Below are 441,682 nucleotides of genomic sequence, written 5' to 3' on the forward strand. Positions count from 1 at the left end.
AGGAGCCACCGGAGCGCGACCTGCGCCGGGGACTTCCCGTACTTGTTTCCGATCTGGACGAGCGCTGGGTCGTCGAGAACGCCGCCGCGGGCCAGCGGGCTGTAGGCGGTCAGGAGCACGTCGTGAATGCGACAGTAGTCCAGTAGTTTCCGCTGGTCCCAGTAGGGGTGGTACTGCACTTGGTCAGTGAAGATCGGAGCCGACGAGCTGTCCCGTGCCTCGTCCAGCAGCGCCGGTGAGAAGTTGCTGACGCCGATGTGGCGGACCAGCCCCTCTTCGACGAGGTCGTTCATCGCCCCGAGCGTCTCCGACAGCGACGCCATCCACGGGGTGTTGGGCCAGTGGATGAGTAGGAGGTCCAGATAGTCCGTTCCCAGTTTGTTCAGGCTCTCCCGCGTCGACCGCCGGACATTACGCTCGTCGCGGTTGGACCCGTCGAGTTTCGTCGTCAGAAATACGTTCTCGCGGTCAACCGTGGCGGCCTCTATCCCCAGCCCGACCTGCCGCTCGTTACCGTAGGCCTGTGCGGTGTCGATGTGGCGATAGCCCATCTCCAGGGCCGTCTCGACAGTCTCACGGCAGGTTTGGCCAGTGAGCTGCCACGTTCCCAGGCCGAGTGCGGGGACCGACGTTCCCTGGATCTGAATCTCGTCCATACAGGATGTTGGAGGGGGCCAGTGAAAAGTCGTGGCGACGGTGCGCCGCTGTCTCGAACTAGCCAATGCTACCGTGGCGTCACTTCTCCAGAATAGTCCCGCCAGAACCGACTGCGATGTCGGTGCCGCCGCGGACGACGGCCTTCAGGTTCTCGCCGGCGGGCGTCTCCTCCTGAGTCCAGTCGCCACCGCCGAGGGCGTACACCTTGCCGCCACCACCGACCGTGTAGCCGGTGCTGTCGTCGTCGGTGACCTCGATGTCGCGCAGGCCAGCGTCGCCAGTGTCGGTCGGTGTCCACTCGGAGCCGTTCCAGTGGAATATCATGCCGCCACCGCCGGAGACCCACACGTCGTCCGGGCCGTCGGAGTCGACGCCGTAGAAGTTGACGTTGGCGTCGGCGAGGCCGATCTTGTTCCACGTCGCGCCGTCGTCGGTGACGAAGACGCTCTTGTTCCCGTCGACGATGTGGCCCGAGCGAACGCCGTGGAAGTCGACGGCGTTGATGGCTGACCCGGACCCGGGCGTGGTGTAGTCCCACGTCTCGCTCGCGCCGTTCTCGAAGCTGTAGTACATCTTCCCGGAGTCGCCGGCGATGTAGACGTTTGCTTCGCCGGCGGTGCCGGTCACGGACACGTCGTTGAAGTTGTTGGTGACGTCCATCGGGGCGCTGTGGTCGGTGAGCACGCCCGACTCAACGTCGTACTCGCCGATAGCGCCAGACGCGCCGACGAACCAGAGGGCCTTGCCGTCGTCGGTCACGTCGGCCCCGTAGAGGCTGTTTCCGTTGCCGGTCGGACCGCCGCCGATGACCTTCTGCCAGCCCGCGCTGGTTCGTTCGAGGACGATGCCGCCACCCGCCACCGCGTACGCACCGGCGGCCGTGTATTCGACGTCGTGGAGGGTGTTCCCGGTCGGGGACTCGACGGACTCCCAGGGATCGGCCGCCGCAACCGTCCCGGAGAGGGCCGTTCCACCCAGTGCGGCTGCAGCTGTCGCGCCGATACCCTTGAGTACGCCGCGTCGTGTCGCGTTGCGATCGGACATGACACCCGAGCCTGTGGACTGCCCCCACTTCAATGGGGGACGCAGTTAACGACCTTTCACGGCGATTTAACCGTTTAAACGACCGATATTCGGGAGAATAGCCGGCCGGCCGTGGAAAAATTGGCGGCCCGGAACGAACCGGCAAAACGTCACGTTAAGTCGGGTAAACGGACACAAGACTGATACCACGAGTCCGCCGGCTGTGGTCAGGACAGGTCAGCGACGAGCGACGGGGCTTGCGCCGCGATGATCTCGTCGATGGCGATACGGGCCGCCGCCGGGTCCGCGGGCAGGCAGAACACTGGCGTCCCGCCGGCAATCCCGGCTGTCGCGCGGACGGTGATAACACCGGCCCCCTGTTGTTCGAAAAGGAGGCCCCGGTACACCTCCTCGAATCCCGGCAGGGCTTTCTCGAACAGCGGGTGGACAGCTTCGAGGGTCTGCTCCGTCGGAGCAACACCGAGGCCGCCCGCGGTGACGACGACCTCCACGTCGTCACGCCCGACCAGTCTGTCGACGGCCTCCTGAATGCCGTCGTAGTCCCCTCGAAGCCGTTCGCGAGCCGTGACCGTCTGGCCGGTCGCTTCGAGTGCTGTCTCCACCGCCTCGCCCGTCGGGTCTCCTTCCTCCGTCGCCGTCCCGACCGTGACGACGGCGGCGGCAACCGACTGTTCTTGCGACATGTCGTCCTGCGCGACTGTCTCTGCTGTCGTTTCATCCGTTGTCTGAACCGCTGCTTCCTGCGGTGTATCCGCCGGTTCGGTCGGTGCCTGTGGCTCAGAGAGAGGGTCCTGATGTGGGGCCTCATCAGGCTCCTGTGTCGCCTTATCAACTCCCCCAGTGTTCTGTGTTTCATCCGCTGGCTGGCTGTCTGTACTCTGGTTCGTCGCCTCGTCGATTCGTTGTGTAGCAGAGCCGTCGGTTTCGGACTCTGATGTGTGTCTCTCACTGCCCTCCGCAGTATCATCTGTTGCAGGAGTCTCTGTGCTGTCAGCCTCATCTGCTGCTATATCGTCATTTTCCGCCGCTCTGTCGGTCGCTTCGGTGGGCTCCGAACTGGCGGCCTCGGAGTTGGTATCGACTGCCGCGGATTCCTCGTCGTCCCCCGTCTCGCCTTCGTCTGTCTCGTCGTCTTCCCCGTCAGTCGGACCTCGGCGTGTGTCACGGGACTGGAAATCCACCATACTATCCCATCGGTTGCGGTGGATAAATACCCTGATGACCGTTTGCGTAACCGCAACCTGTATAATATCTGAAACCGACAGTATTAAAATATAGCAAGAAGAACAAAAATGTATGGATGGGAGATACCACGTCGTCTGCCACGAGTGTGCGTTTGAGGGACTGTACGAAGACTCGTCAGTCGCAGAGGGACAGCGGGACGCACACGCTTCCGACAGCGGCCATCGGATGAGTCTGCGTGACATCTCACGCCAGGAAGCCCCCGGTCTATCGCAGTAGCGGGACCGTTAGCGTTTTGCGCTCGCTTGCCTGACTCCGAGATATGCAGCCACGTTGTTCCGTCGGTATTACTGAAGGTCGTCCCATCGTGACGCACCATCCGAGCGGGCGCGACGGGGGGCGTGTCGATGGCTGATGACGAGTCCGGCTACGTCCACCGTCCTGACACGGAGCCACAGTCCGCAGACACCCCTCGTACGGACAGCGAGACGGGCACGGAAGCTGCCGACGGTCCCGAGTTCGGAACGAGCGGCTGGATTCTGGTTGGAATGATCGGCGTGGCGTTCCTCTTCGTTCCTGGCGCGATTTTGCTCTTGCCGTCCGCCCAGAGCGTTATCAGTAGCTTCGGGCTCACGCTCCGGGACGCCTATCTCACGCTCCCGCTCGTTCCGGCGTTCGTACTTGGTGCCCTCGCCGTGTGGTCTGCGGTTCGTTCGCAGTCGAAGTGACCGAGAATAGTTATATCAGGGACGCCATTACTACGCTACTGAATGGTCCTGTCGCCACTTACTGTCGTTTTATTGTCGGGTGTCGTCGGTATGGGCGTCGCTTTTCTGGTGTGGCTCCACCGGGACCGGCCGGGCGCGGGACCGCTGGCAGTGTTTGTTGTCGCGGCGAGCCTCTGGGCCGTGGCGTACGGTATCGAACTCGCTGTACCGGGCCTCTCCACCATGGAGCGACTCGTCCAAGTGCAGTTGACGCTCTCGGTGATCATCCCTGTCGCGTGGCTCGTGACGGTTATCGAGTACACGGGGCACCCACACTGGCTCACGCAACGCCGAACAGCGCTGTTACTATTCGAACCGGCGGTGTTTGTCACGCTCGTGTGGTCGAATCACGCCCACGAACTCATCTGGTCCGGCCACGGCACACAATCCGTCTCTGCATCGTCGGTAGCCCTCGCTCCCGCGTACGAAGTCATGTACTGGGGGCACATGTCCTACATACTGCTGTTGATTCTCGCCGGCGGTGTCCTCCTGTTGCGGATGCTGTTCCGGTCGAACCAGGTGTTTCAGGGCCAGGGGGTCGCATTGTTACTCGCCATCGCCGTCCCGACGGTCGTCCAGACGCTGTTCGTGCTCGGTGCGGTACCGACTCCGTTCAACCCGACGAGTCTCGGGTACGTCGCGTCGGGGGCCGTCCTCTCAGTCGCCATCCTCCGCGGGCAGCTGCTCGACGTGGCACCGGTGACCCGGGAACTGGGCCGGGAAGCGATCTTCACCGAAATGGATGATATGGTCATCATCGTCGACGACGAGCGCCGCATCGTCGATATCAACGCGACCGCAACGGCGCTGTTTGACGGTGACCAGAACGCGGTTCTGGGCCGCTCGCTCCCGCAGACGTCTCCGACACTCGCGGAGACGGTCCCCGGCCCCGGTGAACGAACGCAGACTGAGATGGCCCTCGAACGTGACGGCGGCGTCCGGTACTACGACGTGCGCGTGATACCGCTGTACCGCGCGTACGGCGTTGTCTCGGGCCACCTCATCAGCCTCCGGGATATCACGGACCGTCGACAGCGCGAACAGCGACTGGACGTGCTCAACCGCTTGCTCCGTCACGATATCCGGAACGAGATGAACGTCGTCAAAGGGAACGCGGACCTGCTCCGGGACACGGCCGACGCCGACGAACGCGAGCGACTCGACCGCATTATGAGTACAGTCGACGAAATCGTCGACCGCAGTAACAAGATCGGCCGAGTCACCGAGGCCCTAGAGACCGAGCAGCACAGCCCGACAGCGCTTCAGCAGCTGCTAGAATCGGTCGTGAGCGATGCTCGGGATCGCCGCCCTGACGTGGCGATCACGCTCACCTGTGAGGACGATATCTGGATCCGGGGTGGTCCGTCGGTCCTCATCGCGCTGGAGGAACTGGTCGAGAACGCTGTCGAACATCAAGCGACCGACGAGAGCCCAGTTGTGGTCGAGATTACGGCGACACGGGCCGACGGAACGCCCGGCGTCCGTGTGGCCGTTCACGACAACGGTCCCGGTATCACCGACCACGAGCGCGAGGTCATCCGCTCGGGGACTGAAACGCCGCTCAAACACGGTTCCGGCGTCGGACTCTGGCTCGTCAACTGGATCGTCCGAAACCTCGGCGGCCGAATGTCGTTCCCCGATACGGACGAGCCGGGAACGACTGTTGAGTTGCAACTGCCGGCGGCTGAGCCAGCCCACGCGACGGACGAGCCAGCAGTGGCCCACAGCGAGAACGCTGATTGATCTCGGTAGCTACCACTCGATTTCGGCCTTGTCGCGCCAGAACCGCCCGCTCGGCGCGTCGGGTCGGAAGCGAGCGAGCCACACCGGCGTCTCGGCCCCCTCCTCGGGCGTCCGGGGGGCGCTCCCCTCAGTCATGTCTGTCTGGACGTAGCCCGGACACACCGAGTTGGCGATAAGGCCGTCGGTCGCGTACTCGCCGTCGAGGTACTTCGTCAGCCCGTTGACGCCGGTCTTCGAGATGCGGTAGGCCGGCGTGCCGCCTGACTGGCTCTCGGTGATAGCGCCCAGCCCGGAGGACATGGTGACGACGCGGCCGCCCTCCTCAGCCAGCAACAACGGGAGGGCGTACTTCGTCATGAGGACCGCTCCCCGGAGGTTCGTGTCGAGGGTGTGGTCGATGACGTCGGTCGGCATCTCGTCGAGCGGCTCTCGGGAGTCCATCACGCCGGCGTTGTTGACCAGCACGTCGAGCCGGCCCTGCTCGCGCTCGATGCGGTCGACCGCGGCGACCATCCCGTCGTCGTCGGTCACGTCGAGTTCGATAGCGTGGCGGTCCGTCCCCTCGATGTCGGCAGTATCACGAGCGCCGGCGTACACCGTCGCGTCGAGGTCGACCAGCCCGTCGGCGATTGCCTTCCCGATGCCCCGTGTGGCTCCGGTGACGAGCACGACCTGGCCGTCGAGTGAGTCGTACAGCGGAACGTCCATACCTGGGGTTTGGCGGCCGGGCCGAAAAGGAAACGGGTCGGGGGCGGTGTCACTGCGACGCCTGCCGCCCGAGTGGGATAGTGACCGTCGGCGTTACCGTTCTTCGTCCCGGCGCATCGCGATCTCGAACCAGGGACAGAGGCGGAGCTGGCGGTAGTACTCGGGATTTTCCCGGAGTCGCTCGTAGGGGACCCACATGAGGCCGTCGACCTCCTCGGGGTTCGGTTCCAGTGAGGTGTCGTGGAGCGTGGCCTGTAGGACCGCACAGACTTCCCATTCGAGGCCGGCGTTCTCGTAGTAGCGCTTGTACTCGAACCGGTCGGTCACGCGGAGGTTCTGGTACTGCGAGGGGTCGATGCCCAGTTCCTCTTCGAGCCGTTCCTCGGTGGCCTCGACCTGTGTCTGGCCTTCGACGGGGTGGGAGGCGACGGTCCCGTCCCAGTGGGTATCCCAGAGGCGTTTGTTCGCTGCGCGCTGGGCGAGCAGGATCCGGCCGTCCTCGTCAAACAGCAGGGCAGTGAACGCGCGGTGGCGAACCCCATCGCCAGTGTGGGCATCGAGCCGATTGACCAGCCCCTCCTCGTTGTCGTCGGCATCCACCGCGATGACCTCCTGTCGGGCGTTTTCGTGCGTCTCGTCGACCGCGTCGGAACTCATATGTCGTACCTCTCACAGAGGCGCGTATTACGCGCTTCGACTTCCCGTCACCGCGCCGGGTGGTCCGAGACGAACTGTTTCAGGATCTGCTCCTCCGCGCGGTGGAGGGTTTCACTGCAGGTCGACTTCGCGATACCGACGCGGTCCGCCAGTTCCGTCAGCGAGCATTCCCGCGGTGTGTCATAGTAACCCGCGTCGATGGCCTCCTGTACCAGTTCCAGTTGGCTCTCGGTGAGTACCTGCTCGGTTTCGAGGTGTTGCTGGATGCGATCGACGCTGAAGGCGATACCGAACTCCTCCAGTTGCTCGCCGAGTTCGGAGAGCCGCTCCTGTGGCGCCGATATCTCCCAGACCGCCTCGCCGTTGGACAGCGTAAACGGCATTTCAAGCGGGACGCCAGAGCCCTGGACCGGGAAGAGCAGGAGCGGCATCGAGGTCTCGAACTGCACCAGCGCGCTGTCGTCCCGGTGAGAGAGTATCTCAAGAGTCGTGACCGACTCGCGATTTTCGATATCACGGAGAACCGCTGGGAGGTCATCCGATGTGATCTCCGCTAACCCGACACCGGAGTCCTCGCCTGGGAGCGCAGACAGGATGCGAAACGTCGCGTCGTCGTACGCCCGCGAGATGTCGCCGATCCAGATTTCATCCGGAATCGTGAGCGTGAGTTCAGCGTGTGGCATTGGTGTATCCGAATATATTCGTCCGACCTCCGCGACCGTGGTCCCGAACATGTTCGTACAGTTGCGATGGGAATAAGAAACTTGGGGGGTAGTGCCCCGCGCTGTCAACGCGGAATCAGGCCGAACAAAACCAGAAAGCCGAACATCTCCGGGTATGGCGAACGCTTATTCCGCCGGCCGCTGGCCGTCCGGTATGGAACGCGTCTCGCTGACTCGGATGGTCCCGGCTGACCCGGAGACGGTCACCGCCCTGATAACGGACGTGGCACCGTTCATGCGCGCGGCAGGGTTCGACGAGGTGACGCTCAACGGGGACGACCTCGGTATCACGAACCGCGTCGGACTGTTCGAGATCGAACTGGACCTCGAAATCGTCGAGACCGATGCAGTGCTGCGGTACGAGCAGCGCCAGGGCATCTTCGAGTCGATGATGACCGAGTACACGGTCGAAGCCGTCGACGGCGGGACCGAAGTCACGGCGACGACGGAGTACAACGCACTCGACCTCCCGGTGCTCGGCGAGATGATCGATTCAACCGTTATCTCGCGACAGCGCAAGAAGGAACTGAACAAGCAGTTCGACTGGCTCGTCGACCAGGTGACGTAGCGGTACGTGTGATTGGGACTGTTCGGACGAATTCCTCTCCGCAATCCGTTGTGTATAATGACCCGAACATCTTCGGGAGAGGACCGAGGGACGCCCGCCGTCAACCTGTACATATGAGCCATTCCCACGAGGACCTGCCGCCGGTGACAACCGAGGTTCACGACAACTCCTGGTCGGCGAACCTGGAGACGCCCGCACACGCCGAGGACCCCGACGTGGTCGTCGAACAGGCCATCGACGCCGTCGAGAAGACGACGGTGGGGAACCACGTCAATCTGGTCAGCCACGCTGACCACGGCCACCCGGACACCTACCTGTTCGACGCGCTGGAGGAAGCATTCGGTGATACGATCACAACGGAGTACGTCCAACAGTGTGGCTGTGGGGGCCACGTCACCCGCGTCCACCGGGAGGCATAGATGCGCGGGAAACTTGACCTCGACGAGCAGCCGCTGGTGCTGATCTGGGAGGTGACACAGGCCTGTGAACTGGCGTGCAAACACTGCCGGGCCGACGCCCAGCCCCGCCGCCACCCAGACGAGCTATCGACGGCGGAAGGGAAGGCGCTGCTGGACCAGGCCCGTGAGTTCGGCGACGGGCAATTGGTCGTCCTCTCAGGCGGGGACCCGCTCGCCCGCGAGGACCTCCCGGAACTCATCGACTACGGGACCGAGCAGGGTCTCCGGATGACGCTGACACCCAGCGGGACGAACTCGCTGACGCGGGACCGACTGGCCGAACTCGACGACGCCGGACTCCGACGGCTGGCTCTGTCCATCGATGGCGGCGACAGCGAATCTCACGATACCTTCCGGGGCGAGTCCGGGAGCTTCGAGGCCACGATGGAGGCCGCCGAGGCTGCCCGAGACCTCGACATCCCGCTGCAGATCAACACCACCGTCTGTGCTGAGACGGTCGAGCAACTGCCGGCCATCCGGGACATCGTCGCGGACCTCGATGCGGTACTGTGGTCGGTGTTCTTCCTCGTCCCGGTCGGTCGCGGGCGGGTCCTGACGCCGATTGCCCCCGAGCGGGCGGAGCGCGTACTGTCGTGGCTCCACGAGGTCAGCGACGAGGCTCCGTTCGGCCTCAAGACGACCGAAGCGCCCCACTATCGGCGCGTCGCGATTCAGAAGCAGGACGAGGGGGCCAGCGGGCTCAAACGCCGGATGGGTATTCGCGCTGGCAAGGGGTTCGCCTTCGTGAGCCACACCGGCGAGGTGTTCCCCTCCGGATTCTTGCCGAAATCGGCCGGCAATGTCCGCGAGGAAAGCGTCGTGGACATCTATCGGGAGTCGTCGCTGTTCCAGCAACTCAGGGACGACGACGCGCTGACGGGCAAATGCGGGGCCTGTCGATACCGAACGGTCTGTGGCGGCAGTCGGTCGCGGGCGTATGCGACGACGGGGGACCCGCTGGCGGCGGACCCGCTGTGTGACTACCGGCCGGATGGGTTCGAGGGGTCGGTTCCCGATCAGCACCCAGCAGATTGAGGGGGTTTTTCACTCCGTGGGAACGCGCCTCGCCCGTTTTGTAATGTGGTGTCACAGTATCTCATATGAGCGACTCCGGCATCAGAGTGGAGCTGTCGGTCGACACCCCCGGAGCCTGTCCAGTGGCGAGCGTCTCGGACGAGGCAGGCGCGGCTGTGACCGATGTCGCCCGAAGCAGCCCGGACGAAGACGGGCAGGTCATTGAAGAGTTCACCGCGACGGGCACTGACGAAGGGGCAATCGAGGCCCGGGAGGACATGGACAAGGTGTTCGCGACGGGCAACGGGGCCCGCTACCAGTTCTCTCGGTCACGAACTGAGTGCGTCTGCGAGGCGGTCGAAACATATGACTGTCCGGTCGCGGACATCCGCGCCGAGGGCGGACAGCTCCACCTGACCTTCCACGCTCCCGATGTCGACCGGGTGCGCGCTATCGTGACACGGCTGAAGGAACTGTACGACGGTGTCTCGCTCCGGTCGATGCGGCGGAACGGCGACGTTGACCCGGTGGACTCGATTCTCGTCGACCGAAGTAAACTCACCGACAGACAGCAGGAAGTGCTCGAAACCGCCGTCGAGATGGGGTACTTCGAGTATCCAAAAGGGGCCAATGCTGGCGACGTGGCGGCGGAACTGGACATCTCTGTCTCGACGTTCGCTGAACACCTCGCCGCCGCCCAGACGAAACTGCTCGACAGCATCGTCGCGGAGTAGGCCACGCCGTCGCTACTACTGCCATCGACGAACGAACGCCGCCAACAGGAGATATGTATAGAGGAGTGAGCCGAGAGCGCCAGCCGCTGTGCCGACCGATATTATCCAGCCGAACCGACTGATAAGACCGAGTAGCTGAATGCCGATCCCACCACCGAGCAGCCCAATCGTTACCAGCGCCGTCCGGTTGTTTGCGTAGGGCCAGACACCGACCGCCGGTGGGTAGAACTGGAACGCCGCCCCGACCACAGTGAGTCCGAGAAAGCCCGCCAGCATCGCCCGATAGTGTGCGCTGACCAGCGCCGGACTCCGGCCGGTTACGGCGAGAGTCAGCCCGAGTCCGATACCGACGACTCCGGCAACGACCGCCACCAGCACCGCATAGAATCCGACGCGGTGGCGCTCCGACCGCCGGAACAGGACCACATATGACAGCGCGAATCCGACGACTGCGATAGCTTCGACGATGCCACCGGCGAGGAGGAGTCTCCGGTCGAACAGCCCGAATCCCAGCAGCGCAGGACCGACAGCGCCGGCGGCGACAACGACCGCGACGACCGGTCGCGGTACTTCAGCGACCAAGAACCGGGGAAACAGCCGGAAGCCGACGCCGAAGACGAACAGCGCGGCCGTCCCCGCGGCGAGCAAGTGCGACAGTTGCTGTGGGAGTACTGACCCGAAGCCAGCGGCGATAGCGAGCGCGCCACCGGCCGCAAGTGCGAGGTAACCGAGCGCTACCGGGACTGCGACGTTGGCAGTTCGGTCGACCGGCTCCCGATGGGTGTTCGCACCGCCGGTCCCCGTCGCAGCGCCGGTGACGTTGTCACGAATGGTCCGTCCCAGCGTCCCGAGAAAGACCGCAACGCCGCCGGCCCAGAGCGTGGTCCCGACTGGTCGGAGCCACGGTGGCCCAAGCGGTGCGAGCGCCAGCCCAGTTGTACCGAGGGCGGATAGCGGGAACTGGACGGCAGGCCCTCGCTCCCACGCGAGGTCCCGGTCGAAGTACGACGGCACGAGCGCGTAAGCCTTCCCGAACAGGACGTGCAGGACGAACCCGTACAGACCGAGCGTGACGACGACGCGGCGGGGCGCAGCGACCGCCATCGCGGCGTGGAAGCCAACGAAAAACAGCGCGCTGACGGTGACGAACCACCGCGAGACGCGCTCGGGACGCATCTCACTCCGGCCGGATCGTGACGTGCCACTCCTCGTCGGCGACCTGTTCCGTGTCGTACTGGTACCCCTTCTTCGAGAGGACGTCGTACAGCGGCACCGGTTCGAAACTGTTCACCAGCCGGAGCGCCTCGGTTTCGCTGACAGAATCGAGGGCGTTCATGATCTGTTCGAACGGTTCTCCGTCGACGTCCCGAACGTCGAGTTCCTGCACCGACTCCTGGTGATCTGTGCTCATACGTTCGATGACGGTCCCCGCCAGTCAGGCGCTTGTCCCGAACGTGTTCGGACGACAACACGGTTTCAATATGGAGTCTCCGAAAACGAACCGTCGCCGCCACCCGAAGGTTACCGGAGCGTGGTGTAGCTCAGGCCGGCGATGGCAATAAACTGCAGCGAGCGCAGGACCAGCACGGCCTGCTGGACGTGTGGGTCGCCGGCGTAGAAGCTCTGCATCGAGAAGAAGAAGTAGACGGCGATGGCGTTCTCGGCGAGCATCGCGACGGCGAAGGCGATGAGGCCGGCGACGAGTCCCGTCCGGAACGTCGCGTAGTTACGGACCCAGACGCCAAGCAGTGGGAGCAACAGCAGCACGTTGAGCCCTGCAAGTGCCGCCGCGGCGGTGATAAGCGGTCCCATCGCCATCAGCGATACCCCTCCAGCTGGCCAGTCGTGTTCAGTCCGGCGACAGTCTCACCCTGTGTCATCGTCATTCGTCCATCTTCTCCACGATCTCCTCGAATGTGTCGCGGTAGTTGTCGAACCGATCGGTCAGGAAGTAGAGTTTGGCGTACTCCTCGTCACCGGATTCGACCACGTCGTGGTCCTCTAGCTGTTCCATGTGGTGCCTGATCGTCTTGTAGCCCACGTCGAGTTCGTCGGCGAGTTCGTTGGCGTTCATCGGTCGGTCCGAAAGAGCGTCGATGATACGCGCCCGGTTGGCGCCGCCGCGCGTCGCCGTCAGCAGATACCAGAGCGCTTTCTCCATCCCACTGTCCTCCCGGGAACTGTGTCTGCCCGTCGTATAGTCCTGTCTCTCCCCGTCGAACAGCGCGCTGGACTCGGATGCATGTGCCACGATGGGATACGAGAGTCAAGACGGGCGGCAAATAAAGCGTTTCTTCGCACTCTCTTCCGAGACTGTTCCAATTTCGGGACGACTGTCCGCGGTCCCACTCGCCTGCGAGCGCTCAGCGGACCGCCGCCGTCGCGTCGGCCATGATGTCGATTGCCTCTTTCAGCGTCTCCATGTCCGTCGCGTAGGAGATGCGGGCGTAGCCCGCGCCGTGTTCGCCGAAGGCGTCGCCAGGAACGACGACGACACCGCGGTCGATGACTTCGTCCACCCAGCCGTCGGGGACCTTCGGCATCGCGTAGAACGCGCCCTTGGGTGTCGGACAGTCTATCCCCATCTCGTCGAGGCCGTCCAGCAGTACGTCGCGGCGCTCCTGGAACGCCTCGCGCATCTCCGACACCTGGTCCTGCGGGCCGGTCAGGGCCGCCTCGGCGGCGTACTGGGCCGGTGCGGACGCACAGGCTTGGGCGTACTGGTGGACCCGTAGCATCCGCTCAATGCGGTCTGTCGCGCCGGTAACCCATCCGAGCCGCCAGCCTGTCATCGAATACGCCTTCGAGCAGGCGTTGACGACGACGACGTTGCCCGTGTCGCTGAACTCCGCCGGCGAGCGGTGCTCACCCTCGAACACCTGATGTTCGTACACTTCGTCGGAGATACACAGCACGTCGTGCTCGTCGGCGATACGGGCGAACTCCTGCATATCTTCCGGGGACTGGACCGCTCCGGTCGGGTTTGCGGGCGAGTTCACGACAAACGCCGCCGTGTCGTCGGTGATGGCCTCCTCGACCGTCTCGGGTGCCATCGTGAGGTCCTCGCGCAGCGGGACCGGCCGCGGCGTCCCGCCTGCGAGGTGTGTCAGCGCGTCATAGGAGACGAACCCCGGGTCTGGGAAGATGACTTCCTGCCCTGCATCGACGTGGGCTTCCAGCGCGATGTGCAGTGCTTCACTCCCACCCGAGGTGGCGATTATGTCCCCAGGGTCGACATCAAGGTCGTTGTCTCGTTCGTGCTTGGCAGCGATGGCTTCCCGGAGTGCCTCGGTCCCCTTGTTCGACGTGTAGGCGTCGACGTCCCCCGCCTGAATTGCCTCGACTGCCGCTTGGCGGGCGTGCTTCGGCGTCGGGAAGTCCGGCTGGCCGAGTCCGAGGTTGATCGCGTCCTCGCCCGCCGCCTCGAACACTTCGCGGATGCCTGAGATCGATACCTGTTCTACCCGTCGGGAAAATCCAGTCATATTCTGTCTGGGGGCGGCCGGCCCGATAATTCTTCCTTGTGCTTCGGTAGCATTAGCGGCGTCCGCCTGTTCTGTCGCTATTACCAGCCGCTATAAACTTTTATACCGTTCATAACTGATACTTTATATATCAGAAAACAAGATAAACACGTATTTATAAAGTAGAATATATACTCTTGTTTATTAGACACTGGGCTGCATGAGGAATTATATATTAATTTTATAACCCACCCATATTTAGTGGGAGTCGGATGTCCCGACATACCCTGCCGAAACCGTCCAGAAGATCAGTTATCAAGGCACTCGGCTCCGCTGTAACCGTCGCAGCTTTTGGTGGAGAAGTCAGCGCATCACAGAAATCTGATACAAAAGAATATCTGATCGGTATATCAAATGATAAAAACGCCTCTGATATTCATGACAAAATAAAAGAACGATCTGACCTCGAACAGCTCGATATCCTCGACGTGAACGAGTCACTTTCGTATCTTCGCTCAGCAGTCCCGCAGGAATTCAAGAGCGAAATTCTTCCGACAGTCGAAACGATTGACGGCGTCAAATATACGGAATTCAACCACATTCGCGAGCCGATCGCCACGGTTCCGAACGATCCGAAGTTCGACAGCCAGTACGCGCCACAACTGGTCAATGCCCCGAAAGCATGGGACATTACGTTCGGAAGCGAAGACGTCACCATCGCCGTCATAGACACCGGTGCAGATTACACCCATCCCGACCTTGACGGGCAGTTCGGGAGCCAGAAGGGACGGGACTTCGTCGACAACGACAGCGACCCCGCACCACAATCTGCTCAGCATGGGACACACGTCTCCGGCATTGCTGCCGGCGAAACGAACGACGAAACCGGAATTGCAGGTGTCAGTAACTCCCGGCTCCTGAGTTGCCGTGCACTCGGCCCGAATGGGGGCCGAACCGCCGATATCGCTAACGCTGTCGAGTGGGCGACTGACCAGGGGGCGGACATTATCAATATGTCCCTCGGTGGCGGCGGCTACAACCAGACAATGAAAAACGCCGTCTCGTACGCATGGAATCAGGGTGTCCTCCTCATCTGTGCAGCCGGTAACCATCAGGACGGTGACCCACAAAGCCAGCAGGACGTGTCGTACCCAGCAGCCTACGAAGAATGTGTTGCCGTTGGTGCCGTCGATCAGAACAAGAGCCCGACCGAATTCTCGAACTACGGCGGGAAGGTCGACATTGCGGCACCGGGTAATGACGTACTCTCATCTGTTCCGGGGGGAGACTACGCGCAGTTCCCCGGAACGTCAATGGCGAGTCCTGCTGTCGCTGGCGTTGCTGCGCTTGGACTGGACAGACACGATTGGCCCGCCAGCCAGACCCGACAGAACCTTCTCGACACCGCCCAGCCACTGGACGCAGACGGCCAGTTCGTCGGTTTCGGCCTCGCGGATGCATACAACTTCGTAACCGCCGGTGGCGGAACCGAAAACGAACCGCCGATCGTGACGCTCAACGACGACTCACGAACTGTCACTGTCAATAAGGAGGTCATCTTCGATGCCAGCGGCTCCCGTGACCCCGATGGTTCGATAACGAACTACCGCTGGGAGTTCGGCGACGGCTCTGACCCCATCGAGGGTGCGGACGCGACGGAGGTCAGCCACACGTACACCGGCACTGGCGACTACACCGTCACCGTCACTGCGACTGACAACGACGGTGCTGAGACAACCACGTCAGTCAGCGTCTCCGTCACTGATGAATCGAAAGACCGTCTCACCGAAGAGCTGTCCGGGTCACTCGATGGGATGCTCGATTATGAGAAGCAGACGTACTCCCTCAAGACGGAGTCGCCTATGCAGCTAATCCTCAGTCTCGATGGCCCATCTGACGCCGATTTCGACCTGTATGTCTCCTTCGACGGCCGCACACCCACTCCGAACGACTACGATCGCGCGTCCTATACGCAGGACAGTAACGAACAGATAATCATCGACGATTTCTCACAGATCAGCGAGATCGGCATACTCGTGTATGTCTACAGCGGACGCGGAGACTACACACTTACCCTGGAAGAAATCGGAAAAACAAGCTCGTAATCTGCTTGCTATTCTCTCGTTTCGACTGATCCCGTGCGTAGCGTCCCTCTCGCTTTCCACTTTCAGCTCAGCTGGATTTCACGCTGTCTGGACATCACAATCGCGCCGCCACCGCCGACGCTCACTTGCCTCGCCGCTGGCGGATTCTACCGGACAACAGACATCGCAATCGCGCCGCCACCGCCGACGCTCATCCCCACGATGCCGCGGTGATGATCCGCTCGCTCCATCGCGTACAGCATCGTGGTCGTGAGGATACCGCCGCTGGCTCCGATAGGATGCCCGAGCGCCACCGCGCCGCCGAGCGGGTTGTGTTTCTCGGCGGGGATGTCGAGTTCGTCGGCGACGTACACCATCTGTGCGGCGAACGCTTCGTTGAGTTCGAAGTGGTCCACGTCGGCGACGGCGAGGTCGTTGCGCTCCAGCAGCTTTGCGACGACGTCCCGAACCGCGATGGAAAACTCCGACGGGTCGCGGTAGGCAACCGCGTAGTCCTCGACGTGGGCCATCGGTCCCAGTCTATCGCGTTCGACCGTCTCGGCGTCGGCCAGCACCACCGCTCCCGCGCCATCGGAGAGCTTCGAGGCGTTGCCGGCGGTGATCGTGCCCCCGTCCGCAAATGCCGGCGGGAGCGCCGCCAGCTGGTCCACCGTCGTGTCCGGGTGCGGCCCTTCGTCCTCGGTCACGAGCCCGTCCGCCGTTTCCACTGGGACGAGTTCCTCGGTGAACTTCCCGGACTGGATCGCTTCGCCGGCCCGGTGGTTGCTCCGCCGAGCGTACTCGTCTTGGGCCTCGCGACTGATGTCGTGCTCGGCGGCAATTTCCTCCGTCAGCGTGCCCATGTGTGCGTCGTAGTGTTTGTCCCACAGTGAGTCCCAGATCATCGCGTCGACGAGTTCGCTGTTCCCGTGCCGGCGGCCACCGCGCATTTCGGGAACGAGATACGGCGCGTTCGACATCGACTCTATGCCGCCGGCGAGACACACCGATGCCCGACCGGCCTCGATGCGGTCGGCGGCGGTCGTGATTGCTCGCAGTCCCGACCCCGACGCCTCGTTCAGTGTCGTCGCGGCGACATCGTCTGGAAGTGGTGACTCGACGACGACCTGTCTGGCCGGGACCTGGCCGACGCCCGCCTGTACCGCGTTTCCGAGGCCGACCCAGTCGACACTGTCTTCGTCCACGGCGGTTCGATCAAGCAGTCCCTCCACGGCTGCAGTACCCAGCTCTACCGCGCTTCGCTCTGAGAGCCCGCCCAGCAGTTCACCGTGTGCGGTGCGTGCACCGTCGACCAGAACCACATCCGTCATACGAGCCACATGAACCCAATCCTACAATACTGTTCGCCCGACGATAGACGGCGTCCTACTCCTCGGCCGCTTCCCGCAGTTCCTCGATAGCCGTTTCCAGTCGCCGGAGCGTCGCATCAGCGTCGGTGTAGCCCTGCTCGTACTCGCCGTAGGCGTCGTCTGCCTCGTTCAGGAACGCTTCGACAGCGTCGTGCATCTCGTGATCGCTCATGACTGTATCGACGGCAGCCGACCGGAAAAGTCCCGCTACTCGCGGGTCACTGCGTCACGTCGTAGTCGACGCTCGCGTCGCGAAGCGCGTCGGTCACACGCCCGACGGTGTCCTGTGTTGCGACGACGACGGCATCGAGTCCCCGCGATGCGGCGGCGGCGGCCACCTCGCCGGCCGCGAAATGTGTCGTCGGTTCGATGCCGGCATCGCGGAGTGCAACGACGGACTCAACGCCCGCTGCGGTGACGATGGGGACGTCTGCACAGGCCGCGGCGATCTCATCGATGTTCTCGACCGGCCCTGATCGGACTGGCGGGACCTGTATCACGCTGACGTGGCCGGGGTTGAGGTCGATGACTCCCTCGAAGCCGGTGACACCGACGACCTCGCCCTCCGCGGCGCTGGTCGTCGTCACCCCCGTCGCGTCACCGCCGCCGGGGTCAGCGTGCAGCAGGCCGTCCGACAGCGAGAGTGTCACCGTCTCTCCTTCTTCCAGATCCGCCGTGGCGATGGCGGCGTCCTCCTGCACGCTGCCGAGCACGTCGTCGGTAACGTGGTCGGCGAACCGGCGGACGTCGGTCGCGGACTGGAACACCCAGTCGACGCCCTCCTTGGTGACGCGGTAGCGCGACCGCCCCTCTTTTTCGACGAGGCCGTCGTCGACGAGTTCGCGGATGTACTCACTGACGGCCTGGCTCGTCACGCCGACGGCGTCGGCGATTTCGCCCTGACTCACTGCGGGCTGGCGCTCGGCAATCTCCACGAGGACCCGAAACCGCGTCGCGGCCCGCTTGTTCTCCAGGACGTCGACCATACAGGAGTCACGGGAGTCGCAGGTAAAAATACCACCGACACTGTCAGGCGAGATAATCGGCTGTGGACTGGCCACCTGCGATGTGGCCCGCCGCCGTGACCGACAATATAAGCCTCGCCGGTGCTGACTGAACGGCGATGACAGCTAGCTACGACGACCGGGCGCTCCTGCTCGGGGAGACGCTCGTCGTCGCGGACCTCCACGTCGGCCGGGGCACCGGCGGGAACCTCGAACTCCCGGTCGGGTCCGGCTCCGACATGGTCCAGCGGTTCCAGTCGCTCGTCGAGCGCCACGAACCCGAGGAGGTCGTCGTCGCCGGCGACCTGCTCCACTCGTTCCAGACCGTTCCCCGGTCGGTCGAGAGTACCGTGGCAGGGCTCAAAAGCACCTGCCAGCAGACCGGTGCGCGCCTGCTCGTGACGCCAGGCAACCACGACACGATGCTCGACAGCGTGTGGGACGGCCCGACCGAGACGGTATACCGGATCAGCGACACCGTCGTCTGTCACGGCCACGAGGCTCCGGATGTCGACGCCGACCGCTACGTCGTCGGACATGACCACCCGACGATCAACATCGAGGGACAGCGCCAACCCTGCTACCTTGTCGGGAGCGGCCAGTACCGTGGCAGCGATGTCGTGATGCTCCCGTCGTTCAACAGGCTGAACGCCGGCGTCGAGGTCAACGAGATGCGCGCCAGTGACTTCCAGTCCCCGCTCGTCACTGACGCCGACCGACTGGAGCCAGTGGTCTGGGACGAGAGCGGGCGCGAGACCCTGTCGTTCCCGCCGCTGGGTGAGTTCCGGCGCATGCTATAACGGTAAGTATTTGAGCCGCGACGGTGGACGCTGGAATATGGTTCAGACAGAAATCGCGCTGGGTCTCATCGCGATTACGCTGCTCTCGCTACTGCTGCTGTACTTCGCGACGATAAAGTACGTCTCTGAAGTCCTCGAAGGGGAGGGGCACGAACAAGAGGGAAACACGAATAGCGGCGGTCCGGCCGCATAGGCCGCCGGCCCTCTTCTGGAGTCGTATCGGCGTTTCTCTTATCGAAGCAGATCAGCAGCGACTTTGCCGCTTTCCAGTGCGCCCTGTATCGCTGACCAGCGGGTGTAGTCGCCGGCCAGAACAGCGTTGCCCTCCGGCGCTGTCGGGTCCGGGAGCGACTCCCGATACCCCGGCGGCTGGGCGAACTGCGAGAGCGGGACGCGGTCGGTCCGGAGCAGTTCCAGCGCCTCGAAGCTCGCGTTCGGATACCACGACTGCAGCGCCGCCCGGACTTCAGCGGCCAGTTCCGCATCGCCTTCTTCTGGCGTTCCGAGGAACGTGGCACTGTATAACTCCATCCCAGCGGGCGCGTACTCGCTGGCGACCGCCGACAGCGGCGCGACGGTGTTCGGTCGGTCGTCCGCCGCGTTGAGGATGATGCGCTGTCCGGTCGTCGGGGCGCGGTTCGTCGGGAGTGCGAAGTACTGGGTGACACAGCCGACGGGCTCGGTCGGGATCGCATCGATATCTGTCAGCTCTGCCGCAGTCTGTGGGTCCGTCGCGATGACGGCGCTCTCGGCCGTTACCGTCTCATTGCCTACCTCGGCAGTAACCTCTCCCTCGTTGGTCTCCAGCTCTGTCACGGGCGCGTCGGTTTCGATGGTCGCGCCCGCCGAGCGAGCGCGGTCGGCGAGCTGTCGCGGCATCGCCTGCATCCCGTCGGCGGGGACGAATATCTCGCCCTCGCTCAGCATCTTGTAGGTGTACTCGAAGATGCTGCTGTCCGTTCCCAGCGAGCGGTCGAGCGTGATGCCGCCGTAGAAGGGCGCGGCGAACCGTTCGACGAACCGCTTCGAGAACCCGTAGTCTGCGAGGTATTCCCGGATGGTCGTCCCGCCGCGCGAGAGCAGTTCGACGGGCTCGACGCCGGCCAGTTCGCGCTGGAGCCGGAACAGCCGGAGCTTGTCGGCCGTCCGAACGTCGGTGTTGAGCAGTGTCTGTGGCGCAGCCGATGGGTTCCGGAGGGGGTCCGACAGCACCGAGCGGTGGTTCGGGCTCGCGATAGTGGCCCCCGGCGTGAACGTCCGCGGAGAGAGCGCCTCTATGTCGAGTTCGCGCTTCGCCGCGGGGTAGGCGGTGAACATGACCTGAAACCCGCGGTCGAACGTGTAGCCGTCCTCGTGGGCTGTCCGAACGCGACCCCCGACCTCCGGCGCCTGTTCGAAAACGGTCACGTCCCGACCCGACTCCGCCAAGTGGCGGGCGGCGACCAGCCCGGCGAGTCCTGCGCCGGCGACGACGACATCTGTCATACCCGCCAGTTCGACCGCCCGGGACAAGAGCGTGCTGAAGCGGGACCGGACCACACTTGGTCGTCCCGTCCACAGAGGCAGACATGGAGACGACTGCGGCGTTTCGCGGCCTCATCTGCACGGCGTGTGGCGCGGAAACCGACAGCACGGCCGACCGCTGCCCCGACTGCGGTGCAGTCCTCGTCGGCGACTACGACGTTCCGGACCTGACACCCGCAGAACTGCCCGATGTGACGGGGCCGGGCCGGTACGAGCCGCTTCGGCCGTTCCCACAGGACGCGACGGTAACGCTCGACGAGGGGGCGACACCGCTGGTTCCGGTGCCGGAGCTGGCCGACGAACTCGGTGTCGAATCGGTGTACGTCAAAGACGAGGGGCGCAATCCGACGGCCTCGCTGGGCGACCGCAAACTCTCGCTCGCTGTCACCGCTGCCGCTCAGCGCGGAGCCGAGCGCGTCGCGACGCCGTCGACTGGCAACGGCGCACAGTCCAGCGCCGCCTACGCGGCTCGCGCCGGCATCGACTCGAAGGGCTTCGTCCCCTCGCGCTGCCCGTTCCTCAATAAGGCGATGGTGAACGTCCACGGCGGCGACATGCGCGTCGTTGAAGGCCGGTACGACGACGCCGTCTCGGTGTTCGAGGAGGAACTGGCCGAGGCTTCCGACGGCTGGGTTCCGGTCGCGCCCGGCCATCCCTTCCGCACCGAGGGAGCCAAATCTGTCGCGTTCGAGACGGCCGACGACCTCGACTGGACGGCCCCCGACGCGGTGGTCCACCCCACCGGCCACGGCGAGACGCTCGTCGGTCTCGAGCACGGTTTCCGAGCGGCAGCCGAGAGCGGCCTCACGGACTCGACGCCGCGAATCTACGCCGCACAGCCCGACTCGACGGCCGCCATCGCTGATGCCGCGAGCGAGGGCGCAAGCGAACCGGCGACTATCGAGCACCCCGACACCATCGTCGGCCCGCTTGAGGTCCCCGATCCTGCCGCTGGTGCTGCGGCACTTGACTCGCTCGACCGCTCGGGCGGCGACGGCGTCGCCGTCTCTGATAAAGACATCCTGGCCGGCGCGGTCGACGGCTGCGAGATGGGGCCGGAAACCGGTGCGACCGGTGGGACGGCCATCGCCGGCGCGCGAGCGCTGGCCGACGATGGAGTCTTCGACGATGACGATGTCGTCGTCCTGGTGAACCCCGTCGCCGGCAGCAAGGAGGCGGACCTGCTGCGCAGTCACCTCATGAGCCAGGGCATCTGAGAGACCTGCCGGTGGACCCGAGAGCGGGTCGGATACCGCCGTCGATCAGGCAGGTATCCCACATTTGATGCTGTTTATACGGTTCTGACCCATTCACGAAGCTAATGCGCGTCGCAGCGTTCAGCGAACTCACCGGCCCCGACGGCGTCTCGGTTATCAACCAAACAACCCCGGAACCCGAACGCGGCGAGGCGGTGGTCTCCGTCGAAGCGTGTGCGATCAACCGCCACGACCTCTGGGTTCTCGACGGGGATTCCGCGATGGTCGACACGGACGACTTGCCGTTTGTCAGCGGCCTCGACGTCGCCGGGACCGTCGACGCCGTCGGCGATGGCGTTACGGCTGTCGAACCCGGGGACCGCGTGGTTCTCTGCCCGAACGAAACCTGCGGGACGTGTCGCTACTGTCGCGAGGGACCGGAGAACCTCTGTGAGAACTTCTCGCTGTACCACGGTGGCCTCGCCGAGGCGGCCCGCGTCCAGGCCGACCGCCTCGTCAGGCTCCCCGACGGCGTAGCGACGGTCGACGCGGCCGCGCTTCCGACGGCCTACATGACGGCCTTCCATATGCTTCGCCGGATCGACGCCGGACCGGGCGATCTGGTGTTCATCCCCGGCGTCACCGGCGGCGTCGGTGTCGCGGGCGTGCAACTCGCATCCACTCTCGGTGCCCACAGCGTCGGTACCTCGTCTTCAGCGGCGAAGCTAAACCGCGTCGAATCGCTCGGTCTGGACTACGCTATCGAGAGCACCGATCCGGACGAGATTCGGGCGGCAGTCGACGATATCGGGACGGTCGATGGCGTGCTTAATCACCTCGGTGGTGAGTACACGCAGCTTAGTCTAGATGTCCTTCGACGCGGCGGCCGGATGGCGGTCTGTGGACGGACAGCCGGTGGCACATCCGAAATCAACATTCCCGATCTGTTCCTCGGTCACAAACGCGTCATCGGGAGTACGATGGGGACACAGGGCGACCTAGAGCGGCTCGTCAGTCTCGTCGCTGACGGCGAACTCTCCCCGGAAATCGATGCAACGTACCCACTCGAAGAGACCAGTGCAGCGTTTGCGGCGATGCAGGACCGTGGTAGCGTCGGCAAGCTCGTCGTGACGCCGTAGTCACTCCTAAGCCCGCGAGGGGTGTTTCTTGCCCTCAGCGACCGCCACTCACCGTGCGATGATGACTGGCACAGGCGAGTTACGGAACACTTTCTGGGCGACGTTCCCGACGACCAGCCGATCGGCCAACGAGCCGCCGTGGGTTCCGAGCACGACCGCATCGAAGTCGCCGGCTCTATTCAGAACCGCTCGCGCCGGGTGGCCCAGTTGTACCTCGGTGGTTATTTCGGCATCGTACTCGGCAGCGAGTTCGCGAGCGTCGTCGAACACCTTCTCCGCACGCTCCTCGGCGGCCGCTTCGATGTCATCCGCAAGAGCAAGTGCGGTGGCTGCTCCCCCCAACGGTGAGGGTCCGCCCACGACGTGTAAGACAGTAATCTCCGCGTCGGGATGGTTCTCAAGGGTGTACTTGAGCGCTTGTTGGGCCATCTCCGAGTCGTCCATCGGGACGAGAATCTGTGCGATCATACCGCGACTACGGGCAGACTGTGGATAAAATGGTGGTGCGCTTGCTTCAACAACCCATTACCACCGGCTGTGAACGACCTTCTATCTCGCCGGCAGTTGCTGGCGGGTACGACATCCATTGAACGAGGCAGGCAAGATACAGTACACGTACGCAGCGCAGGCTGGGCCCAAACTCACTCTATAACAGTGTGATGGGAATCGAACGTAGTGTTAAATCAATAGCCTGTCAAACCGTGACTATGAGTCAAACGATCAACTCGATTCTCGTGCCGACCGACGGCAGTGACGGGGCACAGATAGGGGCCCGGAGAGGCATCGACCTCGCTGCCACAATCGGTGCCGACCTCCACGTACTGTCAGCGGTTGACACCCGTGACATCGAACCGGATCTGAATTCTGACGGGCAGACCGACCGGGAGCAGCTCCTCGAAGAGGAGGCAGAACGGGCGGTGGATTCCATCGCCAGACTCGCCCGGGCACATCTCTCTGGGCATATCACGACCGCCGTCGAGTCGGGTATCCCGTTCCAAGCGATCAACGACTACGTCGACGCTCGCGACATCGATCTCATCGTTATGGGGACGCAAGGACGGACAGGGTTCGAACGGGTAGTCCTCGGGAGTGTTGCAGAAAAGACGCTCCGCACCGCCGATGTCCCGATTGTCACGGTAACTCCGGACGGGGACATCGTCGAAATCGGCGATCACCTGTACGAGAACATTCTCCTCCCGACTGACGGCAGCGAGGGAGCAGAAATCGCGGTCGAGTGGGGAATCACGCTAGCTGAGGTGTTTGACGCAACGACACACACGGTCTATTCTGTCGATACGAGTCGATTCGGCGGCGCTGAGGGGTCAGCAGAGATTCACGACGCGCTTGAGCAAACCGGTCAGGCGGCACTCGAGACGGTCCATGAGCGTGCCAGAGACGCAGACGTCAGTGTCGTAGGCAACATCGCAAGCGGTCCAGCTGCACGCGCGATTCTCTCCTACAGCGAGGAACATGATATCGACCTCATCGCAATGGGAACACACGGCCGATCCGGCCTCACGCGATATCTAACCGGCAGCGTCACAGAGACCGTGGTACGTAATGCGGCTGTCCCGGTCTGTTGTGTCCCGATGCAGTGACACGCCTTCGGTCTCTCTACGACGCCCGTTGTCTCGACGCACCGGACGCGTGCTGTTTCGCAGTCGTGTACGCCTCTCTGACGCGCTTGAACTCGTCCTCGTTGCCGCCGTGGTCCGGGTGGACCTCCTTGACGCGTTCGCGGTAGGCCGATTTCACGTCGTCCAGCGACGCGCTCTGGGTCAGGCCCAGTTCGTTGAATGCCTGCATTGTCGGGTGTGGTTCCTCCTCGGGGTCCGGGCCGAGGTTGACTTCAGGCGTCTCAAAGGGCAGGCGTGCGCCGAGATAGACGCCCGGCATCTCGTGTTCGACCAGTACGGGAACGGTCGGCGACCGTTCGATGCGGTAGTACGCCCGGGCGTCGAACGTGATCGCCACGTCCCGTTTCGGCAGGTAGAAGGCGACGTGTTGCCCCTCGACGAAGTGGTTCTCGGCGAACTGCTCGTCGATGGCGGTGAGGTACTCGCGAAGCTCCGCCCGGCGTCGCATCTCCCCGCCGTCTGTCGCCTGCCGGTTCGGCCGCTCGGCCGGAAACACACGGTTCGCGAGGACGAACAGTCCAGCGACGACGAGAGTCCCAGCGACACCTAACACAAGCCCAAGGACCAGCCACTCCGGCAGCATGCCCGGTTGTGTCTGCACGACCCTCCGTTAGGCTCCAGTGGTAAAGAAATTCCCGCTCTCCGGTAGCACAGCCCCGAGGTCGCCAATACCGGGACACAGGGCCCCAATCCGTATCAGCCGATGTACCTGAGGTCCTCGTCGGCGGGCGACGGGGAGTTCTGCTGTTCCATCTCCTGGATCTTCCGGACAACCTCCTCCATCTCGTCGGCACGGTCTTCTAGGGAACTGTAGTCGACTTCGAACCCGATGACCTCCTGCAGGATTTCGAGGACGGCCTGTGCGCTCTTGGGATCGACCAGATAGCCCGACGTCTCGCCCATGAGGCAACTGGCCGGCACGTCGCGGCGTTTGCTCAGGCCCAGCAGCAGGCCGGAGACGCCGACGATACCGCCGGCCGGTTCGTCCTCGCGGAAGGCCACGCCGGCGTCTCCAAGCGTCTCCCGGAAGTCTTCGGTCGTCGTCGCGCCGAGCACGTCGTACTCCTCGATGAGTTCGCCGGTCGGGACGCCGCCGAGGGCGAACACCCGCTGGACGCCGAACTCGTCGGCGATATCGAGGAACGTGTCGGTCAGGCCGTAGTGCCCTTGATTATCCTGCGCTTGATGATCCCCGGAAAGTACGAGCAGGTCCTGACCTTCTTCTGGTGTGACAGCGTGGAACTCGGCGCAGGCGAGCTGTGCTTGGCCCTCGTCGATGCTGACCTGTGGCGGGAAATGCGTCGAGTAGACGCGGCGGACGAGCTCGCTTTCGAGCTCCTCAAGCAGGTGCTCTGCGGCGAGTTTGCCGACGTGGCCGACGCCGGGCAACCCCTCGACCAGCACTGGTTCGTCGAGGTCGGGGTCCGCTACGCGCTCGATGTCGAATTCGTCCATACGGCTTATTCGCGGCGGCGGCGCTTAAGAGAACGTCGATACTCGCCGTAGCTGTCTTCAGGGGAGAACGGCGCGGGTGCGCTGTTGACCGCTTCGCCCCCGCAGTCCGGACAGGTATCGTCCAGCGTGTACACCGGCCGGTCGTGTTCGGATTCCCAGACGGCACAGACGTGGATATCCGATTTCATCGGTGGTGAATCACTGGAGCGACAACCGGTTTACTCGTCTTCTTCGCTGCGTTCGCGGTGGAACTGCCCCGACCCACCGTGTTGCTCAACGACTTTCGCGGCGCGGTCCGCGCTCTCTTCGAGCGCGTCTTCGGCGGTCTTGTAGTCAGGCGCTTGCACCTGAACCCGGTACTCGGGCGAGCCGACGTAGGTCACTTCGAGTTCAATCTCGTCGGGGACCTCGCCGTTGCCCTCCGCGGCCTGGAGCGCTTCCTTGATGATGTCGACGCCGTCGCTTTCGGGACAGGACAGGTCGACGTAGCCGGTGACCTGCACGTACGGCACCGAGACGTTGTTCCGGGCCGTCTGGACGATGGCGTCGATCTCCTCTTCGGAGAGGTCGACGTCTTCGAGGGCGTCCTTGCCGTGGATCGCCGCTGACTCGAACCCATCGTACATCGAGCCGAACTCCGACAACAGCTCGTTCGCGATGGCGGCGTACGTCTCGTCGTCCAGATCCTCGCCGAAGGCCAGTTCCATCCAGTTGTCGGCCTTCTGCTCGTTTTTCCACTCCTGAATCTTTTCTTTTCGCTGGTGGTCGTTGACGTCCTTGATCGAGAGGTCGATCTGCTGGGCACTCTCGTCGACGTCAAGTACCTTGGCAACGACTGTCTGCCCTTCGTTGACGTGGTCGCGGACGTTCTTGATCCATCCGCTGGCGACCTCGGAGATGTGACAGAGGCCACGCTTCCCCTCGTACTCGTCGAGGTCGACGAAGACGCCGAAGTCTTCGATCTCGTCGATCTTGCCGACGACGAGTTCGCCCGGTTCGGGCCAGCCGCTGTATTTCATCCTATCGGGCCTCGACGACGGCGGTCACTTCGCCTTCGATGTCGGCCTTGCCGCCCGTCGGGCGGGCGATGGTGTGGCCACAGACGGCACACGAAACTTCGCTCGCGGCCTTCTCGAAGAGACTCTGTTCGTTCTCGCAGTCGGGGCATTCGACGGTGATGAAGCTTCCTGCCATCGTTACTCCTGGAACTCCAGTCGGCCGGCGCGCCATCCTTCGCGGAGGTGGGCCTTCCCACACTCGCCACAGCGGTACTTGAGGTCCGTCTTCTTGGTGGGCTTGTCGCCACCTGGGACCTTCGAGAACTTCCCGTCGTTCCCGATACCGGAGTTGCGTTCGCGCTGGCGGTCGATCCACTTCATGCCCGTCTGGCGGCCACTACGGACTTTCTCGACCTCGTGTTCCTGGTGCTCGTTACAGTGCGGACAGTACGTATTGAATCGTCGTGGCATCTGCATAGATATCGGCCTTACCGAGCGATTTGACGTGGCCGCTTAAAACCCGTTTGGTTCGCACCTGCTGTGTGCCCCACAGTACCGCCCCTGCCGCGTGACTAACCACCAACCATATTCAGTCCGTCCCCACCCCGCCACAGTGCCGGCTACTGGAACCGGGCTGACGGTCCACTAGATTCGATTCGGACTGCGCCGAACACACCAGACTCCGAACCCGAGAGCAGTTCGAGATTCACCGCTTCACCAGCAGAGAATGACTCCAGTTTCGTCGCCAGTTCGCTGTCGATGTAGTCAACGACTTCGTAGGTCTCGTCGGCTTCGACGTCTCGGAGCTCCATCCGTCCGTCGTCGTCCATCGGGCTGACGACGACTGAGGCCCGCTCGCACGACCGCTGCTGTTGTTTCAACATACATGACTGTCGCTATTCCGGATATATAAATCTCGGCTATCAGGCTGTTAAGCATCTAGACACGATCGGTAAGAATATAAGGACATTCTAGTTACAGGTAATTCCTCGATGCTCTCTGTCGGTTACTGTGCTGTGTCGCATTCGCCTTCGAAGTCACTAAGTACGCTGTTGGCAAAGGAACGGGCATGAAGAAGCTCATTATCCACGGCGACCCGGGGCTGCGAAAGGGCGGCCGCATCGAGTACGAGGACGAGGAGTACGAGGTGTTCTCGGTCTCGCGGCAGGGTGACTGGCACGGTCCGGACCGGCCACAGCTCTGGTGTACTATCGGCTCAGAAGACGAGGAAGAGACGTTCAAGAGACAGGAGTACATCCCGATGCATCTGGACACGGACGATATCGAGGCCGAAGCCGTCACCGTCCTCCGTGAGCGCGCGCCGCCGAACGCCGAGTCCTGAACGGCCCGTATCGCTTCCCGCAAAACCGACGTTCGCCCGGAGTACCGCGCCCCTTTTTTAGAAGTACTCCGGCCGGACCTGATAGATCGTGACGCCGCCGGCTCGTTTCGCGACGGTGACGCCCTGTAGCTGGTCGACAGTCACCTCGCCGTAGCGGGCTCGTTCGGCCGGGCCGACGTAGACGTAGCGCACGTCGTACGCTTCGAGCAGACGGCGCTGTTCGGATGCATCGCCGGTGTAAATCGTCTCCACGTCGTCGACGCGGCGGTCGTACACCGTGTCGTTGCGGTACTGGGCCTCGTGGGTCCAGCCTGCAACGGTCGGCAGTCCGGTCAGACTTGACGGCGCGCTCGCGCCCTTGCCCTCGCTGGCGTCCCATTCGTAGTCCGCGGGGGCGGCCGTGACGATGGTCGGCCGTCCGGTCGTCGTCTCGCCGAGCCACCGGATCGCCTCGGCTTCCTCGGGATGGTCGTCGTCAAGGTACGCTAGCCCGTCCAGCGTGGGCTCGCCCGCGGCGTCGACGTGGTTCGAGAGCGCGAACACGCCGTACAGGGATGCTGAACAGACCAGCAAGGCGACGAACGCACGGACACCCACGCTCGTCCACGCTCGTCCCCGCTCGCCGCTCGGCCGCCAGCGGGTGAGCAGCCACGCCAGCACGGGGCCGGCGGCGACCCCCCAGAGCACCCACACCTGCATATACGTCTTGAAGACGGTGTTCATCCGCCCGATGTTCTCCCTGACGAAGACGAATTCGACGAGGAAAACGAGGCCTGCGCCGGCGAGAATCAGCACGGCCTCGAAGCCGACGGGCCGGTCGCCACCGTCAGCGAGCGCCGGGACCGCATCGACGGTGCGGTCAAGCGTCGGCGAGCGCGCGAACAGCCACGCGCCCAGCAGGAGCGGAACGAGCAGGCCGATCGCCGCGATGTCAAGTGTCGCTGCCAGTGCCGCCGTACCCACAGTCACAAGGCCGACAATGCGGGCTGTACTCCGCCCGACGGCACGGCCAGTCTGTGCATACAGGTACAGCCAGAACGGGGCGATGAACAGGCCGTGAACGGCCAGCAGCTCAATCAGCGAGGTCCGGTCGGGGAGAACCGCTATCTCGCGGCCGCTCGCCGGGCCGAGCCAGAACGGGAGCGACCAGAGCAGTCCCAACGCGAGGATGCCGCTGGCGACGACCAGCCCCATCCCGATTCGGACCCCCTCCTGACCCGGTCCGTTCAGTCGGAGCCGCTGTCCAGCTGTTTTCGGTAGGAGCGTCGTCGGGTCTGCCGGTGCGACGGTGACAGTCAGCAGCGCCAGCCCGCCCATCGATGGGAACGACCACGTGTTCGTCACGGCCATGATGCCCGCGACGGCCGGGAGCGCGCCGAAAAGCAGTGCGAGCCGCCGTCGACGCTCGGCGGCCGGTGTCTGATAGTAGCTGAAACAGAGCGCGGCGGCAAGCAACAGGAAGCCCGTGCTCATCATATGGGCGTGCATGTCGCCGTTGAGCCAGGAGAACAGCGGGAATTCGTCGATGACCAGCGCAGCACCGGGCTCGTACGTGCCGAAATCAGCTGCCGTGTCCTCGATGACGCGGCTCGCGTCCCAGTAGCTGAACGAATCCGGCCCCGCTGCAAGCCCCTTCAGTTCGTAACCCGCCCGCTCGGCAACGCTCTGGCTCAGCCCGCCCGGCAAAAGCCAGACGACGAACTTTGCGGGTGTCGATAGGTTGCTGGCAAACCCAATACAGAACACAGTGAGCCCGGCGGCCAGCCGCCGCGGGAGGCCGCGCTCGCTCGCGACAGCGCCCGCCAGTCCGTACGCCGCCGTGACCAGCGTCGCATAAAAGCCTGCCAGTGCGAGATTGTACGCGAACTGTCCGGCGGTGCCCGTTATTCTGGTGAGAATCGCCGCAATGAGATGCCCACCGTAGTAGTACGCGACCGGCTCGCCGGCGAACCACATGTCCTCCAGTGGGAGGCTGTCAGCCCGTACGAGCGACTGCAACAGTCCGAAATCGAGGAACTTCTCGCCGCCGATTGGGACAATTGCTGGGTCGAGTGCCCGGATACCGACGACGAACAGGAACGCGACTGTGAACACGCCGGCCGTCTCGGCGTACGCTTTCAGATCCGGTGCGCTGTCGACCCGCCACATAGCTACCGTAGCCGTTGCGAGCACGGCGACACCGAGCCAGATGCCGAGCGCCAGCGAGAGGCGACCGACGAAATAGGTGACCAGCCACAGTATCGAGACGGCGACCGGGACGCCGAAGGCGAGTCCGCGGTCGGCAAAGCGTGGGAACAGCAGTCCGGCGACGGTCCCGCCAGCGTACAGTAACAGGAGGTAGAGGACGAGCCAGGTGGCGAGGAGCCCGTATTCCATCAGTGAAGGGGCCGGTTCGCTGGCGTATACGCTTTTTCGTTGCTCCCGCGATTATCGACTGACTAGGGACCGGTAGCTTCGAACTGTTTTTACTTCCGCCTGTCCGACTACTCGGCAATGTCGCGTTCCGTCGGGGTTGTCCTTCCAGCCTACCGTCCCGACATGGATCAGCTCGGGACCTATATCGCCGCCATCGACGATGCCCTCACCCCGCAGACAATTGTTGTCGAGCTCGATGCACCCCGGGACGGTGTCCCTGTACAGCTCCGCTCGCTCCCAGTCGAAGTCCACACCGTGCCCTACCGTCGCGGCAAGGGTGCAGCGATCACCGCTGGGTTCGAACGGTTGGAGACCGACGTGCTGGCGTTTGTCGATGCCGATGGGTCGACACCGGTCCGCTCGCTCGAACGGATACTGGACCCGGTCACCGACGGCCAAACGGACCTCGCTGTGGGCTCCCGTCGTCACCCGGACGCGACGGTTGCCACCCATCAGACGTTCGCTCGGCGGTTCCTCGGCGACGGCTTCGCGTGGCTCGCAGGCCAGCTGCTCGACGCGCGGCTGTATGACTACCAGTGCGGTGCGAAAGCCATCGACGCGGCCGCCTGGAACCGGGTCCGTGACCACCTGTACGAGCCTGGCTTCGCGTGGGACGTCGAACTGATCGCTATCACCGCGGCGATGGACTTGCGTATTGAGGAAATCCCCATCGAGTGGGAGGACAAGCCCGGCTCGACGGTGTCGCCGATACGAACGTCGATGGACCTGCTCGAGGCGCTGCTGACGGCTCGCCACCGATCGAAGCAACTGCGCGATGATCGCCTTCATACGGCTCTGGCTGAACACCTCGACGAACCAACCGCCCTTATCGAGAAGGACCGATGATGGACATCGAACAGCAGGTTCGACGCATCGTTCCCGACCGGTTCGAGTCACTTGTGTCGGGCGTCCGGTTCGGCCAGTTCGTCTCTGTCGGCGTTGTCGGCGCGATCAGCGACAATACGGTGCTCGCTGTGCTTGGCCTCGCTTTCGGCGTCAGCGATATGTGGGCCAAAGCCGCCGGCGTCGAAACGGCGATTCTCGTGATGTTTCTGGTCAACGAACACTGGACGTTCTCCGGTCAGGGTGCCACCGGCCGCCGTTCGTTCGCCAAGCGACTCGGGAAATCACACCTCGTCCGGTCCGGCGGCGTCGCGGTCCAGCTTGCTATCTACTGGCTGCTCACGCAGTGGCTGACGATTGAACTCGTTGTCGCCGGAACTGATCTGTGGTTCATTGCCGCGAGCCCACTCGCCATTGGCGTTGCGATGCTGGTCAACTACGTCGCCGAGAGTATCTTCACCTGGCAGGTCCATGCGGACGAGTGAGCATAGCGCGTTACTAACTCACGGACGGCACTCGAATCACAACCCTTAATGAGGGGACCGAACTACGAGATAGTAGCGGGATGGGATAGCCAGGAGATTCCGGCGGGCTCATAACCCGCAGATCGGTAGTTCAAATCTACCTCCCGCTATATTCTATTGCTCACAAATTCGGGAGTGACTGGAGTAGTCCAGTATATTTGAAGAAGGTCACGAGCGATCGAAGAGAGCGACGTGAACGTGCTTCAAATCTACCTTCTGGGACATTTCTCGCGCTGTAGACTGCTTTCAGCCTGTTCACCGCTATTGCTCATTGCTGTGGAGGTACCCTTCTCTGGCCGCCGTCAGTATCCGGTATAGTGTGGCAACCAGCGCAACAACGAGCAACACGCCAAGGACCTGTGCAGGCGTGTTTTGCGTCTCGAATGCCCATGGGAGCGACAGCGCTACAAACCGAACGGAGACGATGAGTCCGGCGAGGGTCGTAACGGCGACCAACAGATACCGGGCAACGCGCTGCAATGGGTCGCCGCGGTCCATCGTCTCGAGCCCGTATCGCTGTACCATCGCTCCTTCCAGTGCCAGCCAGAGCGCCAGCAGTGCGGCCACACCGAATCCGACGGTTCCGAGCGGGTCCGGAAGCGTGAGCCCCGTTAGTCCGGCGACAATTTTGCTCGCGCCGACGAGCAACCCGAGCGTCAGCGGCCCAAGTAGTACAAGCGAACTGAACACGGCGGCGAAATCCCCTGCAAGGGATCGAATGGAGGGAGACACAGCAGCTAGTGTCGATTCAATCTTTTGTAAGCCTACTGGTAACTGCTGGCGGCCCGCTTTCGAATTGCTACGGAAACCGTATAAACAACCGCTCTAATCGTCGCCGTGCTCGTCGACGATGGTGACCTCGCCGTCGATGACCTGAACGTTGATCAGCGTCTTGGCGTCGTACCCCGCTTCGTCGAGCTTGTTCGTCCCGTCGGCTTTCTTGATGACACAGACGATGTCGCGGATGTCCGCGCCGATGTCTTCGAGCGCGCCTGTGAGTCCGGCCAGCGTCCCGCCGGTCGAGAGCACGTCGTCGAGGACGAGCACTTGGTCGCCCTCGTACACGTCGTTGACGTACATCTCGCTCTCGGAGTAGCCGGTCACTTGGGACAGCGACACTTCCCCGTCAAGCCCGTACTGGCGTTTGCGGACGACGACGAGCGGGATGTCGGTCATCAGCGAGACGGCTGTGGAAATGTGGATCCCCATCGCCGCCGGTGTGACGATCTTGTCGACGTCGTCGAGCTCTGCCTTCCGGATGATCTTGATGACGATTTCGCGCAGAAGTTCCGGTCGAAGCATCGGGACCCCGTCACTGATGGGGTGAACGAAGTAGTGATAGCCTTCCTTCTCGATAATTGGTGCTTCGAGTAGGGACTTCTTGAGTCGGTCCATGCTGGCGGTACTACAAGCCCGTACTAAAATTCTCCGTCACCGACTCAGTAGAGCGTCAGCAACTCACCGAGTGCTCGCATCATGGGCAGGAGGTGTGCATCACCCAGTGCGTAGTACTCGACGGTCGTCAGCAGTAGAAACACAGCCGCCACGCCCGTTGCAGCACCGAGAAGCACTGTACCGATCTGCCCGGCTCGGCCTTTGGAGCGCCCACTCAGTGCCCAGATGCCGAGTGGAACAGCGCTCCCAAGCGCGAGCAGCGCGTGCAACTGGAACGCTTCGCCGATGCCGTTTACTGTCACCGCGACGAGCACCACGGTCACTTGCCCGCCGATCAACACTGTCCCCGCAACTGTCCAGAGGAACAGGCGCCAGTGATCCGTGAGGCTCTTGCGTACCGCCGGGAGCCGCACGAACAGATACACGCCGAGCGGATAGAGCGGAAACAGATACCGGGCAGTCACCTGTGCGTGCAGTGGCAAGCGGCTGTTGTACAGCAGGACAACGCCGACGAAAGTCGTTATGGCGAACGCGTCCACGACGCGGTCGGCGTTGAGTGTCCGGTCAGCCATCGACGATGGCAACCGTAATCGTCGGATGATTGGGAGTGCACCGACCATGCCGACGAGAACCGGCGCGGATTCGAGCAGTGAGAGATTGACGGATTCTTCACCGGCGTTATTGAGCGCACCGCTCGCGCTTCCCGACCGCACGAACGCGTGATATACGTCATTTGGTTGCTGCTGGAGTGTTTTGAATCCCGCAACGAGTTCGCCGCCAAGCAGCAGCAGTGGCTGCATTCCGCTCTTGATGGTCCCGAGCAGAGGTGCCAGCGACGTGAGCACTCCTCCGGACGCGCCACCACCGCCACTACCGCCACTACCCCCGGCACTGCTCGCAGCATTGCTACCGAGGGAGCCGCCGCCGGAAACCAGTCTCGGCGGTTTAATCGGGGAGCCGGAGATGGCGAGATTAGTGATAATGAACGGCAGCAGGGAGAGGGCGAAGACGACGCCGATACGAGCGAGCGTCCGTGGGCTGTTGTTCGGAGCCGTCGGGATATCGACGAGTGCCAGGGCGACACAGAGCAGGAGTGCTTCCGGAGCGTGTACCCACGCGTACAATCCCACCAGCGCGTAGGCGAGTGCCCTGAAGGTCGTCCGGTGCGTGACAACTGCCCCGTCTGCTGGCTTGCGGCTCCGATAGAGGCAGTACGCGACGCAGACGACCACCGTCCCGGTGACAGCGTGGCGCTTTGGCACCGTCGCCCAGAAAGCCAGCGGTGTCCCAGCTGTGAGCACAATAGCGCTCAGGAGTCCTAGCCGACGTGTGTGCACCCGACTGAGGAGCCGATAGAGAACCACCGGGGTAAACGCCGCAATGAGGAGATGCGTCAGCTGCAGCGCGTACAGATGGGTTCGGCCGGCGTCGAGTGGCTGTGCCAGTGTCACATTCAGCCCGAACAGCCCTAGGACTGCGACGGCACCGCCATAGAGGACCCAGTCGCCGTCGGTGTAGTAACCGCACTCCACCACCAGCGCTAACAGCGCCAACGACCAGAGCGCGACCAGTGCAATGCGGAGTTCGACAACGGCGGTGAGCAGGTCAAGCACGAACACGAGCGGCAGCGAGAGGACAATGACACCGTAGTTGCGCGCGTACCACTGGCCGCCATACCTGCTCGCCCCCGGCGTCTCTAACCCGGGACCGTAGGCAGCCTCGGTCATGGCCAGCTGTCCGTTCGAAAGGCTGTACAACCCATTTGCCAGCGTGTAGGAATCGTTGAGAACGAACGCCATCCGCCACAGCAACCCGAACAGCACGACTGTCGCGAGAAACACGGTCAGGCCGAGCCGGTCGCCAAACAACACCGCGTACACCGTCTCACGGGTGTTCGACAGTACGGGCGTCCGACGTCGGAGACGCCCGACGAACTCCGTCGCTGTCATTCGACCACCGATATCGTGACGTTGCGCGTCGCCACCACGCCGTGGCCTGACCCGTCGCGCTTGCTTACCGTCACTGTCCCGTTGTACTGCTTGCGCTCTATCTCCCCGTCAGTGAACGTATCGGACGCTAGCGTCAGGTCGTATGTGTCTCCGGTCGAGTCGTCTAGAAAGTGATTCGTCGTCCGCGTGTAGCCCAGTTCCTCGATTGTAAGTTCGTAGACGAGCGTCGGCCGCCCGGTACGATTCGCGAACTGTACGCGGACCGGCGGTGTATCGAGGTAGTAGCTCGCCGCGCCGTAGGACCCCTTCTCAAGCGTTACGTCCTCCGACAGTTCGACTGCGGACACTGTGACATTGCCCGTTTCGAGTGCAACCGGCTCTGGTTCCGTTGCCAGTGTCACGCCGGGGAACAGCGGGCCAGAAAGCAGTGTGACGCCGAGTATGATGGCGATAACACTGGTGGTAACGGCCCGCGTTCTTTCCATTGTTACCAGTCAGTATATATCTGGTAATAAAAGTGTCGTGGCAACTTCTCGTGTTTGATTCTGCAACATACAAAAATAGCGGAAAAGATAAATACTTCAACATAATGACGCTTCCGCTCACTGCATAAAAACGAAAAAAAAAAAATGAACTCCGCTTATGCTTCCGGTCCAGTGTCCTGAGCGAGCGTTGCAGAGGTATCGCCTTCGATTGGCTCGTACACGACCCGGATGTCGTATTCACCATTCGGAGCTGAAGCACTTGAGGTACTACTGTCAATTGTGATACTGTTGCCAGCAGTCACATCATTTGTGCCCGCTACGCTTGAGCCTGCCACAGCTGCCCAAGTTTCATCGATACCGTCACCGGAATTGGATGTAGTTGATCCCCGGACGTGGAGTTCATTTGCTTGGATAGAGTCTCCACCGTCATGCGTAATATCGAGTGTATTCGCTGACTCACTGTATTCGAAACTGAAGCTAGCCTGGGGCGTTGCTTGCTGTGCCTGGTCCCCGAGACCGAGCACAAAGGAGGCGATTACTGCGGCCAGAATGACCGTGATTGCGACCATCAGGATGACCCCGATGACCGGCGACACTGCATCGTCGTCGTGGATGAGTTGTTTGATATCCATGGTTTGTTCGACGCACACCGCGAGTGTGACCCGAGTAGGAACCCCCTATAGGTCGAAGGACTTCCTTACCGGCTCGCGGGGTGTGCTGACTCAACCACATGGGATGTGCCCACTTATACTCACAGCACGTTTTAGACGTTCAATGTCGCCTTGAAAGCCTTCAAGGCTGGCTGTACCGCCGGAATTCGATATGGCGGTATTTGGATAGTTCAACGGTAAACGAGACAAACGAAACAGCGCAAGGCCGTGAAACAAATTGTGAACTTCAGTCGTCGGAGCCGGCTTCCTGCGCCACATACTCAGTCAGTGTCATCTCACGACCGGCGTAGGTATGATAGCCCGCGGAGACGCTGAGTACAACTGCGATAAGCGTGGCCCAGACCAGCGGCGGAATTGCCGTGAAGGGATAGACGCCGACCCAGAGGATCGTCACGATTGCCAGGCTGACCGCACCGAGCGAGAGGTAGTACTCACGCCAGGGGAACTCGCTTCCCGGCACGATTTCGAGATAGATAGTGAGTTCCTCTGTGTGTGCAGTCTTGGCAATCGTCCCGTTTTCGTCGTCGTAGTCGATGATACCCGTCTCATGCATCCGCGGGAGATGAGACTGTTGTAACGTGGTGTAGACGCGCTTCCGTTGTGCACTTGTGACTGCAGTGTTCGGGCAGTCGTATTCCTGTGCCGCAACGTGTGACGCGAGGTCACCGAGCGGTACTGGTCCGTCGTGTTCCCGTAGATACTGCAGCGTGTACCGACGCCGTTCGTTCTGCAGAACGTCGAATATCTCGCCTTTTGAGAGGTCATCGTCCGTAGTGGAGTCCGACCGTTCTACCTGCTTACTCATATTATATTCTCCAATCCCCACCACCCATCGCAGGGAATACAGCAGATATCAGGGTGTTCATCAGTTATAAACTCACGGATTTTACCGTCGGAAAAAACAAGACGTATGCGATTTTACGCGTCTGGTCCGGATGCAGTCGCGAGCGTTGCGGAAGTGTCACCATTGGCCGACTGGAAGACAACGTTTAACGTAAAGCTGCCCCCGTCAACTCCGACATCTACGGAGTTGCCAGCGACAACCTTACTGTTGCTTCCGGTGGCTTCAGAATTCGGCCACACTGGATCTGATGCGACGATATCTCCATCACCGAGATTAAGATCAGACCCTCTGAAGTAGAGATTGCTCGCCTTAATCGAGTCGCCACCATCATGGGTGACCGCCACCTGTCCAGTTGCTCCTGCGGTGCTATCATAGTCTGTGCTAAAGCTAGCCTGCGGAGCCGTGTTACTGACCTGATCGCCCAGTCCGAGGACGAATGTTGCGATAACGGCTGCGAGGATGACCGTGATTGCGACCATCAGGATGACCCCGATGACCGGCGACACAGCATCGTCGTCGTTGAAGAATCGTTTGAGTTCCATTGTTGTGTCCGCACGCATCAACAGGTCCCCCTGTTATGCCGTGCTTATCGAATCGTGGCTATGGAGATATATAAGTCTGCACCTGTATTATCAGAGCCTGTAATCACCCTATTTGTTAACAGCTATTCTGGGGCGCTTGAAACCAGATCTAGCCGACCTGGTCCGCGATTATCACAGAAGATGTTTTTAGAACATCATGAAAGGGCCAGCAGTGCTATCGTAACGAAGACCGCGAGGATGAGGATGCTGAGTCCGATGCCGGCCCGCATCGGATGTACGAGGGTGTCGTCGTCGCGGAGCCGCGCAATCACGTCGTTCGGGGACGTCACCGTCCGCGTGACGATGCTCGTGGCCTGAACCACTGCGCGGTCGACGGCGGCGTACAGTTCGGTCACACCGACAACGAGCCCGCGGAAGCCATAGAAGACAGCGGGGTTGTACACCGAATCGATGTCGGGAACGCGGCCGAGCTTCGAGAGGGGCTTCTTCGTTACCGCGAAGCCGATCAGTCCGAGGACGGCGAGGACGACTCCCTCGATGAGGTGGGGGATGGTGTAGGTCTTGTAGACGTGGTGGACGACAGCCTCGCTCGTAACGTCGAACGGAAGGATGGCGAACAGCGCCGTGTCGTACACACCGTAGATGACACAGAGCGCGGCTACGGACACCATTGCCACGCTCTGCAGACGGTTCGCGTCCGGCACACTGCTGTCGTACTCGCCGTGGAAGAACGCGTAGTAGCCGAACTTGATGAACGACATGAACGTGCCGACCCCGCCCAGCAGCAGTAGCCACTCGAGCGTATAGAACTCACCCAGCGGGAGCGGCCCCTTACCGAAGGTATAGTGGCTCCCGGAGATGATGATTCCCTTACTCACGAACCCGTTGAAGCCGGGGAAACCGGCGATAGACAGCGCTGCGATGGAGAATGCCCCCGCCGTGATCGGCATCTCCCGCCAGAGACCGCCGAGTTTCTTCAGGCTCTCCGTCCCAGTCCGGTAGATGACGACACCGGCGGTCATGAACAGCAGGCCCTTGTAGAGGATGTGGTTGAACACGTGGGCGAACGCGCCAGCCTGTGAGAGGGCGCTCCCGATACCGACGCCGGCGACCATGTACCCGACCTGGGACTGAATGTGATAGGAGAGGAGCCGCCGCATATCATTCTGGAACAGCGCGAACAGCGCGCCGAAGACTGCCATCCCGCCGCCCATGTACGCGATGGCCTCGTGGCCGTTGGGGAATGCGCGGTACATCCCGTAGACGCCGGTCTTGGTCGTGAACACGCAGAGGAAGACGCTGGCGGCGATGTGTGGGCGTGGATAGGTGTCTGGCAGCCACGCGTGCAGGCCGATGAAGCCGACGTTGACGCCGATACCGATAGCGGCCAGGGCGGCGGCCAGTCCGGACGTGATGCCGGCCGTCTCCGGACCGCCCGGCACTGACGCGAACAGGAACGTCTCCACCTCGACGTAGTGCCGGAGGATGGCGGCCATCAACAGCGTACCGCCCAGCCCGTGCAGCAGGGCATACCGGAAGCCGGCCCGAACCGCCTTGCCGCCGTAGTGCCACACCAGCAGCGTGCTGGTGACGGCCATCAGCTCCCAGAAGAAGATGAGCGTCAGCCAGTCACCGGCGAACACAGCCCCGAAGCTGGTCGCAACGTACGAGAGAGCGTATCCGGTCTGTGTCGTGTCGGCCTCGCTGGCGTAGGAATAGAGCACGGCGACCGCGGCGATGAGCCCGAAGATGATGCCCATCAGCCGTGAGAACGGATCGACGTTCAGTAGCACAGCGTCGAACCCGAGGAACTGGGTCTGGAGATGCGCGCCTTCGGGAACCATAACGGCCCACAGCACCGCCAGCGCGGGCACGAGTACACCGACGGCATGTCCGGCGCGCCGTGGGAGCTGAGACACAACGATTGCCACCGCCAGCAGTACGACGACTGGCGGAACCGCTGTCAGCATCGACATTAGGCCACCACCCCCGGCAGATTACTGACGATAGTATCGACGATTCGCAGGAAGACAGCTGTGTACGGCACTGTTCCCAGCAGGAGCGACAGCGTAGCCGCGGTGAGTATCGGCCCGAGCATGAACCACGTGCTTTCGCCGCCGCGCCAGCCGCGGTCGTCCCAGCCTCCTGCGGGCGGGCCGCCATGGTGTTCGTGCTCCTCGTGGTGTTTGCCGAGGTGGTCGACGTGCTGTGGGTCCGGAACATCGCCCTCGCTGGGATGGTCGTCGGTATCGTCTGAATCGTGGCCCTCACCGCCGTCGGCTCGAACCTCGTCTCGCCCACCGAACGGTCCCCCGATGAGTGGCTTCTCGTCGTGGCTCTCCGGCGATTCGAAGTACGCCTGATAGACGATGGGCCAGAAGTATGCAATGTTGAGGACGCCGGAGACCAGCAACGCGCCGGCGAAGACGAGACCGCCGCTTTCGAGGTTCAGCGCCCCGATAACGAGATACCACTTACTGACGAAACCAGCGACTAGCGGAATCCCGGCCATCCCAGCCGCGGCGACGGCGAAGGCGGCCATCGTCAGCGGCATCCGTTTCCCGATGCCGGCCATGTCGCTGATATCGTCGGTGTGAGTTTCGACGTGGATCGCGCCGGCACAGAAGAACAGGGTGAGTTTCATGAACGCGTGGGCGGGGATGTGGAGCAGACCGCCGGTTAGAGCGTTCTCTTTGAGCAGTGCTAGCCCGAGCACGATATAGGAGAGTTGGCTTATCGTCGAATACGCCAGCCGCCGCTTGAGGTTGTCCTGTCTGAGCGCAATGATACTCGCGGTCAGCAGAGTGAAGGCCGCAATCGCGGCCAGTGGAAGGGCGACGCCGAGTTCCTTCATCGTTACAGGGCCGTACACGTCGAGGACGACTCTTGCGATGCCGAACACGCCGCTTTTGACCACTGCGACGGCGTGCAGCAGGCCCGATACCGGCGTCGGAGCGACCATGGCATCCGGAAGCCAGGAGTGCATCGGCATCAGCGCGGCCTTGACGCCGAAGCCGGCAGCAAGCAGGGCGAACGCTGCTCGTGCCAGCGCCGGGTCGGCCGTCGCGAGTTCTTCGATGCCGCCGGGGGTAAACGCGGTCGTCCCAGCGAGGACGAACACCAGAACGGTGCCACCTAGCACGGCAACCCCACCGCCGAAGGTGTACGCGAGGTACTTCCGGCCGGCTGCGCGGGCCTCATCGGTCTCGTCGTGGGTAACGAGCGGATACGTCGACACTGTCAGCAGTTCGTAACAGACGAACAGCGTCAGCAAGTTCGACGCGAAGGCGACGCCGACAGCCGACGCGAGGCTGGCGGCGAAGGAGGCGAAATAGCGCGTCTGTGCGTGTTCGTCCAGACCGCGCATGTAGCCGATGCTGTAGAAACTGGTGACGATCCACAGCAGGCTCGCAAGCAGGCCAAACAGCAGCCCGAGTGGGTCGACGTTGAACGCCAGTTCGATCCCGGTGGCGAACTGCCCGAGAACGAATTCGTATTGTGTCCCTGCTAGGACGCCGGGGACCATGCTCGCGATGATAGCGAACTTTGCGAACGCGACAGTCAGGGTCACCCCCTCCCGCACGTTCGGGCGGCGCTTGAGCGAGAGAATCACGGGGATGGCCACTGTGGAGACGAGGATTGCCAGGATTGGGCGTAGCGACTCAGTCATTGGTTTAGAAGGGGTGGAAGCGTGTCCTCAAGCATTGCTTGTAACTCCGGTACGGCTGCGGTCAGCGCGACCGCGAGCGCGGCTGCGATGACGACGACGGCGATCATCCCGAACGAGACCGCCTGTCCGCTCCCGTCTGTTACGGGAGCTTCGTCAGGCTTCGAGTGGATGGTCGCCTCGGCGAAGTAGAGCCGCTCGACGAGGCGGGCGAAGTACGCGAGCGTCAGCAGCGTACTCGCGAGCAACACGGCCACGACGGGCCAGTTCTCGGCGTTGACCGCGCCAAGCACGATGTACCACTTGCCGACGAAGCCGACCGCCGGTGGAACGCCGACCATCGCCAGCGAGAGTACGGCGAAGGCAAACGCCGAAACCGGGACGCGACTCCCCATCCCGGCGTAGCCGTTCACCGTCGTCGCGCCGGTCTTGCGCTCGATGACCCCCGTCGCGGCGAACAGCCCGCCTTTCATCACTGCGTGGCCGAGCAGGTGGACGGTCGCGCCGACGACGGCCAGCGGGGTTGCGATAGCGAATCCGGCGACGACGAGGCCGAACTGTGATACCGAGGAGTACGCGAGCATCCGCTGGACGCTGTCTTGCGAGACGGCGAGCGCACTTCCCGCGACGATACTCACGCACGCCAGACCGACCAGCGCCCAGCGCGCGACAGGCACAGCGGTCAGGAACTCCACCGTGAACACGGAAAACAGCAGCCGAGCGAGCGCGTACGCCGAGACCGTCGAGACGAGCGCAGAAATGAACGCGCTCACCGTATCCGGTGCGTTCGCGTAGGCGTCGGGCTGCCAGGTGTGCAAGGGGAACAGAGCGACTTTCACCGTCAGCCCGCCGACCATCAGCCCGAACGCGGTCAGGACGAGCGTCGAGTCGTAGGCCGCCATCTCCCCAAGCTTGGTCGCCAGGTCGGCCATGTTGAGCGTCCCTGTCGCCGCGAGCAGGTAGCCCACGCCGAGCAGATACAACGAGGCCCCGACAGTCCCGATGATGAGGTACTTCAGTGCCGCGACGGCAGCGCTGGCGTCCCGACCACTGGCCACGAGGCCGTATGCCGCGAGCCCCGTGATTTCGAGGAACACGTAGAGGTTGAACACGTCGCCGGTGACTGTCATGCCGGTCAGACCGGCGACCAACAGCAGATACAGGCCGTAGAAGGGGCCTGAGTGTGGGCCGGCCTTCCGGGCGTACGCGAGCACGCCGAGAGAGATGACGGCGACGAGCAGCGCGACCGCGGCGGAGAGCCCGTCGACGACGAGTTCGATGCCGTACGGGGCGGCGAAACCACCGACCGCGTAGGAAACGGTCCCGCTCGAACTGACGGTCCACGCGAGCAGTCCGGCCAGGCCGGTCTGGCCCACGAGGGTCAGCGTCGCGACTGGCCACCCTGCCCGGTCGCTCACTAGACTGGCGGCCAGCGGTATCGCGCCGCCGACGATCGGCAGGACGACCAACAATACGGGGAGTTGTTCAATCATAGTAGAGCTGTTTGAGTTTGTCTTCGTCCAGCGTGCCGTACTCGGTGTAGATGCGGATGATAAGTGCCAGCGCCACGGCGGTCAGGCTCACCCCGACGACGATAGCGGTCAGGATGAGGACGTGTGGCAGCGGGCTGACGTAGGGGCCCCCGCCCTCCTTGATGATCGGCGGGTTCCCGCCAGTCCGGAACGCGAGCGTGATGAAAAACAGGAAGATGCCCGTCTGGAAGATATTCATCCCGATGACTTTCTTTACGAGGTTCCGGGACTCGATGAGCATATACAGGCCAATACCCAGCAGGAGCATCACCGCGAAGTAGTTGTAGTGTGAGTTCAGCAGTTCAAACATTAGCTCTCATCCTCCGGTGCGTCGACAGCGTGGCCGAACCCTGCCGCGAGCAGGAAAAAGAGGCCAATGGCAACGCTGGCGACAATGCCACCGATGCCGAGTTCGACAAGCTCGATGCCGTAGGCAGTCGCGTGTGAGAGGAACTGTTCGTACAAGTGATATTCGAGGAAGTTCCCGCCTAGGAGAATCGTTCCCAGGCCGATTGTCGCGAACGTGAGCACCCCGCCGGACGCGAGCGTGGCGACAACACGGACATCGAGCCACTCGCGCGCGGCGTCAATCCCGTAGGCGAAGGCAAGCATCATGACGACCGACCCCGCGATGACCCCGCCCTGGAATCCACCGCCCGGAGAGTCTGCCCCGTGGAACATCACAAACAGGGCGAAGGTGAGGACGAACGGCGCGACGACGCGGACCGTCGTCATGATGATGGTGCTCTCGACGTAGAGTCCGGTTCGCTCGTCGCTACTCATGCGAACACCTCCTGCCTGAGGACGGTCAGTGCTGCGACCCCGGCCGAGAACACCACGACCGCCTCACCCAGCGTATCGAACCCACGGTAGGCCGCGAGCACGGCTGTCACCGCGTTCTTGACCTCCGTGTCCGCGTACGCGTTGTCGATGTAGTGTTGCGTTATCTCGCCGCTAACAACGGGGTTTGCCGCGCCATCCGCCCCAATCGCGGGCAGCGACGGAACCGTCGCAACCATGACGACGACGAACGCGCCGACCAGCACGACGGTCCGGACGCTGAGCGACTCGAACAGGCCGTTTTCCTGTGGGCGAACGGTGTTTGCCAGCGCCAGGATGAACAGGATCGTCATGATGCCGGCCCCGACAGCCGCCTCGGTCAGCCCCACGTCAGGGGCTTCGAGCATCACCCAGATGATGGAGATGCCGAGGCTGTAGGCGGCAAACGCCATCAGTGACGCCAGCACGTCACGGAGTACGGCCGCGCCGATAGCACAGCCCAGCACGAACACCAGCAACAGTCCCTCGATGAGCGAGAGCGTCATGACTCGCCCTCCTCATCGCCGGCAGTCCACGGCTCGATACCCTGGTCCTGTGCCGCCCGGGCGATGGCGTGAGCGGCGGTTGGGTTCGTCAGGAACATGAACGTCAGCAGGAAGACGGCTTTGATTGTCGCGAGGTCGGTCTGAATCGCGAGTGCAGCGGCAGCGATACCGAGAACGGCTCCCAGCGTATCGCTTTTCGACGCTGCGTGAGCGCGCGTATACACGTCAGGAAGTCGGACAATGCCGATTGAGGCGACGCCAGCGAAGAACGCACCGACCAGTGCGAGTGCGACAATGGCCCACTCCGCTGGTGTCATAGCACACCCCCGTGCTCGACGTTGAACTTCGAGAACGCTATCGAGAGCAGGAAGTTCAGCAGAGCGTACACGAGCGCGATGTCCAGGAACAGCGGCTTATCGAGCGCGCCGGAGACGAGCGCGATAGCGATGACAGTGTTTGTCCCCATCACGTTGACCGCGATGACCCTGTCGTGGTCCGTCGGCCCGGCGAACACGCGGTACAGCGACACGATAGCGAACAGGACGAACGCGCTAGCGATTGCCAGCAGCGCCGCTTCGAACTCAATCATCGTCAGCCACCTCCGCATCGCCGATGTCACTCTCGATTGTGCCGTCGTCGTCTCCCTGCCCCCGTTCGCGTGGCGAAGGGATCGCCGCGGCCTCCCGGCCGTAGAAGACGAACCGGACGGCCCGTTCGAGGCCACCGTCGAACAGGTCTTCGCGCGCACTACCAGTGAGTGAATGGATATCGAACGCCCGCTCGGAGACGCTGACGGTGAGCGTCCCGGGCGTCAGCGTGATGCTGTTTGCCAGCGTCGTCACCGCTCCGTCACCCCAGATGGCGGCCTCCAGTTCGACCATCTTCGGGTCGATTGGCAGCGACGGGTGCAAGACGACGTAGGCGATTTCGAGGTTGGCGATGGCGATTTCCTTGAGCAGATACGGGACGTACATCGCGAACCGAGCGACCTGTCTCGGAATCCGAGTCAGAGACGGCTGGCGACTGAACGCGATCGGTGCAAGCAACGCCGTGACGATCGTCGCGGTTATCGCGCCAGTGAGGAAATCAAGCGGTTTGTACGAGCTCAACAGCAAATAAAACAGATACGACGCTCCGAAAATGGCGAGATATTTCGGAAGCGTCGCGGCGCGAGCGAGCGCGGTCGACCGTGCCGGTCGTTCGACGGGTGCGGTCTCGACCTCGATATCGCCCCGGACGAGTTCGACTTCGAGCGGCCGAAGCATCGGCGTCGTGCCGCCCGGATTGAACTCCGGATCGAGGACGACCCGTTCGATGCTGTGTTCGTCGGCGTAGGCCAGAATCGCGTCAGCGTAATCACCGGGGCTGAACAGGTAGCGGTCGGCACCGATAACGCCCAACTCGATGTCGAGGTTCGACGGCGGGTCAGCACCCAGATCTTCGTCAAGCCAGACTTCGATACGGTCGAGCAGGTCCTTGGCCTGGCCGAGTTCCGTCTGCGCGTCGGGGTCGACGGCGCGCGTGCTTGCGACGGCGACGAGGTGCAACGACACCTGTTGCTGTCCCTCTCTGGCCGCCGATTCGGCCTGTTCAATGGCGTAGGCAACGGTGTTACGGACCGTCACCGAATCGGCTACTGGCACGAGCAGGCGACGGGGTGGTAGTACAGTCACAGTCTCTGTTTAGAAACTCCAAATAGCGGTTCGTCGGGCAGTACTATCGTTATCGGACCGGAGCAACGGAACACGCAAAACTATTTCGTAATCGGTTACGCGGTCAGCCACGACTGGACAGATGGTCACCGAGTTCGTCGGCGACACGAGCGCCCAGCCCTTCCTTTTCCCCGGCGTACTCTGTGGCCGTGTCCGCGTCGACGAGCAGGGCGCGCGTCTCGTCGGCCCCCATCACGCTCGCGTCGTTGGCGACCACGAAAGCCAGCCCGGCCCGCTCGCGGATCTCGCGGGCACGTTCGACTAACGTCTCGTCGTCGCCCGCTGTTTCGACCTTGAACCCGACGATAGGGAGGTCGGGGTGGTCTGACCGAACGGTGTCGATGAGCTTCGGCGTCGGCTGTAGCGTCAGTGTCAGCTCCGCCTGCCCGCTCTTGATCTTCTCAGGTGCTTGTTCGACGGTGTAATCCGAGATGGCGGCTGCCGAGACCAGCGCATCGGCCGAGTCGGCGACCTGACGGACGGCTTCAGTCATCTCCGTGGCAGATTCGACCGGCTCGACGGTCGCGTAGGGAACCTCCGGCCCGTCGTGAACGAGTGTCACGTCGGCCCCGCGGGCGTAGCAGGCCCGCGCGACTGCCCGGCCGGTCCGTCCCGAGGAGCGATTCGAGAGCGTCCGCACGGGGTCGACCGATTCCGTCGTCGCACCTGCAGTCACGACGACGTGCTCGCCTGCAAGCGGTCGGTCCCCCGCGGCCCGGGCGGTCGCTGTGACGATGGCCTCCTCGGTCGCGATCTTGGCTTTCCCCTCCTCGATTCGCGGGTCCACGAACTCGACACCCCAAGACTCGACGCGGTCGATCGCGTCCAGCACGCCGGGGTGGTCGTACATCGGCTCGTGCATCGCCGGGGCGACGACGACCGGCACGTCAGCGCCGAGGGCGGTCGTCACGCACGTCGTTACTGGCGTATCGTCGATTGCTGCGGCGACCTTGCCGACGGTGTTTGCCGTCGCTGGCGCGAGCAAGAGCACGTCGCCCCAGCCCGAGCGCCCGCAGAGGTCGACGTGCTCGACACTGCCCGTGATTTCGGTAATCACCTCGTTGTCCGTCGCGAACTCAAGCGCCCACGGGTGGATGATACCTGTCGCGCTGTCGGTCATCACAGCCCGGACGGACGCCCCCTGTCGTCGGAGTTCGTGTGCGAGCTCCACCGTCTTGACGGCCGCGATAGACCCAGACACCCCCAGAACGACGTTGACTCCGGTCAACATACCTGCCGGTTCGCGGCGCGGGGGTAAAAGCCCCTGTCTCCCCGGCGGAACTAGTCGCTGTCATTGGCGGGCCGCTCGCTCCGCTTGCCGCTCCTGTCACTGCTGGTACGTGGCCCGCCGTCGTGTGCGTTCAGTGCGAGGGTGAACGCGGCTATCGCCAGCAGAACCAGCCCGAGCGCGACCACTGAACTGAGCGAGAGCCCGGTCGCCGTGGCTGGAACCGCGACCGGGATGAGGACGTATCGAACGAGCAACACGAGGAGAATAGCCCCGGCGAGGACGGCCGCGGTTCCGGTGACGTGGACGAACTCGCTGTCCGTCGTTTCGGCGTCACGTCCCAGTTGTTGCCCGATGCTGCTCGCGTGCGCACCGGCGTCCCAGACCAGCAGCGCCGCCGCACTCCCAACGAGGACGAGTATCGGTGCGAGTCCGCGCTCCGCTCCGAGCAGCGTCATGAAGAACAGGAGCCCGCTCCCGGCCGCGAATCCCGCCACACGTCTGGACAGCAACTCCGCCCCGACTAGCTCGGAAAGCAGCGTGACGAGTCCGCGGAGGACGACGATCGAAATGAGGACGCCGAGAAGCAACACAGTAGCCGAGCCATAGTGACCGGCCCCGGCATACGTGGGCGCTACTTGCCGGGTCACGCCAGCGACTGTGAGGATTAGCGCGCCCAGCAGCAGTCCCACAGGAGCTATGATACTGCCGGTCTGCCGCGCCAGCGACCGTCCGGGGTCGTCCCCCAGCCACTGTCGCAGCCACTGCCGGAGCCGTTCGACGATGAGGACACTCAATAACGGCACGAGTCCGGCCGCAAGGAGGAGCTGGAGTGGGGCACTGAGGGCAACCCGCAGGGCCGGCCCGAGCACTGGGAGGGAGCCGAGGAAGCTGTCGAACAAACCCTGTGCTGTCGGGACAAACGCCACGAGCAACTGCAGGCCCACGGCGGCTTTGACGTAGCGGTCGATGTCCCACCAGCGTGTCCCCAGCCAGTCCAGCCGCCCGAGCGCCCGGTCGGTCGTCGCTGTGGGTTCCGGAATCCACGACTCCAGCGTCTTCGTGGTTTTGTCCAGCAACAACAGGGCGAGAAGGACTCCGGCCTGTAGCGTCACGAAACCCACCAGCGGATGGACCGAGAAGCCGGCGACGACACGGACGAGCACCCAGGGCAGCCTGACGGCAGCGGCGACGGCACAGACGATTGTGACGCCGATGCCGACTGCCAGTACCACGAAACTCTCGTCGAGCATTGCCGTGAGTTCGTCCGTCGCGTCGGTCGGCGGCACCAGTCCGCTACTCGCGTCGATGACGACGAGTGTAGCGGCCAGCGGGAACCCGAGCGCCATGACAAGCGACCAGTAGTCAGTCGCCAGCAGCGCGGTTCCACAGAACACGCCCGCACCGATGACGATGGCGACGCTACCGCCGGCGATGCGGTCGTGGGCATCGCTGCGGAGCGCCCAGGCCCCAGCTGCGATACAGAGCCCGCCGACGAAGCCGGCCAGCACTGGCATCGGGTCCACGACAGCGACAGCGAGAACGAGCGAGGCGAGCACCGCCACCGTTCCGGCCAGCGCCGCGCTCGATGTCGCCGGTCGACTGTCGAGGTCCGTCATGCCCACCGCTCCGTGGCGCGAATGAGGGCTTTCGCGAGCGGTTCCGCGGGCGTCCAGTCGACGACTCGGACCGTCCCTCGAAGGCTGTCGAGGCGAGCTGTTCGGTCGATTCGCTCGACGGTACTGCCCGGACTGTCATCGGTTGTCATATCCGGACTGATGACTGTGACAGCGTGTCCGTACGCGGCGAGCCGTTTCGCCGCATCTACCGCCCGGTCGTCGAGCAAGGGCGTGCAGAACACGACCTGTGACTCGCTCGGTATCGAGCGGTCGAGCGTCGCCACCGCGTCGCCGCCGTCGGCGATGCCGTACCGGTCTCCCATCTCAGTCGGCGACTGCATTCGCCGGGTTCGGGTGTTAAGGTCGAGTAGCGATGAATCACGGTTCTCCGACGACCCACTCACAACCCCTTCCAGAAACGCCTCCAATCGCTGTTCCTGTGCTCGATTAGCCGACGGCTGCAGCGTCTCGCAACTGTCGTAGACTGCAGCACCCACGCGGTTGTCCATGTCCAGCAGCGCCGAGCCGACCTGCTGGGCCGCGTAGGTACAGAGCTGGACCGCTGTGGGCGCGTTTGCCTCGCCCGCAACGGAATGTCTCGAATCCACCAGCGTGGTGACGGTGGCCGCTCGTGTCTCCTTGAACTCGACAGTCGCTAGCTCGTTCGTCTTCGCGAGGCGGTTCCAGTCGACGCGACTCATCGGGTCCGAAGACTGGTGTTCACGGATGGCGTAGAAGGCAAGCCCGTTCCCGCCGGCGTCTGTCGGGATACGCCCGGACTGGGAGAGCGTCTGGCCCGAGAGCGGGACCGTGTCCACACTGGCACTGCACGACAGCGTCGTCTCGACGGTGACCTGCTCGGCGAACTCGACGGTCCCGGTCAGGTTCCGGCAGACCACTGCCACGTCGGTGAATGCGTGGTCACCGCGCCGGGATTCGACGGTGTAGGTAACCGAATCCGACGTTCCGGCTTCGAGGTGGGTACCAAAGCGTGGGGAGCCCTCGACCACTTCCAGCCGTTCCGGGACGCCGTCGAGGACGCGAACGTCGGGCAGGGTCGCGTCCCCGTCGTTCGTGAGCGTCAGCGTCACTGTCACCTCCGAGCCGGGGAGCGGGTCGGCCGGTTCGACGTGGCGCTCGACCGTGAGCGTCGGCTCGGGGTCGCCGATGGCCGCCTGATAGGCCGCATACACCAGCGCCACCGCCGCGACCATGAACACCGTCGGGTTTCCGGTGACGATGCCGGCCCCGCCAGCCACCAGTGCGGCCGAGACGCCGACGTTGCGCTGGGTCGTCTCGCGCGTGCTCACGCGCGGTCACCCCGTTGAAGCCGTCGTATCTCGGCCGTCGCCGCCTCGACCTTCCGGTCGAACCCCTCGCCGCTGGCCCAGTCCCGGAGCTGCATCTCGATTGGCGGGTCGGGCGCGTCCGGGCCACCGAGGAAGGCAACCGCTCGGCGGTCGTCCGTCCACGACCCAGTGCGGACTTCTCGGGCTGCTGCCTCTGTCGACATATCCGCCGTTTCGACAAGCATCTGTCGCGCGGCCTCACGGAGCCTGTTCCTGATTTCCGACGCATAGCTCGCTTCGAGGCCGTTGTAAGGGTCGACCTGCCCATCGATTTTTATGAGCAACTCGTCGATGTCATCGCCAACCAGCTCGCCGGATTCCGACGGTATCGCTTCCGGCTCCAGTAGCTCATCGAGCAGTTCCGACGACTCGTCGCTTTCGTCGGCATGATACGGGTCACGCGGCTGTCTCCCTTTTATCGGCGGCAGCGTCGAATCCTCTGTCCGGACAACGGTGTACAGGCCGAAAAGGCCGATTACGACAGCACCGATGCTTGCCCCGAGTTGGAGCCGTCTGGCCGTTCCGCTACCAACGTCCGGAAGCACCGAGGGGAAGGTGACGACGAACACCGCCCCGGCAAGCGCGGCGAGTCCCAACAGGGTGTACCGGACGAATCTGCGCCCCGGTGTCGGCCGTTCGACACTGACGTCGATGGTCGCCCGAGCAGTTTCCCCCTGCCCATTCCGAGACTCCGCGTCGCTCATCAATCCTCACCCCTTCCAAGCAGCCTTTTGAGGGCGGTCCGAGCCGATTCCGTCCGGTCGCCAGTCGCCGACTGCCCGCCGTATTCGACCTCCCGAAAGAGGGTTGTTAGCCGGCGGACGGGCTCGGCTGGCAGCCCGCTGTCGATAGCCCGGCGAGCGTACTCTCCGGGCGTCGCTGTCTCGGGATCTGATACAGACACACGGTCAGCCAGCAGCGCCCAGGCCTCCTGCACCGACAGTGAATCAATGTCCGGCCCGTCGTCCGCCTCTGCCGTCGATTCGGCGGCCGCTGGCTGGCTGGACTCTGCGTCAGACGAGCCAAACAGCGATGGACTGTCGACGCCACTCCGAACTGAGGCGAGGAAGCCACCGGCCCCACCGAAGCCGCTGAGGGCTTTGAACGGCGCGACTGAGAGCGACCCGAGCGCACTCGGCAGGCCGGCGGCTCCCCGGAGAGACATCGTGCCGACCGACCCGATTCCAGTTGTCAATCCAGTCAGGATACCGCCGGAGACGGCACTGATACCGGCTCCGACCCGTGACAGGGCTGCCGAAGCCGAGAGCAACGCGGTGGTCGTTACCTCCGGAATCCGACCGACAGTCCGCCCAACTGTGCCGTCTGACACTGCCGAGACGACTGTCCCGATCAGTGAATCCAGAATCGGGTGCAGGAGAAGTCCGGCGTCTACCGACCCATCACCTCCCGCGTTCGATGCAGCCCGAATGACTCCGATTGCGACGACGCCGAACCCACCGATCAGCGCCAGCCCGAACAGTTTCACCAGCACAGGGGACCCACTGTCTTCGCTCCCGCCGGCTGCCGGCGTTTCTGTCGCCGTCTCCGTCGGTGTTGGCGTCGCTGTCGCCGCTTGCTCATCGCTCGTCGACCGCGGCGTCGTCTCCGCCCTATCGCTCGTCGCTACCGGTGTCGGCTCACCGTCGACATCGTCAGGCGCTGTTCCGTCGGGTGTGGTCGGCCCGCTTGCTTGGCTGTCGAGGGGGCCGCTCGATTCGAACTCGACGCCGAGTGCGCCGGGAAACAGCGCCGTGCCGAACAGGACAGCGACCGCACAGAGGAGGGCGAGGGCGGCACGTACCAGCTTTGTTGACACTACGGGAGCGTTTCCGGCGGCAGAGTAAATACTTTCCCTCACTGCTGGACTGTCTGAGCAGAAAACCTTTCATCCGCTGTGGGTATAGCAGAACTATCCCTATGCGGACACTGACCCGCCGTATGCTGTGGACCCTCCTCCTGCTCCTCGCCGTCGACATCGCTGTGGTCGCGACCGCGGCGGTGCTTCTGACGCCCTGGCTTGCGCCGGTGCGGGATGCCGTTGCCACTGCCCTCCCGTTCGGTGGGGCGTCGGCACGTATCGCCTGGTGGGTAGCCGTTCTCACTCCTGCCCTCGTGGCGTTCGTCTGGGCACAGCTCCGATACACCAGCGCGCAGACGATGGCCGAGGTCGACGCTCGCATCGTCGGCCCCGATGAGTACCCCGACCTCCACGAGCGAGTGCAGCGGCTCGCACAACTGGCCGACCTCACGCCGCCACGGATTGCCGTCGCAGACGCCGACGTACCGAACAGTTTCGCAATCGGGACGCTCGGCGGTGCGACGGTGGTCGTCAGCGAAGGGCTGCTGTCGACCCTCGACGGCGACGAACTCGACGCCGTACTGGCCCACGAACTCATGCACGTTGCCAACCGTGACGCGACCGTTATGACGCTGGCCAGTTTCCTCCCGTCGCTGACAAACGGCGAGTACGACCCGATTGCAGACCTGCTCCCGGGCGGGAGCCGCTACGCGCTCGGGCTGGTCGCGCTCGGTCTCGCCTACGTGTTCAGCGCCCGGGTGCTTGAGGCCCCTTTCGGAAGCCTTTCGTTCACGCTGGGGTTTCTGTTCCTGTTCGCGGTGACAGTTCTGTTCGGCGGCGTTGCGCTGGGCGTGTTCACTGCCCCCGTCGTCGTCCTCGGTCGGTCGCTGTCGCGTGCTCGGGAGTTCGCCGCCGACCGGAGCGCGGCCCAGCTGACCGGCGACCCCGCCGCACTCGTCGAGGCCTTAGAGACACTCGACGGGGATGACGACCGGCCGGGGACAGACAAGCGCTACGCGTACGCGGGCGTTCGCGGACTATGCTTCCTCCCACACGGGTTCGATACGGGGGCGTCGAGTGATTCGTCGTCCATCGAAACACGGTCCCACCCACCGACAGCCGAGCGGATCGAGCGACTCCAGTCAGTCGCACGCTCGCTCGAACAGCCTCAGTCCGACTCCTGATCGACGCTCGGATGCATCGTCGGCTCGCCCGGCATCGGCTCCTCAAAGTACCGTCGCATAACCTCTAGAGACTCCTGTTCGCGCTTCTTGCGCTCCGCCTCGTCGATCTCCTCACAGCCCGGCGGAACCGGTCGGTCGCGGCCGGTGAAATACCCCTCCGGTGCGGTCCAGTCGTGATAGAAGTCGATATCGGCGTCCTCTAACAGCGTGAGCCCGACCTGTGCGCCGTGGCCCGCGGCGACGATGGTCTGGTGGTGCTGCTCGGCCAGCCGGCCGGCCGCGTACAGCCCCTCGACATCGGTTCGGCCCTGCTCGTCGGTCGAGATGAACTGCTTCGACCCGCGGTCGATGAGTGAGAGATCTAACCCTTCCAGATACGACGGGTCCGACCAGGAGGCGGCGATGAGGTACGTCGAGTCGTAGGACTCGCCGTCAGCACAGGTCACCTCGAAGCCTTCCTCAGTTACCGTCACCTGTTCGGCCTCGCTGTCGATGAACCAGACGCCGGCGCGCCGCGCCTGTGCTCGCATGAGTTCGAGCAGGAGTCGGGGGTTGATTCCCGCCGGGAATCCGGGGTAGTTTTCGAGGTGTGCGTTGCGGTTCAGTATCGACTCACCGGTCGAGATGATGCGTGTCGACAGGTCGGCGCGAGCGGTGTAGATCGCCGCCGACAGGCCGGCGACGCCGCCGCCCACGATGATGATGTCTTCGCGGTCGGTTGGCATGGACGGATGTTTCCAGCGGGGACCAAGAAACGTGCCGGTTTGATACCTATAGACGGAGAGCGGCCAGTAACGGCCCCCTCAAGGCATATGCCGGGCGATACAGTTTCTGAGACTACCCGAAGCCTCATAACGATACACCTACTAAAGGCGTCGTAATGACCGACACCGTCGACGAGGTCGATATGCCGTACGACGATGACGCGTCTCAGCAACAGAAGATCGAGGCGCTGCAGGAGCGGCTAGAGGTGCTCGAATCGCAGAACGAGGAGATGCGCGACAAGCTGCTGGACGCGAACGCGGAGAACAACAAGTACCAGCAGAAACTCGAACGGCTCACGCACGAGAACAAGAAGCTCAAGCAGTCACCGCTGTTTGTCGCGACCGTTCAGGAACTCTCCAGCGATGGCGTGATCATCAAACAGCACGGCAACAACCAGGAGGCCCTGACAGAGGTCACTGACGAGATGCGCGAGGATCTCGAACCCGACGACCGCGTCGCCGTCAACAACTCGCTCTCTATCGTCAAACAACTCGACGACGAGACTGACGTCCGGGCTCGCGTGATGCAGGTCGATCAGTCGCCGGATGTCACCTTCGCCGACATCGGTGGCATCGAAGAGCAGATGGAAGAAGTCCGCGAAACCGTCGAGATGCCGCTGAAGAGCCCCGAGATGTTCGAAGACGTGGGCATCGACCCGCCGAGCGGCGTCCTGTTGCACGGTCCGCCCGGCACCGGGAAGACGATGCTGGCGAAGGCCGTCGCCAACGAGACCGACGCGACGTTCATCAAGATGGCCGGCTCCGAGCTGGTCCACAAGTTCATCGGCGAGGGCGCGAAACTCGTCCGGGACCTGTTCGAACTGGCCCGCCAGGAGGAGCCCGCCGTCGTCTTCATCGACGAGATCGACGCTATCGCGGCCAAGCGGACGGAGTCGAAGACCTCCGGCGACGCCGAGGTCCAGCGGACGATGATGCAACTGCTCTCGGAGATGGACGGCTTCGACGACCGCGGCGACATCCGCATCATCGCGGCGACGAACCGCTTCGACATGCTTGACCGCGCCATCCTCCGCCCCGGCCGCTTCGACCGTCTCATCGAGGTTCCGAACCCCGACCTCGAGGGTCGCAAGCAGATCTTCCAGATCCACACCCGCAGCATGAACGTCTCCGACGACGTGGAGTTCGAGGCCCTGGCCGAGGAGATAACGGATGCCTCCGGTGCTGACGTGAAGGCAATCTGTACCGAGGCCGGGATGTTCGCCATCCGCGACGACCGGACCGAGGTCACGATGGCAGACTTCCACAACGCTTGGGAGAAGATCCAGCAGGAAGAGACCGACGACGAGGACGTCTCCCGGACGTTCGCCTGATTTCGGCAGCGTTTCTATCCGATTCTCCGCGCTTTTGTAGGTCAGTAGCCACTGCTTCGACCCGCAGTTGCGCTGCTGTCCCCGCCCGTTTCAGAACACAGTTACCATTCCGGTCCTGAATCATAGGCATGGCCGTCGCAGACACACTCCAGTCGCGTGCCCGCGCTCGTCCGCGGCTCGTCACCGCCGTCGTCTCGGTCGTTGGCTACGCGCTCGTGTTCGGCGCGTTTGGTGGCGTCTTGCCGTTGCCAGAGTTCTCGAAGGACATCGTCATCCTGCTGGGTGATGCAATCGCCGTCGTCAACAGTATCGCCCTGCTTGCAATCATCGCCGGCGTCTACTTCATCAAGAACAATCAGGTACAGAAACACCGCGCGGCCATGCTGACCGCGTTCACGCTCATCATGGTGTTTCTGGCCCTGTACATCCTCAAGGTCGGCGGCGGCTTCGAGAAGGAAATCGTCGCCGAGGGGTTCATCTGGACAGCGTACATCGTGATGCTCGCTATCCACATCCTGCTATCCGCGGTGTCCGTGCCCGTCGTCGTTCACGCCGTCGTCCTCGGGCTGACACACTCCCCCGCCGAGCTCAGAGAGACTATTCACGCCCGCGTGGGCCGTATCGCTGTCTCCGCCTGGGGGCTGAGCCTGTTTCTCGGGCTCGTCACCTACGTCATGCTGAACCACATCTACGGCTGGGTCCCTCGCTAGTATCGGGTTTCGCGTGTCGGGTGGCGAACGATTTTGCCGGCCGCCGCCGTAGGCCGTGGCAATGACCACAATCAAGGACAGCGTCCACGACCATATCGAGGTTCAGGGCGTCGCGGCGGCGTTGCTCGATACGCCGCCGGTCCAGCGGCTCCGGCACATTTCCCAGCTCGGCACGGTGACGCTCGTCTACCCTTCGGCGAACCACACCCGATTCGAGCACTCGCTTGGGGTCTACCACCTCGCGGACCGGGCGCTGTCTCACCTCGGCATCGAGGGCCAGCAGGCCGAACGGGTCCGAGCCGCGGCGTTGCTCCACGACGTGGGGCATTCGCCCTACAGCCACAACATCGAGGCACTCATCCATCGCCGAACGGGCAAGTACCACGACGACGTGGACGAACTACTTGGCGACGGCCCCGTTGCACGCGTACTCACCGAACACGGCCTCAATCCGGACCGCGTGGCTGGCCTCGTTGCTGGCGAGGGCGAACTGGGCCAGCTCGTCTCCGGCGAACTGGACGTCGACCGGATGGACTATCTCGTCCGTGACGCCCACCACACGGGCGTTCCATACGGGACGATTGACCACGAGCGGCTGGTCCGGGAGCTGTGTTTCGTCGACGGCGAACTCGTCTTAGACGAAGGGAACGTCCAGACGGCCGAGTCGCTCCTGCTTGCACGGGCGCTGATGAACCCCACCGTCTACCAGCACCACGTCGCCCGCATCGCCAAGTCGATGCTCCGCCGCGGGACCGAAGAACTGCTCGCAGCGACTGATACGACCGCCGAGACGTTGCGCCGGTGGGACGACAACGACCTGCTCGTGGCGCTCAGACAGTGCGAGGCGACGGCAGCGTACGCGCGGCGGCTGACCCAGCGGGACCTGTACAAGCGCGCGGTCTGGGCGGAGTGGCAGTCCGTGCCCGACGAGGTGCTGGCGGCCGACCACGACACGGTCGGCGCGATGGAACAGGCTATCGCCGACGAAGCGAACGTCGACAGCGATGCCGTCGTGCTCGATGTCCCGCCCGAACCGTCGATGACCGAGTCCAGTAGCCGCGTCCTCGTCAACGGCGAAGTTCGTCGGCTCGGCGAGCAGTCGACGCTGGTCAACGCCATCCGCGCCGCCCAGCGCGACCAGTGGCGGCTCGGCGTCTATGCGCCGGAAGACGAGAGCGAGCGGGTCGGTGCGGCCGCGATCCGCGAACTCGGACTCGATCTCGACGGGGCCAGAGTCCGGGACGTGCGGACGGGTATCCATGCGACCCTCGATGAGTTTAACTGAGAGAGCGGGCGAACAGGGAACATGATTCTTGAAGGGACGATTCTGACGGGACGGTCGTTCGATGCTATCGAGGGCCGCGTCGTCGTCGAAGACGGTGAGATAGCCGCTATCGAGGAAGCCGCAGTCGACAGCGACGACATCGTGGCACCGGCCTTTGTCAACTCCCATACCCACATCGGCGATTCCATCGCCAAGGAGGCCGGCGAGGGGCTCTCGCTGGAGGAACTGGTCGCGCCCCCGGACGGTCTGAAACACCAGTTGCTCCGCGATGCGAGCCGGGACGAACTGGTGGCCGCAATGGAGCGGACGCTGTCGTTCATGGAACAGTCGGGAACCGGCGCGTTCATCGAGTTCCGGGAGGGCGGCGTCGAGGGCGTCGAGGCCATTCGAGACGCGCTGTCCGGGTCAGACCTCGAAAGCGTAATTCTCGGGCGCGAGACGACCGACGCGATGGAGCTGGCCGACGGGTTCGGCGCGAGCGGGGCCAACGACAGTGAGTTCGGGGCGGAGCGACGCGCGACGCGACAGGCTGGGAAGCTGTTTGGCATCCACGCGGGCGAGGTCGATAGCTCCGATATCAATCCCGCTCTCGACCTCAACCCGGACTTCCTCGTCCACATGGTTCACGCCGAACCGCTGCATCTCGAACGGGTCGCCGACAGCGAGATCCCCGTCGTCGTCTGTCCCCGGTCGAACATTGTCACCGACGTTGGCCGCCCGCCGGTCGAAGAACTGGCGGACCGGACGACGGTTGCGCTCGGGACGGACAACGTCATGCTCAACAGCCCGTCGATGTTCCGCGAGATGGAGTTCACCGCGAAGCTGTACGACCTCTCGGCCCGCGAGGTGTTGCGGATGGCCACAGTCAACGGGGCCGAGATCGCGGGGCTTGGCGGCGGGCTAATAAAGACCGGACAGCCAGCACGCCTGCTGGTACTCGACGGGGATTCTGACAATCTCTCCGGGGCACAGAACCCTGTTCGGGCCGTCGTTCGCCGGGCGGGCACGGCTGATGTCCGGCACGTCGTCCACTCCGGGGCGGAATAATTCTTATCACTCCGGGAATAGTATTCTCGGGTAATGCCCTCCACCACTGACCGCGCCCTGAGTACACCGCTGAAAATACTCCTGTATGGCCTGCTAGGGCTCGTCTCGTTCCTTGTTCTTATCGCGGCTGTGAGACTTGCGTTCGGACTGTTCTTCGGTCTCATCGGCATCATACTGGGGCTGCTCTCTCTGGCCGCCACCATCGGGTTTCTGGCGGCTGTCGGCTACGCCGTGTACTGGGTCGTGTCGAACGTCTTCGGTCAGGACGAGACGACGGCATCGACTACTGATATGTCACGAACGCAGGTCACCCGCGCGACAGATGCGGCGAGTGATAGCGAGACAGACCCCGTCGAACGGCTCTCCGAGCGCTACGCTAACGGGGAGATAACCGAAGCTGAACTCGAACAACGGCTCGAACAGGCCCTTGATGGGCCCTCTCTGGACGGCTCCGAGGCACCAGAGTCGGAACGGGACCGGGAGCTGAACTGAGCCTCACCTCGCTTGGTTGTTGTATGTTATCTGTTACCAAACTATATCCTTACAGCCAGTCAATAGTACAGTATGTACGACAGGATACTGGTGCCGACAGACGGATCGTCGGGGACGCGAGCGGTGCTCACACACGCTGAAACGCTTGCAACAACCCACGACAGCGAGATTCATGCGCTGTACGTCGTTGATACCGGTCGGTTCTCCACGCTCCCGCACGAACCGACGTGGGAGAGCGTCACCGACTCGCTCCACCGCGAGGGCGAGATGGCGCTGGACATGGTAGAGCGTCTCGTTGCCGACGACCTGACTGTCACGCGAGCTACGGCTGAGGGAAGCCCGAGCCGGGAAATCGTCGACTATGCGAGCCAGCACGGCTGTGACCTCATCGTGATGGGGACCCACGGACGCGGCGGCATCGACCGACTGCTCTTGGGAAGCGTCGCCGAGCGGGTCGTCCGGTCGGCCCACGTCCCAGTCGTAACCGTTCCGGTAGAGACGACGCCGCAAGATGTCTCAGAGGACGAGCAGCCTGCCGGCGTCCCACAGTAACGTGTCCCCTGCCGTCGCGCTCACTCCGTAATCGGGCGGAGGTGCTCGCAATCCCCCGCCGAGACGACTTCTCTCCCTGATTCTGTCTCAATGACAAGCGCGCCCGGGAACTGGACGTCCACGGCTTCGCCTTCGATAGTCCCGTTGGGCGTCTCGACCCGGACCTGTTTACCCAGCGTCGTCGCGTACTCCCGCCATGCTTCGACGACGTTCGCTGGGTCCTGACGGAGTGCGTCGAACTCCTCCAGTAGCCGCTGTGCGAACAGCCGCCTGTCGACCGGCTCGTCCCGTTCGGCCGAGAGGCTGGTCGGATTCGCGTCGTCGGGCAAGTCTGCGGGGTCGACGTTCGCGTTGACACCGATGCCGACGACGACCCAGGAGACGCGGTCGGACTCACCCTCCATCTCGGTGAGGATGCCGACCAGTTTGCGCTCCTCGTTGCCGTGGCGGACGAGGACGTCGTTGGGCCACTTGATGCCGGCCTCGACGCCGGCCTCGCGGGCCGCCCGCGTCACCGCGACAGCGGCCGCGAGCGTGAACACCGGCGCGTGGGCCATCGGCACGTCCGGCCGGAACAGCACAGAGAGCCAGATCCCGCCGCTCGGCGAGTGCCACTCGCGGTCGAGCCGCCCCCGGCCGCCGGTCTGTTCGTCGGCAAGCACCACGGTATCTGACGCTCCATCTGCCGCAAGATCACGAGCGCGGGCGTTCGTACTCGGGATGCTGTCGTGGTACTCGACCGAGAAGGGTGCGTTGAGCCCGTATTCGACCGCGCTCGCCCCGAACTCCGGGACCGAATCGAGGGCGTAGCCCGCGTCATCGCTGCGGATCTCGAACCCCTCGTCGCGAAGGGCTTCGACGTGCTTCCAAACTGCGGAGCGAGAGATGTCCAGTTCGTCGGCAAGGGTCGGCCCCGAGACAGGGCCGTCAGCCAGTGCATCGAGTATCCGGTGGCGTGTCTCGTTCATACGCGGGGCTTCGACCGGCCGGAATAAAAGGCGTCTGTCGCGCGGCGCTCAGTCCGCTCGCTCACCCGATCACGAAGAGCAAGTCGCCCATGTCGACAGACTCGCCCTCACCGACGGCCACATCGTTGATTGTGCCGCCGCGCTCGGCGACGATGTCGTTCTCCATCTTCATCGCTTCGAGCACACAGAGGACGTCGCCGGCCTCGACCTCGTCGCCTTCTTCGACGTTGACCTCCAGAATCGTCCCCTGCATCTCCGCGGCGACCTCCTGCCCTTCGGCGGTGGTGGCACTGCCGCCGCTGTCGGAACTACTGCCGCCCCGTGGCCGCTGTGGCTGGCTCCCGCCGTCGGCATCCACGTCGCCCACGTTGATCGGCGGTGCGCCGCGCTCTTCGAGGTCGACCTGGAAGCGCTTGCCGTTGACCTCCACGGTAAATTCGCGCTCGACGACCTCCTCGTCCTCGTCGCCGTCGGATTCGGTGACCGTGCCCCACTTCTCCTGTGCCTCTTCGATGCGCGTGCGGTCGAGGTGCTCGTCGAGGTACTTCGTCGTGTGTGTGCCACCGACGAATTTCTCGTCGGTGAGCATCAGGCGGTGGAACGGAACGACGGTCGGGATGCCCTCGATGTCGAAGTCTTTGAGCGCCCGTTTCCCGCGCTCGATGCACTCCTCGCGATCCCCGCCGTAGGTGATGAGCTTCGCGATCATCGAGTCATAGTCCGTGACGAGGTCGTCCCCCTGCCGGAGCGCGTCGTCGAGGCGGACGCCGATACCGCCCGGCGGGTCGTAGGTGTCGAGGCTCCCACCGGTCGCGGGCGCGAAGTCGTCGGCGGCGTTCTCGGCGTTGATTCGGAACTCCATCGCGTGACCCTCGATTTCCACATCGTCCTGCTCGAAGGTGATCTCCTCGTCCATCGCCACCCGCAGTTGCCATTTGACGATATCGATGTCGGTGATCTCCTCGGTGACGCAGTGCTCGACCTGAATGCGGGTGTTGACTTCCAGGAAGTAGAAGTTCGCCTCCTCGCCGAGCAGTTCACCTTGCTCGCGGTCGGTGTCCTCTTCGACGAGGAACTCGACAGTTCCAGCGTTGTAGTAGTCCGATTCGCGGACGCCGCGTCGGGCAGCGTCGCCGATCTTCTCGCGGAGCGCGTCGTTCAGGGCCGGCGAGGGACCCTCCTCAATGACCTTCTGGTGACGCCGCTGGAGCGAACAGTCACGCTCGCCCAGATGACGGACGTTACCGTGGTGGTCGGCGATGATCTGGACTTCGATGTGGCGGGGGTTCTCCAGATAGCGTTCGAGATAGACGGAGTCGTTCGAGAAGTACGCTTCCCCCTCCCGCTTTGCGCTTTCGAGTTGCTCCTCGGCTTCCTCGGGGTCGTGGACGATTTTCATCCCGCGGCCGCCACCACCGCCTTCGGCCTTGATTGCCACAGGGAACCCGTTCTCCTCGCCGAACTCGACGACTTCCTCGGGGTCCTCGACGGGGTCGGTCGTCCCCGGGACGATTGGCACGTCGGCCGACTGCATGATCTTGCGGGCCTTCGTCTTCTCGCCCAGTGCTTCCATCGACTCGCTCTCGGGGCCGACCCAGGTGACGCCCTCCGTCTCTTGGACGCGTTCGGCGAAGTCGGCGTTCTCCGCGAGGAAGCCGTACCCTGGGTGGATGGCGTCGGCGTCGGCCTGCTTGGCCGCGTCGATAATCGCTTCTTGATCGAGATAGGAGTCTGCGGCACGGGCCGGGCCGACGTTGTACGCCTCGTCCGCGTACCGGACGTGCCCGGCGTGCTTGTCGGCGTCAGAGTAGACGGCCACTGTGCCGATGCCCAACTCCTCGCATGCGCGCATCACGCGCACCGCTATCTCCCCGCGATTAGCGACGAGCACCTTATCGAACATACGCCCTCATACTGAGAGTCGGCCCATAAAACTATGCGCAGATAGTGGTAATCTTACATATATAATCATGTTAGTGTGGAACATGGCCACAAATCCAGTCAGGACGCTGCCGATCAACTGACAGAAGAACTATGCGCGGTTAGAACCGTTCGGTACGCCCGGCGGCACTCCAGGGATCGGTTGGCGCGTCCGAGCGAACCCGAACAGACCGCTTCTGCGTGGCTTCCACGCGCCCGGAGAACGACCACTGTTTGCCGTCCCAAGAGTCACCGTCATCTGCCGCCGCAGCCGCCGCGGCCGCCGCTGCCGCGCGCTGGCGGTCGGTGAGGTGTGCGCCGATAGCGACAGCGATCGCGGCCGCCTCGTCCATTGACGCGTCGTCAAGCTGGGCGGCGATCTCCGCGATCAGGTCTGCATCGACAGCCGAGTCAGTGTCAGCCGCCATCGTCACAGTGGGATGTTGCCGTGCTTGCGGTCGGGCTGGTCCTTGCGTTTCCCCCGGAGGAGGTCCAGATCGTCGATGAGTCGCGGGCGCGTCTCCTGCGGTTCGATGACGTCGTCGACGAAGCCCCGTTTGGCCGCGGTGTAGGGATTCGCGAAGGCGTCGCGGTACTCGTCGATGAGTTGCTGCCGGCGGGCCTCCACGTCGTCCGCGTCCTCCAGTTCGTCGTCGTAGAGGACGTTGACCGCGCCTTTCGGCCCCATCACGGCGATTTCCGCGGTCGGCCAGGCGTAGTTCATGTCCGCGCCGATGTGCTTCGACGCCATCACGTCGTAGGCCCCGCCGTATGCCTTCCGCGTGATGACGGTCACCAGCGGCACAGTGGCCTCGGAGTAAGCGTACAGGAGCTTCGCGCCGTGGTTGATGATGGCGTTGCGCTCTTGATCCTTGCCGGGCATGAACCCGGGCACGTCGACGAACGTGAGAATCGGGATGTTGAACGCGTCACAGAATCGGACGAAGCGCGCCCCCTTCCGCGAGGCATTGATGTCGAGCGTGCCGGCGTTGACCCGCGGCTGATTGCCGACGACGCCGACGCTGTGCCCGTCCATGCGGGCGAACCCGATGACGATGTTGCGCGCGAAGTCCTCGGCGACCTCGAAGAACGAGTCCTCGTCGACGATGCGCCCGACGACGTCCGTCATGTCGTAGGGTTTCTGTGGCGCGTCGGGAACAGCCGTCTTCAGTGCCTCGTCCCGGCGTTTGGGGTCGTCCCAGGGGTCGACCCGCGGTGGGTCCTCGACGTTGTTCTGCGGCAGATACGAGAGGAGGTAGCGGATGTCGTCCATCGCGTCCTTCTCGTCGGCGGCCGTGAAATGGGCCACGCCGGACTCGGAGGCGTGGGTCTTCGCGCCGCCGAGTTCGTCGAAGCCGACCTCCTCGCCAGTCACCGTCTCGATGACGTCGGGCCCAGTGATGAACATGTGGCTGGTCTCCTCGACCATGTAGACGAAGTCCGTAATGGACGGGGAGTACACCGCGCCGCCGGCACACGGCCCCATGATAGCCGAAATCTGCGGGACGACACCGCTGGCCTGCTGATTGCGGTGGAAGATGTCGGCGTAGCCCGCCAGCGAGTCGATCCCCTCCTGAATCCGTGCGCCGGCGGAGTCGTTCAGCCCGATGATGGGCGCGCCCGTCTCAATGGCTTTGTCCATCACCTTACAGACCTTCTGTGCGAACGCCTCACCCAGCGACCCGCCGAAGACGGTGAAGTCGTGGGCGAAGACGTACACCCGACGGCCGTCGACTTTGCCGTAGCCGACGACGACGCCGTCTCCCGGTACTTTCTTGTCGGCCATGTCGAAGTTCGTCGAGCGATGTTCACGGAGCGAGTCGATCTCGACGAAGGTGCCGTCGTCGAGGAAGTAATCGATGCGCTCACGCGCGGTGAGTTTCCCGCGGTCGTGTTGCGCCTCAATCCGTTCCTCGCCACCGCCCCGTTCGGCCTCGGCTTTTCGTTCCCGAAGGTCCTCGACACGGTCATCGTGGCTCACGCGATATCACTTCTCCCGGACCGGAGCATATCCGACTCCTTGCGGGCATCCGAGAAAAGCGTTATCAAACTTAACCATTATTTCTCGTATTCGATAACCGAAACCGGCGGAGTTTTGAGCGATGGCCCGTTGCTTTCGCGCGTGAAGAACGTCACGGCCCGCCAGCACAACCCCTTCGGCTTTGACGCCCCGTGTGAGCCGTTTGTGCCTGGGTACGGCGACGCCAATGCCCACTTCCACGTCATCGGGGACCACCCCGGCGTCCACGGTGGCGCAACGTCTGGTATCCCTTTTACGGACAACCCCGCGGCCGAACGTCTCCAGCGGGCGCTCGTTGAGGCCGGACTGCTTGCCGAGGCTGGCACGCCGCCGACCGTCGAAAAGACGTATCTGTCGTATCTATACATGTGCGGCGGCGACCCGCCGACAGACACGGACTACGAGGCTCTGGAGCCGCTGTTCGACACGGAACTCCGGGCAATCACTGCTCACGTCCTCCTGCCCGTCGGCGAACGCGCCACGCGACACGTGTTCGCGAACACGACATCGGAGCCGACCGACTCCATAGACATGGACGCGCGCCATGCCACGGAGGTCGTCGGCAGCGGCTGGCTCGTCTACCCGATCAAAGAGCCCGCGGAGTGGAGCGACGACGACGAAGACGCCCTCGTCGACGTGCTGACCGCGCTGCTGAAGACCGACTATCGCCGCGAGGCGGACCTCGGGCGGTTCCTGCCGAACGACGACCCGTATCTGGTCCGGTAGCTGCGTCGCAGCTGATTTTTACAGCGGTAACGGCTTCGGCGGCTCGAAACAGGGGTGTTACAGCGACCACTCGTCCGACAGCGGCTCCGCGGACGCCCAGTACGCGTCGAACGTCTCGATAGCCCACTCGCGGACGGCCGGCGCGGTCGTATCGATCGACGCCTGCAGGACGCCATTGTCGTCCCGCAACAGCAGATGCACCACGTCGTCGGCGATCATCACCGCGAGTGGCACACCGTCGGTTCGCACCCGGACTGACGCGTCTGGTTCGGCACGCAGCGATTCGAGCCGATTCCGGAGTCGGTCGTCCGCCGCCAGTGCGTCTATCGCGCCGGGTGAGAACACGCCCGAGAACCGCTGCTCGCCGGTGGTGACCCGCTCCTGCACGACCCGGATCGCCTGGTCGTTGAACGCATGGGAGAACGTCCGGACTTCCTCGGCGTCCCGAAGCAGGTCGAGCAACCGCTGGACCGGCGCGTTCGGGCGCGTCTGGCTCGGGACGGTTATCCTCGCGTCGGCCAGATGCTGCAGGTCGAAGTCCAGCGCATCGGTGGGGAGATACTGGACGATGTCGCGCAGCCGCCGCTCGGTTTCGAGGCTACCCAAGAGGTCAGTGAACCCGTCAGCGACGATGCGACCCGTCGCCGTGGCGACGTACTCGCCCCCTGTTCGGCGAATCCACGACCGCTCCTCGAAGTCGGCGATGATACGCCCGAGTGTCGCCTGTGACGCGCCGGTTTCGGCCGCCAGATCCCCGCGTGAGTGCGGTTCCGATGCCAGAAGCCGTAACACCTCGACCCGGTTCAAGGAGAGCGCGAGGAACTCGATCTCTTCGAGCGCCGATTCCATACCGCCGTATTGGGAGTTCCATCCTAAAGCGCTTTCGCACTATGAAAAAATTTCATACCGTGAATGTCCGCCACGGGTGTTCGGCCGTTTCGCGTTATGTAATATTTTCTAAACGGGCCTATAAGTCCCGATATCATACTGTAGAGTACGATGACTCAGGTTTCTAAACGTGCTCTCTCTGTCGGCTGTGCAGTTGTTTCAGAAAAAATATACGAGGTGGCAGTATGATTTCGCGCCGGACGTTCGCCCTCGCTGCCGTTGCCAGTGTTCTACTCGGCGGGACCTTCGTCGGCGCGAAGGCCGGACTGTCGTACCTCCCGCCGCTTCTGTTCGTCTCCCTCCGGTTCGACATCGCCGCCGTCGTGCTCCTCGGCTACGTTGTCGTGACGCGGTCCCGAGACGAACTGCTCCCACAGACCCGCGGCGATGTGCTGGGGATTCTCTCGACGGGCCTGTTCGCGCTCGGTCTCGCGAACGCACTGATATTCGTGGGCCAGCAGTCCGCTACCAGCGCGGTTGCCGCTATCATCTTCAGCCTCAATCCGATACTGACGCCAGTGTTCGCCGCTCTCCTGCTCTCCGACGAGCGACTTTCGGCCCGCGGCGGTCTCGGCATGGTCATCGGCCTGCTTGGCGTCGGCCTCGTCGTCAGTCCCGACCCAGCGATGCTCCTGAACGGTGGCATCGGCAAGCCCATCCTCTTCGCTGGCGCGACCAGCGCGGCGCTGGGCAGCGTGCTTATCCGGTGGTCCGGTGGCGGCCTGTCGAGTACGGTCCGGACCGCATGGGCGCTTCCCGTCGCCGCCGCGCTCTGTCACTCGCTGAGCATCGGGATGGGCGAATCGGCGGCCACGGCGGTCTGGTCCCCGACCGCCATCGCGGCCCTGCTGTACGTCGGAATCTTCGCCGGGGCGATCGCCTACATCGCCTACTTCGGCCTGCTCGATGTCACCGGGGCAATCCAGGCCAACCTCATCTTCTACGTGGTCCCCGTCGTGTCGACGCTCGGCGGGTGGGCCTTGCTTGGCGAGGCGATCACCCCGACTGCAGTGGCAGGCTTCCTGACTATCTTCACCGGGTTCGTGGTACTCGGCAGCGAGTCGGTCGACATCCGCGGACTGCTCCCGGGGACTACCGACGAGGCTGACACCGCGTCTGAGAGCCTCGGGATTACGGACGAGCCGCGCGGGTTCGAGTCCGACTGAGATAGCCGGTCAGGGCGTCATCCCTGCTGGCAACCTCATGATAAGTAGGTAGTCCACTGGACCCGCTGGCCACAGCGGTTCAGTAAAGTATTCACCACGCCGTCATGTACCTGCAGAGAAATGAACGTCGGGGAAAATACACGCATTCGACGACTGTTGATACCGATAGGCGGACTGGCGCTAGTGCTCCAGTCGATTGCGTTTGAGGGTACCTTCGGACTTATCGAGAGTCCCGGTGTTTCCGGGATTCTCAGGGACGCGCTGAGCGGTGGTCTACTGCTGGTGGCAACAGTCTCTCTCCTCGGTGGCGCGTATCTACGCCATCGCGATTCGTGAGAGACATCCGGCCCTGCGCCACGTACATATAATCTACCACGGCTGAAAAACAGCCCGCGAAAAGTTGTCTGATTCGCTGGTGGACTACTGTGACTGTTTCCCGCGACGACCGCACACATTGAGCGGTCACTGCGAACTGCCGAGAAGAAGGTCCGCGGGAAACGGTTGCCGTCCGTCGTTTAGATCGGCGGGATGATCGCGGGGTCCTCAGCGAGGAACAGCGTCTGCAGGCCGAGGGCCAGCGTCAGGATGACGCCGAGGATGACCACCGTTCGGACCATCCAGAGCCAGGTCGGACCGAACGCCCGGAGCCCGCCCGTCCCCTGTCGGAGTTCGGCAACTGCGTCCGAGGAGAGCACCCAGCCGACGAACACCAGAATGAGCAGCACTGACAGCGGGAGGAACAGCTTGTACGCGAGCGTGTCGAACCAGCCGAACCACGCCAGGTCCCAGGCTGACGGCAGCCCCAGAACGAACAGCCCAACCCCGAGCATTGCCGACAGTGACACTCGTGAGTACGACGTGTTGTCGACGCCGTAGGAGACTGCGACCTCAAGAAGGCTGATGGCAGAGGAGATCGCGGCGATGAGGACAACGCCGAAGAACACGACGCCGAGGAGTCGCCCTCCGGGGAGCTGTGGGAACGCCGACGCCATCGCGACGAAGATAGCCGACGGACCGCTGGTGTCGGGGCTGACGTTGATGGCGAAGAGAATCGGGAACACGACTAACCCGGCCAGCACACCAACGAGCGTGTTCGTCACGACGATGATGCCGCCGTCGACCGGGAGGCTCTCGTCGTCACCGATGTACGAGGAGTAAGTGATCATGGCCGCCATCCCCAGTGAGAGGGTGAAAAACGCCTGTCCAACTGCGAACGGGATCAGGTCGCCGGCGTTCGCCGCCAGCGTGGAGAAGTCCGGTGAGAGGAAGTAGCTGTAGCCAGCCCCTGCTCCCTCAAGCGTGGTAACCCAGGCCGCCATCCCGAGCATGAGGAGGACAATGCTGGGGACCATCACCTTCGTCGCCTTCTCGATACCGTCCTCGACACCCACTGCGACGATGCCGACACAGATCAGCAGGAACAGCGCCTGTCCGGCGACAGCTTCCGGGCCACTGGAAATAGCGCCGAAGTACTCAGCGGAGTTCCCGAAGTATGCGCCCGTCGCGCTACCGAGGATATACCGCATGACCCACCCACCGACGACGTTGTAATACGAGAGAATCCAGAAGCCCGTAAAGACGCCCAGGCCACCGACGACTCGCCACTGTTTGAATCCGAGTTCACCGAACGCGTCGACGGCATTACGGTTCGTTCGCCGTCCGATGATGAACTCTGCCAGCATCGCCGGGAAGCCGATGAGCAACACGGCGACGAGGTAAAAGACGAGGAACACTGCCCCGCCGTTTGTCGCGGTCTTGAACGGGAACTGCCAGATGTTCCCGAGACCGACTGCGCTACCGATCGCTGCGAGAAGGAACCCGAGCCGTGAGGCCCACGTTTCTCTGTCACTCATTGTGATGCGCCATATTATGTTGGGGTATAAAAACCACCGTGATTCCGATTCGCAATACTATCCCGTAATGTCAGGAGAAGGACAGTATTTGCGGAGCCAAACAGCAGCGGAGGGATCAACACGGACACTTCTTTGCCGGCCGTTCCTCGACAGCGCGGATCTGTGATTATGAGAAACGCGGGGTTGTGGCCGAGCAGCAGACAGACCAGCTACTGCCAACAGTCTCATGCCTCGCCGTACACCGGCACCGCCGCCCCGCTGGTCACGGTTGTGGCATCAGAACAGAGGAACAACAGTACGTCGGCGATGTCTTTCGGGTCGACCCACGTCTCGAAGTCAGCGTCGGGCATCATCTCGCGGTTCATCGGGGTGTCGATGACGCTGGGCATGACGGCGTTGGCTCGCACGGACCCGAGGTTCTCCGCCGCGATGGTCTCCGTTAGCAGTCGGACGCCGGCTTTCGACGCTCGGTAGATCCCGTCACCTTCACCACCCTCTAGCGACGACCGCGCGGAGACGGAGACGATAGCGCCCTCGCTAGCCCGCAAGTGTGGGATCGCGTGTTTCGACGCCAGAAACATCGTCTTCAGGTTCACGTCGAACAGGAAATCGAACGTGTCCGCATCCGTCTCGTGGATCGGTGTGCTGCCGCGCCACGTTCCGGCGATGTTCAGCAAGTAGTCCAGTTGCCCGTGTTCGTCGACGACCGCGTCGATGGTGTCAACGACGTCGTCTTCGTCGCTGAAGTCCGCCTGGTAGAAATCCACACTTTCGGGGTCGGAAAGCAGGAAGTCCTCGGTGTTCGGTTCGATAATATCACCGCCACAGACGGTCGTTCCGGCTTCGACGAAGGCGTTTGCGACCGCACTGCCCAGCGCTCCGCCGACGCCCGTAATCAGTGCTACCTTACCGTCGAAATTAAATTCTACTGACATACATGTGTCAACGGATGGCAGGGAAATAAAAGCTCATCCTCAGAAACCCGAAATCTGAGTCCGTGGCCCGACGACGAGCGTTAGCGCCGGCCGGACGACGGCGTGACAATGAGTTTGCCGAGGAAACTGTCGTTGAGTACGTCGTCGTGAGCGGCTGAGACCTCCGCAAGGTCGTAGCGGCGGGCGATGACCGGCGTCAGCTCGCCGTCGGCCATGAGCGTTGCTAGCCGGTCCAGCACCGCGCCGAACTCGGGCGTGTTGAACATCGAGACGTGGTGGACGCTGAGTGCTTTCGCCCGGCAGCGCGGGACGTTCTCGAACGTCGCCGCGAGGTCGGTGTTTCCGATGGCGGCGATTCGCGCGCCCTGGGCGGCCACCTCGGCGTCGAACGCGAGGTAGTCGTCGAGGCGGTGGTCGAGAATCACGTCCGGCGCGCCGGCATCGACCACGGCGTCGGCGAGGTCGTCCCGGCTGTAGTCGAACACGTCGTCCGCGCCGAGGTCGGCCAGCCGGTTGTGGTAGGCCGGTGATGCTGTCGTCGTTACCTGCGCTCCGTTCGCCGCAGCCAACTGGACCGCAACGTGGCCGACACCGCCGCTCCCGCCGTGAATCAGCGCCCGCTCAGCCGGCTCCAGCGCGCAGGCGTCGACGAGCGTCTGCCAGGCGGTGACGCCGACGAGCGCGACGGCCGCGCCTGCCTCGGCGGACACCCCTTCGGGGAGCTGTGCCAGATGCGATTCGGGAACAGTGACGTACTCCGCACAGGTCCCCTGGAGCCAGTTACCCAGTCCGGTCGCGAACGCCCGGTCGCCCTCGGTGACGGTGGCCACGCGTTCGCCGGTCGCGGCGACGGTCCCGGCACAGTCAGAGCCCGGTATCCAGGGCAGTTCGCCCGGTTCGTAGTCACCGGTCCGGAAGTACGTATCAACCGGATTGACCGCCGCTGCCTCGACTTCGAGCAGGACCTCCTCCGGACCTGGTGTGGGCCGTTCGATGTCGTCGACGCGGAGCACGTCCGGTCCGCCGTATTCGTGGAATCGTACAGCACGCATTGGGACATGAGTCAGGTGGTATCGGGAAAACCTTTCCCCACAGACCGGACGGCCCCGAATATGGGACTCAACATATCACGGTACGTTGAGTGACATCGCCGACAGCGAACAAGCTCGGTCACTGTTCACTTCGGCGACTATAGGTGTGTTATCAGAGCAACAGAAAGCCCCCATGGTAGCTGTTCAGAGGCGATAGATGTACACAGTTGGGTGCAGTGCTTATCATCGGTGAGAATTGCGTAACAACCCTTTATTAGCATGTTTGTGTAAAATTGGATGATGGAATCAGATAGGGACTCGCCACTCCCAAGTTTTATTGCTGGCAGTTACGCTGCCAGGCTCGGGTTGGCGCTTTCATTCGCGATAATTGTCATTATCGCCGCCGGAGTCCTGACAAGCGCACAGGCGTCCGCCACTCTTGAGGAAGACGTTGCGGACGACATCACGGCGCTGTCAGAGACGCAGGCCGCACAGTTAGATGATTGGCTGACGACATCGCGCCGGGATGCCCGGTCGGTGTCGCGACTCCCTGTGTTCACTGACGGGACGAACACGGAGAAACAGCAACGACTGGAGGAGTTACGGTCCAACGAGGAACTACCGCCCGGTGTCGTCGCAGTACACTACTTCGACACCGAGACAAACGAGATTCGCGCCAGTTCGAATCAGGACTTCATCGGGGTCAACGCTGCCGAGCAGGGCGCACCGTTTGCTACGGACCCGCCGCAGTTCGACGGTCCCGACGACACGCACGTGACGGAACCGTTCTCTGTCTCGGTCGTTGACCATCCGATAGTTGCCGTCGTTTCGCCGGTCCCCGGAGACGACGACAGAGCGCTCGTGTATATGATCGACCTCCGGGAGAAAGCTGACCAGATATCGAATCAGCGCGATGGGTCGTTTACTACGGTCGTCAACACTGACGGCAAGTTCGTTTCCCATCCCAACACCTCGACGATCGGGTCGACAGCTCCGATCTCACAGATGGAGTCCAACCCGTTGGGTACGCTCGAACCCGGCGAGAGTGCCTTCCACGAAACAGACAGTACGCTGATGGGACTGAGCCGACTCGAATCACAGGACTGGGTCGTTATGGTTCACGCTGATCGCCAGAACGCGTACGCCCTGAGCGACCAGATCAACTCCGACCTCATCGCGCTCATTTTGCTTGCCGTCGTCAATCTCGGACTCATCGGAGTCACAATCGGCGGGAACACGATCGCCTCGCTGCGGCGGCTTTCGGTGAAGGCCGAGGCGATGGCCGACGGTGAACTCGATGTCGACCTCGATACGTCGCGGGAAGACGAGTTCGGGACGCTGTACGCGGCCTTCGATAATATGCGGGCGAACCTCCGGACACAGATATCCGAAGCCGAAACTGCCAAGCAGGAAGCCGAGGAGGCCAAAGAGCAGGCACAGGCGGCCCGTGAGGACGTCGAATCCGAACGCAACGAGATGGAGGCGTTGACCGGTCACCTCGAACTCAAGGCACAGCAGTACAGCAACGCGCTTGAGGCCGCCGCCAACGGCGACCTCACCGCGCGGGTGGACACGGACAGTATGAACGACGCGATGGCGGAGGTCGGTGAGGACATCAACACGACGCTGGATGCGCTCGAAGACACTATTGCCGACATGAAGACGTTCGCCACCAACGTCATCCAGTCCAGCGACCGTGTCAACTCGAACGCGGAGCGGGTTGACCGAGCCAGCAAGCAGGTGTCGAAGTCGATCAACGAGATCTTCGAGGGGACGACCGAGCAAAACGAGGGGCTCGAATCGGCGGCCGCCGAGATGCAGAACCTCTCGGCGACCGCACAGCAGGTCGCCTCCTCCGCACAGCAAGTCGCCGACACGTCCCAGTCGGCCGCGGAAGTCGGTGAGGACGGCCGCGAAGCTGCACAGGAGGCCATTGCGGAAATGAGCGCCATCGAGGACGAGACCGGCGAGACCGTCGAAGAGATCAACGCGCTCGACGACGAACTCGACGAGATCGGCGAGATCGTCGGCGTCATCACGAGCATCGTCGAGCAGACGAACATGCTCGCGCTGAACGCGTCTATCGAGGCCGCCCACGCCGACGGGGATGGGGAAGGCTTCGCCGTCGTCGCTGACGAGATCAAGGGCCTCGCAGAGGAGACCAAAGAGGCTGCTGCCGACATCGAACAGCGCATCGAAGGCATCCAGGAGCAGGCCGGCGACACCGTCGAGACGATGGAGTCGACCAGTAACCGGATTACTGAAGGCGTCTCGACGGTCGAGGAGACTGTCGACGCGCTGGAGACCATCGTCGAGTACACGGAAGAGGTCGACACCGGTATCCAAGAGATCGACCGGGCGACCGAGGAGCAGGCCCGGACTGCACAGGACGTGATGGGGACCATCGACGACCTGACGACGATCAGTCAGCAGACGGCGACGGAGGCCGACACCGTGGCCGGTGCGGCACAGGACCAGTCCGCGTCCATCGACGAAGTGTCGGACTCCGCGACGGAGCTCCGTCAGCGTGCTGACGACCTCGAATCGCTACTGGACCGCTTCACGGTCGAAAACTCGGCCGGGACGGACACCGACAGCACGGCTGCGGTGGGGGACGACTAACAATGGCAACGATAACGACCTGGTTCACGCTGGGACTACTGGGCGAACTGCTCGGGACGGCCGTGCTGGCGTACGGCTACACGCTCGTCCCCGAAAAGGTACGGAAGCGGTATCTGTTGCTGATCGCGATTCCGGGTATCGCCATTGTCGCCTACACGTTGATGGCCCTTGGCTTCGGGTCCATACAGAGTGAGGGCCACGCGGTGTACGTAATCCGTTACGTTGACTGGCTGTTGACGACGCCGCTCAACGTCTGGTTCCTGGCGCTGCTCGCTGGCGCGAGTCGGCAGGATACGGTGAAGCTCGTTGCATTGCAGGCATTGACCATCGTCTTCGGATTCGCCGGCGCGGTCACTTCGTCGCCGGTTAGCTACGCGTTGTTTGCAGTCGGTGGAGCGCTGTTCGGCGGCGTCATCTCTCTCCTCTACCGGAACATCGCGGTGGCTGCGAAGTCGACCCTGTCCGACATAGAAATCAGCCTGTACCGAACGCTCCGGAACTTCGTCGTCGTCCTCTGGCTGGTGTACCCGGTCGTGTGGCTGCTCGGTGCGGCAGGACTGGGGCTCATGGACGTCGAGACTGCGACACTCGTGATCGTTTACCTCGATGTGGTCACGAAGGTCGGCTTCGGCGTTATTGCCTTGCTGGCGATGATGGACCTCGGCTCAGTTGGCGAGACTGCCGAGGAGCCGACGGCGGTTGCGGGAGACTAGCGAGGGGCGCGACCGCAGGGAGCGGCCCTCCGTCGGGGTGAGTGACCTTTGTTACTGTGAAGTCCAGTTTTGTATGAGGCGCTACACGCGTATACGGCGACACTCAGCGGCCAGTCAGGACTGCTCTTCACTGGCAGTCCCAGTGGTCTCTGTCCCGTCAGTCGCGCCGGCCGCTTCGGTCCCATCTACGGTATCGAGTGCGTCTGGAAGCTGATCTTGGATCAGCCAGAACGTCAGCCGGTAGACGCCGTACCCGAGCAGGACGAACAGCACAAGGTCAATAAGATACAGTTCGACGAATTCGAGAAGCGAAATCTCGCTGAGCGCGAGGTCGCCGGACAGGATGAGAAACTCCAGTGTGGCGAGGACGAATAACGCGGGTGCAAAGAGGATAACCAGTCCGATGACGAGCAGTGCAATCCGTTTCTGCGAGGGGGAAACAGGCATGCCTACGGTTCGCTGCCCAGACAGATAGCTCTACACGTTACTTGCTACCGGTCCTGTACTGATTGCCTATGCTATAGCTGGCAGTACCGTGGAGTGAACGGCGGACAGCGAGGCTATCGAGTGAAAAGAAGCGCGCCGGTCAGTGAATGCCCATCGCTTCGATCTGCTCCTGATACCGGTTCCGGATGGTGACTTCCGTTACCTGCGCCACGTCGGCAACCTCGCGCTGGGTCTTCTTTTCGTTACACAGCAGCGAAGCGGCGTAGATGGCCGCGGCGGCGTAGCCGGTCGGTGATTTCCCTGAGAGCAGGCCTTGCTCGGCGGTGGTGTCGATGATTTCGTTGGCTTTGGACTGGACTTCTTCGGAGAGTTCCAGTTCCGAAGCGAACCGCGGGACGTACTGCTTGGGGTCGACCGGCTCCATCTTCAGTTCGAGTTCCTGAGCGACGTACCGATACGTCCGCCCGATCTCCTTCTGTTCGACCCGGGAAACGTCCGAAACCTCCTCCAGACTGCGTGGGATGCCTTCCTGTCGACAGGCCGCGTACAGGCAGGCTGTGGCGACGCCCTCGATGGAGCGACCGCGGATGAGGTCCTCGTTGAGCGCACGCCGGTAGATGACTGAGGCGACCTCCCGGACCGACCGGGGCACACCGAGCGCGCTGGCCATGCGGTCGATTTCTGAGAGCGCGAACTGCAGGTTCCGTTCGCCGGCGTCCTTGGTTCGGATGCGCTCCTGCCACTTCCGGAGGCGGTGCATCTGACTCCGCTTCTCCGAGGAGAGCGACCGACCGTAGGCGTCCTTGTCCTTCCAGTCGATCTGTGTGGTCAGCCCCTTGTCGTGCATCGTCTGGGTCGTGGGGGCTCCGACGCGTGACTTGGACTGGCGTTCGGAGTGATTGAACGCCCGCCACTCCGGCCCGCGGTCGATGTTCTCGTCCTCGATGACCAGACCACAGTCCTCGCAGACGAGTTCACCACCGCCGTCGCTAGATATGGACTCCGACTCACACTCGGGGCAGGTCTGCTGGCCCGTGCTCTCGGACTCCTCCTCGCGTTCCTCCTGTTCAGAATCCCGCTGGCGCGTCGGCCGTTCCATGTGTTCTTTTACGGAGAAAAGCCAATCACGTATAAATGTTTGGGAGAGACCGACAGTTTTGCCTGATTTGGACGCTGTCTGCGAATGCTAGATGGAAAAATCATGTTAAATTTAGCTAGAACTGTCTATCTTTCGAGCGACCGATGGGTGTAACCGGATGGCACACCTTATTCTCGCACCGCAATGATGGTGGAGCGCGGACAGCCAGCACTGTTCGCCCGGCACATCGCGCTCTTTTAGTCCGGGACTCTCCCATCGTGAGATATGAGCAAAGTCAATATTGGGCTTCGAGGCTGGCGTTTCGACGAGGACGTACTCGGGCCGGACGGGCGAGTCCGCCCGCTCAAGACGATGGAGCCGGAGACCCGACAGCGGTTGCTGGTGCTTGCAGAGCGAGTAGTCGACCCCTGTGACGCCTGCTGGCTGATCCACGGCGACGAGGACATCGAGCAGTGCAACGTCGCGGACGCTATTTACGGGGAGCCGATGGGCGAGGTTGTCGTCTGCTCGGCCCACGAGACGGACTTCATCTACTGGTTCCGCGAGGAAGGTGGCGAGGCCTACGCCGGTGATACTGACCTGGCCTCGGCCTTCCACGAGTGGTTCCTCGACGGGAACCGCGCCCCTGAGGGGTACGTGGGCCTCGAACACGTCGACGAGGACCCGACGGCGCTGCCGGAGGCCCCCGACAGGGACGAAGCGATCCCGGGGCTCGAAGAGGAGGTCGAGCAGATGGACGAGGAAGACCTCGACACGATCGATATGGATCTCAGCGATCTGGACGTATGATATCGGTCGCCGTCGTCGACGCGGAGACGCCGGGCAACGTCGGCACTATCGCCCGGTCGATGAAGAACTTCGGCCTGTCGGAACTGTTACTTGTCGATCCGCCGGAGCTGGATCCTGACGGCGAGGCATACGGCTTTGCCGGGCAGGCCCGCGACGACATCCTCCCGAACGCCCGGTCAGTGACGTTCGACGACATCGTCGAGAACTACCACACCGTCGCTTGCACAGCGACGACGAACGAGGACCCCGCCAACCACGTCCGGTATCCGGCGACGACGCCGGCCGACTTGGCCGACTCGCTCCGGGATGTCGAGGGTGATATCTGCGTCGTCTTCGGCCGCGAACGGGTCGGGCTCTCGAACGACGAACTCGCACGGTTGGATGTCATCTGCTCTATCCCGGCCAGCGCGTCGTATCCGGTGTTGAATCTTGGCCAGGCAGCTACCATCGTTCTCTACGAACTCCGCGAGCTAACTGTTGCCGAGACCCAGCACCCCGAGGAACTGCATACGCTCGCCGAGACGCCGGCCGTCGAAGGACTACACGAGGAGTTCGACCGGTTCCTCGGTGCTATCGGTCACCCCGAAGAAAAACAGCACAAGGCTCGACGGCTGTTCCGCCGGGTACTCGGCCGTGCGCAACCGACCGGCCGGGAGACGAAGACGCTTCGCGGGCTGTTCCGGCAGGCCCGACAGCGAATCGAGCGTGCCGAAGACGACTAGCGTTCAGTCGAGTTTCTCGGGGCCAGTTCCGGAGTCGAACAGCGCGCCGATGACGGCGTCGTGGGCCTTCCGCAATCGGTAGTGCAAGGTCGGCGCGGAGATGTCGAGTGTCTCAGCTAGTTCCTCCGCAGCGCTCCCCCGTGGCCAGTCGTAGTAGCCGCGTGCGTAGGCGGTCTTGAGCGCGGCGGCCTGTTTCGGTGTCAGCCGGTCGCGTATCCGTGTCCGAAAGTCAGTCACGGTCGAGACCGGCTGGTCGACGTACTGCTTGCTCCGTAGTTCTGTCCCGGGCGTCCCCTCCTGGATCGCCTCAACGACGGCGCGGACGTTGATATCCGGGGCCATCTCCGCTGTGAACCGCAGGTCGCCGTCCGCTGCGACGGCCCGCCGCACGGCCCCGCCGTAGTCGACGAGCGTGTCAAGCGGCGATGCGGATATCTCGTCGAGCGCGACTTCGAGCAGGGGCGCTCGGTTCTCCGCCGCCGTCTCGACAACAGCACAGGACTCGACCGATGGCGTTTCAGTGAGCGCCTGACACACCCGCTCAGTGTCTACGCCACTGACCCGAACGTAGTGGAGGCTGCTTCCGGAACTGGTCGGGACGCGCCGTTCGAGTGTGAACGAACAATCGAGCATTGCGGAGAGTCCGGCGAAGACGTCGTCGGAATCCGGCGTCAGGAACTCTAGCTTGACAGTCGTCGCCGCCTGTAGTGACTGCTGACTGTGGACGCGCTGGATAGAAAGCGCGATAAGTCGCCCCAGATCGGCCAGGATGTCCGATTCACGACAGCCAATCGTGGCCTCGGTCGATGCGTACACCATCAGTACGCCGTACGTGGTCCCGCCAGTTGCTAGAGGAACTGCCGCGACGGAGCTGTGGTCTGCGATCAGTGGGCGGTCTGTCCCGGTGTCCGACTGGGTCGACACGTCGGCGATGTTCTCGACGACCTGGACCTCGCCGGTGTCGATAGCGTCTATGGCGAGTCTGTGCTCGCCGGGCGAAATCTGCTCCGGCGTCGCCGTGTCAATCCCAGCAGCGGCACCCAGTGTTACCTGCGCGGCATTCCTACGGCTCCCGGCCCACACGGCCTGATACAGATCTGATTCAGTGAGGTGTGTACACACTGCCGATTCGATTTCCTCGCGGGTCTGTGTGTCCTGTAGCGCCTTCGCTATCTCCCGGCCCAGCACGTTGAGCCGCTGTGCCTGTCTGAGTTCGTCTCGCTGGCGTTCGAGTTCAGCCTGGCGGTCCTTGTGTGCAGTGATGTCTCGCGCGACGAAGATGACGGTATCGAGGTCGTACGCACGACTTTCCAGCGGTGCGACCCGCGCTTCGAACCACCGCGTGCCACCGGGAGCCTGCAGTTCGTACTCCACGGACTGGAACGACCCGGTCCGCAGGGCTTCACGGACGGTCGACAGTAGCGGATCAGCAGTGTTGCGGGGAAGAAACTCGTGCAGCGTCTGCCCGACAAGTGTGTCCGTATCGTCTACCTTCATCATCGTCTCGGGGTCGGTCAGACAGTCGAGAAACCGCCCTTCCGCGTCGATGATGAAACTGGGGTCCGGAAGGGCAGTGTTCAACGCATCACGCTGTTCCGTGTGGCGCTGTCGTTCGAGTTCATAGCCCGCCCAGTCGGAGAGCAACCGGACGAACGTCAGGTCCCACTGCGTGAACTCCGCTGTACGTGGCTCCAGTCCGTAGAAGCAGAGCGTTCCGTACACTGCCCCATCGACGACGACGGGCGCACCGATGTAGTTCGCAATGCCCCACTCAGGATCAGCGAGGTCTGGGGCATCCGCCTTGACGTCCTTGATCGCGAGCGGCTCGCGGTGTTCGACGACGTGCCTGCAGTTCGGGAGGTCATTGATGCTAGTCGTTCTGCCGGCTTCGAGGTCGGCAGCCGCCGGTGCAGTGACTGCCTCGAACACATACTCGTCGCCGTGGACTCGGGAGAACGTCCCAAACGGCGAGCCGAGTGTCTCACAGCCGAGCTCTAACAGCGCGTTGAGTTGTTCCGTGAACGTCCGGCTCGAATCGGTACAGATGCCGTAGGCCGCTTCGAGCACCCACTCCCGTTGCTTCCGGGCCGTGATATCGATGTGTGCGATGGACGCGAACGTCGACCCATCGATGGTGAACGGGGCAGCGTACAACCGGAACCACCGTTTCGACGATGGAGCGTGACACGGATATTCGAGTTCGAACGAGGATTGCTCGCCAGCGAGGACGGCCCTGAGCCCGTCGGCTGCTTGTTCCCCGGTCGTGTCGTCAGCCATGTCCGCAATGTCGAGATAGTTCACGCCGAGCGTATTCGGTGTCACCTCTGTGCCGTTTGCCCGGCCGAACTCACTCCATGTCTCGTTCGTCGAGAGAATCACCCCGGACGCATCTACGATCGCAAACATGAGGGGTAGTGTATCCATGGCTGGCCCGTACAGGGTTGGGACATCATGGCCATCCATGACACTTGGGACCATGCGACAAGTGTGGCGGCAAGCTACTTAACGCCCGGTGTCGAGTTAGAATAGTAATATTTGGTCGGGGAACACGTCTACGATGAATACTATGAAGAAACCGAACTCCAGAGCTGTATTCGGGCTGATCTGAACACAGGCTTGGTAAACCAACTACCAGGTGTCCACATACTAACCAATTGTCGATTGCCCCGGATATATCATCCATGAATCCGATTCACCCCGATTTATTCTAGGGACCTAGAGAGAGTGTTTAGGACAGTTACCGCTGTAGCGGGGCACAGGATACTCAACATCTCACTATGGATTCCACTGCCAATCCAGTTCGCGCCGAACTGTTCGTCCGGTCCCTCTGTCCGAAAGACGCAACGCAACAACAGCACTACGTGCTTGACCGGTTGCAGGCGCTTGAGGACGCAGGTCGTATCGAGGACCTGTCGATACTGATCTGGGGACGCCGGATCGAACCGCGACTCGCACAGCGGACTGCGGAGGGACGACACCTGCTGGAACGGCTTTCCATGTTCGAACAGTGGGAGCGCGACTCCGATGCCTCGCTTGACGCCTTCGACTGGGAGCACCCGCTGACGAACATGGTTTCTGACGACTCGGTCAGCGTCATCACGCTGCCGACGCTTGCCCTCGCTGAATACGTTGACGGTGACCTCCAGCACGTCGCCCCTTGTACGCGGGATGGAACGGTTCACCGCGTCGCCGACCGTGTCAACCGTCTTGCGGATACCGCAGACCTAGCCGATACGCTTGAACATGAGCATACCGTGGTACAATAGCGTTCGAACTGCTCCCACACCAGACACACTACTCGTCCCCCTCCCAACTAAAATGAATACGAAGCAAACCGAGATTCCGGACTCGCTTCCACTGGACGACCGACTGTCGCTCCTGTCGTCGCACTACCGGCGGTACCTCCTGTACGGGCTTTCACAGTACACGACACCGGTTTCACTGGCTGTGCTTACGGACACGGTGACCGAATTCGAACACGGGACACCGGCCGAACAGTACCGCGACGAGCGGCTCAAGATTTACACGTCCCTCTATCACAACCACCTTCCGCGGCTGGTCGATGCTGGTGTCGTCCAGTACAACCAGTCGGAAGATCTGGTCGATATCGGGCCGAACGCACCGGCCCTCGTCCCGCTGCTCGAATCGACAATCGACCATGACCTGTCGGCGAGCGGTAACGGCCTGACACCGAACACCGTCGATATTGACGCCTTACAGCCCGAGCAAAGCAATTAAGCGCGCTTCTGTATCTCCGAGCGCAGCACGTCGCTCACCGTATCGCCGTCAGCTTTGCCACGGAGTGCGCCCATGCACTCGCCCATTAGTGCCGAGAACGCCCCCATCCCTTCCTCGGCGACCTGCTCTTCGTGGCGCTCGACGACCTCGGCAACGGCGTCACGGACCTCTGACTCGTCGACACCGCCCAGTCCTTCCTGCTCGACAGCCGCCTCGGCCGTCAGCGAGGGGTTCTCGGCGAGTGCCGTCAGGAGGTCTTCTATCCCCTCACGGGGCACATCCCCGCCGTCGACCAGCAGGATAGCCCCTTTGAGGTGTTCGTCAGTGAGGTTTCCGACGGGCACGTCGTCACGGCGGAGTTCGGTCAGCGTCGACTCAAGCGTGCCCGCGGCCAGCGTCGGGTCGACGCCCTCGCCCGCCACCAGTGCCTCGAACAGCGGCCACCGCTGGCCGTAGGCGACCTGCTCGGCGAGGCCGGAGCCGAGGTCGAACTCGCGCTCGTACCGGTCGACTTTCTCGGTGAGCAGTTCCGGGGTCTCGACTTCGGTTACGTCGGGCTCCACCGGCGGCACGTCCGTCTCGGGGTACATCCGTGCCGCGCCGGGGAGCGGGCGGAGGTACCGCGACGTGGCGTCCTCGTTCGCGTCTCGCGTTTCTTCGGGGACACCTTCGAGTGCCGTCTCGGCCCGCTCGGCAACGGCGTCGATTGCCAACTCTGCGGTCTCCGGGTCGTCGGCGACGATGGCGACAGCGTCCTCGGGACCCGCACCGACGGCGTCCCGCAGCGCCTTGACTTCCGCCTCGGTGACGCCGTAGGCCGGGAGTTCGTCGGTGTGGAAGATGCCGCCCGCACCGTGGCGCTTGGCGTGGTCGGACAGTTCGGTTCCGAGCCGCCGGTCGGGCTGAATCTCGCGGCCGACGAGGCCGTCGAAGCCGGACAGCAGGAGGCCCTGTACTTCGCCGCCCGAAGAGAGCGCTCCCTCGATGACGCCCGAATCTGTGTCCTCGAACACCTCGGTCACGTCCTGTGGCTCGCCGATAGCGGCGTCGCGCTCGGCGAGTTCCTCGGCGATGTCCAGCAGTTCGACCTGCCGGCGGACCTCGTTGCGGACGAGGTCGTCGATGTCGTCGAGGCTCTGGACGCCCTTCAGTTCGATCCGTGCCCCCTCCTCGATGGAGACGTTCACGTCCTGTCGGATGGTCCCGAGACCGCGCTTGACTTTCCCAGTCGAACGCAGCAACATCCCGATCCGCTCGGCGGCCTCGCGGGCCTGCTCGGGCGACCTGATGTCGGGCTTCGTGCCGATTTCGACCAGGGGGATGCCGAGCCGGTCCAGCGAGAACCGGACGCCGTCGTCGGTTTCTTCGATGCGCTGGCAGGACTCCTCCTCCAGTAGCATATCCTCGATGCCGACCGGGCCAGCGCTCGTCTCGATGGCTCCGTCGTTGGCGACCATCATCGAGCGCTGGAACCCCGTGGTGTTCGACCCGTCGACGACGATCTTTCGCATAACGTTCACCTGATCGACGACAGACATATCGAGTAGCTGGGCGATTTCGAGCGTCGTCTCCATCGCCTCGCGGTCGACGCGGTGGGGTGGCTCGTCGTCCTCCTCGACGAGACAGGTCGTGTCGTAGGCCAGGTACTCGAACTCCCGGTCAACCATGCTCTCCTCCAGCGCCGCCTCGTCAATCTCCCCGAGTTCGCTCTTGGTCGGGTGCAGATAGCGGGTAAAGGAGCGCTCGCTCTCCTCGGGTTCGCGGATCGTCGTCGGACAGTCACAGAACAGTTTCGTCGCGGTATCGAGTTGCTGGTGGATCTCCAGACCGGCGACGAGCCCCAGCTCCTCGTAGTCGTACTCAGTCATTGTCGAGGTGTCCGGGACCGGGGGCCAAAAAACGCACCCTTCCCACGCTCGCCGCCGCCCTTTTGGCTGTCTCGCCCTCACCGTCTGTATGCGCTGGCTGTCGACAGCCGCGGTAGCCGTCCTTCTCCTGACAGCCGGCTGTAACGCCTTCGTCGGCGCTGACACCGCCGACCAAGGCACTGTCACGCCGGCCCCGGTTCCGACTGCAGCGGAGTCGGACACAGCGACGACGCTGGCCCCGCCGCCCGGCGTTACGACAGAGCGCCTCGAAAACGTCGCGCTCCTGTCGGCCGCCCACCGGCAGGCGCTCAACGGCACCACCTACACCCTGCACGAACGTTACAACGAGTTCACACTCAGGAACGACAGCAGTTCCGTCCGGCGCACCGAGACTGTTGCCGTCGAATCACCCACGCGGTATCGCGACGAGATGGTCAGAATGAGGACCGACGCGAACGGGACCATCGAGCGGTACGAACAGTCGACCTTCGCCGACGGCACCAACTGGTACGAGCGCCGTGACAACGGCACCGTCGAGCGCCAGCGCGGCGAGGTCCGGTTCAGCCGCGATAAGTACGCCTACCGGACGGCGTTCTACCTGAATCGCTACGCCGTGGTTAACCGGAGTGCTACGGCCGTTGTCACACGGGACGGCAGCCGAGCCTATCGGATTCGCGGTTCCGGTGGCGAGATTCCGACGACGGAACGGCTAGAGGAGTTCCGCATCGAACTAGTAGTCGAACCCGATGGCCTCGTGAGTCGATTTAGCGTCCGGTATCGTACAGCGGACCGCCTCGTCGAATACAGCTTCTGGTACGAGGATATCGGTGAGACGGCAGTGGAGCGGCCGGCGTGGCTCAACGAATCTACCCCGGCAGGCTGAATGGGGTCGGTACGCGACAGCGCACGCCAGTTGCTACAGGCGGTCCGTCTCGGTTCGAACTTCGTCGGCCCCGGACGTGCTCCCGGCCCGGTCGTCGTAGTACTTCCGACCGATGAAATCGTCGTCGAGGTTCCCGACGAGGGAGTTGTACAGCCCCTCTGAGGACTGATACGTGGCTTCGCTGGTCCGAGCCAACACCTCACTCATCTCTACGGAATCGCCGTTCTGGGCGACCAACTCGACATCGCCGAGCTGCTGGACGATAGTGGCGTGGTCCGCCGGGAACTCACAGGCCTGGTCAAACAACTGCAACGTTTCGGAGTAACGCATCTGTGTGATATACAGAGCATCCATAATTAAAAAAGATTAGGGATTATGAATGTCCAGTCGCTGCTTTTGCCGGCCAAACGCGGTTTACGGAATGAGACATGACGTTTCAACCCACCTGAGCGGGGAAAGCATATCCGAATCTATGACATATGTTTTTACATGTCAGTCAGGACGGCAACGCCGAACGACGTGACGGCCATCAGTCGGATCGCCACGGCGGCATGGGAGACCGATTACCCGGACATCCTTTCGCGCGAGACGGCCGAAGACGGCGTTCGTGACTGGTACGGCCCCGAACAGCTCGAATCGGAACTGGTCGAATCGCAAACCATCCTGCTCGTCGCCGAACGCGACGGGAGCGTCGTCGGATTCGCGCACGCGACGTGGCACGAGACCGACCGTGAAGGGTACATCCTCCGGCTGTACGTCCATCCCGACCACCGTCGGAAGGGTATCGGCCAGACCCTCTTGGAGCGGACCTGCGACGAACTGTTCGAGCACGACATCGACCGGATCAACGCGATGGTCCTCTCCGCGAACGAGCCGGGAGCCGAGTTCTACGAGGGGTTCGGGTTCGAGTTCGCCGACGAGAGCGAAACCGAGATCGGCGGCAATCGCTACCCCGAAAGCCGCTACGTCCTCGACAACGAGTCGCGGGTCTAGACGTATCGGTCGCGGTGGCCCGGTGCTGTGTTCCTGTAGTGATGGCTGACCGTCGGCACAGAACCGACCAGAAAACAGATCCACAGCGGGGCACGCTGTTGTTTGCTGCTCACTCGGTGCTCGCGTTACCGAGGGTCGCGCCCTTCACTACCCCTTCATAGCGTCGTTCAGGTACGAGACCCCGCACTCTGTTCGGCCTCTCGCTGCTCACGGGTCACTCTGTTCCCCGCTCCACTAACGAGGGCGCGCTTCGCGCGCCTCACTACTCCTCCACGGCACCTCACGGTGCCGTTCCAGTACGAGAGCCCTCACTCTGTTCGGCCTCTCGCTACTCGTCGCCCAAGATTCCACGCTTCGTCATCTTCTCGGGGTCGAGCACGTCGTCGACCTCGTCCTCGTCGAGATACCCCTCTTCGAGAACGACCTCTCGGATGGTCTTTTCCTCGGCGAGGGCTTTTTTCGCCACCTTGCTCGCCTTGTCGTAGCCGATGGCGGGGTTGAGCGCCGTCGCCAGCGCCATGCTCTGTTCGACGCGCTCTGCGCAGTGCTCGGCGTCGGCTTCGAGCTTAGCGACGAACTTCTCGCCGAACACCGCGCTGCTGTTGGCGATGAGCTTGGCCGACTGCAGGAAGTTCGAGGCCAGCACGGGCTTGTAAAGGTTCAGGTCGATCTGTCCTTCTGCGGCACCAGCCGATATGGCGGCGTCGTTACCGACGACCTGCTTGTGGACCTGATTGACTGCTTCGGCGACGACAGGGTTGATCTTTCCGGGCATGATCGAGGAGCCGGGCTGGTTCTCCGGCTGGTCGATCTCGCCGAGGCCGTTGCGAGGCCCGGACGCGAGCAAGCGGAGGTCGTTTGCGATCTTGTTCAGTGAGCCAGCGACTGTCCGGAGCGCGCCGTGGGCTTCCGACATCGCGTCGTGGGCGGCCTGCGCCTCGAAGTGGTTGTCCGCTTCGCGGAAATTGAGGTCGGTCTCCTCGCTGATGTACTCTGCCGCTTTCGCCGGGAACTCGGGATGGGTGTTCAGGCCAGTCCCGACCGCAGTTCCGCCAAGTGCGAGTTCGGCGAGGCGACCGTGAACGTCTTGGACGCGGGAGATGCCCTTCTCGACCTGCGTTCGGTAGCCGGAGAACTCCTGGCCCAGCGTCACTGGCGTCGCGTCCTGCAGGTGGGTTCGTCCGGTCTTGACGACGTTGTCGAATTCGTCTTCTTTGGCTTCGAGTTCGTCACGCAGCGTCTTCAGCCCGGGAATCACGTCTTTCTCGACCGCTTCGAGAGAGGCGACGTGCATCGCCGTCGGAATCACGTCGTTGCTGGACTGGCCGAAGTTGACGTGGTCGTTCGGGTGGATCTCGCGGGTCCCGATTTCCCCGCCGTACAGCTCCGTGGCGCGGTTAGAGATGACCTCATTGGCGTTCATGTTCGACGACGTGCCCGACCCGGTCTGGAACACGTCGACGGGGAACTGGTCGTCGTGTTCGCCGGCGATGACCTCGTCGGCGGCCTCAACGATACAGTCCGCCTTGTCCGCCGGGATCGTTCCGAGGTCGCGGTTCGCCTGCGCGGCCGCTTTCTTGACGACGCCGAGCGCTCGGACGAACCGTCGCCCGAAGGTCACGTCGCTGATCGGGAAGTTCTCGACGGCGCGCTGTGTCTGTGCGCCCCAGTACGCGTCGGCTGGCACCTGCATCTCACCGAGGCTGTCCTGCTCTGTCCGGTACTCGTCGGTCATACGTCCGGGGGGTGGACCGCCCGGTCGTAAAACCCACCGGTACGAGTCGGGACACCACTCGGCACAGCCCTGTAACCGCCGGGACAGTCACTCACGGGGCGCCACGAGTCCTCAATCGGATGGCGGAGACCGTGGGGCTCAGAACTCAGGACTTGGATAAACGTGTATTATCATTCGGAAATATTAAGTAGAATCTCTCTCCACTTACCATGAGTTCGACGCCACAGCGACGTTCATGACCGATGCCCCCACAATACCCGGTGACGGTGGTGTGTTGCTGCCGTCGTCGGCTGTCGGGGCCCGATGGGACACCGACGGACGTGACACCTCGCAATCGATCGCAGCCGGTGTACCCGCCGCGTTGCAACCGCTCGCCCGCTCAGCATGACGACGGGATGGCACACCCGTCACCTGGCGTTCCCACGCCGTCTGCCAGCCTGTGTTGGTGCGACAGGCTGGAGAAGTCGCGTGGTCTCCACGCGTGCTGGCTGGCGAGTCTATGTGACTGACGACACATCCGTCGGGACGATGGACGGCGAACTCACGTCGGCGAACACTGACCAACCATGCGCGAGATACTCAGTAGACTCCTCGCCACCGGGGGTAGGCTCCGGTCGGCGGTATCGAGAGACGAATCGGACGGCGACCAACTGGCAACAGACGGCGGGGCGACGGTGAAGACGACCCGGCGGGACTCGCTCCGGAACTCACTGCCGGTCGAGTGGGAACTCATCGAATCCGCCCCGTTCTGGCTGCCGCCAGTCCTGTTTGCGGGCTTTTTCGTCTACGGCGCTATCGCCTGGAACTTCCTCTTGTCGCTGACCGACTACAGCGGCCTGGGCGGTGCGCAGTACGAGAACCTCGATTTCAGCATGTACACTCGCATGCTGAACGATGGGGCGTTCTGGCAGGCGGCACAGAACACGGTGGTGTTACTCGTCGTGTTCACCGTTCTCTGCCTGGCGCTTGGCCTGTTCGTGGCCATCCTCATCGATCAGCAGATACGCTTCGAGAACACGTTCCGGACCATCTACCTGCTCCCGATGAGCCTCTCGTTCGTCGTCACGGCGACGATGTGGGCGTGGGTGTACAACGCCCGCAACGGCGTGCTCAATCAGTTCTTCCGACTGTTCAACCTCGAAGGGGCCATCGTGGCACTGCTCCGCCCGGCCGGGGTCAACGCCGAGGTCATTCAGTGGCTCTCCTGGAACACGACCGCACTGGCAGCGGTCATTTTCGCACTCATCTGGCAGTTCAGCGGCTACGCGATGGTGGTCTTCCTCGCCGGCCTCCGAGCGATTCCAACCGAACACTACGAGGCCGCGCGGGTCGACGGCGCGTCGACGGTTCGCATGTACGCGCGGGTCATCATCCCACAGCTCCGCGCCTCTGCGGTGTCCGCGTCGGTGGTGCTGATGGTGTTCGCGCTGAAGGCGTTCGACTTCATCTACGCGCTCCGTGGCTCACAGCCGGGGTCGAACATGGACATCTTGGCGACGATGATGTATCGGGTCGCGTTCGACAGCACTCAGTGGGCGTACGGATCAGCCGTCGCTATCGTACTGTTTGCCCTCGCACTGCTGGTCATCGGGCCGTACCTTTACAGCGAATACCGACGGGGTGAACTATGAGCATCAGAGACGGGAACTTCATCGACAAACTCCGCAGTACAGAGAACAGCCGTATCGGCCTGTATGCCCTCCTGCTGGCGGGCATCGTGTTCTATCTCTTCCCGGTGGAGACCGCCGTGATGACGATGTTCAAGACCGAGAGCGCGTTCGCCAGGACGCTCCCGTTCGCGCCGCCGGGCGCTGACGGCTTCACGCTCGACGCACTTGCCACCGCCTGGAACACACTCCGACCGGGACTGGTGAACTCGCTACTGATGGCGATTCCGGCGACGATCATGTCGGCGCTGCTCGGGAGCCTGACCGCGTACGGACTGACGACGATTAGCTGGCGCGGCCAGGTCGGCGTGGTCGTCCTCATTATCGCGGGCATCTTCATCCCCTATCAGGCCGTGCTGGTCCCGCTGTCACAGTTCTGGTTCCGGGTGCTTCCGGGGCTGCTTGAAGGGTTCATCAACACTGTCTTCGGTCTCATCACGGGCGGCAACTGGCAGTATCCGAGCCGTAACGGGTACGTACAGTTGCTGCAGCTATCGGTCACCCACGCCGCGTACGGGATTCCGATCTGTACGCTGTTGTTCCGGTCGTATTACCAGAGCATCTCCGACGAGATGATCGAGGCTGCTCGCCTCGACGGCGCGAGCGCGTTCAGCATCTACCGCAACATCATCCTTCCGCTGTCGCTGCCGATGTTCGCGGTGACGCTCATCTACCAGTTCACGCAGGTGTACAACGACCTGCTGTTCGCGCTCGTGCTCGTCAACGAACCGGGTTCGCAGGTGGCGACCCAGCGCCTCGCGGCGCTCACTGGTGGGGTCGTCCAGTCGTTTAACACCACGATGGCAGGGGCCATCGTCGCAGCACTTCCGACGCTGCTCGTCTACATCGTGTTCGGCGAACAGTTCGCGAAAGGCGTCGCTGGAGAGTAATCACGGAGGTATTCACAATGGCACAACTCACACTGGACGAGGTAACGAAGACGTTCCAAGACGACGACGGCGAAATCATCGCGGTCGACGAGGTATCGGTCGACATTGAGGACGGCGAGTTCCTCTGTGTCGTCGGCCCATCGGGCTGTGGGAAATCGACGACGCTGCGGATGATTGCCGGGCTCGAAGACATCACGCGCGGGGAAATCAGATTGGACGGCCAGATCATCAACGACCAGCCGCCGGCCCGCCGAAACGTGGCCATGGTGTTCCAGTCCTACGCCCTGTATCCACACATGACCGTTCGGGAGAACATGGCGTTCGGGCTGGAGGAGTCGACGGACATGCCCGACGACGAGATCAACGAGCGTGTCGAGCAGGCCTGCAAGGACATGGGTATCTTCGAGCTCATCGACCGCAAGCCCGGCGAACTCTCCGGCGGCCAGCAACAGCGCGTGGCGCTTGGTCGTGCTATCGTTCGGGACCCCGAAGTGTTCCTGATGGACGAGCCGCTGGCGAACCTGGACGCGAAGCTCAAAGCCGAGATGCGGACCGAACTCCAGGAGCTCCAGCAGGATCTCGATGTGACGACGGTGTACGTCACCCACGACCAGACGGAGGCGATGACGATGTCCGACCGCATCGCCATCCTCAACGACGGCGTCCTCCAGCAATGTGCGACGCCGCTTGAGTGTTACCACGAGCCGAACAACCTCTTCGTCGCCGGCTTCATCGGCGAGCCGTCGATGAACTTCTTCCCGACGACGCTGGAGGGGTCGACGCTCAAGGGCGAGTGGTTCGAGTACGAACTCAGCGACGAGACGGTCGCCGCAGTCGAGGGGACGACCGACATTACCCTCGGCATCAGACCCGAAGACATCGAGTTCGTCCAGAGCGACACCCGTTCGAACGTGTTCGACTCGACTGTCCACGTCGTCGAACCACGCGGGAACGAGAACACGGCCCACCTGCAGTTCGACGAGTCGATGGATGATCAGTTCATCGCGACGGTCGGCGGGATGAAACAGCTTAAATCCGGCCAGCGCGTCAAGGTTCGATTCCCCGAAAACGCCATCCACCTCTTCGATACGGCCAGCGGAGAGGCCATCCGGAACCGCACGCTCGACGAGATCGAAACGGTCGAATCAGTCGTCTGAACTGAAACCGTCGTGGCCGTCCTTATTCTGCTGTTGGTCGCTCGTGAGCGTCTGCTGTCACGCCCAACGGTCGAGTCCGGTCTGGACGACCGAGTCGTCAATACGTTCGAACCCGCGGGCGACCTCGTCGGCGTCGACCTCCCACTGCTCGGTGACGAACGCACGGGCGGCATCGATGTCCGGCTCGATGCTGTCCGGAATCTCGTAGTCGTCGGTCACTGCGGGGTCGAGAAACAGGTTCCGGATGCGGTCGGCGTGGTCGATGTGCTCCCCACGGGCCTCAAGCACCGCGTAGAGGTCGCCATGCTCGTGGAGGTCTTTGACGGCTGTTTTGGGGCCGATACCGGAGATTCCCTCGTTGAAGTCCGTCCCCATCAGAATCGCCGCGTCGACCAGTTGCTCCCAGGAGAGATCGTGTCGTTCAAGCGTGGCCGCAAAGTCCATCAGCTCGGGGTCGCCCTTCGACGTGATCTGCCGGAGCGTCATCGGCGCACCGAACAGGAGCGCGTCGTAGTCTTCAGTTCCGACGTAGTCTACGTCGCCACGACGAGCCATCACCGACGCCTGCCCCTCGCCTTCTGCCGGGGCGTCGACGATAGGGACGTCGAGCAGTTCCAGCAGGTCCCGCGTCGTGTCGACGATAGTGTCGGTCAGTCGCTGGGTCCGGGAATCGAGCTTGGCGACACGGGTGCTGTCACCCGCTTCGCGGGCCTCCTCCAGTTCGGACTCGTACTTCTCGCGCTGTTCGCGGCGCTTCTCCACCTCGTCGTCTTTGAGGTCGGTGACTGCGCCGTCGAAGACGAACACCGGCGTCATGTCGTGTTCGAAGAACTTCGGCAGGCCCTGCACGACCCCGATGAGGTTCGCCACTTCCTCGCCGTTGCTGGTGGTGTATTTCGGCTCACTGGTGAACTTCACCGTCGTCGTCAGATAGCGATAGAGCCAGTTGTGGGCGTCCACGGCGACGACGCTCCCACCGAGCTCGTCGAATGACACGTCCGACAGGGCCGCGAGCGACCGCAAATCAGCGTTTCCCATTGGCAGGCTTTTGGCCGACAGCGGTTTGAATCTCTCGGAGACGACGTGTTACTCCGTGATGGCGCAGTCGGTGCCGGTCGGGCGACTCAATCGGTCCGTGCGGACGGCTGTTCGGCCCAGTCGTCGAGGACCGACGGCGGGTCGGCGTCGGCCTTCGCCGCGAGAAACGACTCCTCTTCCGGCGAGAGGTCGCGCTCTCGAAACAGGTCAAGCCCGTCCTGATACCGCTCGGTGCTACGGTCGCCCGGCCAGACGAGATCGAGTTCGGCCATCCCCGACTCCGCGCCGCTGAAACAGAACCCGGCCCGATAGGCGGCCTGATACGAAAACGGATTGTTGACGCCGATGGACACGCGCTCGAAGCCCCGATCCGTGGCCCGTTCCCGGACGAACCGGAGGAGACGGGCACCGAGCCGGTCGCCCTGCCGGTCCTGCCGAACGGTGATGTACCGGATACAGAGGGTATCTGCGTCTGTCCGGTCAGCATCGAACGCAGCCGCGGCCACGACCCCATCGTCCCCGACGACGGCCTTTCCGGTCGAGGTCATCACGAACTTGCCCGCGTACGCGAACTGCTCGTGGTCCAGCCGGAGCCGGTGGCCGTCCTCGGGCCAGCCGAGCAGCGTGAACTCCATAGTCCAACTGGCGGGCCGCCCACTGTAATCAGTACTGATCCCCGTTCCAGAGCACCAGCCGCCGTCGTCGTTGAATCCGGGAGAGCGAAGTGTCCGGAGCCGAAACTGCCTGTATGAGCGTCTCGACGGTGGGGAACGGTCGTATCGAACTGTCCACTCGGACGGCACTGCTCGCTGTCGGCGACCTGCTGGCGATTGCCGTGTTCGTTGGCGTCGGCGAGGTGACCCACGGTATCAATCCGATACTCAATCCAGGTCGGTTCGCCGGGACGCTGACGCCCTTTTATGTCGGCTGGCTCCTCGTCGCGGGACTTGGAGGACTGTACACCGCTGGCGCGACCGCGACGATTCGGGCGGCTCTCGGCCGCACTATCGTGGGATGGGTACTAGCGGTCGGGATCGCGCAGGGGCTCCGATCGACGGCGGTGTTCCCCGGTAGTGCGGCGCTGACGTTCGCACTCGTCTCGGTGTTCGTTGGTGGGACGCTGCTGTTGCTCTGGCGCAGTGCAGTTGCAATCGTAAAATAGGCGGCCCGTAGTAGAACTGGGGTGTCGATGACGGACTATCGCAGGTCGGCGACTTCGAGCGACTCTGTCGACTGAATCCATGCCTGATGGTTCTCCCGGTCGTAAATTACGAACTCCTCATCCCCGATGTTCAGCTCGGCGTATCGTCGTTCTTGATCGTCGGTCGCGGCGTCCGTCGTGTTGTCCGTTGCGTTCGTGCTCATTGTCTCGTTTGGAATCGATGTTCCGTTTTTCTCCGGTTCAATGTATTCTGGCGTACGTAATAAGCACATGGACCCAGTTATCATCGGAGAAAATAGCCTCGCTTACGACACCACGTATCCTCTAATCTAGTTCTCAAATTCTGAAAACGACTGTTTTGGTGGGTCCTATCCCGAGAAACGGAGAGTGGTTGCAGTGGTTCCGATATACCGGTTTGTAGCCACTTGATTTCATCTTTGTGGGAAGATAGCACAGTCTGCCTGTGATCGCGGGCCAGCGATAACAGGCCGTCCCCGTCCTTATATTGTGAACAAGTCTCAAGACTCACCATATATAGACTTTTTGCCTCTATCCAACCTATAACTTATGAAAATGTTACTTAACGGCTACTGAGTAAATTTGCAGTGGCCATTGCGTGTATTATGCCGTATTTTAGGGAAACATTCATATATCCCTCCACCGTAGAATAATTCATAATTATGACGGGTTATTACGACATCATTCTCGGACTCATTCCGCTCGCCATGGCCGGCATCACCGCAACTCTGTTCCTTGCCGGCTTCGAACTGACGACGGCGATTCCGATGGCTTCTGTCGTAACAGTCGGTCTCATCGGCCATGCGATGTTCGTCCGTGCCCCCGTCGACCCGGTTCCGAACGACGCGTCGACTCAGCAGGGCGCGCAGTCGGACCCGCTACAGACTGCGGACTGAGTGCTGTCCCACCCGTCTACTTTCCTGTTTTCGATAGATATCCAGTGACCGGTCCCGGGTCGAACAGATTGGCACTGCCGGGCAGTATAAGAGTCGCTCGCCCAAACGACGGAGTATGACGACAGATGCGACAGCGCTGTTCTTGCAGAGTGACGAGGTCGCCGACCTCGCTGAACCCACCGAGTACGTCGACGCCGTCAGAGAGGGGTATCGCCAGCGTGGCGAGGGTGCCCCGGCGACGCCCAGAACAACGCTGTTCTCGGACGAGCCCGCCGGCATGTTGACGGGCTATCTCGCGATTCTTCCCGACACCGGTGCGATGGGCGGGTACACCTACGCGGCCGGTTTCAGCGGACGGGACGCACACTTCACGCTCCCGATATTCGACGCCGACAGCGGCGACCCGCTCGCTGTCCTCGACGGTGCGAGCATGAACCCGCACAAGACCGGCGCGGCGGGGGCGGTCGGTGTCGACGCACTGGCCCGCCGTGACGCCAGCGACCTCGCAGTGATCGGCAGCGGCGCACAGGCTCGCGGTCAGGTCCGTGCGACGGCGACAGTCCGTGATTTCGATCGCATCGAAGTGTACTCCCCGACGGCCAGTAGCCGGGAGTCCTTCGCCGCGGAGATGAACGATGCACTGGACCCGACAGTGGCTGCCGTCGCGTCCCCGTCCGCAGCAATCGAGGGTTCCGATGTCGTTATCACGGCGACCAGTGCGAGCGAACCGGTGTTCGACGGCGACCTGCTCGAACCGGGAACTCACGTGACTGCGATGGGCCAGTACCACCCCGAAAAGAACGAACTGGACGCAACGACAATCGAACGCGCAACGTATGTTCCGGATCTGCGCGAGCGGGTGACACAGGACGCTGGGTCGTTCATCAACGCCCTCGATGCGGGCGTCATCGACGAGGACCACGTCCACGCCGAGCTAGGTGATATTGTCGCCGGCAACGCACCCGGGCGGCAGTCTCCCGAGGAGATCACCGTGTTTGATTCGGGCGGTACAGCCATCGAAACCGTCGCTGTGGGCCATATGCTGTACGAGCGGGCGAAGGCCGAGGGCCGCGGTGAGGAGATCGATTTCGCGCCCGCGAGCAAAGCCCTGACTGGGCGGTAACGGTCGCTGGAACGCCGATCAGAGGTACGGTCCGAGACCGAGGGCGTCGACCAGACTAATACCGGCGGCGAGCGCGCCGACGATGTAGCCGGCGATAGTTCCACCGTTCAACAGCGGGAGCCCCGCGTGTGCGCGCCCTTTCAGCACCATCCACAGCAGTACTGTCAGGCCGACGTAGGACCCGATCATCGCGGTCAGCGCCGGCAACGGGACGCCGAATACCGACAGTACGTCCGACGAGGCGAAGAACGCGGCACTGGCGACGAGTATCGACGGGATGATGGCGTCACCGAGACCGATAAACAGCGCATCGCGCTCTAGCGGGTCGGCGTGAACGTCAGCACCTTCGTCTGCTTTGCCAGTCTTTGTCGCTTCGTCGGGACGTTCCGCCGGCTGGCTCCCATCCGCAACTGCCGGACCGTCCGCGTCGGCTCCGGATTCTGTGGTCGCCGGCTCCTTGGTCGCGTCGTTCGCCGCCGTCGATTCGTCGCTTTCCCCGGACTCCGCCGTCGGGTCCGGCGCCGTTGCGTCGAGATACGAGTACGACAGCGTCATCGGGATCACGAGGACGACGGGGACCTTGAGGTCCATGACGCCCGAGGCCAGCGTGAGCATGTGCTCAGTCCCGTAGACGCTGATCGCATCGTACACGGCGAGGACTGTCAACAGGACGAGCGCCGGCAACACCCCGAAACTGATACCGAACAGGCCGGCGGCGGCAGCCCCCATCACGGCACCGGCGCTGTCGATGACGTACCACTCGGGATAGATCAGCAGCGCCGTCCCCAGACCCAGTGCTAACAGGACGGCGACGACGTTGAGGCCGGCGAACGTGAACACCGGCGGCACCACCACCTGAAACACGTACAGAGAGAGCCAGGCCGCTGAGAAGACGATGAGCCCGCGAATGAGCTGATCCACGTCGTAGCGGAAGGCAAGCAACATAACCACCGTCGCGACCAGAATCGCCCCGATGTACATGAGGCTGTTCGTGGGGTCAGACGGGTCCTCGACGGCCTGGTAGCCAGCCGATTCGAAGGGCTGGACTAGCGCCAGCGCGCCGAGCTGGACGAACAGGAAGATACCAGCGATGAGGCCACACCCGCCGAGGATTCGCCACCGTCGCTCCATGCACACACGTCCTGCAGGAACCGGTTTGAGCGTTACGAAGCAGAGGTGGACAGGCGTCAGCTGTTCGGAGGACTGTTACCGCGCGTACAGGACCGTGCCGACCAGCGCCGGGAGATGCACGCTGTCGTTCGGCGAGACTGCGAGGTACGGGCGCTCGACCGGACCGAACACGTCGACGACGGAGCCAACCGTCTGGAGTTCCTCGTCGACCACGTCGGTCCCCACAGCCGCGTACTCGTCGTCGGGCGCCCGGACGACGGCCAGTCCCTGTGCGACCCGCGAGACAGTGCCGATGCGTTTCATTCACGGAGCGCCTGCATATAGGCCGCCACGGCCCCGAGCAGGTCGCTTTTCGTCGCATCGTCCGCGTCCTTGACGACGACTCGCCCGCGGGCCTCGTACTCGCGTGGATACGTCTTGTCCCGTTCGATGACTGCGTCGTAGCCGACCTGCTGGACGGCCTTGGCGATCTCGTCGACAGTCGGCTCTTCGACGGCCAGATCAAGTGACACGCGACGCCCGTCGCTGCGCGAGTGGTTGGCGTCGAGTGCCACCGGCCAGATAACGTTCTCGACCATACCGGGAGTGGCCGCCCGTGGCATATATGGGTTATCGTCACCGTCGATAGGAGATGAAATGATAATTAGATTAAATATATGAAGAATCAAGCTTACATACCTCTGTAATCTATCCGTGGCATATGGTAAAGAAAGGGTTACTCGCTATCGCCGCCGTGGTGCTCCTCGTAGTTTTAGGGACGGGAGTCCTTATCGGAGCACAGTTCGCGGGCGGGACAGCGGATACGACGACACAGACAGCTGATTCACAGAGCGACGACGGCGGCGGCGGTAATGGCGGTAGTTCAACGGCGACGGCAACAGCCGGTAACAGTACGACGCCAACACCAACGGCGGAACCAAACGGAACAGTGACCGAGACAGCGACCCCACAGCAGGAGTCGATCCCGGCACGGGAGTTCAACGAACAGAACGTCTCGAACTACATCCGGCAGTTCCTCAACGAGGAACGCGAGGCCGCAGATGTCCCACCGTTCGAATCGGGACTTCGGACAGAAGAGGACCTCAACGAGATGGCAAAGAACCACAGCGAGCAGATGGCCATCGAAGGGAATGCGATCCACAAGATCGACGGCGTCTCCAGTAAAGACCGGTACGAAGACACCGGCCTCTACGACCGGTGTACGTTCGACTCTGCAGAGGGCGAGTACATCGAGCAGCCGGACCGAAACCGGTTTGAGGCAGTTGAGATGACAGTCGCCGGCCAGATGTACGAGGAGAACGGCGAGGAACTGTTCCATGCCACCGACAAGGAAGTCGCCAGAAAAATCGTCGATGACTGGATGGCGTGGCCGGACTACCGCGAACGGCTCACGCTCCGCAACGCCAATCTCGTCGGCATCGGCGTGGAGATAACCGATACCGGCAACGTGTACGCGACTGCCAACATCTGCGGCTAACGGCTGGACAGACGTACCGAGACACTGACAGCCGAGGTCGTTTGTGAGCGCTGTGTGCTGCCACTGCCCCACACCTCTGTCTAAGTTCTACATTTCCCCAAGCGAACAGTGTCGTCGGTACCTCGCTACTCTCTGTGGCGACCCGTTCGGAAACCGCTGGGGGCAGTACTCGATCAATCAACGGAACTCCACTAATACTGTCTCCTGTGGCTAAGCCGGGTACAGCCGTCATACCTCTCACAAAACACTTACATATACCATTTCACCAGTTGTTATGAATCGCCGACAAATCCTCTCAATCTCAGCACTTTCCATACCTCTCTCGGGTTGCGCCGAGTGGAATAGTAATGGCACAACCGAAAGCAACTCCCCAGCACCAGGGGCGACAGAAACGCCGGGCAAAACCGCCACTGAGACCGGGACGTCGCCTTCCACGGTATCGACACCGGAGTGTTGGCCATCGATGTGTGACGGGTCAAAGCTCGTAGAAGTCCAAGTCGTCGGTGCGTTCTCGGGTACTGTTGTCCTACTAGCCACATGCCAGGACAAGGAACTTTCAATTCCACCGGGGGAATCAGTCCAGATTAACCGCGATACGGACGCTCAGACCTGTCGAATTGTGCTCTCTGTCGACGGCAAGCAGGAATTCAGTGATACGGTCAACGGCCACCAGAGCGTGGATCTGACAGTCGGTTCAGACGGCGAAGTAACTGACAGATGGATCGTTCAGTAACGGACTGGCGGGCCGCTTTGGCTCTCTTACTCGACTCGGTCTGACTCCCAGTCACCGCACGGAAATACACGGTCTGCTGGACGGGTGGAATGGTCCGCAGTTCGGTCAGTTCTCGGACGGAAAAAGCCGCTCAGTTACCGCGTTACTCGCCGCTGCTTTCGGAGTCGCCACCGCTCTTCTGCTCTGCCAGCCAGTCCTCGTATTCGTCCTGTGGGACGACCTCAACGGTCCCGAGCATCTGTGAGTGTCCAGAGCCACAGTATTCAGCACAGTAGAGCTGATAGGTGCCGGTGTTCTCTGCGTTGGTCCGGAGGCGGTTGTACTGGCCGGGGAACGCGTCCGATTTCAGTCCAAGTCCAGGCACGTGGAACGCATGTAGCCAGTCCTTCGACGTAACCCGCAAGGATACGTCCTGATTGGCCGGTATCTTTAGGTCCGTCGTGGTGGTCACCTCCGCTTCACCGTCCCAGCTCGACTCGTTGTAGTAGAACGTCCAGCCGTACCGCTGGGCTTCGACGGTGATGAGTTCAGTGTCCTGTTCCTGCAGTGCGGCCTGGTCACCGGCCTCGGCGGTGACGTACGGGCTAGCCATCACCTGGTAGGAGGCGACGCCGACGAACAGGAGAATGATCGCCGTCGCGATGGTCCAGGTGACTTCGAGTCGGCGGTTCTCCTGCGTCGGAAGCGCCTCTTCCTGATTACGGAATCGCCAGACGGTGTAGATCAGAATCCCTTCGACGAGGACCGTAATCGGGATCGCCACGTACAGGAGGTTCATGTTCAGCCCCCAGATGAGGCTATCCGTCGTCGAGTCCTGAATCTGTGCGGCGGCGGCCGGCTCGGCGGCGAGCGCGAGCAACGCAGCACCGAACAGAGCGACCAGACCGGCACGTTTCCGGGTCATGGATGCGGCTTAGGATTTCGGGGATAAATAACTGCTGTCTTCGCCGCAGGCTCCCGATTTGCAGCAATAGGGCAGCGGAGCGGCTCCGGACAGAGACAGCGGAATCGCGAGGTCTAAGTGGCCAGCATCGAAGGATACAATAATGGCAGAGAGCCGGACCTTCACCGGGCTGCTCGCCGCGACCGCCGTCGGCGTGTACTTGCTAGTTCTCGCCGGCGCGACAACGACGCTTACGGATGCGGCGGCAGCCTGTACTACATGGCCGCTGTGTGACGGACCGGTCGACGTAACGAACACGGCCCTATTAGTCGCCTGGGGACATCGACTCGTCGCAGCCGCCGTTGGACTCCTCGTTGTGGCTGTGGCCCTTATCGGGCTCCGATCCGGCTGCCGCGGCCGTGTCAAGGCAGCTATCCTCCTCGGCACCGCGCTGTACCCGGTCCAGATAGCGCTCGGCGCTGTCGTCGCGACGAGCACCGAGACGGCACTCCCCGGTGCCCACCTCGCTCTGGGAATGGGCATCTTCGGCTCGTTCGTGCTGGCTCTCGCGTGGCACCTCGAAGCTGAGACGGGCAGTGATGACGAGACTCCAGTGAAGAACCCGACGCCCGCGCCGGAACCGACCGGAGACGAAATCGGTGGCCAAACCACCACACTCTCTCTCCGCGAACGGCTCGTCGGGACTGCGTCTGCGTACTTCCGCCTGATGAAGCCCCGGCTGATGTGGCTTCTGTGTCTGGTCGCTGCGGCTGGGATGGCACTCGCCGCCGGACAGACGCTCACTGTTCGGACGGTGCTGCTCACGCTCGGGGGCGGCGTCCTCTCTATCGGGGCGTCGGGGACGTTCAACCACGTTCTCGAACGCGACATCGACAAGCGCATGGACCGGACCTCGGATCGTCCTATCGCGACCCACCAGATCCCGGTCCGGAACGCGCTGGCCTTTGGCCTGCTCCTGTCGCTTGCGTCACTGTGGCTGTTCTGGCAGGTGAACGCGCTCGTAGCGGTCCTCGGGCTGACCGCGATTGTGTTCTACAGCGTCATCTACACGCTCGTGTTGAAGCCCAACACCGTCCAGAACACTGTCATCGGCGGAGCCGCCGGCGCACTGCCAGCGCTCATCGGCTGGGTTGCCGCCGACGGATCAGTCGGTCTCCCGGGCGTCGTCCTCGCCGTGGTCATCTTCCTTTGGACGCCAGCGCACTTCTACAACCTCGCGCTCGCGTACAAGGACGATTACGAGGCGGGCGGCTTCCCGATGATGCCGGTCGTCCGCGGCGAGACGGAGACGCGCAAGCACATCGTCTACTATCTCGGGGCGACGCTCATATCAGCAGGTGTTCTGGGTGTGCTCACGCCGCTTGGCTGGCTGTACGCCGTCACGTCGGTGTTGCTGGGTGCGGTGTTCCTCTGGGCCGTCATTCTGCTCCACCGCGAACAGACCGAAGCGGCGGCGTTCCGGGCGTTCCATGCGTCGAACGCCTACCTCGGGGCGGTCCTGATCGCCATCGTCGTCGACGCACTGGCACTATGAGCACCACGACAGCGACTCTCAGAGATGCAGTCCCGGACACGCGCTCGCTGGTGACCTGGGCAGCCGTGTTGAACGCGGAGTTCATCCTCGTTCTGGGCTACGTCCTCAACACGGCCCAACCCGCGACGGACCCGTTCCTGCTGGTGTTCCCGTTCATCTGGCTCAACATCGCCGGTCTCGTGTTTCTGCGAGTGCGGCCGGAACTGACCGACCGCCGTCGGACGGTTGGCAGTGCGGTTATCGCTCTCGGCTATCTGCTCGTACTGGGGTACGTTGGCGGCGTGTACGGCACGGGTGGTCAGGGGACTGGCATCCGATTGGTCACGCAAGCCCCACCGGGATTCTCGCCGACGATCGTGTTCAGTGGTGCGACCCTCAGTGTGGTGCTCATCCCCTGGAAGGTCGCCGGCTATCTGGCGCTGTCGTATCTGGTGTTCGTGACCGCTGTCGACGCAAGCGGCGGTGCGGTGGGCGGCATCGTCGGCCTCTTTTCGTGTGTCTCCTGTGTCCTCCCGATCATTGCGTCGATACTGGGGGGCTTCGTGGGTGTCGGGGCAACACTGTCACAGGCGGCCCTGTCCCAGTCGTATGGGCTCTCGACGGTGGTGTTCGTCACCTCGGTCGGACTGCTGTACGGCGTCCACCGCTTCGATGTGACACTCGTCGGTCGGCTCCGAGCACTAATCGACCGACCATAGAGCTTTCAGGCCGACAGGCGTAAGGGCCGGCATGAGTTCTGTCGAAATCGAATACTGTGTTCCATGTGGGTTCCGCGAACGAGCGGTAAACGTCCAGCAAGCGATTTTATCCGGACTCGAGCGCGAACTCAACAGCGTCCGACTGGTCATGGGCGACCACGGCGTGTTCAGAATCAGTGTCGACGACGAGACCGTCTACGACAAAGCCGAGGCCAGCGACGAGTTCGACGTAGACGCTATCGTACGTGAGATCCGATCGCACGTCACGTAGCAGGCCCCACAGTGATAGTGTGTGCCCAATACTGCGGTGGAGCTACCAACAGTTTGTGACGACCTAGCGCACAACAAACTATTTATTGTTTTGCTGTGACATCTTCGGCAAATGGCGACGAAAACCGAGTTCTGTGACCACTGTGAAGAGACGAACCCGGTCGTCACGGACAAGCCGTGGCTCCCCGCTGTCTGTCTTGAGTGTGGCCGCAACGTGTAGCCGATAGTCGCGCGAGAACGGAACTGCTTTCGGCCACCCGACCGGACGAGGGCGCATGGACGAGGTACTGGTCGCGTCGGATGTCGGGCGGCGCTACGGCGAGACGGTCGCACTCGACGGCGTGTCGCTGACGGCGACCGCTGGAGAAGTGCTCGCGCTGGTCGGTCCCAATGGGGCTGGCAAGACCACGCTGGTACGAGCGTTGACCGGAACGACGGACGCGACTGGCGAGGTACAGCTGTTTGGCCAGTCGCCCAGAACGGTCGCCCGCGACCGAATCGGGCTGTTGCCACAGTCGTTTTCGCCCCACGAGCGACTGACGGCGCGGGAACTGCTGGAATACTATGCTGGCCTGTACGACGATACCCGCGATGTCGAGGCCGTGCTCGACGATGTCGGTCTGGCCGATACCGCGAGCACCACATACGAGAATCTCTCGGGCGGGCAGCAGCGACGGACCTGCGTCGCGACGGCGCTGATCAACGACCCGGATCTGCTCGTACTGGACGAGCCGACGACCGGTATCGATCCGGCCGGTCGGCGTGACCTCTGGCGACTGTTGGAGGGACTCGCCGACCGCGGCGTGACGATACTCGTCACGACACACTACATGGAGGAGGCCCAGCGGCTCGCGGACCGCGTTGGCCTCCTCGCAGACGGGACGCTCATCGCACTCGACTCGCCGGAGCAGCTCGTGGCCGAGCACGGTGGCGACAGCCAGCTCATCGTCGATGGCTCCTTCGACGAAGCTGCCGTCTCAGCCATCGACTACCCGGCGGAGACAGCGATCCGGAACGGCCGGTTGGTCGTCTACGGCATCCGCCCGGAGTCTATCGGCAACATCACTGAGCAACTGGGGCAGGCGGGCATCGAGTACGACAGTCTGACCTGGAAACAGCCGGACTTGGAGGACGTGTACCTCGAACTCACCGGGACGGCTGTCGGCCAGCGCGGTGAACCACAGCAGACGGAGCCGGTCGCGGGTGGTGCTCAATGAGCCGGTTGGGGCGACTCACGGCAGAGACGCGCGCGGCGTCGCTGGCCTTCCTCCGGCGACGGACGGCCGTCTTCTTCACGTTCTTTTTCCCGGTCATTATCGTCGTTATCTTCGGCGTACTGGTCCAGACTCAGCCGGGCGGTGGCGGGCTGTTCACGGAGCCGCCGAGCTTCTACGCGCCGGGGTATCTGGCCGTCGTCGTCCTGTTTACCCCGCTCTCCCGCGTCGGCAGCGAAGTAGCGCGACATCGGGACGGCAACCGCTTCGAGAAGCTGGCGACGACGCCGCTGACCCGGACTGAGTGGCTGCTGGCACAGACGCTCGTCAACGTCGTCATCATCGGTATCGCCGGTCTCCTGATTCTGGGCCTGATGGTGTGGCTCACCGGCGCGACCATCCAACCGTCGGGGCTGTTGCTCCCCTTCGTCGGCCTCGGCGTCGCGCTGTTCTGTGCCGTCGGCGCGATGCTGGGCAGCCTCGCGGACTCACAGGACGGCGTCATCGCAGCGAGCAACGGCCTTGCACTTCCGCTGCTCTTCCTCTCGGAGACGTTCGTCCCACAGACACTTCTGCCCGCGTGGCTGCCGACGTGGCTCTCGCCGCTGACGTACTTCTCGCGTGGCGTCCGTGCCGCGACGACCGGCACTGGCGATGCACTCGGCCCGCTCGCCGTTCTCACCGCCTGTGCTGTCGTTGGTTTTGTGATCGGTGCGCGGTTGCTCCCACGGACAGACTGAGCGCCGACCGGAATTTTCTACAGGCGTGCGACCGATGATAACAGGTCGGACAGTTCCGCCGCAGTCGCGTTACCCGATTTGATAGCGTCTCTGGGGTCACGACCCATCTCCTGGACGGTCTCGATGGCGCGGTCCGGGCCGTAGTCGTAATGATACACTAGCCATGCGGCAAGTACCTGTCCGGTCCGGCCGATGCCGGCCAGACAGTGAACGACGACCCGTTCCTCTGATTCGCAGGCGTCAACCAGAAACGGCAGGATCTCGTCGTGGAGGCGGTCTTGAGGAATAAGTCGGTGGTCGGGAACCGGTACGTGGCGGACTGCTGACGTTCCGAAGGCCTCCCGATAGCGCCGGAGGTTAGCCCCAGCGCCGTCGAGCTGTTGGCCGGGAAGCAGACAGCAGATCCGCTCGATGTCGTGTGCCTGCATGTGTTCGATCCAATCATCGATAGCGTCCTGCTGCGTGGCGACCGTATGCCAGCCGGGCGCACAGGAGCCGTAGACGTACTCTTCGTTGGAGGTTGCAGGCGCGAAGCGGTGTGGATTCACGATGGGCATAGCACCCGTTATCCTGCCTATCCTACCGACCCTCTTCACTCTACCCACCCAGTTCTCAGCTGTGATTCTTCGAATAGAAGTCGGTCTCTGCGGGACCACGTTCCAGCCACATCCAGTTTCAGTGACCACGTTTATACTGTCAGTTCCCCCTACGTCGAGACATGGTGACGTTTCTTGCCGGCGGGACGGGAACGCCGAAGCTCCTCGCCGGTGCCGACGACGTGTTTTCGCCGACGGCGACGACTGTCGTCGCCAACACCGGTGACGATATCGAACTGGGGGGCCACCTCGTCTGTCCGGACCTCGATACCGTCCTGTTCCTCGACGGTGAGGTGCTCGATCGAGAGACGTGGTGGGGGATCGCCGACGACACCGCCGAGACACACACTGAACTGACGCGGCTGGCCGACGCCGCCGGGCTCGACGGTGGCCCACGATACCTCCCTGACGACGCACAGACTGCGGGCCGAGACATCGCCCGCTGGCGGCGCTTCTCCGGCGTTGCGGAGTTTATGCATATCGGCGACCGGGACCGCGCGGTCCACGTCACGCGGACCTCGCTGCTTGACGAAGGGTACTCACTGACAGACGCGACGCGGACGCTTGCGGACGCGTTCGAGTTGGAGCGGACGCTGTTACCGATGAGCGACGACCCTGTCGCGTCTATCATTCACACCCCGATCGACCAGATGCACTTTCAGGAGTGGTGGGTAGGACACAACGGAGAACCCTTGGTCGAAGACGTGGAGTTTCGTGGCTCCGAGGCGGCCAGCGCGACGGACGCCGTCCTGACCGCGCTCGACGATACTGTTGTCATCGGTCCGTCGAACCCCGTGACCTCGCTCGGGCCGATGCTCGCCGTCGACGACATCGAACAGGCACTGCACGAGACAACGGTCGTTGCCGTCTCGCCGTTCATCGAAGACACGGTGTTCTCGGGGCCGGCGGCTGACCTGATGGCCGGCGTCGGACTTGAGCCAAGCACCGCCGGCGTGGCCGAGGCCTACCCTTTCGCTGACGCGTTCGTACTTGACGACGACGATTCGACGCCGCTTGACGTACCGGCCATCCGAACTGACACGACCCTCGAAGACGCGGCCGACGCCGAGCGGGTGAACCGCGCTGTCGAAACGGCGCTGTCGGAGGTGGCCTGATGTTTGAGCCGCGCGTCGCCCTCGCGAGTCTGAGCGGGGAGGCCAACGCGTCGTGGGCCCGCGCGGTCGAATCCCACATCGGGTGTGCGTTCCTCGGCGGTATCGCGCTCGACGACCGGACCCGCGAGGCCGCCCGAGCGATGACGGACCGCGACCGCTCCGAGTTCCTGCCGGACGATCCGGTCGCGTTCGTTGACGATCAATTGGCTGCGCTGGCGGATGCACCGCTGCGCCCGGCGTTCAATGTACGAAGCGTGACACGTGACCCTGTAGCGCGTGCCGCCACCGTCTGTCAGCGCCACGACGCCATCATCGAGATCAATGCCCACTGCCGGCAAGACGAGATGTGCGCCGCCGGTGCCGGCGAGTCGCTGCTCCGGCAACCGGAACGACTGGCAGAGTTCGTGGAAGCAGCAGCGTCGACAGGGGCGACGGTTTCGGTGAAGGGGCGTGCCGAACTCGACGGCGTCTCGCTCCCGGCCGTTGCACAGACTATCGAAGATGCCGGCGGTGACATGTTCCACGTCGACGCGATGGACACGGAGTCAGTCATCGCCGACGTGGCTGCCGCCACCGACCTGTTCGTCGTGGCGAACAACGGCGTTCGCGGGACGGCGACCACACGAGAGTACCTCTCGTACGGCGCTGACGCCGTCAGCGTCGGTCGTGCGAGCGACAGGCCGGAGCTACTCGGCGAAGTCCGAAAAACGACAGCGGAGTGGTTCACGTCGGAGGTGTCACCGTGACCGAGCGGCCTGTTGCAGAGAACGCCCAGCTAGCACTGCTGCTGGAGGTCTCCGGCACGCCGAAACCGGGTAACGTCGACCGCGAGCGGGAGTACGACGACCTCCGGTTCGAGCACTTCATGGCCGGCGCTGTGGGGGCTCGGTCGGGTCTCGACCGTGCGGCCGAGGGCGACCCCATCGGCCCCGCGTTCGAGACAGCCGTCGAAGGAATGGCAGGCCAATCCGGTGGGAATACACAATTCGGGGCGCTGCTGGTGCTCACACCGTTAGTGGCCACGGCCGCTGACGGGCGACTGTCACCGTCCGGCGCGGACGCCGTGGTCCGTGGGACGACCGTCGAGGATGCGGCGGCGTTCTACCGCGCCTTCGAGCACGTCGATGTGGCTGTCGACGACCCGCCCGACGGTCTGGAGCCGCTCGATGTCCGCCGCGGGAGCGACGCGATCCCGGAACTCCGGGCACGTGAGCTGACGCTATTCGACGTGATGGCGTCCAGCGCGGATGTCGACGGCGTGGCCGCCGAGTGGGTCTCCGGCTTCGAACGCGTGTTCGAGGCCAGCGAGTGGCTACTGGACGGATCTGAGCCGGTCGCCGACCGTGCGTCTGACGCCTTCCTCGAACTGCTCGCGGCGGAACCGGACACGTTCATCGTCACACAGCAAGACCGCGAAACCGCCGAGGAGGTGCAGGAGCGGGCACAGGCCGTCCTCGACGGCGACGAAGACGCAACCGACCTCGCCGAGGAGTTCGTCCGGCGGGACATCAACCCTGGAACGACTGCGGATCTCGTCGCGGGTGCGCTGTTCGTCGCGCTGGAACGGGGGCTCGACGTGTGACGGGGGCTCCTTCGACAGGCGATGGTCCGGCTTCTGGTAATTCTGAGACACAGTGGCCTGTCACGATCGCTGGCGTCTCCGAGACCGTCGTCACCACACTGGGACCGAACGAGCGCTGGAACGTCGCGGCGCTGGGCGTCCATGCGCCGGACGGCGACGGCCCGGCCACGGCGACGACGTGGGGCCGGACCCGGACCTGGCGGAACTTCCGGGAGCGCGGGGACGGCTACGTTCAGTTCACGCGCGACCCAGTCGACTTCGTCGAGGCGGCGCTGTCGGTTCGGGAGGAAGACGACCCAGTTATCGACAGCGCGGATGCCTGGGTAGAAGTCAATGTCGAACAGCGCACTTCCGGGACGGAGGGCGACACGCAGTGGGTCGAGTGGGCGCTACACCCCGTCGATAGCACCATCAAGCGACGGGTCGTCCCGACGACGAACCGCGGCCACGCCGCCGTCGTCGAGGCGACCGTCGCGGCCTCGCGGCTGGACGTACCGAGCTACGACCGCGAAACGTTGCTGGACCGTCTCGCGTACTTCGAGTCCGTGGTCGAAACGGCCGGCAGCGAGCGCGAACGGGCGGCCTTCGAGCGCGTCCGCGATTTAGTCGACGCCGACTGGTAAGGATTCCACGCGGAATTTGGGGCAGACAGGCGACACACGGCGACCCGTGACAGACTGTGTCGCACTCCCGTGTACCCTGTCACGGCGACGGTCAGTGCATGGTTGCGGGTCGTCCCACCCCTACTGATAAACATTCGCGTGCGTGGTCCGTTCCGAACCCTTTTTGAGTGCGACCAAGCAAGTAGCGCGCATGGCAATCAAACCCGCCTACGTCAAGAAGACCGGGACGCTCCTCATGGAGCGATACCCTGACGCCTTCGGTGCAGACTTCGAACACAACAAAGACGTCGTCGAGGAACTGACCAACATCGAATCCAAGGGTGTCCGCAACCGCATCGCCGGCTACGTCACCCGGAAGATGAACAACCCGGTCGAAGCGTAACTCGGTTCTTTCTCTCTGTCTCCCGCGGTATCTGAGCGACTGCTCCCCTCAGCCACTGCCCGCTACTGTTCGGGCTGGGCGCGCTGGCTGTCGCTCTGTCGCTTCCGGTGGATGATTCCCTGCATGTTCGCGGTGCGAGCGGCGATGTCGCGGAACGACTCGCCAACGTCGCTGTCCTCGTCGAGAACGAGCGGTTCCCCGGTCGAACCTCCCTCCCTGACTTCGGGGTCGAGCGGGATGTCGCCGAGGAACGGCATCTCCGTTTCGTCGGCGAACTCGCGGCCGCCGCCGCTGCCGAAGATGTCGTGCGTGCCACCACAGTCCGGACAGACGAACGACGACATGTTCTCGACGATGCCCAGCACGGGGGTTTCGTGGCGACCGAACATCCGGAGTCCCTTCCGGGCGTCGTCGAGCGCGACCTCTTCCGGCGTGGTGACGATGACAGCCCCGGAAACAGGCACCTGCTGGAGCATCGTCAACTGCGTGTCGCCGGTCCCCGGCGGCAGGTCCACGACCATGTAGTCGAGTTCGCCCCAGAGCACGTCGTCCCACAGTTGCGTGAGGACGTTGTCGACCATCGGACCGCGGAAGATAACCGGGTCGTCCTTGCCCACGAGGAAGTCCATGCTCATCAGCTTCATCCCGTGTTTTTCCACAGGAATGATCTCCTCGTCCTCTGTCGCACGCGGCTGCTCGTCCGCGTCGAGCATCCGCGGGACGTTCGGCCCGTACACGTCGGCGTCGAACAAGCCAACCCGGGCACCAAGCCGCGAGAGGCCGGCAGCGAGGTTCACTGCGACGGTCGACTTGCCGACGCCGCCCTTGCCCGAGGCGACGGCGATGACGTTCTTGACCTTCGGCAGCGGGTCCTCCGCTTCCGGGACGCCGCGGTCGACGCTCGCCGAGAGGTCGATCTCGCGGTCCATGTCGCCCAGCGCCTCGCGGACCTCGTTCGCGATGCTCGTCTCCGTCGGCGAGTACGGCGCACCGAGCGCCAGGTCGATGCTGACCTCGTCGTCAGTCACGTCGATGCTGTTGATCAGCCCGAGCGAGACGATATCGTCCCCAAGATCCGGGTCCTCGACCGCTTGCAGGCGCTCGCGTACGTCATCTGTATTCATGCACAGGGTTAGGCTCTGGAGGTGCGATAAGGATTGTGACACCGCCGGACACGGCAGTAACCGAATTGGCGGCATCGAGATGTGCTGGCTCCAATTATCGTAGCTCCCGCGTACGCAAGCGCACGAGGTCGAGTAATGAAAATCGGTACAGCAGCCGTCTCGGACTCAAGGGCGTCGAAACACGTAGACGCCGCCGTCGTCAAGTTCGGCGCGTAGCTCACCGCTGTCGTGGTCGAACACGAGCTGCTCCGGCGTCCCGGCAAAGGAGTGTAGCGGCATGCCGGTGTCTATCGCGCCGTCGGGGGCCACTGTGACGTGTGTGCGGCCGCCGAAGTCGGCCCGGAGCGTTCCGTCGTCCGCCTCGGTCACGGCGTCCGGTCCCGCGAACCGTTCCAGCTGGCCGCGAACCGCCGTTCGGTCGGTCGGGTCGATGCCACCGCCGCCGTCGGTGATATGTCGGCGCATACGTTGACATGTGGTCCCAGTGACGAGTGTATTATGCCGGCCCCGTCAACGACCTGAGGCCTGTTACTCCATGCCTCAGTGGGTATGCCTTACAATCACGCGGCCGGCCCCCTTCGTTGCGTTTAAATACAACCCCGGAATAGAATCGGATAGACTCGTGTAGGGGGACCGGCCCCCGAGTCCGCGTGCTGCGGGCGCGAGTGTCATAGAACGCGTGTCGTGGTAGCCAAGCCTGGCCCAAGGCGCAGGGTTGCTAACTCTGTGGCGTACAGCCTCCGGGGTTCGAATCCCCGCCACGACGCTCACCCATCAGTACCTACATATGAGTGCAGAAGACCCCAACGCGGGCGAGGACGCGGATGCTGAAGAGGAGGAGGACATCCGCTATTTCGTCCGTATCGGACAGACAGACCTTGACGGGACGAAATCCGTCGAGCGAGCACTGACAGAACTGAACGGTATCGGCCACCGGGCCGCCCGAATTATCGCCCAAAAGGCGGACGTCGACCGGCGCGCTGTCTTCGGCAAGCTCGACGACGACGTTATCGAGCGCGTCGTCGACCGTGTCGAGAACTTCGCCGACGATGTGCCCGAGTGGATGACCAACCACCAGAAGGACTACTTCACCGGTGAGACCACCCACGAGACCGGCAACGACCTCCAGCTCACCCGCCGGCAGGACATCAACCGCATGAAGATGATCGACTCCTACCGCGGTGTCCGCCACAAGCGCGGCCAGAAGGTCCGTGGACAGCGTACCAAGTCCACTGGCCGAACGGAGGGGACCATCGGCGTCAACGTCGAGGCGATCAAGGAAGAGCAGGCTGAGGAAGCCGCTGCGGAGGATGACGAATAATGGCGCTTGGTTCAAACACGAAGTTCTACGAGACGCCGAATCATCCCTTCCAGGGCGAGCGCATCGCCGACGAGGCCAACCTCATCGGCCGCTACGGCCTGAAGAACAAAGAAGAGCTCTGGCGCGCACAGTCCGAGCTCCGCGGCTACCGCCGTGAGGCCCGGAAGCTGCTGGGCAGCGCCGGCGAGCACGAGACCGAGTCCGAGGAGTTCCTCGCTCGGCTCAAGCGCTACGGCATCCTCAACGAGCAGGACCAGCTCGACGACGTGCTGTCGCTTGACGTGACCGACGTGCTAGAACGCCGCCTGCAGACGGTCGTTTACCGCAAGGGCTACGCGAACACGCCCGAACAGGCGCGCCAGTTCATCGTCCACGGACACATTGTGCTGGACGACGCTCGCGTCACCCGACCCGGCATGACGGTCGAAACCGCCGTCGAGAGCTCGGTCGGCTTCGACGAGCACAGTTCGCTGTCGGACGAACTCCATCCTGAGCGCGCGGAGGCCCAAGAATGAGCGAAGACACCGAAGACATCTGGGGCATCGCCCACGTGCACGCATCGTTCAACAACACGATCATCACCATCACCGACCAGACCGGCGCGGAGACGCTCGCGAAGAGCTCCGGCGGGACGGTCGTCAAGCAGAACCGCGACGAAGCGTCGCCGTACGCGGCGATGCAGATGGCCGAGGTCGTTGCGGAGAAGGCCCTCGACCGTGGCGTCGAAGGCGTCGACGTTCGGGTCCGCGGTCCCGGCGGCAACCTCCAGACCTCGCCCGGTCCGGGTGCGCAGGCGACGATCCGCGCACTCGCCCGAGCGGGCCTGGAGATCGGTCGCATCGAGGACGTCACGCCGACCCCGCACGACGGCACTCGTGCACCCAAGAACTCCGGATTCTAACCAATGACACAGGACTACGAGGTTGAGTTCGTCGAACGCGGCGAGCGCGAGGCGCGGATCCTCGTGCGCGGCATCACGCCGGCTTTCGCCAACGGCATCCGGCGAGCGATGGTCGCGGACGTGCCGACGTTCAGTATCGACACCGTCCGCGTCATCGAGAACACCAGCGTGATGTTCAACGAGCAGATCGGTCTCCGACTGGGACTGGTCCCGCTGACGACCGACCTCGACGACTTCGAGATCGGCGACGAGGTGACGCTGTCACTGTCCGTCGACGGGCCGAGCACGGCCTACTCCAGCGACCTCGTCTCCTCGGACCCGATGGTCGAGGCCGCCGACGACAACATCCCGATAATCGATCTCAAGGAGGGCCAACGTCTCGAAGTCGAGGCCGACGCCGTCCTCGATACCGGTCGGGAACACGCCAAACATCAGGGCGGCGTGGCCGTCGGCTACCGACACCTCCAGCAGGTGGAGGTCGTCGGCGACCTCGGCGAGTTCGAGGACGACGACCCGAACATCCTGCGTGGCGTCATCGAAGAGCAGGCGGCCGAACACGCCGCCGGCGACGCCACCAACGGCGAACTTGTCGCGACAGACGAGTTCGACAACGACCTTCGGAACCGCTACCCCGGCAAGGACGTCGAGGTTTCGGACGTGCCGAACGCGTTCGTGTTCCACGTCGAGACGGACGGGTCGTTCACCACCGAGGAACTGGTCCTGCGCGCGGTCGAGACGCTGCGTGACCGCGCGACCGAACTGAAAGACGCAGTCCAGCTGTAACGATACAATGCCCCGACACACCCCACCACTACCGATGACCGCCCGCTCCCCGAGCGCGAGGACCGAAAGGGGTTTTACGGGGCACGCAAAACGAACAATCGCGCGCAGGGATAGCCAAGTTTGGCCAACGGCGCAGCGTTCAGGGCGCTGTCCCGTAGGGGTCCGCAGGTTCAAATCCTGCTCCCTGCACTTTTCCCACAACGGAGGAATCATATGAGTAAGACGAACCCGAGACTCAGTAGTCTCATCGCCGACCTGAAGTCAGCCGCCCGCAGTTCGGGCGGTGCTGTCTGGGGCGACGTCGCCGAGCGCTTAGAAAAGCCACGGCGCACACACGCGGAAGTCAACCTCGGCCGTATCGAACGATACGCCCAGGAGGACGAAACCGTTGTTGTGCCCGGCAAGGTGCTTGGCTCCGGTGTCCTGCAGAAGGACGTCACCGTCGCCGCTGTCGACTTCTCCGGAACCGCCGAGACGAAGATCGACCAGGTTGGAGAGGCTGTATCACTCGAACAGGCAATCGAAAACAACCCAGAAGGCTCCCACGTCCGGGTGATCCGATGAGCGTCGCAGAATTCGACGCGGATGTCATCGTTGACGCCCGCGACTGTATCATGGGCCGCGTCGCATCACAGGTCGCCGAACAGGCACTCGACGGCGAGACGGTCGCCGTCGTCAACGCCGAACGCGCCGTGATCACCGGCCGAGAGGAGCAGATCGTAGAAAAGTACGAGAAACGTGTCGACATCGGTAACGACAACGGGTACTTCTACCCCAAGCGACCGGACGGCATCTTCAAACGCACCATCCGTGGCATGCTGCCCCACAAGAAGCAGCGTGGCCGCGAGGCGTTCGAGAGCGTCCGTGTCTACCTCGGCAACCCATACGACGAGGATGGCGAGGTCCTAGACGGCACGTCGCTTGACCGACTGTCGAACATCAAGTTCGTCACGCTGGGCGAGATCAGCGAAACGCTTGGAGCGAACAAGACATGGTAACGAACACGTCTGGCAAGAAGAAGACCGCCGTCGCCCGCGCAACCGTTCGTGAGGGCGAGGGCCGCGTGCGTATCGACTCGCAGCCGGTCGAACTCGTCGACCCCGAGCTGGCGCAGCTCAAGATGCTGGAACCGTTCCGCATCGCAGAGGACGATCTCCGCGGCGAGGTCGACGTCGAAGTGTCCGTCGAAGGTGGCGGCGTCATGGGGCAGGCAGATGCCGCCCGAACCGCCATCGCTCGCGGACTTGTCGACCACACTAACGATGCCGAACTCCGTGACGCGTTCATGGAGTTCGATCGCTCGCTGCTGGTCAACGATGTTCGCCAGTCCGAACCCAAGAAGTGGGGCGGCCCCGGTGCGCGGGCCCGCTACCAGAAATCGTACCGCTAAGGTGATACAGGTATGATGGTACCGGTTCGGTGTTTCACGTGCGGTAACGTCGTCGGCGAGCACTGGGAGGAGTTCAAGGCCCGCACCCGCGAGGCCGAGGAGCCTGAGGACCCGGAGAAGGTTCTCGACGAACTCGGCGTCGAGCGGCACTGCTGTCGCCGGATGCTCGTCTCGCACAAAGACCTCGTCGACATCGTCTCACCCTACCAATGAACGCACAGGAAAGCCGCTACGAGAAGGCCCGCAAGCTCGGCGCGCGAGCGCTGCAGTTGGCCCACGGTGCTCCCGTGCTCATCGAGACGGAACACACCCAGCCGATACTCATCGCCGCCGAGGAGTACGACGCTGGCGTCCTACCGTTTACGGTCAACAGGAGTGACTAACGATGACGCTCATCACTGACATCCGACTCCGCCGCGTCCTCGACTCCCGCGGGAACGCGACTGTCGAGGCCGACGTCCTCACCGAGAGTGGGGGCTTCGGTCGTGGCAAGGCACCGAGCGGCGCAAGCACGGGCGAGTACGAGGCCATCGAGCTCCCCGCCAACGAGGCCATCGCCAAGGCCCGCGAGGAGGCACTCCCGCGACTCATCGGTGAGGTCCATGCCGGGAACCAGCGCGATGTCGACGCGGCGCTCCACGCCGCCGACGGCACCGACGACTTCTCCGGCATCGGAGCCAACAGCGCCGTCGCCATCTCGATGGCGGCCGCCAAGGCCGGGGCCGACGTGTTGGGCGCACCGCTGTACCAGCATCTCGGCGGCACGTTCCGGGGCAACGAGTACCCGACGCCGCTGGGCAACATCATCGGTGGCGGCGAGCACGCCGCGGATGCAACCAACATTCAGGAGTTCCTCGCGGCTCCCGTCGGCGCGCCGAGCGTCGAAGAGGCTGTCTTCGCCAACGCTGCGGTCCACCAGGAGGTCCACGACATTCTGGCCGATCGCGACCTGCCAGCGGGCAAGGGCGACGAAGGGGCCTGGGCACCGTCCGTCTCGGACGACGAAGCGTTCGAGATCATGGACGAGGCCGTCGAGACTGTCGCCGACGACTTCGGCTTCGCAATCTCGTTCGGCCTTGATGTCGCTGGCGCGGAACTCTACGATGATGAGGAGGACGGCTACGTCTACGACGACGGCGTCAAGTCCACCGAAGAGCAGATAGAGTACATCGCCGGGAAGGTCGAGGAGTACGACCTCGTCTACGTCGAGGACCCACTCGACGAGAACGATTACGAGGCCTTCGCGGACCTGACCGCACAGGTCGGTGACCAGACGCTCGTCTGTGGCGACGATCTGTTCGTCACCAACGTCGAGCGCCTGCAGGCCGGTATCAACGCCGACGCCGGAAACTCCATCCTGATCAAGCCGAACCAGATCGGGACGCTCACCGACGCTGTCGACGCCATCGAACTGGCGACGGCAAGCGGCTACGAGTCCGTCGTCTCCCACCGCAGCGGCGAGACGGAAGACACGACGATCGCACACCTCGCTGTCGCCACTGACGCACCGTTCATCAAGACCGGCGCGGTCGGCGGCGAGCGCACAGCCAAGCTGAACGAACTAATCCGTATCGAGGACAACGCAGTATGAGCGGCAACGAAAAAGAAGGTCTCGACGCGTCCGATTCCGACTTCGACCCGTCCGACGAGGACGACGAAGCGGTCGACGCGGAGACCGAAACGGAAGCCGAACAGCCCGCCGACGACGCCGAAGAGGCGACAGAGGCCGAACCAACCGACGACACGGACGCCGACGAAGCGGCCGACGCCGACGAGGCCGCCGGCCCACAGCTGGACGAGGACGTCATGCCCGACGAGCAGTCGGAAGCTGACCTCCTCATTCCTGTCGAGGACTACCTCGGTGCCGGTGTCCACATCGGGACCCAGCAGAAGACCCAGGACATGGAGCGGTTCATCCACCGCGTCCGGACCGACGGGCTCTACGTGCTGGACGTTTCGATGACCGACGAGCGCATCCGCACTGCCGCGGACTTCCTGGCCAACTACGAGCCGGAGCAGATCCTGGCCGCGTCGTCGCGCCAGTACGGCCGGTTCCCGGCCGAGAAGTTCGCCGAAGCGATCGGCGCACGCGTCCGCACCGGCCGGTTCATCCCCGGCACGCTGACCAACCCCGACTACGACGGCTACATCGAGCCTGACATCGTGGTCGTCACCGACCCGATCGGTGACGCCCAGGCTGTCAAGGAGGCCATCACGGTCGGCATCCCGGTCATCGCGATGTGTGACTCCAACAACACCACGTCGAACGTCGATCTGGTGGTCCCGACGAACAACAAGGGGCGCAAAGCGCTGTCGGTCGTCTACTGGCTGCTGGCCAACGAGACGCTCGACCGCCGCGGTGCCGAGCCGACGTACGGACTCGACGACTTCGAGTCCGACCTCTAACGTCGCTGAACTGTTTCGTTTTCTCAATACTGGGGCGCGAGTCGCAACGCCGGAAACACCAACACAAAACCTACCACGAGCCCCGGAGTAGCTCCGGGCAATGGGAGAGAGAGACACCTTTGTCAACGCCGTTATCGGTGCCGTTGCGACTGCGCTGTTGAGTGGGTTCGTCCCGCTCGCGCCGTTGCTCGGTGGTGGCCTCGCCGGCTATCTCGAAGGCGGTGAGCGAGCCGACGGGGTTCGCGTCGGGTTCCTGTCCGGCGTCATCGGACTGGTCATCTCGCTGGTTTTCTTCGTGGTCGTATTCGTCTTTCTGGCCGCGTTGCTGGCGTTCGTTCCCGATGCTCTGGGCGTGTTCGGCGCGATGGGGCTGTTCGTACTCGTACTGGGAACACTTACGACGGCCGCGTACTTCCTCGGTCTGAGCGCCCTCGGCGGCTGGCTGGGTAACTACGTCAAGTATGACACGACCATCGGCGACTGACTGGCCAGTTGCGCTGTCGGTAACTACATCACTGCGGCCGCCACTACTGCGAACGCATATGCGCGAGTCGGTGACAAACGCCGGTATTGGGGCACTGGTGACGGTTGCACTGTCGTTTATCCCCTTTTCATCCGTGGCTGGCGGTGCTGTGGCCGCGGCGAACAACGGCGGCGGCTACTGGACGGGGCTCTGGCTGGGAACGCTGGCCGGCGTCTGCGCGATGGTCCCCCTGCTTGCCCTCTTCATTCCGGCGCTGTACATCGCCGGCCTCCTCGGGTTCGGGATTCCGCCCGGAGCACCCGGATACGACCTGTTTCTGGTGCTCGTGTTCGTGTTCTTTCTGCTGTACACTGTCGGTCTCAGTGCCCTTGGTGGTCTCGGCGGCGTCTGGGTAAGGGGACACACCGACTGGCAACTAGACGCCGATCGCTGGCTCTAAACGTGCCTGAACCGCTCTCTTCCCGACATTTGGCATACCATTCAAGCGTGTCCGACACTAACGGTAGTCGATGTCAAAGACGCCGCCCGGACCGAAGGGCGAACCGTTGTTCGGCAGTAGTCGCACGTACGCTCGGGACCCGTTCCGGTTCATCTCGGCGCTGGAGCGGGCCTACGGCGACGTGGCCCGATTCGACATGGGGCCGATGGATACGGTTATGCTCTGTGACCCGACAGCAATCGAGCGCGTGCTGGTTTCGGAGGCAGACCGGTTCCGCAAACCCGACTTTCAGGGAGATGCGCTCGGGGATCTGCTGGGTGACGGACTGCTGTTGAGCGAAGGCGAGACGTGGGAGCAGCAGCGAAAGCTCGCCAACCCCGCGTTCTCGATGGCACGACTGTCGGGGATGGCCGACCGTATCACCGACCACGCGGAGGACCGTATCGCCGACTGGTCACACGGTGATGTCATCGACGCCGAGCAGTCGATGACCCGGGTCACGCTAGACGTGATTCTGGACCTGATGATGGGCGTTGAACTCTCCGAGCAGCGAGTCCAGACCATCGAGGAGCAACTGCTGCCGCTGGGTCAACGGTTCGAACCGGACCCCATCCGGTTCGCCATGCCAGAGTGGATGCCAATGCCCGACGACGCCGAGTTCAACCGCGCCGTGCGGACGCTGGACGAGGTGCTGGACGACATTATCGAGGTCCGCGAGGACTCGCTCGGGACGGATGAGGACGGTCCGATGGACTTCCTGTCGGTGCTCCTGCGTGCCCGCGACGAGGGGAACCAGTCGCCCGAGCAACTCCGCGACGAGATGATGACGATGCTGCTTGCGGGCCACGACACGACGGCACTGACGCTGACCTACACTTGGTTCCTGCTGTCGGAACATCCCGAGGTCGAACAGCGCGTCCACGAGGAACTGGACGAGGTCATCGGCGACGACCGGCCGGGAATGGAACACGTCCGCGAACTGGACTACCTCGAATGGGTGATCCAAGAGGCGATGCGGCTCTACCCGCCCGTGTACACCATCTTCCGGGAGCCGACCGAGGACGTGACCCTGTCCGGCTACGAGGTCGAGGCGGGAACGACGCTGATGGTCCCACAGTGGGGCGTTCACCGCTCCGAGCGGTTCTACGACGACCCCGAGACGTTCGACCCGGAGCGCTGGAAGCCCGAGCGGGCCAGCGAACGCCCGCGGTTCGCCTACTTCCCGTTCGGTGGTGGCCCGCGCCACTGCATCGGGAAGCACCTCGCCATGCTCGAAGCGCAACTCATCACCGCAACGACGGCCAGCCAGTACCGACTGGAGTTCCAGGGGGAGACACCCCTTGAGCTGTTGCCGTCGCTGACCGCCCATCCCCGGCAGAAAATGTCCATGCGCGTGCAGGAACGGTAACACGCACGCCGACACGACCGCTCCGGCGTCGTTGCCGGTTGCTACAGAGTAGGTTCGGCGTGAGAGTTGATTTGGTCACCAGCTATTTACTGCAGAGTCCCGTGTAAGCGTGCAAGAACAGCGGCCCTGCACGTCGCACCGGTGACCGATTTCAGCCTCGGTCACTACGGGAAGACCACGACCGCAACTAATTACCTACCCATCATGACACTGCTGCAGACCATCTCTGGCGACAATCGTCACACGCTGTTTGCAGTCGTCCTGCGCCCGGCCCTGTCTATAGACCGTTCGCAGAGCTACATCGCTCCGGTAATCCTTGGTCAGTGGAGTGATAGCTATCCCGGCGCAACCACCGGACTTGAACGGGATTCCGAATGACGCCTGAAACCGCTGGCGTCGGGGACGCCAGAGTCAAGATCCTCTACGTTGGCACCGATTCGGACGACACCGTGACGCTGTCGACGGCTCTCGAACGTGAGTGCGACAGTCTCACGGTCGAAACGGTGCGTACTGCTACCGAAGCTGTGGCGAGGTTGGCTGACGATACCGTAGACTGCCTCGTCTCCGACTACGACCTGCCCGAACGGAACGGTATCGAGCTTCTGGAAACGGTCCGCGACGAGTACCCGGCCCTGCCGTTTATTATTTACACCGCACAGGGGAGCGAGGCAGTCGCCAGCGAGGCAATTTCGGCCGGTGTCACGGACTACCTCAGGAAAGAGCCGGGTGCTGAACAGTATGCCGGGCTGGTGAACCGAATCAGAGGCGCCGTCGACCACTCCCGCTCACAGCAGGCGGTCAGCGAGCGGAACCGAGCGCTCCAGAGCTACGAGCGGATGGTCAACTCCATGCAGGAGGCAGCCTGTATTTACGATGCCGAAGACCGGTTCGAAATCGTCAACGAGACCATCGCAGAGTGGTACGACACGACGCGCAATGAGCTCGAAGGACAGACCAGTAGACTCGTTCCGCGTATTCGAGCCGAGGGTGAGACAGACTGGTACCAGGAACTGCTCGACGGAACGCGGGAGAAACTTAGCGGCGAAATCGAAACGGAGTTCCCCGGCCACGGACACGCGGTGGTCGCGTACCAACTAACGCCGCTGGTCGTCGATGGTACTATCGACGGCATCGTCGGCGTAGCTCGTGATGTTACCGAGCAGAAAGAGCGCGAACGGGAGCTACTCCGGAACAAACGCGCGATAGACGAGGCCCCGGTCGGCGTCACCATCACTGACCCCAACCGGCTGGACAATCCGCTGATTTACGCTAACGACCACTACCGCGAGCTGACTGGCTACTCGCTCCCGGAGCTGCTCGGGAAGAACTGCCGAATACTCCAGGGCGAGAACACCGACCCGGAGCCTGTCGACGCACTACGGGACGCTATCGACGCAGGGGAGCAGGTGTCGGTCGAACTCCGGAACTATCGAAAGGATGGGACGGAATTCTGGAATCGGGTTCGGATCGCGCCGGTTCGCGACGAAGACGGCACAGTCGTCAACTACGTCGGGTTCCAGCAGGATATCACTGAGCGGAAACGTCGTGAGAAACGGTTAGAGGAAACGTCGTCGCGGCTCGAAGCCCTCTTCGAGAACTCGCCTGACATGATCGACGTGTTAGACGCCGACGGCACGATTTGCGACGTGAACCGGCGGTTCTGCGCGGAACTGGGGTACGACGAAAGCGAGGTGCTTGGACGGCCGATCTGGGAGTTCGACCGGAAGTTCGACGCCGAGGACGTGCAGACCCAGCTTTCCGGGTTCAGTATCGACGAGCGCCGCAAGTTCGAAGGTCTGTACGAACGCCGCGACGGGTCGACGATGCCGGTCGAAGTACATCTGCTCCGACTCAGCCTCGACGGCGACGACCGGTTTCTGGCGATCAGCCGCGATATCACGGAGCGCAAGGAACGCGAGCAGGAACTCGAACAGCAAAATGAACAGCTCGAACAGTTCGCCAGCGTCGTCAGCCACGACCTGCGGAACCCACTGACCGTCGCGCGCGGACAGCTCGAACTCCTCCGTGAGGAGTCCGATAGCGAGCATATCGACGCCATCGACGGGGCACACCAGCGAATGGATACGCTCATCGACGACCTGCTCACGCTCGCGCGCGACGGCGCGTCACCTGCGTCGCCCGTCGTGGTCGACCTCGAACCGTTCGTCCGGACGTGCTGGCAAAACGTCGACACGAAAGCCGCGTCGCTCCGCACTGACATAGCCCGACCCATCCGCGCCGACGAGAGCCGCCTCCGCCAACTGTTCGAGAATCTCGTCCGCAACGCGATCGAACACGGCGGTGACGACGTGACCGTGACCGTGGGCGAACTGGCCGACGGCTTCTACGTCGCGGACGACGGTCACGGCATCCCTGTGGCCGACCACGGAGACGTGTTTGACGCCGGCTACTCGACAGCAGCCGAGGGGACGGGCTTCGGCCTAAGCATCGTGAAACAGGTCGCTGACGCCCACGGCTGGACGGTCCGGGTCGTCAGTGGGACCGACGGCGGCGCACGGTTCGAATTTACCGACGTTGACACTGTGTCCGAATAGGGCTCCGACTGTCGACTCCGAAAACGCCTAACGCCCTGGGTGCACACGGGCGGGTATGGTCACGTCGAGCGCTCCTGGGAAGGTGTACCTGTTCGGGGAGCACGCGGTCGTCTACGGCGAGCCGGCGGTGCCCTGCGCCATCGAGCGACGGGTGCACGTGACGGCAACCGAGATCGACGAGGGATTGCGCATTCACGCGAACGACTTGCAACTGGACGGCTTTACCGTCGAATACTCCGGTGACGGGGAGAGCCATCCGGACGTGGATGTCGCCGAATCGCTCGTCGAGGCCGGGATGGGATACGTCAACGAAGCGGTCGCACAGGCCCGTGACGCGGCCGATGCGCCTGAAGCGGGCTTCGAGATATCCGTCGAGGGCGACATCCCGCTCGGGGCGGGGCTGGGCTCGTCGGCCGCGCTCGTCGTCGCCGCAATCGACGCGGCGACGAGAGAACTCGGTGTCGAACTGTCGGCAAGCGAGATCGCCGACCGCGCCTATCTGGTCGAACACGCGGTTCAGGACGGGCAGGCCTCGCGTGCGGACACGTTCTGCTCGGCGATGGGCGGAGCGGTCCGCGTGGAGGGCGACGACTGCCGGCGGCTGGACGGCATCGACACCCTGCCCTTCGTCATCGGCTACGACGGCGGAGCTGGCGATACCGGGGCACTGGTCGCTGGCGTCCGGGACCTGCGCGGGAAGTACGATTTTGCCGCCGACACCGTCGCGGCAATCGGCGACATCGTCCGTGAGGGGGAGTCAGTGCTTGGAACGGGCGACTACGAACGGCTCGGTGAACTGATGGATTTCAACCACGGACTGCTCTCTGCGCTGGGCGTCTCCTCGCGGTCGCTGGACTCGATGGTGTGGGCGGCCCGCGACGCCGACGCACACGGCGCGAAACTCACCGGGGCCGGTGGCGGTGGCTGTATCGTCGCGCTGGACGAGACGGACGACGCGCTCACCGCGCTGAAGTACACGCCGGGATGTGAGGACGTCTTCCGGGCCGAACTGGACACCGACGGAGTCCGGCAGGAATGACGGTCGTCCTCAAACTCGGCGGGAGCGTCATCACAGAGAAAGACGAGCCCGAGACGGTTGACCGGGCTGCCCTGTCGGACGCAGTGTCGGCTGTCGCCGACTCGGCAGTCGGCGAGGATATCGTCGTCGTCCACGGCGGCGGGAGCTTCGGCCACCACCACGCCGCCGAATATGGCGTTAGTACGACCGAGGGGACTCACGATGTCGACGGCGTGCAGGCCATCCACGGCGCGATGTGCCGGCTCAACGCCGCCGTCGTAGATGCGCTCTCCGAGGCAGGTGTTCCGGCCGTTCCGGTCCATCCGTTCTCGGCGGGCGCACGCGACGCCGACGGCGACCTCTCGTTGCCGACAGCGCAGGTCACGACGCTGCTGTCGGAGGGGTTCGTCCCGGTCCTCCACGGCGACCTCGTTGCACACGCCGGTGCGGGCGCGACGGTCCTGAGCGGTGACGAACTGGTCGTCGAACTCGCGCCCGCCGTCGACGCGGATCGCGTCGGCGTCTGCTCGACCGTTCCCGGTGTTCTCGATGAGGACGGGGCTGTTATCGACCGTATCGAGACGTTCGAGGCCGTCGAATCGGCGCTGGGTGGAAGCGACGCGACGGACGTCTCGGGTGGGATGGCCGGGAAGGTCCGTGCGCTGCTCGCACTCTCGGCCCCGGCACTCGTGTTCGGTCCTGACGCACTTCCCGCCTTTCTCGCCGGTGAGAATCCGGGGACGACTATCGCTGGTGATGACGACTTGTGAGACTGCTACTGCTGTCGGCGACTGGTCCGTCCCGGCGCGTGATGTCGTCGATATCGAGCCAACTCTGGCTGACGAAGCGGTAAATCTGCTCAGTCTCGACAGACTAGTAAATTAAATATCACTTCATCAACTGTCGTAACATATTTGTCCTCTGTTATCAATTATGCGACTATGTCTGCAGTAGGTCTGACCGACGTCTATCGATACGGAACGAGGTTTCTCGGGATATTGCTTGTCGTCGCCGGCGTCGGTGGCGGCCTCATCGCTGCAGGGTACGTGTTGATACAGAACGGCTCGCTCGGCTCGCTCTCTGGGAACGCGGGCTATCGTGCGGTACTCGGCATCGTCGTCGGGGCGCTCGGTGGACTCCTGTTGCTCTCCGGCGTGCTCGGCTTGACCCACAAGCTCATCGCCGACGCAACGATGGCGGGAACGCTCGCGGCACAGACAGCACGGCGTGATGCGAGCGATGTGGCAGCCGCCAGTTCCTCGGCAAGCGACCAGCCAGCAACTGAATCAACCGATGGCAGTGTTGCACCCGCTACCGAACCGGCTTCGGAGTCCGACGAGCCGACGCCAGAGCCGGCTGGGCCTGAGCCGGCGGTTTCCCAGGATACCGACCCGGCGGCTTCCGAGCCGGCGACCGACGAGCCCGAAGTGTCGGAACCGGTTGCTGACTCCGAACCGGACACTGATGCGTCCGGAGAATCGGGAATCCACGCATCCGCACAGCAACACTCCGACCCTTCCGACGCGGCAACGTCGTCTGCTACGTCCGACACTGCGGCGGCCGGGATCGACGACGCTGCGGTGACGGCGGCCGACGAAGATCCGCTGAAGGATGCTGACCCGGCGACGGCTGATGAGCCGGTGGCAGACGATACCTCAGTGACAGATATGGGCCCCTTGGAAGCCGACGACACGTCAGAACCACCGTCGGCCGACGAGACGATGGCCCCGGCGACAGACGAAGACGCAGTGGAGACAGCCACGACGGCCCAGGACGAACAGACATCGGAGCAACAGCCGACCGAAAACGTTGCCGGACCGGACCCTGAGGCGGTGGACGATACCACTGCGGAGCCATCCCCGACGGATCTCGCTCGCGATTCGGAAACAGTAGAACCCCAGTCCGAACCCAGCGAGCAGTCGGACCGCGACCTACTTACTGAGGACACCGCCGAGGAACCGGAGCCGAGCACGGAACCGCAGGAATGGACGCCGCCGGACCCTGCGGAGTTCGACACGGGAAGCGGGGAACCCGCGGCGGCTGACGACTGGGGGGAGGACGAGCCAGCACCAGCCGACGACCGGAACACCGAACCTGAAGCCGATACCGAACCCACCGGCGTCGACTCATCCGATGCTGACGAAGCGGACCAGCACGACGCCGTGACTCGGGACACCCGACTACTCGATGACTCCGGTGAGACGGACACGTCCGGTGGCCCACGGACGACGGACGATCTGTTCGGCGGCGCTGATACCGACCAATCTGGAGCCGAGATTGACGAAAGCGTACAGGGCGATGCGGAGTCCCAGGACACGGATGCGACGGCTGACGAAGACTCGACGCTCGCAGACGACGATGTCACTGGCTTCGACGTTTCCAGTGACGATGATCCGCTCTCGGACCCCCTAGACGACGAGTAGCGACGAACCCACACCGTTTTAAGAAGCGCCGTTGTAGACCGACGTAACCGAGCGCACGGCCGCCCGTGGACTGCGGTTCGGCGGCCGGCAGACGGCGGATGTAAGTTGCGGGACGGAAGTCCCTCCCACTGCGGTTGCACAGGCTACGGGCGTACCCGACTGGCCTGGAGCGCCGACGCGGACGAAGTCGCCTACATTGCAGATACCGTCGTTGCCGTGCCCCACCGGATGCCCGCGGCCGGCTTTCCACTCGGAGCTACAACCATGGAAGTCGAAATTGCGACAATTGGCGGTTACGAGGCTGTAGGCCGACAGATGACGGCCGTCCGTGCAGGGGACGACGTCGTCATCTTCGACATGGGCCTGAACCTCTCGAAGGTACTGATTCACGACAACGTCGAAACGGAACGGATGCACTCGCTGGACCTCATCGACATGGGTGCCATCCCGGACGACCGGGTCATGTCCGACCTGGAAGGCGACGTGAAGGCTATCGTGCCGACACACGGTCACCTCGACCACATCGGCGCGATATCCAAGCTCGCCCACCGTTACGACGCACCTATCGTCGCGACGCCGTTCACCATCGAACTCGTCAAACAGCAGATTAAGAGCGAGGAGAAGTTCGGCGTCCAGAACGACCTCGTGAAGATGGACGCCGGTGAGACGATGTCTATCGGCGAGCGCAACGAACTGGAGTTCGTCAACGTCACCCACTCCATCATCGACGCTATCAACCCCGTCCTCCACACGCCGGAAGGGTCGGTCGTCTATGGGCTGGACAAGCGGATGGACCACACGCCGGTCATCGGCGACCCCATCGACATGAAGCGGTTCCGCGAGATCGGCCGCGAGGGCGAGGGCGTCCTCTGTTACATCGAGGACTGTACGAACGCGGGCAAGAAGGGCCGCACGCCCTCCGAGTCCGTGGCGCGTCGCCACCTCAAAGACGTGATGGACAGCGTGGCCGACTACGACGGCGGTATCGTCGCAACGACGTTCTCCTCACACATCGCTCGTGTCAAGAGCCTCGTCGAGTTCGCCGACGATATCGGCCGCCAGCCGGTGCTGCTGGGCCGCTCGATGGAGAAGTACTCCGGCACCGCCGAACGGCTCGACTTCGTCGACTTCCCCGAGGACCTGGGGATGTACGGCCACCGCAAGTCCGTTGACCGGACGTTCAAGCGGATCATGAACGAGGGCAAGGAGAACTTCCTCCCAATCGTCACCGGCCATCAGGGCGAGCCACGCGCGATGCTCACCCGCATGGGCCGCGGCGAGACGCCCTACGAGCTAGACGACGGCGACAAGGTCATCTTCTCGGCCCGGGTCATTCCGGAGCCGACCAACGAGGGCCAGCGCTACCAGTCCGAGAAGCTCCTGGGTATGCAGGGCGCCCGCATATACGACGATATCCACGTCTCGGGCCACCTCCGCGAGGAGGGCCACTATGAAATGATCGAGGCGCTCCAGCCGAAGAACATCATTCCAGCCCACCAGAGCCTCGAAGGGTTCGCACCGTACGTCGACCTCGCCGAAGACATGGGCTACAAAGCCGGACGGGACCTCCACATCACCCGCAACGGCAACATGATCAAGCTCACCGAGTAAATCGATGTCCGAACGCCATCAGCAGGTCGAAGACGCGATTGTCGCCCGACGAGACCGGGTCAACGACGCCCTCCCCGAGGACCTTCCGGTCCAGAAGCCGGACCACCTCTACGAGGCGTCGCGATACCTGCTGGACGCGGGCGGGAAACGACTCCGCCCGACGGTCCTGCTGCTGGTCGCGGAGTCGTTGCTCGATGTCGACCCGCTGACGGCAGACTACCGTGACTTCCCGACCCTCGAAGGCGGGCAGGCCGATATGATGTCGGCTGCCCTCGCCATCGAGGTCATCCAGACGTTCACGCTCATCCACGACGACATCATGGACGACGACGCGCTCCGCCGCGGAGTGCCGGCCGTCCACAAAGAGTACGACCTCTCGACGGCGATTCTCGCCGGCGACACGCTGTACTCGAAAGCGTTCGAGTTCCTGCTCGGAACGGGCGCGGCACACGAACGGACCGTCGAGGCCAACAAGCGACTCGCGACGACGTGTACCCGCATCTGCGAGGGTCAGTCCCTCGACATCGAGTTCGAGCAGCGCGAGGTCGTCACGCCAGAAGAGTATCTGGAGATGGTCGAACTCAAAACGGCCGTGCTGTACGGCGCGGCCGCCTCGATTCCGGCCACGCTGCTGGGGGCCGACGAGGAGACGGTCGATGCCCTGTACAACTACGGGCTCGACGTGGGGCGTGCGTTCCAGATTCAGGACGACCTGCTGGACCTGACGACTCCCTCGGAGAAACTCGGCAAGCAACGAGGCTCGGACCTCGTGGAAGAAAAGCAGACGTTAGTGACGCTGCACGCTCGCCAGCAGGGTGTCGATGTCGGCGATCTGATCGATACGGACTCCGTCGAGGCCGTCTCGGAAGCCGAAATCGACGCCGCCGTCGAGCGCCTCCGAGAGGTGGGCTCAATCGAATATGCCCGCCAGACCGGGCAGGACCTCATCGCGAGCGGCAAGCAGAACCTCGAAGTCCTCCCGGACAACGAGGCCCGCTACCTGCTTGAGGGCATCGCGAACTACCTCGTTGAGCGCGACTACTGAGCGCGCCTGCGGTCAGTTTTCTCGCGTCGCTTCGACCCTGACTGGTGCTGGTCAGCAACTAAGACACGTCGTTCCCTAGCGACACCTGTGACCCGATTCCTCCTCTACGGCGGCAAGGGCGGTGTGGGCAAGACGACTGTGGCGGCAGCGACGGGCCACCAGCTGGCGGCGGCAGGCCACGAGACACTGGTCGTTTCCACCGACCCCGCCCACTCGCTGGCCGACGCCGTCGAGACCGAGGTCGGCGGCGACCCGACAAAAATCCGGTCGGGGCTGTGGGGTGTCGAGGTCGACCCACAGACCGGCATCGACCGCTACCGATCGCTGTTCGAGGCGCTGGCGTCGGAATTTTCTGACGCCGGCATTCGGATGGACGAAGAGGAGATCGCCGACCTGTTCACCACCGGCGTGATGCCCGGCAGCGACGAACTGGCGGCTATCGAGGGCATGGCGACGTACATCGAGAGCGACCGCTGGGATCGCGTGGTGTTCGACACCGCACCGACTGGCCACACGCTCCGACTGCTCGACCTCCCGTCGGTGATGGACCGCGGCGTCGCGACGGCGATGGATCTCCGGGACCAAGTTCGCCGGAAGGTCAACACCGCTCGGACGATGATGTTCGGCCCGATGGCGAGCCGGCGCGACGACGGCCCGGACGACTTCACCGAGATGCGCGAACGGATGGAGCGGGTCGGCACGGTGCTTCGGGACCCCGAACAGACCGTGTTCCGGGTCGTCAGCATCCCCGAGACGATGGCCGTCCGCGAGACGGAGCGGCTGGTCGGGAAGCTCCGTGAGTTCGATGTGCCGGTGACGACGCTCGTCGTGAACAAGGTCATCGAGGACGCCGACGACTGTCAGCGGTGTCAGGGTAGGCAGGCGGTTCAGGAAGATGCTATCGCGCGGCTTCGGGAGTCGCTTTCCGAACTGGATATCTGGACGATTCCCGACCAGTCCGGCGAGGTAACTGGACTGGCCTCGCTGGAGCAGGTCGCGGACTCGTTGGGTGCTGTTGAGTGACCACTCTTCGTTTGCGGGGAACCGTCCTGCGTAGAATACACAGCCCGTCTGCGAACGTACCAACCGGAAAACACATGCGGCCAGAGATGAGTTGCTTGCGTCATGAATCTGCGTCCGCTTCTTGCGGTGTTTCTCATTATTACTGTCGGCATCGTAGCTTCGCTACTCCTGTTTCCAACCCTTTCTGCCCACAGCGGCCCGCCAGATGTAACGACGACTGACACGCCGACGATTGATCCATCTGTTCCAGCACCATACCAAGGAACGAAAGCCGACCCCTCTGTCGTCATCCAAGTCGGTACAACTGGGAATGGGTTGCCGATTCAGGTTTGGAATGCTAGCCCGATGAATCAAACCGTATCCGTCGAACTAGTACATAATGATAGCGACTCTTCAGTCGTAACCCGTACAGAAACACTCCCACCGAACGGGACACTTTGGTTAGAAATTCCATCTCCAGGGTACCTCCTCACAGTGACGGACGAGTCAACACAGACGACTGGAACGTACCCAGTAACAACTGACCATTTCGACTGTAATTCCCGGTTTGCAGAAATCCGTATCGATAGCAACGGAACAGTCGATTCTCGGACCGTCTCCACCAGTGTGGGCTGTTGACGGTGCTCGCTGTACTAACCAGTGTGACTGCACCCCGTACTGAGTGAAACGAATCGTTGTCGACATAGGGCTACGTGAACTGCTTGCTGACACCCCGCCCCCATAGCTGACCCAACCCGACGGCGTTTTGACCCTCCCAGTCGCAGGTCCCGGTAATGGACGACGAGCTGCGAGACCGAATCACGGAGGCAGCGGAGACAAACGCCCTCCTCAACGCGGTCAAACACGACAGCGAGGCACAGGTCGGCGCAATAATGGGCCCGCTCATGGGCGAGAACCCGGAGTTCCGCGAGTACGGCGACGAGATTCCGGGCGTCATCGCGCCGGTCGTCGAGCGGGTCAACGGGATGGACGCCGACGAGCGACGCGAGCGGCTGGCCGAACTCGCTCCGGAGAAGCTCGAAGAACTGGAGAGCGAGGACGAGGGCGAGGACCACCCGCTGCCGGACCTGCCCAACGCCGACGACTACGACACCGTTCGAATGCGCGTCGCGCCCAACCCCAACGGCCCGTGGCACATCGGCCACGCACGGATGGCTGCCGTCGTCGGCACGTACAAGCAGCGCTACGACGGGGAGTTCATCTGCCGCTTCGACGACACCGACCCCGAGACGAAGCGACCGGACCTCGACGCCTATGACGCGATTCTGGACGCCATCGACTATCTGGGCTTCGAACCTGACGACGTAGTCAACGCCAGCGACCGGGTCGAGACGTACTACGAGTATGCCCGCGAACTCATCGACAAAGGCGGAGCCTACACCTGCTCGTGTCCGCAGGGTGAGTTCTCCGACCTGAAGAACAACGGTGAGGCCTGTCCCCACCGCGACAAGGACGCCGAGACCACGCGCTCGGAGTTCGAAGCGATGGTCGACGGCGAGTACGACAGCGGCGAGATGGTGCTGCGGGTCCGGACTGATATCACGCACAAAAACCCCGCGCTGCGGGACTTCGTCGCGTTCCGGATGGTCGACACACCCCATCCGCGCGAAGCGGCCGAAGAGTACCGCTGCTGGCCGATGCTCGACTTCCAGAGCGGGCTGGACGACCATCTGCTGGGTGTCACGCACATCATCCGCGGCATCGACCTGCAGGACTCCGCGAAGCGCCAGCAGTTCGTCTACGACTACTTCGACTGGGAGTACCCCGAAGTCATCCACTGGGGCCACGTTCAGGTCGACGCCTACGACGTGCCGCTCTCAACGTCGAGCATCGCCGAACTCATCGAGGATGATGAACTGGCGGGCTGGGACGATCCGCGAGCGCCGACCGTCGCCAGCCTCGAACGGCGCGGCATCCGCGGTGAGGCCGTCGTCGATGCGATGATTCAGTTGGGCACGTCCACCTCGAACGTCGATCTGGCGATGTCCTCTATCTACTCGAACAACCGCGATCTCATCGACGACGACTCGGACCGGGCGTTCTTCGTCCGGGACAGCGACGATCACGGTGGCCTCGTCGAGCGTCAGATCGTTGGCGGGCCGGACGCCGGCGAACCGCCGCTGCACCCGGACTACGAGGAGCGTGGCCGCCGCGAGATTCCGGTGACGAACGGCGTCGCCGTCGAGGGCGACGACTTGCCGGACCACGGCGAGCGCATCTGGCTCAAGGGGTACGGCTGTGTACGCCACACTCGCGATGCCTTCGAGTACACCGGCGACGACATCGACGCTGTCCGCGAGGAGGGCGTCGACGTGATTCACTGGGCACCGGCCGACGGCCCACGGCTCCGCCTCCGGACGATGGACGGCGACGTGTCAGGCGTGGCCGAACCGGGACTGCTCGGCTACGACGCTGACGACGTGGTGCAGTTCGAGCGTATCGGCTTCGCCCGACTCGACGAGGTTGCCGACGAGGCCGAAGCGGAGTCCGTCGCGTACTTTACACATCCCTGAGGCTGTCGTCGCGGTCCGTGGTCGGGTCCTCTGTCTCGACGCCGCTGAACTCGAAGCGAGCACCGCCGTCTTCGCTGTTGGTGACCGTTAGCTCCCAGCCGTGGGCCTCGGCAATCGTCTCTACTATCGCCAGACCGAACCCGGTGCCGTCGTCGTCGGTACTGTAGCCCGATTCGAGGACGTCGTCGCGCTGGTCCGGCGGAATCCCCGGGCCGTCGTCGGCAACGTAGAACCCATCTGAGGTAGCGCCGAGCGTGATGGTAACCGTCCCTGCACCGTCGGTCGCCGGGCCTGCTTCGGGCGTGGAGTCGTCCCTGCCGTGTTCCACGGCGTTCTGAATGAGGTTCTGGAACAGTTCGGCCAGCCGTTCACGGTCGGCCAGCACGCGTTCTGGTGGGTCCCGAATCCGTCGCTCGGCCGCGTTCGTGGGTGCGGCGTTCCACGCCTGTACGAACGTCTCCCGAAGCGCCACCGGTTCGGGGTCGCTGATGTCACGCCCCTCGCGGGCAAGCGTCAGGGTATGGTCGATTAGCCCCTCCATTCGGTCCAGAGCATCCGCCGCGGCCGTTATCGACTCGCGCACTTCCGAGCCGGCGTCCTGCGAGGCCAGCTCCAAGTGGCCACTGGCGACCTGCAGGGGGTTCCGGAGGTCGTGGGAGATGAGGCTGGCGAACTCGTCCAGCCGTTCGTTCTGGCGTTCCAGCTGTCGCTCCCGACGCTTCCGCTCGGTGATGTCCGTCACCACAGAGACGCTGCCGACCACGGAGCCCCTGAGGTCGCGAATCGGTGCGGCGGCAAGGCTCACGTCGACACGGCTTCCGTCCTTTCGTTCGAGTTTCGTCTCGTGGCCCGACAGGCGCTCGCCTTCGAGTACCCGGGCGTGACGTTCGGCCGTCCGCCGTCGGTTCTCCTCCGGGATAACCGGAACCCTGTCGCCCAACACTTCGTCGGCACGCCAGCCGAACAGCTCCGTCGCGGCGGGGTTCCAGACCTCGACCGTCGCGTTGGCGTCAAGCGCAACGATCGCGACCGGGGCAGCCTCGACCAGCGTTTCGAGCCGCTCAGTCGTCACTGCGAGTTCGGACTCGATTTCCTTTCGCCGCGAGATATCTCGGACGATGCCGACGCGGCCGGACTCACCGCCAGCCAGTTCGATGTCCGCCGCGTCGACTTCACAGGGGACCTGTTCGCCGGTAGCGGTCCGGATCAGGAACTCCGCCGAGCCGTCGTCCAGCGGCTCGGTTTCCATCTGTCCCAGCACTGTCTCGAAGCGCTCGCCGACGAGACTGTCCTCGACGGTGCCGACCAGCTCGGCGAACGGGTCGTTGTACGTAACAAATTGGTCGTGCTCGTCAAGGACGTAGACGGGTTCGCTGACGCCCTCGAAAATCGTCTTGTACTGCGCCAGCCGTTGCTCGCGTTGCTTCCGCTCCGTGACGTCTCGGAGAACGACGAGCCGGCCAACGAGCCCATCGAACCGGTCGGTAAACGGCGTCACTTCGAGTTCGACGAACCGCTGCTGACCGTCCACGGAAAGTGCGAGTTCCGACCAGTCCGACTGCCCGTCGTCCGCAATCGCGAGACTGTCCCAGGTCGAAATGACGGCGTCGACCTGCTGGCCCACGAGCGTCTCCTCGGGGCCAGCGAGGAGGGTTTCGGCCGCCGGATTTGCATGGCTGATGCGGCCGTCGGTGTCCACGACGAGCGTTCCGTCGCCCATCTGTTCGACGATAGTTTCTTGCGCCGCCGGGACTGGGTCGAGTGTCTTGAACGTGTAGAGGCCGGTCGTCATCGCTATTCCGGAGACGCCCCAGGCGAAAATCGTGGCATCCTCGGGGATCTGTAGGAAGTACTGCTGGGTCAGCGCAATGGTCCACGGGGCCAGCGCCGCGACGAGGACGGCCGCGGCCTGTGTTCGGTACAGGTGTCGCGAGCGGACGAACAACTGTATGAGAACGATTGTTCCGGCAAGCGCCGCGATCAGAATCGTTGCCATGTGGGCGATAAACACTGCCGTGAGGCCAGTCCCGGGTGCCACCACCAGCGACCCCACGGAGCCGCTGGGTGGGAGGTCGAACAACGAGACGCCCGGAAAGACAAACACGGCCACCAGCAACACTGGGTCAAGCGATAGTAGCCCGACGGCTCGCCGCGTCACCGTTCGGTCGAAGTCGGCGTACTGCAGTGCGGCGGACAGCCACGCGATGGCAACCGCACCCTGCGCGATGGTCGCGACCTGCCGGGCAAGCAACTGCGTCGACAGCGTCGTCGCAGTGATGTCGACGGCGTAGCTGGCCGCACCGACCGCTAGAGCGAGGTGAAACACCACCATCGGCGTCCCGCCAGGCTCCTCGCGCTTGCGCCATGCGAGCAACAGAAAGACCGCAGAAAGAGCCGCCAGGACCCACAGAACCGTCACAAAGCGGCCGTACATCGTTCCACAGTTTATTGCCGTGTTATCACTTTATTTTATCGGTCGGTGGCGTACTGATAGTAAAAAAGCGTTTGCTGTGGTCAGTACCCTCATTCATCGAGTCCGAGATTGTCGAAAGCGGATAGCGTCGGGCTTATGTCCGCGACGGCCCGACTGTCGCCCGTGACAGACCGCGCCCCGGAGTCAGTGACAGTGCAGCGTGATATCCCGTTCCACGAGGTGGACGGCGAGACGCTGACGCTCGACCTGTACGACGCAGCGGCGACCAGTGGCCCGAAACCGGTCGCCGTGCTGGTCCGTGGCGGCGCGTTCACGTTCGGCGACAAGGGCGAGTTCGCCCGCCACGCGCTCGATCTCGCCGCGGACGGCTTTCTGGTCATCGAGCCGCAGTATCGGCTTGCACCGGAATCGACGTTCCCGGCGGCGCTGGTCGATGTGAAGGCCGCTATCGAGTGGGCCCGAACGGAGGGCGAAAGCTACGGCGCGGACACGAGCCGTATCGTCGGTATCGGCCATTCGGCGGGCGCAAACCTCGTCGTTCTGGCTGCGCTGACGGCGGACGAGCCCGGGTTCGAACCCGAACTGTACCCCGGCGCGTCCTCGGCGCTGTCGGCCGCCGTCGGCTACGCCGGCGTCTACGACTTCCACGCGCTCGACAACGTTACCGACGTTACCGAAGGCGAGGGCCACCGCGCGTACCTCGGTGGCGAGCCCGATGACGAACCTGCGGCCTACGACCTCGCCTCGCCGGTTGGGCAGGTGAACACCGACGCACCACCGACGCTGTTGCTCCACGGCACCGACGACGATGTCGTGCCGCCAGCCCAGTCCGAACTGTTGGCCGACGCCCTCGGTCCCATGACCGATGTGGTTCACGAGACAGTACCGTCGGACCACGGCTTCCCCTTCCACGGGGCCCAGTACGACGACGTGTACGAGCGGACTGTCGAGTTCATCCGGCGAGTCGGAACCGGCGGACCGGACACTGGCGACGCGACAGGGACGGGCGAGGACACCGGCTTGCCTGGCGGCAACCTGCCCGGGCCGACCGACCGCATAGGCGACCTCGGACCGGCAGACACTCGTGGACCGGATCGCCGCGACGGCCCCGGATTCTGACGGTCAGGTCGAAAAGTTAAGTAGCTCGCAAAAGTGAGATAAGATACCAATGGCCATAGACCCGGAGTTCGAGGAGAACCGCGACGTTGTCGAACAGCACGATGGACACGATGTCTGGGGACCGGTCGACGAACCCGAGGAACTGGGCATCCACGGGACACACGTCGCCGTCGACTTCGATATCTGCATCGCCGACGGCGCGTGTCTAGAGGACTGCCCCGTCGACGTGTTCGAGTGGGTCGACACGCCGGACCATCCGGAGAGCGAAATCAAGGCCGACCCCGCCCACGAGGAGCAGTGCATCGACTGCATGCTCTGTGTCGACGTGTGTCCGGTCGACGCCATCGACGTGGACCCGGGCCGCGCCGGTCGTATCTGAAGCTATTGGAACCCCTGTTTCCGCGGAATTGCAGCATTCTACGCCTCAAATATAAACTGCCGATAGCTGTCAGCCTATCGTCATACAGCACGTTGTCCGGATTCTACCGCCCCTGAGACAGCTACGCCTACCTGTCATCCAGATTTGTAAACATACATTTATTATAGATTCTTGTGTGAGATACACTCACGAGGGTCGTGATAGCATGCATACAGTCGTGATGACGAAAGGCGTACCGGACTTCCGCGAGGGACAGGTATCGTTCGACGAGGACGGCCATCTCGAACGGGGAAAGACACCGACGGTGATGAACCCCAACGACAAGCACGCGCTCCGGGCGGCGTTCCAGACAAAAGTCCGCAACGGCGGGCACGTCTCGCTGATGAGCATGGGACCTCCGGGGTACAAAGAGGTCTTACAGGAGGGAATGCGGGACGTGTACGCCGATGACCTGTATCTCCTCTCGGACCGCGAGATGGGGGCCGCGGACACCTGGGCTACCGCGATGACTGTCGCGACCGGCCTCCAGAACCTCGACGAGCAGCCCGATTTGGTGTTTGCCGGGTTCAAAACAGCCGACGGTGAGACGGGCCACACCGGCCCACAGACCTGCTGGTGTCTGGACTGGCCGATGATAACTCACGTCCTCTCGCTCGATATCGACGAGGACGCCGGCACCGTCCGGGCTAAACGGCTGGTCGACGGGGATATCTCCGAGATCGAGACGGTCGAAGCACCGATGCCGTGTTTCATCGTCGCCGATCCCGAGTTCGAACCGACCTACCGGAAGGCAAGTCACCGGCTGAAGCACAAGGACCTCCGCGAGGAGACCCAGCAGCGTGCCGAGGAGTACGAGGAACACCTCACGGTCTGGGATCACGAAGACCTCAACCTCGACCCGGACTACATCGGTCTGGACGGCTCGCCGACCATCGTCTCCGGCGTCGACCCGATTCCCAAGGCTCCCTCCGAGCGGGAGGCGACGATGATCGAAGCCGACGAGCGCGAGGCGCTGGACCCGGTGCTAGACGAACTTACCCCCTACGCGGCGGGTGACTGACCATGCCTGAAATCGACCCCACAGAACACGAGATCGCCGAGTTGGGCCCGAAAATCAAAGACGTCGACGACGCCGACGAACTGCGGGCGATGCTGGAACTGGAGGAAGACGGCGAGGATCGGGTCCCGGTCAAGACGCTCATCGAGGATCGCATTGAAAAAGTCGAAAGCGACGATGACGGCGAGATGGACCCGGAAACCGTCGATCTCTCCGAACTCACTGTCGCCGACGTGGCGAACATGGTGCGAGAGGTCGACGACGCCGACGTGCTCCGGGACCTGCTCGAACGCGAGAAAGCGGGCCAGGACCGGAAGACAGCGAAATCCCAGATAGAGAGTCGAATCGAGTCCGTCGAGGGGACCGGTGAGGGCGAGGGTGAGGAGACGGCAGAAGTCGAGTACGTCCCACCGGCGGAGAAGTACCCGGACCTCGACCACCCGACCAACGACAAGCAATGGGTTGAGGGGACCGTCGGCGCGGAGTACCGCGACATGTGGGTGTACTGCGAGACCCAGGCCGGCGAACTCGTCGACGTGTCGAAGGAGATGCTCGGGAAGGCCCGGCAGTTGATGGACACGTACAACGAGGACTACGACGAGAGCGAGCGCGTCGTCGCCGTGCTCATCGGGGCCGATGCAAGCGACCACGTCGAGGACGTCGTTGCCTACGGCGCGGACCTCGTCGTCTACCACGAGGACGACCGGCTCGACCGGTTCCGCCACCAGCCCTACGCCGAAATCTTCTGTGACATGGCCAGAGCGGGTGGCGACCTCGCCGCTGAGGGTCGCGAGGAAGTCGAGTGGAAGGACTACCACGAGCCGCGCTACACCGTCTTCCCGGCGACGAACAACGGTCGGGACCTCTCGGCACTCGTTCAGGGCGAACTCGACTCCGGATTAGCGTCGGACTGCTCGGGACTGTACATCGAGAACGAGATGATCTCAAACCCCGCGAAAGTCGGCACCGCTGGTGACAAGAGGGAGTTCGAACGCGTGCTACACATGAAGCGCCCGGACTTCTCCGGGTTCGAGTACTCGACGATTCTGTGTATCGACAAACCGCATCGGGACTTCCACCCGCAGGGGGCGTCGGTGATTCCGGGCAGCTTCGAAATGCCCGACCCCGACTACGAGCGCGACGCCGAGGTTGTCGACTACGAAATGGCCCTCGACGACGACTGGTTCAAAGTCGAGGTTGAGGAGTACGACCGTCTTTCGGGTGGCGTTGATCTCACCGGCCACGATGTCATCGTCGCTGTCGGTCGGGGCATCGGCGACGACCCGACGCAGGGCATCGAGCAGGCACTGGACCTCGTCGACGCCTTCGAAGACGCCGATCTGGGACTGTCTCGCGGCGTCATCACCTCGTCGTACTCATTCGACGGTCACGTCGAGCAGTACGTCACCGAGGAGCGCCAGATCGGCGAGTCCGGGCAGGAAGTCGAACCCGACGTGTACATCGCAGCGGGTATCTCCGGGGCGATCCAGCACAAGGTCGGCTGCGACGAGTCCGATACGATCATCGCGATCAACACTGACCCGGACGCCGATATCCGCGACTTCTCGGACTATCTCATCGAGGGCGACTTATTCGAGGTCTTGCCGCGCCTGACAGAGGCGGTCGAAGCCGGTGAACTGGGTGCGATGATGGAGGCCAGCGATGACTGACGCCGCCGAGGAGTACGAGGCTGTCGTCGTCGGCTGTGGCCCGGGCGGGGCCGCCGCGGCGGCGACGCTCGCGCGGAACGGCGTCGAGACGCTGGTGCTCGAACGCGGCGTCGATGCCGGCTCGAAAAACGTCTCTGGCGGACTCATCTACGCCGAGGAGTCGGCCCCCTACACCATTGACGGGCTGTTCCCGGACTTCCGAGAGGAAGCCACAGAGCGACCGGTAACGGAGAACATGATTCACAACATCGCCGGCGACAAGGTCAAGTCCTTCGACATCGGCGACCTGCACCACCACGACACGGCGTGGGCCGACGCAGTACTCCGTCGGAAGATGGACTCGTGGCTCGCCAAGCAGGTCCACGAGCGCACCCGGGAGACCGGCGGCGGCCTGCTGACCGAGGTCCACGTCACCGGCTTGCTCCGCGAACGGGGGGAGATCGTCGGCGTGACGACCGAGGAGCTAGACCCCATCAAAGCCGACATCGTCGTGGCGGCCGACGGCGTCAACTCCGAACTCGCCCGCGATGCCGGGCTGATGAACTGGGACGAGCCCGAGGAGTGGTTTCAGGGCGTCAAGGCGGTCGTCGATATGGAACCGGAAGTCATCAACGACCGATTCGACGTGGCTCCCGACGACGGCGCAGCCCACCTGTTCTCGGGCGACCTGTTCGACGGCGTCCGGGGCGGCGGCTTCCTCTACACCAACGAGTCCTCGCTGTCTATCGGCACCGTGTTCCACCTCGATTCCATCGCCGAGGAGCGGGCTGAACCCCACGAACTGCTCGACAGCCTGCTCACGCATCCGCTCATGGCCCAGTGGCTCGGCGACGAGTACGACGAGCGCGAGTACAGCGCGAAACTCGTCCCGGACTCGAAGAAGGCGGCCCATCCCTCGCCACACGAAGACCGCCTCGTTCTGGTCGGCGACGCCGCCGGCCAGATGCAGGCCCAAGGCCCCATCATCAAGGGGATGAACCACGCGGTCACCGCCGGAGCGCTGGCCGCCGAGGCCTTCGCCGACGCGAGGGCACGAGACGACCCGTCTCAGGCCGGCGACCTGTACGAAAAGAAACTCCACGACGAGGGCGTGATGGACAAGCTCCGGCCGACCGGGTACAGGGTGTTCGGACAGCTCGGCGAACTCGGTCCCGTCGACGACCTCTCGAACGCTATCGCCGAGTCCGCCGTCGGCCGGTTCGGGGTCCGCGCGGCAGCCGGACTGCTCGAACTGGCCTACTCGTCACCGCGGTTGGTGTCGATGATTCCCGACACCAAACTGCCCTACGTGACGCTCCCGACAGTCATCGCGGAGGAACTGGGTGAGCCCGTAACGGACGAGAACACCGTCTCGCCACCCGACCTGGCCGACCGTATCGGCGACCTGACCTACGACGTGGGCGATCCGCACATCGAACTGGTCGACAAGTCGTTCGAGGCCTCGGGCACCGCTGTCACGGCCTGTCCGGTCAGTGCCGAGGACTTCGGCGGCGGCTGTTACCGCGACGAGATGGTCCAGACCAACGGCAGCGAGGAACACCTCGTGAGCCTCGACACCCAGCCTTGCGTCGAGTGTGGCACCTGTGCCATCGTCGCCGACACCGAGTGGGAACACCCCGCTGGCGGGAAAGGCGTGGAGTTCAATCAGGGGTGACCCGTTCGGTGATGAGTGGCCAGTACGACGACCGCCTTCGGGCGCTCTCCCGCCGAGCGGAGCAGACCCGCGAGTCGCTGGACCCTGACCCGCCGGACGAGGAGCGCGCAATGGAACTCCTTCGGGACGGGTTCGGCCCCACGGTAGCGCTGTACTGTGAGGCCCGGACCGGCGGGTCGTGGGTCCCCTTCTCCGAGGCGGAGTTCGAGCGGCTGGAACGGACCATGAACGACTGGCTGGACTGCTATACCGCCTGCTACGGCGTGGAGTTAGCCGGTACCTACAGCGTCAGAACGGCCGCAGAGCTGCTCGTCGATACACACAACGCTCGCGACGTGGCAGTGCTTCTGACCGGCGTTCCGGACCAGTAGCGACCGTTTGCTTAGAAGTGCATGGTTTTTGATAAAGGATTAAGTACTGTGTCGTGGTAGCTAATACCATGGAGCTAACAGAGCCACTGCAGTTCGACCACGAGGATCGACGGGACATCTACGAGTACGTCGAATCACACGGGTCCGTCGAACCGAGAGCGGCCCGGTCGGCGCTGCAGATGGACCCGCGGCCGTTCGGCCATCACGTCGCGATACTCAAACGCGACGGCGTATTAGAGGATATCGACGGGGAACTCCGCGTCGCCTACAACGACACTGTCGAGGAGGAGTTCGAGGCCGACGACATCGAGTTCACCATCCGCCAGGCGCGACAGGAGGACCTGACCGGACTCGTTGGAGCCATCCGGGCCGCAATCGGCGGCGGTGAGTACGTCGACGCGGAGACCGTCGCCGACGTGGTGGACAGCGAGGGCGTGCTGCTTCGACACAACGAACTGGAGTCGCGCATCTTCTTCGTCGCCTGCATCAACGACGACGTGGTCGGGTGGGTTCACCTCAAACATCCCGAAGTCGAGAAGCTCAGCCACACGGCAGAGCTAACGCTGGGTGTGCTTGAACGGTATCGGGGTCACGGTATCGGCTCCCAGTTGCTCGCCCGGGGGACCGAGTGGGCGGCGTCGAACGGCTACGAGAAGCTCTACAACTCCGTCCCATCGACGAACGAGGACGCGATCGAATTCCTCGATGCTCACGGCTGGGACACCGAAGCCGTCCGCGAGGATCACTACAAGTTCGGCGACGAGTACGCCGACGAGGTGATGATGGAAATTGACCTCTAACTCGGCCCCAGCGCCCGAATCGTCGTCCGAGCCAGTTCCCCGTCGACCTGCTGTGGCACAGTTAGCAGAAGCCGGTCGATGACAGCTCTATCCGCAATCCTATCCCGTTTCTCCCGTGCCTGTTCCGGCGTCCCGGCGATGCCGAGGTCAGCCGTCATTTCGTCAGTGACGAGCTCCGTCGCCTCGCCGCGGTCACCCGCCTGCCAGGCGTCGGCGATGCGCTCCGCCCGGTCCGGATACGTCTCCGCGACCGCCCGGCGGTACCCCTCGCCGCTGCCGACGTAGTAGGCGATGTGCTGCCGGAGTTCCTCGGTGGCTCGCTCGGCATCCTCGTGGACCACTGCCGGCACGTACGGTGCGACGGTGATGTCGCTCGGGTCGCGGTCGGCATCGCGTGCGGTCTCGGCGATGTAGTCGAACGACGCTTCGAGTTCGGAGAAGGGCACCATGTGTGGGAGCCAGCCGTCGGCGAGTCTGGCGACGACCCGCCTGTTGGCCGGCCCGAGGGCGGCGTGGTACACTGGCACGTCACGATCCAGCGGCGGCACGCCGCTGACCGAGACCACCTCGCCATCGTAGGTCACCCGCTCGTCGCTGGTCATGAGTTGCTTGATGATATCGATAGTCTCGTGAGCGCGACGGACCGGGCGCTCGAACTCCATGCTGTGCATATTCTCGATGGACCTGGCTGTACTCGTTCCCAGCCCCAGCACTGCCCGCCCGTCGGAGACCCTGTCGAGGGTCGTCGCTGTCATCGCCAGCACGGCCGGTGACCGCGAGAAGACGTTGAGTATCGCGCTGCCGATCTCGATGTCGTCGGTTCGGGTCGCGATGTCCGTGAGTTCGACGACGGAGCTAGCCCCCCAGAGTTCGTTCAGCCAGACCGAGTCGTAGCCGTGGTCTTCAGCTTCGACGGCTAGATCGATTGTGCTGTGGTCCTCGACGCGTGGCACGACGACTCCCAGATGCATGGTGTGACCGACTGCTGGGAACCTAATAAAGAATCGTGTTAATACTGCCCCAGCGCCTCACAGCCACCGCCGCGTTCACTCCTGGCCGATCATCCGCTCCTGCTCCTGCCAGTACTCCTCACGAAGCTCGTACTTCTGGATTTTTCCGGTTGCCGTTTCAGGAAGCGAGTCACGGAAGTCGATGCCTGCGGGGACCTTGTAGCTCGCGACGCGTTCTCTGAGGAAATCCAGAATATCCTGCTCGGTCACGTCGCTGTCGGCCGTCGGGACGACAATTGCCATCGGCGTCTCGCCCCAGTCCTCGCTCGGAGCCGGAATGACCGCGGCTTTCAGCACATCGGGGTGGTCGTACAGTTCGTCTTCCAGCTCGATCGAGGAGATGTTCTCGCCCCCGGAGATGATGATGTCCTTCCGGCGGTCCATGATCTGTATCATCCCGTCGTCGTCCCACGTCGCGAGGTCGCCGGTGTGGAAGTATCCCTCGACGCGGTCGTTGAACGCTTCCTCGGTGATCTCGGGCTTGTTGAGATAGCGGTCCATCACCTGATTGCCCTGCACCACGATCTCACCGATGGTCGCACCGTCGTGTGGCACGTCGTTGCCGTCTTCGTCGACGACTCGGATGTCGGTACACAGCGCCTCCGAGCCCTGTTTGACTTTGATTTCTCGGCCCCGCTCGGCGATGCGCCGCGGGGAGTTGCTGGTCGTGATGATCGGGGCCGTCTCGGTCAGGCCGTAGATGTGGATGATGCGCCAGCCGAAGTCGTCTTCGACGCTTTCGATGGTCGCCGTGGCCGGGGCGCTGCCGGCAGTGGCGATCCGTACGTCGCGGTCCCCCTGTGTCACTACGTCGTCGTCGTTTGCTCGGTAGTGCTGGATGAGTTTGTTCAGCACCGTCGGCGCGCCACACATGAACGACACGTCGTACTCGCGGACCCGGCGGAAGGTGTCCGCGGCGTCGAAGGCCCGCTGACAGACGTGCGTCCCACCGGTCCCGGTGATAGCGTAGGTGTGGCCCCAGCCGTTGCAGTGGAACATCGGGAGCGTCCAGAGGTACGTGTCGTCGTCGCGTATCTCCATGTGCTGATTGAGCACCAGCGAGTGCCAGCTCTCGGTCCGATGGGTTCTGACCACGCCCTTTGGGTCCCCTGTCGTACCGGACGTGTAGTTGATGCTCGCGTCATCGTTCTCGGAGATGTCCGGCCGGTCCGGTTCGGCTGTCGGCTGCCCGTCGAGGATACCGCTGTAGGCGTCCCATTCGCCGTCGATACGGTCGGGCTTGTAGCCGATGAACGTCTCCGCAGGGATGTCGTCCCGTACCGGCTCGACCTTCTCCGCGAAATCGTAGTCGGCGATGACCGTCGCAGCTTCACAGTCGTTCAGGATATACTCGATTTTCGCAGGGTCGAGCCGGTAGTTCAGCGGGACAAACACCGCGCCGAGTTTGTTTGTCGCGTACAGCGTCTCGATGAAGTAGTGTGTGTTCGGCGCGAGGAGGGCCACGCGACTCCCCTTCGAGACACCCCGGTCCGACAGCGCGTGTGCCAACTGGTTGACTCGCTCGTTTACCTCCGCGTACGTGTACTCGGTGCCGTCGTGGGCGACGATGCCGGTCGCGTCGTCGTAGATGTCCGCTGCACGGTCGATGAAGTCGGTGGTGAGCATCTCGCGTTTCATGATAACACGCCTCACTTGCCGTATTCAATCCCAATTATTATTATATTTTCTTCGTGAACGTTTGACAGCCTGCCGATCTAGTACCTACGTGTGAATTAAAGAGTCAATTCCGACGACAGTGGCCTACGGCCACTCGTCCTCGTGGCCGTCCATCGGCGACGGGACGACGCCGTCCTTCTGCGCCCAGACGCGAGCGTGGGCCGGACACACTTTCCGGTTCGCATCCCAGGGGATGTGGAGTTCGACCGCGGCTTCGGTTTCGCAGCTGTCCTCCGCACACTGTGTCATAGGAGCGCGACGGCAATCATAGTGACCAGTATCGATGCGGTCAGCAGAGCCTGAACGACGCCGGAGGCCAGCATCCCAGCAGTGGTTACCAGTGCTGCCTTCGCGCTCCCCCTCGCGTCCTCCTGACGGTAGAATTCGACGACGAACACCGTCCCGGCGACGCCCAGCAGGATGCCGAGTGGGCCGGTGACGAAAAAGAGGACGAGCGCTACGACGCCAGCGAGGGCCGCCGTCCAGTTCGACGCTCCGCCGACACGCGCGGCGACGGCCCCGCCCGCGATATCAACGGCCCACGTCAGCAGGCCGACCAGCGTCAACAGGGCCAGCAAGAGCGTTCCGGGGTCGGTCATGCCGCTGGCGACCCAGTAGAGGTAGACGCCGGCGAGCGAGACGAGCGCGCCGGGGACCTGGGGCGTGAGGCTACCGATGACACCGCCGACCAGTAGGGCGAACGCGAGTACAAACAACAGCGTTTCGAGGCCAAGCAGGCTCATAGGTGTCTGTCGAGTTCCTCCTGTACCCAAGGGTCGCCGTACAGACGCGTCAACCTTTCGACTATTCCGCCGAGAGTGCGCATACACTCACGCTCAGAGACGAACTCAAGTTCCTCGGCGACAGCCGACCAGGGGTGTGCTTGCAAGACCTTTCGGACGAGTAGGCGTTCCTCCCGCGGCGAGAGCGCGGTCGCGTCGGCCGGATTCGCCAGGTGTCGGCGGGTGAGTTCACGGAACGGTTTCGGATTCGTGTCGAGAACCGACGCGCCGCCGGGGACGCCGGCGACCAGCCGCCACTCCCACTCGGAGAGTGATACCGACCGCTCGCTGTTGTTCGCTCGAAGCACGGCCCGAACCACGTCGGGTTCACAGTCGTCGAGTGGGTCCGACAGCACTGCGGCGATTCGATCCTGAAACCACTCCCCGTGGCGCGCCGCGAGCGCCGCGCCGTCGTCGGAACAGGGGTCGAGCATCACGACGGAGTACTCGCCGCTGGTCGCGTTCCGTGAGGTGGCGAGGTGGACGGTACTGTAGCCGTTGTCCGCCCAGAAGCGGACGAGTTCCGGCGTCGCACCGTAGCTGACCCCGAGCCAGTCCACCCGTTCAGCGAACTCCGTTCTGATTTCCGAGAGGAGTTCGGAGCCGAGCCCACGGGACCGGACCGCAGCGTGGGTCGCAATGCGGAGGACCCGCTGGCCGACTGGGATTCCGGCGGCTTCGTCCCGGAGTTGCGTCGACAGCATGTCCGGGAGCATATTCCCGCGGACCCGTCCACCCTCGTACATCGTGGCCCGCGTGTCAGCCGAGAGGCCGCCTTCCTGTGCCAGCAACGCCACTGCAACGACGTGGCCTTCGTGGGTTAGCGCCCGGACGGTAAGGTTGGGGGCGTCGAGCAGTCGGGCCAGATCCGAGGGTTCCGTCCGGTAATGCGCCAGCACGAGCAGGCCGAACACCTCCCGGAGCAGGTGCTCGTCGGCGAGCAGGTCCGCTGCCGAGAGCCGGCGGTACTCGACGGTTTCCGGTGTCGCGTCCTCAATGAGCTGGTCGACCGGCGGGCGAGCGTCCAGCAACAGCGCCCGGAACGCCCACACCTCAACGGGGTCGGCGTCGCCGTATCGAATGGGTGTCGTCATCGACACGTCGCTAACGGCGTGGTTACTCTCTGACAGCCGGTCCCGGAACCGCACTGAGAAGCCCCTCCCTGCCCCCTCGTAGCCGTGAACGGTCGTGGTGAAGGCGACCGCCGGGGAATCGAGGAACTGTTCAAGCCGTCTGACCGGCAGGGCCGCGGCCTCGTCGACGATGACCACGTCGGGGTCGTCCGGAAGCAATGCTGCTTCGTCCGGCGGCGCATACCGCACAGAGCCCGCCCTCGCAATGTCCAGTCGCTGGGGGCTCGATGCCCGGTCACGCGTGAAATCGGTATCGAGCGTCTCCAGAAGGTGTCCCGCCCGCCCGAATACCTCGGCGGCGCTCCGGTACTGCGGCGCGGTTACCAGCACGTCCCGCCCCTCGACAGCGAGGTTTCCGGCTGCCAGGCCGGCGGCACTTGACTTCCCCCGCCCTCGGTCCGCCTCGACCACGACTGCCTCGCCGTCGTCCCGCAGGAATTCGAATGCCTGGACCGCGTCCCGCTGGTCGTCGGTGAGACACTGAGCGTAGGTCTCGGATCGGAACCACGCGTCGGTGGGTAGTGTCGGACTCGGAACCGGACGGCTCGGTGGCGGGTCCGTCAGGCCGTCCTGCTCGATAGTGCCCGTGTCGGCGTCGACGATAGCGATACCACGGTGTGCTCGCAGTGTCTCGACGAACCGACGGCGGAAGTGGCCGCTCACGTCTCCGACATCGAACGGCGGGACTGCGAGTGAGGCGTCGAAGCCGTCCCGCTCTTCGGGCCATCGGTCCAGCGGCGGTGCGAGGAGGACGTAGAGGCCGCAGCCGTCGACCGCACCGACGGTCCGCCCGACGGCGTCCGGCCGCAGTTCTTCGTGTGCATCGAGGACGACAGCCGTCCGGGTCCGGCCGAGAAGTTCCTCGGCGCGGGACTGCTCGTGATGCTCACAGGCGAGGAACGGCTTCGGGCCGACGACGGTCGTCTCCGCGCTGGGAACATCCGCCGCGTCGAGCGCTGCTGCCGCTCGCTCTCGCGTCTGTTCGGGGTCGCCCGCCAGCACGAGCAGCCGGCGCTCGTTCGCACGGCGGGCCTCTGCTCGAAGCGAGCGCGCGATGTCCATACCCGTGGTGGCAGACGCGCCAGTATGGACCTGACGGTCACGGTGCTGCTCAGGTACGCTTTTCACCGGACCGGACACAGTGGCCGGCATGGCTCCCCTCCAGACACCGCTCTGTTCCGAGATCGGTATCAAATACCCAGTCGTGCAGGCACCGGTCGGGAGTGTCTCGACACCGTCCCTTGCCGCGGCAGTCGCTGACGCGGGCGGCCTCGGAATGCTGGCGATGTCGTGGCGTGAGGCCGACGCGATCCGTGACGCGTACACGGACGCCGCAAACGCGACTGACGGCGTGGTCGGCGTCAACGTCGTCCTCGACGAGTCGACGGGCGTGCTCTCACCGTCGGCGTGTCTCGATACCTGTCTGGATGCGGGCGCGTCGGTCGTCTCCTTCTCGTTTGGCGATGCCGGGCCGTACATCGACCGGGTCCACGAGGCCGGCGGCACGGCGATGGTCACGGTCGCCAGCGCAGCCGAGGCTAAGGCCGCCGTTGACGCCGGAGCCGATGTCGTGGTCGCTCAGGGCCGGGAGGCCGGCGGCCACGTCCAGAGCGACGTGACGACTTTCGCGTTGCTCCCGCGGGTGGCCGACACGGTTCCGGTACCGGTCGTCGCGGCTGGCGGTCTCGGCGACGGTCGCGGCCTCGCGGCGGCGCTGACGCTCGGAGCCGATGGCGGCTGGTTCGGCACTCGGTTCGTGGCGACCGAGGAATCAGGCGCGCACGAGACATACCGGCAGCGAATCGTTGACGCGCCCGAGACGGCGACGCAGTTTACCGACCTGTTCGACCGAGGCTGGCCGGACCAGCCACACCGGGTCCTCGAAACCGACGAGGTCCAACGGCAGGCAGGCCATGATTCGGACGAAATGGACGGCCCCAGTGACGCCGATCAAATCGCACAGATGCCCGACGGCGAGCCGATTAGTCGGCTTGCTGATATGCCCCCGCTTGCGGGGATGACCGGCGATGTCGAGGCCCTGCCACACTACGCCGGCCAGAGCGCCGGCCTCGCACAGGACGTACGGCCCGCTGGTGAGGTGGTGGCCCGTCTCGTCTCGGATGCGCGGGCCGCGCTGGCCGATGCGTCGGCGGCCGCGGAATAGGCAGACCCCCCGACAGCACCCGTGTGGCGGGCTGGCACGGGATTTCGGCTTCGAAAGCGCTTTTAGGGCCGGTAGCACAGAATGGGGTACAGCCTGCGCCGAGTTGATGATGCTCCCAGCCTTTTCAGGATACACACCATCACGGTGTGACGGGCCTCGCGGCCCGGACACGGCGGGGGAGCCTGAGCTCGCGCGCAGGAGGTGAACATACAAATGCCAGTATACGTAGATTTCGACGTTCCCGCGGACCTCGAAGACGACGCCCTTGAGGCGCTCGAGGTTGCCCGGGACACAGGCGCAGTAAAGAAGGGTACAAACGAGACGACCAAGTCCATCGAGCGCGGCTCCGCCGAGCTCGTCTTTGTCGCTGAAGATGTCCAGCCCGAGGAGATCGTCATGCACATTCCGGAACTCGCCGACGAGAAGGGCGTTCCCTTCATCTTCGTCGAGCAGCAGGACGACCTCGGTCACGCCGCCGGGCTCGAAGTCGGCTCGGCCGCTGCAGCCGTCACCGACGCCGGTGAGGCTGACGCCGATGTCGAGGACATCGCCGACAAGGTCGAGGAGCTTCGGTGAGGTGACCTCGGATGAGCGCTGAGGAATCCGAAAGCAGCGGTTCCACGCCCGCCGAGGTTATCGAAGTCGTGGGCCGGACGGGGATGCACGGTGAGGCCATGCAGGTCAAGTGCCGCATCCGCGAAGGCGAGAATCAGGGGCGCATCATCACGCGCAACGTTCTCGGCCCGGTCCGCGAAGGTGACGTGCTCCAGCTCCGCGAGACGGCTCGCGAGGCCGACACCATCGGAGGGCAGTAACCATGCCCCGGACACGCGAATGTGACTACTGCGGCACGGACATCGAGCCCGGCACGGGCACGATGTTCGTCCACAAGGACGGCGCGACGACGCACTTCTGTTCCTCGAAGTGCGAGAACAACGCCGACCTGGGCCGCGAGGCCCGCAACCTCGAATGGACCGACACCGCACGCGGTGACGCCGGTGCGGTCGAGGATGAGGCCGAAGAAGTCGAAGCTGACGCTGACGAGGCAGAAGCAGACGCTGAGGCGGCTGCGGACGAGGAAGCAGACGCGGAAGAAGCTGATGCCGACGCCGACGAGGCCGACGCGGATGCTGAAGACGACGCTGACGAGGAAGCCGAGGAGGCCGAGGCCTGATGTCCGAACACGAGCGTACGTTCGTGATGGTCAAGCCCGACGGCGTCCAGCGCGGCCTCATCGGGGACATCGTCTCCCGCTTCGAGGACCGCGGCCTGAAGATGGTCGGTGGCAAGTTCATGCAGATCGACCAGGAGCTCGCCGAGGAGCACTACGGCGAGCATGAGGACAAGCCGTTCTTCGACGGGCTCGTCGACTTCATCACCTCCGGCCCCGTCTTCGCGATGGTCTGGGAAGGTCAGGACGCGACCCGGCAGGTCCGAAACATGATGGGCGAGACTGACCCCGCCGAATCGGCTCCTGGCACCATCCGTGGCGACTACGGGCTCGATCTCGGTCGGAACGTCATCCACGGTTCCGACCACGAAGACGAGGGCGCAAACGAGCGCGAAATCGAGCTGTTCTTCGACGAGGACGAGCTCGTCGACTGGGACAAGATCGACTCGTCCTGGCTGTACGAGTAACGTCAGGTCGACCGCTGCGTTTTTTGGAGCACAACCACCTTGAGGGCGGCGTCCGTACCGCTCAGTATGAGCCTGACGCTCTACCAGCTCGACGGCTGTCCGTACTGTGAGAAGGTCGCCGACCGACTGGACGACCTCGGAATCGAATACGACAGCGTCTGGGTCGAGGCGCTGCACTCGAAACGCGACGAGGTGAAGCGGGTCTCAGGCCAGCGGGGCGTCCCGATTCTGGTCGATGAGGACCGCGGCATCACGATGGCTGAGTCCGAGCGTATTCTCGAATTTATCGAGACGACTTACGCGCCCGAAGCCCAGTCGGCGTAGAGATACCGGGCGGCCGCGCCGAGACTCGCAAATAGCAACGGGAAGAAAAACAGCAGGATGAGGAGCCACAGCACCGCCGGTGCGGCCTGTCCCTCGCCCCCGCCGTCGAACATGACCGTCCGGACGAACACGAAGCTCCCTGCGAACCCCGTTGCGACATAGCCGAAGCCGATGCCAGTGCCGACGAGCGCCGCCTCTTCGAGCAGGCTGTCAGACCGGGTATCGCCGCGATAGCGTTCGAACAGTGCGCCGACGACGACCAGCGCGACAATCGGAATCAGGAAATAGACGATGGGTGGCACGCTCGCACCCTGTGCGCCGTACAGGACGTTCCGGGCGGCAGAGCCGTACACCTCTGCGTCCGATGCCGTCACCAGCGTCGGCACGTGATGAGCGTTGTACAGCACGAACCCGTACTGGACTAACCGATCCGACAGCTCCGGTAGGTCGATCGACGACGGCCCGACGAGAAACAGCAGTGCGACGAGCAGGTATTCGACAGCCAGCGTCCCGACTGCGACGCCGGCCGCGCGGAGCCACGGAAACGTTCGGAGGCTCTCGGCTAGCAGGTGACTCTCCGGCGGTGGCTGTTCGGCGGTCGCAGTCGGTGGCTCGTCGACCAGCGACTCGTCGACCGATGTTCCGGCCCCGTCGTCGCCCGCCTCGTCGGTCCCGTGTTCAGTCACGTCTAGCCGTATCAACTTCAATGACGGAAAAAAGGGTTCCGGTGGTCGCTACTCCGACTCGAAGTCGAGCGCAGCGCCGTTGATGCAGTACCGCTTCCCGCTCGGCTCCGGTCCGTCGTCGAACACGTGGCCCAGATGACCGCCACACTCGGCACAGATGACTTCTGTTCGCTCCATCCCGTGGCTGTTGTCCGCCCGCGTTTCGACGTTGCCTTCCTGATACACGTCCCAGAAGCTCGGCCAGCCGGTTTCTGATTCGAATTTCCTGTCGCTATCGAACAGTTCCGTCCCACAGCCGGCACAGGTGAATACGCCCTCGTCCTCTACATCGATGAGCTCGCTGCTGAACCGCGGCTCTGTTCCAGACTCGCGGAGGATTCGGTACTCTTCGTCGGAGAGAATTTCGCGCCACTCTTCGTCGTTGTCCGGGAGTTCTTCTTCGGATTCACTCATGCTCTGCCGTACGCCCTCCAGCGGTAAAAGCGTAAAGCCAGGGGTGGGATTTGAACCCACGAACTCTCGATTACAAGTCGAGTGCTTGGACCACCCAAGCTCCCCTGGCGCGGTTGCATACCTGCGTTGTGTGGGGACCGTTTAGAGAGTATCGTTTTCGGTCGGCTTTTCGAGCTCGATCCGGTGTGGTGCGTAGCCCTGTGCTCGATAGAACTGTCGGGCGGATTCGTTGTCCGCCATCGCCTCCAGCGCGAGGATATCCGCACCGGCCTGGCGGAGTAGCTCTTCCGCCGTATCGAGCAGTTCGCTGCCGATTCCCTGGTTCCGGTGGACTGGTTCGACGAAGATATTCTCGATGATGCCCCGCGTCTCGTCTTGTTCGTACCGGCCGCTGTCGATGGTTACCATGACGAACCCGACGATGTGTTGATCTATACAGGCGATACGGACGTTTTCGGCGACGACGCGCTGTACGACAGTCTCTCGGACCGCAGTCCGGTTCCGGTCCCCGAACAGATGTGACCCGTGGGCACGCTGGCTCTCCGCCAGTCGGACCCACAGGTCGACGATGGTGTCCACGTCATCCATCGAGGCGGTGTCGATTTCCACGGTGGTACTCCGTGTCGTACGATGAAAACAGTTCGGCTACGCCGCCGTATCCGTCCGCTGTGAGAGACGGAGACCGGTGGGAGTGGCTCAGACGTCACGACAGTCCGCACAGAGGAGCTGCCCGTTGAACGACGCCAGATCCCGTGTAAACGTGCTACAGGCGGAACAGATGCCCTGATTGTCGAACGAATCTTCGGCGGCGGACTGCATCCCGTCGGTGGTGGCTTCCTGCCCGGTCGTCGCAACCGTTGAGGGCTGTTCGGCGACGTCTGTCGACTCGCTCTCTAGCCTCGCGGTCGAGAGGATGTCGTGCTCGGTCAGCGTTCCGAGCGGCTCTCTCTCAGCCGTTACCAGAAGGAACTCGGCGGACCGGCTCGCCATTCGGTCCCGGGCCGCCGGAAGTCCAGCATCGGGGCCGATTGTCGGAATGGATTCACGCATCACGTCGCCGACGGTGGCCGTTTCTGGGTCGCCGCCGTCGACGATGTACGCCAGCACGTCCCTGTCCGTCGCGACGCCGACCGGTTCGTTCCCTCGTAACACGAGAATCGGATGCTGGTCCTCTCGGATCAGCAACTCCGTCGTTTCGAGGAGGTCGTCGGACTCGCTTGCCCCGACGTACTCTCTGTTCATAACCTCCCGCACAGTGACCTCACCGTTCATGCGTATGATTACCACATGGCTGGTCTAAAAGATACCTCCACTACGTTTATATCGTTTGACTCACAAATTACTCAGTTGTCTCGGTTTCGATGGTGACGGCCTCGCCGGTCGCCCGACAGGTCTCTAATGCGTGTTTGGCGTCCATTCCGGCCGTAGCTGCCGTCCGTCCGCGCCCGACACCGACTTTCAACTCCACGTCGACTTCCTCGCGGACGTGGTCGATGGCGTCGTGGTAATCCGCTTCGTCCAGGTCCGGGCAGACTGCGATGACGTTATCGCCGCCGACGAAAAACGACAGCGAGTCGTGGGCCTCGCGCATATACTTCATGAGTGCCGCGTATCCCTGTTCGATCTGGATGAACGTGTCGAACTCGTTGAGCTGGTCGGTGTACTTCTCGGTGGCGTCGTCGACATCGAAATGCGCGAGTTGTACGTCTGTGGGCTTCCGGAACTGCTCGTCGATCGTCTGGCCGCGTAACACTTCTCGTCGGCCCTTGTCCTGTGCACTCCCGGCCTCCTGTAGCTGCTCCGTCGCCGTTCCCAGCGCAGAGACGGGCGTCGTTCCCGTCGCGACCGAGAGGCTCATCGTCACCGGGTAGCGATTGCCGACGGATTCCTGAATGAGTGCGTGTGCCGCTTCGTCCAGTCCGTTCGTCACGGCGATCATATTGTCGAACCGCGAGAAGAAGATGTAGCCGTCGCGGTTCCCGAACAACTGTGCGAGATCAGCGTACAACCGGGACTGGAGCGTCTGCAAGTCGACTTCACGGCGGGGCTCAGGCGTCACAGTCCACGGCCCGTAGTTGTCAATCTGTATATGGGTGATCTGGGTGTTGGTCACTGTCCATCGTTCGTTTCGAAGCAACGGGTATTGCTCTATCGAAATGTACCGGCAGCGTAGACTGTAGTCCGGTCCGACCGGTGTCGGATCCCGGACATGGGAGCCGATTCAACGGAGCTCAGTCGGTACTGCATCACGTCGCTGGAGCTCGACAGTTCCGAGCATCGAATCGTATGCGACGACGTCCGTTGCCGTTAGTTTCGGGAGGTGCTCGGTGAACAGTTCCTCGGTGAGTTCGTCCCTGACAGTGTCAGGGACTGCCGCTGGCTCGATGTCACGCTGGGCCGCCAGAACCGCCGTCGCGAGGTCTGCTACGACCACTGGTTCACCGCGGTCTGCCAGTATCGAGAGCGCGCGACGGCGAGTGTCGTCCGACAACAGGTCAGCAACAACCTCCTCGGGGAGTCCCTGCTCGGCGCGGTCGCCGCTTGAAGATGTCGTCGCCATACGCGACGCTACACCGGCCTCCCACAAGTATGTGTCGTGCCCACACACTACACAATCAAGCCTGTTCGAGTCTGTACGGCCACCAGTCTGCCTCGCGCAGCGCGCGCCCGAGAGATTTGTGGAAGTCCGGGAAGTCCTCGAACTCCTCCTGGTCGACGTACTCGAAGATGTCCGCTACGCTGACGACTGTCTCATAGTCGATCCGAACCGGGTGGTCCCCGTACTGTTCGACGTACTCCTCGGCAGTCAGTGGGAAGTCCTCGTCCTCGTCGACTTTCTTCGCCAGCACAGCGTGGCCGTATTTGCGGCGGCCCTCGCTTCCTTCCTCACCGTCCGGATCGTGTGGCCAATCCATACGCGATTCTCTGGACACTGGCACAAAAAGGGTTTCTCTCCCCGCCTACAGTTCGAAGCCGCTGTCGTTCCGGCTGCCACCCCGTCGGAGGAGCACGATGACGACGCCGAACAGCAGCAACGCACCGAGAAGTCCACCGATGACCAGTACCGTACTGATACCCATGACTGTGGCTGGGAGCGGTCCGAGTCCGCCGTCACCGTCAACCGCGGGTTCGGTCTGGACCGCTGGCTCCGTTCCCGTCGGCTCTGTCTTCGGCTCGGCACCGCCGTTCTCGTCGGTCTGGAGCTGGCTTTCGGTTACCTGAACCTCGCCGGCGTTGACGTCGTTGAAGCCGATCTGGAACGTCCCCGGCGTCGTCACGACCGTCGACAGTGTCACCGTCTGTTCGGTGTCCGCTGGCACAGTCATCGAGGTCTGGTTGACGACTTCACCGTCGACCAGCATCTGCGCGTCATAGGTTCCCGGGGCACTGCCAGCGTTTTCGACAGTTCCCCTGACGGTGACACGATGTCCATCTGTCGCCTGTTCGTTGACGACTGACGTTCGCGTGACGGAGAACGACGGCTCGATTTTCCCGATGGCGTAAGCCGTCGCTCCTTTGGTATCCGCCTCGTAAACGACGCGATTGGGCTGTTCCGAAGCGACAGCCGTTTCGGCGGCTTTCCAGGAGCCGTTGACGCGATGATACACGCGGACGTCCTGTGCGGCTATCCCAGCTTGCTGGAGTGTTGACCGGTTCAGTGCAAACTGCATCGACGACGGTTCGACGCCGTCCGACGACCCGACAGTCACCACGCCGAACACCGATGCATCATCACCGGATGGCACCGAGATGTCCGCCGCACTGGGATCGGTGTACTCCGTCACGTCCTGCGTGAACGCCTCCTGTGACGCGTTGACCGTCCAGGACTGGAGCGTGAACGAGCGGTTCGCTGGCCCCGAGACGTTCATCACGTAGGGTTCGTTCGTCGGGACCATCCCGCCGCGTATCTTGAGCCGCCGCGTAGTCTGGTCCATCCGCTTGGTCTCAACTATCGCGGGCTTGACTCTGACCCGTCCGGCCGATTTCCCCGGGCTCTGGACCTTAATCCTGTACGTTCCGGGGGTGTCGAACTTCAGCGCCCGTGTTCGCTCAACTGCGGAGTCAGCATCGACGACTACCCGCTCGGTCGCTCTCGTTGTACCGTTTACTACGTACTCAATGTTCGTCGCACCGCCCGAGCTGCCGGTGTTCTGGACTGTTGCGGTGACGTTCACCGAGTCACCGGCGAGTATCGTATTCGTGTCTTTCGACGCGCCGGACACGAACAGACTCGGTTCAGCAACAGCAGGCCCTGCCGCCGTCACTGCGAGGAGGAGGGCGACGACACACACAGTCAGGAGGCCCGACCAGTGCTGTCTCGGGGACCTATCTTCACGTACCATTACACGGATATAATCCCGACCATCGACATAAAACCGCCTGATTGCCGGAATCCAGTATACTGTCCCTACGAGTCAGAAAGCGGCGAATTCTGTGCCCTCCTTTTGTGCAGTCCTGAACTGGGCCGAATGCCGTGTGGGTCGTGCTCGAACCGGAGTAAGACGGCCGAACGCACGACGTTGCGTCGGCTACGACTCGCTGGCACCTCATCTCAGTTTGTGCACTCACCACTCACAGTTTTCTGTGTCGCAAAATACGGTGGGACTGGGATTTGAACCGGAGCAAGACGGACGCACTCACTGTGTTCGTGCGCTGCGACTTGCAGGGTTCAAATCGCCAGTGCGTACCGATGGCTCCTCGCGTATTCGCTCGGAGCAATACGGTGGGACTGGGATTTGAACCCAGGAATCCGTGAGGATACCTGCTTTCAAGGCAGGCGCAATAGGCCGCTCTGCCACGCCGCGGAGTCTACACACGTCTGACTCCGCGACTTCCGCCCGAAATCGCAGGATGTCGGTCGGAACCACCGCGTCCTCGTGGCGTTCACACCACGGAGGACTACACAACATGTCGAATGCCACCGCGCCTAGCTTGAATCGCTCACGACAACCCCGTCCCACGGTTTCACGGGGGTGTGCCAGCTAATGGCTACAGACGACTACTCGGACGCTTTCGAGAGGCAACACACTGAGGAAAACAATGCGGTCAAAACAGACGCGGGCCATATCGTCTTGATACCCGAACCCACCCGCGAATTGCTCAACGACCGCCAACGGGTTGATTATCGGAACCACCGTAAGCGGTGGGTCAAGTGGTTGCTAAACCTTGGCAAGAACCCCGATAAGGCGGACGGCTACGCATTCGGAGTTGCCAAACGCCGCGCCCACGACACCGATATGTTTTATCGGTACGTGTGGAGTGACCACGCGGGTCGATACACTACGACGGTGACTCACGAACATGCTGACGCCTACATGAAACAACTCGCGTATAGCGACTACTCAGAGTCTCACAAGTCGAACGTACAGAAAGCCCTCATGTCGATGTTCCGCTGGCGAGACGACACCGACGAATGGGACCCCGAAATCACATTCAGTGGAGGGAACCAAACCGCTCCACGCGACTACCTCACCCGTGAGGAACGAATCCGATTGAGAGAGGCGGCGCTTGAATACGACAGCATACCCGCCTATTCGTGGATGTCGCCAGATGAACGGGACCGCTGGCGCGAGTATCTGGCGTTCCGTCTGGATAAGCCATTGTCCGACGTTCGGCCCGCAGACTTCGAGGACGCGGATGGATACAAATACGCCAGTATAGTCTGTGTGTCTTTGGACTGTGGGCTTCGACCTGTGGAAGTTGGGCGGGCGACTGTTCAGTGGGTAGATACGGATAACGCTGTCCTCCGCATTCCTAAAGAGGAATCCAGCAAGAACCGCGAGAACTGGATTGTTTCGCTCAAACGCTCCACCGCTGAACTTCTCCAAAACTGGTTAATTGAGCGAGAATTATACGACCGCTACGACGGAACAGACGCCCTTTGGTTGACCCGCCACGGTAATCCTTACAGCTCGTCCTCACTTTCGGGATTGCTTGAGCGACTGGCGGACGTAGCTGATATTGACACGGAGAACCGTTCTCTGAGTTGGTACAGTCTCCGTCACTCGGTCGGTACCTACATGAGTCGAGAGGAAGGGCTTGCTGCGGCGCAAGCGCAATTGCGACACCGCAGTATCCGCACGACAGTCAAATACGATGCCGCGCCAGTGGAGGACAGACGGGACGCTCTTGACCGCATGGGCTGACAGTCATAACTACCGCCATCACTCGGTAACCCACTGTGCGTAGCAGATAGTGGAGGGAGGTGGGACACACTCCCCCCGTGAGAAGTGGTTGTCATCAGCCAGTGCATCCACTTGTCGTTATCGTTGTTTTCTGTTGGAGTCTCCTGTTAGAGTCTTCGGCTACTGCATAGCCGTGTGGAGGTTTTCTCACACGGCTTTCCCCAACACCGCAGAGATACATCTATCGCGGTTTTGAATACTCAAAAAGAAAGAGTGGCTACATTACACTTCTTTTGTGACCCTTTCAGTAGCCCACTCAAGCGAGGTGTAGCCTTTCGTGAGCCGTGCGTCCACCTCGATAGCGAACCACTCGATAGTCTCGTACACGTCGAAGGGTGCGATGTACTGAACGATACCAAAAGCGAGGGCTTCACGTCCACCGTGGTAACCAAAGGCGCGGGCGTCTACCTCTGCGGCAAGGTCGCTCGCTTCCTCCACACGCCCTCGGTCAAGGTCGGCGTTCTGTGCGTACGTCTCGACAAGCCGTCTCTTATCGCGCTCGTTCACGTTGACCTTCCCAACGTCCTCGGGAGAGGCATCGTTAGCGCGGTGACTGTCAACGCCAGCGTTCCGCGCCCACAAACCACTGTACTTCTCGGCTCGTGTGCGCCCGTCTAACAATCTTTCAGAAGGATTGTATTGCCCTTCTGCGGGACGGTCACCGTAGAACGTCGTTTCTGCCGCTACCTCTTGCTGTGTCGTGTAGTTGTCATTCTTCTGCTGTTCGTCTTCGATGTCGTTGGACTGGTAGTCGATACCAGCCGCTATTTGATGTTCTGCTACTGCCATAATTTCCCCACTGGTATACGCCAGTGAACCGTTCAATCAGTAGTTGTTAGCGTTGACGACAAGTCCTCTATCGCTCGCAGTCTCGCTAAAGTCGTGCGTTGCTCCACCGAGTTTCACATCATCCTCTCGTCTGTCGCTTGTCTCGTCTTCCGCCTTGATGAGTGAAACGTCCTCAAGGGCGGCATGAATTTGCTGTTCCGTTACTCTGTATCGAGACTTTTCAGACGAGCGGCCAGTATTCATTCCATCTTCAAGGACGGCCTTAATCTCCGCCACCCCAAGCCCACAGCGGACGTACAGATGTTCCAATAGCCGTGCGTCCTCGTAGAGGGGGCTACGGAGGTGGGTCGTATCAACGGCTCCACATAGGGGAACCTCGATGTAGCCCTCTTGCTCTACTGCTGGCACGTCGAACGACCCGTCGCCCTTGGGTTCCTCGATGTCGTGAATGGTCAGCGCTTTGCGAACCTTGCCCACCGTCGTATCCAGTTCCGCCGCAACATCCTCCACCGACGTAACCATGCCATGCTGTGACACGGCCCACACGTCCGCGTGTGCCTCTGGCGCAAGGACGCTTTCACAGTAGTCTGCATACTCTTTATCGAGAAGGGGTAGCCCTTCATCGAAACCGACCGCTTCCTCGGGTGCAAGGAACTTGTCAACCGCCTCTGGCCTGTCCGCTCGCGGCTCGCCGTCTCTGTCGTTTTGCTTTGCCTCTCGAATCGCTTCCGTGTCCATGTTCGTCGTCATATCAGTTACCTCCGTACTGCGAAAGTGGGACCGCATACCACAGTTCTGCGGTATTCACATCTGTCGCCAAAATCTGCGCGCATTCCTCCACCGATACGTTTTCTCCGCTCGCTTTGCGAAGGACGTGTTTCTCGCAATCACCTCGGCCGACAACAGTCATCTCGAAATTGACACCGTTCACAGGTCGGTGGTCGTAGAAAGTATCAACTCGACCAACAGTTTTGGGCAATTCAATAATCTTGCCTTCCTCTTGTGGTATCGAAACCTTGTGAACCTCGTTCATCGTCCTATCTCCGTTACCGTTGACTCATTCATTTTCATTGTTAGTTAGTCTCCATCATTGGGATTCCATCTTCCTCTGTCCACTCGTCTTCTAGATGCACCGCATTGTGTTCCTCAACTGTTAGAACTTCAACGCCGTCCTCGATGTTCAACCACGGAATGCCGCTCTTGTGATGGACGTGTGTGCTTTCCTCTCCAAACACGTCGTGTGGGTCAGCGCCGTCGGCAACAGCCAGAAGCCGATGAACGTGAACTGTTCTGGTAGTTCCATCGGGGTCATCGGCTTTCCAATGTTCGTGACCACCACTGTCTGCGGCGGTGAAGGAAGCCCGTTCAAGCCGCACCTTCCAGTCTTCTGTGCGTGCGTCAAGGCCAGTCTTATCCAACCAATTGCTGATAGTACTGGCATCACAACCGAACTTGTCCCCTAAGTCACGTGTAGACATTCCTTCATCGTGATAGAAATGACATAGAACGTCGATATCTTGATATGGTTTCTCAAGTCGCTCAATCTTCTTCTCGATACACTTCTGAATCGTTGCTTCCTTGACTTCGGCCACTGCTGCGCTCATTAGAAGTTGACCTCGTTGCTGTCGTCCTCCGCGAGAAGGGCTTTACAGCCTTGCTCGATAACGAGTCCGTACGGAACGTTCTCGTCTCCAAACACCGAAATGCGAGTGCTGCGAAGTAGTTCTTTTTCTGATTCTGAAAGTCGAACTTTCTTATCTCGTGCCATAATTTAGACCTCCACGAGAATGTCAATACCGCTCTGACTCATCTGCACTATCACAGCGCTGTCAGGAATGTTCAGGTCGGTGTTCTTTGGTCCACGGTCCCGCTTGTTGCGTCGTTCGTAGGTCGTTTGAGTGGCGTCTGCATCATGAACAACCGCCAGAATGTCGGAACCAAGCGCCTCTACCTCAGTGGCGCTAAGGTCGTTTTGTAGTTCAATACTGTCACCGTTACTGCAGTTCGTAGTCTTGTAGTTCGTCATTGTGTCTCAATCCTTGGGGGCGTTGGCGAACACGGCTTTTTGCAACCTCTCGATGTCCGCCGCCTCTCGCCCTTATATTACTGCTACGCATGAAGGGGTTGTACCCACCTCTGCCCCCTCTATCTATAGCGTACTGACGAGTGACCCATTTAAAGAGAATCAGCGGAGTTGTTCTCACCTCAAATTGGGTTGTTTTTTCGACGGCCACCGCTTGGGAGGCGCTCTCTCTCTGAAAAACTGAGTGGCCCCGCTGAGCAAACCCCTCGTGCGTAGCAATACAATAGAAGGGCGTGATGCGTAGAACCCCAACCGTCGTGGGCGGAGGACGGTGAGACGCTCAGGCCCGTGTGGTGCGGTGAGATACGAGCGGTGCCAGAATGCTCGTTGAAATGCGGTAAAGGGGAAAGTTTGTGCAAATCAATTCAGAGATAATTATATATCAACCAATGCAGAATATTATTAGACAAGTGCGGCAGTATCGGCTACCAAATCCAACAAGTGATGTTCAGTGGCACATCGGTGAGACGAGTAATGGTGTTGGACGCACTTGCGAAAGCACAGAATATGTCTCAATTGCAGCCTAAATAATGGCGATATGGGTAACATATTGGTGAAAATATGAACGAATGTCCGACGTGTAGCGAGGAGTATGAACGTCTTGGTCAGCACTTCGCTCATAACGACCATCGGCCCGCCCTCACCGAATACGAGCGAAGTATCATCGAGTATCTTGTACTTCGTGGGGCACAGGTCCGTGAAAACGCCTCACGTCCGTCGCTCGCCGTCTTCGGCACGGACAAGAAGTGCCTCACGGACATAGCCGACAGCCTTGGCTATCTCGCCAACGACGTGCGGATTCACGAGGATAGTACGACGGCCGCACAACGGCTCCAAGAACAGCATGGGAGTAAGAACATCCAGTTCGATGCGGACAGTATCGAGGACGTGTGGACGTTTACTACAGTTCCCCACGAGGGTTTCTCTGACTATGAGGGTGGGGCATCCGAGCTTGAACGACTCCACCCTCGTAGCCTTTCACTGTTGGCACTGCATATTGGCGACGTTGAACAGTATTCTATCTTCCCCACTCTGCATTTCGACACTCGCAATTGCGACGTTTCGGCCACTCACTTTCGGACGCTTTTGCATCGTGAAGGAATCAAGACACTTCCCGCAGACGCTACGAAACACGACAATGTTGCGGGCCGTTTGAATCACTATCACGACGGCGTTGTGAGCGTGCCACATCCCGCCTCGATGGAACTTCTTGACAGTCTTGACCTCGAACTTGAGGATGTTGCAGACGGGCCGATGCAATTCGGCTAAGGTCACAATTCTCGATTAGGAGGGTGGCGGTGTGGGAAGCGACAGCTTGCATCGAGACAAGACCCACCCTCCACCCCTCTGTCTTCCCAAGAAGCCCAAGTGGCGTTTGAACGATACGAGCGGTTGCAGTTGCCTCACCGCAGACAAGGAAGCCTATGGCTTCCGCAGTCAAGGTGAGGTAACAAAACCGCGAAGTTACTACACATACAACATACTACTATAGTAATAACAGCGCCCGCGTAAGAGATTCGGAAATCGCAAGACGGAACCTCCGTCCGATTTAGAAGTAGCCGAGCGGCGTTGAGGGTGGCTTGAGTACTTGCATGATGAAACCCACTCGGTTCTCTCAGAAACCTTTCTTCGCGTTTGTGAGCGCCCTCAGAATCAAACTGATAGTCTTGAGGCGGCTCGAATAACCGAGAGTAATTGTCTACACTCTATCCAAGTGGTCGTAAACGCGTTCCGTCGTTTGAATTGAGCGGTGACGTAACCGATTTCGAACGTCGTAGAGTGTGTTACCGTCCTCTCGGTTCATCATACGGTAGGCGACACTGTGGCGAAGCGCGTGGGGGCTAACGTCCGTGGGGCCGCCAAGCCCTTCGACAGTGTAGGGTTCTATCTCGGCATCTACAGCGGCGTCCCTCACCACGTTACGGACGCTCTCGGTAGTCATACGGTCGGACTGACGGGACGGAAATAGGGCTTCGGGGTCTTTCCACCGATTCGAGAGGTAGGTTCGTAGGGTTCGGATAGTCTCGCCCGACAGCTCAATCTCGGTGTAGGTCGGACTGTTGTCATTGGGGTAGTCCTTCTGGATGTCCGCGGGTAACATCAATACGCTGTCCTCGAAGTCTATCATGCTCACATCAAGAGCGACCGCCTCACCGACACGTAGCCCCGTGTCCGCCAGCAACGCAATGAGAGCGTCGTTCCGCGTGGCGAGATAATCCGCACTGTTCTCGACTGTTGCGTTCCGCATAGCGTCTATCTGTTCGGGTTTGAGCCATACGCGAGCTTTCGCGTCAGTTTGGGAATTTGCAGATTCGGACATTGGAACCACCGTGGTACATAAACGAATACACTCCACCTCCTAGTGAGTTTTGGTTTCTACAAACATACTCCCAAACTCAGTGAAACACCTACCTCCCCCGTCGAAACTACTGAGCGAACGGGTCCCATACTCCACTGGGGAGGGGGTGGATTTGAGGGCGAGACTTGTAACTCGTTGTTTCAGATTATATGGAAAGGATATCGGTATAAATTGTCACGGCCAACATCCCCACCAATATGATGAATGCCGACAACACCTTCACCCAATCATCAGCGGGAATTACATCCACAATTTGAGCGAGGACGAGGACAAAGGTGAAAAACACGAGTGACTGGTTGATGCGGTTATCTCGTCTTGACAGTTCACGCTCGTGGGCTACCTCAAACCCGTCTGTGGTTAGTTGGAGAGCGGCATATTCTTTATTATTATCATAGGACACAAGGCCTGTATTTTGAAGATGCTCCCGCATTTCTGCAATTTCTTGCGTTTCCTTGTTTAGCAACTCAACATTTTCACGCAAACCATCATATAATGCCTCCTCTTGGATTTCGGGTGTCACTTCCTCTTTGCTAAGTTCGTCGGATAATGCGGTCCGACGAATCTCTCCATTATTGTTATGAAGACATTTCAGAATCTTAGCCCAATCTGGCTCATTCATAGAGACCTATCCAGATTAGCAACTATCCTGTTTTAGAAGATTATCGTTCTTTGTGTCGTTTGGCTCACTGCGAACATACTTTGTCGTACCCCGCTTCACAGCATTAACGTCTGTTCGTTCTCCGTTATGCTCTACCACTACGTTATACCCCTCTTTTTCTATGAGGTCATATACTTGGGCGGGTGTTCGGGTAGCAATCCCTCCCTCTTCAGCGTCGAAGCCAATTGTTTCAATGTCTCGGCAGTCTTGCGGGTTGGTATCTACGTTTACGCATCGAACAATCAATGCCATGTGAAGGCATCTCTTGCAAGGGAGTGTAAAGGTCCGCAAACCACGGTGAAAGTGGTCGGTCAAGACAGGCCAGATTAGCCCCGAGGCTATCGTACCTAGGATTTATCACAATGAATCTAGATTACGTGGGTGTGAACGCTACGGGGATAGAGCGGCGAACCACCAAAAACCGCAGTACGTGACGCTAATCACGCAGAAACATACGGTGGGACTGGGATTTGAACCCAGGAATCCGTGAGGATACCTGCTTTCAAGGCAGGCGCAATAGGCCGCTCTGCCATCCCACCGCAGTCAAGGGTATTCGGTGGGCCTTCTAAGACCTGTCGGTCTCTCGGACCACGGTCGGATCGCCGTCGTCATCGACAACACGGATTCCGAGGTCATCGAGGAACGTCGCCGTCCGTTGCGGTACGACCCGGCCAGCCCGGTTCCGGGCGCGTAGCAGCGGAACCATCGTTTCGAGGTCAGATTGCGTTTCGAGGACGGGCGCTGATGGGAGGAAGTCCACATCGAGACCAGCATCTGCGGCACGCTCGCCGATGGTTTCGACCGCCGGGGTGGCGTAGCTGTCCTCGAAATCTATCGGTTCGCCAAAGCCCGCGTAGTAGACGCGGCCGCCCGCAGCGGGGCCGAGTACCACGCCGCTGGATCGGAGTTTCATCGCCGCGCTGTCGATGAGTTGGCGGTTCAACAGTGCTGCTGTCGGTTCGACGGCGGCGACGGTTGCGACGTCTTCCCGGTCGAGGAGGTGTGTGACAGTGTTCCCGACCCGACCAGAGAACGTCGAACCGACCTGTACCTCGAACCGAGCGTTGTCCGGTGATTCGAGGGCCGCTGTCACTGGCTCCCGAACCGCGGTCTCGGGGTCGACACCGTCCGGGACCTGGTCCGATGGCCGGTAGTTCACCAACAGCTCGGCACCGCTGATCTCCACCGCACGACAGACGTCGAGCAGCATGGCCTCGTATAGCTCGGCGGCCTCGGCGTCGTCTACGATGCCGCCCGCCAGCTCCTGCAACACGAACCCTTCGACTGGCGGATCAGCCAGCACAGTTACCGTAGTCATACTGTCTTCTCGGCCCGACTGTGATTAGTCGCTTGTGTTCCACTGCAGCGACAGAACAATTATAAGATGTGAGCAGTATTTGATAACTAAGAGAAACTATATGGAGCAATCCCAGACCTACAGATGCGATGGATGTGGGTCGGAGTACCGTGTTCTTGGTGACTCGCAACCGAAGATCGTATGTCGTGACTGCGAACGCGAAGCCACGCTGTCCGGGACCGCAGCGGCACAGCGGGCGTACCATGTCGGCTACATGCGGTATCGTGAGGCACGCCGCCAGCTATCCGACGCGCTGGCGACCGTCGAAGAGGGGGAGATGGCGCTCGCTCGTGGGGGGTTCGACAGTGCCGCAACGGACTTCGAGGAAAGCGTCGAGGAGTTCACGACGGCTGTTCGTGAAGCGGACGACGACGCGCTGGCCGAGTTGTCGGAACGGGCGCGCAAGAAAGCGACCTGTTTCTGGCAGGCTGCCGAGTGGCTCAGCGGTATGACCTACGCCAGCGAACAGGGTGCATCGACACAGGCGAGCCAGTACCGCCACGATGCTGAAAACCGGTTGCAGGCAGCAACGGAGTACGGGACAGTGTCGAGCCCGGACGAGTTGCTCCAGACCGCTGAGACTGAAGTCCAGTCCGACACCTAATTATCGCCCGCGCCGGCCCTTCGTCTGCCGGTAGTCCTGACCGAGCGTCTCACTGAAGTGCTCTAGAAACGCTGTCCGTTCCTCGTCAGTCTGCTCGTTCGGCGGAATCATCGGGAGGATTTCGAACCCGCGGCCGCGAATCGTCGTCGCGTGTCGCTCCTCGATATCCAGTTCGTCCTCGCTCATCGTCGTGTACTCGAAGGCTAGCTCTTCGAGGGGGCGCTGCCCGACCGGCAGCAGGATTTCGGGGTTTATCATCCGTATCTCACTGTTGAGATACGGCTCGCAGTTGACGACCTCCTCGTCAGTTGCCTCCCTGTCGGGATGGCGGCAGCGGGTGACGTAGGTCAGGAAGGTGTTCTGTAGCTGTGGCCTGTCGGCGTCCGGGTCCGAGCACATGTCGACCGCGGCGAGGATGTCGAGCAGTTCGCGCTCACGCTCCCCAGTGAAGGGGACGCCCGACTCGTCAGCGCCGATTGCGGGCGAGTCGCCAAGGACGATGAACTCGGCGCCCACGTCACCGTAGCCATGGACGACGTTCTCGCGCGTTTCACACAGCGCGGGGCAGTTCTGGCACTCCTCGTCCATCCCGAACGGGTTCGATTTGGACTCCTGTTGTGCGTCCATCTTACTCGTCGTCGATAGTTTTCGCGTGGGTGTCCGCGTCCTCCGGATCGTTCTGCGGGCTGGACGGGTGGTAGTCGGTGTCGTACTCGCCCGGCCGGCCGTCGAGCCGGTCGGGGTTGATGCGGCCGCCAAGCAGCATGAAATCGAGCACCGTACAGGCGAGCATGGCCTCCACGACCGGGACCGCCCGCGGCGGCAGGACTGGGTCGTGGCGACCGGTGACGGTGATCTCCTTGCCTTCGTCGGTCTCCCAGTCGACCGTCTTCTGGGTCTTGGGAATCGACACCGGCGCGTGCCACGACACTTCGCCGTAGATCGGCTGACCGGTTGTGATGCCGCCCTGGATGCCACCGTGGTCGTTGCCGACCGGCGTCGGGTGGCCGTCCTCGTCGAACTCCCAGTTCTCGGTGTACTCGCTGCCTCGGGTCGTCCGGGCCTCGCGGCCGATGCCGTACTCGAAGTCGTTGACCGCCGGGATGGAGTACATCGCCTGTCCCAGCCGGGACGGGAAGCTATCGAACCGGGGTGCGCCGAGACCGGACGGGACGCCGCGACACTCGAAGTATATCGCGCCACCGATGGAGTCCCCTTCCTTCTGGTGCTGGTCGGCCACGTCGCGCATTTCTTCGGCGGCCTCTGGGTCGGCACAGCGGACCTCGTTTTCCTCGCTGTGTTCGAGCATGTCCTCGAAGGTGACCGGACCGGCCTCTACGTCGCCGATCTGGCAGACGTGGGCCTTGATCTGGACATCGTAGTCGGACTGTTCGAGCACCTGCTTGGCGACGCCGCCGGCGGCGACCCAATTGACCGTCTCGCGGGCAGAGGAGCGGCCGCCGCCGCCCCAGTTCCGGGTTCCGAACTTCGCGGAGTAGGTGTAGTCGCCGTGGGACGGCCGTGGTGCCGTGATGAAAGGTTCGTACTTGCCCGAGCGGGCGTCCTTGTTCTGGATGACCATCCCGATGGGGGTCCCGGTGGTGTAGCCGTCCTGAATCCCGGAGTTAATCGTCACCTTATCGGGTTCGCCCCGAGAAGTGGTGATCATCGACTGGCCGGGCTTGCGCCGGTCGAGGTCTTTCTGTATCTCTTCCTCCGAGAGTTCGACACCCGCCGGAACGCCGGAGACGGTACAGCCCATCGCCTCCCCGTGGGACTCGCCGTAGGTCGTCATGCGGAACAGACGACCGAACTCGTTGCCGTTCATTACAGTGGTGTCGGGGTTGGGGGCATTTGAACCTTGTAGATGCGCCCCTCAGTCGTCGAGCCACCTGACACGGTCGAGAAACTGCACCGTCTCCGCCGCCCTGATCTGTTTTTCAAGAACCGCATCGAACACCTTGTCTGCGTCGTCGGGACAGGGCTCCCAGGTGTACCGTACCAGTGTCGTGTCCGTATACTTCGTGTTGACCGTACGGGCAAAGTTGCCCACTGAGGAGGTAGTACACCGGCGTCCAACCACCACGCAGTCGAATTTGCGGTCGGCCAGCAGTGTCATCGCCCGGTCGGTGTTCGGTGTCGTTACTAGTTCGACTGCCTCGCGCTCGTCGGCGATATCGGCCTGCAAATCAAGCAACAACTGGTCGTCATCGACGTAGAGGACTGTCGTGGGGTTCGCAGTAGATTGTTCGGAAGCGCTCGTCTGATTCACAACGTGTGTTGTAAATGTTCTTCACTGCGTAAAAGCACACCTATCTACGATAGACACAACGTTCTTTCATAACAAAATCTGGTCAGGCAGTGACCTGATACTCTATTTTCCGACAGCAGCCCCGAGCGAGTCGAGCACCTCGAAGAAGTCCGGGAAGGACACGTCGACGTGCTCCGCGCCGGTCACCGTCGTCTCGCCATCGGCGACGAGGCCGGCGACGGCCAGCGACATGATGATACGGTGGTCCGCGCGCCCCTCGACCGTCGTGCCGACGAGATCGCTGTCCGCGCCGTAGACGAACAGCTCGTCCTGATGTTCCTCCACCTCTGCACCCATCTTCGTGAGTTCCTCGGCCATCGCACTCACACGGTCGGTCTCCTTGTACCGGACGTGCTCGGCGTCGGTGATCCGCGTGACGCCGTCGGCGGCGGCTCCCAGCGTTGCGATGGTCGGCAGGAGGTCCGGTGTGTCTTCGACGCCGACCTCGATGCCGGTCAGATCTGACTGTGAGACGGTGATTTCGCCGTTTTCCCTGTCCCAGTCGAGGTCGGCCCCCATCCGGTCGAGGATGTCGACGATGGCGGCGTCGCCCTGCGCGCTGGGGAACGCCGAGGTGACGCGCAGGCCGTCCTCGGCGGCGAGTGCGCCGGCCGCGAGCAGATAGCTCATCGACGAGAAGTCCCCGGGAACGTTGTAGTCGCCGCCCGCTGGCGTGTAGGACTGGCCACCGTCGACGGTGAACCCGGCGTCGGTCTTCTCGGCGTCGACGCCGAAGGCTTCCAGCACCTCCAGCGTGATGTCGACGTACGGCGACGACTTCAGCTCGGTCGTCAGGTCGATGTCGATGCCGTCCGGCGAGACAGCACCGGCCATCAACAGCGCAGTGATGTACTGCGAGGATACGTCGCCGGGGATCTCCACTGCGCCGCCGTCGATGCCGCCGCCAACCACGAGCGGGGCCTGCCCGTTCCGGCGCGTCGACTCGGCGTCGCCGTCCAGTTGTTCGACGGCGTCGAGCAGTGGCCCCTGCGGGCGCGACCGGAGGGACTCGTCACCAGTCAGTACCCCGAGGTCGTCTTGCAGTGCGGCCGTCGCGGTGACCAGTCGCATCGTCGTCCCGCTGTTGGCACAGTCGATAACGTCGTCCGGCGTCTCCGGACGACCGTCAAAGCCCGTCACTTCGACCGTCGACCCGTCCGCTGCCAGCGAGACGCTGCCGCCGTAAGCCTCGACCGCTCGCATCGTGGCCTTCGTGTCCGCACTCACGAGCGGGTCGTGGACTACTGCGCCGTCAGCGTAGCCCGCGGCCAGCACCGCCCGGTGCGTGTAGCTCTTGGACGGCGGCGCTTGCGCCGTCCCCGCGACCGTCGATTCGGCAATCGTGATGTCCATGCCCGGTCGGTAGCGGGCGTTCGACAAGAGGCTACCGCTCTCTCACCCCACCGACGGTGGGAGCAACGACCTTGTGGCTGGCAGCGGTACCACCGCTATGGTCCCACGGATGGACAGTGCGACCGCTGTCGTCACGGGTGCAAGTAGAGGAATCGGCGAGCAGATAGCCCACGCGGTAGCGAGTGCAGGCGCACATACGGTCATCTGTGCCCGCGACGCGGAGGCGCTTGAGCGTGTCGAGGCCGATATCCGGGACGCGGGTGGCTCTGTGACCGCGATTCGGACAGACGTGCGCGACGAGTACGACGTGGAACGATTGGTCGAAACTGCCACGCGGGAGGGTACCGGTGCGATACAGTACGTCGTCGCCAACGCCGGCGTCTACCACGGAACAGCCGGCGAGACACCGCTTACCGAGGAGTCCTACGCCGCCTTCGACGATCACCTCCGGACGAACGCTCGGGGCGTGTTCTCGACGATTCGCGAGGCCGTCCCACATCTCGGTCCGGACGCCCGTATCGTCGTCCCGACGGGCGTCGTCGCCCGCGAGGGAATGCCCGGCTACGGCTCGTACGCCGTCTCGAAGGCCGCCGCGGAGGCTGTTGCTCGCGGGTTCGCGGCCGACCTCGATACGCCGGTCGGTGCAGTCGACCCCGGGCAGGTCGCGACGGACCTCTCCGGTGACGGCGGACGCGACCCGGAATCCGTCGCCGAAATGGTTCTCTGGGCACTCCGGGATGCGGACCCGTCCACACTGGACGGCGGTGTCCTCGACTGGGGTGACTATCGGTCAGCGACGCGGTGACCGCCACCGATGGGTTTATTGGCAACAGACCGGTGAATGTAGACAATGTCTATTAACTCTAGCTCAGTTTTTAATAACACTGGGCGGGTGTCCACTGCCGGTATCGCGAGCGTCGTCGGCCTGGTAGTCCTGTCAGCCGTCGCAGCCGCCGGCGGGGCGAGTAAGGTTCTGGTCATCTCCTGGGTTGCGTTCGTGGCGATGGGACTCGGCGCGTGGTTCGGTGCCCGGGCCGACGAGACGAACCCCTACCGACTGGTCTGGGGCTACGGGCTTGCGAGCGGGGCGATGGTCACGTCGGCGGCCATGTTCCTCGTCCCGCAGGCGATGGGACTGGGCGGCCAGGCCGGCGCAGCGCGAATCGGCGGCGTTGGCATCGCCGCTGGACTGGTTACCGGCTACGGCACCCACACTATCGGCCACCGGCTGACCCACATCGAGACTTCCTTCGACATAACGACGCTCGCCATCGCCGCCCACGCGCTCTCGGCCGGACTGGTTATCGGGCTGGTCTACGCTTCGATGCCGGAACTGGGCATCCTGCTCGGGCTCGCTATCGTCTCGCATAAAGGGCCGGCCGGCTACGCTGCCGCCCGGCGGCTCGGACGTAGCGACAAGTCCGCCACGGCACTGTTGCTCCCCGCGGCCGGTGTTGGTCTGACGGCGATCCCGTCCGCACTGCTTCCGATCCCGGAGTCAGCACTCCTCAACGCAGTCATCTTCGGGTTCGCCGCTGGCATCTTCCTCCACGTCGCGATGGACTTCCTGCCCAATTGCGAGGCCGGCAGCGAAATCGACGAGGTCTGTGAACTGCACGATCACTCCCACGACCTCCTCGACGAACTCCGGACGCACGCCGTCGGCTCGACGGTGGTCGGCGCTGCCGTCATTGTGCTGGCATGGGTCGCTATCTGACGTTCGCGGTCACCGCACGGGGATCGTCACGGAGATGCTCGTCCCGTCGGCATCGGTCTGGATGTCGATATCGCCACCGACGTAGCTGATAAGCCAGTATGCGAACCACAACCCCAGCCCGGACCCGTGTTCGAGCGGCTTTTCCTCCGCTGCCTCGATGACCCGTTGTTCCTGATCTGGGACGCCCGGTCCGTTGTCCACAATCGTCACTGTCACTGTCGAGTCGTGGCACTCTGTCCTGACAGTGACTCGCGGTGCCGATGCGTCAGAGTGCTTGATACCGTTCTCGATAAGTTCCTGCAACGCCGGGACGACCTTTGCATCTATCGTGGCTGACGAGCTGGGGCCGACCTCGACGGCGAACTCGGCGTCGGGATATGCTGCGGCCAGCCCGTCCGTGATGTCACTGAGCGCGTCTTCGAGTCCGCGCTCAACGTCTTCGGTAAGCGAGTCCGCGAGCAGTTCCTGCACGTGGTGTGCTTTCTCGCTGATGTCGAGCAGGGACTGCACATTCGATTTGATCGTCTCAAGATGGGCGAGAGCGTCGTCGTCATCGACTAGCTCCGACAGAATATCCGCACGGCCGCTGATCGTCGTGCCGTTGTTCCGGAGATTGTGCCGGAGAATCCGATGAAAGACGGTGAGCTGTTGCTCGCGCAGCCGACGACCGGTAATTTCGTCCTGCATTCCGACAAATCCCTGAATCGTCCCGTCCGCGTCCTGGATCGGAGCGATAGTCTGGTTGATGATGAACCGCTCGCCGGACTTGCGCTCGTTTACGATCTCGCTTGTCCAGACCTCGCCGCGACAGATCGTGTCCCAGAGCCGTTCGTAGAACTGTTCGCCCTGTTCACCGGACTTGAGTATCCGCGGCGTTCGACCGATCGCCTCGTCGGCGCTGAACCCGGTGAGTTCCTCGAATGCCGGGTTCACGTACTCGATGACGCCGTTAGTGTTCGTTATCAGAATCGCGTGCCCCGCGTGTTCGACGGCGTTCCTGAACCGCCGGAGTTCGCTGTTTTGCTCCCTGAGGTCCTCGACGAGGTCTTCTGTGTGGCTACGTCGCGCGAGGAGGTTCACGATGGTTCGAAAGAGCGCCTGCGTGTCGACCGGCGCTGTCACGACGTCGTTCACGACAAGTGGCTGCTCGGCAGCGTCGATATCGGGGAGGTCGATCCGTGTCGGCGTCTCCTCGCGACGGACCAGAATAACGGGGCAAAACACCGGATCTGACCGGTGTTTGTACGCCTCTATCGCTTCTCTGTATTTCGGAAACGTCGACTCGTCGACGATGTGGAGATCGGCTTCCCGGAACTCGCCGTCCGTGATCGGCGTGTGGTGTTCGGCGACGACGGAGGCGAGTGCGTTCCGGTTACCATCGCCGGCCAGCAGCAGTTGGATGTCGGCCATCGGTGGTTAGCGGGTGGACGAGCGTCCGTCGCTGTCTCCATGCTGTTCGGGAACGCCCTCGAACACACCGTGCATCCCTGAGACGGGGGCACCGACCTGTAGGCCGTCGGCGGTTATCTCGAACCGGCGAGGCACCGTCTCGAACCCGCCGACGCGCTTTTTCAGCGCACCGACAACACGCTGGAGTTCGCCCGCAACCTCGATGTAGTTCTCGAAGACGATGTTGTCGGCGAGGTAACTGACGTTCTCGCTCGTCGGTTCGTGCAGGCCCGTCACGTCTCTGCGCTGGTCGATCAGAATCACCGCGGTGTTCCCGCGCGTGAGATGCTGCGTCAGGGCGTGGAGCCGTCGACGCAGTTCCACGTCGTCCTGTCCGTGCTTGATCGCGTTCTTGTAGCCCGCGATGCCGTCGATAACGACGAGTTCGGCCCCACGCTCCCTGGCCTGTGTCTTGACGCGGTTTGCGAACTCCTCGGGCGACAGCGCCAGCGATTCGACCTCCTCGACGCGAAGTGTCCCCTCGTCACGCAATCGCTGGAGCGGCATCCCGAACGTCTCACAGCGGTGGGTGAACGTGTCGATCGATTCGTCGAACAGGTAGGCGAGCGCCGGGGACCCGTCCGCCGCTGCGGAGGCCAGGAACTCCGTCGCCGTCGTCGACTTGCCGACGCCGGAGGGGCCGCTGAGAATCGTCACTGTCCCGCGTTCGAGTCCGCCATCCAGAAGGGAGTCCAGCTCCGGGACTCCTGCGGAAAACTGCGTGGGATCGAACGACCGCGTCCGCCGTGCCGGTTCGAGCGCCGGGTAGACCTCGACACCGGACTCCCGGATCTCCATCCCGTGTGAGCCGTCCTGCTGGCCGATCCCGCGATGCTTTCGCAGCCGAATACGCCGGCCTGCCTTCTCGTCGCCGTAGCTGAGTGAAATAATGCCGTCGCTGAGCGACCTGAGCTGGCTGTCCATCTGATTGCTCGGCGTCTTGGTTGCCAGCACGGTCGTCTCCCTGTCCTGTAGAAAGCGCGCGAAGGAGATGACGCGCTTGCGAAACTGGTACTCGGTCGGTTCGAGATATTGGAAGTGCGTGATGGGGTCGATGAGAATGCGATCCGGGTCGACTCGCTCGATAGCCTCGCGGATATCCGAAATCAGGTGGCCGTCCTCGACATCTCGCGGCTTGACAACGTCGTACGACTCGGCCTCCTCGAAGAACTCCGAGTCGGGGCCGACGTCGAGAAACGTCGCGTCGCCGATATCGATGCCGAGTTCGGCAGTGTTCGCCAGCAGGTCGGCGGCAGACTCTTCAGCGTGAATGAACAGCACGTCGTCGCCGGCTTCGAGCCCCGCTTCGAGAAACTGCGTGCCAAGCAGTGTTTTGCCGGTCCCGGGCGGCCCAATAACGAGATAAAGCCGCCCTTCTACCAGCCCACCTCTGAGAAGCGAATCAAGGCCAGAGATACCGCTAGAAAGCTGCGTGAACTGCCGCTCGGAAGAGGACATAGTAGGAGTATCGGACGGCCAGTAATAAGCATCTCGCGAGAATACCGGCGTGACAACCGGGGACAGTCCACGGATCATCGATTCGGTCGCCTCGCTCTTTCGCCCGCTCGCGTCGCTCGTGGTCGACCTAGTCCTCACTGAGTAACTGCTCGGCCAGAATCGGCACGAAGGTCCACAATCCACCTTTTGACCTTCGGGTGCGCTCCCTGTGGTCGCACACCGCTCGGTAAAAACGTGGTCTTGCTGAGCGGAGCGAAGCAAGGCTCGAAAGACGAGCCACGCGAGTCTTTCGGTGGCGAAAAGCGACCACTCGCGTCGCTCGTGGTCGACCTAGTCCTCACTGAGCAACTGCTCGGCCAGAATCGGCACAAAGGTCCCGATGTCGGTGACCATCCCGACTGCCTGTGCGGAACCGCGGTCAAGGAGTTGCGTTACCGTCGCGGGGTTGATGTCGACGCAGACGACCCGGGTCGTCGAGGGGAGGCAGTTCCCGACGGCGACCGAGTGCAGCAGGGTCGAGAGCATCAGGACCATGTCTGCCTCGTGGGCCTGCTCCCGGATGGCGTTCTGGGCCTCGACGGCGTCGGTGATAGTGTCCGGGAGCGGGCCGTCGTCACGGATAGAGCCCGCGAGGACGAACGGTCGGTCGTTGTCGATGCACTCGTACATGACTCCGGATTCGATGGTTCCGGATTGGACGGCCTCCTCGATGCCGCCCTCACGGATGACCTCGCTGATAGTGTAGATGTGGTGTTTGTGGCCGTGTCGGGGATGGTCAAGACTCTCGGTATCCATCCCGAGCGACGTGCCGTAGATGTCCCGCTCGATGTCGTGGACGGCGAAGCCGTTGCCGGCCGAGAGCATATCGACGTAGCCCTCTCGAACGAGGCGAGCGAGGTCCTCACGCGCCCCGGAGTGGATAAGCGCCGGTCCACAGACCGCCATCACCTTGCCGCCCTCTTTTTTCGTCTCCTCGATCGCGTTCGCGATCTTGCGGATGGTCGACTCAGAGGGTCGCTCCGATGAGACGCCGCCCTGCATGAAGCCGAACGCGCCGCCGGAGTCCCGTGGTCGCTCCGGGGGCTGGACCTTGATGCCGGTTTCGTCGGTGACGACCAGATCGCCCTCCTCGATGGCGTTGAGGACTTTTGTGTAGGCCCGCGGGGAGTCGCCATCCTCGACAACCACGGCGCAGTCCATCTCCATGTCTTCGACCTCGATCCACTCGCCGTCGTGACGGATGTACGTCGGGTGGTTCGTCGTCGAGTAGAACCCATGCGGGACTACTTGGTCGTCGGGCGCGGGGACGAGCGTGGCGTCTTTCGGGTCCGAAGGGTTGACGCCGTGCTGGTGGAGTTCGTGGACAATCGACTGCAGTTGGTCCTCGTCGTCGGCCTCGACGAGCATCCGGGCGTAGGACTCCTCGTCTTTGTGGCGGCCGATATCGAACTCCTGAACGGAGAAGGAGCCGCCCAGGTCCATGATGATGCCGAAACAGGACTGCATCATCCCGGAGTCGATGATGTGGCCCTCTAGCTCGACTTCGCGAGAGACGGTCATGGCCAAGACATGGAGGCAGGTGTGTAAGACGGTTTTGGGTCTGCGTGACCCCGGCGGCCAGCTACTGCCCGTCGACGTGTCGTTGCACCGCCCACGACTCTCCTCCGCCCGTCTCACACAAGCGATCGAAGAAGCGCTGTAGCCCGTCGGACTCAGTGGTCGGCAGGACGTGCAGTCGGACCGTCCCGTCGCGGACCGCGACGCGGAACACGTCGGTCGTTTCCTCGTCGCGGACCAGCCACAGCGGCATCGGCAGGTCGTGGAAATCACCGAAGCGGTACGGTCCAGCCTCGAGGATATCGACGACTGTCTCGGCGAGGTCCGGCGTCGCCTGCTCCTGTTCCGGGATGAGTCGGAACTCCGTCCCGCCCTCGTATTCGACCCCGCTTCCGTGGGGAAAGCGCCGCTGTGGGTGTGCGGGGATGCTGAACGAGGGGTCCGTGGTCATCTGTCACGTAGTTGGGCGCTTTCGGATTTAAATTCGCGGGCCATGCAGGGCTTGGTACCAATACTCTTGGGACTGTGGCGGCCCGACGTGGTCTCGGGTCTAGCATGACCGGTGGCGAACTAAAGTCATGAGAGTGAATTGTCTTCGGAGTGAGGAATCAGTATGCGCGTTAGTCTGGCGGTGGTAGACCGTCTCGTCGCGAACGGTATCGATACCGTCTTCGGAATCCCCGGAAAGCAGTCCCTCCCGCTGAACGAGGCCATCGGCAACCGGGACGACATCCGCTTCGTCGTGGCACGACACGAAACTGCGGTCTCACATCAGGCCTGGGGCTATGCAGAGACGAGCGGGGAGATAGCGAGCACCGTTGTCGTCCCCGGCCCGGGCGATATGAACGCGATGAACGGCCTGAAAAACGCGCTGAACGACTGCACGCCGCTGGTGCATTTCGCCATCGAAACGGAGCCGGCGCTCCGGGGTGGTGATGCGATCCACGAAACCCCACCGGACACCTACGACAACGTCGTCAAAGAGAACATACTGCTGAAAAATCCCGAAACGACAGCGGCGACAATCGACCGGGCGGTACAGGTCGCTCAAACACCCCCGAAGGGCCCAGTCAGAGTCGGGCTTCCGAAGAATTATTTACAGATGGATGTCCCGCTCGCCGGTGCAAGCACACCGTCGGCTCCGTCCGCAAGCACCGTCCCGGAGCAAGAGGTTTCGACAGCCGCCGAGCACCTGCTCACGGCCGAGCGGCCGCTTATTCTGGCCGGTGGTGGTATGCGAGCGTCGGGTGGGACGGCGGCGCTCCGAAGCCTTGCCGAGCGACTCGACGCGCCCGTCGTGACGACGTACAAAGGCAAAGGCGTACTCCCAGAAGATCACGACCTCAGTGCCGGCGTGCTGGCCGGCAGCGCGAGTCCGGAGCTACTGGACTGTCTCGCCGATTCTGACGCTGTGCTCGCCGTCGGTTCAGACCTCGACGCCCACGGGACACGCGGGTGGTCCGTCGAACTGCCCGAGACACTCATTCAGGTCACCATTGACGCTGACGACCTCGGCACGGGCTATGACCCGACCGTCGGCATCCTCGCAGATGCCGCGGACGCGGTGGCGGCGATTGAGAACAGCATTGCGGCGGCTGACACCGCTCCCGCCTCGAAGACGGACGGCACTGAACGCGCACAGGCTGTCCGTGATGCCACGGCGCGCCGTATCGAACCGCTCGTGGACTCGGAACCGCCGCTGACCTCCGTCCATGTGCTGCAGATCCTTCGAGACGCGCTTCCTTCGGATGCTATCACAGCCGTCGACGCCGGGGGATTCCGCGTCTGGGCGCTGAACACGTTTGCGGCGCACGGACCACGCAGCTACGTCAACCCCGGGTCGTGGGCGACGATGGGAACGGGACTGCCGTCGGCGATTGGGGCACAGCTAGCGAACCCGGACACGCCCGTCGTTGCGCTGACCGGTGATGGCGGCCTCATGATGTGCGTTCACGAGCTTCATACCGCGGTCGCTGAAGACCTCCCGATCACCGTCGTCGTCCTCAACAACGACGATTACGCGATTATCAGCGAGGAGGCCGGGCGAAGCTACGACCTCGACCAGCAGGCGTACGGGTGGGACAAGACGCCGATCGATTTCGGAACCGTCGCTGCCGGGATGGGGATGGAAGCCATGCAAGCCGACACACCGTCAGAAATCCGCACGGCGGTTCGAGAGGCAGTTCAGACGGACGCGCCGACGCTCGTTGAGGTCAGGACCGACCCGACGGAGCCACAGGCAAGCGAGTGGATGCGCGAGTAGTGGGTTTATCCAGCGGGAACGCCAAACACAGGTTATGTGTGGCCGCTACAGTTTGTTCTCCCCTCGCGAGGAAATTGAGACGCGGTTCGACGCCGAGTTTGCCTTCGATTACGAGCCCCGATACAACGCCGCCCCGAGCCAGGACTTACCGGTCATCACTGGCGAGTCGCCAGGCACAATCCAGCGGATGGAGTGGGGACTGATTCCGACCTGGGCCGACAGCCGAACGGACCACGGACACATCAACGCCCGCGCCGAGACGCTGGCGGAGAAACGTTCGTTCGCCGATGCCTACGAGTCCCGGCGTTGTCTGGTCCCCGCTGATGGGTTCTACGAGTGGGTCGAGACGAGCGACGGCAAGCAACCGTACCGCGTGGCGCTGCCGGACGACGACCTGTTCGCGATGGCGGGACTATACGAGCGGTGGGAGCCGCCACAGCGCCAGACCGGGCTGGGCGAGTTCGGCGCAAGTAGCGGCGATTCGGGTGGAGAAGACGATACCGTCGAGTCGTTCACGATTGTGACGACCGAACCGAACGAGGCCGTCGCCGACCTCCATCACCGGATGGCCGTCATTCTGGACCCATCAGAGGAGTCGACGTGGCTCCAGGGTAGCGCTGACGATGTGTCGGCGCTGCTCGACCCGTTCGACGGACCTATGCAGACCTATCCGGTTTCGTCAGCGGTCAACAGTCCTGCTAATGACTCGCCAGAACTCATCGAACCGGTCGGGTAGCGATGGCGTTACTCGCTCGGCGTATTCTGGCGCTTGAACTGGTGCAGCATTTTCCAGAGCGTGTCTTCCTCGACCTGGTCTTCGGCGGCGGATAGCTGTCGGTACAGCCCCTCAGAGACGGTAATCTCAGGCATTACTGAGACGATTGGATGGAGACAACATAAGCTTCTGGAGACTCGGAACCGAGTGAATGTATTCGACCCGCAGTATTCGGGGAACCCTGTTACGGGGATCAATCGTCTTCTCCCGGTGTATGCAGTCGTATGCCCAGCGAGATGACGGTACTGTCGCGTCCAGTGTGACTGCGCTCATCGGCGACACGCCGCTGGTCTGTCTCGATAGCTTTGCGGACAATCTGCTCGGCAAGGTCGAAGCGGCGAACCCCTACTCGGTGAAGGACCGCATCGCGCTGTACATGGTCGACGCGGCCGCCGAGTCCGGTGCCCTCCCCGACGACGGAACGGTCGTCGAAGCGACCAGTGGTAACACCGGCATCGGGCTGGCCGCCGTCTGCGCCGCGCGAGGGTACGACTGCGTGCTGACGATGCCCGAATCAATGAGCGAGGAGCGCCGGCAGTTGCTGTCGGGGCTCGGCGCGGACCTCGAACTAACACCGGCCGATGGCGGGATGAGCGGCGCAATCGAACGCGCGAACGAACTCGCGGACGCACCGGGCACCGTTCGCGCTCGGCAGTTCGAGAACGAGGCGAACCCGCGAGCCCACCGCGAGACGACGGGTCCGGAGATCTGGAACGACACCGACGGCGATGTAGACGCCGTCGTCGCCGGCGTCGGGACCGGCGGCACAATCACCGGCATCTCGGAGTACATCGAGGAGGAAGTCGGCGCGGACCTCACCTCCGTTGCTGTTGAGCCGGAACACTCCAAACTGCTCTCGGCGGACGAGCCCGATAGCCACGATATCCAGGGCATCGGTCCCGGGTTCGTTCCGGACATTCTCCGGCGTGACCTTATCGACGAGGTGCGGACTGCGAGCAAAGCGGAATCTATCGACGCGACCCACCAACTCGCCAGCGAGGAGGGCATCATGGTCGGCATCTCCTCGGGTGCGGCGCTCCACGCGGCGACAGAGTACGCTACCGAGAACCCCGACGAGACGGTGGTCGCCGTCCTGCCAGACACCGGCGAGCGATATCTCTCGACGGATCTCTGGGAATAAGCGAAACCGTAGTTGCGCGGCGGAGAAAACAGCCCTCAGGCGACTCGGCCGAACGCTAGCGTACCGCTGATGCTCTCGATGTAGGCTTCGACGACCTGCCCCTCGCGCGCTCCGGAGACGAAGATGGTGTACTTGCCTTTTTCGGCAACGCCGTCGCCCTCGCGGCCGGTACCGGTGATCTTGACCTCGTAGGTCTCGCCCTCTTCGAGCGTCGGTCGGTCCTGCTGCGTGTTCGAACTCGCGCCCTTGGCAACCGGGCGGAACGCACCACAGGCCTGACAGCGCAGCATGTCGACGCCGTCCTCGTTTTTGAGGACGGTGTCGGGCAGGCCACACTCGGAACAGGTGACGTACTCGGCGATGTACGCGTCAATAGCGGCCTCAAAGTCGCTGGTGTCGAACGAGCCGTTGTAGCGGGCTTCGCCGCCGTCGAACTGGCCGTTGGTCCCGAACTCGCGCTGGATGGCCCGGTGGAGGTGCTGTGCGTCCCGCGAGACTGCGTCGGCGATTGCCTCTAAGTTCGTCAGGCGTGTGAACGCCCCGTCTGTCTGGCCTTCCGGGTCCGGAATCGAGAGCCGTTCACCCGCCTCCCGGGGCTGGTCTGGTAGCACGTCGTACGCACGCTGTAGAGCGGACTCGTAGTTCATACATTTTAGACGGTGCTGGCACGTAAATGGATTCCGTCACATCTGTGACTAACTACTGGCCAATGATATTAATACCGAGAGTGGATAATTAATTGACATGGATCAGCACGAACAGCCTGTGGAGACGCCGGGACTCTCGTCCGAGCGACTCGATACGCTATTACGAGTGCTGGCAGCCGAGCCCCGGCGGATGATATACACGTACCTTGCCGAACACGACTCGGCCTCAATCTCGGAACTCACTGACGTGGTCGTGGGCTGGTCAAGTGCGCGTGGCCGAAACACCGATGCCTGCAACTGGGACGATACCCGCACTGCGCTCCACCACCGTCACCTTCCCGTTCTCGATGACGCTGGCATCGTTACCTACGATGCTGACCAGCAGACCGTGACGCTGGCCTCGCTGTCGCCATCTACGGACGAGGTTCTCGCGACGATAACCGATCTGGATGCCGCCGAGACAGACCACGAGGACTGATCGTGGGCCAATGACAGTTCGTACCCTCCTCCGGCGCTTCGAGGACTCGGACGTGGCGATAACTGTGTACGGTCCGCCCGCAACGAAGACTGTGGGCGAGCGGCTGGCAACTCAGGGGATCGACGCCACTTGGCGGAAACTCCCGACCGGACACCAGAACGCGTTTGCCGTCATCCGTCGGGACGGTGTGTTCGCCGAGGCAGTCCCGCTCACAGCGATGGAGACGTTCCTGTGCGATCCGATGGCTGGTATCGGCGACAGCGGAACCCCTGACAGTGACCCGGGCAGACAGCTTCTTCACTCGGCGCTCGCGAACACGCTCCTGTCATCGCTCACGCCGGCACAGTTGCTCGCAACGTCCCACGAGTTCGAAGACAGGGCCTACCGCGTCGGGGCGGGAACCCTTCGAGTGAGCTTCCAGTCACTGTCGATATTCCGCTCGCAGCGCGCCCGATACGAGTCGCTTAGCAGCGACACGGACCTCGACATCCACGTGTACGGACAGGACGACTGGGAGCCGCCGGCGATTCCCGGAATCTCGTTCCATCCGCTCACAGACTCCACACTCGAACAGGTGTGGTTGCTGGCGTTCGACGCCGACGGTGACGACCAGAACAAGTGTGCGCTCGTCGCCGAAGAAACCGAGGACGGAGCGTTTCGGGGCGTCTGGACGTACAACCCACGGCTGGTCGACGAGATCATGGCGGCGGTTGTGGCTGTTGACGAGTAGCAGCCGACGACGAGCCGCCCAGAAACACACACAGCGGATGCTATGCCGGACAAGAGAGCGAGATTCGAAGTCCCCCGCCGTCGCGCTCGATAGTCGTTCCGAAGGGCCGAGAGCGTTCTCGTACTGTCTTACGAAGCCACTCAGCCACCGCGTCGTCGGCGTATCCGACCTGTGTATACGCGTTCTCGACCGGCGTGAGTTCGAGCGCGGCCAGCCGCCCGTCTTCGATGTGCAGTTCGAACAGGAAACTCCGGTCGTTGTGGTAACCGTCCTTGATCGCGTAGTCGTCGACGAAGTTGCCGGTGTCGTACATGATGGGGCGACCGCGGTACACCTCGATACCCTGGACGACGTGGGCGCTGTGGCCATGGACCACGTCCGCACCATTGTCCACCAGCCAGCGGGCGAATGCCTGCTGTGTCTCGCTGGGCTCGGTCACCCAGTTCGGCCCCCAGTGGGCGGTGACGACGAGCAGGTCCGGGTCGGCGTCGCGGGCCGCTGCCAGCGCGTCCCCGACGCGGCGGCGAGTCAGCGGGTGGTTCGGGTCCAGCGGCGCGTAAGCCGTGCCGGGGCTGTCGCCGTCGGCGGCGTAGCTGGGCGACTGATCGGTGACTGCGACAACGGCGACCGAGAGGTCGGCGATGTCGACGACCGCTGGCTCGAACGCTGTCTCTCTATCGACGCCGGCCCCGGCCGAGGCGATGCCAGCGTCGGCGAGATGGGCCGGCGTGTCCGTGAGCGCCGTCGGTCCGAAATCGAGCAGGTGGTTGTTCGCCAGTCCAGCACAGGAGACGCCGGCGTGGTCCAGTGCGGCCACGGCCCATCCGGGAGTCGCTCGGAAGTGGAACGTCCGGCCGGGCCGTGGTTCGCCGCGGTCCGAGACACAGCATTCGAGGTTCGTCACCAGCCCGTCGAGTGACTGTAGTCGGCCGAGCATCGACCCCCAGACGGCAGTCGGTCCGTCGGAGTCATCGTGCCAACGTTCGTCGACGCTCCGGCCCAGCATCACGTCGCCGACGAACCCGATGCGTAGCGACGCGTCTGTCGGGACCGACGGCGGACACGACACGTCTGCATCGCCGGCAGCACCCAGACAGCCCGAAACTGCGGTGAGGCTTCCGAGAGCGGGGCCGCCGCTGGCGAGGACGGTTCGGCGAGTCGGAGCCACAGTAGGTTCACTGTCGACTGCGACCGTCTTGAATTTCGGTGCCGTATAAAGCCATTCGGGGTGTGTCGTATCGAGACACACTCTAGCTGGTTACTTTTGGTTACCGCCACTCTGTCAAGGTATGTCAAGCGACACTACGCGTGACTACGACGCGGACGAGGAGTGTACGACCACAGAGTCGTTCGCCGACCACGGCCTCGACGACGGCAGCGTCCTCATTAGCCGGACGTACAACCGAATCGCGGCGGACGGCGAACCGGCGTTCGAACCGACGCCGGAGTTCTTCGACACGCTGGAGGCGGCGTTCATCTGGGCCTACATCGGGTCGATTGACGAACCCGGCGTTCCGCCACACGTCGAAGCGGCTATCGAAGACGCGCGGGAGTTCACGCGCCAGGAGTTCGCTGACAACTCTGACCCGGACCTCCGAACAAACGTGATTCCGACGTTCTACCAGCAGGTCGCCGGCTCCCACTGCGCTTACCGGGACTGACAAAACAACTGCGGGCAGGCCGCGTTGCAGACCGGTCTATTCGAGGTGGTGGTAGTCGAGTTCGTACCCCACGTCGACTGCCTCACTGACTTCCTCGCTCGGCTCGGCGACGCCGCGGGTCGTCAGTTCGAGTCCGGTGTCACCCTGGGCCACGAGGATGTTCCGCCGCCACTCAGGGTCCACGTCGGGCGCGTCGGTGCGGTAGTGTGCGCCGCGGGATTCGTCACGCTCGCGTGCACTCAGCAGCAAGGCTTCGGCGACCGTGAGGCTGAACGAGAGGTCGACGGCGAGTTCGAACGACAGGCTGGTCCGGTCGCCGTCGACGCCGATGTTCCCCGTCCGCTCGCGGAGGTTTCGGAGTTCGTCGAGCCCGGCCGACAGTGAGTCCTCGTTGCGGAGAATTCCGGCGTGCTCCCACAGCAGGTCGCCGAGGTCAGCGAGGAGTTCTTCGGGCGTCTCGTCGCCGTCCGAGGCTTCCAGCTCCCGTAGCGATCGGAACTCACGCTCGGCGATCGTGCGTTGCCGGTCTGGCAGTGCACCGTCGCGCTCATCCCTCGTCACCTGCGTTGCGACGTGGTCGCCGACGAGCGCGCCGATGGCGACCGTCTCCGCGAGCGAGTTCCCGCCGAGCCGGTTCGCGCCGTGCACGCCTGCGACCGTCTCGCCGACGGCATAGAGCCCGTCGACGCCGGTTTCGCCGGTCTCGAAGTCGATGTCGACCCCGCCCATCGAGTAGTGGGCCGTCGGTGCGACTTCCATCGGCTTCTCCGTGATGTCGACGCCGAGGTCCATGAACCGCTCGTACATCCGCGGGAGCCGCGATTTGATGTACTCGTCGTCGCGATGGGAGATGTCCAGATAGACGCCGCCGTTCTCGGTGCCGCGGCCCTCACGGAGTTCCTGTGCGATGGCGCGGGCCACTACATCCCGCGCGTCGAGTTCCATCTGGTCCGGCGAGTACTCTTCCATGAACCGCTCGCCATCGGCGTTGAGTAGCCGACCACCCTCGCCGCGGACTGCTTCAGTGACGAGTCGGCCGTCCCAGTCCTCGCCGTAGCGGTCGCCGACCATTCCTGTCGGGTGGAACTGCACGAACTCCATGTCCATCAGCGACGCGCCGGCTTGGAGTGCCAGCGCCGGGCCGTCGCCGTTGTTCTCCTCATCACGCGAGGAGTGGCGGTTGTACAGGGCGGAGGAGCCACCCGCTGCCAGAACCACGTGGTCCGACTCGAAGAGGATGAACTCGCCGCTCTCCATGTCGTAGCCGGCCGCCCCGTACACGCGGTCGCCGTCGGAGAGCAGGCGGGTAATCATCACGTTGTCGCGGTAGGGAATCCCGAGACTCTGGGCCTTGTCGACGAGGGTATCCAGCATCGCCTCCCCCGTTCGGTCGCCGACGAAGCACGTCCGGCGGAACGACTGCGCGCCGAAGTACCGCTGATTGATCTTCCCGTCTTCGGTCCGGTCAAACGGCATTCCCCAGTCGTCGAGTTCCCGGATGCGGTCGGGCATATGTTTGGCCGTTAGCTCGACCGCTTTCGGGTCGTTGATGAAGTGCCCCTCGTCCAGCGTATCGGCGGCGTGAATCGTCCAGTCGTCCTCGGGATCGAGCGACCCCAGCGAGGCATTAATGCCGCCGGCTGCCCACGTCGTGTGTGCATCGCCGTGGTCGCGCTTGCCGATGACCAGCGGCTCAACGCCGTTTTCGGCGAGTCCGATGGCGACCCGCGCCCCGGCAGCGCCAGCGCCGACGACCAGCACTGGGACCGACACCGTCTCGTAGTCGACCGCCGGGCCCGCGTCGCTCGCCCGACCGTCGACAGCTTGCTCGCCGTCAGCGGATGGCTTCTCTGGTGTCATCACCAATAGTAGGCGCTGTAGACTTATGAGGGCTTCGCGCGCACGCGCACGCGGATCCCGAGCGACTTTCAGACGTGGTCAGAAGACGACTTCCAGATGTAGTCACCGACTCGCTACTGCAGGCGACTCGGAGCCGATTAGTCCTCGCCCGCTGTCACCGATCCGGCACCACCAGACCTTGTGGCTGGCTCTTCGCTGTCGGCTCGGTCCGCATAGACGATCTGCCAGCCGGTCACCCCCATGAACAGGAGTACGAGCGGCGAGAGGAAGCCGAAGAAGTAGTACGGTGCGTATTCCAGCGTCGGGACGCCGAGCGTTCCGGCCATGAACAGCCCGCCGCTACTCCACGGAATAAGCGCACTCGTCGTCGTTCCCGACGCTTCGATGGCCCGGGAGAGGTTCTGACTCTTGAGCCCCTGCTCGTTGTACAGATTACCGAGTGTCATCCCCGGCACGACGATGCTCACGTACTGTTCCGCCGCCAGAATATTCATCGAGACGGCGGACACAGCGGTGACGCCCGTGAGGCTCGCGACGCTGTGGCAGAGTCGCCCGAGATGGTGGGAGAGCACCGCGAGCACGCCGGCCCGTTCGAGCAGGCCGCCCAGTGCGAGCGCGGCAATCGCGATCGTCACGATCCACGCGCCGCCGGTCAGTCCGCCGCTCTCTAGGAGTCCGTTCACGAGCTCCATGCCGGTTTCCGGAGCCGTCCCGGACTGCGCCGCTGACCAAGCTGCACCGAATCCAGTTCCCTGCACGAGCATCGCGGTCCCGACGCCTGCAAAGACTCCCGCTCCCAGCGTCGGCAGTGCGGGGACGCCACGCAGCGCGAGTCCGAAGGTCACGACGACCGGCAGAAACACGAGCGGCGAGACGACGTACGTACTCTCGATGGCCGCCTGAATGGACGCAACGCGGTCCGCGGGGATGGTTCCGGCGGCCCGCAGTCCAAGGCCGGCGTACAGGAGGACGGCAATCGTGAACGCGACGAGCGTTCCAGCCCGCATCGCGTTGATATGCTCGTACAGGTCCGTGTCCGTCACTGCGGCGGCCAGATTCGTCGTATCCGAGAGCGGGGACTGCTTGTCCCCCGTGTAGGCCCCGCTGAGAATCGCGCCGGCAGTCATCGGTTCTGGAATACCCAGTCCCGACCCGATTCCGATGAGTGCGACCCCGAGCGTCCCGGCCGTCGTCCACGAGGAGCCGACGGCGAAGGAGATTATCGCGGAGAGGATCGCCGCTACCGGGAGAAACACTGTCGGTGTGAACAGCTCCAGCCCGAAGTACATCAGGCTGGGAATCGTGCCCGCCTGAATCCACGATGCGATGAGCGCATAGACGGTGAACATGATGAGAATTACCCGCATGCCCATGAGCAGGCTACTGGCAATGCCGTCGTACAGGTCTTCCCACGAGAGCCCGAGATGGTACCGGGCGAACAGGCCGGTGAAGGCAATCCCCCAGAAAAGCGGGAACTGTGGGTCTAAGTCGAAGGCAATGAGGCCCACGCTGAGGAACACGATCATTCCCGCGATCGGCACGAGTGCGGCACCCAGTGACGGCCGCTCAGACGGGTCGATCTCGTCGAACAGCCGAGGTTCGAACTCGACCATCACTGACCCCCGTCGCGCCTATCTGGCCGGACTCCGGCGTGGCTCCAGTCTGGAAACGCCGACTCCCGCCAGCCCTGTCGACACGCTCCGATACGCCCGTTTCGATTACTTGCGACGGCACCGCGTGTCATATTGATATCGGCGATAACCACAGGTGGGTTAAAACAGACTCCATTCCGGTGTCGGCGTGTGGATTGGTAGCTTACGACCGTCTGTCGACAATGTGTGCGTCTGTCGGGGCAAAGCCGACTGTCACGGTGCCGGTCGGCGGGTCTTCGGCTCGCAACAGGAGTTCACGGCCCTCCCAGTCGAGGTGCACACGCGTGGTCTCTCCGAGGAACTCCGCACTTGTGACCGTCCCCGTCAGTGTGTTTTGATCGGCGTCGACAGCGAGCCGTTCCGGCCGGACGCAGAACGTGAGCCGGTCCCCGGGTGAGACGGTGGGTGCCGTATCGCTATCCCCGTTCAGGGCCACTGAGAGCGTCGTACTGTCGACCGTGACGTCCGCGATGGTTTGTCCACTATCAGCGTCCGCGGCATCGGTCGACCGTACTGCCGTTACCTCGCCGCTGAGAACGTTGTTGTCGCCGACGAAGGTGGCGACGAACTCAGTCGCTGGCTCGCGGTAGATGGTCCGCGGTGGCGCGACCTGTTCCGGCGTCCCGTCACGCATGACCGCCACGCGGTCGGACACGGCCAGGGCTTCCTCTTGATCGTGGGTGACGTAAATCGTCGTGATACCCAGTTCCTGCTGGATCTCGCGGACCTGCACGCGGAGGCGCTCCCGGAGCTTCGCATCGAGGGCGCTCATCGGCTCATCGAGCAGGAGTACGTCGGGGCCGGGGGCCAGCGCCCGGGCCATCGCCACTCGCTGTTGCTGGCCGCCCGAGAGCGTGTCCGGGTCCCGGTCGGCCATCCCGCCGAGGTCCACCAGCTCAAGCAGCTCCCGCACCCGTGCCTCGGCGCTGCCGCCGCCCGGCGGGTCGGCGAATCGGAGTCCGTAGGCGACGTTCTCCCCGACGGTCATGTGGGGGAACAGCGCGTAGTTCTGGAAGACGACGCCCACGTCGCGGTCCTCCGGCGGGACACCAGTGACGGACGTGCCGCCGAACCGGACTTCGCCCTGCGTCGGGGCCTCGAAGCCGGCAATGAGCCGGAGCGTCGTCGTCTTCCCACAGCCGGAGGGCCCGACCAGCGTGAAGAACTCGCCGTCCTGAACCGACAGCGAGAGGTCGGAGACGGCGGTCGTCTCGCCGTAACGTCTGGTGACGCCGTCGAGTTCGACGGCCGGCTGGGCGGTCCGGTTCACGCCAGCACTGTCTGATCGGGGTCCCTTAGAACCCAACGTCGTCACCCCCCAGCCGGTCGATGAGCAAAAAGCTCGCGCTGGTGACCACGAGCAGGACGACCCCCATTGCCGTCGCGGGACCGAGTCGCCGGCCGATGAACCGCTCGATGGCGATGGGCATCGTGAACTGGTTCGTCCCGGAGGCAAGCACAATCGTCGCTGAGAACTCTCCGATAGAGATAGCGAACGCGAAGGCGGCCCCGGCGATGACGGCTGGCCACACGAGCGGCAGTTCGATGTCCAGCAGCGCTCTGGCACGCGGCGCGCCGAGCGCGCGGGCGGACTCGACCAGCGTGTGGTCGATACTTTCGAGGCCGGGTGCCACCGTCCGAACGACGAATGGGTAGCCGGCGACGGCGTGGGCGGCGACGATGGCGAGGCCACCACCGACGGCGAAGCGGGAGCCACCCACCTCGACACCGAAGACGAGGCCCCGGAGCAGGCCGAGGCCGACGACGATGCCCGACACGGCCAGAGGGGCCATCGCGACGGCGTCGACGAGCTTCCGCCCGCGGTAGTCCCGTGTCGTGAGGACGGCCACGACGACACCCATCGGCAGGGCAACGGCGAGCGAGGCGACGCCGAACAGCAGTGAGTTCCGGACGGCGTCCCAGGGCTGGACCTGGAACGACGCGCCGGTCGTCTGGCGGTCGATGAGAAACTGATAGTTCGCCAGCGTCAACCCCTCCGGGCCGCTGAAGCTAGCCAGAATCATGCTCGCTATCGGCGCGATGAACACCGCCAGCGCGACGAGGGCGTAGACGGCGAGTCCCGTTCTGGGGAGCAGTTCACGGACTGAGAGTGACGGCGGTGTCAGCGGCCGCCGCGGGAGCGGTCGAATCCCCCGCGTCCGGACGGTATGCTTGGCCTCGTAGCGGAGATACGCGTACAGCAAGCCCAACGAGATGCCAAGCTCGATGAGCGCGAGGGCGGCCGCCTCGGCGTACTCCAGGTCGCGGATGAGCCGATAGACGAACACCTCGACGGTCGCAAGCCGGAACCCGCCCAGCGCCAGGACGATGGGGAACGTGCTGAAGGTGAACACGAAGGTCAGCGCCGCACCCATCAGTACTGACGGATACAGTTGTGGGGCAACCACGTCGCGGAACGCTCGGAAAGGACTCGCGCCGAGGCTCCGGGCCGTCTCGACCGCGCTGGCGTCGACGGACTCCCAGGCGGCGGTAGTCACCCGCGCCACGAGGGGCGCGTTGTAGAACGCGTGAGCGATGACGACGGCCTCCAGCGTGAACAGGAGCTTCACCTCTCCCAGACCGAGTGCCCTGAGTACGGCGTTGAGCGTCCCGTTCTGGCCGAACGTGGCGACGAAGCCGACGCCGACCATTATCGACGGGAGGACGAAGGGGAGAATCGTCAGCGACCGGAGCGTCCGCCGGCCGGGGAACTCGTAGCGCGCCAGCAGATACGCCGCCGGCAGGCCGAGGGCGACGCTGGCGACCGTCGAGAGGGCTGCTTGATACGCCGTGAAGCCGATGACGCCCAGCCGCCGGTCCGGCGACAGGACCCCTTCGATGACGCTCGCTATCGGCTCACCGGCGAGGAACCGCGCCGGCTCCCCGAAGTAGAACGGGTCCTGCAGTATCGAAATGAACACCCGCCCCGTCAAGCGCCCGTCGACGAGGACGCTATCGATGAACACCGTCGCAACCGGGTAGTAGAAGATGCCGAGCAACAGCGCGATCGTGGCGACTGCGAGGCCGACGATCCCCCGGCGTTCGATAGTGTTTCGGACGGTCCGGCCTCGCTCGCGGGACAGACTGCTCGCTGTCTCTGTCGCCTTTTCGCTGTGGTCACTGCCGGCACCTTTCGCATCGCCGTCGTGATCTCGGGCCACAGTTCGTGGTCGTTAGTTCGCGGCGAACTGCCGTTCCCAGTCGGAGATCCAGCCCGAGACAGAGCCCTTGAGTTCGTCGTAGCCGAACGTGACCGGTTCCGGGGGCTCCTGAGCCAGTTTGGCGTAGTCCTCGGGAAGCTCGGCGGATTCGGTCGCCGGGAACTGGACGTTCCGGACGGCGATTTCGCCCTGAATCTCCGGGCGCAGCAGGAAACCCATGAACTCCCGGGCGAGGTCGGGCGTGTCAGCCCCGTCGAACACCGCCATCCCTTCGGGGTTGGCGTAGCCCTGGTCGTTCAGGAAGCGGATCTGGTGTTTCTCCATGTTCGCGTCGTTCTGATCGGCAAACACCTGGTCGGTGGAGTAGGAGACGACCATCGGCGCTTCGCCGCCCGACCACGCGCTGTAGGCGTCACTCCAGGAGCCAAGCACCCGAACGTCGTTGTCCTGCAGGTCGCTCCAGTAGTCCAGATAGCCGTCCGGGCCGAACTGCTTGATCGTGTGCAGCAGGAACGCTCGCCCGGTCGCTGAACTGGCAGGGTTCTGCGTGATGAGGTCGCCAGCGTGTTCCTCTGCCAGCAGGCCGTCGAACGTCTCCGGTGCCGTGGTGGATGTGCCGTCGAACACGAGGCTGATGTAGCCGGTATCGTAGGGAATCGCCCGGCCGTCGGGGTCGAACTGGAGTCCCGGCTTGATGTCGTCCTGTCCGGCCACGTCACCGACATCGGCGAACAGGCCGTCGTCGAGGTTCTCGTCGACCCGGACGAGGTGGTCCGTGTTCAGCCCGAGGTACATATCCGCCTCGATGTCGACGCCGGCGTTCCGGCGCTCGATGTAGTGGTTGACCTCGTTGCTCGGTGTCTGCCAGATCAGGCGGGCGTCGAACTCCTCCTCGAAGCGCTGTTTCACCCACGCGCCCGGACTCGTCGACGGCGAGTCGACGAACGCGCTGTAGGTCCCGACGACCAGCGTCTCGTCGGCACTGCCGGCGTCGCCGGTACTCGTCCCGGAAGCGGTTGACTCGTCCGTGTTCGACGCTTCGGTGCTCGCTTCGTCGTTGCCACCCAGCCCGGCACAGCCGGCAAACGAGACTGACACCGTCGCGCCGGCCGCTGTCAGGAAGGAACGTCTATCCATTACCCCGTGGTCACACCCAGTGGTACTTAATCCCGCTGTTCCTGAATTCTAAGGTTTCAACCCTTCAAATACCCGCAGCAGCCGTTATTACTCCGCGGTACTGCAGGATGGTGACTGAGTTGTAGGCGACGACTGCGAGTGTCACCACGGCGAACAGGGCAAGAAAGACCGTCGCGTTGCGCTCAGAAAGCAGTCGCCACCCCGCGACCAGCCACAGCATCGCCCCGAACTTCACCAGCCAGAGGCCCGCCAAGCCGAACTCCGCAAGCATCGTGCTGACGACAACGTTGCCCTCCTGTAGTCCGACCGTGAGCCCGGTCATCGTCAGGAGGATATCCCCGACTGTTGCGACGAGGATGACGGTCCAGAGTACCGCGTGGGTGTGTGACAGGTGGTGGTCCCGCCAGAGCGTCACCCGCTCACTGTCTGCCGCTGGCCCCTCTTTGCCGAGCATCGTGAATACGTTGGGCGGAACTGGCATGAATACTCGGGCTCGATTGGGGTGCTGACACAGCCGCTAGGTAGCTACTGTATATTGAACAAACAGGTTTATAGATGGATGAGAGAACGTTTTTGTATGCTTTTGGACGTTATTATCGGGTTCGTCCTTCTCGTGGTAGGAACGTATATCGGATGTACGATGGCTCTGCGCGGGTTTTTCGGCCGGGAACACTACGACGCAAAAACCGGGGGACCAGTTGGAACTGATAATCCAGATAACTGATTATACCCGTTAGATTACCCCTCTCGTTGGTCACTTGTTCCTCTGTATTGACCACAACTGGGTCAGAACGCCTCACCTGCAGAGGGGTCAACAGGGCTTCGCGCCACGAAACACTGCCACCCGAGCCGAACACAGCTTTTTGACGGTCCTCTCCGAGTGTAGGGTACGAAATGACACAGGACGTTCTCAATCGGCCGCTGGACGACCGTATACAGGCGCTCGATTCAGACGGCGATATCGTCGACCCGGACCTCATTCCGGACCTGTCCGACGAGGCGCTGGTGTCGATGTACCGCGATATGCGCTTTGCTCGTCGGTTCGACGAGCGGATGATAAGTCTCCAGCGACAGGGTCGGCTCGGGACCTACTCATCGCTGGCGGGCCAGGAGGGGTCACAGATCGGGTCGACGTACGCACTGGCCGATGAGGACACGATCTTCTATCAGTACCGGGAACATGGTGCACTCGTCGCTCGCGGGCTCCCCTGGGAGTACGTCTTCTACTGGATGGGTCACGAGGCGGGTAACGCCGCTCTCGGCGACGTGAACGTGTTCCCGCTGAACATCTCTATCGGCGCGCACCTTCCCCACGCTGTCGGCTGGTCGTGGGCGGCAAAGAAAAAGGGCGACGAGCGGGCGGGCGTTGTCCACTTCGGCGACGGAGCCACCAGCGAGGGGGACTTCCACGAGGCGATGAACTTCGCCGGCGTGTTCGAGACGCCGACGGTGTTCTTTTGCAACAACAACCAGTGGGCCATCTCCGTTCCGCGGGAGCGCCAGACCGCCAGCCAGACGCTGGCGCAGAAAGCCGACGCCTACGGCTTCGACGGCGTACAGGTCGACGGGATGGACCCGCTGGCGACATACTCCGTTACCGAGGCCGCCAGAGAGCGGGCCGTGGGAGCAAACGGCGACGAACAGGAACCCATCTTCATCGAGGCTGTCCAGTACCGCTTCGGCGCGCACACGACCGCCGACGACCCGGACGTGTACCGGGATGACGCGGAGGTCGAGGAGTGGCGCGAACGCGACCCACTGGACCGCATGGAGGCGTTCCTCAGAAACTGCAATCTGCTGGACGACGGGAAAATCGACGTGATGGACGACACCATCGACGAACGCCTCGGCGAGATTATCGACAACGCGGAGGCCCACGCCGCCGACCCGACAGACCTCTTCGCCGACGTGTACGCCGAGTCGACGCCGAACATCGACGAGCAGCGCGAGTACTTTGAGGAACTCCGCGAGCGCCACGGTGACGACGCGCTACTGGAGTCCGAGTAGCCGACCGAGCCTGTTATTGCTGTCCCGTCGCTTCCGTCTACTGTGACAGAGTGGCCACCGGTGGACCCCGCCGACGCAACGGCCGTTGCACAGCAGCGTGACGAACTGGTCGCGGCGGTCCGGGACCACGCCGGACAGGTCGCCTACCAGCTCGCTCGACTGGAGGGCGGCGACTACGGACAGGCGGACATCGAGACCGACCGCGGCGAGTGGACGGTGAAGTACGAAGGTGGTGATCTGGAGTACCTCCGGTTCTCGCCGTCGCGTGGCTCGGATACGTATGTCATCTCGACCAAACAGCCACCAGAGCCGGAGTCGCTTGCGGCCGCGCTCGCCGACTACGACGCCTTCGTCGAGGGGTTCAACGACTACGTCGCGTCGCTCGACGGCGTGCTCGACGACGTGTCGACCGAGTTCCCGGAAATCGCGACGACCGACGGCGTCGTGGCTGAACGCGACCGTGTCCTCGGCCGCATCCGCGAAATCTGCGACCAGATCGCCCGGGAACTCCAGCGCTACGAGGGCGGCGACTACGGGACCTTCACCGACCGAATCGGCGGCACGCGCTGGGAACTCAAATGGGACACCGACGGCGCGTCGTACCTCCGGGTCGGCGGCAGCAACGGGCTTTACCTCCTCTCGCAGTACGAACCGCCCTCGGCCGCCGACATCCGCGAGTACGCCCCGCAGTTCGCAGACTTCGTGGACGCGTACAACGACCACGTCGACGAACTGGAATCGGACCTCGGGACCGTCGAACTCTGAGCCGGCGTAGTCTGGACTCCTTCTGGTAGCGTTCCGCCTGGTGAGCGTGTAGTGCGTCAATTCTACCAGCGCTGTCGTTTTCGCATAATCGCTGTACAGCAGTTGAATTACCGCAGAATACCACCGAACAATATGTCGGCAGTATTTTCAGGGGGCCTCACCCAAGCCGGAGGTATGAGTTCGACCGAAACCGTCGATAGTTCGGCTGTTAGCAGCGGGACAATCAGTGATTACGTCGAAGCGATGGGCCCGTCCTGGATTGCGGGCGCAATCGCCGCCGGCCCGGCGACGATAGCCAGCCTCGTCACTGCCGGGGGTGCGTTCGGCTACAGTCTCCTGTGGGTTGTTGTCCTCTCAGCAGGGGCGGGAGCGCTGGCCCAGTACCTCGCGATGCGGCTGGGACTGCTGACCGAGCGCGGTATCGTCGCCGTCGTCGAGGACAACCTCGGCGAAACGTGGGCGTGGCTGCTGGTCGGTGATGCGGTGCTTGCGGCCGGCGTGGCACAGTTGGTAATCATGAAGACCGTCGCAACAGTCTCGGCGACGGTGACCGGTATCGACGCGCGTATCTGGGGTATCGCCTGGGCGCTCATTCTCGCAGCGGGGCTAGCAGGTGGTGGCTACCGGTTCCTCGAACTCGCCGCGAAGATCCTCGTCCTGCTGGTCGTCGTTGCGTTCGTCGCCAGCCTGTTCGTCGTGCCTATCGACACCGGTGCGGCGGTGACCGGATTGGTCCCTTCGGTCCCGTCCGGGAGCGCCTTGGTTGCGGCCGGCATCCTCGGCGGCGCGGTCCACATCACGCTCATCACGATGCACTCCTACACGATGCGGGCACGGGGCTGGACCCGCGAGGACTACGACCTCGCGACGGTCGACGTGGGAGCGTCGATGCTGGTGGCCTTCGGCATCTACAGCCTCGCCATCTTCCTGGTGACGGCTAGCGTACTCACTTCCGGCGACCTTACGACGGTCGGCGCTGCTGAGGCCCTCGGTCCGCTGGTCGGCGACAGTGCCCGCTGGCTGTTCCTGCTCGGCCTCTGGGGTGCTGCCGTGTCGACGCTTGGCGGCAACACCATCGTTCCGCCGTTCCTGCTGGCTGATAAGCTCGGCTGGGGCACCACTATCGAGGATAGCCGCTACCGAGGACTGCTCGTCGCTGTCGCGCTGCTGTCCGCGCCGGGTGCGTTCATCGGCGGCAACGTCCTCGGCCAGCTCGTCCTCGTGCTCGCGCTGGGCACTGTCGGCACGCCCTTTGCCATCGCCCTCGTCCTCTATCTCCTGAACTCCGACGCAGTTTCGGAATCAAATTCACTCGTGGCCAACCTCGGCGGGCTAGCCCTGATCGCTGTTTCGGGTGGGCTGGCCGCGAACTTCGTTGTCGAGCAGCTCGGCGGTGGCGTCGGCCCGCTCTCCGGGTTCGTGCTGGCGTTTGCTGTCGCGCTTGGCCTCGCTATGGTCGGCCTCGGCGGGAAGTTCCTCCGGGAGGAACTCCTCGCGTGACCGGCCTCCAGTTCCCGCTCTCGGGGTCGACGCTCGTCACCGGCCCCTCCAACGTCGGCAAGACGCGGACGACCGCTGCCGCCCTCGACGCCTGGCTCGACAGCGAAGGGACCGCCGGCGTCGTCGTCCTCGATTTCGCGCCCGAACTCGAACGCGACGGGACAATTCTGGGCGGCCGCCTTGACCGATTCATCACAGTACCGGAGGCGGTCTGGGTCGGCCGGATTGATGCCAGTGCGCCGCGCGCTGAAAGCGAGACTGACGATCGGGCCATCGCGCTCGCCCGGGAGAACGCCCGCCGTGCCGAGCAACAGATGGACGCGCTCCCGGAGAATCCCCGTGCGGTGTTCGTCAACGATGCGACAATTCCGTTCCAGCACGACCTCGCATCGGTCAGCCGGCTCACCGAATACTGTGAGACGGCGGACGCAGCCGTCCTCAACGCCTTCGACAGCGACGAACTGGGTGTCGATAATCCGGTGTCCCGGGCCGAGCGCGACGCGCTCGGTCAGCTCCGACGCTGGGCCGACCGGACCGTCGACTTGTCGTAGCGACCGTCGACCGCTGCCCGGACGCGTTAGCGGCTTGCTACTGTCCGCCGCGTTTCCGGAACCAGACGCGCTCGCCGACCGGGCTTTCGTCGTCGCCGATGTCCAGCCGACTGATAAAGAGGTCGCGAATGGCCATGGTGACGACGAGTTCCGTCGGCTCGCCGGCCCCGTCTTCGACGGTGACGACGCAATGGCCGTCCCGCTCAGCTATCCCGATAATCGTGCCGACTGTCCAGCGGTCGCGGTGGTGTGACGGCTCCTGCGCGTGAATGCGGTCGTGATTCATCGATACTCCTGTGAGTTATCTCACCGATTCCACTCGTAGAACCACCATGCGCCGCCGAGCATCATCAGGCCGATCCCGAGTGTCGATGTCGCGGGTTCCGGGATGATGAACAGTACGAGGCCGATGAGTACCATCCCGACCGGTTCGAGTTCGTCGAGATACTGGGTGATGTCCATACGTGACGCTTCACCCGCTTGCGGTATAGAGGTTCGTCCGGTTATCGGGGAGAGAGAATGAACGAAAAAAGCAACCGGATCAGCGGAAGCGGAACGTTTCGAGGTTCTCCGGCGCGAAGGTCCGGATGTTCTGGTCGTGATACAGCGACGAGGAGAGGTCCTGTGTCGCGGATTCGTCGCCGTGGACACAGAGGATCTTCTCGGGCCGTGGGTTCATCGTCTTCACGAAGTTCTCCAGCCCCTGCCGGTCGGCGTGCCCGGAGAAGCCGTCGACCGTCTCCACGTTCATCTCCAGTGCGACCGTCTCGCTGCGCCCGCTGCCGCCGACGGGTACCTCGTCGATGCCGCGCTGGATTCGCTTGCCGAGCGTTCCCTGCGCCTGATAGCCGACGAAGGTAAGCGTCGAGTCAGGATCGGGGCCGAGCTGTTCGAGCCAGGACATGGCTGGGCCGCCAGTGAGCATCCCGGACGTGGAGAGGATAATCGAGGAATCGCCGTCGGCAATCTCCTGTCGCTCCTCGTCGCCGCCGTCGATAGGGTTGAACTGGTCGGCCAGGAACGGGTTCTTGTCCTCGTCGAAGATGCGGTCCTGTAGCCCGTCACGGAGATACTCGGGGTAGGTCGTGTGAACGGCTGTCGCCTCCCAGATCATCCCGTCGAGGTGGACCGGCATCTCGGGGATGTCGCCGTTCCGCATCGCCTCTTCGAGGACGAGCATGAGTTCCTGCGACCGGCCGACGGCGAAGGTCGGAATAAGCACTTTCCCGTCGCGGTCGTAGGCGTTCTGAATAATCTGTTTGAGCTTTCGCTCCGAGTCTTCCTGGTCGGTCTGGTAGTCGTTGCGGCCGCCGTAGGTCGACTCCAGCACGAGCGTCTCCACCCGCGGGAAGTCGTTGACAGCGCCGTCGAACAGGCGCGTGTCGTCGTAGTGGATATCGCCGGAGAAGGCGACGTTGTACAGCCCGTCGCCGACGTGGAAGTGACACACCGACGAGCCCAGAATGTGGCCGGCGTTGTGCAGTGTCAGCTTGATATCGGGCGCGATGTCGGTCACGTCGCCGTACTCCAGCGGGATGGTGTGTTTGATCGCCTCGCGGACCATCTCGGAGTCGTACGGCGGAGTCCGGCCTTCGTCCGCGGCGGTATCGAGGTGATCGAGCGTCAGCAGTCCCATCAGGTCTCGCGTCGGCTCGGTACAGTAGATGGGGCCGTCGTAGCCGTACTCGAACAGCAGCGGGACCAGTGCTGAGTGGTCGAGATGCGCATGGGTCAGAACGACAGCGTCGATACCATTGGTTCCAGCCCCGAACGCCTCCGGGATGTCCAGATACGGCTTCTCGCCGTTCGATCCGGGCTTGTTGCCACAGTCGATGAGGATTCGCGTGTCCGGCGTTGAGAGGATGAACGCGGCGCGGCCGACCTCACGACAGGAGCCCAGCGTCGTGATGCGGACGTACTCGTCGTCCGACATCGGCTCGCGGTGGATCTGCCGGCCGACGCGCTCGAGGATATCACGGCGGTCCTCGCGCTCCTGTTTGAGGAAGTTCCGGACGTTGTCGACCGTCGAGGATTCGATTGGTGGCGTCCGAACGACTTCGGGCGTCCACCCGACTTCCTGCGTGATTTCGCGCAGAGTTGCGCCACGGCGGCCGATGACGACGCCGGGCTTCTGTGCCTGAATGACGACTTCGCCGGTGTCAGTGTGGAAGTTCAGGTCCATGACGCCGGCTTCCTCCGGGATGAGTTCCCGAATCGCCGATTCGGCTTCGGACGGCGGGGCCAGTACGTCCGGGTCCGGGCGGACCGTGATGCGTTTCCGGAGCTTCGATGCGAGCCGGCGAACGAGGTCGCTGTTCGCGGCGAACTCCTTCGGGTCACGCGTGTATATGACGAGTTCCGGTCCCTCGTACGTGACATCCGAGACGGAGATACGGCGCGGGACTTCCTCGTCGATCGTTGCCTTCACGTCTTCGAGTTGCTTGTCTACAGTGCTCATAGCTCAAAACGGGTCATCCCGGTAGCGGGGCCGTCCACGGCTGGTGCGGGCCGACCTGGTGCCGCGGGATGTACGCTCTCTAATAAAGTCATCAGTTATCGGTGAGTTGCCTCCGGACGTGGAGAGATGTCCGGAAAACCGTCCTCTATTTCTCAGTATTCCCCTCGTGTTATAAAAGCCTTCGCAATACGGAGGTCGGAACGGTCCCGAAGTCGCCGTCGTGTGTGCCCACAAGCGGTAAGCGGCCACCACGTGAGACACCGCCATGCGACTGACGCCTGAAACCGTCCACGAGGAGTATGAGTGGGTACAGGAACGGGCTGACGACGTTGTCCCGCTAATAAACGAAACGCGAGCGTATCTGGGCTCGCAGTTCGGTGTTGACGTTGACACGCTCACAGACGACGCCTACGCGGCCGCTATCGACGAGGTGTTCGCCGACGGCGACCGGGCGGTCAACGTCGCCGCGCTGGTCCGTTTGCTCCGAGAACTGGACGTTACAGGCGATTACCCGGGCTTTGTTATCGACGAACTCCTCGGCCGGGAGCTGGCGGCTATGATCGCCGGTGGGCAACCGCTCCGACTGCTCGCAGAGGCGACCTTCCATGTCGCGGACTTGCGAACCCACGGTGACGAGACGGCCACCGCAGGCGCTGATGACCTCGACGCCGCGCTCGCGGCCGGGGTCCAGACACGCGTCCCGGGCTGGCCGTGGCAGCAGACGGAGAGTCCGTTTGCTGTGGAGTGAAATCGGGTAGACTGTTACTGTACCGGTCTGTTATGTTTTCTGCCAATTAAAGCCTAAATATAACGAGTATTATGTTATTTTAGGAAAGAAATATCAAACAAGAATGAGATTGTGACTCTACAGATAGTACCAATGCATGTTTGGTGAGCCGGTTCCGAGTCAGTGTCCAGAGTGTGGAGTCGTCGCTGTCCGGATACACAGGGTTGCACCGTCCTTTCACGAGCGCGGAGACGAGTGGAGTATACGCGCCGAGTGCCGCGATTGTCACGATTACACCGAGTGGTTCGACTGACTGGAAACGGGTCGTAAGCGTGGTGTTGCAGTCCACCGCAGTATCTGGGATGGTGCCGGGAGCGGCCGTTGACATTCCTTATCGTCTCCCTACTGGGTAGTTACCACTGTCCTAACTGTGTGGCCTCTCAGAACCGCAACCGGACAGTCCTGTTCTACAGGAGTTGTTGACTGTGCTATGAGTTGTACGCTGCCGGCCAAGTCGTAATTCAGGGGGAAAATAACATTACTGACAACTGAGAATTGTTTATTAGCCAAGAGGAAATCCTACGATGTCCAACTCCAAAATCCCAGGACAGTGTCCGAAATGCGGTTCAGTGAACGTTACCGTGATCAAGGTGGCACCGTTGAACCACGACCGCGGTGAGAGATGGGCGACCCGCGTGGAGTGCGACGAGTGCCCGGACTACGTCGAGTGGGTTGACTGATCGCGGTTAGCCGCCGGAGAACGAGAACGACGGCGTCGTCAGGAACGCCGTCTCGTATCCCTCGTGGCGAGACACCTGCGGCGGGGCAACGATCTCAACACCAACAGACGGCTCTTGGGCTGTTGTCTCGACGATTGCGCCGTAGTGATAGCCGATTTCGGGATGCACGGCGGCGGTTAGCGCGTCCTGGAACACCGTCTCACCGTCGGCGTCTACGGTTCCGTCCAGCGACATCATCGGCAGGGGAACGCGGTTGTACGGCGTCCGAGCCGAGACGGCGAGATACGACTCACCGTCGGCGAGGAACGCGGCATCCTGAAGCCAGGTGACGGCGTAGACACCGTCGCTTCCCTTGTCCGTCCCGAGCACTGTTCCGGGCAGGGCCGATACTTCGGGGACCTGCGATGTCGGCACCATGTCCATGTTCATCAGGTCGACCGCCGCGCGTTCGCCCTGTGCGTCCGGGAATTCTTCGAAGGAGAGCTGGTCGCGGGTGCCCTGTGCGAAATCGAATTCGACCGTCGCTTCGCCGGCCTCGTTGAACCGGCCTTCGAGGGCACCCAGTCGGCGCTCGCCCATGCCGTTGACACGGACCGAGAGTTGATAGACGCCGTCGCCGTCGAGTGCGTAGTTGTCGCCGTAGTGAAACCCCATGTTCTGGGAGATCATCGGCCACGGGGACTTGTCGGCAACTGTCTCGCCGTCGCGCTCGACGGTGATTGACAGCCCGGCTGACACCGGGAGGACCATCTCCGTCTCGGGGTCCCAGACGGTCGCCATCAGGTGAACGCTGTCCTCGCTCCGGATGTCGACCTTTTCGGCCGTCGTTCCGGTCACCGTCCAGAAGCGGTGGGGAAAGGAGTAGCTCAGTCCGACCATGTACTCGCCTGCCTGCGCCATCCCGGCCATCCCCATTCCCTCAGCGTGGGTGGGGCGGTACGTGGCGTCGGGGCGGTTCTCGACCAGCGGTGGGGCGCGTGTCGACTGGGAACTCAGCGAACCACACCCCGCCAGGATCGTCGTGCCGGCGAGACCGGCACTGGCGAGGAACTGTCGTCGATTCATGGACCGCCTTTGGGCCCTCATCTGAAAGACCGTTCTGGTACGATAGCCGAATGCCGTGGCGGGATCTAGACGGCACAAGACACTTGTCATCGGTCGGTACATTTTCGCACATGCCCTCCCAATCTGTTCGCCTTGCAGTCCTCGGGGTCGTCGTCCTGACAGCAGGCTGCTTCGGCGCGCCGCCGCCGGGGTCACCGACCCCGTCGGAGGCAACGACAACCGTTGCCCCTCCGACCGGGACCGTCGAATTCCACGACGGTCCGAAAGAACGGCCCGACCGGCCCGCGATATTGAACGAGTCGTCCGCCCGTGAGTTTGTCTACAACTACCAGTACCGGAGCGTCTACAACGGTCTGTGGCAGGGTGAATACACCGAGATGCGTCTCGCCTGCCGCGTTGATACCGTCACCGAGCGGTCGTGGGGGTACGATGTCATCATCACCTGTACGGGGTCTTCGACGACTGACCCGCCGGTTGGGTCGACGGCGACGGAAGGACCGATATCCGACTACTTCACCCAGTCGTATCGCTACAGCGTCAGTGCTGACGCCCTCGCTCGCGAGTCAGTCGAGAATCGTGATCAAGTATCCTGACGACAACGGAGCCGTCAGGCCGGATCGGCCGGTGGGAGCGCCCGCAGGTCACGTGGCGGGAGCAGGTAGTTCCCGCGTCGCGTGACCGTCATGTACTGGAGGATACCGTTGTTCACCCGCTGACCGACGGCGGATTCGTTGGCGACGTCCGTTCCGTTCATCGCCTGTTTCGTTCCGACGAAGTCGGCGATAGAGCGCTGCAGCGAGAGGAAGTGCAATCCCGCTTCACCGCCGTCGGTCGAATCAAAGTCCCGGCGGAGAATGGTCGGCGTCCCGTCTTCCCTGACGCGGGACATCTTCTGTGCGTGGCCGACGACGCCCTCCCGTCGGCCGCTGTCGACCACGTCTTCGGGGCACTCGCCGGCACCGTTGTCCGTGCCGAGGTTCTCGCCGACGCCTTCGACCTTATCTTCGGCGGCGTGGGCCGGACAGAACATCTTCGAGACGCGCTGGTCCCGGGAGTCCTGTTCGTACCACTGCTGGAGCTGTAGCCGGATCTTCGAGAGGTGCTGGGTCGCGCCGCCGGCGAACGGTCCCGAGTCGACCGTCACTCTGTCCTCGGAAGCCTGATTTTCCTTGAACCCGGACTTGAACCCCATGAACAGCGGGGCCTCTTTGGGGACCGGTTCGGAGTCCGGAACCCCGTCGACGTCCTGGTTCTCGGCGGGCAGCCCGGCCCCGACGAATCCTGTCCGTCGCTCTACCTCACTGAGGACGCCATCGACGGTCGCGCTCATCTCGTGGTCGTTGGCCGTCTCTTGATTGCCCTTCAATGCTTCTTCGGCCTCGATAACGACCCGCTCATCGTCGCTTGCGAGGTGCAGCAGTGCGTCGGGCGTGTCGAGTTCGGGGTCTTCGAATGGGGCAAGCGCCATTGGCTCGGGGAGGTCGACGCCGGCTACGTCGGCCCCGAAGCGGTCGAAGTAGGCCGGACTGTACCCCAGCGTGAACAGCAATCCCTCGTTGCTCCACTCGTAGGCCCGTTCGAGGTCCCGGAGCGCCGTCTCGACCTGCTCGCGGTCGGCCTCAGTCGGTGTTCCGTCGCCGGTGTAGTCCAGCAACAGGAGGACGTGGTGGCGCGACAGTCGGTGGTTCCCCGCGTCGTCTGTCGCTAGCGACGCGTCCCAGGCGTGCTGGCGCGCTGGGAGAGACGAGGGATCGTCGGTTCCGTCCGGGACTGTCCCTGACCCGCGGTCGAGACAGGCGGCCAGCGCCGCGGTGCCGCCGATGGCGACGGCGCTCTTGGCGAACTCGCGTCGGGAAATCCCGCGTTCAGTCATCACCCACACTATGGGCTGCCCGTGCAATTGGGTTGTGGTACAGGACTCGAAATCGGCCACTGTCCACGGCTAGCCGAGCTAGCCGCTCTCGAAGAGGCGGTCGAGTAACCGGGTGAAGCGATCCGACAGGCGGTCGGGGGCTTTGGGGTCAACCGCCGCGAGCAGTTCGACCGTCAGGTCCGGGCGACAGAGCGCCAGCGTCACTCGTCCCTCGCTCCGGCGCTTTTCGACGATGTCGTGCTCGACCAGCCCGCTGAGATGGTGTTCGAGCGTACTCCGTGCGATATCGAGGTGGTCGGCCACCTCGCTGGGGCGGGCGGCTTCGCACTCTATGAGCATGATGAGAACGTCTCTCGCTGTCTCGCGACGGAGAAAGGCGATGGCGTGGCGTTCCCAGGGGTCGAACGACGACGTGTAGTAGTGCGTGCGCCCGTTGACCGACTCGCTGTGAACGCGGTCAAGTCTGGCCAGGTGGTACTGTACCTGCCCCGTCGCGAGGTCCAGCGCCCGTGTCAGCTCTCGGAAGTGGACGCCGGGATGAGACTCGATATGCCGGTAAATCCGTGATCTGGTATCGCTCATAGTCCCTCCTCATCGAGGCGTTTCTCGACTGTCCGGGCGTAGTACACTGCGCCGAGGATGAGGACGACAAAGACGGTATCAAGCGCGTGTTCGAGGAGATGGTGGGTCGGTGCTGAAACCACTGAAAACCCCGACAACAACGCGATGAGTGGCCGGGCGAACAGCGCGACAAGTGCGAGCGCAATCAACAGATACGCACGAGTCCCGCGCTGACGGTACGCGGCGAGGGCGAGTCCACACAGGACTGCCCCGGTCACAGCGGAGAGGACGACGACGGCGGCGATGTCCCAGCCCCCGGCACCGAGGTGGCCCCCAATACTGAGCGGTTTCATCAGGCGCTCACTTCGGAACCACGGTGCCTCAGTCGTTCGGTTTTGCGCGGCTTTTTTATCGGACCGCTGAGACGTGGCGGTATGGACTGCATCGGCTTCATCTGCGAGCCTGAACACCCGGTGTTCGGTGCCGTCGCAGAGCGGCTCTCCGCCCGGGGGTTTGATGTCCAGTTTCTCCGCCCCGGAAACCCGGTCGCCAAAGCCGATATCGACGAGCTGGCCGCACTCGTCAACACGACGCTCCGGCCCGAGTCGTTCAGCGCACTCAGATACGCCGACAGGGCTGGTATCGAGACGTGGAACGGATTCTTGCCGACGACGGCGCTGTCCTGCCGACTCGTCGCCCTGCACGGCCTGGAACAGGTCGGCTGTCAGGTCCCGTCCGTCTGGTTCGAGAAGCCGGATCGCGATTACATCGCCCGGACCCGCTACTCTTGGGACGGAATGCCGGCGAACTGTGACGAGGGCGATTTCTACCAGGCCCGGGTTCGGGAGGAGCCGGTGGAGTACAAGTACTTCGCCGTCAACGACGGCCGCGAAACCCATCTGCGAGCGATTCAGGTCCGGTCGGAAGTGTCCGGGCTGGACCACGTAATCAGCGAGGAAACCGTCGAGGTGACACTCGCGGCCCGCGTCCGAGAGTTACTGGACCGCTTCGGTGCGCGCGCACTCTGTGTCGAGTTCGTCGAGAGCGAGTCGGAGTTCTACGCACAGGGTGTCGACCCCGCGCCGGGGTTCACCGGGACAGGGATGGAACGCCGTGTCGCCGACTCTATCGCCTCATTGACGACGATTGGGGCCTGAGTGTCGGCGTCGTCAGGGACGCTCGATAACCTCATGTCTGGTACAAAGGCACAAGATTATACAGGCGCACCGACGTGGTAGCGACCGGAGCTTCACATGAGCACGTTCGTTCATCTCATCGCGGATTACGGCCCGGCCGACCCGGCCTTTTCAGAGGTCGTCCATCGTCTCACTGCCGCCGACCCGACGATGACCGTCCAATCGACCGAGGTCAAGCCGTTCTCGACGGTCGCCACGGGGTTCTGGATCGCGCAGCTCGGCATCCACAATCCGTCGTTCGACGACCTGCTGATTTACTCGAACACGGCACCGCGAACAACGGAATCGACACCCGAGCGGCCCGATACCGGCGGGGCGCTCTGCTATCTCGAACTGGACAACGGCGTCCCCGTCGTCGCCGTCGACGCCGGCTACAACCTCTCGTTTGTTACCGATCACGCCACGACGTTCCGCGAGATCGAACTCCCGGCGGATACTGGCCAGTTCCGCTCGCGGGACGTGTTCCCGCGCCGCGTTGCCGAAATCGCGAACGGGAATCACTCGTCGCTCGGCCCGGCGCGGTCACTCGATGACGTGCCGGCCCCGCCAGATTCCGTCGTCTGTCACGTCGACGGCTACGGGAACGTCAAGACCTCGATTCGGACCTCGGAGTTTGACCCGGCGGCGGAAACGGTCACTGTCGAACTCAACGACGAGTCCCGTGAGGTCGCCGTCAGAGATGCCGTGTCGGACGTTCCGGAGGGCTCTATCGCTATCGTCCCGGGGTCGGCAGGTGGGGGCGACCCATATCAGGAGTTGTTCTTGCGCGGCGGGTCTGCGGCGGCGGCCTTCGGTGATCCGGAGTCCGGCGACGAACTCACGATTCAGCCGGAACAGGGCTGAGACGGGACGGCGTTCCCGATGCTGCAGAGTGCGGCGCAGAACCGGGGCGGCCGGCGTGCCAGTGGCTCACCACCCTTCGGGGAGTTTATTAGCGCCGTGGGCTACGACACACCTAATGAGTGGCGAGCAGGAACTCGGCATCACCGAGAGCAAGGAGCATTCACCCGGCGAGTGGTACGCCGAGGTCGTCCAGAAGGCCGGCCTCGCGGACTACGCCCCCATGGGCGGGTTCATCGTCACGCGTCCACGCGGCTACGCCATCTGGGAGCGCATCCAGAACAACCTCGACGGCTGGTTCAAGGACACCGGCGTGCAGAACGCCTACTTCCCGCTGTTCATCCCCGAGAGCTATCTGGAGAAGGAGAAAGACGTCGTCGAAGGGTTTGACCCCGAGGTGGCGTGGGTAACCCACGGCGGCCACGACGAACTCGAAGAGCGTCTCGCGGTTCGGCCCACCAGCGAGTCCATTATCGCGCCATTCATGGCGCAGTGGACCCGCTCGCACCGGGACCTCCCGATGCGACTGAACCAGTGGTGCTCGGTCGTCCGGTGGGAAGCAACGGAGACGAAGCCGTTCTTCCGCACCAAGGAGTTCCTCTGGCAGGAGGGTCACACCGCCCACGCCGACGAGGACGGCGCGTGGGAGGAGACGATGACCCGTCTGGACCAGTACGCCCGCCTCTACGAGGAGGTCATGGCAATGCCGCCGCTGAAGGGACGCAAGCCGCCTCACGACAAGTTCCCCGGTGCGCACACGACGACGACCATCGAGACGCTGATGCCCGACGGCAAGACCGTGCAGGCCGCTACCTCCCACTACCTCGGGACCTCCTTCGGTGAGGCGTTCGACATCACTTACGCCGATGCCGACGAGGAAGAGAACACGGCCCACACGACCTCGTGGGGACTGTCCTGGCGCGCGATGGGTGCGCTCATCATGACCCACTCCGACGACCAGGGACTCGTCCTTCCACCCGCACTCGCGCCCGATCAGGTCGTCGTCGTCCCGATCTGGCAGGAGGACAACAAGGACGTAGTCATCGACTACGCCGCCGACCTCGCCGCCGAACTGGACGAGGCCGGCGTCCGCGTCGAACTCGACGACCGCGAACACCGCAATCCCGGCTTCAAGTACAACGAACACGAACTCCACGGCGTTCCCCTCCGTGTCGAAATCGGCCCCCACGAGGTTGAGGACGGAGAGGCCACGCTGGTCCACCGACCCGACGGCGAAACCGAGACGGTCGGCCGCGACGGCATCGCCGACACCGTTACCGACCACCTCGACACTGTCCACGCCAAGCTATACGCCGACGCCGAGGAGACGCTGGAGGGCGAAATCCGTGAAGCAGAGTCCCGCGAGGAGATTCTGGGTACCATCGGCCAGCACGGCGGCTACGTGAAGTGTGGCTGGTGTGGCGACGAGGACTGCGAGGAGCCGATCAAGGACGCGATTGCGGCCGAAATCGTGATGGTGCCCCTCGACCGCGACGAGGAGCCGATTCACGACGACTGCGCCATCTGCGGTGAGGACGCCGAGGAGACGGCGTACTTCGCGAAGAGTTACTGAACGGGCCCGAGCGGAGCGAGGGACCACAGTTTTCGCCGACCTTTTACGACGAGCGGTGCGCGAGTGTCACGAGCGCACCCGAGGAAGTAAAAGGTCGGAGCGAGACGGCGTACTTCGCGAAGAGCTACTGACCAGGCGGTTCGGTTACGTCCTCCGGCACCCGATCCAGAAACGCGTTGGCTTCGGCTCGGCCCGTTTCCATGAGGTCCTCGATAAACCGGGGATCGCGGTCGCGTTTCGAGGCTGCTGTCAGCTTTTCATCGAGTCCTAGTCGCCGTATCTCCACGTGTTTGAAATCGTCCGGGAGATACCCTTTTTCGACCCAGTCGTTGACTTTCCGGACGAAGAACAGTTCCTGATTCAGCGAGAGATTCCCGGACAGCTCCTGCCGGCGGTCGGTGATCTCTGCCAGCGATGTTGGGCGATCGTCGCGAGTCTGTGGTTCGATCTGGATGACCCAGATCTCGTCCGGTTTTGGCCGGTCACTGGTCAGGAACTCCCGGATCGGCGGGTTCTGTGAGAATAGACCGTCCCAGTGCCAGTGGCCGTTCAGCTCGACCGCTTTGTACAGCAGCGGGAACGCGGCCGAGGCAAGCACCGCCTTCGGTGTGATGGCAGCGTCGCTGAACGTCTCGAACACGCCGTTGTTGACGTTGACTGTGCCGACGGTCACGTGTGGCGGGGCCTCCTCGGCGAGGCTGTCGAACTCCTCGAACGCGATGTGGCGGTCAAGCAGCGACAGATACCAGTCGTGGCCGACAGCGCCCGATGCCGCGTAGGGCGAGATATCAGCCACGGGGAGCATCCGGTTCTGCAGTCGCTTGTGCCACACGAGAGATTCGTTCAGCAGGAACGAGGGCGGCGTCGTCGCGGCGACATCACACCAGACCTCCTCCAGTAGCGCCCCGGCATAGTCGGGGCCTTCACTGAGCAGGCCGTACCAGGCAGTGACCGCACACAGAGCGCCGCCGGAGGTGCCACTCAACCCCACGAGATCGTACTCGTCCTCGACCGCTGGCAGGAGTCGTTGCAGCGCACCGGCGGTAAACGCGCTGTGGCTGCCGCCGCCCTGACAGGCGATGGCGACGCTGGGGCCATGACCAGACATGGTTTAATTCATATACGAAGAGCTTGCATAGATAACTGCCGGCCCACCGATACTGCCGGCTGTACGCCTGTGAAACATAGTGCCACCTCAGGTGGTACGTCTCTTCACGAAGGAGCAGCTAGCAGTATGAAGGAAGGATGGGGTCGGGGAGCGTGTGACATTTTCCTCCGTGCCCCCGATGACCACTGCTGTCCCTATGTATATAAATCGCCGTCAGACTAGGGTCATACAAACGCCAAACGGCGAACAGATACCGTCGTGGGAACCGAAGATGTGTTGGGCATTCTGGGTGATCAGTGGCGGGCCGACAGCCCTGTGATGAGAGACCAGTCGGGGGTGCGCTGTCGGGGAGACAGCGGGCGACTAATTGAGCGGTTGTATACGTCGTAGCGGGCGAAAAATATTAAGACCTTATATATTTCTCTGTCGCCGCAATCGGTAGATGTCCGGAACCAACACGGTTATACCCCGTCCTATGTTATCGGCTGTCATGGACGACGTGTTTGTCGGACGAATTATGTCATCGCCTGTCACCACTGTTGCCGCCGATGCGAACGCGAAAGCGGTCGCCAAGCGGATGCTCGACGAGAACATCAGCTCTGTTGTCGTTGTCGACGCTGACGGAGAGTTGTTAGGAATTCTCACCTCCACGGACTTCGTCGAGATCGCCGCAGAGGGTGGCGATACGACGGCGCTAGACGTGTCTGACTACATGACGACGGAACCGGTTACAGTAACGGCAAACGACCCCGTCGAGGCAGCCGCAAGCCTGATGCTTGACCACAGTGTCCACCACCTTCCGGTCGTCGATGAGACGGAAGGTGTCGTCGGGATGTTAACTACGACTGACATGACAGCATACGTTTCGGGTATTGAGCAGTCATCCGCACCCGTACTCGGCTGAACAGCGTGTGAACCGCCAGCCAGCGGACCATCACTTATTAACCATGATACAGCTCCAACAATCGTTATAAATATATACTCCCTAATGTGGGGTTAAACAACACTAATACCATTAGGATTACCCTCTTATAGTGGCATCCCCAGTCGTGAAACACATGGTTGAGCGACAGACAGGTCTCTCTGCAGGCGACGCCGGGCTTGCAGATCCCACGGACGAACGGTCGAACTGTGGTGTCGGGGTCGTCATGGACCTCGACGGCGACAGCGACCACTGGGTTGTATCGGACGGACTCGAACTCCTCGACAACCTCGAACATCGAGGGACGACGGGAGCCGAGCAAGATACGGGCGACGGAGCGGGCATCATGCTCCAGATTCCACACGAGTTTTTCGCCGCCGAAGTCGACGCCGACCTGCCACCCGCTGGCGAGTACGCCGTCGGAACGCTCTTTCTCCCGCAGGACGACGAGGTCGCCGAGAGTCTGAAAGACCTCGTCGAGACGGAACTCGCCGCGGAGGATCTGGACGTCCTGGACTGGCGCGACGTTCCCACGGACAACAGCGACCTCGGCGCGACGGCGCTCGAATCCGAACCCGACATCGTCCAGTTTTTCGTTACCTCTGCGACGGGCAAGACCGGCGACGCCTTCGAGAACCAGCTCTATATCGGCCGCCGGTCGCTCGAAAACACGGTTGAGGAGGAAAAACCGGCCGGTCACGAGCGCTTCTACGTCGTTTCGCTCGCAACCGACGTGGTGGTGTACAAGGGCCTGCTCAAGGCCGAACAACTCGAAGACTACTATCCCGATCTCGAAGACGATCGGATGCAGTCGACGTTCGCGATGGTCCACGCTCGGTTCTCGACGAACACGCTTGGCGCGTGGCATCTCGCCCATCCGTATCGTCGCGTCATCCACAACGGCGAGTTCAACACGATTCAGGGGAACATCAACTGGATGCGCGCTCGGGAAACTGACATCCAGAGCGACGAGTTCGAGGGCGATCTGGAGAAGATCAAGCCCATCATCGACGACCCCGAGCAGTCTGACACGGCGAGCGTCGACAACGCGCTCGAACTCCTGCTGCAGGGCGGCCGCGACCTCCCTCACGCCCTCCGGATGCTCATCCCCGAGGCCTGGCGCGGCGAGATGAACGACGTGACCGGTGACCGTCGTGACTTCTACGATTACCACGCCTCGCTGGTCGAACCGTGGGACGGCCCGGCGCTCGTCGCAGCCACCGACGGCGACCGCATCGGCGCTGTGCTGGACCGGAACGGTCTCCGCCCGTGCCGCTACGACGTGCTGGAGGACAACACGCTCGTGATGTCATCGGAAGCCGGCGCGCTGGAACACGACGCCAGCGAGATTCGGGAACGGGGCCGGCTTCAGCCCGGCCAGTGTTTCCTCGCCGACCCCGAAGAGGGTCGCGTCATCCCCGACGAGGAAGTGTTCGACGACATCACCGACGACAAATACGGCGAGTGGGTCGACGAAGAACAGGTCGACATCGACGAGGTTGCCGACCGCGAAGACAACGCTCCCCGGGACCCCGCGGACGCGCTCCGGAGCCACCAGGCCATGTACGGCTACACGTACGACGAGGTCGACCACCTCATCGAGCCGATGGCCGAGAAGGGGAAAGACCCCGTCGGTTCCATGGGTGACGACACGCCGCTGTCGGTCCTCTCGCAGTTCAACCGCCCGCTGTTCACCTACTTCAAGCAGCTGTTCGCCCAGGTGACGAACCCGCCGCTTGACTACATCCGCGAGGAACTCGTCACCTCGCTGGAATCCCGGCTGGGCTTCCAGCGCAATCTGCTCGACGAAAGCCAGGACCACGCTCGCCAGCTCGTGCTGGACTCGCCGATCCTCACCGACGAGGAGACCCAGTCGATCAAAGATCTGGACGCCAACGGCATGTCCACGAAGGTCATCGACATCACCTACGAGAAGGACGGGGACCTTCGCCAGGCTGTCGAGGACGTACGGGCCGAGGCCGACGCCGCTGCCAAAGAACACGATGTCCTCGTGCTGTCGGACCGAGGTGCCGACGAGGACCGCGTGCCGATCCCGAGCCTTCTGGCCATCGGGGGCGTCCACCACCACCTCGTCCGCAACGGGCTCCGCAACCACGTCGGCATCGTCGTCGAATCCGGCGACCCGCGTGCAGTCCATCACTTCGCGACGCTCATCGGCTACGGGGCCGGCGCGGTCAACCCCTATCTGGCCTACCAGACTATCGAGGACCTGGTCGCCGGGCCGGACGGCGCGGACCTGGCCGACGCCATCGACGCCTACATCACCGCCGTCGAGGACGGCCTCCTGAAGACGATGGCCAAGATGGGCATCTCCACCGTCGAGTCCTACCAAGGCGCCCAGATCTTCGAGGCCGTCGGCCTCTCCTCGGACTTCGTCGCCGAGTACTTCGAGGGGACGACCTGCCGGACTGAGGGTATCGGCATCGGAGAGATAGAGGACGACCTCACCCAGCGCCACGAAATTGCCTGGAGCGAGGAAGAGCCGGACATGCCCCGCCAGGGCGAGTACGAGTTCCGCTCGAACGGTATCCACCACCAGTGGAACCCCAACACGGTCGGCAAGATCCAGCAAGCCGTCCGCATGGGTGACTACGACACGTACAAGGAGTTCGCTGAACTGGTCAACGACCAGAACGAGGAGCTCCAGACGCTGCGCGGCCTGCTCGAATTCGACTCCGACCGCGAGTCCATCCCCATCGAGGATGTCGAGCCGGTCGATGACATCGTCGAGCGCTTCGAGACCGCGGCGATGTCGCTCGGGTCGCTGTCGCCCGAGATGCACGAGAACAACGCCATCGCGATGAACCGGCTCGGAGCCAACGCCAACACCGGCGAGGGAGGTGAGCCGCCCGAGCGGTTCGATACCGAGAAGGAGTGTACGACCAAACAGGTCGCCTCTGGCCGCTTCGGCGTCACCTCGGATTACCTCGCGTCTGCGGACGAACTCCAGATCAAGATGGCCCAGGGCTCCAAGCCCGGCGAGGGTGGCCATCTGCCCGGCAAGAAGGTCAACGAGATGATTGCCCACGTCCGGTACGCGACGCCGGGCGTCGGCCTCATCTCGCCGCCGCCGCTGCACGATATCTACTCTATCGAGGACCTGAAACAACTCATCCACGACCTCAAGGCCTCGAACCCCGAAGCCGACATCAACGTCAAACTGGTCTCGGAGGACGGTATCGGGACCATCGCGGCCGGCGTCGCCAAGGCCAACGCCGACGTGGTCCATATCTCGGGCCACGACGGCGGGACCGGTGCGTCGCCGAAGACTTCAATCAAGAACGCCGGCCTCCCGTGGGAGCTGGGCGTCTCTGAGGCCAACCAGATGCTCCGGGCGACCGGCCTGCGCTCGCGCATCAAAGTGACCACTGACGGCGGTATGAAGACCGGCCGCGACGTGGCCGTCGCCGCCCTGCTCGGTGCCGAGGGGTACACCTTCGGGACCGCCTCGCTGGTCACCTCCGGCTGTGTGATGGCCCGGCAGTGCCACGAGAACACCTGCCCGGTCGGCATCGCCACGCAGAACGAGAACCTCCGCGAGCGGTTCCCCGGCGAGCCACAGCACGTCATCAACTACATGACGTTCGTGGCCCAGGAACTGCGAGAGATCATGGCCGAACTCGGCTTCGAGACTATCGACGAGATGGTCGGCCGGCCGAGCGTGCTGGCACAGCGCGACGACGTGAGCCAGCCTAAGGCCCAGAAGCTCGACCTCTCCTCGGTCATCGCCGAGCCGGCTGACAACGACGGCCGCTACAAGCAGCGCGAGCAGACCCACGAGGTCGACGAACAGCTCGACTGGGACCTCATCGACGCCGCCGAGGACGCCATCTACAGCGGCGACCCGGTCGCAATCGACACCGATATCAGCAACGTCGACCGCGCGGTCGGGGCAACACTCTCGAACCGCATCTCCCGCGAGCACGCCAGTGACGGCCTCGCGGACGACACCATCCGGGTTGACTTCGACGGTACGGCCGGCCAGTCCTTCGGCGCGTTCCTCGCACAGGGCGTGACGATGGAACTGACCGGGACGGCCAACGACTACGTCGGCAAGGGGCTCTCCGGCGGGAAGCTCGTCGTGAACACGCCGGATCAGGCTCCATTTGATCCGACGGAGAACATCGTCATCGGCAACGTCGCGCTGTACGGCGCGACGCAGGGCGAGGCCTATGTCAACGGGATGGCCGGCGAGCGGTTCGCCGTCCGCAATTCCGGCGTCAAGGGCGTCGTCGAAGGCGTCGGCGACCACGGCTGTGAGTACATGACCGGCGGCGCGATCGTCGTGCTGGGCGAGACGGGCAAGAACTTCGCGGCCGGGATGTCCGGCGGCGTCGCGTACGTCTACGACCCCGACGGCGAGTTCGAAGCAAAGGCAAACACCGGTATGGTGTCACTGGCCGATACGCTCGAAGGGAAAGACCGCCAGATGATTACCCGGCTCGTTGAGAACCACGCGGCCTACACCGACTCCGATCGCGCGGCCGAGTTGCTCGAAGACTGGGACGCCGAAGTGGAGAACTTCACGAAGGTGATGCCCGACGCCTACGCCGAGGTCATCGCCGACCGCGAGCGCGACGACGTGCGCAACGAGCCGCCGGCCAAGGCCGCGCCGAGCGCCGAAGCCACCGAAGCGGACTTCGCCGCCTCCACCGACGACTGAAACACCGCTGTTCGGCGTTTTTGTCTCTGTAGTCGGTCATAGCCAGTTTCCTTGCGACGACAGTTGAGACGAGTTCTGATCGCTGTGATGCGACACTGTAACAATCAACCGCTGGCCCTATAGCTGTCGGGCCAAAGTGCTGGACATGGTCCCCGTACAACCACCCGTCGTATCGCATCGGAGCACAACATGAGTGACATTCCTGGTCCAGATCCCGATTCTGGATCGGACATCGACATCAATGTTGGACGCGGCCTCCGCATTGCCGTCAGCGTCGTTGTCGCCCTCGCCGTCGCAACGGCGCTGTTCGGTGGCTATCATCAAGTCCCCGAGGGCCACGTCGGCGTCCAGAAATCGTTCGGCGCGGTAACCGGTGATCAACTCCAGCCGGGCGCACACATCATCGTACCTGTCAAGGATTCGGTTCAGGACGTGGAAATCCGGCCACGGACCTACACCATGGCCAACGCAGAGGGTGAAGGTGACAGGGCGGCACAATCCGACGCCGTGACCGTCCAGACCGTCAACGGAACGACGGTTGATATCGACATTACCGTCCGGTACAAGGTCCAAGAAGCAGACGCGTCAGGGTTCGTCACCGAGTGGCGGAACGTCGGACAGGCGGAGGAGCGACTCATCCGACCGTCCGTCCGGTCGCAACTCCGTGACGAGGCCGCCGGTATCCAGACAAGCGAGATATACACTAACAGCGGCCGCGAGCGACTCGGCGATGCGGCACAGCAGAAACTCGAATCCGCGTTCGAGGGCGAAGCGCTCGTCCTCGAAGAGGTACAGGTTCGTACTGTTGACCTCCCGGACTCGTACGATCAGGCGCTCAACGACAAGGAAATCGCAAAGCAACGCGTCGAAGAGAAGAAATTCGAGATTCAACAGGCCAAACGCGACAAGGAACGGCAGGAGATTCAGGCCGAAGCCGACGCCCGGGTTATCGAGATTCGCGGTGAGGCGCTTCGGGACAACCCGGTCGTACTAAGACAGCAGTACATCCAGAGCATCGACGATTCCGATAAGGTGATTCTGGCGACTGACGACGAAGGGACACCCATCATCCTGCAGACTGGCCGGAGCAGCGGCGGCAACACTTCGAGTGCCGATACAGGCTTCTCGACAAACGTGACGAACGCGACGGGCGGCAACTGACCGCAGACGCGAGGAAGCGTCTCGTTCGTTTTCTCCCAGTACCGTTCGCCAGAGATGACTGCCGGTTCTTGTGCAGCGGGGCATCAATCTTACAGGCTCTGTCGTCTATCTCCGGAGAGTCGTCTTGCTGCCTCAGTAAACAATGTGTGTCGAACCCGCGGCAGACGCTGTCGGTGAGCCACACTGTTTTGCTGGTCCCGTTCGAGCACGGCGTATGGACAGTGTCCTCGTCATCGGCGGCGGTCGGTTCATCGGTCGGCACACAGTCACCGAGTTCCGCGACGCAGGCTACGACGTGACGATGCTCACCCGCGGACAGCGTCAGAATCCGTTCACGGACACCGATGTCGCCCACATCGAGGGCGACCGGACCGACCGGGAGACACTCGAAACCGCTCGCGAGCGGGTCGACCCGGACGTGGTCGTCGACTGTGTGGCATACTTCCCGGAGGATGTCCGGGTGGCGACCGACGTGTTTGCCGATGTCGATGCGTACGTGTATATTTCGAGCGGTGCGGCCTACGGCGCTGAACGGACACCCAAGCGGGAGGGGGAGACACCGCTCGCAGGCTGTACTGCCGAGCAGGCCACAACTGACAGCGCAGAGACCTATGGACCACGGAAAGCCGAAGGCGATCGCGAAGTGTTCGCCGCCGCCGAAGACGGCGTGCGGGCGATGAGCGTCCGACCGACCGTCGTGTACGGCCCCCACGACTACACCGAGCGCTTCGCCTACTGGGTCGACCGCGTAGCCGAGTACGACCGGATCGTGGTTCCCAGCGACGGCCTCAGCCTGTGGCAGATGGTCTACGTCGAAGACGTGGCCAGCGCGCTCAGACTCGTCGCGGAACGAGGAACGGCCGGCGAGGCCTACAACGTTGGCGACGAGCACGCGCCGACGCTCCGGGAGTGGATCGGCCTGCTCGCCGGCGTACACGAGACGGAGGTCGAGACAATCGGCGTCGGCGAGCGCGAACTCGGGGCTGCGGGGCTGGAACCCGATGATTTCCCCATCTACCGCGAGTCGCCGCATCTTCTATCGACGGCGAAGCTCCGTGAGCTGGGCTGGTCGTCGACGCCCCACGAGACGGCACTGGCTGTGACCGTCGCCGAGCATCGGGAGAACGACCGAACCGGCCGGGAGTTCGGCCCTGACCGGGACACGGAGACAGCGCTCATCGACCGTGTGACAGAGTGAGGACTACGCCCGGCGGAGCGTCGTGTGCTTGACCTCGTAGTCCTCTAAGAACGCGCCGTATCCGCCGACAGTAATACGCCCGTCCCCGGTGTCGACGACCAGCGAGTTCTCGAACCCGAAATCGCTGTTGTGCGGCTCGACGAGGTTCTGTCGGACATCGACCACTTCGCCGGATATCACTTCGAAGTCGTCGTCGGAGCCCGTTGGCCGCGCGTACAGGTCGGCGACGATGGACTCGCCGGCCCGGAGCGCGAGCGCGGTCGTGAACACGACAGGGCGGAACATGTCGTACCGGGCCGGGAGTGACGGGGGCCGTGAAACGAGGACTTCCTCGCCGATCGGCCAGTAATTGCCCAGGTAGGAACCGATCAACACCGCCGCGACGGCCTCCTGCGTGAACGTGATCGCGTTCGTCTCGTCGTGGTCCCAGCTGAGCATCGTCGACGGGGAGACGAACCCGCGCTGCTGGTCCGTCGCAAGCAACGAGGGCGCGCCGTCGAGGCCGATTCGGACAGCGTTGGCGACGCCTTCCAGTTCCAGCTCCATCGTAGCCGCGTCGTAACTCGACAGCGCCAGGAGTACAAGGATGCCCCGCTCCCGGGCACGGCGGAGCGTGTCGTGGATCTCTGGGAGCCGGCGGGCTGGGATCTGGAGCACGACCTCGCAGTCGGCGGCTTCGATGTGCTGTTTCAGGCGCTTGATGATGGTCGGTCTGGATTTGACCACCTCGAAGGAGTTGTCCTCGGCTGAGTTGTCCTCGTACCGGGTCTGTACCGCCGCCTCCAGCGTGTCAAGTTCGCGTTTCAGCGCGCTGAATGCCTCCGACGGGGGTGTCGCATGGATGACCGTTGGTGTCCGATGGTCGTCGACGGTGACGAACCCGTCCGCAGCCAGCGAATCACAGATGTCGTACACGTAGCTCTTGGAAACGCCTGCCGTTTCGGCAACCGTCCGGGCCGTCGCCGGTCCCTTTTCGACGACAGCGAGGTACGTTTCCGCCTCTGTCTCAGAGAGGCCGTACTGCTGGAGCCTATCCAGAACGGTCGCACCGTGTTGGCGTGTGGAGTCAGGCATCGGAGTACCGCTCAAACCATGTTGGTTGGTTCCGTGTCACTGGATCGCTGTTTTAGCTACTATAATCGAACATATATAATTATTTGTGGGCGTGCGAGCGGACCGGCGTGTATCTGTGCAGGGTGGCTCTCTGTGGTCCGGTGTCCCGGCGAGAACACCGCGGATCAGGTCACAGGACCCGCCTCAAGATCCGCTCCGAACCTCGTCGAGCAGGTCGACGACGTCTTCCATGGTGGGGTCGCGGCTGGTGTTGTTGCCGTTTCCGTTGTTACTGTTGTCGGCTCCATTCCCACTATTGCCCCGCCCGGGGTTGCTCTCTGACCCGTCCGGGAGGCCCGGAACGGGGTCCGGATCAGTGATGCTTGCCGTGTTCTGGACGGTGAGCGTGGCCGTCGGGCCGTCCTGTCCGACTGTGAGTTCGTACTCGCCGGCCTCGACGACTTTCGGGCCGAGGCCGAGTACGTCACCGGGAACGACCTCCAGTGCCGTCAGGTCGGCGGTCACGTCCACTGTGGCTGCCTCGCCGGCAGCCAGCGAGACGCGCTCGTAGCCGAGCAGCCGGCGTCTCGGTTGGAGGACCGAGCCGTATGACTGGGTATTGAACACCTCGACGATGTGCTCGCCAGCCATCTCGCCGACGTTCGTCACCTCGACGCTGACGGTCACTTCGGACTGATTGGCCGGGTTACCGACAGTAGGCTGCGTGACCGAGACACTGCCGTACTCGAAGTCGGTGTACGAGAGCCCGTGGCCGTACTCGAAGAGCGCGGTGTTGTCCGTCGCACCCGTCGAGGTCGGGTCGTAGCGGTTGTGCTGCACGGGCGTGGTACCGACGTTCTCGGGCCAACTGAACGGGAGCTTTCCGGACGGATTGTACTCGCCGACCAGCGTCTCGGCGATGGCGACCCCGCCGTCGCTGCCGGGCTGGCCGGCAAACAGGAGGGCGTCGAGCTGGCTGAACGTCTCCGGAGACCCTCGCGGCGAACCGGCGAGCATGACGCCGATGATCGGCGTCGAATCGTCTGTGGATTCGACGACGGTGTCGAGGAGGGCTTGCTGGGATTCGTCGAACACCAGTTCGTCACGGTCGCCGAAGCCTTCGTTGTGGGTCCCTTCGCCGATAACGACGACCACGGCGTCGGACTCGGGAGCAGCCGACTCGACCTGTGACCGCTGCTCGTCGGTAAAGTCGAAGTTGCCGTTCTCGTCGCTTTGCTGGTTCTCGCCGTCCCCCTCGCCGGCCCACCAGGTGGTGTTCTCGTACGAGGTCGGAACGTGCGTTAGACTGCCGACGCGAGAACGGAGTTCCGCTTCGAGGAGGTTCTGGCGCGGGAACGGGCCGCTGGCGCTGGCCCCCTGCCAGCCGAGCGTCCAGCCGCCGTGTTGCATCAGCGCGCGAGTGTTGTTGCCCTCGCCGTCGACTCCGGGACCGGTCAGCAGGACGCTCTCGTCGCCCGACAGCGGGAGCGTGTCCTCGTCGTTTTTCAGGAGGACCAGCGACTCCTTTGCCATCGTCTCGGCGGTCTCCTGTGCGCCGCCGAGCACGCTTCCGATTCGGGACTCGTCGACCGTCGGCTGCTCGAACAGGCCGAGATCGGCCTTCAGTTCGAGGATTCGTCGGACCGCTTCGTCGATGCGCTCCATCGGAATCGCGCCGTCCTCGACGAGGCCGACCACGGTGTCGATGAACTGGACCGGTCCCGGCGCGTCGCCGCCGTTGCCGATCATGTACATGTCGACGCCGGCGTTGATCGCCATCTCCGTCGCCGTCTCGAAGTCGGGCGCGTAGTCGTGGTTCGTGATCATCCGGTTCAGGTCGTCCCAGTCCGAGACGACCATCCCCTCGTAGCCGTAGGTGTCCCGAAGTAGTGTCGTCAACAGCCAGTGAGAGGCGTGGGCCGGCACCCCGTTTATCGAGCCGCTGTTGACCATCACCGTCCCGGGTTCGGACGCCAGTGCCTCCCGATACGGCGGGAGGATGTTCGTCCGGAGGTCGCGCAATGATGTCGAGGCCGGTGCACGGTCGTTGCCGTTGTTCGGGACCGAGTAAGCCGCGAAGTGTTTGACACACGCCGTCAGCCGGTCGTCGTCCTCAAGTGCCCGTGCTCGTACCCGTGAAACATCCGCTTCGAGTTTCGGGTCCTCGCTGATACCCTCGAAGAAGCGTCCCCAGCGGGGGTCCCGCTGGAGATCCGTCGTGGGTGCGAACGTCCAGTGTGCCCCCATCGACGCCGTCGAGTCGCTCGTGTGACGTTCGGCCGCCTCGATCAGACTCAGGTCCCGCGTCGCACCCATGTTCAGCCGCTGGGGGAACACCGTCGCACCCTCCAGCAGGCCGTTGCCGTGTGTCGCGTCGACGCCGTAGAGGAACGGGATGTCGTGGTCGGCGTTCTCCAGGTTGTACTCCTGTAGGGCATTGATTCCCTGGACTACGGCGTTGGCGTCGAAGCTCGGTGGCTCGGCCCCACCCGAGAGGATCGACCCGACGCCGAGTTCACTGAAGTACTCGCCGACCGTGTCGACCCCGAAGCTGTCGGGGACGTTCGATTCCTCCGGCTCCGCCTCAAAGGAGCTGATCGCGACCTGTGTCATCTGGGCCGCCTTCTGCTCCAGTGTGAGGTCGCCGATGAGCGAATCGACGTCCGGTTGCGCCGCGGCGGTCCCAACACCTGCGCCGGTGGCGGCCGCTGCCGTGGCCACACCGGTCGCTTTCAGAAACGCCCGCCGAGACGCTCGCATGCCGTCGTCAGTTGTGTCACGTGCCATGACAGGCGCACCCACCCGCTGATGTTAATAATTGTTTTTGGAAAACTGGTGTGTGATAGTTGTCAAAAGATTTCGGCTGCTACCGTCGCCGGTCGACAGTTGGGTAGTGTTTAGTTTAGCAATGACGACCGCAGCGAGCCAGAAAGTCCCGCCCAACATGGCTCGTCCAACCGGCTACGGGTGGGACTGAAAGGGGCTTTCTGGCTGCTCTTGATTTCTGTCCACTAACTAAACTGCCGATAGTTGCACCTAAACTGTTTTCACGCGTGCCCGGAGACAGGCAACCATGTTCGAGAAACGCACCTGGATCCGCCTGCCCCGGAACGTCGTGGTCGGGCACGGGGTCCTCGGGCAGACAATCGAGGCCGTGAGCGAGCTCCACCTGACCGGCCGGCCGCTCGTCGTCTCCAGCCCGACGCCACACGACGTCGCCGGCAAGCGGGTCGTCGAACAGTTCGAGGACGAGGGGTACGACCCATCCGAGATCGTCATCGATGAGGCCAGTTTCGACGCCGTGCAGCAGGTCATCGACCACGCGTCGGAGATCGACGCGGGCTTCCTGCTGGGCGTCGGCGGCGGGAAGGCCATCGATATCACGAAGATGGCGGCCGACGACCTGGGACTGGGCTTCGTCTCGGTGCCGACGGCCGCGAGCCACGACGGTATCGTCTCCGGTCGCGGCTCAGTTCCCGAAGGTGACACGCGCCACAGCGTCGCCGCAGAGCCGCCACTGGCCGTCATCGCCGACACCAAGGTGCTGGCGGAGGCCCCCTGGCGGCTGACCACCGCCGGCTGTGCCGACATCATCTCGAACTACACCGCGGTCCGGGACTGGCAACTCGCCCATCGGCTCAAGAACGTCCACTACTCGGAGTACGCCGGCGCGCTCTCCCAGATGACCGCCGAGATGCTCGTCGAGAGTGCCGACTCAATAAAACAGGGCCTAGAGGAGTCCTCGTGGATCGTCGTGAAAGCGCTCGTTTCTTCGGGTGTTGCGATGTCCATCGCAGATTCCTCGCGTCCGGCAAGCGGTGCGGAACACCTGTTTTCTCACCAACTGGACCGACTCGTCCCCGACGGCGCGCTTCACGGTCATCAGGTCGGTGTCGGCTCGATCATGACCGAATACCTCCACAGCGGCCAGAAAGGCAAGTGGAAAGACGCCAGAGACGCGCTGGCCGCCATCGGCGCACCGACAACGGCAGACGAACTCGGTATCGACGACGAAACCGTGATCGAAGCGCTGACCACGGCCCACCAGATCCGCGACCGCTACACCGTGCTCGGGGACGGCATGAGTGAAGAAGCGGCTATCGAAGCAGCGACCGTTACCGGCGTTATCTAAACCAGTTCTGCGACCGCGACATCGCTCGCGTCGTCCCACCGGATCGACGCGTCAGCGTCGTCAGCCGTTTCGGTAGCATCGCTGTCGAGCTTGGCGCTGTTGATTTCGGCGTCGAACACGATGCTGAGCCGATACACCGTCTCGGCGTCCGGATCCGCCTCGTTTCGCACGCCACAGATGGTCGCCCGCACCGCGTCTCGAATCGTACACGCGACGCCGGCCGTTTCAGTGACGACCCGCTCGACCGCTGTCGCCGGCCGCTCACCCCCTTGTGTCTGGCCCTGGGGGATCTCCCAGGACCCGTCAGCGTCGCTCAGCAACACGTCGCCCGACTCGTTGTGGACGAACGCGTGGACGTCCACCTGTCCTACCCGTGAGCGCTCGACAGCACGCTGGTACGCCTCCGAACCCACCGAAAAGGTGGTCTGGTCCACCGGCGTCGAGCCGAACTCCTGTTCGAGACGGGCGAGGCGCTCCTGAACCCGCGCTCGCGAGCGCTCGGCTATCTCCATACGAAACGGTGCTTCGGCAGCATAATAAATCCGCCTGAACGCTCTCATAGTTTGAAACCGCCCTATGCGCCGGCTGTGATCCCTGTAATCCACGTCCGCCACAGTACTCGGGGATGTCTCAGACGTGCTCGTCGAGGAACTCGACGACCGCGGTGTACGCTTCGATGCGGTTCTCCCGTTTGCTGATACCGTGGCCTTCGTCGTCGAAAACGATTTTCTCCACGGGAACTCCCTGCTCGGTTGCTTGCTCGGCGATTTGCTCGGCCTCGCCGACCGGGACACGCGGGTCGTTGGCTCCGTGGAGGATGAACAGCGGCGCGTCGATACGGTCGACGTTGTTGATAGGTGAGATAGATTCGAGGAACTCGCGGTCCGTTTCGAGCGAGCCGTACTCGGCCTCGCGGAGTTCGCGCCGCCAGTCGCCGGTGTTCTCCAGAAACGTCACGAAGTTGGCGATGCCGACCACATCGACGCCGGCTGCCCAGAGTTCCGGGTACTCGGTCAGCGCCGCAAGCACCATGAAGCCACCGTAGGACCCGCCCATCGCCACGATTCGGTCGGGGTCGACGGCCGGGTGGTCGTGGAGCCAGTCGACACCGGCCCGGAGGTCTTTCACCGAGTCCATCCGCTTTTCCACGTCGTCGAGGTGCGTGTAAGCCTTCCCGTAGCCGGTCGACCCGCGGACGTTCGGCTCGAAGACGGCGTAGCCTCGCGAGAGGAAGTACTGGGTCAGCCCCGAGAACGACGGGCGCCGCTGGCTCTCCGGGCCGCCGTGGATGTCGACGATGACGGGCGTGTCGCCGGTAGCACCGCTCTCGTTAGCTGCACCGTCCGGCAGCGAGAACAACGCAGGAATCTCCCGTCCGTCGAAGGAGTCGAACCTGACGACGTCTGGCTCGATGAACGTCTCACGCGGGATGCCGGCCGTCGAGGCGGCCGTCCACTGCTCGCTCTCCCCGGTTTCGGCCTCAACGACGAACACGTTGGTGTTGACCCTCCGGCCAGTGACGCTGACGGCGAAGCGCTCGGCATCGGGTCCCCACGAAACGCCCCCGGCCAGCCCGCCCGGCAGGTCCGGCGTCGGGAATGTCTCGATGGTCGTCGGCCCCGTCAGTTCGCCGACGGTAAGTTCGTTATAGCCGTCGACGTTGCGCGAGTACACGAGGCGGCCGCTGTCTTTGTCGAGCGCGACGCCGTCGATGTTCCACTGGTCGTCCGATCTGACGATGTCGAGGTCGCCGCTGAGCGAGAGGCGAGCCAGTTCGAGCGTGTCGCTTTCGCCGTCGGTGACGAGATACACTGCATCGCCCTCCGGCCCCCACGATGCGCTCGTGTAGCGGACTTTCCCTTCATGTGGCGTGAGATGGCTGAGGTCCCCGCTGTCGATGTCCAGCACGTAGATGTCCTGATCGAAACTGGAGTGGGCTTCGCTGACCAGCAGGCGCTCGCCGTCGGGCGAGAACCCGCCCACCGAGAGCCAGCCATCGCCCTCCCAGACCAGTTCCGCGTCGTCACCGGTCACGTCGCGGTCCTGTACGTAGATGTCGAAGACGGCCTCGTCGCGGCGGTTCGACGCGAAGGCGAAGCGCTCGCCGTCGGGCGACCAGCCGCCCCAGCGGTGTTTCGCGTCGGGCATCCCGGTGAGTTCGTGGACGTGTCCGTCCGCGTCGAGCCGGTATAGCTGCGCTCGCTCGTTGCCGCCCTCGTCCATGCCGAAGACGAGTTCCTGGCGCTCGGGCGAGTAATCGACGAAACTCACAGTGTCGTCGTAGAACGTCAACTGTTCGGGCCAGCCCTGTGGTTCGGTGAGCGACCAGAGCTGGGCGACGCCGGTCGTGTTCATCAGGAAAGCGAGCGTCCCGTCCGGCGCGAACGAACTACCGTAGGCGCTCCGGACGTTGAGATAGCGCGAGAGGTCGTACGCGGTCACAACGGGAGAGAGGGCAGGCACGGCCAAAACCCTTTGTGGCGGCCGCGTGGTCGAATCAGTGCGGTACTAGCCGGACAGTCGCTGGAGCGGCTTTTCGCCCTGCCAGCGGGCGTACGCGTACGAGGCAACGAGCAGAATACCGCCAAGCACGAGGAACGAAAGGGTTCGAGCGAGCGTATCGAGCCCCCGCGTGTCGTAGAGGAACACCTTGGTCGTCACCAGGCCGAGGACGACGACGCCCTGAAGCCGGCGACCACGGTCGTCCAGCGCGAGGCCGACCCCGACGAACGCGAGCCCCAGCACTGCCCAGGCAACCGACAGGCTCGCTCCCGAAAGCTCCAGTCCCAGAAGCACCACTCCGAGTCCGGTCGCAGTCCAAGCGTACGGAGCGGCCACTGGGAGTTCGCGGTCAATGCCGGGTACCGTCGTCGATGCGCCGCCAAACCATCGACCGAGCACGTAGAAAACCGCGATTCCCAGCAGGTAGGCGGCCGGCCGTCCCGTCACGGTCGCAAGCGGGTCCGCAAGCGAGAACGCCGGTAATCTGGTCGCGTCCACGGCGAGCAGTTTGGCGACGGTTCCGACAGCGACGAGGTGCCCGCCGATGCGAACCGCTCCCGCACCGCGACTGGTTCCGAGCGCCAGCGCCCCACAGAGCAAGACGAGGAGGCCGACGGTTTCGGCGAACGGGTCGGCCGCGAGGATGACACTGATGGTGAGTAGAACGACGGCAAGCACCCCAGCGGCGCTGTTTTGCTGTCTCAGGCGTGACTCCGTGACGGCGTAGATACCGCCGAGGGCGAGTCCGACTGCGCCGACAGCTACCCCGTCCGGTGCCGTCGGGAGAAGGCGACGACCGACGCTTTCCAGTAGGATCGCGGCGAACACGGCATTGGACGCGGTCGTCGCTTCCACCAGTCGGCGGTGCCACCGGTCCGTTCGGTCGCTCGCACGGAGCACGTACACACCAGCGGCGTAGACAGCGAACGTTGCGGCGAGGACGACGGCGGCGACCGTGTCGGGTGGCTCCAGCCTGTTCGTCCAGACGACGTGGAGCACGTAGGCCGGGAGGACGCTGCCGAGGACGAGCCGGCTCCACGGGCGGACAGCGGCGATGGTCACGAGCCCGGCCGTGAGAAGCACGACGTAGGCCGGCGAGACGACGAAGGAACCGGCGTCGAGTCCGACGTAGGCAGTGACGTATCCCAGCAGGAACGCCTCGCCAGCGACAGCCGGTGCGTGGTCCCGGACCGAGAGAGCTGCGGTGGCGGCCACGAGAACTGTCAGGACAAACAGGACCGCCAACAGCGGCGCTCCGATGGCGGCCCGGTACGACTCGAAGCCGTAGGCCGCATAGACACTGAAATATGCAATTGCGAGGCCGGTTCCCGCGACGAGTCGGCCCCATCGGTCGTAGCCCTGTCGTTCGGCAGCGTACCGACCGCCAGCGAGCAGTACGAGACCGCCTGCCGTCCCGATGAGCACACGACCGAGCGGGCCGAGGTAGCCCGCCTCGATGGCCAGTCGAATGAAAAAGACGACGCCGACCACCAGCGCGAGGCCGCCGACCCCGCCGAGCCACTTCATCCCGATGTTGCGCTCCCAGTTCCGTTCGTCTGGCGGGGCCTCGCCGTCGGCTGCCTCGCCTGTCTCCGGTGCTGGCTCCGAATCGCTCGGGGACCTCGATTCGGCGGCCGCCGTGTCCGACCGGACCGCGGTACTGGCAGCTTCGTCCTTGGCGGACGGAGGCGGGTCGGTGTTTCGCTCCGACTCAAGCGCGGCGATGCGTGTGTGGAGGGCATCGACCTCGGCGCGGAGTTCCCGTACCTCCGCACGGAGGTCGTCTTCATCGCTCATACACCGACACATTGCGGAGTTGCTGTAATAAACCTCCAGCCAAACGACAGCGTTCTGGAGCGTTGACCTGCCGTCTACCGCCGTCAACCGCGAACGGGTGGATTTTTGAGCGGCCACGTCGTCGCCCCTGTATGCGTGTCGCGGTCGTCGCCATGGAGACGAGTCAGTACCGGGACACAGTGGGCCGGACCCGGCTGGAGCGGGTGGCTACCGAACTCGCCGCTGCCGGCCACGACGTGACCGTGTTTTGCTCGCAGTGGTGGCCAGGGTTCGACAACCAGCGCGAGCGCGACGGCATCACGTACCGCGCCGTCACCGTCTCGCCGACCGTACCCTCGTTCTGTGTCCGCCTCCCGTTCATGTTGGCACGATTCCGACCGGATGTCGTCCACGTCCACCCGACGCCGGCGTCGGTCGCGCTCGCGGCCAAGGCCGGTGCAACACTTTCGCGAGCGCCGCTTCTCACGGAGTGGTACGGGGATGAGGACGTACCCGAGAGTCGCCGCGCCGACCTCGCGCTCCGGGCCTCGGACTGCCTCATCACACCCTCTGAACTCGTCCGTACGCGGGTCCGCGAACGGGGAGCGACGGCGGACCAGACTGCGATACTCCCACAGAGCATCGACATGGACCTCGTTAGAGAGGCCGATGTCGACGAGGAGATCGACGTGGTGTACGCCCACCGACTGGACGGCAGCGCGAACGTCGAGTCGCTACTGCTGGGTCTGGCGGAACTCAGACAGAAAGGCTGGTCGGCGACGATCATCGGCGACGGCCCGGAACGGGAGTACTACGAACAGGAGGCGGCCGACCTCCGTATCGACGACCGCGTGACCTTCGTCGGCGCGTGCGACACCGAAGAGCGCGTCTCGATTTACAAGGGTGCACACGTCTTCGTCCAGACAGCGTTCCGGGAGTGCTTCGCCACGGACCTCCTCTGGGCGATGGCCTGTGGCTGTATCGGCATCGTTGAGTACCAGGCAGAGTCGTCGGCCCACGAACTCATCGAACAGCGCGACCGCGCGTTCCGGGTGACGAACCCGCAGGAGATCGCCGACAAAATCACCGAATCGGCCGGTTTCGAGCGCCGGACCGTCGACGAGTCCTGCGCCGAGTTCGACCACGCACAGGTCCGGGCGGAGTACGAAGACCTCTACGAGTCGCGTATCGAGGAAACCGGTCTTTTCTAATCGGAACGCCGCTCAGACGCGCTGACGACGCGGACAAATCGCCGCCCGTCAGTACGGGATGACGCGGAACCCTTCGGGGAGCACCAGTCCGAACACGAGGAACAGCACGGCCGCGATACCCGCCGCCATGAGGGCATAGGGTGCCTGGCTCCTGACGTGGACCATGTGGTCGCTCCCGCTGGTCGACGACGCCAGCACGGTCGTGTCACTGATCGGCGATGTGTGATCACCGAAGATGCCGCCACTGAACACCGCGCCGAGCACGAGCGGGAGGTTCGCGCCCGTCGAGAACGCCAGCGGGATCGCGATGGGGAACATGATGCCGTAGGTCGACCACGACGACCCGTCTGAGAAGCTGACAAAGGAGGTCACGAGGAAGACGCCGACTGGGATGATGAACGCCGGCACGCCGCCGAAGACGTTCGTCACGAACGACGAGATACCCAGTATCGTCACCGCGTTCTGGATGGAACTGGCGAACATCAGGATGACAGCCGCGAGGAGGATGCCCTTGAAACCGACCATCATCGCATCGGTCGCGTCGTCGTTGGACGGGATGTCGCCCTTCCAGCGATACAGCAGGAAGCCGACGATGAGTGCTGAGAACGAGGCGAGACCCAACTGGACGCCCCCGATGTTGAATGCCCACGGCCCGCTCGGCGGCGTGATTAGCTGCCAACTGCCGAGCTGGAGCAGCGTGGCCCCCATCCCTTCCTTCCCCTTGACGTAGATGACGGGGCTGGCCCGCCAGAACATCGCACCGAGGCCGACGACGATCATGGTGACAATGGGCCAGGCGAAGTTCCGCCAGTCCGGCGTGGCGGTTTCGGACACCTCGTACTCGTCCATCTCCGCCGAAATCATCGGGTCGGCATCGTCGCCGACGACCTTCCCCTCGTTTCTCGCTCGGGACTCCTCGGTTCCCATCCCGTAGATGTTTGGCACGACCTGCCAGGCGACGAGACCGGCGAGACCGAGCGCGATCCACGAATAGAAGCCGGTAAACAGCGTGTTGAAAAACAGCGGCCAGACGGCCCCGGTCGCCGCGGTGACCTGCTCGCCGCCGGTGTTCACGAAGTTGGTCATGCTGGCCGGGAGCGTTCCCTGCTGCTGTGCCTCGACGAGGCCGCCCCCGATGAAGCCGACCATCGCCGCGCCCCACGTCGAGTAGAACGCAAGCCGGGACGCTGGTGACCCCGCCGAGTCGACGTAGTAGGCCAGTTTGGCCCGTGACACGTCGAACTTGTCTGTCAGCGGGCGCATCATCGAGCCGACCACGAGGCAGTTGAAGTAGTCGTCGATGTGGATGGCGATACCGGCCAGAAATGCGGCTTTCTCGGCATCTGCTGCGGAGTCGGCTCGCGCCACCAGCGCCTCCAGCACGCCCTGGATCGCCCCGGCTCGGATCATCAGTCCGATCAGCCCGCCGATGGCGAAGATGGCGAGCAGGACGTTCTTGACGTACCATTCCCCGAACAGCGGGGCCGTGGCGATGATCTCCGGAACGAGCTTCAGCCCGAAGATACCGCCGAGTACGATGCCACCGACGCCGACTGTCCAAGGACTGCCGTCCTCGGCCTGCGGCTGGATAGTTGCCACTTCACCGCCAGCGGTGATCAGGTCCGACGGGACCCCAACAGCCTGAGGATGTAACGCGCCGACCAGCATGCCTGTGATGACGATGCCTACGAACAGCCCGATAAGCGCGTCCCGGGTGTACCAGGCGAGACCGATGGCGACGAGCGCGGGAACGATCGACCACGGTCCAGCCGCGATTCCCTCAACCATGCCGGCAGGTCTAGGTGGCGCTATATTAAGGTATGTATTCGCAACCGCCTCAGTGAGTGTCCAGACGAAACCCGTTTGAGCGTCGACACCCTCCAAGCAGTAGTGACAGCTGAGGAGCCAGCCGACCGAGACGACGACTCGGACCCCGCCACGGAACTCGAACTCGACGCCGTCTACGACGCTATCGACGCCGTCGGTCGTCCGCACCTGACGGCGACGGAGTTCTCCCGAAAGACGGACCTGACACCCGACGAGGCGCGGGCAGAACTGGAGCGTCTCGCCGACGACGGCGACATCGAGCGCCAGGACGTGTCCGAGGTCGAGTCTGTATGGTATCCGACGGACATCGCCGAGGTAACCGACCGAGAGCGTGTGGTCCTGTTTCCCGACCGCAGGGAGGTCGTCGTCGAACACCCCGACCAGTTCACGCGGGCGCAACTCTCGCAGTTCGCCCGCCTGCAGGACACCAACCGCTCGGGCGGCTACGTGTACGAACTCCGTGAGGAGGACATCTGGGCCGCACCGCACGAATCTCTGGAGGACCTGCTAGCGACGATGCGGGACGTGCTGGGCGAGCGCTCGCCCCACCTCGAAGAGTGGGTGACAAGCCAGTGGGAACGGGCCCGGAAGTTCCGCCTCAAGACCCACGAGGACGGGTACGTCGTGCTCGAAGCCGACAGCGACGACCTGATGGGCAACGTCGCCCGGCCGAAACTCGACGACGACCACCTCCGAGCCCCGATTTCTGACTCGGAGTCGTGGGTCAACGAGGACGCGACCGCCGAAATCAAGCGCACGCTGTACGAGGCAGGCTATCCGGTCCGGGACGACCGCGACCTCGAAACGGGCGACGCCATCGAGATGGATCTGCGCCTGCGCCTTCGGGACTACCAGCAGGACTGGGTCGAGCGGTTCACCGAACAGGGCTCGGGCGTGTTCGTCGGCCCGCCCGGGTCTGGCAAGACCGTCGCCGCGATGGGTGCGATGGCCGCTATCAGCGGCGAAACGCTGATTCTCGTCCCCTCGCGGGAACTCGCGACCCAGTGGCACGACGAACTGGTCCGGCACACCTCGCTGACTGACGACGATATCGGCGAGTACCACGGCGGCGAGAAGTCTATCCGCCCCGTTACAATCGCCACTTACCGGACCGCGGGGATGGACCGGCACCGGAAGCTGTTCGACCAGCGCAAGTGGGGCCTCATCGTCTTCGACGAGGTCCACCACGTCCCGTCGCCGATTCACCGCCGGAGCGCGGACCTCCAGACCAAACATCGACTGGGGCTGACCGCCACGCCGACCAGAGAGAGCGACGACGAAGAGGAGATATTCACGCTCATCGGCCCGCCCATCGGGACGGACTGGGGCAAACTATTCGACGAGGGCTACGTCGCCGAACCGGAGGTCGAAATCCGTCTCGTGCCGTGGGGGAACGAGACGGAACAGTCCGAGTACAGTTCTACGTCTGGCCACGACCGCCGGCAGGCCGCCGCCAGCAACACCGGGAAAATCGACGAGATACGCTACGCGCTGGCCGAGAACCCGGCCGCGAAGGCGCTGGTGTTCATCGAGTATCTCGACCAGGGTGAGGCCATCAGCGAGGCCATCGATGCGCCGTTTATCAGCGGCGAGACGCCACACGCCCGCCGGGAGAAGCTGTTTGACGAGTTCCGCCGTGGCGAACTGAACACGCTGGTCGTCTCCCGCGTCGGCGACGAGGGGATTGACCTGCCGGATGCCGAACTCGCTATCGTCGCCTCCGGACTGGGTGGGTCCCGTCGGCAGGGCGCACAGCGGGCCGGGCGGACGATGCGCCCCGCCGGTGACGCCCGGATGGTCATTCTTGCGACGCGAGGGACGACGGAAGAGGACTTCGTCCGCCGGCAGATGCGCCACCTCGCCTCGAAGGGCATCCGTGTGACCGAGACAGAAGCCGAGGCCGTCGAGCCGCCGGCGAAGACGGAGTGAGCAGGCGAGAGGCTACGCTCGCGCCCTGAAAAACGCGAACACCCCACCGAGTTCGTCGTCGACGGTCTCGACGTCGGTGACCGAAAAGCCGGCCTCGGTCAGTAGCTCGCGATTGCGCTCGCGGCCGTGGAAGCTCCAGGCCATCTCGGTCCCGGTCTCCAGCCAGTCCTCGTTGGTGCCTTCCCACTGTTCGTCGCCCAGCGCGGCCAGTAGCCGACCGCCCGGTTCGAGCACGCGCTCGAACTCGGCGAAGACAGCGGCGTGTTCCGCTCGCGGGACGTGGATGACCGCGTGCAGTGAGACGACCGCATCGAACGTATCTGCCGGGAACGGCAGCGCCGCCAGCTCTCCCTGACAGAGCCACGGTCCGGAGACCCGATCGCCTGCCATCTGTAGCTGCTCACGAGAGATATCCAGCCCCGTGACGGTGTGATCGGCTGCGAGAACGTCCATCGCAGGCGTCCCAGCGCCACAACCGGCATCGAGGACCCGACTCTCGGCAGGCATCCGATCCGCGAGGCCCGCGACCAGACCGCGCTCGCGACCCTCGCCGTCACGCTCGGCTGCGTAGGTCGCGGCGATATCGTCGTAGCCCTCGCGGACGATGTCGCGTCGGTTCATACGCGGTGCTCTCGACTGTCCGGAATAGCTCTTTGGGTGGTGTGTGAGCGGGGACACTCCGGGTACCCTCGCATACACGGCTGGCCGGCGATTGAACTTCCGGCGTATAATCGAAGTTACGTCGAATCTGTGTCGAGTCGCCGCGCGGTCTCTGCCACGTCCTGAATCTTCTCCGTCTGCTTCTCATTCGTCGCTGCGAGGTCGTCAAGCTGTGCCGACATCTCGTCGATGCCATTCGACAGTTCGTCGACCATGCTGGCGACTTCTTCTGTCGACGCCGCCTGGTCGTCGGTCGCTGCGGACACCTCCTGAATGCCCTGTGATGCCTCGTTGACCGCCGAGACGATCTCTTCAAGTCGTTCGGCTGCCGTCTCGACCTGGTCGATACCCTCCGTCACCTGCTCGGTCACAGTTTCGAGGCTCTCGACGGCGTCGACGGTCTCGTCCTGAATCTCCGTGACGGTGTCCTCGATCTGGTTCGCGTGTTCCTGTGAGTCCCCGGCGAGCGTTTTGATTTCGTCGGCGACGACGGCGAACCCGTCGCCCGCTTCCCCGGCGCGGGCAGCCTCGATGGAGGCGTTCAGCGCGAGCATGTTGGTCTGGTCCGCGATGTCGTTTATCACTTCGACGATGTCGTCGATCTCGTCGGCCTGCTCCTGTAAGCCCGCGATGTCAGCCGACACCGTATCGACGGCGTCGTCGACATCGTTCATCATGGCCGCGGCCTGCTGTGCGGCTTCGTTCCCGCGCTCAGCTTTCTGCTCGGCCGATGTGCTGGTACTCGCGACTTCCTCGGCGGTCGAGGCAATCTCTTCGATTGTCGCGCTCATATCCGCGACCTCGCCCGCCACTTCGTCCATCGACTCGGACTGACTCTCGGCGGCGGCGTTGATCTGCTTGTTCGTCTGGGCGACCTCCTCGGCGGAGGTGCTCAGTTCGTCGATAGGCTCCTGCAGTCCGCTTTCGACTTCCTGCATCAGCGTCTGCTGGTCATCGATTGCCGATTCCAGACGCTGGCTGTACGAGTCGATGTAAGTGTCCATCGCGACCTGCTGGTCGAGGTTGAGCAGTTTGAACACTGACAGCGCCCGCGACTGCATTTCTTCGAGGGCCTCGTCCCGGGCAGCGTCGCCCGATTGCAGGTCTTCGACGATGGTCCGCAAGAAGTGTTCGAAATAGATGGTGTAGGCCCCGAGATAGATCTTCGGGCCGAGGTCGAGCATATCGTGAATCTTCCCGATACGGGCCCGGTTCTCGAAGTACTGTTTGTCGTAGGTCCCGGTGACGAGGTCCCGGAGGTACTGCGACTGTGTGTTTTTGAGCTGGTCGACTGACTTGGTGGACCGCCCAAAAATCTCGACAGTCTCGTCGAACGACTGGAGGTGATCGTAGAAGTCGTCGACGACAGATTCCGCCCGGGCGTTCGTCTCATCTGCCATCGCGGTGAGATTGTCGGCGTCAGACTCGTCAAATCCAGTAAAATCCTTCCGCCAGCGTATCTCCCCAGCGTCCAGTCCGATACGATCGGTCAGTGTCCCGCCGTCGACGCCAGACCTATCAGATTTAGTGATACGTTTCCGAGAGCCCGTACTCTCGCTCTGGAATGCCATGGAGAAGAGTCAACCGACATAGGGGTTATATGTTCGCCCCTGATTCTCACCATTGAGAAATATAAAAATGGTGGCCAAATATTTGGGTTGTCGGTCACGTCTGGCGATTATCCGGCCGCCTGTTTAGCAGTCAGAATCAGTCCTCGAACTTCTGTGGATCGCGGGCTGCCTCGGCGACGCGAACGGCGGCAACGTTCTCTGGGACGTCGTGGACACGAACGATGTCAGCCCCCCGCTCGGCCGCTAGCGTCGTTCCGGCGATGGTCGCCTCCAGACAGTCGCCCGCCTCCTGCCCGACAAGCCCGAACAGCGACTTGTGGGAGTGCCCGACCAGAATAGGGCAGCCGAGTGCCTCGAACTCCGGGAGGCGGTCGAGTAGTTCGAAATCTTCTGTGGGCGATTTCCCGAAGCCGATGCCTGGATCGACGATAATCTGGTCGCGGTCGAGCCCGGCCTTCTCCGCGAGCAGGACGCGCTCGGTCAACTGGTCGATGCAGTCCTCGACCACGTCGTCGTAGTGGATATCGCTGTCCGGGTCGACTGGCGTCTCGATGGAGTGCATCACGACCACCGGCACGTCGTACTCAGCGGCGACGAGGCGCATCTCCGGGTCTTCGAGCCCGGACACGTCGTTCAGGATGTCTGCACCGGCATCGAGCGCTGCTCGCGCAACAGGGGCCTTCCGCGTATCGACGGAGATGGCGACGTCCAGCTCCGAGAGCGCCTCGATAACCGGCACCACGCGGTCGATCTCCTCCTCAACCGGAACCGGCTCGGCACCGGGACGGGTCGACTCCCCGCCGATGTCGAGGATGTCCGCACCGGCCTCGACCATCCGCTCGGCGCGGGCGACGGCGTCCTCTGTGGCGTTGTACTCGCCGCCGTCGTGGAAGGAGTCCGGGGTGATGTTACAGATGCCCATCACGGCCGTCCCGTCGTCCCAGGGATACGTTGCCGTCGTATCGGGCGCTGGCTGCTGGATAGACAGCGCCGCCCGTAGTTCGTCGGCGAACGACGCGAGCCCGTAGGACTGGCCGTCGAGTTTCCCGGCAAGCCGCCTGTACTGGGCCATCGTCGCCATCATGACCACATCGAGTGATTCCTCGTCCTGACCGCTCAAGCCGGAAATCGCACATTCGCCGCCCAGTGACAGCAGTTCCTCCTTGAGGTACTGTGCCTGTCGCGGCTGGACGCGGGTGTGCAGGACGCGGTGGACGCCCTTCCCCCGCATCCGCTGGGTCCCGGCTGCGGTGACGTGGGCGCTCTCGATAGCCTCGCGGGCCTCGGCCAGCGAGTCGACCTGTTTGGGGACCAGCGAGCGCGACCAGTTGGTCCGGGCCTCTCGTACGGCATACAGCGACCCCACCACGAGGACCGCATCGCCGGAATCCGCGGCGTCGAGGGCGAGATCGAGTGCCCCTGCAACGTCGCTGCGCGTCTCGACCATCGCGTCGGTCGCGTTCTCCACCGCGGTCGCGACGACGTGGTGGGACTCCGCCCGGTCGACGTTCGGCCGGCAAGCGACGACGTGGTCTGGGTCCGGCAGCGCCGCGGCGATACGTTCGTGATCCTTGTCCACCATCGCGCCGATAACGACGTGGAGGTCGTCGTAGTCGAACGACGACAGCGTTTCGGCGGTGCGCTCGATGCTTCCGGGGTTGTGCGCTCCGTCGAGGACGACCAGCGGCGACTCGTTCATCACCTCGAACCGACCGGGCCAGTGGGCGTTTCGCAGACCGCGTTCGAGGGCTGTCTGTGAGACGTCCGCGACCTGCCGACACAGCGTGGCCGCGATGCCGGCGTTCTGTGCCTGATGTGCACCAAGCAGCGGGAGGTGGGTATCGACGCTCCAGTCGGGACCGTCGACTGAGACTGACCCCTCCAACCCCTCGCGACCGTCGTACGTGGCCGTCACGTCGGCGTCGTCCTCGCCGACAGTCACAACGCTGTCGGCGACCTCACGGACGGTGGCCAGCGCGTCGCCAGTCGTCCCGGTCACCAGCGGCGCGTCCTCGGGGGCGACGTGGGCCTTGTCGTGGGCGATTTCTTCGACAGTGTCGCCGAGGATGTGGGTGTGTTCGAGCGTCACGGACGTGACAGCGCTGGCGACCGGGTCGACGACGCTCGTGGCGTCGTACCGGCCGCCGATACCGACTTCCAGCACCGCGACATCGACGTCCTGACGGTCGAACTCCCACAGCGCCATCGCGGTCATCGTCTCGAAGAAGGTGGGCGAGTCGTTGGCCGCGCCCTGTTCGGTCACGTATGTCCGGACCGATTCGACGAACTCGACGAGGGCGGCCTCGGAGAGCTTCCGGCCGTTGATACGGATCCGCTCGCGCACGTCGTCGAGATGCGGCGAGGTGTACAGCCCGACATCGAGGCCGGCTTCCCGCAGCGTTCTTTCGACCATCCGCGCAGTGGACCCTTTTCCGTTGGACCCCGCAATCTGAACGCAGCGAAGCCCCTCCTGTGGGTCACCGAGCGACGATAGCAGGTCCTGCGTGGCATCAGTACCGGGTCGCGAGGCGAACCGGCGCAACTCGAAGAGGAAGTTCGCGGCCTCGTGGAACTCCATGGTCGGGCTATCGGAGCCGTTCGCTTTAGCCTGTCGGACTGTTGCGTGTCTCCGGCGTGAAGACGCCCCGAACGCCCGTTTCCTTACCAGTAGTTGGTAATCCGGTTTCTGTATTCAGCTACCCCTCTGAAACTGAAATGGCTGTATCGGTCAGTGCAGGTGCAAAATCTATCATCTCCGCCTAAGTTCGTTCGTGTACACTGCGAAGGTGAACAGTGGGCCAACAGCGAGGAGAAAAATTAATTCGTCAATAGCGGCTCCGATGATACTGAGCTGGAGGCCGATAATCATAACCATAATGTCCTTCTGTCTGACGGCAGTCTCGGTCATACGATAGTGTTTTATTCATATCTGACAGGTGTTTCGGTTCATTTTATCAGTCGTTCAGTCTGCAGGCTCACTGAGCGGGCATTTCACCTCTACAGCTGAATAAAGAAACTATATTGGCAACTACTGTTACCTATCGCCACTACCGGTGACAACTACGCCTGGTCGCTCCGGTCACGCGTGGCCCACCGACCGAGCGCGCTCGACAGAATCAGGAACGCGGCACCCAGCAGCGGTGCCGGGTCGATCTTCGCCCCCGGACGCTCGTCTGCGTCCGTCTCAGTTGGCTCCGGCTCCGCTTGCTCCAGAGTGTCCGTCTCGGTCGCCGACCCGGCAACGCCGGCCGGTTCGGTGTCTCCACTGCTGTCCTGCTGTCGGTACCCGGATTCACTTTGTGGCATTTCTCCGGCCAGCGCAGTTTCCTCCGCCTCTGGAGTCGGCGTGTCCTCGGTCTCTTCTACCGCTGCTGGCGGCTCGAACTCTGTGTTGGTCGGCGACGGCGTGTCGACGCTCGGCTCAGCCGGCGGTGGCGTCTCGCTTGGACGTTCCGTGGCCCATTCCGACGTGTCCTCGTCGGTGCTACCGACATCAGTTTCGGCAGCGTTGCGACGGCGGTACCACCAGAGTCCGGCTGTCGCCGCGCCGAGCGCGATCAGCGACAGCCCAGTGCCGAGCAGCCCCCACTGCCGCCACAGTGACCCGAGACGGTCCGTGAGACCGGGACCGGAATCCTCCGTTGCAGCCGGCCCTGCTGGTCCAGATGCGGGGACAGCAGTGGCGTCGTCGACAACAGTGACGCCGGGAACAGCGTCAAGCACCGAGGCGACGGCGTCCCGTTCCACCTCGACTTCGAGAAACGTGGGTGTGTCCATATCTGACCTGTTGTCGGGCGAGTATGTAAAACCCGCTCAGTACTATTCGCGGGCCGGTTCGTACTCGGTGTCGGTTGTCGTGGTCCGCGACAGCTCAGTCTCGATATCGGCGACGTCCTGTAGTTCAGTCTCCGGGGCCTCTTCTTCGCCGAGAAGCGCCCGCAGTTCCCGCTCGTACTCGGCTTCGGAGAGTTCTCCCTCGACGTACCGGCGCGTCAACGCCTCGTGTCGCTCCTCGATTGTCGGCTCCGGCGGTGCGAACACGTCCGAGAGGCCGAGCGATGCCAGCAGTGGCACGACGGATTCCAGACGGTCGAGCCCACCAGCGACGCGCTGGCTCTTCGGTACCGACGCCCGTCGGGCCAGCGCACGGACCAGCGCGACCGAGAAGACGATGTCGACGCCCACGAGCAACAATGTGCCAAGCAGGAACCCGGCGAAGGTCTGGATGACCGCGCCGCCACCGAGAAGCGCCCCGACTGTTGCGACGACACCGACGATTCCCAGCCCGACAGTCCCCAGCGTCGTCAGAACGACGGCGGCAAACAGAAGTAGCAGCCGGTTATCTCTCACCCAGTTCACACCAACGATAGCCGGAGGGCGTTGAAATGGTTTGTGTCAGGGTTCTTCTTCTCGCGACTCCGGCTCGCTCCGGGGAATTTCGTCGGTCGCCGGCACGTACGAGCGACCCGAAGCGGACCACCCGCCCCAGATCCACTCCCGGATGGTAAGCTGGCGCTTGGAACCCTGATCCCGCGCTGTTTCGAGCCGTCGTTCGGTCGTATGGAAGTAGTTGACGACGGTCACGAGGACGACGCCGCCGACGGAATTGCCGAGAAGTACTGGCAGAACGAACTGCCAGAGGCCGACAGACAGCGCCAGTTCGCCGATGAACACCAGGTAGAACATCTCCGTCGCGGAGACGACGACGTGATAGAGGTTCCCAAACGGGATCGCCAGAAAGGCGATGTAGATCAACATAAGCCGAGAGATACTGTCCCGCAACGAGTAGTCGACCCAGACGACGCCGGCAACGATGAGGCCGGCGAACACCGCCTTCGAGAACAGCGTTAGCTGTGACGTTGCGATAGCTTTCTGTGCGAAGCCGGCGGCGGCGGCCGCCGCGTCGTCGGAAAGAACGTCGGTCGTCGCCAGTGCGAGCGCGCCGAGCATCCCGCCGAATACGTTCGAAACCAGGACGACGCCCCAGATGCGAAGCATCGACGGGATGCTCGACAGCCGTTCGAGGACGAGCGCGACCGGCGGGAGCGTGTTCTCGGTGTAGAGCTGGTAATCCCCGAGAATGATGAAAATAAACCCGAGTGGGTACAGCAGCGCGCTCAGTATTGGGTCGCCGCCGGTCGTGCCGTACAGCGACGCGTACAGCAGGAACGTCACTGTGATAGCGAACCCGCCGGCGAGTCCGCTGAAAAACAGCTCCCGGGTCCCGGATGTCACCTCCTCGTCAGCCGCCACGATGATACGCTGGAATATCTCGTCGGCGGAGAACCGGTCACGGATGACGCTCCCACCCGCTGGGGCACCGCTTCGAGAGACGTCCACGGCATCGCGGACGGCTTCCTCCCTGTCGTTGTTGTCTGCCATCGAAACCCGGTTCAATAGCTGGTAGCAAACCTCTTTCGTTGCCGACGATCAGCCCGGCGAAGCCGTAAAAAGTCCGCCGTCAGTCATGTCTGAACCACCGATAGACTCGCTGCACTCGACTATCGAGGTTCAGCCACTTCCTCGGTACTGCTCAGTCGTGTCTGAACGACCGCTGCCCAGTGAACACCATCGCCATATCGTGTTCGTCCGCGGCCTCGATGACGCTCTCGTCGTTCTTCGAGCCGCCAGGTTGGATGACAGCCTCGATGCCGGCGTCGGCGGCCTCCTCGATGCCGTCCGGGAACGGGAAGAAGGCGTCCGAGGCCATCACCGCGCCTTCGGCGTCCTTCCCCTCGGCGTGTTCGTCGGCTTTCATCGCGGCCAGTCGGACGGCGTCGACTCGGGACACTTGCCCCATCCCGATACCGACCGTCTCCGTTCCCTTGGCGAAGAGGATACCGTTGGACTTGACGTGTTTGAGCGTGTGCCAGGCGAACAGCAGCGACTCGATCTGCTCGTCGGTCGGCTCGCGTTCGGTGACGACTTCGAGGTCGTCAGCCGAGAGGTGCTGGGTGTCCCGCTCCTGCACGAGTCTCCCCCCGACGAGGGGCTTCTCGGTCAGGCTATCTGTGACCTCGAAGTTCTCGTTCACGTCCAGCACCCGGAGGTTGTCCTTCTCGAACAGCACGTCGAGCGCCGCGTCAGTGTAGCCGGGCGCGACGACGACTTCCTTGAAGGAGTCGATGATCTGCTCGGCGGTGGCGGCGTCACATTCGCGGTTCAGCGCGACGATGCCGCCAAAGGCGCTCATCGGGTCCGTCGACAGCGCCTTCTCGTAGGCGTCAGCCACGGTGTCAGCAGTCGCACAGCCGGCCGGGTTAGTGTGTTTGATGACCGCGGCGGCCGGCTCCTCGAACTCCTTGATGAGGTTAAGTGCGCCGTCGGCGTCGTTGTAGTTGTTGTACGACAGCGCCTTCGCGCCCTCGTTGAGCTGGTCGGCGTGGACGACGCTGGCCTCCGAGACGGTCGTGTCGGTGTACAGCGCGGCGTCCTGATGCGGGTTCTCCCCGTAGCGGAGGTTCGACGCGAGGTCGTCCGAGACGATGCGACGGGCGGGGAAGTCGCCGCCGTCGTCGCCATCCACCGAGACCGTGCCTTCGTCCCAGTCGATGGTGACGCGGTCTTCGGCAAACCACTCGATGACCCGCGGGTAGGCGGTGAACTCACCCTCGTAGAGCACGCGCTCCTTGAGGCTATCCTCGTCGTCGTCCTCGAAGACGGGGATGGGTTCCTGCGTGACGATAGGGCCGCCGTCGACGCTCTCATCGAGGACATGGACGGTACAGCCCGTCACCTTCACGCCGGCCTCAAGGACCTGCTCGTGGGCGTTCGCCCCGGCGAAGTTGGGCAGGAGACTCGGGTGGATGTTCAGCGCGGTCGGTGTCTCGTCCAAGAACGTCTCGCTGAGGACGCGCATGTAGCCGTCCAGCGTGACGAGATCGAAGTCGTACTCCGAGAGCGCGTCGAGAACGCGCTCCTCGTGGGACTCGCGCGACTCGTCCGCGCCGCGCTCGACGACTTCGGTTGGGATGCCGCGTTCGGCGGCTGCTTCGAGTACCGGTGCATCTGCGTCGTTAGTCAGAACGACCGCGAACTCTGCCCCGCCCGGGGCGCGGTCCGCGATGTTCATGAGATTTCGGCCGCGGTTGCTGGCCATACCGGCGAGTTTCATGTGGGACTGACCGACCGGACCGTGCAAAGTTGTTGCGAAACCCCCGGGCACCCTGTCGTATGTGACCGAGACACACTATTTATGTCCGTGGTGTCGGCGTCTATCGGTCCGGTGTACATTTGTAGCCCGCCACCAACTCGCCCGTATGGCGAAGCTTCGGTGTCAGCGCGCTGGCGCGGTCGCTGCCGTTGGCGGTATCATCTGGATCGGCTGGGCCGCGGCGCTGTCCGCGACCGGCCAGACAGCCACGAGCCTGCCCATCATAGCCGGAACCATCGCCTCCGCACTCGGTGTCGTAGCCGGCCATTATGCCATCGAGGATTTCTACGGTGCACGGATGAAGCGACCGGGGACCATCGGCGCGTGGGCCGGCGGCCTCGGTGGTCTCGTCTTCGCAGTCGGGCAACTGGTTCGCCTCCTCAACGGCGGCGGCGAGGCAGTCATCGGAATCGGCGTGCTCGTGCTGGTCAGCGGGTCACTGCTGGTCGCCGCTGGCCTCGTCAGGACACGTATCCAGCCGCCGTGGCTGGGCGTGTTGCTGGGAGCCGGGACCATTGCGTTTCTCGGGTTCGGGATCCAGCCAGCGACGGCGACTGTTTATGGCCTCGCGTGGGCTGCACTTGGACAGGATCTCTACCGCTTCGACCCGCCGGACGGCCGCTTCGGCGACGCCGAGGCCGACTACGGCTGGCTGACCTGAAGATTGCCCGTCAGCGAGGCCATCTCTTCACTCCCTTTCGAAGGCACTTCGATGGAGATGGTTATGAGTATCTCTGACAGGCTTCGACGGATTTGGCAACTGTGGATGGATATTTGGAAGTAGTCTGAACGTATCTTGTAAGAACTACCACCCCTCAAAATGAGGGTATGGCCACCTCTCGGCGACATATATATTGTAGCTTGAAAACCATAATATTCATTAGTAAGATATTCAATGTTAATACTGTAATGCAGGCAGTACTACTAGAAGAGTTTCAGGAACCACTAACAGTACAGGATGTCGAACGCCCCGAGCCGGAGCCGGACGGTGCCGTCGCCGAGGTCATCGGCTGTGGGATCTGTCGGTCCGACTGGCACTGCTGGCAGGGGGACTGGGACTGGTTCGGCTACCGGCCCGACCCGCCACACGTCCTCGGCCACGAGCCGACAGGCCGAATCGTCTCTGTCGGTGAGGACGTCGAAAACGTCGAGGAGGGTCAGGAGGTCGCAATTCCGTTCAACTTCGCCTGTGGGAACTGTGATCTCTGTCGGAACGGACGCGAGAACATCTGTGAGAACCACATCGGCCTCGGGTTCATGAACCAGGCACCAGGTGCGTTCGCCGAGGAAGTCCACATTCCCAACGCCGACCTCAACGCTGTTCCGCTCCCGGACGGTATCGACGCCGAGTCGGCCGCCGGCATGGGCTGTCGGTTCATGACCTCGTTCCACGCGATGGCCCACCGGGCACCGGTCAGTGCCGGCGACGACGTGGTTATCCACGGCTGCGGTGGCATCGGGCTTTCGGCGGTTCACATCGCGAACGCCCTCGGCGGCAACGTCATTGGGGTCGACCTGATGGACGAGAAACTGGACCGTGCGGAGGACCTCGGCGCTGTCGCCACCGTCAACGCACAGGAGGTTGACGACCCCGCCAAGGCGGTCAGAGATATCACTGACGGCGGGGCCGACGTGTCAGCAGACGCCCTCGGTATCGCGACGACCTGCCAGAACGCGGTAAATTCACTGCGTAAGGGCGGCACGCACGTCCAGATCGGACTGACCACCAGCGAGGAGGAAGGGATGGTTTCGCTCCCGACCGACGAGTTCGTCGCCAAAGAAATCGACTTCAAAGGGTCGCTCGGCCTCCAGCCGTCGCGGTACAGCGAAATGCTGGACATGGTGGAGTCGAGCAAACTCGACCCGACGGCGCTGGTCGAAGACACGGTCGACATCCATCAAGTGCCCGACGAACTGGCCGCGATGAGCGACTACAACACGGTCGGTATCCCGGTCTGCAACGAGTTCAGCAACTGACGGCGCGGCCTCCTTTTTTACCCGAACCCCGACGCACCTTCCCGCCGTCACGCCACGCGTCGCTGCCGCACCACGCCGCGATTGGGGGAGAACGACACGCTTTTTCGCGCCTCCCGCGCACACTCGGGTATGACAGAGAGAGGGCCACTGGCCGCCGTTTCGCCGCTCGACGGCCGATACGCCCGCTACACCGAACCGCTCGTCCCGTACGCCAGCGAGCGGGCGCTGATGCGCGCCCGCGTCGAAGTGGAAGTCGAATACCTGATCGCGCTCGCCGACCTCGACGCCACGCCGCTGTCGATCAACGACGACCAGCGCGCGACACTCCGGGCGCTGTACGAGGCGTTCGACGACGAGGACGCGAGCGTCGTCAAGCAACTCGAAACTGAAGGGTACGGGGAGTATTCGGCGACCAATCACGACGTGAAGGCCATCGAGTACTTCATCCGGCTGGGGATGCCCGATGACCTCGACGCCGACAACTGGATTCACTTCGGGCTGACCAGCGAGGACGTGAACAACCTCGCCCAGCGGCTGCTGGTCAAGCCCGCCGCCGAGGAGGTGCAGGTACCCGAACTCCGCGAGATTCGGGATACGCTGGTCGAGATGGCCCACACCTACGCCGACGTGCCGATGCTCGCTCGCACCCACGGCCAGCCCGCGACGCCGACGACGTTCGGCAAGGAGATGGCCGTCTACGCCTCGCGGCTGGGCCAGGCCATCGGTCGCGTGGAACGGGCCACCGAGGACCTCTCCGGAAAGCTCGCCGGTGCGTCGGGAACCTACGCGGCCCACGTCGCCGCCTACCCCGGCGTGGACTGGCCGACGTTCGCCGAGTCCTTCGTCAACGACCTCGGCCTGAACCACGAACCGCTGACGACGCAGGTCAATCCCTGTGACGACCTTGCGGTCCTGTTCGACGCGCTCCGGGGCGCGAACAACATCTTGCTTGACCTCGACCTCGACGTGTGGCTGTACGTCTCGGACCGCTACCTCGGTCAAGAAGCTGTCGAGGGCGAGACTGGGTCCTCGACAATGCCCCACAAGGTCAACCCCATCGACTTCGAGAACAGCGAGGGGAACCTCTCGAAGGCCAACTCCGATCTTCGCTTCCTCGGCGACTACGTCACGAACTCCCGGCTCCAGCGGGACCTCTCTGACTCGACGGTCAAGCGCAACATCGGGGCCGCTTTCGCCCACTGTCTCATCGGCTACAGCAAGTGCCAGAACGGGCTGGCGAAGGTCGTCCCCAACGAGCAGGTAATGGCCGATGACCTCGCCGCGACGCCGGAGATCATCGGCGAAGCCGTCCAGACGATCCTCCGGCGCGAGGGGTACGCCGACGCGTACGAGCAGGTGAAAAAAGCCACACGGGGCCGCGAGGTCACAATCGAGGACTTCCACGAGATGTTCGCCGACCTCGACGTGAGCGACGAGGTCCGGGCCGAACTGGAAGCGCTGACGCCGACCGACTACACGGGCATCGCGGAGCAGCAGGCCGACGACAGTTGAGGAGCGCTGTCTGGCGGACACCGTTTTCGCGTCGACACGCACCCCCACGGCGAACGCAACTATCACGAGTGTGGCCGCCTTCGTCAGCAATAGATGGTTCTCGGCACTGACTCACGGGTTCTGACGCTGGCGTTCGCCCGGATGGCGGACGCGCTGGGCAACTCGTTTCTCATCATCGTGCTCCCCCTGTACATCGCCAGTGGACAGGTTTCACTCGCCGGTATCGCCGGCCAACAGATACTGGGGTTCACGCTCCAGACGGAGACGCTGATCGGCCTGGTACTCTCCCTGTTCGGCCTGCTGAACAGCTTCGGTCAGCCCTTCACTGGGCGGCTCTCGGACCGGACCGGGCGGCGGCGGATATTCGTCCTCATCGGACTGGTGCTGTTCGCTATCGGGAGCGCGGCCTACCCGTTCCTCTCCTCGTACTGGACGGTACTCGCCGCGCGGGCGTTCCAGGGGATCGGTGCGGCATTCACGATTCCGGCGACAGTCGCGCTGGTCAACGATTACGCCGCAAGCGACGCCGAACGCGGTGGGAATTTCGGCGTGTTCAACACTTTCCGGCTCATCGGCTTCGGCTTCGGACCGATTATCGCCGGCGTCGTCATCACCGGCGGACTCAGCGCGAACGACGTGGTGACCTACCGGGTCGCCGGCACTGCGATATCGGGCTTCACCGCCGCCTTCGCTGTCGCCGTGCTAGGCGCTGTTGTGAGCCTTGCCCTCGTGTGGGCCCTGATTCAGGACCCGCCGTTCGAGGCGGAGGCCGGAAAAGACCTCTCGATAGCGATTCTGGACCGGGATGGTGAGGGGCTGGACTCGGTGTTTGTCCTCGGCGTCGGGACGTTCATGATGGCGTCCACTATCGCGCTGTTTGCCACGCTCGAAGGACCGGTCCGGATGCGGCTGGACGAGTCGACGCTGTTCTTCAGTGTTCAGTTCGCCGCCGTTGTCATCGCGAACGTCGTCTTTCAGGTGCCCATCGGTCGAGCGAGTGATCGGTTCGGCCGGCGGCCGTTCATCGTCGGCGGATTCGTCATCCTCGTCCCGTCGGTGTTCGCACAGGGGATCGTGACAGGCCCGTGGCTCATGCTTTTGGCCCGATTCGTTCAAGGGATCGCCGTCGCGCTCGTGTTCGCCCCGTCACTCGCACTGGCCGGTGATCTGGCCGGCGCGCGCGGGTCCGGAACGACGCTGTCTGTCCTGACGATGGCGTTCGGCCTCGGCGTCGCTATCGGGCCACTGGCGTCGGGCCTGCTGTACAACTTCGGGTCGTTCAGTACGCCCTTCACTGCCGGTGCCGCGCTCGCGTTCGTCGGACTCGTTCTGACGTACTCGCAGGTCGAGGAGACGCTGGACCTCGGGCAGGGGTCGGACCAGCCGGCACCGCAGGACTGAGCGCGAGGACTCCACTCGACCGCCTGGCCGGCCACCAGCCACAGACACCGCTAACCGGAATGATTAGGATGCACGATCCCATATAATGTGGTATGTTCACAGACCGCTCGGATGCGGCGCAACAGCTTGTAGCTGCGCTGCGCCGGCGGGATGTCGTCGGCGATATCGTCGTCACGCTTGCACCGAACGGCGTCCCCGTCGGCAACGTGGTCGCTGACGCGACCGGGCTCCCGATGGATGTCATCGTCATACAGCGTATACGTGCGCCGAACCACCCGGACCTGACTATCGGAGCTGTCGCGCCGGGGGGCTTCTCGTGGATCAACAGCCCGATGATGCGGTTTCTGGACGTGAACTGGGAGTACATTCAGGAGGCGAAGACGTACGCGAGCGACACCGTCGAGTCGCGAGCGGTCGACTACGGCGAGACGTGGGGGCCACTCGATGTGGCCGGCAAACGGGTGTTGCTGGTCGATGACGGGATTCCGACGGGTGCGGCGATGCGCGTCGCAATCCAGCGCCTCCGGAAGGCAGGTGCGAACGAGGTCATCGCCGCTGCCCCTGTCGCACCGCCGGACGTGCTTGAGGAGGTGCAGCGATGGGCCGACGACGTCGTCGTCCCGCTGAAACCGGCAGCGTTTCAGGCCACTTCGGACTACTACGAGGAGTTCGACAGTGTGACAGACGAAGACGCGACGACAGCGCTCTCGGATCTCGTCCAACAGCGGTCAGCCTAGATCGTTATTTTATGCCTTAGACCAGCCGCTCGACCGTCTCCCGAACGGCACGCGCGGCGGTTCGAACTTCAGAAAGGCGGACGTACTCGCGTTTCGAGTGCGCGACAGCACCCATTTCGTCGCTCAGATCACCGGGGCCGAACACCACAGTCGGCCCGTTGGTTGCGAAATACGAGGCTTCCGTCGCAGCCCCGAACTGCCGGACAGCGCCGCCGCTCGCTTCTTGGAGTGTCCGAACCAGTTCCGCATCGGTGTCGGTCGCGAACGCCTCAGGAAACGGCGTATCCGGGCGGATGAGGTCCACGGTGAGGCCCATCGATTCCGGGAGCCACTGTTCGAGGTGGGCTTGCAGGTCAGCACAGAAGGACTCGCTCGTCTCTGGCGGGACGCTCCGCCGGTCGAACGTGATGGTACACGCCGCCGGGACCTGATTGGTCGCCTCGCCGCCCTCCACCATCGAGGGGGTGAGAATGGGGTGGCCAAGCGTCTCGTGTTCGTCCGGCCCTTTCTTGTCGTCATATGATTCCATCGCCTGCAGTATCGGTGCGGCGGCCCGAATCGCGTTGTGACCGCTGCCGGGGTCGGCGGCGTGGGCGCTCTCGCCGTGGATGGTGACAGTGCCCTCGAACTGGCCGCGGGCGGCCGTACACACGTCGAGGCCAGTCGGCTCGCCGACGATGTAGCCGTCGGCGTCGATGGTGTCCGCAAGGTGTGCGCCACCGGTCTGTGTCGTCTCCTCGTCGGTAGAAATCGCCAGTGTGACCTGTCCGTCGTCCGGCGTCACGGTGAGGAACGCATCGAGGAGCGCCGCGAGCGGCCCTTTCGCGTCACAGGCCCCGCGGCCACAGACGATATCGCCGTCCCCGTCGCCGCCGGTACCGTCGACAGTCTCGTCCAGCCCCGGTGGCTCCGTCCGCCGCTCGTAGGGCAGATGTGGCGGCACGGTGTCGATGTGCGTGTTGAGGAGGATGTGGGTCCCGTTGGGATCGCCCCGCGAGACGACGATGTTTCCGAGGTCGTCTATCTCCGGGTACTCGCCGGCGTCTTCGAGTGTGTCGACCAGTAGCGAGCGCATCTCGTCGACGCGCTCGTGTGACGGCGTTTCGACGGCTCGCCGGTGGAACGAGGGGATGTCGAACGCCATTACTGCTCCATGCGGGTCACATCTGCCAGCGTCTCGCGCTCCCTGACGACTCGCGTCTCGCCGGCCTCGAAAGCGATTTCGGCAGGGCGGGGCTGAGAGTGGAACTGGTTAGCTAGCTCGTAGCCGTACGCGCCAGCGTTGCCGATAGCGAGCAGGTCGGTCCGCTCGGGTCGCGCGATGGGTCGGTCGGTACAGAACACGTCGGCGCTCGTACAGCAGGGGCCGCCCACGGACACTGGTTCGGCCTCCCGTTCCGGCGCGGTGACGTTCCGAATCGGGTGGTAGGAGCCGAACATCGCTGGTCGAATGAGCGTCGCCAGCGAGGCGTCGACGCCGACGACGGTCGCCGCCGGCGTCTCTTTGACCGTGTTGACCTCCGTGAGGATACACTCGGCGTCGGCGACGACGTACCGGCCGGGTTCGAGTTTGACCTGCGCGTCGAGGTCCCCGACCGCCTCGCGGACCTTTTCGCCGACGACCTCCATCTCCAGTGGCTCGACATCCTCCCGGTACGGCACGCCGAAGCCGCCGCCGAAGTCGATAAAGTCCAGTTCCGCGCCGTCGGCGATGACCTCCCGGCCCATGTCGGCGACTTTCCCGATTGCCCGACAGTGGTCGTCGAGGTCGTCGTGAAGGACGCCGCTGCCGGCGTGGGCGTGCAGGCCGACAAGGTCGAACCGCTCGCGCACGTCAGCCGCGACTTCGGGCACCTCGTCGTAGGGGATGCCGAACTTGGCGTCCTTGCCGGTGGCGACCTTTTCGTGGTGGCCTGTCCCGATGCCGGGGTTGATGCGGATGGCGACCCGGCCGTCGTAGCCTCGCTCTTCGAGGCGGTCGAAGGTGTCCCGCGCACCCCCTGTAATCGTCAGCCCGGGATTCTCGGCGGCCAGCTCGACGGCACGGTCGAGGTCGCGGTCCGGCGGATTGACCGCCGTGTACTGGAGCGTGTTCGGGTCCGCGCCGGCGTCGATAGCCCGCTGGAGTTCTCCCCAGGCGGCACACTCGATGTCAGCGCCTGTCTCAAGCAGTTTCGAGAGGACAGCCTGACCGGTGTGGGCCTTCGCAGCGTACATGACGTGGGCGTCGGGAAACGCCGCGGCGAACCGCTCGTAGTTCTCGGCGACACGGTCGAGGTCGACGACGTACAGCGGCGTGCCGTGCTCGGCAGCCATCGCCTCCAGACGCTCGTGGTCCCAGTCCGTGAGGCGACGGACCGGCGGCGAGTCGTGGCTCATTGGGGATACCACGGTGTCGGCGGCTAACAAGGGTTCCGTTTCGATACACACAGCACCCCAACCGGGCATCTCCGCTATCGGGTGACGCTGGCTGGGGACAGCGCTGCACGCAACAACCGTCTGTCGGCGTGCGAGGCCACACCGGTATGTGAGCTGTGCCTGTCAGTTCGAGTCAGGGGTACTGTCGTTAGATGGTCTTCCCAGTCACTCTGAGTGTTCTGCCGACTGCTCTCGAACGTGTACGACACCGTCGTTTGTCACATCGATGCGGAGTGGCACCTGCACCGTGTCCTGCTGAATCGCACCATCGACGGAGTCATCGATGAGTTGCAACAGATTCGAGGAGCCGTAATTGACCTCAACACCGGCTTCGTCACACGCAGCGTACACCGTCTGTGGAATATTGTAGATATCGGTCCCGGCCTCGATGTCAACACGAACGGGCGCAGTGAGGGTGTTCGCGAAGGCGACTGTCTGGCGTGCCTTTTCGACGTTCTCTCGCGCATTCCGCTCTATGCTCGAAATATTTGCGCGTGACGTGCCGAGCAACTCCCCGATATCGCTCTGCCGGACATCGTTTTCGCGGAGCGCCAGCACTTCCGCTTGACGACGTGTTAGCACGCTCTCGTCCGCATCAAAACCGACAGCAGCGAGCAGTTCGTCCGGGTCGATTCGCTCATCCATAGCCACAGGTCTGCGGCTGGAGTGAAAACAACGTTGTTGCCGGCCGCGGGCCGGCAGCCCTGATTTGTACTACGCGAGGTGGACTGACCCTGAGCGACAGGGCTGCTCACTGCCGAGTTCACTGTTTGGTAACGGAGATCGTGCTTGGCGACTGCCAGCGGGTCACGTCGCCGCTGGGGTGGCGTGCCATGACAATCGATTCAGCATCGTGTGCCCGGGCAAACCGCTTTACGATGGCCGTGTCGGCGAAGTCATCCGGGGCATCGATGTACACACGTCTGGTCAGCCCGTCTGTGTGGAGTGATACCCAGCCGGCCAGCGCCAGTTCGGTTTTGGGGTCCAGTTTCCCCTCATCAGCGTCGGGCACCACCGCCCGGCACAGCCGCTCGTGCATTCCCGATGGGACGACGTATTTCGTCCCGTCGGGGGCGATGGACACGTTAGCGGCTTCGATCTGTCCGGGTGGGACTTGTGGGAACGGAACCGTCACGTCAGTCGAGCGAGATATTCACCGTCTTCGTCTGTGTGTAGTGGTCGACTGTCTCCTGCCCGATCTCTCGACCGATTCCCGACTGTTTGTATCCGCCGAACGGCTGGCCTGCCGGGAAGTCGTTGTAGGTGTTGACCCAGATGTTCCCCGCTTCGATGTCTTTTGCACACTGGTGCGCCTTCGAGAGGTCTTCTGTGAGGATACCTGCCGCGAGCCCGTAGTCGACATCATTGGCCAGTCGGATCATGTCGTCGTAGTCGCTCCAGCTGAACACTTCCTGAACCGGGCCGAATATCTCTTCTTGGACCGCTTTGCTGTCGTGGTCAATCTCGTCGATGAGCGTCGGCGCGACGAAGCACCCATCCGAGAGGGCCTCGTCGTCCGGCTGGCTCCCCCCGGTGACGAAGGCCGCACCTTCCTGTTCTGCCTCCTCGATGTATCCCAGCGTGCGCTCGACCTGCTCCGCGGTCACTTTCGGGCCGAGGTCTGTCGATTCCAGCAGTGGGTCGTCCACAGTCAGGTCTTCCGCTGCGGCCGCGAGCTCGTCTAGGAACTCGTCTTTGATGTCTTCATGGACGAACAACCGTGACCCGGCACAGCAGCACTCGCCGGTGTTGAAGAAGATCGACGTAATCGTTGTCTCGACGGCCTGTTCTAGGTCTGCATCGGGGAACACGACGAGCGGACTCTTTCCGCCCAGTTCCAGCGTCACGTCGGTGATGTGTTCGGCAGCGCTTTGCATCACCTTGCTCCCGATCTCTGTCGACCCGGTAAACGCTAGCTTCCGGATATCCGGATGTTTCGAGAGAGGTTCACCCGCGTCCGGACCGAACCCGGTGACGACGTTGACGACGCCGTCAGGAATCACGTCTTCCGTGATTTCCATCAGTTTGAGAACACTCAGTGGCGTCTCTTCGGCAGGCTTCAGTACGACAGTGTTCCCAGCCGACAGCGCCGGGGCGAGCTTCCAGGCCGCCATCAGCAGCGGGAAGTTCCACGGGATTATCTGTCCAACAACCCCGTACGGCTCTCGGAGTGTCTGGACGTGCCGGCTGTCGTCAGTTTCGATGGTTCGTCCCTCGCCCGACCGAGCGAGACCTGCGAAGTACCGGAAGTGGTCGATAACGAGGTCGATATCGATCCGCGCCTCGGTAATCGGTTTCCCGTTATCTAAGCTCTCGAGCTTCGCGAACTCCTCGCTTCGCTCCGCAATGGCGTCTGCGATACCGTCCAGCATCGCCTGGCGTTCGCTCGTGGACATCTCGCTATACGTCTCGTCGTACGCGTCCCACGCGGCCGCAACTGCCCTGTCGATGTCCTCGGCGGTGCCGGCTTGCACCTCCGCAAGTGTTTCACCAGTTGTCGGGTCTATCGTTTCGAACGTCTCCCCGGCGCTGCTCTGGACCCATTCCCCACCGATGTACAGTTCCCGCCGATCCGGCAGCACTTCGTTTGCCGCCTGTTCGTGCCGCTTCTTTATCGCTGACTTCCGCTCTGTGGCGCTCTGCTCTTTACTGTCACTAGACATATCTACGGCCGGTATTTGCTACTATTAATACTTAAAGTTGTGCGGTGATGTAGCCAGTAGCAATTACACACAGACAAATACTGGAATAGATGAAACCAATATGGGTTTCGTGCTGGCTACACCAGCATGATGGTCGCAATGACACACCACTGGAGGCCGTTACCTCGCTTGCCACGCTACTCCCAGAGTGCGTTCTCTCACTCCGTCACTTCCGGCGCCCCTTCTTGCCGTCGGTGGCGATGACACCGCCGCGGCGTGAGCGCCGACCGACCGGAGCCGACGACCGTCACGCCTCGCTCGCCACGCTGTCGGGAGTTCTGTAGCCCCTGGCTGCGGCGTAGGTCCAGCCGAGGAGCAGGCCGTACACGAGGTGGGCAACGCCCACTGATGCCACGACGAGGGCGCTCCCGAGCATGCCCGGCAGCGGGACTAGCGGTTCGGGGAACGACTGGACCCCCAGCGCGCTCATCGAAACCGGGAGTAAGAACCCTGTCGAGAGCAGGCCGATAGCGGCCGCGAAGACCACGCCACCCGCGACGCTCTCCCCGACGGACTCGATCTGGCCGTGAAACACCGACCGGGAGACGACGAACGCGAACAGCAGACCGGCAAAGACGCTGTTCAGCAGGTGGACCACCCACCCGCCGAGGACGGACGGCCAGCCGTACAGTGCCCCGATGAACGGCATGAGGTTCGCGCCGGCGTGGAACACGACGCCCATGCCGACGCCGGCGACCAGCCCGCTCACACTGCCAGCGACCCATCTGTACTTCGTCATCGCAGAGAGGCGAGAGACGGTATGTCCCTGGCTCATGCGACAAAATTTGTGGTATGGTACCAAATATACAGACGATTGTTCACGCCGCGGTAACGAGTGCTTGTTCGCACGACCATAGCAACACACCCGGAGACGGCGCGTCACGGCTCACGGCGCTCCCGTTGTCAAGGGTCGCGCTTCGCGCGCCTCGCTACACCACGGCTCCCCTTGGTCGCCGTTTCGCCAAGGTTCTTCGCTCCGCTCAGAACCTCGCTACTCGCGGGTCACTCCGTTCCCCGCTCGTTGTTCGAGGTTGCTTCCGCTGGTCGCAATCTCGCTGCTCACGGTTCGCTCCGCTCATCGTTCGTCTAACGAGAGCGGTTCCCTACGGTCGCGCCTCTCGCTACTCCACGGCTCACGAGGTTCGCCGTTCCGCCGAGGCCCGCTCACTGCGTTCGCGCGCCTCGCTACTCCCGAAGCGCGTCTTCTCGCTCCGTCGCTTCCAGCGTCTCCTCCTCCACATCGGTCGCCACGACAGCGGGCTTGTACGCCCCGCCGGGGATGAGGTCGTTCTCGCCGACCGAGGAGTCGACGAAGCGCTGGAACGCACGGCGCTCCGGCGGCAGCTCACCGTACAGCACCTCGTCCTCGACGAGGTCGTACACCGGAATCCGCGGCGTCAGGAGCGTGTTCTCGCCGACGATGGAACCCTCACCGACGACGAAGCCGCTGGTGACGCGACAGCCAGCGCCCAGCGACACCTCGTCCTCGACGATGACCGGCGCGTTCTCAACGGGTTCGAGGACGCCGCCGATGAGCGTGTTCGCGCCGAGTTTGACGTTCTCGCCGATCTGGGCGCAGGAGCCGACGGTGTCACAGGAGTCGACGAGCGTCCCGTCGCCGACGTAGGCTCCGATGTTGACGAAAGAGGGCGACATCATGATGCAGTCCTCGCCGAGGTATGCACCACGGCGGATGGTCGTCCCATCCGGCGTGTTACGGGTCCCGCGCTCGCCGAGGTCTCCGGTCTCCCGTAGCGGGAGTACGTCGTGGTAGTCGACGCCGCCGTACTCACGAGCGACGGTCTCGCGCAAGCCGAAGTTCAGCAGAATACCCTGTTTGACCCAGGCGTTCGCCTCCCACTCGCCGCCTGACTTCTCCGCGGCGCGGACCTCGCCGGCTTCCAGCGCTGCGAGGAACTCTGCAAGTACGTCGAGATGGTCGTCTGTTGCGTCGGTCGCTGAGAGGCCGTCCTGTTTCCGCTGCCAGAGGTCGTCGATGTCGGCTTTGAGACTCATACCACTCGGTTGCGACGCCGGGGGCTTACCTACCGGGGTTTTGGGATAGTTGTGGTACCATGCAACACAATTCGTGTGTCGTCCTTTCAATCGGCTCCGTGCCCGGAAATGTACCCGCACTCCTGACACATACTGATGTGTGGCACCGTCGCTTCGAATTCACTTGAACATCGCGGGCAATCGGCTGCTGGTAGTTGTACGCGCTGGTTCGTAGCCATACGTGTCAATCGCCGATTCCGACATATAAGGCTAATTCTAATATTGACCGGAGTGTACTAGGCGATATAATCAAGTATATATCGATCTGTCGACCGTGTTACGCGTCGACAACGTCGCCGAACTCGTACCAGCCAGCGTCACGGCCGACGAGCCACGCCGCCGCATCGAGTGCGCCGGCGGCGAACACGCCGCGGTCCTCGGCCCGGTGGGAGAGCGAGAGGACTTCGTCGTTGCCGGCCAGTACGAGTTCGTGCTCCCCACGAATATCGCCGGCCCGACGGGCGAACACACCGATTTCGTCGTCTTCACGCGGTGCGTGTCCCTCCCGACCGTACACCGGTTCCACGTCGCGCTCTTCCTGAATTACATCGAGGATGCTGCTGGCCGTTCCCGACGGGGCGTCGACTTTGCGGTTGTGATGAGTCTCCATGAGTTCGAGGTCGTAGTCCTCGAGCGTCCCGACGGCCTCGCTGATGAGACGCTGGAGGACCTGAATCCCCTGTGAGAAATTCGTGGCCTTCAGGAGCGGGACCTCCTCGCTGGCGTCTTTCAGGCGACCTATCCCGTCCTCGTCGAAGCCGGTGGTTCCGACAACCATCGGGACGCCCACCTCGACGCAGGCCTCGGCGACGGTCAGCGCGCCTTCGGGGACAGCGAAGTCGACGACAACGTCCACGTCGTACTCCCGGAGCGCAGCGGCGGCCTCGGCCGGGTGGACGACCGGGACGGCGTCAACCGCATCCGTGTCGCTGGTCGCGAAGCCGACCACGACCTCGCTGTCGGTGGCGGCCTCGATGACGGCCCCGCCCATCTGGCCGGTGACGCCGTTGACCGCCACCCGTGTCATCGCTCAGCCTCCGCGTACTCGTCTTCGAGGTCTTCGGTTTCGAGCGTGGCGAGCACGTCGCGCAGGTGGTCGAGGTGTTCGTCCGAGAGGCGAGTGAGTGGGGAGCGGAGATACGCCGGGCCGTAGCCCCGGATCCGCATGGCCTCCTTGACTGGGATGGGATTTGTCTCGACGAACATCGCACGGAACAGCGGGCCGAGTTCGTGATGAATTGCCCGCGCTCGCTCGAAGTCGCCGGACAGCGCCGCACCGACCATCGCACAGGTACGCTCCGGCTCGATGTTAGCCGAGACGGAGATACAGCCGGTCCCGCCGACCGACAGCACCGGCAGCGTCATGCCGTCGTCGCCGGACAGCACCGCGAAGTCCTCGTCTCGCGTGCGTTCGATGATCTCGGAAATCTGGTTCATATCGCCGCTCGCGGCCTTGTAGGCCCGGATGTTCGGGTGCGAGGCGAGTTCGACCGCCGTGTCCGGCTCGATGTTCTGACCCGTCCGCGAGGGGACGTTGTAGACGATCTGTGGCAGGTCGACGGCGTCGGCCAGCGTCGTGTAGTGGTCGACGAACCCCTGCTGTTCGGGCTTGTTGTAGTACGGCGAGATGAGCAACAGGGCGTCAGCACCGGCCTCGGCAGAGCGCTGCGATAGCTCCAGCGCTTCCTTGGTGTTGTTCGACCCCGAGCCGGCGATGACCGGCACGTCGTCGACGGCGTCGATGACCGCCTCGACGACCTCGATGTGTTCGTCGTGGGAGAGCGTCGCCGACTCGCCGGTCGAGCCGACGGGAACGAGGCCGTCGACACCAGCGGATTCGAGCCGTTGAGCGTCGTCTCTGAGTGTTTCGAAGTCAATACTGCCATCCTGATGGAACGGCGTGCACATCGCTGGGAACACGCCGTGGAAGTCAATCGCTGTCATTGCTGTGTGTCTGGTGTCGCTGTGGGTTCGGTTGTTCGGTCGGAAACGGTGCGATGGCCGGCCGATACGGTCGGCTGCTGGTTGTCAAACGACCTGACCCGAGACGGAGTCGCCACGTCCGCCACGAGTCGCTAAAACGTCGGCTTGCGCTTTGCGCGGACGACGCTCTTACCGGGGAGCCACGAAGCGGTTCCGGACTGACGGCGTCGTCGCATGGTCGAGTAACTGCGTGTGACCGACTTAGCTTTTGTGTTCTCGCTGTCGCTGTTCACAGTGCATCGAAGCGCGTTCGAATCGTCGCATGGAGCCGGCGGGACCCTACATCGTGTGGCAGTACGCCAGCGTCCCCTTCGGCTTGTCTGGGAGACGCTGCTGGAGCAGGCGCGACTGCATTTTGGTATTCGGGTCCCGTCTGAAGCAAGCGGTCAGAGGTGTACACATTACACTCTGAGGATAACACACAAGTATCGCTCGCAAAACATATACTACAAGGTATATAATATCGGCAGGTATGCGTCGAAGACACTATCTTTTAGCCACCTCCAGTGTCCTCGGATTCGCCGGCTGTTCGAGTACCAGCAGTAATCCGACCGAGACAGCTGCAAAAACGGAAACCGAGAACACTGCCGAAAAAACAGCTGGAAATACCGAAGAGATGACAGAGCGTCAACTCAGTGATCATGTTCGGCCAACTGAGAGTCCCGGGTCCCCGGTGAAAGAATTCTCGTGTGAGAAGGACAACTTCTCTCGCCACCCGCCAATGTACGACGAAGGCTCCGTTCCGTGGGGAGATACTGGGTATGTATCACTACGGATTGATGAGACAGAGTTTGAACACGGTGACACAGCCCAAATTACGCTGACGAACACGTCTGATAGCACCCTCACTCTGGGTCTTAAGTATATGTATCAAGTCGAACTTCTCACTGAAGATGGCTGGCAAGATGTCCGTGGACAGACCGGGGACGATGAGTTTCAATACGTAGATCTGGGTACCGAGGCAGCGCCTGGGGCGGTATTTGAATGGTCACTCCGTCTGACCGAAGAAGGGGTTGTTCCTGACGAGAAAGATTTTACTGTGTGTCCTGAACTCGTCTCCGGTCGGTATCGGTTCGTCTACTGGACATCGACTCCGGTAGCAGTTGCGTTCGACCTCCAGAAGTAGGCTGTTCTGCGCTTGTCTGGGTGAAACACAGTAGTCACTAAGTAGACTGCACTCCTCGATAGTCCGCCCCTTTTATTGACAGATTTTATCCGTGCCTAGAACTGCCGAAGCTACAACAACTGGTTAGTTGGGGCATAATTACGCCGTTCTTTCACGTTTGTATCCCGAAAGCATATTCGGGCCGATAGCCAATACCTGATATGACAGTTTCCCAGCCGGGACAGCGCGTGGCCGTACTGGCCGACGCGCAAAACCTCTATCACACTGCCCGGAGTCTTTACTCGCGGAACATCGACTACGAGGCACTACTGGAAGAGGCCGTTGACGGCCGTGAACTGACCCGGGCGATCGCCTACGTTATCCGAGCGGATTCGCCCGAAGAAGAGTCGTTTTTCGAAGCGCTTGTCGACATCGGCTTCGAGACGCGTATCAAGGACATCAAGACATTCCAAGACGGATCGAAGAAGGCTGACTGGGATGTCGGGATGAGCCTCGACGCGGTCTCGCTAGCGAATCACGTCGATACGGTAGTACTCTGTACCGGCGACGGGGACTTCGCCCGTGTGTGTCGGTATCTCCGCCACGAAGGCTGTCGCGTCGAAGCGATGGGCTTCGAGGAGTCGTCCTCCGAAGACCTCAAAGCGGCCGTTGACGGGTTTATCGACATGAGCGACGATTCCGACCGATTCCTACTATAGCCGACCCAGTCTGTGGGCAGTCGCTCCACCACTGGTTCAACAAGTAACCGGAGTCCTTCCTGCAGTTCGACGGACTCAGAGCTACTTGTGCTTGGGTTTCGAAGGAAAAAGTCTCGGCGATTAGACCGGGCGACCGTCTTCTGACGTTCCCACGAGGAGGGCTCCTGCGGCCAGCCCAAGTGCAGCCAGCGCTCCGGCAGCGGCCGGGATGCCGATGTCGATTGCCCCTGTACCAAGGATGAGCACGGTGCTGATCGCCAGCAGCGCAGCCCCCAGAATCACTTTTCGCGTGTCTGTAGCCATATCACCCACCACTTGGAAGTCATCCGGTATAAATTTCCCCAAAATCGACGGAGGAAAGTATGGTACAAGACAGCAATGTCCACGTCCCATCTGAGAGACGCCACCACTCCGGCCCGGCAGAACGGTATTTCCGGCCCACCTGCATAACTGAAGCAGCAAACACATCCCCTTGTAGCGCCCCCGACCAGTTGGGTCACAGAGACGGTATGTTGCCACGTGCTGAGGATGGTCGGTACACCCTCGCGCTCGTCACGGAACAGGCGCGAGACGAAGACCCACTGCAGTTCCAGACGTCGTGGTCGGATCACTGACCACGGATCGGATACAGAGGCACGCGCCCCGTGTACTCGGGCCGGGGCGACTGATGGAGCGAACCAATGGCATTCCGGTTCGCGACTCCGTCACCGATAGGACCAGACCGTTGATTCGGAACGGATTAGGGGGAGTGGCATTCACTATTGCCACACGATTTCGGTCGGCCGTGGTTCGGGCAGCCACGGTCGGGCAACCATTTCATTTCGGACTGCGTCGAACAGTGGCACGAGCAGAACCGAAAGGCGGTTTATCACCCGGCATCGAACACGGGCAATGAGTGACGACGAGTTCCGCGGACTCCGGCGCGCGGCCGACTACCAGTTCGGCGGTGGCGGCGGGACGGCGCTGTTCGCCGGCGCTGACACCCTCGACGTAACACATACTAGTTCCGGCCGGCCGCGACAGGTCCACGCCACGGACGGCCGCATCGCCACGTACGGTGACGACGGACGCTTCCGACTCGGACTTGCCGGCGGGACCCGGCTCCTCGATGCCTTCGATGGGCCGCGACACCGCGTGGTCGTCGGCGACGAGAGCGAGCCGTTCATCCGTGAGGGCCGCAACGCCTTCGCGAAGTTCGTTCAGTCCGCCGATAGCGCCCTCCGTCCGGGCGACGAAGCGCTCGTCGTCCACGAGGACGGCTATCTGCTCGCCGTCGGCCGTGCGGAACTGCCCGGCAGCGGCATGGACGACTTCGAGACGGGAATGGCCGTGAAAGTCCGGCAGGGTGCAGAGGACTGAAGCGGAATCTGTCGGGCCTTCCTGGAACGTGCCGACCTCGGGGTTGGCACTCTTCGGCTATGCTCGGCACCACCTCGGATGACAGAAAGCATTTGTCCCTCCCTTCAGAACGAGCGAATATGCGCCGCCGCACGTTCCTCGCCGCCCTTGCTCTCTCCGCAATCACTGGCTGTGTTGCCCCCAGCGAATCCGGCACGACATCGAGCGAGACGCCAGCAACATCACCGACGACCGCAGTGGAAGCGTCGGCGACACCGACGATGACGCCCCCTCCAGACGACCCCATTCTGTTCGTCGTCCACAACCCGACAGAGAGCGACCTGACCGTCTCCATCACCCTCACGCACGACGGGACAGCACTGATCGATGAGACGGTTGCGCTGGCGGACGACGAAGCCGTGGAGTACGACCCTGAGATCCACACGCCCGGTGAGTACACGCTAACCGTCGCTGTCGACGGCGGGCCAAGGAAGACCCGCAAGCTCCCTATCGAGCAGTTCGATGTCGGGGCGGGGTCGAACCACTACGTAGAGGTCTACATGGATGAGATCCAGATCTTTGCGGAGGAGTAGTCATAGCACCACTCCGGACTGCAGCAGCCACACCAGCAGTGTGACCGTTACCGCGCTGACAACGGTCGTCAGGAACACGGTCGCACTGACGAGTTCACCCGGCGAGTGGTCTTCGGTCTGATGGCTGAACGCGCCGACGAGGATGATGGTCGTCACACCGGTCGGCGTCGCCAACAGGAGTACGACCACCCGCGCGACTGTCTGGTTCTGGAACCCGACCGCGAGTACCACGGCGAACGCGAGCACCGGCGCGAGCAGGAGTTTCAATGTGCTGGCGATACCGACGGACCGGAAGTCGCTGTCCCCGTCGACGTTCGATAGCTGGATGCCCAGAATGAGCAACATTACTGGAATCGAGGCGTTTCCGAGCAGTTCCAGTGTCTGCATCACCGTCGACTCCGTCGGCGGCACCGCGCCGACCCATCGGAGTGCCAGCGCCACGACGACGGCGTAGACGAGCGGGACTCCGAACACACGACGCATGTCCGCGAGTGGGCTACCGCCGCTGCCCCGAGCGGCGATGTAGATGCCGACGGTGTAGAGCATCACGCCCTGCAGTGCGGTCACGAGGACGGCCGTGCTCCGTCCCGTCGCACCGAAGGCGAAATCCGCCAGTGGAATGCCGTAGTTTCCGGTGTTGGGGAAGATAGAGACGAGGACGAACGCGCCCAGAAGCGGTTCCGAGTGTCCGGTCAGACGGCCGACGCTCTCCGCCAGGAGCAGCATCGCCGCGGTGAACAGCACGACGGCGAGGACGACGCTCAGGATCGTGTCGCCGGCCAGCGAGGATGTTGTCAGGCTGTGAACCACCAGTGCCGGCGCGAGGACGTACACCGTGATGGTGTTGAGCGCGTCGGGGTCAGTGCCTTTCACCCGGCCGAGCACAAAGCCGGCCGCAGCGACGGCGACAACCGGGAGGATCGCCGTGACAAAGATAGACAGCAGTGACACGGCGGGGATGGACGGGCGAGCCTTAGAATCGTTACGAAGCCGTGGGAGTGTGCCGGTTTCGTCCGGTCGGCGAGCCTGTCCCGCGACGAACGCCGGTCCAGGTCCGGGTCGCTACGCTTTTCTGCCCTGCCCCGCCAGTCCTACGTATGTTTGGCGGAGGCGGCGGGATGAACCCGCGCAAGATGAAGCAGATGATGGAACAGATGGGCATCGACATGGAAGACATCGATGCGCAGGAAGTAATTATCCGCACCCCGGACGAGGAACTCGTCTTCGACGACGCGGAGGTCCAGCTCATGGAAGCGCAGGGCCAGAAAACGTATCAGGTCGTCGGCGAGCCCGAAAGCCGCGAGCTTGGCTCCGCTGAGGGCTCGGCCGCGGCCGACGATGCCGACGAATCCGAGAGCGATTCCGGCGTCGACGAGGACGACGTCGAGCTCGTCGCCATGCGGGCCGGCGTCGACGAAGACACCGCGCGAGAGGCGCTCGAAGCTAACGACGGCGACCTCGCGGACGCGGTCGACGAACTGGAGTAACGTGGCGTACCTCTTCGTCCACGAAGACCGCGAGTACCTGCTGGACCCCGGTGAGCGGTTCGAATCCGACCTCGGCATTCTGGAGGTGCCCGAGGACGTGGAACCGGGCGATGTCGTCGAGACACATCTGGGCACCGGCTTCACCGTCCGCCGACTGCGTGGCCCGGACCTGTTTACCCATCTCGAACGCACTGGCGCGCCGATGATGCCCCGCGACGTGGGGCTAGTCGTCGGCAAGACCGGCGTGGCCGCGGCAGACCGCGTCCTCGATGCTGGCACCGGGACCGGCATCCTCAGCGCGTACATGGGCCGCATCGGCGCTGACGTGGTCACTTACGAGCAAGACCCGGAGTTCGCCGAGGTAGCGCGACAGAACATGGAAATCGCCGGCGTTGCGGACACTGTCGATGTCCGGACCGGCGACATCACCGATGACCTCGACGACCTCTCGGGCTTTGACGTGCTGACACTCGACACCGAAGACGCACCGACCATCGTCGAGCGAACGCCCACACTGCTGGAACGCGGCGGGTCGCTGGCGGTGTACTCCCCGTTCGTGGAGAACACGCGTGAGGTCGTCGCGACGGCCACCGAGGTCGGCCTCGACGGCGTCGAAACGCTTGACACTATCCAGCGGGAGATGGACTTCGACGACCGCGGCTCGCGCCCATCGACCGGTGGCGTCGGTCACACCGGATACCTGACATTCGCGCGGCGGCCCTGACGGCCTCCGTCGGTCTGCTCACCCCCTGTTGTTGGGGTCGACTTTAAACATGTAGGAGTGCGTATGGTATACTGCATGAGCGAATCAGAGACGCCGATGGAGACGACAACCTGGCCAGACCTCGCAATCGGGCTTTACGACCGCCTGACCGGACGCAATGCCGAAATCACGTACGACTTCGATGATATGGAAGTCGATGTCCCGAGCAAGGCCGGCGAAGACGCCGAGCACGCTCGCTGGCGGGTCGACGGCACGCTGACTATCACGACACGCGATAACGACTGACAGTGGTCACCACGACGAAGGCGGTCGGTGATCTGTTCGACCTGCTCGAGCGAAAGCCGGACCTCCTCGTCGACGCCGACCTGACCGTCGAGCGGGACGGGGTCGCGTTCACCGTCAGGGGATACGACGACCTCGTCGCCGTCGACCTGCCGTCGTTCGGAGCGGCGTTCGATCTCTTTCGGGACCGACCGGTCGAGGAAGTCGACGCCGCCGTGGCACTCGCGGCTGCCGGGCTGACAGCCGAAATCCGCGTTCGCGGAGCGCCCATCGCTCGCCTCGGTGCGGATGTCGTGCCGAGTGCGCTCGCGAAGCGACTCGGTTTCGGGCCGATCCAACTGTTCCTCGACGGCGTACTGCTGGCGATTACGCCACGGCGCGGATGAGAGCAAGCAGTTCGGTCCGATAGTCCGACGGTGTCCGCCGGAGCGGCTCGGGCGGATTTTCCACGTTCAGAAGTGTCGCCAGTGATCGGTCGGGATACGCGCCGGCGGCGATACGGAAGCCGTCGCCGTGCCAGACGCCGACCCAGCCGGTAATCGACAGCGTCGCGTCGGTCGCTTCGAGATCGAGTTCGGCGCTGTAGGTCCGGAGCCGCGCCCGGTCGCCGCTGTCGACGCGGACTCGTTCCTGCCGCCCGCGCTCGATGGATTCGAACCCTCTATCGGCCAGTTCGTCGGCGAAGGCCGACTGGGCCTCCGAGCGGACTGTCGGGAGAATCATCGCCGGGCCGATACCCGGCGCGAGCGGCGGAGTAAACGACAGTGCAGTCGCGAAGAAGAACCGCCACTGGTGGTCGAGCCCGACCGCATCTCGGACGGCCTCGCGTGTCTCGGCGGCGTCGTACACCTTCGTCGCCCCCTCGACGCGGGCCGTCGGTAACTCGAAGACGGTTTCGACGCTCTCGTCGACAAGCTCCCAGCCGCCGTCGCGCAGCCGGTCCGCGGGCACGTCCGGGAACGCGGGGTCAGCGGGCACGGTCCGGCCTCAGTGATCGTCCTCTCGCCACTTGTGTTCGCACTCGGTGCAGGTGAAAAAGCGCGTCTCGGATTCGTCGGCCGCGCGGATCTGCTTCATCTCGTAGAAGGCCCGCTCGTTGCCACACTCTGGACAGCGTGCACCCGTCGTCGGCCCCATGTCCTCGGCGTCGACCTCGGAGGTATCGACGACTTCCGACTCCTCTTGGCCCTGCGTGGTGACGGCCATCTCCTGTTCGGTCTCGGCGTTTCGAGCCTTTTCGTAGCCGCAACTACCACAGACCCAGCGCTCGTCGTCCGTTTTCATCATCGAACCGCATTCGTCGCAAAACTCCATTGTAGTACCACCGTTTGCTTGCCGACCGTGTTAAATACCCGGTTTCGCCCAGCCCGTTCTGCCGGTATCCATCGCTGTGCAGTGCGGAGCGAACAGCAAAATCGGAGTGTCTCGACAGTATCAGTCGTTGCGAATCCACGCCGAACAGGGTTCCATATCGTCCATGACCTCGCCGTGGAAGGAACAGTACGGCTCGATATCGCCGTCCTGCATCACGTATTCGAAATGCCGGCAGTTCCCGCAGTAGGTGTCCGGTTCGCCCTGGTGGACCGCCGTCTCTGTGATCGCGTCGCGCTCCGTCGTCGCCGTGCCGCCGTCGGTCGACGTGGACGCTTCCGGGCCGGCCTCAGCTATTCTCGGGTCGAGCGTGTTCTCGGAGGGGCCGGCCTGATCCGCTCTACTCGACGCGGTGTTTTGCTGGCTGGTATTCGAGCGAGCGGTCGCCTGACGGCCCGACTGTCGCCCCGTCGCTGTACTGCTATCTGCCTGTCCCGGGGACTGCGTACTGCGGTCGGACTGCGTGCTGCCGGTCGGCTGCCGACGGCGGCTGTCGGCCGCGCGCGTGTCACCCGAATGCTGTCCGGTCCCGCCATCGCTGACAGCGCCCTCGGTATCTGTCCCCGGTCGGTTCGTCTGTGTCTCGACTGTGCCGTCCGGATCCTGACCGAAGAACCCGATACCACCCAGTCCCGGGAGCGTTCGGGCCTCCTCGACGAGACGGATCGTCCCTTCCTCGGTCACTTCCATGCGTGCCGTCCCGCCAGGATCGTTTCGCGTCTTGAACGTCGCAAGCGACGCGAACAGGCACCAGAACGTTGTCACGATACCAGCGAAGTAGACGGCACCGGTGAGCAGTGCCAGTAATGGGTCGCTGCTGGTCCAGTTGTAGGGATACAGCGACAGAAACAGCACGACGCCGACCGCTGCGACACCTGTTCCGCCGAGAGCAGTCAGCCGGATCCGACGACTGGCCGGCAACACCGCGAACACGCCGAGAATAACCGATGGCAGCCCGAGACCGGCGATGCCGCCGGCAATTCGTCTGGCTGCGTAGGCGTCCAGCCCGTATCTGCTTCCGATGCCGGTTGTTGCGAGCGCGATTGCCCCGACGAGTCCGGCGACACCAACGAGAAACAGGGTTGTCCCGACGAGCTGCTGGCGGCGCGATGCGACGCGCCCAACATCCCCTTCGTACACGTCGGTGAGACTAGTCATGCAGTACACTACTGCTACATCCGATAAAACTACCCGTCAGACAGATGCATGACGCGGGCATGCGCGTACGCAGTTCCGAAAATGCGAGTCGTTCCGAAAGCACTAATCGGACCCACGGGCACTGTTCGGATATGAGCGACGACGAAAGCGAGGACGCGGAGGAGCCGGCTGTCGAACTCGGCGACGGACCCGACGTTGCCGGTGCGCCGCTTTCCCGCGTTTCGGCCCGGCTTACCTGGGGCATCGAACACAGCACTATCGTCGACCGTGAGGGTGACACGACGATTCGGACGCCGGACGGTCCGCAGGAACTCGCAACGGTGCTTGAGGAGGTCGACGTGCCATATTTCTCCGACCGCCAGGAGTTCGAGAACGCGGTCCGAGACGTCATCGGGACTGGCCCCGTCCCGACCGAGTAGGCTGGGCAGCGGCCTCGTGTCTGGCCAAGCATCGCCACACTAGCTGGCCCAGCAGCGGTCCATTTGACGACATAGCTCGTGTGGCACCTGCTGTCCACGCGGCAATCTGCCATCGTGTTGAACCACAGGGTTTGATACCGTTTGTTGTGGAGACAGCGTATGTTCTATAGGAGTGGGATGTCTTGGAAAGAGCGAACCGCATTCGCTATCTGGGGACTCGGGGTTGTCGTCGTTCTCCGAACCCTGTACGATGTATTCGGCGTAGAGGGGCGTGAATTAGCTATCGTCGCCGTTGTTCTGTTCTTTGGCTCGTTCTACGGCGTGTTCATGCCAGTCTGGCGACGGCTCACTGCGGAGTGAAGCACAAGAAGCAACGACTGAGCGGTCACAGCGGCGTCATCGGTCCGACGCAGTACGGTTCGTTATCGTCGCTCCACAACACAACAGCTTGCGATCAGTTACCGCATGTTTTCGAGCGCATACACCGTATCGGAGATAATCCACTCCGTCTCACAGTCAGCGTGCTCGATACTGAGCGCGTTGAAGGTCTCTCGTCCGTCATCGACCGTTATTTCGAACGCTCGGCTACGAAGCGACTCGGGATGGGGACTCGGTGGGGACACACATCCTCCTCGTAGGGTGGGACCGATAAACGAGTCGATTCGCGGCGAGAGGGCCGTAACACGCCGATTGGCCGCCGTCTGGCGATTGGTCAGGATTCGGGGCGGTCGCTCGCTTCGGCCCTGCCGCGGCGCTTCCCGAACAGGTACGCGGCGACGATGAGTGCGATGGGGATGATGAGGAAGAGACCCATCATGATGAGGAGGACGACCAGTTCGACAACTCCGGGCATACCCGGAAACAGGAGGAGGACCATACGCACCGTACACCGGCTCCTCGCAAAAATCCACCTGCAACGTGAACGCTGGGACCCGCTCCCGTGGTGTCCGGCTTAGACGTGTGGCTCCGGCAGCAGGTCCTCGAACGCCTGCGAGTCCAGCCACTTACAGAGCCTGACGAGCTGTTCGGTCGCCGCCTCGAACATCTCCGCGCCCTTCTCGGCCGTGGCGTCGGTCTGGTCGCCTAGGACGCCGTTGTCGGTGTTATCAGCGGCGTCGTAGAATGTCCGCGAGCCATACTTCTTTGTCTCCGCCGCCTCGACGCTCGGAATCCCGCCGTCCCGTGCGTCTTCGAGGCGGTCATCGTGAACCAGTTCGGAGCGCAGGTGTTGGATCATGGCGGTCTCCTTCGGCCCGCCGTGTGGCCCGTTCTGCTCGAACAGGTCGTCCACGAGGTCCGGGATACTCTCGTCCCACATCCACTCAATGGCGTACAGTACCTCGTCGTCCCGGAGCCGCCGGCCGACCTCCCGGAGGTGTTCGACGTTTCCGCCGTGGGCATTCACGTAGATGACCCGGTCGATGCCGTGATAGGCCAGATTCCGGGTGAACGACTCGACGTAGTCACGAAACACCGGCGCGTCGACCCACATCGTCCCGTTGAACTGCCTGTGATGCGGGCTCACGCCGACGTTGATCGTTGGGGTGCAGAGGTAGCCAGTCCTCTCGGCGGCTTCCCGGGCGAAGGCCTCCCCGATGAGGTGGTCCGTCGCCAGCGGGAGATGCGGTCCGTGTTGTTCGGTCGACCCGAGCGGCACGAGCGCGAGCGACTCCGCCTCGAAATAGTCGCCGAGATCCGGCCAAGTCTCGTCGGCAAGGTACATACCACTGCTGGTGACGGGTGCGTCTTCAATCTGTGCCTCGCGACGACCCTTGCGATGAGATGACGCGGGGCGAACGCCTCAGTCGAATAGCTCGTAGACGCGAGCCTCGTACGGTGCGAGCGTCACCGTTTCCGGGTCCGTGTCGTCGTCGTCGTAATTGCTCTCTAGCAGCGTCGCATCGGCATACTCGACCGGGACCTCGACGGTCTCGGTCCCGTCGTCGAAGTGCAGAACGACGAGCACCCGCTCGGTTCCCGCGTCTGTCGACAGCGCCCGTGTGAAGGCGAAGACGGTCTCGTGGTCGGGAAGCAGGTCGGTGTAGTCTCCGTACACCAGCACGTCTCTGTTGGCGCGCAACTGGATGAGTCGCCGGTAGTAGCTGTAGACGGAGTCCGGATCGGCTTGCTGGTCGGCAGCGTTGATCTCCCTGTAGTTCGGGTTGACCTGAATCCAGGGGTCACCGTCGGTGAAGCCGGCGTTGTCCGAGTCGTCCCACTGCATCGGCGTCCGGGCGTTGTCGCGGGTCCGGTAGCCGACGACGTCTTTCACGTCATCGTAGTCGTCGAAGCCCTCCCGGTCGAGTAGCTCCCGCGCGTGGTTGATGGCGTCCACGTCGCGGAGGTCGTCCATCGTCTCCCAGTCGGCGTTGGTCATCCCGAGTTCCTGTCCCTGATAGACGTAGGGTGTGCCACGGAGGGTGAGGACGAACGTCCCGAGCAGCGTCGCGGATTCCCGGCGATAGTTCTCGGGGTCGCCGTAGCGGGAGACGCTCCGCGGCTGGTCATGGTTCTCCCAGTACAGTGTGTTCCAGCCGTCCGCCGCCAGCCCGTCCTGCCAGCGGTCGATGATACGCTTCAGCTCCGGCAGGCTCCAGTCGCCGACCGACCAGCGCTCGCCGTCAGCGTAATCGAGCTTCGTGTGCTGGAAGTGAAACGCCATGTCCAGTGGGCCGTCCTCGCCGGCGTACTCGCGAGCCGACTCGACGGTGAGCTGTGGCATCTCCCCGACAGTCATCACGTCGTAGTTCGACAGCACCTGCTCGTCCATCGCGTCGAGATACGACAGCATCTCCGGCCCATCGATGAAATGCTCGGACCCGACCCATTCGCTATCCGGGTCGCCGTCGGGCAGTCCCTCGACTTTCGACAGGAGGTTGATGACGTCCATCCGGAAGCCGTCGATGCCTCGCTCCAGCCACCACTCGATAGTGTCGAAGATGTCCTGTCGGACGGCGTCGTTGCGCCAGTTCAGGTCCGGCTGTGAGGTGTCGTACAGGTGGAGGTAGAACTCGCCACGCTCCTCATCGTACTCCCAGGCGGACCCCCCGAAGAAGGACTCCCAGTTGTTGGGCGGCACTGGCTCGCCGTTCTCGTCGGTGTCCCCCTCTCGCCAGATGTAGTAGTCCTCGTACTCAGGGTCGCGCTGTCGGGACTTCTGGAACCACTCGTGTTGGTCCGACGTGTGATTGACGACGAGGTCCATGACGAGCCGCATGTCCCGGTTGTGGACTTCCGCGAGCAGCGTTTCCCAGTCGGCCATCGTCCCGAAGTCGTTGTAGATGGCCTGATAATCACTGATGTCGTAGCCGTTGTCCTTCTGGGGGGAGTCATAGACTGGGTTGAGCCAGATGACGTCGACGCCGAGGTCGGCGACGTAATCCAGGCGCTCGATGATGCCCTGTAGATCGCCCACGCCATCACCGTCGCTGTCGTTGAAACTTCGGGGATAGATCTGGTAGACGACTGCTTCCTTCCACCAGTCGCGCTCTGCGGTCATACACAGGGGTAGCCTGAGGCTTTCCTTAAAGCCACGGATTAATACAACACCCGTTGTAAACACTTTCGCCGCAATCGGGAACGGGGGTTCCAGGGCCGCTACAGCTCCAGCACCGTGTGTCGGGGTAGTTCGAGGTCGTAGCCGACTGCCGAGACCGTCTCAGTCGGCCAGTCGCCGGTCCCGGACAGTAGTTCGATGTCGTCGGCAGAGACGAGATACGTGTCTTCGCTCTTCGCGCCGTCGATAGTCGGGTTCCAGGCGTACCCGTGTGGTAACGTGACTGCGGCCTCGCTTCCGGGTGTGGCGATCCATTCCCGGCCGGCGAAGCCTGTCGCACCGCCCTGATGGTGGTTCTGCCACTCGCCTTCCCAGCCGACCTCGGCGTAGGCGTCCTGTATCGCGTCGAACACGTCGCCCGCTGTGCCGCCATCCCGGCCGACTGCCTGCGTCGCTGCCAGCGCAGTGGTCTCGACGCGGGCGGCCTTGCGGATGCGCTCTATGAGCCACTCCGGCGGATCGAACGCGACTGCTCGGGTAGTGCTGACGTGGAGTCCGTCCCGCTGGACGGTCACCGATACGAGCGCGTAGTCGCCGAGTTCGGTGTCTGTCGAGGTGTAATGGCGGTAGGCTTGGGCCCGCTCGGCGCTGCCGACGAGCACGACGGGCGTGGCGATGCCCCGGCCTTCGAGCTTCTGTCGGAGTACCGCGGTCACATCGAGTTCGGTGTGCGACGGCTCGACTTTCCGTGCGACAGCCTCGACTGCTTCAGCCGTGTCCCGCGCGAGTTCACGGCACTGTTCCATCTGGGTCTCGGTCAGCGGCTGGCGGAGCTGTGTGGCGTCGACTGATTCGAAGCCGGGGACATCGAAATCAGCCGCCGCCGGGGCCGGACTCGCTTCAGCGACGGCTTCGGCCAGCGACGCCGCGTGCCAGTCGAACGTTTCGACGGTCACGTCGCTGTCGAGTTCCTCATCACGAAGCCGCGGCGCTTCGATGTTATTGGTGATGACCCGTACCTCGTCGCCGTCGTAGCCTGCGGCGCCGACGCCGATGTCGCCCTCTCTGTCGACGACGTTGTCACCACCGCCGGTGAGCCACGCGAAGGAGTTCGGTCGGGCGAACCAGACGGCTTCGAGCCCCACTGTCCGGAGGTACTGGTCGAGACGGTCTGTAAGCGTCATACCCTGACATGCCGCCGGCCCCCAGTAAAAACCAAGGACAACACGCGGTACTGGGACTGGTGCCACAGGACTCACACAGTGGCAATCACGGCACAGACTGGTCGTGACTATCGTGTTCGCCTCCGCTCCTGACTCACTCGGCAACGCCGCTATCAGGGTCTCGGGACTGGAGCAGCGAGTACATGACAGACTGGAAGGCCTCGCTATCGACGGACTCCACGACGTGGGTGTTCGGTTCCCCGTCGGTCACCCCGTTGACGTCGACGCTGGTGTACCCGCGGGTAAGGCCTTCGCGGTCGTCCACCGCAACGTGGTACGTCGATACCGCCTCGCGGAGTTCCGGGTATGCGAGCAGCGCGGCGGTGACGCTGTCGGGAAGTGCCGTCCATCCGGGGTCGTCGGAACCCTCGCTGTTGAACGTCCGGGCCTGCTCTGTCACCGACTCGAAGAACGACGCCAGTTCAGTGTCGAACGTCGATACCGTCTCGAACTCGGGTGAGTCGAACACCGCGTCTCGAAGACACACGCCCCAGTCGACGAGCGTCACCTCGAAGGCGTCGAACACGCGCTTGGCAGCATCGGGGTCGACCCACAGATTGAACTCCGCAGCGGGGGTGATGTTCCCCTCACAGTTGACGTTCCCGCCCATCACCCACACCTCATCGACAAGCTCCGGAAGGTCAGGCTCGCGAGCGTACGCCAGTGCTATGTTGGTCAGCGGGCCGATACAGAGCAGCGTGATCTCGCCCGGGGCCGCCCGACAGCGGGCGACGATCTCGTCGGGACCGAAACCCGCCGCTGACTCGATGTCAGTGTCGGGGAACAGGTCCCCGCCGAGGCCGTCCTCGCCGTGAATGTCCGTCGCGTGTTCGAACTCCTTGAGAAGTGGCTGTCTCGCCCCTTCGTAGACGGGCACGTCGAGAGAATCGGCGAGGTCGAGCGTGTATTTCGCGTTCTCGACCTCCCTCTTGAAGGGAACGTTACCGGCGACGATAGTGAGTGCGTCGACAGTAACTCGATCACTGAGACAGGAAAGCAGAATCGCCTGTGTGTCGTCGCCCGCCGTATCCGTGTCGATGATGACGCGTCGCATATCCGCTCGTCGTATGGCATATACAAATGATACCGGGTCACAACTGTGTGCCACATCCACACTACACTGCGCCACTCGATAGCGACGGGGGAACGACGAAGTGAGGCTATGAAACGCCGGATTTACACCATTTCGAGGCGGTATCCGCTGTCGTCACCGAGCGATTCGTACACGATACGTGCGGCGGCGATGTCCTGAATCGCGAGGCCGGTCGAGTCGAAGACGGTAATCCCGGACAGGTCCTCACGGCCGGGCGCGTTCCCGACGACGATCTCGCCGAGTTCAGCATCGATATCCGACTCGTCGATATCGCCGTTGTTCCAGGGGACGTTTATCTCGCCGGAGTGGGTCGTCTGCTCGAAGTCGTCGATGACGAGCGTAGCCTCGCGGATGACATCGGTGTGGAGTTCTTGCTTGCCTTCGGCGTCGGCACCCATGGCGTTGACGTGGGTGTGCTCCCCGAGATCGTCGAGCGTGACGATGGGGTCTTCGACCGGCGTGACCGTCGACAGGACGTCACACTGAGCCGCCTCGGAAATCGTGCCCGCTCGGACGTCGAACTCGTCGCCAAAGGTGTCAATGAACCGCTGGACACGGTCGTCGTCGAGGTCGCTGACGATGACGGACTCTATCGGTCGCACCTGAGAAATGGCCTCCAGTTGCGTGTAGGACTGGACGCCAGCGCCGATGATGCCAAGCGAGGTCGCGTCCTCGACAGCGAGGTGGTCCGTCGCCACGGCGGCGGCGGCACCGGTTCGCTTCATTGTCAGCGTCGTGGCGTCCATCACGGCAAGCGGGAAGCCGCTCTCGGGGTCCGTGTACACGAGCGTCCCCATCACGGTCGGCAGATCGAACTCGTCGGGGTTGTCCGGATGTACGTTCACCCACTTGATGCCCGACGCCTCCCAGTCGTCCGTTTCGAGGTAGGCCGGCATCGACCGGAAGTCCCCGTTGTGCTGTGGCAGGTCGATGTAGGACTTCGGCGGCATCTGCGCCGTGTCGTTTTCGTATGCGGCGAACGCGGCCTCGATGGCCGGAACGAGGTCCGCCATCTCGACGGCCGCTTCGATGTCCGTGCTGGGGACGATAGTCGTCTGGTTGTCCTGTCGTGCTGTGGAATATAGTGAATTGCTCATAGTGTTGTGAATGTATTATATCGGTTTATTTGACCGCGCGATACTGGTTTAGCGTTGTCTCGGCTCTCCGTGGCACTCCTAGAACGACCCCTGAGACAGCGTCTTTCGATGGGTGACACGACCGCGGTGCTCGGCGTCGTCGAACGATTCGACTGTTGCGAGCACACGACACCCGACGATATCCGCCTCGCCGTTTTCAAAGTGAAGGCGGGTCTCGCCGACCTGTGCGACCAGCTCGCCGGATTCCTCGTCGAGTTCGGTGACGTACACTTCTATCTCTTCGCCCGCCTCGAACGTCGGCGTGGTCGACCTGAAGGACATCCCGGTAAGGAACTTGCTGAACATGCTCATAGACGGGTCACATCCTTGGATTTGCGGTCAGTGGTGTACTCGAGCCCGAAGCCAGTCAACGCGGAGAGGAGGAACACACCGAACAGGAACCAGCCGTGGAAGACGTACGGCCACACCTGCACGGGGTTGACAACCATCGCGCTGGTGAACCACTCGTACTGTCCCGGGAGGCCCTGTAGCGTCGCAAAGCCGATGAGGACGCCGCCACCCCATGGGAAGATGTAGCCGAGCGCCGAGGTGTTCGCGTCGAGGATATTCGCTCGGCGGTAGCTGTTGATGTTGTACCGCTGGCCGATACGGGCGATGTACGGCGCAATCGCGATCTCTGCCGCCGTGTTGATCGTGATCATCGAGTTGACGAGGGCGGTGCCGACCACCATCGTCGTCTCGGCCTTTCGGACGCCCGTCGCGACGTTTTCGAGGAGCCATTCCTGTATCGCCTCGAAGCCACCGCCACGGATCATGATCTCCGACCCGGCGACGATGAGCAAGACGAGAACGATCAGCGGGAAGAACCCGGCTGCACCGTTGTAGATCGAGCCGGTGACGCCGGCGTTCTCTGCCGCGACTACTTCGGCGATGGGTAGTGAACCGGCCCAACTTGCGGCTGCTGACGTTTCGGGAACTTTGAACAGCAACACATCGCTCAGCGGTGCGAGATCGAAGACGACGTTGAAGACAACTGCAACGATGAGTCCCCACGAGATCGCTTCGACAATGTGTCGGCCCATGACTGCCGTCACAATGACGACAAGCATGGAAACGAGATGCAGCAGTCCCGCTGGTTCACTGTTCTGGACGAACAGGTCCTGTGCTTGCTGAGAGATGTCAAGCCCGCCCATCGCGTTTCCGGCGAAGACGTACGCTACAAGTGCTAGCACCGCCGCAATAACGGCGTATTTGAACCGTGAGGCGACGACGCCGCCAATATCAGCGTCTTGGGTCACCGCGCTCACGATCGTCGTATCGCTGACCGGCGCGAGATTGTCCCCGAAGACGGCCCCGGAGAGAATTGCCCCGAACAGCAACACCGGGTTCGCACCGAGCAGGATACCGGCCGGGAAGAAAAGCGCCGAGAAGGCGACTGCCGCGCCGTAGCCGGTTCCGATTCCGGTCGTGAACAGCGCTGCGAGGATGAACGTGGCAGCCGGGAACAGCGCGCCCCCGACGTCGGCCGCGTTCGCTGCCCAGACGAGTCCGCCGACGAAGCCGCCTGCCTGGAGCGTGTTTGAGAACATCCCTGCCCAGAGCCACGCGACGACTGCCGTCGCGGCGACTCGCTTTGTCATCCCATCGAAGATGGTGTTTGCGTAGTTCTTCCAGTCTCCTTTGGCGAAGAACATCCCGACGATGAGCGCCACGAGCATTCCCGCGACAAGCCCAGTCGTATCTCCGATACCGAACAGGCCACTCTGGACAATCGCCCATAGGATAAACAGCCCTATGGGAACGACACTCATCCACCGTCCGCCGTAGAACTCGATTGCTTCGACGTCCGGGCCAGAGATCTCCTCTATCTCTGTCCCATCGCCACTATCCGTGTCTGACATGCATTCTGTGCCTCATCAGATACACACGCAAAAGTTCATGATAATAGCTAACTCACCGGTAACAAATCATCGGAGCCGCCTCTGGTGAAGCCTTATCTCTCGACGGGCGCTGTGGGTATATAAAAGTCCACTCCTGTTGGAATTAGAGCAGCGTACCACCCCTGAATATAGCCCGTACTGAAGTGCGGGACGCTAATTTCAGACGCATATGCTAAAATTATAACCCTTGGTAATTGAGTGGTGCGTGGCTATCGGGATTCAGTATAATATCGGCGGAACCTGTTCCATTATGACCGGACTTTTTTATACCGGCATCAAGTTCACAGTGGTATGGACAGCTCTGGCGGTCGTCGTCTCCAGACGACCGAAACCTCCCTCGCGATCATCGATGCGGTAAACGAGATGGGGGAGGCGCGAATGAGTGAGCTTGCGGACCGGCTGGACCTCTCGACGAGTACGATTCACGTTCACCTCAAGACACTGCTGGACCAGGAATATCTGGTCAAACGGGGCGAGCAGTACCGACTCGGCATGAAGCTGTTCCACCTCGGCGAGGGCGCTCGGACCCGAAACGAGTGGTACGAGGTCGCCCGTCGCAAAACCCACGAACTCGCCGATAGCTGTGGCGAGGAGGTTACGTTCGCCGTCGAAGAGTACGGACGAGCGATAACGCTGTTCAACGTCGTCGCCAACGTCCCGTCGAAAGGGTTCCAGGTGGGGCGGTACTACTACCTGCACAACTCGGCAGTCGGCAAGGCAATCCTCGCCGCGTTGCCGGAAACCCGAGTCAACGAGATCCTCGACCGGTGGGGACTGCCCGAAGAGACGGAGTACACGATCACCGACCGCGAAACCCTTCAGGAAGACATTGAACGCACGAACGAGCGCGGCTATTCGGTGAACGATCAGGAAGCGGTCGAGGGGCTTCGGTCGGTCGGCGTACCGGTCACCGCCCCACACGGCGGCGTCCTCGGCGCACTAGACATCTCCGGCCCGCTGTATCGGCTGCCGCCGAACGAGGAACTCGCATCGATGCTGCAGGACGTTGTCGATGAACTGGAGTCGGAACTCGGGGTACAGTAGCGCTCGGTCGCGCCCTGTCGTCGCAAGCGAGGAACGGCTGTGTGAGGCCGATTCTGTGACCACAGACGTGACAAATCGAAGTACAGGCTGTGAGGCTCTACTGCCGTCCGTCCCGGTCAGTGTCTCTTGGACCGAGAAGCGTGGCCTCGACCTTCCGGAGGTGTTCGTGAAACGTCGTCTTCGCGATACCGAGTTCGTCGGCTAGCTCGCTCCCGCTTACCGCTCTCGGGTAGTCGTAATAGCCGCGGTTGCGGGCCAGTTCGAACACTTCGCGCTGCTTGTCGGAAAGCTGTCGGACGGCCAATCCCTCGGATTCCTTGCTTCCGGTGGTCGCGGACGTAATCTGTGTCACAGTTATCGTTGCGTCTTTCTCTTCGCACACGGCGTCGAGTTTCTCCTGTATCGTCGCCCGCGACTCGTCGATAGCGACCGTCCAGTACTCGGTCCCATCTCGGATGCGGATCGGCTCCTGATTCATGAATCCGTGTGAGACCAGCGCGTCGTGGATGCTCTCTTCGGGGCCGTATTCGACGAGCAGCGTACTCGTCGCTTTGTTTACTGGGGCCGATATTCCGCCGAAGCTACGACGGGTATCCATTTCCGTGACTGCGTGGGTGTGGTCGGACGCCCGGGTCGCCGCGACGAGCGCCTCGACCGCGGCCGCTGACTCAGCGTATGCGACGACGTGGGCCTTGACCTTCTCGTCGACCAGATACGCCGCGTTGACCAGCAGCCTGGCTGCAGTGGCCGCCGTCACCTCCCGCATCCAGCAGTCGGGATGCTCCAGTTCGAGTGTCAACTGGAGACCGCCGCTGGACGGGGCAGCGGTCGTATCGGAGCTGTCAGTGTCCACTGTTCTCTCTAGGTTCTGCGACGCGATAGCGCTCGCCTGTTCTCGGTTTCATCACCGGTCGTGCCCTCCAGTATTCCCACCGGGTGCCACACATGTAAGGCTCTGGTTTGTCAGTCACACCGGCAGTGTGCAGCAGTATGGACTTGCGGCGAAAATACGACGAAGGCACGCCCGCCGTTGTACTCGCAGAGGGGGCATTCGGAGAGCCGGAAGGCAAGACAGCCAACGGTATCGTCATGCACGGAGAGCTGTTCGACGCGCAGGCCGTCGTGGACTCGACGTGTCCGAGCCCCAACGCCGGAGCGGCCCTCGATTGGCCTGGCGCCGACGACGTCCCGGTCGTCGAGACCGTCAGCGAAGCGCTGGATCGAGCCCCGGACGCGGCCGTCCTTGTCATCGGCGTCGCGCCCGCTGGCGGTGACCTCCCGGACGCCTGGGTCGAGGCTATCCAGCGCGCGATGGAACAGGGCTGTGACGTTGTCTCCGGTCTGCACGTCTTCCTGAGCGAGCGCCCAGTCTGGACCGAGCGCGCACAGGAACACAGTGTCGACCTCGTCGACGTTCGGAAACCGCCGACAGTAGCCGATCTGACGCTCGGTGACGGCCGCGGGGACGAGGCTGACGCAGACGTCGTCCTGACGATGGGGACTGACTGTGCGGTGGGGAAGCGAACGACGACCTTCGAACTGTACCGGGCGGCGACCGATGCCGGACTTGACGCCGGCTGGGTCGCGACGGGACAGACCGGCATCCTCGTCGGCGCGGACCGCGGTGTGGTTATCGACCGGGTTCCGGCCGACTTTGTCTCGGGCGTCGTCGAGGACATGGTGCTCGATGTCGCGGCGGACCACGATATCGTGTTCGTCGAAGGGCAGGCCGCCCTCACGCACACCGCGTACGGCGGGGTGACGCTTGGACTGCTCCACGGAGCGGCCCCCGACGCAGTCGTGCTGGCCGACGACCCCTCCCGGGAGGCCCGGTCCCACTTCGATGACCTCACCGTGGCTGGCGTCGAGGCCGAACGCCGTGCGATTACCGACCTCACGGAGACGACAGTCGCCGCGCTCTCCACCTGGGGCGACCCGGAGTCGGAAACCGCCAGAACCGGCCTTCCGGCGGCGAACATCTACGACGATGACGGCCTAGAGACACTCCTTGCAGCCGTTCTGGAGGCGCTATGACCCGTATCGACCGCGTCTCCGTCGAACCACTTGACCACGAACTCCGCGAACCGTTCGAAATCTCACTCGGAACCCGAGAGAAAGCGCGGAATCTGGTCGTCGCAGTGGAGACTGACACAGGCATTGTCGGCCACGGGGAAGGGTCTCCGTTGCCGCCGGTGACTGGCGAGACACAGGCGGCTGCCGTGGCGACCGCTCGATCGGTAACGTCGATGCTTGAGGGTGCGGCTCTCGCCGACTACCGCGAACTCGTCAGTGACTTACGGGCCGCAGTGCCCGGAGCGGTTTCGGCACTGTTCGCCGTCGAGACGGCGCTGCTCGACGCCTACTGTCGCGACCGTGGCATCCCGCTCTCGGAGTTATTCGGTGGCGCGCCGGCCGCCGTTACGACTGATATCACCGTTCCGATAGTCTCGCCTGACGCGGCAGCCGAACGAGCCACGCGCGCCGCGGCTGCGGGCTTCGACCACATCAAGGTCAAGACCGGCGGCGCGGTCGACGACGACGTGGCTCGGACCGTTGCGGTTGCGGACGCCGCACCCGACGCGACGATTACGGTGGACGCGAATCAGGGCTGGACGCCGAAGGCCACAGAGCGGTTTGTCGACGAAGTGACCGCGGCCGGGGTCGATCTCGCCCTGGTCGAACAGCCGACGCCGAAGGACGATATCCGCGGTCTCGCGAGGGCGCGGGACAGGCTCTCGGTCCCTGTCGCCGCGGACGAGGCCGTGTTTACGCCCGCGGACGCAACTGCCGTGGTTCGCGACGGGGCTGCCGACGTGATCAACGTCAAACTCGGGAAGTCGGGGCTCCTCGGGGCAGCAGCAATTGTGAACATCGCCGAGGCCGCCTCACTCGACTGCATGCTCGGCTGTATGCTCGAAGGCGCAACCGGCATCGCGACGAGCGCCCATCTTGCCGCTGGTCTCGGCGCCTTCGACTACGTCGATCTGGATGGGCACCTGTTGCTTGACGAAACGCCGCCGTCGATGTCGTTCGGCCCGCACATCGATATTGACGGGCCGGGTCACGGGATCTCACCGCCTGCGGCTGTGAGTGACATGACTGAGAACTGAGCGCTGTGGCGTTTCGCTACGAAAAATACCGTCCGAGCGGTTACTCCGCGGACTCCGCCGCCTCTTCGATGTCGGGACCGTCTTCCGAAGTATCACTGCCAGTTGTTGCTCCGTCTCCGTCGCCGCCGTCGGTTGCCCCACTGTCCGCAGTGGCAGGGCTGTCGTCGGCTGCTGCATCGGCCGCCGGATCGCTGCCGTCTGAATCGTTCCCTTCGTTCGCTGGCTCCGTAGTGTCAGTGTCAGCTTCGAGCGATTCGGCCATCTCCGCCATCGCCGCAGCGGATTCGTCCGGCCGGTCTAGCACGGTCTCGGTGTGCATCCGCATCTCCTCGCTGGTGCGAATCGTCCCGTCGACCGTCGCGTTCTCGTGGAGTTCGACAGTCGTCCCCGAGATGTCGCCCCAGATTTTCGCACCCGGGCCGACGCGGACGGTGCCGCTGCGGGTCGTTACGTCCCCTTTGATCTCCGTGCCCCGGCCGACCACGATATCGTCTTTCGCGCGGAGGCTCCCGAAGATGACCGTGTCACGGCCGACTTCGAGGGACTTCGCGCGGATGTTGCCGTGGAGCCGGCAGTCGTCGCCGACCGTCGCCGGTGTCGAAACGCGCCAGGCGTCGTCCGAGACGCTCGCACCGCGTGGAATCAGAACCGGGTCGTGTTCGTCACTCCCGTCGTCTAACATCTCGTCGATCACCTCTTCAGCCGCGTCTTCCTCGCCGATGCGGAGGAGTTGCGAGAGGTAGACGAACAGGAAGACGATGGTCGGCATCGGGTTCCGGATGACGATCCAGCCGTTGGCTTCGAATCCGTTCTCGATGTCCACGTCGTCGCCAATATCCAGGTCGCCCGCGACACGGAGTTCGCCGCCGATATGTACCCGTTCGCCGATGTAGGCGTCCTCGCCGACCAGCACGTTGTCCGCGACGTCACACCACATATCGAGCCGACAGTCACCTTCGGCTTCGATGTGGCCGCCAAAGCGGACTCGCTCGTCGGCGATGACTGTCCGCCCGCGCACGCCGAACTCCACGGTCGACTGGCCGCCGACGATGACGTCACCGTCGGTCACCAGGTCGTGTTCCTCGACAGTCGTCCCGTCGGGAATGTCGAGTTCGGACAGCGGGTCGGAGCCGAGAGGCACGATTGCTATAGCGGTTTCGTTCATATTAAACCCTCATGACGTGCATGACGGGCGTCTGACGCTGGTCGGACGGGAACGGCATCGCCGCAGTTTCGCGCTGGTGGCACAGTCGGTGGCGCGGTATCGAACCTCGACGGTAGTGGAACGTGACATCTGAACGGCCATAACGAACTAAGCCGCTGACACAGTGGCTCCGATATGTTACTCGAACGCCGTCACCTCTCTCTCGCACTCGTGGTGCTGCTGGCAGCATCCGCTGGCTGTAGCGGGCTGTTCGGCTCTGGAACGGGTACGGGCACACCTGATACACCGACCTCGGCCGACGCCAACGGCCCTGCACCCGGATCGTCCGGGCTCGACGCGGCGGCCATCGAACGCGGGCACTTCGAGACGCTGTCGAACTCGTCGTTCACCACGTCGCTGTCGTTCCAGCTCTCGACGGTCCGTGACGGCGAGAACCGGTCGGTATTCATCAACCGGACGGTCGCAATCGACCGTGAGAGCGACCGATCGCTGTCGACGGGCGAACTAGTCCAGGCCAGCGGTGACACGCTGGTGACGACGACCTATACGGCCGACGGGACCACCGCCGAGCGTCGAGTCCTCGTCCGTGGTGACGAGGAGATGACGGACTACCGCGCCGCATCACCGCCGTACGACGGGCAAGTCCAGCCGGTCAACGAGAGCAGCGTCATCGACCGCTCGCTGCTCAAGTCGCTGGGGGCGGACATCAACTGGACCTACGCCGGGACGGAGACAGTCGACGGTGACAGCGTCTCGCGGTTCGAAGCGACCGGGAGCAACGTTACCGGCTTCACGGCCGACGACGCCGTCGCGACGAACGTCTCGGCCAACGAGACGACGGATTCGGCCAGTGCAACGGTTCTCGTTGACGAGGACGGCGTTGTCCGGTCGTTCCAGTACCGGGTGACGACCGAACGGGACGGCCGGCCGGTGACGGTGATGCTGTCGCTCTCCGTTTCGCAGGTCGATGACACCACCGTCACGGAGCCGGACTGGCTGTCAGAAGCAGAGAACTGACGAACGGCGGCAAAAACTACAGCGACTGCCCGGCGCTGAACTGCCTGGCGACCCACTGTGAACTGTCGAGCGCCTCGACGCCGTGCTGAAGACGCGACAGCCGGTCACGTGTTTCCGCTTCGTCCAGTTCCAACGCCCGCTCGATGGCATCAGCAATCGCGTTGATGTCGTGTGGATTGACCGTTAGCGCGCCGTCGAGATAGGTCGCCGCGCCGGCCAGTTCACTCAGCACGAGCGAACCGTCGCCGTCGACACAGGCCGCCGGGTACTCGTGGGCGACGAGGTTCATCCCGTCGCGGTGTGGCGTCACTACCGCGACATCAGCGGCTCGGTAGAGTCCGGCGAGCGTCTCGTTGTCGAGTTTGGCTTCGGTGTAGACGATGGGCTGCCAGTCGTCGGTCCCGAAGCGGTCGTTGACGCGCTCGACGGCATCGAGCACGTCCGACCGATACCGGCGGTAGGCGGCGATCCCCTCTCGCGTTCGGCTCGCCTTCTGGACGTACGTGAACGCTCCACGGAGGGCCGGCCGCCGGTCCCAGAGATGTGCCAGCGCCTCGATCCGTTCGGGGATGCCCTTCGAGTAGTCGAGCCGTTCGACGCCGAGTGCGAGCCGAAGCGACGTTTCCGAGCGGCTGCCGCCCAGCACAGTATCACGGATATCGGTCACGTCAGCGGCCCGTGCTCGGTCCCGAACACCCCCGACATCGATACCTAGCGGGTTCGCGACGACTCGTGTCCTGTCACCGCCGCGGATGACTGTGCCGCTGTCCGTGTCGATGGTCGCCGCGGAAAACGCGCTGTCGACGCAGTGCAGGAACTGCTCGGCGTACGCTGTCGTATGAAAGCCGATCACATCACAGGCCAGCAGTCCGTCGAGGAGCGCGTCGCTGTGGGGACAGTGCCGAAACACCGACGGCGCAGGCCAGGGGATGTGCCAGAACTGCAACAGTGTCGCATCTTTCCGCCGCTCCCGGACCAGTCTGGGCGCGAGCGCGAGATGATAGTCCTGAAACCAGACCGGCTGGCCCGCGTCGGCGACCGTATCGACGGCCTCGGCGAACTGCTCGTTGACGGCGCGGTACTGTTCCCAGTAGGCTGGTTCGGCCCACATCCGACCTGTATCCTCGTGGCAGAGCGGCCAGAGCACCTGGTTAGCGTAGCCGTAGTAGTAGCCCTGTACCGCCGCGTCGGAGAGCGGGACGCGTTTCAGGTCGTACGCCGGGTCCGACGGCGGTACTTCGACGATGCCCTCGTCGGCGACGGCCATGTCAGCGTCGCCGCTGCCCCAGGCGACCCAGGTGCCACCCCGTGACTGCATCACCGGGTCGAGTGCGCTCGTCAGCCCACCCGCCGCGGACTGGACCCGTATCTCGCCGTCGTCGTCCCGCTCGTGGCTATACGGTTCGCGGTTCGAGACGACCACCAGCGAGTCCGGAACGGCACCGTCTTGCGCGGTTACTGACACTCCCCGGCCCATTTGCCGCCCGTAAGGACTGCCCCATCTTGAGACTGTCGTGGGACGCCGGCGTAGCTACAGCGTGTAACCGGCCACCGCCGCCTGGAAGTCCTGTCATCTATGTCTGACGGTAAGAGAAAACTTATACCGGAGGCCTCGAAAGGAAGGGGTGAAAGCCGAAAGGGCACCCGGGTAGGGGTACACGGACGTGCCATTTCGGCTCAACTCGGTTTATCTGAACATAAATCCGGTAGCGACAGCCACGCTCCGGGCCAGTGCCAGCGTAGTGTGGTGTGACTGGACGGGGAAACAAGACAGAAGAACGTCCACTGCGTGGTGGCTGACAACAGATGGAATTTCACACCTGGGAACCAGTGTACGAGGCCATCCTCGACGACTTCGGCTACCCCCGTGGCGGCGATGAACGCGCCCGTGACCGCTTTGTCGAATTGCTCGGTGATGACGGGACGTACGACCCGGCGAGTCTTGGACTCGACGGTGCAACGGTCGCCGTCGCCGGGGCCGGCCCGTCGCTCGAATCCGAGGCCAACCGGGCAGCCGACGCCGATGTGGTCTTCGCGGCGTCCACGGCCGCCGACCGCCTCCAAACGGAAGGTGTGGCCATCGACTGCATGGTAACGGATCTGGACAAGAACGCCGACACCGGGCGGGAACTGACAGCTGCTGGGACACCGGTCGTCGCCCACGCTCACGGCGACAACATCCCGGCGCTGGAGACATACATCCCGACCTACGACAGCGAGTTCGTCGTGCCGACGACACAGGCGGCCCCCGCGCCACCGGTCCGGAACTTCGGCGGCTTCACCGACGGCGACCGCGCCGCGTTCCTCGCGGACCACTTCGGCGCTGGCTCGCTGGTGTTCCCCGGCTGGGACTTCGACGACCCGTCCGTAACTGCGGAAAAGCGCCGGAAACTCCGCTGGGCCGAACGCCTGCTGCGCTGGCTGGAACAGCGCCGCGGCGAGCGCTTCGATGTACTCGACGGCCGACGCGACGACATCGAGCCAGTGGCGACTGACTGAAAACGACGCCCCGACTCAGGGCGCTAACACATCGATGGTCGTGTCGATAGTGTCCGGTTCGGCAGCGCGGGGGAACGAGATGTTGATCGCGTCCACGCCATCGATGTCCTCGAACTGTGCGATGTGGTCGCGACATTCCTCGGGCGTACCGGCAACGGCAATGCTATCCAGTAGCTCGTCACTGATCGCGTCGACGGCGGCTTCTTTATTGCCCGACCCCCACTGCTCGGCGATCTCGTAGGCGGTGTCCTCGTACCCCTGGCGGGCCAGCGCGTCGCGGTAGAACGTCCCCATCCCGCCGATGTAGAACGCCACGTGCTGACGGGCCAGTTCCCGTGCCTGCTCCCGGTCGTCCATCGCACAGCACGTCAGCGACAGCGTCACCCGCTGGTCGGCCCGGTCGCGGTCACCGAGGTCTGCACCGTGCTCGAAGTCTTCTAATCGGTCCCGGAGGCCGTCGGCGGTCAGCATCAGCGCGTGCCAGCCGTCGGCGAAGCGACCGGCGAGTTCGACTGATTTCGGCCCGAGACCACCAGCGTCCACGGGCGGCGCGGGTTCGGGCGGTTCACAGCGCAGTCGGAACCCGGACAGCGAAAAGATGTCCCCGTCGTAGTCGACGGTCTCGCCGGAGAGCACCAGTTTCATGATGTCGACGGTCTCCCGTGTGTATTTGAGCGGATTCTCGAACTCACGGCCGTGCCAGCCCTCGATGACGATTGGCCCGGATGGTCCGACACCGGCGCGGAAGCGGCCGTCCGAGACTTCCTGTAGCGTCGCCGCGGTCTGGCCGAGCAGCGCCGGCGACCGCGAGTACACGTTCAGAATCGAGGAGCCAAGACCGACTGTCGACGTGTGCTCGGCGATGCTAGTCAGCGTCGTCACCGCGTCTCGTCCCCACGTCTCCGGGAGCCAGACTCGGTCGTAGCCACTGTCCTCGGCCTGCTGGCTCATCTCGACCAGCGTGCCGACCGACGGCTGTGCCGCGACCGGGAGATACACGTCTCGCGCTGTCATCTGTCACCCTCCATGCGTCGAGCAACGACCGGACCTGTTCCTGCCGGCTGGAACGTATGTGCCTGAGACATGGCTCGCAGTGCGGCCGCACGGGAGATAAAGCCACATGAGAGGGGGAGTGTCTCCCGTTGTCCGCGGTTTATTCACAGGATGGTACCGGCCCGGTACTGTCTCAGCAGGGGGTACTAGCGACGCGACAACAGCCGAAATGTATATTATCTGTCCACAATTCTCGACGAGTGAACCCGTGAATCCATATGCCCTCCTCGGAGCCGCTATTGTGTCCGAATTGCTCGGGACAACGTCGCTGAAACTCTCGGAAGGGTTCTCACGCCCCGTTCCCAGTCTCGGTGTCGTCGTCGGCTACGGTCTGGCCTTCTATCTGGTGTCGTTGACGCTCGAAGACCTCCCTATCGGCGTCGTCTACGGGACTTGGGCCGCGCTGGGCATCGTCGGTGTGGCTGCGATCGGGATTGTCGTGTTTGACGAGCCTATCGACCTCCCCGGTGCCGTCGGTATCTTGCTTATCATCATCGGCGTGTACTGTGTCAACGTCTTGTCCGAGATGTCCGCGCATTGAGCGGGAAACAGTCACGTCACATGTGACGCTGTGAGTGTGCCCGTACCGGACGGTTGGACGCTCGACTCGGCGACCGGCTATATGAGGCACCCGGTTCTACGGGTTCCTATGCCGTTCGACCCGGACCGCGTCACGACGATTACGTTCGACTCGTACAGTACCATCGTCGATGTCGAGGCAGCCCAGAAAGCCCTCGCCGACCGGGTGGACGACCCCCGACCGGTGTCCCGACTCTGGCGCTCCCGCTCGCTGGCGTACACCTTCCTCGCCAACCAGATCGATGCCTACAAGCCATTCTACGAGATGAACCGCGACGCCCTCCAGTACGCGCTGGACGTCCACGGCGTCGATATCACGACCGAAGAGCGCGACGAGATTCTTGCAGTCTACCACGAACTGGACGTGTTCGACGACGTTCGTGATGGGATGAATAAACTCTACGACGCCGGCTACGACCTCTACGTCGTCTCAAACGGCAATCCCGAGATGCTTGAGTCGATGGTCGAGTTTGCCGGCATCGGTGGCTTGCTCGAAGACACCGTCAGCGCCGACGAGATCCAGACGTTCAAGCCGGCGGCCGAACTGTACCGCCACGCGGCGGAGCGAACGGCGACCGACATCGAGGAAATCGCCCACGTCACTGCAGGCTACTTCGATGTGTACGGGGCGATGCACGCCGGGATGCAGGGCGTCTGGGTCAACCGCGACGACGGCCCGTGGGACGCTTTCGCCGGCGATCCGGACCTCACTATCGAGTCGTTCCACGACCTTCACGACGAACTGATGTGAGGAGCGAAAAAGACGTCTCGTGGTTCTGGTTCGGTGGGCTCGTCGAGAGAGTCAGGAAACGGCGTAGCAAGCGTCTCAGGGAAGACGGACTAGCTACTCAAAGCAGTCGCTCAAGCAGGCCACGGTCGCGGCGTTTCTCCGCCAGCAGGACCGAACACTCCACATCGTCGACAACGTCCAGCACGAGCGATTTGGAGACGAGCCGCCGAAGCAGACCCTCCTCGGTCGCGCCGATGAGGAGGAGCGTCGCGTCGGTGGCGGCGTTCTGGATCGCAGTCTCGACATCGCCGGACTTGACAAGGATCTCTGCGTCCTCCAGTCCCTGTTCTATCGCCCATTCTTGGAGGAATCGCTCGCCTGCCTCGCGGTCATCGTCGACGTTGAGCAGCGTCACTTCGGAGTCGTATTCGGACCGCAACAGTTTCGCGATGGCGGCCGACAGCTCGGAGTCCGGCCCACCGGCCGTCGGAAGCAGGATACGCGAGGGGTCGAACCCGCGGTCTTGGAGGACGAGGAAGTCACAGGGGACTGTCTCTGTGAGTTCGTCCATGGCCGACTCCGCCCGCCCCGGCGAGCCGTGTGCGTCCGGCCCCCACCCCATCACGACGAGGTCCGCTGTGTGTGTCCGAGCAGCGTCGAAAATAGCCTCGTAAGATTTGTGCGAGAGGATAGTGTGTGTCTCGACATCAACGCCGAACGTCTCGGCGTCCTCGCGGGCGCTATCGAGCAGTTTCTGTGAGCTCTTGTCTATCTCATCGGATCGATCGGCGGCAGCCGAAAGCGCCGTCTGGTCGGGGACGGTGACGACGTGGGTCGCGATCACGGTCCCGCCGCGCTGTTTGGCGATGGCGCTGGCGAGCGTGATGAGTTCCTGCTCATGTGCCGGATTCGCTAGTGGGACCATCACGCGGTACTGCCCGCCGTCGGGCTGGACGCCGGCGGCCGCGCTGACGGCTGCGTCCGGCATTTCGTCGGACCGCGAGATGATGTGTTTCGACAGAATCCCCTGTTTTTCCGTGCGCGAACGAGCGTAGAATCCGTACCACAGTATCGCGGCGGCGGCGATACCGAAAGAGAGCAACAGCGCGTCGGTGGCGACGAACACCAGCAGCGCGAAGGAGAGCACGACGCCGAGAATCGGCAGGAGGGGATACAGCGGCACCACGAAGTCCGGCGCGTACTCCTCCGGATTCACGTACCGCATGACGATGAGTGCGACGTTGAGCAATCCGTAGATGATGAGATGCAGGCCCGACGCAGCGCCCGAGAGGAGCGTGAGATCCCCGATAATGATAAACAGGAGAATCAGGCCGCCGGTGATGCCGATCGCTCTGTATGGCGTCCCGTAGCGGGGGTGTATCTCGTTGAGAGCCGGCGTGACGATCCGGTCACGCCCCATAGCGAAGTTGATACGCGAGGACGCGAGGATAGAGGCGTTCGCGCTGGACGCAGTGGCGAGCAAGCCGCCGAACAGGAGCGCACCGCCCATTACGGCCCCCTGAATGTAGCTCCCGACCTCGACGACAGCGATCGGGTTTTCGGCGTCGGAACTGATGATATCCGCGATGAACCCCTGCGGGACGGCTGCGCTCATAATCACGAGGACGAGCGCGTAGATGACGGTCACGATGACGACGCTGCCGATGACTGCCCGCGGAAGGTTCTTTCCAGGATCTTTGATCTCCTCGGCCACGCTCGTAATCTGGACGAAGCCGAGATAGGAGACGAAGATGAGTCCCGTGGTCTCCAGCGTGGTCACCACGTCAGTAGCGGCCGGCAGGTTCGACGGCTCGGCCCGGAGCGTTCCGAGAAGTGTGAATACGGTGAGAATACCGATAAGCAAGACCACGATGATATTCTGAAGCCGCCCGGTCTCTTTCGCGCCGACGTAGTTGATAAAGACGAAGAACGCGCCGCCGGCTAGTGCCACTAGCTTTACTACACTGATCGATATCGGGCCGACGCCGACACTGCCGGCTAATCCGAAAATACGGGCGATGTATCGGCCGAATCCGACCATGTAGAACGCGCTGGCGAAGGCCAGACCGAGCCAGTTGGCCCAGCCGGCGACCGAGCCGAACATCGGCCCGAGCGCGTGATTGACGTAGTAATAGGCCCCGCCGGAGCGAGGCATCGCCGTGCCGAGTTCGCTGGCCGACAGTGCTGTGAACATGGCGATGATGCCGCCCAGCACGAACGCCACGGACGCCAGCGACCCGGCTTTGAGGATGGCTTCGCCCGGGAGGACGAAGATGCCCGCGCCGATCATCGTCCCAACGCCGATGGTCAGCGCCGCCAGCGGTCCAAGGTCTTTGGCAAGGTCTTCCTCGCTCATGTTCCATCCTCTCGTGGGAGGGCGATGACGGGGCGGTCCGCATCTGTCACCAGCTTCAGGGAAATGTCACCGGAGAGAAACTGCATGAGCCGGTTCCCGCCACGGGACCGATAGGCAATGGCGCTGGCGTCCACTTCGTCAGCGGCCTCGAATATTTTCGCCGCGACATCTCGACCGTATGCGGTGTGGTCGCTGGCGTCGGGGAACACTGACCGGACGGCAGCGTACGCCTCTTCGGCCAACTCCTCGGACTGTTCGACCGGCGTCTTGTCCGGAACACCACCGCCCTTTTCAACGACGTGCAGGGCAGTCACGCTGTTCGGCTCGTACGGTTCAAGCGCTCTTGCTGTCGCCAGCGCATCGTCTTCAGTAGCGACAGGAACAAGTACGTGACCGAGGAGACCCTCATCCGTGGGCTCACTGCTCATAGTGGTGGGTGAAGCCACTCGCTGTTAAGCGTGTGTATCCGCTTTCTCGCACACGAATAAATAGTAAGAGACGGTGGATCTCAGGCTGACAATTCGGTCTGCTACCCGCGCATGAGATTCAACACTTCGTCGACGACATCGGTTTCGACGGCGAGAATATACTGCTCGTCAGGCTCCAGAACCGTATCAGCTCCTGCGAGTTCCGTTCGGTCCGCCGTCGAGATCAGCAGACTGCCGGACGGAAGCGCGATTTCATCGAGACGACGCCCCGCCACGGGAGCGGACGGGGCGACGGTCACCTTGATGATATCGAGGTCTGCGGTCGGATAGACGAGCGTCCGGATATCTTCACCGGTCAGTATATCAGCCGCATGGTCCCCGCCGAGATACTCGGGTAGCAGCGTCGCGTCGACGACTTCGTCGTACTCGTGATCCGCCTCCGTCTCCGCTCTTGCGATGGTTCGAATCGAGGGCGCGTACTGTTGGGCCTCCATGCAGATGGCGAGGTTCGTGCCCGGTTCGTCAGTGAGTGCGGCGATAGCGTCGGCCTCGGCCAAGTCGGCCTGTTGCAGAATCGACGGTCGCGTGGCGTCCCCGTGGATGACCGGCCCGATATACGCATCTGACAGCACCTCGACGCGCTCCTCGTCGGACTCGATCAGCAGTACGTCGTGACCCTGATCGACGAGGTTCTCGGCGGTCTGTTTCCCGACGCGCCCGCCGCCGGCGATGATGAATCGCTTTGTCCGGGCCATTAGCGTACTGTTGAGAACGTGCCATCTTCAATGCCCCGACAGTTCCAGCCGGCTGAGAACATGGACGACCATACTGAGGGGCCAGTCGGCAGAAGCTTTTATCAAATCCCCTCACAGTTCTTACAATAGAAGAACTAACCCCGGTACTCAAATGGACCGAACGGAGTACATACAGCGTACGATGGACGGCGTGCCAGTTACAAACAGGATGCATGAGTAAGAGCCAGACACGGTCGCCCGAGGCTGAACTCGGGCTACTTGACGCGACGATGATCGGGATGGGTGCGATGATCGGGGCCGGTATTTTCGTGTTAACCGGGCTGGCCGCCGAAATCGCTGGGCCAGCCGCGATCCTCGTCTTCGCGCTGAACGGCGTCGTGACGGCGTTCACAGGCCTTTCCTACGCAGAGCTTGCCGCCTCGATTCCGAAGAGCGGCGGTGGCTACGCGTTCGTGCGGGAGATATTCGACGACTTCGCCTCGTTCATCATGGGCTGGATGCTCTGGTTCGCCTACATGATTGCGGGGGCGCTGTACGCGCTAGGGTTTGCGCCGAACTTCCTCGAACTGTTGCACGTCTACGGGGTGGTCCCGTCACCGGACGAGATCGGCGCCGTTGCAGTTCCGGTGATTGAAACGGGACTTCCACCGGCCTTCTTGTTGGCGTTTGTTGCGGTGCTGGGACTTGTGGCGCTCAACGCGGTTTCGACGGCTGCCAGCGGCAGCGTCGAGACGATTTTCACTATCATCAAGGTGTCTATTCTGGTCGTGTTCGTTGCGTTCGGACTCACGTCACCGATGTTTTCCGGGGCCGAATTCCAGCCACTGTTCCCGGAGGGTGGTGGAGCGGCGGCCGTCTTGCCAGCGATGGGGCTCACCTTCATCGCCTTTGAAGGGTACGACCTCATCACCACTGTCACTGAGGAAGTACAGAACCCGCGAGAAAACATCCCGAAAGCGATTTTCATTAGCCTCGCTGTGACTGTCGTCGTCTACCTGGCAGTTGTGACGGTCGCTATCGGGACGCTCGGGGCCGAGGGGCTCGCCGATGCTGGCGAAGCTGGTATCGCCGAGGCAGCGACCTCGTTCATGCCGACCGGGTTACCGATCATCCAGAACGGTGGGGCGCTCATCGTCTTTGGCGCTGTGTTCTCGACGCTCACTGCGCTCAACGCCGTCGTTATCGCGTCGTCACGCGTCGCGTTCTCGATGGGACGCGAAGGGCAGTTACTCCCCTCGATTGGCCAGATACACCACCGCTACGGGACGCCGTTCGTTGCCATCCTCACCAGTGCCATCGTGATGCTTGGCTCAGTCGCACTGCCGACACAGAGCGCCGGCAATATGTCGAGCTTGTTTTTCCTGCTCTCGTTTATTATTGTCAACGTCGCGGTCATCAGGCTCCGACGGGAACGGCCGAATATGAATCGGCCGTACGAGATGCCGTTCTACCCGGCACCGCCGATAATCGGTATCGCACTCAATCTGATTCTGACGGGGGTGCTGATAGAGTTCCTGCTCCGGACGGATCCACTGGCACTGGCACTCAGCGTCGCATGGATCTTGCTCGGCGCGGTCGTGTACTTCGCCCTCAAACGGATAAAACAGCAATCGGACCGCGAGCAAGCGACTGCCGTCAGCGAAATAACACCCGAGGCTGAAGACTAACTCATGACCAGAACACTCGACATTATCATCGCAGGCGGTGGCCGCGTCGGTTTCCAGACAGCCGAGATACTCGCCGACCGCGGTCACGATGTGACGATTATCGAACGCGACGAGCGGATAGTTTCGGATATCGCCGATCAGTGGGTCGCGACGGTTATCCAGGGCGACGCGACGGACCCGGACATCATCGAACAGACAGGCATCGAGCGAGCGGACGCAATTGCTGCGCTCACGGGTGAATCCGGGCTGAACCTTGCGGTCTGTTTAGCTGCTGCGGAGCTGACGCCCGACATCCGAACGATCGCGCGTATCGACCGCACAGCCGGTGAGGCGTACACCCGATTTGTCGATGCGGTGGTCTTTCCCGAACGGGCCGGTGCGAGGGTGGCAGCAAACGAAATCCTGGGGAGCGATGTCGAGACGCTTGCCGACGTGACGGGCTCCCTCGATATCATGCTCGTCCGCGTCGCTGATGGCGCTCCGGCTGCCGGAAAAGCACTCACAGAGGTCCGATTTCCCGAGGGTGCCCTCGTTGTCTCCGACGATAACGGTGAGCGGATCGCCCGTGCCGACACGACCCTAACACCGGGGAGCCGCTACGTTATCGCCGTCGAACCTGATGTCGTCGATGAGGTCATGAATCTGATGCGCGGGTAGTGACCCGCAGTCAGCCCTGTTCCTTCGCTGAACTCTCCACGTGATTCACGCGGTCCCACACAGCCACTGTCTGTCGGGATTGCGACGCAGGGATGCGTGAAAATTAATCGCTGCAGTACGGACCAGCCGCGACGCCTACACCCGGCGTGACAGCGAGGTCCGTAGTTCGCCGGCAAGCTCCCGGTGCCCGTCCTCGGCGAGGCTGTCGGTGACGACTTTCAGTGCAGCCGCGGAGCCGCCGACGTAGAGGCCGCCGCTGTCTTTCTCGACTACTACCACGTCGGTCACCTCGGCGACGGCCCGAATGCTCGCGCGGGCGTCGTCGGTCAGGTCGCCGAGCAGGAACGTGAGCGTCGCGCCGTCGTCGGTGCCGCCGGCCACCGTCTCGCCGAGGGCCTGATGGCGCGCGACCTCACGCAGGGACACGTCGGTCAGTTCTGCCACGGTGGGGCCGGGGTCGGTCTCTGGTCGCGTCGTCCGTTCGTCGCCGAGCGCGTCGGCCACTTTGACCACATCGTGGGTTTCCTGTGTGTCGTGGGTTCGGATGATGTGTGCGCCGCGTTCCGCTTCCATCGTCGCCGCGGCCAGTGACACGGCGAGCTGGTTCTCCGTCTCGGGCTGGTCGGCCAGATCGCCGAGGAAATCCTCGCGGTTCGTCGCGGTGAGCATCGGCCGGTCGAAGGCGCGGAACTCTCGGAGCCGGCGGAACATCTCCCAGTTGTCCTCGAACTCCTTGCCGTCGTACCAGCCGCCGAAGGCCGGATCGATGATGGTCTTGTCCGTGAACCCGTCCCGCTGGAGCGCTTCGAAGATGTCGTCGATAGTTTTCAGCGCACCGGGGCGAGCCAGATCCGGCGGGCTGGCCATCTTGACGACCGGCATATCGTGGTCTTCGACGACACCTTTCATCTCCGGGTCGGCGAACCCACACACGTCGTTGATGAGGTCGAAACCGTAGCCGATGGCTTCTTCGGCCACTTCGGCGTAGCGAGTTTCGAGTGACAGCGGTACATCGGCATCGAGTTCGTCGACGAGCGGGCCGACCTCTTCGAGTCGCTCTTTCTCCATCTCGACTGGCTTGGACTCGTACTTGGGGTTGGCCGACTGCAGGCCGACGTCGATGATGTCCGCGCCGGCCGGGACGAGGTTCTCCTCGATAGCCTCGGCGGCTTCCGCGGGGTCCAGATACACGCTCGGCTTGTAGCCGGAGTTCGAACTCATATTCAGCACGCTCATGACGCGTGTCGGGTGGCCATCACCCACCGGGAGGCCGTCGATTTCGACCGTTCGCATACCGCTTTCTGGGGACTGTGGATACAAAGGTCCCGCGACATCGGCGGGTCGGTGACGCCATGCAACGTATCACTGACACAGAAACACTGAGTTTTATATACAGCGTTGCATGATTTGTACGGGATGGGTGGGGAGTTACCGGTCTCATTCGATCTCGATTCGTTCGAGACTGCCACACAACAGTTGATGGCTGCGGGGTCAGAACGTGAGATCTGCGAGATCGCAATGTCGGGGATTTCGTCTGTGTTCGACGTGCCACTCGGAGCGCTGTGGCTGTATGACAGCGACGCTTCGGAACTGCAGTTGGCGGCGTCGACGGAGCGGGCGGACGAGGTATTCGACTGGCCGGTTACCTACAGACCCGGCAACAGTCTCTCGTGGGAGGCGTTCGAGCAGGACGAAGTTCGGACGTACTCCGAACTCGACGACGAGCAGCGCCAGTACAACGAGAACTCGCCGGTCAGCAGCGAGATCATCCTGCCGCTTGCCGAGTACGGCGTTATCAACATCGGCTCGCTTACTCCCGTTACGTTTGACGGCGAAACGGTTCGACTCGCCCGGATGTATGCGACGCACGTGCAGGCGGCACTGCAGAAAGCCGAGCGCGAGCACGACCTCCGCATCCAGCGCGACCGGATGGAACAGTTCATCGGCGTCGTCTCACACGATCTCAGAAACCCGCTCCACGTTGTCGAGGGGCGGCTCGAACTCGTGCGAGAGACCGGCGACCTGTCCCATCTCGAAGATGCGGAGGAAGGTGTGGCTCGCATGGAAGCGCTCATCGACGACCTGCTGACCCTCGCAAAGAAGGGGTATGCGGTCGAAGACCGAACCGCCATTTCGCTCGAGACCATTGTCGAACAGACATGGGAGATGGCCAGAACGGACGACGCGACGTTGCAGATCGAAGGGTCCGCCCCGGTGTTCGGTGACCAGAACCGCCTCAAACAGGTGTTCGAGAACCTCTTTCGGAACGCGGCGGACCACGCGGGCGACGACGTGACCGTCTGGGTCGGTCCGCTCGTCGACGACGGGACAGCCGAGATAGACAGTGAGGACGAGCGAGTCGAGGGCCGCGTGACCGGCTTCTACGTCGCTGACGACGGACCGGGTATCCCGTCCGACAAACTGAACGACGTTCTCTCGGTCGACGCCTTCTCAGGCAGTAACAACGGCCTGGGCCTGTCTATCGTTGCCCAGATCACTGACGCCCACGGCTGGGACATCTCGGTGACCGAAAGCAGGGCCGGCGGCGCACGATTCGAAGTGTCCGACGGGACAAAACCGGTCTCACCGTTTCACTCCTGGTAGCGCGGAGACGGCGACTGACAGCGTCCGAATCGGGTGTCAGTGCTGTCCGTGGTGGGATTGACAGATTTATTTGCTCGCCCACTATATGGTACGTCAGTGCAGACTCCGGAACAGGACATCGAAGCCGTGCTGAAAGAGTCAGGCCCGGATTACGAGGGCTTCCAGTTCGAGACTCCGGGTGGGGGCCACCAGAGTGATGTCTACATGGTGACGCTGCGCCACAACGACGAGGCGTACGAGGTGGTCGTGAAGTTCAAGCCACAGGGCGATGTCCCGTTCGCCGTCGAACCCTGTCTCCACGACTTCGTCGCCGGCCGGACTGACGTCCCTGTTCCACGCATCCTCGTCTACGAAGACGATCCCGACGCCGACGTGCCGCCGTATTTTGTCACCGAACGCATCCACGGCGAGAATCTGGCTGAAGAGTTCGCCGGGCTTTCGACCGAGGACCGACGGCGGGTGCTAGCCCAGTCCGGTCGGATACTCGGCGACATGCATTCCGAGATCGGGTTCGAGGCGTTCGGTCGACTCACGCTCCACGACGACCGAATCATCGTGAGTGACTGGATGGGCAACTGGCGGGAGTACTTCGAGAGTCTCACCAGATCCCACCTCTCTCACCTCGACGGGACGCCCTTCGAGGACATGACGGATCGGGCACGGGACTGTATCGAACCGGCCCTGGAGATGGTACCCGAGGACGGCGTCCCCCGGCTGGTACACGACGATTTCAGGCCGGCGAACCTGATGTTCGAGCAGACAGCGGACGCGCCGATCACGGCTGTCCTCGACTGGCAGGACGTGCTCGCGGCGTTGCCGGAGTACAACCTCGCACAGACCGAGTTCCTCTTCATCGACTCGTCGTTTCAAGATCCGGAACTGCGTGACTCACTCCGAACAGTGTTCCGAGAGGGCTATCAGGAGATGCGCCCGATGGAGTTCGACGAGGGGTACGAGCAGCGACGGCCACTCTATCAGCTCTCGACGCTCCTGTGGCGGATGGCCGGCTTCGAGGCCGCCTTCGCCGATGAGTCCGGCCTCGCCGCTGCTCGTGCCGAGGCCCAATACCGCCAGCAGTTCGAGCGGCTCGTCGAGGAGATACAGGCGGATTAGGCCGTTTCGGGCGATTGCTCGCCGTCGACAAGCTCCCACACTGACTCCCAGTCGAGCGTCGTCTGTGCGCCGGGTGACTGTGCCGCGAGTGCGCCACAGGCGTTGGCGATTGCGAGTGCACGCTCCGGGTCGGTCCCCTGTGTACTGGCGAGTAGATACCCGGCGGCGAACGCATCACCCGCCCCTGCAGTGTCTACGGATTCTATGGGATACCCGGCGTTTGTGACCGTCTGGTTGTCGATATGTACCGTCGCGCCGCAGTCCCCGTGTTTGACGACGACTGTCGGCACTCTGTCGAAAAGGCCGCTGTCCGCGGCGTGGTCGGCTTCCCGGTCGTTGCAAAACAGGATATCTGCGTGTGAGAGTACCGCCGAGTAATCGCGGTATGGGAGCCGGCGACCGGGGTCGAAGCTCACTGGGACATCCGCGGTCGCGGCATCGCGTGCGAGCGTCGCAGCTGTCGCGGGGTCCTGCCCGGTCAGATGGAGGTGGTCCGCCTCGGCCAGGGTCTCGACCGGGAGATCCGACGCGCAGAACGCCTCGTTGGCCCCGTCGTTTCCAAGCACTGCAACATCGCCGTTCTCGTCCACGATGAGATATTTCACCGCTGTCGGTTCGTCCGACTCGACCAGTAGCGTCTCGACGCCAGCCGCCGCCAGTTCGCGCCGAGCCATGGTGCCGTGGTCGTCCCGGCCGACGCTACCGAGGACTAGCGGCTCCGCATCAAGCCCAGCCAGTGCGACGGCCGCGTTCGATGCACTCCCCCCGCTAGACTGTGACCGGTCGGTGATACGCCCCTCGCCGTCGGGCTCCGGGAGGTGGTCGACGTGGAGCGTCACGTCCCAGTTGACGTGGCCGGCACAGATGACGCGCATATCCACCGCTGGGAGGGGCGCTGTCATAGCAGTTTCCCACTGCGGTCTATGCAGCATATTTAACATGGACCGGAACGGACCGCTGCACATGGTAACGGTCCCCGATAGCATCCTCCCGATGAGTTGTTGGACTGGCAGACAATCACTCCAGCCAGAGGTGATTGCGTGATGCGTCACGGTGTGGCTGTACTCGCTTGCTTAGTCGTCGTCGGCTCGCTTCCGCTGTCAGTCGCCGGCGCGAGCGTCAACGCGTCGATATCGAACGTTGATGTGTCGCCGTCAACGCCGGCACCGGGCGAAACCATCACGTTCGAGACGACGGTGCGAAACCTCGAGAATAGCGACGCCCCACTCGAAATCAACGATATCGCGGTCCGGAAATCGGGTGGGCGCGGTGTCACTGAGTACGACCGCGTCTCGAATCTCGGTTCGATCTCCCCGGGCAGCACGTTGGAAGTGCCCCTGACTGCCTCGTTTGATTCGGCTGGAACTAGAGACCTCCGCGTCATTGTGTACGGTCGTGACCGCGGGACGGGCGAGAACGTCGAGCTCAGATACCCGGTGAAGCTAAACGTCGAAGAGCGTCACCCACAGGTGGATATTACGGCCAACGACTCCGTCGCCGGCGTTGAATCGACCGGCGAGGTCACCGTCGCAAACGGACTCGATACCCAGATAACGAACGTCGAAGTCGTCGTCGAGGGCGACGGCGTCGAGATGACAAAGAGCCGGACGGTTCGGTCAAGCGTCGCACAGAACGGGTCGATTACAGCCCCGTTCCGGTTCCGACCTGCATCCGCCGGCGAACACTCGTTGACCGCAACTATCAGCTACACAGTTGACGGAGACACCACCCGCAGCACGACCCGGACGACAGACATCGAGTCGGACCCGCTCCGGAACAGCGTGGAACTCGATACGACTGCAGTCGGTAGCGGCACCGACCGCGCGCTGCGAGTCGCCGTCTCTAACGGGGGCAACGCTCCCCTCTCGGATGTCATGGTCAGTGCAACGTCGGAGAACGCGTCGTTCCAGCGTGTACTGCTTGAGAACATCTCCGCCAGCACAACCCGGCAGGTGCGACTGAACGCTACGATGGACGAACCCCGTGCGGACGTTACCGTCACTGCCGACTACGAACTCGGAACCGAAACGGAGCAGACGACCACCGAAACGACGCTCCGATCGGTCCCAGGAACGATAGACCTCACCGGTCTGGACGTGATCCGGCAGGGCGGCCGCCTCCAGATTTCAGGGAGTGCGAGCAACGTCGGGTCGACTGATGCGGACAGCGTCCTCGTCAGCGTCGTCGACACAGAGACCGTCACTCCAGCAACCCCGAACCGCGATTACTTCGTCGGCACGGTCCCGGCCAGTGACTTCGTCTCCTTCAACGTGTACGCCCGGACGACGGGCAACGCCACGTCGGTACCACTGGAGGTGACCTACATCGTCGACGACACGCGGAAGCGACAGACGTTCGACGTCGACACCAACCAGATGGGCGGTTCGGTATCACAGCCGGAGCAGGATGGCGACAGTGAGGGCGGTGACCAGAACAGCATGCTGCCGGTCTTCGTCGCCGGTGGCCTGGCGCTACTGGTCGTCGTCGGTGTCCTCGTGCGCCGCTACCGCCGCAGTGACGACGATATCGAGGTATGACGGTCATCGACGCACAGGGACTGGTCAAGCGCTACCGGACCGGTGGCCAGACCCTCTATGCACTGGCGGGTATCGACTTCGCCCTCGAAGCCGGTGAGTTCGTCTCGATTATGGGGCCAAGCGGCAGTGGCAAAACGACCTTGCTGAATATCCTTGGACTGCTGGATACGCCGACGGAGGGGACCGTCCTGCTGGAGGGGCAGGACGTGACCGGACTCGGCGACAGCAAGCGGACGCGCCTCCGGAAGCAAACGATCGGGTTCGTGTTCCAGCACTTCTATCTCCTGCCGACGCTGACCGCGGTTGAGAACGTCGAAGTACCACTGTTGTTGGACAGCGACCCGAAAGTGAAAAAACGGGCCAGAGCGCTTCTAGAGCGGCTTGGGTTGGGTGAGCGACTGGACCACAAGCCCGACGAACTCTCCGGCGGCCAGAAGCAGCGCGTCGCCATCGCACGCTCGCTCATCAACAGCCCGAAGGTCGTTCTCGCTGACGAGCCGACAGGCAACCTCGACAGCGAAACTGGGCGTCAGATCCTTGACGAGTTCCGCCGCATCGCCGACGAGGACGACGTGGCAATCGTCGCCGTCACTCACGACGACCTTGTCAACGAATACGTCGACCGAACCGTCCATCTGGTCGACGGCACCATTGGGAGGGAACGAAAGAATGGCGGGTAGGTTCTTCCCGGCCGCGTTGATGGCACGGCGCAACCTCACGCGGACGAAGATGCGGTCGCTGCTGGCGTCGCTAGGTATCGTCATCGGCGTCGTCGCTATCGCTTCGCTGGGGATGTTCGGCGTCGCGCTCCAGTACTCGTTCACCCAGAACCTCGGCAACGTCGGAAACCAGCTCACCGTGTACCCGAACTCCGGCGAAAACGTCACTGAACTCACCGAGCGAGATATCCGCACGATTCGCAGAGAGGCGAGCGCGACAGCAACTGTCTCGCCGGTAAAGACACGTGTGGAGCCAGTGTCGTACAACCGTGAGGACGAAGTCAGGGAAACGATATACGGCGTTGAGAACCCGGAAGAGTTGTACGAGGCAAAGGAGGGACGGGTATCGCCGTTCCGGTCGGGGGCACTTGTCGGATCAACCATCGCAGAGGCACGTGACCTGCATCCGGGGAGTCAGATCACTGTCAACGGGACCAGCGTCCGTGTCCGGGCTGTGCTGGAAGAAGGCGACCAGTTCTCTTCGGCGAACCCCGATAATCGAATCATCATGCCCGCGGCTTCGTTCAACCAGCGTGGCTACTCAGAGGTGTACGTTATGGAGTCCACTGGGACGCAGGCTAACGAAACCGCGATGGGGATACGCGACTCACTCAACAACCGTGAGGACCGGGTTTTCGTTCAGGAACTGGGCTCGCTCGTCGACACCATCGAGGAGCAGTTCCAGATCATCAACACCGTCCTCGCCGGTATCGCATCGATTTCGCTGCTCGTGGCTGGCATCTCGATCCTCAACGTCATGCTGATGTCCACCGTCGAACGCCGGGAGGAGATCGGTGTTCTCAGAGCGGTCGGTTACCAGAAGCGGGATGTCCTCAAAGTGATGTTGATGGAAGCGACGCTACTCGGGTTCCTCGGTGGCATCGCTGGTGTCATTCTGAGTATCGGTGCCGGGCTAGCGATAAACCACTACGCCGTCGGCGATGCGATGGCCGTGTTCAGGCTACCAAACGCCTGGTACGTCGGCGCGGCGTTTTCCTTTGGGGTGCTGACGAGTATCGTCAGCGGGCTGTATCCGGCTTGGAAAGCAGCGAGCGAAGAACCAGTCGACGCGCTGCGCGGTTAAATCGTCGCGTCGACACCCGGTTCCAGCAGTGGGTCGGTTCGGTCGACCGACAGGGAGTCGAACTGTGCGAGCCAGTCCTCGTCGCCGCGCTCGAAGGCCTCCAGCGCGTCGCCGACGGTGTAGGTCCGTTCCTCGTCCGAGCACGGGAACACGCCCTCTAGGTCGTCGCCGTCATAGATCGCCAGCGAGACGACCGGGAACACGACCACGTCGTCGACGCGGTCCATCCCGACGTAGCTTCGGTTCCGCCGTTCGAACGCCGGTTCGAGCGAGTGGTCGTTCTGGCCTGCCCAGTCTCTGAACTCCTCATAGGTCCGGATGGCTTCCGACCGCTTGTCCTCTGCCATCGTTCTGATCCGCTGCCACTCGCCGGCCAACATCGACTCGCTGAACACACCGTTGGCCTCCAGTCGCTTCACCCGATTGAGTACCTGCTGTTGTGCGTCGAATGTACCGTAGGTATCTCCACGAAGATACAGTTCCGCTCGAAGATGTGTGTCCCCTGTCATAGCTTTCTCATCGCTAGCTTCTCCAGAGACCCTCAAAACTCTTTCCTAGATATGCACGCCAACACACCACATGAAACTGAGTTCTAGAATTTGCGGTATGAGGGGCTCTATATGCATAATATGGTGTATTTACCTGAATACGGAAGCCCCTTATATTATTAGTACGTCAACAGTTATTTTCCTCTTAGGTCGATGTTAGTTTCGGTGATTGTCGAACAAACTATTGGTGGATATACTCAGGTTTAGACGGTAGATTCGAAGATTTATAAGAATTCAAATAGTTGTTTGTCGGGAGCTTTTGTGCTCAGGCAGCCCCGTGACGACCTGTTCGAGATATTGCTAGCCAGAGACTCCACAGGTCTTGCCTGACCCCGCACCCGGTATGGTCGCTGTACCTGTCTGCGACATTTGCCGGATCCGGGAGCGGCGCGCCCGAGGATATTCGATAGCTGCCGAAATCGTAGCCAACCCTCGTCGAAAACACGGGCAGTCGTACCACGCTGTGTTCGGACGCCCGCTAGTCCTCCAGCCGCACTGCTTGCGAGGGACTCCGTTCACGACTTCACCGGCTAAGGTCGAGCCGTGGCGTACCACACACTCCCTGTTCGACTATCCGAGAACCCACCGCGTGTTCGGGTTCTCGCTACTCGTCTGCTACAAAAACGATTGAACGCCCGTGGCCGGCCCCTCTCGTCGATTCAATCGTCTGCGTGCGCTTGTGTTCCACTGGCCACAATATCGATCTCGCCGGCGTCCAGCTCTTCTTCGATTTCGCGAGCGGCCTGCACCATGTTCTCCATCTTCCCGCGGGCGACCTCCCGGGGCAGAAGCTTCACGCCGCAGTCCGGCGACACGGTGAGGCGCTCTGGGGGCACGACCTCCAGTCCCTTCTTGATGTTCTCCTTGATCTCCTCGACGGACTCGACCTCAGCTGTGTGTGCGTCCAGCACGCCCATGGCGAAGTCCTTCGTGAACTCGTGCTCTTTGAACACGTCGAGCTGGTCGTAGTCGCCGTTGGCGAGTTCCAGGTCGTACTCGTGGACCGGGTAGTCCAGAATTTCGGGGTAGATCCGCGAGTAGTCGCCGTAACAGACGTGCAGGCCGAGGCGCACGTCGTCGGGGATCTCGTCAACGATGCGCTCCAGACACTCGCCGACGATGGCGTGGTCGTCCGGCGTCGTGGCCAGTGCCGGCTCGTCGATCTGGATGTATCGAGCGCCGGCCTCGACCAGCGCCTCGATTTCCTCGTTGACGAGGTCTGCTAGTTCGTAGGCCAGCTGCTCTTCGTTGTCGTACACTTCGTTGAACGACCAGTTGGCGAGCGTGTAGGGCCCCGTAATCGGAACCTTGACCGGCCGCTCGGCGACCTCGTCGGTGAACTCGAACTCCTCGACGAGCCACTGCTCGCCGTACTCGACCTCGTCGGCGACGCTCGGCTTGTCGAAGTAGTTGTGGCCCCACACCTTCACGCGGCCGTTGAACTCGTAGCCGTCGATGCGGTGGGCGAAGTACTCCACCATCTCGTTGCGTCTCATCTCGCCGTCACAGATAACGTCGAGGCCCGCCCGCTCGTGCTCGTGGGTGATGAGCCGCGAGGCGTCGTCTTTCGATTCCTCCCATTCGTCCTCGCCGAAGTCGGCGTCCTCGTCCTCGAACAGCTCTCGGGCACGGTCGTGCCACTTGGGCTTGGGGTAGGAGCCGACGACGGTCGTCAGCAGGAAGTGGTCGTTCGGGTGGTCCGCCGGTTTGAACTGGTCTCGTGGTCCTGTCATCGTTTTATGCCTCCGCCGTCTCCAGATCCGCGGCGTTTGCGAGCGCTTCGAGTTTGTCTTCGAACTTGTTCACCGGGAGATAGAACGTTTCCGTGTTCGCCGTCGCGTAGACAGTGTCGTAGGCAGTGTTAGTCTGCTGTTCGAACCAGTCGATGCGGTCCCGAATCGTCTCGGGCGACTCGACGAGCGTGTTCTGGCCGTCGACAACGCCCAGCGCCACGTCGTCCTTGGTGCCGTATTCCTGCACGTTGTAGACGGTCTGGTCGTGGTTCGCGACGAGGTCGAAGCCGATGGCATCCACGTCAGCGTCCATCAGATGTGCGTAGGCTTTCTCCTCAATTGCGCCCCAGTACGTGTGGGCGACGACTTCGGCGTCGGCGGCCGAGGCGATGGCATCGATTGCCTCGGCGGCGCGTTCATCCTCGCCGTCGGCGGGCGTGTTCTCGACGAGCGACGGTTCAAGCAGGAACAGCGTCTCGACATCCGGGAAGGACTTCACTTCCTCGACGAGGAAGTCGGCGATGGCGTCGAGGAACTCGGCGTCGTCGCCGTAGTGCTCGTCGGTCGCTAGGTCCGCAAGCGAGTACGGGCCAGGGAGCACGGCCTGAAGGCCGTCGTCGACGTGCTCGGCGGCCGCGCCGAGGTCTGCAGCCACGTCGCCGCCGTCAGCGCTCAGGTCGCCCTGCACGACCGGCTCTCGGTAGAAATTGTTGTTGTCGTAGTAGCGGACGATGCCTTTCGTCTCCACGCTGTCGTGAACCGCGAGCGGGTGCGCGAGCATGTCGTCCCAGCGGAGCTGGCCCTCGACTACGCGGTCGAGCCCGGCGTCCTGCTGGACGGCGATGACTTCCTCGCGTGCCTCGTCGTAGGCCGCGACGACCTCGCCGGACTCGTCGCCCGAGATGAGGTCGGTCTTCTGATGGCCCTTCAGATCTGCCAGTTCGTCCTTGGCCCAATCCGGAAGCGGAAAGAGCCCAGGGGTCGTGGCGATTACCTGTGTCATTGCCCTGCAGTAGGAAATGACGGGCTTTAATATTTCCTATTCAATAAAATGCCCAGTAGTAATTAGTCTTGATAGAACCGCAAGACGACGAGGGCTTCGTAGGGGTGCTTCTCGCTCGCAAGCTGCTCGCTCGCTAGGCCGTGTTCGCTCGCGTACGCCCGCACTGCGTCCGGGTCCGTGAGACTACTGACAAGCATGAGCGCTTCGCCACCCGGAGCCAGCACGCGCTCGACGGTTTCGAGGAACGGATCGACGAGGCGACGGCCGTCGTCACCGCCCGACAGCGCGTGTTCCATCCAGTCGTCCCACTCCTGCTCGGGTGGGGTCGGCAAATACGGCGGATTGAACGCGACGAGGTCGAACGTATCCGCTCGGAACGGCTCGACGAGGTCGCCGCGGACGACCGGGACGCCGTTGGCAGCGGCCTCTCGACAGGCCAGCGGGCTCACGTCGACGCCGACCGTCCGGGCCCCGGCGTCGGCGAGCGTCGCGGCGACGTACCCGGAGCCTGTCCCCACATCAAGGACGGTATCGCCCGCCTCGACTCGCTCTCGGGCCGTGCGTGCCAGTAGGTCCGAGTCCTCCGCCGGCTGGTACACCGACGCCACGCCCCGCTGGTCGGCCAGTGAGGGTCGGTCGTCGGAGCCACCGTCTCCGTCGTCCCGGTCGCGCGTCTCTTCGCCCATCTCAAGCCTCCGGCTGCCCGACCTCGTAGGCGACCGTCGCCAACGTGGCGAAATCGGCTGGTGTGAGCTTCCCGGCGCGGGCGCTCATGAGGTCCTCGTCGGCAGCCTCGACCACCGCATCGGGGTCGCCCAGCCCGGAGATGTGGGCCGTGTTGCGGACGGCGTTGCGCATCGTCTTCCGGCGCTGGGTGAACACCGCCTTCAGGAAGTCCATGAAGAAGTCGTCGCTGGGGACAGTGTAGTCGGGTTTCCGCGGCGTCGTCCGGACGAGCGCGCTCGTCACGCGCGGTTGCGGGTCGAACGCCTCAGGCGGCACCGTCTCGACGACCTCCACGTCGGCGTAGTGGCCCGCCGTGACCGAGAGCCGCCCGTAGTCGTCCGTCGCCGGCTCGGCGGCCATTCGCTCGGCGAACTCCTGCTGGAACATCAACAGGAGCGGGCGCTGTTCCGGCAGCAACCGAAACGCGATCTCCGAGGACGCGCCATAGGGCAGGTTCGAGATGCTGGCGGTGAACTCTGGGAGGTCGACTTCGAGCGCGTCACCTTCGACGACAGTGAGGCGGTCCGCCGCGACTTCCTCGGCGAACTCCTCGCGGAGATGTGCCGCGAAGTCCGGGTCGCGCTCAACTGCGGTCACTTTCTCAGCCGTCGCGAGCAGGCGGTCCGTCAGCGCGCCCGGGCCTGCGCCGATCTCCAGTACGTGCGAGAGGTCGATACCCGCGTCCGTCGCGTACTCCGGAATTCGGTCGAGGACCCGGTCGTCGACGAGGAAGTGCTGGTCCTGCCGGGTATCGGCCCGTTTGCCGGCCCGCCGGACGAGCGCGTCGGGGTCCCGAGTCCCTGTTTCGGTTGTAGTCATTAGCGAGCCGTAACGGGTCGCGGTAGAAAAGGGTCGCCTTGTACTGACGGCCGTGGGGATAGCTGCTTGTAGCCGACAGTGTTACGAGGACTGTTCCTCGCGCCGGACGAACAGCCGGTACTTCAGGTCGTCGTCCTGTAGCTCTTCGAGGATTCGCTCGACGAGCGTCTCCTTGGGGCTGTGGAGGCCGCTGACACGCTCTTCGAGGTCCTCGAAGCTTTCGAAGGGCTTTCGCTTTCGCTCGTCGAGAATCGTGTTCCGGAGCTTCTTCCCGATGCCCGGCAGGAGATTCAGCTGGTGGAGCCGTAGCGTGATCGGCTGGGCATCGTTGTAGAAGTCGACAAAGCGTTGTTCGTTCGCTTCGACGATTTCCTCGACGGCGTAGTCGAGTTCCGAGCGGGCACCGCTCGGGATGTCCTCGAACTCGACTTCCGCCACACGGCCGAACTCCGTCAGGTCGACGCGGTCGCCGAAGGCGATATCGACATCCTTGTCATCGAGCTGCAACTCGTAAATATAAAACTCATCAACGTCGAGCGCGTACGCGAGCGGCTCCTTCTGGTGCTGTGGCCGGTCGTCCCCGGGACGTCCGTGCGGGAGGACATCGAGGACAGCCGCCATCATAGTGTCGCCGCCGCTCTCCGATTCAGTCATGACAGGCAGTACGAGTACAGCACACTTAATGCCGGTGGATGCCCCGAACCGCTTCACGGGACGCCGTCGCTATCTTTGTGTTCGGTTCAACGGCGGCGGAAAACGACGACTGATCACGCTGCTGGTCGCCGGGGAAATCAGAGAAAGAGCGGCGGTAGCCGAACTGACGGCGTCGTTACGCGTACTGCTTGACGATGTTGATTATCTCGTCGAGTTCGTCACCGTCGAGCGTGTACCGCTCCTGTGCGAACACGGCCCGGAGCTCGTCGCGGTCCAGCGGCCGGAGGTTCGCGATCTTGTAGGCCGTCGGCGTGTCGACCTTCTCGAGTTCTTCGAGGTCTTCGACCAGCTGGAGCGACTCTTCGGGGTCGAGGAGGGCAAAGCGGTTGACGTGCTCGATGGCCCGCTTGAGCTCGTAGCGCATCTCGCGGTCCTCCTCGGCGGCCCGCTCCATCTCGAGGTCTTCGAGTATCTCCTTGGTCTCCGCGACCGTCAGGAACTCCTCACTGACTTTTTCTTTGAATATCGTCATTCTTGCCGGCGCAGGTGCGCAGCGGTGACGATGATGGTCTTTTCTTTGCCACCGTCAACGATATCGACCTTGTACGCGTCACCCTGCTTCCCTTCGACGGTTCCGGTCTGGCCGTCGAACCGCGGGTGGAAGCGCCCGTTCGGCACGGACGGGTCGATCTTGAGGTGGACTTTCTCGCCGTCGTCGAACTCTTCGACGGCGCGCTGGGGCGGCGAGGTGCCGCGGTCGCGGGGCTTGTTCTTGAGCTTGTCTCGTGTTCCTTCGAGAGGTCCGTTTGAACTAGGCATTCTTGCTCTCCGCTAATCCGGTCGCCCTAATAAAACGTGCGTTCCGCGGCCGTCGCCGGCCACGTGCTGGCAGTCGCTACGGAGCCGAGTAGAAAACTACAGCAACGGGTCGATTACAGGCGACCGGTGCTCTCGACGGAGACCGACTCGACGTCATCGACGTTCGCGAAGGCCTCTTCGACGGCTTCCGTGCCGCCAGTGTCGTCAGGGACGATGACCGTCGGCGTCAGCGCGACGAGGCCGAAGGCGACGTCCTCGCGCTCGAACCCGTTGATCTTCGTTCCTTCGGGAAGCACGCCCTCGAGACGCTCCTGCAGGTCGTCGAGGTCGACTTCGGGACTCTCCGGCATGACCTTGATCTTGGCTGCTACTTTCCCCATTGTTATGGCCCCATGAAACCGCAGTCCGGGCATTTGTAGAGGTTGCTCTGCTTTCGGCAGGTGGCACAGCGGTAGATCTGCTGGCCACAGTCCGGGCACTTGAACGCGGCGGCGTTCGTGCCGGCGATGTTGATGCCACACGAGACGCACTTGCGCGCCTGTTTCTGTTGGCTCTCGCTCATACCACTCCGTATCCGACCGCGGCTTTTAACGATTGCCAAACGCGACCGTCACCGCGAGTGACTGCCATGGCCCTAGTTCCCGGGCAGAATGTCCCCGAGTGCAGCGCCGATCGCCATCGGAACGAACGCCACGGCACAGATGCAGGCCGATTCGTAGACGACTGCGGGGTCCGTTGACCACTCAACCAGCCCCCAGCCCGTAAGCAGGGCGATGGAGACGACCAGCGCCGTTCCGGTGACGCCGACGAGTCGCCGCGGCACGATTCCCAGTATCCGGTTGGCCACTCGAACATCCTGAAAGTCGGCGACGTACAGAATCGAGATGACCAACGCGATGGCGATGGCGACTGTCGCGACGAGATACAGCGGGTGTTGAGCGATGTGTAGCCCGGCATCGACCGTCCCGCCCTCGACGGCCATCGGAATCCCGAACAACAGCGAGCCGAGCAGCGCCTCCGCGAGATCGGACCGTCCGAAGCCCCAGACGACCCGGCCGAAGGTCGCAGGCTCGTGATCCTGTGAGTCTGCGGCCGCGCGCATCGCGTCCCGGACCTGCTGGCGCTCGTCCTCTGAGTCGACGAGTTGTTCCAGTTCTTGGAGTTCGTCGAATAGATTCGCGAACTCGTCGTCCTCTGCGTCTAGTTCGGACGGAGGGCGGTTTGACTGGCTCATCTGAGATCAGGGTCGCTGTCTCGCGTCGGTACGTCCGGGTTCGGGTCGGCACCGGTCGTCGGCTCGCCGTCCTCCCAGACGTAGAACCCCTCGCCGGTGACTGCGCCGCGTTGCCCGTCTGCGACCTTCTGTCTGAGCAGCGCCGGGGGTTCGAACCGCTCGTCGAGCCGCTCAGCGAGGTCTTCGAGCGCTGTTAGCACTGTTTCCAGCCCATGCCGGTCGGCGCGGACGAGCGGCCCGTCGCGGTCCGACGCCCCGCGCTCGAAGGTCCGGTCGATATCACGAACCCCGGCGACGCCGTCCTCGACCATCCGGACCGCCTCGGCGATGGTGGCGAGTTCGAGGCGGAGTGCGGCGAACCCCGGCGTGTCGCGCACGACGACTGGCGACGCATCCAGACTCTCCACGAAGTCCGTGACTCGGTCACGGGTCGCTGCCGTCGTCTGCTCGGCGATGACGACCTCGACGATAGCCCCGTTCGGCGGATCAACGAGGTTGAGGCCGACCGCGCGGTCCGGGCTCCGGAGGCCAGTCGCGACGGCAGTCACCGACAGTGACGTGTCGCTGACAGCGATGAGCGTCTCCCCCTTGACCATCGTCTCAGTTTCGGCGACTACCTCTCGATGGCCGTCCGTCTCACCAGCGGTCGCGTCGATGATGATATCGCTGCCGCTGACGGCGCTTTCGAGCCCGGTGGTTCCGTCGATATCGGCCGGTACATCCCCGTCAAGTGCGTGGTGGATCTCGTCGACCCGGTCCATCACGTCTGACGCATCCGTTCCCCGAAGACGCACTTCGTGGCCCGCACGGACACATCGCTGTGCGATATCCCGCCCCCGCTGTCCGGTCCCGAGTACGGCCACAATCATGACAGTACCACCGCACTCCCGGCGTTAATCCTTTACGCCGCGACCTGTCCCGGTCTTCTCACCGGGCCGAACCGCTTGTGGGCTGGATAGGGCAACTGGAGCAGCGGCAGTACGCTTTTTTCGACACCGGCTGTATCGCCGAGTATGGATATCGGCGTACTGACAGTTCCTTTGGGCGGACAGTCACTCGATGAGGCACTGGCGTATCTCAGCGACCTAGGCGTCGATGCGGTCGAACTGGGGTGTGGCGGCTTCCCCGGCGACGACCACCTCGACCGGCAGGAGTATCTTGACGACGAGGAGAAACAGGCTGAGCTTGAGGCGCTTTTAGACGAACACGACCTCCGGGTGAGCGCGCTGGCGACACACAACAATCCGCTTCACCCGGACGACGAACGCGCCGCAGAGGCCGACCGTGAACTCCGGGAAGCGATCCGGTTGGCCGACCAGCTCGACGTGAACACCGTCACGGGGTTTTCGGGGCTTCCCGCCGGCGGCCCTGACGACGAGGTCCCGAACTGGATCACTGCGCCCTGGCCGACTGAACACGCCGACGCCCACGAATACCAGTGGCGCGTCGCCGACGAGTACTGGTCGGACCTCGCGGCTCACGCGGCCGCACATGACGTGGATGTCGCCATCGAGATGCACCCCAACATGCTGGTGTACGAACCGCGCGGGCTGCTCGAACTCCGCCGCCGGACGAACGACCGCATCGGCGCGAACTTCGACCCGTCACATCTGTACTGGCAGGGCATCGACGTGACCGAGGCGATCCGCCTGCTCGGCGAGCACGACGCCATCCACCACTTTCACGCCAAAGACACGAAGGTGTACGAGTCGAACGCCCGCGAGAAGGGCGTGCTGGACACTGCGCCGTACACAGACGAAGCGGACCGGTCGTGGCTGTTCCGCTCAATCGGCTATGGCCACGACGAGTCCCACTGGAAAGACGTGGTGTCGACGCTGCGGATGGTCGGCTACGACGGCGCGCTCTCTATCGAACACGAGGACTCGCTGACCAGCGCGCGTGAGGGGCTGGAGAAAGCAGTCGACGTGCTCGACCGCGCCGTCTTCGAGACCCAGCCCGGCGACGCCTACTGGGCTGAGTGACCGGTACAACCAACGATGCGGCTTTTTCGGGCACATACGCTTATATAGTGTCTACGAGATGTTACGACCGGATTCCCGTATCCAGTGACACGATATGGACATCGAACTCACCCACAAACCCTCGTACACGCACGTCCGCGCTACCCTCGACAGCGGCGAGTCGATACTCGCCGAACCCGGCGCGATGGTCAGCCACTCGCCGACTATCGAAATCGAGACGACGACCAGTCGGGACGGCCTCCTCAGCTCCGCGAAGTCGATGCTTGGCGGTGAATCACTGCTTGCAAACGAGTTCACGGCCCAGGGCGGCTCCGGAACCGTTACCCTCGCGCCGCCGACGCCCGGTGACGTCCACCACCACGAACTCACGGGCGAGACGCTGTATGCCGTCGACGGCGCGTTTCTCGCGGCCGACCCAGACATCGATATCGACTCCGAGTTCGGTGGTATCAAATCGATGCTGGCCGGCGCAAGCATCACGCCGCTGGCGCTGAAAGGGACCGGAAACGTCCTCATCGAGGCCTTCGGCGGGCTGGAGACCGTCGAACTTGACGCCGGCGAGTCCTACACCATCGACAACGACCACGTCGTCGCCTGGGAGGGGTCGGTCAACTTCGACGCCCACCGCGTCGGGGGGCTGAAGTCGACGGTCCTCAGCGGTGAGGGCCTTGTGATGGATTTCACCGGCCCCGGGACGGTCTGGTACCAGACACGTGGCCTCTCCTCGTTCACCTCGGCCATCGCGGACGCGCTGCCCGGGACAGGTGACAACGGCGGTAACTCAACCGGTATAGACGACTTCATCTGAGTCCCGTCGGAAGTCCGCCGAAGAACAGCCGCGTTCAGGAGAGTGCTTGCGTGATGTCCGTCGACGAAACCATCCCGACGTAATCCTGGTGTTCGTCAATGACTGGGAGGTGCTTGATGTCGTAGGTCGTCATCATCGCTGCCGCTTCGCCCAGTTCGAGCGAGGTCGTCACCCGCTCGACCGGAGCCGTCATCACGTCGCCAACGGTCGCCGACGAGAGGTCCTTCCCGGTCGCGACGGCATCGACGATGTCGGTGGTGGTGATGATGCCCGCCTCTGCCCCCGGCACGAAGATGCCGTTGATGTTCTGCGCTTGCATCTGCGTCGCGGCCGCTTTGACGGTTTCGTCGGCAGAAATCGTCTCTAACGGCGTCGACATGATATCCTCGATACGAACGGTCGTTTCAGTGGCCATGCAGGAGCAACGCGCGCATCCGGTTTCGTCTTTTCCCTCGCGGCGGCCCGCTCTCCTGCCGTCACCATGAGCATTATCTCGGCCCCGAGTGAACAGCCGGGTATGACCCTCGACATCGGCATGCTCGGCTACCGCTTCATGGGCAAGGCTCACGCGAATGCACTGGACCGCCTGCCCATGTTCTTCCCCGAAGCGCCTGCCGTCAACAAGGACGTGCTCGTCGGCCGCGACGAGGACGCGCTGGCAGACGCAGCCGACCAGTTCGGCTTCGACCGGACAGCGACGGACTGGCGGGCTATCGTCGACGAGGTGGACGTGTTCTACAACCTCGGCCCGAACCACGTCCACGCCGAGCCGTCCATCGCGGCGCTGGAGGCCGGCACGCCGACGTTCTGTGAGAAACCGCTTGCGCCCACGCTCGATACGGCTGAGGAAATGGCCGAGGCCGCTGCCGACGCCGATGTCCCTGCGGGCGCTGCGTTCAATTATCGGTTTGTTCCGGCCATCCAGTACGCGAAGGGACTCATCGACGACGGCGTGCTCGGGGAAATCCATCATTTCCGCGGGCAGTACCTTCAGGACTGGCTGGTCGACCCCGACGCGCCGTGGTCCTGGCGCAACGACGAGGAGATGGCCGGCAGCGGGGCACTCGGGGACCTCGGATCGCACACGGTCGACCTGGCCCGGTTCCTGCTCGGCGACGCCGCTGGCGAGATAACCGACGTGAGTGGCCACCTCCGAACGTTCACCGAGGAGCGTCCTGTAGAAGGGAGCGACGAGACACGTCCGGTGACCGTCGACGACGCCTACAGCGCCCAGATAGCGTTCGACAGCGGTGCGATGGGGACGCTCGAAGCATCACGAGTCGCCAACGGTCACAAGAACGCTCACACCATCGAGATCGAGGGATCGAAGGGCGCAATCAAGTTCGACCTCGAACGCTTGAACGAACTGCAGGTTCTCACCGAGGGTGACCGCGGCTTCCAGCAGGTGCTTATCACCGACGAAGACGACCCCTACGTCGACCACTGGTGGCCCCCCGGCCACGTCATCGGCTGGGAGCACACGTTCGTCCACGAGAACTACGAGTTCCTCTCGGCCGTAGCAGACGGCGGCGAACAGGAGCCGTCCTTCGCCGACGGACTCGCCGCACAGCGGGTGCTTGACGCTATCGAACGCAGCGACGAGCGCAGCGAGTGGATCAGCCTGTAGGTCCGAACCGAAACCCCCTTTCGGCGGCTACTGGTAGAGTCTGCCATGCTCTCTATCGCGCTGGCCGGGAAACCGAACGCCGGCAAGTCTACTTTCTACAAGGCGGCGACGATGGCCGACGTGGACGTGGGGAACTACCCGTTCACGACTATCGACGCCAACCGTGGAGTCAGCCACGTCCGAACGGAGTGCCCCTGTCTCGACCGGGAGGAGCGCTGTAGCGACGACAACTGCCGGGACGGCAAGCGCTACGTCCCGGTGGAACTCATCGACGTGGCCGGCCTCGTTCCCGGCGCACACGAGGGGCGCGGCCTCGGGAACCAGTTCCTCGACGAGCTATCGACCGCCGACGTGATTCTCAACGTCGTCGACGCCTCCGGCGGGACCGACGCCGAGGGCGAACCCGTCGAGGTCGGTGAACACGACCCTGTCGAGGATGTCCACTTTATCGAGGAAGAGATGGACCTGTGGCTCGCCAGCATCGTCGAGCGCAACTGGGAGTCCATCGAACGCCAGTCCCGGTCACCGGATTTCAAGCTCGACGAATCGCTCGTGGACATGCTGGCCGGCGTCGGGGCTTCGGAACTCGACGTAGCGCGGACACTACGGGACCTAGAGTATCCCGAAGACCCCATCGCCTGGACCGACGAGCACCGCGAGGCGCTGGCGACGGAGATCCGCCAGCGGACGAAGCCACTCGTCGTCGTCGCGAACAAGGCCGACATCGCCCCGGAGGGGAACATCGAAGCCCTGCAGGAAGCCGCAGACGTGGTCGTGCCCGCGACAGCCGACGGCGAACTCGCGCTGCGCAACGCCGCGCAGGCCGGGGTCATCGACTACGACCCGGGCGACCCGGACTTCGACATCGTCGGCGACGTGAGCGACCAGCAACGGGAGGGGCTGAACCGCATCCGTGACGTGATGGACGAGTGGGGCGGCACCGGCGTTCAGGGCTCCCTTGACACTGCTGTTTACGACCTGCTCGACCATCTGACGGCATACCCCGTCCAGAACGAAACACACTGGACCGACGGGCAGGAGAACGTCCTCCCCGACGCGTTCTTGCTACGGCAGGGTGCGACGCCCAAGGACCTCGCCTATGCCGTCCACTCGGACATCGGCGACGGCTACATCCACGCCGTCGATGCCCGTGAGAACCGGCGTATCAGCGACGAGACGGAACTCGAAGAGGGAGCGGTCATCAAAATCGTCAGCGACGCGAACTGAGTACACACGGACGCCCCTACGACCGCCTTCTCGGCTACCTATTTCGGCAGCAAATCCTGTAGTGTTGCCCGTATATCCTCGCTCCCGGGACTCTGTGGGACCTGCCCGAGCACGTCCCGGCCGAGTCGCTCCGTCGCCGCGCCGACTGCAAGCCTGTCCAAGAGCGCACCGTATTTCAGCGCCAATCGCGGCGACACGTCGAATAGCAGGTCGCGCTTTCCGATGAGCGAGTGGGTTATCGACAGGACTTCGACAGCGTTGTCGACGTACTGCTGTCTGGCGTCGTCGTCACCGTAGCCAGCCAGCGCCGCCAGCAGGAACTGCTCCAGTTCGGCCTCGCGGTCGTGGAGCGCCGGCGGGTCCGGGAGCACGGTCGTCCCGTCGGGCCGTTCCGGGAGCATACTCCGGCGAGGCGCGTACGAGAGGACAGCACCAGTTGTGGGCGTGGTTGCAGTGGGCAGTGGTACAGCCAGGCGCTTCGAGGGGTTCGTATCGGTGAAGACGACATGGAGGTTCGCCGGTTCGCCGCGTACCGGTTCGTCCCAGCTGTCGGGGGTATGCGTGTAGCCACGCCGGAGCGCTTCCCGAAGCGTTCGCTGAATCCGCCCGCCTTCGCCCTGCAGGTCCAGATGGAGCACGACGGGCCTATCGCTGCTTTCGTCAATGAGGGACCACAGGGCCGGAAGCGCGTCCGCAGCGCCGGCCGAAAGTTCGTAGCAGGCCGCGTCTCGTTCTGCGGCCAGCAGTCGGGCGAGCGTGCTGCCACGCCAGCCAGTCAGGTCGGCCACGTAGAACCACGGGAGCGTGTGTATCGGCCCGACTGCGGCGTCGCCGGCCGCCGTGTCGATGGTCGGCGGGACCGTTTCGAGATAGCTCTCAATAGTCGCTAGTTCGGGGGCGAAATATTCGGTCGTCGCCGGGGGGAGGTCGGTTGTTCGGCGACGATGGTCGTCGACTGAAGCCATACCACCTGTAGGCCCGAGTGCCGGAAAACGGTAACGAGGGAGTGACTGACAGTGAGTCGAACATTCGCGACTAGCGTGTGCGTCCCGGCAGTTCCCGACTCCGAAGCCACTGCCGGCCGACGAATCGGTACGTCTCTCACGTCCTCCAGTTCACTGTCGTTTCTGACCGGCGAAGGGAAACCCGTTTTTTGCCTCGTCCCGAATCAGGCGTATGAACGTACGGACGATAGCCGATCTTGGTCCCGACGAACGGGCCGCTTTCTTCGACCGCGACGCCGGTGTCGACGCCGTCAGGGACGATGTGCGCGATATTGTCTCGCAGGTTCACGAGGAGGGCGACGTGGCACTGCGGCGCTTCGCTGAGGAGTTCGATGATGTCTCGGTAGGCAACATCGACATAACCGACGCCGCCGAGCGGGCCTACGAGGAAATCGACGACGACGTGCGCGAGGCCATTGAGGACGCCGCGGCGAACATCCGCGCGTTCCACAAACGACAGGTCCCTGAGGACTGGCGTGACGACTTCGACGGGCGCGAACTCGGCCGTCGATACCGGCCGCTCGATAGCGCTGGTGTGTATGCGCCCGGCGGCACGGCGGCCTACCCCTCCAGCGCGCTGATGGGCGTCATCCCGGCGAAGGTCGCCGGCGTCGAACACGTCGCTGTCGCCACCCCACCAGCCGAGGAAGTCAATCCCGTCACGCTGGCTGCCATCCACGTCGCCGGGGCCGACGCCATCTACCAGGTCGGTGGTGCACAGGCTATCGCGGCACTGGCCTACGGGACCGAGACTGTTAGCGCGACGGACATCGTCGTCGGCCCCGGCAACCGCTGGGTCACGGCGGCGAAAGCCGAGGTCCGTGGCGACGTGGCTATCGACTTCTTAGCCGGTCCTTCCGAAGTCATGGTCGTCGCCGACGGCGACGCGGACCCGGAACTGGTCGCGGCTGACCTCGTCGCACAGGCCGAACACGACGAGAACGCCTCTGTTGTCGCCGTCACCGACGACGCGGACCTCGCCGAGCAGGTCGCCGGAGCGGTTGACGAGCAGGCTGACGGCCGGGAGCGCGAGGCAGTCATCCGTGCCGCACTGGACAACGACGCGTCCGGCGTGTTGCTTGCCCGATCGATGAGCGAAGCCGTCCTCTTCGCCGAGGAGTACGCCGCCGAACACCTCTCGATTCAGGCCGACGACGACGAATCGCTCCTCGAACGGATTCCCTCCGCTGGGTCCGTGTTCCTCGGCCCGTACAGCCCCGTCGCGGCCGGCGATTACGCGACCGGGACGAACCACGTTCTGCCGACCGGCGGCAGCGCGCGGGTCACCGGTGGTCTCTCTGTGGACACGTTCGTCCGGTCGACGACAGTCCAGCGCCTTTCCGAGGATTCACTGGGTGACATTGCGGACACGATTACGACCCTCGCCGAAGCCGAAGGGCTCGACGCCCACGCTGAGAGCGTCCGCAAACGGTTCAAGGAGTAACGCGGTCCCCGGGGCTTTCCTGCAAAACAACTCAGACGTATTTTCTCCGAGCTGTCCCACCGGCGTCACTGTTAACACGTTCGGGCGTCCACGTAAGTGTATGAGCAGCACAGCGGACGACGTCGATCCGAACCTCGGGGGCGAGGACGTAGCCGTCACCGAGCAGGCAGCGGGAGAGGCACTGGACCTCCTCGAAAGCGAAGGCATGGATGTCGACGAATCCGGACTCCGCCTGTATGTCCAGCAGGGCGGTTGTGCCGGACTCTCCTACGGGATGCGGTTCGAACACGAACCGGAAGAAGACGACGAGGTGTTCGAGCGCAACGGGCTCCGCGTGTTCGTCGACGACGCCAGCATCGACTACATCGAGGGGTCAGTACTCGACTACGAGGGCGGCCTGCAGGGGGCCGGGTTCCACGTCCAGAACCCGAACGTGGTCAGCGAATGTGGCTGTGGCGAGTCCTTCCGGACGTAGCTACTCTTCGAGTTCGAACGCCACGACGACTTCGGCCTGGTACTCGCGGCCCTCGACGCCGGCGATCTCGACGCCGAGTTCCTCCACTTCGACCCACTTGAGATTGTCAAGTGTCGCCTCTGCGCGCTCGATGGCGTCGTCAGCGGCTTTGTCGAAGCTTTCCGGACTGGTCCCGATGAGCGTGATCTTCTTGAAAACCATTTGCATGCGATTTGTTCACACGGAAATGTCATAAAAGTACGGACAGGTCACTGAGACTGTCGGTTGAGCAACGTCTCGACGTGACCGACCACGCCGGTGAGGTGTGCAGTCCCCCAGATCGCCACGATAATCGCACCGATAGCGTCGAACACGAGATCGAGCATCGTGTCGCTGAGACCGAACTGTGTCAGAATCGTGTCGTTTCCGGTTGCCGACGCGGCGAGCGTGATCGAGAACTCGATGACCTCCCAGAACACGCCGAAGGCCATCACGAACAGGAGAAGGAACACGAACATGAACCGCGAGGGGATCGATATCTCGTCGGTATGCTCGTCGAGCGCGCGAACCGTCGTGTACCCGACCGCGGCGACGACCGACGACGAGAGGGCGTGGGTGAAGTGGTCCCACCACCAGATGGTGACGTAGAAGTTCTCTTCGGACCCAGGCAACCCAACAGTTCCGAGCGCGTGGAAGAACGCTGCCGATGTGATCCACAGCGTCAGCGCGGGGTCGAGTGCGATGCCGTAGTCCCGCTCCAGCAGCGCCGGGAGTTGCGTGACGAGGATTGCGACGCCCGAATTGACGATGATACCGACGTTGCCCCGCTCGATACCGACCGCGAATAAGCCGATGAGTGCGAGTGACAGGACCCGCGAAAGCAGTTGCTGGGTCGCTGTGCTGATACTGAAGCGGTCACGGACCCTCATACGTCCGGCTGGACCTCCTCGGGAACGCGGCTGGTCCCGGCCTGCCGGCGGACGTAGTACGCGAACACCACGCCGGCACCGATACCAGCGATGGTCGACGCGACGAACTCCCACATCAGCGCCTCCTCGATGACGTGTTCTGACACCGTCGGATCGAGGATGAAGGTGGTGCCGAGCAACTGGTCAGCCGCCCAGCGAACGACCGCCCAGACGCCGGCAGTGGCCATCGTAGTAATGGCGACGAAGACGACGGCGAACCGGGGCGTCATCCGGACGGGGGTAAAGAGCTGCAGTTCGACGGCGAGAATGAGCGCGATGGCGGCAACCGAGAGGTAGGTCGCGAGATTTCCGGTCATCGAGAGCGTCGCAAACAGGCGGCCCACGACAGGCAACGCCGCCAGCAAGAGGATTTCCCAGGGGAGCATGGCGTCCCGGTTGCGCAGCAGGACCGGCGGAAACAGCGCCAGCGCTGCGACGGCAGCAGCGAACCCGGCCCACAGCAGGTCGGCCTGAACGGCACTCGTTATAGAGACAGCGGCGAGCATAGCGACGATACACCACGCCGCGAGGGCGTTGACGCGCCTGTCCCGGAGCAACCGCGCTACGTCTCGGCTCATAGTGGCAGGTGAGCCGCGACTCGAAAAACCCTATCGACCGATGGGATGGACTGTTCAAATAGCCCCATACGCCATAGCGTACGCGAGCGCAGCGATGGTCACTGCCGCCAGCCCTGTCACGACTGTCTCCAGCCAGTCGACGCCGTCACTGAACGGCCGGGTCGGCGCGCCGACGACGCCCAGTGCGAGGACGCTGAACACGAAGTGCGCCGACTGTTCGAGCGTCGGCGCAGGCATGAACAGAACGGCTGCTGCATACCCCAGTCCCAGCGCTGCTCGGGGGCGGACGAGTCCCGTCAGCGTGTACCCACGAAGGTGGACGTACGTCCATACGGCGAGCCACACCGTCGCAAGTTCGATAGCGAACGCCGCCAGAAGGTGTGTCGTGGGGTCGGGGTGGAGTATCACCCGCTCAGCGACGAGGGTCACGTCGAAGGGGTAGAAGAACGGGGGCGGGCCACCGGTGAAGAGGTCGCCGAATGGGTGGCTAAGCAGTCCCAGTAGCGCCAGCCCGGTCACCGTCCGGGGGCTGATATCGCGGGACTGCGCGAATGTGGCGACACCGAGCACGGCTAGGACGAACACGAGCGTCACGAGTCCCGCGATAGGACCGCTGATTGCGCCCGTAAGCACGGTCAGTGCGATGCCGATGGACAGCGCGCCGGCTCGGGCAGCCCGTGAGTTACGTGCCCAGAGGCCGGCCGCGATGGCGAGTGCGGCCCCCAGCAGGAGTGAGTGTGTCGGGCCGCGGTGAACGACGTCCGCAACTTCCCAGAATCCATCTGCGGTCAGGCTCCCGGCAGCCCCGACGAGTAGCCCGAAGGGGGCATAGACGATGTCAACGTCAGGAACTGCGGCGAACAAGCCGGCCACGACACCTAGCTGAACCGCTTGCTCGCGGGAGAGCCCGAACCACCACGCGGCGAGGGCTCCGAGGGCGAACGCGAGCAGCGCGTGCCCGACGAACATACCCTAAATATGATGCCGATAGGCTTAAACACCACGTGTGAACGGGTAGCGCGGCGCTTGGCCCCGCTCAAGACTCGGATCCGACCTTCGTCCAGCGTTCTTCGATGGCCGCGTTGGCCCTGACGACGGTGTCGTCGTCGACACGGAACCGCGTCTTCCGGAGTTCGATTGCGACTACCTCACCGGTGGTGTCGCCGGCTTTGACAGTATCGCCGGGATTGAAGTCGGGATCACGGAGGAGGTAGACACCGGCAACGGCGTCCTTTATCATCTCCGAGAGCGCGTAGGAGACGCCGAGCGCGAGGAATCCAGTCGCCGTGCCCAGCGACGCGGCGATGGCGGTCAGGCCGACGATAGAGAGGAACGACAGCGCCACGCCGAACCACAGGAACACGAGTACGATCACCGACAGAAACTGCCGGTACACGGGCGATTCGCCGGGCAGCGATCGCTTCAGGACGGCCCGGACGACGATCATGATCGCCTTGATGCCTACTGCAGCGATAGCGAGAAAGACGAACGCGGTTATGAGGCGCGGGAGTGCGTCGACGACGTTCGTAACTAGCTGTTCGAGCGCTCGGTTGATGACACCGACTTGCACGCCGGATGGTGAACGGAAAGGCCCCTAAGTGTTGGCGTCAGCCGACACGGCTGTATCGCCGGGGTGACGGACCACTTCGTACTCGCCGTCCTCAGTAATCCCGATGACAGCCCAGTCATAGGATACGTCCTGCCGATTGAGGCGGCGGCTGAGATGCGTCGCATCGTCGGTGCGTGTGACGAAACAACGCAAGTCGCCGCCCTCGGGTATCGGGTCCTGCGAGTCGAGCACTGAGACAGTGACGACGCGCCAGTCGCGTTCCGCTCGCAGTTCGGTGCCAGTGCGCGACACGGTGTATCCGAGGTCGTCGAATATCGACCGGGCCTGCTCGTCGAGTGATGTGGTAACGGCCCCCATCTGAGAGTCAGTACTACCGGCTCTCTGATAAACGTTCCCACTAACTACTTAGCTGATAGTTCTCGCGTGGACGAACAGATGAGAACGACACCGCTTGGCCGTCTAAACAGAGCGTTACTCGTGAGCGGCGTCCCACTCCTCGGCCTTGCGGAGGTTCGAGCAGTCGTTACAGCGGATGCGCCCCATCGAGTCCATCGCGTTGTTGAACGTCTCGCAGTTGCCACAGAAGTAGCCCCAGCGACGCTCGCGGTCGGCGTCGCGGTAGACGACGTAAAACGCGCCTTTCGTACCGGTGTCACCGTCGCTCCGGTCGACGTACAGCGTCTCGCCGTCGGGTCCCTCAAGTGCGTCCATACGTAGTCATGACGGGCCAGCGGCTAAATCACTGCGGAAACCATTAGTCGCTGGTCCCCCTTCACTGTTGGTGTGAGTCCGCGGCTAATCCAGTACTCCGACGTGGAGAAAGCGTACGATACACCCGAGCGGATCGGGCGGTTTGCGGGGACAGTGGCCGCCGCTGACGGCCCGGATGCACTGGTGGTCGGCACCGGGGACAACACCGGGCCGGGGGTGCTGTCGCTGGTCACCGACGGCGAGCAGTCGCTGGACCTCTTCACTGCGGTGACGCCCGCGTTCGAGACGCTGGGCAACCACGATTTCGACCACGGACTCGACGCGACGCGGGAGATTATTGCGAGTTCGCCACAGACGTGGCTGACCGCGAACGTCGAACAGGACGGCGAGCGGTTCGCCCGACGGCAGACCCGACCGTGGGCGAGTCGGACCGTCGACGGGACCCAGGTCGGCTTCGTCGGCGTCACTAGCCCGGACACGGCCTCGGCTAATCCACAGGCGACGACGCTGACGTTCACCGACCCGTTCGAGGCTGTCAGCGAGGCGGCCACAGCGCTTCGAGCGGACGGGGCCGACGTTATTGTCGTGCTCTCGCATCTGGGGCGTACTGACGAGGAACTGGCCCGCACCTGCGACGTGGACGTCATCCTCGGCGGGCACGTCCACGAGCGCCGTATCGACCGCGTCGCCGGGACGCTGCTCACCAGACCCGGAGCCAACGGCCGGGCCGTCGTCGAGGTCGACCTTGCCGGGCCGGAACCGACTGCGGAGTTCCGTGAGACGGCCGACGGCCCTGTCGACGACCGGGTCAGGGCGGCCATCGAGGACCGACTCTCCGCGGCGGGACTGGACGAAGTCGTCGGTCGTGTCGACGACCCTCTCGACCGGCGGCAGGCGACGACCTATGGCGGCGAATGCCGGCTCGGCAACCTCGTCGCTGACGCGTACCGGTGGGCGACGGGCGCAGATGTAGCCCTGCAGAACAGCGGCGGTCTCCGGAACGACACGGTACCGCTCGATGGGGAGCTGACGGTCGCCGATATGATTTCTGTCGTTCCGTTTGAGGAGCCACTGACCGTCGCCGAACTGACGGGTGCGGAACTCCGGACGGTGTGCCGACAGGGAAGCGGGCAGCAGGTCGCGTTCGGCGACCCGGACTGGTGGCACGCCCACTTCAGCGGCGTCGAACTGGTCTGGAACAATGATACACAGACCATCGAGCGGCTACGGGTCGATGGGCGACCGGTACGCGACACCGAGACGTACACGCTCGCGACGAGCAACTACCTCTACTACACCGAACTGGAGTTTCCGGTCCTCACCGAGTCTCACCGGGTCAGCGTCGCCGACGTACAGTACGAGGCGTTGGCCGACTACGTCCGCGAGACCGATATCGCCCCGAGCGTGGACGGGCGACTCACCCGTCGCTAGCGATTTAAACCTCGGCACGGTACATCTCGCCGATGCCACAGGTCGTCGTCCCGGTCAGATACCCGCTTTCGGAAAACTCCCGAGCCACGCTCGCTGAGGCCATTCAGATCGCCGACGAGGAAGACGCGGACCTCACCGTCCTCCACGTAAACCTATACCAGAACAGCCATCGTGTCGACCGGACAGAGCTCAAACGTGCCGTCGAGCAGTCGTTCGGCCACGTCCCGCGGACGCGGTACGTCGTCCGGTCGGGGATGCTCGTCGAAGAGACGATTCTCGACGAGGTCGCCGCACAGGACGCTGATATCGTCGTCATCGGGAGCAAACAGGCGAGTCGCTGGCGACAGATGATTCGGCGGCTGGTCGACGACCCCGATGTCGAACAGTTCCTCCGCGAGGAACTCGATTGCGAAATCGTCACCGTCGAACCGGATGCGCAGTCTAACCGTCACTCGTCGGCGAGGTCATCGGGATCCTGACGTGGCGGGACGGGTGAGTCACCGGAGGCCGCGTGGGTCCGGCCAACGCCGTTCAGTCCGCTCAGTCCGTCATTGAGTGAGACGTTCATCTCCCCGCTGGTGTCGTCGAAGTACAGGTGTGAGTGGGGGTACGCGATCTCGACGTCTGCGTCCTCGAGCCGTCGCCAGACGTTCGTCTGGACTCTCGAGCGGGCAGCGAGCAGTTTGTACGGTTCGGTCACCCAGTACCGGAGTGTCAGCAACACGCCGTGGTCGGCGAACTCGTTGATATACACCGTCGGCGAAGCGGGATACCGGGCTGCGCCGACGCGGATGTCCGGCCCGCCGGAGATGACGTTGTCCACTTCCCGGGCCGCCGCTTCGATGAGGGTCCGCGCGGCGGCGATGTCACTCTCGTACGTGACCATCACGTCGAGCGACAGTCGTGTCCGTGAGTCCTCCGCCGAGTAGTTGACGACATCTCGCTGGCGAATCTCCCCGTTGGGGATGACGAGAAACGTATTGTCGAGGGTGAATATCTTTGTGTGTCTGAGCGTGATGTCCTCGACGAACCCCCGCTGGCCGGTGTCGACGAGTTCAATCATATCTCCGATCTCGAAGGGCTGGTCAGCCAGCAAGAAGACGCCGGAGATCAGGCCCCCGAGAATCGGGGCCAGTACGACACCAACCACGGCTGTGAACACAGTAACGGAAAGCGCGATGTCGCCCAGTTGCAGGCCGTAAATATTCAGGATAGTCAGCAACGCAAAGATGTACACACCGGCACGGATGCCGCGCAGCGCCGTTCGAGTGAGGCTCGGTCGTCGGAACTGCCGAGCGACGCGTCGGCCGAGAAGGCGGACGAGAATCCGGGAGAGGATGATTGCCAGCGCAACGACAATCAGAGATTCCCCGATGTTCACCACCCACATCGGGATATCGAAGGGCAACAGCCCGCCGATGTCGGTAGCCACTTCGGTCGCAGTTTCGGTCGGTGTCGGAGTGGGTGTCTGCAACGGCCAGACAGGGCCAAAACGCATGACATGGAATCGACCCTGCCACGAGAAAAGGATTCCCCTCCCGAACTACTTAGCCCTCTCACTCCGTCTGAGAGAATATGTCCTCCGATGACATTTCGGTGATCCTCTCGGACGACCGGCCACCGGTCGATACGCTGGCGGTCGGCATCTCTGAGTACGGCCTGGCCGGCCTCACGGCCGTCGACTATCTGGCCGACCAGGAGTCGATGCGCGAAATCGGCCATCTGCGGACGCCGGGGCCGCCGTTTATTACTCCCTTCAAGAATGGAACCCCGAGACATCACACGCGGCTGTACGTCGACGAACCGGCGTCCTTTGCCGTCTTGGTTGGCGAGCGCTTCGTGCCGCCGGCTCAGGCAGGGGCCGTCGCCGAGGCAATCGCGACCGCCGGGAGAGAACTGGACGTTTCGAACATTACGATGCTCACCGGCGTCCCCATCGCGCACGGCCCGGACGACCACGCCCCGTTCTACATCGCAACGCCAGCGTATCAGGAAGCGTATCTTGACGACACCGACATCAGGCCGATGGGGAACGGGTTCCTCGAAGGACTGAGTGCGGAGCTTGTCACTCGGGGTATCGATGAGTCGCTTCCGACAGGCGTGTTCACGACACCGACACATCCGCAAGCGCCCGACGCCGCAGCCGCGATCAGACTGCTCACCGCGCTGAAAGCGACCCATGCGATCCAGATCGACACCGGCCTGCTGGAGGCCTTCGCCGCAAACATCGAGGCCCACTATCAGGCGCTCGCAGAACGGATGGACGCTGCCGATACCGACTCACTTCCGGATGACCGAATGTACATGTAATTTCCAACAATTGGGACACTCATCCACATTTTCAGGGATTAAAACTATATCAATTCCACATTGTGCGTGAACAATCAAACATTCTGCCGACACATTTTTGAGCCTACAGTGCGTTCTTTTCTTTGATGACCTCCACCGAAATCTACTCGACCAGCGCGGTCGACTCAGACCCACCACCACAGACGCGGTCCAAGACATCGCTGTTCTGCCCCGACTGCGGTCACGAGAGTGCAGTCACGGGCGACTGGACCACTGAAGCAACCGAGAACAGTTTACAGCTCCGGTGTCCCAACTGTGACACCGTCGTCCAACAGCGGTAAACTACGTACTTACCTCTCGTCCTCTGTAGACGCGGAACTTTCAGGGTTTTCAGCAGGCGGCTTCACTTTGATGAACCCCACGGCGAGATACACCACTGAGGCGGTGGCCAGTATGAGCAAGAAACTCGCTTCTGAAGGACTCTGCAGACTCACACCGACAGTGGCAAGCGTTGCAACGAGTACGGCGGTACACCGGCGGATGGTTTGACGAAGGAGGGCGGTGTCGTCCATACCTGACTTCTTCACGGCCAGCAACAAGAATCTTCGAGCCCGCGTTCCGTTACTGGGACCCGTCCTGCTGGCCAGTGATGCCGGAACGAACGTACAGCAGTCCGTCTCAGTACTCGTGGACTCCGTCGTCAGTGACAACCGTATCCAGCAGGTGCGTCGGCGTGGCGTCGTAGGCCGGGTTCGCGACTTCGAATCCGTCTGCCGGCTCCCGGAGGACCTCCGACGGTGAGCGAATCTCGTTTTCGAAGGCGAAAGCCCCGTCGACGTACTTTGCGGCGGCCCCGACCACTGTCACCGGAACGTCGTTGTCCGCCGCCGCCGTCGCGATCGGATACGTGCCGATGCGGTTGTACAGCGTGTCGTCGACGATGCAGTCCATACCGACGAGCACGCGGTCGACCTCTGGCATGAAGTGGCCGGCGGCGCTGTCGACGATGAGCGTCACGTCGACCCCGTCCCTGTCGGAGAGATGGCGCGTCATCTTTCGGCCGAGGAAGCGTGGTCGGGACTCCGTAACGTACACCTCGAAGCTGTGGCCGGCCTCGATAGCGTCGTCGATGGCCGCAAGCACTGTCGAGGAGAAGTCATGCGTCAACAGCACGTCGTCGTCGGCGATCTCCGACACGGCGCGGGCGGCGGCGCGGTCTTTCGACGACTCGACCGAGTCGATAACGTCGTCGATAGCCTCGTTCGTCAGTTCCTTGGCGGCCGCCACGTCGTCTGGCTCCGCGTCCGAGACGGTGTTCACGATCCGGTGCTGGGTCGTATGGAGGGAGGCGTGTGAGGGGTTCGCTCGCCGGAGGGCGCTGCTGTTCCGGTCGAGCGAACGGAGGTAATCCTCGACCGTCGGGTACTCCCTGTCTGTCAGGTCCCGGAGCGCCTGGGCGGCTTTGACTGCGACCACGGAGGAACTGTGGGTCTGCATCTCCGAGATCTCCTCGACAGTCTCGTCTATCATACCGGTGGCTGTGAGTTGAACCGATATGTGTCTTCCCCTCGCCGTCGAACAGCATTTAACGCCGACTCACATTAGGGCTGATAGACGGCTATGGGACAGTTCAGGACTGAGACGGTCGGGATGACAGAGGGCATCGGCGTCGCCGTACTCGTCGGGCTAACGCTACTCGTGACGGCTATCGTCGGGCTGAACGTCCTCGTCATCGAGGACGACGACGGTGGTGGCCCGCAGGCGAATTTCAGCTACGACTACGTCGAGGACAACGAACTGCTCATCGTCACACACGCTCGCGGCGACGAGTTCGAAGCAGGGAACGTCGAATTCGAAGGGCCGAGCAGAACTGTCACCTGGGCGCAGGTGGCGAACCGCGAGCCTGACGCGATGATTGGTCCGGGCGATATCGCACAGCTGAGCAGCGGTAACGCCTACGAGCGGCGCGTGGGTGCCCGTGACACGATCACGATATATCATAACACGAGTGGAAACCGGACCCAACTGGACCAGTGGGACGGCGCGAACTGACCTGTAAGACTGCTCAGTCCGCCGAAGCGACCGTCTCACGGTCGCTCTGTGCTGGTCGACCGAACCAGTCGTCGAACGAGAGCGGTCCGGCACCCATCGTGAACACCGCCGAGGCCATTCCGAACAGCGTGATGTGCGCGAGCACCGGGTCGTCCGGGAGTCCGAACAGCGTCGTGGTAAACAGGACAAAGGAGACGGCTGCAGCCCCGCGAGTCATGAAGCCGAAGATCAACACCAGCCCGACCAGCATCTCGGTCAGGCCGGCCCCGAGCACCCACATCCCGGCGTCGACAGGGACGACGGCGGTGAGGTCGTACTTTTCGACGACCAGCAGCGCCTGGCCGGGTTCGGCGAGTTTCTGGAACAGTCCGAGATAGATGAACGTCACGCCCATGCCGACACGGACGATAACTGGAACGTACTCACGGTACGATGTCGTCGTTGCGTCCAGAAAGCGCTTGAGATGATGTACCGGGTCGATACGGCCGTAGTAGGTCCCGTCGGTGCTGGCGACCTGCTGAAGCATATGGTCCGCGCTCGGGCGGCCACCGCCCAGAATCAACAGTGCCAGAAAGGCCGGGACGTACTCCATAGCGAGAACGACGCCTGGATCGATGGTCAGTGCCCAGCCGTAGGTCACCAGCCCAATCGTCGTGACGATACGGGTCGCAAGTCCGAACAGGAGGGTGAACCCCAGCCCGATAAACAGGGCACGGACGAGCGGGTTCGTGGTCGGGTCAAACGTCACTGTCGGGGCGAACAGGTATCCCTGAAATCCGGCACCGACGAGTGGTAGCCCCACGCTGAGCCGGAGCATCCACGGGACGAGGTCCGAGTAGCCGACGAGTACGTCTCGAAGGATGACGATGTCCGCAATCGTCGGCCGAACCCAGAGGTACGCGGCGAGGCCGCCAGTCACGGCCAATCCTGAGATGCCGAAAACTGCCGCGTTCACTGGGTTCGACAGCACAGATATCGCAAACGCCACCGCGTCAAGGGCCTCGCCTGGCCCATCAGTCACGTAGTCGACGTGTGCCGCCGCGGGTCGCGAGAGGAGAGTGAGCGCGAGGACGGCGGTGCCGACAACAGTCGGTACGCGTGTGTTCATGCCTGAGAATTCGTGCGCTATCCACCTAACCCTGTTCGTCCAGTCCATGGAGTTGGACGTTTAGATACCCCTCTCTGTAGGCGGTGGAATTATATCCACGCCGCCACTACTTATACGGCAGTGAGCGTCAACATCGAGACACAGATCGTCGAACGCGGGGACGACGAACACGTCGACGCGGCGTGGCGGCTCAAGGAGGACATCCGAGAATCCGACGGCGTCCTTCGACAGCGACGGGGGTTCTTTCGCGACGCCTACCGACGGTCGACCACCTATCTCTACATCGACCGCTCCAAGGACCGCCTCATCGGCTTCGCCGCGGTTCGACGCGACGGCTACATTCTCTTTCTCGCAGTCGACGACGAGTATAGGGGCCACGGCTTCGGCAAGCGGCTCGTCGCCCGCGTCGCCGAGGACTACGGCAGTGTGACCTGCCACGCCCGGGCGACGAATCGGGAGGCCATCGGCTTCTACAAACACATCGGCTTCGAGATTACGCGTCGCATCGACAACTACTACGAGGACGGCGGCGACGCCTACTACCTCAAGCTCGGCGAGGACTCGATTACGGACAAACTGTCGAAGTTCCTGCGCGGCTAAGCGAACGCTTTTCAAGGGACCTCCCCAACGAGGTAGCCGATGGAAGAGCGGACCCGCGCGTACCTCCGTGGCCGGTTCGGCGACCACTACCGACAGGCGTCCGTAACGCCGCCACCGGCCGCGAACGAACGTGAATGGGGGTTCATCCCGTGGACCGAAGGCCCCGGCGAGACGATGGTCCGGCATCGCTCGCTGCTGGACCTCGGGGAAATCGAGGACTTCCTCGGCCGCCGGAAGCCCCGCCACGTCTACTTCTCCGCGGGCCGCTACGACGAACCGAGCGCCTCCACGATGTCGGACAAGGGCTGGCGTTCCTCCGACCTCGTGTTCGACCTCGACGCCGACCACCTGCCCTCCGTTGTGCTCGGCGAGGACAGCTACGCCGAGATGCTCGCCAAATGCAAGGACGCGCTGCTTCGGCTGCTCGACTTTCTGGAGGACGATTTCGGCTTTGATGACCTGACGGTCGTCTTCTCCGGCGGTCGCGGCTACCACGTCCACGTCCGCGACGAGCGCATCCGCCATCTGGAGCGGGACGCGCGCCGGGAGATCGTCGACTACGTCCGCGGCATCGGGCTGGAGTTCGACGAACTCGTCGACGAGGAGTCCGTCGCCGGTACGGCCGGCCGGTCCAGTCCGGCACAGAAGCGGACGCTCTCGACGGAAGGCGGCTGGAGCGCCCGCGCCCACCGACACATGCTCGCTGTCGTCGATGACCTGCTCGCGATGGAGGAGGCCGACGCGCTCGACCGACTGCAGGAGTACGACGGCATCGGCGAGGGGAAGGCGACGGCGGCGCTGAACGCCGCCCGATCGAACTACGAGCAACTGGAAGCTGGCAACATCGACGTACATCCGGCATTCTACCAGCTGGCGAAGATTCTGCTCCACGAGGTCGTCGCGACGGACAACGCACCGATAGATGAACCAGTGACGACGGACACGAACCGACTCATCCGCCTGCCTGGCTCGCTCCACGGCGGCAGCGGGCTTGAAGTCCAGCGTATCGACCGCGACGATATCGACGCCTTCGACCCGCTGGTCGACCCCGTCCCGGAGACGTTCCGGGGCCACGACATCACCGTCGAGGTGACCGACGGCGGCCTCGTCGAGCTAGATGGCGATAGCTTTACACTGGAGGCGGGTAATCAGACTGTACCAGAGCACGTGGGCGTGTTTCTCATGGCCCGCGGGCGTGCCGAGAAGGGGAAGGAATGAACGTAGACGAGCTCCAGTCCGTCCAATCGCGGGAACGCCAGACCGACCAGCTCCAGCAGCTGCGCGAGACGTTCTACGAGGACGCCGGGCAGTTCATTCGACAGCTCCGGGAGGAGCGCGACCGCGCGGCCGAGCGCGCCGAGGACCCGTTCGACTCGCCCGAGGTCAACCGCCTGACGGACGACATCAAGACCGCCGAGCAGACCGTCGAAGCTGTGTACGAACGGCGCGTCGGAAAAATCGTCAAGATGGCGTCGCTGGCCGCGGCGGATATGCCGACCGAGGACGACGGTCTCACACAGGAGGAACGGGATCTGTTCGAGACAATGGTCGAAGCCATCGAATCAAACCGGGGCCACGTCCTCGACGTGATTGCAGGGGAGGCCCCGACCGGCGCGGTCGGCGACGAGCCGAACGCGAGCGAGCGACAGGCCCCCGACCCAGAGCCACACCAGACGGCAAACGAGGCGACGGCCGGTGAACCCGAGCCGGCATCGACGCCGGACTCGGGTGTCGATGCGGCTGATATGATGGGCAGCGGTGGGGACCAGTCACCGCCAGCGGCGGAGTCCGACGCGCCGCCGCCGCCGGAACTGGACACGGGCAGCACCCCCGCTGCCGGCGACCAGTCCGACCCGGCGAGCGTGCCGGCCGACGATAGCGTCCCGGCACCCCCGTCTGAAGGGGGTACCGACTCCCACCCCGAACCGGCGGACCCGAGGGACAGCGGCCAGCAGTCACCGGCCGACCCCGATACGTCTGGGGCCGACGTGGACCGGCGGACGGTCCGCATCACCGACGACGTGGGCGAGATATTCGGCGTCGATCAGCGCGAGTACGACCTCTCGACGGACGACGTAGTGACCCTGCCGGCCGACAACGCCGACCCGCTGGTCGAACAGGACGCCGCCGAGCCGTTAGAATAAGCCGACGCGACAGGGTCGACGGGCCGTTGTCGAAAAAGCCGCTGGATATTTCCTTCCGCAGCAGCGACAGTCTATTTATTTGCAGTTATTCAGTTGACACGTATGGACACGCACGTTCGTATCGTCGTCGCCCTGGTCTTCGGCGTGGTGACGTTCGCTGTCACGACCGTCGTGGTGACCGCCGGCTTCGAACCGGGGATAGAGTTCTCGCTGCTCATCGGACTTCCCGTGGGCGTGTCGGGCAGTCTGACTGCGCTGTTTGCCAGTTACGTCCTGCTGTGGCACCGCGATCAGGCGGCCGCCGGTACGGTTTCCGGGCGCGCTGCTCGCCTTCGGCTGGCCGCGCTGGCGGCCGTCGCGGATTTCTTCGTCGTCACCGCGGCCGGCGTCACCCTCTACACGCTTGCCGACGGAAGCATGGGCATTGGACTGCTGGTCGCGGGGCTCCCGGTGACGCTGCCGCTGGCCGCCGTCGTCGGGTATCTCGCCGCCGGTCGCAGGCGTCGCGAACAGGATGGGCTCCGAACGCAGTAACACGCGCTGTCACGACCGCAGGACTGGCCTACGGCTCCGGCCTGGTCCCGAGCGTGAGCTCGACTGTCTCCTGTGTCCCGTCGCGCTCGACCAGCACGTCGACCGTCTGGCCGGGGCTGGTCTCCAGCGCGAGGAAGCTTCCGAGTGCCTGCCGCGTCGGCGTCGGGGTGTCGTCCATCTGTCTGACCACGTCACCGCCAGTAGGGATTGCTGTTCCCGAAATCACCGTCTCCCCGTCACTCCCCTGCAGAACACCCGCTGCTGGACCGTCACTGACAACACGGGTTATGTACACCCCTGACCCGGGGTCCAGGTTGTTCGCTTCGGCGATCCGCGGCGACACACTCTGGAGTCCAACACCCATATAGGGGTGGTCGTAGTCACCGGTCTGGATGAGCGACGGCACGACGCGCTGTGCGAGCGGGGCCGAGATGGCGAATGCGACGTTGTCGCCGCCGCCGGAGTTGATAACGCCGACTACCTCGCCGTCCAGCGTCACCAGTGGTCCGCCGCTGTTGCCCGGATTGACCGGCGCGTCGGTCTGGACCGCGTCTGCGATAGAGAAGTTGTTGGCGCTCTGGAGCGTGCGGTCGACGCCGCTGACGATGCCCGCGGACACCGAACCGGACAGTCCGAAGGGATTCCCGATAGCGACGACCTCAGTCCCGACCGTGGGCTCGGCCTCGGCAAACGAAAGGGGCGTCACGTCTGGCGTCGCGCCGATGCGAAGGACCGCCAGATCGCTGTACACGTCTGCACCGACCACGGAAGCGGAGCGCCAGCCAGTGTCCGCAAAGCGGACGTAGTATTCGTCCCCGCCCGCGACGACGTGTTCGTTCGTGACGATATGCTCGTCGTCGATGAGGAAGCCGCTCCCTTGCCCGCCACGGGAGTCTTCGGCGTACACTCTGATCGAGACGACGGCATCAGCCACCTCCCGGTACACGCCGGTGTAGACACTGTCGGACTGTGCGGCTGCGCCGGTCGACCCTGACTGAGCCCCGGTTTCACCACCGGAGTCGCTGCCGGTCCCGGGACTCTGACAGCCAGCCGTGGCCGCGACGGCTGTCCCGAGGGCCCCTAACATCGCCCGGCGAGTGAGAGACTGTTTCATACTGGAGCGTGGGTCTGGGCTGCGAAAAAGGCACGGTCAGGACTCGGTGCCGTAACCGGGTCGTTTGATCGCCGTGGGCTGTGGTTTTCGATTCGCCCTCGAAGGCGGGCACAAACTACAATCGTCCCGATAGCATACGGGGGCGCATGGCAGAGGATTCATCGGGAACGAACACGCCGTCACCGGGGTTCGTGTTGCCCGGACTGCGATGCGGTGTCGAGATGGCACTCGTCGGGACAATCGTGTTGCTCATCGGCCTCCCGACCGAGGAACCGATACGGCTGGGCATCGTCTTCCTGTCCGCGCTATTGGCGATGACAGTGGTACTGTTCTGGGCAGTCGGCCGGCATATGCGGCGCTGGATCCGGTACGCACAGGGCAAACCGACGCGGACGACGCCGTTTGATTGAGGGTGCGGCTGGCTCAGTCAGCCACCGGTCGATATCGGCCGATTTAATAACTAATCCGGATTTATTTATTAATCAATCCCACTCTGAGCCGTTACTTTAGCAGCCGAATTAATAAGACCGGGTAGCCTAGCACCGATAATGACTGAGTCTGACAGCTGTTCGAACGATGATGAGTGTGGCAGCGCGAGTGACGACCCCCCTCCAACAACGCACTCGCACGATGGGGCCCACGTCGCACAACTCTCCGTCCCAGAGATGGACTGTCCCTCCTGTGCGGGCAAGGTCGAGTCGAGTGTCCGTGAACTGTCTGGCATCAAGGCCGTCGACCCGCAGGTAGCGACGGGCCGACTCACCGTCGAATACGACGAAGCCGAGACGGACGTGGACGCGATAGCTGCGCGCGTCGACGCGGCGGGCTACACCGTCGCAGACGACGGCGGTGAGACACTGCGGTTCAGCGTCCCGGAAATGGACTGTGCATCTTGTGCCGGGAAGGTCGAGAGCGCGCTCGGTGGAGTCGATGGCATCAGAAGCGCCGAAACACGCCCGACTACCGGAACAGTCGTTGTCACATACGACCGGAACGCGACGGCGGAGCAGGACATCGCGTCGGCTATCGAGAGCGCCGGGTACGAGGTCACGGAGACGACGGGCGAGGACGACACGGGAGCCGGACAGTCGGACGAAAACGACTCGATCTGGACCAGCTCACGGGCGCTGAAGACGTGGGTCAGCGGCGTATTCGTCGCCTTGGGCCTCGTTTTCTTTCTGGAGCTCTTGCTGCCCGGTGCGAACGCGCAGGTCGGAAGCGTTCTGGGGACGGCACTGTACGTCGACGACGTTCTGTTTCTCATCGCTGTGGCCACCGGCGGTCAGGAAATCCTGCGTGGCGGCTACTACTCCCTGAAAAACCGGAACCTCGACATCGATCTGCTGATGTCTATCGCCATCCTGGGCGCACTCGTTGCCAGCCTAGCCTTCGGCGAGGCACTGTATTTCGAGGCCGCCACGCTGGCGTTCCTGTTCAGCATCGCAGAACTGCTGGAACGCTACTCGATGGACCGTGCACGGAACTCGCTTGCGGAACTCATGGACCTCTCGCCCGATGAAGCGACAGTCAAGCGCGACGGGGGCGAGCAGGTACTGCCCGTCGACGAGGTGCAGGTCGGCGATGTCGTCGTCATCAGGCCCGGCGAAAAGATCCCGATGGACGGCGAGGTCCTCGACGGGACCAGCGCCGTCAATCAGGCCCCCATCACAGGCGAGAGCGTCCCGGTCGACAAGACCGAGGGCGACGAGGTGTACGCCGGGACCATCAACGAGGAGGGGTATCTGGAAGTGCAGGTCACGGCGGCGGCCAGCGACAACACGCTCTCGCGCATCGTCCAGATGGTCGAGGACGCCCAGTCGAACAAGACCGAGCGCGAGCAGTTCGTCGAGCGCTTCTCGGCGTACTACACGCCGGTCGTCGTCGCCTTCGCCGTCCTCGTGACGCTGGCGTCCCCTACTGTATTCGGGGTGGCGTGGTCGACCGCCGTCGTACACGGGCTGACACTGCTTGTACTGGCTTGCCCCTGTGCGTTCGTCATCTCGACGCCTGTCTCGGTCGTCTCCGGTATCACTAGCGCCGCCAAGAACGGCGTACTCATCAAGGGCGGGAACCACCTCGAAGCGATGGGCGCGGTCGACGTGGTCGCCTTCGACAAGACGGGCACGCTGACGAAAGGCGAGCTGACTGTCACCGACGTAATTCCACTGAACGGGAACACTGAACAGGAAGTCCTGCAATGCGCCCGCGGCCTCGAACAGCGGAGCGAACACCCCATCGGCGAGGCCATCGTCGCTAGGGCGGGAACTGCCGGCGTCGAAAGCGCCGAAATCGACGACTTCGAGAGCATCACCGGGAAGGGCGTCCGGGCGGACCTCGACGGGACGCCACACTACGCGGGAAAGCCGGGGCTGTTCGAGGACCTCGGCTTCGACCTCTCGCACGTCCACGCCACCACCGACGGCGGCGTCGTCACGAAAACGGCCCAGCAACTCTGTGAGCGCAACAACTGTCTGGACCTGCTTGAGGACGCTGTTCCCGAGCTCCAGGCCGAAGGGAAGACGGTCGTCATCGTCGGGACAGAAGACGAGATAGAGGGCATCGTCGCCGTCGCCGACGAGGTGCGACCGGAGGCGAAAGCCGCCATCTCCCGGCTCCGGAGCCTCGGCGTCGAGCGGACGGTGATGCTCACTGGCGACAACGAACGCACTGCGGGGGCTATCGCCCGAGAGGTCGGTGTCGACGACTACCAGGCCGAGCTTCTGCCCGACGAGAAAGTCGCCGCTATCGACGACCTCGTCGAAGAGTACGACGGCGTTGCTATGGTCGGTGACGGTATCAACGACGCGCCAGCGCTGGCGAGCGCGACCGTGGGCGTCGCGATGGGAGCCGCTGGCACGGACACAGCGCTGGAGACGGCTGACATCGCTCTGATGAGTGACGACCTCTCGAAGCTCCCGTACCTGTACGAACTGGCGAACGACGCCAACGGCGTCATCCGGCAGAACATCTGGGCCAGCCTGGCGGTCAAGGCGGGCCTCGCGCTCGCTGTTCCGTTCGGCGTCGTTCCCATCTGGGCTGCCGTGCTGGCCGGCGATGCCGGCATGACAACGGCCGTGACCGGGAACGCGATGCGACTCTCACGGGTCCGGCCGGACGACGAATAGCGTCGTCGGTGTACTATTAAGTAGACGCCGCGAGTAGCGTGTATCCGGTATGGAACTCACATGGTACGGCCATTCGACGTGGCACGTGACAGTCGACGACACCGAGTTGCTCATCGACCCGTTTTTCGATAACCCACACACAGACACCGACCCCGAGGAACTGGACCCGGACTACGTGTTGTTGACCCACGGCCACGCCGACCACATCGGCGACGTGGACCGCTACGAGGGCAGTGGGCTCGTGGCCACGCCCGAAATCGTCGAGTACTGCGAGGACAACTTCGGCGAGTTCGACGCCGTCGGCGGCATGGGGATGAACCTCGGCGGCACCGTCGAGATCGGCGACGCTTTCGTCACGATGCACCGCGCCGACCACACGAACGGCATGGATACCAGCTACGGCACGAGCGGCGGGATGCCGGGCGGGTTCATCATCTCGGACACGAAGCCGACGCAGGTCAGCGACGCGGAGTCGACGACGTTCTACCACGCCGGCGATACCGGCCTCATGACGGAGATGCGCGACGTCATCGGCCCGTTCCTGGAACCGGACGCCGCAGCCGTCCCGGTCGGTGACCACTTCACGATGGGACCGATGCAGGCCGCCGTCGCCGTCGACTGGCTGGACGTCGACCACGCGTTCCCGATGCACTACGACACGTTCCCGCCCATCGAAATCGACACGCAGGACTTCGTGAACGAGGTCAAAGGCACCGGAAGCGACGCCGAGGTCCACGTCCTCGACGGCGACGAGACCTTCGAGCTCTAATCGGGTCGTTCCACGTCGGTCACGGTAAACCGCGCGCCGCCGTCCTCGCTGTCATCGACGGACAGCGACCAGCCGTGTTCTTTTGCGATCCGGTTAGCGATGTAGAGTCCGAACCCGCTGTTTTGTTTCTCCGACGCGTACCCCGCTTCGAACACCCGCTCCGGTGGCGAAATATCTACGCCAGGGCCATCGTCCGCGACGAAAAAGCCCGACGAGGTGGCACCGACGCGAATCGCAACGTCGGGCCCGCCGTGCTCAACGGCGTTCGAGAGCAGGATCTCAAGAAACAGGCGCATCGACTCTGCGTCCGCCAGCAGTCGCCTGTCGGATGTCACTTCGAGCGATGCCGCTTCGAGCGATAGCGAACTCCACACGTCCCAGACGACCGTCGAGAGCCACTGTTGTTCGGGCTCGAACGCTGGGGAATCGCTCGACGCCAGCGAGACGACTTTATCGACGATACTGGAGAGTCGCTCGATGGACTGCTCCACAGCGCCAATATGTTCGTCGTCGGCTTCGATCTGCGAGAGATGGCCGGTTGACACCTGGAGTTCGTTTCGGAGTTCGTGTGCGGCCAGCAGCGCCACCTTCCGGAGGCGTTCGTTCTGTTGTCTGAGGAGCCGTTCGCGCTCCTTCTGGTCGGTGATGTCCTGTGTCATACCGATGAGGCCGATTAGCTCGTCTGTCTCGTCGTACCAGGGGATCTTCGACGTTCGGAGGTGTTTCCCCATCGACGGCGAGAACTCGTGGACGTCGAGGATGTCGGTCCCGTCGTTGATGACCTGTAGGTCGTCACCGCGTGCTGCATCCAGATACGTCGCCCCGGCAGGAAGCCCGTCTTCGTCCCGACGGCCGAGCAGTTCCGGAGGTGCATACGACGAATCGTTGAGCAACAAATAGTGCCTGTCATCGTCTTTCACGTACAGGTGCTCGGAGTACCGTTCGAACATCGTGGCGAGAATCGTCTCCGGCCGGGATGCCGGTCGTGCAGCCATCGTCTCACGGTTTTCGAGTGCCGCACCGACTGCGGCTGCCAGTTCCGGCGACCCGAGATCGTCGTCAGCAACCGTCCGAATATGCTCTCCGCGGTCCGCCTCACTGCCGTACATTATAACGGGGAGGTTCGGATAGAGGCCGGTGGCCGCCTCCGCGATGTGTCCGCCCGCCATGCCCCCACACGTCACCGGGACGACGAGGCAGTCAACCGCGGTACGTAGCAGCGTCGTATCGACGCATTCGGGCTTGGTTGTCTCGACTGTTGCGTCGATTGCTGCCTGTTCAAGTGCTGCCTGTAACTGCTCTCCGGCAGCAGTATCGACAGCGATGAGGAGGACGGTCGGCGGGGACATCAACACGCCCACGGTTTGTACTGTGATTGTAAATAGGTTTAGCAGTCATGATAAAGATAGAACAGGATACAACAGCGGGACGAGTCCCTACGACCAATACTGGCCAGCGCCGTCCGTAGTGGCCGATCGTTTTCTGTGGCGGCCCGCTAACTGGGCTGACTGGTCGCTATAGAGCACGCTCGTATCACGATGGCTGTCCCCAGATTAGGGAACTGTTCGGTGATCATCGATAGAAAGGGCCGTCAGCAGGACAGTCAATAGCCAATCATGATTCTCAGATGAAAGGATTCACAACATCCGAGTATCCGGACGGCCTATGGTCAGCTGTGTCCGAAACGTACGTGTGTGCCCGATGCCAGGAGGCCGTCGAGCGGGACTTCGAGGTTCGGTCGATCATCAGAACCTGCAGCGAGTGCGGCGAGAACGGACGGTTCCTCCACAGGTCGCTGGTCGAGTCGCTCTCTGCAATCGCCGCTGAGAACCGGCCGGACGGCTGGGACCAGATGACACTGGACGAGCGGTTCGAAGCGGCGCTGAAAGAGGGGCTCATCACGGTCACACGGACGTGAGTCCACGACTCACTCGACGATACTGTCGGGGCTAAACTGCCTGTCCTGTGATTTGAGGCTGTGACCGGTTCGACTCAGTCCCACTTCGCACCGGGGTTCGTCACCGCACCGTTGGCCGCGGAGCCGAAGTCGCTGTGGTACTTCGCCAGCACGCCGCTGTCGTACGTCGGTTCTGGGTCGTAGTCTTCGAGGCGCTGCTCGATTTCGTCATCGGTGAGGTCAACCGACAGTTCGTGGTCGTCGATGTCGATAGTGACGGTGTCGCCGTCCTCCAGCGCGGCGATGGGGCCGCCGACGAACGCCTCGGGGGCGACGTGGCCGATAGAGAAGCCGCGGGTCGCGCCGGAGAAGCGGCCGTCGGTGAACAGTGCCACGTCCTCGGCGTGACCCTGGCCAGCGACGGCCGAGGTCACGCCAAGCATCTCGCGCATCCCGGGGCCGCCCTGTGGCCCCTCGTTGCGGATGCAGATCACGTCGCCGGACTCGACGTGGCCTTCCTGCACGTACTCCATGGCTCCTTCTTCCTGCTCGAACACGCGGACCGGTCCCTCGTGGTGGAGGTGGTCTTCGCCGGTGATCTTGATGACCGCGCCGTCGGGCGCGAGGTTGCCCGAGAGGATGCGGATCGCGCCGCGCTCGTGGATCGGGTCGTCGACAGTGTTGAGATAGTCCACATCGAGATCCTCGACCGTTGGCGGATCGATCTGTTCGAGTTCTTCCGCAATCGTGTTGCCCGTGACGGTGAGCGCGTCACCGTGAAGCAGGCCGGCGTCGTTTAGGGCCCGCAACACGACCGGGACACCGCCGACCTCGTGGAGGTCGTTCATGACCCGCTCGCCGCCGGGCTGGAGGTCGGCGATTTTGGGCGTCCGGGCGCTGATCTCGTTGAACGTCTCGATGTCGAGGTCGATGCCGGCCTCCGCCGCGAGCGCGAGCAGGTGGAGGACGGCGTTGGTCGAACCGCCGACCGCGACCTGCAGGGCGATGGCGTTCTCGAAGGACTCGCGGGTGAGGAAGTCCGAGGGGCTACGACGTTCCTGCACCACCTCGACGGCGAGTTCGCCGGCCCGGCGGGCTTCCTCGTAGCGGGACTCGTGTTCGGCCGGCGGGGAGGCCGACCCAAGCGGCGCGAAGCCGAGTGCCTCGGAAATAGAGGCCATCGTGTTGGCGGTGAACATCCCGCCACAGGAGCCCGCACCGGGGCAGGCGTGGCGTTCCATCTCGTCGAGTTCGCCCTCGCTCATCTCGCCGTCAGCGACCGCACCGACGCCCTCGAAGACGTTCTGGATAGTGACTTCGCGACCGTCGTGTTCGCCGGGCATGATGGACCCGCCGTAGAGGAAGACGCTCGGCAGATCCGTCCGGATGGCGGCCATCATCATCCCGGGCATGTTCTTGTCACAGCCGCCGATGGTGACGATGCCGTCCATCCGCTCGCCGAAGGTGACGAGTTCGACCGAATCGGCGATTATCTCGCGGGAAATGAGCGACGCTTTCATCCCCTCAGTCCCCATCGAGATAGCGTCTGAGATGGTGATGGTCCCGAACTCGATCGGCATCCCTTCGGTGTCGTCGATACCCTCGTAGGCGGCGTCGGCCACGTCGTCGAGGTGGACGTTACACGGCGTGATATCGGCGGCGGGGTTCGCAATGCCGATCATCGGCGAGGACAGGTCCTCGTCGTCGTACCCCATCGCGCGAAACATCGCGCGGTGAGGCGCTTTCTCGTACCCCTCCGTCACTTCAGTACTCCGGAGGTCCGGGTCTTTCTCCGGACGCTCTTGCCGTTCCTGCTTGCTCATATTTGAGCGATGCCGTGAGTAACCATAAATAACTTGTACTCGCGGTAACGTCTCACACGGGAGCGCGGCGAAACCCACCGGTGACAGCAGGTTCTTTTCCGTTGGGGACCTCCGCCGCCGTATGCCGACGGTCACGACCGCCGCGCGACTCCACTTCGGGTTTCAGAACCTCTCGCTCGCCCACGAGCGCCTTTATGGGGGCGTCGGGCTTGCCCTCGACGAGCCGCGGCTGACCGTCGAGGCGACACGGGCCGACACGGTGCAGTGCGACGACCCGGCAACCGAACCGTACGTTCAGCGAGTCGTCGACGCGCTTGACGTGCCCGGCGCTGCTGTCTCCGTCGAGGAGCGGTTCCCGCGACACGTCGGCCTCGGAAGCGGCACACAGCTCTCGCTGGCGACGCTCATCGCCGTCGTTCGGGCCTACGACCGGACCGCTGACGCACGGACCTACGCGCCGCAGCTGGGACGGGGTGGCCGGAGCGGCGTCGGCGTGGCCGCGTTCGAGTCGGGCGGATTCGTCGTCGACGGCGGCCACCCGACGGAGCGGTTCACAGCCGAGCCACCGGCCGAGGGCGACTGGGACGTGCCGCCGGTGCTGGCGCATCACGACGTGCCCGCACACTGGCGGTTCGTCGTCGTCGTTCCGGACACCGATCCCGGCCAGAGTGGGAGTGCGGAGGACCAGAGTATGCGGCAGGCCGTCGAGCGCGCCGACCCCGGCATCGCCGACGAGATATCGACGTTATTGACTCGCCGGGTCCTCCCCGCGATTGCGACCAGAGACCACGACGACTTCGGACAGGCCGCGGCGCGGCTGGGCCGACTCAACGGTGCGTGGTACGCCGACGAACAGGGCGGCGTCTACCGCCCGCCCGCCGGCGCGCTCGTCGATTCACTGGCAAGCGCCCCAGTTATTTCAGGGGCCGGCCAGAGTTCTTGGGGGCCAACCGTCTGGGGACTGACGACAGCGGACTACGAATCGGAGGCCCGCGAAGCGGGCGTGCTGGCACTCGATGCGGCCGATGTCGACGGAACGGTCCGCGTCGTCGCGCCCCGGAACACCGGTGCGTCGCTGACTGAATAGGAGCCAAGCGGCGGGCCGTTCAGTACCAGTCGCCGGAACTAACGACGACTCTTGCAGCCGCCAGTGCGGTTATCCGTCTCGCCAGCAAACCTCCGTCGATGACTGCACTGTTCTCACCGCTAGAACTTCGCGAGACGACAGTCCCGAATCGCGTCATGGTTTCACCGATGTGCCAGTACTCCTGTGACGCCCGCGACGGCCTCGCCACCGACTGGCACCGCACCCACCTCGGCTCCCGTGCCGTCGGCGGCGCGGGGCTGGTCATGACCGAAGCGACCGCCGTCGAAGCTCGCGGCCGTATCTCGCCGGAGGACCTGGGTATCTGGAGCGACGAGCACGCGGCGGCGCTGGAACCGATTACGGAGTTCATCAGCGAACAGGGCAGCGTCCCGGGCATTCAGCTGGCCCACGCTGGCCGGAAAGCCTCCATTGAACGACCGTGGGATGGGCACGACCCGCTCCAGCCCGACGACGGCGGTTGGGAGGTTGTCGGCCCGAGCGACGACCCGTGGCCGTACGAAGACGACGAGGCCCCACCGACGACAGCGCTCGATCAGGACGGTATCGAGGCTGTCATCGATTCGTTCCGTGCCGCCGCCGAGCGCGCACTCGACGCCGGCTTCGAGGTCGCAGAGGTCCACACCGCCCACGGCTACCTCCTGCATCAGTTCCTCTCGCCAGTGACGAACCACCGAGAGGACGACTACGGCGGCGACTTCGAGGGCCGTACGCGGCTAACACGGGAGGTCACCGCTGCTGTCCGCGATGTCTGGCCCGACGACAAGCCGGTGTTCGTCCGTATCTCGGCGACTGACTGGCTCCCCGACCGCGACGCATGGACCGTCGAGGACTCCGTGCGCCTGTCGGACCGACTCGCCGACATCGGTGCGGACTTCATCGACGTGAGCGGCGGCGGCATCCACCCTGAATCCCGCCCCGACTACGCCGGCCCGAACTACCAGCTTCAGTACGCAGAGCGGATTCGAGAGGAAACCGAGTCGGACATCGCCGTCGGCGCTGTCGGCGGCATCACGACGCCCGAACAGGCCGAGGCCGTCATCGCTAACGACCGGGCCGACATGGCTATCGTCGGCCGCGAACACCTCCGGGACCCGTACTTCACGATGACTGCTGCGAAGGAACTCGACGCGACCGACGAAATAGAGGGGCCGCCGCAGTATCGTCGCGCCTGGGGCTTCTGACTGCCCTACACCTTATCGAGGTCGAGGTCGACGGCGTACCAGTCGAGCACGAGCAGGAAGACCGCGCCGACGGCACCAGCGGCGACGAACGCGATGAGCACGTCCGTGGAAAAACCCACTTTCTCCTGAACTTCCACGACGGGGGCGCGCAGCGCACCGACGACGAGTGCGACGAGGAAGGCCAGCGTGGCCCGGCGGTTGTAATCGAGCGCTCGACGGACGACGCGCGCGATGGTGAACAGCCCGACGAGCCCGCCGAGAATGAACGTCACGACCGGCACGGCGGTCGTAGTCACGTCTTCGGTTGGGCCGCCAGTAACGAGCGCGATGAGCGCGTCGACGAACTCGCTGAGGGCCGTTGACATGCGAGTGTACTGGCCGAGGATGATGAGCAACAGCGACCCCGAGATGCCGGGCAGAATCATCGCGCTGACGCCGACCATGCCGGCGAAAAAGACCAGTGCGAGACCGCCACCGTCTGCGGCGGCTGTCGACACACCGGACACGAAGAACGCGATCAGAAAGCCGACGACGCCGGCCCCTATCTGGAACGGGGAGTCTACTGTGAGGCTTCGCAGTAGCACTATCGCTGAGGCGGCGATGAGTCCGAAGAAGAACCCGAAGAGGAGTGCCGGCGTTTCCTGGCTGGCGATGTGGACGATGCGCGTTACGATGACGACGGCGGTGGCGACGCCGGCGACCAGCGCGAGGAGGAACCAGATATCTATTTCGAGGAGTTCGGAAAACGCGCCACGGACATCGACACCGCCGTCAACGGGAGCGAGCGCGCGAAAGAACCGAACTATCCGGCCCGGGGTGACGGCGGTGATCGCGGCGATAAGTCGCTCGTAGACGCCAGCAATAAGCGCGATCGTGCCCCCGGAAACACCGGGGACGCCGTCCGCACTGCCCATACAGAGGCCGATGAGAAACGTTCGAATCCACGCACGAAGCGGTGGCACCGAGCCCCGAATCGTCGACAGGTCGCTCGGGTCTCGGTCAGGATGGGTGGTCATCACTGAACGATTCCAGTATCACGCTGAAATCCCTTGTGGAGTTTCGTCCTGTCATGGAAGCATCACAACGGCGGAGTCGGGGCTGGACAGGCAGCCCGCAACAGTGTTAGCTCCGCTGGGATAGCGTGAGCACGCCGTTCCTGAGTGTCTTGGCTGCGTCGGCAGCCGGCAGGTCGATGTCGAACTCCGTTTGGAGGTGCGGGGCGTCGACGGCAACGATCGCTTCCGTTCCGATGACGTCGACTGTCACGTGGTCGTCGCTCACCTGTAGCGACTCGAGGTCGACGGCGACCGTCCAGCCGTCGTCGTGGTCGGTGTGCGAGACGTGTAGCGGCGACCGCTCAGTTTGTGCGTCCATTCGTCACCCGTGCGTATGTGTTACACACATAAAGCTCCACGTTCGGCGCGTGCCAAAGATAGCGGTGTGAGACAATCAGGCACTCTGTGCTTATAACGCCGGGCCGAGATAGCCCCACGCCTGCAGTCTGTCCCCGTCGCCGTCGATCCACCGTTCGCCGATGTCGTCACGGTAGTAGCGGTTCGGGATGAGGATGTCATCAATGCGCTCGTACGCCTGCTCCCGCGCCTCCTGCATCGTCTCGCCCTTCCCCGTGACGACCAGCGGCATCCCGCTTTCGCCGGCGACCCGCCACTGCCCGTCGACCCGCTTTGCGTCCTCGATGTGGATGCCATCGCGGCTATCCGATTCGAAGACAACCGCGGCGTTGCGGGAGTTCTCGTCGTAAGTCTCCTCGTCGTCGAACGGGAACGGCGGGAGGACGACCCGAACCGCGACCTGATACCCACGATGGACCGCCAGTTCGGGGTCGCGCCCATTTGCCAGGTCGAGGAAGAACTGGCCTGTCTCTGACTCGAACGACTCCTCTTGCAGCGTGATTGTGGGGTACCCGAACCGCGGCGTAAATTCCAGCGGATAGATGCCATCCTCATTGACGATGCAGTTGATGTCGATGCTGCCGACGTAGCCCTCGTCGGCGAGCCAGCCTTCCACCTTGCCGAGCGTCTCCGCGAACAGCTCGTTCCGGCCGGCCCAGAACATCGAAGTCCCCATCTCGCCGGTCGAGGGACCGATGTTGCCCGGGAACAGCTTCTTGTGCTCGAAGTTGAAGTTGATCGGTTCGACGAACGACTCGCCGTTGAAGAAGCCACAGACGGCGATTTCGACGCCCTCGACCTTTCGCTGCAGCTGGAAGCCTTTCATCCGGTGGCCCCACGCCTTCTTGTATGCCTTCAGCACGTCGACGATGTCGCTGCCGTCGTCCTCGTTGCCGACGTAGAGGAGCCGCTTGACGTTCTGGACTTCCCCCAGCGGTTTGATGACGTACGGAGCGGGATTTTCTTTGACGTGCTGGATGCCGGCGTCGAAGTCCTCGAAGACGTGATGCTCGATAGTGTTGACGCCGTGGTCTTCGAGGACCTCCATCGCGTAGCCGCGGTCCTCTTCGAGTGTGTCCGTGTTGGGTGTCCCGCCAACGACGGCGTGGCCTTCGGCCCGGAGTTCCTGTGCAATCTCGCCGGTGCCGATGTCGCTGCCGACCCAGATGTCGTCGAAGATGACGACATCGGCCCAGTCGAGGTCCCCCCGCCAGTCGTCGGTTTTGGGGACGAACCCGTCGGCGATCTCCTGATCGCTGTCGGCCTCGATGTAATAGCGAACGTCGTGTCCCTCCTCGGTGACCTGCCACGCAATGTCGCCGATGAGCGCTGCGTCCAGCGAACAGAAGAGGAAGTTTGCCATGGCACGTCTGCGAGTGGGCACGGGGTAAAAGTTGTCTGTCCTGGCGGCCGCAAGTCATTGCTATCGCGATGGCAGCGAACCGGCCAGTCATGCCCGGCTGCTCGATACCCACTGATATATTTAAATAAACCCACTTCCGTAAGCCGAACCGTTTTAGTCCCCATCTGTAAATCCCCACGTATGACACGCGACGAACTCGCGTCCGCGAGTGAACTGCTCGAATCGGCGGCCGAAGACACTGACAGCGACGAGGCGAGCGAACGCCTCGCCGAACTCGCTGACCAGCTCGATACCCTTGCGACCGCCGAACGCGGCCCGGACCACGGCCGGCTCGCCCGTATCCAGTCGGCGCTCAACGACCTGAGTAGCGGTGACGCAGAAGACGTGGCTGGTGCCATCGAAGACGCCGACGACGCGATCAACGAGTACCGGTCCGACCTCGAAGGGGTCTGAGGCGGCGCTCCTGCGCCAGCATAGCTTTCTGGTGACTTCTCGATACGTACAGACGGGTCTCGAACACGACAGGTCCCTATGACTCAGTCACGGTTTCCTCGTCGACCGGCTTGATTCGGTGTGTCGCGTCGTTGTGATCTTCCGGGGCTCGCAGGTGATACGTGACTTCACGCGGCTCCGTCTCGTCGACGTAGGGACTCTTTCCGTCGTGTTTGATGCGCTCCGTTTCCCCGGGCGCTAGGTCCCCGTCAAACCGGCCGACGGGTGCGTAGGCGACGCGCGGACCGGTTCGGTTGAGTGCGATTACGTACCGCCCAGCAGTGTCGCCCGTGTTCGTGACCGTTATTTCGAGCGTCGGCATGGCCGGCTCAGTAACGCGCTCCGGTCCGTCGAGAGTCACGTCGAATGACGGTAACGGCGCTTTGAGCCTGTTCTGAACTTCCTCCGGCGGCGTCCACTCCCCGCCCGGCCAGGACAGTCTGGCGTCGCTGGCTGAGCCGGTTGCCGGGAGATCGAAGACCAGCGGTCCACCGGTCTCGGTGAACTGCTTACCCCATTCACCGTCGCGATACAACCCGTTCCTCAACCTCTGTGGGCTGTACGTCGACCCGTCGAATCTGAGTGAAAACGCGGTGCGGTCTGTTCCCGAACCTTTGACAGCCGCTGTCAGCACGAGGAACTGGCCATCGGCTGACTGGACAGTGATCGAGTCGGTGCCGGGGACCACGGCGCCGGGCGTCACTGCGGCGTCCGTAACTGTCACCGCGGGCGGCGACCCAGTGTCGGTTTCGCTGATGCCTGGTGACGGCACTGGCGTCACTGTCCCGGTATCCTCGGTCTCTCCCTGACAGCCTGCACCGGTGATAGCCAGTCCGCAGAGCGCCAGAACGCGGCGGCGGTACATGGCTCTGCGTTACCCTGCCCCGGATAAATGCTTTCAGAACGCTCGGATTCAGTTTTGACCGACCGTTTCCAGTTCGGCCCGGAATAGACCTGTCTCCGTGACCTGGGAAGTCTGTGTCGCTGCGAAGGCAGGTGGTGTCAGATTAAATAACATCTTAATTAATGTTTGTGACTAACCAAAAGCTTTTGACAATTCCGTTGGTTTCAGTCAAACGTATATCAGGTTGGGGGATTGGGTGGCGGTACCTTCCCTACGTGGTGATATCAATGAGTAAATCAACGAACGGCCGAACGGCCCCCAAATCGATGCGTCACAAGCAAATACTCGACGTAGCGGCCGAGAACCCAGAGGCGTCCATCGCAGAGCTTGCGGCCGAAGTACCGAGCGCGACAGCGGAGTTGGTCGAGCGAGTTCTTGAGGAACACGGCGATCCGGCTGAGGCCGACGAGACCGAAACAGCCGACCAGTCACAGAGTGACCCGTCGACGGAGTCACAGTCGTATCCAGCCCCTGCGGACCTCTCGTCGACAGAACGTGAGACGATCCGCGCAATCCAGAAACACCCCACCGCGTCCCAACGAGACCTCGCGGAGAAGCTCGGCGTCACTGCCTCGACGGTGAGCAACCGCGTCAACGGGATCGACGGGTTCGACTGGGCGAACCGAGAAGCGTTCGCAAACGCCGTTTTCAGCGATGGAGAAGACGAATCTGCGACGATCTCGGACGAGGCAGAAACCCAGGCATCCGATACCCAATCGCCGGAGTCAACAGACAACCCCGACGGAGCCGACAGTCAAGCGTCAGGCCCTGATACTGCGCCCGCCGATGGCGACCGCTCGCCAACGGCGGTCGAGACAGCGGCCGGCGAAGTGAATACCACGCTGACTACGTTCCAGTCGACTGTCGAAGACCTCTCCGCACAGCTGGCCGAACTCGAAGGGCAGGTCGAAACCGTCGCCGACGGCGGCGGCTCGCCACAGCCGTTTCAGGACCCGGAGCTTGTCCACAAAGTCGTCCACGCGTGTATGGACTCCGACAAAATATCTGAGGAGGAAGAGCTCCGGATTCTGGATTCGCTGCTCTAGTTGTACTCACGCCATCGGTGGCCACAGTCCTGTCGTAGGGGGTTTGCTCTGAGCGGCAGTAATCGCCAGACTGCGTTGGGAGAATACCTAATTTAGTCTATACTTTAGGGCGATGGGCAAGACAACTGATACTGCGACCGACGAACCGCAGACGAACCAAGGAGAGAATGACCTTACCGATTTCCTCGCAGAAAAAGAGGTGGACCGCTAGAGGGGTTATAAATAATTTGAAGTCCCATACTTACCACTTAGAAGTATGGAAAGTAACACTCTTCTTCAGATGGCCCCATTGGTGCAAGGCCGATTACGTGACCAACGAAAGGAGATATGTGCAGGTTACGTTGAATGGGCTGTATTCTCAGAAGAATGCCCTACTGAGTTTGAAGTCGCTGATATTGCCGAAATATTAGAACAAGAGACTGGTGTTCGTTTTGATGAAATACAAATTATATCAGGGTTAGATCAGCTCACTGCTGATGATGATGATAATGATGAAGAAGAGGTGTATGTACGCCATTTAGAAGGCTATTCTTATAAACGAGTTAAACAAAAAGATCTTGACAACTCTGATGAGCTTATTGACGAGTGCTGGGACGAATTTAAACAGGTTCTAAATGAACATCCGAGAGATCTTGATACTCACTTTGTTGATAATAATCTCGAATCTGCGTTTATTAAATTTATTGATAAATACGTAGATAAACTTGAGGAGACGACAGAAATAGTTGATGAGGCTAATCAGGATGTAATCTACACGGCAGAATTCGTCGATTTGATTGATAATGTTGTTGCAGAAACGCGACTTGAACATCCTGGGGCATTTAAAGAAAGTTTAGTTAAATATCTCAAAGATCCGGGAGAGAATCTTAAGAAATTCGTGGGTACGGTTTATGTCGCAATCATCAATACGGATTTGTTAGAGAAAGATGACGATAGTATTGATATTCCTAACATACCTGAAGAAGAGAGGAAAATTTTCTTTGATTCTAACGTTATACAAGATTTATTGTGCGAATCCGATAACGAACATCCGCTAATTCGAAATGTAGTTGAGAGATCAAATGGATTAGATTTTGAATTATATTACTATCCAGAGACCGTTGATGATCTTCAACGCTCTATCGATGGTGCGATTAGAGAAATGAGTGGTTTGAAAGATTCAAATTATAGCTCTGAGACTTTTGAGAATCAGTTTTTGAAGGATTGGAATAGAAGATACAGAGAGCTAAGGAATAAGACAATGGAGTGGGGTGAATATCGATCGTATATACAAAGGTGGACTATAGAAGTTGAAGCCCAATATCAAATAGAACAGTTTGAAAAACCATTTGATTTATCTGAAGAAGTAGAATTTGCTAAAGATATAGTTGATAAAATAAACTCAAAACGAAATAAGCGACCAAAGAAGCCACCTGTCTTGCAACACGACGGTAGCATCTTAGCTAAAACCGTTGAATTGAGAAATGGTGTTGATGGGCGGCACAATATCGGCCCTCTATTGCTAACTTTAGATAACACAGTTACAAGAGCCGCTGATTTCGGATACCAAGAAGGAGAGTGGCCGGAGGGGATCGCGATTACGCCACGTGTTTGGTTTAATTACCTCTTGACATTCACCTCAGTTGAATTTGACACTTCTGAAGTGGGAGGAATTATTCTTGATGTTTCTGCAAATATTGACTCCCAACCAAGTATCGAGAATTATTCCAAGGCTTTAGAAGAAAAGGCCGGGCTTGAATCAAATAGTTCAGAATTGTTAGCTAAATATCTCCGATTTTCTGCTTATAGCGATGAAATTGAAAATTCGTTAAGGAGTGACGATGGCAGCGCCGACGAATGGGCTTTCAAAGCACTCAGAGATGAGGGAGCGATGGATGATTTTGTTGAACACAAAGAGCAGAAGAAGCGGATTCGGAAAATGGGCCAACGCATTCAGGACTTAGAAGAAGAAAAACAAAGACTACAAGAAGAAAAAGATAATACAACTGAAAAATACTATGTCGGTGGTTCAGCTGAGGCCTCCGCAAATGCCGCTGCTGTTGCCACATCTAAAGCTGAGATTCAACAAGAATTGTCTGATTTTATGCAACTATATTGGGAAATGGTTCCAGAGGAAGTACAGGAGGAAGTCCCAGCGCCTCCTGATAATACATCAAATTTGGAAGAATACCAGCAGTGGTTGGATACCGCACTCAGTACGATTAATGCCGCCGAATCGACCTTTGCAGGATTGGGAGCGGTAAGTCAATATGGGCAGCGAATATTAACCGAAATTCCACAGTTTTTGTAAAACCTCTGGAGTAGGATATGCGCTTTCCTCTATACCGTTTTTACCAGTAAATTTGCCTCCATAACTCCCACTCTAATATGATATTCTCATCTCATCGCCTCAGAATAAACAGAGAACTTACCGAGTCGCCGGAACCGGAAGATACCACGGCTGGAAAGTTCTCCCTCTTTTCAAAGGCGAAGACAGGCACACCACTCCTCTACGTACTCGGGCGTATCTCTGGTGTCCAAACGACATCGGAGTAGGGGAAGATTCACCCAAGCTCTTGTGGAAAGGCCGTTGTCGTTCCACGCTCCCGGTCAAGGTTTGCCTTACGTTCTTTCACAGCATTGGGGGGCTTCCACCTGTGACGAGTCGTGAGTTTGCACGGACACTGCCTCATCCAGAGGATGGTTCTCCTCGGTCGCGTCTTCAACGTGTTTGATGTGTCTCTTGACAGTGGGTAGAAATCCTCCGCCGATACGCCCGGTATCTAGAGGAAGGTATGGGCGTGAGAGTATGGGGTGTTTGCCTGTGGTACTCTGTCGTCTTCTTTTGGCGCGAGAAGTGACACACCGGCATAGCCGCCGTAGGCGTCAAGTGATTTCAGGATATTAAGCCTTTTTCCACGACGGTACGGAGGTAGAATCTTACAAAAGCACTCGCACCAGACGCGCTTATGCCGTCCTTCGTTCCAGAAGTCTCTATTTCGAGGACAAAAATAGACTTCGAGTAATCTCAAACGTCTTGTACAAAGCTAGAACCACAAGACGAAGAAGGGATTGCTAAGCTCAGTCGGTAATACTAATTCACCCGGAACCAACGCTTCGAGTGGACGCTACACCGATACAATCTTACCAAGGCACAAAACCACGAATCTGCCGAATACGGTGGCTTCAGGTATGTCTTAGTTGTACTCTCGCCACCGGTGGCCACAGTCCTGGCACTTGAAGAACCGCGTCGGCGGTTCGTCGGCTGACCCGGTCTGTTTGATCGTGTACCACGCTTTTCCGTGTCCGCATTCCTCACAGGTCACGTCGTCGGCCGTGGGCTTCCCCTCGAAGTTCGAGCCTTCTTCGGTCTCGATCAGTTCGTCGTCGCTCTGTTCGTCCGTGCTGACGAACGCCGCCGCGCGGTCCTCGTCTTTCGCGACCCGCGCGCCACAGGACTGACAGACCATCTCGTCACCATCGGCGTGCATCATCGAGCCACAGTCGTCGCAGAACTGCATACACGCTCGTCGAACACCGAAACAAAAAGCCGTTACTGCTCGTCCTCGATCTCGTGTTGCTCGGCGACGACCGGACAGTCCAGCAGTCGGACCGTCTCCATGTCCAGAAACTCCATGATCTCAGTTCCCTCGTTCGTGCAGTGTGCGTTCGGCGGTGCAGAGAAGTGTTCACACTGCTCGCAGTAGCGGTGTTTCGATACCTCTGCGTAACGGCTCTCGGGCGCGGTTTCACGTTCGTCGTCCTCAGCGATTTCTGCCCACACTTTGTCGGCGTCGATGTGGTCGACGTCGACCCGCTCGAACGCGCTCTCGCCACTCCCGAAGGGGTCCTCGCCGCGGTCGTCCATCCCCGAGAACGGGTCGTCCGGGTCGGGTGACGACCCGGAAAAGGGACTGTCCGATTCAGTCGCCGAATCCGAACGGAACTCTTCCGTGTCGACGGCCGAGAGCAGGTCGTCATCATCACCATCGGTTGCACTGGATCTCGTCTCGGACGCATCGTCGGCCGGTTCGTCGCTCGATTCGCTGCCTGGCCACCCGTCGTCGGGTGGCCGGCGTGGCTCTGCCGAGCCGTCCGCGTCGTCAGGTTCCGAACCGAGTCGCTCGAACGGGTCGCCCTCGCGGTCCTCCGCGGGGTCAAGCTCGTCGAAGGGGTCTCGGTCGTCGTCACTCATTGGTCTTGCCCGATTCAAGCTGTGCTGCGGCCACTAGCCGCGCCTTCGAGCGGATAATGCCGCCCTCGGGCCGCACATCCGACACTGTCGTGTTGCAGTGTGGACACTGGGGTTCGGTCAGTAGTCCGATCTCGACCTGTTCGTCACAGTTCGAACATCGTGCCGTCGAGATGTTCTCCTGTGCCGCGGCGCGTTTCAGCCGGTCGACCGCTTTCTGGTTCTGGTCCCGGCCGCCCTGGTCGTCGCGGAGGTCGCTGACGACCCAGGCGACGCGGGTGAGTTTGTCTTCGACATCGTCGAGACGGGCGTCGATGTCGGTGACTCGCTCGTCCTGTGTTTCGAGCGAGTCGGTCACCTCACCTCGCAGCGCGGCGAGTTCCGTCTCTATCTCTTCAATCTCTCGTGAGAGTGTCTCGATGCGGTCGAACTCCTCATGGCTGTGGTCGGCTGGCGCTTTCGCGTCGGCCTCCCGTTTGACCTGCACGACGCGTTCGCGGACGTCGTCGATCTTCGTCTGAAAGTCCGCTTCCAGCGCGTCGAACCGGTCGGAAAGCTGGCGTTCCACCGTGTCGACGATATCGGGGAGATGGGAACTGACAGCGCTCTCGGTCGCTGCTTCGACTGAGCCGTTCAGCTTCTCGTCCACGGTCGCGGCGACGACGGCATCTAGTTCGTCTGCCGACGGCTGGAGCAGGTCATCTATCTCGTCGTCCGAGTCAGCTGCCGTCATATATGCGGCCAACAGTTGCTCCATGACGGCGTCGCGAGGCACGCCGAGCGTCTCGGCCTGCTCGGTCAGCCACTCGTCTAGATCTGCAGATAGCTCGACGTACACTCCTCCGTCATCAGTCGACTCGGAGGACATTACGACACCCTTGACGAACAAGACTGATAAGGGTTTACCGCCGATTTCAGATACCGAGAGTGGAAGCGACCACTCAGCACCGCTCTCGTTGTTCTCTGTCGACAGCTACTGCCAGTTGTCCCGCCGACTATCGCTATCGAATCTTGCGCACGTCGCTGATATCGAAGCCGGCCTCGCCAAGTTCCGTCTCGAACTGGACGATGTCCTCGTCCTCGATCTGTGAGAGGACGCCGCGGAACTGCTGGACCACGAGGGTCCGGGCCCGGGTGGAACCGCCGGATTCCCACGCGAACTCCATTGTGCCGTGGGAGGCATCGACGAGCTGTCCGTGTTGTACCGACGACAGCGTCTCTGGATTGACGTGTAAGAGGATGAGGCCACCCCACTGGTGGGCCGCCTTCTGGATCCCCTGAACGAGCGAGCTGATGTCCGACCAGCTGACTTCCTCGTCCGTCGCGCTGACGAGGTCCGACAGCGAGTCGATGACGACAAGGTTGCCTGCCGACACCTCGTTCAGAACCATGCCCAGCGTCCCGAGCAGGTCCTCTCGCTCGTGACGCGCCCGGAGGTCGGTAATCGACGCGGTTTCGCTGGCGTACCAGTCCCGTGGCACCGGACTAATGTGGAAGTACCGCTCCGAGAGGTCGTGAAACTCGACCGCCTCGCTCCCTTTGTCGACCACGTCGTCGTCCATCGCCAGCCGCATCTCGCTGACCAGTTGCGACTCGTTCGCGGTAAATGAGATGTAATGAACTTCTTCTGGGGCGACGGCGTCGGCCGAGAGGTCGCCGTAGTAGAGGTCGTGCAGCTCGCCGTCTACCTTCCCGAGCCCGTTGATGAGTGCGCTCGTATGCATGAACTCCCGAGAGCCAGCGCCGGCCTCGCCGGAGAGCAGGACGACGCTCCCGGCGGGCGCTCCACCGTTGATGATGGAGTCGAGCTGGCGGATTCCGAACGGGATTCGATCCATACGTCCACCTACCTACGCGGTTGCTTAAACGCTTGGCCTGTCTCGGCGGTCGTGCTCAGCGGAGCGACAGCGAGTCGCCAGGGCGTCACCGCCAGACGGCACGGCCGAGCCGGGTTTCTGAGAGGTCGAAGTCGAAGCGGTCCGTCCAGAGGAGGCCGGCCCCCAGCAGCGCGGCCAGGCCGACAGGCATCCAGTTCGCGTAAAAGAGGTTGATACCGCCCCACAGCAGGACGAAGCTCACTAGATCATCGAGCATGAACGGACAGTCCCGGAGTCGCTGACGGAGCCCTGCACGGTCGAACCCGAAGTCGAACAGCAGGACGGCGACCGAGCCCGACAGGAGCCAGCCGGCGTAGTTCTGCCACGGGACGCCGTAGAACTGCGGCATCTCGTAGATCCAGAAGCCGATGGCCACAGCACCCGGATCGAGTACGAGATCGACGAGCATGACCGTCGCCAGCGTCGCCAGCAGCCGAACCGCGGTTGACGCCGCCCTGTTGCCGAGCAACAGCAGGACGAGCAGGTAGGCGTTCAGGACCAGTGGGAAGAAGAAGACCGGGAGCCCGAACGGTACCTCACCGAGCAACATCGGGCCGAGATCGACACCGTAGCTAAATTCGCCGTAGGGCAACCCAGTCCTGACGCCGACGAGTTCGATGCCGTACGAGTAGAGCGTCAGCGCGACCAGCGCAAGCCCGGCACGGCGGTCCACGAGCGGGAAGACGCCGGCCGCCAGCGGAAGCCGCATCACGAACGTCCCGAACAGGACGAAGTAGGGGTTGAACGCGAGCGGATCGGGCAGGAGTCCCTCGGCGCTTGCAAGCAAGGTCACCGCGCCAACGAGTGGGAAGACGACAGCGATGGTAAACCGGTTCTCGGTGACGAACTGGTCGAACTGCGCGGTCGCGTCGGTCCTTGTTTCCGGCAGCTGAACTCCCGCCAGCGTCCGTCCTTCGCCGCTACCCATACAGCATCACCCACAGCGCGATGAGCGTGAACACCATGCCGACGATGGTGTTGATCGCCGGATACCACCAGTACGCCTCGTCGATATCGACGCCGACGCCGAGAATTCCAAAGACGAGGCCGGGGTAGACGAGCAGTAGCAGGCCGAACACCCAGTGCGTGAAGTTGAACGCGAACGATGCCATGAGCCAGCACATCACGCAGTAGTAGTAGGTGTTCGACTCGCCTAGGAACGTCGCGGTTGTCTGAATGCCGGCCTCGCGGTCGGGTTCGATGTCGGGAATTGCCGAGAAGGTGTGCATCCCCATCGCCCAGAGCCACGCGCCAACCACCGCCGTTGCTGGCGGGGCCACCCCTTCGATAGCGGCGTAGCCAATGACACCGGGCAGAATGTACAGGCCGTTCGAAATGGAGTCGAGGAACGGTGTCGTCTTGAACCGCAGCGGCGGAGCCGAGTACTCGATGGAGAGCCCAATCCAGGCGAGCAGGGCCACAACCCCGAGCGTCGGCAATCCGAGGATGAACAGTAACGCGAGCGCACCGCTGGCGACGACGATGGCTGTGACGGCGCTGTCCCCGCGGTAGCTGACCTCACGGCCCTCGTCTTTCTTGGGATTGTGTTCGTCGATGTCGGCGTCGAAGATGTCGTTGACGCCGTAGAGGAACACGTTTCCGGGGATGGTGAAGTACAGAAACAGCGCGATAGCCAGCGGCGAGAACAGCTCTCCCGGGCTGTCGGCCGCATAGCTGACGCCGACGATGACCGGGCCACCGAGGTAGAGCCAGAACCGCGGACGGGAGAGCCGCAACAGGTAGCCCACGAGCGTCTCCTCCGGCGGGATAACGGCGGTGAGACGGTCGGTCGGGAGTTCTGGCATTACTCAGGCGGTGTCTTCGATGAGCGCCTCTGCGGTGTGTTCGCCGCTGATGAGACACATCGGCACGCCAATGCCGGGCGTTGTGAACGACCCCGTGAAGTAGAGCCCGTCGACGGCCGACGAGCGGTTGTTGGGCCGCAACAGGGCCGTCTGGCGGAGTGTGTGTGCCAGACCGAGGGCTGTGCCCTCCGTGGCGTTGTATCGCTCGCCGAAGTCGGAGACGGCGAACTGCTTCTCGTAGACGATGCGGTCGCGCAGGTCGACGCCGGTGTTGTCGGCGATGTCGGCAAGCACTTTCTCGCGGTACTCCTCGCGGATCTCGTCGCCGTCGTGCAGGCCCGGTGCGATAGGGACCAGAACGAACAGGTTCGAGTGCCCATCGGGGGCGACGGTGTCGTCGGTCTTCGAGGGTACACAGAGGTAGTACGCCGGATCGTCGGGCCACGCCGGCTCCTCGAAGATGTCGTCGAAGTGGGGGTCCCAGTCCGTCGGCAGGACGAGCGTGTGGTGTTTCAGGGGCTCCACGTCGCCCTCGACGCCCATGTACATGAGGAAGGCCGACGGTGCGTACGTCTTGTCCTCCCAGTAGTCGTCGTCGTACTGGCGTTCGTGGTCAGGAAGGAGTTCCCGTTCGGCGTGGCCGTAGTCGGCGTTGACGACCACTTCGTCGGGGTGGGTCGTGTCGCCGTAGACTGTCTCCACGAGGAATCCATCCTTCCGCCGGGAAATCTCGTCGACTTCGGCGTCGGTCTCGTAGGTGACACCGAGTTCTTCGCCGAGTTCGACGAGGCCGTCGACGACTGCACCGACGCCGCCGTCGGGGTAGTAGACACCGAGGTTGAAGTCGACGTGGCTCATCATGTTGTACAGCGCTGGCGTCGTCCGGGGCGAGCCGCCGAGGAAGACGAGCGTGTACTGCATGATCTGCTGGAGCTTCGGGTGCTCGAAGTAGTCCTCGACGTGGCTCTGCATCGTGCCGATGAGCTGGAGGCCGACCGGCGCGGCGGTCATCACGTCGAGATCGACCCAGTCGCGAAGCTTCGAGCGGTCCTCGTAGACGAACTTGTTCATCGCCGTCTCGTAGTGACGTTCGCTGGTCGACAGATACTCCTCGAACGCCTCGCCCGCGCCGGGCTCGTACTCCTCGAACTTCTCTTGCATCTCGTCGTTGTCGCCGGTCACGTCGATCTGGTCGCCGTCCTTGAAGAAGATGCGGTAGTGCGGGTCGAGCCGCTGGAGGTCGTAGTAGTCGCGGGGCTCCTTGCCGAAGTACGCGAAGAAGCGCTCGAACACGTCGGGCATCAGGTACCACGACGGACCCATGTCGAACCGGAACCCGTCGACCTCCAGCCGGGACGCACGGCCCCCGAGCTGCTCGTTTTTCTCCAGTAGCGAGACGTTCGCACCTGCATCCGCAAGGTAGCACGCAGCGGAGAGCCCACCGATACCGCCACCGACAACGGTCACGTCTTCACCGGACAAGTCACTCATTACTAGTATTGAGGGGCTGGAACGTCAATAAATGAGCGGCCAAACTGCATCGGTATGACACTCGTGGCCATATGTCGGGACACCGAGCGGCTCAGTGGGAGACGTATATGGGCATGGGGAACAGACTGACACGTATGGAACCTGACCTTGCAGCACTGGACGCATATCTCGATGACGCCGGCGTCGATGGCTACCTCCTTGACGCGGATTCCGAGGTGTCAGACCAGTACTATCTCTCGGGTTTCGACGCGCCGGACCCGTTCATCACGCTATACGATGGTGACACGCATCTCCTCTTCCCACGGAGTCTTGAGTTCGGTCGCGCAAAGCGCGAGTCGCGGGCCGAGACTGTCGAACGATACGTCGATTTCGACCATCAGCGGAAAGTCGAGGAGTACGGCCCGGACGAGGCGGTCTCGCACGTTCTCGCGGACTTCCTCGCAGCCTATGACGTAGACAGCGTGGCCGTGCCGCCGCGGTTCCCGCTCCGGACCGCGGACGGTCTGCGGGCACGCGGCGTTGACGTGACGGCGGACACCGACGGCATCGTCACGGAAATCCGGGCGACGAAAACCGAGACAGAAGTCGACCACATCCGGACGGCACAGCGGGCCAACGAAGCGGCGATGGCGGCGGCCGAATCCTTGCTCGAAGCGTCGATGATTGTTGCCGACGACACGCTCGAATTCGACGGCGAGACGCTGACGAGCGAGCGAGTGAAAGAGGAGATCGAGGTGACGCTGCTCCGGCACGGCTGTTCACTGGACGAAACCATCGTCGCCTGCGGGGCGGACGCTGCGGACCCTCACGACTCTGGGAGCGGGCCGCTCGTCGCCCACGAGCCGATTATCATCGACATCTTCCCGCAGGACAAGGCGACGAAGTACCACGCCGACATGACGCGGACGTTCGTGAAAGGCGAGCCAAGCGAGACGATACGTGAGTGGTACGACCTCACTGAGCGCGCGATGGAGGCCGCGTTCGACGCGCTTGAACCCGGCGCGACTGGTGAAGACGTACACGACGCCGTGTGCGATGTGTACGAGGACGCCGGCGAGCCGACACTGCGTGACGACGAGCGAACTGAGACGGGGTTCATCCACAGCACTGGCCACGGCGTCGGGCTGGATGTCCACGAGCTGCCACAGCTGTCACCGAGCGGCGGCGAACTCGAACCGGGGCACATCGTCACTATCGAGCCCGGCCTCTACGACCCTGATGTCGGTGGAGTCAGAATCGAAGACATCGCCGTCGTCACCGCCGACGGCTACGAGAACCTGACCGAGTACGAGATCCAGTTCGTCGTCTAAGCTAGCCGAAGAGGCCCGAAAGTCGTAGCAGAAGTCTCATTTTGGCCATCGGTTCCAGATGTGCTATCCCTTATCAATACACTTGTTACCATGCACCAGCATTTTCCGCACCTTCATCATGAACATTTATTATGGATGGGTCGAAAGGTGGTGATACCTAATGCTTGTATCCGACGTACGCCCCGCACGCCGACCCGACACCGAACCGCCCACAAACCACAGACGACGGCCGACACGACCCCCAGGATGACAACACGAATCACGACCCCCCGAAACGACGACTCGTACCCGACAACCACGCTGCCCTTCGACGACGCGGACGACCAGTCCCGGTCCCGCCGTGCGCCGAAGATGTTCTCGCCGACCAATCACGCCACGATGGGCCAGTTCGACACTGAGGCCACGGACCCGCGCTGAACTGGGACACAACGCATATCCCGACGGCACGCCTCCATGCCGACATGTCCGATTACACCACAGTATCGATTCCGAAGGACCTCGCGGAGCGCGTCGAAGAGACGATCGAAGGGACGAGTTTCTCCAGTACGTCCGACCTCGTTCGGTTCCTGCTTCGGAGTATCGTCGTCGAACACCAGCGGGAAGGGGAACTGACCGAAGCGCAGTTTCAGGACATCACCGACCAGTTGCGGGACCTGGGCTATCTGGAGTAGTCGGGTCGCTACTGCGGATACTTTTCCGGCGGTTCGACGTCGAGAACGGTGATTTCCTGCGCCTGTCCGGCTCTATCGAAGGCCCCGAAGGCGTCGAGATCCCACGGCGGGATGCCGACGAAGACCACCTCGTGCAGGTCATCAGTCTTGCTGACTCCCATGTATCCGTCGGGATGGGAGACGAACCGGCCCTGCGTCTGGCCGGCCGGCGTCCCCAGATCGACGCCAAACACTGCATTCACTGAGGCCCCCGCTGACGGGAGATAGAAATCAGTGAATACCGGCGTCTCGTCCGGTAGATCCGCATCAGGAAGCTCCTCTGCAGGCGTGACGGCCAGCGAAATCGTCACGTCATCAGGTTCGGCCTCGCTGGCGAGCCGTAACAGCGTTTCGACGAGTCCGCGTGTGACGTAGACCACGCCATACTTTCGCACGGCCCGGGTAAAACGGCGTCGTTTGACCCGATTTAGCCGAGCACGAGCGACTTGAGGTTCTTCGCATACAGCCCCGGTGTCCGGCCGCGGGACCCGCGAAGTGCGTAGGCGATGGCCTCGGCAGCGTCTTCCATCACGCCCTCACCGTGTCCGACCAGGACTCGCTCGGGATTGAGGCGGCTGAGCTTCTTGGGCGGGAACAGACGCAACATCGGATGGACGCCGAGGCGTTCGTCGCCGGCGAGGAAGTAGTCCGCCGCCCCGACCGCCTCGGGGACGACGAGCGTGTCGTCTTCGTCGCCATACAGCGCGGCTTCTTGCCAGAATCCGTTGTTGATAATCTTGTGAACGCCGTAGTCCGTGCCCGGCAGTTGTTGGTGCATGCGTTCGACCGGTGCATCGATATCTTCTTCGACACCTGACATCCAGTCGGGGATATACACCGACGCGTCGTGTCGGTTCGCAACGGCGGCGCTGTCGCGTTTGTGCCGATCCAGCAGGATGATGACACCGGCGACCTCGCCGAACTCGGCGAACAGGTCGTCGATACCGTCGACGTCTATCGGGTCGACGACGAACACGCCGGCCTCCGTCTTGAGGACGTGGCTCGCCCGGACCATCATTTCGTCGGGGTACGGAATGTAGCTCACGCCGCGCTCCCAGCGATTCGTCTCCAGCCACTCTGTCGCTTCGTCCTGACCTTTCATTGGCATACGCTTCCGTACGAGCCTGACGGGAATAAATGGTCGAGAACGGGAAACACGCGTGCTGGGGTTGTTTCGCCCTCGAAACGGCGTCCACAGCGGCTTTGTCGGTGGCGGTCGAAGCGCCGATATGCTCTCATCGCCCGCGTGGCTCACGCTAGAGGTGAAGTATCCCGACCGTGCGACGGCGTTTTACGAGGCCTTTCTGGAACTCGACGTACTTTCAGAGGGGACAGACGAGGCTGTGCTCGCGGCCGGCGACACCGAGATCAGACTCCGCGCGCCGGGGGCGGTTCCGCGCGGTGGGCTCCACACACACTATGCGCTCACGATTCCCGAGCGGGAGTACGACGACTGGTACGACCGACTGGACGAGCGCTTCGACTTGGTCGAACACTCTTTCGGGGATGTTCGCTCGCTGTATTTCTACGATCCGCAGGGTAACTGTGTGGAACTCGGTGAGCGGGCGGTCGACGGCACTGGCGTCACGAGCCTGTTCGAACTCGTCCTCGAAGTCGAGGACCTCTCCTCGGCAGTGGAGTTCTACACTACCCTTGGGTTCGAACTAGTTGACGACGGCCGCGACGAAGGCCGGGTCAGGCTGTCGACCGGCGACCTCGATCTGGAACTGTGGTCACCACGGCTCGGCATTGCCGACGCCCGCGGCGGCGTCCATGTGGACTTCGGCGTCGTCGCCGACGACCCGAAATCGACGGCCAGGGAGGTCGCTGACGACGCCTTCTCGGTCACCTCCGTCGACGAGGGCGTGCGAATCCGGGATCCGGACGGCCATTACCTGACGCTGGTTTCTGCGTAAGCGGCCACCGTTCTCCGTGCCACCCGGACGGATATAATGACCTCCCCCTGTACTAGTAGCCGTATAGGCCCCTCATAGGTAGGTTCTTTTCGTATCGAGAGCCACGTTCGAGTCGAGGATGTCCCCGACTGACTCCCGGACTGAGAACGGTGTCCCTGCGAAGGCGACGCTGTTCTGTCCGGACTGTGGGCACCAGAGCAGGTACGACGGTGACTGGATCGTGGTCGAACGGCGCGGTAGCACGCACTACCGGTGCCCGGTGTGCCACACCCAGATCACGACTCGACTGCGCCACACTGACAGTGGTTCACCCCAGTTCTTCGACACCTACTGGCAAGCGTGGAACCACGGCATTCGCGTGTGGAACGGACTGTTGCAGCGACTTCTCTCACCGTAGTCGAATCATAGGTGGACCGTCCAGACCGCGTCTATTGTGCTGAACGGTCCGTCTATTTGTCGTTGCCCGGCAAAAAGTCGGATGTTCGATACTTTTATTCGCCGGAGTTGGCTACAGCCCGACTGTTCAGATGGTCCCCGCTCCTCCAACGCTTAGCCGACGGCGACTACTCGGCGGCCTCGGGAGCCTCTGTGCTGCGGCGGGTACAGTCGCCGTCGGCCTCACAAAGCCGGCAGCACTGCCGGATGTCCTGACCGATGAGGCGACGAAACACTACCCGACGCCGCCGGAAGTGTCCGCCCACTGGCAGCCGACGGTGACTGAGTCCCACGCACAGGAAGCCATTGACCTGCTCGCAGAAACCACCGAAGAGGCTGAACAGCTCTGGTCGCAACTCGACACGAACCAGTATTTCAGCGGTGCTGGGGGGTGGCTGGAGGATGCACGCCAGGCACTCCGGGACGGTGACACGAACGAAGCGCTCTTCGACGCAACGTATGGACTCCAGTTCGCGGCAGAAGGTCTCGGCGAGGCCCGGGCCAAACTTGGGAACGCTGACCTCCAGGCGCTTGCGACCCAGGCGATTGCCCTCCGAGACCGGAGCCGAAAGGTGGTAAGTGACATCACGCCGTACCTCGTCGACGACCCGGGAACTGACCTGGCGTGGTATCTACGTATCGAACAGGAGGCCATGAGGGGTAAGCACCTGGCGACCTGGGACGGTATGGAGCCCGTGGCTAAGGGTGTCGAGAACAACAACGCCGGGAGCTTCAAGCCGCGCGAGTACGGCACCCTCATGGCCAACGTCCGGAGGGCACAGGTCTACGTTCGGACCGCCGAGCGGTTCCGGGACCTACTGGCCGAGACGCGTAGCGGGTCCGCCACCCCCTATGCAGAGCAACTGAAAACAGCGGCAGACCAGTTCCGGACCCAACTTGAGGGCACACCGACAACCCAGGAAGTAGAGTCCCGATATGGGGTCAGCGACCCGGAGTCGGTCGGTCCGTACGAGGTCGCCCACAGGGACCTCGCTAGATGGTGCTTTGACTCCGGCGTCCCGATTCCGTGGACCATCGATGTCGACGACGAACTGCTCGTCAGCACTGCTGTGGGGCTCTCGAAAGGTGTCGCCCGGATTCGGGCCCACGAGTTCGCGGTGGATCACCTCGTCGTGGAGCAGGGCGACGAAGGGTTCGATTCGGGGCACGCCCTCGCCGAGAAGCGTCGCGCCCGCCGCGTCCACGAGCAGGTCATCGGCTCGGACCCGCCACCCTTACTTACCCGCCAGGCGGCCCGGGCCATCGAGGACCTGCAGGTCGCTGTCGTCGGATTTGCAGGTAGCTACGAACAGCCGATGTGGCGCGAACGACTCGATGCGTACCTCTATGCGCTTGTCGGCCGGGCGAAGCTCAAACAGTATCCCGCTGTGTTCCGGACAGTCGTCGGCGAGGAATGACTCCCATACGTAGCTGGCAACGTCACAGTCCGCACAGCGCGTCTCGCTACCAGGTGGGCGGCCGCTGTCTCACTCTAGCCGTTCAGAGTCGATGCTGACACCCGGCGGTGTCACAATCAGGAACCCGCGGAAGTGCATCAGCTCGCCGCCAGCCTCCCGGACCGGCCGGGCAAACCCGGCGGCGAGTTCGTTCAGATCTCCCTCGACATTGAGGACCAATACCGACCCGTTTTCGATGGTATCGATCCACTGGTCGGGCGATTCCGACCCGTCAAGCACTCCGAGCACGACGCGATTGCTGCCGGCCCCATCACGGTCCTCGTCCATCTGGTCCTCCACGGCCTGTAGGTCCAGCCCCTCGAAATCACTCATAGCCACATCCATGCGCGGACAGAGCAAAAATCCTCCCCACCTGTCTGACGCGCGGCAGTCGCACTGTCTGCGGTTGTTCCCATGTGTCGTGTGCACGTGCCACCGCCTTATGAACAAGTATAAATAGTGGAAGCATCCAGTTACGGGTGCTTATGTCCAACAACGAGGGCACGTCGGAATCTCCGGCGGATCGAGTTCTTCCAGGGCACACTGGATTCCACGTCTGAGATTACAGACGCACGGATTTTCGACACCACGCTGCGCGATGGTGAGCAGTCACCACGTACGTCGTTCAACTACGAGGACAAACGCGAGATAGCCGCGCTGCTCGACGAGATGGGCACCCACGTCATCGAGGCCGGGTTCCCCGTCAACTCCGACGCGGAGTTCGAGGCAGTGCGCGACATCGCCGAGTCCACGCGAGTGACGACCTGCGGACTGGCGCGTGTGGTCGAGAAAGACATCGAGGCGGCTCTGGATTCAGGTGTGGACATGGTCCACACCTTCGTCTCGACGTCGGACGTACAGTTGCAGGATTCCATGCACGCGACCCGTCAGGAGGCGCTCGACACCGCTGTCGACTGTGTCGAGATGATCAAAGATGCGGGCGTCGAATGCATGTTCTCGCCGATGGACGCCACGAGGACTGACGAGGACTTCCTCGTCGAAGTCATCGAGGCCACGTCCGCGGCGGGGGCGGACTGGATCAACATTCCGGACACGTGTGGGGTCGCCACGCCGAGGCGGTTCTACGACCTCATCGAGATCGTCGACGACTGCACCGATGCCTACATCGACGTGCACACGCACGACGACTTCGGCCTGGCGTCGGCTAATGCTATCTCCGGCTTTGAGGCCGGAGCCAGCCAGGCGCAGGTGTCGGTCAACGGCATCGGCGAACGCGCCGGCAACGCGGCCTACGAAGAGGTCGTGATGGCGCTGGAGTCGCTGTACGACGTCGACACCGGAATCGACACCACCCGCATCACGGAGCTATCGCGGATCGTCGAGGAGAAGTCCGACATCGGGGTACCAGCGAACAAGCCCGTCGTCGGGCGCAACGCCTTCTCCCACGAGAGCGGCATCCACGCCGCCGGCGTCATCGAGAACTCCGACACGTTCGAGCCGGGCGTCATGACTCCCGAGATGGTCGGGGCCACGCGCGAGCTCGTGCTCGGCAAGCACACCGGCGCTCATTCGGTCCGGGAACGGCTCGTCGACGCCGGATACGACCCGAGCGAGGCGGAGGTCCGCGAAGTGACTCGCCGCGTCAAGGAGTACGGCGCGGAGGAGCAAGTCACCATGTCGGTGCTTGAACGGTTCGCCGAGGAGATCGGCGTGACCGAGGAGAGCGAGGAGGTCCGGGCGTAGGCCCATGCCTTCGCTTCCGGCCGTCACTACGAGTGAGCAGCCACCGGTGAGTACCCGGTTTCGAGTAGCTGTCCGCCAACAACTATCACAGAACGTTTATTATTCGGGACGAACTGCATTCGGGTGTGATGACCGCGGCTGCTGGGCGTCAGGTTCGAACCCCCGCCAGCACCGCGACCGCTATTCTCGGCGTGCGTATTGTAGGGGCACTATAGCCCCTCTCTTTACCTTTTCACCCCCGGCCGAATCGATTCGTCATACCACCACAGAGTCATCAGTCATGCACGCAGCACACACATCACCGCGGTATCGACCCCGAACACGAACAGACGGAGGGACGACACGATGAGCGAACGCGCATCCGTCCCCAAAGAAGAGGACGAAACAGAGCCAGAAGCCGAACAGGAGCCCGTTACGACGGGCGCGCAGTCGGTCATCCGAGCGCTTGAAAACGCCGGGACCGACTACGTCTTCGGCGTTCAGGGCGGCGCGATCATGCCCGTCTACGACGCGCTGTACGACTCCGATATCAACCACGTCACGATGGCCCACGAACAGGGGGCCTCCCACGCGGCAGACGCGTACGGCGTCGTCACCGGCGATCCCGGCGTCTGTTTCGCCACGTCCGGCCCCGGCGCGACGAACCTCGTGACCGGCATCGCCGACGCCAACATGGACTCCGACCCAGTCATCGCGCTGACCGGCCAGGTCCCGACGGAGTTCGTCGGCAACGACGCGTTCCAGGAGACCGACACGGTGGGCATCACCCAGCCGATCACGAAGGAGAGCTACTTCGCCGCCGACTCAGACACCGTCGGCGACGACGTCAGCGAAGCGTTCGCGCTCGCCGACGCCGGCCGGCAGGGACCGACGCTGGTCGACCTGCCGAAGGACGTGACGCAGGGCGACACCGAGGTCGAACCCGGCGCTCCCGAGACGCCGGAGACCTACGAGGTGCCTGAGGAAGCAGACGACGAAAACGTTCAGGAAGCCGCAGAGGCCCTGGCCGAAGCCGACCGCCCGGTCATCCTCTCGGGCGGCGGCGTCATCAAGGCAGACGCATCGAGTGCGCTCCGTGAGTTCGCGAAGGAGTACGAGATCCCGGTCATCACGACGATGCCCGGCATTGGGAGCTTCCCCGAGGACCACGAACTCTCGCTTGAGTGGGCCGGGATGCACGGCACCGGCTACGCCAACATGGCGATTAGCAACACCGACTGCATGCTGGCTATCGGGACGCGCTTCGACGACCGCCTGACCGGCGGCGTCGACTCCTTCGCCCCCGACGCGGAGGTCATCCACGTCGACATCGACCCGGCCGAAATCAGCAAGAACGTCTACGCTGACTACCCGCTCATTGGGGACGCCCGGGAAGTGCTCCGGCAGCTGTTCGACGCGATGCCGCGCGCACCGGACGCCGACGAGTGGCGCGGCCAGTGCCAGACCTGGAAAGACGAGTACCCGATGGACTACGACACGCCCGACGACGAGCCGCTGAAGCCGCAGTACGTCGTCGAGCAGTTCTCGGAGATGACGCCGGACGACACCATCGTCTGTACCGGCGTCGGCCAGCACCAGATGTGGGCCTCCCAGTTCTGGGAGTACACCGAGCCCCGGACGTGGGTGTCGTCCCATGGTCTCGGGACGATGGGCTACGGCGTGCCCGCCGCCATCGGCGCGAAACTCGCCGCGCCGGACCAGGAAGTCGTCTGCTTCGACGGCGACGGCTCGTTCCTGATGACCGTCCAGGGCCTCTCCGTTGCGGTGCGCGAGCAACTGGACATCACCTACGTCGTCCTGAACAACGAGGCGGTCGGGATGGTCCGCCAGTGGCAGGACGGCTTCTACGAAGGCCGCCGGATGGCCTCCGAGTACCCGTGGATCCCGCAGTTCGACAAGCTCGCCGAGGCCTTCGGCGCACGCGGGTTCACGCTCGAATCCTACGACAACGTCGAGGAGACGATACAGGAAGCACGCGAGTACGACGGCCCAAGCGTCATCGATGCCCACATCGACCCCGGGGAGAACGTCTTCCCGATGGTCCCCAGCGGCGGTGACAACGGCCTGTTCGCGCTCAACGAAGACCATCTGGACATGATCTAACAATGACTGGAGGAATGCCAGGCCCCGCGCCGGACGAACGGATGCGCCCGAAGGGCCGACGCAACACGCAGGGAATCCGCGTCGACCCCGAGGCCGAAGTGACCCACGAACCGCGACAGGCAGTGCTGTCTGCCCTGGTCAAACACCGGCCGGGCGTGCTTTCGGAGGTGTCGGCGCTGTTCAGCCGACGCCAGTTCAACATCGAAAGTCTGACCGTCGGGCCGACAGTCGACGACGACACAGCCCGGATGACGATCCTCATCGAGGAGCCGGAACCGGGGATCGACCAGGCGAAAAAGCAACTTCGGAAGCTCGTGCCCGTCGTCTCGGTCAGGGAACTCGAAGGCGAGGCCGTCCGTCGGGAGCTCGCGCTGGTGAAAGTCAGCGGCGAGAAGCCCGACGACGTCAACGCTGTCGCTGATATGTACGACGGGCAGGCCGTCGACGCATCGACCGATTCAGTCACCGTCGAAATCACGGGTAGCAAGCAGAAGATCGACGCCGCCATCGAGGCGTTCAAGCAGTTCGATGTGCAGGAAATCGTGCGAACCGGGGCCGCCGCACTGGAACGCGGCCCGAAAACACTAGAGAAAGATGTCTGACGAACTTACCACAACAGTCTATTACGACGAGGACGCTGACGTATCGACTATCGACGACGAGACCGTAGCCGTACTGGGCTACGGGTCGCAGGGCCACGCCCACGCGCTGAACCTTCACGAGTCCGGTGTCGACGTAATCGTCGGCCTCCGCGAGGACTCTTCGTCGTGGGCCGACGCCGAGGACGCGGGTCTCCGTGTCGAGACGCCAGACGTGGCCGCCGGCGAGGCGGACCGCGTCGTGATGCTCGTCCCCGACACGATTCAGCCGGCCGTCTACGAAGCTATCGAGGACGAACTGGACGCCGGTGACACGCTCCAGTTCGCACACGGCTTCAACATCCACTACGGGCAGATCGAACCGCCGGAAGACGTCGACGTGACGATGGTCGCGCCCAAATCACCGGGCCACCTCGTGCGCCGGACCTACGAGCGCGGCGAGGGGACGCCGGGTCTCATCGCGGTGTATCAGGACGCGACCGGCAACGCCAAAGAAGAGTCGCTGGCCTACGCGAAGGGCATCGGCTGCACCCGCGCCGGCGTCATCGAGACCTCCTTCCAGGAAGAGGTCGAGACGGACCTCTTCGGCGAGCAGGCCGTCCTCTGTGGCGGCGTCACCGAGATGGTCAAGGCCGGCTTCGAGACGCTGGTCGACGCCGGCTACGCGCCGGAGATGGCCTACTTCGAGTGCCTGAACGAGCTCAAGCTCATTGTCGACCTGATGTACGAGGGCGGCCACATGGGGATGTGGAACTCCGTCTCCGACACTGCCGAGTACGGTGGCCTGACCCGCGGCGAAGAGGTCATCGACCGCGAGGGCATGGAGAAGATCCTCGAAGAGGTCCAGAACGGCGAGTTCGCTCGCGAGTGGATCAACGAGAACCAGGCCAACCGGCCCGCCTACAAGCAGTACCGCGACGCCGAACAGAACCACCAGATCGAAGCCGTCGGCGAGAACCTGCGCGAACTGTTCGCGTGGGGTGAGGACGCCGACGCAGAGAAGACAGAAGCTCCAGCAGATGACTAACGAACGCACGAATCCAACGGACGGCGAACAGAGCGACTCACGCACAACGATGGGGAGCATCCAGCACACCCATCCCGAGACGAACGGAACCTTCGGCGCGGTGTTTCGCCGCGGCCCGGTCGTGGCCGCCGACGGCGGTGAACGCGACGCGGAGGAGGAAGAGACTGACGAGACGATGGAAGACATCGACCACGAAGCACCCGACGAGGGTGTCACTCGCGCGTACGAGCGCGGAACTGAAGGACGGGACGAGACAGTATGAGTCAGGGAACGCTATACGACAAGGTATGGGACCAACATAAAGTCACGACCCTGCCCAACGGCCAGGACCAGCTGTTCGTCGGGCTGCACCTCATCCACGAGGTCACCAGTCCGCAGGCGTTCGGGATGCTCAAAGAGCGCGGCCTCGAAGTCGCACGCCCTGATCTGACTCACGCGACGGTCGACCACATCGTGCCGACCGCCAATCAGGACCGGCCCTACAGCGACGACGCGGCCGAGACGATGATGGCGGAACTCGAAGAGAACGTTCGCGACGCCGGCATCCAGTTCTCCGACCCGACGACGGGCGATCAGGGTATCGTCCACGTCATCGGCCCGGAGCAGGGCATCACCCAGCCCGGCAAGACCATCGTCTGCGGTGACAGCCACACCTCGACCCACGGCGCGTTCGGCGCGCTCGCGTTCGGTATCGGGACGAGCCAGATCCGGGACGTACTGGCGACCCAGACCATCGCGATGGAGAAACAGAAGGTCCGCAAGATCGAGGTGACCGGCGAACTCGACGAGGGCGTCGAGGCCAAGGACATCATCCTCGAAATCATCCGCCGGCTCGGGACCGAAGGCGGCGTCGGCTACGTCTACGAGTACGCCGGCGAGACCATCGAGAACCTCGACATGGAAGGCCGGATGTCCATCTGTAACATGTCTATCGAGGGCGGCGCTCGCGCGGGCTATGTCAACCCCGACGAGACCACCTACGAGTGGCTCGAAGAGACGGACTACTTCCAGGAGAACCCCGAGAAATTCGAGGAACTCAAGCCGTACTGGGAGTCGATCCGCTCGGACGACGATGCCGAGTACGACGACGTCGTCGAAATCGACGCCAGCGAGCTGGACCCTGTCGTTACCTGGGGGACCACACCCGGCCAGGGCATCGGCATCGACGACCCGATTCCGGAGCCCGAGGATCTGGCCGACGACAAGGTCGACACCGCCCGGCGCGCCCAGAAGCATATGCGCGTTGAGCCCGGCGAAACCATGGAAGGATACGACATCGACGTGGCCTTCCTTGGCTCCTGTACCAACGCTCGACTGCCCGACCTCCGCCGCGCGGCCCGTATCGTCAAGGGCCGGCAGGTCGCCGACGACGTACGAGCGTTCGTCGTCCCCGGCAGCCAGCGCGTCCAGCGCGCTGCCGAGGAGGAGGGCCTGAAGGACATCTTCGAGGAAGCCGGCTTCGAATGGCGCAACGCCGGCTGTTCGATGTGTCTGGGCATGAACGAGGACCAGCTGGAGGGCGACGAGGCCTGTGCCTCCTCTTCCAACCGGAACTTCGTCGGCCGACAGGGCAGCAAGGACGGTCGAACCGTTCTGATGAACCCCCGGATGGTGGCCGCCGCGGCGATCACCGGCGAAGTCTCCGACGTGCGCGACCTGAAGGAGGTGACCCTGGCATGAGCGACGCGACTGAGGACATCCCCGAAGTCGACTACGTCGAAGGGTCTGGTATCCCGATCCGCGGGAACGACATCGACACGGACCAGATCATCCCCGCGCGGTTCATGAAGGTCGTCACCTTCGACGGACTGGGCGAGTTTGCGTTCTTCGACCTGCGGTTCGACGACGAGGACAACGAGAAGGACCATCCGTTCAACGAGGAGCGGTTCCAGGACTCGAACGTGATGGTGGTCAACAACAACTTCGGCTGTGGCTCCTCCCGCGAACACGCGCCACAGGCCCTGATGCGTTGGGGCATCGACGCTATCATCGGCGAGGGCTTCGCCGAGATTTTCGCCGGGAACTGTCTGGCGCTTGGCATCCCGACGGTCACTGCCGACCACGAGACGATCAACGCGCTCCAGCAGTGGGTGGATGACAATCCCGACGGCGAGATCGAAGTCGACGTGCGGGCGGAGACAGTCACCTACGGCGACAACGAAATCAACGTCAGCGTCGACCGCGCCCAGCGCGAGGCCCTCGTCGAGGGCAACTGGGACACGACAGCGCTGATGAAGGCAAACAAGAATGCTATCGAGGAAACGGCCTCGGAGTTGCCGTACCTCGATCAGACGCGGTCGGATATCGAAGCGGACGATTAACTACGAGAACCGCTTTGCGTGTTCTCTGCGTAAGCGTCCGGTTCGCAGAAGCGGACGATTGACGCGAGGTCACAAAGTGACCTCGATTTGCGCGAACGGCAGAGCCCTGAGCGCGAGCGGACCGCTTGTTGTTGCAGTTTAACAGCAGTCATGAATCTACGTAGTTCAGTCCTGAAAGCTATCGAAGCATCCACACGTTAGACCGTTCCACCGAACCGCTCGTTAGCGATTCTGGTTTGTCTCTGGACTAGCAAAAAATAACACTTATTCGACACTATCGCGTAATGTGTCTAATACTGGCGTTGTCGGTAACATTGTCGACTGTTGGACAATTGCAGGGGTAATTATCCTCTCGGCACTCATCGTAGAAGTTCTTGAGCCACCATCAGGTAATACTAGTTGGCTGTTAATCGCTATCTTCTCATCTCAGGTTACGTATATAGTATACTACAAGTATCAGCAGATCGACGTTCAATAGCTTGCTCCTTCTTAATACGTCTCCGTATATTTACTTCTGTACCGGATATGTTTATTCAAGTGGGTGGCGTCCAATATTGAGAGCGAGTAATCAGTCGTCGGTTCGTGGAGAGCTACGGTTAGTCTCGGCGCGCGGTCGCATGCCGGGATAGATTTGCTTCAATGGCATCTGCAAACGCAGTGACGGCATTGTTGCCGGCATCAAGACTCAGGTACGGCTCGATGAGTTCGAGTTCCATCAGCAGGAATTCGCTCCCTCGTTCGATACCATCCACCCGGGCGTACGGGAAATTAATTGGGCTAATTCCTAGTTCCTTTCCTGCAGCTTCAAGGACGGCTGCGGCCTGCTCCACTATCTCACGCGGTGGCTCGTACGGTTCTGAGCTTCCGCCGTAATTGGGGTGAGCGCGGAAATCGTCTGCAGCTGGAAGCTGTCTAGTGGCATGGCTGAAACTACCTTCGAAGAAGACCAGCGACCGTTCGCCGTTGTCGATTTCGGGGGCGAACTGCTGAACGAGAACGTCGCTACTTGAAACTAGGTTCTCGAATCGCTGCTGGTGGTTTCGAGCTTCGTCGAGAGAGGTCCTCCAGATACCGGCCGAGCTGGTGCCGACAGCGGGTTTTACCGCAACCTCTTGCCAGCCGTTGTCTTCTAGCACCGTCCTGAGATCGATTTCGGTGGACCGTTCAATCCACGCCGTCGGGAGAATCGAGACACCTCTCTGTTCGAGATCGCGGAGATAGAACTTGTGGTGGTTCCATCTGATTGTGTCGGCTGAATTCAACAGTACGACATCCGCGTTCTCGATACGATCCAGCCAGTTCTGGAAGGCATCCAGTTGGGTGTGGTACTCCCAGCAGGATCGGACGAGCACTGCATCGAAGCTGTTCCACTCTACCGTCGAATCCGTCCAGAGAACTGGCTCCGTCAAGAGGCCGCGATTGCGTAACTCCGTTTGTAACGCTTGCCCATCCTCGGTCAAGTCGGGAGCTGTCTCACCGGTGACAATACCGATCCTGGCCGATGACAAGTATGTCATCGAAACATAATATACAATAAAAATACTAACGCTCTTCGGTGGGAGATTGTTGACACTGCTCTGTTGAATAGCGGCGTTGGTCGAGATGGTTGGAATTTGAATCGGCTTGTTAGTAGCTGGCGCTGGTGGTCTCAAGACTGGGGGCGTTCCACGGTAGCTCAGGGGTCGCTATTCAACAGAGCAATCCTATTAGGGATGTAAAAAGCAATACGAGAGCCGGTTGCGTTCTTCCTGCATGGACCAGATCCGCGAGATACACATCGCGCCGCTGGGACACGAGCGTGACCGGATCGCCGAACCGATTCACCAGCACAACGCCGACGACGTGTACCTCCTCACAGCGACGCCGGAGCCGTCACGATTGACGCCGTACCAGCAGGCACTCGTCGAGGAACTGGACGCTAACGGCGTCAGCGTCGAGCTACATCGATCGGATTTACACGACCTCTACGACGTGCTGGCCGAGGTCACGACGCTGACCGCCGATCATCCGGAAGATATCGTGCGCGTTAATGTCTCCAGCGGGCCGAAGGTGGCGGCTATCGGGAGCGCTATCGCGTGTATGGCGACGGCGGCAACGGCGTACTACGTCCATCCCGAGGAACACGTCCCATCTGTCTCTGCGGAGCCACTCACCCGCGGGATGGAGCGTGCGGAGGTCCTCCCTTCCTACCCCATCGAGGCGATATCCCGCGACCAAGTCGCGGTGTTGGACTATCTCAAGCGGACGAACACGGATACCTACACCGCGAAGAAGTCGGATCTCATCGGGTTCGCCGAGGACGCTGGTCTTTCGTTCATCGACGACGCAGACCCGGCAAACGAGAAGGCGAAGTTCGCGCTGTTGAACGCCAACATCGTCGACCCGCTGGTCGAAGACGGCTACATCGATGTCAAGGATGTCGGTCGGACGAAACAGATCGAACTGACTGAAACCGGCGAGAACGTCCTCCACGCCTTCCGACACAAACTCTGAAACGGGTCTCAGTCTCGCTGTCACTACTTTGGCGGCGGCAATACTCGATAGACAGATAGTATAGATAGTAAAATTACCATCGGTAGTGCCTATAGTATTGATAGTATTAAGGTAGTAAATACATATGAACCACCACAATACTCGGGTGCGCACGGTCCCCGGCGACGCGCTGTTCCCGTCGCTTCGGCCCTCCACCAGTTCGATGCGCTCGCTGGGGAGCCGTGCCACCGCACTGCCATCCCTGTCTCGACCCGGAGCCGTCCTCCGGCTCGCCGGGTCGGGACGGTCCACCGCTGACGCACTGTACGAGCATGGCGCTGCCTTGGACCCGAGTCGGCTCCAGCAATAACCGCTTGCCGGACCCCGATACCTCCCGAGTAGCCCATGGAACCAGCGAACCGAACCACTTTCACCAGCCGGCTACGTGCCTCCCGCTATGACACACGAGATAGCCGTTATTCCCGGCGATGGAATCGGACAGGAGGTCACACCCGCTGCGGTCGAGGTACTTGAGGCCATCGACGCCGTCGACTTCGATTTCGTCGAGGGTGAGGCCGGCGACGCGGTGAAGGCGGAAACCGGCGAAGCGCTCCCGGAGGAGACACGCGAACTGGCGGCTGATGCCGATGCGACGCTGTTCGGCGCAGCCGGTGAGACGGCGGCCGATGTCATCTTGCCACTCCGGCAAGTTGTCGGTTCCTTCGCCAACGTCCGCCCGGCCCGCTCGTATCCGGGACTCGACGCCGTCCAGCCCGACACGGACATCGTGTTCATCCGGGAGAACACCGAGGGCGTCTACAAGGGCATCGAGAGCGAGATTTCCGACGGTGTCACCACCTGCACGCGGGTCATCACCGAGGACGCCTCCGAGAAAATCGCCGAATACGGCTTCAGCTACGCGAAGCAGAACGGCTACGACGACGTGACGATCGCCCACAAGGCCAACGTCATGCGTACTACAGACGGACTGTTCCTCGATGCGGCATCGGCGGTCGGCGAGGACCGCGACGCGTCCTACGACACGGCGCTCATGGACGCGCTTGCGATGCATCTGGTCATGAACCCACAGGACTACGGCGTCGTTATCTGTCCGAACCTCGCCGGCGATATGCTGTCGGATCTCGCCGCGGGTCTCGTCGGCGGCCTCGGTCTGCTGCCGTCGGCCAACATTGGCGAGGAGAACGCGCTGTTCGAGCCGGTCCACGGCTCCGCCCCGGACATCGCCGGCGAGGGCATCGCCAACCCCTCGGCGATGATACTCTCCGCAGCGATGTTGCTCGACCACCTCGGCTACGACGAACAGGGCGATGCAGTTCGAACAGCTGTCGAGTCCGTACTCGACTCCGGGCCTCGAACGCCGGATCTGGGCGGCGACGCATCCACTGAGGCCGTGACCGCCGCGGTTATCGAGGAACTGTAGACAGTTTTCTCGCGTTCTATCTGGGCAGAAACAAGCACGGCCCAATAGAAAGAGGTAAAACCGAAGCGAAACAATCACAGCCGAGAGAATGCTCCCGGCCGAGCGAAAGCGCACTATCGTCCAGTTGGTGACAGAGCGAGACGGCTGTTCAGTGTCGGAGCTGGCCGCGGAACTCGAGTTCTCGAAGGCGACGATACGCCGTGACCTCCGAGACTTGGAGTCGCAAGGCCGCATCAAGCGGTCCCACGGCGGTGCAGTACCGGCGTCCTCCGCCGGGACAGAACGACCGTACGGCCAGCGCGAGGTTGACCACTACACGGAGAAACAGGCCATCGGCGAGCGGGCTGCACAGGAAGTCCGTGAGGGCCATGTGGTCTGCTTCGATGCGGGCTCGACGACGATGGAAGTCGCTCGCGCGATTCCGGACACTGACTACGTCGCGGCAACGAATATGCCGGAACTCGCCACTGAAGTGGCCGAGCGAGACGTCGATGCGAAGCTCACCGGTGGGAGTCTCCGACCGCGGACCCGGGCGCTTGTCGGCCCGATGGCCGAGCGAGCCATCGGACGAATGAACTTCGACCTGCTGTTTCTGGGGACGAACGCCCTCGACAGTGCCGCCGGGCTGTCGACGCCAAATGAAGACGAGGCGGCCGTCAAGGAAATGATGGTCGAGCGCGCCCGCCGAGTCGTGCTGGTCGCCGACGCGTCGAAGTTCGGCGACCGGAGTTTCGTCAGCTTTGCCGATCTGGAGCAGGTCGACCTGCTGGTCACTGACGCCAGCCCGTCAGGGGCGCTCGCTACGGCACTCGCGGACGCCGACGTGACCGTCGAGGAGGTCAGCACATGATCGTCACCGTCACCTACAACCCCGCGGTCGACCAGACGATCCAGTTCGACGAGCAGATGGCTCCCGATCGTGTGATGCGGGCCGACGAGGCACAGTTCGACGCCGGCGGGAAAGGCATCAACGCCGCCCAGTTGCTCACCGCGATGGACCGGCCCTGCGTCGCGACGGGGCTGCTGGGTGGGTTCACCGGCTCGTTCATCAGAGAGACGCTGCAGGACGACGGCGTCGAGACGGCCTTCGTCGACGTGGACGGAACGACCCGGCTCAACACCACCGCCATCGCAGCCGCGGAGGAATACAAGCTGAACCAAGCCGGACCAGCCGTCGGCGAGTCGGTCGTCGACTCACTGCTCGAACAGGTACGAGCGCAGTCCCCCGACCGCGTACTCGTCGGTGGGAGCCTACCGCTGGGGCTGACCCCTGATGCCATCGACCGTATCGCGACCGGTGGCGACTGGGAGACGATCGTCGACACCGGCGGGGACGTCCTTCGGGAACTCGATGCCCAGTACGGCCTCTGTAAGCCGAACCGCGCCGAACTCGGTGACGCGACCGGGGCCGATGTGTCAACTGTCGAGGGGTGTGCGGACGCGGCCGACGCGTTCCGGGATCGTGGTTTCGACCGCGTACTGGCCTCCCTCGGCGCGGACGGCGCGGTCCTCGTCGGCGACGCGGGCCGACTGTACGCCGAAGCGCTCGACATCGATGTCGTCGACACCGTCGGGGCCGGCGACGCGCTCCTCTCGGGCGTCCTGAGCGCCTGGGAAGCTGGTGCGGATGACGAGACGGCGCTCCGGACCGGTGTGGCCGTCTCCGCACAGGTCGTCCAGCGGGCCGGCACGGCCGTTCCAGACCTAGATGACATCGGCTCGCTCCGTGATGGCGTGACGGTGCGGCGGCTGTAGCGGGCAAAAAGCGTCGTAGAAAGCGGAGACAGCAACTCAGAACTTTTCCAGGTAGTCGTCGACAAACGCGCGCACGTCGGCCAGCGACGGCTGGTCCGCAGTCCGAACGAAGTAGCCGGCGACGGCGTTGCCGACGACGACAGCAGCGGTAGGCGGGAGGTTGGCGATGCGGGCCAGCCCTAGTCCGGCGTTGAAGTGGTCGCCGGAACTGGTCGTCAGCTCCGGGTCCGAGACTGCGGGGACAGCCACGCTGTCGGTGCCGTCCGCAGTGACGACGACCGAACGCTCGACACCGTGACCGACGAACCAGGTCGGTTCCAGCGCCGCGAACACCGCCTCGGCGTCCTCGGCAAACGAGCGCTCGCCGTCGCCGGCGTAGGCGTCCGCGAGAACGCCCGTCTCGGCGCGGTTCGCGGTGACCACTACATCTGTCACCTCGTCCAGCCGGCCAATAGCCTTCCGACCGGCGCGCAGGCGGTCGGCGTCTAGCTTTCGCACGTCGCCGGGATCGACCAGCACGGTCTCGGGCGGGTCGTCGATGTCGCCCCACAGGTCACGGAGGCCGTCGAATATGGTCGGCAGATCCGGCGTCTCTGACCAGTAACCGGTTCCTAACAGGCGTGCACCGTCGAGCTTTTCGGCCAGTCGGTCGTGGCCGAAGGCTGCGTCGAGTTCGGCCCAGTCGAGCGCCATCGTGTCGCCGATTTCCGTGAGCATGAGCTTCCCGTCGTCAAACTCGACGGCGTCGGTGACACCGGGTTCGCCCAGCGAGTGGAGTTCGTAGTCGCCGAACTCCGTCTCGAAGGCGTCGTGGACCGGGTCGCCGTACATCCCGACCATCACGGGATCGAACGACCAGCCGCCGAAGGCCCGTGCGAGGTGGCTGGTGTGACCCCCGGTTCGGCTGCCCTGCTGGAGCCACTCGAAGGAGAGGGAGCTGTCGGCGGCGACGGAGCGGTCGATACGGTCGCCAAACCCTTCCAGCGTGGCGAGGCGCTCGTGGCTCTCGGGGTCGATGCGGTCAGCGACGACTTCCCGGACGCGGTCGAGGTAGCCGTCGAAGCCGAACACGACCGAGCCGGTGTCGATAGCGTCGGGAAGCGCGTCGCTGGCGGGCAACGCCTCGTCCGCTGCAGCGACGGCTCGGCGCGTCTCGTCGTCCATGGCCTACAGGACGTCGTCTGCCGTGGCGTCCTCGAAGATGACGCCTTCGAGCTTGTCGAGGATGTCGTAGGGGTCGTCGCGCTGCCAGACGTTGCGGCCGACGGCGAGGCCGGCGACACCGACGTCCATGCAGTCTTCGACGAGTTCGAGGAAGTCACGGTCGGACGTCTTCGACCCGCCGGAGAGCAGGACGCGGTTGTCAGCGGCCGAGCGGACGGCGTGTGCCATCGCTTCCTTGTCGCGCGGGTACTTCACCTTCGTGAAGTCAGCCCCGAGTTCCAGCCCGATGCGGGCCGCGTAGGCAATCGTCGACGGACTGCGGTGCTCCTTGATGGCCTGGCCTCGCGGGTACGACCACATTGCAATCGGCAGGTCGTGGTCGCGGGCGTTCTCCTGCACCGGGCGGAAGTCCTCGAACATGTCGGTCTCGCGGTTGACGCCCGGGTAGACGGTGTAGCCGATGGCGTCGGCACCGAGTTCGGCGGCGTAGTCGACCGACCAGTTCTGGGGCGAGTACGGATCGCCCATCCAGAGGTCCGAACCGCCGTTGAGCTTCGCCAGCAGGTTCACGTCGTCTTCGTAGCTCGGATAGTACGTTTCGGCGAGCCCTTTCCCGACAGCCAGCGCCGTCACGGCGTCGTGGGTCGCCATCTCGAACACCTCACGCGGGTCGAGGCGCTCCTCGACGCCGCTGAACTGCTTGGGACCGTGTTCCAGCCCGTGGTCGTGTGCTAGCACCAGCGTCTTGTCGTTCCGTACGAGCGGTGAGTCTCCCAGTGGTCGCATGTGTCGTGTTTCTACCGAGAACGACCATTAACAGTTTTCGGTTCTGATTTGTTACTACTGTTCGCGTTCGTTTTTGATCGAGGGCGGGAATTAAGTGTGTTCCAGTGAAAGGTTCGGACATGCCATCTGTGGAACTGGATGCTGAGACAGTAGAACGCCTCGACGACCTCCGCGTCGAGGACGAGTCGTACGACGACGTCGTGACGGAACTCATCAACATCTACGAGGCCGAGGAGCTGACACTGTTCCACAGCGGCGACGAGTACTAACCCTGTGCCTGCTCGCAGACGGACTTCCAGCGCCCGTTCGATACCAGTTTCTCCTGGAGTTGCTCAGCGTACTCCTGTGCGAGCCGTGCCGCCTCTTCCTCCTGTTGTTTGTTCCCGCCACCGGACCCACCGAGCCCAAGCGCGTCCTTGACGCCCGAGAGGAGGCCGCCGCCCGAGCTTCCGGACTGTTCGCCCCCGGGACCGCCCATCGGCCCCTGATTGGCGACCCGTTCCATCTCTGGCATGACGCTAGAGAGCTTCGACGTATCGGCGACGATCCGAGCGGCGTCCGGGTCACCCGGGTTCTCGATCTCGAACTCGACGGCAGTCATTACCAGCCCCCACTGCTGGCTGGAGAACGATGATGCCTTGACCTGTTCGTTGAACCGCTGGTCGACCGCCATCCGTTCGCCGGCGATGCGGTCGGTCCAGTCTGAATCGCTCATGGACTGGTGTTTGCGGGCCGGCGGTATGAGCGTTTCCCGCTCCGTGCGGTGTTCTACAGTAAAACGAACCATTTCTGGGCTGACTGTCACGCCACTGGCTGCCGCGACCGCTACGTTTTATTGTCTCCAAAACGGTTCCAATATGTTAAGTTAGCTCACGATATACTTGCATCTCGATGACTACTGAGTTTGGGACAGGGCAAGCGACGGGGGACTCGGGAGATGCCGCAGCGATGGACGCCATACGGGAAGCCATGGCCGATATCTCGGCAAGCGAACCAGACTTCTGTCAGATTTTCTGCTCTCCAACGTACGATTACGATGCGGTACTGTGGGGTGCTCGGAGTGTTGTTGGGTCAGATACCGAAATCGTGGGCTGTTCGTCCTCCGGAGAGTTCACCGAATCCGGTTCGGGGAACGGAACTGTCACAGTCGGCGTTGTTTCGTCGGACTCGATGCGGTTCTTCTCCAGCCTCTCGACCGAACTCAGCGCTGATCCCGAGCGCTGTCTGTTCGAAGCCGTTCACGACCTCCCTGCAAGCGGGGACCCCGCTGTCGACGGGTATCCGCATCGGACGATCATCAACCTTCACGACGGTATGGCTGGAATCGGAAACAAGGTCACTCGACTCACCGAGCAGTATCTGGACGACGAGGAGACGCCGGTCGTCGGCGGGTCCGCGGGTGATGATCTCCAGTTGGAGCAGACTCACGTCTTCCGGAACGACCGCGTCGAGACGGACGCTGTCGTCCTCACGCTCATCGCTGCAGAGGACCCGCTCCCGGTGACAGTCAACCACGGCCACGAACCGATCTCCGAGGCGATGACAGTAACCCGGGCAGAGGGAAGTACCGTGTACGAACTCGACGGCAGACCCGCGTTCGAGGCCTGGCGGGACGCGATTCGGGAGGACGCGATGGAGACATACGATATCGACGTCGACGAACTGGAGGCGGGATCGGAAGATCTCGTCATGTTGCTCGGCCGTTACGAACTCGGTATCGAGTCGGAACCGGAAGCCGATGCCGACGGGCTCGCCTCCCGAATCAAGACCTTCATCGAGAGCAAACTCATCTCGACGACGGGATACAACATCCGATGGCCGGGCCACACGACCGACACCGAAGGACCGCTGGATTTCGCCGTCGCCGTCTCCGAAGGAACGGAAGTGGTGGTGACACATAGCAATAAATCCGACCAGGTGTATGCGGTCCGGAACGCCGCCAACAACGCTGTCAATGAACTCCGCGGCGGAAGCGTCGCGGGCGGGTTCGTCTACGACTGTGCCTGCCGTGCAATGATTCTCGGCGACGACTTCGACGACGCTGTCGACACGATTCACAGCGCTATCGATGCGCCCTTCGCCGGCTTCGAAACCTACGGCGAAGTCTGCTCGGCCGACGAGGATTACACGGGCTATCACAACACGTCCTCAGTCATTCTGCTGTTTCCGGAGTGACGACTACAGGCCTGCTACCAGCGAAAAATAAACGTCACCCCCCGTTCCTGCCCACTCAGACGCCGGACTCGATGGAGATTTGAGCGTGTAGCTCGTCCTGCAGCGCCGAGTGGACGTGACAGATGTCCTCGGCGAGTTCGACGATGTCCTGCTCTTCGTCCGCAAGCGATTCCTCGACCTCGACGTGGAAATCGATGTGCTCTAGGTCGTCGTCCTCATCGAGATCCGCGGCGACTTCGACGTCGACGCTGCCGATGTCCTCGTGGCCGTACTTGTCTGCGGCGACGCGTAGCGCCGGAATGTAACAGGAGGCGTAGTCGGCGGCCAGCACCTCATTCGGCGACGGGCCGTTCTCGCTCAGCGCGTCGACGATGAGCTCCCATTCGCCGTTGATGATGCTCTCTACTGTGTATCCTTCCTCGCATGTGCTTTCGACTTCGATATCTGCCATAGCAATCCTGTGGACACAGCCCTCCCCCTAAACGTTTCCTGCGTGGTATTTCTGTCGGCGGGGCACTGCCGAAAGGTAATACACCTCCAACCCGTATGAACGGGCAATGGAACACCTCGCACCGTCGAACGTGCCGGTGTACGCCACGCGGGACCACCAGCGTGAGATCTGGGAGCGCTGTCGGGACCGGGGTCACCCGGTCCTCGCTGTCAGAGACGCGACGCGGGGGTTCATCGTTCGGTACGACCTCCAGCATCTGTCCTACGAACTCTCTGACGCCACCGTTCAGGCGCTCCGGGACCGTGTCCGGTCCCGCCGACCGTATCCGACGATGACGGACCCGATCTCGGAGACGGAGGGCGTCGGCGGCGAGGCCGGCCCGGTGTCCGGCGAACTCCACGCGGGTACCGAACAGGCTGCCAGAGAATTAGCCTCGCACATCTCGGGGTTCGTGCTGGACCGGTCGAACTGGCGGTAGTACCGAAACAACGCGGATGGGGATTTTTGCCGTAGCCGTGCCTTGGGTTCGTATGGCAGTCGCCCGACACGAGACCGGTCCGTTCGCGACCGTGAGTGCCCTGGCCTCGCAGGTTCATCCGGTGTTCATGCTGCCACCGCTTGCGACCTCGCTGTTCGGGGGGTTGCTCTCCGGCGGGTTCTGGCCACCGTTGGCAGCGCTCCACGCGGGCGCGATGTTCTTTGCCGTCTACACGGCCCACGTCAAGGACGGCTACGTCGATTTCCACGTCCGCGGCGAGGACGACGATCATCCCCTCACTGACTCCGGCTGTCGTATCGCACTGGTCGGTGCTGGCGTCGGATTCGCGCTCTGTACGGCGGCAATCTGGCTGCTGGTCGGTCCCGGCGCAGCGCTGCTGACGCTGCCGACCTGGGTTATCGGCTACACCCACGCGCCACAACTGGATATGAACCCCGTTGGTGCGACGATGGGCTACCCGGCGGGTATCGCGCTGGCGCTGCTGGGTGGCTACTACGCTCAGGTGACGACGCTGACGCCGCGTGCTGTCGGCCTCGCGGCCGTGTTCCTCCTGTTGCTGACCGGCATCAAGATCATCGACGACGAACAGGACTACGACTACGACCGGTCGATACAGAAACGCACCGTCGCCGTCGTACTGGGCCACCAGCGCGCTCGGCGACTCGCCCTTGGCCTGTTCGGAGCGGGTCTTCTCGGAATCGTTGGGCTGTCCGTGGCATTACCTGGGGTCCCACCGAGTGCTGCAGCGGCTGCGGTCGTCTTCGGTGCAGTCGCGGCTATCGCCCAGCGAGGTGACCCCGAAACTGCGACGATGCTTTTGATTCGCGGGTCGTATCTCCTGCTGGCCGTCCTCGTTACCGCTGTCTGGTTTCGGCCGCTAGCGTGAGGCGGTGGCTGTGCTGCCGGTTTTCGTCCGCTGGCTGCTCGAAACTGCCATCGTTCGAACCACCCCTCGTCGGTCAACCTGAAATGTGTGTGAGGACGTGGGTCGCTGAGACGACCAGTGAGATTGTCAGCATCGAGACTGCCATGACACCGGCAACGATGGGCGAGAGGTTCCCCGAGAGGCCACCGACTGCGAGCAGTACGGCGGCGATGATCGTACAGACCAGTAATGCCAGATGGACGAACAGCCACGGGCCGACACGTCGCAGTGAACCGAACAGCGTCTCGACTCCCGACGACTGCGTCGGCCGGACTCGTTGGCCGGGCTGGTAGTACTCCGCGGCAGTCCCGTAGCCCGTGCTCCCTCCACGGGTCTGGGTGGGCTGGTGTGTTGCTTTCGCCGTTGCCTCGCTCGCCGTCTCTGCGTTGGCTCGCTGGTCGACGTACTGCTGTGCGATGTCACTGACACCGCCCGTGGCTGTGCCTCCGTCCGCGCCGCCGTCGACGTGCCTGTTGACGTATGCGTCGTGGCCGAGCCGGTCGTATCGCGCTCGCTCGGCCTCGTCCGTGAGCACGTTCTTCGCCTGTGTGAGGCGCTTGAACCGTTCTTCCGCGGCAGGGTCGTCACTCACGTCCGGGTGATGCGTTTTCGTCTGCTCCCGGTAGGCGCGGACTATCGTCTCTTCGGTGGCATCTGGGTCCACCCCCAGAATACCGTAGAACGTCGCTTCCATACACACCCCTGTGTATTTATTCAGTTGGACTAGGTGTATAATAAGGTATCCACTCCCTCACGTCACGATATCGCTCGTCTGTCGCCGAGTCGCCGGACTGAAACTGCGTGGTCACCACCGTTTCTGTATGGACGACGACACCGAAGACTGGGCAGCGCAGTTGGAGGCCAACCGGGACGAGAAAGACCGCTTCTTCGCAGAACACCGCCAATCCCCGATTCCGCCCGAAGAACGCGACGATTTCGACGGACTCAGCTACTTCGATCCGGACCCCGACTATCGGGTCGAAGCGACAGTTACAGTCCACGAGACACCGGAGTCGGTCGATCTAGAGACGAGCGATGACCGAACGGTGCGCTATCTCCACGTCGCGACGCTGTCGTTCGACCTCGACGGCGAGTCCCGCGAGCTCCACGCGTTCCGACAGGCCGCCGACGAGTCGCGGACGCTGTTTGTTCCGTTCCGTGACAAGACGACCGGCCAACAGAGCTACGATGGCGGCCGATACATGGAACTGGAACCCGACCGCGACCTGAGCGACGGCGACGAGATTACGCTGGATTTCAACCTCGCGTACTCACCGTTCTGTGCCTACAGCGACACCTTCTCCTGTCCGCTCCCGCCGGAGTCGAACTGGCTCGAAACCGCGGTGACAGCCGGGGAACGGACTGACTGAACGCGGGCCGCGACACCAACACCAAACGAATTGTTTACACATCGCCACGACCAAGGCAGTGTATGGCAACGGCGACCCGCGACCGTCCGGTTCTGCAGGCCTTCCAGTACGGGTTTACGCTTTTCTCGGCGCTCTCGCTGGGTGTGATAGGGCTTTTGTTCGGCGCTAGGCTGTCACTCATTACCCGTTTTTTGCTGTCAATGGGTGCAGGAGTCGAGTTGACGGAAGTAGAGACGCTGGTTCTTGGGCTGATAACGGTCCAAGGAATCGGCTGCCCCGTAATCGCATTCACCTACATCAAGCTCAGGCCGGTTATCAGATCGAAACTCCGCGAGATGTTATCTTATGTGCCAGACACTGGACCATTCAGTATTGGCATTTCTGTGCCGAATCTCCGTGGGGTCGGCATTGTCGTTCTGGGCTATGCCAGCGCGATGGGTGGGCTCGTGGTCGTGTCTGTGATAATCACGGCGCTCATCTCGATGTTCGGGATAGAACCGGCAGCCAATCAGGCAGCGAAGACCGGGATGGAGAACCCGGATGTTCTCCTCCTGTTGATTCCCGCCTCGTTTCTCCTCATCGGCCCAGGCGAGGAACTGCTGTTCCGTGGCGTCGTTCAGGGCCGCATTCGGGACTACTTCGGCCCGATTTCGGGCGTCACCATCGCGAGTGCCTTCTTCGCCGGCATCCACTACTTTGCCCTTGCCGGATCGGTCAGGGGGAAACTCGTCGCGGTAAGTGCCCTCCTCGTTCCGTCGCTCATCCTCGGTGCAACCTACGAGTACACGGACAACATCGTCATTCCGTCACTCATCCACGGCGCGTACAATGCGACGCTGTTTACTGGCCTGTACGTCTTCGTAAAATTCAGTGGTGAACTCTCGTCCGCCGCGGGCGTCCTCAGTCGCAACTGGTTTTGACCAGCCCCTGCCCAAGCAGGCTCGTAGTGTAGAACGTTTGTAAATAATGTGATTTGTTCTCCGGCCTGTACACCCAGGGGAAGGTAATAATTATATTCTATTTGCACCTCTAAAAGGCGATTTTCCTCCCCTAGATATCCTTTTCCTCCGAACTAGCACTCGATCAATCACCCGAATTTTTACCCAGTGACAGGCGATACATTGATGCTAATACTTTGAAATGACAAACGTCTTATTACGGTTTTTGCACAATATCTAAACAGATGGTTGGTTCAGTGCGCGTCTTACATGTCGATGACGAACCGGACTTTGCCGATCTAACTGCGGCATATCTCGAGCGGACCATGGATTCCTTCAGCGTCGATACTGCGATGCGGGCCGACGAGGTCATCGCGGACCGCCCGCAGGACACGTACGACTGTATTATCAGCGACTACGATATGCCTGGAATGAACGGGCTGGAGTTCCTCGAACGGATTCGCGAGGACGCACCGAAGTTTCCGTTCATCCTCTACACCGGGAAGGGTAGCGAAGAGATCGCGGCCGAAGCAATCTCCGCAGGTGTCACGGACTACATCCAGAAGGAATCGGGAACGTCCCAGTACACGGTGCTAGCGAACCGGGTGCAAAACGCCGTCGAAGCCCGCAGAGACGAACTGCAAGTCACGCGTGGCCACCACGCAATGAACGCGGCCTGGGATGGCATCAGCACGCTGGACAACGAAGGCCGGTTCACCTATTTGAACGATGCCTACGCGGCCACGTTCGGCTATGAGCGCGACGAGCTTCTGGGCGAACACTGGCAGAAAATCCACTCGGCAGAGAGCCTCAAAACGGTCGATGATGAAATCCTCCCGGCTGTGAACGAAAACGGGACATGGACGGGCGAGACACTGCTCGAACGCGCCGACGGGACACAGTTCATCGGCGAACACACTGTCGCGAGTATCGAAGACGACGGCTCTGTCTGCGTGGTTCGTGACCGGACTGACCGCGAAGAACTCGATACGCAACTGCGACACGAGCGCGAGCGGTTCCGGCTACTCGTCGATGCAGTCGAGAATTACGCGATATTTCTTCTCGACACTGACGGTCACATCCAGTCGTGGAACGCCGGTGCGGAGCAGATCACGCAGTACGAGGAGTCTGACATCTCCGGCCAGCACTGCTCGACGTTTTACACCGAGCAACAGGTGGCCGACGGCATCCCCGAGCAACTGCTGCGGGAAGCTAGGGGGTGCGGCAAGGCCACCGACCGCGGGCTCCGGGTTCGGAAGGACGGGAGCACGTTCTGGGCAGATGTGACCGTCACAGTGCTTCGAGAAAACGGCGACATCCGCGGCTTTGCGAACGTGATCAAGGACATCACAGAGCAGATCGAACGGGAGCGACGACAGGCGACGGCCGAACGCTACCGAGAGAAACTCTACGAGGTCACGAACGATACGGACCGACGGTTCGAACAGCGGTTAGTCGACGTACTGGCGCTCGGTGTCGAGTATCTCGGCATCGATCAGGGCCATCTCGTCGCAGTCGATCCCAAGGCGGGAACACATGAAATAATCGCTACTAGCGGCGACCCGTCTCTCACTGCCCCCGGCGACATCACATCGCTCTCCGAGACCTACTGTCGACGGACTATCGAATCCGACGGTATGCTTTCGATCTACAACGCCGAGCAGCAGGGGCTGGATGACGACCCCGCACACCAACGGTACGGTATCGGCTGTTACCTCGGTGCGAAAATCGAACTCGACGGTGAGCTGTTCGGGACGGTCTGTTTCGTTGCCCGTGACTCCCGGTCGGGCCAGTTTAGACAGGACGAACAGGCCTTCGTCGAACTACTCACCCGCTGGCTCAAATACGAACTGAGCCGACGTGATGGACAGATCCAGTGGCCGTTACAATCCTAATACCGTTGAGTTCTGAGTATCCGGCTCGCAGGGCCGTTTCCGACAGTCTCGGCGTCGCACCTGCGTTTCCGATATAACAGTAGAATGTCGCCCGGAACACGATCGGGCGAGAAACTACTAGTAGGCTCGGGGACTATGTTATTCGCTGCTAAGGGCCTCAGACCCATAATATTCCTACTTCCGGACTCCGTGTAAGATTTCCTAGGTTTCGTGGCGATTCATCAACGGGTGGCTCAGTCGATACATCCCGAGTGATTATCAACTGGATGATTCCGCTCGGGCTTCGATCTCGATATTTCTAACAGGCGCGCGCTGTTCGTCGGCCTCATCGCCGAAGGCTACCTCCCACTCCCAGGTCTGGTCCGGGCAGAGTCGGTCACGGCGTGTGATACCGCTGTACCGTCGGTCACCGACATCTCCGGAGGCTACGATGATACAGTTTGTGAGCAGTGCAGTACTGGTGTTTCGGGCCATCCCACCAACACCGAGGTTGACCATCGTTCCATCAATCGGGTGACTTGATTCGATATGCAGGGCATCCGAAAGGGGTGGGAGGTCGGCCGTCGATGTTTCGCGTTCGACGGCTACAGTCGTGCGGTGAGTGTCGATGCCCCAATCGAGTATCATCGGGATTTCCCCAAGATTAGTCTCGTAGTAGGGTTCGATGGTGCTGGTGTGTGTCCGACGCTCGCCCACCGGAACTGCGACCTCGACCTCACCGGTATCGGACAGGAGCGTGTGTCCGAACTCTGCGAGGAACCGTGCGTCGCGACTCCCGTCGTTGGTGACAGTAAAAGAGGCAGTGAATGACTCTCCGGATCGGACGCTGCTGGGTGCCTCGATATCGCCAACGACGAACTCTGGAGCGTGCGCGAGTAGTTCGACAACGGCATCCGGAACCCGCCAGCGAGCGGATTCGCCGTCTGCTTCGAGCACGACCGCGACGCTCTCGTATTCTGAAACTGGAAGGGGAAATCTGATGATTCCTGTGGTCTTCGTATCCGGACGCCCGACAAGCGACAGTCGGTCGGTTATCCGTTCGCCGTCCGCGGCGACTCTTACTGGGAGCTGTTTCACTCTGGTAACATCTGTCTCGACATCAAGTACGAGGAACTGACTGCCTCGCTCGGCGAAGACATCAACGTGAACTCCTGCGTCCCGTATCGACGCACGGACTCTTGGATTGGTAAGCGTAACCGTATGTGAGCCAGCGGAGAGCCTGTTCGGCGGGGTCGGTACCTCTGTATCCGACGAATCGGCCGTCGATGTGTCTCTCAGCGAGTCGTTAGTTGCAGTCTCATTTTCCCCCTCAAAGTAGCTGCTACACCCGGTGAGACTACCAGACCCGAGTCCCACAGCTGTGGCGAGGTACGTACGTCGGTCCATACGAAGTCCTCTGCATGGAGAAGTAAGTCTCTCCGGGACGGTCAAATTGGATATTTAGCGACCCAACCGGGTAATTGCCCTTGGAAGTCAAGGAAAAGTTGGCACGAGTACAGGTAGTTCGGTCTTGCAGGCATCACATCGGCTGAGATTCAGGGTGTCACCCTGGTGGAGTATCGAATGTCCGTTCCACGCTCCCGACCAGTCACGCGTGAACTGCTCGCACGTAGACTGACCGGTCGTTTCTGCGCCGTTCCAAACAGTTCCCCCCGCTCAAAGCCATCATCCAGCGTGTAGACCAACATCGTCACGCTACGCGGGTAACCGATAGTCGAGAGTGAACGTGACGGGTTGGTGGGTAGCGTCACAGTTGTGGTATCGGATTAGTCAGTACGAGCAGACAGGTATCGTCGTGCGTGTCAGTATGCTCACGTTCTGTCAAGAACAGCTTGCTGAACACAGGGGTTCTATTCAGCAGGGCACTAGCATCTCCCCTCGTGTCGCTATCTCGTTATCCCGCTTGCATCTCGTGTTCACCGGGTTTCTCGTCACCCCCTGTCGTCCAGTGACCGACGTAGATCTGCCCGAGGAACAGCATTGTGAACACAGTGTTGAGGTACAGTGTATAGCCAGAAGGTGCGGTCCCGCCGGCTTCGCCCTGCGGTGGGATGAGGCCCAACCCGCCCCAGAGATAGTGAATGGCGACGCCCGAGATAACGGCGGTGATGAAAATCGAGACGAACAGGACAGCAGCCATCCGTAGACCGTAGTAGCGGCGGTAGGCGTCGTCGATGGTCGGGACGATGAGGTCCGCGAAGATGAAGCTCATCACACCGCCGAAGGCGATGCCGTTATTCCAGAGAATGACCGCGAACGGAACGTTCCCGACCGAGCAGACGAACGTCACCACGCCGATGCCGACCCCGATTATTGCACTGGCAAGTACCCAACCCAGCGTCCCCTCTGCACCGAGGCCAAACAGGGTCGTCCACCACTCACGGGGAACGAACGCGCCGATCAGCCCGGCGATGAGAAAGCCTGCGACGATGTCTTTCCAGAGCATCCCCCACTCACCGAGCGCGTTCTTCGAGGCGAGCCGCCAGCCATCACGAGTTAGCAGCCGATCACGCCACGTCGCGTCTTCCTGACGTTGCTGCTCTTGGTAGGCCTGTTTGCACGATTCCGAGCAGAAGTATTCGGTCCCGCCATCGGTCTCCAGTGTGACGATGTCGTCACTCGTCGGGTCGACTTCCATGCCACACGACGGATCACGCACGCCCTCCGAGGATCGAAGATGCTCGCGCGCAGCCGTGAACCACGATTGCGGGACAACATACTTGACCGTCACCGCGAGAAGTCCGATGAGGAGCAGGCCGGCCACATAGTCGGCCAGTACGAACTGCCAACCCAGCAGAATCCACATGACAAGGCCCAATTCGATCACGAGGTTCGTCGAGGCGAACTGAAAGGCAGCCAGACTAGCAACAGGTGATGCGCCTTTCTTGAACAGCGACTTGGTCGTCGCAACCGCGCCAAACGAACACGACGAGGACGCCGCCCCGAAGACCGTCCCGAGACCGAGTTCACGCCAGCCGTTCCCCCCGAGGACGGCAGACATCTTCTCCTCACTGACGAACGTTTCGACGGCACCGGCGATGGTAAATCCCAGGACGAGCGCCCACCACGTTTCCCAGAACATCTCCCCAGCGAGGTGCAAGCCCTCAACGAAGGTCTCTGTCACCATTTCGTGACCACCTCTGAGTTGGAGTTGGCGACCACCAATCGCACTCTCCGTTCTCACCAATCATTCTAATATATAATACAGTCACCACGTTCAATGCTCTTGTGCTTAAGAAATCCAGTATAGATTCGGATTCAAATTTTGTATGTTAGTGGCGTACCGGCATCTACCAAGATATTCAAACCAATGATGCGGCCATTAGGTGGTATGAGCTCTGTATCCAGCACGAGCATTCAGAGCTGACAAATGTCACTACTCCTGGGAGCCCTCATTCCTGGATACCTGCAGTGAGTGATAGAAACGGCATACTGACTATAGCAAATGTCTGCAGCAGTGGATTGAGTCTGATAGCTGATGGGTAAATTTCTCTGACGGAGGTAACTGGGTTGATAGATCCCCGTCGGCGGGGAACCTGAAGTCACTGAGAAAGTATGGTAGCGCTTTCGCGGCTAATCAAGGACGGCGAACCAGAAGACGACTCCGACGACGACGGCACCGATCCCAAGTACGATGCTCACGTGTTCTAGACTCGCTAAGAGTACGAGCGTCGACGCGGCCCCTAGAAGCGGCACCCAAGGAACACCGGGAACGCGGAAGCGCCGCTTGCGGTCGGGATACTTTCGGCGCGACTGGATTAGCGCGACGTTGACGAACGCCAGCCCCCCGAGAAGCATGAAATCCGCGAAATGCGCCAGTGACTCCAGCCCGAGAACGAGGCTACTCTCCGGAGGAGTTTCACCGGGTGGTGCCGCGAAGATGACGCCGAACACGAGGAAAAACAGGAGACCCAGTCCGCCGGTTACGGCTACCGCGACGGTCGGACTTCCCGTTCGTTCATCGATTTGCTCGATCGACTCGGGGAGGTGGTCGCGCTCGGCCATCGCCAGCTTCACTCGAGACCCCGCCAGCACCGTCGCGTTGGCCGCAGAGAGCATCGACAGCAGTGCACCGCCGACGAAGATGTAGAACCCGGCCGGACCGAGGTAAAACTGTGCGGCCCTTGCCATCGCCACTTCACCGTGTTCGGCTATGAACGATGTGGCGGCCGCCTGAGAGGCTAGCCCCGTGCGCTCGACGAGAAACGCGAGAAACGCTCCGTCGTTGATCGCCACGACGACGACCAGCACCACCAGCACGTACAGTAGGGTTACGAGCCCGATACTCAGGAAAATAGCCCGTGGAACGGTTCGCTCAGGCGACTCGATCTCGCCTTCGTTGGTGGCGATCGCCTCAAAGCCGAAGAAGGTGATGAACACGAGCGCTGATGTAAGCGCGACATCCCCGAACTGCGTGGCGTGAGTCGAGAGCGAGGTGGCAACTACGTCGGCCTGGAACGCTCGAATGCCGCCAAACAGGAACAGAGCGATCAGCGCCACCTTGAGGCCAGTGACGACGATCTGGAACTTGCCACTCTCCTTGGCACCGGCGAAGTTGATAGCTACGAGCACGCTGAGGACGACCACACCTGGAATCCAGAAGGGCAAGGCAGCCGGGAGTGCCAGTGCGGGCCAGATGAACCGCGCGAACCAGTCGGTGAAACTCGCGAGGTAGAAGGCCGCACTTGCGGGGTAACCGAGGATCATCAGCCACCCCACCAGATACGACAAGTCAGAGTCGAACACCTCGGCGACGTAGGCGTAGCCGCCACCGTCGACAGTATAGATGGTCGCAAACTCGGCGTAGGAGAGTGCCGTGAACGATGCCACAAGCGCCGCTAACCCGAATGAGACTGCGGCGGCTGCACCGACGGTGGCGACAGCCAGCCCCGAGAGCACGAAGATCCCGCCCGCGATCATTGTCCCAACCCCGATCGAGGTAGCCCCGAGGAGGCCGATATTCCTTTCCAGTCGCTCTTCAACGGCACCCCCCGACCGCCGTGTTTCCTCGGATTGAGTCACGGTACCCCTTCCTGATTGACAGTTATTGGCATCGGAATAAAAGCCTGTAGGGTATTGCATGGCGTTGGGAATCGTCTCCGGAGGGTCGCCAACTGACGACAGACTAGGATCACTCTTCCAGCCTCGCCATCATCGACTGTTCTCCCGAGAAAACGACGGGGATGGGGCTCAGTGAGGTATACCCCGCCTCGACAGAATGTGACAATCACAGCCACATATCTTATTTACAAATGGCTTCAGTAGCATACTCGAAATGTACACCCGGAACACTAACGTCCGGCATCATCCTCGGCGGTGTGCCACGTCAGCCGGCAAACCCTCGTGCCGGGTGGGTCGTTGAATAGCGACCAAATGCGCGAGCGGCGTCAGCCGCGAGCGCGGGTGATTACAGCGTAATCACCGATCGCCCAGACGGTGCAACCGTCTGGCGGGTCGTCGGAAGACGACCAGATGCGGTGTGAACCGCGGTCATGTCGCGTGCCCGGGTTCTCCGGGTCGTCATCGTCCCGGTGACGGGTCTCAGCCGGGGATTAAAGGCACGCATCCGTACTTCGCCGGTGGCACACCTAAGGGTGACGTTCAGACAGCGTAGTCGTCCTCGCGCAGCTGGACGTACTTGCCGTTGCGAGAGGAGAACTTCCCCCATTTGTAAGCCAGCACCATCTTGATGCCGTTGTAGCCGCCACGGAGCGCCGCATCGGCTTTGATTCCACGGGCGTCCATCAAGTCGTTGGCAGTTCTAAAGGCCCGGTCCCAGTCGGTGGGCCGCCAGTCCCGAACCATATCTGCGAAGGTGACGTTACGGAGGATTTCGTCGCCGATGGCGTCGTGCCAGGCGTCGTTGTACCGTTCGAGGCGGTCGTTCGCGGCGAGGCGGCCGGCGATTTTCCCGGTGCGAACGGCGACGTGGTCGCCGCCCTCGTGGAACGCCGAGGTGGTCCCCATTGCGCCACCGGCCACAGCGATGCCGGCACCCACCGGCGACTCTATCGGCTGGGTCGAGGAGATGGGATACGTCTCCGTCCCCTTCGATTTCCCGCGGTCTTCGACGAGCGGGAAGTCGTCGAGATCGTACGCCTGAAACTCCCGTTCGAGCAGCCGCTCGATGTATTGCCGGCCCTGCGGGATGCTGTCGTCGTTCGCTCTGAGCAAGTCCCACTCGCTGCGGTCGTACGCGTTGATATCCAAGCCGATGGGCATCGTGAGGCCGATGCGCGCGACGGAATTGTCGTTTGGGAAAATCCACGGGTACGCTGTGTGGCCGGGCATGATACCCCACCAGAACTCGATGAACTCCGGTGTGAACAGTTCCTCGGGCATCCGCCGGTGCTCCTGATAGGCGATGTGGTTGACCTCGTTCGAGGGCATGATGTCGGCCATCGTCTGCCCGGCCGGGAGGAACTGGTCGAGCGTGCCGCCGGTGATAGTCCGCTGTGGGCCGTCGGCAAGGATCACGTACTCGGCGGCGATGTCCTCGCCGTTGGCCAGCCGAACGGTGTGTCGCGGTGAACTCCGGAGATCGGTGTCGACGCCGGTGACGCTGACGCCGACGCGGTAGTCCGCGCCCGCGTCCGTCGCTCGTTCGCGAAGCCAGTCGTCGAACCGCGCCCGGTGGAACGTGATACCGAAGTCGTCAGTGCTGGAACTGATACCGGTCTCCGTGAGCGTCATCTCCGTCGAGGGGCCGTAGAACTTCGCCCCGTCGAGTTCGCTCAGCACCACGTCCTCGGGGAACTCCGACCGCGGAATACCCATAATGTCGAACCAGTAATCGAGCAGCCCAGCGGCGTCCGTCGAGTCCGGCCCCGTCCCCTCGCGGTCGGCTCTGGGGACCCCCTTTTCAAGGAGGACGGCGTCGGCCCCGTGGTCGGCTGCAGCCTCGGCCGCCGACGACCCGGCCGGGCCACCACCCACAATGGCGACGTCTACGTGTTCCATACCCGCTACCGCGTCCCGCGCCCGCTAAAACCTATTGTCTTGCATCGGATTCGCGCTCTGACGCCCTTGTGTCTGAACTGGAACGCGCTGCGCACTACGGTTCGGACGCTGCGTCGGTGAGTGACACGTCGTGTTGTTCTAGCTGTTCGACGGCTCGCTGGTACGCGTCGCTTTCCGCAAGCACTGTGGCCCGTACAGCGTCGACAACCGTTGCTCGGCGGTCGGCAAGTCCCAGGAGTTCCCGACGTTGCGTCTCGTACTCGCATCGGGCACGAACTGTCGAGAGCACCGACAACAGGGTATCCCGGTCAGCGGGCTTTCTGAGATACGAATCGACCGGAATATCCAGAATATCCACGTCCGGCCTGACGCTACTGATCATAACGACCGCAGGAGTAACGGACCGCTGCCGGAGCCTTTCGGCGACCGTTTCGCCGCACAGTTCCGGCATCTGGCGATCCAGCAGTACCGCATCGACCGAGTCATCAATCCGCTGTAACCCCGTACGGCCGTCACCGGCCTCTATAACATCGTACTCTTCCGGAAGCCAAAGTCTGTAGAGTTGTCTATAGTCCTTATCGTCATCGATCACCGCAACGCTAGTCGGTCTCCCCATTCCTTCGAAATCCTACGCCGGTCATCCTACAAATATTCTAAGATATCGCCGAACTATTACTACAAATTTTACTAATTCATGCTGGTATTTCGCCCGTTCTCTAATGATTGCTAAACGAATACTATTTCGGCGTGCGATCGACGGACTGCCGGCACCGTTTTGAGGCCCCCGCGTGGAACAGCCGGTATGGCTCCGCACGCCACAGGAGGGGTTCAATGGCCGATATCGTCGTGACCCGATACGCCGTTCACGGAATGCCGGTCGACCAGTACGCGGCAGCGCTCCGGGACCGACTACCGGAGTGGGACATCGCCGTCGCTGAAACGCCTGGGGCCGAGCGGGACTTGATCGAGGACGCGACAGTCCTGACCGGCAACGACCTCTCACCGGAGTTGGTCGATGCTGCCGACTCGCTGCAGTTGTTTGCAGGGACATACGCTGGATACGACCATCTCCCGCTCTCGGACCTAGCGGACCGCGACATCGCGCTCACGACGGCCTCCGGCGTCCACGGCCCGAACGTCGCCGAGAACGTCGTCGGCTCGTGGCTCGCCTTCGCTCGGGGCTTCTTCACCGCTCGCCGCCACCAGCGCGATCGCGTCTGGCAGTCGTTCCACACTGACGACTTCGCCGGTAGCCGTGTCTGCATCGTCGGCTTGGGCGAGATCGGCGAGGCCATCGTCGACCGCGTTGAGGGATTCGACGTGGAGACCGTCGGCGTCCGCCACTCGCCGGAGAAGGGCGGGCCGACCGACGAGGTGTACGGCTTCGACGAGATTCACGAGGCGGTCGCCGACACAGAGTACATCGGACTCGCCTGCCCGCTCACCGACGAGACGCGCCACCTTATTGACGAGGAAGTGTTCCGGACGATGCACCCCGAGGCGGTACTTACCAACGTCGCCCGTGGCCCAGTTGTCGATACCGACGCGCTGGTCAGTGCGCTCCAGCGCAATCATATCGGCGGTGCAGCACTGGACGTGACCGATCCCGAACCGCTGCCCAGCGGCCATCCGCTGTGGGACTTCGAGAACGTCCTCATCACGCCACATAACGCCGGTCACACGCCGAGCTACTACGAACGGCTGGCCGACATCGTGGCGGAAAACGTCCAGCGGGCCGAGCGAACCGGCGAATGGGATGGTCTCAGGAACCAAATCGAGCTCTAGTCACTGTCGGCTGGCGAGATAGCCAGCGCGGGCTTCGTACACCAGATAGGATACCACTGTCACAGCGAGCACGCCGCCGAGTAGTTGATTGAGCGTGACGCTCCCGACGCTAGTCCGTCCGGCGACTGCTCGCAGGAAGGAGGCCACAGCTACCATCGCTGCAACTCCGATGTACCGCCAGCGGGCGGCAACTGAAATTGTCTCACTATCTCCCACAAGAGCTAGGTACAGATGTGCGCCACCCAATATGACAAAGTTCGCACCTGCAAAAAACGCGACCGACCCAAGCCGTCCGAGCGGAAATACGAATGGGCGGAGCACTGAAACGATTATAACTACGCTCACCACCCCAATCTGAAGCTTCGTGTCGCGGGAGACCATGTGTACGTAGTCGATACTGATCGTGAAAAATGTCTGCTTAGCGACTTGACCTCGGTCAATTTCCAAAAACCGCACTCGGCGAGACCGACCGTTACAGATAGCCGCGTTTGTTCAGTAGTTCGCCGTTCAGCACGCTCGCACCGGCGGCACCTCGCATCGTGTTGTGCGCGAGACAGTTGAACTGGACGCCGTCGTTCGTTTCGCGGAACCCACCGACTGCGACGCCCATGCCGTCCTCGACGTTGCGGTCGAGTCGTGGCTGTGGGCGGTCGGGTTCCTCGAACACCGTGATGAGCTTCTCTGGCGAAGACGGCAGGTCGATACCGGTAACTGCCTCCATCGCGGCCTCGGCGTCGGCCGTGGAGATGTCCTCGGCCGTGTCGGCCCAGACGTTTTCGAGGTGGCCATCGAGCGTCGGGATGCGGTTACAGGAGGCGGCCACGTCCATCTCGTTGAGGTGGACCTCCGCACCGTCGAACGAGCCCAGCAGCTTGCGCGATTCGGTCTCCATCTTCTGCTCTTCACCGCCGATGTGCGGGATGGCGTTGTCGATGATCTCCATCGACGTGACGCCGGAGTAGCCCGCGCCGGAGACGGCCTGCAGGGTCGAGACACGCACGTCAGTCAGGTCGAACTCCCGGTCGAGGGCGGCCAGCGGCGGGACCATCGTGATCGTCGAGCAGTTCGGGTTCTTCAGGAGCGCGCCGTCCCAGCCGCGCTCGTCGCGCTGGACTTCGAGGAGGTCGACGTGGTCAGCGTTGACCTCGGGAATGATGAGGGGAACGTCCTCGTCCATCCGGCCGTTCGAGGAGTTCGAAGAGACTGTGTAGCCGGCCTCACAGAACTCCGGTTCGACCTCCGCGCCGACGCTCGACGGGAGCGAGGAGAAGATGAGATCGACGTCGTCGGGAACCGAATCCGGGTCGGTGGCGCGGACTTCTAACCCAGCCACATCCTCGGGGATCGGGGAATTGACGCGCCACTTGGCGGCGTCCTTGTATGTCTCGCCAGCGCTCGCGTCGCTGGCTGTCAGTGCTGCGATCTCGAACTCGGGGTGGGGATCGAGCAGTTGAATAAGTCGCTGCCCGACTGCGCCAGTCGCACCGAGCACACCTACGCGTACAGTCATCGCTTGACACACGGCTACGGGTGGTCAAAACAGTTTGGATACGAAAGCGGTACCGCTGCCCTCGTAGGATTACTCGTCCTCGGTATCCTCGAACACCCACTCGATGACACGGGCCTCCACGAGGTCCCGCTCTTCGACGTAGGGGTCGTCGTGATTCGCCAGCGTCTCCTCGGCCTTTGCGCGCATCTCCGCCTCGATCTCCGTGTGGTCCGGCTCGTCCCGGATGTCGTTCAGCAGCGCCTCGAAGTCCTCCCGGAGATCGAAGGAGGCACGGGCGGCGTTACATCTGGACAGGGGACTCATCCCGGTTTCTAACACGAGATCTCGAACCGTCTCCCAGTCCGAGTCACAGAAGTAGATGGACACCTCACCGACGATGTCCTGCCAGGCGATCGGGTCTGCGTGCTTGAGTAGCGGGACCGCCCGCGGCGGTAGATCGAGACGGGTCGCAGTGTCGGGATTCCCGCACAGACAGCAGGCCTTCTCCGTCTTCCCCGTGTACATGTGAGACAGTTGGGTCGGACGTATTTGGACCCATCGCAGTCGGACGGTAGCTGGCCGGCTACACCGGAATGAACTCGGGGTCCACGTCGTTCAGGCGGTCGGTGTTCGAGACGAACTGGTAAAAATCGCTGTAAAGGTCCGTACACTTCCCGTCGGCGTCGTAGCGGAGCGTGTGCCAGTCAGCGATGACAGCGCAGTACCGCTTCGCTCGGGTGAGTGCGACGTTCAACCGACGAGGGCCGTCGACCGGTCGCCCGAGGAACCCGACGTTCCCCTCGGCGTTGCTCCGGACGAGCGACAGGACGATCGCTGTCCGTTCGCCGCCCTGAAACGAGTCGATAGTGTCGACGGTGACGCCGTCAGCGGCGTCAGTACGTTCGGCGAGAATCTCCCGGATCTTCGACACCTGCGCGCTGTACGGAGTGATGACGCCGATCTCCTCGGCGGGCACGTCCGACAGCAGGTCCTGAATGAGATGGGCGACCAGTCGGGCTTCGGTAGGATTGGCCTTGGAGTGTCCGACAGTCTCGACCCGGCCACCGACGTTGTACCCCTCTATCGCCGGCCGGTCGGCTAATGGGTCGACCGCCCGCCCGTTCCGTAGCGTCCGGTCGTAGAACCGCCGGTTCGGGAAGTACGCGATGTCCCGGTGCATCCGGTACTGGGTCTGTAGCTGGAGGCCGACGCCGTCGTAGACGCCGCCGTCGGCGTAGAGATGTTCGAACAGCGAGTGGCCGTAGCTCGATTCTGGCGGTTCGTCGCTGGCGCTGTAGGGCGGAAGCTGTCGGTGGTCCCCGGCCAGCACGGCGCGGTCGGCCCGGACCAGCGGGATACATGACGCCGCGCAGGTGGATTGGGTCGCTTCGTCGAGCACCACCAGATCGAACTCACGGGCGAGCGTGGCGGCGCTGTTGTTCGTCACCGCCACCACGTCTGCCCGTTCCGGTACGTCGCCGTAGGCGCGCCGTACAACGTCGTTTGCCGACTGGCTTGCGTTCACGCGGTCGAGGGTGTAGTCGCCGTCGCCGTGCTGGGCGTAGGCGTGCAGTGACTGCGGGTCCGCCGCGTCGCTCGTCGACGACCCCGCCACGAGGTTATCAACGGCCTGATTCGAGTCCGCACACACAAGCACGTCTTCGCCGGCCTGTGCGGCCCGCCGGACGATTTCGACCAGCGTTCGCGTCTTTCCGGTCCCCGGTGGACCGTGAATACAGAACAGGTCGTCGGCCAGCAGCGCGTGCTCGACGGCCAGTTGCTGCTCCTGATTCAGTTCCGCGTCGAACTGGTCGCTCCGGGCGGCCGCGCCATTCGAGAACGTTATCGGCCGGTTGCCGGCAAGCACGTCCCGGAAACGGTGGTCGGTCAGCGACTCGATCGCCTCTCGTTCGCGGTCGAACGGAACGGGATTTAGCAATGCCGTGAGCCCGTAGGTGGCGTCACCGTCAGTGAGTGCGCTTTCGAGCGTTGTCGCCCCGTCGATATCGGCCCAGTTTACCGCGAGCCAGACCGACCGGCCGCGGATGCGCTCGACCGTCGCCGGGACCGGGAACGGGCCGTTCTCTCGGGCCCCGTCCACATCGTGAATCAGCACCTCGTTTCCTTCGTGGATGCCGAACACCGACTCCACGACAAACGCCCAGTCGCCGTCCTGCCTAGCGGCGACATCCGCGGGCGGGTCGACGTGGAACTGGTACGTGCCGTCGTCTCGGCCCCGTGCGTAGAGTTCGGGGACTGCGTCGCCACCGGCCTCGTATACCTCGTCAGGTGAGCGCCCCTCGGCGCGCTCCCGGTTCTGTTGGCGAGTCGCCTCACGTTCGCGCTCGACGTGTGAACGCAAGCCGTCGAGCAGTTCATCCGACGGGATCGGATTTCGGGGCGGTTCGCTGTCGTCTATCGGCGAGTCGTAGGAGGGCGGGTACGTCTCCGGGACGTAGTCGGAATGCCAGAAACGGAGCCGGTCGGCCAGCCCCGTGGCTCCGAACCTGTCCGCGTCGACGAAGTCCCGCTCGCCGTCGCGCTCGAAGACGAAGATCTGTCCGTGCAGCGAATGATCGGTGAAGGCGACGTACTCCCCCGTCGGTCGCGCCGAGTCGGGTTCGTGTAACGGAATACAGACCCAGTCTTCCTCGGGATGGGCGAGTTCGCCGTGATGGGCCGCGAACTCGGCGACGGGGCGTGCGGGGACGACATCGCCGCGATCGTCAAGAGCGTCGTCGTCGGGGACACACAGCGACGCGTCGTCGAGGTCAAAGGACCCGATGACGTGGTCGAACAGGAGGGACATCTACCCCCGACTGTGCCCTGCTGTCATAAAACAGTACGGCCCACCCCGATAGCCCGTCACACCGGACAGGAACGTTTTAATCGCCGGACCGGCCACACATCGGTATGGATACCGCCGAGCGACTCGATCTGGTGACGCGACACACGACAGAGGTCGTCACCGAGGACGAACTGCGGACACTGTTCGAGGACGGCGACCCGTCGGCGTACATCGGCTACGCGCCGACCGGCGAGATGCACATCGGGCACTTCACGACGATGCGAAAGCTCGCAGACTTCCTGCGGGCCGGCGTCGACGTGACAGTCCTCATCGCGGACCTGCACGCCCACCTCGACGACAACAAGTCGCCCTTCGACCTGCTGGATGCCCGCTCGGCCTACTACGAGACGGCTATCGAGGGCATGATTGAAGCGGCTGGCGCGGACCCCGAAGATGTGACCTTCGTCCGCGGGACCGACTTCCAGCTCGACGAGGAGTACACGCTGGAAATGTACCGGATGGCCGCCGAGACGACCATCTCGCGAACGCAGCGCGCGGCCAGCGAGGTCGTCCGTGAGTCCGAGAGTCCGAACCTCGGCGGGCTCATCTACCCGCTGATGCAGACGCTGGACGTGAAAGCACTCGATGCTGACATCGCCTACGGCGGTGTCGACCAGCGCGGCATTTACATGCTCTCGCGCGAGATTCTGCCGGACCACGGCGGCGAGTCGCCGATCTGTCTGTTCGCCCCGCTGCTGTCGGGCCTTTCCGGCGGCAAGATGAGCGCTTCCGATGAGGCGTCGAAGGTCAACCTCACAGACAGCCCCGACGAGGTCGACGAGAAGATCAATCAGGCGTACTGCCCAGCCGGCGAGGTCGAGGAGAACGGCGTGCTGGAGTACCTCGAACACCTCGTCTTCCCGGTGCTGGACGTTCGCGGCGATTCGTTCGTCGTCGAGCGCCCGGAGGAGTACGGCGGCGACCTGACCTACGAGAGCTACGACGAGGTCGAATCGGACTTCGTCAGCGGCGAACTCCACCCCGCTGACCTAAAGCCCTCGGCCGCCAGCGCGATCTCGGACGTGATCGACCCGGTTCGGGAGCGACTGAGCGACGAGGACGAGCTACTCGCCGAGGCATACCCGGAAAAGTACGGCGCGGAGTAACGCCGTCGACCGATGCCGTCCCCCGACCAGAGCGCCGAGAGTGACGAACCTACGCGCTCCCGGGCTGCCGTCCGCCGGACGTACGAAGACATCGGCGACCACTTCTCGAAGACCCGCGAGTACGCCTGGCCGGAGGTCGAATCGTTCGTCGACGACGCTGGCGGCGTTGAGACGGCACTCGATGTCGGCTGTGGCAACGGCCGCCACGCGGAACTGCTTGCAGGGGTCGCTGACCGCGTCGTCGGCCTCGACGCCAGCCGCGCGCTCCTGCAAGCCGCGACCGACCGCGTCGGCGACAGCGTCGCGCTGCTGCAGGGCGACGCGACCCGCCTTCCGCTCACAGCCGGGTCCGTCGACCTCGCGGTGTACGTCGCGACGCTGCATCACCTCCCGTCGCGGTCCGCCCGTCGCGCCAGCCTGAATGAACTGGCTCGCGTGCTCGCGCCGGGCGCTCGGGCGCTCGTTAGCGCGTGGAGTACGGCCCACGACCGCTTCGACGCTGACACCGACGCGGACGCGGGCTTCGACACGACCGTCGACTGGACGCTCCCCGGCGGCGAGACGGTCCCGCGGTTCTATCACATCTATACGCCGGCCGAATTCGAGCGCGATGTCGCCGACAGCGACCTCCGGCTCGTCTCGATGGAACTGTCAAGCGGCAACTGTTACGGGGTTGTCGAGCCAGAAGGGAAACGCACTTAATTGCCTTCCATCTATGAGGGTATACGTTCGCACTCGGGCGGAACACAGCCCGCCGAGCCTGTGTCCGCACGAGCAAGCGGCGGTGGTGAGCAAATCCGACGGATTTGCGAACGACGCCGCGAACGAACGTAGTGAGTGAGCGGCGGTGGTCTAGTGGTAGGACCTGAGCCTTCCAAGCTCATGGCCCGGGTTCAAATCCCGGTCGCCGCATAACACGACTTCGCCGTCTTGCGTTTTTCGACGGAATCTGGACCAAAGAGCTATGAAAATCGTCCAGCAAAATCCGTTCCGAACGCTGATAGAACGCCGCCCTATGGCGGTTTCAGATTCGTGTCTGGTTCACAGGAATAGGGGTAAATAACATGAAGTAGACGAGCGGCAGAATGAATTCCTTATAATCTGTTGGGTCAACGGCGTCCCGGATTATGTCGGCACATTTGAACAGGTGCAACTCAAGACCGTCCAGAGAGAGGGTTATTCTCCTGTAGCTATACCGGGGGCTGTTATTTTCTGCGGTGCGGGCAAGCGAAATCCTCGGAATATCTCTACTTTGCTATGTCAGTATACGAACTGGTACTTATTAGAGTACAGTAGCTAAGAATTAGCCACTTCCCCGAGATAGTATCCTGTGGCACCGGCGATGGTCGACAACACCACTTTATGTGGTGAGATTATTGCTGTGAGATTCATTAAATTACTTCGGTTCATCTCAAAAGCACCCCCATGTAACTCAACCTGAAATCTAATCATTCCCGCAGTAAATAAAAATAAGGATATTGGTACAACAGTTACTTTGATGATGGCTAAAACTCCCTTTTTTGTACTATCTGAAATTGCGTTTTTGAGCCGTTCCGGAGCAACATCCATCAAAAGATGATATATTGCGTCACTCAACGCGTCAGCCATTACCACCATCATCGAGAGCAGTATAGCGATAGAAAGCGATTGCCTCTCATTGAATGCCACATCTGTACCGTAGAGGGACACATCAAACACCCAAGTTCCTGTCGTCTCGATCCATTCTTCTATTGGTATAACAAGAGCAAGGAAAGCGCCAATGAATCCCAGCACCGCCACCATTTTCAACTTTTCAACGTCGCCCCAACTGATTTTCTTGGAATTCATAAACAGTGAACCGATTCAACCTACGACATTATGATCTTAAAAAATTATCTTTTTATTTTCATTCTTCGAATATATTCCCGATACTTCGGTCTTAGAGTTCTAGTCGTGCGTTCGCGCTTATGCCGATATTGACGACCAAGGACCCCGTAAACGGTGTTCTGTCTACGAACAGTGTTACCGACGTGAGCCACACGGCTCATTGTGTAGGAAGGGCGGATTTTGGCCCGGTGTATATAAATACTCACCCCGCGTTGTCAAGTATAGATTCTGGTATAGACGCACTGGCGGCCTATTTGAGTGCGGTTTCGGGCGCGAGGCGGTCCGAGCACTCTAGAGCCTTCCAAGCTCATGGCCCGGGTTCAAATCCCGGTCGCCGCATTTTGCTGCGAGCACAACCGCGAGCAGCAAATGCTGTACAGAGAGATCTGAACTACGGAAATCCGAGCGGTAGCGAGGATTTGCAGTCGAGTTCAAATCCCGGTCGCTGTCCGTTCCGACAGATAGTGACGATCAGCCGATGCGCCACCCCGTGTTTGACTTTCGCTGGGCGTACCTCTGTCCGATTCCGTAGCAGTCGACACTCTCACTCCGATTCGACGGCAGCCTGCTCGAACTCTTCCCAGTCATCACCCATCCACTCTTGCAGGCGGTCAGTGACGCCGGCGAAGTCCTCGCCGTCCTCGAGGGACTCGACGACGACCCAACCGTCGCCGTTGCGGTCGTAGCCGAGACTGTAGCCACGGTCGCCGTTGATGATAACGACGAACGCGGCCACCACGTCGAGGTCGGGGAAGAACCCGACCGGCGCAAACCCGTAGTCGTCGTGCTGGGCTTCGAGGGCCGAGATCTCGCTCGTCGAAAGCGGTCTGTCGGGCAGTGAGTCCGTCAGCTCGGTCATTACGTCGCAGTCGTGGGGAGAGGATTGAAAGCGTTTCGAGCGGGATGCGGTCAGGGGGCTCTCAAAGTGTGAGACAAACATAACGTCGGCCAACATTGAAGTGTTGCCATGACTTTTGTTAACATGGAGCTTCCTACGCTCCCGACGGGAACGACCGTCGTACCATCCGGGATTGGCATCGGCGGACGATCATCGCCGGTGGAGACTGGCCACTCCACCGGTCACGTATCGCTTTGAAACCAACGGCAGACGGAGCAGCTGACACCTCACCCCCACCCCCACCACTTTCCCTGCTCCAGTTTTTCGAGGTGTTTCCGATACAGCAGTCCGTACGTTGTCCTGATAGGGCCGACGAGGGCCGGTGGGGTTTTCTGCCAGTACACGTAGCGTCGGGTATGGATGCTGGGCGGCTCCCTGGGACCAGCGGCCCCGAGCAGATAGTGGCGCACGTCGACATGGACTGTTTCTACGCCGCCTGCGAACAGCGTCGGGAGCCGGCACTCAGCGGCGAGCCGCTCGTTGTGGGGATGGGCTACGAGAACGGCGCGACCCACGGGGCCGTCGCGACAGCGAGCTACGAGGCCCGGGCGTACGGTGTCGAGTCGGCGATGGCTATCTCCGAAGCACTGGAACGGCTCCCACGGAAGGTTGAGGCCGTCGAGGACCCGGACCTCGATGTCGAGGACGCCGGATTCTACCGCCCCGTCGACATGGACTTCTACGAGTCCATCGCCGCGGATGTCCGGGACATCCTCCATACAGAAGCGGACGTCGTCCGCGAGGTAAGTATCGACGAGGCGTATCTGGATGTAACTGAGCGGGTCTCATGGGAGACTGTCGAGTCGTGGGCAAGAGATCTGAAAGACACAATCGAGTCAGCGGTCGGCGTGGTCGCGAGCGTCGGTGTCGCGCCGACGATGAGCGCCGCGAAGGTGGCCAGCGACCGCGACAAGCCGGACGGGCTGGTCATCGTTGAACCGGGTACCGTCCGGGACTTCTTCGCCGATCTGCCCGTCGAGGACGTCCATGGCGTCGGCCCGGTCACCGCCAGGGAACTCGACTCTCTAGACGTCGGGACTGCGGGCGATCTGGCGGCCGCCGATCCGGAACTGCTGGCCGAGCGCTTCGGCGAGCGCGGCCGCGAGATACGCCGCTACGCCCGCGGCGAGGACGAGCGCTCGGTAACGCCGAAAGGCGACCCCAAGAGTCTCTCGCGGGAATCCGCGTTCACTGACGCGACGACCGATATGGAGACCAAGTGTCGGCAGGTTCGCACCCTCGCCGACGCTGTCGCTGACCGCGCACAGCGAAAGGGTGCGCGCTACCAGACTATCGGCATCAAGGTCGTGACGCCGCCCTTCGACGTGAACACGCGTGCCCGGTCGCTCCCCGGTCCGGTCGAGGAACCCGAACTGGTCAGGCGCATCGCGCTGGACCTGCTCGGCGAGTTCGCTGATGATCCGGTTCGGAAGGTCGGGGTTCGCGTCTCGAACCTGGACTTCTCTGCCGGCGAACAAGCTAATCTGGACGGGTTCGGCAGTGACTCCGGAACCGAAGAGAAGAGCGATAGCTCCGTCGCCGACAACAGCTCAGAGACGGCTAAAGAACAGGACGGGGACGGACAGGTGGGACTCGGAACGTTCGGTGAGAACGACGGGGGCAGCGAGGCTGCCGAGGACACGGGAGGCGAGGGAACTGACGCCAGTGAGGCTCAGGTTGCACTCCCGCCCGGTCAGACGACGCTCGCGGATTTCTAGGGCCGCTCAGGCGACACCGTGTTCCAGATTCTCCAGCAGTTTCCCGACGAACAGGCCGGCTCGTGGCGAAATAGTGTCGTCAGCCGGGACTTCTGTTGGATGCGCGGCCAGCGTGTCGACGAACCGCTGGCTGTGGGTCATCGCGTGTAACATATCGACCACGTCGACCACCAGCCCTTCGTCACTGGTGTCCATCCCGGCGTACCGTTCCTTCTCAGCCTTGGAGTAGGTGATTGTCCAGGCCGGCCCGCCGGCGGCCGCGACGATGTCCTCCAGCGGGGCCACTTCGAGCGGGCCGTCGTCACTCCCGACGTACACCGTTCCGTCCTCGACGAACGTCTCGTACCTGTCCATGGCCAGCCCCAGCCGAACAAGTATGTCAAGGAACCCCACTACAATAGCCGTTACCCCGTCTCAGACTGGCTGGCAACACTCGCTATCTGTTTCGTGTTCGCATCTCGCTGTACCTGAGACCACGTTGGTCAGCACAACCGGTTTACAACTGTCGTTTGTCAGGGAATATATGGTTGAGTTCGGACCACGCGACCGCGAGGCGGTCTACAAGTCCATCTACTCGCGACGGGATATCAGACGATTTGCCGCTGACCCGGTTCCCGAAGACGTGCTGGCACGGATCCTTGATGCCGCACACAACGCGCCCAGCGTCGGGTTCTCGCAACCGTGGGATTTCGTCGTGATCGAGGACGAGCAGACGAAATCAGCGGTCGCAGCGATTGCCGAACGGGCGATAGCCGCCGCACGCGAAGGCTACGAGGAGCCGCGAAAATCAGATTTCGGCCAGTTGAAACTGGAGGGAATAACCGATGCCCCGGTGAATATCTGTGTTACCTGTGACCCCACTCGTGATGCGCCACACGTTCTTGGCCGGAACACGATGCAGCGAATGGACGTTTATTCGACGTGCCTTGCCGTCCAAAACCTCTGGCTCGCTGCCCGTGCCGAAGGTATCGGTGTCGGCTGGGTCTCGTTCCTGTACCCCCACGAACTCCGTGAGGTGTTGAACATTCCACACCACGTTCAGCCTGTGGCCTACCTCTGTGTCGGCTACCCGGAAGACGGCTTCCCTGCTGAACCGGTACTGCAACAGGAAGGCTGGCGTAGTCGCATCGACAGAACGGAACTGGTCCACTACGACGAGTGGGACCCCAGTCGGACACCCGAACCGCAGTCATAACGGAGTCAGAATCGAAGCCCCGCTGATAGCACACAAGAACTTGAACCCCGAGCGAGCGATATCTCGGAGTGGTTTTGAACGGTTTCGCTCCGCGTCTAGACCTGTTCCACAGCTGATGGGCGTCTGACGGAGAGTTATGGGGCCTGCACGCCTCATTCGTGACAGAAACGCATGGCAGAGACCGAACAGATAACTGTCGCGACGACGAGCGCGGGGCCGGGTGGGACCGGGGAACCGGGAGAAACTGTCAATCTCCCGGTGGTGGAACTGCTGACCGGCCGGGGGTTCATCACCGGCAAGAGCGGGTCCGGGAAGTCGAACACGGCGAGCGTCATCGCCGAAAAACTGCTGGACAACGGGTTCGGCCTGCTTATCGTCGACATCGATGGCGAGTACTACGGCCTGAAAGAGGAGTACGAGATACTCCATGTCGGCGGTGACGAGGAGTGTGACATCCAGGTCACGGACGACCACGCCGGCAAGATCGCGTCGCTGGCGCTGGAGCAGAACGTCCCCATCATTCTCGACATCTCGTCGTTCCTCGACGAGGAGGAAGCAGAGACGCTACTGACCGAGGTCGCCAAGCAACTGTTCGCGAAGGCGAAAAAGCAGAAACAGCCCTTCCTGATGCTCGTCGAGGAGTGCCACGAGTGGATGCCGGAGAAGGGGTCGATGGGCGAGGTCGGGAAGATGCTCATCAAGATCGGGAAGCGCGGCCGGAAACACGGGCTGGGCATCGTCGGCATCAGTCAGCGTCCGGCCGACGTGAAGAAAGACTACATCACCCAGTGTGACTGGCTGGTCTGGCATCGCCTGACCTGGAACAACGACACGAAAGTGGTCGGTCGCATCCTCGACAACAAGTACGCCGACGCCGTCGAAGACCTGGACGACGGCGAGGCGTTCATGATGAACGACTGGGCCGAGCAGGTAAGCCGGGTCCAGTTCCACCGCAAGCAGACCTTCGACGCAGGTGCGACGCCGGGCCTCGACGACTTCGAGCGTCCGGAACTCAAGTCCGTCAGCGACGACCTCGTCTCCGAACTGGAGACCATCAGCGACGAACAGCAGGAGACGGAGGACCGCATCAAGGAACTCCGCGAGGAACTGGACAAGAAGAACTCCCGCATCGCTGAACTGGAGGCGGAACTGCAGGACGCCCGGGACCTCTCGCGGATGGCCGAGCAGTTCACTGAAGCGATGCTGGATCAGGCCGAGGACTACAACCCCGGTCGGACAGAACAGGAGAAGATGCGCCGCCAGCGCGAACGGTTCGCTGAACAGTCCACGTCGGACAGCGACGCAGATGCCGACAGCGAGGCGAACGCCGACGATCCCCGCGATGAACAGCCCTCGGAACCGGACGATACCGCTGACGCCACGTCCGGCGGTGGGTTCGGCGACGCGTTCAGCGCCTTTGCCGAGGACGGGGCTGCGATGAACGGCGGGAGCGCCAGTGGCAGCGCAGACGCGAACGGCAGCAGCCCGGACGTTGAACCTGAGTCAGATACCAGCAGTGCGGACGCCGAATCGGCGTCGAACGGTCACGCTGAGAACGGTGCTGTGGCGACGAACGGGACCAGCCCAGACAGCAGTGCGGCGGCCGTGCCAGCCAACGGCCAGGCTGAGACAGACACTGCTGCGGCTGATGACGAAGACCTAAGAGCGGCTATCGCCGAGGCCGTCGAAGCTGAGCAGTCGGACGGGGCAATTGAAGCCGCCGAAGACGAGACGTCGTCCGATGCCGATGGCCCCGCTGTCTACGCCGACCTTCGAGCCGACATCGACGAACTGGACCGAAAGACCCGCCGGATGCTCGCGTACTACCGCGAACAGGGTCCCGGGACGCCGCTGAACGCCCATTTCTCGGCCGGTGGCTCCGGCGATCGGACGGGGGCCTATGCGCGAAACAGGGAGCTCCGGCTCCGCGGTCTAGTCGAGCACGTCGGCCGTGGAAAGTACGACACGCGGCTGGCAGCGCTGGTTCAGGAGGAGAGCAACCGCCGACTCGACGACGACGAGGTCGAGTCAGTCGTCTCCCGACTCGAATCGGCGTTTCTGGACGGGGACAGCGAGTAAAAACTCGTACCGCGATACCGGCGATTTTACAGCAGCGGTTCGACGAGGTCTTCGAGCGCTGCGCGCGGGTCGTCAGCCTTCGCAACGCCGCTGGCCAGCAGGACGCCGCTCGCGCCGAGATCGCTCGCCGAAACGAGGTCCTCGCCGGTCGAGATGCCGGCCCCACAGAGCACGTCCACGTCGCCGTTGACGCGAGCGGCGGCGTCGACCGCGCCGGTCACGATGTCCGGGTCGGCCTTGCTGACGGGTGTTCCGGTCCCGATGAGTTCCGGCGGCTCGACGGCGACGCCATCGGGGTCGAGCGCGGCGGCCGCACCGATCTGTGCGGGGTTGTTCGCACAGACGATGGTTTCGAGGTCTGCGCGGTCGGCGGCGTCGAGCGCGCCGTCGATGTCCGCGAGCTTGAGTCGGTTCTCGGAGTGGTTCAGCAGTGTGCCGACGGCACCGGCGTCCGCCGCGGCTTCGGCGAGGGTACTGCCGGTATGGCTGCCGTGTTCGACGGCGCTGACGTGCTGGGCCCACGTCTCGACACCGGTCTCCGCCACAGCGCTGATCTGTGCGGCCTGTGGCGCGACGGCGACACGAACGCCGGAATCATCGCTCACGTCAGCAGCGGCGGTCGCTACTTCCACTGGATCACACGGGTACGCCTTCAGATTGACAAGGACGAACATACGAAACGCACCGGCTGCTGTGGGGAAATAGGTTGCGAAGCCGCCGTTTGGCGGCCCTATCACTGTGCCGTCGATCCATCTCGGTCCGGCGCTCGGGGATGACAATTATTACGCTTCAGCCGAGACAAGAAACGAGACAAGCCGTGACAGCAGGGGATGACGACACACCGACCGTTCTGATAGTTGAAGACGAGCAACATCTGGCCGACCTGTACACCGATTATTTATCCGAACAGTATCACGTCCAGACGGCCTACAGCGGCGAGGAAGGCTTGGAACTGCTGTCGCCCGACATCGACGTGGTGCTACTCGACCGCCGGATGCCAGTCGTCTCTGGCAACGAAGTGCTCGCACAGATCGAGGAGAAAGGCCTTCGATGCCGTGTCGCGATGGTTACCGCCATCGACCCGGACTTCGACATCATCGAGATGCGCGTCGACGACTACCTTGTCAAACCTGTCACTCGCGACGACCTTCAGGAGGTCGTCGACCGACTGTACAAGATCCGAGAGTACAACGATCGACTTCGAACACTCACATCGAAAAAGCTCAAGCGCAACGTCCTCCGCGTCGAAAAGACCGACCGGGAACTGCAGGACAGTGAACGCTACCAAGCTCTTCAAGATGAGATCGAAACCATCTCATCGAACGTCGAGTCACTCGCTGACGAACTCGACGTCGAAGAAGGCGACCTCCAGCTGTAGCTAGTCCTTTCGCTTCACGACGTCGCCGAGCGTGTACTCGCCGTCGCTGCTGCCGCCGGACCATTCCGTCTCGTCGGCGCTGCCGCCGGCGCTCAGGGAGATCTCGAGTGCACTTTCGAGTTTCTTCTGGACGTCGTCACTAGGCAGTGAGTTGCCCTGTTCGAGCTTCCGGATCAGGCTCGCCTTCTCGTTGAGTTGCTTGGCGAGTTCCTCTTGGCTGAGACCCTGGGATTCCCGACCCTTTCGGATTCGGTCGTGGTAATCCTGTGCGATCTCGTCCATCTCGTCGAACATATCCCGACGGCGGCCACTGGACCCGCCACCACCCGAGGAACTCGACGAGGACGACGAACTCGACGACGATGACGAGGAGGACGACGTCGAGTACTTCGTCGACGTGGACGACGTCTCCTCCGTCTTGACCTCCGTGCCGAAGTCGGTACACTCGTCACAGACGTCGAGTTCGGCTCCCTCGATTTTGACGCGGTTCGGAGACGAAACCTCCGTTCCGCACATCTCGCACTGAACCATACCGACGGCTTGGACGGGGCGCGGTATAAATGGTGCGCTGGCTACTCCAGCGCGGCCATCGCGTGATAGAACCGCTGGGCGGCGGTAACGTGCCCGACGACGGCGAACACGACCAGCAGCCAGCCGACCAGCGTCAGCCCGGCCAGCGCGGTCGGGACGAACGCCGCGACGCCCGTCACGACACCGACGAGTGCGAGCCGGTCGGCGCGACCGAGCAAGCCACCGTACACGCGGTCGAGACCGACCGCCTGCGCCTGCGTCCCGAGATAGGAGGTCATCAGGACGCCGGTGACCGCGGCGATGCCCAGTTCCCACTGGCTCACGCCCGCGGCGAGGCCCACGATAATGCCGATGTCGGCGTAGCGGTCCAGCACGTGGTCCAGCAGGTCACCGCCCGACGACGCGACGTTCAGCTCCCGCGCGAGCGCCCCGTCCACGAGGTCAAGCCAGCCGTTCAGAAAGACGAGGACGGCGCCGCCGAGATACAGCATGGGGTCCTGCGCCGCGACGGCGTACACCCCGCCCGCGCCGAGGGCCAACAGGAACGCGATGACGCTGACGCCATTCGGTGAGAGGCCGGCTACCTTGGCGGCGCTGACGAACGGCCCGAGCGCGCGGTCGGCCAGCGGGCGGAACTTGTCGAGCGTCATAGCCAGTCGATGTAGGAGACAGTCCCTGCACTCGGCTCTCGCTCGCCGTCCACGACGGCTTGAATCTCCCGTGCCACTTCGTCGGGGTCCCGGTCCGTCGTCTCGATCTCGTACACTGACTCCATGCCGTGCTCTTCGACGGCTTCCCCGAGGATGACATCGAGCGCTTCCGACTCCGCGTTCTCGTAGGCCTTCGAATCGTCGTCGCCGCGCTCCCGAAGCCGCTCAACGATGGTTTCAGGGTGGGCTCGCAGCACAATTGCCCGGTCGGCGTCGAAGTGATGCGCGAGGTGGGATTCGAACAGCACGTCGTCACGGCCGTCGAGCCACTCGGACAGCCTGTCGAGGTCGGCAACGAGGCTCCCGCGGTCCTCGTCGATGCCCGTCGAGAACCCATCCTCGTTCTTGATCACGTCGTTGAGGTGGAGCGTGTCGAGGCCTGTATCGAGGTGTTCCACTGCCGTTGTCTTGCCCGTCCCCGGCGTCCCGGTCACGGCGACTCTCACGGCTCGACCACCTCGATGACTTCGTTCAGTACCGAGACGGCGCGTTCCGTGTCCTCACGCGTCCCGCAGGTGATACGGATGCATTCGGGGAGTCCGAACGAGGAACAGTCGCGGATGATGACGCCGCGCTCCTGGGCGGCATCCGCGACGGCCGACGCGTCGCCGACCTCCGCGAGGATGAAGTTTCCTGCGCTGTCCCAGGTCGGCGCGTCGAGTTCCTCAGAGAGGTACTCCCGAGCCCACGAAGCGGTTTCGACGGAGCGCTCGACGTGCTCGTCGTCGTCGAGCGCCGCCAGCCCGGCACGGCAGGCGAGTTCGCTGGCCGAGAACGGCGTGTTGATGCGGGCGTAGGCGTCGGCCCAGTCCTCGGGAACGACAGCGTAGCCGAGTCGAATCCCCGCGAGCCCGTACGCCTTCGAGAACGTCCGCAGGAGCGCAACGTCGTCGCGGTCGTCCAGCAACGGCCGCTTGCTCGGCATTTCGGTGAACTCACCGTAAGCCTCGTCGACGAGGACCAGCGTCTGCTCGTCGGTTTCTTCAGCGATAGTCCGGACTGCATCGGTCGTGAACTCCGCCCCGGTCGGGTTGTGTGGGCTGGTGAGGTAGACGATGCGCTCGCCGTCGTAATCTTTCAGGACAGTGTCGGCGGTCTGAGCGAAGTCGTCAGCCTTCGAGAGCGTGTACTCGTTGACCTCGCCGTGGTGATAGCGGGCACTCATCGCGTAATACGCGAAGCCCGGCGACGGGACGAGTACCTCCTGACCGGGGTCGAGCATCGCCCGGGCGAGGCAGTCCAGTGCGCCGTCCCCGCCGTTGCTCAGCCACACCTGTTCCGGTGTTACGTCCCACATGTCCGCCAGTTCGTCGACGAGGTCGGCGTGGGAGGCCTTCGGATAGGAGTGCATCCGTTCGGCCGACCCGCGAATCGCCTCGACGGCGTCCGGGCTCGGCCCGTACATGTTCTCGTTCGACGCCAGCTTCACCATGTCGTCCGGGTCGAGACCGAGTTCCCGGGCGACCTCCTCGATACCGCGACCTGCCCGATAGACAGTGTGAGCGGAGAGGTCCCGTGGTTCCATGGCTGTGCAAAACGGACGGGGCGGCTTAAGCGTGCTCACATCGGGCGTGGCCGTAGCTCCCCCAGCCAGTTTCGCACAGAAATTTGCTGGCGGCTTCCCGTGAGAAACCCGTCGATGACGGGTAAGGCACGGAATAGCACGCTCCCCACCGAATCCCTGTCAGTGAGTGGTAATGAGCGTTACGGTGAGCCATTGTCCAGTTGCCGACAGCTGTAGCCACCGAAAACGGTAACACACCATAGGCCCTGTTAGCCTGCAATGCCGCTTCTCATCGATATTCGGAAACTCACGCTCATTACGCGGCTCATTCAGGACGGGGCCGAGCAGGTCGCCGATTCGCTGGCGACGCTGGCCGGCGTCGACGCCGCCGTCGAGATCAAGAGTCTCTCGTTCGTCCAACCGGAGGATATCGCCACGGAAATGGGCGGCGGGAATATCTACAGCGCTCGTGTCCGGCTGACAGAGCCGCCCTACGGCGTCTTCCTGATGACGTTCGAGACGGAGACGGCCGCGGAGATTGCGGAGCTGATGACCGGCTCCAGCGTTGACGATGGGTTCACACAGCTCCACGAGTCCGCACTGCAGGAGATGTGTAACATCCTCACATCGGGCTTCATCGACGGCATCGCGAACACGCTGAACGCGACCATCAACATGGGGACGCCGACGGTGGTCCAGGACGACGCGACCGAGATCGCCGACAAGGCGCTCTCGCATGTCCGACGGGACTCGCTGACTATCGTGCTCGACTCGCTCGTCGACATCAAGGAGAGCGATGTCGCGTTCTCGCTCCGCATCTTCCTCATCCCCGACCCCGGCTCGTTCGTCCACCTTATCGACCAACTGGACTACGACACCGACCGCGAGACGCACATCTCTGCCGACACCGACGCGGTCACAGAGCTCGATATGTCGGGTGATGCGGACGCCCTCGATGCCTTTGATTCTTCGGAGTAACTGTACCGAACCCACGACGTTGAAGAGGGTCGCGTCCAACCGCTGCATATGAGTGTCGTAAACGCGGCTGTCTTCGGGGTGCACCTGATATTCGCCGCGCTGTGGGCTGGAACCGTGTTGTTCATGACCTACGCTGTGCTCCCGACGGCGATGAACGGAGACTCCTCGCCGGGACCCCTGTCAGCGATTACCGGGAAGCTCAAGACGGTGTCCCGGGCGAGTGCAACGCTCCTGTTTCTGACGGGTGGGCATCTGGCAGCGACCCGCTACACTGCCGAGTCGCTGACGGGGACTGGTCGCGGCCACCTCGTCATCACGATGATCGTCCTGTGGTTCACTCTGGCCGGCCTCGTTGAGGTCGGCGCGTCGAAGCTCAGCGACGGTTTCGACCAGCAGAAGGTGCGCGAACCGGCTCGGAACGCACGCCCGTTCCTGCTGGGGGCGTCTCTTGTATCAATTCTCCTCTTGCTCGACGCTGGTGCCATTCTCGGCCTGTACTAAAGGGCCGAGATATCAGTTACCGCTTACTCCTCACGCCATACCTGTATCAGCAGATACAAATCATCATCCGGCATATCGAAACTCAATGTGGCCGTGGGGACATCTCGCCGTCGCCTACCTCGTCTTCGTTGTGTTCACCCGGATTGACCCGACCCGTCGCCAGACAGCAGCCACGTTGACTGCGCTGGCGGTGGGGTCGCAGTTCCCGGACCTGATCGACAAACCGTTCGCCTGGACGTTCGGCGTTCTGCCGTCCGGGCGGTCGCTTGCCCATTCGGTGTTCACCCTCCTCGTCCTCGCCGTGGTCTTGCATCGACTCGCCGTCCGATATCGCCGAACGGACCTCTCGACAGCGTTCACAGTCGGTGCATTCGTGCACATCTTGACTGACATGAGCCCGACAGCGGTGGCCGGGGTACTCGGCGGTGACCTGACACAGCTCCAGTGGTTGCGCTTTCTCGTCTGGCCGCTCCAGCCACCGCCGCCATACGCCAACGACACGTCCTTCGTCAAGCAGTTCGCTTCGCTCTCATTCGAACCGTACGTCCTGTTTCAGTTCGGGTTGTTCGGCCTTGCTGTCGCCGTGTGGCTCGCCCACGGCGCGCCCGGCTTCCGGGCAGTCACTCGTCGGAGCAAAGCAGTGTTCACCGAATCTGCTGACTAAAGCCGCTCAGAAACGTGGTCAGCGCACTTCAGTGCGAGTGCGGCAATGGTCAGCGTCGGGTTCATCGACCCGGCGGTGACGAACACCGACGAGGACGCAATCGAGAGGTTCGCCACGTCGTGGGTCCGTAGCTGCGGATCGACCACGCTCGTTTGTGGGTCAGTCCCCATCCGCGTCGTACCCATGTGGTGGTACGCTGGCCCGGTGTCGGCCGGCCCAACCGTCCACGAGATGTCGACCCCCAGCTCCGACAGCACGGCGTGCTGTATCTCGTTCGCCCGCGAGAGCGACCGCTCCAGTCGGTCGCCCCACGACCACTGGATGTCCGGCACCGGGTTCCCGTGATCGTCCGTCGTTGACGTGTCCAGCGTCACACGGTTCTCCTTTCGCGGCGGCTGGCCGACCAGTCCGCCCATCGCGATGCTGGTGCCGTAGCTCTCGCGGAGGCTCGACAGCAGCGTATCGCCCCACTCCTCGCCGGAGAGCGCGAGTTCGACCGGCGACGGACCGGCGTAGTTCAGAAACTCCAGTTTCAGCGGCGACAGCGCCTCGTCGGTCGCCCCAACGACCGTCTCGCCGTCCGAGACATGCTCGACTGCCTGCCCGGGGTCGTCGTAGAACTGGTGACACTCACTCGTGAGAAAGCCGACGTGGTTCTGTCGCGTTTCCCGGCCGAGCGTCCCGCCCGCCCCGGCGAACAGGTGGTCCATGAAGTAGTGGCCGACCAGCCCCGAACTGTTCGCCAGCCCGTCCGGATGGTCGTCGCTCGCTGACAGGAGCAGGAGTCGCGGCGTCTCGACGCCGCCCGCCGCGATGACGAACTCGCGGGCCGTCTGGCGGTGTTCGGTCCCATCTGGCGTCGCGTAGACGGCCGCCTCGACACGCCCGTCGCCGTCAGTGACGAGACGCTGGACCGGCGCACGGTCGATGACTCTGGCTCCCTCGGCTTCGGCGTCCTCGATGTGGACGCTGGCGTCGTACTTTGCGCCCGAGGGACAGACCGGCTGGCAGGTCCCGTAGCCGACGCATGGCCCGCGGCCATCGTACGGTTCAGAGTTCCGGGCGTTAGGAACGGAGTGCATCGTGATGCCCAACTGCTCGCAGGCCTCCGCGAACAACGAGTCGCTGTACGACGGCGGGAACCCGGGCAGCGGATATGCACCGTCTCGCGGCGGTGCAAAGGGGTTGTCCGCGTCACCGGCGACCCCAAGCGCCCGCTCGGCGTCCGCGTAGTACGGCCGCAGGTCGTCGTAGCTGATCGGCCACGCCGGGTCGTCGGTGTCGTGGCTGCCGTCGAAATCAGAGGGGTGCAATCGCATCACCATCCCCTGCCAGTGCAGCGTTGACCCGCCGACGCCTTTGACCCGTGAGATGTTCAACGGGTAGTACCGCTCGCCGCTCGCACTGAACGCATCGCGGTCGCCGCCCATCTCCCAGACGGACCCGTGGTCGCCGGGCCGGATCGCCGCCTCCATCTGCTGCTCTCGTTTCGACCTGTCGAACCGCGGCCCGGCCTCCAGCACGACCACCTCCTGTCCGTCGCTGGCGAGTCGGCTCGCGATGAGTGCCCCTGCCGGCCCCGCCCCGACGACACAGACATCCGCCCGCTCGGACGGCTCCCGGTCCATTTCAGCATGAGTTAGGTAAGCCTAAACTTATACGTTGGCATCTCAGGTGCCGTGTACGGCGACTACGTCGCCTCCCAGCCATCATAGGCCGTGTCGGCACGACAGTATGGGCAGACGTGTTCACGCCGCTGCGCGCGACCTGTATGGTTTGAACTCCGTCTAGTTCGCTCGTCGCAGAACGGGCGTGGCGGGAGTGAGCAAACGCGGCGCGTTTGCGAACTACGCCACGGCTGCGAGTGTGTTTCGAGCGGACGCGAGAAACCACGAAGCGGGCGTGGCGGGATTCGAACCGCCTGAACTTCGCTCGCTTCGCTCCCTCGTTCCGTGCTTCGAATCTCCGTGCGTTTTCACGGCTCACTGTCGTTCGCCGGAAAACGGGCGTGGCGGGATTCGAACCCGCGTTCTAGGGGTTAGGAACCCCTCGCCCTGGTCCACTAGGCCACACGCCCTACCGGGTGGTCGATTGAGCGGTGAAAAATCCTTTCGTTATCACTATCGCCAGCTGAAAACGGAGAAGTGGTCGAGATTACGTCTCGGTTTCTGTCGCCGTCTCGGTCGATTCGGACGAGTCCACGGTGGACGCGTCGGCTCCTTCTGCAGCGCCGCCATCACGCATTTCTTCGAGTTCCTGTTCGACTTCTTCGCGCCCCTTCTGGAACTCGCCCATGGCTTCGCCAGTCGACCGCGCTAGTTTTGGAATCTTGTTCGCGCCGAACAGCAGGACGGCGATGAGGAGGATGACCATCATCTCCGTCGTCCCGGGCATCCCCGGGAACAGTACTCCGGATGTCCCTAACATTGTATCCGAAGGTTACGTGGTTGCTATTATAACCTTTTTGCTCAGGACGGCTTGGCAGGCGAGTCACTGCCGTCGAGACCGACTCTCCAGTACTGGCTGGCGTGGGAAGCAGACCGAACGGTAGTCATAACGGAGCCGTGGCCGCTTTGTCTGTCGAAACGGCCTCGCCGGGAACCGACGGCGAGGCCTGACACAGGGGGCGTGGGCAATGGGTGTGGCTCGGAAGCGGCAACACGAGGCACTGGATCTCTGACTTCACGGTGTCGCTGGCTTGGGTTGGCACGTCGATGGGTAGACCGCAGCATGTCCACGGGACTGAGTCGATAGCTGGGGCTGTTCAGGTGACACGATTTCCGTGGCCATGTCCGACATACATGGTCTGCCTGCGTGCGGGTTCGCACCCGCAGTACCGGCTACACGCTCGTGTCAATTTGTTATATTCTTGTTAAGCCACTGCTCACCAACCATAGCGCAGGACGGGCACACTCTCCGCCCGGAGATATAACTACTGTCGGGCGCTCAAAGATACCAGATGACGGCCGATAGTCACACAATGGAAGTCAGGAGCGGAGAAGAGGTAACGATCCGACCGATCAAGCCCGTGGGGGAGGACGTCGTTCGAGTCGATATCGAGGCTGACGGGGTGTGGCGACTCGATATCACGCGTGAGGGCGAAATCGCTGATGTCGTCACGACCCGTGACGCTAACGGGACACTTGCGGACCGCGACCTGCCGGAGTGGATCGATGAGGTCACGGCGAAGTTTGCACAGTTCTGAGCACGTCCGGACTCGGTCAGGTCGGAAAGGGTTTTACTCGCCTGGGTCAACTCGGCAGTATGGTATCAGTCGGAGACACTGCACCCGATTTCACGGCACCGATCGCAAACGGCGACGTTGACGAAATAACGCTGTCCGAGGCGCTCGACGACGGGCCTGTCGTGCTCGCGTTCTTCCCGGGCGCATTCACCAGCGTTTGCAGTCACGAGATGAACTCGTTTCAGGACCGACTCGACGAACTCACCGAGGCAGGGGCGACGTTGTACGGTGTCAGCATCGACACACCGTTCTCACAGAACGCGTTCCGGGACGAGCTGGGACTTGAGTTCGACCTCGTCAGCGACTCCGGGCGGGAGATAGTCGATGCCTACGACATTTCGATGGACTTCGAGGCACTCGGCGTTCCGAACGTAGCAAAGCGAGCTGTCTTTGTTGTCGACGAAAATCAGGAAGTCACGTACGCCTGGGTCAGTGACGACCCTGGCGTTGAACCGGACTACGACGAGGTTATCGACGCCGCCACCTGATCGCGCCGGTGGGGGATTTTTCGCGGTGGATCGTCTGGGTTGTGGTATGAGCGTTGATAGCGACGATACCAGCGGCCGTATCTACGACCCCGAGGCGGACCATGCGTTCCCGGACGAGCGACTGAACGCAGTTCTCGACACCATCACGGCTGACGAGGAGATCCAGGCGTATCTCGAAGCCCAGAACATCAACCCCGTCGCGCGCAAACAGTACAACGACCACGGCGCGAAACACATCGGTATCGTTCGGAACCGAGCGCTGTGCCTGTATGACCTCCTCAAACAGGGCGGCGTCGAGTTCAACGGTGCGGCCGACCACGGCCTCGACGAGGCTGACGAGGCTGTCATCATCGCACTCGCAACGACGTTGCACGACATTGGGCACGTCGTCCACCGCGATTCACACCCGTACTATTCGATCCCGCTTGCGGCCGACATCCTCGATGACCTGCTCGACGAGCTCTACGACGTTCGACAGGCCGTTCAAATAAAAGGCGAGGTGTTACACGCGATTCTCTGTCACCACACAGAGGAAAACCCGCTGACGCTGGAAGCCGGCGTCGTTCGCGTCGCCGACGCACTGGACATGGAGCGTGGCCGTTCTCGCATTCCGTACAAGCGCGGCGGACGCGGTATCGACACCGTCTCCAGCCAGGCTATCGAGACGGTGACGCTGAGCCCAGGCGACGACTATCCTGTCCTCGTCGAAATCGCGATGAACAACGCGGCCGGCGTCTATCAGGTTGATAATCTTCTAAAAGCCAAACTCAAGCACTCTGGACTGGAAGAACACGTCCGTATCGTTGCGCTCAACACTCGAGAGGACGGCAACCAGATCGTCGAACGAATCGAACTCTAAGCAGGAGCGACACAACGGTTTTGTACCGTGCTTCCCTAGCTATGCCCATGAGTCTCACACCCATGGATGAGCCACGGGGTGCCCGGGGCAAGACGGACGACGGCGACGTGCCGTCGCCCTCGCTTCTGGACCGGGTCAGGTACCGCGTGCACTCAGCCATTGAGACCATTTCGTTTGGGGAGAGGTGTGTTGAGTGGCTTGATAGACGTGGTCGAGACAAACCACAGTCGACGATTCACACGGATGGGTTCGCTGACGATGTCGTTGCGCCGCCGGAGTGTCCGTCGATCAGCGATCTTCCGACGCGGTCACGACCATTTACGTACCCGACGCGGAATCACGCGGAGAGCAACACTGTCGACCTCATCGCAGTCGAGGGCGGGGACCAGCTCACCATGACACATCCGGACAACTCGGATGCGAAAATAACATCTGATATCTGGGTCGACGTCGAACAGTAACCAGTGGGGTCTTTGCTTTCTTGCCCTCCAGTGTCGGCATATATCTCATTGGAACGCTGTCATACTCGCTTTAGCTAGCAACGTAGTACCCTATTCTTCGCATCTGCGAGACTACCGATTGGGTGCTGTTGTTATAGACGGATAGATATGTATATATAACCTTGAGTGGGCTGCTGTTATCGATTTTGATGTTATGGGCGAGAAACTTTTTTAAACGCAATTGCTTGACCAAACATGGTCGGCATTGGCCCATTCGGAACACTAGAGGTTGTAGGTCTGCTCGTTGCAGTAATCGGCTTAGTACCCGTCCTCTCACAGTATCGGGAAGAAACTCGGTGGTTCACCGCCGGGTACGTCCTCCTTGTGGTTGGAATGGTAGCAACAAACCTCGAAGCGGTCGTTCTCGGTGATGTACTGAATTTTGTTGAACACGGCGTCGGAATCGGTGTTGCTGGGATTACTTTCTTCCTAGCCGCCTATCTTCGTCGGGAGAACCGGATCAAAACTGAGGGCTAACAATGGTCGGAATTACACCCATCTTCGACGGTCTGGGCGCGCTCGGCTTTGTCGCTGCGACTGCGCTTGGCTGGCTCAATTATCGGGATACTGAAGCCGAGTCGGCCTTCTGGCTGACGTTCAGCTTTGCATCCACGCTTGGGGCCGTCTGGACATTCAGCCTCATGCTGGAGAAAGCCGGCATCTACGTAGAGGTGTTCAATCTGGCAACAGGGCCGTTGATGACATCAACCGTTGCCGTCTTCGCTATCGGAGGGACAGCCACCCTCTCGCTTGTCACGGAGATGCAAGAACTGGTCGACGAGGCAGAGACGAAACGACAGGAAGCAGAGCAAGCGAAACAGAAGGCAAACAAACAGCGCAAGCAGGCAAAAGACGCACAGCGTGAATCCGAGGAGGCGCGAGCGGAGATCGAAGAACGCGAGGCGGAGCTTGAGCAGTTGACCGCAGATCTAGAATCGACCGCCACGTCCTACGGCCAAGCGATGGAACGAGCAGCGGCTGGGGATCTTACGGTCCGAGTAGACGCGGATAGCCAGAACGATGCGATGGCAAGAATCGGGTCGGGGTTCAACTCGATGATGGACGAACTCCAGACCGTTATCGCCGAGATCCAATCGTTCGCACAGCAGGTTGACACGGAAAGCACAGAAGTCACAGGCGGGGCTTCGGATATCCGGTCCGCCAGTGCAGAGGTCGCCGAGAGCACTGAAGAGATTTCTGCCGGAACGGAAACACAGAGCGAGAAAATTAACGAAGCGAGCAGCGAGATGAGCGACTTATCGGCGACGATTGAAGAGATCGCCTCCTCGTCTGAAGAAGTCGCTACCCAGTCACAGCAGGCCGCAGAACTGGGTCAGGAAGGTGAAGAATCGGCCGGGACAGCCGTCGAAAAGATGGCCACGCTTGAAGCCCGGACTGATGAAACCGTCTCGGAGGTAGCAGAACTTCAGAATGCTGTCGAACGAATCGAAGAGGTTGTGAACCTGATAAACGACATCGCGGAACAGACGAACATGCTCGCGCTCAATGCGTCAATTGAGGCCGCGCGTGCCGGTGAAGCGGGTGAAGGATTTGCCGTTGTGGCGTCCGAGATCAAAACGCTGGCCGGTGAGACTGCCGACGCAACCCAGGAAGTCGAGACACTAATCGAGGGGATCGAAGAATCGACGGAAAGTGTCGCCGACGATATCTACGACACGCAGTCGGAGGTCGAGGAAACTCGGGAAACAATCGACGAGACAGCCACCGCACTGAATCGAATTGTCACCGAAGTCGAGGAGGCCAGCAGCGCGATCCAGTCGATCAGCCAGGCCACCGATCAACAGGCTGATTCCGGGCAGAAGGTCGTCACGATGCTGGACGAAGTTACATCGATTAGCGACCAGACAGCCGAACAGGCACAGGAAGTGTCGGCGGCAACGGAGGAGCAGACTGCGACGATTCAGGAGATTGCGACTAGTGCTGATTCGCTGTCAGACAGCGCAGAGCGACTCCTCTCCCTTGTCGCCCAATTTGACGTACAGGAGCAGCAGGCCCAGACAGGGGCTGTGAATGCGGGAGCGACGACGGACTAACAGAGAGCCAACGACTAAAAATCGTACTGCGCGATGTCACCGGAGCCACACACTGGACAGGTCGAGCTATCCGTTTCGATAGTGGTTCCACAGCGTCGACACTCCAGATGTGACCGCTGTTGAGTCCCCACGACACGGCGTAATCGCTCGATCATATTGCCAGACAGGGAGCCAGGCCGTATATAATCGGGTAATTCACAGTGAAAGTGAAAACCGCAAGACAGAGGGCCGATTCCGATGGGCCGTCAGCCGGGCGTCAGACATCGCTATCACGCCATCTGGGCCGCCAGTCACGACAGTTACGCGCGGGCCTGCTCACCGCGGTCCCGCTCCCCGGACGCGTACAGAAGTGCCAGAAACAGCCCAACTGCGAACAGCCAGACCACCACCAGCCAGAGCAGTATCGATTGGACCCCACTCCAGAGCATGGGCTGTAAGCGTCACTATCGGTACTTAATTAGTAGCACTGTATCGGGAACGGATACAGTGACACAAGTGGATTATACCTCGGATAACCGTGACACCGGCGTCGGTAACCCCCTACACCGCCCCTACTGACTCGGACGCACGAAGACCTCGCTCCTGTCGGCCGCGCAGTCCCGACACTCGTCTGTTCCGGGCCGCCCAGACGTTTTTGTGCACGCCGACGTAGCCACGCCCGATGACGGGAACAGCCGCGGCCGAGCCCACTGTGACGACGTTCACGTCGACCGTCGACCGTATCGATTCGACCGCCGTCGTGCTAGCGGAGACATACTTCTACGCTGAAGGCGGTGGTCAGCCGGCAGACCGGGGCACTCTTGGAGGTGTCGAGGTCGTCGACGTCCAGCACCGAAACGGCGATATCGTCCACGAACTGGCCGAGCCGCCGGCGTTCGATCCGGGCGAGACAGTCGAAGGCCAGATTGACACGGCGTTCCGGACGTACTGCATGCGTGCCCACACGGCCAGTCACGTCCTCTATGGCGCTGGTCGCCGGCTGCTGTCGGATCTCGGCTACGGCGGGTTCGACATCAGCGCGACAATCCCGGACGATGCCGGTGGCGACGAATTCGGACCGGCTATCTCCGGGAAGGTGCGTGTAGATTTCGAAACGACAACCGAAATCGACGACGAGACACTCTCCGAACTTGAGCGGCTGACTAACCGCGCGGTCTGGGAATCATACGACGTGACCTGGGAAGAAATACCGCGTGACGAGGCACTGGACCGCGACGATATCGCGTTCAACACGAAGACCGAAGAGGGAATCGAGGGTGAGACAGTCCGTGTCGTCACCATCGAGGACTGGGACGTGGCAGCCTGTGGTGGGACACACGTCGGGAACACGCGGGAGATCGGGCCAGTGACCGTGCTCGGTCGGTCCAACCCCGGCGAGGGTCTGACTCGCGTCGAGTTCGCCGTCGGTCCGCGAGCGATCCGCCAGCGCGCGACCGAGCACGAGCAGGCGATGGCTGCCGCCCAGTCGCTGGATACGAACGTTACTGAACTCCCGGATGCTGTCGACGGACTCCAGTCGGAGCGCGACGACCTCCGGGGCACCGTATCGACCCTCCAAGAGCGTCTGGTCGATTCCCGTCTCGCTGACCTGCGTGACGACGCCATCGAAGCGGACGGGCAGCGGTGGCTCGTCGGGACCGTGACGGGTCTCGACGCGAACGCGCTCGCTGACCGGGCGGATTCCGCTGTCGACGACGATATCGACGTGGCCGCGCTGGTCGACGCCGATGGGCAGTATCTCGGCGTCGCGACGACTGGCGGCGTCGATGCCGGCGAAGTGGTCGATCAGGTGACCACAGAGTTCGGTGGCGGCGGCGGCGGGCGACCGACAGTCGCACAGGGTGGTGGACTCGGCGCTGATGGGGATGCTATCGTCGCTTTCCTCAAGGACCTCCCCGGAAACGTGGATTGAGCGGGCGAAACAGGCGGTCAGTCCGTCCGCTTCGCAATCGGCTCTGCTCCCGTTTTCGTGGTTGATAGCTGGGCCAGTACGTACATGCCTGCCGGCAGGAATCTCACACCAGATACGATGGTACATCGCATTCTCTGTGTGGACCCGGACGAGGACGTCTGCGAGGAGACGGTCGACAAGATCCAGTCGGAGTTGGCGGACCAGGACCTCCGCTTCGAAACGGCTGGGTCGCTGGCCGACGCGGAGGCCGAGCTCTCAACGGACACCGCAGCGGTTATCACCGAGTACGAACTCCCCGACGGCACCGGCTTTGACCTCATCGGGGCGGCAGAGACGGCCTGTCCAGACGCCGGATGTATTCTCTATACCGATACTGACCCGGACACCATCGATACCACGGAGCTTCGCGGCTCGATTACGGAGTACGTCGGCAAGGATTCGATTTTCGGGACGGAACGCCTCTCGCAACTGCTGGGAACGACCATCGAAACGCGGGCTCAGGCGACCTACCCGGTGCCACAGAACGAGACCGAGCGGCTGGCGGCGCTTCGGTCCTATGACCTCGACAACCCGGACCTGCTGGCATCGCTGGACCGAATCACCGACCTCGCGGCCGACCACTTCGATGTCGATCGGGCCTCGATAAACATCATCAACGAACACAGCCAGGACTTCCTGGCCTGTTACGGCGACGCACAGGACTGGGAATCGATGGACCGCGAGGACTCTATCTGTACGTTTACCATTCTCGAAGATGACGACGTGATGACCGTCGAGGACGTCACGGAGGACCCTCGCTTCGAGACCCGGAGTGAGACGCTTCTGGACATGGGTATCCGGGCGTACATGGGTGCAAACCTCATCACGTCGACCGGGCTGGTCATCGGGCCGCTGTGCGTGTACGACGACGACCCGCGGGAGTTCTCGGCGGCCGACGAGGCGTACCTCCGTGACCTCGCCGACGTCGCGATGGATCTCATCGAACTCCACTCGCGGCTGGACGGCGTTGCGGGTGACACGGGGGGAGCGCAATGACTGCAGAGACTGATGGCGGGTACGAGTTCGCCGACGGTATCCCGATCAATCCGATCGACCAGGGGACGATCGTCCTCGTCGCTGGGCCGGCCCTTAGCCGTGCAGAGGGCGTCGCACGAACGCTCGTTGCTGACGGAAGTGACGCCGGAGAGGGGATGCTGTACATTTCGACGAACATGACCGCCGAAAAGCTGTTGAACGCCTGTCAACAGACCCGGCCATCATTTGACGACACCAGGATGGGGGTCATCGACTGTAGCGGGCAAGACGCCGCACAGTCAGCGCTTGGCGAACGTGTGAAGTACGTCTCGACACAGAGTGACCTGACCGGAATCGGAATGAAGTTCTCGGCACTGTACGAGGGGCTGTACGGCACCGTCGAAAACGGGCGTGTCCGGACTGGGCTGATAAGCCTCTCGTCGCTATCGATGTACGTCGATCTGCGGGCGCTGTTTCAGTTTGCACAGACCGTCTCTGGTCGCATTGATAGTGCCGGCGGCCTCGGGGTGCTCGCTATTGATCCGACGACCCACGACACGAAGGCAGTTAATACGTTAAGCCAGGTCGCTGACGGGCGCATCGAGGTCAGGGAGTCCGAGAACGGTACGGGCGATGGCGAACTCCGGGTCCGTGGCCTGCCAGACCAGCCCAGCGGCTGGCAGCCGTTCACTCTCTCAGAATAGTAACGGGGGCTCAATCGCCTCGGTTCGGCGTCCCGCTGAACCGTGCGACCTCGTTTCGCAGGGCGTCCCGCTTCAACAGCCCGAACCCGACGAGAATACAGGTGAATCCGACACCCGTGTAAACCGTCGGCGTCTCGCCGAGGAACAGCAGTCCGGTGGCGGCAGCGACGACAGGCGCGGCATAGGAGACGAGGTTGATCTCGATCGGCCCGAGTCGCTCTAGCAGGTCGAAGTAAATGAGGAAGCCGAGCGCGCTGGCGACGACAACCAGATACAGCAGAGCCAGCACGGCTTCAGCAGTCCACTGAACGTCGGCCATCGATTCGGCGGCCCCGAAGCTGATACCGTGCATGAGTACCGCACCGAGCAGCATCGACCACGCCTCCATCGTTTCTATCTCTAGGTTGTCGTCGAACCGACGGGTCAGCACGCTCCCGAGGGCGAAGGACGTGGCCGCGAGGAACACCAGAACCAGCGAGACGGTTCGGGGGTCGAGCAGGTTCCCCGGGTCGGGGTTGCTGAGGACGCCGACACCGACGAACCCGACGAGCAGACCGACGATCCCCAGCGTCGTGAGACGCTCGTCCGGGAGGAACGCACGCGCGAATCCAGTCGTGAGAATCGGCGAGAGGCTCACGACGATAGCGGCGGCGGCACTGGTGGTTCCCTGCTCGCCGACGAACAGGAAGATGTGGTACGCGGCGATCATGAGTGTGCCACTGATACCCACAACGATCCAGTCGGTTCGACCCTTCGGGACCCACTGGTCGGTAGCGTACACCGCGTAGCCGAGCATCAACAGCCCAGCGAGATCGTACCGGAACGCCGCAAACAGGATCGGCGGGAAGTACTCCAGCCCAGCTTTGATCGCGGTGAAGGCGCTGCCCCAGGCGACTGCGAGCGCGACGAAGAGGATGGCGTTGCGGAACCGCATCGTCCGCTCAGTCGGCCGCCTCGTCGTTGGCCGCTTCATCGTCGCCCGGTTCGTACGTCTCCGCGATAGCGTCGAGTGCCTCGTGGTGTTCCGTCGTGTGCGGCGCAGTCAGTGGCGAGACGCTGACCTTTCCGTCGACGACGGCGCGGCGGTCGGTCCCCTCGGGGTCGGGGATCTCGCCGTCGGCCATGTGCTCCCAGATGCGGTCGTGGAGTGTCACGGCGTCACCATCCTGCACGGCGTCCATTTCGTAGAGGTGAGACGGCCGTGTGACCGTCATCTGTGCGTCACCCCACTCGGCGACGGGGGCGTTGACGTTCAGGTAGTCACACTGCTCGAACACGCCGGCGTCGACGGCGTGGTCGGCGAGGTAGGTCGTCGCCTTCGCTGCCTCGCGATAGCTGTCGCCGTTGGCCTCGATGTCGGCGAAGGCGGCGTCCTCACGGACCGGGATGTACATCGAGACAGCCATCGCCGGCACGTCGAAGAAGGTGGCTTCGACGGCGGCGCTGACGGTCCCCGACCGGCCCAGAACGTACGCGCCGAGGTTCGCCCCGCGGTTACAGCCCGCGACGACGAGGTCGGTGTCGGTGACGAGCGCTTCCAGCCCCGCCACGACGCAGTCCGAAGGGGTCCCTTCGACAGCGTAGCCGAGTTCGTGCTCGTGGACGGTCACTTCGTGTGAAATAGCCCGACCGACCGCGCTCTGGTCCTCTGCCGGGGCGACCGCAGTCACGTCGCCGACTGTCGAGAGACCGTCGTACACCGCCCGGAGGCCGGCGCTCTCGATGCCGTCGTCGTTCGTCAGCAGAATCGTCGGCTCGTCCATACACTTTGTCGGGCCGTCCCTGAGAAAAGCCCACCGCTAGCGCGCTCGATCGACGACCGTCTCGCCGTCGACGACCACGTTGTACGCCTCCTCGTCGTCGTTCCACAGGACCAGCGCGTTCTCGAAGGACAGCAGGTCGCCATAGTCGGCTTTCCGGAGGTCCTCGTTCAGTATCGACGCCTCGGTGAGGACGGCGAAGTGGTCGACTTGCTGGCTGCCGTCCCCCAGCAGATACAGCGGATTTGCACCCTCCCGTTCGGCGAGGTCGTGGCTGAGCTTGACCCCGAGGAAGTTCACCCGGTCGGTGACGTAGTTCTCGGCGTCGGCCATCGGCGCGTGGATGCCCCGGTCCGGCGTCACGTCGTGCTTTCGCTTCCCGTCCGTCCGCAGGACGCTGTAGGCGAACTGTACGTCCGTGTTGACGAACTCGCCCGTGCCGCCGGCGGGGTCGTCGAGGCGCTGCTGCATCGTCGGTACCTCGATGTCCGGTTTGCGGTCGAACGACCACGACTCGCTGTCGGGGGATTGGTGGGGCCAGAGCCGCACTGTCGGCCCGTACACCGTCGCCGGACCGCCGTCGGCCACCTCGCGCTCGACGGTTCGGAGCTGTATGGCTGTGTTCCGGTCAGCCGGAGCCAACGCCAGCAACGTTCCGTCGTCGGCAAGCGCCTCGACGTACCGGTAGAGGGTCGCCGCCGCGTCGTCGAGTTCGCTGAGGACGTTGCCGAAGATGATGAGGTCGTATCCCTCGGGGTCGGTGTCGCTGCCACCGCTGTCGCCACCACCAGCCCCACCGCTGTCGTTGCCGGCCCCACCCCCGCTGTCATCGCCGACAAGCGGTGACGACGGGTCGAATTCCTCGGCGAGCGACCGGTGAATTTCCCAGCGGACGTTCTGGCCGCTGTCTTCCAGTAAGCCCTCCAGCACGTCCGCAGCGGCGCTCGGCTCGACGGCGTGGTAGTCCAGCAGGGCATCGTCCGGGAGCAGGTCGCGCAGGGCGAGCGCCGGGCCGCCGACGCCGGCCCCAACGTCCAGCACTCGAAGCTGTGACGGGAGCAGGCCGTCAGCGGCGAGGTCCGCGAGGACGTACTTCGCCACGGCGTAGTAGTCCGGCAGGTGGTAGACGGCGTAGCCGAGCGCGCTCAGTTCGTCGTATTCGACGGCCTGGCCCTGCAGGTACCGCTCCTTGATGTCGCGGATGCGCTCCCTGAGTTCGTCACCGCTGTCGCCGCTGTGCCACTCCAGCCCGCCCCACTCTGTCAACAGGTCGATAACTTCCTGTTCGTAGCTGTCGGGGAACCGCTTGACGCCGTCGAAGTTCACCGACAGTCGCCCCTCAGGTGCCGGAACGAAGGTCCCGTCGTCCTGTTCGACGATGCCCAGATCGAACGCTTCCTCCCGGAGCACCTGCTTGACGACGGCGGGGTGGGGCTGGCCCTCGACGTATTCGTGTAGCTCCTCTGGGTCCAGCGGCCGGACGTTCCGGAGGTACTGGGCGTTGTCGCGTATCTGCTGGCGTGTGTCCTGGTTCATGAGAGTTGCTCGTAGAGCCGTTCGAACGTCTCTGCGTCGGCGTCGGCGAGTTCCCTGGCGGCGTCGGCAACCGCGTCCGCGCCGTCGAACGTACGTTGAATATCGGAATACACCCGCGGGTCGCCACCGGTGACCTGCTCGACGAGATCGAACAGGCCGGCCGAAATCGGCGTCTGAAACCGGTCGGGCACGTCGGCGGCGGCCATCGCGAACGCGAGTACGGCGGCGTGGGCGCTGGCCTGGACCGTTTCCATGGCCTCGTCGTGTTCTGCCACCGTCGTCTCGAAGCAGTTGTTCCCGGCTGCGGCGAGTGCGTCGACGACAGTATCGGCGTCGGGACCCGACGCGTCGGCGACGACGGCGATGTTCCCGGGCGCGTTCTCGGGGGCAAACAGCGGGTGGAGGCTGAGCCGCTGACCATCGGGCATGGCATCCCGCATTGCCGCGACGGGGCCAGCCATGCTCCCCGTCACGTCGACGATTGCATCCGTGGCATGCGGTGCGAACTCGTCGATAGCCGCCTCGGCGACGGGCATCGGCACCGCAATACAGACAACGTCGAAAGTCTCGGCCGCGTCGCTGGCGACAGCGCGCCCGCTGACCGAGTCGGCAGCGGCTTCAGCGGCCGACTGGTCGAGGTCGGTGAAGGCAACGGTCGCGTCGGCGTGGGTCCGGACCGTATGTGCGAACCACTGGCCCATCGCGCCGGCGCCAACGACGAGGACGTTCATCGGCCCAGCGTAGCCCGTCCCGTCTCAAAAGCCGTTCGGTCACACTCCTCCTCACCGCGACACCGCAGGTGACGATGGACGGGTAGACAGCCGTCGAACAGCCCGCTGTGGTCCGGTTTCCCCCTCCTAAACGCTTATCTGTCGGCCCTGAGAGAACGGTGACATGAAGCGCGTTCGATTCCGTGATACCGCGGGGAACGTCCGGGGGGGCCGCTGGACTGTCGAGGACGGCGAGCCAGTCGTCACCGCCGCTGCCGGGCCGTACGGCCGTATCGCCTTTGGCGACGAGTCTTACGACCCCGACGAGGTAGATATCCTCCCGCCCTGCGAGCCGACGAAAGTCGTCTGCATCGGGCGCAACTACGCCGACCACGCCGAGGAGATGGACTCGGACGTCCCGGACCGGCCGATGCTGTTTCTCAAAGCCCCGAACGCCGTCGCGTCCCACGGCAAACACCTCACGATGCCCTCGGGGAAGGAACGCATCGACTACGAGGCCGAACTCGGTGTCGTCATCGGCGAGCAGTGCCGGAACGTCAGCGAATCGGGCGCGATGGACGTGGTCGCGGGCTACACCTGCGTCAATGACATCTCAAATCGCGACGACCAGCGGCGAGAACAGAACTGGGTCCGCGGGAAGGCCTTCGACAACGCCTGCCCGATCGGCCCGCTCGTGGCCACACCGGAGCACGTCCCGGAGGACGCCAGCATCGAACTCCGACTGAACGGCGAGACGAAGCAGTCCTCCTCCCGCGAGCACCTCATCTTCTCAGTCCCCGAACTGATCGCGGAGATAACCTCGTACATGACGCTGGAACCCGGCGATGTCATCGCTACGGGGACGCCCGAAGGGGTCGGCCCGATGGAAGACGGCGACGAGGTCGAAGTCGAAATCGAAGGTATCGGGACGCTCAAACACAGCGTCAAGATTCCATAGGCGGCTAGCCGGTCAGTTCGGACACTATTCCACGACGATCGCTACTCGACAACGATTGCGCCTCTCATCCCGAGACTTTTGTGTGGCATACACGAGTACAGGTAGGTCCCGGTCTCCTCGAAGGTGTGTTCGTAGGTGCTCCCTTCTTCGGTGACGAGTTCCGAGTCGAGCGGGCCATCGCCTTTTGAGACGATATTGTGTGGCCCGCCCTCGCCGGTCCACTCCCAGCGGACGGTCGTCTCGGTCGAGATTTTCAGTGCAGGTGGGTCGAAGGCAAACTGCCCACCGTTGCCTTCCGCACCGGCGGTAACAGTTGCGGTGTCAGTGTCGGTGCGGTCGACAATGGTGCCCTCGAAGTTACTCGCCGCTGCGAGCCACTCGTCGACTTTTGTATTGCCCGAGGACGGTGGCTCTTTCACGATAATCGCACCTTTCATGCCGCCGTCACGATTGGGTTCGGAGACGTAGCGATACTCGCCGGTTTCCTCGAAGAAGTAGTGGTACTTTGTTCCGGGCTGCGCGTTTGTCCGGCCGCTGTCGAAAGGTCCATCGAGTGCGACCACGTTCTGCTGGCCGCCGTGGCCGGTCCAGTCCCACCGGACGAGTGTCATCGGCGGAACTTCGATGACAGGCGGGTCGAACGCCAGTCCGCTGTCCGTCTCCTGACCAACCCAGACCGTTGGCCGGGACTGGGGGCCGAACCTGCGGGGTTCGCCGTCGTAGCCGTTGGCATCATCAAGCCAGTCGTCAAGCGACTCGGGCGTCGATTCAGGTGTTTCGGTTGGTGTCGCAGTTTCGGTTGGCGTCGCGGTTTCGGTTCCGGTTTCGGCCGCTGGTTCTGAACTACTTCCCGAGGACACGCACCCAGCGGTAACGGCAAGCGCTGTCAACCCTGTGCCTGCGAGAAACTGTCTGCGAGTGGAGGGCCGTTGCATAGCAAGCTAGTTATTGATACTCGATGATAGAAAAGCGGGTGTGCCCTTTCCAGATTCTGGAAACAAACAGTCGCCCTTTATCTGAGGGTGTTTTATAATCCCGACACTGGCCGGGTGCTGCTACCGGGGTACCGCAAGACACCGGGGTCGCAGTATCCCACAGGTTTCACGTCGCTGCCCCGTCATATCGAAACCGAACCGCCCGCAGAACTACCTCCACACGTCCCCTGAAGGGTCCGCCGTGGCACACAACGACGCGAGCAAGACACAGGCGCTGTTCGACGCCCTCGCCGACCCTGACTGTCGCGACATACTCAGGGTGCTTGACGAGCCGCTGCCAGCCAAGGAGGTCGCCTCGGTCTGTGACCTCCCCCAGACAAGCACCTACCGGAAGCTCGAACAGTTGAGCGAGGCCGAGCTGGTCGCCGAGGAGACAGAAGTACGCCCCGACGGCCATCACGCGACGGCGTACGTCCGGGACTGTGATGGCGTGTTCGTTGGCATCGATGCCGACGGCGCGTTCGAAGTTAACGTTCTGCCGGCCGAGGAGCGGCCGAGCGACCGGCTCGCACTCCTGTGGTCACGCGTCAGTGAGGAACTATGAACGGAGAGATTCCACTCATCGTCATCGGATTCAAGACTGTGACAGTGTTGCTTGGCGGGCTCATTACTTACTTTGCCGCTCGCGCAGCGTTGAGAACGAGAGCGACCGGACTCACGTATCTCGCCGTCGGATTCGCGACGATTACTGTCGGGTCACTCCTCGCCGGTGTCGCGGACCAACTGTTCGGCATATCGACCCACGTCGCACTTATCTTCGAGAACGCGCTCACCGCTGTCGGCTTCGTGGTCATTGCATATTCGCTGTACGTTACCAGTCGCTCCGCGCTGGTCACTCGATAAAAAATCCGCCCGGCGGCTATCCGTTATTCGACGACGACTGCGCCGACCATTCCGAGCGACTTGTGTGGGACACAGTTGTAGAGGTAGGTCCCGGATTCTTCAAACGTGTACTCGTAGGTGTTCCCTTCCTCTGAAACAGCCGAACCCGAGTCAAGCGGGCCGTCACCGTCGGACTTGACGTTGTGGCCGCCACCTTCACCGGTCCACTCCCAGACGACCGTTGTTCCGGTCGAGACGTTAATCGCTGGCGGGTCGAAAGCGAACGCGCCGCCGTTGCCTTCGGCCCCAACAGAGACGGAGACCTCGTCTTGGTCGGTCATCACGATCATGGAGCCATCGAAGTTCGACGACTCGCCGACGTAGTCCGCGACCTCGTCCGGCGCTTCGACGGTCTCCATCCCACCGCTGCTCTCGGTGTCCATTGCCTCGGCTTCAGTGGTTTCCATCTCCTCGGCTTCGGTGGCCTCCGTTTCCTCGCTGCCACCATCGCCGCCACTACCGCCATCGCCGCCGGACCCGCCACAGCCAGCGAGGAGTCCAGCGCCTGATACGGCTGCCGTCGTGCGGATGAACGTCCGTCTATCGAGGTCGTCTGTCATGCATTTAAAGTTATGACTGTGCACGTATAAGCGAGTCGTTTCTGTCGTTCATCAAGAAACAATAATTGAGGTTTTGATCGCCCCGCCGTCCCGGGATACCAACACAGTTCGGACAGGGATTGATGCTGATACAGGCCCGTACTGGAACTAATGGGAGTGTCCGTCTACCGATGACTGTCTGGCTTCGCGGTGACCACCTCGTCCGACGGTCCGGACCCGTCGCTCAACGACCCGACGAGCCGGTGCTTCTGATCGAATCGGAGTCGTTCGCTCGCAAGCTACCGTACCACCCACACAAGCTGGTTCTGCTGTTCAGCGCGATGCGGCATTTCCGCGACGAACTCCGAGACGACGGCCGGACGGTCCACTACCAGCAGACTGAGACCTTCGAGGACGGACTCGCGGTACACTTCGAGGCCAACCCTGACGACACGCTCGTAACGCATCGGCCACAGACTGAGTCCGCACGGGCACGCCTCGAATCGCTGGTCGCCGATGCCGGCGGAACTGTCGAGTTTGTCGACGACGAACGCTTCCTCTGCTCACCGTCCCAGTTCGACGAGTGGCGTGGCGACGGCCGCTACCGCCACGAGGACTTCTACCGGTTCATGCGTCGGGAGACGGGCTACTTGATGGCTGACGGCGACCCCGTCGGCGGCGAGTGGAACTACGACGACCAGAACCGCGAGACCCCACCCGACGAGTGGACGCCACCGGAGCCACCGCAGTTTGAGCCGGATGCCGTGACCGAGGACGTTATCGAGTGGGTCGATTCGACGTTCGAGGGAAGCTACGACGAGCGGCCGTACGGCGGCGACTGGGCCGACCCCGAACCGTTCCGCTGGCCCGTCACTCGACGGCAAGCCGTCCGTGCGCTGGACCACTTCGTTACGGACCGGCTGACGGAGTTCGGGCCGTATCAGGACGCGATGCTGGACGACGAGTGGGCGATGAGCCACAGCCTGCTTTCCACGTCGCTGAATCTGGGACTCCTCGGCCCTGCGGAGGTCATCGAGCGCGCTATCGCCGCCTACGAGGACGGTGACGCGCCGCTGAACAGCGTCGAGGGGTTCGTCCGGCAGGTGCTCGGCTGGCGTGAGTTCCTCCGGCACGTCTACCGGCAGGAGATGCCCAGTCTGGCCGAGGCGAACCAGCTCGGCGCGAGCGAGGCCCTGCCGGACTTCTACTGGGACGGCGACACCGACATGGCGTGTCTCTCCGACGTGGTCGACGGAGTCCGGGAACGGGGGTATTCACACCACATCGAGCGGCTGATGATTCTCGCCAACTTCGGGCTCATCTACGGTGTCGAGCCGTCGCAGCTGAACCGCTGGTTCCACGCCGGCTACGTCGATGCTTTCCACTGGGTGACGACGCCGAACGTCGTCGAGATGGGGCTGTACGGCGCGGGCGTGTTCGCCACCAAACCCTACGCCTCCTCTGCGAACTACGTGGACAAGATGAGCGACTACTGTTCGGGCTGTCCGTACTACAAGACGAAGACCACCGGCGACGGGGCATGCCCGTTTAACGCGCTGTACTGGGACTTCCTCGACCGCAACGAGGAGACGCTCCGGTCGAACCACCGGATGGGGCTGATGTACAGCCACGTCGATAACAAAGACGACGAAGAACTCGCGGAGATACGCGAGCGGGCCGAGGAGATTCGGAAGATGGCGGAGGCCGGCGAACTCTGAGAGCTACTGTGCCGTAATCCTTGGAACTCGGCTACTCGTCTCCGTCCACGCCGTCAGCCGCCTGCCGCTGTTGCATCTCATGACGGGTGAACTGCGGCGAGGACAGTGCCGGCCCGCGGCGTCGGCGGAACGACCACGCAAGAATTCCGATCACGGCCGTGCTCCCGCCCAAGGCGAGGGCGGCAGGCTGGAGTCCGTTCACGGTGTAGAGGTAGGCGCTCACCGGCACACCGGCGCTGGCGACGATACCGAGCAGGAGCCGCTTGGCGAGCACCCGGCTCAGTCCGTCGGAGTCTTCGAGGACGGTCTTGACGAGTAACTCTTCGCGCTCGACCCTGTCGAGTGCGTCCTCTAACCTCGGCGCTGTCCGCACTGCTGACCGGGTCGAGCCAGTCACCGTCTCTTGGATTTCCGTCTTGATCTGCTCTCGAACGTCGTCCCCAGCGCCCTGCTCCATGACGTACTCCGAGATGATCTCGATGAAGTCGAACTCGGGGTCGAGCGTCCGACAGACGCCTTCGAGCACCGTCGTCACGCGAACCACCAGTGCCAGATCTTGTGGCAGTCGCATCGGGAACTCGTACAGTTGCGCCTCGAACTGACCGACCAGTTGCTCGATGCGGTACTCGCTGATGTCCTCGCCGCGGAACTGTTCGATGACGATGTCGAACGCCTCCCGCATCACATCGCGGTCAGCCATCGGGTCCAGCGCCCCCATCTCGACGAAGGCGTCCATCACCCGATCTACGTCGTCCGTCGCCAGTCCGACGTAGAAATCCAGTAGCTGGTCCTGGGTCCGGGGACCGAGGTAGCCGGTCATTCCGAAGTCATAGAACACGAGCGTCCCGTCGGGCTGGACCGCCAGATTGCCGGGATGGGGGTCGGCGTGGAAGAGGCCGTCCTCGACGATCATCTGGATGTACACCTCTTCGAGACGGCGGACGAGCGCCGGTCGGTCGATACCCAGTTCGTCCAGTCGCTCCACGTCGTCGATTTTCACGCCGTCGAGGTACGTCATCGTCAGCACGCGGTCCGTCGAGTGGCTCCCGACGACGTCAGGGATGGCGATGTCGTCGTCGTTTGCGAAGTTGTCGCCGATTTCCCTGAGCATCCGCGCCTCGTGGCCGTAGTCCATCTCCCGGCGGACCGTCGCTGCGAACTCCTCAGTGAGGTTTTCGAGCGTGAACGCCTGCCCCGGGTCCGCGCCGTAGGTGAGCACCGGCAGCAGCGTCGACAGGACGCGCAGGTCTGACTCGACGCGCGTTCTGATGTTTGGTCTGAGGACCTTCACGGCGACCCGCTGTCCGTCGAGCCGCGCTTCGTACACCTGCCCGAGCGAGGCCCCGGAGATGGCCGTCGTGTCGAACTCCTCGAACATGGCGTCGATGTCATCGCCCAGTTCCCGTTCGATGACAGGCTCGATGGTCGCCCACGCGTCCGGTGGGACGTTGTCCTGTAGCTCCGAGAGCACGTCGACGTACGCCCGCGGCAGGGCGTCGGGGCGGGTCGACAGCATCTGCCCGAGTTTGATGAACGCGGGACCGAGGTCGACGAACGTATTCTTCAGGTAGCGGGCGCGCCGCGTCTGCGTCTCGGGAGCCACTGACCGGGACCGACCGAACAGGAGGAACCGCTTGCGGTCCCGGCCCCACTGCCAGAGCAGCGGGACGAACTGCCAGACGATGACGAGCGCCCGCCACAGCGCCCGGAGCCGAACGCCGACGCCGCCCGGCTGTGACACTGTCTCTCCCGTCGGCTCGTCGGCGACACGCTCCTCAGCAGTCACTGTTCGCATGTCAGGCCCGGCGACAAATGAGTCTGCTGGAGACGGGCCCCGCTCAGCGACGGAGGAAGCCGAACAGGCGGTACTCCGAGTCCGGTTTGTATCGACGGAACGCGAGGCTGTTGGCGAGCACCGACACGGACGACGCGGCCATCGCTGCGGCGGCGAGCACCGGCTGGAGCAGGCCCAGCGAGGCCAGCGGAATCATCACCGTGTTGTATCCGAGCGCCCAGAAGAGGTTCTGCTTGATCTTCTGGAGCGTGGCCTCGGATATCCGGATTGCCTTCACCACGTCGGCGGGATCGTCCCGGAGCAGGGTCACGTCCCCGGCTTCGATCGCCACGTCGGTCCCAGAGCCGATGGCACAGCCGACGCTCGCGGCTGCGAGTGCCGGCGCGTCGTTGACGCCGTCACCGACCATCATCGCCTGGTCGCCGTCGCTCTGGAGGTCGTCGACCGCGTCGGCCTTGTCTTCCGGCAGTACATCGGCCATCACGTTGTCGGGGTCGATGCCGACTTCCTCGGCGACGGCGCGGGCGGTCCGCTCGTTGTCGCCGGTGATGAGCCAGACGCCGAGTCCGCGCTCGCGCAGCCCGTTGACGGCGGTCTTCGCGGACTCCTTGACCGTGTCCGCGTCGGCGACGATACCGATGAGCCGGTAGTCCGGGTCGCTGTCGCTCTCGGTGCCGTCACCGTCCGCATCCTCGGCCAGCGCGACCAGCATCGCCGTCTTGCCCTCGCGTTCGAGCGTGTCCATCCGGTCCTCTGCCGGCGCGGTGTCGACGCCGGCCTCGGACAGCAGTTTCCGGTTACCGACGAGGACGCGACCGTGGCGCGTCGTCGCCCTCACGCCCTGTCCGGGAACGTTCTCGAATTTCTCGGGGTCTTCGACCTCGATACCGCGGTCGCGTGCGCCGTCGACGATGGCCTCAGCCAGTGGGTGCTCGCTGGCGTGTTCGGCGCTGGCGGCGACTTCGAGGACGAACGCCTCAGTCCGTTCGCGCTCGGGCTTGAGCGCCCCGCCGTCCGTCGCGGGACCGACGACTTCGACATCCGTGAGTTCCATCTCGCCTTTTGTCAGCGTCCCCGTCTTGTCGAAGACGACAGTGTCGACCTCGTGAACGCGTTCGAGCACGTCCCCACCTTTGAACAGGACGCCGTTGCGCGCGCCGATTGCCGTCCCGACCATCGTCGCGGCGGGCGTCGCCAGCCCGAGTGCGCAGGGACAGGCAATCAGGACAGCGGACGCGAACACGACGATAGCGAACTCGCTTACGCCGACGCCAGCCGGGCCGCCTGCGGCCAGTCCCCACAGCGGGAGCGCGTCGACGACGGCCGCCAGCGTCTCCGGCGCGACCGCCCACAGTACCCCCCAGAGGACGGCGTTGCCGATGACAGCCGGGACGAAGTACGCCGAGATGCGGTCGGCGACGTTCTGGATGTCCGGCTGGCGCGACTGGGCCTGCCGGACCCGCTCTGCTATCTGCTGGATAGCCGTCTCCGAGCCGACCTTCGTCGCCTCGACTTCGAGGACGCCGTTCTGGTTCACTGTCGAACCGATGACCTCGTCGCCCTCGCCTTTCTCGACTGGGACGGACTCGCCGGTCACCATCGACTCGTCGACGGCTGAGTCGCCGTCGACGACCACGCCGTCCGTCGGAATTTTCTCTCCGGGCCGGACCTTCAGCCGGTCGCCGACCCCGACCTCGTCGATAGGGATTGCCTCCTCGCTGCCGTCCTCGCGGACGACCGTCGCCGTGTCTGCCTCCATTTCGAGGAGTTGCTGGATGGCGGCCCCGGCCTGGCTCTTCGAGCGGGCTTCGAGGTAGTTCCCGAGCGTGATGAACACGAGGATCAGCGCGGCCGTGTCGAAGTACAGCCCAGTGCTCGCGATCAGTCCAGACAGCGCGGCCACCGAGTAGACGTACGCTGTCGAGGAGCCCAGTGCGATGAGCACGTCCATGTTGGCCCGCCCGTTGTTGACCAGCGCCTTGTAGGAGTTCTCGTAGAACGGCTTGCCCAGCAGCATCTGGACCGGTGTCGCGAGCGCGAAGGCGACCCAGCCCTGTGGCACTCCTAAAACCGTCTCGTCAATGAGGCCGAGCGAGAACAGGTGGTCCGCCATGAACAGCAAGAGCGGGGCCGACAGTACCGCTCCGAACAGCGTGAGCCGGAGCTGCCTGCGCGTCTCCTCGTTGCGCGCGGCGGCACGGCGGTCAGCGCCGGACTGCTCACCACCGTCGCCGTCCCCGCCGTCTACACTCCCGCTGTCCTCTCTAACGGGTGTGTAGCCAGCGGACTCGATAGCGTCATAGAGGTCCGTACGCGACACGTCGGCCGGATTGTACGTGACCTGGGCCTCGTCGGTGGCGTAGTTCACGCTGGCGTCGATGACGCCCGCGGTCCCTTCCAGCGACTCCTCGTTAGCTTCCGCGCAGTTCGCACACGACATGTCGGTGATGCCGATAGTCACCGTCTCCGTCGCGACGCCGTAGCCGGCGTCCTGTACGGCGGCGACGATATCGGCCAGTGACACCACGTCAGGGTCGTACTCGACGCTCCCCTCGTCGGTGGCGTAGTTCGCGTCGACGGACGCAATCCCGTCCAACTCGCCCACCGACTCCTCGATGGTGCCCGCGCAGTTGGCACAGCTCATTCCCGTCAGTTCGAGTCGGGTGGTCCGGTTGCTCATCTTGTCTTACTGTACGCCCCCCATATTCATGCGGTTTGTCCCTTTGATTCAAAGGTGAAGGCCGGGCACTAGATTGGCATTCAAAATATTGAATCCAGTAACCAAACGATCCAAAGTGACTATCGCAGTTTAGACCCCGTCCTTCAGCGATTCGTACTGGTCGACGAACCGCTCGGCACAGGAGCCACAGCAGAAGTAGTATCGCTCCCCGTCGAGCGTGCGCTGTTCACCCTCCTCGTCGACGGAGTTCCCACACTCCGCGCAGTCGGGCGCGAACTCTGCCCCACCCAGTCCGACGGCCCATTCGCTGTCCGCGATCATCCGGACATCGTAGCGATCCACGTCTCCGAGGTCGACGTGGTCGGCGAGGAGTTCGCTCGCGTCGGACTGGGGGACGGTCGCGACCAGCACGACTCGGCCACCGGCGGTCCGATAGACCCGCTCGATGGCGTCGGCGTCGCTGACAGACGCAGCGATCTCGGCGGCCTGACCCGGTTTCGCATCTACTTCGATCAGAACGGGCACGCCGGCCTGCAACAGTGAACGGTCGACATCGACGGTAAACCCCTGTATCAGTCCCATTTCGACGAGCCGGTCGACGCGGTCCGAGACTGCTGGCGCCGAGAGGTCTACTCGCTCGGCGATATCACTGTAGGGCCGCCTGGCGTCTTCGAGCAGCAGTCGGAGGATTTCGTGGTCCGTGTCGTCGAGTCCGGGCATATCGGACCAACTTTGAGCACCGATTTATGTGTTGTGTCCGCCCGTGTCTGTGACGATAACCAGTATCGAGTCACTCGCAGGACGGTACTGAGCGCTGAACAGCCAGAGAGTGCAACGAGTGTTGCTGCTGTGAGGACGCTCCGTCTGGAGGGCATCACCCGGTACTGTTCAGCCGTTCTGGAAAAGCCTTCTATCGTCAGGTTAGCCGAACCGCTCGTCTCAGACACCCACCTGCGCCGCGATGGATGAGACTATGGTTTCCCACAGCGAGAAGCCCATCGTCACGCTCAGAGCGAAGTCCGCGGCGAAAAACAGGAACAGCCCTGCGCCGACGAAGTGCGCTTTCCGCAGGTCAAACCGGTGGGCGAAACGGTGGAAAAACAGCGCGTTGGCAAGGCTCACTGGAATGATAGCGAGCATCTCGCCGGTCCAGATAGCGCTGGCGTGGGCGCTGTACTGGGCGGCGAGCGTGATCGTAATGAGCTGGGTCTTGTCGCCGAACTCCCCGAAAGTCATCATCGCGAAGATGGGCAGAAAGCCACCGAGCTTGTTTGGCACTTGCCAGTCGACGACGGGAACGCGAACGTCTAGCTGTCCGCCGTCAGTGGTGAAACCGGACGCGGGTTCCTGTTGTTTGGCGTCGGCTGCTGGGGCGCTGCGGAGCAGTAGTATCGCGAACAGCAGGAACATCCCGGCGGTGAGGCTTTCGAGGACGATACCGGGCAGTAGCGATGTGATTGCGGAGCCAAACCAGACCTCCAGCACTGTCCAGCCGGCGAAAGCACTGCCTGCGGCGCTGACGACGAGGAACGGATTGAACCGCGTCGACAGGCCGGCGATGATGAACTGGACTTTCTCGCCTGGGAGGACCGCCAGCTGTGCACCGGCCGCTATCGCGACTACTGTCAGCCACGTCGCGTCGCTCACGCCTGGCTCACTCCGTCTTCACTCTGCGTATCCGGTGCGCGGACCTGAATCGCATCGGCGATGTGGTCCGGGAGCGACACTGACGACCCGCTCTCTAGCTGGACCGTCACCATCCCGATCGGAGCGACTTCCTCGACGGTCAACACGGTCCCCGGTGTGATGCCGGCGTCGGAGAGATACGTGAGTTCGTCGGGATCACGGTCCCGGACCCGAGCAACTTCGACTCGTCCTCCTTCGTTGTGTTCTGACAGCGCTGTCGCGGACTCGTCGTCGATCGGGTCGAGCGAGTCGCTTGGAATCGGGTCCCCGTGGGGGTCGAACTCCGGTTCGTCGAGGACGGCCGCGACTCGGCGCTCGAACTCCTCGCTGATGTGGTGTTCGAGTACCTCCGCTTCCTCGTGGACCTCGGCCCAGTCGTACCCCAGCTGCTCGGTGAGAAACGTCTCGAGCAGGCGGTGGTGGCGGATAATCTCCAGCGCCACTGTCTCACCTTCTGGGGTGGTCCGCACGCCTTTGTACTTCTCGCGTTCGATCAGCCCGCGGTCGGCCAGTTTCTCGACCATACTGGTGACCGTCGGCGCGGTAACGTCCAGCATCTCGGCGATAGTAGACGGTGCAATCGGCGGGTCGCCGTCCCGCTCGAGGCGATAGATAGCCTTCAGATAATCCTCCATCTTGGCACTCAGCATACACCAAATTAGACAAGTCTAACCCAAAAGATTGGCGATTGCAACAACTTTGTGCTCACCGGCCGTATTCGGCCGGCCGCCGTCACTCGTCAGCGGCGTACGTTTCGCGACGGTTCCGGGTCAGGAGCCACAGGAACAGATAGCCGATGGCACCCAGAACGAACAGCGTTGCGGGGATGAGAAACGGCCCGAACGTCCGAACGAGCGTCTCGATCCCCGGCAAACCGATCATACCACGAGTAGGGATGTCACCCTGATAAACCTCAAGGATATGCGGAGACAGCTACCGACACGCTCGTTCGGGAATCTCGCGAATTATCGCGCGAAACCGGTGAAGCGGCCGGGAGCCGGTGTGGCCCGCTCAGATGAGGTCCTGATCTTCGAGCGAGGCCATGACGTCGTCGACGAACTCGTCGACGTTGTCGTATGGAAACTCCCCGTTGAGCTTCGTGTTCAGTTCCATCGCCGTCATCGAGAAGTCGCCGGACTCGAACTTCGTCGACGGGCCGCCCGGGAGTGCCGGAACAAGGTCCATCGGGCTGGAGATCGGGTAGTCTGCTTCCTCGAACGCATCGACGAACTGTGAGCGGAGGTCTTCTCTATCAACCATGGTCGGACGTTGTGCGAGTGTTATGATAAAAGGTTCGACATCGGTACACTTTCCCATTGTTTGGAGTTTATTCGGGGCCTGTGACGTTCTGGACCCTCGTGGCACTGTTCCGGTGTATGAGCGACCCACGCCGACATTCGATGGGACTGGCCCGGAGTACTCACCGGCCTCGACTTTCGTCGTCCGTATCACGCCGAGCAAGCCGTTCGGCAGTCTCACGGTCCGTCTCGACGCGCTGGTCGTGTTCGCTTCGGACCAGCGCGTACAGGGCCAGCGGCGCGGCCAGCGCGAGCAGCAGGACCACGACGAACAGCCCGGCCATGGCAGGCATCGTTAGCCGAGGAAGATATCTGCTAGGTCACTGCCTGCAGACCCGGTGTCACGGTATAGCTCCGAGTAGCCACAGTTCGTACACGTGACGACCTGAAACTGGTTCGTCTGGATGTCGAACATCTTCGAGAGGCCGCCGCCGGTGGTCGAGATGTTACCCACGTCGGTACCGGTGTGGCCGCACTTCGGACAGCCGCGGTCGCCGTCTTGCGGTGAAGTGTTGGAGGGCATTACACACAACTGTTCTCTCCCCAGCCTAACAAATCTGGTGCCACTGTGACACGTAGTCGGCTCCATACCAGTGGTCGCAGCCAGTTACTAGTATCTATCACTTGCTACAGTCGTCGAAAACGAGGCGGGCGAACGTAATGGTGCACTATGCCAGTTCCCACCCGCCTCAACGGAGGGAAACGGCCACGTTATTTGTTTGTTATGAATCCGTCTAAACTTGTGTTGCCTCAGTCGTCGGCGGGGATGGGCTCGCCGTGGGACACGTCGTCCCCGAGCAAGTCCATGAACTGCGCGAGCCACTCGGGATGGTCGGGCCAGGCCTGGCCGGTGACGAGGTTGCCGTCGGTGACCACTTCGTCGACCCACGAACAGCCGGCAGCCTCGCACTCGGCGCGACAGGCCGGGTACGACGTCATCTTGTAGCCGTCCAGTACGTCGGCGGCGGCAAGAATCTGCGGGCCGTGACACAGTGCCGCGACTGGTTTGTCCTCCTCGAAGAAGTGCCGTACCGCGTCCAGCACCTCGTCGTACGTCCGGAGATACTCGGGGGCGCGACCGCCGGGGACGACGAGTGCGTCGTAGTCGCTGGGGGTCACGTCGGCCATCGTCGCGTTCAGGACGAAGTCGTGGCCGCGGGACTCCATGTAGGTCTGATCGCCGCGGAAGTCGTGTATCGCTGTCTTGATCGTCTCCTCGGCCTCTCTGTCGGGACACACCGCGTCGACCTCGTGGCCGACCATCTGCAGCGCCTGGAACGGCACCATTATCTCGTAGTCTTCGCCGAAATCGCCGACGATCATGAGGATGTCTTTGCCCATTGGAAACACCACTGATAGCTACGGTCGCCGTCGAAATAAAGTCGCAGGTGAATTACCAGTTTCGTGTCACACGTCCAGCGACGCAAGCACTTCGTCGATGTCCGCCAGTGAATCGATGACGTAGTCTGGCGTCACGGCGCTCCGTTCCAGCGACCGGTCGTTGGACACGCCGGTCCGGACAAGGACGGTTGTCATGCCGTTCCGCTCACCCATTGCGATATCCGTCTCCAACCGGTCCCCGACGATGAGACAATCCGCCGGCGCACAGTCCAGTCGCTCTAGCGCCGCCTGAACAGCAATCTCTGACGGCTTCCCGAGAATCCGATCCGGGTCCCGCTCGATGACGCCGGCGACGGCGTTGATTATCGCCCCGGAACCGGGGACCGGGTCGCCGTCTTCACCGGGGAACGTCCGGTCCGGGTCGGTTCCGAGAAAGACGGTATCGTCGTCGATAGCCCGGAGCGCGTCGACCATGTCGTGGTAGTGGAAGTCATCCGTCCAGGAGGCCAGTAACACGTCAGTCTCGGCAGGGTCCTCGACCAGCCGTGCCTCTGTCTCCGTGACCATACTGCGGAGCGGTTCACTCCCGATGACGAACACGCCGTCACCCGCATGGGACCCGTTGAGATACTCACGGGTGACGACACCGGAGGAACAGGCCTCGCCCTCGCGGGCGTCGATACCCATTCCCCGCAACCGTTCGATGTACTCGCTCCCGTCGTGGATTGGGTTGTTCGAAAAAAAGCAGACTCCCAGGCCGCGCTCCCTGAACACACCAATTGCCGACGCCGCCCCCGGCAACAGCGTGTCTCCGTGGTACACCGTTCCATCCAAGTCGATAATGGTCCCCGCGACTGTCATTACCACTACTCGGAACCCGCCAGTGAAAAGTCCGTCTCAGTCGTGTAGTTCCACGCCTGTCACTTCAAAGCACGCCCCGCCGCTGTCGCTCTCGGTCAGTGATACTTCCCAGCCGTGGGCCTCAGCGACCTGTTCGACGATAGCCAGGCCGAACCCGGTTCCGTCCTTCGTCGAAGAGTACCCCATCTCGAACACGTCCTCGGCGTCGCCCTCGACACCTTCGCCGTTGTCTGCGATGTAGAAGCCGTCGTTGGACTCCAGCAGTCCGATCTCGATTTCGACGTCGCCGTCGTTGTGTTCGATGGCGTTCCGGAACAGGTTCGCCAGCAGGTCCTGCACGCGCCCGCTGTCAGCGGCGAGTTCCGTGCTCGACTCGACCGACATGGATGCCTGTTCGGCCTCGATCCAGGTCCACGCGGTCGACGCTAGCGTCGATAGCTCCGTCTCCTGTGGATCGCTGACCGTTTGGCCTTGCCGCGCCAACGTGAGTACGTCCTCGATGATACAGCCCATCCGGTCCAGCGATCGGTCGATCTTGGCGACCAGTTCGGCCTCCTCGCTATCGTCTGGCTCCGTGAGCAGGTCGACCGCGCCCTGAGCGACGTTCAGCGGGTTCCGCAGGTCGTGGCTGACGACGCTGGCGAACTCTTCGAGCCGCTCGTTCTGGCGTTCCAGTTCCCGCTGACGCTCGACGCGTTCAGTGATGTCGCGTGAGACCAACTGGAAGGTATCCGACTTGCGATGGCTGTCGACGGGGATATACTGGTTGTGATAATGTCGTCCCCCGACGGCGTCCTCGGAGCGTGTCGCGGTCCCGTTTTCGACCGCGCTCTTTCCGGCTTCGAGACGCTGGTTGGCCGCCTCGCTGTCCATCACTTCGCTCAATTGCTGTCCGACGAGCGCGTCGGCGTCGGCACCCAGTCTGCGTGCCATCGAGGGGTTCACTGAGAGGATAGTCCCGTCAGTCGTCAGGTGAACGATACCGTCCGGCGAGTCCGACACAAGCGATTCGAACTTCTTGCGGGTTCGCTCCTGTGAAACGACGTTCTCGATCCGGTTTGCAAGCCGACCGTACTGCTTGTCTTCGACGACTTCGAGCTTCAGGAGGTAGTCGGCGACCCCCGCCGCAATAGCCGCGCTTGCCGTCTCTTCGTCCCCCCGCCCAGTCAGCAGAATGAACGGGATAGAGGGGTTTGTCTCCCTGATCGCCTCAAGGAGCTCCAGCCCGTCCATTTCGGGCATTTCGTAGTCACTGACGACGCAGTCGAACCCGCCCCCGTCGAGCCGTTCCAGCGCTTCCGCAGCGCTGTTCGCAGCAACGGACTCGATGCCGTGTTGTTGGGTGAGCGTGTCAGCGGTCATCTCCGCGAAAAAATCGCTGTCGTCAACAACAAGCGTTCGTATATTAGTTTCAGATGTCATATCGGCGGCAGGGTCCTTATCCCCCCAACGGTCTGTCCGTACTTATATTTCAAGGGAGCCAGATTGCCCGCTGGTCCCGGCTATGGCGGCACCGGTGGGGCAATCGAAACTCGAAGCCCAGGACTGTGATGGACTAACGGCTCTGCCTCGCGAGCAGATATGTCAACCAGTGAGAGGACAGATCCGGTCACGGTAGCGTCAACGCGGTCGAGTCGCCACGGGTCGTGACCGACGCTGCCGACGAGGTGCGTCCCGAAACGACCGGTCGTGAAGTATCGCTGTCGGTCGACGAGGAAGGAGGCCAGCGAGTCCGGTGGAATCGCCACTGGCTCACCGTCAACGGTGTACCGACATTCGAACAGTCGTCGCTCCCCAGCGTCGAGGACCCGGCGACGGTCAGCCGTTGAGAGCATCTGCGGGACGGCATCTCCCACTGTGATACGAAACAGTTCGGAGACCGCTGTCGCTGTCCGTCTGTCGTCAGCGAACAGCCCAAGCACACAGACCCCGCGCTGGCCGCCTGGGCCGTGGACATAGGTTCGAACTGTGAGCAACTCCGACGGTCCGGCGACCTCGATACCGAACGTTTCGACACGGTCAACGGTCGCCGCGACGGCTGACACCCAGGCGTCGTTGTCGGCCGTCTCGACGGTGAGCCAGTCGGGGACTGTCGCCTGCACCGCTGCCTCGGAGACCGGCCAGTGACAGAAGCATACGTCGTCGAGCGTGACCTGCAGCGGGCGGAGGGCGACCACATCCTCACTGAGGCCGACACGCTAATCAGTGTACTGGGCAACCCCGTCAAGCCGGTGAAGCCGTCCGGCAGTCACCGGCATCTCGGCGCAGTAGTGAACGAGCGGGTCCCCGTCGGGCCTGTCGAACCCCGACGCGGCGAACAGGCCGTTCGTCCGAATATCTGCCTGCCCGCGCTGAAGCGGCCACGGCTCGTGGTCGATGTCGGCGTAGTACACCGTCTCGTCGTCGCTCGCGGCGTAGAAGCGGTACCGCTCCACCAGGAACGACTCCACCGAGCCCGGTTCGGGTGTCGACGGCGGCTCAGTCGGCTCATAGGTGGCGTGGAAATCCGCCGGGGGCGCACGCGAACTGGTCCGGCGACTCCGGAATTCGACGCTGTCGCCGTCGGTCCGGACCTGCATCGACGCTTGGTAGTAGGACAACTGGAACAGCCGCCGGGCCAGCGTCACGCTGAGACGGTCGTCGGCGTCGAGGTTGTAGAAGTACACCCCCGGCGTCCCGTCAGCGACCACGTAGGTCCGGAGATTGAGCTCGCCGAAGGACCGCCCGATCGGACTGCCTCGCGGTCTGATGTCCGCCATCTGGAACGGAACCACACTGAGCCACGCCTGCCCGTCGTACGTGTCGACATCGAGCCCGTCCGGCAGCGTCGATTGGACACTGTCGGGCTCGACCGGCCAGTGCATGAACCCCACATCCCGCCACGTCATCGTCAACAGGTCCATACCTGTCTGTTAGGACCAGACGGGTTTCTGCCTGTCGTGGGGCGCGATGACAGACAACAATGAGTGCTGTCTGGCCGTGTCGGCACTAAAACTTTCACCGTCCCACTCCCAGCATCGCGTATGAAGTTCGAGGTAATCCAGGGCGACATCGCTTCACAGTCAGCGGACGCACTGGTCAACGCGGCGAACACGAGCCTGCGGATGGGCTCCGGCGTCGCAGGGGCACTCAAGCGTGCGGCCGGGTCAGGACTGGACGACGAGGCCATCGCGAAGGGACCGGTCGACCTCGGCAGTGTCGCCACGACCGACGCGTACGACCTCGACGCCGAGTACGTCATCCATGCCGCTGCGATGCCGCCGGGCGGCCAGTCGACCGCTGAAAGCATCCGCGACGCGACCCAGAACACACTGGCGGAAGCGGACGCATTGAACTGCGAGTCGATAGTTCTCCCGGCCATCGGTTGTGGAATC

Annotated in this window: 468 protein-coding genes, 7 tRNA genes and 1 pseudogene (2 of these 476 cut by a window edge); 219 read left to right on the top strand and 257 right to left on the bottom strand. The window is 62.9% G+C overall.

Going from position 1 to position 441,682, the window contains the following annotated elements:
• The 3 genes from ACYJ11_RS10195 to ACYJ11_RS10205 all read right to left on the bottom strand — a co-directional run.
• Window positions 1-656, bottom strand: partial view of an aldo/keto reductase gene (locus ACYJ11_RS10195; protein ID WP_461647691.1) — the 5' portion only. Its footprint begins 169 nt before the window's first position; 656 of the gene's 825 nt are visible here — the first part of the coding sequence; the start codon lies at window positions 654-656; its stop codon lies off the left edge, out of view.
• 79 nt (window positions 657-735) lie between these two features.
• Complete coding sequence (locus ACYJ11_RS10200) at window positions 736-1,701, bottom strand: WD40/YVTN/BNR-like repeat-containing protein (RefSeq protein WP_461647692.1); 966 nt, start codon at window positions 1,699-1,701, stop codon at window positions 736-738.
• A gap of 206 nt (window positions 1,702-1,907) precedes the next feature.
• Complete coding sequence (locus ACYJ11_RS10205) at window positions 1,908-2,885, bottom strand: MogA/MoaB family molybdenum cofactor biosynthesis protein (RefSeq protein ID WP_461647693.1); 978 nt, start codon at window positions 2,883-2,885, stop codon at window positions 1,908-1,910.
• Window positions 2,886-2,997: 112 nt separating this feature from the next.
• On the opposite strand from ACYJ11_RS10205, the gene ACYJ11_RS10210 reads away from it, so the two are divergent.
• From ACYJ11_RS10210 to ACYJ11_RS10220, 3 genes are all read left to right on the top strand, one after another.
• Complete coding sequence (locus tag ACYJ11_RS10210) at window positions 2,998-3,162, top strand: hypothetical protein (protein ID WP_421641157.1); 165 nt, start codon at window positions 2,998-3,000, stop codon at window positions 3,160-3,162.
• Window positions 3,163-3,290: 128 nt separating this feature from the next.
• Window positions 3,291-3,611, top strand: a complete 321-nt coding sequence (locus tag ACYJ11_RS10215; RefSeq protein WP_188978044.1) for a hypothetical protein — start codon at window positions 3,291-3,293, stop codon at window positions 3,609-3,611.
• Between the two features lie 42 nt (window positions 3,612-3,653).
• Entirely contained in the window at window positions 3,654-5,393 is a 1,740-nt protein-coding gene (locus ACYJ11_RS10220) for a histidine kinase N-terminal 7TM domain-containing protein (protein WP_461647694.1), read from the top strand.
• 9 nt (window positions 5,394-5,402) lie between these two features.
• Here the strand turns inward: ACYJ11_RS10220 and ACYJ11_RS10225 are convergent, their stop codons facing one another.
• The 3 genes from ACYJ11_RS10225 to ACYJ11_RS10235 form a co-directional block, all read right to left on the bottom strand.
• Window positions 5,403-6,101, bottom strand: a complete 699-nt coding sequence (locus ACYJ11_RS10225; RefSeq protein WP_461647695.1) for an SDR family NAD(P)-dependent oxidoreductase — start codon at window positions 6,099-6,101, stop codon at window positions 5,403-5,405.
• A 93-nt stretch (window positions 6,102-6,194) separates the two neighbouring features.
• Complete coding sequence (locus ACYJ11_RS10230) at window positions 6,195-6,758, bottom strand: NUDIX hydrolase (protein ID WP_188978050.1); 564 nt, start codon at window positions 6,756-6,758, stop codon at window positions 6,195-6,197.
• Between the two features lie 47 nt (window positions 6,759-6,805).
• Entirely contained in the window at window positions 6,806-7,441 is a 636-nt protein-coding gene (locus ACYJ11_RS10235; RefSeq protein ID WP_461647696.1) for a helix-turn-helix domain-containing protein, read from the bottom strand.
• A gap of 193 nt (window positions 7,442-7,634) precedes the next feature.
• Here ACYJ11_RS10235 and ACYJ11_RS10240 point away from each other — a divergent pair, with 193 nt between their 5' ends.
• The 4 genes from ACYJ11_RS10240 (at window position 7,635) to ACYJ11_RS10255 (ending at window position 10,254) form a co-directional block, all read left to right on the top strand.
• Window positions 7,635-8,048 (top strand): SRPBCC family protein, encoded by a 414-nt coding sequence (locus ACYJ11_RS10240; protein ID WP_461647697.1) that lies wholly within the window; start codon window positions 7,635-7,637, stop codon window positions 8,046-8,048.
• 113 nt (window positions 8,049-8,161) lie between these two features.
• Window positions 8,162-8,467 carry a CGCGG family putative rSAM-modified RiPP protein gene (locus ACYJ11_RS10245; protein ID WP_461647698.1) on the top strand — a complete coding sequence of 102 codons (306 nt, stop codon included), beginning with the start codon at window positions 8,162-8,164 and terminating at the stop codon, window positions 8,465-8,467.
• Entirely contained in the window at window positions 8,468-9,541 is a 1,074-nt protein-coding gene (locus ACYJ11_RS10250) for a radical SAM protein (protein ID WP_461647699.1), read from the top strand.
• Between the two features lie 65 nt (window positions 9,542-9,606).
• Window positions 9,607-10,254: a helix-turn-helix domain-containing protein gene (locus ACYJ11_RS10255; RefSeq protein ID WP_188978061.1), complete on the top strand. Its 648-nt coding sequence runs from the start codon at window positions 9,607-9,609 to the stop codon at window positions 10,252-10,254.
• A 15-nt stretch (window positions 10,255-10,269) separates the two neighbouring features.
• On the opposite strand, the gene ACYJ11_RS10260 is transcribed toward ACYJ11_RS10255, so the two are convergent.
• From ACYJ11_RS10260 to ACYJ11_RS10280, 5 genes are all read right to left on the bottom strand, one after another.
• Window positions 10,270-11,430 carry a hypothetical protein gene (locus ACYJ11_RS10260; protein WP_461647700.1) on the bottom strand — a complete coding sequence of 387 codons (1,161 nt, stop codon included), beginning with the start codon at window positions 11,428-11,430 and terminating at the stop codon, window positions 10,270-10,272.
• Window position 11,431: 1 nt separating this feature from the next.
• Window positions 11,432-11,665 carry a DUF2249 domain-containing protein gene (locus ACYJ11_RS10265; protein WP_461647701.1) on the bottom strand — a complete coding sequence of 78 codons (234 nt, stop codon included), beginning with the start codon at window positions 11,663-11,665 and terminating at the stop codon, window positions 11,432-11,434.
• A gap of 110 nt (window positions 11,666-11,775) precedes the next feature.
• The gene (locus ACYJ11_RS10270) at window positions 11,776-12,072 is read right to left on the bottom strand and encodes a hypothetical protein (protein ID WP_053967003.1); all 297 of its coding nucleotides are present in this window, start codon (window positions 12,070-12,072) and stop codon (window positions 11,776-11,778) included.
• A gap of 64 nt (window positions 12,073-12,136) precedes the next feature.
• A complete protein-coding gene (locus tag ACYJ11_RS10275) occupies window positions 12,137-12,415 on the bottom strand; it encodes an ArsR/SmtB family transcription factor (RefSeq protein WP_004593670.1) in 279 nt (92 codons plus the stop codon).
• A 202-nt stretch (window positions 12,416-12,617) separates the two neighbouring features.
• Window positions 12,618-13,739, bottom strand: coding sequence for a pyridoxal phosphate-dependent aminotransferase (locus ACYJ11_RS10280; protein ID WP_461647702.1), 1,122 nt, complete (start codon window positions 13,737-13,739; stop codon window positions 12,618-12,620).
• Between the two features lie 467 nt (window positions 13,740-14,206).
• On the opposite strand from ACYJ11_RS10280, the gene ACYJ11_RS10285 reads away from it, so the two are divergent.
• A complete protein-coding gene (locus ACYJ11_RS10285; RefSeq protein WP_461647703.1) occupies window positions 14,207-15,823 on the top strand; it encodes a S8 family serine peptidase in 1,617 nt (538 codons plus the stop codon).
• Window positions 15,824-15,969: 146 nt separating this feature from the next.
• Here ACYJ11_RS10285 and ACYJ11_RS10290 read toward each other — a convergent pair whose 3' ends face one another.
• Genes ACYJ11_RS10290 through ACYJ11_RS10300 form a run of 3 tightly spaced genes read right to left on the bottom strand, consistent with a single transcriptional unit; the run spans window position 15,970 to window position 18,158 of the window.
• Window positions 15,970-17,133 (bottom strand): thiolase family protein, encoded by a 1,164-nt coding sequence (locus tag ACYJ11_RS10290; protein WP_461647704.1) that lies wholly within the window; start codon window positions 17,131-17,133, stop codon window positions 15,970-15,972.
• 55 nt (window positions 17,134-17,188) lie between these two features.
• Window positions 17,189-17,344 (bottom strand): hypothetical protein, encoded by a 156-nt coding sequence (locus ACYJ11_RS10295; protein WP_170098323.1) that lies wholly within the window; start codon window positions 17,342-17,344, stop codon window positions 17,189-17,191.
• A 46-nt stretch (window positions 17,345-17,390) separates the two neighbouring features.
• Complete coding sequence (locus ACYJ11_RS10300; protein WP_461647705.1) at window positions 17,391-18,158, bottom strand: DUF7839 domain-containing protein; 768 nt, start codon at window positions 18,156-18,158, stop codon at window positions 17,391-17,393.
• A 137-nt stretch (window positions 18,159-18,295) separates the two neighbouring features.
• Between ACYJ11_RS10300 and ACYJ11_RS10305 the strand changes: the two genes are divergently transcribed.
• On the top strand, window positions 18,296-18,976 hold the full coding sequence (locus ACYJ11_RS10305) for a metallophosphoesterase (protein WP_461647706.1): 681 nt from the start codon (window positions 18,296-18,298) through the stop codon (window positions 18,974-18,976).
• 37 nt (window positions 18,977-19,013) lie between these two features.
• Complete coding sequence (locus ACYJ11_RS10310) at window positions 19,014-19,169, top strand: hypothetical protein (protein WP_004593663.1); 156 nt, start codon at window positions 19,014-19,016, stop codon at window positions 19,167-19,169.
• A 38-nt stretch (window positions 19,170-19,207) separates the two neighbouring features.
• Here ACYJ11_RS10310 and ACYJ11_RS10315 read toward each other — a convergent pair whose 3' ends face one another.
• The gene (locus tag ACYJ11_RS10315) at window positions 19,208-20,461 is read right to left on the bottom strand and encodes an NAD(P)/FAD-dependent oxidoreductase (RefSeq protein WP_461647707.1); all 1,254 of its coding nucleotides are present in this window, start codon (window positions 20,459-20,461) and stop codon (window positions 19,208-19,210) included.
• An 83-nt stretch (window positions 20,462-20,544) separates the two neighbouring features.
• Between ACYJ11_RS10315 and ACYJ11_RS10320 the strand changes: the two genes are divergently transcribed.
• A complete protein-coding gene (locus ACYJ11_RS10320; RefSeq protein WP_461647708.1) occupies window positions 20,545-21,717 on the top strand; it encodes a threonine synthase in 1,173 nt (390 codons plus the stop codon).
• 104 nt (window positions 21,718-21,821) lie between these two features.
• Complete coding sequence (locus ACYJ11_RS10325) at window positions 21,822-22,835, top strand: alcohol dehydrogenase catalytic domain-containing protein (RefSeq protein ID WP_461647709.1); 1,014 nt, start codon at window positions 21,822-21,824, stop codon at window positions 22,833-22,835.
• Window positions 22,836-22,883: 48 nt separating this feature from the next.
• Here the strand turns inward: ACYJ11_RS10325 and ACYJ11_RS10330 are convergent, their stop codons facing one another.
• Window positions 22,884-23,303: a universal stress protein gene (locus tag ACYJ11_RS10330; RefSeq protein ID WP_188978086.1), complete on the bottom strand. Its 420-nt coding sequence runs from the start codon at window positions 23,301-23,303 to the stop codon at window positions 22,884-22,886.
• Between the two features lie 239 nt (window positions 23,304-23,542).
• On the opposite strand from ACYJ11_RS10330, the gene ACYJ11_RS10335 reads away from it, so the two are divergent.
• Complete coding sequence (locus ACYJ11_RS10335; RefSeq protein ID WP_461647710.1) at window positions 23,543-24,433, top strand: universal stress protein; 891 nt, start codon at window positions 23,543-23,545, stop codon at window positions 24,431-24,433.
• A gap of 16 nt (window positions 24,434-24,449) precedes the next feature.
• Here the strand turns inward: ACYJ11_RS10335 and ACYJ11_RS10340 are convergent, their stop codons facing one another.
• The 7 genes from ACYJ11_RS10340 to ACYJ11_RS10370 form a co-directional block, all read right to left on the bottom strand.
• A complete protein-coding gene (locus ACYJ11_RS10340; RefSeq protein WP_461647711.1) occupies window positions 24,450-25,073 on the bottom strand; it encodes a J domain-containing protein in 624 nt (207 codons plus the stop codon).
• Window positions 25,074-25,168: 95 nt separating this feature from the next.
• The gene (locus tag ACYJ11_RS10345) at window positions 25,169-25,927 is read right to left on the bottom strand and encodes a proteasome assembly chaperone family protein (RefSeq protein WP_461647712.1); all 759 of its coding nucleotides are present in this window, start codon (window positions 25,925-25,927) and stop codon (window positions 25,169-25,171) included.
• Between the two features lie 5 nt (window positions 25,928-25,932).
• On the bottom strand, window positions 25,933-26,115 hold the full coding sequence (locus tag ACYJ11_RS10350) for an RNA-protein complex protein Nop10 (RefSeq protein ID WP_461647713.1): 183 nt from the start codon (window positions 26,113-26,115) through the stop codon (window positions 25,933-25,935).
• Window positions 26,116-26,145: 30 nt separating this feature from the next.
• On the bottom strand, window positions 26,146-26,946 hold the full coding sequence (locus ACYJ11_RS10355; protein ID WP_461647714.1) for a translation initiation factor IF-2 subunit alpha: 801 nt from the start codon (window positions 26,944-26,946) through the stop codon (window positions 26,146-26,148).
• Window position 26,947: 1 nt separating this feature from the next.
• Entirely contained in the window at window positions 26,948-27,121 is a 174-nt protein-coding gene (locus tag ACYJ11_RS10360) for a 30S ribosomal protein S27e (protein WP_004963588.1), read from the bottom strand.
• Window positions 27,122-27,123: 2 nt separating this feature from the next.
• Window positions 27,124-27,402, bottom strand: a complete 279-nt coding sequence (locus ACYJ11_RS10365) for a 50S ribosomal protein L44e (protein ID WP_004593654.1) — start codon at window positions 27,400-27,402, stop codon at window positions 27,124-27,126.
• Between the two features lie 143 nt (window positions 27,403-27,545).
• Window positions 27,546-27,809 (bottom strand): hypothetical protein, encoded by a 264-nt coding sequence (locus ACYJ11_RS10370; RefSeq protein WP_461647715.1) that lies wholly within the window; start codon window positions 27,807-27,809, stop codon window positions 27,546-27,548.
• Between the two features lie 185 nt (window positions 27,810-27,994).
• Here ACYJ11_RS10370 and ACYJ11_RS10375 point away from each other — a divergent pair, with 185 nt between their 5' ends.
• Window positions 27,995-28,267 carry an HAH_0734 family protein gene (locus tag ACYJ11_RS10375; protein WP_004593652.1) on the top strand — a complete coding sequence of 91 codons (273 nt, stop codon included), beginning with the start codon at window positions 27,995-27,997 and terminating at the stop codon, window positions 28,265-28,267.
• Window positions 28,268-28,324: 57 nt separating this feature from the next.
• Here the strand turns inward: ACYJ11_RS10375 and ACYJ11_RS10380 are convergent, their stop codons facing one another.
• Window positions 28,325-30,643 carry a DUF2298 domain-containing protein gene (locus tag ACYJ11_RS10380; RefSeq protein ID WP_461647716.1) on the bottom strand — a complete coding sequence of 773 codons (2,319 nt, stop codon included), beginning with the start codon at window positions 30,641-30,643 and terminating at the stop codon, window positions 28,325-28,327.
• Window positions 30,644-30,760: 117 nt separating this feature from the next.
• Here ACYJ11_RS10380 and ACYJ11_RS10385 point away from each other — a divergent pair, with 117 nt between their 5' ends.
• From ACYJ11_RS10385 to ACYJ11_RS10395, 3 genes are all read left to right on the top strand, one after another.
• The gene (locus ACYJ11_RS10385) at window positions 30,761-31,528 is read left to right on the top strand and encodes a glycosyltransferase (protein ID WP_461647717.1); all 768 of its coding nucleotides are present in this window, start codon (window positions 30,761-30,763) and stop codon (window positions 31,526-31,528) included.
• Window positions 31,528-32,010, top strand: coding sequence for a GtrA family protein (locus tag ACYJ11_RS10390; RefSeq protein ID WP_170098550.1), 483 nt, complete (start codon window positions 31,528-31,530; stop codon window positions 32,008-32,010). The genes ACYJ11_RS10385 and ACYJ11_RS10390 overlap by 1 nt, the downstream gene beginning before the upstream one ends.
• A gap of 74 nt (window positions 32,011-32,084) precedes the next feature.
• Window positions 32,085-32,159: transfer RNA gene (locus ACYJ11_RS10395), tRNA-Met, on the top strand.
• A gap of 151 nt (window positions 32,160-32,310) precedes the next feature.
• Here the strand turns inward: ACYJ11_RS10395 and ACYJ11_RS10400 are convergent.
• The 21 genes from ACYJ11_RS10400 to ACYJ11_RS10500 all read right to left on the bottom strand — a co-directional run bounded on the left by ACYJ11_RS10400 (window position 32,311) and on the right by ACYJ11_RS10500 (window position 52,183).
• Window positions 32,311-32,781, bottom strand: coding sequence for a hypothetical protein (locus tag ACYJ11_RS10400; protein WP_461647718.1), 471 nt, complete (start codon window positions 32,779-32,781; stop codon window positions 32,311-32,313).
• Window positions 32,782-32,874: 93 nt separating this feature from the next.
• Entirely contained in the window at window positions 32,875-33,444 is a 570-nt protein-coding gene (hpt, locus tag ACYJ11_RS10405; RefSeq protein WP_004518711.1) for a hypoxanthine/guanine phosphoribosyltransferase, read from the bottom strand.
• Between the two features lie 44 nt (window positions 33,445-33,488).
• Complete coding sequence (locus ACYJ11_RS10410) at window positions 33,489-35,393, bottom strand: hypothetical protein (protein WP_005535741.1); 1,905 nt, start codon at window positions 35,391-35,393, stop codon at window positions 33,489-33,491.
• Window positions 35,390-35,878: a hypothetical protein gene (locus ACYJ11_RS10415; RefSeq protein WP_461647719.1), complete on the bottom strand. Its 489-nt coding sequence runs from the start codon at window positions 35,876-35,878 to the stop codon at window positions 35,390-35,392. Before ACYJ11_RS10415 ends, ACYJ11_RS10410 begins: the two co-directional genes overlap by 4 nt.
• A 155-nt stretch (window positions 35,879-36,033) precedes the next feature.
• A complete protein-coding gene (locus ACYJ11_RS10420; protein ID WP_005535738.1) occupies window positions 36,034-36,510 on the bottom strand; it encodes a type IV pilin in 477 nt (158 codons plus the stop codon).
• A gap of 265 nt (window positions 36,511-36,775) precedes the next feature.
• Window positions 36,776-37,354: a DUF7344 domain-containing protein gene (locus ACYJ11_RS10425; protein WP_461647720.1), complete on the bottom strand. Its 579-nt coding sequence runs from the start codon at window positions 37,352-37,354 to the stop codon at window positions 36,776-36,778.
• Window positions 37,355-37,467: 113 nt separating this feature from the next.
• The gene (locus tag ACYJ11_RS10430; RefSeq protein ID WP_005535736.1) at window positions 37,468-37,935 is read right to left on the bottom strand and encodes a type IV pilin; all 468 of its coding nucleotides are present in this window, start codon (window positions 37,933-37,935) and stop codon (window positions 37,468-37,470) included.
• Window positions 37,936-38,129: 194 nt separating this feature from the next.
• Window positions 38,130-39,911 (bottom strand): Na(+)/H(+) antiporter subunit D, encoded by a 1,782-nt coding sequence (locus ACYJ11_RS10435; RefSeq protein WP_461647721.1) that lies wholly within the window; start codon window positions 39,909-39,911, stop codon window positions 38,130-38,132.
• Window positions 39,911-41,605, bottom strand: a complete 1,695-nt coding sequence (locus tag ACYJ11_RS10440) for a cation:proton antiporter (protein ID WP_461647722.1) — start codon at window positions 41,603-41,605, stop codon at window positions 39,911-39,913. Before ACYJ11_RS10440 ends, ACYJ11_RS10435 begins: the two co-directional genes overlap by 1 nt.
• Window positions 41,602-43,095, bottom strand: a complete 1,494-nt coding sequence (locus ACYJ11_RS10445; RefSeq protein WP_461647723.1) for a monovalent cation/H+ antiporter subunit D family protein — start codon at window positions 43,093-43,095, stop codon at window positions 41,602-41,604. The genes ACYJ11_RS10440 and ACYJ11_RS10445 overlap by 4 nt, the downstream gene beginning before the upstream one ends.
• On the bottom strand, window positions 43,088-43,444 hold the full coding sequence (locus ACYJ11_RS10450; RefSeq protein ID WP_004963545.1) for a cation:proton antiporter subunit C: 357 nt from the start codon (window positions 43,442-43,444) through the stop codon (window positions 43,088-43,090). The genes ACYJ11_RS10445 and ACYJ11_RS10450 overlap by 8 nt, the downstream gene beginning before the upstream one ends.
• Complete coding sequence (locus ACYJ11_RS10455; protein WP_188978123.1) at window positions 43,444-43,917, bottom strand: Na(+)/H(+) antiporter subunit B; 474 nt, start codon at window positions 43,915-43,917, stop codon at window positions 43,444-43,446. The genes ACYJ11_RS10450 and ACYJ11_RS10455 overlap by 1 nt, the downstream gene beginning before the upstream one ends.
• Window positions 43,914-44,459 carry a DUF4040 domain-containing protein gene (locus ACYJ11_RS10460; RefSeq protein ID WP_461647724.1) on the bottom strand — a complete coding sequence of 182 codons (546 nt, stop codon included), beginning with the start codon at window positions 44,457-44,459 and terminating at the stop codon, window positions 43,914-43,916. The genes ACYJ11_RS10455 and ACYJ11_RS10460 overlap by 4 nt, the downstream gene beginning before the upstream one ends.
• Complete coding sequence (gene mnhG, locus ACYJ11_RS10465) at window positions 44,456-44,776, bottom strand: monovalent cation/H(+) antiporter subunit G (RefSeq protein ID WP_461647725.1); 321 nt, start codon at window positions 44,774-44,776, stop codon at window positions 44,456-44,458. The genes ACYJ11_RS10460 and mnhG overlap by 4 nt, the downstream gene beginning before the upstream one ends.
• The gene (locus tag ACYJ11_RS10470; RefSeq protein ID WP_005535719.1) at window positions 44,773-45,048 is read right to left on the bottom strand and encodes a cation:proton antiporter; all 276 of its coding nucleotides are present in this window, start codon (window positions 45,046-45,048) and stop codon (window positions 44,773-44,775) included. The genes mnhG and ACYJ11_RS10470 overlap by 4 nt, the downstream gene beginning before the upstream one ends.
• Window positions 45,041-46,084, bottom strand: a complete 1,044-nt coding sequence (locus ACYJ11_RS10475) for a monovalent cation/H+ antiporter subunit E (protein ID WP_461648433.1) — start codon at window positions 46,082-46,084, stop codon at window positions 45,041-45,043. The genes ACYJ11_RS10470 and ACYJ11_RS10475 overlap by 8 nt, the downstream gene beginning before the upstream one ends.
• A 151-nt stretch (window positions 46,085-46,235) precedes the next feature.
• Complete coding sequence (gene coaBC / locus ACYJ11_RS10480; protein WP_461647726.1) at window positions 46,236-47,402, bottom strand: bifunctional phosphopantothenoylcysteine decarboxylase/phosphopantothenate--cysteine ligase CoaBC; 1,167 nt, start codon at window positions 47,400-47,402, stop codon at window positions 46,236-46,238.
• A 50-nt stretch (window positions 47,403-47,452) separates the two neighbouring features.
• Window positions 47,453-49,018, bottom strand: coding sequence for a DUF7519 family protein (locus tag ACYJ11_RS10485; protein WP_461647727.1), 1,566 nt, complete (start codon window positions 49,016-49,018; stop codon window positions 47,453-47,455).
• Complete coding sequence (locus ACYJ11_RS10490) at window positions 49,015-50,328, bottom strand: DUF58 domain-containing protein (RefSeq protein ID WP_461647728.1); 1,314 nt, start codon at window positions 50,326-50,328, stop codon at window positions 49,015-49,017. The genes ACYJ11_RS10485 and ACYJ11_RS10490 overlap by 4 nt, the downstream gene beginning before the upstream one ends.
• Window positions 50,325-51,071, bottom strand: a complete 747-nt coding sequence (locus tag ACYJ11_RS10495; RefSeq protein WP_461647729.1) for a DUF7269 family protein — start codon at window positions 51,069-51,071, stop codon at window positions 50,325-50,327. Before ACYJ11_RS10495 ends, ACYJ11_RS10490 begins: the two co-directional genes overlap by 4 nt.
• Window positions 51,071-52,183, bottom strand: a complete 1,113-nt coding sequence (locus ACYJ11_RS10500) for a DUF4129 domain-containing protein (RefSeq protein WP_461647730.1) — start codon at window positions 52,181-52,183, stop codon at window positions 51,071-51,073. Before ACYJ11_RS10500 ends, ACYJ11_RS10495 begins: the two co-directional genes overlap by 1 nt.
• A gap of 101 nt (window positions 52,184-52,284) precedes the next feature.
• Between ACYJ11_RS10500 and ACYJ11_RS10505 the strand changes: the two genes are divergently transcribed.
• Complete coding sequence (locus ACYJ11_RS10505; protein ID WP_461647731.1) at window positions 52,285-53,349, top strand: M48 family metalloprotease; 1,065 nt, start codon at window positions 52,285-52,287, stop codon at window positions 53,347-53,349.
• On the opposite strand, the gene ACYJ11_RS10510 is transcribed toward ACYJ11_RS10505, so the two are convergent.
• On the bottom strand, window positions 53,334-54,074 hold the full coding sequence (locus ACYJ11_RS10510) for an NAD(P)/FAD-dependent oxidoreductase (RefSeq protein ID WP_461647732.1): 741 nt from the start codon (window positions 54,072-54,074) through the stop codon (window positions 53,334-53,336). The two genes, ACYJ11_RS10505 and ACYJ11_RS10510, sit on opposite strands and share 16 nt — an antisense overlap.
• Window positions 54,075-54,229: 155 nt before the next feature.
• Here ACYJ11_RS10510 and pan1 point away from each other — a divergent pair, with 155 nt between their 5' ends.
• The 6 genes from pan1 to ACYJ11_RS10540 all read left to right on the top strand — a co-directional run bounded on the left by pan1 (window position 54,230) and on the right by ACYJ11_RS10540 (window position 59,530).
• Entirely contained in the window at window positions 54,230-55,444 is a 1,215-nt protein-coding gene (pan1, locus tag ACYJ11_RS10515) for a proteasome-activating nucleotidase Pan1 (protein ID WP_188978146.1), read from the top strand.
• A gap of 128 nt (window positions 55,445-55,572) precedes the next feature.
• Window positions 55,573-56,154 carry a DUF420 domain-containing protein gene (locus ACYJ11_RS10520; protein WP_461647733.1) on the top strand — a complete coding sequence of 194 codons (582 nt, stop codon included), beginning with the start codon at window positions 55,573-55,575 and terminating at the stop codon, window positions 56,152-56,154.
• 61 nt (window positions 56,155-56,215) lie between these two features.
• Complete coding sequence (locus tag ACYJ11_RS10525) at window positions 56,216-57,439, top strand: HD domain-containing protein (RefSeq protein ID WP_461647734.1); 1,224 nt, start codon at window positions 56,216-56,218, stop codon at window positions 57,437-57,439.
• Between the two features lie 21 nt (window positions 57,440-57,460).
• Window positions 57,461-58,486 carry an amidohydrolase family protein gene (locus ACYJ11_RS10530; protein ID WP_461647735.1) on the top strand — a complete coding sequence of 342 codons (1,026 nt, stop codon included), beginning with the start codon at window positions 57,461-57,463 and terminating at the stop codon, window positions 58,484-58,486.
• Between the two features lie 33 nt (window positions 58,487-58,519).
• On the top strand, window positions 58,520-58,978 hold the full coding sequence (locus ACYJ11_RS10535) for an SHOCT domain-containing protein (RefSeq protein WP_461647736.1): 459 nt from the start codon (window positions 58,520-58,522) through the stop codon (window positions 58,976-58,978).
• 72 nt (window positions 58,979-59,050) lie between these two features.
• Window positions 59,051-59,530: a universal stress protein gene (locus ACYJ11_RS10540; protein ID WP_461647737.1), complete on the top strand. Its 480-nt coding sequence runs from the start codon at window positions 59,051-59,053 to the stop codon at window positions 59,528-59,530.
• A gap of 20 nt (window positions 59,531-59,550) precedes the next feature.
• Here the strand turns inward: ACYJ11_RS10540 and ACYJ11_RS10545 are convergent, their stop codons facing one another.
• The 4 genes from ACYJ11_RS10545 to ACYJ11_RS10560 all read right to left on the bottom strand — a co-directional run bounded on the left by ACYJ11_RS10545 (window position 59,551) and on the right by ACYJ11_RS10560 (window position 64,399).
• Window positions 59,551-60,498: a biotin--[acetyl-CoA-carboxylase] ligase gene (locus tag ACYJ11_RS10545; protein ID WP_461647738.1), complete on the bottom strand. Its 948-nt coding sequence runs from the start codon at window positions 60,496-60,498 to the stop codon at window positions 59,551-59,553.
• Between the two features lie 61 nt (window positions 60,499-60,559).
• Complete coding sequence (locus ACYJ11_RS10550; RefSeq protein WP_461647739.1) at window positions 60,560-62,401, bottom strand: acetyl-CoA carboxylase biotin carboxylase subunit; 1,842 nt, start codon at window positions 62,399-62,401, stop codon at window positions 60,560-60,562.
• Window positions 62,402-62,540: 139 nt separating this feature from the next.
• Window positions 62,541-62,846: an acc operon protein gene (locus ACYJ11_RS10555; RefSeq protein WP_461647740.1), complete on the bottom strand. Its 306-nt coding sequence runs from the start codon at window positions 62,844-62,846 to the stop codon at window positions 62,541-62,543.
• A 2-nt stretch (window positions 62,847-62,848) separates the two neighbouring features.
• Complete coding sequence (locus ACYJ11_RS10560; RefSeq protein ID WP_421641263.1) at window positions 62,849-64,399, bottom strand: acyl-CoA carboxylase subunit beta; 1,551 nt, start codon at window positions 64,397-64,399, stop codon at window positions 62,849-62,851.
• Between the two features lie 141 nt (window positions 64,400-64,540).
• Here ACYJ11_RS10560 and ACYJ11_RS10565 point away from each other — a divergent pair, with 141 nt between their 5' ends.
• Window positions 64,541-65,164 (top strand): uracil-DNA glycosylase family protein, encoded by a 624-nt coding sequence (locus ACYJ11_RS10565; protein ID WP_461647741.1) that lies wholly within the window; start codon window positions 64,541-64,543, stop codon window positions 65,162-65,164.
• Window positions 65,165-65,221: 57 nt separating this feature from the next.
• Here the strand turns inward: ACYJ11_RS10565 and ACYJ11_RS10570 are convergent, their stop codons facing one another.
• Window positions 65,222-66,013, bottom strand: coding sequence for a helix-turn-helix transcriptional regulator (locus ACYJ11_RS10570; RefSeq protein ID WP_461647742.1), 792 nt, complete (start codon window positions 66,011-66,013; stop codon window positions 65,222-65,224).
• Between the two features lie 224 nt (window positions 66,014-66,237).
• Between ACYJ11_RS10570 and ACYJ11_RS10575 the strand changes: the two genes are divergently transcribed.
• The gene (locus tag ACYJ11_RS10575; RefSeq protein WP_461647743.1) at window positions 66,238-67,218 is read left to right on the top strand and encodes a DMT family transporter; all 981 of its coding nucleotides are present in this window, start codon (window positions 66,238-66,240) and stop codon (window positions 67,216-67,218) included.
• A 120-nt stretch (window positions 67,219-67,338) separates the two neighbouring features.
• Entirely contained in the window at window positions 67,339-67,554 is a 216-nt protein-coding gene (locus ACYJ11_RS10580) for a hypothetical protein (RefSeq protein WP_461647744.1), read from the top strand.
• Between the two features lie 179 nt (window positions 67,555-67,733).
• Here the strand turns inward: ACYJ11_RS10580 and ACYJ11_RS10585 are convergent, their stop codons facing one another.
• The 3 genes from ACYJ11_RS10585 to ACYJ11_RS10595 all read right to left on the bottom strand — a co-directional run bounded on the left by ACYJ11_RS10585 (window position 67,734) and on the right by ACYJ11_RS10595 (window position 71,058).
• Window positions 67,734-69,071 carry a sodium-dependent transporter gene (locus tag ACYJ11_RS10585; protein ID WP_461647745.1) on the bottom strand — a complete coding sequence of 446 codons (1,338 nt, stop codon included), beginning with the start codon at window positions 69,069-69,071 and terminating at the stop codon, window positions 67,734-67,736.
• 224 nt (window positions 69,072-69,295) lie between these two features.
• Entirely contained in the window at window positions 69,296-70,006 is a 711-nt protein-coding gene (locus ACYJ11_RS10590) for an SDR family oxidoreductase (protein WP_461647746.1), read from the bottom strand.
• A gap of 80 nt (window positions 70,007-70,086) precedes the next feature.
• Window positions 70,087-71,058 carry an NADPH:quinone reductase gene (locus ACYJ11_RS10595; RefSeq protein ID WP_461647747.1) on the bottom strand — a complete coding sequence of 324 codons (972 nt, stop codon included), beginning with the start codon at window positions 71,056-71,058 and terminating at the stop codon, window positions 70,087-70,089.
• Window positions 71,059-71,403: 345 nt separating this feature from the next.
• Between ACYJ11_RS10595 and ACYJ11_RS10600 the strand changes: the two genes are divergently transcribed.
• Both ACYJ11_RS10600 and sop2 read left to right on the top strand, forming a co-directional pair.
• Window positions 71,404-73,659 (top strand): methyl-accepting chemotaxis protein, encoded by a 2,256-nt coding sequence (locus ACYJ11_RS10600; protein ID WP_461647748.1) that lies wholly within the window; start codon window positions 71,404-71,406, stop codon window positions 73,657-73,659.
• A gap of 2 nt (window positions 73,660-73,661) precedes the next feature.
• Complete coding sequence (gene sop2 / locus ACYJ11_RS10605) at window positions 73,662-74,372, top strand: sensory rhodopsin II (RefSeq protein WP_461647749.1); 711 nt, start codon at window positions 73,662-73,664, stop codon at window positions 74,370-74,372.
• A gap of 114 nt (window positions 74,373-74,486) precedes the next feature.
• On the opposite strand, the gene ACYJ11_RS10610 is transcribed toward sop2, so the two are convergent.
• Entirely contained in the window at window positions 74,487-74,819 is a 333-nt protein-coding gene (locus ACYJ11_RS10610; protein WP_170098275.1) for a hypothetical protein, read from the bottom strand.
• Between the two features lie 139 nt (window positions 74,820-74,958).
• Window positions 74,959-75,918, bottom strand: coding sequence for a transcription initiation factor IIB (locus tag ACYJ11_RS10615; RefSeq protein WP_004518753.1), 960 nt, complete (start codon window positions 75,916-75,918; stop codon window positions 74,959-74,961).
• A gap of 264 nt (window positions 75,919-76,182) precedes the next feature.
• Between ACYJ11_RS10615 and ACYJ11_RS10620 the strand changes: the two genes are divergently transcribed.
• Together ACYJ11_RS10620 and ACYJ11_RS10625 are read left to right on the top strand one after the other, a co-directional pair.
• Window positions 76,183-76,707 carry a hypothetical protein gene (locus ACYJ11_RS10620; protein WP_170098274.1) on the top strand — a complete coding sequence of 175 codons (525 nt, stop codon included), beginning with the start codon at window positions 76,183-76,185 and terminating at the stop codon, window positions 76,705-76,707.
• Window positions 76,704-77,429, top strand: coding sequence for an RNA methyltransferase (locus ACYJ11_RS10625; RefSeq protein ID WP_461647750.1), 726 nt, complete (start codon window positions 76,704-76,706; stop codon window positions 77,427-77,429). Before ACYJ11_RS10620 ends, ACYJ11_RS10625 begins: the two co-directional genes overlap by 4 nt.
• Before the next feature lie 3 nt (window positions 77,430-77,432).
• On the opposite strand, the gene ACYJ11_RS10630 is transcribed toward ACYJ11_RS10625, so the two are convergent.
• The gene (locus tag ACYJ11_RS10630) at window positions 77,433-79,907 is read right to left on the bottom strand and encodes a bacterio-opsin activator domain-containing protein (protein ID WP_461647751.1); all 2,475 of its coding nucleotides are present in this window, start codon (window positions 79,905-79,907) and stop codon (window positions 77,433-77,435) included.
• A 299-nt stretch (window positions 79,908-80,206) separates the two neighbouring features.
• Here ACYJ11_RS10630 and ACYJ11_RS10635 point away from each other — a divergent pair, with 299 nt between their 5' ends.
• The gene (locus ACYJ11_RS10635; protein ID WP_421641282.1) at window positions 80,207-80,695 is read left to right on the top strand and encodes an HTH domain-containing protein; all 489 of its coding nucleotides are present in this window, start codon (window positions 80,207-80,209) and stop codon (window positions 80,693-80,695) included.
• A 52-nt stretch (window positions 80,696-80,747) separates the two neighbouring features.
• On the top strand, window positions 80,748-81,167 hold the full coding sequence (locus tag ACYJ11_RS10640) for a DUF7344 domain-containing protein (protein WP_461647752.1): 420 nt from the start codon (window positions 80,748-80,750) through the stop codon (window positions 81,165-81,167).
• On the opposite strand, the gene gatE is transcribed toward ACYJ11_RS10640, so the two are convergent.
• A complete protein-coding gene (gatE, locus tag ACYJ11_RS10645) occupies window positions 81,164-83,035 on the bottom strand; it encodes a Glu-tRNA(Gln) amidotransferase subunit GatE (RefSeq protein WP_461647753.1) in 1,872 nt (623 codons plus the stop codon). The genes ACYJ11_RS10640 and gatE overlap by 4 nt on opposite strands.
• An 88-nt stretch (window positions 83,036-83,123) precedes the next feature.
• Here gatE and ACYJ11_RS10650 point away from each other — a divergent pair, with 88 nt between their 5' ends.
• Window positions 83,124-83,918, top strand: a complete 795-nt coding sequence (locus ACYJ11_RS10650) for a DUF7537 family lipoprotein (RefSeq protein ID WP_461647754.1) — start codon at window positions 83,124-83,126, stop codon at window positions 83,916-83,918.
• Between the two features lie 33 nt (window positions 83,919-83,951).
• Here ACYJ11_RS10650 and ACYJ11_RS10655 read toward each other — a convergent pair whose 3' ends face one another.
• Window positions 83,952-84,248 carry a DUF5789 family protein gene (locus tag ACYJ11_RS10655; protein WP_049943979.1) on the bottom strand — a complete coding sequence of 99 codons (297 nt, stop codon included), beginning with the start codon at window positions 84,246-84,248 and terminating at the stop codon, window positions 83,952-83,954.
• Between the two features lie 159 nt (window positions 84,249-84,407).
• Between ACYJ11_RS10655 and ACYJ11_RS10660 the strand changes: the two genes are divergently transcribed.
• Window positions 84,408-84,911 carry a GNAT family N-acetyltransferase gene (locus tag ACYJ11_RS10660; protein ID WP_461647755.1) on the top strand — a complete coding sequence of 168 codons (504 nt, stop codon included), beginning with the start codon at window positions 84,408-84,410 and terminating at the stop codon, window positions 84,909-84,911.
• 328 nt (window positions 84,912-85,239) lie between these two features.
• On the opposite strand, the gene ACYJ11_RS10665 is transcribed toward ACYJ11_RS10660, so the two are convergent.
• Window positions 85,240-86,646, bottom strand: a complete 1,407-nt coding sequence (locus ACYJ11_RS10665) for a class II fumarate hydratase (protein WP_188978190.1) — start codon at window positions 86,644-86,646, stop codon at window positions 85,240-85,242.
• 566 nt (window positions 86,647-87,212) lie between these two features.
• Here ACYJ11_RS10665 and ACYJ11_RS10670 point away from each other — a divergent pair.
• Genes ACYJ11_RS10670 through ACYJ11_RS10680 form a run of 3 tightly spaced genes read left to right on the top strand, consistent with a single transcriptional unit; the run spans window position 87,213 to window position 90,360 of the window.
• A complete protein-coding gene (locus ACYJ11_RS10670) occupies window positions 87,213-88,277 on the top strand; it encodes a carbohydrate ABC transporter permease (RefSeq protein ID WP_461647756.1) in 1,065 nt (354 codons plus the stop codon).
• Window positions 88,274-89,203 (top strand): carbohydrate ABC transporter permease, encoded by a 930-nt coding sequence (locus tag ACYJ11_RS10675; protein WP_461647757.1) that lies wholly within the window; start codon window positions 88,274-88,276, stop codon window positions 89,201-89,203. Before ACYJ11_RS10670 ends, ACYJ11_RS10675 begins: the two co-directional genes overlap by 4 nt.
• Before the next feature lie 17 nt (window positions 89,204-89,220).
• The gene (locus ACYJ11_RS10680) at window positions 89,221-90,360 is read left to right on the top strand and encodes an ABC transporter ATP-binding protein (protein WP_461647758.1); all 1,140 of its coding nucleotides are present in this window, start codon (window positions 89,221-89,223) and stop codon (window positions 90,358-90,360) included.
• A gap of 57 nt (window positions 90,361-90,417) precedes the next feature.
• Here ACYJ11_RS10680 and fen read toward each other — a convergent pair whose 3' ends face one another.
• The gene (fen, locus tag ACYJ11_RS10685; protein ID WP_461647759.1) at window positions 90,418-91,398 is read right to left on the bottom strand and encodes a flap endonuclease-1; all 981 of its coding nucleotides are present in this window, start codon (window positions 91,396-91,398) and stop codon (window positions 90,418-90,420) included.
• A gap of 86 nt (window positions 91,399-91,484) precedes the next feature.
• Window positions 91,485-92,033, bottom strand: coding sequence for a GNAT family N-acetyltransferase (locus ACYJ11_RS10690; protein ID WP_461647760.1), 549 nt, complete (start codon window positions 92,031-92,033; stop codon window positions 91,485-91,487).
• Between the two features lie 113 nt (window positions 92,034-92,146).
• Between ACYJ11_RS10690 and ACYJ11_RS10695 the strand changes: the two genes are divergently transcribed.
• Window positions 92,147-92,560: a DUF3054 domain-containing protein gene (locus tag ACYJ11_RS10695; RefSeq protein WP_461647761.1), complete on the top strand. Its 414-nt coding sequence runs from the start codon at window positions 92,147-92,149 to the stop codon at window positions 92,558-92,560.
• Window positions 92,561-92,595: 35 nt separating this feature from the next.
• Here the strand turns inward: ACYJ11_RS10695 and ACYJ11_RS10700 are convergent, their stop codons facing one another.
• Window positions 92,596-92,763: a DUF7331 family protein gene (locus ACYJ11_RS10700; RefSeq protein WP_004518770.1), complete on the bottom strand. Its 168-nt coding sequence runs from the start codon at window positions 92,761-92,763 to the stop codon at window positions 92,596-92,598.
• Window positions 92,764-93,240: 477 nt separating this feature from the next.
• Between ACYJ11_RS10700 and ACYJ11_RS10705 the strand changes: the two genes are divergently transcribed.
• On the top strand, window positions 93,241-93,474 hold the full coding sequence (locus ACYJ11_RS10705) for a hypothetical protein (RefSeq protein ID WP_461647762.1): 234 nt from the start codon (window positions 93,241-93,243) through the stop codon (window positions 93,472-93,474).
• A gap of 115 nt (window positions 93,475-93,589) precedes the next feature.
• Window positions 93,590-94,597, top strand: coding sequence for an ornithine cyclodeaminase family protein (locus ACYJ11_RS10710; protein WP_461647763.1), 1,008 nt, complete (start codon window positions 93,590-93,592; stop codon window positions 94,595-94,597).
• Between the two features lie 18 nt (window positions 94,598-94,615).
• Here the strand turns inward: ACYJ11_RS10710 and ACYJ11_RS10715 are convergent, their stop codons facing one another.
• The 3 genes from ACYJ11_RS10715 to srp19 form a co-directional block, all read right to left on the bottom strand.
• The gene (locus ACYJ11_RS10715; RefSeq protein ID WP_461647764.1) at window positions 94,616-95,728 is read right to left on the bottom strand and encodes a presenilin family intramembrane aspartyl protease PSH; all 1,113 of its coding nucleotides are present in this window, start codon (window positions 95,726-95,728) and stop codon (window positions 94,616-94,618) included.
• 75 nt (window positions 95,729-95,803) lie between these two features.
• Window positions 95,804-96,031 carry an H/ACA ribonucleoprotein complex subunit GAR1 gene (locus tag ACYJ11_RS10720; RefSeq protein WP_170098256.1) on the bottom strand — a complete coding sequence of 76 codons (228 nt, stop codon included), beginning with the start codon at window positions 96,029-96,031 and terminating at the stop codon, window positions 95,804-95,806.
• Window positions 96,028-96,306, bottom strand: coding sequence for a signal recognition particle subunit SRP19 (srp19, locus tag ACYJ11_RS10725; protein ID WP_170098255.1), 279 nt, complete (start codon window positions 96,304-96,306; stop codon window positions 96,028-96,030). Before srp19 ends, ACYJ11_RS10720 begins: the two co-directional genes overlap by 4 nt.
• A gap of 122 nt (window positions 96,307-96,428) precedes the next feature.
• Here srp19 and ACYJ11_RS10730 point away from each other — a divergent pair, with 122 nt between their 5' ends.
• On the top strand, window positions 96,429-97,205 hold the full coding sequence (locus ACYJ11_RS10730) for a CAP domain-containing protein (protein ID WP_461647765.1): 777 nt from the start codon (window positions 96,429-96,431) through the stop codon (window positions 97,203-97,205).
• An 875-nt stretch (window positions 97,206-98,080) separates the two neighbouring features.
• Here ACYJ11_RS10730 and coxB read toward each other — a convergent pair.
• Window positions 98,081-98,842, bottom strand: coding sequence for a cytochrome c oxidase subunit II (gene coxB / locus ACYJ11_RS10735; RefSeq protein ID WP_461647766.1), 762 nt, complete (start codon window positions 98,840-98,842; stop codon window positions 98,081-98,083).
• A gap of 142 nt (window positions 98,843-98,984) precedes the next feature.
• On the opposite strand from coxB, the gene ACYJ11_RS10740 reads away from it, so the two are divergent.
• The 5 genes from ACYJ11_RS10740 to ACYJ11_RS10760 all read left to right on the top strand — a co-directional run bounded on the left by ACYJ11_RS10740 (window position 98,985) and on the right by ACYJ11_RS10760 (window position 103,298).
• Window positions 98,985-100,376 (top strand): heme o synthase, encoded by a 1,392-nt coding sequence (locus ACYJ11_RS10740; RefSeq protein WP_461647767.1) that lies wholly within the window; start codon window positions 98,985-98,987, stop codon window positions 100,374-100,376.
• Window positions 100,373-101,074 carry a DUF7546 family protein gene (locus ACYJ11_RS10745; protein WP_188980228.1) on the top strand — a complete coding sequence of 234 codons (702 nt, stop codon included), beginning with the start codon at window positions 100,373-100,375 and terminating at the stop codon, window positions 101,072-101,074. Before ACYJ11_RS10740 ends, ACYJ11_RS10745 begins: the two co-directional genes overlap by 4 nt.
• A gap of 31 nt (window positions 101,075-101,105) precedes the next feature.
• On the top strand, window positions 101,106-101,345 hold the full coding sequence (locus ACYJ11_RS10750; protein ID WP_461647768.1) for an Rdx family protein: 240 nt from the start codon (window positions 101,106-101,108) through the stop codon (window positions 101,343-101,345).
• A 274-nt stretch (window positions 101,346-101,619) separates the two neighbouring features.
• On the top strand, window positions 101,620-102,561 hold the full coding sequence (locus ACYJ11_RS10755; protein ID WP_461647769.1) for an ABC transporter ATP-binding protein: 942 nt from the start codon (window positions 101,620-101,622) through the stop codon (window positions 102,559-102,561).
• Window positions 102,558-103,298, top strand: coding sequence for an ABC transporter permease (locus ACYJ11_RS10760; RefSeq protein WP_188980233.1), 741 nt, complete (start codon window positions 102,558-102,560; stop codon window positions 103,296-103,298). The genes ACYJ11_RS10755 and ACYJ11_RS10760 overlap by 4 nt, the downstream gene beginning before the upstream one ends.
• A gap of 17 nt (window positions 103,299-103,315) precedes the next feature.
• Here ACYJ11_RS10760 and ACYJ11_RS10765 read toward each other — a convergent pair whose 3' ends face one another.
• Window positions 103,316-103,855, bottom strand: coding sequence for a protein-tyrosine phosphatase family protein (locus tag ACYJ11_RS10765; protein ID WP_461647770.1), 540 nt, complete (start codon window positions 103,853-103,855; stop codon window positions 103,316-103,318).
• A gap of 161 nt (window positions 103,856-104,016) precedes the next feature.
• On the opposite strand from ACYJ11_RS10765, the gene cofD reads away from it, so the two are divergent.
• The 5 genes from cofD (at window position 104,017) to ACYJ11_RS10790 (ending at window position 107,596) form a co-directional block, all read left to right on the top strand.
• Window positions 104,017-105,009, top strand: a complete 993-nt coding sequence (gene cofD / locus ACYJ11_RS10770) for a 2-phospho-L-lactate transferase (RefSeq protein ID WP_461647771.1) — start codon at window positions 104,017-104,019, stop codon at window positions 105,007-105,009.
• The gene (locus tag ACYJ11_RS10775; RefSeq protein WP_461647772.1) at window positions 105,009-105,755 is read left to right on the top strand and encodes a tRNA-dihydrouridine synthase; all 747 of its coding nucleotides are present in this window, start codon (window positions 105,009-105,011) and stop codon (window positions 105,753-105,755) included. The genes cofD and ACYJ11_RS10775 overlap by 1 nt, the downstream gene beginning before the upstream one ends.
• The gene (locus tag ACYJ11_RS10780; RefSeq protein WP_461647773.1) at window positions 105,728-106,591 is read left to right on the top strand and encodes a triphosphoribosyl-dephospho-CoA synthase; all 864 of its coding nucleotides are present in this window, start codon (window positions 105,728-105,730) and stop codon (window positions 106,589-106,591) included. The genes ACYJ11_RS10775 and ACYJ11_RS10780 overlap by 28 nt, the downstream gene beginning before the upstream one ends.
• On the top strand, window positions 106,588-107,214 hold the full coding sequence (locus tag ACYJ11_RS10785) for a DUF447 domain-containing protein (RefSeq protein WP_461647774.1): 627 nt from the start codon (window positions 106,588-106,590) through the stop codon (window positions 107,212-107,214). The genes ACYJ11_RS10780 and ACYJ11_RS10785 overlap by 4 nt, the downstream gene beginning before the upstream one ends.
• Before the next feature lie 190 nt (window positions 107,215-107,404).
• On the top strand, window positions 107,405-107,596 hold the full coding sequence (locus ACYJ11_RS10790) for a 30S ribosomal protein S17e (RefSeq protein WP_004516807.1): 192 nt from the start codon (window positions 107,405-107,407) through the stop codon (window positions 107,594-107,596).
• A 62-nt stretch (window positions 107,597-107,658) separates the two neighbouring features.
• Here ACYJ11_RS10790 and ACYJ11_RS10795 read toward each other — a convergent pair whose 3' ends face one another.
• Together ACYJ11_RS10795 and ACYJ11_RS10800 are read right to left on the bottom strand one after the other, a co-directional pair.
• Complete coding sequence (locus tag ACYJ11_RS10795) at window positions 107,659-108,720, bottom strand: Mrp/NBP35 family ATP-binding protein (RefSeq protein ID WP_188980246.1); 1,062 nt, start codon at window positions 108,718-108,720, stop codon at window positions 107,659-107,661.
• 165 nt (window positions 108,721-108,885) lie between these two features.
• Window positions 108,886-109,185: a hypothetical protein gene (locus ACYJ11_RS10800; protein WP_461647775.1), complete on the bottom strand. Its 300-nt coding sequence runs from the start codon at window positions 109,183-109,185 to the stop codon at window positions 108,886-108,888.
• A 216-nt stretch (window positions 109,186-109,401) separates the two neighbouring features.
• Here ACYJ11_RS10800 and ACYJ11_RS10805 point away from each other — a divergent pair.
• The 24 genes from ACYJ11_RS10805 (at window position 109,402) to ACYJ11_RS10920 (ending at window position 130,040) form a co-directional block, all read left to right on the top strand.
• Window positions 109,402-109,486, top strand: a tRNA-Ser gene (locus tag ACYJ11_RS10805).
• A gap of 21 nt (window positions 109,487-109,507) precedes the next feature.
• A complete protein-coding gene (locus ACYJ11_RS10810) occupies window positions 109,508-110,041 on the top strand; it encodes a 30S ribosomal protein S13 (protein WP_005535607.1) in 534 nt (177 codons plus the stop codon).
• Window positions 110,041-110,556 (top strand): 30S ribosomal protein S4, encoded by a 516-nt coding sequence (locus tag ACYJ11_RS10815; protein WP_004593562.1) that lies wholly within the window; start codon window positions 110,041-110,043, stop codon window positions 110,554-110,556. Before ACYJ11_RS10810 ends, ACYJ11_RS10815 begins: the two co-directional genes overlap by 1 nt.
• Window positions 110,553-110,942, top strand: coding sequence for a 30S ribosomal protein S11 (locus tag ACYJ11_RS10820; RefSeq protein ID WP_005535604.1), 390 nt, complete (start codon window positions 110,553-110,555; stop codon window positions 110,940-110,942). Before ACYJ11_RS10815 ends, ACYJ11_RS10820 begins: the two co-directional genes overlap by 4 nt.
• A gap of 3 nt (window positions 110,943-110,945) precedes the next feature.
• Complete coding sequence (locus ACYJ11_RS10825; protein WP_004963344.1) at window positions 110,946-111,725, top strand: DNA-directed RNA polymerase subunit D; 780 nt, start codon at window positions 110,946-110,948, stop codon at window positions 111,723-111,725.
• A gap of 104 nt (window positions 111,726-111,829) precedes the next feature.
• Window positions 111,830-111,914, top strand: a tRNA-Leu gene (locus ACYJ11_RS10830).
• 24 nt (window positions 111,915-111,938) lie between these two features.
• Window positions 111,939-112,289 carry a 50S ribosomal protein L18e gene (locus ACYJ11_RS10835; RefSeq protein WP_004516800.1) on the top strand — a complete coding sequence of 117 codons (351 nt, stop codon included), beginning with the start codon at window positions 111,939-111,941 and terminating at the stop codon, window positions 112,287-112,289.
• The gene (locus tag ACYJ11_RS10840) at window positions 112,286-112,723 is read left to right on the top strand and encodes a 50S ribosomal protein L13 (RefSeq protein ID WP_004593558.1); all 438 of its coding nucleotides are present in this window, start codon (window positions 112,286-112,288) and stop codon (window positions 112,721-112,723) included. The genes ACYJ11_RS10835 and ACYJ11_RS10840 overlap by 4 nt, the downstream gene beginning before the upstream one ends.
• Entirely contained in the window at window positions 112,717-113,115 is a 399-nt protein-coding gene (locus tag ACYJ11_RS10845) for a 30S ribosomal protein S9 (protein WP_004516798.1), read from the top strand. Before ACYJ11_RS10840 ends, ACYJ11_RS10845 begins: the two co-directional genes overlap by 7 nt.
• 12 nt (window positions 113,116-113,127) lie before the next feature.
• Window positions 113,128-113,328 (top strand): DNA-directed RNA polymerase subunit N, encoded by a 201-nt coding sequence (locus tag ACYJ11_RS10850; protein ID WP_004516797.1) that lies wholly within the window; start codon window positions 113,128-113,130, stop codon window positions 113,326-113,328.
• The gene (locus tag ACYJ11_RS10855; RefSeq protein ID WP_004516796.1) at window positions 113,325-113,498 is read left to right on the top strand and encodes a DNA-directed RNA polymerase subunit K; all 174 of its coding nucleotides are present in this window, start codon (window positions 113,325-113,327) and stop codon (window positions 113,496-113,498) included. The genes ACYJ11_RS10850 and ACYJ11_RS10855 overlap by 4 nt, the downstream gene beginning before the upstream one ends.
• Before the next feature lie 2 nt (window positions 113,499-113,500).
• Window positions 113,501-114,706 (top strand): phosphopyruvate hydratase, encoded by a 1,206-nt coding sequence (eno, locus tag ACYJ11_RS10860; protein WP_170098239.1) that lies wholly within the window; start codon window positions 113,501-113,503, stop codon window positions 114,704-114,706.
• Window positions 114,703-115,521, top strand: a complete 819-nt coding sequence (gene rpsB / locus ACYJ11_RS10865; protein WP_004593551.1) for a 30S ribosomal protein S2 — start codon at window positions 114,703-114,705, stop codon at window positions 115,519-115,521. Before eno ends, rpsB begins: the two co-directional genes overlap by 4 nt.
• Window positions 115,522-115,621: 100 nt before the next feature.
• Window positions 115,622-116,005, top strand: a complete 384-nt coding sequence (locus ACYJ11_RS10870; RefSeq protein ID WP_461647776.1) for a DUF5518 domain-containing protein — start codon at window positions 115,622-115,624, stop codon at window positions 116,003-116,005.
• 58 nt (window positions 116,006-116,063) lie between these two features.
• Complete coding sequence (locus tag ACYJ11_RS10875) at window positions 116,064-116,444, top strand: DUF5518 domain-containing protein (RefSeq protein WP_461648434.1); 381 nt, start codon at window positions 116,064-116,066, stop codon at window positions 116,442-116,444.
• A 70-nt stretch (window positions 116,445-116,514) separates the two neighbouring features.
• A complete protein-coding gene (locus ACYJ11_RS10880; protein ID WP_461647777.1) occupies window positions 116,515-117,852 on the top strand; it encodes a cytochrome P450 in 1,338 nt (445 codons plus the stop codon).
• Between the two features lie 374 nt (window positions 117,853-118,226).
• Window positions 118,227-120,407: a PAS domain S-box protein gene (locus ACYJ11_RS10885; protein ID WP_461647778.1), complete on the top strand. Its 2,181-nt coding sequence runs from the start codon at window positions 118,227-118,229 to the stop codon at window positions 120,405-120,407.
• A gap of 55 nt (window positions 120,408-120,462) precedes the next feature.
• A complete protein-coding gene (gene mvk, locus ACYJ11_RS10890) occupies window positions 120,463-121,446 on the top strand; it encodes a mevalonate kinase (RefSeq protein ID WP_170098234.1) in 984 nt (327 codons plus the stop codon).
• Entirely contained in the window at window positions 121,443-122,195 is a 753-nt protein-coding gene (locus ACYJ11_RS10895; RefSeq protein WP_461647779.1) for an isopentenyl phosphate kinase, read from the top strand. The genes mvk and ACYJ11_RS10895 overlap by 4 nt, the downstream gene beginning before the upstream one ends.
• A 171-nt stretch (window positions 122,196-122,366) precedes the next feature.
• On the top strand, window positions 122,367-123,848 hold the full coding sequence (locus tag ACYJ11_RS10900; RefSeq protein WP_461647780.1) for a hypothetical protein: 1,482 nt from the start codon (window positions 122,367-122,369) through the stop codon (window positions 123,846-123,848).
• 264 nt (window positions 123,849-124,112) lie between these two features.
• Window positions 124,113-125,459, top strand: coding sequence for a ribonuclease J (locus ACYJ11_RS10905; protein WP_170098231.1), 1,347 nt, complete (start codon window positions 124,113-124,115; stop codon window positions 125,457-125,459).
• A gap of 4 nt (window positions 125,460-125,463) precedes the next feature.
• Window positions 125,464-126,504, top strand: a complete 1,041-nt coding sequence (gene idsA3, locus ACYJ11_RS10910) for a geranylfarnesyl diphosphate synthase (protein ID WP_461647781.1) — start codon at window positions 125,464-125,466, stop codon at window positions 126,502-126,504.
• 87 nt (window positions 126,505-126,591) lie between these two features.
• On the top strand, window positions 126,592-127,527 hold the full coding sequence (locus tag ACYJ11_RS10915) for an ArsA family ATPase (protein WP_461647782.1): 936 nt from the start codon (window positions 126,592-126,594) through the stop codon (window positions 127,525-127,527).
• Between the two features lie 773 nt (window positions 127,528-128,300).
• Window positions 128,301-130,040 carry a glutamate--tRNA ligase gene (locus ACYJ11_RS10920; RefSeq protein WP_461647783.1) on the top strand — a complete coding sequence of 580 codons (1,740 nt, stop codon included), beginning with the start codon at window positions 128,301-128,303 and terminating at the stop codon, window positions 130,038-130,040.
• On the opposite strand, the gene ACYJ11_RS10925 is transcribed toward ACYJ11_RS10920, so the two are convergent.
• The gene (locus ACYJ11_RS10925; protein WP_461647784.1) at window positions 130,027-132,474 is read right to left on the bottom strand and encodes a PAS domain S-box protein; all 2,448 of its coding nucleotides are present in this window, start codon (window positions 132,472-132,474) and stop codon (window positions 130,027-130,029) included. The genes ACYJ11_RS10920 and ACYJ11_RS10925 overlap by 14 nt on opposite strands.
• Before the next feature lie 135 nt (window positions 132,475-132,609).
• Between ACYJ11_RS10925 and ACYJ11_RS10930 the strand changes: the two genes are divergently transcribed.
• The 7 genes from ACYJ11_RS10930 (at window position 132,610) to ACYJ11_RS10960 (ending at window position 139,524) form a co-directional block, all read left to right on the top strand.
• The gene (locus ACYJ11_RS10930; RefSeq protein WP_461647785.1) at window positions 132,610-133,593 is read left to right on the top strand and encodes an alpha/beta hydrolase fold domain-containing protein; all 984 of its coding nucleotides are present in this window, start codon (window positions 132,610-132,612) and stop codon (window positions 133,591-133,593) included.
• A 49-nt stretch (window positions 133,594-133,642) separates the two neighbouring features.
• Window positions 133,643-133,972, top strand: a complete 330-nt coding sequence (locus tag ACYJ11_RS10935; protein ID WP_004593526.1) for a 4Fe-4S dicluster domain-containing protein — start codon at window positions 133,643-133,645, stop codon at window positions 133,970-133,972.
• 205 nt (window positions 133,973-134,177) lie between these two features.
• Window positions 134,178-135,032 carry an electron transfer flavoprotein subunit beta/FixA family protein gene (locus ACYJ11_RS10940; protein ID WP_461647786.1) on the top strand — a complete coding sequence of 285 codons (855 nt, stop codon included), beginning with the start codon at window positions 134,178-134,180 and terminating at the stop codon, window positions 135,030-135,032.
• Window positions 135,033-135,034: 2 nt separating this feature from the next.
• Window positions 135,035-136,699 carry an electron transfer flavoprotein subunit alpha/FixB family protein gene (locus tag ACYJ11_RS10945; RefSeq protein ID WP_461647787.1) on the top strand — a complete coding sequence of 555 codons (1,665 nt, stop codon included), beginning with the start codon at window positions 135,035-135,037 and terminating at the stop codon, window positions 136,697-136,699.
• Window positions 136,692-138,353, top strand: coding sequence for an FAD-dependent monooxygenase (locus ACYJ11_RS10950; RefSeq protein ID WP_461647788.1), 1,662 nt, complete (start codon window positions 136,692-136,694; stop codon window positions 138,351-138,353). Before ACYJ11_RS10945 ends, ACYJ11_RS10950 begins: the two co-directional genes overlap by 8 nt.
• A gap of 11 nt (window positions 138,354-138,364) precedes the next feature.
• Complete coding sequence (locus ACYJ11_RS10955; protein ID WP_461647789.1) at window positions 138,365-138,724, top strand: hypothetical protein; 360 nt, start codon at window positions 138,365-138,367, stop codon at window positions 138,722-138,724.
• A gap of 68 nt (window positions 138,725-138,792) precedes the next feature.
• Entirely contained in the window at window positions 138,793-139,524 is a 732-nt protein-coding gene (locus ACYJ11_RS10960; protein ID WP_461647790.1) for a GNAT family N-acetyltransferase, read from the top strand.
• On the opposite strand, the gene ACYJ11_RS10965 is transcribed toward ACYJ11_RS10960, so the two are convergent.
• The 5 genes from ACYJ11_RS10965 to tmcA form a co-directional block, all read right to left on the bottom strand.
• Window positions 139,521-140,495 carry an LLM class flavin-dependent oxidoreductase gene (locus ACYJ11_RS10965; protein WP_461647791.1) on the bottom strand — a complete coding sequence of 325 codons (975 nt, stop codon included), beginning with the start codon at window positions 140,493-140,495 and terminating at the stop codon, window positions 139,521-139,523. The two genes, ACYJ11_RS10960 and ACYJ11_RS10965, sit on opposite strands and share 4 nt — an antisense overlap.
• 75 nt (window positions 140,496-140,570) lie before the next feature.
• On the bottom strand, window positions 140,571-142,172 hold the full coding sequence (locus ACYJ11_RS10970) for a class I adenylate-forming enzyme family protein (RefSeq protein ID WP_461647792.1): 1,602 nt from the start codon (window positions 142,170-142,172) through the stop codon (window positions 140,571-140,573).
• Between the two features lie 123 nt (window positions 142,173-142,295).
• The gene (locus tag ACYJ11_RS10975; RefSeq protein ID WP_461647793.1) at window positions 142,296-142,460 is read right to left on the bottom strand and encodes a hypothetical protein; all 165 of its coding nucleotides are present in this window, start codon (window positions 142,458-142,460) and stop codon (window positions 142,296-142,298) included.
• Window positions 142,457-142,954, bottom strand: coding sequence for a DUF456 domain-containing protein (locus ACYJ11_RS10980; protein WP_461647794.1), 498 nt, complete (start codon window positions 142,952-142,954; stop codon window positions 142,457-142,459). Before ACYJ11_RS10980 ends, ACYJ11_RS10975 begins: the two co-directional genes overlap by 4 nt.
• Window positions 142,951-145,278 carry a tRNA(Met) cytidine acetyltransferase TmcA gene (gene tmcA, locus ACYJ11_RS10985; RefSeq protein WP_461647795.1) on the bottom strand — a complete coding sequence of 776 codons (2,328 nt, stop codon included), beginning with the start codon at window positions 145,276-145,278 and terminating at the stop codon, window positions 142,951-142,953. Before tmcA ends, ACYJ11_RS10980 begins: the two co-directional genes overlap by 4 nt.
• On the opposite strand from tmcA, the gene ACYJ11_RS10990 reads away from it, so the two are divergent.
• The 6 genes from ACYJ11_RS10990 (at window position 145,277) to ACYJ11_RS11015 (ending at window position 148,252) form a co-directional block, all read left to right on the top strand.
• Window positions 145,277-146,290: an NAD(P)H-dependent flavin oxidoreductase gene (locus ACYJ11_RS10990; protein ID WP_461647796.1), complete on the top strand. Its 1,014-nt coding sequence runs from the start codon at window positions 145,277-145,279 to the stop codon at window positions 146,288-146,290. The genes tmcA and ACYJ11_RS10990 overlap by 2 nt on opposite strands.
• Before the next feature lie 213 nt (window positions 146,291-146,503).
• On the top strand, window positions 146,504-146,866 hold the full coding sequence (gene rpl7ae, locus ACYJ11_RS10995) for a 50S ribosomal protein L7Ae (protein ID WP_004593501.1): 363 nt from the start codon (window positions 146,504-146,506) through the stop codon (window positions 146,864-146,866).
• An 11-nt stretch (window positions 146,867-146,877) separates the two neighbouring features.
• Window positions 146,878-147,105 (top strand): 30S ribosomal protein S28e, encoded by a 228-nt coding sequence (locus tag ACYJ11_RS11000; protein ID WP_004516764.1) that lies wholly within the window; start codon window positions 146,878-146,880, stop codon window positions 147,103-147,105.
• A gap of 2 nt (window positions 147,106-147,107) precedes the next feature.
• Window positions 147,108-147,464 (top strand): 50S ribosomal protein L24e, encoded by a 357-nt coding sequence (locus ACYJ11_RS11005; protein WP_170098214.1) that lies wholly within the window; start codon window positions 147,108-147,110, stop codon window positions 147,462-147,464.
• Window positions 147,464-147,928, top strand: a complete 465-nt coding sequence (gene ndk / locus ACYJ11_RS11010) for a nucleoside-diphosphate kinase (RefSeq protein WP_461647797.1) — start codon at window positions 147,464-147,466, stop codon at window positions 147,926-147,928. The genes ACYJ11_RS11005 and ndk overlap by 1 nt, the downstream gene beginning before the upstream one ends.
• Window positions 147,929-147,994: 66 nt before the next feature.
• Entirely contained in the window at window positions 147,995-148,252 is a 258-nt protein-coding gene (locus tag ACYJ11_RS11015) for a glutaredoxin family protein (RefSeq protein WP_461647798.1), read from the top strand.
• On the opposite strand, the gene ACYJ11_RS11020 is transcribed toward ACYJ11_RS11015, so the two are convergent.
• The 9 genes from ACYJ11_RS11020 to ACYJ11_RS11060 form a co-directional block, all read right to left on the bottom strand.
• Window positions 148,225-148,938, bottom strand: a complete 714-nt coding sequence (locus tag ACYJ11_RS11020; protein ID WP_188980294.1) for a hypothetical protein — start codon at window positions 148,936-148,938, stop codon at window positions 148,225-148,227. The genes ACYJ11_RS11015 and ACYJ11_RS11020 overlap by 28 nt on opposite strands.
• A 48-nt stretch (window positions 148,939-148,986) precedes the next feature.
• On the bottom strand, window positions 148,987-149,391 hold the full coding sequence (gene msrB, locus ACYJ11_RS11025; protein WP_188980296.1) for a peptide-methionine (R)-S-oxide reductase MsrB: 405 nt from the start codon (window positions 149,389-149,391) through the stop codon (window positions 148,987-148,989).
• Window positions 149,392-149,426: 35 nt separating this feature from the next.
• Window positions 149,427-149,500 (bottom strand) — tRNA-Thr (locus tag ACYJ11_RS11030).
• A gap of 32 nt (window positions 149,501-149,532) precedes the next feature.
• Complete coding sequence (locus ACYJ11_RS11035; RefSeq protein ID WP_188980298.1) at window positions 149,533-150,000, bottom strand: GNAT family N-acetyltransferase; 468 nt, start codon at window positions 149,998-150,000, stop codon at window positions 149,533-149,535.
• 87 nt (window positions 150,001-150,087) lie between these two features.
• Window positions 150,088-150,663 carry a CBS domain-containing protein gene (locus ACYJ11_RS11040; protein ID WP_170098211.1) on the bottom strand — a complete coding sequence of 192 codons (576 nt, stop codon included), beginning with the start codon at window positions 150,661-150,663 and terminating at the stop codon, window positions 150,088-150,090.
• Between the two features lie 67 nt (window positions 150,664-150,730).
• Window positions 150,731-151,504: a GTP cyclohydrolase III gene (locus tag ACYJ11_RS11045; RefSeq protein WP_005535527.1), complete on the bottom strand. Its 774-nt coding sequence runs from the start codon at window positions 151,502-151,504 to the stop codon at window positions 150,731-150,733.
• 108 nt (window positions 151,505-151,612) lie between these two features.
• A complete protein-coding gene (locus ACYJ11_RS11050) occupies window positions 151,613-151,951 on the bottom strand; it encodes a DUF7344 domain-containing protein (RefSeq protein WP_461647799.1) in 339 nt (112 codons plus the stop codon).
• Between the two features lie 55 nt (window positions 151,952-152,006).
• Window positions 152,007-152,306, bottom strand: a complete 300-nt coding sequence (locus ACYJ11_RS11055; RefSeq protein ID WP_004593490.1) for a DUF5785 family protein — start codon at window positions 152,304-152,306, stop codon at window positions 152,007-152,009.
• Between the two features lie 45 nt (window positions 152,307-152,351).
• Window positions 152,352-153,614, bottom strand: a complete 1,263-nt coding sequence (locus tag ACYJ11_RS11060; RefSeq protein WP_461648435.1) for a PGF-pre-PGF domain-containing protein — start codon at window positions 153,612-153,614, stop codon at window positions 152,352-152,354.
• Window positions 153,615-154,376: 762 nt separating this feature from the next.
• On the opposite strand from ACYJ11_RS11060, the gene ACYJ11_RS11065 reads away from it, so the two are divergent.
• Window positions 154,377-155,537, top strand: a complete 1,161-nt coding sequence (locus tag ACYJ11_RS11065) for a tyrosine-type recombinase/integrase (RefSeq protein ID WP_461647800.1) — start codon at window positions 154,377-154,379, stop codon at window positions 155,535-155,537.
• Window positions 155,538-155,798: 261 nt separating this feature from the next.
• On the opposite strand, the gene ACYJ11_RS11070 is transcribed toward ACYJ11_RS11065, so the two are convergent.
• Genes ACYJ11_RS11070 through ACYJ11_RS11095 form a run of 6 tightly spaced genes read right to left on the bottom strand, consistent with a single transcriptional unit; the run spans window position 155,799 to window position 158,391 of the window.
• Window positions 155,799-156,365 carry a hypothetical protein gene (locus ACYJ11_RS11070; protein WP_461647801.1) on the bottom strand — a complete coding sequence of 189 codons (567 nt, stop codon included), beginning with the start codon at window positions 156,363-156,365 and terminating at the stop codon, window positions 155,799-155,801.
• A gap of 36 nt (window positions 156,366-156,401) precedes the next feature.
• Entirely contained in the window at window positions 156,402-157,115 is a 714-nt protein-coding gene (locus tag ACYJ11_RS11075) for a hypothetical protein (RefSeq protein WP_461647802.1), read from the bottom strand.
• 1 nt (window position 157,116) lies between these two features.
• Entirely contained in the window at window positions 157,117-157,398 is a 282-nt protein-coding gene (locus ACYJ11_RS11080) for a hypothetical protein (RefSeq protein ID WP_461647803.1), read from the bottom strand.
• Between the two features lie 40 nt (window positions 157,399-157,438).
• Window positions 157,439-157,969, bottom strand: coding sequence for a hypothetical protein (locus ACYJ11_RS11085; RefSeq protein ID WP_461647804.1), 531 nt, complete (start codon window positions 157,967-157,969; stop codon window positions 157,439-157,441).
• The gene (locus ACYJ11_RS11090; RefSeq protein WP_461647805.1) at window positions 157,969-158,133 is read right to left on the bottom strand and encodes a hypothetical protein; all 165 of its coding nucleotides are present in this window, start codon (window positions 158,131-158,133) and stop codon (window positions 157,969-157,971) included. The genes ACYJ11_RS11085 and ACYJ11_RS11090 overlap by 1 nt, the downstream gene beginning before the upstream one ends.
• 3 nt (window positions 158,134-158,136) lie before the next feature.
• Window positions 158,137-158,391 (bottom strand): hypothetical protein, encoded by a 255-nt coding sequence (locus tag ACYJ11_RS11095; RefSeq protein ID WP_461647806.1) that lies wholly within the window; start codon window positions 158,389-158,391, stop codon window positions 158,137-158,139.
• Window positions 158,392-159,009: 618 nt separating this feature from the next.
• Here ACYJ11_RS11095 and ACYJ11_RS11100 point away from each other — a divergent pair.
• The gene (locus ACYJ11_RS11100; protein ID WP_461647807.1) at window positions 159,010-159,717 is read left to right on the top strand and encodes a hypothetical protein; all 708 of its coding nucleotides are present in this window, start codon (window positions 159,010-159,012) and stop codon (window positions 159,715-159,717) included.
• 430 nt (window positions 159,718-160,147) lie between these two features.
• Here ACYJ11_RS11100 and ACYJ11_RS11105 read toward each other — a convergent pair whose 3' ends face one another.
• The 5 genes from ACYJ11_RS11105 to ACYJ11_RS11125 form a co-directional block, all read right to left on the bottom strand.
• Window positions 160,148-160,768 carry a tyrosine-type recombinase/integrase gene (locus ACYJ11_RS11105; RefSeq protein ID WP_461647808.1) on the bottom strand — a complete coding sequence of 207 codons (621 nt, stop codon included), beginning with the start codon at window positions 160,766-160,768 and terminating at the stop codon, window positions 160,148-160,150.
• A gap of 184 nt (window positions 160,769-160,952) precedes the next feature.
• The gene (locus ACYJ11_RS11110) at window positions 160,953-161,426 is read right to left on the bottom strand and encodes a hypothetical protein (protein ID WP_004593488.1); all 474 of its coding nucleotides are present in this window, start codon (window positions 161,424-161,426) and stop codon (window positions 160,953-160,955) included.
• Between the two features lie 15 nt (window positions 161,427-161,441).
• Window positions 161,442-161,717 (bottom strand): DUF3892 domain-containing protein, encoded by a 276-nt coding sequence (locus ACYJ11_RS11115; protein ID WP_461647809.1) that lies wholly within the window; start codon window positions 161,715-161,717, stop codon window positions 161,442-161,444.
• Window positions 161,718-161,920: 203 nt separating this feature from the next.
• Window positions 161,921-162,004: transfer RNA gene (locus ACYJ11_RS11120), tRNA-Ser, on the bottom strand.
• 26 nt (window positions 162,005-162,030) lie between these two features.
• A complete protein-coding gene (locus tag ACYJ11_RS11125) occupies window positions 162,031-162,783 on the bottom strand; it encodes a hypothetical protein (protein WP_461647810.1) in 753 nt (250 codons plus the stop codon).
• A gap of 100 nt (window positions 162,784-162,883) precedes the next feature.
• On the opposite strand from ACYJ11_RS11125, the gene ACYJ11_RS11130 reads away from it, so the two are divergent.
• Window positions 162,884-163,426 carry a hypothetical protein gene (locus ACYJ11_RS11130; RefSeq protein ID WP_461647811.1) on the top strand — a complete coding sequence of 181 codons (543 nt, stop codon included), beginning with the start codon at window positions 162,884-162,886 and terminating at the stop codon, window positions 163,424-163,426.
• On the opposite strand, the gene ACYJ11_RS11135 is transcribed toward ACYJ11_RS11130, so the two are convergent.
• The 4 genes from ACYJ11_RS11135 to aroA all read right to left on the bottom strand — a co-directional run bounded on the left by ACYJ11_RS11135 (window position 163,427) and on the right by aroA (window position 167,090).
• Window positions 163,427-164,053 (bottom strand): uracil-DNA glycosylase, encoded by a 627-nt coding sequence (locus ACYJ11_RS11135; protein WP_461647812.1) that lies wholly within the window; start codon window positions 164,051-164,053, stop codon window positions 163,427-163,429.
• Between the two features lies 1 nt (window position 164,054).
• Window positions 164,055-165,254, bottom strand: a complete 1,200-nt coding sequence (gene aroC, locus ACYJ11_RS11140) for a chorismate synthase (protein WP_188980320.1) — start codon at window positions 165,252-165,254, stop codon at window positions 164,055-164,057.
• 48 nt (window positions 165,255-165,302) lie between these two features.
• Window positions 165,303-165,698, bottom strand: coding sequence for a hypothetical protein (locus ACYJ11_RS11145; RefSeq protein ID WP_461647813.1), 396 nt, complete (start codon window positions 165,696-165,698; stop codon window positions 165,303-165,305).
• A gap of 102 nt (window positions 165,699-165,800) precedes the next feature.
• The gene (gene aroA / locus ACYJ11_RS11150) at window positions 165,801-167,090 is read right to left on the bottom strand and encodes a 3-phosphoshikimate 1-carboxyvinyltransferase (RefSeq protein WP_461647814.1); all 1,290 of its coding nucleotides are present in this window, start codon (window positions 167,088-167,090) and stop codon (window positions 165,801-165,803) included.
• A gap of 97 nt (window positions 167,091-167,187) precedes the next feature.
• On the opposite strand from aroA, the gene ACYJ11_RS11155 reads away from it, so the two are divergent.
• Window positions 167,188-167,895, top strand: coding sequence for an SDR family NAD(P)-dependent oxidoreductase (locus tag ACYJ11_RS11155; protein ID WP_188980325.1), 708 nt, complete (start codon window positions 167,188-167,190; stop codon window positions 167,893-167,895).
• A gap of 45 nt (window positions 167,896-167,940) precedes the next feature.
• Complete coding sequence (locus tag ACYJ11_RS11160) at window positions 167,941-168,807, top strand: ZIP family metal transporter (RefSeq protein ID WP_049943963.1); 867 nt, start codon at window positions 167,941-167,943, stop codon at window positions 168,805-168,807.
• Between the two features lie 9 nt (window positions 168,808-168,816).
• On the opposite strand, the gene ACYJ11_RS11165 is transcribed toward ACYJ11_RS11160, so the two are convergent.
• The 4 genes from ACYJ11_RS11165 to ACYJ11_RS11180 all read right to left on the bottom strand — a co-directional run bounded on the left by ACYJ11_RS11165 (window position 168,817) and on the right by ACYJ11_RS11180 (window position 173,722).
• On the bottom strand, window positions 168,817-170,217 hold the full coding sequence (locus tag ACYJ11_RS11165) for a PAS domain S-box protein (RefSeq protein ID WP_461647815.1): 1,401 nt from the start codon (window positions 170,215-170,217) through the stop codon (window positions 168,817-168,819).
• Window positions 170,218-170,223: 6 nt separating this feature from the next.
• Window positions 170,224-171,714, bottom strand: a complete 1,491-nt coding sequence (locus ACYJ11_RS11170) for an ATPase domain-containing protein (RefSeq protein WP_461647816.1) — start codon at window positions 171,712-171,714, stop codon at window positions 170,224-170,226.
• A 330-nt stretch (window positions 171,715-172,044) separates the two neighbouring features.
• Window positions 172,045-173,274 (bottom strand): ornithine cyclodeaminase, nickel-pincer nucleotide-dependent, encoded by a 1,230-nt coding sequence (locus ACYJ11_RS11175; protein WP_461647817.1) that lies wholly within the window; start codon window positions 173,272-173,274, stop codon window positions 172,045-172,047.
• Between the two features lie 61 nt (window positions 173,275-173,335).
• The gene (locus ACYJ11_RS11180; RefSeq protein WP_005535503.1) at window positions 173,336-173,722 is read right to left on the bottom strand and encodes a hypothetical protein; all 387 of its coding nucleotides are present in this window, start codon (window positions 173,720-173,722) and stop codon (window positions 173,336-173,338) included.
• Between the two features lie 162 nt (window positions 173,723-173,884).
• Between ACYJ11_RS11180 and ACYJ11_RS11185 the strand changes: the two genes are divergently transcribed.
• Together ACYJ11_RS11185 and ACYJ11_RS11190 are read left to right on the top strand one after the other, a co-directional pair.
• The gene (locus ACYJ11_RS11185) at window positions 173,885-175,534 is read left to right on the top strand and encodes a thiamine pyrophosphate-binding protein (protein ID WP_461647818.1); all 1,650 of its coding nucleotides are present in this window, start codon (window positions 173,885-173,887) and stop codon (window positions 175,532-175,534) included.
• Between the two features lie 34 nt (window positions 175,535-175,568).
• Window positions 175,569-176,270, top strand: a complete 702-nt coding sequence (locus tag ACYJ11_RS11190; RefSeq protein WP_461647819.1) for an SOS response-associated peptidase — start codon at window positions 175,569-175,571, stop codon at window positions 176,268-176,270.
• 8 nt (window positions 176,271-176,278) lie between these two features.
• Here the strand turns inward: ACYJ11_RS11190 and ACYJ11_RS11195 are convergent, their stop codons facing one another.
• Window positions 176,279-176,404: a hypothetical protein gene (locus ACYJ11_RS11195; protein ID WP_005535496.1), complete on the bottom strand. Its 126-nt coding sequence runs from the start codon at window positions 176,402-176,404 to the stop codon at window positions 176,279-176,281.
• Window positions 176,405-176,523: 119 nt separating this feature from the next.
• On the opposite strand from ACYJ11_RS11195, the gene cysK reads away from it, so the two are divergent.
• The gene (gene cysK / locus ACYJ11_RS11200; RefSeq protein ID WP_461647820.1) at window positions 176,524-177,450 is read left to right on the top strand and encodes a cysteine synthase A; all 927 of its coding nucleotides are present in this window, start codon (window positions 176,524-176,526) and stop codon (window positions 177,448-177,450) included.
• Window positions 177,451-177,485: 35 nt separating this feature from the next.
• Here cysK and ACYJ11_RS11205 read toward each other — a convergent pair whose 3' ends face one another.
• A complete protein-coding gene (locus tag ACYJ11_RS11205; protein WP_004963147.1) occupies window positions 177,486-178,097 on the bottom strand; it encodes a translation initiation factor IF-2 subunit beta in 612 nt (203 codons plus the stop codon).
• Window positions 178,098-178,194: 97 nt separating this feature from the next.
• Here ACYJ11_RS11205 and ACYJ11_RS11210 point away from each other — a divergent pair, with 97 nt between their 5' ends.
• A complete protein-coding gene (locus ACYJ11_RS11210) occupies window positions 178,195-178,575 on the top strand; it encodes a DUF7344 domain-containing protein (RefSeq protein WP_461647821.1) in 381 nt (126 codons plus the stop codon).
• Between the two features lie 10 nt (window positions 178,576-178,585).
• Entirely contained in the window at window positions 178,586-179,305 is a 720-nt protein-coding gene (locus ACYJ11_RS11215) for a DICT sensory domain-containing protein (RefSeq protein ID WP_461647822.1), read from the top strand.
• A gap of 40 nt (window positions 179,306-179,345) precedes the next feature.
• Here ACYJ11_RS11215 and ACYJ11_RS11220 read toward each other — a convergent pair whose 3' ends face one another.
• Window positions 179,346-180,473: a CapA family protein gene (locus tag ACYJ11_RS11220; RefSeq protein WP_461647823.1), complete on the bottom strand. Its 1,128-nt coding sequence runs from the start codon at window positions 180,471-180,473 to the stop codon at window positions 179,346-179,348.
• Window positions 180,474-180,594: 121 nt separating this feature from the next.
• Here ACYJ11_RS11220 and ACYJ11_RS11225 point away from each other — a divergent pair, with 121 nt between their 5' ends.
• Window positions 180,595-180,966, top strand: a complete 372-nt coding sequence (locus ACYJ11_RS11225) for a hypothetical protein (RefSeq protein WP_461647824.1) — start codon at window positions 180,595-180,597, stop codon at window positions 180,964-180,966.
• A 36-nt stretch (window positions 180,967-181,002) separates the two neighbouring features.
• Here the strand turns inward: ACYJ11_RS11225 and ACYJ11_RS11230 are convergent, their stop codons facing one another.
• The 6 genes from ACYJ11_RS11230 to ACYJ11_RS11255 all read right to left on the bottom strand — a co-directional run bounded on the left by ACYJ11_RS11230 (window position 181,003) and on the right by ACYJ11_RS11255 (window position 189,257).
• Window positions 181,003-182,826: an L-aspartate oxidase gene (locus tag ACYJ11_RS11230; protein WP_461647825.1), complete on the bottom strand. Its 1,824-nt coding sequence runs from the start codon at window positions 182,824-182,826 to the stop codon at window positions 181,003-181,005.
• A 137-nt stretch (window positions 182,827-182,963) separates the two neighbouring features.
• On the bottom strand, window positions 182,964-184,439 hold the full coding sequence (arcD, locus tag ACYJ11_RS11235) for an arginine/ornithine antiporter ArcD (protein ID WP_461647826.1): 1,476 nt from the start codon (window positions 184,437-184,439) through the stop codon (window positions 182,964-182,966).
• A gap of 202 nt (window positions 184,440-184,641) precedes the next feature.
• Window positions 184,642-185,748, bottom strand: coding sequence for an ABC transporter ATP-binding protein (locus ACYJ11_RS11240; RefSeq protein ID WP_461647827.1), 1,107 nt, complete (start codon window positions 185,746-185,748; stop codon window positions 184,642-184,644).
• 25 nt (window positions 185,749-185,773) lie between these two features.
• The gene (locus ACYJ11_RS11245) at window positions 185,774-187,639 is read right to left on the bottom strand and encodes an ABC transporter permease (RefSeq protein ID WP_461647828.1); all 1,866 of its coding nucleotides are present in this window, start codon (window positions 187,637-187,639) and stop codon (window positions 185,774-185,776) included.
• Window positions 187,640-187,651: 12 nt separating this feature from the next.
• Window positions 187,652-188,776, bottom strand: coding sequence for a thiamine ABC transporter substrate-binding protein (locus ACYJ11_RS11250; RefSeq protein WP_461647829.1), 1,125 nt, complete (start codon window positions 188,774-188,776; stop codon window positions 187,652-187,654).
• A 64-nt stretch (window positions 188,777-188,840) separates the two neighbouring features.
• Entirely contained in the window at window positions 188,841-189,257 is a 417-nt protein-coding gene (locus ACYJ11_RS11255) for a hypothetical protein (protein WP_170098185.1), read from the bottom strand.
• A gap of 413 nt (window positions 189,258-189,670) precedes the next feature.
• Between ACYJ11_RS11255 and pdhA the strand changes: the two genes are divergently transcribed.
• From pdhA to ACYJ11_RS11275, 4 genes are all read left to right on the top strand, one after another.
• A complete protein-coding gene (gene pdhA, locus ACYJ11_RS11260) occupies window positions 189,671-190,783 on the top strand; it encodes a pyruvate dehydrogenase (acetyl-transferring) E1 component subunit alpha (protein ID WP_461647830.1) in 1,113 nt (370 codons plus the stop codon).
• A gap of 60 nt (window positions 190,784-190,843) precedes the next feature.
• Window positions 190,844-191,548, top strand: a complete 705-nt coding sequence (locus tag ACYJ11_RS11265) for a hypothetical protein (protein ID WP_170098545.1) — start codon at window positions 190,844-190,846, stop codon at window positions 191,546-191,548.
• A 174-nt stretch (window positions 191,549-191,722) separates the two neighbouring features.
• Entirely contained in the window at window positions 191,723-193,048 is a 1,326-nt protein-coding gene (locus ACYJ11_RS11270; RefSeq protein ID WP_461647831.1) for a divalent metal cation transporter, read from the top strand.
• Complete coding sequence (locus tag ACYJ11_RS11275) at window positions 193,045-193,599, top strand: hypothetical protein (protein ID WP_461647832.1); 555 nt, start codon at window positions 193,045-193,047, stop codon at window positions 193,597-193,599. The genes ACYJ11_RS11270 and ACYJ11_RS11275 overlap by 4 nt, the downstream gene beginning before the upstream one ends.
• 37 nt (window positions 193,600-193,636) lie before the next feature.
• On the opposite strand, the gene ACYJ11_RS11280 is transcribed toward ACYJ11_RS11275, so the two are convergent.
• From ACYJ11_RS11280 to ACYJ11_RS11290, 3 genes are all read right to left on the bottom strand, one after another.
• Complete coding sequence (locus ACYJ11_RS11280) at window positions 193,637-193,885, bottom strand: DUF7861 family protein (RefSeq protein ID WP_461647833.1); 249 nt, start codon at window positions 193,883-193,885, stop codon at window positions 193,637-193,639.
• A 20-nt stretch (window positions 193,886-193,905) separates the two neighbouring features.
• A complete protein-coding gene (locus ACYJ11_RS11285; RefSeq protein WP_170098180.1) occupies window positions 193,906-194,061 on the bottom strand; it encodes a hypothetical protein in 156 nt (51 codons plus the stop codon).
• A 79-nt stretch (window positions 194,062-194,140) separates the two neighbouring features.
• The gene (locus ACYJ11_RS11290) at window positions 194,141-196,057 is read right to left on the bottom strand and encodes a beta-CASP ribonuclease aCPSF1 (RefSeq protein ID WP_461647834.1); all 1,917 of its coding nucleotides are present in this window, start codon (window positions 196,055-196,057) and stop codon (window positions 194,141-194,143) included.
• Between the two features lie 265 nt (window positions 196,058-196,322).
• Between ACYJ11_RS11290 and ACYJ11_RS11295 the strand changes: the two genes are divergently transcribed.
• Entirely contained in the window at window positions 196,323-196,805 is a 483-nt protein-coding gene (locus tag ACYJ11_RS11295; protein WP_461647835.1) for a hypothetical protein, read from the top strand.
• Between the two features lie 725 nt (window positions 196,806-197,530).
• Here the strand turns inward: ACYJ11_RS11295 and ACYJ11_RS11300 are convergent.
• Window positions 197,531-198,589 carry a DUF7350 domain-containing protein gene (locus ACYJ11_RS11300; protein WP_461647836.1) on the bottom strand — a complete coding sequence of 353 codons (1,059 nt, stop codon included), beginning with the start codon at window positions 198,587-198,589 and terminating at the stop codon, window positions 197,531-197,533.
• Window positions 198,590-198,699: 110 nt separating this feature from the next.
• Here ACYJ11_RS11300 and ACYJ11_RS11305 point away from each other — a divergent pair, with 110 nt between their 5' ends.
• Window positions 198,700-199,182: a hypothetical protein gene (locus tag ACYJ11_RS11305; RefSeq protein ID WP_461647837.1), complete on the top strand. Its 483-nt coding sequence runs from the start codon at window positions 198,700-198,702 to the stop codon at window positions 199,180-199,182.
• Window positions 199,183-199,196: 14 nt separating this feature from the next.
• Here the strand turns inward: ACYJ11_RS11305 and ACYJ11_RS11310 are convergent, their stop codons facing one another.
• The 3 genes from ACYJ11_RS11310 to ACYJ11_RS11320 all read right to left on the bottom strand — a co-directional run bounded on the left by ACYJ11_RS11310 (window position 199,197) and on the right by ACYJ11_RS11320 (window position 201,376).
• On the bottom strand, window positions 199,197-200,462 hold the full coding sequence (locus ACYJ11_RS11310; RefSeq protein WP_461647838.1) for a DUF7405 family protein: 1,266 nt from the start codon (window positions 200,460-200,462) through the stop codon (window positions 199,197-199,199).
• Between the two features lie 78 nt (window positions 200,463-200,540).
• On the bottom strand, window positions 200,541-201,044 hold the full coding sequence (locus ACYJ11_RS11315) for a winged helix-turn-helix transcriptional regulator (protein ID WP_461647839.1): 504 nt from the start codon (window positions 201,042-201,044) through the stop codon (window positions 200,541-200,543).
• Window positions 201,041-201,376, bottom strand: coding sequence for a DUF7471 family protein (locus tag ACYJ11_RS11320; RefSeq protein WP_461647840.1), 336 nt, complete (start codon window positions 201,374-201,376; stop codon window positions 201,041-201,043). Before ACYJ11_RS11320 ends, ACYJ11_RS11315 begins: the two co-directional genes overlap by 4 nt.
• 81 nt (window positions 201,377-201,457) lie before the next feature.
• Between ACYJ11_RS11320 and ACYJ11_RS11325 the strand changes: the two genes are divergently transcribed.
• From ACYJ11_RS11325 to proS, 3 genes are all read left to right on the top strand, one after another.
• Entirely contained in the window at window positions 201,458-202,180 is a 723-nt protein-coding gene (locus ACYJ11_RS11325) for a hypothetical protein (protein WP_188851603.1), read from the top strand.
• 96 nt (window positions 202,181-202,276) lie between these two features.
• Window positions 202,277-203,062 (top strand): SAM hydroxide adenosyltransferase, encoded by a 786-nt coding sequence (locus ACYJ11_RS11330; RefSeq protein ID WP_461647841.1) that lies wholly within the window; start codon window positions 202,277-202,279, stop codon window positions 203,060-203,062.
• 115 nt (window positions 203,063-203,177) lie between these two features.
• A complete protein-coding gene (gene proS, locus ACYJ11_RS11335) occupies window positions 203,178-204,632 on the top strand; it encodes a proline--tRNA ligase (RefSeq protein WP_461647842.1) in 1,455 nt (484 codons plus the stop codon).
• 124 nt (window positions 204,633-204,756) lie between these two features.
• On the opposite strand, the gene ACYJ11_RS11340 is transcribed toward proS, so the two are convergent.
• Complete coding sequence (locus ACYJ11_RS11340; RefSeq protein ID WP_461647843.1) at window positions 204,757-205,740, bottom strand: patatin-like phospholipase family protein; 984 nt, start codon at window positions 205,738-205,740, stop codon at window positions 204,757-204,759.
• Window positions 205,741-206,230: 490 nt separating this feature from the next.
• On the opposite strand from ACYJ11_RS11340, the gene ACYJ11_RS11345 reads away from it, so the two are divergent.
• The 4 genes from ACYJ11_RS11345 (at window position 206,231) to ACYJ11_RS11360 (ending at window position 213,705) form a co-directional block, all read left to right on the top strand.
• The gene (locus tag ACYJ11_RS11345) at window positions 206,231-206,644 is read left to right on the top strand and encodes a CBS domain-containing protein (RefSeq protein ID WP_188980390.1); all 414 of its coding nucleotides are present in this window, start codon (window positions 206,231-206,233) and stop codon (window positions 206,642-206,644) included.
• Window positions 206,645-206,798: 154 nt separating this feature from the next.
• On the top strand, window positions 206,799-211,346 hold the full coding sequence (gltB, locus tag ACYJ11_RS11350) for a glutamate synthase large subunit (RefSeq protein ID WP_461647844.1): 4,548 nt from the start codon (window positions 206,799-206,801) through the stop codon (window positions 211,344-211,346).
• Between the two features lie 189 nt (window positions 211,347-211,535).
• Window positions 211,536-212,507, top strand: coding sequence for a prohibitin family protein (locus tag ACYJ11_RS11355; protein ID WP_461647845.1), 972 nt, complete (start codon window positions 211,536-211,538; stop codon window positions 212,505-212,507).
• 214 nt (window positions 212,508-212,721) lie between these two features.
• Window positions 212,722-213,705 (top strand): NAD-dependent epimerase/dehydratase family protein, encoded by a 984-nt coding sequence (locus ACYJ11_RS11360; protein WP_461647846.1) that lies wholly within the window; start codon window positions 212,722-212,724, stop codon window positions 213,703-213,705.
• 3 nt (window positions 213,706-213,708) lie between these two features.
• On the opposite strand, the gene ACYJ11_RS11365 is transcribed toward ACYJ11_RS11360, so the two are convergent.
• Window positions 213,709-214,779 (bottom strand): TrmB family transcriptional regulator, encoded by a 1,071-nt coding sequence (locus tag ACYJ11_RS11365; protein ID WP_188980398.1) that lies wholly within the window; start codon window positions 214,777-214,779, stop codon window positions 213,709-213,711.
• A gap of 183 nt (window positions 214,780-214,962) precedes the next feature.
• Entirely contained in the window at window positions 214,963-217,545 is a 2,583-nt protein-coding gene (locus ACYJ11_RS11370; protein ID WP_461647847.1) for a glycoside hydrolase family 3 protein, read from the bottom strand.
• A gap of 286 nt (window positions 217,546-217,831) precedes the next feature.
• On the opposite strand from ACYJ11_RS11370, the gene ACYJ11_RS11375 reads away from it, so the two are divergent.
• Window positions 217,832-218,890 carry an NAD(P)-dependent glycerol-1-phosphate dehydrogenase gene (locus tag ACYJ11_RS11375; protein ID WP_461647848.1) on the top strand — a complete coding sequence of 353 codons (1,059 nt, stop codon included), beginning with the start codon at window positions 217,832-217,834 and terminating at the stop codon, window positions 218,888-218,890.
• On the opposite strand, the gene ACYJ11_RS11380 is transcribed toward ACYJ11_RS11375, so the two are convergent.
• From ACYJ11_RS11380 to ACYJ11_RS11390, 3 genes are all read right to left on the bottom strand, one after another.
• On the bottom strand, window positions 218,887-219,402 hold the full coding sequence (locus ACYJ11_RS11380; protein WP_461647849.1) for an NUDIX domain-containing protein: 516 nt from the start codon (window positions 219,400-219,402) through the stop codon (window positions 218,887-218,889). The two genes, ACYJ11_RS11375 and ACYJ11_RS11380, sit on opposite strands and share 4 nt — an antisense overlap.
• 118 nt (window positions 219,403-219,520) lie before the next feature.
• Entirely contained in the window at window positions 219,521-221,332 is a 1,812-nt protein-coding gene (locus tag ACYJ11_RS11385; RefSeq protein WP_461647850.1) for a S9 family peptidase, read from the bottom strand.
• Between the two features lie 66 nt (window positions 221,333-221,398).
• Window positions 221,399-223,189 (bottom strand): DUF2339 domain-containing protein, encoded by a 1,791-nt coding sequence (locus ACYJ11_RS11390; RefSeq protein WP_461647851.1) that lies wholly within the window; start codon window positions 223,187-223,189, stop codon window positions 221,399-221,401.
• A 131-nt stretch (window positions 223,190-223,320) separates the two neighbouring features.
• Here ACYJ11_RS11390 and ACYJ11_RS11395 point away from each other — a divergent pair, with 131 nt between their 5' ends.
• Window positions 223,321-224,379, top strand: a complete 1,059-nt coding sequence (locus ACYJ11_RS11395) for a glycosyltransferase (protein ID WP_461647852.1) — start codon at window positions 223,321-223,323, stop codon at window positions 224,377-224,379.
• A 48-nt stretch (window positions 224,380-224,427) separates the two neighbouring features.
• Here ACYJ11_RS11395 and ACYJ11_RS11400 read toward each other — a convergent pair whose 3' ends face one another.
• Complete coding sequence (locus ACYJ11_RS11400; protein ID WP_461647853.1) at window positions 224,428-226,167, bottom strand: Na+/H+ antiporter NhaC family protein; 1,740 nt, start codon at window positions 226,165-226,167, stop codon at window positions 224,428-224,430.
• 102 nt (window positions 226,168-226,269) lie between these two features.
• Here ACYJ11_RS11400 and ACYJ11_RS11405 point away from each other — a divergent pair, with 102 nt between their 5' ends.
• Complete coding sequence (locus ACYJ11_RS11405) at window positions 226,270-228,135, top strand: DEAD/DEAH box helicase (RefSeq protein WP_461647854.1); 1,866 nt, start codon at window positions 226,270-226,272, stop codon at window positions 228,133-228,135.
• Between the two features lie 12 nt (window positions 228,136-228,147).
• Here the strand turns inward: ACYJ11_RS11405 and ACYJ11_RS11410 are convergent, their stop codons facing one another.
• The 8 genes from ACYJ11_RS11410 to purH all read right to left on the bottom strand — a co-directional run bounded on the left by ACYJ11_RS11410 (window position 228,148) and on the right by purH (window position 237,480).
• The gene (locus ACYJ11_RS11410; protein ID WP_461647855.1) at window positions 228,148-228,756 is read right to left on the bottom strand and encodes a class I SAM-dependent methyltransferase; all 609 of its coding nucleotides are present in this window, start codon (window positions 228,754-228,756) and stop codon (window positions 228,148-228,150) included.
• Window positions 228,757-228,872: 116 nt separating this feature from the next.
• On the bottom strand, window positions 228,873-230,366 hold the full coding sequence (locus ACYJ11_RS11415) for a globin-coupled sensor protein (RefSeq protein ID WP_461647856.1): 1,494 nt from the start codon (window positions 230,364-230,366) through the stop codon (window positions 228,873-228,875).
• 136 nt (window positions 230,367-230,502) lie between these two features.
• Window positions 230,503-232,944, bottom strand: coding sequence for a dihydropteroate synthase (folP, locus tag ACYJ11_RS11420; RefSeq protein WP_461647857.1), 2,442 nt, complete (start codon window positions 232,942-232,944; stop codon window positions 230,503-230,505).
• 171 nt (window positions 232,945-233,115) lie between these two features.
• Window positions 233,116-233,274 carry a hypothetical protein gene (locus ACYJ11_RS11425; RefSeq protein ID WP_461647858.1) on the bottom strand — a complete coding sequence of 53 codons (159 nt, stop codon included), beginning with the start codon at window positions 233,272-233,274 and terminating at the stop codon, window positions 233,116-233,118.
• A 152-nt stretch (window positions 233,275-233,426) separates the two neighbouring features.
• On the bottom strand, window positions 233,427-234,143 hold the full coding sequence (locus ACYJ11_RS11430) for a hypothetical protein (RefSeq protein WP_461647859.1): 717 nt from the start codon (window positions 234,141-234,143) through the stop codon (window positions 233,427-233,429).
• A gap of 42 nt (window positions 234,144-234,185) precedes the next feature.
• Window positions 234,186-234,725, bottom strand: coding sequence for a hypothetical protein (locus tag ACYJ11_RS11435; RefSeq protein ID WP_461647860.1), 540 nt, complete (start codon window positions 234,723-234,725; stop codon window positions 234,186-234,188).
• A gap of 36 nt (window positions 234,726-234,761) precedes the next feature.
• Window positions 234,762-235,748, bottom strand: a complete 987-nt coding sequence (locus tag ACYJ11_RS11440) for a formate/nitrite transporter family protein (protein WP_005535412.1) — start codon at window positions 235,746-235,748, stop codon at window positions 234,762-234,764.
• Window positions 235,749-235,899: 151 nt separating this feature from the next.
• Window positions 235,900-237,480, bottom strand: a complete 1,581-nt coding sequence (purH, locus tag ACYJ11_RS11445; RefSeq protein WP_461647861.1) for a bifunctional phosphoribosylaminoimidazolecarboxamide formyltransferase/IMP cyclohydrolase — start codon at window positions 237,478-237,480, stop codon at window positions 235,900-235,902.
• 145 nt (window positions 237,481-237,625) lie between these two features.
• Between purH and ACYJ11_RS11450 the strand changes: the two genes are divergently transcribed.
• The 5 genes from ACYJ11_RS11450 (at window position 237,626) to ACYJ11_RS11470 (ending at window position 243,146) form a co-directional block, all read left to right on the top strand.
• Complete coding sequence (locus ACYJ11_RS11450) at window positions 237,626-238,180, top strand: hypothetical protein (RefSeq protein ID WP_461647862.1); 555 nt, start codon at window positions 237,626-237,628, stop codon at window positions 238,178-238,180.
• 248 nt (window positions 238,181-238,428) lie between these two features.
• A complete protein-coding gene (locus ACYJ11_RS11455) occupies window positions 238,429-239,496 on the top strand; it encodes a zinc-dependent alcohol dehydrogenase family protein (protein WP_188980439.1) in 1,068 nt (355 codons plus the stop codon).
• Between the two features lie 129 nt (window positions 239,497-239,625).
• A complete protein-coding gene (purB, locus tag ACYJ11_RS11460) occupies window positions 239,626-241,008 on the top strand; it encodes an adenylosuccinate lyase (protein ID WP_461647863.1) in 1,383 nt (460 codons plus the stop codon).
• Window positions 241,009-241,101: 93 nt separating this feature from the next.
• Window positions 241,102-242,409 carry an MFS transporter gene (locus ACYJ11_RS11465; RefSeq protein ID WP_461647864.1) on the top strand — a complete coding sequence of 436 codons (1,308 nt, stop codon included), beginning with the start codon at window positions 241,102-241,104 and terminating at the stop codon, window positions 242,407-242,409.
• Window positions 242,410-242,501: 92 nt separating this feature from the next.
• A complete protein-coding gene (locus tag ACYJ11_RS11470) occupies window positions 242,502-243,146 on the top strand; it encodes a phosphoribosyltransferase (protein ID WP_461647865.1) in 645 nt (214 codons plus the stop codon).
• 16 nt (window positions 243,147-243,162) lie between these two features.
• Here ACYJ11_RS11470 and ACYJ11_RS11475 read toward each other — a convergent pair whose 3' ends face one another.
• The 9 genes from ACYJ11_RS11475 to dapA form a co-directional block, all read right to left on the bottom strand.
• Window positions 243,163-244,290 carry a M20 family metallopeptidase gene (locus ACYJ11_RS11475; protein ID WP_461647866.1) on the bottom strand — a complete coding sequence of 376 codons (1,128 nt, stop codon included), beginning with the start codon at window positions 244,288-244,290 and terminating at the stop codon, window positions 243,163-243,165.
• Entirely contained in the window at window positions 244,290-245,525 is a 1,236-nt protein-coding gene (lysA, locus tag ACYJ11_RS11480; protein WP_461647867.1) for a diaminopimelate decarboxylase, read from the bottom strand. Before lysA ends, ACYJ11_RS11475 begins: the two co-directional genes overlap by 1 nt.
• A 204-nt stretch (window positions 245,526-245,729) precedes the next feature.
• The gene (locus tag ACYJ11_RS11485; protein ID WP_461647868.1) at window positions 245,730-246,209 is read right to left on the bottom strand and encodes a Tfx family DNA-binding protein; all 480 of its coding nucleotides are present in this window, start codon (window positions 246,207-246,209) and stop codon (window positions 245,730-245,732) included.
• Between the two features lie 118 nt (window positions 246,210-246,327).
• Window positions 246,328-246,699 (bottom strand): hypothetical protein, encoded by a 372-nt coding sequence (locus ACYJ11_RS11490; protein ID WP_461647869.1) that lies wholly within the window; start codon window positions 246,697-246,699, stop codon window positions 246,328-246,330.
• Between the two features lies 1 nt (window position 246,700).
• The gene (locus ACYJ11_RS11495; protein ID WP_461647870.1) at window positions 246,701-248,227 is read right to left on the bottom strand and encodes an aldehyde dehydrogenase family protein; all 1,527 of its coding nucleotides are present in this window, start codon (window positions 248,225-248,227) and stop codon (window positions 246,701-246,703) included.
• A 286-nt stretch (window positions 248,228-248,513) separates the two neighbouring features.
• Window positions 248,514-249,041, bottom strand: coding sequence for a hypothetical protein (locus ACYJ11_RS11500; protein ID WP_461647871.1), 528 nt, complete (start codon window positions 249,039-249,041; stop codon window positions 248,514-248,516).
• Between the two features lie 410 nt (window positions 249,042-249,451).
• Window positions 249,452-250,282 (bottom strand): 2,3,4,5-tetrahydropyridine-2,6-dicarboxylate N-succinyltransferase, encoded by an 831-nt coding sequence (locus ACYJ11_RS11505; protein WP_461647872.1) that lies wholly within the window; start codon window positions 250,280-250,282, stop codon window positions 249,452-249,454.
• A 316-nt stretch (window positions 250,283-250,598) separates the two neighbouring features.
• The gene (gene dapB / locus ACYJ11_RS11510; RefSeq protein ID WP_461647873.1) at window positions 250,599-251,348 is read right to left on the bottom strand and encodes a 4-hydroxy-tetrahydrodipicolinate reductase; all 750 of its coding nucleotides are present in this window, start codon (window positions 251,346-251,348) and stop codon (window positions 250,599-250,601) included.
• Window positions 251,345-252,265 carry a 4-hydroxy-tetrahydrodipicolinate synthase gene (gene dapA / locus ACYJ11_RS11515; RefSeq protein WP_461647874.1) on the bottom strand — a complete coding sequence of 307 codons (921 nt, stop codon included), beginning with the start codon at window positions 252,263-252,265 and terminating at the stop codon, window positions 251,345-251,347. Before dapA ends, dapB begins: the two co-directional genes overlap by 4 nt.
• 511 nt (window positions 252,266-252,776) lie before the next feature.
• Here dapA and ACYJ11_RS11520 point away from each other — a divergent pair.
• Window positions 252,777-253,430 carry a hypothetical protein gene (locus ACYJ11_RS11520; protein WP_461647875.1) on the top strand — a complete coding sequence of 218 codons (654 nt, stop codon included), beginning with the start codon at window positions 252,777-252,779 and terminating at the stop codon, window positions 253,428-253,430.
• A 200-nt stretch (window positions 253,431-253,630) separates the two neighbouring features.
• Window positions 253,631-254,128: a LabA-like NYN domain-containing protein gene (locus tag ACYJ11_RS11525; protein ID WP_004516675.1), complete on the top strand. Its 498-nt coding sequence runs from the start codon at window positions 253,631-253,633 to the stop codon at window positions 254,126-254,128.
• A 120-nt stretch (window positions 254,129-254,248) separates the two neighbouring features.
• Here ACYJ11_RS11525 and ACYJ11_RS11530 read toward each other — a convergent pair whose 3' ends face one another.
• Entirely contained in the window at window positions 254,249-254,431 is a 183-nt protein-coding gene (locus tag ACYJ11_RS11530; protein ID WP_008310160.1) for a hypothetical protein, read from the bottom strand.
• A 588-nt stretch (window positions 254,432-255,019) separates the two neighbouring features.
• On the opposite strand from ACYJ11_RS11530, the gene ACYJ11_RS11535 reads away from it, so the two are divergent.
• Together ACYJ11_RS11535 and ACYJ11_RS11540 are read left to right on the top strand one after the other, a co-directional pair.
• A complete protein-coding gene (locus ACYJ11_RS11535; RefSeq protein WP_461647876.1) occupies window positions 255,020-255,487 on the top strand; it encodes a PUA domain-containing protein in 468 nt (155 codons plus the stop codon).
• Between the two features lie 119 nt (window positions 255,488-255,606).
• The gene (locus ACYJ11_RS11540; RefSeq protein WP_461647877.1) at window positions 255,607-256,059 is read left to right on the top strand and encodes a hypothetical protein; all 453 of its coding nucleotides are present in this window, start codon (window positions 255,607-255,609) and stop codon (window positions 256,057-256,059) included.
• On the opposite strand, the gene ACYJ11_RS11545 is transcribed toward ACYJ11_RS11540, so the two are convergent.
• Window positions 256,060-257,010, bottom strand: coding sequence for an AEC family transporter (locus ACYJ11_RS11545; RefSeq protein ID WP_461647878.1), 951 nt, complete (start codon window positions 257,008-257,010; stop codon window positions 256,060-256,062).
• Between the two features lie 146 nt (window positions 257,011-257,156).
• Here ACYJ11_RS11545 and ACYJ11_RS11550 point away from each other — a divergent pair, with 146 nt between their 5' ends.
• The 4 genes from ACYJ11_RS11550 to ACYJ11_RS11565 all read left to right on the top strand — a co-directional run bounded on the left by ACYJ11_RS11550 (window position 257,157) and on the right by ACYJ11_RS11565 (window position 258,938).
• A complete protein-coding gene (locus ACYJ11_RS11550; RefSeq protein ID WP_461647879.1) occupies window positions 257,157-257,546 on the top strand; it encodes a nascent polypeptide-associated complex protein in 390 nt (129 codons plus the stop codon).
• Between the two features lies 1 nt (window position 257,547).
• Window positions 257,548-258,270, top strand: a complete 723-nt coding sequence (locus ACYJ11_RS11555) for a methyltransferase domain-containing protein (protein ID WP_461647880.1) — start codon at window positions 257,548-257,550, stop codon at window positions 258,268-258,270.
• Window positions 258,271-258,345: 75 nt separating this feature from the next.
• Complete coding sequence (locus ACYJ11_RS11560) at window positions 258,346-258,555, top strand: hypothetical protein (protein ID WP_004962941.1); 210 nt, start codon at window positions 258,346-258,348, stop codon at window positions 258,553-258,555.
• A gap of 2 nt (window positions 258,556-258,557) precedes the next feature.
• Complete coding sequence (locus ACYJ11_RS11565; RefSeq protein ID WP_461647881.1) at window positions 258,558-258,938, top strand: hypothetical protein; 381 nt, start codon at window positions 258,558-258,560, stop codon at window positions 258,936-258,938.
• On the opposite strand, the gene ACYJ11_RS11570 is transcribed toward ACYJ11_RS11565, so the two are convergent.
• The 3 genes from ACYJ11_RS11570 to ACYJ11_RS11580 form a co-directional block, all read right to left on the bottom strand.
• Window positions 258,919-259,530 carry a hypothetical protein gene (locus ACYJ11_RS11570; RefSeq protein ID WP_461647882.1) on the bottom strand — a complete coding sequence of 204 codons (612 nt, stop codon included), beginning with the start codon at window positions 259,528-259,530 and terminating at the stop codon, window positions 258,919-258,921. The genes ACYJ11_RS11565 and ACYJ11_RS11570 overlap by 20 nt on opposite strands.
• A gap of 9 nt (window positions 259,531-259,539) precedes the next feature.
• Window positions 259,540-259,866 (bottom strand): transcription factor S, encoded by a 327-nt coding sequence (locus ACYJ11_RS11575; protein WP_005535365.1) that lies wholly within the window; start codon window positions 259,864-259,866, stop codon window positions 259,540-259,542.
• Between the two features lie 120 nt (window positions 259,867-259,986).
• Window positions 259,987-261,081, bottom strand: coding sequence for a DUF7139 domain-containing protein (locus ACYJ11_RS11580; RefSeq protein ID WP_461647883.1), 1,095 nt, complete (start codon window positions 261,079-261,081; stop codon window positions 259,987-259,989).
• A 131-nt stretch (window positions 261,082-261,212) separates the two neighbouring features.
• Between ACYJ11_RS11580 and ACYJ11_RS11585 the strand changes: the two genes are divergently transcribed.
• Window positions 261,213-261,500, top strand: a complete 288-nt coding sequence (locus ACYJ11_RS11585; protein WP_170098129.1) for a DUF5789 family protein — start codon at window positions 261,213-261,215, stop codon at window positions 261,498-261,500.
• Window positions 261,501-261,659: 159 nt separating this feature from the next.
• Window positions 261,660-261,860 (top strand): hypothetical protein, encoded by a 201-nt coding sequence (locus ACYJ11_RS11590; RefSeq protein WP_461647884.1) that lies wholly within the window; start codon window positions 261,660-261,662, stop codon window positions 261,858-261,860.
• A 98-nt stretch (window positions 261,861-261,958) separates the two neighbouring features.
• Here ACYJ11_RS11590 and ACYJ11_RS11595 read toward each other — a convergent pair whose 3' ends face one another.
• From ACYJ11_RS11595 to ACYJ11_RS11635, 9 genes are all read right to left on the bottom strand, one after another.
• Window positions 261,959-262,123 carry a hypothetical protein gene (locus ACYJ11_RS11595; protein ID WP_005535361.1) on the bottom strand — a complete coding sequence of 55 codons (165 nt, stop codon included), beginning with the start codon at window positions 262,121-262,123 and terminating at the stop codon, window positions 261,959-261,961.
• Between the two features lie 89 nt (window positions 262,124-262,212).
• Window positions 262,213-262,377, bottom strand: coding sequence for a hypothetical protein (locus tag ACYJ11_RS11600; protein WP_461647885.1), 165 nt, complete (start codon window positions 262,375-262,377; stop codon window positions 262,213-262,215).
• A gap of 75 nt (window positions 262,378-262,452) precedes the next feature.
• Window positions 262,453-263,223 carry a creatininase family protein gene (locus ACYJ11_RS11605; RefSeq protein ID WP_170098127.1) on the bottom strand — a complete coding sequence of 257 codons (771 nt, stop codon included), beginning with the start codon at window positions 263,221-263,223 and terminating at the stop codon, window positions 262,453-262,455.
• Between the two features lie 78 nt (window positions 263,224-263,301).
• A complete protein-coding gene (locus tag ACYJ11_RS11610) occupies window positions 263,302-264,999 on the bottom strand; it encodes a glycoside hydrolase family 13 protein (protein ID WP_461647886.1) in 1,698 nt (565 codons plus the stop codon).
• A 98-nt stretch (window positions 265,000-265,097) separates the two neighbouring features.
• Window positions 265,098-266,180, bottom strand: coding sequence for a M24 family metallopeptidase (locus ACYJ11_RS11615; protein ID WP_461647887.1), 1,083 nt, complete (start codon window positions 266,178-266,180; stop codon window positions 265,098-265,100).
• A gap of 133 nt (window positions 266,181-266,313) precedes the next feature.
• A complete protein-coding gene (locus ACYJ11_RS11620) occupies window positions 266,314-267,273 on the bottom strand; it encodes a nucleoside hydrolase (protein WP_461647888.1) in 960 nt (319 codons plus the stop codon).
• A 122-nt stretch (window positions 267,274-267,395) separates the two neighbouring features.
• Window positions 267,396-268,409: an ornithine cyclodeaminase family protein gene (locus ACYJ11_RS11625; protein WP_461647889.1), complete on the bottom strand. Its 1,014-nt coding sequence runs from the start codon at window positions 268,407-268,409 to the stop codon at window positions 267,396-267,398.
• Window positions 268,410-268,487: 78 nt separating this feature from the next.
• Complete coding sequence (locus tag ACYJ11_RS11630; RefSeq protein ID WP_170098122.1) at window positions 268,488-268,760, bottom strand: DUF7513 family protein; 273 nt, start codon at window positions 268,758-268,760, stop codon at window positions 268,488-268,490.
• Entirely contained in the window at window positions 268,757-270,310 is a 1,554-nt protein-coding gene (locus ACYJ11_RS11635; RefSeq protein WP_461647890.1) for a Na+/H+ antiporter NhaC family protein, read from the bottom strand. Before ACYJ11_RS11635 ends, ACYJ11_RS11630 begins: the two co-directional genes overlap by 4 nt.
• Before the next feature lie 330 nt (window positions 270,311-270,640).
• Between ACYJ11_RS11635 and ACYJ11_RS11640 the strand changes: the two genes are divergently transcribed.
• Entirely contained in the window at window positions 270,641-271,393 is a 753-nt protein-coding gene (locus tag ACYJ11_RS11640) for an IclR family transcriptional regulator (protein WP_461647891.1), read from the top strand.
• A gap of 97 nt (window positions 271,394-271,490) precedes the next feature.
• On the opposite strand, the gene ACYJ11_RS11645 is transcribed toward ACYJ11_RS11640, so the two are convergent.
• Window positions 271,491-272,246, bottom strand: a complete 756-nt coding sequence (locus ACYJ11_RS11645) for a helix-turn-helix domain-containing protein (protein ID WP_461647892.1) — start codon at window positions 272,244-272,246, stop codon at window positions 271,491-271,493.
• Window positions 272,247-272,383: 137 nt separating this feature from the next.
• Between ACYJ11_RS11645 and ACYJ11_RS11650 the strand changes: the two genes are divergently transcribed.
• The gene (locus ACYJ11_RS11650) at window positions 272,384-273,427 is read left to right on the top strand and encodes a DUF1611 domain-containing protein (RefSeq protein WP_461647893.1); all 1,044 of its coding nucleotides are present in this window, start codon (window positions 272,384-272,386) and stop codon (window positions 273,425-273,427) included.
• Complete coding sequence (locus ACYJ11_RS11655; RefSeq protein WP_461647894.1) at window positions 273,424-274,503, top strand: dipeptide epimerase; 1,080 nt, start codon at window positions 273,424-273,426, stop codon at window positions 274,501-274,503. The genes ACYJ11_RS11650 and ACYJ11_RS11655 overlap by 4 nt, the downstream gene beginning before the upstream one ends.
• 40 nt (window positions 274,504-274,543) lie before the next feature.
• Here the strand turns inward: ACYJ11_RS11655 and ACYJ11_RS11660 are convergent, their stop codons facing one another.
• Window positions 274,544-275,668: a polymer-forming cytoskeletal protein gene (locus tag ACYJ11_RS11660; RefSeq protein ID WP_461647895.1), complete on the bottom strand. Its 1,125-nt coding sequence runs from the start codon at window positions 275,666-275,668 to the stop codon at window positions 274,544-274,546.
• A 174-nt stretch (window positions 275,669-275,842) separates the two neighbouring features.
• Here ACYJ11_RS11660 and ACYJ11_RS11665 point away from each other — a divergent pair, with 174 nt between their 5' ends.
• Window positions 275,843-276,685, top strand: coding sequence for a DUF7537 family lipoprotein (locus tag ACYJ11_RS11665; protein WP_461647896.1), 843 nt, complete (start codon window positions 275,843-275,845; stop codon window positions 276,683-276,685).
• Between the two features lie 16 nt (window positions 276,686-276,701).
• On the opposite strand, the gene ACYJ11_RS11670 is transcribed toward ACYJ11_RS11665, so the two are convergent.
• Entirely contained in the window at window positions 276,702-278,162 is a 1,461-nt protein-coding gene (locus ACYJ11_RS11670) for an alpha,alpha-trehalose-phosphate synthase (UDP-forming) (RefSeq protein WP_461647897.1), read from the bottom strand.
• A 329-nt stretch (window positions 278,163-278,491) separates the two neighbouring features.
• On the opposite strand from ACYJ11_RS11670, the gene ACYJ11_RS11675 reads away from it, so the two are divergent.
• A complete protein-coding gene (locus ACYJ11_RS11675; protein WP_461647898.1) occupies window positions 278,492-279,184 on the top strand; it encodes a 6-hydroxymethylpterin diphosphokinase MptE-like protein in 693 nt (230 codons plus the stop codon).
• Between the two features lie 15 nt (window positions 279,185-279,199).
• Here ACYJ11_RS11675 and ACYJ11_RS11680 read toward each other — a convergent pair whose 3' ends face one another.
• Window positions 279,200-280,198, bottom strand: a complete 999-nt coding sequence (locus ACYJ11_RS11680; protein ID WP_461647899.1) for a TIGR04024 family LLM class F420-dependent oxidoreductase — start codon at window positions 280,196-280,198, stop codon at window positions 279,200-279,202.
• A gap of 247 nt (window positions 280,199-280,445) precedes the next feature.
• Here ACYJ11_RS11680 and ACYJ11_RS11685 point away from each other — a divergent pair, with 247 nt between their 5' ends.
• The gene (locus tag ACYJ11_RS11685; RefSeq protein ID WP_049919248.1) at window positions 280,446-280,778 is read left to right on the top strand and encodes a DMT family transporter; all 333 of its coding nucleotides are present in this window, start codon (window positions 280,446-280,448) and stop codon (window positions 280,776-280,778) included.
• Window positions 280,779-280,886: 108 nt separating this feature from the next.
• Window positions 280,887-281,567 carry a haloacid dehalogenase type II gene (locus tag ACYJ11_RS11690; protein ID WP_461647900.1) on the top strand — a complete coding sequence of 227 codons (681 nt, stop codon included), beginning with the start codon at window positions 280,887-280,889 and terminating at the stop codon, window positions 281,565-281,567.
• A 97-nt stretch (window positions 281,568-281,664) separates the two neighbouring features.
• Here the strand turns inward: ACYJ11_RS11690 and ACYJ11_RS11695 are convergent, their stop codons facing one another.
• The 3 genes from ACYJ11_RS11695 to ACYJ11_RS11705 form a co-directional block, all read right to left on the bottom strand.
• Entirely contained in the window at window positions 281,665-283,902 is a 2,238-nt protein-coding gene (locus ACYJ11_RS11695; protein WP_461647901.1) for an amino acid permease, read from the bottom strand.
• Window positions 283,899-284,330: a universal stress protein gene (locus ACYJ11_RS11700; RefSeq protein ID WP_461647902.1), complete on the bottom strand. Its 432-nt coding sequence runs from the start codon at window positions 284,328-284,330 to the stop codon at window positions 283,899-283,901. The genes ACYJ11_RS11695 and ACYJ11_RS11700 overlap by 4 nt, the downstream gene beginning before the upstream one ends.
• A gap of 101 nt (window positions 284,331-284,431) precedes the next feature.
• The gene (locus tag ACYJ11_RS11705; RefSeq protein ID WP_461647903.1) at window positions 284,432-285,085 is read right to left on the bottom strand and encodes a potassium channel family protein; all 654 of its coding nucleotides are present in this window, start codon (window positions 285,083-285,085) and stop codon (window positions 284,432-284,434) included.
• A 212-nt stretch (window positions 285,086-285,297) separates the two neighbouring features.
• On the opposite strand from ACYJ11_RS11705, the gene ACYJ11_RS11710 reads away from it, so the two are divergent.
• Together ACYJ11_RS11710 and ACYJ11_RS11715 are read left to right on the top strand one after the other, a co-directional pair.
• Window positions 285,298-286,752, top strand: coding sequence for an APC family permease (locus tag ACYJ11_RS11710; protein WP_461647904.1), 1,455 nt, complete (start codon window positions 285,298-285,300; stop codon window positions 286,750-286,752).
• A 3-nt stretch (window positions 286,753-286,755) separates the two neighbouring features.
• The gene (locus tag ACYJ11_RS11715; RefSeq protein ID WP_461647905.1) at window positions 286,756-287,409 is read left to right on the top strand and encodes an NAD-binding protein; all 654 of its coding nucleotides are present in this window, start codon (window positions 286,756-286,758) and stop codon (window positions 287,407-287,409) included.
• 135 nt (window positions 287,410-287,544) lie between these two features.
• Here the strand turns inward: ACYJ11_RS11715 and ACYJ11_RS11720 are convergent, their stop codons facing one another.
• Window positions 287,545-288,702, bottom strand: a complete 1,158-nt coding sequence (locus tag ACYJ11_RS11720) for a dihydropteroate synthase (protein ID WP_461647906.1) — start codon at window positions 288,700-288,702, stop codon at window positions 287,545-287,547.
• A 123-nt stretch (window positions 288,703-288,825) separates the two neighbouring features.
• On the opposite strand from ACYJ11_RS11720, the gene ACYJ11_RS11725 reads away from it, so the two are divergent.
• On the top strand, window positions 288,826-290,013 hold the full coding sequence (locus ACYJ11_RS11725; RefSeq protein ID WP_461647907.1) for a sensor histidine kinase: 1,188 nt from the start codon (window positions 288,826-288,828) through the stop codon (window positions 290,011-290,013).
• A gap of 96 nt (window positions 290,014-290,109) precedes the next feature.
• Window positions 290,110-291,126 carry a phosphotransferase family protein gene (locus ACYJ11_RS11730; protein WP_188976231.1) on the top strand — a complete coding sequence of 339 codons (1,017 nt, stop codon included), beginning with the start codon at window positions 290,110-290,112 and terminating at the stop codon, window positions 291,124-291,126.
• On the opposite strand, the gene ACYJ11_RS11735 is transcribed toward ACYJ11_RS11730, so the two are convergent.
• A complete protein-coding gene (locus ACYJ11_RS11735) occupies window positions 291,123-292,001 on the bottom strand; it encodes a carbohydrate kinase family protein (RefSeq protein WP_461647908.1) in 879 nt (292 codons plus the stop codon). The two genes, ACYJ11_RS11730 and ACYJ11_RS11735, sit on opposite strands and share 4 nt — an antisense overlap.
• 168 nt (window positions 292,002-292,169) lie before the next feature.
• Between ACYJ11_RS11735 and ACYJ11_RS11740 the strand changes: the two genes are divergently transcribed.
• The 3 genes from ACYJ11_RS11740 to ACYJ11_RS11750 are packed head-to-tail and all read left to right on the top strand — an operon-like array spanning window position 292,170 to window position 295,466.
• Window positions 292,170-293,663, top strand: coding sequence for a COG1361 family protein (locus tag ACYJ11_RS11740; protein WP_461647909.1), 1,494 nt, complete (start codon window positions 292,170-292,172; stop codon window positions 293,661-293,663).
• A complete protein-coding gene (locus ACYJ11_RS11745; protein WP_461647910.1) occupies window positions 293,660-294,343 on the top strand; it encodes an ABC transporter ATP-binding protein in 684 nt (227 codons plus the stop codon). Before ACYJ11_RS11740 ends, ACYJ11_RS11745 begins: the two co-directional genes overlap by 4 nt.
• A complete protein-coding gene (locus ACYJ11_RS11750) occupies window positions 294,333-295,466 on the top strand; it encodes an ABC transporter permease (RefSeq protein WP_461647911.1) in 1,134 nt (377 codons plus the stop codon). Before ACYJ11_RS11745 ends, ACYJ11_RS11750 begins: the two co-directional genes overlap by 11 nt.
• Here ACYJ11_RS11750 and ACYJ11_RS11755 read toward each other — a convergent pair.
• The 12 genes from ACYJ11_RS11755 to ACYJ11_RS11810 form a co-directional block, all read right to left on the bottom strand.
• The gene (locus ACYJ11_RS11755; protein ID WP_005535309.1) at window positions 295,463-295,975 is read right to left on the bottom strand and encodes an HTH domain-containing protein; all 513 of its coding nucleotides are present in this window, start codon (window positions 295,973-295,975) and stop codon (window positions 295,463-295,465) included. The two genes, ACYJ11_RS11750 and ACYJ11_RS11755, sit on opposite strands and share 4 nt — an antisense overlap.
• A 698-nt stretch (window positions 295,976-296,673) precedes the next feature.
• Window positions 296,674-297,747: a methionine synthase gene (locus tag ACYJ11_RS11760; protein WP_188976241.1), complete on the bottom strand. Its 1,074-nt coding sequence runs from the start codon at window positions 297,745-297,747 to the stop codon at window positions 296,674-296,676.
• A gap of 4 nt (window positions 297,748-297,751) precedes the next feature.
• Complete coding sequence (locus tag ACYJ11_RS11765; protein ID WP_461647912.1) at window positions 297,752-298,750, bottom strand: 5-methyltetrahydropteroyltriglutamate--homocysteine methyltransferase; 999 nt, start codon at window positions 298,748-298,750, stop codon at window positions 297,752-297,754.
• 62 nt (window positions 298,751-298,812) lie between these two features.
• Entirely contained in the window at window positions 298,813-299,436 is a 624-nt protein-coding gene (locus tag ACYJ11_RS11770) for a HemK2/MTQ2 family protein methyltransferase (protein ID WP_461647913.1), read from the bottom strand.
• Window position 299,437: 1 nt separating this feature from the next.
• A complete protein-coding gene (locus tag ACYJ11_RS11775; RefSeq protein WP_461647914.1) occupies window positions 299,438-300,295 on the bottom strand; it encodes a 16S ribosomal RNA methyltransferase A in 858 nt (285 codons plus the stop codon).
• Between the two features lie 81 nt (window positions 300,296-300,376).
• Entirely contained in the window at window positions 300,377-300,949 is a 573-nt protein-coding gene (locus ACYJ11_RS11780; protein ID WP_188976249.1) for a DUF655 domain-containing protein, read from the bottom strand.
• Between the two features lie 175 nt (window positions 300,950-301,124).
• Window positions 301,125-301,481: an RNA polymerase Rpb4 family protein gene (locus ACYJ11_RS11785; protein WP_005535296.1), complete on the bottom strand. Its 357-nt coding sequence runs from the start codon at window positions 301,479-301,481 to the stop codon at window positions 301,125-301,127.
• Window positions 301,478-301,768 carry a 50S ribosomal protein L21e gene (locus ACYJ11_RS11790; protein WP_005535295.1) on the bottom strand — a complete coding sequence of 97 codons (291 nt, stop codon included), beginning with the start codon at window positions 301,766-301,768 and terminating at the stop codon, window positions 301,478-301,480. Before ACYJ11_RS11790 ends, ACYJ11_RS11785 begins: the two co-directional genes overlap by 4 nt.
• Before the next feature lie 113 nt (window positions 301,769-301,881).
• Window positions 301,882-302,148: an elongation factor 1-beta gene (locus ACYJ11_RS11795; RefSeq protein WP_004593354.1), complete on the bottom strand. Its 267-nt coding sequence runs from the start codon at window positions 302,146-302,148 to the stop codon at window positions 301,882-301,884.
• 2 nt (window positions 302,149-302,150) lie between these two features.
• Window positions 302,151-302,330: an HVO_2753 family zinc finger protein gene (locus tag ACYJ11_RS11800; RefSeq protein WP_004516620.1), complete on the bottom strand. Its 180-nt coding sequence runs from the start codon at window positions 302,328-302,330 to the stop codon at window positions 302,151-302,153.
• Window positions 302,331-302,402: 72 nt separating this feature from the next.
• Entirely contained in the window at window positions 302,403-303,002 is a 600-nt protein-coding gene (locus ACYJ11_RS11805) for a DUF2391 domain-containing protein (protein WP_461647915.1), read from the bottom strand.
• Window positions 302,999-303,871 (bottom strand): 3-hydroxyacyl-CoA dehydrogenase family protein, encoded by an 873-nt coding sequence (locus ACYJ11_RS11810; protein WP_461647916.1) that lies wholly within the window; start codon window positions 303,869-303,871, stop codon window positions 302,999-303,001. The genes ACYJ11_RS11805 and ACYJ11_RS11810 overlap by 4 nt, the downstream gene beginning before the upstream one ends.
• A gap of 144 nt (window positions 303,872-304,015) precedes the next feature.
• Between ACYJ11_RS11810 and ACYJ11_RS11815 the strand changes: the two genes are divergently transcribed.
• Both ACYJ11_RS11815 and ACYJ11_RS11820 read left to right on the top strand, forming a co-directional pair.
• Window positions 304,016-304,984 carry a sugar phosphate isomerase/epimerase family protein gene (locus ACYJ11_RS11815; protein WP_461647917.1) on the top strand — a complete coding sequence of 323 codons (969 nt, stop codon included), beginning with the start codon at window positions 304,016-304,018 and terminating at the stop codon, window positions 304,982-304,984.
• 94 nt (window positions 304,985-305,078) lie between these two features.
• Complete coding sequence (locus tag ACYJ11_RS11820; protein ID WP_461647918.1) at window positions 305,079-305,792, top strand: TIGR00266 family protein; 714 nt, start codon at window positions 305,079-305,081, stop codon at window positions 305,790-305,792.
• A gap of 34 nt (window positions 305,793-305,826) precedes the next feature.
• On the opposite strand, the gene ACYJ11_RS11825 is transcribed toward ACYJ11_RS11820, so the two are convergent.
• Window positions 305,827-306,207 carry a CBS domain-containing protein gene (locus ACYJ11_RS11825; protein ID WP_170098089.1) on the bottom strand — a complete coding sequence of 127 codons (381 nt, stop codon included), beginning with the start codon at window positions 306,205-306,207 and terminating at the stop codon, window positions 305,827-305,829.
• 102 nt (window positions 306,208-306,309) lie between these two features.
• Between ACYJ11_RS11825 and ACYJ11_RS11830 the strand changes: the two genes are divergently transcribed.
• Together ACYJ11_RS11830 and ACYJ11_RS11835 are read left to right on the top strand one after the other, a co-directional pair.
• Complete coding sequence (locus ACYJ11_RS11830; RefSeq protein WP_461647919.1) at window positions 306,310-307,419, top strand: Gfo/Idh/MocA family protein; 1,110 nt, start codon at window positions 306,310-306,312, stop codon at window positions 307,417-307,419.
• Between the two features lie 45 nt (window positions 307,420-307,464).
• Window positions 307,465-308,646, top strand: a complete 1,182-nt coding sequence (locus tag ACYJ11_RS11835) for a redox-regulated ATPase YchF (RefSeq protein WP_461647920.1) — start codon at window positions 307,465-307,467, stop codon at window positions 308,644-308,646.
• 38 nt (window positions 308,647-308,684) lie between these two features.
• Here ACYJ11_RS11835 and ACYJ11_RS11840 read toward each other — a convergent pair whose 3' ends face one another.
• Window positions 308,685-309,611: a hypothetical protein gene (locus ACYJ11_RS11840; protein ID WP_461647921.1), complete on the bottom strand. Its 927-nt coding sequence runs from the start codon at window positions 309,609-309,611 to the stop codon at window positions 308,685-308,687.
• A gap of 211 nt (window positions 309,612-309,822) precedes the next feature.
• Between ACYJ11_RS11840 and hisD the strand changes: the two genes are divergently transcribed.
• Window positions 309,823-311,094 carry a histidinol dehydrogenase gene (gene hisD, locus ACYJ11_RS11845; RefSeq protein ID WP_461647922.1) on the top strand — a complete coding sequence of 424 codons (1,272 nt, stop codon included), beginning with the start codon at window positions 309,823-309,825 and terminating at the stop codon, window positions 311,092-311,094.
• 100 nt (window positions 311,095-311,194) lie between these two features.
• On the top strand, window positions 311,195-311,569 hold the full coding sequence (locus ACYJ11_RS11850; RefSeq protein WP_461647923.1) for a HesB/IscA family protein: 375 nt from the start codon (window positions 311,195-311,197) through the stop codon (window positions 311,567-311,569).
• Here ACYJ11_RS11850 and ACYJ11_RS11855 read toward each other — a convergent pair whose 3' ends face one another.
• The 7 genes from ACYJ11_RS11855 to ACYJ11_RS11885 all read right to left on the bottom strand — a co-directional run bounded on the left by ACYJ11_RS11855 (window position 311,570) and on the right by ACYJ11_RS11885 (window position 315,375).
• On the bottom strand, window positions 311,570-311,770 hold the full coding sequence (locus tag ACYJ11_RS11855) for a dodecin (protein ID WP_005535273.1): 201 nt from the start codon (window positions 311,768-311,770) through the stop codon (window positions 311,570-311,572).
• Between the two features lie 47 nt (window positions 311,771-311,817).
• The gene (locus ACYJ11_RS11860; RefSeq protein ID WP_170098083.1) at window positions 311,818-312,477 is read right to left on the bottom strand and encodes a hypothetical protein; all 660 of its coding nucleotides are present in this window, start codon (window positions 312,475-312,477) and stop codon (window positions 311,818-311,820) included.
• Entirely contained in the window at window positions 312,474-313,094 is a 621-nt protein-coding gene (locus ACYJ11_RS11865) for a hypothetical protein (protein WP_461647924.1), read from the bottom strand. Before ACYJ11_RS11865 ends, ACYJ11_RS11860 begins: the two co-directional genes overlap by 4 nt.
• Before the next feature lie 54 nt (window positions 313,095-313,148).
• Window positions 313,149-314,063: a metal-dependent hydrolase gene (locus tag ACYJ11_RS11870; RefSeq protein ID WP_461647925.1), complete on the bottom strand. Its 915-nt coding sequence runs from the start codon at window positions 314,061-314,063 to the stop codon at window positions 313,149-313,151.
• Window positions 314,064-314,130: 67 nt separating this feature from the next.
• Window positions 314,131-314,664, bottom strand: coding sequence for a mechanosensitive ion channel domain-containing protein (locus ACYJ11_RS11875; RefSeq protein ID WP_461647926.1), 534 nt, complete (start codon window positions 314,662-314,664; stop codon window positions 314,131-314,133).
• Between the two features lie 24 nt (window positions 314,665-314,688).
• The gene (locus tag ACYJ11_RS11880) at window positions 314,689-315,021 is read right to left on the bottom strand and encodes a DUF7116 family protein (protein ID WP_005535264.1); all 333 of its coding nucleotides are present in this window, start codon (window positions 315,019-315,021) and stop codon (window positions 314,689-314,691) included.
• Window positions 315,022-315,135: 114 nt separating this feature from the next.
• Window positions 315,136-315,375, bottom strand: coding sequence for a DUF5816 domain-containing protein (locus ACYJ11_RS11885; RefSeq protein WP_188976276.1), 240 nt, complete (start codon window positions 315,373-315,375; stop codon window positions 315,136-315,138).
• Between the two features lie 72 nt (window positions 315,376-315,447).
• On the opposite strand from ACYJ11_RS11885, the gene ACYJ11_RS11890 reads away from it, so the two are divergent.
• Entirely contained in the window at window positions 315,448-316,806 is a 1,359-nt protein-coding gene (locus ACYJ11_RS11890) for a bifunctional metallophosphatase/5'-nucleotidase (RefSeq protein WP_461647927.1), read from the top strand.
• A 32-nt stretch (window positions 316,807-316,838) separates the two neighbouring features.
• A complete protein-coding gene (locus ACYJ11_RS11895) occupies window positions 316,839-317,285 on the top strand; it encodes a universal stress protein (protein ID WP_461647928.1) in 447 nt (148 codons plus the stop codon).
• On the opposite strand, the gene ACYJ11_RS11900 is transcribed toward ACYJ11_RS11895, so the two are convergent.
• Entirely contained in the window at window positions 317,255-318,304 is a 1,050-nt protein-coding gene (locus ACYJ11_RS11900) for a mechanosensitive ion channel family protein (RefSeq protein ID WP_188976282.1), read from the bottom strand. The genes ACYJ11_RS11895 and ACYJ11_RS11900 overlap by 31 nt on opposite strands.
• A gap of 77 nt (window positions 318,305-318,381) precedes the next feature.
• Here ACYJ11_RS11900 and ACYJ11_RS11905 point away from each other — a divergent pair, with 77 nt between their 5' ends.
• Together ACYJ11_RS11905 and ACYJ11_RS11910 are read left to right on the top strand one after the other, a co-directional pair.
• Window positions 318,382-319,116, top strand: coding sequence for a proteasome assembly chaperone family protein (locus ACYJ11_RS11905; RefSeq protein WP_461647929.1), 735 nt, complete (start codon window positions 318,382-318,384; stop codon window positions 319,114-319,116).
• A gap of 125 nt (window positions 319,117-319,241) precedes the next feature.
• The gene (locus ACYJ11_RS11910) at window positions 319,242-319,436 is read left to right on the top strand and encodes a hypothetical protein (protein WP_005535251.1); all 195 of its coding nucleotides are present in this window, start codon (window positions 319,242-319,244) and stop codon (window positions 319,434-319,436) included.
• A gap of 9 nt (window positions 319,437-319,445) precedes the next feature.
• Here ACYJ11_RS11910 and ACYJ11_RS11915 read toward each other — a convergent pair whose 3' ends face one another.
• Both ACYJ11_RS11915 and ACYJ11_RS11920 read right to left on the bottom strand, forming a co-directional pair.
• Window positions 319,446-319,667, bottom strand: coding sequence for a hypothetical protein (locus tag ACYJ11_RS11915; RefSeq protein ID WP_005535249.1), 222 nt, complete (start codon window positions 319,665-319,667; stop codon window positions 319,446-319,448).
• Window positions 319,668-319,773: 106 nt separating this feature from the next.
• Window positions 319,774-320,625 carry a translation initiation factor eIF-2B gene (locus ACYJ11_RS11920; RefSeq protein WP_005535247.1) on the bottom strand — a complete coding sequence of 284 codons (852 nt, stop codon included), beginning with the start codon at window positions 320,623-320,625 and terminating at the stop codon, window positions 319,774-319,776.
• 90 nt (window positions 320,626-320,715) lie between these two features.
• Between ACYJ11_RS11920 and ACYJ11_RS11925 the strand changes: the two genes are divergently transcribed.
• The gene (locus tag ACYJ11_RS11925; protein ID WP_461647930.1) at window positions 320,716-321,147 is read left to right on the top strand and encodes a type IV pilin; all 432 of its coding nucleotides are present in this window, start codon (window positions 320,716-320,718) and stop codon (window positions 321,145-321,147) included.
• Window positions 321,148-321,160: 13 nt separating this feature from the next.
• Here the strand turns inward: ACYJ11_RS11925 and ACYJ11_RS11930 are convergent, their stop codons facing one another.
• Window positions 321,161-322,255, bottom strand: a complete 1,095-nt coding sequence (locus ACYJ11_RS11930) for a DoxX family protein (RefSeq protein ID WP_461647931.1) — start codon at window positions 322,253-322,255, stop codon at window positions 321,161-321,163.
• A 120-nt stretch (window positions 322,256-322,375) separates the two neighbouring features.
• Between ACYJ11_RS11930 and ACYJ11_RS11935 the strand changes: the two genes are divergently transcribed.
• The 4 genes from ACYJ11_RS11935 (at window position 322,376) to ACYJ11_RS11950 (ending at window position 325,533) form a co-directional block, all read left to right on the top strand.
• Complete coding sequence (locus ACYJ11_RS11935) at window positions 322,376-322,855, top strand: GNAT family N-acetyltransferase (protein ID WP_170098070.1); 480 nt, start codon at window positions 322,376-322,378, stop codon at window positions 322,853-322,855.
• Between the two features lie 39 nt (window positions 322,856-322,894).
• A complete protein-coding gene (priS, locus tag ACYJ11_RS11940; RefSeq protein ID WP_461647932.1) occupies window positions 322,895-324,073 on the top strand; it encodes a DNA primase small subunit PriS in 1,179 nt (392 codons plus the stop codon).
• Window positions 324,070-324,999, top strand: a complete 930-nt coding sequence (locus ACYJ11_RS11945; RefSeq protein WP_461647933.1) for a hypothetical protein — start codon at window positions 324,070-324,072, stop codon at window positions 324,997-324,999. Before priS ends, ACYJ11_RS11945 begins: the two co-directional genes overlap by 4 nt.
• A gap of 102 nt (window positions 325,000-325,101) precedes the next feature.
• The gene (locus ACYJ11_RS11950; protein WP_461647934.1) at window positions 325,102-325,533 is read left to right on the top strand and encodes a hypothetical protein; all 432 of its coding nucleotides are present in this window, start codon (window positions 325,102-325,104) and stop codon (window positions 325,531-325,533) included.
• Between the two features lie 28 nt (window positions 325,534-325,561).
• Here ACYJ11_RS11950 and ACYJ11_RS11955 read toward each other — a convergent pair whose 3' ends face one another.
• Window positions 325,562-326,647 carry a S1C family serine protease gene (locus ACYJ11_RS11955; RefSeq protein WP_461647935.1) on the bottom strand — a complete coding sequence of 362 codons (1,086 nt, stop codon included), beginning with the start codon at window positions 326,645-326,647 and terminating at the stop codon, window positions 325,562-325,564.
• A gap of 146 nt (window positions 326,648-326,793) precedes the next feature.
• Between ACYJ11_RS11955 and ACYJ11_RS11960 the strand changes: the two genes are divergently transcribed.
• The 3 genes from ACYJ11_RS11960 (at window position 326,794) to ACYJ11_RS11970 (ending at window position 330,541) form a co-directional block, all read left to right on the top strand.
• On the top strand, window positions 326,794-327,057 hold the full coding sequence (locus tag ACYJ11_RS11960; protein WP_170098065.1) for a hypothetical protein: 264 nt from the start codon (window positions 326,794-326,796) through the stop codon (window positions 327,055-327,057).
• Between the two features lie 138 nt (window positions 327,058-327,195).
• Window positions 327,196-329,772 carry a heavy metal translocating P-type ATPase gene (locus ACYJ11_RS11965; protein WP_461647936.1) on the top strand — a complete coding sequence of 859 codons (2,577 nt, stop codon included), beginning with the start codon at window positions 327,196-327,198 and terminating at the stop codon, window positions 329,770-329,772.
• A gap of 49 nt (window positions 329,773-329,821) precedes the next feature.
• A complete protein-coding gene (locus tag ACYJ11_RS11970; RefSeq protein ID WP_005535234.1) occupies window positions 329,822-330,541 on the top strand; it encodes a metal-dependent hydrolase in 720 nt (239 codons plus the stop codon).
• On the opposite strand, the gene ACYJ11_RS11975 is transcribed toward ACYJ11_RS11970, so the two are convergent.
• A complete protein-coding gene (locus tag ACYJ11_RS11975) occupies window positions 330,538-331,890 on the bottom strand; it encodes an ATP-binding protein (RefSeq protein WP_461647937.1) in 1,353 nt (450 codons plus the stop codon). The two genes, ACYJ11_RS11970 and ACYJ11_RS11975, sit on opposite strands and share 4 nt — an antisense overlap.
• Before the next feature lie 326 nt (window positions 331,891-332,216).
• Between ACYJ11_RS11975 and ACYJ11_RS11980 the strand changes: the two genes are divergently transcribed.
• Entirely contained in the window at window positions 332,217-332,459 is a 243-nt protein-coding gene (locus ACYJ11_RS11980; protein ID WP_005535231.1) for a hypothetical protein, read from the top strand.
• A gap of 74 nt (window positions 332,460-332,533) precedes the next feature.
• Here ACYJ11_RS11980 and ilvD read toward each other — a convergent pair whose 3' ends face one another.
• Window positions 332,534-334,261 carry a dihydroxy-acid dehydratase gene (ilvD, locus tag ACYJ11_RS11985; protein WP_461647938.1) on the bottom strand — a complete coding sequence of 576 codons (1,728 nt, stop codon included), beginning with the start codon at window positions 334,259-334,261 and terminating at the stop codon, window positions 332,534-332,536.
• Window positions 334,262-334,382: 121 nt separating this feature from the next.
• On the opposite strand from ilvD, the gene ACYJ11_RS11990 reads away from it, so the two are divergent.
• Together ACYJ11_RS11990 and ACYJ11_RS11995 are read left to right on the top strand one after the other, a co-directional pair.
• Complete coding sequence (locus tag ACYJ11_RS11990) at window positions 334,383-335,348, top strand: beta-ribofuranosylaminobenzene 5'-phosphate synthase family protein (RefSeq protein ID WP_461647939.1); 966 nt, start codon at window positions 334,383-334,385, stop codon at window positions 335,346-335,348.
• A gap of 98 nt (window positions 335,349-335,446) precedes the next feature.
• Window positions 335,447-336,550: an NADH:flavin oxidoreductase/NADH oxidase gene (locus tag ACYJ11_RS11995; protein WP_461647940.1), complete on the top strand. Its 1,104-nt coding sequence runs from the start codon at window positions 335,447-335,449 to the stop codon at window positions 336,548-336,550.
• 5 nt (window positions 336,551-336,555) lie between these two features.
• Here ACYJ11_RS11995 and ACYJ11_RS12000 read toward each other — a convergent pair whose 3' ends face one another.
• From ACYJ11_RS12000 to ACYJ11_RS12010, 3 genes are all read right to left on the bottom strand, one after another.
• Complete coding sequence (locus ACYJ11_RS12000; RefSeq protein ID WP_461647941.1) at window positions 336,556-337,566, bottom strand: DUF368 domain-containing protein; 1,011 nt, start codon at window positions 337,564-337,566, stop codon at window positions 336,556-336,558.
• Between the two features lie 106 nt (window positions 337,567-337,672).
• Window positions 337,673-337,924, bottom strand: a complete 252-nt coding sequence (locus tag ACYJ11_RS12005) for a DUF7127 family protein (RefSeq protein WP_170098057.1) — start codon at window positions 337,922-337,924, stop codon at window positions 337,673-337,675.
• Between the two features lie 90 nt (window positions 337,925-338,014).
• On the bottom strand, window positions 338,015-339,325 hold the full coding sequence (locus tag ACYJ11_RS12010; protein WP_461647942.1) for a phosphoribosylamine--glycine ligase: 1,311 nt from the start codon (window positions 339,323-339,325) through the stop codon (window positions 338,015-338,017).
• Window positions 339,326-339,505: 180 nt separating this feature from the next.
• Here ACYJ11_RS12010 and ACYJ11_RS12015 point away from each other — a divergent pair, with 180 nt between their 5' ends.
• Window positions 339,506-339,778 carry a DUF7553 family protein gene (locus ACYJ11_RS12015; protein ID WP_170098055.1) on the top strand — a complete coding sequence of 91 codons (273 nt, stop codon included), beginning with the start codon at window positions 339,506-339,508 and terminating at the stop codon, window positions 339,776-339,778.
• A 76-nt stretch (window positions 339,779-339,854) separates the two neighbouring features.
• Here the strand turns inward: ACYJ11_RS12015 and ACYJ11_RS12020 are convergent, their stop codons facing one another.
• Window positions 339,855-340,682: a hypothetical protein gene (locus ACYJ11_RS12020; protein WP_461647943.1), complete on the bottom strand. Its 828-nt coding sequence runs from the start codon at window positions 340,680-340,682 to the stop codon at window positions 339,855-339,857.
• A gap of 305 nt (window positions 340,683-340,987) precedes the next feature.
• On the opposite strand from ACYJ11_RS12020, the gene ACYJ11_RS12025 reads away from it, so the two are divergent.
• Window positions 340,988-341,767 carry a winged helix-turn-helix domain-containing protein gene (locus ACYJ11_RS12025; protein ID WP_461648436.1) on the top strand — a complete coding sequence of 260 codons (780 nt, stop codon included), beginning with the start codon at window positions 340,988-340,990 and terminating at the stop codon, window positions 341,765-341,767.
• A gap of 256 nt (window positions 341,768-342,023) precedes the next feature.
• Window positions 342,024-344,057, top strand: a complete 2,034-nt coding sequence (locus tag ACYJ11_RS12030) for a hypothetical protein (RefSeq protein WP_461647944.1) — start codon at window positions 342,024-342,026, stop codon at window positions 344,055-344,057.
• An 886-nt stretch (window positions 344,058-344,943) separates the two neighbouring features.
• On the opposite strand, the gene ACYJ11_RS12035 is transcribed toward ACYJ11_RS12030, so the two are convergent.
• The 7 genes from ACYJ11_RS12035 to crtD all read right to left on the bottom strand — a co-directional run bounded on the left by ACYJ11_RS12035 (window position 344,944) and on the right by crtD (window position 351,111).
• On the bottom strand, window positions 344,944-345,267 hold the full coding sequence (locus ACYJ11_RS12035) for a transcription factor S (RefSeq protein ID WP_005535209.1): 324 nt from the start codon (window positions 345,265-345,267) through the stop codon (window positions 344,944-344,946).
• A gap of 32 nt (window positions 345,268-345,299) precedes the next feature.
• Window positions 345,300-345,941: a hypothetical protein gene (locus ACYJ11_RS12040; protein WP_461647945.1), complete on the bottom strand. Its 642-nt coding sequence runs from the start codon at window positions 345,939-345,941 to the stop codon at window positions 345,300-345,302.
• Window positions 345,934-346,806, bottom strand: a complete 873-nt coding sequence (locus ACYJ11_RS12045) for a hypothetical protein (protein ID WP_461647946.1) — start codon at window positions 346,804-346,806, stop codon at window positions 345,934-345,936. The genes ACYJ11_RS12040 and ACYJ11_RS12045 overlap by 8 nt, the downstream gene beginning before the upstream one ends.
• Window positions 346,807-346,939: 133 nt before the next feature.
• Window positions 346,940-347,776 carry an RAD55 family ATPase gene (locus ACYJ11_RS12050; RefSeq protein ID WP_461647947.1) on the bottom strand — a complete coding sequence of 279 codons (837 nt, stop codon included), beginning with the start codon at window positions 347,774-347,776 and terminating at the stop codon, window positions 346,940-346,942.
• A gap of 85 nt (window positions 347,777-347,861) precedes the next feature.
• Entirely contained in the window at window positions 347,862-348,743 is an 882-nt protein-coding gene (cruF, locus tag ACYJ11_RS12055) for a bisanhydrobacterioruberin hydratase (protein ID WP_461647948.1), read from the bottom strand.
• On the bottom strand, window positions 348,736-349,620 hold the full coding sequence (locus tag ACYJ11_RS12060) for a prenyltransferase (RefSeq protein ID WP_461647949.1): 885 nt from the start codon (window positions 349,618-349,620) through the stop codon (window positions 348,736-348,738). Before ACYJ11_RS12060 ends, cruF begins: the two co-directional genes overlap by 8 nt.
• A gap of 3 nt (window positions 349,621-349,623) precedes the next feature.
• A complete protein-coding gene (crtD, locus tag ACYJ11_RS12065; protein WP_461647950.1) occupies window positions 349,624-351,111 on the bottom strand; it encodes a carotenoid 3,4-desaturase in 1,488 nt (495 codons plus the stop codon).
• A gap of 134 nt (window positions 351,112-351,245) precedes the next feature.
• Between crtD and ACYJ11_RS12070 the strand changes: the two genes are divergently transcribed.
• The 3 genes from ACYJ11_RS12070 to ACYJ11_RS12080 all read left to right on the top strand — a co-directional run bounded on the left by ACYJ11_RS12070 (window position 351,246) and on the right by ACYJ11_RS12080 (window position 353,092).
• On the top strand, window positions 351,246-352,421 hold the full coding sequence (locus ACYJ11_RS12070) for a M24 family metallopeptidase (RefSeq protein ID WP_461647951.1): 1,176 nt from the start codon (window positions 351,246-351,248) through the stop codon (window positions 352,419-352,421).
• A 246-nt stretch (window positions 352,422-352,667) separates the two neighbouring features.
• The gene (locus ACYJ11_RS12075) at window positions 352,668-352,838 is read left to right on the top strand and encodes a hypothetical protein (protein WP_188976337.1); all 171 of its coding nucleotides are present in this window, start codon (window positions 352,668-352,670) and stop codon (window positions 352,836-352,838) included.
• A gap of 44 nt (window positions 352,839-352,882) precedes the next feature.
• Window positions 352,883-353,092, top strand: a complete 210-nt coding sequence (locus ACYJ11_RS12080) for a ribbon-helix-helix domain-containing protein (RefSeq protein WP_004515598.1) — start codon at window positions 352,883-352,885, stop codon at window positions 353,090-353,092.
• 8 nt (window positions 353,093-353,100) lie between these two features.
• On the opposite strand, the gene ACYJ11_RS12085 is transcribed toward ACYJ11_RS12080, so the two are convergent.
• Window positions 353,101-353,511 (bottom strand): hypothetical protein, encoded by a 411-nt coding sequence (locus ACYJ11_RS12085; RefSeq protein WP_461647952.1) that lies wholly within the window; start codon window positions 353,509-353,511, stop codon window positions 353,101-353,103.
• A gap of 47 nt (window positions 353,512-353,558) precedes the next feature.
• Window positions 353,559-354,239, bottom strand: a complete 681-nt coding sequence (locus tag ACYJ11_RS12090) for a hypothetical protein (RefSeq protein WP_421641492.1) — start codon at window positions 354,237-354,239, stop codon at window positions 353,559-353,561.
• A gap of 121 nt (window positions 354,240-354,360) precedes the next feature.
• On the opposite strand from ACYJ11_RS12090, the gene ACYJ11_RS12095 reads away from it, so the two are divergent.
• From ACYJ11_RS12095 to ACYJ11_RS12105, 3 genes are all read left to right on the top strand, one after another.
• Complete coding sequence (locus tag ACYJ11_RS12095) at window positions 354,361-355,047, top strand: VOC family protein (protein WP_461647953.1); 687 nt, start codon at window positions 354,361-354,363, stop codon at window positions 355,045-355,047.
• A gap of 118 nt (window positions 355,048-355,165) precedes the next feature.
• Window positions 355,166-355,444, top strand: coding sequence for a hypothetical protein (locus ACYJ11_RS12100; protein WP_461647954.1), 279 nt, complete (start codon window positions 355,166-355,168; stop codon window positions 355,442-355,444).
• Between the two features lie 130 nt (window positions 355,445-355,574).
• Entirely contained in the window at window positions 355,575-356,900 is a 1,326-nt protein-coding gene (locus tag ACYJ11_RS12105; protein WP_461647955.1) for a hypothetical protein, read from the top strand.
• Between the two features lie 69 nt (window positions 356,901-356,969).
• On the opposite strand, the gene ACYJ11_RS12110 is transcribed toward ACYJ11_RS12105, so the two are convergent.
• Window positions 356,970-357,272 carry a DUF5779 family protein gene (locus tag ACYJ11_RS12110; protein WP_058996638.1) on the bottom strand — a complete coding sequence of 101 codons (303 nt, stop codon included), beginning with the start codon at window positions 357,270-357,272 and terminating at the stop codon, window positions 356,970-356,972.
• 126 nt (window positions 357,273-357,398) lie between these two features.
• Between ACYJ11_RS12110 and ACYJ11_RS12115 the strand changes: the two genes are divergently transcribed.
• The 7 genes from ACYJ11_RS12115 (at window position 357,399) to leuD (ending at window position 364,693) form a co-directional block, all read left to right on the top strand.
• Entirely contained in the window at window positions 357,399-358,643 is a 1,245-nt protein-coding gene (locus tag ACYJ11_RS12115; RefSeq protein ID WP_004593274.1) for a LeuA family protein, read from the top strand.
• Between the two features lie 345 nt (window positions 358,644-358,988).
• On the top strand, window positions 358,989-360,746 hold the full coding sequence (gene ilvB, locus ACYJ11_RS12120) for a biosynthetic-type acetolactate synthase large subunit (protein WP_461647956.1): 1,758 nt from the start codon (window positions 358,989-358,991) through the stop codon (window positions 360,744-360,746).
• A gap of 14 nt (window positions 360,747-360,760) precedes the next feature.
• Window positions 360,761-361,348: an acetolactate synthase small subunit gene (ilvN, locus tag ACYJ11_RS12125; protein ID WP_005535182.1), complete on the top strand. Its 588-nt coding sequence runs from the start codon at window positions 360,761-360,763 to the stop codon at window positions 361,346-361,348.
• Window positions 361,341-362,372: a ketol-acid reductoisomerase gene (gene ilvC, locus ACYJ11_RS12130; RefSeq protein ID WP_121577564.1), complete on the top strand. Its 1,032-nt coding sequence runs from the start codon at window positions 361,341-361,343 to the stop codon at window positions 362,370-362,372. The genes ilvN and ilvC overlap by 8 nt, the downstream gene beginning before the upstream one ends.
• Complete coding sequence (locus ACYJ11_RS12135) at window positions 362,365-362,634, top strand: hypothetical protein (protein WP_461647957.1); 270 nt, start codon at window positions 362,365-362,367, stop codon at window positions 362,632-362,634. Before ilvC ends, ACYJ11_RS12135 begins: the two co-directional genes overlap by 8 nt.
• On the top strand, window positions 362,631-364,052 hold the full coding sequence (gene leuC, locus ACYJ11_RS12140) for a 3-isopropylmalate dehydratase large subunit (RefSeq protein WP_461647958.1): 1,422 nt from the start codon (window positions 362,631-362,633) through the stop codon (window positions 364,050-364,052). The genes ACYJ11_RS12135 and leuC overlap by 4 nt, the downstream gene beginning before the upstream one ends.
• Window positions 364,049-364,693: a 3-isopropylmalate dehydratase small subunit gene (gene leuD, locus ACYJ11_RS12145; protein WP_461647959.1), complete on the top strand. Its 645-nt coding sequence runs from the start codon at window positions 364,049-364,051 to the stop codon at window positions 364,691-364,693. Before leuC ends, leuD begins: the two co-directional genes overlap by 4 nt.
• Window positions 364,694-365,289: 596 nt before the next feature.
• Here the strand turns inward: leuD and ACYJ11_RS12150 are convergent.
• On the bottom strand, window positions 365,290-366,210 hold the full coding sequence (locus ACYJ11_RS12150) for an ATP-grasp domain-containing protein (protein WP_461647960.1): 921 nt from the start codon (window positions 366,208-366,210) through the stop codon (window positions 365,290-365,292).
• A 235-nt stretch (window positions 366,211-366,445) separates the two neighbouring features.
• Here ACYJ11_RS12150 and ACYJ11_RS12155 point away from each other — a divergent pair, with 235 nt between their 5' ends.
• The 5 genes from ACYJ11_RS12155 to pfkB all read left to right on the top strand — a co-directional run bounded on the left by ACYJ11_RS12155 (window position 366,446) and on the right by pfkB (window position 370,361).
• Window positions 366,446-367,186 (top strand): HFX_2341 family transcriptional regulator domain-containing protein, encoded by a 741-nt coding sequence (locus tag ACYJ11_RS12155; RefSeq protein WP_170098033.1) that lies wholly within the window; start codon window positions 366,446-366,448, stop codon window positions 367,184-367,186.
• A 124-nt stretch (window positions 367,187-367,310) separates the two neighbouring features.
• On the top strand, window positions 367,311-367,535 hold the full coding sequence (locus tag ACYJ11_RS12160; protein ID WP_154021044.1) for a hypothetical protein: 225 nt from the start codon (window positions 367,311-367,313) through the stop codon (window positions 367,533-367,535).
• Window positions 367,536-367,622: 87 nt separating this feature from the next.
• Window positions 367,623-368,606 carry an isocitrate/isopropylmalate dehydrogenase family protein gene (locus tag ACYJ11_RS12165; RefSeq protein WP_461647961.1) on the top strand — a complete coding sequence of 328 codons (984 nt, stop codon included), beginning with the start codon at window positions 367,623-367,625 and terminating at the stop codon, window positions 368,604-368,606.
• An 88-nt stretch (window positions 368,607-368,694) separates the two neighbouring features.
• On the top strand, window positions 368,695-369,456 hold the full coding sequence (gene glpR / locus ACYJ11_RS12170; RefSeq protein ID WP_188976361.1) for an HTH-type transcriptional regulator GlpR: 762 nt from the start codon (window positions 368,695-368,697) through the stop codon (window positions 369,454-369,456).
• Window positions 369,453-370,361: a 1-phosphofructokinase gene (pfkB, locus tag ACYJ11_RS12175; RefSeq protein WP_461647962.1), complete on the top strand. Its 909-nt coding sequence runs from the start codon at window positions 369,453-369,455 to the stop codon at window positions 370,359-370,361. Before glpR ends, pfkB begins: the two co-directional genes overlap by 4 nt.
• Before the next feature lie 36 nt (window positions 370,362-370,397).
• Here pfkB and ACYJ11_RS12180 read toward each other — a convergent pair whose 3' ends face one another.
• Both ACYJ11_RS12180 and ACYJ11_RS12185 read right to left on the bottom strand, forming a co-directional pair.
• Complete coding sequence (locus ACYJ11_RS12180) at window positions 370,398-371,525, bottom strand: hypothetical protein (protein WP_461647963.1); 1,128 nt, start codon at window positions 371,523-371,525, stop codon at window positions 370,398-370,400.
• A 3-nt stretch (window positions 371,526-371,528) separates the two neighbouring features.
• Window positions 371,529-372,311, bottom strand: a complete 783-nt coding sequence (locus ACYJ11_RS12185; protein ID WP_004962592.1) for a class I fructose-bisphosphate aldolase — start codon at window positions 372,309-372,311, stop codon at window positions 371,529-371,531.
• A 119-nt stretch (window positions 372,312-372,430) separates the two neighbouring features.
• On the opposite strand from ACYJ11_RS12185, the gene ACYJ11_RS12190 reads away from it, so the two are divergent.
• A complete protein-coding gene (locus tag ACYJ11_RS12190) occupies window positions 372,431-372,580 on the top strand; it encodes a DUF7557 family protein (RefSeq protein ID WP_188851454.1) in 150 nt (49 codons plus the stop codon).
• Here ACYJ11_RS12190 and ACYJ11_RS12195 read toward each other — a convergent pair.
• Window positions 372,577-373,026 (bottom strand): DUF5799 family protein, encoded by a 450-nt coding sequence (locus ACYJ11_RS12195; protein WP_188976367.1) that lies wholly within the window; start codon window positions 373,024-373,026, stop codon window positions 372,577-372,579. The genes ACYJ11_RS12190 and ACYJ11_RS12195 overlap by 4 nt on opposite strands.
• A 176-nt stretch (window positions 373,027-373,202) precedes the next feature.
• On the opposite strand from ACYJ11_RS12195, the gene ACYJ11_RS12200 reads away from it, so the two are divergent.
• Window positions 373,203-374,486, top strand: coding sequence for an FIST signal transduction protein (locus ACYJ11_RS12200; protein WP_461647964.1), 1,284 nt, complete (start codon window positions 373,203-373,205; stop codon window positions 374,484-374,486).
• Window positions 374,487-374,541: 55 nt separating this feature from the next.
• On the opposite strand, the gene ACYJ11_RS12205 is transcribed toward ACYJ11_RS12200, so the two are convergent.
• Window positions 374,542-374,937, bottom strand: coding sequence for an OsmC family protein (locus ACYJ11_RS12205; protein WP_188976371.1), 396 nt, complete (start codon window positions 374,935-374,937; stop codon window positions 374,542-374,544).
• 106 nt (window positions 374,938-375,043) lie between these two features.
• Between ACYJ11_RS12205 and ACYJ11_RS12210 the strand changes: the two genes are divergently transcribed.
• The gene (locus ACYJ11_RS12210) at window positions 375,044-375,415 is read left to right on the top strand and encodes a hypothetical protein (RefSeq protein ID WP_461647965.1); all 372 of its coding nucleotides are present in this window, start codon (window positions 375,044-375,046) and stop codon (window positions 375,413-375,415) included.
• Between the two features lie 52 nt (window positions 375,416-375,467).
• A complete protein-coding gene (locus tag ACYJ11_RS12215; RefSeq protein WP_461647966.1) occupies window positions 375,468-376,322 on the top strand; it encodes a UbiA family prenyltransferase in 855 nt (284 codons plus the stop codon).
• 73 nt (window positions 376,323-376,395) lie between these two features.
• Here ACYJ11_RS12215 and ACYJ11_RS12220 read toward each other — a convergent pair whose 3' ends face one another.
• A complete protein-coding gene (locus ACYJ11_RS12220) occupies window positions 376,396-377,055 on the bottom strand; it encodes a DnaJ domain-containing protein (RefSeq protein ID WP_461647967.1) in 660 nt (219 codons plus the stop codon).
• Window positions 377,056-377,182: 127 nt separating this feature from the next.
• On the opposite strand from ACYJ11_RS12220, the gene ACYJ11_RS12225 reads away from it, so the two are divergent.
• The 3 genes from ACYJ11_RS12225 (at window position 377,183) to ACYJ11_RS12235 (ending at window position 380,564) form a co-directional block, all read left to right on the top strand.
• On the top strand, window positions 377,183-377,731 hold the full coding sequence (locus ACYJ11_RS12225; protein WP_461647968.1) for a DUF1684 domain-containing protein: 549 nt from the start codon (window positions 377,183-377,185) through the stop codon (window positions 377,729-377,731).
• A 62-nt stretch (window positions 377,732-377,793) separates the two neighbouring features.
• Window positions 377,794-378,651 carry a lysostaphin resistance A-like protein gene (locus ACYJ11_RS12230; RefSeq protein ID WP_461647969.1) on the top strand — a complete coding sequence of 286 codons (858 nt, stop codon included), beginning with the start codon at window positions 377,794-377,796 and terminating at the stop codon, window positions 378,649-378,651.
• Window positions 378,652-378,914: 263 nt separating this feature from the next.
• Entirely contained in the window at window positions 378,915-380,564 is a 1,650-nt protein-coding gene (locus tag ACYJ11_RS12235; protein WP_461647970.1) for a PAS domain S-box protein, read from the top strand.
• A 258-nt stretch (window positions 380,565-380,822) separates the two neighbouring features.
• Here the strand turns inward: ACYJ11_RS12235 and ACYJ11_RS12240 are convergent, their stop codons facing one another.
• The 5 genes from ACYJ11_RS12240 to ACYJ11_RS12260 all read right to left on the bottom strand — a co-directional run bounded on the left by ACYJ11_RS12240 (window position 380,823) and on the right by ACYJ11_RS12260 (window position 388,140).
• A complete protein-coding gene (locus ACYJ11_RS12240; RefSeq protein WP_461647971.1) occupies window positions 380,823-381,950 on the bottom strand; it encodes a hypothetical protein in 1,128 nt (375 codons plus the stop codon).
• A 508-nt stretch (window positions 381,951-382,458) separates the two neighbouring features.
• Window positions 382,459-383,691: a permease gene (locus tag ACYJ11_RS12245; RefSeq protein WP_461647972.1), complete on the bottom strand. Its 1,233-nt coding sequence runs from the start codon at window positions 383,689-383,691 to the stop codon at window positions 382,459-382,461.
• 446 nt (window positions 383,692-384,137) lie between these two features.
• On the bottom strand, window positions 384,138-385,586 hold the full coding sequence (locus ACYJ11_RS12250) for an APC family permease (protein ID WP_461647973.1): 1,449 nt from the start codon (window positions 385,584-385,586) through the stop codon (window positions 384,138-384,140).
• 579 nt (window positions 385,587-386,165) lie between these two features.
• Complete coding sequence (locus tag ACYJ11_RS12255; RefSeq protein ID WP_461647974.1) at window positions 386,166-387,524, bottom strand: NAD(P)/FAD-dependent oxidoreductase; 1,359 nt, start codon at window positions 387,522-387,524, stop codon at window positions 386,166-386,168.
• A gap of 94 nt (window positions 387,525-387,618) precedes the next feature.
• Window positions 387,619-388,140, bottom strand: coding sequence for a response regulator transcription factor (locus ACYJ11_RS12260; RefSeq protein ID WP_461647975.1), 522 nt, complete (start codon window positions 388,138-388,140; stop codon window positions 387,619-387,621).
• Window positions 388,141-388,355: 215 nt separating this feature from the next.
• Here ACYJ11_RS12260 and ACYJ11_RS12265 point away from each other — a divergent pair, with 215 nt between their 5' ends.
• Window positions 388,356-389,309 carry a D-2-hydroxyacid dehydrogenase gene (locus ACYJ11_RS12265; protein WP_461647976.1) on the top strand — a complete coding sequence of 318 codons (954 nt, stop codon included), beginning with the start codon at window positions 388,356-388,358 and terminating at the stop codon, window positions 389,307-389,309.
• Here ACYJ11_RS12265 and ACYJ11_RS12270 read toward each other — a convergent pair whose 3' ends face one another.
• From ACYJ11_RS12270 to ACYJ11_RS12285, 4 genes are all read right to left on the bottom strand, one after another.
• Window positions 389,310-389,465, bottom strand: coding sequence for a hypothetical protein (locus ACYJ11_RS12270; RefSeq protein ID WP_461647977.1), 156 nt, complete (start codon window positions 389,463-389,465; stop codon window positions 389,310-389,312).
• A 316-nt stretch (window positions 389,466-389,781) separates the two neighbouring features.
• Window positions 389,782-390,819, bottom strand: coding sequence for an aspartate-semialdehyde dehydrogenase (gene asd, locus ACYJ11_RS12275; RefSeq protein ID WP_461647978.1), 1,038 nt, complete (start codon window positions 390,817-390,819; stop codon window positions 389,782-389,784).
• A 69-nt stretch (window positions 390,820-390,888) separates the two neighbouring features.
• On the bottom strand, window positions 390,889-391,323 hold the full coding sequence (locus tag ACYJ11_RS12280; protein ID WP_461647979.1) for a hypothetical protein: 435 nt from the start codon (window positions 391,321-391,323) through the stop codon (window positions 390,889-390,891).
• Between the two features lie 58 nt (window positions 391,324-391,381).
• Window positions 391,382-393,607 (bottom strand): AAA domain-containing protein, encoded by a 2,226-nt coding sequence (locus ACYJ11_RS12285; protein ID WP_461647980.1) that lies wholly within the window; start codon window positions 393,605-393,607, stop codon window positions 391,382-391,384.
• A gap of 104 nt (window positions 393,608-393,711) precedes the next feature.
• Here ACYJ11_RS12285 and ACYJ11_RS12290 point away from each other — a divergent pair, with 104 nt between their 5' ends.
• From ACYJ11_RS12290 to ACYJ11_RS12300, 3 genes are all read left to right on the top strand, one after another.
• Complete coding sequence (locus ACYJ11_RS12290; protein WP_188976404.1) at window positions 393,712-394,752, top strand: tyrosine--tRNA ligase; 1,041 nt, start codon at window positions 393,712-393,714, stop codon at window positions 394,750-394,752.
• 12 nt (window positions 394,753-394,764) lie between these two features.
• The gene (locus ACYJ11_RS12295) at window positions 394,765-395,454 is read left to right on the top strand and encodes a class I SAM-dependent methyltransferase (protein ID WP_461647981.1); all 690 of its coding nucleotides are present in this window, start codon (window positions 394,765-394,767) and stop codon (window positions 395,452-395,454) included.
• Between the two features lie 139 nt (window positions 395,455-395,593).
• Window positions 395,594-395,664: transfer RNA gene (locus tag ACYJ11_RS12300), tRNA-Gly, on the top strand.
• Window positions 395,665-395,818: 154 nt separating this feature from the next.
• On the opposite strand, the pseudogene ACYJ11_RS12305 reads toward ACYJ11_RS12300, so the two are convergent.
• From ACYJ11_RS12305 to ACYJ11_RS12315, 3 genes and pseudogenes are all read right to left on the bottom strand, one after another.
• A pseudogene (locus ACYJ11_RS12305) lies at window positions 395,819-395,932 on the bottom strand (type I restriction-modification system subunit M N-terminal domain-containing protein); the annotation flags it as partial.
• Window positions 395,933-396,048: 116 nt separating this feature from the next.
• On the bottom strand, window positions 396,049-396,579 hold the full coding sequence (locus ACYJ11_RS12310) for a hypothetical protein (protein WP_461647982.1): 531 nt from the start codon (window positions 396,577-396,579) through the stop codon (window positions 396,049-396,051).
• A gap of 583 nt (window positions 396,580-397,162) precedes the next feature.
• A complete protein-coding gene (locus tag ACYJ11_RS12315) occupies window positions 397,163-397,477 on the bottom strand; it encodes a hypothetical protein (RefSeq protein WP_461647983.1) in 315 nt (104 codons plus the stop codon).
• A 395-nt stretch (window positions 397,478-397,872) separates the two neighbouring features.
• Between ACYJ11_RS12315 and dinB the strand changes: the two genes are divergently transcribed.
• Entirely contained in the window at window positions 397,873-399,234 is a 1,362-nt protein-coding gene (gene dinB, locus ACYJ11_RS12320; RefSeq protein WP_461647984.1) for a DNA polymerase IV, read from the top strand.
• A gap of 6 nt (window positions 399,235-399,240) precedes the next feature.
• Here the strand turns inward: dinB and ACYJ11_RS12325 are convergent, their stop codons facing one another.
• Window positions 399,241-399,588 carry a hypothetical protein gene (locus tag ACYJ11_RS12325; RefSeq protein ID WP_461648437.1) on the bottom strand — a complete coding sequence of 116 codons (348 nt, stop codon included), beginning with the start codon at window positions 399,586-399,588 and terminating at the stop codon, window positions 399,241-399,243.
• Window positions 399,589-399,757: 169 nt separating this feature from the next.
• Here ACYJ11_RS12325 and bluB point away from each other — a divergent pair, with 169 nt between their 5' ends.
• Entirely contained in the window at window positions 399,758-400,429 is a 672-nt protein-coding gene (gene bluB, locus ACYJ11_RS12330) for a 5,6-dimethylbenzimidazole synthase (RefSeq protein WP_170098007.1), read from the top strand.
• Between the two features lie 171 nt (window positions 400,430-400,600).
• Window positions 400,601-402,508 (top strand): ATP-binding protein, encoded by a 1,908-nt coding sequence (locus tag ACYJ11_RS12335; RefSeq protein ID WP_461647985.1) that lies wholly within the window; start codon window positions 400,601-400,603, stop codon window positions 402,506-402,508.
• A gap of 26 nt (window positions 402,509-402,534) precedes the next feature.
• On the opposite strand, the gene tpiA is transcribed toward ACYJ11_RS12335, so the two are convergent.
• Entirely contained in the window at window positions 402,535-403,182 is a 648-nt protein-coding gene (tpiA, locus tag ACYJ11_RS12340; protein WP_005535122.1) for a triose-phosphate isomerase, read from the bottom strand.
• 98 nt (window positions 403,183-403,280) lie between these two features.
• On the opposite strand from tpiA, the gene ACYJ11_RS12345 reads away from it, so the two are divergent.
• Complete coding sequence (locus tag ACYJ11_RS12345) at window positions 403,281-403,886, top strand: response regulator transcription factor (RefSeq protein WP_461647986.1); 606 nt, start codon at window positions 403,281-403,283, stop codon at window positions 403,884-403,886.
• Here ACYJ11_RS12345 and ACYJ11_RS12350 read toward each other — a convergent pair whose 3' ends face one another.
• From ACYJ11_RS12350 to hisC, 4 genes are read right to left on the bottom strand one after another with little or no spacing between them, the layout of a single operon-like run.
• Window positions 403,887-404,417 carry a multiprotein bridging factor aMBF1 gene (locus ACYJ11_RS12350; RefSeq protein WP_170098004.1) on the bottom strand — a complete coding sequence of 177 codons (531 nt, stop codon included), beginning with the start codon at window positions 404,415-404,417 and terminating at the stop codon, window positions 403,887-403,889. It abuts the gene before it with no gap.
• Between the two features lie 41 nt (window positions 404,418-404,458).
• A complete protein-coding gene (locus ACYJ11_RS12355; RefSeq protein WP_461647987.1) occupies window positions 404,459-405,067 on the bottom strand; it encodes a CDP-alcohol phosphatidyltransferase family protein in 609 nt (202 codons plus the stop codon).
• Window positions 405,064-405,573, bottom strand: coding sequence for an adenylate kinase family protein (locus ACYJ11_RS12360; RefSeq protein WP_461647988.1), 510 nt, complete (start codon window positions 405,571-405,573; stop codon window positions 405,064-405,066). The genes ACYJ11_RS12355 and ACYJ11_RS12360 overlap by 4 nt, the downstream gene beginning before the upstream one ends.
• Window positions 405,570-406,652: a histidinol-phosphate transaminase gene (gene hisC, locus ACYJ11_RS12365; RefSeq protein ID WP_461647989.1), complete on the bottom strand. Its 1,083-nt coding sequence runs from the start codon at window positions 406,650-406,652 to the stop codon at window positions 405,570-405,572. The genes ACYJ11_RS12360 and hisC overlap by 4 nt, the downstream gene beginning before the upstream one ends.
• Window positions 406,653-406,910: 258 nt before the next feature.
• On the opposite strand from hisC, the gene ACYJ11_RS12370 reads away from it, so the two are divergent.
• From ACYJ11_RS12370 to ACYJ11_RS12380, 3 genes are all read left to right on the top strand, one after another.
• Complete coding sequence (locus ACYJ11_RS12370) at window positions 406,911-407,609, top strand: chemotaxis protein CheC (RefSeq protein WP_188976424.1); 699 nt, start codon at window positions 406,911-406,913, stop codon at window positions 407,607-407,609.
• Window positions 407,610-407,657: 48 nt separating this feature from the next.
• Entirely contained in the window at window positions 407,658-408,110 is a 453-nt protein-coding gene (locus tag ACYJ11_RS12375; protein WP_005535107.1) for a hypothetical protein, read from the top strand.
• A gap of 85 nt (window positions 408,111-408,195) precedes the next feature.
• A complete protein-coding gene (locus ACYJ11_RS12380; protein ID WP_461647990.1) occupies window positions 408,196-408,774 on the top strand; it encodes a metal-dependent hydrolase in 579 nt (192 codons plus the stop codon).
• On the opposite strand, the gene ACYJ11_RS12385 is transcribed toward ACYJ11_RS12380, so the two are convergent.
• The 3 genes from ACYJ11_RS12385 to ACYJ11_RS12395 all read right to left on the bottom strand — a co-directional run bounded on the left by ACYJ11_RS12385 (window position 408,771) and on the right by ACYJ11_RS12395 (window position 411,168).
• Entirely contained in the window at window positions 408,771-410,402 is a 1,632-nt protein-coding gene (locus tag ACYJ11_RS12385) for a GMC family oxidoreductase (RefSeq protein WP_461647991.1), read from the bottom strand. The genes ACYJ11_RS12380 and ACYJ11_RS12385 overlap by 4 nt on opposite strands.
• Before the next feature lie 375 nt (window positions 410,403-410,777).
• Window positions 410,778-410,851 (bottom strand) — tRNA-Arg (locus tag ACYJ11_RS12390).
• Between the two features lie 77 nt (window positions 410,852-410,928).
• Complete coding sequence (locus ACYJ11_RS12395) at window positions 410,929-411,168, bottom strand: twin-arginine translocase TatA/TatE family subunit (RefSeq protein ID WP_170098536.1); 240 nt, start codon at window positions 411,166-411,168, stop codon at window positions 410,929-410,931.
• A gap of 565 nt (window positions 411,169-411,733) precedes the next feature.
• Between ACYJ11_RS12395 and ACYJ11_RS12400 the strand changes: the two genes are divergently transcribed.
• The 6 genes from ACYJ11_RS12400 (at window position 411,734) to ACYJ11_RS12425 (ending at window position 415,919) form a co-directional block, all read left to right on the top strand.
• The gene (locus ACYJ11_RS12400) at window positions 411,734-411,979 is read left to right on the top strand and encodes a hypothetical protein (protein ID WP_461647992.1); all 246 of its coding nucleotides are present in this window, start codon (window positions 411,734-411,736) and stop codon (window positions 411,977-411,979) included.
• 59 nt (window positions 411,980-412,038) lie between these two features.
• Complete coding sequence (locus tag ACYJ11_RS12405) at window positions 412,039-412,506, top strand: peroxiredoxin (RefSeq protein WP_188976432.1); 468 nt, start codon at window positions 412,039-412,041, stop codon at window positions 412,504-412,506.
• A gap of 46 nt (window positions 412,507-412,552) precedes the next feature.
• A complete protein-coding gene (locus tag ACYJ11_RS12410) occupies window positions 412,553-413,365 on the top strand; it encodes an HD domain-containing protein (RefSeq protein ID WP_461647993.1) in 813 nt (270 codons plus the stop codon).
• A gap of 62 nt (window positions 413,366-413,427) precedes the next feature.
• Complete coding sequence (locus ACYJ11_RS12415) at window positions 413,428-413,826, top strand: hypothetical protein (RefSeq protein WP_461648438.1); 399 nt, start codon at window positions 413,428-413,430, stop codon at window positions 413,824-413,826.
• 234 nt (window positions 413,827-414,060) lie between these two features.
• Window positions 414,061-414,342 (top strand): hypothetical protein, encoded by a 282-nt coding sequence (locus tag ACYJ11_RS12420; protein ID WP_005535092.1) that lies wholly within the window; start codon window positions 414,061-414,063, stop codon window positions 414,340-414,342.
• Between the two features lie 2 nt (window positions 414,343-414,344).
• On the top strand, window positions 414,345-415,919 hold the full coding sequence (locus ACYJ11_RS12425; RefSeq protein ID WP_005535091.1) for a methyl-accepting chemotaxis protein: 1,575 nt from the start codon (window positions 414,345-414,347) through the stop codon (window positions 415,917-415,919).
• A 299-nt stretch (window positions 415,920-416,218) separates the two neighbouring features.
• Here ACYJ11_RS12425 and ACYJ11_RS12430 read toward each other — a convergent pair whose 3' ends face one another.
• Window positions 416,219-416,347 carry a hypothetical protein gene (locus ACYJ11_RS12430; RefSeq protein WP_461647994.1) on the bottom strand — a complete coding sequence of 43 codons (129 nt, stop codon included), beginning with the start codon at window positions 416,345-416,347 and terminating at the stop codon, window positions 416,219-416,221.
• Between the two features lie 233 nt (window positions 416,348-416,580).
• Here ACYJ11_RS12430 and ACYJ11_RS12435 point away from each other — a divergent pair, with 233 nt between their 5' ends.
• The 3 genes from ACYJ11_RS12435 to ACYJ11_RS12445 all read left to right on the top strand — a co-directional run bounded on the left by ACYJ11_RS12435 (window position 416,581) and on the right by ACYJ11_RS12445 (window position 419,549).
• Window positions 416,581-417,831, top strand: a complete 1,251-nt coding sequence (locus tag ACYJ11_RS12435) for an alanyl-tRNA editing protein (RefSeq protein WP_461647995.1) — start codon at window positions 416,581-416,583, stop codon at window positions 417,829-417,831.
• Between the two features lie 117 nt (window positions 417,832-417,948).
• Window positions 417,949-418,866 (top strand): GAF domain-containing protein, encoded by a 918-nt coding sequence (locus tag ACYJ11_RS12440; RefSeq protein WP_461647996.1) that lies wholly within the window; start codon window positions 417,949-417,951, stop codon window positions 418,864-418,866.
• Window positions 418,863-419,549: a DUF7504 family protein gene (locus ACYJ11_RS12445; protein WP_461647997.1), complete on the top strand. Its 687-nt coding sequence runs from the start codon at window positions 418,863-418,865 to the stop codon at window positions 419,547-419,549. The genes ACYJ11_RS12440 and ACYJ11_RS12445 overlap by 4 nt, the downstream gene beginning before the upstream one ends.
• 10 nt (window positions 419,550-419,559) lie before the next feature.
• Here the strand turns inward: ACYJ11_RS12445 and ACYJ11_RS12450 are convergent, their stop codons facing one another.
• Genes ACYJ11_RS12450 through ACYJ11_RS12465 form a run of 4 tightly spaced genes read right to left on the bottom strand, consistent with a single transcriptional unit; the run spans window position 419,560 to window position 423,576 of the window.
• Window positions 419,560-420,483 carry a DMT family transporter gene (locus tag ACYJ11_RS12450; RefSeq protein WP_461648439.1) on the bottom strand — a complete coding sequence of 308 codons (924 nt, stop codon included), beginning with the start codon at window positions 420,481-420,483 and terminating at the stop codon, window positions 419,560-419,562.
• A 7-nt stretch (window positions 420,484-420,490) separates the two neighbouring features.
• On the bottom strand, window positions 420,491-421,312 hold the full coding sequence (gene surE, locus ACYJ11_RS12455) for a 5'/3'-nucleotidase SurE (RefSeq protein ID WP_461647998.1): 822 nt from the start codon (window positions 421,310-421,312) through the stop codon (window positions 420,491-420,493).
• 36 nt (window positions 421,313-421,348) lie between these two features.
• Complete coding sequence (locus ACYJ11_RS12460; protein ID WP_461647999.1) at window positions 421,349-422,845, bottom strand: small ribosomal subunit Rsm22 family protein; 1,497 nt, start codon at window positions 422,843-422,845, stop codon at window positions 421,349-421,351.
• Complete coding sequence (locus ACYJ11_RS12465) at window positions 422,842-423,576, bottom strand: prephenate dehydrogenase/arogenate dehydrogenase family protein (RefSeq protein ID WP_461648000.1); 735 nt, start codon at window positions 423,574-423,576, stop codon at window positions 422,842-422,844. The genes ACYJ11_RS12460 and ACYJ11_RS12465 overlap by 4 nt, the downstream gene beginning before the upstream one ends.
• A gap of 163 nt (window positions 423,577-423,739) precedes the next feature.
• Between ACYJ11_RS12465 and ACYJ11_RS12470 the strand changes: the two genes are divergently transcribed.
• Window positions 423,740-424,513, top strand: a complete 774-nt coding sequence (locus ACYJ11_RS12470; RefSeq protein WP_004593185.1) for a fumarylacetoacetate hydrolase family protein — start codon at window positions 423,740-423,742, stop codon at window positions 424,511-424,513.
• A 41-nt stretch (window positions 424,514-424,554) separates the two neighbouring features.
• On the opposite strand, the gene ACYJ11_RS12475 is transcribed toward ACYJ11_RS12470, so the two are convergent.
• Window positions 424,555-425,373: a halocyanin domain-containing protein gene (locus tag ACYJ11_RS12475; protein ID WP_461648001.1), complete on the bottom strand. Its 819-nt coding sequence runs from the start codon at window positions 425,371-425,373 to the stop codon at window positions 424,555-424,557.
• 316 nt (window positions 425,374-425,689) lie between these two features.
• On the opposite strand from ACYJ11_RS12475, the gene ACYJ11_RS12480 reads away from it, so the two are divergent.
• Entirely contained in the window at window positions 425,690-426,052 is a 363-nt protein-coding gene (locus ACYJ11_RS12480; RefSeq protein WP_461648002.1) for a winged helix-turn-helix domain-containing protein, read from the top strand.
• Complete coding sequence (locus ACYJ11_RS12485) at window positions 426,049-426,351, top strand: DUF7521 family protein (RefSeq protein ID WP_421641536.1); 303 nt, start codon at window positions 426,049-426,051, stop codon at window positions 426,349-426,351. The genes ACYJ11_RS12480 and ACYJ11_RS12485 overlap by 4 nt, the downstream gene beginning before the upstream one ends.
• 23 nt (window positions 426,352-426,374) lie before the next feature.
• On the opposite strand, the gene ACYJ11_RS12490 is transcribed toward ACYJ11_RS12485, so the two are convergent.
• Window positions 426,375-426,950, bottom strand: a complete 576-nt coding sequence (locus tag ACYJ11_RS12490; protein WP_461648003.1) for a halocyanin domain-containing protein — start codon at window positions 426,948-426,950, stop codon at window positions 426,375-426,377.
• A 170-nt stretch (window positions 426,951-427,120) separates the two neighbouring features.
• On the opposite strand from ACYJ11_RS12490, the gene ACYJ11_RS12495 reads away from it, so the two are divergent.
• The gene (locus tag ACYJ11_RS12495; RefSeq protein ID WP_461648004.1) at window positions 427,121-428,647 is read left to right on the top strand and encodes a cryptochrome/photolyase family protein; all 1,527 of its coding nucleotides are present in this window, start codon (window positions 427,121-427,123) and stop codon (window positions 428,645-428,647) included.
• Between the two features lie 31 nt (window positions 428,648-428,678).
• On the opposite strand, the gene ACYJ11_RS12500 is transcribed toward ACYJ11_RS12495, so the two are convergent.
• The 14 genes from ACYJ11_RS12500 to ACYJ11_RS12565 form a co-directional block, all read right to left on the bottom strand.
• The gene (locus ACYJ11_RS12500; RefSeq protein ID WP_461648005.1) at window positions 428,679-430,433 is read right to left on the bottom strand and encodes an ABC1 kinase family protein; all 1,755 of its coding nucleotides are present in this window, start codon (window positions 430,431-430,433) and stop codon (window positions 428,679-428,681) included.
• Window positions 430,434-430,485: 52 nt separating this feature from the next.
• Window positions 430,486-433,122, bottom strand: coding sequence for a heavy metal translocating P-type ATPase (locus ACYJ11_RS12505; RefSeq protein ID WP_461648006.1), 2,637 nt, complete (start codon window positions 433,120-433,122; stop codon window positions 430,486-430,488).
• Window positions 433,123-433,251: 129 nt separating this feature from the next.
• The gene (locus tag ACYJ11_RS12510; protein WP_461648007.1) at window positions 433,252-433,842 is read right to left on the bottom strand and encodes a winged helix-turn-helix transcriptional regulator; all 591 of its coding nucleotides are present in this window, start codon (window positions 433,840-433,842) and stop codon (window positions 433,252-433,254) included.
• A 219-nt stretch (window positions 433,843-434,061) separates the two neighbouring features.
• Window positions 434,062-434,769, bottom strand: a complete 708-nt coding sequence (locus tag ACYJ11_RS12515; protein ID WP_188976462.1) for a TMEM165/GDT1 family protein — start codon at window positions 434,767-434,769, stop codon at window positions 434,062-434,064.
• A complete protein-coding gene (locus tag ACYJ11_RS12520) occupies window positions 434,766-435,458 on the bottom strand; it encodes a metal-dependent transcriptional regulator (RefSeq protein ID WP_461648008.1) in 693 nt (230 codons plus the stop codon). Before ACYJ11_RS12520 ends, ACYJ11_RS12515 begins: the two co-directional genes overlap by 4 nt.
• 82 nt (window positions 435,459-435,540) lie before the next feature.
• On the bottom strand, window positions 435,541-435,690 hold the full coding sequence (locus ACYJ11_RS12525; protein WP_005535049.1) for a hypothetical protein: 150 nt from the start codon (window positions 435,688-435,690) through the stop codon (window positions 435,541-435,543).
• Between the two features lie 129 nt (window positions 435,691-435,819).
• The gene (locus ACYJ11_RS12530) at window positions 435,820-436,068 is read right to left on the bottom strand and encodes an MTH865 family protein (protein ID WP_005535048.1); all 249 of its coding nucleotides are present in this window, start codon (window positions 436,066-436,068) and stop codon (window positions 435,820-435,822) included.
• 160 nt (window positions 436,069-436,228) lie between these two features.
• A complete protein-coding gene (locus ACYJ11_RS12535) occupies window positions 436,229-436,390 on the bottom strand; it encodes a hypothetical protein (RefSeq protein ID WP_461648009.1) in 162 nt (53 codons plus the stop codon).
• Window positions 436,391-436,401: 11 nt separating this feature from the next.
• On the bottom strand, window positions 436,402-436,629 hold the full coding sequence (locus tag ACYJ11_RS12540; protein WP_461648010.1) for a zinc ribbon domain-containing protein: 228 nt from the start codon (window positions 436,627-436,629) through the stop codon (window positions 436,402-436,404).
• 227 nt (window positions 436,630-436,856) lie between these two features.
• Complete coding sequence (locus ACYJ11_RS12545; RefSeq protein WP_170097975.1) at window positions 436,857-437,447, bottom strand: DJ-1/PfpI family protein; 591 nt, start codon at window positions 437,445-437,447, stop codon at window positions 436,857-436,859.
• Between the two features lie 66 nt (window positions 437,448-437,513).
• The gene (locus ACYJ11_RS12550; protein WP_461648011.1) at window positions 437,514-438,308 is read right to left on the bottom strand and encodes an HAD-IIA family hydrolase; all 795 of its coding nucleotides are present in this window, start codon (window positions 438,306-438,308) and stop codon (window positions 437,514-437,516) included.
• A 36-nt stretch (window positions 438,309-438,344) separates the two neighbouring features.
• Window positions 438,345-439,730 (bottom strand): response regulator, encoded by a 1,386-nt coding sequence (locus tag ACYJ11_RS12555; protein WP_461648012.1) that lies wholly within the window; start codon window positions 439,728-439,730, stop codon window positions 438,345-438,347.
• A gap of 80 nt (window positions 439,731-439,810) precedes the next feature.
• Window positions 439,811-440,485, bottom strand: coding sequence for a DUF2071 domain-containing protein (locus tag ACYJ11_RS12560; RefSeq protein WP_461648013.1), 675 nt, complete (start codon window positions 440,483-440,485; stop codon window positions 439,811-439,813).
• Between the two features lie 21 nt (window positions 440,486-440,506).
• Window positions 440,507-441,211: a YqjF family protein gene (locus tag ACYJ11_RS12565; RefSeq protein WP_461648014.1), complete on the bottom strand. Its 705-nt coding sequence runs from the start codon at window positions 441,209-441,211 to the stop codon at window positions 440,507-440,509.
• 120 nt (window positions 441,212-441,331) lie between these two features.
• Between ACYJ11_RS12565 and ACYJ11_RS12570 the strand changes: the two genes are divergently transcribed.
• Window positions 441,332-441,682: the 5' portion of a macro domain-containing protein gene (locus tag ACYJ11_RS12570; RefSeq protein WP_461648015.1), read on the top strand. Its footprint extends 150 nt past the window's final position; only the first 351 of its 501 coding nucleotides appear in the window; its start codon is at window positions 441,332-441,334; its stop codon lies beyond the right edge, outside the window.

The organism is Haloarcula sp. H-GB5 (genome assembly GCF_054850705.1).

Coding starts and splice junctions, on each gene's coding strand:
- ACYJ11_RS11855 (WP_005535273.1), bottom strand. CDS start 311,770: ATGGTTTTCAAGAAGATCACGCTCATCGGGACCAGTCCGGAAAGCTTC.
- aroC (WP_188980320.1), bottom strand. CDS start 165,254: ATGAACGGCAACGAGTTCGGTCGTCTGTTCCGCATGACGACCTACGGC.
- ACYJ11_RS12530 (WP_005535048.1), bottom strand. CDS start 436,068: ATGGTTGATAGAGAAGACCTCCGCTCACAGTTCGTCGATGCGTTCGAG.
- coaBC (WP_461647726.1), bottom strand. CDS start 47,402: ATGTTGACCGGAGTCAACGTCGTTCTGGGGGTGTCTGGGTCTATCGCG.
- ACYJ11_RS10325 (WP_461647709.1), top strand. CDS start 21,822: ATGCGCGTCGCAGCGTTCAGCGAACTCACCGGCCCCGACGGCGTCTCG.
- ACYJ11_RS10290 (WP_461647704.1), bottom strand. CDS start 17,133: ATGACGGATGTGGTTCTGGTCGACGGTGCACGCACCGCACACGGTGAA.
- ACYJ11_RS12215 (WP_461647966.1), top strand. CDS start 375,468: ATGGCAGTCGCCCGACACGAGACCGGTCCGTTCGCGACCGTGAGTGCC.
- eno (WP_170098239.1), top strand. CDS start 113,501: ATGACGCTCATCACTGACATCCGACTCCGCCGCGTCCTCGACTCCCGC.
- ACYJ11_RS12025 (WP_461648436.1), top strand. CDS start 340,988: ATGCGTCACAAGCAAATACTCGACGTAGCGGCCGAGAACCCAGAGGCG.
- ACYJ11_RS10200 (WP_461647692.1), bottom strand. CDS start 1,701: ATGTCCGATCGCAACGCGACACGACGCGGCGTACTCAAGGGTATCGGC.
- ACYJ11_RS11050 (WP_461647799.1), bottom strand. CDS start 151,951: ATGGCGACGACATCTTCAAGCGGCGACCGCGCCGAGCAGGGACTCCCC.
- ACYJ11_RS10460 (WP_461647724.1), bottom strand. CDS start 44,459: ATGACGCTCTCGCTCATCGAGGGACTGTTGCTGGTGTTCGTGCTGGGC.
- ACYJ11_RS11775 (WP_461647914.1), bottom strand. CDS start 300,295: ATGACTACAACCGAAACAGGGACTCGGGACCCCGACGCGCTCGTCCGG.
- ACYJ11_RS12495 (WP_461648004.1), top strand. CDS start 427,121: ATGACTGTCTGGCTTCGCGGTGACCACCTCGTCCGACGGTCCGGACCC.
- ACYJ11_RS11500 (WP_461647871.1), bottom strand. CDS start 249,041: ATGAGCCAGGGACATACCGTCTCTCGCCTCTCTGCGATGACGAAGTAC.
- ACYJ11_RS11905 (WP_461647929.1), top strand. CDS start 318,382: ATGTCCTCCGATGACATTTCGGTGATCCTCTCGGACGACCGGCCACCG.
- ACYJ11_RS12350 (WP_170098004.1), bottom strand. CDS start 404,417: ATGGTTCAGTGCGAGATGTGCGGAACGGAGGTTTCGTCTCCGAACCGC.
- ACYJ11_RS10555 (WP_461647740.1), bottom strand. CDS start 62,846: ATGGCGGCTGACACTGACTCGGCTGTCGATGCAGACCTGATCGCGGAG.
- ACYJ11_RS10470 (WP_005535719.1), bottom strand. CDS start 45,048: ATGATTGAGTTCGAAGCGGCGCTGCTGGCAATCGCTAGCGCGTTCGTC.
- ACYJ11_RS11675 (WP_461647898.1), top strand. CDS start 278,492: ATGGAATTTCACACCTGGGAACCAGTGTACGAGGCCATCCTCGACGAC.
- bluB (WP_170098007.1), top strand. CDS start 399,758: ATGGTTGAGTTCGGACCACGCGACCGCGAGGCGGTCTACAAGTCCATC.
- ACYJ11_RS12335 (WP_461647985.1), top strand. CDS start 400,601: ATGGCAGAGACCGAACAGATAACTGTCGCGACGACGAGCGCGGGGCCG.
- ndk (WP_461647797.1), top strand. CDS start 147,464: ATGTCCGAACACGAGCGTACGTTCGTGATGGTCAAGCCCGACGGCGTC.
- ACYJ11_RS11605 (WP_170098127.1), bottom strand. CDS start 263,223: ATGTACCTTGCCGACGAGACTTGGCCGGATCTCGGCGACTATTTCGAG.
- idsA3 (WP_461647781.1), top strand. CDS start 125,464: ATGTCCGAACGCCATCAGCAGGTCGAAGACGCGATTGTCGCCCGACGA.
- ACYJ11_RS12210 (WP_461647965.1), top strand. CDS start 375,044: ATGGAACACCTCGCACCGTCGAACGTGCCGGTGTACGCCACGCGGGAC.
- ACYJ11_RS11830 (WP_461647919.1), top strand. CDS start 306,310: ATGACCCTCGACATCGGCATGCTCGGCTACCGCTTCATGGGCAAGGCT.
- ACYJ11_RS11155 (WP_188980325.1), top strand. CDS start 167,188: ATGGTCCCACGGATGGACAGTGCGACCGCTGTCGTCACGGGTGCAAGT.
- ACYJ11_RS11495 (WP_461647870.1), bottom strand. CDS start 248,227: ATGTCTAGTGACAGTAAAGAGCAGAGCGCCACAGAGCGGAAGTCAGCG.
- ACYJ11_RS12450 (WP_461648439.1), bottom strand. CDS start 420,483: ATGCGGTTCCGCAACGCCATCCTCTTCGTCGCGCTCGCAGTCGCCTGG.
- proS (WP_461647842.1), top strand. CDS start 203,178: ATGAGTGGCGAGCAGGAACTCGGCATCACCGAGAGCAAGGAGCATTCA.
- ACYJ11_RS11345 (WP_188980390.1), top strand. CDS start 206,231: ATGGACGACGTGTTTGTCGGACGAATTATGTCATCGCCTGTCACCACT.
- ACYJ11_RS11075 (WP_461647802.1), bottom strand. CDS start 157,115: ATGACGACGAACATGGACACGGAAGCGATTCGAGAGGCAAAGCAAAAC.
- ACYJ11_RS11650 (WP_461647893.1), top strand. CDS start 272,384: ATGGACTTGCGGCGAAAATACGACGAAGGCACGCCCGCCGTTGTACTC.
- ACYJ11_RS10575 (WP_461647743.1), top strand. CDS start 66,238: ATGATTTCGCGCCGGACGTTCGCCCTCGCTGCCGTTGCCAGTGTTCTA.
- ACYJ11_RS10350 (WP_461647713.1), bottom strand. CDS start 26,115: ATGAAATCGGATATCCACGTCTGTGCCGTCTGGGAATCCGAACACGAC.
- ACYJ11_RS10205 (WP_461647693.1), bottom strand. CDS start 2,885: ATGGTGGATTTCCAGTCCCGTGACACACGCCGAGGTCCGACTGACGGG.
- ACYJ11_RS10730 (WP_461647765.1), top strand. CDS start 96,429: ATGGTAAAGAAAGGGTTACTCGCTATCGCCGCCGTGGTGCTCCTCGTA.
- ACYJ11_RS10355 (WP_461647714.1), bottom strand. CDS start 26,946: ATGAAATACAGCGGCTGGCCCGAACCGGGCGAACTCGTCGTCGGCAAG.
- ACYJ11_RS11470 (WP_461647865.1), top strand. CDS start 242,502: ATGTTCACAGACCGCTCGGATGCGGCGCAACAGCTTGTAGCTGCGCTG.
- ACYJ11_RS11550 (WP_461647879.1), top strand. CDS start 257,157: ATGTTTGGCGGAGGCGGCGGGATGAACCCGCGCAAGATGAAGCAGATG.
- ACYJ11_RS12380 (WP_461647990.1), top strand. CDS start 408,196: ATGTGGCCGTGGGGACATCTCGCCGTCGCCTACCTCGTCTTCGTTGTG.
- ACYJ11_RS10580 (WP_461647744.1), top strand. CDS start 67,339: ATGAACGTCGGGGAAAATACACGCATTCGACGACTGTTGATACCGATA.
- ACYJ11_RS11215 (WP_461647822.1), top strand. CDS start 178,586: ATGACAGTTCGTACCCTCCTCCGGCGCTTCGAGGACTCGGACGTGGCG.
- ACYJ11_RS11805 (WP_461647915.1), bottom strand. CDS start 303,002: ATGAGCCAGTCAAACCGCCCTCCGTCCGAACTAGACGCAGAGGACGAC.
- ACYJ11_RS11315 (WP_461647839.1), bottom strand. CDS start 201,044: ATGAGCGATACCAGATCACGGATTTACCGGCATATCGAGTCTCATCCC.
- ACYJ11_RS12240 (WP_461647971.1), bottom strand. CDS start 381,950: ATGGACCGACGTACGTACCTCGCCACAGCTGTGGGACTCGGGTCTGGT.
- ACYJ11_RS11695 (WP_461647901.1), bottom strand. CDS start 283,902: ATGAGCGAGGAAGACCTTGCCAAAGACCTTGGACCGCTGGCGGCGCTG.
- ACYJ11_RS10880 (WP_461647777.1), top strand. CDS start 116,515: ATGTCAAAGACGCCGCCCGGACCGAAGGGCGAACCGTTGTTCGGCAGT.
- ACYJ11_RS11620 (WP_461647888.1), bottom strand. CDS start 267,273: ATGCGACGCGTCATCATCGACACGGATACGGCGGGCGACGACACACAG.
- ACYJ11_RS11295 (WP_461647835.1), top strand. CDS start 196,323: ATGCGACTGACGCCTGAAACCGTCCACGAGGAGTATGAGTGGGTACAG.
- ACYJ11_RS11725 (WP_461647907.1), top strand. CDS start 288,826: ATGGGTGGGGAGTTACCGGTCTCATTCGATCTCGATTCGTTCGAGACT.
- ACYJ11_RS11380 (WP_461647849.1), bottom strand. CDS start 219,402: ATGGAGATAGCCGAGCGCTCGCGAGCGCGGGTTCAGGAGCGCCTCGCC.
- ACYJ11_RS11655 (WP_461647894.1), top strand. CDS start 273,424: ATGACCCGTATCGACCGCGTCTCCGTCGAACCACTTGACCACGAACTC.
- ACYJ11_RS11005 (WP_170098214.1), top strand. CDS start 147,108: ATGCCCCGGACACGCGAATGTGACTACTGCGGCACGGACATCGAGCCC.
- ACYJ11_RS11850 (WP_461647923.1), top strand. CDS start 311,195: ATGAGCAGCACAGCGGACGACGTCGATCCGAACCTCGGGGGCGAGGAC.
- ACYJ11_RS10435 (WP_461647721.1), bottom strand. CDS start 39,911: ATGTCGATGCTGACAGCGGTTCCGCCAGTCGTCGTACTGCTGGCGGTG.
- ACYJ11_RS10740 (WP_461647767.1), top strand. CDS start 98,985: ATGGCAGAGAGCCGGACCTTCACCGGGCTGCTCGCCGCGACCGCCGTC.
- ACYJ11_RS11455 (WP_188980439.1), top strand. CDS start 238,429: ATGCAGGCAGTACTACTAGAAGAGTTTCAGGAACCACTAACAGTACAG.
- ACYJ11_RS11195 (WP_005535496.1), bottom strand. CDS start 176,404: ATGCCTGAGATTACCGTCTCTGAGGGGCTGTACCGACAGCTATCCGCC.
- ACYJ11_RS11015 (WP_461647798.1), top strand. CDS start 147,995: ATGAGCCTGACGCTCTACCAGCTCGACGGCTGTCCGTACTGTGAGAAG.
- ACYJ11_RS10415 (WP_461647719.1), bottom strand. CDS start 35,878: ATGGAAAGAACGCGGGCCGTTACCACCAGTGTTATCGCCATCATACTC.
- ACYJ11_RS11210 (WP_461647821.1), top strand. CDS start 178,195: ATGGATCAGCACGAACAGCCTGTGGAGACGCCGGGACTCTCGTCCGAG.
- ACYJ11_RS10320 (WP_461647708.1), top strand. CDS start 20,545: ATGGAGACGACTGCGGCGTTTCGCGGCCTCATCTGCACGGCGTGTGGC.
- ACYJ11_RS10925 (WP_461647784.1), bottom strand. CDS start 132,474: ATGTACGGCCGCTTTGTGACGGTTCTGTGGGTCCTGGCGGCTCTTTCT.
- ACYJ11_RS10215 (WP_188978044.1), top strand. CDS start 3,291: ATGGCTGATGACGAGTCCGGCTACGTCCACCGTCCTGACACGGAGCCA.
- ACYJ11_RS11895 (WP_461647928.1), top strand. CDS start 316,839: ATGCCACAGGTCGTCGTCCCGGTCAGATACCCGCTTTCGGAAAACTCC.
- ACYJ11_RS12435 (WP_461647995.1), top strand. CDS start 416,581: ATGACGGGAACAGCCGCGGCCGAGCCCACTGTGACGACGTTCACGTCG.
- ACYJ11_RS11735 (WP_461647908.1), bottom strand. CDS start 292,001: ATGCGCGTCATCTGTGCCGGCCACGTCAACTGGGACGTGACGCTCCAC.
- ACYJ11_RS10810 (WP_005535607.1), top strand. CDS start 109,508: ATGAGTGCAGAAGACCCCAACGCGGGCGAGGACGCGGATGCTGAAGAG.
- ACYJ11_RS10795 (WP_188980246.1), bottom strand. CDS start 108,720: ATGAATACAGATGACGTACGCGAGCGCCTGCAAGCGGTCGAGGACCCG.
- ACYJ11_RS12400 (WP_461647992.1), top strand. CDS start 411,734: ATGACGGCCGATAGTCACACAATGGAAGTCAGGAGCGGAGAAGAGGTA.
- dapA (WP_461647874.1), bottom strand. CDS start 252,265: ATGACAGCGATTGACTTCCACGGCGTGTTCCCAGCGATGTGCACGCCG.
- ACYJ11_RS10670 (WP_461647756.1), top strand. CDS start 87,213: ATGCGCGAGATACTCAGTAGACTCCTCGCCACCGGGGGTAGGCTCCGG.
- ACYJ11_RS10590 (WP_461647746.1), bottom strand. CDS start 70,006: ATGTCAGTAGAATTTAATTTCGACGGTAAGGTAGCACTGATTACGGGC.
- hisC (WP_461647989.1), bottom strand. CDS start 406,652: ATGGAACCACGGGACCTCTCCGCTCACACTGTCTATCGGGCAGGTCGC.
- ACYJ11_RS12270 (WP_461647977.1), bottom strand. CDS start 389,465: ATGGTAGCTGTGGCCTCCTTCCTGCGAGCAGTCGCCGGACGGACTAGC.
- ACYJ11_RS11535 (WP_461647876.1), top strand. CDS start 255,020: ATGAGTGACGACGAGTTCCGCGGACTCCGGCGCGCGGCCGACTACCAG.
- ACYJ11_RS10920 (WP_461647783.1), top strand. CDS start 128,301: ATGGACGACGAGCTGCGAGACCGAATCACGGAGGCAGCGGAGACAAAC.
- ACYJ11_RS10270 (WP_053967003.1), bottom strand. CDS start 12,072: ATGGCGATGGGACCGCTTATCACCGCCGCGGCGGCACTTGCAGGGCTC.
- ACYJ11_RS11225 (WP_461647824.1), top strand. CDS start 180,595: ATGTCAAGCGACACTACGCGTGACTACGACGCGGACGAGGAGTGTACG.
- ACYJ11_RS11125 (WP_461647810.1), bottom strand. CDS start 162,783: ATGACTACGGTAACTGTGCTGGCTGATCCGCCAGTCGAAGGGTTCGTG.
- ACYJ11_RS12325 (WP_461648437.1), bottom strand. CDS start 399,588: ATGGACAGGTACGAGACGTTCGTCGAGGACGGAACGGTGTACGTCGGG.
- ACYJ11_RS12545 (WP_170097975.1), bottom strand. CDS start 437,447: ATGGGCAAAGACATCCTCATGATCGTCGGCGATTTCGGCGAAGACTAC.
- ilvC (WP_121577564.1), top strand. CDS start 361,341: ATGTCTGACGAACTTACCACAACAGTCTATTACGACGAGGACGCTGAC.
- ACYJ11_RS11400 (WP_461647853.1), bottom strand. CDS start 226,167: ATGGTTGAGGGAATCGCGGCTGGACCGTGGTCGATCGTTCCCGCGCTC.
- ACYJ11_RS10825 (WP_004963344.1), top strand. CDS start 110,946: ATGACACAGGACTACGAGGTTGAGTTCGTCGAACGCGGCGAGCGCGAG.
- ACYJ11_RS12190 (WP_188851454.1), top strand. CDS start 372,431: ATGCCATCTGTGGAACTGGATGCTGAGACAGTAGAACGCCTCGACGAC.
- hpt (WP_004518711.1), bottom strand. CDS start 33,444: ATGGACCGACTCAAGAAGTCCCTACTCGAAGCACCAATTATCGAGAAG.
- ACYJ11_RS10885 (WP_461647778.1), top strand. CDS start 118,227: ATGACGCCTGAAACCGCTGGCGTCGGGGACGCCAGAGTCAAGATCCTC.
- ACYJ11_RS11955 (WP_461647935.1), bottom strand. CDS start 326,647: ATGAAACAGTCTCTCACTCGCCGGGCGATGTTAGGGGCCCTCGGGACA.
- ACYJ11_RS12565 (WP_461648014.1), bottom strand. CDS start 441,211: ATGGACCTGTTGACGATGACGTGGCGGGATGTGGGGTTCATGCACTGG.
- ACYJ11_RS12255 (WP_461647974.1), bottom strand. CDS start 387,524: ATGGAACACGTAGACGTCGCCATTGTGGGTGGTGGCCCGGCCGGGTCG.
- ACYJ11_RS12035 (WP_005535209.1), bottom strand. CDS start 345,267: ATGCAGTTCTGCGACGACTGTGGCTCGATGATGCACGCCGATGGTGAC.
- ACYJ11_RS10390 (WP_170098550.1), top strand. CDS start 31,528: ATGGACATCGAACAGCAGGTTCGACGCATCGTTCCCGACCGGTTCGAG.
- ACYJ11_RS11055 (WP_004593490.1), bottom strand. CDS start 152,306: ATGGATTGGCCACACGATCCGGACGGTGAGGAAGGAAGCGAGGGCCGC.
- ACYJ11_RS12160 (WP_154021044.1), top strand. CDS start 367,311: ATGAACCACCACAATACTCGGGTGCGCACGGTCCCCGGCGACGCGCTG.
- ACYJ11_RS12470 (WP_004593185.1), top strand. CDS start 423,740: ATGAAGCGCGTTCGATTCCGTGATACCGCGGGGAACGTCCGGGGGGGC.
- ACYJ11_RS11900 (WP_188976282.1), bottom strand. CDS start 318,304: ATGCGTTTTGGCCCTGTCTGGCCGTTGCAGACACCCACTCCGACACCG.
- ACYJ11_RS11115 (WP_461647809.1), bottom strand. CDS start 161,717: ATGGCATTGATTGTTCGATGCGTAAACGTAGATACCAACCCGCAAGAC.
- ACYJ11_RS12200 (WP_461647964.1), top strand. CDS start 373,203: ATGACTACTGAGTTTGGGACAGGGCAAGCGACGGGGGACTCGGGAGAT.
- arcD (WP_461647826.1), bottom strand. CDS start 184,439: ATGGTCGAGTTCGAACCTCGGCTGTTCGACGAGATCGACCCGTCTGAG.
- purH (WP_461647861.1), bottom strand. CDS start 237,480: ATGAAACTCGCCGGTATGGCCAGCAACCGCGGCCGAAATCTCATGAAC.
- pan1 (WP_188978146.1), top strand. CDS start 54,230: ATGACCGACACCGTCGACGAGGTCGATATGCCGTACGACGATGACGCG.
- ACYJ11_RS10790 (WP_004516807.1), top strand. CDS start 107,405: ATGGCAATCAAACCCGCCTACGTCAAGAAGACCGGGACGCTCCTCATG.
- ACYJ11_RS12430 (WP_461647994.1), bottom strand. CDS start 416,347: ATGCTCTGGAGTGGGGTCCAATCGATACTGCTCTGGCTGGTGGTGGTC.
- ACYJ11_RS10495 (WP_461647729.1), bottom strand. CDS start 51,071: ATGAGCGACGCGGAGTCTCGGAATGGGCAGGGGGAAACTGCTCGGGCG.
- ACYJ11_RS11285 (WP_170098180.1), bottom strand. CDS start 194,061: ATGGACATCACCCAGTATCTCGACGAACTCGAACCGGTCGGGATGGTA.
- ACYJ11_RS12135 (WP_461647957.1), top strand. CDS start 362,365: ATGACTAACGAACGCACGAATCCAACGGACGGCGAACAGAGCGACTCA.
- ACYJ11_RS12015 (WP_170098055.1), top strand. CDS start 339,506: ATGACACGCGACGAACTCGCGTCCGCGAGTGAACTGCTCGAATCGGCG.
- ACYJ11_RS12425 (WP_005535091.1), top strand. CDS start 414,345: ATGGTCGGAATTACACCCATCTTCGACGGTCTGGGCGCGCTCGGCTTT.
- rpl7ae (WP_004593501.1), top strand. CDS start 146,504: ATGCCAGTATACGTAGATTTCGACGTTCCCGCGGACCTCGAAGACGAC.
- ACYJ11_RS11040 (WP_170098211.1), bottom strand. CDS start 150,663: ATGAACGGTGAGGTCACTGTGCGGGAGGTTATGAACAGAGAGTACGTC.
- ACYJ11_RS11610 (WP_461647886.1), bottom strand. CDS start 264,999: ATGACCGCAGAGCGCGACTGGTGGAAGGAAGCAGTCGTCTACCAGATC.
- ACYJ11_RS11450 (WP_461647862.1), top strand. CDS start 237,626: ATGGCGAAGCTTCGGTGTCAGCGCGCTGGCGCGGTCGCTGCCGTTGGC.
- ACYJ11_RS12525 (WP_005535049.1), bottom strand. CDS start 435,690: ATGATCGGTTTGCCGGGGATCGAGACGCTCGTTCGGACGTTCGGGCCG.
- ACYJ11_RS11840 (WP_461647921.1), bottom strand. CDS start 309,611: ATGGCTTCAGTCGACGACCATCGTCGCCGAACAACCGACCTCCCCCCG.
- ACYJ11_RS12420 (WP_005535092.1), top strand. CDS start 414,061: ATGGTCGGCATTGGCCCATTCGGAACACTAGAGGTTGTAGGTCTGCTC.
- ACYJ11_RS12355 (WP_461647987.1), bottom strand. CDS start 405,067: ATGACGCTCGACAAGTTCCGCCCGCTGGCCGACCGCGCGCTCGGGCCG.
- ACYJ11_RS11945 (WP_461647933.1), top strand. CDS start 324,070: ATGAACGTAGACGAGCTCCAGTCCGTCCAATCGCGGGAACGCCAGACC.
- ACYJ11_RS11560 (WP_004962941.1), top strand. CDS start 258,346: ATGAGCGAATCAGAGACGCCGATGGAGACGACAACCTGGCCAGACCTC.
- srp19 (WP_170098255.1), bottom strand. CDS start 96,306: ATGGTCGAGAACGTTATCTGGCCGGTGGCACTCGACGCCAACCACTCG.
- ACYJ11_RS11885 (WP_188976276.1), bottom strand. CDS start 315,375: ATGGACGCACTTGAGGGACCCGACGGCGAGACGCTGTACGTCGACCGG.
- asd (WP_461647978.1), bottom strand. CDS start 390,819: ATGACTGTACGCGTAGGTGTGCTCGGTGCGACTGGCGCAGTCGGGCAG.
- ACYJ11_RS11710 (WP_461647904.1), top strand. CDS start 285,298: ATGAGTAAGAGCCAGACACGGTCGCCCGAGGCTGAACTCGGGCTACTT.
- ACYJ11_RS10385 (WP_461647717.1), top strand. CDS start 30,761: ATGTCGCGTTCCGTCGGGGTTGTCCTTCCAGCCTACCGTCCCGACATG.
- ACYJ11_RS10660 (WP_461647755.1), top strand. CDS start 84,408: ATGTCAGTCAGGACGGCAACGCCGAACGACGTGACGGCCATCAGTCGG.
- ACYJ11_RS11250 (WP_461647829.1), bottom strand. CDS start 188,776: ATGGATAGACGTTCCTTCCTGACAGCGGCCGGCGCGACGGTGTCAGTC.
- pfkB (WP_461647962.1), top strand. CDS start 369,453: ATGATCGTCACCGTCACCTACAACCCCGCGGTCGACCAGACGATCCAG.
- ACYJ11_RS11375 (WP_461647848.1), top strand. CDS start 217,832: ATGTTCGAGAAACGCACCTGGATCCGCCTGCCCCGGAACGTCGTGGTC.
- ACYJ11_RS10265 (WP_461647701.1), bottom strand. CDS start 11,665: ATGAGCACAGATCACCAGGAGTCGGTGCAGGAACTCGACGTTCGGGAC.
- ACYJ11_RS10315 (WP_461647707.1), bottom strand. CDS start 20,461: ATGACAGATGTCGTCGTCGCCGGCGCAGGACTCGCCGGGCTGGTCGCC.
- ACYJ11_RS10245 (WP_461647698.1), top strand. CDS start 8,162: ATGAGCCATTCCCACGAGGACCTGCCGCCGGTGACAACCGAGGTTCAC.
- ACYJ11_RS11740 (WP_461647909.1), top strand. CDS start 292,170: ATGCGTCACGGTGTGGCTGTACTCGCTTGCTTAGTCGTCGTCGGCTCG.
- ACYJ11_RS10960 (WP_461647790.1), top strand. CDS start 138,793: ATGGAGCTAACAGAGCCACTGCAGTTCGACCACGAGGATCGACGGGAC.
- ACYJ11_RS11110 (WP_004593488.1), bottom strand. CDS start 161,426: ATGAATGAGCCAGATTGGGCTAAGATTCTGAAATGTCTTCATAACAAT.
- ACYJ11_RS11705 (WP_461647903.1), bottom strand. CDS start 285,085: ATGGCCCGGACAAAGCGATTCATCATCGCCGGCGGCGGGCGCGTCGGG.
- tpiA (WP_005535122.1), bottom strand. CDS start 403,182: ATGTTCGTCCTTGTCAATCTGAAGGCGTACCCGTGTGATCCAGTGGAA.
- ACYJ11_RS10665 (WP_188978190.1), bottom strand. CDS start 86,646: ATGACCGACGAGTACCGGACAGAGCAGGACAGCCTCGGTGAGATGCAG.
- ACYJ11_RS12510 (WP_461648007.1), bottom strand. CDS start 433,842: ATGCCCGGACTCGACGACACGGACCACGAAATCCTCCGACTGCTGCTC.
- ACYJ11_RS11835 (WP_461647920.1), top strand. CDS start 307,465: ATGCTCTCTATCGCGCTGGCCGGGAAACCGAACGCCGGCAAGTCTACT.
- ACYJ11_RS10935 (WP_004593526.1), top strand. CDS start 133,643: ATGGCCATAGACCCGGAGTTCGAGGAGAACCGCGACGTTGTCGAACAG.
- ACYJ11_RS12290 (WP_188976404.1), top strand. CDS start 393,712: ATGGATACCGCCGAGCGACTCGATCTGGTGACGCGACACACGACAGAG.
- ACYJ11_RS12385 (WP_461647991.1), bottom strand. CDS start 410,402: ATGGACCGGGAGCCGTCCGAGCGGGCGGATGTCTGTGTCGTCGGGGCG.
- ACYJ11_RS10540 (WP_461647737.1), top strand. CDS start 59,051: ATGTACGACAGGATACTGGTGCCGACAGACGGATCGTCGGGGACGCGA.
- ACYJ11_RS10530 (WP_461647735.1), top strand. CDS start 57,461: ATGATTCTTGAAGGGACGATTCTGACGGGACGGTCGTTCGATGCTATC.
- ACYJ11_RS12375 (WP_005535107.1), top strand. CDS start 407,658: ATGAGTGTCGTAAACGCGGCTGTCTTCGGGGTGCACCTGATATTCGCC.
- sop2 (WP_461647749.1), top strand. CDS start 73,662: ATGGCAACGATAACGACCTGGTTCACGCTGGGACTACTGGGCGAACTG.
- leuD (WP_461647959.1), top strand. CDS start 364,049: ATGAGCGACGCGACTGAGGACATCCCCGAAGTCGACTACGTCGAAGGG.
- ACYJ11_RS10840 (WP_004593558.1), top strand. CDS start 112,286: ATGAGCGTCGCAGAATTCGACGCGGATGTCATCGTTGACGCCCGCGAC.
- ACYJ11_RS12060 (WP_461647949.1), bottom strand. CDS start 349,620: ATGCCAGAACTCCCGACCGACCGTCTCACCGCCGTTATCCCGCCGGAG.
- ACYJ11_RS11440 (WP_005535412.1), bottom strand. CDS start 235,748: ATGGCAGACAACAACGACAGGGAGGAAGCCGTCCGCGATGCCGTGGAC.
- ACYJ11_RS11280 (WP_461647833.1), bottom strand. CDS start 193,885: ATGAATCACGACCGCATTCACGCGCAGGAGCCGTCACACCACCGCGAC.
- mvk (WP_170098234.1), top strand. CDS start 120,463: ATGGTCACGTCGAGCGCTCCTGGGAAGGTGTACCTGTTCGGGGAGCAC.
- ACYJ11_RS10945 (WP_461647787.1), top strand. CDS start 135,035: ATGCCTGAAATCGACCCCACAGAACACGAGATCGCCGAGTTGGGCCCG.
- ACYJ11_RS11915 (WP_005535249.1), bottom strand. CDS start 319,667: ATGGACGACACCGCCCTCCTTCGTCAAACCATCCGCCGGTGTACCGCC.
- ACYJ11_RS12155 (WP_170098033.1), top strand. CDS start 366,446: ATGGACCAGATCCGCGAGATACACATCGCGCCGCTGGGACACGAGCGT.
- ACYJ11_RS11185 (WP_461647818.1), top strand. CDS start 173,885: ATGCGCGTTAGTCTGGCGGTGGTAGACCGTCTCGTCGCGAACGGTATC.
- ACYJ11_RS10485 (WP_461647727.1), bottom strand. CDS start 49,018: ATGACGGACCTCGACAGTCGACCGGCGACATCGAGCGCGGCGCTGGCC.
- msrB (WP_188980296.1), bottom strand. CDS start 149,391: ATGAGTGAATCCGAAGAAGAACTCCCGGACAACGACGAAGAGTGGCGC.
- ACYJ11_RS10250 (WP_461647699.1), top strand. CDS start 8,468: ATGCGCGGGAAACTTGACCTCGACGAGCAGCCGCTGGTGCTGATCTGG.
- ACYJ11_RS12540 (WP_461648010.1), bottom strand. CDS start 436,629: ATGCCCTCCAACACTTCACCGCAAGACGGCGACCGCGGCTGTCCGAAG.
- ACYJ11_RS11505 (WP_461647872.1), bottom strand. CDS start 250,282: ATGAGTCTCAAAGCCGACATCGACGACCTCTGGCAGCGGAAACAGGAC.
- ACYJ11_RS11660 (WP_461647895.1), bottom strand. CDS start 275,668: ATGAACGAAACCGCTATAGCAATCGTGCCTCTCGGCTCCGACCCGCTG.
- ACYJ11_RS10855 (WP_004516796.1), top strand. CDS start 113,325: ATGAACGCACAGGAAAGCCGCTACGAGAAGGCCCGCAAGCTCGGCGCG.
- ACYJ11_RS12105 (WP_461647955.1), top strand. CDS start 355,575: ATGGTCCCCGCTCCTCCAACGCTTAGCCGACGGCGACTACTCGGCGGC.
- ACYJ11_RS12080 (WP_004515598.1), top strand. CDS start 352,883: ATGTCCGATTACACCACAGTATCGATTCCGAAGGACCTCGCGGAGCGC.
- hisD (WP_461647922.1), top strand. CDS start 309,823: ATGAACGTACGGACGATAGCCGATCTTGGTCCCGACGAACGGGCCGCT.
- ACYJ11_RS11530 (WP_008310160.1), bottom strand. CDS start 254,431: ATGGCTACAGACACGCGAAAAGTGATTCTGGGGGCTGCGCTGCTGGCG.
- ACYJ11_RS10965 (WP_461647791.1), bottom strand. CDS start 140,495: ATGCATCTGGGAGTCGTCGTGCCACGCGTCGAGGACCACAGCACAATC.
- ACYJ11_RS10545 (WP_461647738.1), bottom strand. CDS start 60,498: ATGAACGAGACACGCCACCGGATACTCGATGCACTGGCTGACGGCCCT.
- ACYJ11_RS12550 (WP_461648011.1), bottom strand. CDS start 438,308: ATGACAGTCGCGGGGACCATTATCGACTTGGATGGAACGGTGTACCAC.
- ACYJ11_RS11665 (WP_461647896.1), top strand. CDS start 275,843: ATGTTACTCGAACGCCGTCACCTCTCTCTCGCACTCGTGGTGCTGCTG.
- ACYJ11_RS12030 (WP_461647944.1), top strand. CDS start 342,024: ATGGAAAGTAACACTCTTCTTCAGATGGCCCCATTGGTGCAAGGCCGA.
- ACYJ11_RS10815 (WP_004593562.1), top strand. CDS start 110,041: ATGGCGCTTGGTTCAAACACGAAGTTCTACGAGACGCCGAATCATCCC.
- ACYJ11_RS10535 (WP_461647736.1), top strand. CDS start 58,520: ATGCCCTCCACCACTGACCGCGCCCTGAGTACACCGCTGAAAATACTC.
- ACYJ11_RS11255 (WP_170098185.1), bottom strand. CDS start 189,257: ATGCCAGTTCCGCCCAACGTATTCACGATGCTCGGCAAAGAGGGGCCA.
- ACYJ11_RS12505 (WP_461648006.1), bottom strand. CDS start 433,122: ATGAGCAACCGGACCACCCGACTCGAACTGACGGGAATGAGCTGTGCC.
- ACYJ11_RS11325 (WP_188851603.1), top strand. CDS start 201,458: ATGGACTGCATCGGCTTCATCTGCGAGCCTGAACACCCGGTGTTCGGT.
- ACYJ11_RS11960 (WP_170098065.1), top strand. CDS start 326,794: ATGGCAGAGGATTCATCGGGAACGAACACGCCGTCACCGGGGTTCGTG.
- ACYJ11_RS10550 (WP_461647739.1), bottom strand. CDS start 62,401: ATGTTCGATAAGGTGCTCGTCGCTAATCGCGGGGAGATAGCGGTGCGC.
- ACYJ11_RS10970 (WP_461647792.1), bottom strand. CDS start 142,172: ATGAAACGCGAGATGCTCACCACCGACTTCATCGACCGTGCAGCGGAC.
- ACYJ11_RS11700 (WP_461647902.1), bottom strand. CDS start 284,330: ATGAGCAGTGAGCCCACGGATGAGGGTCTCCTCGGTCACGTACTTGTT.
- ACYJ11_RS11180 (WP_005535503.1), bottom strand. CDS start 173,722: ATGACCACGGACCCCTCGTTCAGCATCCCCGCACACCCACAGCGGCGC.
- ACYJ11_RS12180 (WP_461647963.1), bottom strand. CDS start 371,525: ATGGACGACGAGACGCGCCGAGCCGTCGCTGCAGCGGACGAGGCGTTG.
- ACYJ11_RS11160 (WP_049943963.1), top strand. CDS start 167,941: ATGTCTATTAACTCTAGCTCAGTTTTTAATAACACTGGGCGGGTGTCC.
- ACYJ11_RS11745 (WP_461647910.1), top strand. CDS start 293,660: ATGACGGTCATCGACGCACAGGGACTGGTCAAGCGCTACCGGACCGGT.
- ACYJ11_RS11690 (WP_461647900.1), top strand. CDS start 280,887: ATGCCGTTCGACCCGGACCGCGTCACGACGATTACGTTCGACTCGTAC.
- ACYJ11_RS11485 (WP_461647868.1), bottom strand. CDS start 246,209: ATGGATGAGCGAATCGACCCGGACGAACTGCTCGCTGCTGTCGGTTTT.
- ACYJ11_RS12465 (WP_461648000.1), bottom strand. CDS start 423,576: ATGAACGTCCTCGTCGTTGGCGCCGGCGCGATGGGCCAGTGGTTCGCA.
- ACYJ11_RS10455 (WP_188978123.1), bottom strand. CDS start 43,917: ATGAGTAGCGACGAGCGAACCGGACTCTACGTCGAGAGCACCATCATC.
- ACYJ11_RS11820 (WP_461647918.1), top strand. CDS start 305,079: ATGGACATCGAACTCACCCACAAACCCTCGTACACGCACGTCCGCGCT.
- ACYJ11_RS10345 (WP_461647712.1), bottom strand. CDS start 25,927: ATGGACGAATTCGACATCGAGCGCGTAGCGGACCCCGACCTCGACGAA.
- ACYJ11_RS10360 (WP_004963588.1), bottom strand. CDS start 27,121: ATGGCAGGAAGCTTCATCACCGTCGAATGCCCCGACTGCGAGAACGAA.
- ACYJ11_RS10630 (WP_461647751.1), bottom strand. CDS start 79,907: ATGGTCCCAAGTGTCATGGATGGCCATGATGTCCCAACCCTGTACGGG.
- ACYJ11_RS12265 (WP_461647976.1), top strand. CDS start 388,356: ATGGCCGATATCGTCGTGACCCGATACGCCGTTCACGGAATGCCGGTC.
- ACYJ11_RS11430 (WP_461647859.1), bottom strand. CDS start 234,143: ATGGACACACCCACGTTTCTCGAAGTCGAGGTGGAACGGGACGCCGTC.
- cofD (WP_461647771.1), top strand. CDS start 104,017: ATGGTGACGTTTCTTGCCGGCGGGACGGGAACGCCGAAGCTCCTCGCC.
- ACYJ11_RS10380 (WP_461647716.1), bottom strand. CDS start 30,643: ATGGAATACGGGCTCCTCGCCACCTGGCTCGTCCTCTACCTCCTGTTA.
- ACYJ11_RS11000 (WP_004516764.1), top strand. CDS start 146,878: ATGAGCGCTGAGGAATCCGAAAGCAGCGGTTCCACGCCCGCCGAGGTT.
- ACYJ11_RS11635 (WP_461647890.1), bottom strand. CDS start 270,310: ATGTCAGACACGGATAGTGGCGATGGGACAGAGATAGAGGAGATCTCT.
- ACYJ11_RS10510 (WP_461647732.1), bottom strand. CDS start 54,074: ATGCCAACCGACCGCGAAGACATCATCATCGTGGGCGGCGGCGTCGCC.
- ACYJ11_RS11100 (WP_461647807.1), top strand. CDS start 159,010: ATGAACGAATGTCCGACGTGTAGCGAGGAGTATGAACGTCTTGGTCAG.
- ilvB (WP_461647956.1), top strand. CDS start 358,989: ATGAGCGAACGCGCATCCGTCCCCAAAGAAGAGGACGAAACAGAGCCA.
- ACYJ11_RS10755 (WP_461647769.1), top strand. CDS start 101,620: ATGGACGAGGTACTGGTCGCGTCGGATGTCGGGCGGCGCTACGGCGAG.
- ACYJ11_RS10655 (WP_049943979.1), bottom strand. CDS start 84,248: ATGCGTTACTCCGAAACGTTGCAGTTGTTTGACCAGGCCTGTGAGTTC.
- ACYJ11_RS11815 (WP_461647917.1), top strand. CDS start 304,016: ATGGATATCGGCGTACTGACAGTTCCTTTGGGCGGACAGTCACTCGAT.
- ACYJ11_RS12090 (WP_421641492.1), bottom strand. CDS start 354,239: ATGCCAATGAAAGGTCAGGACGAAGCGACAGAGTGGCTGGAGACGAAT.
- ACYJ11_RS11230 (WP_461647825.1), bottom strand. CDS start 182,826: ATGACACCAGAGAAGCCATCCGCTGACGGCGAGCAAGCTGTCGACGGT.
- ACYJ11_RS12260 (WP_461647975.1), bottom strand. CDS start 388,140: ATGGGGAGACCGACTAGCGTTGCGGTGATCGATGACGATAAGGACTAT.
- ACYJ11_RS10745 (WP_188980228.1), top strand. CDS start 100,373: ATGAGCACCACGACAGCGACTCTCAGAGATGCAGTCCCGGACACGCGC.
- leuC (WP_461647958.1), top strand. CDS start 362,631: ATGAGTCAGGGAACGCTATACGACAAGGTATGGGACCAACATAAAGTC.
- ACYJ11_RS11290 (WP_461647834.1), bottom strand. CDS start 196,057: ATGAGCACTGTAGACAAGCAACTCGAAGACGTGAAGGCAACGATCGAC.
- ACYJ11_RS11860 (WP_170098083.1), bottom strand. CDS start 312,477: ATGAGGGTCCGTGACCGCTTCAGTATCAGCACAGCGACCCAGCAACTG.
- ACYJ11_RS10750 (WP_461647768.1), top strand. CDS start 101,106: ATGAGTTCTGTCGAAATCGAATACTGTGTTCCATGTGGGTTCCGCGAA.
- ACYJ11_RS11190 (WP_461647819.1), top strand. CDS start 175,569: ATGTGTGGCCGCTACAGTTTGTTCTCCCCTCGCGAGGAAATTGAGACG.
- ACYJ11_RS10870 (WP_461647776.1), top strand. CDS start 115,622: ATGGGAGAGAGAGACACCTTTGTCAACGCCGTTATCGGTGCCGTTGCG.
- ACYJ11_RS11625 (WP_461647889.1), bottom strand. CDS start 268,409: ATGAGCAATTCACTATATTCCACAGCACGACAGGACAACCAGACGACT.
- cruF (WP_461647948.1), bottom strand. CDS start 348,743: ATGGGTAGCGGCGAAGGACGGACGCTGGCGGGAGTTCAGCTGCCGGAA.
- dapB (WP_461647873.1), bottom strand. CDS start 251,348: ATGACACGGGTGGCGGTCAACGGCGTCACCGGCCAGATGGGCGGGGCC.
- ACYJ11_RS10690 (WP_461647760.1), bottom strand. CDS start 92,033: ATGGAGTTCACGCTGCTCGGCTGGCCCGAGGACGGCCACCGGCTCCGG.
- ACYJ11_RS11320 (WP_461647840.1), bottom strand. CDS start 201,376: ATGAAACCGCTCAGTATTGGGGGCCACCTCGGTGCCGGGGGCTGGGAC.
- ACYJ11_RS10310 (WP_004593663.1), top strand. CDS start 19,014: ATGGTTCAGACAGAAATCGCGCTGGGTCTCATCGCGATTACGCTGCTC.
- rpsB (WP_004593551.1), top strand. CDS start 114,703: ATGAGCGGCAACGAAAAAGAAGGTCTCGACGCGTCCGATTCCGACTTC.
- ACYJ11_RS11395 (WP_461647852.1), top strand. CDS start 223,321: ATGCGTGTCGCGGTCGTCGCCATGGAGACGAGTCAGTACCGGGACACA.
- ACYJ11_RS11080 (WP_461647803.1), bottom strand. CDS start 157,398: ATGAACGAGGTTCACAAGGTTTCGATACCACAAGAGGAAGGCAAGATT.
- ACYJ11_RS11640 (WP_461647891.1), top strand. CDS start 270,641: ATGGACAGCTCTGGCGGTCGTCGTCTCCAGACGACCGAAACCTCCCTC.
- ACYJ11_RS10675 (WP_461647757.1), top strand. CDS start 88,274: ATGAGCATCAGAGACGGGAACTTCATCGACAAACTCCGCAGTACAGAG.
- surE (WP_461647998.1), bottom strand. CDS start 421,312: ATGGACGAGCCGACGATTCTGCTGACGAACGACGACGGCATCGAGAGC.
- ACYJ11_RS10975 (WP_461647793.1), bottom strand. CDS start 142,460: ATGACACAGTGTGCGGAGGACAGCTGCGAAACCGAAGCCGCGGTCGAA.
- cysK (WP_461647820.1), top strand. CDS start 176,524: ATGCAGTCGTATGCCCAGCGAGATGACGGTACTGTCGCGTCCAGTGTG.
- ACYJ11_RS10275 (WP_004593670.1), bottom strand. CDS start 12,415: ATGGAGAAAGCGCTCTGGTATCTGCTGACGGCGACGCGCGGCGGCGCC.
- ACYJ11_RS10295 (WP_170098323.1), bottom strand. CDS start 17,344: ATGAGCGATCACGAGATGCACGACGCTGTCGAAGCGTTCCTGAACGAG.
- ACYJ11_RS11170 (WP_461647816.1), bottom strand. CDS start 171,714: ATGTCCTCTTCCGAGCGGCAGTTCACGCAGCTTTCTAGCGGTATCTCT.
- ACYJ11_RS12235 (WP_461647970.1), top strand. CDS start 378,915: ATGGTTGGTTCAGTGCGCGTCTTACATGTCGATGACGAACCGGACTTT.
- ACYJ11_RS11975 (WP_461647937.1), bottom strand. CDS start 331,890: ATGTCCCCGCCGACCGTCCTCCTCATCGCTGTCGATACTGCTGCCGGA.
- ACYJ11_RS10620 (WP_170098274.1), top strand. CDS start 76,183: ATGAGCAAAGTCAATATTGGGCTTCGAGGCTGGCGTTTCGACGAGGAC.
- ACYJ11_RS11825 (WP_170098089.1), bottom strand. CDS start 306,207: ATGGCCACTGAAACGACCGTTCGTATCGAGGATATCATGTCGACGCCG.
- ACYJ11_RS12040 (WP_461647945.1), bottom strand. CDS start 345,941: ATGAGTGACGACGACCGAGACCCCTTCGACGAGCTTGACCCCGCGGAG.
- ACYJ11_RS11270 (WP_461647831.1), top strand. CDS start 191,723: ATGAGTTCGACCGAAACCGTCGATAGTTCGGCTGTTAGCAGCGGGACA.
- ACYJ11_RS11990 (WP_461647939.1), top strand. CDS start 334,383: ATGCCGACGGTCACGACCGCCGCGCGACTCCACTTCGGGTTTCAGAAC.
- ilvN (WP_005535182.1), top strand. CDS start 360,761: ATGCCAGGCCCCGCGCCGGACGAACGGATGCGCCCGAAGGGCCGACGC.
- ACYJ11_RS10525 (WP_461647734.1), top strand. CDS start 56,216: ATGACCACAATCAAGGACAGCGTCCACGACCATATCGAGGTTCAGGGC.
- ACYJ11_RS10585 (WP_461647745.1), bottom strand. CDS start 69,071: ATGAGTGACAGAGAAACGTGGGCCTCACGGCTCGGGTTCCTTCTCGCA.
- ACYJ11_RS10905 (WP_170098231.1), top strand. CDS start 124,113: ATGGAAGTCGAAATTGCGACAATTGGCGGTTACGAGGCTGTAGGCCGA.
- ACYJ11_RS12195 (WP_188976367.1), bottom strand. CDS start 373,026: ATGAGCGATTCAGACTGGACCGACCGCATCGCCGGCGAACGGATGGCG.
- ACYJ11_RS11175 (WP_461647817.1), bottom strand. CDS start 173,274: ATGACCGTCTCTCGCGAAGTCGAGCTAGAGGGCCACATCATCGACTCC.
- ACYJ11_RS11950 (WP_461647934.1), top strand. CDS start 325,102: ATGGACACGCACGTTCGTATCGTCGTCGCCCTGGTCTTCGGCGTGGTG.
- ACYJ11_RS10430 (WP_005535736.1), bottom strand. CDS start 37,935: ATGGAACTCAAACGATTCTTCAACGACGACGATGCTGTGTCGCCGGTC.
- ACYJ11_RS11310 (WP_461647838.1), bottom strand. CDS start 200,462: ATGACTGAACGCGGGATTTCCCGACGCGAGTTCGCCAAGAGCGCCGTC.
- ACYJ11_RS11410 (WP_461647855.1), bottom strand. CDS start 228,756: ATGAACCGACGCGACATCGTCCGCGAGGGCTACGACGATATCGCCGCG.
- fen (WP_461647759.1), bottom strand. CDS start 91,398: ATGGGAAACGCTGATTTGCGGTCGCTCGCGGCCCTGTCGGACGTGTCA.
- ACYJ11_RS11865 (WP_461647924.1), bottom strand. CDS start 313,094: ATGAGCCGAGACGTAGCGCGGTTGCTCCGGGACAGGCGCGTCAACGCC.
- crtD (WP_461647950.1), bottom strand. CDS start 351,111: ATGAGTGACTTGTCCGGTGAAGACGTGACCGTTGTCGGTGGCGGTATC.
- ACYJ11_RS10720 (WP_170098256.1), bottom strand. CDS start 96,031: ATGAAACGCATCGGCACTGTCTCGCGGGTCGCACAGGGACTGGCCGTC.
- ACYJ11_RS10625 (WP_461647750.1), top strand. CDS start 76,704: ATGATATCGGTCGCCGTCGTCGACGCGGAGACGCCGGGCAACGTCGGC.
- ACYJ11_RS12490 (WP_461648003.1), bottom strand. CDS start 426,950: ATGACAGACGACCTCGATAGACGGACGTTCATCCGCACGACGGCAGCC.
- ACYJ11_RS11910 (WP_005535251.1), top strand. CDS start 319,242: ATGACCTCCACCGAAATCTACTCGACCAGCGCGGTCGACTCAGACCCA.
- ACYJ11_RS12070 (WP_461647951.1), top strand. CDS start 351,246: ATGGAACCTGACCTTGCAGCACTGGACGCATATCTCGATGACGCCGGC.
- ACYJ11_RS12225 (WP_461647968.1), top strand. CDS start 377,183: ATGGACGACGACACCGAAGACTGGGCAGCGCAGTTGGAGGCCAACCGG.
- ACYJ11_RS11630 (WP_170098122.1), bottom strand. CDS start 268,760: ATGAGCATGTTCAGCAAGTTCCTTACCGGGATGTCCTTCAGGTCGACC.
- ACYJ11_RS11575 (WP_005535365.1), bottom strand. CDS start 259,866: ATGGAGTTTTGCGACGAATGCGGTTCGATGATGAAAACGGACGACGAG.
- ACYJ11_RS12440 (WP_461647996.1), top strand. CDS start 417,949: ATGGTACATCGCATTCTCTGTGTGGACCCGGACGAGGACGTCTGCGAG.
- ACYJ11_RS11090 (WP_461647805.1), bottom strand. CDS start 158,133: ATGGCACGAGATAAGAAAGTTCGACTTTCAGAATCAGAAAAAGAACTA.
- ACYJ11_RS12310 (WP_461647982.1), bottom strand. CDS start 396,579: ATGAATTCCAAGAAAATCAGTTGGGGCGACGTTGAAAAGTTGAAAATG.
- ACYJ11_RS11930 (WP_461647931.1), bottom strand. CDS start 322,255: ATGAACACACGCGTACCGACTGTTGTCGGCACCGCCGTCCTCGCGCTC.
- ACYJ11_RS12050 (WP_461647947.1), bottom strand. CDS start 347,776: ATGGATCGAATCCCGTTCGGAATCCGCCAGCTCGACTCCATCATCAAC.
- ACYJ11_RS11135 (WP_461647812.1), bottom strand. CDS start 164,053: ATGGACGCACAACAGGAGTCCAAATCGAACCCGTTCGGGATGGACGAG.
- ACYJ11_RS11920 (WP_005535247.1), bottom strand. CDS start 320,625: ATGATAGACGAGACTGTCGAGGAGATCTCGGAGATGCAGACCCACAGT.
- ACYJ11_RS10775 (WP_461647772.1), top strand. CDS start 105,009: ATGTTTGAGCCGCGCGTCGCCCTCGCGAGTCTGAGCGGGGAGGCCAAC.
- ACYJ11_RS11600 (WP_461647885.1), bottom strand. CDS start 262,377: ATGGTCCTCCTCCTGTTTCCGGGTATGCCCGGAGTTGTCGAACTGGTC.
- ACYJ11_RS11800 (WP_004516620.1), bottom strand. CDS start 302,330: ATGAGCGAGAGCCAACAGAAACAGGCGCGCAAGTGCGTCTCGTGTGGC.
- ACYJ11_RS12285 (WP_461647980.1), bottom strand. CDS start 393,607: ATGTCCCTCCTGTTCGACCACGTCATCGGGTCCTTTGACCTCGACGAC.
- ACYJ11_RS11750 (WP_461647911.1), top strand. CDS start 294,333: ATGGCGGGTAGGTTCTTCCCGGCCGCGTTGATGGCACGGCGCAACCTC.
- ACYJ11_RS11810 (WP_461647916.1), bottom strand. CDS start 303,871: ATGATTGTGGCCGTACTCGGGACCGGACAGCGGGGGCGGGATATCGCA.
- ACYJ11_RS11065 (WP_461647800.1), top strand. CDS start 154,377: ATGGCTACAGACGACTACTCGGACGCTTTCGAGAGGCAACACACTGAG.
- ACYJ11_RS10835 (WP_004516800.1), top strand. CDS start 111,939: ATGAGTAAGACGAACCCGAGACTCAGTAGTCTCATCGCCGACCTGAAG.
- ACYJ11_RS10850 (WP_004516797.1), top strand. CDS start 113,128: ATGATGGTACCGGTTCGGTGTTTCACGTGCGGTAACGTCGTCGGCGAG.
- ACYJ11_RS11340 (WP_461647843.1), bottom strand. CDS start 205,740: ATGTCTGGTCATGGCCCCAGCGTCGCCATCGCCTGTCAGGGCGGCGGC.
- ACYJ11_RS11355 (WP_461647845.1), top strand. CDS start 211,536: ATGAGTGACATTCCTGGTCCAGATCCCGATTCTGGATCGGACATCGAC.
- ACYJ11_RS11880 (WP_005535264.1), bottom strand. CDS start 315,021: ATGGGGGCCGTTACCACATCACTCGACGAGCAGGCCCGGTCGATATTC.
- ACYJ11_RS10950 (WP_461647788.1), top strand. CDS start 136,692: ATGACTGACGCCGCCGAGGAGTACGAGGCTGTCGTCGTCGGCTGTGGC.
- glpR (WP_188976361.1), top strand. CDS start 368,695: ATGCTCCCGGCCGAGCGAAAGCGCACTATCGTCCAGTTGGTGACAGAG.
- ACYJ11_RS12535 (WP_461648009.1), bottom strand. CDS start 436,390: ATGGCCGGGCTGTTCGTCGTGGTCCTGCTGCTCGCGCTGGCCGCGCCG.
- ACYJ11_RS10220 (WP_461647694.1), top strand. CDS start 3,654: ATGGTCCTGTCGCCACTTACTGTCGTTTTATTGTCGGGTGTCGTCGGT.
- ACYJ11_RS12345 (WP_461647986.1), top strand. CDS start 403,281: ATGACAATTATTACGCTTCAGCCGAGACAAGAAACGAGACAAGCCGTG.
- ACYJ11_RS11330 (WP_461647841.1), top strand. CDS start 202,277: ATGAGCACGTTCGTTCATCTCATCGCGGATTACGGCCCGGCCGACCCG.
- ACYJ11_RS11965 (WP_461647936.1), top strand. CDS start 327,196: ATGACTGAGTCTGACAGCTGTTCGAACGATGATGAGTGTGGCAGCGCG.
- pdhA (WP_461647830.1), top strand. CDS start 189,671: ATGACACAGGACGTTCTCAATCGGCCGCTGGACGACCGTATACAGGCG.
- ACYJ11_RS11680 (WP_461647899.1), bottom strand. CDS start 280,198: ATGACAGCGCGAGACGTGTATCTCCCGGTCGCGGCACAGCCGTCGGTC.
- ACYJ11_RS12100 (WP_461647954.1), top strand. CDS start 355,166: ATGTCCCCGACTGACTCCCGGACTGAGAACGGTGTCCCTGCGAAGGCG.
- ACYJ11_RS10225 (WP_461647695.1), bottom strand. CDS start 6,101: ATGGACGTTCCGCTGTACGACTCACTCGACGGCCAGGTCGTGCTCGTC.
- ACYJ11_RS11070 (WP_461647801.1), bottom strand. CDS start 156,365: ATGGCAGTAGCAGAACATCAAATAGCGGCTGGTATCGACTACCAGTCC.
- ACYJ11_RS12020 (WP_461647943.1), bottom strand. CDS start 340,682: ATGTACCGCCGCCGCGTTCTGGCGCTCTGCGGACTGGCTATCACCGGT.
- ACYJ11_RS11370 (WP_461647847.1), bottom strand. CDS start 217,545: ATGGCACGTGACACAACTGACGACGGCATGCGAGCGTCTCGGCGGGCG.
- ACYJ11_RS11130 (WP_461647811.1), top strand. CDS start 162,884: ATGGAGCAATCCCAGACCTACAGATGCGATGGATGTGGGTCGGAGTAC.
- folP (WP_461647857.1), bottom strand. CDS start 232,944: ATGGAGTTCCACGAGGCCGCGAACTTCCTCTTCGAGTTGCGCCGGTTC.
- dinB (WP_461647984.1), top strand. CDS start 397,873: ATGGATGCTGGGCGGCTCCCTGGGACCAGCGGCCCCGAGCAGATAGTG.
- ACYJ11_RS11205 (WP_004963147.1), bottom strand. CDS start 178,097: ATGAACTACGAGTCCGCTCTACAGCGTGCGTACGACGTGCTACCAGAC.
- ACYJ11_RS11165 (WP_461647815.1), bottom strand. CDS start 170,217: ATGGCCGACATCCAACTGCTGCTGGCCGGCGATGGTAACCGGAACGCA.
- ACYJ11_RS12370 (WP_188976424.1), top strand. CDS start 406,911: ATGCCGCTTCTCATCGATATTCGGAAACTCACGCTCATTACGCGGCTC.
- ACYJ11_RS12150 (WP_461647960.1), bottom strand. CDS start 366,210: ATGACATACTTGTCATCGGCCAGGATCGGTATTGTCACCGGTGAGACA.
- ACYJ11_RS10710 (WP_461647763.1), top strand. CDS start 93,590: ATGACGACAGATGCGACAGCGCTGTTCTTGCAGAGTGACGAGGTCGCC.
- lysA (WP_461647867.1), bottom strand. CDS start 245,525: ATGAGCCACGACTCGCCGCCGGTCCGTCGCCTCACGGACTGGGACCAC.
- ACYJ11_RS10700 (WP_004518770.1), bottom strand. CDS start 92,763: ATGAGCACGAACGCAACGGACAACACGACGGACGCCGCGACCGACGAT.
- ACYJ11_RS12520 (WP_461648008.1), bottom strand. CDS start 435,458: ATGCTGAGTGCCAAGATGGAGGATTATCTGAAGGCTATCTATCGCCTC.
- ACYJ11_RS11765 (WP_461647912.1), bottom strand. CDS start 298,750: ATGACACAGGTAATCGCCACGACCCCTGGGCTCTTTCCGCTTCCGGAT.
- mnhG (WP_461647725.1), bottom strand. CDS start 44,776: ATGACACCAGCGGAGTGGGCCATTGTCGCACTCGCACTGGTCGGTGCG.
- ACYJ11_RS11615 (WP_461647887.1), bottom strand. CDS start 266,180: ATGACGCTTACAGACCGTCTCGACCAGTACCTCCGGACAGTGGGGCTC.
- aroA (WP_461647814.1), bottom strand. CDS start 167,090: ATGGACATCACGATTGCCGAATCGACGGTCGCGGGGACGGCGCAAGCG.
- coxB (WP_461647766.1), bottom strand. CDS start 98,842: ATGACCCGGAAACGTGCCGGTCTGGTCGCTCTGTTCGGTGCTGCGTTG.
- ACYJ11_RS10370 (WP_461647715.1), bottom strand. CDS start 27,809: ATGTTGAAACAACAGCAGCGGTCGTGCGAGCGGGCCTCAGTCGTCGTC.
- gatE (WP_461647753.1), bottom strand. CDS start 83,035: ATGACTGAGTACGACTACGAGGAGCTGGGGCTCGTCGCCGGTCTGGAG.
- ACYJ11_RS12095 (WP_461647953.1), top strand. CDS start 354,361: ATGCTCTCATCGCCCGCGTGGCTCACGCTAGAGGTGAAGTATCCCGAC.
- ACYJ11_RS10595 (WP_461647747.1), bottom strand. CDS start 71,058: ATGCGTGCTGTACGATTCCACGAATACGGCGGACCGGACGTGCTCCGC.
- ACYJ11_RS11585 (WP_170098129.1), top strand. CDS start 261,213: ATGAGCGACGACGAAAGCGAGGACGCGGAGGAGCCGGCTGTCGAACTC.
- ACYJ11_RS10280 (WP_461647702.1), bottom strand. CDS start 13,739: ATGACTGGATTTTCCCGACGGGTAGAACAGGTATCGATCTCAGGCATC.
- priS (WP_461647932.1), top strand. CDS start 322,895: ATGGAAGAGCGGACCCGCGCGTACCTCCGTGGCCGGTTCGGCGACCAC.
- ACYJ11_RS10440 (WP_461647722.1), bottom strand. CDS start 41,605: ATGACTGAGTCGCTACGCCCAATCCTGGCAATCCTCGTCTCCACAGTG.
- ACYJ11_RS10255 (WP_188978061.1), top strand. CDS start 9,607: ATGAGCGACTCCGGCATCAGAGTGGAGCTGTCGGTCGACACCCCCGGA.
- ACYJ11_RS12230 (WP_461647969.1), top strand. CDS start 377,794: ATGGCAACGGCGACCCGCGACCGTCCGGTTCTGCAGGCCTTCCAGTAC.
- ACYJ11_RS11300 (WP_461647836.1), bottom strand. CDS start 198,589: ATGAATCGACGACAGTTCCTCGCCAGTGCCGGTCTCGCCGGCACGACG.
- ACYJ11_RS11085 (WP_461647804.1), bottom strand. CDS start 157,969: ATGAGCGCAGCAGTGGCCGAAGTCAAGGAAGCAACGATTCAGAAGTGT.
- ACYJ11_RS12410 (WP_461647993.1), top strand. CDS start 412,553: ATGAGCGTTGATAGCGACGATACCAGCGGCCGTATCTACGACCCCGAG.
- ACYJ11_RS12205 (WP_188976371.1), bottom strand. CDS start 374,937: ATGGCAGATATCGAAGTCGAAAGCACATGCGAGGAAGGATACACAGTA.
- ACYJ11_RS11790 (WP_005535295.1), bottom strand. CDS start 301,768: ATGCCTAGTTCAAACGGACCTCTCGAAGGAACACGAGACAAGCTCAAG.
- ACYJ11_RS10335 (WP_461647710.1), top strand. CDS start 23,543: ATGAGTCAAACGATCAACTCGATTCTCGTGCCGACCGACGGCAGTGAC.
- ACYJ11_RS11785 (WP_005535296.1), bottom strand. CDS start 301,481: ATGACGATATTCAAAGAAAAAGTCAGTGAGGAGTTCCTGACGGTCGCG.
- ACYJ11_RS10650 (WP_461647754.1), top strand. CDS start 83,124: ATGCGCTGGCTGTCGACAGCCGCGGTAGCCGTCCTTCTCCTGACAGCC.
- ACYJ11_RS11305 (WP_461647837.1), top strand. CDS start 198,700: ATGCCCTCCCAATCTGTTCGCCTTGCAGTCCTCGGGGTCGTCGTCCTG.
- ACYJ11_RS12295 (WP_461647981.1), top strand. CDS start 394,765: ATGCCGTCCCCCGACCAGAGCGCCGAGAGTGACGAACCTACGCGCTCC.
- ACYJ11_RS10820 (WP_005535604.1), top strand. CDS start 110,553: ATGAGCGAAGACACCGAAGACATCTGGGGCATCGCCCACGTGCACGCA.
- ACYJ11_RS11105 (WP_461647808.1), bottom strand. CDS start 160,768: ATGTCCGAATCTGCAAATTCCCAAACTGACGCGAAAGCTCGCGTATGG.
- ACYJ11_RS12445 (WP_461647997.1), top strand. CDS start 418,863: ATGACTGCAGAGACTGATGGCGGGTACGAGTTCGCCGACGGTATCCCG.
- ACYJ11_RS10990 (WP_461647796.1), top strand. CDS start 145,277: ATGGCTCCCCTCCAGACACCGCTCTGTTCCGAGATCGGTATCAAATAC.
- ACYJ11_RS10760 (WP_188980233.1), top strand. CDS start 102,558: ATGAGCCGGTTGGGGCGACTCACGGCAGAGACGCGCGCGGCGTCGCTG.
- ACYJ11_RS12165 (WP_461647961.1), top strand. CDS start 367,623: ATGACACACGAGATAGCCGTTATTCCCGGCGATGGAATCGGACAGGAG.
- ACYJ11_RS12185 (WP_004962592.1), bottom strand. CDS start 372,311: ATGCGACCACTGGGAGACTCACCGCTCGTACGGAACGACAAGACGCTG.
- ACYJ11_RS10680 (WP_461647758.1), top strand. CDS start 89,221: ATGGCACAACTCACACTGGACGAGGTAACGAAGACGTTCCAAGACGAC.
- ACYJ11_RS10375 (WP_004593652.1), top strand. CDS start 27,995: ATGAAGAAGCTCATTATCCACGGCGACCCGGGGCTGCGAAAGGGCGGC.
- ACYJ11_RS11925 (WP_461647930.1), top strand. CDS start 320,716: ATGGGACAGTTCAGGACTGAGACGGTCGGGATGACAGAGGGCATCGGC.
- ACYJ11_RS11970 (WP_005535234.1), top strand. CDS start 329,822: ATGGAACTCACATGGTACGGCCATTCGACGTGGCACGTGACAGTCGAC.
- ACYJ11_RS10980 (WP_461647794.1), bottom strand. CDS start 142,954: ATGAGCCTGCTTGGCCTCGAAACGCTGTTGTTTGTACTCGCGTTCGCC.
- ACYJ11_RS10330 (WP_188978086.1), bottom strand. CDS start 23,303: ATGATCGCACAGATTCTCGTCCCGATGGACGACTCGGAGATGGCCCAA.
- ACYJ11_RS12110 (WP_058996638.1), bottom strand. CDS start 357,272: ATGAGTGATTTCGAGGGGCTGGACCTACAGGCCGTGGAGGACCAGATG.
- ACYJ11_RS11365 (WP_188980398.1), bottom strand. CDS start 214,779: ATGCCTGACTCCACACGCCAACACGGTGCGACCGTTCTGGATAGGCTC.
- ACYJ11_RS10955 (WP_461647789.1), top strand. CDS start 138,365: ATGAGTGGCCAGTACGACGACCGCCTTCGGGCGCTCTCCCGCCGAGCG.
- ACYJ11_RS11540 (WP_461647877.1), top strand. CDS start 255,607: ATGCGCCGCCGCACGTTCCTCGCCGCCCTTGCTCTCTCCGCAATCACT.
- ACYJ11_RS12315 (WP_461647983.1), bottom strand. CDS start 397,477: ATGACCGAGCTGACGGACTCACTGCCCGACAGACCGCTTTCGACGAGC.
- tmcA (WP_461647795.1), bottom strand. CDS start 145,278: ATGCCGGCCACTGTGTCCGGTCCGGTGAAAAGCGTACCTGAGCAGCAC.
- ACYJ11_RS10260 (WP_461647700.1), bottom strand. CDS start 11,430: ATGCGTCCCGAGCGCGTCTCGCGGTGGTTCGTCACCGTCAGCGCGCTG.
- ACYJ11_RS10800 (WP_461647775.1), bottom strand. CDS start 109,185: ATGCGCCGACATATCACCGACGGCGGCGGTGGCATCGACCCGACCGAC.
- ACYJ11_RS10520 (WP_461647733.1), top strand. CDS start 55,573: ATGGCCGTCGCAGACACACTCCAGTCGCGTGCCCGCGCTCGTCCGCGG.
- ACYJ11_RS11590 (WP_461647884.1), top strand. CDS start 261,660: ATGTTCTATAGGAGTGGGATGTCTTGGAAAGAGCGAACCGCATTCGCT.
- ACYJ11_RS11425 (WP_461647858.1), bottom strand. CDS start 233,274: ATGACCGAGACTGCCGTCAGACAGAAGGACATTATGGTTATGATTATC.
- ACYJ11_RS12245 (WP_461647972.1), bottom strand. CDS start 383,691: ATGGTGACAGAGACCTTCGTTGAGGGCTTGCACCTCGCTGGGGAGATG.
- ACYJ11_RS11760 (WP_188976241.1), bottom strand. CDS start 297,747: ATGACAGGACCACGAGACCAGTTCAAACCGGCGGACCACCCGAACGAC.
- ilvD (WP_461647938.1), bottom strand. CDS start 334,261: ATGAGCAAGCAGGAACGGCAAGAGCGTCCGGAGAAAGACCCGGACCTC.
- ACYJ11_RS10715 (WP_461647764.1), bottom strand. CDS start 95,728: ATGGAGCGACGGTGGCGAATCCTCGGCGGGTGTGGCCTCATCGCTGGT.
- ACYJ11_RS10765 (WP_461647770.1), bottom strand. CDS start 103,855: ATGCCCATCGTGAATCCACACCGCTTCGCGCCTGCAACCTCCAACGAA.
- ACYJ11_RS12010 (WP_461647942.1), bottom strand. CDS start 339,325: ATGGCAAACTTCCTCTTCTGTTCGCTGGACGCAGCGCTCATCGGCGAC.
- ACYJ11_RS11795 (WP_004593354.1), bottom strand. CDS start 302,148: ATGGGGAAAGTAGCAGCCAAGATCAAGGTCATGCCGGAGAGTCCCGAA.
- ACYJ11_RS11670 (WP_461647897.1), bottom strand. CDS start 278,162: ATGGGCCGGGGAGTGTCAGTAACCGCGCAAGACGGTGCCGTTCCGGAC.
- ACYJ11_RS12005 (WP_170098057.1), bottom strand. CDS start 337,924: ATGGACGCACAAACTGAGCGGTCGCCGCTACACGTCTCGCACACCGAC.
- ACYJ11_RS12460 (WP_461647999.1), bottom strand. CDS start 422,845: ATGAACCAGGACACACGCCAGCAGATACGCGACAACGCCCAGTACCTC.
- ACYJ11_RS10635 (WP_421641282.1), top strand. CDS start 80,207: ATGGATTCCACTGCCAATCCAGTTCGCGCCGAACTGTTCGTCCGGTCC.
- ACYJ11_RS11390 (WP_461647851.1), bottom strand. CDS start 223,189: ATGAGCGATGAAGACGACCTCCGTGCGGAGGTACGGGAACTCCGCGCC.
- ACYJ11_RS12045 (WP_461647946.1), bottom strand. CDS start 346,806: ATGTCCTCCGAGTCGACTGATGACGGAGGAGTGTACGTCGAGCTATCT.
- ACYJ11_RS12485 (WP_421641536.1), top strand. CDS start 426,049: ATGAACGGAGAGATTCCACTCATCGTCATCGGATTCAAGACTGTGACA.
- ACYJ11_RS10570 (WP_461647742.1), bottom strand. CDS start 66,013: ATGGAATCGGCGCTCGAAGAGATCGAGTTCCTCGCGCTCTCCTTGAAC.
- ACYJ11_RS10365 (WP_004593654.1), bottom strand. CDS start 27,402: ATGCAGATGCCACGACGATTCAATACGTACTGTCCGCACTGTAACGAG.
- ACYJ11_RS11520 (WP_461647875.1), top strand. CDS start 252,777: ATGCGTCGAAGACACTATCTTTTAGCCACCTCCAGTGTCCTCGGATTC.
- ACYJ11_RS10900 (WP_461647780.1), top strand. CDS start 122,367: ATGTCTGCAGTAGGTCTGACCGACGTCTATCGATACGGAACGAGGTTT.
- ACYJ11_RS11720 (WP_461647906.1), bottom strand. CDS start 288,702: ATGCGAACGGTCGAAATCGACGGCCTCCCGGTGGGTGATGGCCACCCG.
- ACYJ11_RS11755 (WP_005535309.1), bottom strand. CDS start 295,975: ATGACAGGGGACACACATCTTCGAGCGGAACTGTATCTTCGTGGAGAT.
- ACYJ11_RS10305 (WP_461647706.1), top strand. CDS start 18,296: ATGACAGCTAGCTACGACGACCGGGCGCTCCTGCTCGGGGAGACGCTC.
- ACYJ11_RS10450 (WP_004963545.1), bottom strand. CDS start 43,444: ATGTTTGAACTGCTGAACTCACACTACAACTACTTCGCGGTGATGCTC.
- ACYJ11_RS10940 (WP_461647786.1), top strand. CDS start 134,178: ATGCATACAGTCGTGATGACGAAAGGCGTACCGGACTTCCGCGAGGGA.
- ACYJ11_RS10895 (WP_461647779.1), top strand. CDS start 121,443: ATGACGGTCGTCCTCAAACTCGGCGGGAGCGTCATCACAGAGAAAGAC.
- ACYJ11_RS10235 (WP_461647696.1), bottom strand. CDS start 7,441: ATGCCACACGCTGAACTCACGCTCACGATTCCGGATGAAATCTGGATC.
- ACYJ11_RS10705 (WP_461647762.1), top strand. CDS start 93,241: ATGACGGGTTATTACGACATCATTCTCGGACTCATTCCGCTCGCCATG.
- ACYJ11_RS11415 (WP_461647856.1), bottom strand. CDS start 230,366: ATGGCATTCCAGAGCGAGAGTACGGGCTCTCGGAAACGTATCACTAAA.
- ACYJ11_RS12000 (WP_461647941.1), bottom strand. CDS start 337,566: ATGACCACCCATCCTGACCGAGACCCGAGCGACCTGTCGACGATTCGG.
- ACYJ11_RS10410 (WP_005535741.1), bottom strand. CDS start 35,393: ATGACAGCGACGGAGTTCGTCGGGCGTCTCCGACGTCGGACGCCCGTA.
- ACYJ11_RS11360 (WP_461647846.1), top strand. CDS start 212,722: ATGGACAGTGTCCTCGTCATCGGCGGCGGTCGGTTCATCGGTCGGCAC.
- ACYJ11_RS10230 (WP_188978050.1), bottom strand. CDS start 6,758: ATGAGTTCCGACGCGGTCGACGAGACGCACGAAAACGCCCGACAGGAG.
- ACYJ11_RS12395 (WP_170098536.1), bottom strand. CDS start 411,168: ATGCCCGGGACGACGGAGATGATGGTCATCCTCCTCATCGCCGTCCTG.
- ACYJ11_RS11465 (WP_461647864.1), top strand. CDS start 241,102: ATGGTTCTCGGCACTGACTCACGGGTTCTGACGCTGGCGTTCGCCCGG.
- ACYJ11_RS10425 (WP_461647720.1), bottom strand. CDS start 37,354: ATGAGTAAGCAGGTAGAACGGTCGGACTCCACTACGGACGATGACCTC.
- ACYJ11_RS10640 (WP_461647752.1), top strand. CDS start 80,748: ATGAATACGAAGCAAACCGAGATTCCGGACTCGCTTCCACTGGACGAC.
- ACYJ11_RS10695 (WP_461647761.1), top strand. CDS start 92,147: ATGAGCGTCTCGACGGTGGGGAACGGTCGTATCGAACTGTCCACTCGG.
- ACYJ11_RS10445 (WP_461647723.1), bottom strand. CDS start 43,095: ATGATTGAACAACTCCCCGTATTGTTGGTCGTCCTGCCGATCGTCGGC.
- ACYJ11_RS11780 (WP_188976249.1), bottom strand. CDS start 300,949: ATGACTGAATCGGAGAGCGGCGGCGACACTATGATGGCGGCTGTCCTC.
- ACYJ11_RS11870 (WP_461647925.1), bottom strand. CDS start 314,063: ATGTTCGTCGGGCACGCGCTGCTCGCGTTCGCCCTCGGAGCCCTCGCC.
- ACYJ11_RS10420 (WP_005535738.1), bottom strand. CDS start 36,510: ATGGATATCAAACAACTCATCCACGACGACGATGCAGTGTCGCCGGTC.
- ACYJ11_RS12220 (WP_461647967.1), bottom strand. CDS start 377,055: ATGGAAGCGACGTTCTACGGTATTCTGGGGGTGGACCCAGATGCCACC.
- ACYJ11_RS12415 (WP_461648438.1), top strand. CDS start 413,428: ATGGATGAGCCACGGGGTGCCCGGGGCAAGACGGACGACGGCGACGTG.
- ACYJ11_RS11095 (WP_461647806.1), bottom strand. CDS start 158,391: ATGACGAACTACAAGACTACGAACTGCAGTAACGGTGACAGTATTGAA.
- ACYJ11_RS10845 (WP_004516798.1), top strand. CDS start 112,717: ATGGTAACGAACACGTCTGGCAAGAAGAAGACCGCCGTCGCCCGCGCA.
- purB (WP_461647863.1), top strand. CDS start 239,626: ATGACAGAGAGAGGGCCACTGGCCGCCGTTTCGCCGCTCGACGGCCGA.
- ACYJ11_RS10210 (WP_421641157.1), top strand. CDS start 2,998: ATGGATGGGAGATACCACGTCGTCTGCCACGAGTGTGCGTTTGAGGGA.
- ACYJ11_RS10930 (WP_461647785.1), top strand. CDS start 132,610: ATGTCCGCGACGGCCCGACTGTCGCCCGTGACAGACCGCGCCCCGGAG.
- ACYJ11_RS11580 (WP_461647883.1), bottom strand. CDS start 261,081: ATGACTAGTCTCACCGACGTGTACGAAGGGGATGTTGGGCGCGTCGCA.
- ACYJ11_RS12280 (WP_461647979.1), bottom strand. CDS start 391,323: ATGTACACGGGGAAGACGGAGAAGGCCTGCTGTCTGTGCGGGAATCCC.
- ACYJ11_RS10505 (WP_461647731.1), top strand. CDS start 52,285: ATGCGGACACTGACCCGCCGTATGCTGTGGACCCTCCTCCTGCTCCTC.
- ACYJ11_RS10240 (WP_461647697.1), top strand. CDS start 7,635: ATGGAACGCGTCTCGCTGACTCGGATGGTCCCGGCTGACCCGGAGACG.
- ACYJ11_RS10610 (WP_170098275.1), bottom strand. CDS start 74,819: ATGCCTGTTTCCCCCTCGCAGAAACGGATTGCACTGCTCGTCATCGGA.
- ACYJ11_RS10615 (WP_004518753.1), bottom strand. CDS start 75,918: ATGGAACGGCCGACGCGCCAGCGGGATTCTGAACAGGAGGAACGCGAG.
- ACYJ11_RS12555 (WP_461648012.1), bottom strand. CDS start 439,730: ATGACATCTGAAACTAATATACGAACGCTTGTTGTTGACGACAGCGAT.
- ACYJ11_RS11525 (WP_004516675.1), top strand. CDS start 253,631: ATGACAGTTTCCCAGCCGGGACAGCGCGTGGCCGTACTGGCCGACGCG.
- ACYJ11_RS12075 (WP_188976337.1), top strand. CDS start 352,668: ATGACAACACGAATCACGACCCCCCGAAACGACGACTCGTACCCGACA.
- gltB (WP_461647844.1), top strand. CDS start 206,799: ATGGTTGAGCGACAGACAGGTCTCTCTGCAGGCGACGCCGGGCTTGCA.
- ACYJ11_RS11715 (WP_461647905.1), top strand. CDS start 286,756: ATGACCAGAACACTCGACATTATCATCGCAGGCGGTGGCCGCGTCGGT.
- ACYJ11_RS12405 (WP_188976432.1), top strand. CDS start 412,039: ATGGTATCAGTCGGAGACACTGCACCCGATTTCACGGCACCGATCGCA.
- ACYJ11_RS11770 (WP_461647913.1), bottom strand. CDS start 299,436: ATGGGCGAAGAGACGCGCGACCGGGACGACGGAGACGGTGGCTCCGAC.
- ACYJ11_RS10875 (WP_461648434.1), top strand. CDS start 116,064: ATGCGCGAGTCGGTGACAAACGCCGGTATTGGGGCACTGGTGACGGTT.
- ACYJ11_RS10300 (WP_461647705.1), bottom strand. CDS start 18,158: ATGGTCGACGTCCTGGAGAACAAGCGGGCCGCGACGCGGTTTCGGGTC.
- ACYJ11_RS11475 (WP_461647866.1), bottom strand. CDS start 244,290: ATGGCGTTCGACATCCCCTCGTTCCACCGGCGAGCCGTCGAAACGCCG.
- ACYJ11_RS11995 (WP_461647940.1), top strand. CDS start 335,447: ATGACTGCACTGTTCTCACCGCTAGAACTTCGCGAGACGACAGTCCCG.